The organism is Blastomonas sp. SL216 (assembly GCA_026625625.1).
GTDB lineage: Bacteria > Pseudomonadota > Alphaproteobacteria > Sphingomonadales > Sphingomonadaceae > Blastomonas.
Map to the genome: position 1 here is coordinate 3,117,763 of CP113055.1, position 461,373 is coordinate 3,579,135.

420 protein-coding genes, 2 tRNA genes and 1 pseudogene (2 of these 423 cut by a window edge) are annotated in these 461,373 nt (G+C 65.2%); 222 read left to right on the forward strand and 201 right to left on the reverse strand.

Going from position 1 to position 461,373, the window contains the following annotated elements:
• Both OU999_14790 and OU999_14795 read right to left on the reverse strand, forming a co-directional pair.
• Positions 1–1,685, reverse strand: the 5' portion of a protein-coding gene (locus OU999_14790) for a TonB-dependent hemoglobin/transferrin/lactoferrin family receptor (protein ID WAC22994.1). 517 nt of this gene lie to the left of the window's left edge; only the first 1,685 of its 2,202 coding nucleotides appear in the window; the start codon lies at positions 1,683–1,685; its stop codon lies beyond the left edge, outside the window.
• A gap of 178 nt (positions 1,686–1,863) precedes the next feature.
• Positions 1,864–2,310, reverse strand: coding sequence for a cupin domain-containing protein (locus OU999_14795; GenBank protein ID WAC22995.1), 447 nt, complete (start codon positions 2,308–2,310; stop codon positions 1,864–1,866).
• Between the two features lie 41 nt (positions 2,311–2,351).
• Between OU999_14795 and dapE the strand changes: the two genes are divergently transcribed.
• Positions 2,352–3,506 carry a succinyl-diaminopimelate desuccinylase gene (gene dapE, locus OU999_14800; GenBank protein WAC22996.1) on the forward strand — a complete coding sequence of 385 codons (1,155 nt, stop codon included), beginning with the start codon at positions 2,352–2,354 and terminating at the stop codon, positions 3,504–3,506.
• Positions 3,507–3,621: 115 nt separating this feature from the next.
• Here the strand turns inward: dapE and OU999_14805 are convergent, their stop codons facing one another.
• The 4 genes from OU999_14805 to OU999_14820 form a co-directional block, all read right to left on the reverse strand.
• Positions 3,622–4,182 carry a hypothetical protein gene (locus OU999_14805; protein WAC22997.1) on the reverse strand — a complete coding sequence of 187 codons (561 nt, stop codon included), beginning with the start codon at positions 4,180–4,182 and terminating at the stop codon, positions 3,622–3,624.
• Between the two features lie 110 nt (positions 4,183–4,292).
• Positions 4,293–4,733: a TIGR01244 family sulfur transferase gene (locus OU999_14810; protein WAC25439.1), complete on the reverse strand. Its 441-nt coding sequence runs from the start codon at positions 4,731–4,733 to the stop codon at positions 4,293–4,295.
• Between the two features lie 160 nt (positions 4,734–4,893).
• Positions 4,894–5,262 carry a hypothetical protein gene (locus OU999_14815; GenBank protein ID WAC22998.1) on the reverse strand — a complete coding sequence of 123 codons (369 nt, stop codon included), beginning with the start codon at positions 5,260–5,262 and terminating at the stop codon, positions 4,894–4,896.
• On the reverse strand, positions 5,259–7,031 hold the full coding sequence (locus OU999_14820) for an ABC transporter ATP-binding protein/permease (GenBank protein WAC22999.1): 1,773 nt from the start codon (positions 7,029–7,031) through the stop codon (positions 5,259–5,261). The genes OU999_14815 and OU999_14820 overlap by 4 nt, the downstream gene beginning before the upstream one ends.
• Positions 7,032–7,334: 303 nt before the next feature.
• Between OU999_14820 and OU999_14825 the strand changes: the two genes are divergently transcribed.
• Positions 7,335–9,122, forward strand: coding sequence for a hypothetical protein (locus OU999_14825; protein ID WAC23000.1), 1,788 nt, complete (start codon positions 7,335–7,337; stop codon positions 9,120–9,122).
• Positions 9,123–9,452: 330 nt separating this feature from the next.
• On the opposite strand, the gene OU999_14830 is transcribed toward OU999_14825, so the two are convergent.
• The 6 genes from OU999_14830 to OU999_14855 all read right to left on the reverse strand — a co-directional run bounded on the left by OU999_14830 (position 9,453) and on the right by OU999_14855 (position 14,033).
• A complete protein-coding gene (locus OU999_14830; protein WAC23001.1) occupies positions 9,453–9,659 on the reverse strand; it encodes a hypothetical protein in 207 nt (68 codons plus the stop codon).
• Positions 9,660–9,835: 176 nt separating this feature from the next.
• Positions 9,836–10,765: an FAD-dependent oxidoreductase gene (locus OU999_14835; GenBank protein ID WAC23002.1), complete on the reverse strand. Its 930-nt coding sequence runs from the start codon at positions 10,763–10,765 to the stop codon at positions 9,836–9,838.
• A gap of 4 nt (positions 10,766–10,769) precedes the next feature.
• Entirely contained in the window at positions 10,770–11,360 is a 591-nt protein-coding gene (gene metW / locus OU999_14840) for a methionine biosynthesis protein MetW (protein ID WAC23003.1), read from the reverse strand.
• Positions 11,357–12,514: a homoserine O-acetyltransferase gene (locus tag OU999_14845; GenBank protein ID WAC23004.1), complete on the reverse strand. Its 1,158-nt coding sequence runs from the start codon at positions 12,512–12,514 to the stop codon at positions 11,357–11,359. The genes metW and OU999_14845 overlap by 4 nt, the downstream gene beginning before the upstream one ends.
• Before the next feature lie 175 nt (positions 12,515–12,689).
• Entirely contained in the window at positions 12,690–13,544 is an 855-nt protein-coding gene (hemF, locus tag OU999_14850) for an oxygen-dependent coproporphyrinogen oxidase (GenBank protein WAC23005.1), read from the reverse strand.
• Positions 13,545–13,571: 27 nt separating this feature from the next.
• On the reverse strand, positions 13,572–14,033 hold the full coding sequence (locus OU999_14855) for a tRNA (cytidine(34)-2'-O)-methyltransferase (protein WAC23006.1): 462 nt from the start codon (positions 14,031–14,033) through the stop codon (positions 13,572–13,574).
• 253 nt (positions 14,034–14,286) lie between these two features.
• Between OU999_14855 and petA the strand changes: the two genes are divergently transcribed.
• From petA to OU999_14875, 4 genes are all read left to right on the forward strand, one after another.
• Positions 14,287–14,859 carry a ubiquinol-cytochrome c reductase iron-sulfur subunit gene (gene petA / locus OU999_14860; GenBank protein ID WAC23007.1) on the forward strand — a complete coding sequence of 191 codons (573 nt, stop codon included), beginning with the start codon at positions 14,287–14,289 and terminating at the stop codon, positions 14,857–14,859.
• A gap of 12 nt (positions 14,860–14,871) precedes the next feature.
• Positions 14,872–16,167 carry a cytochrome b/b6 gene (locus tag OU999_14865; GenBank protein WAC23008.1) on the forward strand — a complete coding sequence of 432 codons (1,296 nt, stop codon included), beginning with the start codon at positions 14,872–14,874 and terminating at the stop codon, positions 16,165–16,167.
• A gap of 30 nt (positions 16,168–16,197) precedes the next feature.
• Positions 16,198–17,040 carry a cytochrome c1 gene (locus OU999_14870; GenBank protein ID WAC23009.1) on the forward strand — a complete coding sequence of 281 codons (843 nt, stop codon included), beginning with the start codon at positions 16,198–16,200 and terminating at the stop codon, positions 17,038–17,040.
• Positions 17,041–17,357: 317 nt separating this feature from the next.
• A complete protein-coding gene (locus OU999_14875) occupies positions 17,358–17,852 on the forward strand; it encodes a hypothetical protein (protein ID WAC23010.1) in 495 nt (164 codons plus the stop codon).
• An 83-nt stretch (positions 17,853–17,935) separates the two neighbouring features.
• Here OU999_14875 and OU999_14880 read toward each other — a convergent pair whose 3' ends face one another.
• The 5 genes from OU999_14880 to hemC all read right to left on the reverse strand — a co-directional run bounded on the left by OU999_14880 (position 17,936) and on the right by hemC (position 23,400).
• Positions 17,936–20,071, reverse strand: coding sequence for a PBP1A family penicillin-binding protein (locus OU999_14880; protein ID WAC23011.1), 2,136 nt, complete (start codon positions 20,069–20,071; stop codon positions 17,936–17,938).
• A gap of 128 nt (positions 20,072–20,199) precedes the next feature.
• Complete coding sequence (locus tag OU999_14885) at positions 20,200–20,787, reverse strand: NTP transferase domain-containing protein (GenBank protein WAC23012.1); 588 nt, start codon at positions 20,785–20,787, stop codon at positions 20,200–20,202.
• Positions 20,788–20,801: 14 nt separating this feature from the next.
• Entirely contained in the window at positions 20,802–21,698 is an 897-nt protein-coding gene (locus tag OU999_14890) for a hypothetical protein (GenBank protein ID WAC23013.1), read from the reverse strand.
• Positions 21,695–22,420 carry a uroporphyrinogen-III synthase gene (locus tag OU999_14895; protein WAC23014.1) on the reverse strand — a complete coding sequence of 242 codons (726 nt, stop codon included), beginning with the start codon at positions 22,418–22,420 and terminating at the stop codon, positions 21,695–21,697. The genes OU999_14890 and OU999_14895 overlap by 4 nt, the downstream gene beginning before the upstream one ends.
• Complete coding sequence (hemC, locus tag OU999_14900; protein ID WAC23015.1) at positions 22,420–23,400, reverse strand: hydroxymethylbilane synthase; 981 nt, start codon at positions 23,398–23,400, stop codon at positions 22,420–22,422. Before hemC ends, OU999_14895 begins: the two co-directional genes overlap by 1 nt.
• A gap of 40 nt (positions 23,401–23,440) precedes the next feature.
• On the opposite strand from hemC, the gene tsaD reads away from it, so the two are divergent.
• Together tsaD and OU999_14910 are read left to right on the forward strand one after the other, a co-directional pair.
• Positions 23,441–24,487: a tRNA (adenosine(37)-N6)-threonylcarbamoyltransferase complex transferase subunit TsaD gene (gene tsaD, locus OU999_14905; GenBank protein WAC23016.1), complete on the forward strand. Its 1,047-nt coding sequence runs from the start codon at positions 23,441–23,443 to the stop codon at positions 24,485–24,487.
• Positions 24,484–25,479, forward strand: coding sequence for an NAD(P)-dependent glycerol-3-phosphate dehydrogenase (locus tag OU999_14910; GenBank protein WAC23017.1), 996 nt, complete (start codon positions 24,484–24,486; stop codon positions 25,477–25,479). Before tsaD ends, OU999_14910 begins: the two co-directional genes overlap by 4 nt.
• Before the next feature lie 20 nt (positions 25,480–25,499).
• Here OU999_14910 and OU999_14915 read toward each other — a convergent pair whose 3' ends face one another.
• The gene (locus OU999_14915; GenBank protein ID WAC23018.1) at positions 25,500–27,443 is read right to left on the reverse strand and encodes an MBL fold metallo-hydrolase; all 1,944 of its coding nucleotides are present in this window, start codon (positions 27,441–27,443) and stop codon (positions 25,500–25,502) included.
• A gap of 297 nt (positions 27,444–27,740) precedes the next feature.
• Here OU999_14915 and OU999_14920 point away from each other — a divergent pair, with 297 nt between their 5' ends.
• The 5 genes from OU999_14920 to gltB all read left to right on the forward strand — a co-directional run bounded on the left by OU999_14920 (position 27,741) and on the right by gltB (position 36,593).
• Positions 27,741–28,742: a hypothetical protein gene (locus tag OU999_14920; protein ID WAC23019.1), complete on the forward strand. Its 1,002-nt coding sequence runs from the start codon at positions 27,741–27,743 to the stop codon at positions 28,740–28,742.
• A 53-nt stretch (positions 28,743–28,795) separates the two neighbouring features.
• Complete coding sequence (locus OU999_14925) at positions 28,796–29,599, forward strand: undecaprenyl-diphosphate phosphatase (GenBank protein ID WAC23020.1); 804 nt, start codon at positions 28,796–28,798, stop codon at positions 29,597–29,599.
• 266 nt (positions 29,600–29,865) lie between these two features.
• Positions 29,866–31,299 carry an NAD(P)-dependent oxidoreductase gene (locus OU999_14930; protein WAC25440.1) on the forward strand — a complete coding sequence of 478 codons (1,434 nt, stop codon included), beginning with the start codon at positions 29,866–29,868 and terminating at the stop codon, positions 31,297–31,299.
• Positions 31,300–31,302: 3 nt separating this feature from the next.
• A complete protein-coding gene (locus OU999_14935; protein WAC23021.1) occupies positions 31,303–32,022 on the forward strand; it encodes a DUF2059 domain-containing protein in 720 nt (239 codons plus the stop codon).
• Between the two features lie 47 nt (positions 32,023–32,069).
• Complete coding sequence (gltB, locus tag OU999_14940) at positions 32,070–36,593, forward strand: glutamate synthase large subunit (GenBank protein ID WAC23022.1); 4,524 nt, start codon at positions 32,070–32,072, stop codon at positions 36,591–36,593.
• A 75-nt stretch (positions 36,594–36,668) separates the two neighbouring features.
• Here the strand turns inward: gltB and OU999_14945 are convergent, their stop codons facing one another.
• Entirely contained in the window at positions 36,669–37,208 is a 540-nt protein-coding gene (locus OU999_14945) for an outer membrane beta-barrel protein (protein WAC23023.1), read from the reverse strand.
• Positions 37,209–37,463: 255 nt separating this feature from the next.
• On the opposite strand from OU999_14945, the gene OU999_14950 reads away from it, so the two are divergent.
• The 3 genes from OU999_14950 (at position 37,464) to OU999_14960 (ending at position 39,594) form a co-directional block, all read left to right on the forward strand.
• Positions 37,464–38,135 (forward strand): glutathione S-transferase family protein, encoded by a 672-nt coding sequence (locus tag OU999_14950; protein ID WAC23024.1) that lies wholly within the window; start codon positions 37,464–37,466, stop codon positions 38,133–38,135.
• A 135-nt stretch (positions 38,136–38,270) separates the two neighbouring features.
• Positions 38,271–38,639 carry a hypothetical protein gene (locus OU999_14955; protein ID WAC23025.1) on the forward strand — a complete coding sequence of 123 codons (369 nt, stop codon included), beginning with the start codon at positions 38,271–38,273 and terminating at the stop codon, positions 38,637–38,639.
• Positions 38,629–39,594, forward strand: coding sequence for a hypothetical protein (locus OU999_14960; GenBank protein ID WAC23026.1), 966 nt, complete (start codon positions 38,629–38,631; stop codon positions 39,592–39,594). The genes OU999_14955 and OU999_14960 overlap by 11 nt, the downstream gene beginning before the upstream one ends.
• Before the next feature lie 33 nt (positions 39,595–39,627).
• Here the strand turns inward: OU999_14960 and OU999_14965 are convergent, their stop codons facing one another.
• The 3 genes and pseudogenes from OU999_14965 to OU999_14975 all read right to left on the reverse strand — a co-directional run bounded on the left by OU999_14965 (position 39,628) and on the right by OU999_14975 (position 41,587).
• Positions 39,628–39,873, reverse strand: coding sequence for a hypothetical protein (locus OU999_14965; protein ID WAC25441.1), 246 nt, complete (start codon positions 39,871–39,873; stop codon positions 39,628–39,630).
• A 237-nt stretch (positions 39,874–40,110) separates the two neighbouring features.
• Positions 40,111–40,677 (reverse strand): annotated as a pseudogene (locus OU999_14970) (sigma-54 dependent transcriptional regulator).
• A 208-nt stretch (positions 40,678–40,885) separates the two neighbouring features.
• On the reverse strand, positions 40,886–41,587 hold the full coding sequence (locus OU999_14975; GenBank protein ID WAC23027.1) for a hypothetical protein: 702 nt from the start codon (positions 41,585–41,587) through the stop codon (positions 40,886–40,888).
• Positions 41,588–41,714: 127 nt separating this feature from the next.
• Between OU999_14975 and lnt the strand changes: the two genes are divergently transcribed.
• Positions 41,715–43,250: an apolipoprotein N-acyltransferase gene (lnt, locus tag OU999_14980; GenBank protein WAC23028.1), complete on the forward strand. Its 1,536-nt coding sequence runs from the start codon at positions 41,715–41,717 to the stop codon at positions 43,248–43,250.
• 74 nt (positions 43,251–43,324) lie between these two features.
• On the forward strand, positions 43,325–44,542 hold the full coding sequence (gene metK, locus OU999_14985) for a methionine adenosyltransferase (protein WAC23029.1): 1,218 nt from the start codon (positions 43,325–43,327) through the stop codon (positions 44,540–44,542).
• A gap of 106 nt (positions 44,543–44,648) precedes the next feature.
• On the opposite strand, the gene OU999_14990 is transcribed toward metK, so the two are convergent.
• From OU999_14990 to OU999_15020, 7 genes are all read right to left on the reverse strand, one after another.
• The gene (locus OU999_14990) at positions 44,649–44,957 is read right to left on the reverse strand and encodes a hypothetical protein (protein ID WAC23030.1); all 309 of its coding nucleotides are present in this window, start codon (positions 44,955–44,957) and stop codon (positions 44,649–44,651) included.
• 92 nt (positions 44,958–45,049) lie between these two features.
• Positions 45,050–45,616, reverse strand: coding sequence for a hypothetical protein (locus OU999_14995; GenBank protein ID WAC23031.1), 567 nt, complete (start codon positions 45,614–45,616; stop codon positions 45,050–45,052).
• A 123-nt stretch (positions 45,617–45,739) separates the two neighbouring features.
• Entirely contained in the window at positions 45,740–46,051 is a 312-nt protein-coding gene (locus OU999_15000) for a hypothetical protein (GenBank protein WAC23032.1), read from the reverse strand.
• Between the two features lie 74 nt (positions 46,052–46,125).
• Positions 46,126–46,989: a UTP--glucose-1-phosphate uridylyltransferase GalU gene (gene galU, locus OU999_15005; GenBank protein ID WAC23033.1), complete on the reverse strand. Its 864-nt coding sequence runs from the start codon at positions 46,987–46,989 to the stop codon at positions 46,126–46,128.
• An 89-nt stretch (positions 46,990–47,078) separates the two neighbouring features.
• The gene (gene msrA, locus OU999_15010) at positions 47,079–47,612 is read right to left on the reverse strand and encodes a peptide-methionine (S)-S-oxide reductase MsrA (protein WAC23034.1); all 534 of its coding nucleotides are present in this window, start codon (positions 47,610–47,612) and stop codon (positions 47,079–47,081) included.
• A 159-nt stretch (positions 47,613–47,771) separates the two neighbouring features.
• Complete coding sequence (locus tag OU999_15015) at positions 47,772–50,852, reverse strand: efflux RND transporter permease subunit (protein ID WAC23035.1); 3,081 nt, start codon at positions 50,850–50,852, stop codon at positions 47,772–47,774.
• A 12-nt stretch (positions 50,853–50,864) separates the two neighbouring features.
• Positions 50,865–51,992: an efflux RND transporter periplasmic adaptor subunit gene (locus OU999_15020; protein WAC23036.1), complete on the reverse strand. Its 1,128-nt coding sequence runs from the start codon at positions 51,990–51,992 to the stop codon at positions 50,865–50,867.
• A 178-nt stretch (positions 51,993–52,170) separates the two neighbouring features.
• Between OU999_15020 and OU999_15025 the strand changes: the two genes are divergently transcribed.
• Positions 52,171–52,587 carry a hemerythrin domain-containing protein gene (locus OU999_15025; protein WAC23037.1) on the forward strand — a complete coding sequence of 139 codons (417 nt, stop codon included), beginning with the start codon at positions 52,171–52,173 and terminating at the stop codon, positions 52,585–52,587.
• Here OU999_15025 and OU999_15030 read toward each other — a convergent pair whose 3' ends face one another.
• The 9 genes from OU999_15030 to OU999_15070 all read right to left on the reverse strand — a co-directional run bounded on the left by OU999_15030 (position 52,588) and on the right by OU999_15070 (position 60,768).
• A complete protein-coding gene (locus OU999_15030) occupies positions 52,588–53,520 on the reverse strand; it encodes a phytoene/squalene synthase family protein (protein ID WAC23038.1) in 933 nt (310 codons plus the stop codon).
• 24 nt (positions 53,521–53,544) lie between these two features.
• Entirely contained in the window at positions 53,545–54,138 is a 594-nt protein-coding gene (locus OU999_15035; protein ID WAC23039.1) for a TIGR00730 family Rossman fold protein, read from the reverse strand.
• 105 nt (positions 54,139–54,243) lie between these two features.
• A complete protein-coding gene (locus tag OU999_15040) occupies positions 54,244–54,618 on the reverse strand; it encodes a GFA family protein (protein WAC23040.1) in 375 nt (124 codons plus the stop codon).
• 262 nt (positions 54,619–54,880) lie between these two features.
• Positions 54,881–56,359, reverse strand: coding sequence for a phytoene desaturase (locus OU999_15045; protein ID WAC23041.1), 1,479 nt, complete (start codon positions 56,357–56,359; stop codon positions 54,881–54,883).
• Between the two features lie 108 nt (positions 56,360–56,467).
• Positions 56,468–57,265: an SDR family oxidoreductase gene (locus tag OU999_15050; protein ID WAC23042.1), complete on the reverse strand. Its 798-nt coding sequence runs from the start codon at positions 57,263–57,265 to the stop codon at positions 56,468–56,470.
• Entirely contained in the window at positions 57,262–57,615 is a 354-nt protein-coding gene (locus tag OU999_15055; protein WAC23043.1) for a putative quinol monooxygenase, read from the reverse strand. Before OU999_15055 ends, OU999_15050 begins: the two co-directional genes overlap by 4 nt.
• On the reverse strand, positions 57,612–58,025 hold the full coding sequence (locus OU999_15060; GenBank protein WAC23044.1) for a nuclear transport factor 2 family protein: 414 nt from the start codon (positions 58,023–58,025) through the stop codon (positions 57,612–57,614). The genes OU999_15055 and OU999_15060 overlap by 4 nt, the downstream gene beginning before the upstream one ends.
• Entirely contained in the window at positions 58,022–59,407 is a 1,386-nt protein-coding gene (locus tag OU999_15065) for an aromatic ring-hydroxylating dioxygenase subunit alpha (GenBank protein WAC23045.1), read from the reverse strand. The genes OU999_15060 and OU999_15065 overlap by 4 nt, the downstream gene beginning before the upstream one ends.
• Before the next feature lie 143 nt (positions 59,408–59,550).
• The gene (locus OU999_15070) at positions 59,551–60,768 is read right to left on the reverse strand and encodes a Rieske 2Fe-2S domain-containing protein (GenBank protein WAC23046.1); all 1,218 of its coding nucleotides are present in this window, start codon (positions 60,766–60,768) and stop codon (positions 59,551–59,553) included.
• Positions 60,769–60,868: 100 nt separating this feature from the next.
• Between OU999_15070 and OU999_15075 the strand changes: the two genes are divergently transcribed.
• The 3 genes from OU999_15075 (at position 60,869) to OU999_15085 (ending at position 63,947) form a co-directional block, all read left to right on the forward strand.
• Positions 60,869–61,420 (forward strand): VOC family protein, encoded by a 552-nt coding sequence (locus tag OU999_15075; GenBank protein WAC23047.1) that lies wholly within the window; start codon positions 60,869–60,871, stop codon positions 61,418–61,420.
• A gap of 134 nt (positions 61,421–61,554) precedes the next feature.
• Positions 61,555–63,096, forward strand: a complete 1,542-nt coding sequence (crtI, locus tag OU999_15080) for a phytoene desaturase family protein (protein ID WAC23048.1) — start codon at positions 61,555–61,557, stop codon at positions 63,094–63,096.
• 104 nt (positions 63,097–63,200) lie between these two features.
• Positions 63,201–63,947 carry a hydratase gene (locus tag OU999_15085; GenBank protein WAC23049.1) on the forward strand — a complete coding sequence of 249 codons (747 nt, stop codon included), beginning with the start codon at positions 63,201–63,203 and terminating at the stop codon, positions 63,945–63,947.
• A gap of 72 nt (positions 63,948–64,019) precedes the next feature.
• Here the strand turns inward: OU999_15085 and OU999_15090 are convergent, their stop codons facing one another.
• From OU999_15090 to OU999_15130, 9 genes are all read right to left on the reverse strand, one after another.
• Complete coding sequence (locus OU999_15090) at positions 64,020–64,583, reverse strand: hypothetical protein (GenBank protein ID WAC23050.1); 564 nt, start codon at positions 64,581–64,583, stop codon at positions 64,020–64,022.
• Between the two features lie 452 nt (positions 64,584–65,035).
• Positions 65,036–65,836 carry a TIGR03084 family metal-binding protein gene (locus tag OU999_15095; GenBank protein WAC23051.1) on the reverse strand — a complete coding sequence of 267 codons (801 nt, stop codon included), beginning with the start codon at positions 65,834–65,836 and terminating at the stop codon, positions 65,036–65,038.
• Positions 65,836–66,705 carry an alpha/beta hydrolase gene (locus tag OU999_15100; GenBank protein WAC23052.1) on the reverse strand — a complete coding sequence of 290 codons (870 nt, stop codon included), beginning with the start codon at positions 66,703–66,705 and terminating at the stop codon, positions 65,836–65,838. The genes OU999_15095 and OU999_15100 overlap by 1 nt, the downstream gene beginning before the upstream one ends.
• A gap of 184 nt (positions 66,706–66,889) precedes the next feature.
• Positions 66,890–67,162, reverse strand: a complete 273-nt coding sequence (locus OU999_15105; GenBank protein ID WAC23053.1) for a hypothetical protein — start codon at positions 67,160–67,162, stop codon at positions 66,890–66,892.
• A 255-nt stretch (positions 67,163–67,417) separates the two neighbouring features.
• Positions 67,418–67,825, reverse strand: coding sequence for a nuclear transport factor 2 family protein (locus OU999_15110; GenBank protein ID WAC23054.1), 408 nt, complete (start codon positions 67,823–67,825; stop codon positions 67,418–67,420).
• Between the two features lie 26 nt (positions 67,826–67,851).
• Positions 67,852–68,850: an NADP-dependent oxidoreductase gene (locus OU999_15115; GenBank protein WAC23055.1), complete on the reverse strand. Its 999-nt coding sequence runs from the start codon at positions 68,848–68,850 to the stop codon at positions 67,852–67,854.
• Positions 68,851–68,979: 129 nt separating this feature from the next.
• On the reverse strand, positions 68,980–70,539 hold the full coding sequence (locus OU999_15120) for a long-chain-fatty-acid--CoA ligase (protein ID WAC23056.1): 1,560 nt from the start codon (positions 70,537–70,539) through the stop codon (positions 68,980–68,982).
• 8 nt (positions 70,540–70,547) lie between these two features.
• On the reverse strand, positions 70,548–72,008 hold the full coding sequence (locus tag OU999_15125) for a carotenoid oxygenase family protein (GenBank protein WAC23057.1): 1,461 nt from the start codon (positions 72,006–72,008) through the stop codon (positions 70,548–70,550).
• Between the two features lie 84 nt (positions 72,009–72,092).
• Positions 72,093–74,408, reverse strand: a complete 2,316-nt coding sequence (locus OU999_15130; protein ID WAC23058.1) for a TonB-dependent receptor — start codon at positions 74,406–74,408, stop codon at positions 72,093–72,095.
• A gap of 214 nt (positions 74,409–74,622) precedes the next feature.
• On the opposite strand from OU999_15130, the gene OU999_15135 reads away from it, so the two are divergent.
• The 7 genes from OU999_15135 to OU999_15165 all read left to right on the forward strand — a co-directional run bounded on the left by OU999_15135 (position 74,623) and on the right by OU999_15165 (position 81,201).
• Positions 74,623–76,743 carry a molybdopterin-dependent oxidoreductase gene (locus OU999_15135; protein WAC23059.1) on the forward strand — a complete coding sequence of 707 codons (2,121 nt, stop codon included), beginning with the start codon at positions 74,623–74,625 and terminating at the stop codon, positions 76,741–76,743.
• A 70-nt stretch (positions 76,744–76,813) separates the two neighbouring features.
• Positions 76,814–77,125 (forward strand): Rieske (2Fe-2S) protein, encoded by a 312-nt coding sequence (locus OU999_15140; GenBank protein ID WAC23060.1) that lies wholly within the window; start codon positions 76,814–76,816, stop codon positions 77,123–77,125.
• Positions 77,122–77,886 carry an SDR family oxidoreductase gene (locus OU999_15145; protein ID WAC23061.1) on the forward strand — a complete coding sequence of 255 codons (765 nt, stop codon included), beginning with the start codon at positions 77,122–77,124 and terminating at the stop codon, positions 77,884–77,886. Before OU999_15140 ends, OU999_15145 begins: the two co-directional genes overlap by 4 nt.
• A complete protein-coding gene (locus OU999_15150) occupies positions 77,883–78,635 on the forward strand; it encodes an SDR family NAD(P)-dependent oxidoreductase (protein ID WAC23062.1) in 753 nt (250 codons plus the stop codon). Before OU999_15145 ends, OU999_15150 begins: the two co-directional genes overlap by 4 nt.
• A gap of 42 nt (positions 78,636–78,677) precedes the next feature.
• Positions 78,678–79,691, forward strand: a complete 1,014-nt coding sequence (locus tag OU999_15155) for an NADP-dependent oxidoreductase (protein WAC23063.1) — start codon at positions 78,678–78,680, stop codon at positions 79,689–79,691.
• Positions 79,692–79,693: 2 nt separating this feature from the next.
• On the forward strand, positions 79,694–80,482 hold the full coding sequence (locus OU999_15160) for a ThuA domain-containing protein (protein ID WAC23064.1): 789 nt from the start codon (positions 79,694–79,696) through the stop codon (positions 80,480–80,482).
• Complete coding sequence (locus tag OU999_15165) at positions 80,479–81,201, forward strand: SDR family NAD(P)-dependent oxidoreductase (GenBank protein ID WAC23065.1); 723 nt, start codon at positions 80,479–80,481, stop codon at positions 81,199–81,201. Before OU999_15160 ends, OU999_15165 begins: the two co-directional genes overlap by 4 nt.
• Positions 81,202–81,212: 11 nt before the next feature.
• Here the strand turns inward: OU999_15165 and OU999_15170 are convergent, their stop codons facing one another.
• Positions 81,213–81,521: a type II toxin-antitoxin system RelE/ParE family toxin gene (locus tag OU999_15170; protein ID WAC23066.1), complete on the reverse strand. Its 309-nt coding sequence runs from the start codon at positions 81,519–81,521 to the stop codon at positions 81,213–81,215.
• A complete protein-coding gene (locus OU999_15175) occupies positions 81,518–81,769 on the reverse strand; it encodes a type II toxin-antitoxin system ParD family antitoxin (GenBank protein WAC23067.1) in 252 nt (83 codons plus the stop codon). Before OU999_15175 ends, OU999_15170 begins: the two co-directional genes overlap by 4 nt.
• Before the next feature lie 170 nt (positions 81,770–81,939).
• Between OU999_15175 and OU999_15180 the strand changes: the two genes are divergently transcribed.
• From OU999_15180 to OU999_15220, 9 genes are all read left to right on the forward strand, one after another.
• Positions 81,940–83,178 (forward strand): cytochrome P450, encoded by a 1,239-nt coding sequence (locus tag OU999_15180; GenBank protein WAC23068.1) that lies wholly within the window; start codon positions 81,940–81,942, stop codon positions 83,176–83,178.
• Complete coding sequence (locus tag OU999_15185; GenBank protein ID WAC23069.1) at positions 83,175–84,266, forward strand: acyl-CoA/acyl-ACP dehydrogenase; 1,092 nt, start codon at positions 83,175–83,177, stop codon at positions 84,264–84,266. Before OU999_15180 ends, OU999_15185 begins: the two co-directional genes overlap by 4 nt.
• Positions 84,263–84,664, forward strand: a complete 402-nt coding sequence (locus tag OU999_15190) for an OB-fold domain-containing protein (GenBank protein ID WAC23070.1) — start codon at positions 84,263–84,265, stop codon at positions 84,662–84,664. The genes OU999_15185 and OU999_15190 overlap by 4 nt, the downstream gene beginning before the upstream one ends.
• A complete protein-coding gene (locus OU999_15195) occupies positions 84,661–85,806 on the forward strand; it encodes a thiolase family protein (GenBank protein WAC23071.1) in 1,146 nt (381 codons plus the stop codon). The genes OU999_15190 and OU999_15195 overlap by 4 nt, the downstream gene beginning before the upstream one ends.
• Positions 85,807–85,809: 3 nt before the next feature.
• A complete protein-coding gene (locus OU999_15200; GenBank protein WAC23072.1) occupies positions 85,810–86,580 on the forward strand; it encodes an SDR family oxidoreductase in 771 nt (256 codons plus the stop codon).
• Between the two features lie 12 nt (positions 86,581–86,592).
• Positions 86,593–87,342: a ThuA domain-containing protein gene (locus OU999_15205; protein ID WAC23073.1), complete on the forward strand. Its 750-nt coding sequence runs from the start codon at positions 86,593–86,595 to the stop codon at positions 87,340–87,342.
• Positions 87,343–87,345: 3 nt separating this feature from the next.
• Positions 87,346–88,554, forward strand: a complete 1,209-nt coding sequence (locus tag OU999_15210; GenBank protein WAC23074.1) for an acyl-CoA dehydrogenase family protein — start codon at positions 87,346–87,348, stop codon at positions 88,552–88,554.
• A gap of 280 nt (positions 88,555–88,834) precedes the next feature.
• On the forward strand, positions 88,835–89,746 hold the full coding sequence (locus OU999_15215) for an SDR family oxidoreductase (protein WAC23075.1): 912 nt from the start codon (positions 88,835–88,837) through the stop codon (positions 89,744–89,746).
• 129 nt (positions 89,747–89,875) lie between these two features.
• The gene (locus OU999_15220; GenBank protein ID WAC23076.1) at positions 89,876–90,691 is read left to right on the forward strand and encodes a LuxR C-terminal-related transcriptional regulator; all 816 of its coding nucleotides are present in this window, start codon (positions 89,876–89,878) and stop codon (positions 90,689–90,691) included.
• A gap of 20 nt (positions 90,692–90,711) precedes the next feature.
• On the opposite strand, the gene OU999_15225 is transcribed toward OU999_15220, so the two are convergent.
• Genes OU999_15225 through chlG form a run of 5 tightly spaced genes read right to left on the reverse strand, consistent with a single transcriptional unit; the run spans position 90,712 to position 94,980 of the window.
• Positions 90,712–90,990 (reverse strand): hypothetical protein, encoded by a 279-nt coding sequence (locus OU999_15225; GenBank protein ID WAC23077.1) that lies wholly within the window; start codon positions 90,988–90,990, stop codon positions 90,712–90,714.
• A complete protein-coding gene (locus tag OU999_15230; GenBank protein WAC23078.1) occupies positions 90,987–91,469 on the reverse strand; it encodes a tryptophan-rich sensory protein in 483 nt (160 codons plus the stop codon). Before OU999_15230 ends, OU999_15225 begins: the two co-directional genes overlap by 4 nt.
• A gap of 50 nt (positions 91,470–91,519) precedes the next feature.
• Positions 91,520–92,731, reverse strand: coding sequence for a geranylgeranyl diphosphate reductase (locus OU999_15235; protein WAC23079.1), 1,212 nt, complete (start codon positions 92,729–92,731; stop codon positions 91,520–91,522).
• A gap of 27 nt (positions 92,732–92,758) precedes the next feature.
• Positions 92,759–94,081, reverse strand: coding sequence for a BCD family MFS transporter (locus tag OU999_15240; GenBank protein ID WAC23080.1), 1,323 nt, complete (start codon positions 94,079–94,081; stop codon positions 92,759–92,761).
• The gene (gene chlG / locus OU999_15245; protein ID WAC23081.1) at positions 94,078–94,980 is read right to left on the reverse strand and encodes a chlorophyll synthase ChlG; all 903 of its coding nucleotides are present in this window, start codon (positions 94,978–94,980) and stop codon (positions 94,078–94,080) included. The genes OU999_15240 and chlG overlap by 4 nt, the downstream gene beginning before the upstream one ends.
• A 211-nt stretch (positions 94,981–95,191) precedes the next feature.
• Between chlG and OU999_15250 the strand changes: the two genes are divergently transcribed.
• Both OU999_15250 and OU999_15255 read left to right on the forward strand, forming a co-directional pair.
• Positions 95,192–96,691: a porin gene (locus tag OU999_15250; protein ID WAC23082.1), complete on the forward strand. Its 1,500-nt coding sequence runs from the start codon at positions 95,192–95,194 to the stop codon at positions 96,689–96,691.
• Positions 96,692–96,742: 51 nt separating this feature from the next.
• On the forward strand, positions 96,743–98,191 hold the full coding sequence (locus OU999_15255; protein ID WAC23083.1) for a hypothetical protein: 1,449 nt from the start codon (positions 96,743–96,745) through the stop codon (positions 98,189–98,191).
• A gap of 1 nt (position 98,192) precedes the next feature.
• Here OU999_15255 and OU999_15260 read toward each other — a convergent pair whose 3' ends face one another.
• Positions 98,193–99,545, reverse strand: coding sequence for a DUF4118 domain-containing protein (locus OU999_15260; GenBank protein WAC23084.1), 1,353 nt, complete (start codon positions 99,543–99,545; stop codon positions 98,193–98,195).
• A gap of 174 nt (positions 99,546–99,719) precedes the next feature.
• Here OU999_15260 and OU999_15265 point away from each other — a divergent pair, with 174 nt between their 5' ends.
• The gene (locus OU999_15265; GenBank protein WAC25442.1) at positions 99,720–101,555 is read left to right on the forward strand and encodes a potassium transporter Kup; all 1,836 of its coding nucleotides are present in this window, start codon (positions 99,720–99,722) and stop codon (positions 101,553–101,555) included.
• Here the strand turns inward: OU999_15265 and ppsR are convergent.
• Together ppsR and OU999_15275 are read right to left on the reverse strand one after the other, a co-directional pair.
• Entirely contained in the window at positions 101,552–102,952 is a 1,401-nt protein-coding gene (gene ppsR / locus OU999_15270) for a transcriptional regulator PpsR (protein ID WAC23085.1), read from the reverse strand. The genes OU999_15265 and ppsR overlap by 4 nt on opposite strands.
• A gap of 49 nt (positions 102,953–103,001) precedes the next feature.
• A complete protein-coding gene (locus OU999_15275) occupies positions 103,002–104,045 on the reverse strand; it encodes a cobalamin B12-binding domain-containing protein (GenBank protein WAC23086.1) in 1,044 nt (347 codons plus the stop codon).
• Between the two features lie 213 nt (positions 104,046–104,258).
• Between OU999_15275 and bchF the strand changes: the two genes are divergently transcribed.
• From bchF to hemA, 14 genes are all read left to right on the forward strand, one after another.
• Positions 104,259–104,828 (forward strand): 2-vinyl bacteriochlorophyllide hydratase, encoded by a 570-nt coding sequence (gene bchF / locus OU999_15280; GenBank protein WAC23087.1) that lies wholly within the window; start codon positions 104,259–104,261, stop codon positions 104,826–104,828.
• Positions 104,825–106,108 carry a ferredoxin:protochlorophyllide reductase (ATP-dependent) subunit N gene (locus OU999_15285; protein WAC23088.1) on the forward strand — a complete coding sequence of 428 codons (1,284 nt, stop codon included), beginning with the start codon at positions 104,825–104,827 and terminating at the stop codon, positions 106,106–106,108. Before bchF ends, OU999_15285 begins: the two co-directional genes overlap by 4 nt.
• A 4-nt stretch (positions 106,109–106,112) precedes the next feature.
• Entirely contained in the window at positions 106,113–107,753 is a 1,641-nt protein-coding gene (gene bchB, locus OU999_15290) for a ferredoxin:protochlorophyllide reductase (ATP-dependent) subunit B (GenBank protein WAC23089.1), read from the forward strand.
• Positions 107,743–111,363, forward strand: coding sequence for a magnesium chelatase subunit H (locus OU999_15295; GenBank protein ID WAC23090.1), 3,621 nt, complete (start codon positions 107,743–107,745; stop codon positions 111,361–111,363). The genes bchB and OU999_15295 overlap by 11 nt, the downstream gene beginning before the upstream one ends.
• A 15-nt stretch (positions 111,364–111,378) precedes the next feature.
• Complete coding sequence (bchL, locus tag OU999_15300; GenBank protein ID WAC23091.1) at positions 111,379–112,272, forward strand: ferredoxin:protochlorophyllide reductase (ATP-dependent) iron-sulfur ATP-binding protein; 894 nt, start codon at positions 111,379–111,381, stop codon at positions 112,270–112,272.
• Complete coding sequence (gene bchM / locus OU999_15305; protein ID WAC25443.1) at positions 112,272–112,967, forward strand: magnesium protoporphyrin IX methyltransferase; 696 nt, start codon at positions 112,272–112,274, stop codon at positions 112,965–112,967. The genes bchL and bchM overlap by 1 nt, the downstream gene beginning before the upstream one ends.
• Positions 112,964–114,397 carry a BCD family MFS transporter gene (locus OU999_15310; protein ID WAC23092.1) on the forward strand — a complete coding sequence of 478 codons (1,434 nt, stop codon included), beginning with the start codon at positions 112,964–112,966 and terminating at the stop codon, positions 114,395–114,397. The genes bchM and OU999_15310 overlap by 4 nt, the downstream gene beginning before the upstream one ends.
• A gap of 27 nt (positions 114,398–114,424) precedes the next feature.
• Positions 114,425–115,198 (forward strand): photosynthetic reaction center subunit H, encoded by a 774-nt coding sequence (puhA, locus tag OU999_15315; GenBank protein ID WAC23093.1) that lies wholly within the window; start codon positions 114,425–114,427, stop codon positions 115,196–115,198.
• Positions 115,195–115,824 carry a photosynthetic complex putative assembly protein PuhB gene (gene puhB / locus OU999_15320; protein ID WAC23094.1) on the forward strand — a complete coding sequence of 210 codons (630 nt, stop codon included), beginning with the start codon at positions 115,195–115,197 and terminating at the stop codon, positions 115,822–115,824. The genes puhA and puhB overlap by 4 nt, the downstream gene beginning before the upstream one ends.
• A gap of 80 nt (positions 115,825–115,904) precedes the next feature.
• Positions 115,905–116,321 carry a photosynthetic complex assembly protein PuhC gene (gene puhC / locus OU999_15325; protein WAC23095.1) on the forward strand — a complete coding sequence of 139 codons (417 nt, stop codon included), beginning with the start codon at positions 115,905–115,907 and terminating at the stop codon, positions 116,319–116,321.
• Positions 116,321–116,614 carry a hypothetical protein gene (locus OU999_15330; GenBank protein ID WAC25444.1) on the forward strand — a complete coding sequence of 98 codons (294 nt, stop codon included), beginning with the start codon at positions 116,321–116,323 and terminating at the stop codon, positions 116,612–116,614. The genes puhC and OU999_15330 overlap by 1 nt, the downstream gene beginning before the upstream one ends.
• A gap of 34 nt (positions 116,615–116,648) precedes the next feature.
• Positions 116,649–117,737: a magnesium-protoporphyrin IX monomethyl ester (oxidative) cyclase gene (gene acsF, locus OU999_15335; GenBank protein WAC23096.1), complete on the forward strand. Its 1,089-nt coding sequence runs from the start codon at positions 116,649–116,651 to the stop codon at positions 117,735–117,737.
• Between the two features lie 4 nt (positions 117,738–117,741).
• On the forward strand, positions 117,742–118,530 hold the full coding sequence (gene puhE / locus OU999_15340; protein ID WAC23097.1) for a putative photosynthetic complex assembly protein PuhE: 789 nt from the start codon (positions 117,742–117,744) through the stop codon (positions 118,528–118,530).
• A gap of 15 nt (positions 118,531–118,545) precedes the next feature.
• Positions 118,546–119,766, forward strand: coding sequence for a 5-aminolevulinate synthase (gene hemA / locus OU999_15345; protein WAC23098.1), 1,221 nt, complete (start codon positions 118,546–118,548; stop codon positions 119,764–119,766).
• 195 nt (positions 119,767–119,961) lie between these two features.
• Here the strand turns inward: hemA and OU999_15350 are convergent, their stop codons facing one another.
• Positions 119,962–120,474: a cytochrome c family protein gene (locus tag OU999_15350; GenBank protein WAC25445.1), complete on the reverse strand. Its 513-nt coding sequence runs from the start codon at positions 120,472–120,474 to the stop codon at positions 119,962–119,964.
• A 275-nt stretch (positions 120,475–120,749) separates the two neighbouring features.
• Between OU999_15350 and OU999_15355 the strand changes: the two genes are divergently transcribed.
• Positions 120,750–121,112 carry a hypothetical protein gene (locus tag OU999_15355; GenBank protein WAC23099.1) on the forward strand — a complete coding sequence of 121 codons (363 nt, stop codon included), beginning with the start codon at positions 120,750–120,752 and terminating at the stop codon, positions 121,110–121,112.
• A 43-nt stretch (positions 121,113–121,155) separates the two neighbouring features.
• Here OU999_15355 and OU999_15360 read toward each other — a convergent pair whose 3' ends face one another.
• Positions 121,156–121,836 (reverse strand): 2OG-Fe(II) oxygenase, encoded by a 681-nt coding sequence (locus tag OU999_15360; GenBank protein ID WAC23100.1) that lies wholly within the window; start codon positions 121,834–121,836, stop codon positions 121,156–121,158.
• Between the two features lie 114 nt (positions 121,837–121,950).
• Positions 121,951–123,018, reverse strand: a complete 1,068-nt coding sequence (locus OU999_15365) for an RcnB family protein (protein ID WAC23101.1) — start codon at positions 123,016–123,018, stop codon at positions 121,951–121,953.
• A 250-nt stretch (positions 123,019–123,268) separates the two neighbouring features.
• Between OU999_15365 and OU999_15370 the strand changes: the two genes are divergently transcribed.
• From OU999_15370 to OU999_15380, 3 genes are all read left to right on the forward strand, one after another.
• On the forward strand, positions 123,269–123,934 hold the full coding sequence (locus OU999_15370; GenBank protein ID WAC23102.1) for an MOSC domain-containing protein: 666 nt from the start codon (positions 123,269–123,271) through the stop codon (positions 123,932–123,934).
• 10 nt (positions 123,935–123,944) lie between these two features.
• Entirely contained in the window at positions 123,945–125,132 is a 1,188-nt protein-coding gene (locus tag OU999_15375) for a dipeptidase (protein ID WAC23103.1), read from the forward strand.
• Between the two features lie 76 nt (positions 125,133–125,208).
• The gene (locus OU999_15380; GenBank protein WAC23104.1) at positions 125,209–125,589 is read left to right on the forward strand and encodes a hypothetical protein; all 381 of its coding nucleotides are present in this window, start codon (positions 125,209–125,211) and stop codon (positions 125,587–125,589) included.
• Positions 125,590–125,660: 71 nt separating this feature from the next.
• On the opposite strand, the gene OU999_15385 is transcribed toward OU999_15380, so the two are convergent.
• The 6 genes from OU999_15385 to OU999_15410 form a co-directional block, all read right to left on the reverse strand.
• Entirely contained in the window at positions 125,661–125,966 is a 306-nt protein-coding gene (locus OU999_15385; GenBank protein WAC23105.1) for a WYL domain-containing protein, read from the reverse strand.
• Between the two features lie 60 nt (positions 125,967–126,026).
• Positions 126,027–127,967, reverse strand: coding sequence for a S9 family peptidase (locus tag OU999_15390; GenBank protein WAC23106.1), 1,941 nt, complete (start codon positions 127,965–127,967; stop codon positions 126,027–126,029).
• Positions 127,968–128,010: 43 nt separating this feature from the next.
• Entirely contained in the window at positions 128,011–129,372 is a 1,362-nt protein-coding gene (accC, locus tag OU999_15395) for an acetyl-CoA carboxylase biotin carboxylase subunit (protein ID WAC23107.1), read from the reverse strand.
• Positions 129,373–129,379: 7 nt separating this feature from the next.
• The gene (accB, locus tag OU999_15400) at positions 129,380–129,841 is read right to left on the reverse strand and encodes an acetyl-CoA carboxylase biotin carboxyl carrier protein (protein ID WAC23108.1); all 462 of its coding nucleotides are present in this window, start codon (positions 129,839–129,841) and stop codon (positions 129,380–129,382) included.
• 159 nt (positions 129,842–130,000) lie between these two features.
• Complete coding sequence (aroQ, locus tag OU999_15405) at positions 130,001–130,441, reverse strand: type II 3-dehydroquinate dehydratase (GenBank protein WAC23109.1); 441 nt, start codon at positions 130,439–130,441, stop codon at positions 130,001–130,003.
• Positions 130,442–130,505: 64 nt separating this feature from the next.
• The gene (locus OU999_15410) at positions 130,506–131,702 is read right to left on the reverse strand and encodes an FAD-dependent monooxygenase (GenBank protein WAC23110.1); all 1,197 of its coding nucleotides are present in this window, start codon (positions 131,700–131,702) and stop codon (positions 130,506–130,508) included.
• 90 nt (positions 131,703–131,792) lie between these two features.
• On the opposite strand from OU999_15410, the gene OU999_15415 reads away from it, so the two are divergent.
• Positions 131,793–132,410: a DUF6445 family protein gene (locus OU999_15415; GenBank protein WAC23111.1), complete on the forward strand. Its 618-nt coding sequence runs from the start codon at positions 131,793–131,795 to the stop codon at positions 132,408–132,410.
• Between the two features lie 7 nt (positions 132,411–132,417).
• Here the strand turns inward: OU999_15415 and OU999_15420 are convergent, their stop codons facing one another.
• Positions 132,418–132,561 carry a hypothetical protein gene (locus OU999_15420; GenBank protein WAC23112.1) on the reverse strand — a complete coding sequence of 48 codons (144 nt, stop codon included), beginning with the start codon at positions 132,559–132,561 and terminating at the stop codon, positions 132,418–132,420.
• Positions 132,562–132,700: 139 nt separating this feature from the next.
• On the opposite strand from OU999_15420, the gene OU999_15425 reads away from it, so the two are divergent.
• A tRNA-Thr gene (locus OU999_15425) sits at positions 132,701–132,775 on the forward strand.
• Between the two features lie 15 nt (positions 132,776–132,790).
• Here OU999_15425 and OU999_15430 read toward each other — a convergent pair.
• The 3 genes from OU999_15430 to OU999_15440 are packed head-to-tail and all read right to left on the reverse strand — an operon-like array spanning position 132,791 to position 134,653.
• Entirely contained in the window at positions 132,791–133,378 is a 588-nt protein-coding gene (locus tag OU999_15430) for an NAD(P)H-dependent oxidoreductase (protein WAC23113.1), read from the reverse strand.
• A gap of 45 nt (positions 133,379–133,423) precedes the next feature.
• Entirely contained in the window at positions 133,424–134,281 is an 858-nt protein-coding gene (purU, locus tag OU999_15435) for a formyltetrahydrofolate deformylase (GenBank protein ID WAC23114.1), read from the reverse strand.
• 60 nt (positions 134,282–134,341) lie between these two features.
• Complete coding sequence (locus OU999_15440; protein ID WAC23115.1) at positions 134,342–134,653, reverse strand: GNAT family N-acetyltransferase; 312 nt, start codon at positions 134,651–134,653, stop codon at positions 134,342–134,344.
• Positions 134,654–134,879: 226 nt separating this feature from the next.
• On the opposite strand from OU999_15440, the gene infC reads away from it, so the two are divergent.
• Positions 134,880–135,425, forward strand: a complete 546-nt coding sequence (gene infC / locus OU999_15445; GenBank protein WAC25446.1) for a translation initiation factor IF-3 — start codon at positions 134,880–134,882, stop codon at positions 135,423–135,425.
• Positions 135,426–135,495: 70 nt separating this feature from the next.
• Here the strand turns inward: infC and OU999_15450 are convergent, their stop codons facing one another.
• Both OU999_15450 and OU999_15455 read right to left on the reverse strand, forming a co-directional pair.
• Positions 135,496–136,947 carry a hypothetical protein gene (locus OU999_15450; protein WAC23116.1) on the reverse strand — a complete coding sequence of 484 codons (1,452 nt, stop codon included), beginning with the start codon at positions 136,945–136,947 and terminating at the stop codon, positions 135,496–135,498.
• Positions 136,948–137,210: 263 nt separating this feature from the next.
• A complete protein-coding gene (locus OU999_15455) occupies positions 137,211–138,617 on the reverse strand; it encodes a DUF4139 domain-containing protein (protein WAC23117.1) in 1,407 nt (468 codons plus the stop codon).
• A 103-nt stretch (positions 138,618–138,720) separates the two neighbouring features.
• On the opposite strand from OU999_15455, the gene xth reads away from it, so the two are divergent.
• Positions 138,721–139,497, forward strand: a complete 777-nt coding sequence (gene xth / locus OU999_15460) for an exodeoxyribonuclease III (GenBank protein ID WAC23118.1) — start codon at positions 138,721–138,723, stop codon at positions 139,495–139,497.
• Positions 139,498–139,618: 121 nt separating this feature from the next.
• Here xth and OU999_15465 read toward each other — a convergent pair whose 3' ends face one another.
• On the reverse strand, positions 139,619–141,226 hold the full coding sequence (locus tag OU999_15465; protein WAC23119.1) for a M23 family metallopeptidase: 1,608 nt from the start codon (positions 141,224–141,226) through the stop codon (positions 139,619–139,621).
• 248 nt (positions 141,227–141,474) lie between these two features.
• Between OU999_15465 and OU999_15470 the strand changes: the two genes are divergently transcribed.
• From OU999_15470 to OU999_15490, 5 genes are all read left to right on the forward strand, one after another.
• Positions 141,475–144,027 carry a helicase-related protein gene (locus tag OU999_15470; protein WAC23120.1) on the forward strand — a complete coding sequence of 851 codons (2,553 nt, stop codon included), beginning with the start codon at positions 141,475–141,477 and terminating at the stop codon, positions 144,025–144,027.
• The gene (locus tag OU999_15475; protein ID WAC23121.1) at positions 144,020–144,337 is read left to right on the forward strand and encodes a S4 domain-containing protein; all 318 of its coding nucleotides are present in this window, start codon (positions 144,020–144,022) and stop codon (positions 144,335–144,337) included. Before OU999_15470 ends, OU999_15475 begins: the two co-directional genes overlap by 8 nt.
• Before the next feature lie 141 nt (positions 144,338–144,478).
• Positions 144,479–144,817: a ferredoxin family protein gene (locus tag OU999_15480; protein WAC23122.1), complete on the forward strand. Its 339-nt coding sequence runs from the start codon at positions 144,479–144,481 to the stop codon at positions 144,815–144,817.
• A 478-nt stretch (positions 144,818–145,295) separates the two neighbouring features.
• Complete coding sequence (locus tag OU999_15485; GenBank protein WAC23123.1) at positions 145,296–145,823, forward strand: CarD family transcriptional regulator; 528 nt, start codon at positions 145,296–145,298, stop codon at positions 145,821–145,823.
• Between the two features lie 153 nt (positions 145,824–145,976).
• Complete coding sequence (locus tag OU999_15490) at positions 145,977–146,642, forward strand: DUF2306 domain-containing protein (protein ID WAC23124.1); 666 nt, start codon at positions 145,977–145,979, stop codon at positions 146,640–146,642.
• Here OU999_15490 and OU999_15495 read toward each other — a convergent pair.
• The 4 genes from OU999_15495 to lptF form a co-directional block, all read right to left on the reverse strand.
• Positions 146,609–148,432, reverse strand: coding sequence for a long-chain fatty acid--CoA ligase (locus OU999_15495; GenBank protein WAC23125.1), 1,824 nt, complete (start codon positions 148,430–148,432; stop codon positions 146,609–146,611). The genes OU999_15490 and OU999_15495 overlap by 34 nt on opposite strands.
• Before the next feature lie 98 nt (positions 148,433–148,530).
• Positions 148,531–150,027, reverse strand: coding sequence for a polysaccharide biosynthesis protein (locus OU999_15500; GenBank protein WAC23126.1), 1,497 nt, complete (start codon positions 150,025–150,027; stop codon positions 148,531–148,533).
• A gap of 82 nt (positions 150,028–150,109) precedes the next feature.
• Complete coding sequence (gene lptG, locus OU999_15505; protein WAC23127.1) at positions 150,110–151,207, reverse strand: LPS export ABC transporter permease LptG; 1,098 nt, start codon at positions 151,205–151,207, stop codon at positions 150,110–150,112.
• Positions 151,208–151,217: 10 nt separating this feature from the next.
• Positions 151,218–152,423 (reverse strand): LPS export ABC transporter permease LptF, encoded by a 1,206-nt coding sequence (gene lptF / locus OU999_15510; GenBank protein ID WAC25447.1) that lies wholly within the window; start codon positions 152,421–152,423, stop codon positions 151,218–151,220.
• A 133-nt stretch (positions 152,424–152,556) separates the two neighbouring features.
• Here lptF and OU999_15515 point away from each other — a divergent pair, with 133 nt between their 5' ends.
• The 13 genes from OU999_15515 (at position 152,557) to OU999_15575 (ending at position 162,210) form a co-directional block, all read left to right on the forward strand.
• The gene (locus tag OU999_15515) at positions 152,557–153,084 is read left to right on the forward strand and encodes a DUF2141 domain-containing protein (GenBank protein ID WAC23128.1); all 528 of its coding nucleotides are present in this window, start codon (positions 152,557–152,559) and stop codon (positions 153,082–153,084) included.
• A 6-nt stretch (positions 153,085–153,090) separates the two neighbouring features.
• The gene (locus OU999_15520) at positions 153,091–154,068 is read left to right on the forward strand and encodes an acylglycerol kinase family protein (GenBank protein WAC23129.1); all 978 of its coding nucleotides are present in this window, start codon (positions 153,091–153,093) and stop codon (positions 154,066–154,068) included.
• Between the two features lie 205 nt (positions 154,069–154,273).
• On the forward strand, positions 154,274–155,176 hold the full coding sequence (locus OU999_15525; GenBank protein ID WAC23130.1) for a hypothetical protein: 903 nt from the start codon (positions 154,274–154,276) through the stop codon (positions 155,174–155,176).
• 226 nt (positions 155,177–155,402) lie between these two features.
• On the forward strand, positions 155,403–155,876 hold the full coding sequence (locus tag OU999_15530) for an SUF system Fe-S cluster assembly regulator (GenBank protein ID WAC23131.1): 474 nt from the start codon (positions 155,403–155,405) through the stop codon (positions 155,874–155,876).
• The gene (gene sufB, locus OU999_15535; protein ID WAC23132.1) at positions 155,873–157,369 is read left to right on the forward strand and encodes a Fe-S cluster assembly protein SufB; all 1,497 of its coding nucleotides are present in this window, start codon (positions 155,873–155,875) and stop codon (positions 157,367–157,369) included. Before OU999_15530 ends, sufB begins: the two co-directional genes overlap by 4 nt.
• A complete protein-coding gene (locus OU999_15540) occupies positions 157,366–157,575 on the forward strand; it encodes a hypothetical protein (GenBank protein ID WAC23133.1) in 210 nt (69 codons plus the stop codon). The genes sufB and OU999_15540 overlap by 4 nt, the downstream gene beginning before the upstream one ends.
• Positions 157,576–157,624: 49 nt before the next feature.
• Positions 157,625–157,936 carry a hypothetical protein gene (locus tag OU999_15545; protein WAC23134.1) on the forward strand — a complete coding sequence of 104 codons (312 nt, stop codon included), beginning with the start codon at positions 157,625–157,627 and terminating at the stop codon, positions 157,934–157,936.
• Positions 157,937–158,081: 145 nt separating this feature from the next.
• Positions 158,082–158,822: a Fe-S cluster assembly ATPase SufC gene (gene sufC / locus OU999_15550; protein ID WAC23135.1), complete on the forward strand. Its 741-nt coding sequence runs from the start codon at positions 158,082–158,084 to the stop codon at positions 158,820–158,822.
• An 11-nt stretch (positions 158,823–158,833) separates the two neighbouring features.
• Positions 158,834–159,385: a hypothetical protein gene (locus tag OU999_15555; protein WAC23136.1), complete on the forward strand. Its 552-nt coding sequence runs from the start codon at positions 158,834–158,836 to the stop codon at positions 159,383–159,385.
• Positions 159,385–160,152: a SufD family Fe-S cluster assembly protein gene (locus OU999_15560; GenBank protein ID WAC23137.1), complete on the forward strand. Its 768-nt coding sequence runs from the start codon at positions 159,385–159,387 to the stop codon at positions 160,150–160,152. The genes OU999_15555 and OU999_15560 overlap by 1 nt, the downstream gene beginning before the upstream one ends.
• Entirely contained in the window at positions 160,152–161,375 is a 1,224-nt protein-coding gene (locus OU999_15565) for a SufS family cysteine desulfurase (GenBank protein WAC25448.1), read from the forward strand. Before OU999_15560 ends, OU999_15565 begins: the two co-directional genes overlap by 1 nt.
• A gap of 5 nt (positions 161,376–161,380) precedes the next feature.
• Positions 161,381–161,854: a DUF59 domain-containing protein gene (locus tag OU999_15570; GenBank protein WAC23138.1), complete on the forward strand. Its 474-nt coding sequence runs from the start codon at positions 161,381–161,383 to the stop codon at positions 161,852–161,854.
• Between the two features lie 2 nt (positions 161,855–161,856).
• The gene (locus OU999_15575; protein WAC23139.1) at positions 161,857–162,210 is read left to right on the forward strand and encodes an iron-sulfur cluster assembly accessory protein; all 354 of its coding nucleotides are present in this window, start codon (positions 161,857–161,859) and stop codon (positions 162,208–162,210) included.
• Between the two features lie 19 nt (positions 162,211–162,229).
• Here the strand turns inward: OU999_15575 and ribB are convergent, their stop codons facing one another.
• The 7 genes from ribB to OU999_15610 all read right to left on the reverse strand — a co-directional run bounded on the left by ribB (position 162,230) and on the right by OU999_15610 (position 178,728).
• The gene (ribB, locus tag OU999_15580; GenBank protein ID WAC23140.1) at positions 162,230–163,510 is read right to left on the reverse strand and encodes a 3,4-dihydroxy-2-butanone-4-phosphate synthase; all 1,281 of its coding nucleotides are present in this window, start codon (positions 163,508–163,510) and stop codon (positions 162,230–162,232) included.
• A gap of 58 nt (positions 163,511–163,568) precedes the next feature.
• Positions 163,569–164,183, reverse strand: coding sequence for a riboflavin synthase (locus tag OU999_15585; protein ID WAC23141.1), 615 nt, complete (start codon positions 164,181–164,183; stop codon positions 163,569–163,571).
• Between the two features lie 32 nt (positions 164,184–164,215).
• On the reverse strand, positions 164,216–165,199 hold the full coding sequence (ribD, locus tag OU999_15590) for a bifunctional diaminohydroxyphosphoribosylaminopyrimidine deaminase/5-amino-6-(5-phosphoribosylamino)uracil reductase RibD (protein WAC23142.1): 984 nt from the start codon (positions 165,197–165,199) through the stop codon (positions 164,216–164,218).
• Positions 165,196–165,546, reverse strand: a complete 351-nt coding sequence (locus tag OU999_15595) for a hypothetical protein (GenBank protein WAC23143.1) — start codon at positions 165,544–165,546, stop codon at positions 165,196–165,198. Before OU999_15595 ends, ribD begins: the two co-directional genes overlap by 4 nt.
• Positions 165,547–165,611: 65 nt before the next feature.
• A complete protein-coding gene (locus OU999_15600) occupies positions 165,612–168,701 on the reverse strand; it encodes a CHAT domain-containing protein (GenBank protein ID WAC23144.1) in 3,090 nt (1,029 codons plus the stop codon).
• Entirely contained in the window at positions 168,698–176,968 is an 8,271-nt protein-coding gene (locus tag OU999_15605) for a hypothetical protein (GenBank protein WAC23145.1), read from the reverse strand. Before OU999_15605 ends, OU999_15600 begins: the two co-directional genes overlap by 4 nt.
• Complete coding sequence (locus tag OU999_15610; protein WAC23146.1) at positions 176,968–178,728, reverse strand: ShlB/FhaC/HecB family hemolysin secretion/activation protein; 1,761 nt, start codon at positions 178,726–178,728, stop codon at positions 176,968–176,970. Before OU999_15610 ends, OU999_15605 begins: the two co-directional genes overlap by 1 nt.
• 350 nt (positions 178,729–179,078) lie before the next feature.
• Here OU999_15610 and hisC point away from each other — a divergent pair, with 350 nt between their 5' ends.
• Positions 179,079–180,179: a histidinol-phosphate transaminase gene (hisC, locus tag OU999_15615; GenBank protein WAC23147.1), complete on the forward strand. Its 1,101-nt coding sequence runs from the start codon at positions 179,079–179,081 to the stop codon at positions 180,177–180,179.
• Positions 180,176–181,087, forward strand: a complete 912-nt coding sequence (locus OU999_15620) for a prephenate/arogenate dehydrogenase family protein (GenBank protein ID WAC23148.1) — start codon at positions 180,176–180,178, stop codon at positions 181,085–181,087. Before hisC ends, OU999_15620 begins: the two co-directional genes overlap by 4 nt.
• Before the next feature lie 157 nt (positions 181,088–181,244).
• Here the strand turns inward: OU999_15620 and OU999_15625 are convergent, their stop codons facing one another.
• Together OU999_15625 and OU999_15630 are read right to left on the reverse strand one after the other, a co-directional pair.
• A complete protein-coding gene (locus tag OU999_15625) occupies positions 181,245–182,675 on the reverse strand; it encodes a M24 family metallopeptidase (protein WAC23149.1) in 1,431 nt (476 codons plus the stop codon).
• Positions 182,676–182,710: 35 nt separating this feature from the next.
• Positions 182,711–183,427 carry an HAD-IB family hydrolase gene (locus tag OU999_15630; protein WAC23150.1) on the reverse strand — a complete coding sequence of 239 codons (717 nt, stop codon included), beginning with the start codon at positions 183,425–183,427 and terminating at the stop codon, positions 182,711–182,713.
• A gap of 142 nt (positions 183,428–183,569) precedes the next feature.
• Between OU999_15630 and OU999_15635 the strand changes: the two genes are divergently transcribed.
• From OU999_15635 to ribH, 5 genes are all read left to right on the forward strand, one after another.
• Positions 183,570–184,682, forward strand: a complete 1,113-nt coding sequence (locus tag OU999_15635; protein WAC23151.1) for an ABC transporter permease — start codon at positions 183,570–183,572, stop codon at positions 184,680–184,682.
• A complete protein-coding gene (locus OU999_15640; GenBank protein ID WAC23152.1) occupies positions 184,679–185,527 on the forward strand; it encodes an ABC transporter ATP-binding protein in 849 nt (282 codons plus the stop codon). The genes OU999_15635 and OU999_15640 overlap by 4 nt, the downstream gene beginning before the upstream one ends.
• A 67-nt stretch (positions 185,528–185,594) precedes the next feature.
• Entirely contained in the window at positions 185,595–186,542 is a 948-nt protein-coding gene (locus OU999_15645; GenBank protein WAC23153.1) for an MlaD family protein, read from the forward strand.
• Between the two features lie 44 nt (positions 186,543–186,586).
• Positions 186,587–187,180 carry an ABC-type transport auxiliary lipoprotein family protein gene (locus OU999_15650; GenBank protein WAC23154.1) on the forward strand — a complete coding sequence of 198 codons (594 nt, stop codon included), beginning with the start codon at positions 186,587–186,589 and terminating at the stop codon, positions 187,178–187,180.
• A gap of 43 nt (positions 187,181–187,223) precedes the next feature.
• Positions 187,224–187,646 carry a 6,7-dimethyl-8-ribityllumazine synthase gene (ribH, locus tag OU999_15655; protein WAC23155.1) on the forward strand — a complete coding sequence of 141 codons (423 nt, stop codon included), beginning with the start codon at positions 187,224–187,226 and terminating at the stop codon, positions 187,644–187,646.
• Between the two features lie 20 nt (positions 187,647–187,666).
• Here the strand turns inward: ribH and OU999_15660 are convergent, their stop codons facing one another.
• From OU999_15660 to flgB, 13 genes are all read right to left on the reverse strand, one after another.
• Positions 187,667–188,683 (reverse strand): OmpA family protein, encoded by a 1,017-nt coding sequence (locus OU999_15660; GenBank protein ID WAC23156.1) that lies wholly within the window; start codon positions 188,681–188,683, stop codon positions 187,667–187,669.
• 3 nt (positions 188,684–188,686) lie between these two features.
• Positions 188,687–189,550, reverse strand: coding sequence for a flagellar motor stator protein MotA (motA, locus tag OU999_15665; protein ID WAC23157.1), 864 nt, complete (start codon positions 189,548–189,550; stop codon positions 188,687–188,689).
• 155 nt (positions 189,551–189,705) lie between these two features.
• Entirely contained in the window at positions 189,706–190,566 is an 861-nt protein-coding gene (locus tag OU999_15670; protein ID WAC23158.1) for a flagellin, read from the reverse strand.
• 17 nt (positions 190,567–190,583) lie between these two features.
• Positions 190,584–191,915 (reverse strand): flagellar hook-associated protein FlgK, encoded by a 1,332-nt coding sequence (flgK, locus tag OU999_15675; protein ID WAC23159.1) that lies wholly within the window; start codon positions 191,913–191,915, stop codon positions 190,584–190,586.
• Positions 191,912–192,274 carry a rod-binding protein gene (locus OU999_15680; GenBank protein ID WAC23160.1) on the reverse strand — a complete coding sequence of 121 codons (363 nt, stop codon included), beginning with the start codon at positions 192,272–192,274 and terminating at the stop codon, positions 191,912–191,914. Before OU999_15680 ends, flgK begins: the two co-directional genes overlap by 4 nt.
• Positions 192,271–193,383: a flagellar basal body P-ring protein FlgI gene (locus OU999_15685; protein WAC23161.1), complete on the reverse strand. Its 1,113-nt coding sequence runs from the start codon at positions 193,381–193,383 to the stop codon at positions 192,271–192,273. Before OU999_15685 ends, OU999_15680 begins: the two co-directional genes overlap by 4 nt.
• A 13-nt stretch (positions 193,384–193,396) precedes the next feature.
• Entirely contained in the window at positions 193,397–194,089 is a 693-nt protein-coding gene (locus OU999_15690; protein ID WAC25449.1) for a flagellar basal body L-ring protein FlgH, read from the reverse strand.
• Between the two features lie 12 nt (positions 194,090–194,101).
• Positions 194,102–194,893: a flagellar basal-body rod protein FlgG gene (gene flgG, locus OU999_15695; protein ID WAC23162.1), complete on the reverse strand. Its 792-nt coding sequence runs from the start codon at positions 194,891–194,893 to the stop codon at positions 194,102–194,104.
• A 25-nt stretch (positions 194,894–194,918) separates the two neighbouring features.
• Positions 194,919–195,662 carry a flagellar basal body rod protein FlgF gene (locus OU999_15700; protein ID WAC23163.1) on the reverse strand — a complete coding sequence of 248 codons (744 nt, stop codon included), beginning with the start codon at positions 195,660–195,662 and terminating at the stop codon, positions 194,919–194,921.
• Between the two features lie 49 nt (positions 195,663–195,711).
• On the reverse strand, positions 195,712–196,542 hold the full coding sequence (locus tag OU999_15705) for a flagellar hook-basal body complex protein (GenBank protein ID WAC23164.1): 831 nt from the start codon (positions 196,540–196,542) through the stop codon (positions 195,712–195,714).
• A 56-nt stretch (positions 196,543–196,598) separates the two neighbouring features.
• Entirely contained in the window at positions 196,599–197,255 is a 657-nt protein-coding gene (locus OU999_15710) for a flagellar hook capping protein (protein WAC23165.1), read from the reverse strand.
• Positions 197,252–197,656 (reverse strand): flagellar basal body rod protein FlgC, encoded by a 405-nt coding sequence (gene flgC, locus OU999_15715; GenBank protein ID WAC23166.1) that lies wholly within the window; start codon positions 197,654–197,656, stop codon positions 197,252–197,254. The genes OU999_15710 and flgC overlap by 4 nt, the downstream gene beginning before the upstream one ends.
• A 3-nt stretch (positions 197,657–197,659) precedes the next feature.
• Positions 197,660–198,010 carry a flagellar basal body rod protein FlgB gene (flgB, locus tag OU999_15720; GenBank protein WAC23167.1) on the reverse strand — a complete coding sequence of 117 codons (351 nt, stop codon included), beginning with the start codon at positions 198,008–198,010 and terminating at the stop codon, positions 197,660–197,662.
• A 245-nt stretch (positions 198,011–198,255) separates the two neighbouring features.
• Here flgB and OU999_15725 point away from each other — a divergent pair, with 245 nt between their 5' ends.
• The 8 genes from OU999_15725 (at position 198,256) to OU999_15760 (ending at position 204,788) form a co-directional block, all read left to right on the forward strand.
• On the forward strand, positions 198,256–198,969 hold the full coding sequence (locus OU999_15725) for a MotA/TolQ/ExbB proton channel family protein (protein ID WAC23168.1): 714 nt from the start codon (positions 198,256–198,258) through the stop codon (positions 198,967–198,969).
• Complete coding sequence (locus OU999_15730) at positions 198,966–199,448, forward strand: hypothetical protein (GenBank protein WAC23169.1); 483 nt, start codon at positions 198,966–198,968, stop codon at positions 199,446–199,448. The genes OU999_15725 and OU999_15730 overlap by 4 nt, the downstream gene beginning before the upstream one ends.
• 56 nt (positions 199,449–199,504) lie before the next feature.
• Positions 199,505–200,050 (forward strand): flagellar protein, encoded by a 546-nt coding sequence (locus tag OU999_15735; protein WAC23170.1) that lies wholly within the window; start codon positions 199,505–199,507, stop codon positions 200,048–200,050.
• A gap of 115 nt (positions 200,051–200,165) precedes the next feature.
• The gene (gene flgM / locus OU999_15740; GenBank protein ID WAC23171.1) at positions 200,166–200,453 is read left to right on the forward strand and encodes a flagellar biosynthesis anti-sigma factor FlgM; all 288 of its coding nucleotides are present in this window, start codon (positions 200,166–200,168) and stop codon (positions 200,451–200,453) included.
• The gene (locus OU999_15745; protein ID WAC23172.1) at positions 200,453–200,761 is read left to right on the forward strand and encodes a hypothetical protein; all 309 of its coding nucleotides are present in this window, start codon (positions 200,453–200,455) and stop codon (positions 200,759–200,761) included. Before flgM ends, OU999_15745 begins: the two co-directional genes overlap by 1 nt.
• Positions 200,762–201,106: 345 nt before the next feature.
• The gene (locus tag OU999_15750) at positions 201,107–201,901 is read left to right on the forward strand and encodes a lytic transglycosylase domain-containing protein (GenBank protein WAC23173.1); all 795 of its coding nucleotides are present in this window, start codon (positions 201,107–201,109) and stop codon (positions 201,899–201,901) included.
• 5 nt (positions 201,902–201,906) lie between these two features.
• Positions 201,907–204,018, forward strand: coding sequence for a flagellar biosynthesis protein FlhA (flhA, locus tag OU999_15755; GenBank protein WAC23174.1), 2,112 nt, complete (start codon positions 201,907–201,909; stop codon positions 204,016–204,018).
• A gap of 44 nt (positions 204,019–204,062) precedes the next feature.
• Positions 204,063–204,788: a FliA/WhiG family RNA polymerase sigma factor gene (locus tag OU999_15760; protein WAC23175.1), complete on the forward strand. Its 726-nt coding sequence runs from the start codon at positions 204,063–204,065 to the stop codon at positions 204,786–204,788.
• A 274-nt stretch (positions 204,789–205,062) separates the two neighbouring features.
• Here the strand turns inward: OU999_15760 and OU999_15765 are convergent, their stop codons facing one another.
• The 4 genes from OU999_15765 to OU999_15780 form a co-directional block, all read right to left on the reverse strand.
• Positions 205,063–205,884, reverse strand: coding sequence for a flagellin (locus tag OU999_15765; GenBank protein ID WAC23176.1), 822 nt, complete (start codon positions 205,882–205,884; stop codon positions 205,063–205,065).
• 158 nt (positions 205,885–206,042) lie between these two features.
• Positions 206,043–206,855 carry a flagellin gene (locus tag OU999_15770; GenBank protein WAC23177.1) on the reverse strand — a complete coding sequence of 271 codons (813 nt, stop codon included), beginning with the start codon at positions 206,853–206,855 and terminating at the stop codon, positions 206,043–206,045.
• Between the two features lie 159 nt (positions 206,856–207,014).
• Positions 207,015–207,827, reverse strand: coding sequence for a flagellin (locus OU999_15775; protein WAC23178.1), 813 nt, complete (start codon positions 207,825–207,827; stop codon positions 207,015–207,017).
• Positions 207,828–207,981: 154 nt separating this feature from the next.
• Positions 207,982–208,806: a flagellin gene (locus OU999_15780; protein WAC23179.1), complete on the reverse strand. Its 825-nt coding sequence runs from the start codon at positions 208,804–208,806 to the stop codon at positions 207,982–207,984.
• A 333-nt stretch (positions 208,807–209,139) separates the two neighbouring features.
• On the opposite strand from OU999_15780, the gene OU999_15785 reads away from it, so the two are divergent.
• The 18 genes from OU999_15785 to OU999_15870 all read left to right on the forward strand — a co-directional run bounded on the left by OU999_15785 (position 209,140) and on the right by OU999_15870 (position 225,737).
• Positions 209,140–210,444 (forward strand): sigma 54-interacting transcriptional regulator, encoded by a 1,305-nt coding sequence (locus OU999_15785; GenBank protein WAC23180.1) that lies wholly within the window; start codon positions 209,140–209,142, stop codon positions 210,442–210,444.
• A 22-nt stretch (positions 210,445–210,466) separates the two neighbouring features.
• Entirely contained in the window at positions 210,467–210,811 is a 345-nt protein-coding gene (gene fliE / locus OU999_15790) for a flagellar hook-basal body complex protein FliE (protein ID WAC23181.1), read from the forward strand.
• Positions 210,812–210,814: 3 nt separating this feature from the next.
• Entirely contained in the window at positions 210,815–212,587 is a 1,773-nt protein-coding gene (gene fliF / locus OU999_15795; GenBank protein WAC23182.1) for a flagellar basal-body MS-ring/collar protein FliF, read from the forward strand.
• A 13-nt stretch (positions 212,588–212,600) separates the two neighbouring features.
• The gene (gene fliG / locus OU999_15800; protein WAC25450.1) at positions 212,601–213,635 is read left to right on the forward strand and encodes a flagellar motor switch protein FliG; all 1,035 of its coding nucleotides are present in this window, start codon (positions 212,601–212,603) and stop codon (positions 213,633–213,635) included.
• Positions 213,628–214,308 carry a hypothetical protein gene (locus OU999_15805; GenBank protein WAC23183.1) on the forward strand — a complete coding sequence of 227 codons (681 nt, stop codon included), beginning with the start codon at positions 213,628–213,630 and terminating at the stop codon, positions 214,306–214,308. The genes fliG and OU999_15805 overlap by 8 nt, the downstream gene beginning before the upstream one ends.
• The gene (locus tag OU999_15810) at positions 214,305–215,636 is read left to right on the forward strand and encodes a FliI/YscN family ATPase (protein WAC23184.1); all 1,332 of its coding nucleotides are present in this window, start codon (positions 214,305–214,307) and stop codon (positions 215,634–215,636) included. Before OU999_15805 ends, OU999_15810 begins: the two co-directional genes overlap by 4 nt.
• Entirely contained in the window at positions 215,633–216,058 is a 426-nt protein-coding gene (locus OU999_15815) for a hypothetical protein (GenBank protein WAC23185.1), read from the forward strand. Before OU999_15810 ends, OU999_15815 begins: the two co-directional genes overlap by 4 nt.
• 80 nt (positions 216,059–216,138) lie before the next feature.
• The gene (locus OU999_15820; protein WAC23186.1) at positions 216,139–218,367 is read left to right on the forward strand and encodes a flagellar hook-length control protein FliK; all 2,229 of its coding nucleotides are present in this window, start codon (positions 216,139–216,141) and stop codon (positions 218,365–218,367) included.
• A 39-nt stretch (positions 218,368–218,406) separates the two neighbouring features.
• A complete protein-coding gene (locus OU999_15825) occupies positions 218,407–218,973 on the forward strand; it encodes a flagellar basal body-associated FliL family protein (GenBank protein ID WAC23187.1) in 567 nt (188 codons plus the stop codon).
• Positions 218,974–218,993: 20 nt separating this feature from the next.
• Positions 218,994–219,926, forward strand: coding sequence for a flagellar motor switch protein FliM (locus tag OU999_15830; protein ID WAC23188.1), 933 nt, complete (start codon positions 218,994–218,996; stop codon positions 219,924–219,926).
• Positions 219,927–219,934: 8 nt separating this feature from the next.
• Positions 219,935–220,285, forward strand: coding sequence for a flagellar motor switch protein FliN (gene fliN / locus OU999_15835; protein WAC23189.1), 351 nt, complete (start codon positions 219,935–219,937; stop codon positions 220,283–220,285).
• A 79-nt stretch (positions 220,286–220,364) separates the two neighbouring features.
• Positions 220,365–220,718, forward strand: a complete 354-nt coding sequence (locus OU999_15840; GenBank protein ID WAC23190.1) for a flagellar biosynthetic protein FliO — start codon at positions 220,365–220,367, stop codon at positions 220,716–220,718.
• Positions 220,715–221,635, forward strand: a complete 921-nt coding sequence (gene fliP / locus OU999_15845) for a flagellar type III secretion system pore protein FliP (GenBank protein ID WAC23191.1) — start codon at positions 220,715–220,717, stop codon at positions 221,633–221,635. Before OU999_15840 ends, fliP begins: the two co-directional genes overlap by 4 nt.
• Positions 221,636–221,657: 22 nt before the next feature.
• Positions 221,658–221,930: a flagellar biosynthetic protein FliQ gene (locus OU999_15850; protein ID WAC23192.1), complete on the forward strand. Its 273-nt coding sequence runs from the start codon at positions 221,658–221,660 to the stop codon at positions 221,928–221,930.
• Positions 221,927–222,709, forward strand: coding sequence for a flagellar biosynthetic protein FliR (fliR, locus tag OU999_15855; protein WAC23193.1), 783 nt, complete (start codon positions 221,927–221,929; stop codon positions 222,707–222,709). The genes OU999_15850 and fliR overlap by 4 nt, the downstream gene beginning before the upstream one ends.
• A 4-nt stretch (positions 222,710–222,713) precedes the next feature.
• Positions 222,714–223,856 carry an EscU/YscU/HrcU family type III secretion system export apparatus switch protein gene (locus OU999_15860; GenBank protein ID WAC23194.1) on the forward strand — a complete coding sequence of 381 codons (1,143 nt, stop codon included), beginning with the start codon at positions 222,714–222,716 and terminating at the stop codon, positions 223,854–223,856.
• Between the two features lie 60 nt (positions 223,857–223,916).
• On the forward strand, positions 223,917–225,317 hold the full coding sequence (fliD, locus tag OU999_15865; GenBank protein WAC23195.1) for a flagellar filament capping protein FliD: 1,401 nt from the start codon (positions 223,917–223,919) through the stop codon (positions 225,315–225,317).
• A gap of 27 nt (positions 225,318–225,344) precedes the next feature.
• Complete coding sequence (locus OU999_15870) at positions 225,345–225,737, forward strand: flagellar protein FliS (GenBank protein WAC23196.1); 393 nt, start codon at positions 225,345–225,347, stop codon at positions 225,735–225,737.
• 13 nt (positions 225,738–225,750) lie between these two features.
• Here the strand turns inward: OU999_15870 and OU999_15875 are convergent, their stop codons facing one another.
• From OU999_15875 to OU999_15890, 4 genes are all read right to left on the reverse strand, one after another.
• The gene (locus OU999_15875; GenBank protein ID WAC23197.1) at positions 225,751–226,578 is read right to left on the reverse strand and encodes a ParA family protein; all 828 of its coding nucleotides are present in this window, start codon (positions 226,576–226,578) and stop codon (positions 225,751–225,753) included.
• Between the two features lie 138 nt (positions 226,579–226,716).
• The gene (locus tag OU999_15880; GenBank protein WAC23198.1) at positions 226,717–227,103 is read right to left on the reverse strand and encodes a nuclear transport factor 2 family protein; all 387 of its coding nucleotides are present in this window, start codon (positions 227,101–227,103) and stop codon (positions 226,717–226,719) included.
• An 86-nt stretch (positions 227,104–227,189) separates the two neighbouring features.
• Complete coding sequence (locus OU999_15885) at positions 227,190–227,867, reverse strand: COQ9 family protein (protein ID WAC23199.1); 678 nt, start codon at positions 227,865–227,867, stop codon at positions 227,190–227,192.
• A gap of 30 nt (positions 227,868–227,897) precedes the next feature.
• Positions 227,898–228,806: a DMT family transporter gene (locus OU999_15890; GenBank protein ID WAC23200.1), complete on the reverse strand. Its 909-nt coding sequence runs from the start codon at positions 228,804–228,806 to the stop codon at positions 227,898–227,900.
• 75 nt (positions 228,807–228,881) lie between these two features.
• Here OU999_15890 and OU999_15895 point away from each other — a divergent pair, with 75 nt between their 5' ends.
• Both OU999_15895 and OU999_15900 read left to right on the forward strand, forming a co-directional pair.
• Positions 228,882–229,994 carry an alkene reductase gene (locus OU999_15895; protein ID WAC23201.1) on the forward strand — a complete coding sequence of 371 codons (1,113 nt, stop codon included), beginning with the start codon at positions 228,882–228,884 and terminating at the stop codon, positions 229,992–229,994.
• Positions 229,991–230,791 (forward strand): sterol desaturase family protein, encoded by an 801-nt coding sequence (locus OU999_15900; protein WAC23202.1) that lies wholly within the window; start codon positions 229,991–229,993, stop codon positions 230,789–230,791. The genes OU999_15895 and OU999_15900 overlap by 4 nt, the downstream gene beginning before the upstream one ends.
• Before the next feature lie 74 nt (positions 230,792–230,865).
• Here the strand turns inward: OU999_15900 and OU999_15905 are convergent, their stop codons facing one another.
• Positions 230,866–231,969, reverse strand: coding sequence for an acyl-CoA dehydrogenase (locus tag OU999_15905; GenBank protein WAC23203.1), 1,104 nt, complete (start codon positions 231,967–231,969; stop codon positions 230,866–230,868).
• Positions 231,970–232,084: 115 nt separating this feature from the next.
• On the reverse strand, positions 232,085–233,260 hold the full coding sequence (locus tag OU999_15910) for an acyl-CoA dehydrogenase family protein (protein WAC23204.1): 1,176 nt from the start codon (positions 233,258–233,260) through the stop codon (positions 232,085–232,087).
• Between the two features lie 178 nt (positions 233,261–233,438).
• Here OU999_15910 and OU999_15915 point away from each other — a divergent pair, with 178 nt between their 5' ends.
• Complete coding sequence (locus tag OU999_15915; GenBank protein ID WAC23205.1) at positions 233,439–235,109, forward strand: FAD-dependent oxidoreductase; 1,671 nt, start codon at positions 233,439–233,441, stop codon at positions 235,107–235,109.
• A gap of 44 nt (positions 235,110–235,153) precedes the next feature.
• On the opposite strand, the gene OU999_15920 is transcribed toward OU999_15915, so the two are convergent.
• Complete coding sequence (locus OU999_15920; GenBank protein ID WAC23206.1) at positions 235,154–235,948, reverse strand: enoyl-CoA hydratase/isomerase family protein; 795 nt, start codon at positions 235,946–235,948, stop codon at positions 235,154–235,156.
• 154 nt (positions 235,949–236,102) lie between these two features.
• Between OU999_15920 and OU999_15925 the strand changes: the two genes are divergently transcribed.
• The 5 genes from OU999_15925 (at position 236,103) to OU999_15945 (ending at position 258,564) form a co-directional block, all read left to right on the forward strand.
• A complete protein-coding gene (locus tag OU999_15925; protein WAC23207.1) occupies positions 236,103–236,810 on the forward strand; it encodes a class I SAM-dependent methyltransferase in 708 nt (235 codons plus the stop codon).
• Positions 236,811–237,208: 398 nt separating this feature from the next.
• Positions 237,209–238,879 carry a hypothetical protein gene (locus tag OU999_15930; GenBank protein ID WAC23208.1) on the forward strand — a complete coding sequence of 557 codons (1,671 nt, stop codon included), beginning with the start codon at positions 237,209–237,211 and terminating at the stop codon, positions 238,877–238,879.
• Positions 238,876–257,508, forward strand: coding sequence for an MBG domain-containing protein (locus tag OU999_15935; protein WAC23209.1), 18,633 nt, complete (start codon positions 238,876–238,878; stop codon positions 257,506–257,508). Before OU999_15930 ends, OU999_15935 begins: the two co-directional genes overlap by 4 nt.
• Positions 257,509–257,552: 44 nt before the next feature.
• Positions 257,553–258,125 (forward strand): invasion associated locus B family protein, encoded by a 573-nt coding sequence (locus OU999_15940; GenBank protein WAC23210.1) that lies wholly within the window; start codon positions 257,553–257,555, stop codon positions 258,123–258,125.
• Positions 258,126–258,141: 16 nt separating this feature from the next.
• The gene (locus OU999_15945) at positions 258,142–258,564 is read left to right on the forward strand and encodes a VOC family protein (GenBank protein ID WAC23211.1); all 423 of its coding nucleotides are present in this window, start codon (positions 258,142–258,144) and stop codon (positions 258,562–258,564) included.
• A gap of 64 nt (positions 258,565–258,628) precedes the next feature.
• Here the strand turns inward: OU999_15945 and OU999_15950 are convergent, their stop codons facing one another.
• Both OU999_15950 and nhaA read right to left on the reverse strand, forming a co-directional pair.
• Positions 258,629–259,942, reverse strand: coding sequence for a hypothetical protein (locus tag OU999_15950; protein WAC23212.1), 1,314 nt, complete (start codon positions 259,940–259,942; stop codon positions 258,629–258,631).
• Positions 259,939–261,243, reverse strand: a complete 1,305-nt coding sequence (nhaA, locus tag OU999_15955) for a Na+/H+ antiporter NhaA (GenBank protein ID WAC23213.1) — start codon at positions 261,241–261,243, stop codon at positions 259,939–259,941. The genes OU999_15950 and nhaA overlap by 4 nt, the downstream gene beginning before the upstream one ends.
• Before the next feature lie 210 nt (positions 261,244–261,453).
• On the opposite strand from nhaA, the gene OU999_15960 reads away from it, so the two are divergent.
• The 6 genes from OU999_15960 to OU999_15985 all read left to right on the forward strand — a co-directional run bounded on the left by OU999_15960 (position 261,454) and on the right by OU999_15985 (position 269,192).
• Entirely contained in the window at positions 261,454–263,016 is a 1,563-nt protein-coding gene (locus OU999_15960) for a DUF389 domain-containing protein (protein ID WAC23214.1), read from the forward strand.
• 18 nt (positions 263,017–263,034) lie between these two features.
• A complete protein-coding gene (locus tag OU999_15965; GenBank protein ID WAC23215.1) occupies positions 263,035–264,507 on the forward strand; it encodes a glycosyl transferase family protein in 1,473 nt (490 codons plus the stop codon).
• On the forward strand, positions 264,500–265,645 hold the full coding sequence (locus OU999_15970; protein ID WAC23216.1) for a hypothetical protein: 1,146 nt from the start codon (positions 264,500–264,502) through the stop codon (positions 265,643–265,645). Before OU999_15965 ends, OU999_15970 begins: the two co-directional genes overlap by 8 nt.
• 70 nt (positions 265,646–265,715) lie before the next feature.
• Positions 265,716–266,633 (forward strand): sulfite exporter TauE/SafE family protein, encoded by a 918-nt coding sequence (locus OU999_15975; GenBank protein ID WAC23217.1) that lies wholly within the window; start codon positions 265,716–265,718, stop codon positions 266,631–266,633.
• Positions 266,630–267,391, forward strand: a complete 762-nt coding sequence (locus tag OU999_15980; protein WAC23218.1) for a TIGR02186 family protein — start codon at positions 266,630–266,632, stop codon at positions 267,389–267,391. The genes OU999_15975 and OU999_15980 overlap by 4 nt, the downstream gene beginning before the upstream one ends.
• Positions 267,392–267,485: 94 nt before the next feature.
• Complete coding sequence (locus tag OU999_15985) at positions 267,486–269,192, forward strand: DUF87 domain-containing protein (GenBank protein WAC23219.1); 1,707 nt, start codon at positions 267,486–267,488, stop codon at positions 269,190–269,192.
• Between the two features lie 10 nt (positions 269,193–269,202).
• On the opposite strand, the gene OU999_15990 is transcribed toward OU999_15985, so the two are convergent.
• Together OU999_15990 and OU999_15995 are read right to left on the reverse strand one after the other, a co-directional pair.
• Positions 269,203–269,943 carry a 7-carboxy-7-deazaguanine synthase QueE gene (locus tag OU999_15990; GenBank protein WAC23220.1) on the reverse strand — a complete coding sequence of 247 codons (741 nt, stop codon included), beginning with the start codon at positions 269,941–269,943 and terminating at the stop codon, positions 269,203–269,205.
• Positions 269,944–270,057: 114 nt separating this feature from the next.
• On the reverse strand, positions 270,058–270,894 hold the full coding sequence (locus tag OU999_15995) for a TorF family putative porin (GenBank protein WAC23221.1): 837 nt from the start codon (positions 270,892–270,894) through the stop codon (positions 270,058–270,060).
• Positions 270,895–271,152: 258 nt separating this feature from the next.
• Between OU999_15995 and OU999_16000 the strand changes: the two genes are divergently transcribed.
• The 26 genes from OU999_16000 (at position 271,153) to OU999_16125 (ending at position 291,146) form a co-directional block, all read left to right on the forward strand.
• Positions 271,153–271,539 carry a hypothetical protein gene (locus OU999_16000; protein WAC23222.1) on the forward strand — a complete coding sequence of 129 codons (387 nt, stop codon included), beginning with the start codon at positions 271,153–271,155 and terminating at the stop codon, positions 271,537–271,539.
• Between the two features lie 107 nt (positions 271,540–271,646).
• A complete protein-coding gene (locus OU999_16005; protein WAC25451.1) occupies positions 271,647–272,120 on the forward strand; it encodes an MmcB family DNA repair protein in 474 nt (157 codons plus the stop codon).
• A 139-nt stretch (positions 272,121–272,259) separates the two neighbouring features.
• Positions 272,260–272,748, forward strand: coding sequence for a hypothetical protein (locus tag OU999_16010; protein WAC23223.1), 489 nt, complete (start codon positions 272,260–272,262; stop codon positions 272,746–272,748).
• A 32-nt stretch (positions 272,749–272,780) separates the two neighbouring features.
• Positions 272,781–274,076 (forward strand): terminase family protein, encoded by a 1,296-nt coding sequence (locus OU999_16015; protein ID WAC25452.1) that lies wholly within the window; start codon positions 272,781–272,783, stop codon positions 274,074–274,076.
• A gap of 1 nt (position 274,077) precedes the next feature.
• Complete coding sequence (locus OU999_16020) at positions 274,078–275,208, forward strand: phage portal protein (protein WAC23224.1); 1,131 nt, start codon at positions 274,078–274,080, stop codon at positions 275,206–275,208.
• Between the two features lie 5 nt (positions 275,209–275,213).
• The gene (locus OU999_16025) at positions 275,214–275,522 is read left to right on the forward strand and encodes a hypothetical protein (protein ID WAC25453.1); all 309 of its coding nucleotides are present in this window, start codon (positions 275,214–275,216) and stop codon (positions 275,520–275,522) included.
• Complete coding sequence (locus OU999_16030) at positions 275,519–275,911, forward strand: HK97 family phage prohead protease (GenBank protein ID WAC23225.1); 393 nt, start codon at positions 275,519–275,521, stop codon at positions 275,909–275,911. The genes OU999_16025 and OU999_16030 overlap by 4 nt, the downstream gene beginning before the upstream one ends.
• Positions 275,912–276,010: 99 nt before the next feature.
• Positions 276,011–277,219, forward strand: coding sequence for a phage major capsid protein (locus OU999_16035; GenBank protein WAC23226.1), 1,209 nt, complete (start codon positions 276,011–276,013; stop codon positions 277,217–277,219).
• 115 nt (positions 277,220–277,334) lie between these two features.
• Positions 277,335–278,543 (forward strand): tail fiber domain-containing protein, encoded by a 1,209-nt coding sequence (locus tag OU999_16040; protein ID WAC23227.1) that lies wholly within the window; start codon positions 277,335–277,337, stop codon positions 278,541–278,543.
• Positions 278,530–278,688 carry a hypothetical protein gene (locus tag OU999_16045; GenBank protein WAC23228.1) on the forward strand — a complete coding sequence of 53 codons (159 nt, stop codon included), beginning with the start codon at positions 278,530–278,532 and terminating at the stop codon, positions 278,686–278,688. The genes OU999_16040 and OU999_16045 overlap by 14 nt, the downstream gene beginning before the upstream one ends.
• A 46-nt stretch (positions 278,689–278,734) precedes the next feature.
• Positions 278,735–279,016 carry a hypothetical protein gene (locus OU999_16050; protein ID WAC23229.1) on the forward strand — a complete coding sequence of 94 codons (282 nt, stop codon included), beginning with the start codon at positions 278,735–278,737 and terminating at the stop codon, positions 279,014–279,016.
• Entirely contained in the window at positions 279,016–279,555 is a 540-nt protein-coding gene (locus OU999_16055; protein ID WAC23230.1) for a hypothetical protein, read from the forward strand. Before OU999_16050 ends, OU999_16055 begins: the two co-directional genes overlap by 1 nt.
• Entirely contained in the window at positions 279,552–279,773 is a 222-nt protein-coding gene (locus tag OU999_16060) for a hypothetical protein (protein WAC23231.1), read from the forward strand. Before OU999_16055 ends, OU999_16060 begins: the two co-directional genes overlap by 4 nt.
• The gene (locus OU999_16065) at positions 279,770–280,162 is read left to right on the forward strand and encodes a DUF3168 domain-containing protein (GenBank protein WAC23232.1); all 393 of its coding nucleotides are present in this window, start codon (positions 279,770–279,772) and stop codon (positions 280,160–280,162) included. The genes OU999_16060 and OU999_16065 overlap by 4 nt, the downstream gene beginning before the upstream one ends.
• A 15-nt stretch (positions 280,163–280,177) precedes the next feature.
• Complete coding sequence (locus tag OU999_16070; protein WAC23233.1) at positions 280,178–280,585, forward strand: phage tail protein; 408 nt, start codon at positions 280,178–280,180, stop codon at positions 280,583–280,585.
• Positions 280,582–280,902: a GTA-gp10 family protein gene (locus OU999_16075; GenBank protein ID WAC23234.1), complete on the forward strand. Its 321-nt coding sequence runs from the start codon at positions 280,582–280,584 to the stop codon at positions 280,900–280,902. Before OU999_16070 ends, OU999_16075 begins: the two co-directional genes overlap by 4 nt.
• The gene (locus tag OU999_16080; GenBank protein WAC23235.1) at positions 280,899–281,117 is read left to right on the forward strand and encodes a phage tail assembly chaperone; all 219 of its coding nucleotides are present in this window, start codon (positions 280,899–280,901) and stop codon (positions 281,115–281,117) included. Before OU999_16075 ends, OU999_16080 begins: the two co-directional genes overlap by 4 nt.
• Entirely contained in the window at positions 281,110–281,673 is a 564-nt protein-coding gene (locus OU999_16085) for a tail tape measure protein (protein ID WAC25454.1), read from the forward strand. Before OU999_16080 ends, OU999_16085 begins: the two co-directional genes overlap by 8 nt.
• 4 nt (positions 281,674–281,677) lie before the next feature.
• On the forward strand, positions 281,678–284,011 hold the full coding sequence (locus tag OU999_16090; protein ID WAC23236.1) for a DUF2460 domain-containing protein: 2,334 nt from the start codon (positions 281,678–281,680) through the stop codon (positions 284,009–284,011).
• Positions 284,008–284,829, forward strand: coding sequence for a DUF2163 domain-containing protein (locus OU999_16095; protein WAC23237.1), 822 nt, complete (start codon positions 284,008–284,010; stop codon positions 284,827–284,829). Before OU999_16090 ends, OU999_16095 begins: the two co-directional genes overlap by 4 nt.
• Position 284,830: 1 nt before the next feature.
• Positions 284,831–285,241, forward strand: coding sequence for a peptidoglycan endopeptidase (locus OU999_16100; GenBank protein ID WAC23238.1), 411 nt, complete (start codon positions 284,831–284,833; stop codon positions 285,239–285,241).
• 5 nt (positions 285,242–285,246) lie between these two features.
• Entirely contained in the window at positions 285,247–287,442 is a 2,196-nt protein-coding gene (locus OU999_16105; GenBank protein ID WAC23239.1) for a phage tail protein, read from the forward strand.
• A gap of 33 nt (positions 287,443–287,475) precedes the next feature.
• On the forward strand, positions 287,476–287,919 hold the full coding sequence (locus OU999_16110; protein WAC23240.1) for a DUF2793 domain-containing protein: 444 nt from the start codon (positions 287,476–287,478) through the stop codon (positions 287,917–287,919).
• A 222-nt stretch (positions 287,920–288,141) separates the two neighbouring features.
• Positions 288,142–289,257, forward strand: a complete 1,116-nt coding sequence (locus tag OU999_16115; GenBank protein ID WAC23241.1) for an OmpA family protein — start codon at positions 288,142–288,144, stop codon at positions 289,255–289,257.
• Between the two features lie 148 nt (positions 289,258–289,405).
• Positions 289,406–289,747 carry an iron-sulfur cluster insertion protein ErpA gene (gene erpA / locus OU999_16120; protein ID WAC23242.1) on the forward strand — a complete coding sequence of 114 codons (342 nt, stop codon included), beginning with the start codon at positions 289,406–289,408 and terminating at the stop codon, positions 289,745–289,747.
• A gap of 355 nt (positions 289,748–290,102) precedes the next feature.
• On the forward strand, positions 290,103–291,146 hold the full coding sequence (locus tag OU999_16125; protein WAC23243.1) for an AI-2E family transporter: 1,044 nt from the start codon (positions 290,103–290,105) through the stop codon (positions 291,144–291,146).
• 24 nt (positions 291,147–291,170) lie between these two features.
• Here the strand turns inward: OU999_16125 and OU999_16130 are convergent, their stop codons facing one another.
• Positions 291,171–293,507, reverse strand: a complete 2,337-nt coding sequence (locus OU999_16130) for a DNA translocase FtsK 4TM domain-containing protein (GenBank protein WAC23244.1) — start codon at positions 293,505–293,507, stop codon at positions 291,171–291,173.
• 140 nt (positions 293,508–293,647) lie between these two features.
• Between OU999_16130 and OU999_16135 the strand changes: the two genes are divergently transcribed.
• Positions 293,648–294,868 (forward strand): FAD-dependent monooxygenase, encoded by a 1,221-nt coding sequence (locus OU999_16135; protein WAC23245.1) that lies wholly within the window; start codon positions 293,648–293,650, stop codon positions 294,866–294,868.
• A gap of 60 nt (positions 294,869–294,928) precedes the next feature.
• On the opposite strand, the gene OU999_16140 is transcribed toward OU999_16135, so the two are convergent.
• The gene (locus OU999_16140) at positions 294,929–295,579 is read right to left on the reverse strand and encodes a TetR/AcrR family transcriptional regulator (protein ID WAC23246.1); all 651 of its coding nucleotides are present in this window, start codon (positions 295,577–295,579) and stop codon (positions 294,929–294,931) included.
• A gap of 194 nt (positions 295,580–295,773) precedes the next feature.
• Between OU999_16140 and OU999_16145 the strand changes: the two genes are divergently transcribed.
• Positions 295,774–298,140 carry a TonB-dependent receptor gene (locus OU999_16145; GenBank protein WAC23247.1) on the forward strand — a complete coding sequence of 789 codons (2,367 nt, stop codon included), beginning with the start codon at positions 295,774–295,776 and terminating at the stop codon, positions 298,138–298,140.
• A gap of 43 nt (positions 298,141–298,183) precedes the next feature.
• On the opposite strand, the gene OU999_16150 is transcribed toward OU999_16145, so the two are convergent.
• The 3 genes from OU999_16150 to OU999_16160 are packed head-to-tail and all read right to left on the reverse strand — an operon-like array spanning position 298,184 to position 301,459.
• The gene (locus OU999_16150; GenBank protein ID WAC23248.1) at positions 298,184–299,728 is read right to left on the reverse strand and encodes an ABC transporter ATP-binding protein; all 1,545 of its coding nucleotides are present in this window, start codon (positions 299,726–299,728) and stop codon (positions 298,184–298,186) included.
• Positions 299,725–300,513 carry an ABC transporter permease subunit gene (locus tag OU999_16155; protein ID WAC23249.1) on the reverse strand — a complete coding sequence of 263 codons (789 nt, stop codon included), beginning with the start codon at positions 300,511–300,513 and terminating at the stop codon, positions 299,725–299,727. The genes OU999_16150 and OU999_16155 overlap by 4 nt, the downstream gene beginning before the upstream one ends.
• 10 nt (positions 300,514–300,523) lie before the next feature.
• The gene (locus OU999_16160; protein WAC23250.1) at positions 300,524–301,459 is read right to left on the reverse strand and encodes an ABC transporter permease subunit; all 936 of its coding nucleotides are present in this window, start codon (positions 301,457–301,459) and stop codon (positions 300,524–300,526) included.
• Between the two features lie 267 nt (positions 301,460–301,726).
• On the opposite strand from OU999_16160, the gene OU999_16165 reads away from it, so the two are divergent.
• Together OU999_16165 and OU999_16170 are read left to right on the forward strand one after the other, a co-directional pair.
• Positions 301,727–302,530 carry a MerR family transcriptional regulator gene (locus tag OU999_16165; GenBank protein WAC23251.1) on the forward strand — a complete coding sequence of 268 codons (804 nt, stop codon included), beginning with the start codon at positions 301,727–301,729 and terminating at the stop codon, positions 302,528–302,530.
• 13 nt (positions 302,531–302,543) lie between these two features.
• Positions 302,544–302,903 carry a multidrug efflux SMR transporter gene (locus OU999_16170; GenBank protein WAC23252.1) on the forward strand — a complete coding sequence of 120 codons (360 nt, stop codon included), beginning with the start codon at positions 302,544–302,546 and terminating at the stop codon, positions 302,901–302,903.
• On the opposite strand, the gene OU999_16175 is transcribed toward OU999_16170, so the two are convergent.
• Genes OU999_16175 through pheS form a run of 6 tightly spaced genes read right to left on the reverse strand, consistent with a single transcriptional unit; the run spans position 302,900 to position 310,122 of the window.
• The gene (locus OU999_16175; protein ID WAC23253.1) at positions 302,900–303,703 is read right to left on the reverse strand and encodes a 3'(2'),5'-bisphosphate nucleotidase CysQ; all 804 of its coding nucleotides are present in this window, start codon (positions 303,701–303,703) and stop codon (positions 302,900–302,902) included. The genes OU999_16170 and OU999_16175 overlap by 4 nt on opposite strands.
• Before the next feature lie 40 nt (positions 303,704–303,743).
• The gene (locus OU999_16180; protein ID WAC23254.1) at positions 303,744–305,309 is read right to left on the reverse strand and encodes a peptide chain release factor 3; all 1,566 of its coding nucleotides are present in this window, start codon (positions 305,307–305,309) and stop codon (positions 303,744–303,746) included.
• A gap of 32 nt (positions 305,310–305,341) precedes the next feature.
• Positions 305,342–305,725: a hypothetical protein gene (locus OU999_16185; GenBank protein ID WAC23255.1), complete on the reverse strand. Its 384-nt coding sequence runs from the start codon at positions 305,723–305,725 to the stop codon at positions 305,342–305,344.
• Complete coding sequence (locus OU999_16190) at positions 305,722–306,612, reverse strand: aldose 1-epimerase family protein (protein WAC23256.1); 891 nt, start codon at positions 306,610–306,612, stop codon at positions 305,722–305,724. Before OU999_16190 ends, OU999_16185 begins: the two co-directional genes overlap by 4 nt.
• Positions 306,605–309,034: a phenylalanine--tRNA ligase subunit beta gene (pheT, locus tag OU999_16195; protein ID WAC23257.1), complete on the reverse strand. Its 2,430-nt coding sequence runs from the start codon at positions 309,032–309,034 to the stop codon at positions 306,605–306,607. The genes OU999_16190 and pheT overlap by 8 nt, the downstream gene beginning before the upstream one ends.
• Complete coding sequence (gene pheS / locus OU999_16200; GenBank protein WAC23258.1) at positions 309,031–310,122, reverse strand: phenylalanine--tRNA ligase subunit alpha; 1,092 nt, start codon at positions 310,120–310,122, stop codon at positions 309,031–309,033. The genes pheT and pheS overlap by 4 nt, the downstream gene beginning before the upstream one ends.
• 166 nt (positions 310,123–310,288) lie before the next feature.
• Here pheS and OU999_16205 point away from each other — a divergent pair, with 166 nt between their 5' ends.
• The 10 genes from OU999_16205 (at position 310,289) to OU999_16250 (ending at position 325,342) form a co-directional block, all read left to right on the forward strand.
• A complete protein-coding gene (locus OU999_16205; GenBank protein ID WAC23259.1) occupies positions 310,289–310,669 on the forward strand; it encodes a hypothetical protein in 381 nt (126 codons plus the stop codon).
• 12 nt (positions 310,670–310,681) lie between these two features.
• Complete coding sequence (locus tag OU999_16210; protein ID WAC23260.1) at positions 310,682–311,623, forward strand: sterol desaturase family protein; 942 nt, start codon at positions 310,682–310,684, stop codon at positions 311,621–311,623.
• A gap of 4 nt (positions 311,624–311,627) precedes the next feature.
• Positions 311,628–312,104: a GNAT family N-acetyltransferase gene (locus tag OU999_16215; protein WAC23261.1), complete on the forward strand. Its 477-nt coding sequence runs from the start codon at positions 311,628–311,630 to the stop codon at positions 312,102–312,104.
• 30 nt (positions 312,105–312,134) lie between these two features.
• The gene (locus OU999_16220) at positions 312,135–313,757 is read left to right on the forward strand and encodes an FAD-dependent oxidoreductase (protein WAC23262.1); all 1,623 of its coding nucleotides are present in this window, start codon (positions 312,135–312,137) and stop codon (positions 313,755–313,757) included.
• 102 nt (positions 313,758–313,859) lie between these two features.
• Positions 313,860–316,472: a DNA mismatch repair protein MutS gene (gene mutS / locus OU999_16225; protein WAC23263.1), complete on the forward strand. Its 2,613-nt coding sequence runs from the start codon at positions 313,860–313,862 to the stop codon at positions 316,470–316,472.
• Between the two features lie 86 nt (positions 316,473–316,558).
• Positions 316,559–318,841 carry a CHAT domain-containing protein gene (locus OU999_16230; protein WAC23264.1) on the forward strand — a complete coding sequence of 761 codons (2,283 nt, stop codon included), beginning with the start codon at positions 316,559–316,561 and terminating at the stop codon, positions 318,839–318,841.
• Positions 318,838–321,597: a filamentous hemagglutinin N-terminal domain-containing protein gene (locus OU999_16235; protein ID WAC23265.1), complete on the forward strand. Its 2,760-nt coding sequence runs from the start codon at positions 318,838–318,840 to the stop codon at positions 321,595–321,597. The genes OU999_16230 and OU999_16235 overlap by 4 nt, the downstream gene beginning before the upstream one ends.
• Positions 321,598–321,602: 5 nt before the next feature.
• The gene (locus OU999_16240; protein ID WAC25455.1) at positions 321,603–323,321 is read left to right on the forward strand and encodes a hypothetical protein; all 1,719 of its coding nucleotides are present in this window, start codon (positions 321,603–321,605) and stop codon (positions 323,319–323,321) included.
• Between the two features lie 48 nt (positions 323,322–323,369).
• Positions 323,370–324,386 carry a beta-eliminating lyase-related protein gene (locus OU999_16245; protein WAC23266.1) on the forward strand — a complete coding sequence of 339 codons (1,017 nt, stop codon included), beginning with the start codon at positions 323,370–323,372 and terminating at the stop codon, positions 324,384–324,386.
• Complete coding sequence (locus OU999_16250; GenBank protein WAC23267.1) at positions 324,386–325,342, forward strand: EamA family transporter; 957 nt, start codon at positions 324,386–324,388, stop codon at positions 325,340–325,342. Before OU999_16245 ends, OU999_16250 begins: the two co-directional genes overlap by 1 nt.
• A 130-nt stretch (positions 325,343–325,472) precedes the next feature.
• Here OU999_16250 and OU999_16255 read toward each other — a convergent pair whose 3' ends face one another.
• The 6 genes from OU999_16255 to OU999_16280 all read right to left on the reverse strand — a co-directional run bounded on the left by OU999_16255 (position 325,473) and on the right by OU999_16280 (position 330,437).
• Positions 325,473–327,035, reverse strand: coding sequence for a hypothetical protein (locus OU999_16255; GenBank protein WAC23268.1), 1,563 nt, complete (start codon positions 327,033–327,035; stop codon positions 325,473–325,475).
• Complete coding sequence (locus OU999_16260; protein WAC23269.1) at positions 327,032–327,415, reverse strand: GtrA family protein; 384 nt, start codon at positions 327,413–327,415, stop codon at positions 327,032–327,034. Before OU999_16260 ends, OU999_16255 begins: the two co-directional genes overlap by 4 nt.
• Before the next feature lie 125 nt (positions 327,416–327,540).
• Complete coding sequence (locus tag OU999_16265) at positions 327,541–328,590, reverse strand: glycosyltransferase family 2 protein (protein WAC23270.1); 1,050 nt, start codon at positions 328,588–328,590, stop codon at positions 327,541–327,543.
• 212 nt (positions 328,591–328,802) lie between these two features.
• Positions 328,803–328,877: transfer RNA gene (locus OU999_16270), tRNA-Val, on the reverse strand.
• A gap of 95 nt (positions 328,878–328,972) precedes the next feature.
• On the reverse strand, positions 328,973–329,605 hold the full coding sequence (locus OU999_16275; protein WAC23271.1) for a TetR family transcriptional regulator: 633 nt from the start codon (positions 329,603–329,605) through the stop codon (positions 328,973–328,975).
• A gap of 85 nt (positions 329,606–329,690) precedes the next feature.
• Positions 329,691–330,437: a folate-binding protein gene (locus OU999_16280; GenBank protein ID WAC23272.1), complete on the reverse strand. Its 747-nt coding sequence runs from the start codon at positions 330,435–330,437 to the stop codon at positions 329,691–329,693.
• A gap of 48 nt (positions 330,438–330,485) precedes the next feature.
• Between OU999_16280 and OU999_16285 the strand changes: the two genes are divergently transcribed.
• On the forward strand, positions 330,486–331,814 hold the full coding sequence (locus OU999_16285) for a dihydroorotase (GenBank protein WAC23273.1): 1,329 nt from the start codon (positions 330,486–330,488) through the stop codon (positions 331,812–331,814).
• Positions 331,815–331,903: 89 nt separating this feature from the next.
• Here OU999_16285 and OU999_16290 read toward each other — a convergent pair whose 3' ends face one another.
• Both OU999_16290 and OU999_16295 read right to left on the reverse strand, forming a co-directional pair.
• Complete coding sequence (locus OU999_16290; protein ID WAC23274.1) at positions 331,904–333,391, reverse strand: ATP-binding protein; 1,488 nt, start codon at positions 333,389–333,391, stop codon at positions 331,904–331,906.
• 124 nt (positions 333,392–333,515) lie between these two features.
• Entirely contained in the window at positions 333,516–333,791 is a 276-nt protein-coding gene (locus OU999_16295; GenBank protein WAC23275.1) for an HU family DNA-binding protein, read from the reverse strand.
• Positions 333,792–334,033: 242 nt separating this feature from the next.
• Between OU999_16295 and OU999_16300 the strand changes: the two genes are divergently transcribed.
• The 3 genes from OU999_16300 to OU999_16310 all read left to right on the forward strand — a co-directional run bounded on the left by OU999_16300 (position 334,034) and on the right by OU999_16310 (position 336,544).
• Positions 334,034–334,459 (forward strand): rubrerythrin family protein, encoded by a 426-nt coding sequence (locus OU999_16300; GenBank protein WAC23276.1) that lies wholly within the window; start codon positions 334,034–334,036, stop codon positions 334,457–334,459.
• A gap of 130 nt (positions 334,460–334,589) precedes the next feature.
• A complete protein-coding gene (locus OU999_16305) occupies positions 334,590–335,933 on the forward strand; it encodes a heterodisulfide reductase-related iron-sulfur binding cluster (GenBank protein WAC23277.1) in 1,344 nt (447 codons plus the stop codon).
• A gap of 17 nt (positions 335,934–335,950) precedes the next feature.
• On the forward strand, positions 335,951–336,544 hold the full coding sequence (locus OU999_16310) for a DUF3501 family protein (GenBank protein ID WAC23278.1): 594 nt from the start codon (positions 335,951–335,953) through the stop codon (positions 336,542–336,544).
• Between the two features lie 51 nt (positions 336,545–336,595).
• On the opposite strand, the gene OU999_16315 is transcribed toward OU999_16310, so the two are convergent.
• Positions 336,596–336,961 carry a hypothetical protein gene (locus OU999_16315; protein ID WAC23279.1) on the reverse strand — a complete coding sequence of 122 codons (366 nt, stop codon included), beginning with the start codon at positions 336,959–336,961 and terminating at the stop codon, positions 336,596–336,598.
• A gap of 378 nt (positions 336,962–337,339) precedes the next feature.
• On the opposite strand from OU999_16315, the gene OU999_16320 reads away from it, so the two are divergent.
• The 9 genes from OU999_16320 to OU999_16360 all read left to right on the forward strand — a co-directional run bounded on the left by OU999_16320 (position 337,340) and on the right by OU999_16360 (position 349,706).
• Entirely contained in the window at positions 337,340–338,737 is a 1,398-nt protein-coding gene (locus OU999_16320; GenBank protein WAC23280.1) for a short-chain fatty acyl-CoA regulator family protein, read from the forward strand.
• 76 nt (positions 338,738–338,813) lie between these two features.
• The gene (locus OU999_16325; protein ID WAC23281.1) at positions 338,814–339,092 is read left to right on the forward strand and encodes a hypothetical protein; all 279 of its coding nucleotides are present in this window, start codon (positions 338,814–338,816) and stop codon (positions 339,090–339,092) included.
• Positions 339,093–339,218: 126 nt separating this feature from the next.
• A complete protein-coding gene (locus OU999_16330) occupies positions 339,219–340,604 on the forward strand; it encodes a TIGR03013 family PEP-CTERM/XrtA system glycosyltransferase (GenBank protein ID WAC23282.1) in 1,386 nt (461 codons plus the stop codon).
• A 4-nt stretch (positions 340,605–340,608) separates the two neighbouring features.
• On the forward strand, positions 340,609–342,729 hold the full coding sequence (gene prsK / locus OU999_16335; GenBank protein ID WAC23283.1) for a PEP-CTERM system histidine kinase PrsK: 2,121 nt from the start codon (positions 340,609–340,611) through the stop codon (positions 342,727–342,729).
• Positions 342,730–342,732: 3 nt separating this feature from the next.
• Positions 342,733–344,142 (forward strand): PEP-CTERM-box response regulator transcription factor, encoded by a 1,410-nt coding sequence (gene prsR, locus OU999_16340; protein WAC23284.1) that lies wholly within the window; start codon positions 342,733–342,735, stop codon positions 344,140–344,142.
• Entirely contained in the window at positions 344,126–346,198 is a 2,073-nt protein-coding gene (locus tag OU999_16345) for a tetratricopeptide repeat protein (GenBank protein WAC23285.1), read from the forward strand. The genes prsR and OU999_16345 overlap by 17 nt, the downstream gene beginning before the upstream one ends.
• Before the next feature lie 54 nt (positions 346,199–346,252).
• Positions 346,253–348,292: a M3 family metallopeptidase gene (locus OU999_16350; protein ID WAC23286.1), complete on the forward strand. Its 2,040-nt coding sequence runs from the start codon at positions 346,253–346,255 to the stop codon at positions 348,290–348,292.
• Between the two features lie 2 nt (positions 348,293–348,294).
• A complete protein-coding gene (locus OU999_16355) occupies positions 348,295–349,380 on the forward strand; it encodes a PLP-dependent cysteine synthase family protein (protein ID WAC23287.1) in 1,086 nt (361 codons plus the stop codon).
• Entirely contained in the window at positions 349,380–349,706 is a 327-nt protein-coding gene (locus OU999_16360; GenBank protein WAC25456.1) for a DUF423 domain-containing protein, read from the forward strand. The genes OU999_16355 and OU999_16360 overlap by 1 nt, the downstream gene beginning before the upstream one ends.
• Before the next feature lie 60 nt (positions 349,707–349,766).
• On the opposite strand, the gene OU999_16365 is transcribed toward OU999_16360, so the two are convergent.
• From OU999_16365 to OU999_16380, 4 genes are all read right to left on the reverse strand, one after another.
• Positions 349,767–352,286, reverse strand: coding sequence for a TonB-dependent receptor (locus tag OU999_16365; GenBank protein WAC23288.1), 2,520 nt, complete (start codon positions 352,284–352,286; stop codon positions 349,767–349,769).
• Between the two features lie 73 nt (positions 352,287–352,359).
• A complete protein-coding gene (locus tag OU999_16370) occupies positions 352,360–352,758 on the reverse strand; it encodes a nuclear transport factor 2 family protein (protein ID WAC23289.1) in 399 nt (132 codons plus the stop codon).
• Positions 352,758–353,189, reverse strand: a complete 432-nt coding sequence (locus OU999_16375; protein WAC23290.1) for a nuclear transport factor 2 family protein — start codon at positions 353,187–353,189, stop codon at positions 352,758–352,760. The genes OU999_16370 and OU999_16375 overlap by 1 nt, the downstream gene beginning before the upstream one ends.
• On the reverse strand, positions 353,189–353,941 hold the full coding sequence (locus tag OU999_16380) for an aspartate/glutamate racemase family protein (protein ID WAC23291.1): 753 nt from the start codon (positions 353,939–353,941) through the stop codon (positions 353,189–353,191). Before OU999_16380 ends, OU999_16375 begins: the two co-directional genes overlap by 1 nt.
• Before the next feature lie 186 nt (positions 353,942–354,127).
• On the opposite strand from OU999_16380, the gene OU999_16385 reads away from it, so the two are divergent.
• Genes OU999_16385 through OU999_16405 form a run of 5 tightly spaced genes read left to right on the forward strand, consistent with a single transcriptional unit; the run spans position 354,128 to position 360,995 of the window.
• Positions 354,128–354,811, forward strand: coding sequence for a GntR family transcriptional regulator (locus OU999_16385; protein WAC23292.1), 684 nt, complete (start codon positions 354,128–354,130; stop codon positions 354,809–354,811).
• 54 nt (positions 354,812–354,865) lie between these two features.
• Entirely contained in the window at positions 354,866–355,771 is a 906-nt protein-coding gene (locus OU999_16390; protein ID WAC23293.1) for a hydroxymethylglutaryl-CoA lyase, read from the forward strand.
• A 60-nt stretch (positions 355,772–355,831) separates the two neighbouring features.
• Positions 355,832–357,889: a hydantoinase/oxoprolinase family protein gene (locus OU999_16395; protein WAC23294.1), complete on the forward strand. Its 2,058-nt coding sequence runs from the start codon at positions 355,832–355,834 to the stop codon at positions 357,887–357,889.
• Between the two features lie 4 nt (positions 357,890–357,893).
• Positions 357,894–359,771, forward strand: a complete 1,878-nt coding sequence (locus OU999_16400) for a hydantoinase B/oxoprolinase family protein (protein ID WAC23295.1) — start codon at positions 357,894–357,896, stop codon at positions 359,769–359,771.
• 12 nt (positions 359,772–359,783) lie between these two features.
• Entirely contained in the window at positions 359,784–360,995 is a 1,212-nt protein-coding gene (locus OU999_16405) for a CoA transferase (protein ID WAC23296.1), read from the forward strand.
• A 94-nt stretch (positions 360,996–361,089) separates the two neighbouring features.
• Here the strand turns inward: OU999_16405 and OU999_16410 are convergent, their stop codons facing one another.
• The 4 genes from OU999_16410 to OU999_16425 form a co-directional block, all read right to left on the reverse strand.
• The gene (locus OU999_16410) at positions 361,090–361,722 is read right to left on the reverse strand and encodes an isochorismatase family protein (GenBank protein ID WAC23297.1); all 633 of its coding nucleotides are present in this window, start codon (positions 361,720–361,722) and stop codon (positions 361,090–361,092) included.
• A gap of 66 nt (positions 361,723–361,788) precedes the next feature.
• Entirely contained in the window at positions 361,789–363,132 is a 1,344-nt protein-coding gene (gene hemN / locus OU999_16415; protein WAC23298.1) for an oxygen-independent coproporphyrinogen III oxidase, read from the reverse strand.
• A gap of 87 nt (positions 363,133–363,219) precedes the next feature.
• Positions 363,220–365,028: a HAMP domain-containing methyl-accepting chemotaxis protein gene (locus OU999_16420; GenBank protein ID WAC23299.1), complete on the reverse strand. Its 1,809-nt coding sequence runs from the start codon at positions 365,026–365,028 to the stop codon at positions 363,220–363,222.
• Positions 365,029–365,578: 550 nt separating this feature from the next.
• Positions 365,579–367,405 (reverse strand): HAMP domain-containing methyl-accepting chemotaxis protein, encoded by a 1,827-nt coding sequence (locus OU999_16425; GenBank protein ID WAC23300.1) that lies wholly within the window; start codon positions 367,403–367,405, stop codon positions 365,579–365,581.
• 654 nt (positions 367,406–368,059) lie between these two features.
• Between OU999_16425 and OU999_16430 the strand changes: the two genes are divergently transcribed.
• A complete protein-coding gene (locus OU999_16430; GenBank protein WAC23301.1) occupies positions 368,060–368,191 on the forward strand; it encodes a hypothetical protein in 132 nt (43 codons plus the stop codon).
• Positions 368,192–368,256: 65 nt separating this feature from the next.
• Here OU999_16430 and OU999_16435 read toward each other — a convergent pair whose 3' ends face one another.
• Genes OU999_16435 through ccoN form a run of 9 tightly spaced genes read right to left on the reverse strand, consistent with a single transcriptional unit; the run spans position 368,257 to position 376,283 of the window.
• Complete coding sequence (locus OU999_16435) at positions 368,257–368,517, reverse strand: hypothetical protein (protein ID WAC23302.1); 261 nt, start codon at positions 368,515–368,517, stop codon at positions 368,257–368,259.
• Positions 368,514–368,678, reverse strand: coding sequence for a cbb3-type cytochrome oxidase assembly protein CcoS (gene ccoS / locus OU999_16440; GenBank protein WAC23303.1), 165 nt, complete (start codon positions 368,676–368,678; stop codon positions 368,514–368,516). The genes OU999_16435 and ccoS overlap by 4 nt, the downstream gene beginning before the upstream one ends.
• Positions 368,675–370,810: a heavy metal translocating P-type ATPase gene (locus OU999_16445; GenBank protein ID WAC23304.1), complete on the reverse strand. Its 2,136-nt coding sequence runs from the start codon at positions 370,808–370,810 to the stop codon at positions 368,675–368,677. Before OU999_16445 ends, ccoS begins: the two co-directional genes overlap by 4 nt.
• Positions 370,807–371,277, reverse strand: coding sequence for a FixH family protein (locus tag OU999_16450; protein ID WAC23305.1), 471 nt, complete (start codon positions 371,275–371,277; stop codon positions 370,807–370,809). Before OU999_16450 ends, OU999_16445 begins: the two co-directional genes overlap by 4 nt.
• On the reverse strand, positions 371,277–372,731 hold the full coding sequence (ccoG, locus tag OU999_16455; protein ID WAC23306.1) for a cytochrome c oxidase accessory protein CcoG: 1,455 nt from the start codon (positions 372,729–372,731) through the stop codon (positions 371,277–371,279). Before ccoG ends, OU999_16450 begins: the two co-directional genes overlap by 1 nt.
• Positions 372,724–373,653, reverse strand: a complete 930-nt coding sequence (gene ccoP / locus OU999_16460; GenBank protein ID WAC23307.1) for a cytochrome-c oxidase, cbb3-type subunit III — start codon at positions 373,651–373,653, stop codon at positions 372,724–372,726. Before ccoP ends, ccoG begins: the two co-directional genes overlap by 8 nt.
• Positions 373,646–373,804, reverse strand: a complete 159-nt coding sequence (locus OU999_16465) for a cbb3-type cytochrome c oxidase subunit 3 (GenBank protein ID WAC23308.1) — start codon at positions 373,802–373,804, stop codon at positions 373,646–373,648. Before OU999_16465 ends, ccoP begins: the two co-directional genes overlap by 8 nt.
• On the reverse strand, positions 373,801–374,601 hold the full coding sequence (ccoO, locus tag OU999_16470; GenBank protein WAC23309.1) for a cytochrome-c oxidase, cbb3-type subunit II: 801 nt from the start codon (positions 374,599–374,601) through the stop codon (positions 373,801–373,803). Before ccoO ends, OU999_16465 begins: the two co-directional genes overlap by 4 nt.
• 11 nt (positions 374,602–374,612) lie before the next feature.
• Positions 374,613–376,283: a cytochrome-c oxidase, cbb3-type subunit I gene (gene ccoN / locus OU999_16475; GenBank protein WAC23310.1), complete on the reverse strand. Its 1,671-nt coding sequence runs from the start codon at positions 376,281–376,283 to the stop codon at positions 374,613–374,615.
• 175 nt (positions 376,284–376,458) lie between these two features.
• On the opposite strand from ccoN, the gene OU999_16480 reads away from it, so the two are divergent.
• Positions 376,459–377,130, forward strand: a complete 672-nt coding sequence (locus OU999_16480; protein WAC23311.1) for an outer membrane beta-barrel protein — start codon at positions 376,459–376,461, stop codon at positions 377,128–377,130.
• A 15-nt stretch (positions 377,131–377,145) separates the two neighbouring features.
• Here the strand turns inward: OU999_16480 and OU999_16485 are convergent, their stop codons facing one another.
• The 8 genes from OU999_16485 to OU999_16520 form a co-directional block, all read right to left on the reverse strand.
• Positions 377,146–377,838, reverse strand: coding sequence for a Crp/Fnr family transcriptional regulator (locus OU999_16485; protein WAC23312.1), 693 nt, complete (start codon positions 377,836–377,838; stop codon positions 377,146–377,148).
• A gap of 43 nt (positions 377,839–377,881) precedes the next feature.
• On the reverse strand, positions 377,882–379,186 hold the full coding sequence (locus OU999_16490; protein WAC23313.1) for a M20/M25/M40 family metallo-hydrolase: 1,305 nt from the start codon (positions 379,184–379,186) through the stop codon (positions 377,882–377,884).
• 50 nt (positions 379,187–379,236) lie between these two features.
• On the reverse strand, positions 379,237–380,010 hold the full coding sequence (locus tag OU999_16495; GenBank protein ID WAC23314.1) for a metallophosphoesterase family protein: 774 nt from the start codon (positions 380,008–380,010) through the stop codon (positions 379,237–379,239).
• Positions 380,011–380,183: 173 nt separating this feature from the next.
• Positions 380,184–381,368 (reverse strand): saccharopine dehydrogenase NADP-binding domain-containing protein, encoded by a 1,185-nt coding sequence (locus OU999_16500; GenBank protein ID WAC23315.1) that lies wholly within the window; start codon positions 381,366–381,368, stop codon positions 380,184–380,186.
• A gap of 41 nt (positions 381,369–381,409) precedes the next feature.
• Positions 381,410–381,964 (reverse strand): dCTP deaminase, encoded by a 555-nt coding sequence (dcd, locus tag OU999_16505; GenBank protein ID WAC23316.1) that lies wholly within the window; start codon positions 381,962–381,964, stop codon positions 381,410–381,412.
• 47 nt (positions 381,965–382,011) lie between these two features.
• The gene (locus tag OU999_16510) at positions 382,012–382,458 is read right to left on the reverse strand and encodes a cytidine deaminase (GenBank protein ID WAC23317.1); all 447 of its coding nucleotides are present in this window, start codon (positions 382,456–382,458) and stop codon (positions 382,012–382,014) included.
• The gene (locus OU999_16515; protein WAC23318.1) at positions 382,455–383,147 is read right to left on the reverse strand and encodes a GH25 family lysozyme; all 693 of its coding nucleotides are present in this window, start codon (positions 383,145–383,147) and stop codon (positions 382,455–382,457) included. Before OU999_16515 ends, OU999_16510 begins: the two co-directional genes overlap by 4 nt.
• Before the next feature lie 11 nt (positions 383,148–383,158).
• A complete protein-coding gene (locus tag OU999_16520) occupies positions 383,159–383,641 on the reverse strand; it encodes a UPF0262 family protein (protein ID WAC23319.1) in 483 nt (160 codons plus the stop codon).
• 226 nt (positions 383,642–383,867) lie between these two features.
• On the opposite strand from OU999_16520, the gene OU999_16525 reads away from it, so the two are divergent.
• From OU999_16525 to OU999_16535, 3 genes are all read left to right on the forward strand, one after another.
• Positions 383,868–385,343 (forward strand): replicative DNA helicase, encoded by a 1,476-nt coding sequence (locus tag OU999_16525; GenBank protein ID WAC25457.1) that lies wholly within the window; start codon positions 383,868–383,870, stop codon positions 385,341–385,343.
• An 88-nt stretch (positions 385,344–385,431) separates the two neighbouring features.
• Positions 385,432–385,608, forward strand: coding sequence for a type II toxin-antitoxin system HicA family toxin (locus OU999_16530; protein ID WAC23320.1), 177 nt, complete (start codon positions 385,432–385,434; stop codon positions 385,606–385,608).
• Positions 385,605–385,832: a type II toxin-antitoxin system HicB family antitoxin gene (locus OU999_16535; protein ID WAC23321.1), complete on the forward strand. Its 228-nt coding sequence runs from the start codon at positions 385,605–385,607 to the stop codon at positions 385,830–385,832. Before OU999_16530 ends, OU999_16535 begins: the two co-directional genes overlap by 4 nt.
• Here OU999_16535 and ubiG read toward each other — a convergent pair.
• Entirely contained in the window at positions 385,829–386,578 is a 750-nt protein-coding gene (gene ubiG, locus OU999_16540) for a bifunctional 2-polyprenyl-6-hydroxyphenol methylase/3-demethylubiquinol 3-O-methyltransferase UbiG (GenBank protein WAC23322.1), read from the reverse strand. The genes OU999_16535 and ubiG overlap by 4 nt on opposite strands.
• Before the next feature lie 70 nt (positions 386,579–386,648).
• Here ubiG and OU999_16545 point away from each other — a divergent pair, with 70 nt between their 5' ends.
• The gene (locus OU999_16545) at positions 386,649–387,911 is read left to right on the forward strand and encodes an aspartate kinase (protein WAC23323.1); all 1,263 of its coding nucleotides are present in this window, start codon (positions 386,649–386,651) and stop codon (positions 387,909–387,911) included.
• 2 nt (positions 387,912–387,913) lie between these two features.
• Complete coding sequence (locus OU999_16550; protein WAC23324.1) at positions 387,914–388,918, forward strand: nitronate monooxygenase; 1,005 nt, start codon at positions 387,914–387,916, stop codon at positions 388,916–388,918.
• A 17-nt stretch (positions 388,919–388,935) separates the two neighbouring features.
• Here OU999_16550 and OU999_16555 read toward each other — a convergent pair whose 3' ends face one another.
• Positions 388,936–389,181 carry a hypothetical protein gene (locus OU999_16555; GenBank protein WAC23325.1) on the reverse strand — a complete coding sequence of 82 codons (246 nt, stop codon included), beginning with the start codon at positions 389,179–389,181 and terminating at the stop codon, positions 388,936–388,938.
• 65 nt (positions 389,182–389,246) lie between these two features.
• Complete coding sequence (locus OU999_16560; GenBank protein ID WAC23326.1) at positions 389,247–389,867, reverse strand: LysE family translocator; 621 nt, start codon at positions 389,865–389,867, stop codon at positions 389,247–389,249.
• A gap of 58 nt (positions 389,868–389,925) precedes the next feature.
• Here OU999_16560 and OU999_16565 point away from each other — a divergent pair, with 58 nt between their 5' ends.
• Together OU999_16565 and OU999_16570 are read left to right on the forward strand one after the other, a co-directional pair.
• Complete coding sequence (locus tag OU999_16565) at positions 389,926–390,411, forward strand: DUF2505 domain-containing protein (protein WAC23327.1); 486 nt, start codon at positions 389,926–389,928, stop codon at positions 390,409–390,411.
• 21 nt (positions 390,412–390,432) lie between these two features.
• Entirely contained in the window at positions 390,433–390,837 is a 405-nt protein-coding gene (locus OU999_16570) for a GFA family protein (protein WAC23328.1), read from the forward strand.
• A 13-nt stretch (positions 390,838–390,850) separates the two neighbouring features.
• On the opposite strand, the gene OU999_16575 is transcribed toward OU999_16570, so the two are convergent.
• Positions 390,851–391,279 carry a cupin domain-containing protein gene (locus tag OU999_16575; protein ID WAC23329.1) on the reverse strand — a complete coding sequence of 143 codons (429 nt, stop codon included), beginning with the start codon at positions 391,277–391,279 and terminating at the stop codon, positions 390,851–390,853.
• Positions 391,276–392,100: an SDR family NAD(P)-dependent oxidoreductase gene (locus tag OU999_16580; protein ID WAC23330.1), complete on the reverse strand. Its 825-nt coding sequence runs from the start codon at positions 392,098–392,100 to the stop codon at positions 391,276–391,278. Before OU999_16580 ends, OU999_16575 begins: the two co-directional genes overlap by 4 nt.
• A 174-nt stretch (positions 392,101–392,274) precedes the next feature.
• On the opposite strand from OU999_16580, the gene OU999_16585 reads away from it, so the two are divergent.
• Both OU999_16585 and OU999_16590 read left to right on the forward strand, forming a co-directional pair.
• Positions 392,275–393,414: a beta-ketoacyl-ACP synthase III gene (locus OU999_16585; protein ID WAC23331.1), complete on the forward strand. Its 1,140-nt coding sequence runs from the start codon at positions 392,275–392,277 to the stop codon at positions 393,412–393,414.
• Positions 393,415–393,501: 87 nt separating this feature from the next.
• Complete coding sequence (locus OU999_16590; GenBank protein WAC23332.1) at positions 393,502–393,873, forward strand: VOC family protein; 372 nt, start codon at positions 393,502–393,504, stop codon at positions 393,871–393,873.
• Positions 393,874–394,024: 151 nt separating this feature from the next.
• Here the strand turns inward: OU999_16590 and OU999_16595 are convergent, their stop codons facing one another.
• From OU999_16595 to astD, 10 genes are all read right to left on the reverse strand, one after another.
• Entirely contained in the window at positions 394,025–396,067 is a 2,043-nt protein-coding gene (locus tag OU999_16595; protein ID WAC23333.1) for an amidohydrolase family protein, read from the reverse strand.
• Between the two features lie 120 nt (positions 396,068–396,187).
• On the reverse strand, positions 396,188–396,658 hold the full coding sequence (locus tag OU999_16600) for a hypothetical protein (GenBank protein ID WAC23334.1): 471 nt from the start codon (positions 396,656–396,658) through the stop codon (positions 396,188–396,190).
• Between the two features lie 243 nt (positions 396,659–396,901).
• Complete coding sequence (locus OU999_16605) at positions 396,902–397,309, reverse strand: BLUF domain-containing protein (protein ID WAC23335.1); 408 nt, start codon at positions 397,307–397,309, stop codon at positions 396,902–396,904.
• A gap of 84 nt (positions 397,310–397,393) precedes the next feature.
• Positions 397,394–398,227 (reverse strand): phosphoadenylyl-sulfate reductase, encoded by an 834-nt coding sequence (locus tag OU999_16610; protein WAC23336.1) that lies wholly within the window; start codon positions 398,225–398,227, stop codon positions 397,394–397,396.
• A complete protein-coding gene (locus OU999_16615) occupies positions 398,224–398,661 on the reverse strand; it encodes a DUF934 domain-containing protein (GenBank protein WAC23337.1) in 438 nt (145 codons plus the stop codon). The genes OU999_16610 and OU999_16615 overlap by 4 nt, the downstream gene beginning before the upstream one ends.
• Entirely contained in the window at positions 398,654–400,288 is a 1,635-nt protein-coding gene (locus tag OU999_16620; GenBank protein ID WAC23338.1) for a nitrite/sulfite reductase, read from the reverse strand. The genes OU999_16615 and OU999_16620 overlap by 8 nt, the downstream gene beginning before the upstream one ends.
• A 20-nt stretch (positions 400,289–400,308) precedes the next feature.
• Complete coding sequence (locus OU999_16625) at positions 400,309–400,770, reverse strand: hypothetical protein (protein ID WAC23339.1); 462 nt, start codon at positions 400,768–400,770, stop codon at positions 400,309–400,311.
• Positions 400,771–400,775: 5 nt separating this feature from the next.
• Positions 400,776–401,066, reverse strand: a complete 291-nt coding sequence (locus OU999_16630) for a DUF2849 domain-containing protein (protein WAC23340.1) — start codon at positions 401,064–401,066, stop codon at positions 400,776–400,778.
• Complete coding sequence (gene cobA / locus OU999_16635; GenBank protein ID WAC23341.1) at positions 401,063–401,860, reverse strand: uroporphyrinogen-III C-methyltransferase; 798 nt, start codon at positions 401,858–401,860, stop codon at positions 401,063–401,065. The genes OU999_16630 and cobA overlap by 4 nt, the downstream gene beginning before the upstream one ends.
• A 114-nt stretch (positions 401,861–401,974) precedes the next feature.
• Positions 401,975–403,390 carry a succinylglutamate-semialdehyde dehydrogenase gene (astD, locus tag OU999_16640; GenBank protein WAC23342.1) on the reverse strand — a complete coding sequence of 472 codons (1,416 nt, stop codon included), beginning with the start codon at positions 403,388–403,390 and terminating at the stop codon, positions 401,975–401,977.
• Between the two features lie 246 nt (positions 403,391–403,636).
• Here astD and OU999_16645 point away from each other — a divergent pair, with 246 nt between their 5' ends.
• The 8 genes from OU999_16645 to nadA all read left to right on the forward strand — a co-directional run bounded on the left by OU999_16645 (position 403,637) and on the right by nadA (position 415,550).
• Entirely contained in the window at positions 403,637–408,376 is a 4,740-nt protein-coding gene (locus OU999_16645) for a hypothetical protein (protein WAC23343.1), read from the forward strand.
• A gap of 26 nt (positions 408,377–408,402) precedes the next feature.
• Entirely contained in the window at positions 408,403–408,945 is a 543-nt protein-coding gene (locus OU999_16650; protein WAC23344.1) for a hypothetical protein, read from the forward strand.
• Between the two features lie 99 nt (positions 408,946–409,044).
• Positions 409,045–410,253, forward strand: a complete 1,209-nt coding sequence (metZ, locus tag OU999_16655; GenBank protein ID WAC23345.1) for an O-succinylhomoserine sulfhydrylase — start codon at positions 409,045–409,047, stop codon at positions 410,251–410,253.
• A gap of 216 nt (positions 410,254–410,469) precedes the next feature.
• On the forward strand, positions 410,470–410,841 hold the full coding sequence (locus OU999_16660; protein ID WAC23346.1) for a BlaI/MecI/CopY family transcriptional regulator: 372 nt from the start codon (positions 410,470–410,472) through the stop codon (positions 410,839–410,841).
• Positions 410,838–412,664, forward strand: coding sequence for a hypothetical protein (locus tag OU999_16665; GenBank protein WAC23347.1), 1,827 nt, complete (start codon positions 410,838–410,840; stop codon positions 412,662–412,664). Before OU999_16660 ends, OU999_16665 begins: the two co-directional genes overlap by 4 nt.
• A gap of 75 nt (positions 412,665–412,739) precedes the next feature.
• Complete coding sequence (locus OU999_16670) at positions 412,740–413,639, forward strand: MBL fold metallo-hydrolase (protein WAC23348.1); 900 nt, start codon at positions 412,740–412,742, stop codon at positions 413,637–413,639.
• A 49-nt stretch (positions 413,640–413,688) separates the two neighbouring features.
• Positions 413,689–414,459: a hypothetical protein gene (locus tag OU999_16675; protein WAC23349.1), complete on the forward strand. Its 771-nt coding sequence runs from the start codon at positions 413,689–413,691 to the stop codon at positions 414,457–414,459.
• A gap of 83 nt (positions 414,460–414,542) precedes the next feature.
• Positions 414,543–415,550: a quinolinate synthase NadA gene (gene nadA / locus OU999_16680; protein WAC23350.1), complete on the forward strand. Its 1,008-nt coding sequence runs from the start codon at positions 414,543–414,545 to the stop codon at positions 415,548–415,550.
• A 9-nt stretch (positions 415,551–415,559) separates the two neighbouring features.
• Here the strand turns inward: nadA and OU999_16685 are convergent, their stop codons facing one another.
• Complete coding sequence (locus OU999_16685) at positions 415,560–416,171, reverse strand: lysophospholipid acyltransferase family protein (protein WAC23351.1); 612 nt, start codon at positions 416,169–416,171, stop codon at positions 415,560–415,562.
• Positions 416,172–416,322: 151 nt separating this feature from the next.
• Between OU999_16685 and OU999_16690 the strand changes: the two genes are divergently transcribed.
• The 3 genes from OU999_16690 (at position 416,323) to OU999_16700 (ending at position 417,871) form a co-directional block, all read left to right on the forward strand.
• A complete protein-coding gene (locus OU999_16690) occupies positions 416,323–416,838 on the forward strand; it encodes a DUF3833 family protein (GenBank protein WAC23352.1) in 516 nt (171 codons plus the stop codon).
• Between the two features lie 149 nt (positions 416,839–416,987).
• Complete coding sequence (locus OU999_16695; GenBank protein ID WAC23353.1) at positions 416,988–417,413, forward strand: organic hydroperoxide resistance protein; 426 nt, start codon at positions 416,988–416,990, stop codon at positions 417,411–417,413.
• The gene (locus OU999_16700; GenBank protein WAC23354.1) at positions 417,410–417,871 is read left to right on the forward strand and encodes a MarR family transcriptional regulator; all 462 of its coding nucleotides are present in this window, start codon (positions 417,410–417,412) and stop codon (positions 417,869–417,871) included. Before OU999_16695 ends, OU999_16700 begins: the two co-directional genes overlap by 4 nt.
• A gap of 20 nt (positions 417,872–417,891) precedes the next feature.
• Here OU999_16700 and OU999_16705 read toward each other — a convergent pair whose 3' ends face one another.
• Complete coding sequence (locus OU999_16705) at positions 417,892–418,302, reverse strand: DoxX family protein (protein WAC23355.1); 411 nt, start codon at positions 418,300–418,302, stop codon at positions 417,892–417,894.
• A gap of 10 nt (positions 418,303–418,312) precedes the next feature.
• Entirely contained in the window at positions 418,313–418,618 is a 306-nt protein-coding gene (locus OU999_16710; GenBank protein WAC23356.1) for an alkylphosphonate utilization protein, read from the reverse strand.
• A 214-nt stretch (positions 418,619–418,832) separates the two neighbouring features.
• Between OU999_16710 and OU999_16715 the strand changes: the two genes are divergently transcribed.
• Entirely contained in the window at positions 418,833–419,261 is a 429-nt protein-coding gene (locus tag OU999_16715; protein ID WAC23357.1) for a hypothetical protein, read from the forward strand.
• 33 nt (positions 419,262–419,294) lie between these two features.
• Here the strand turns inward: OU999_16715 and nth are convergent, their stop codons facing one another.
• The 4 genes from nth to dapB form a co-directional block, all read right to left on the reverse strand.
• Complete coding sequence (gene nth, locus OU999_16720) at positions 419,295–420,047, reverse strand: endonuclease III (protein WAC23358.1); 753 nt, start codon at positions 420,045–420,047, stop codon at positions 419,295–419,297.
• Positions 420,044–420,748 (reverse strand): aspartate/glutamate racemase family protein, encoded by a 705-nt coding sequence (locus tag OU999_16725; GenBank protein ID WAC23359.1) that lies wholly within the window; start codon positions 420,746–420,748, stop codon positions 420,044–420,046. Before OU999_16725 ends, nth begins: the two co-directional genes overlap by 4 nt.
• A gap of 5 nt (positions 420,749–420,753) precedes the next feature.
• Positions 420,754–421,950, reverse strand: a complete 1,197-nt coding sequence (locus OU999_16730) for a M48 family metallopeptidase (protein WAC23360.1) — start codon at positions 421,948–421,950, stop codon at positions 420,754–420,756.
• 85 nt (positions 421,951–422,035) lie between these two features.
• Entirely contained in the window at positions 422,036–422,767 is a 732-nt protein-coding gene (gene dapB, locus OU999_16735; GenBank protein WAC23361.1) for a 4-hydroxy-tetrahydrodipicolinate reductase, read from the reverse strand.
• Between the two features lie 60 nt (positions 422,768–422,827).
• On the opposite strand from dapB, the gene OU999_16740 reads away from it, so the two are divergent.
• Positions 422,828–423,535, forward strand: coding sequence for an NAD-dependent deacylase (locus OU999_16740; protein ID WAC23362.1), 708 nt, complete (start codon positions 422,828–422,830; stop codon positions 423,533–423,535).
• 81 nt (positions 423,536–423,616) lie between these two features.
• Here the strand turns inward: OU999_16740 and OU999_16745 are convergent, their stop codons facing one another.
• From OU999_16745 to mutM, 5 genes are all read right to left on the reverse strand, one after another.
• Positions 423,617–424,024, reverse strand: coding sequence for an MAPEG family protein (locus OU999_16745; protein WAC23363.1), 408 nt, complete (start codon positions 424,022–424,024; stop codon positions 423,617–423,619).
• Between the two features lie 30 nt (positions 424,025–424,054).
• Positions 424,055–424,825, reverse strand: coding sequence for a HesA/MoeB/ThiF family protein (locus OU999_16750; GenBank protein WAC23364.1), 771 nt, complete (start codon positions 424,823–424,825; stop codon positions 424,055–424,057).
• 139 nt (positions 424,826–424,964) lie between these two features.
• Positions 424,965–426,356: a chromosomal replication initiator protein DnaA gene (gene dnaA, locus OU999_16755; GenBank protein ID WAC23365.1), complete on the reverse strand. Its 1,392-nt coding sequence runs from the start codon at positions 426,354–426,356 to the stop codon at positions 424,965–424,967.
• 850 nt (positions 426,357–427,206) lie between these two features.
• On the reverse strand, positions 427,207–427,470 hold the full coding sequence (rpsT, locus tag OU999_16760) for a 30S ribosomal protein S20 (GenBank protein ID WAC23366.1): 264 nt from the start codon (positions 427,468–427,470) through the stop codon (positions 427,207–427,209).
• Positions 427,471–427,634: 164 nt separating this feature from the next.
• Positions 427,635–428,447 carry a bifunctional DNA-formamidopyrimidine glycosylase/DNA-(apurinic or apyrimidinic site) lyase gene (mutM, locus tag OU999_16765; GenBank protein WAC23367.1) on the reverse strand — a complete coding sequence of 271 codons (813 nt, stop codon included), beginning with the start codon at positions 428,445–428,447 and terminating at the stop codon, positions 427,635–427,637.
• 55 nt (positions 428,448–428,502) lie between these two features.
• Here mutM and OU999_16770 point away from each other — a divergent pair, with 55 nt between their 5' ends.
• The 3 genes from OU999_16770 to OU999_16780 all read left to right on the forward strand — a co-directional run bounded on the left by OU999_16770 (position 428,503) and on the right by OU999_16780 (position 431,934).
• Positions 428,503–429,234 (forward strand): class I SAM-dependent methyltransferase, encoded by a 732-nt coding sequence (locus tag OU999_16770; protein WAC23368.1) that lies wholly within the window; start codon positions 428,503–428,505, stop codon positions 429,232–429,234.
• Between the two features lie 43 nt (positions 429,235–429,277).
• Positions 429,278–430,837, forward strand: coding sequence for a 2-polyprenylphenol 6-hydroxylase (gene ubiB, locus OU999_16775; GenBank protein WAC23369.1), 1,560 nt, complete (start codon positions 429,278–429,280; stop codon positions 430,835–430,837).
• Positions 430,838–431,556: 719 nt separating this feature from the next.
• Entirely contained in the window at positions 431,557–431,934 is a 378-nt protein-coding gene (locus tag OU999_16780) for a hypothetical protein (GenBank protein ID WAC23370.1), read from the forward strand.
• Positions 431,935–432,011: 77 nt separating this feature from the next.
• Here OU999_16780 and OU999_16785 read toward each other — a convergent pair whose 3' ends face one another.
• Positions 432,012–432,314: a helix-turn-helix domain-containing protein gene (locus OU999_16785; GenBank protein WAC23371.1), complete on the reverse strand. Its 303-nt coding sequence runs from the start codon at positions 432,312–432,314 to the stop codon at positions 432,012–432,014.
• Between the two features lie 84 nt (positions 432,315–432,398).
• On the opposite strand from OU999_16785, the gene OU999_16790 reads away from it, so the two are divergent.
• Positions 432,399–433,502: an NADH:flavin oxidoreductase/NADH oxidase gene (locus OU999_16790; GenBank protein ID WAC23372.1), complete on the forward strand. Its 1,104-nt coding sequence runs from the start codon at positions 432,399–432,401 to the stop codon at positions 433,500–433,502.
• 69 nt (positions 433,503–433,571) lie between these two features.
• Here the strand turns inward: OU999_16790 and OU999_16795 are convergent, their stop codons facing one another.
• Positions 433,572–434,606 carry a hypothetical protein gene (locus tag OU999_16795; GenBank protein ID WAC23373.1) on the reverse strand — a complete coding sequence of 345 codons (1,035 nt, stop codon included), beginning with the start codon at positions 434,604–434,606 and terminating at the stop codon, positions 433,572–433,574.
• Between the two features lie 135 nt (positions 434,607–434,741).
• A complete protein-coding gene (locus tag OU999_16800) occupies positions 434,742–435,386 on the reverse strand; it encodes a YoaK family protein (GenBank protein WAC23374.1) in 645 nt (214 codons plus the stop codon).
• 285 nt (positions 435,387–435,671) lie between these two features.
• Here OU999_16800 and rpoB point away from each other — a divergent pair, with 285 nt between their 5' ends.
• Positions 435,672–439,850, forward strand: coding sequence for a DNA-directed RNA polymerase subunit beta (rpoB, locus tag OU999_16805; GenBank protein WAC23375.1), 4,179 nt, complete (start codon positions 435,672–435,674; stop codon positions 439,848–439,850).
• A 140-nt stretch (positions 439,851–439,990) separates the two neighbouring features.
• Positions 439,991–444,208: a DNA-directed RNA polymerase subunit beta' gene (rpoC, locus tag OU999_16810; GenBank protein WAC23376.1), complete on the forward strand. Its 4,218-nt coding sequence runs from the start codon at positions 439,991–439,993 to the stop codon at positions 444,206–444,208.
• A 103-nt stretch (positions 444,209–444,311) separates the two neighbouring features.
• Here the strand turns inward: rpoC and OU999_16815 are convergent, their stop codons facing one another.
• The 4 genes from OU999_16815 to OU999_16830 all read right to left on the reverse strand — a co-directional run bounded on the left by OU999_16815 (position 444,312) and on the right by OU999_16830 (position 447,924).
• Positions 444,312–444,881 (reverse strand): DsrE family protein, encoded by a 570-nt coding sequence (locus tag OU999_16815; protein ID WAC23377.1) that lies wholly within the window; start codon positions 444,879–444,881, stop codon positions 444,312–444,314.
• A 30-nt stretch (positions 444,882–444,911) separates the two neighbouring features.
• Positions 444,912–446,366: a hypothetical protein gene (locus OU999_16820; protein ID WAC23378.1), complete on the reverse strand. Its 1,455-nt coding sequence runs from the start codon at positions 446,364–446,366 to the stop codon at positions 444,912–444,914.
• 169 nt (positions 446,367–446,535) lie between these two features.
• Positions 446,536–447,135, reverse strand: a complete 600-nt coding sequence (gene wrbA, locus OU999_16825) for an NAD(P)H:quinone oxidoreductase (protein ID WAC23379.1) — start codon at positions 447,133–447,135, stop codon at positions 446,536–446,538.
• 78 nt (positions 447,136–447,213) lie between these two features.
• Positions 447,214–447,924, reverse strand: a complete 711-nt coding sequence (locus OU999_16830; GenBank protein ID WAC23380.1) for a pirin family protein — start codon at positions 447,922–447,924, stop codon at positions 447,214–447,216.
• Between the two features lie 112 nt (positions 447,925–448,036).
• On the opposite strand from OU999_16830, the gene OU999_16835 reads away from it, so the two are divergent.
• From OU999_16835 to OU999_16845, 3 genes are all read left to right on the forward strand, one after another.
• The gene (locus tag OU999_16835; protein WAC23381.1) at positions 448,037–448,945 is read left to right on the forward strand and encodes a LysR substrate-binding domain-containing protein; all 909 of its coding nucleotides are present in this window, start codon (positions 448,037–448,039) and stop codon (positions 448,943–448,945) included.
• A 274-nt stretch (positions 448,946–449,219) separates the two neighbouring features.
• Positions 449,220–449,921 (forward strand): response regulator transcription factor, encoded by a 702-nt coding sequence (locus OU999_16840; GenBank protein WAC23382.1) that lies wholly within the window; start codon positions 449,220–449,222, stop codon positions 449,919–449,921.
• Between the two features lie 164 nt (positions 449,922–450,085).
• Positions 450,086–451,351, forward strand: a complete 1,266-nt coding sequence (locus tag OU999_16845) for an MFS transporter (protein ID WAC25458.1) — start codon at positions 450,086–450,088, stop codon at positions 451,349–451,351.
• On the opposite strand, the gene rsmD is transcribed toward OU999_16845, so the two are convergent.
• Together rsmD and OU999_16855 are read right to left on the reverse strand one after the other, a co-directional pair.
• Complete coding sequence (gene rsmD / locus OU999_16850; protein ID WAC25459.1) at positions 451,302–451,871, reverse strand: 16S rRNA (guanine(966)-N(2))-methyltransferase RsmD; 570 nt, start codon at positions 451,869–451,871, stop codon at positions 451,302–451,304. The genes OU999_16845 and rsmD overlap by 50 nt on opposite strands.
• A gap of 18 nt (positions 451,872–451,889) precedes the next feature.
• Entirely contained in the window at positions 451,890–452,705 is an 816-nt protein-coding gene (locus OU999_16855; protein WAC23383.1) for a pseudouridine synthase, read from the reverse strand.
• A 99-nt stretch (positions 452,706–452,804) separates the two neighbouring features.
• On the opposite strand from OU999_16855, the gene OU999_16860 reads away from it, so the two are divergent.
• From OU999_16860 to OU999_16870, 3 genes are all read left to right on the forward strand, one after another.
• The gene (locus OU999_16860) at positions 452,805–453,233 is read left to right on the forward strand and encodes a response regulator (GenBank protein WAC23384.1); all 429 of its coding nucleotides are present in this window, start codon (positions 452,805–452,807) and stop codon (positions 453,231–453,233) included.
• Positions 453,234–453,293: 60 nt separating this feature from the next.
• Positions 453,294–454,082, forward strand: coding sequence for a DUF1223 domain-containing protein (locus OU999_16865; GenBank protein ID WAC23385.1), 789 nt, complete (start codon positions 453,294–453,296; stop codon positions 454,080–454,082).
• A gap of 146 nt (positions 454,083–454,228) precedes the next feature.
• Positions 454,229–455,509, forward strand: a complete 1,281-nt coding sequence (locus tag OU999_16870) for an MFS transporter (GenBank protein ID WAC25460.1) — start codon at positions 454,229–454,231, stop codon at positions 455,507–455,509.
• A gap of 181 nt (positions 455,510–455,690) precedes the next feature.
• Here the strand turns inward: OU999_16870 and OU999_16875 are convergent, their stop codons facing one another.
• The 6 genes from OU999_16875 to pyrF form a co-directional block, all read right to left on the reverse strand.
• The gene (locus OU999_16875; protein ID WAC23386.1) at positions 455,691–457,019 is read right to left on the reverse strand and encodes a bifunctional folylpolyglutamate synthase/dihydrofolate synthase; all 1,329 of its coding nucleotides are present in this window, start codon (positions 457,017–457,019) and stop codon (positions 455,691–455,693) included.
• Between the two features lie 178 nt (positions 457,020–457,197).
• Complete coding sequence (gene accD / locus OU999_16880; protein ID WAC23387.1) at positions 457,198–458,055, reverse strand: acetyl-CoA carboxylase, carboxyltransferase subunit beta; 858 nt, start codon at positions 458,053–458,055, stop codon at positions 457,198–457,200.
• 14 nt (positions 458,056–458,069) lie between these two features.
• Positions 458,070–458,873 carry a tryptophan synthase subunit alpha gene (gene trpA, locus OU999_16885; protein ID WAC23388.1) on the reverse strand — a complete coding sequence of 268 codons (804 nt, stop codon included), beginning with the start codon at positions 458,871–458,873 and terminating at the stop codon, positions 458,070–458,072.
• Between the two features lie 193 nt (positions 458,874–459,066).
• Positions 459,067–460,311, reverse strand: coding sequence for a tryptophan synthase subunit beta (gene trpB / locus OU999_16890; GenBank protein ID WAC23389.1), 1,245 nt, complete (start codon positions 460,309–460,311; stop codon positions 459,067–459,069).
• Positions 460,286–460,939: a phosphoribosylanthranilate isomerase gene (locus OU999_16895; GenBank protein WAC23390.1), complete on the reverse strand. Its 654-nt coding sequence runs from the start codon at positions 460,937–460,939 to the stop codon at positions 460,286–460,288. Before OU999_16895 ends, trpB begins: the two co-directional genes overlap by 26 nt.
• Before the next feature lie 120 nt (positions 460,940–461,059).
• A protein-coding gene (gene pyrF, locus OU999_16900) for an orotidine-5'-phosphate decarboxylase (protein WAC23391.1) crosses the window boundary here: on the reverse strand, positions 461,060–461,373 show its 3' portion. 361 nt of this gene lie beyond the right edge of the window; the window shows 314 of its 675 coding nt (coding positions 362–675); the start codon falls outside the window, past its right edge; its stop codon occupies positions 461,060–461,062.

Here is a 461,373-nt window from a genome sequence, read left to right on the forward strand (position 1 = left end):
AAGCCGCCGCCGACCACTTCCTGGCTGATGAAATCCTTGTAGCGCGCGCTGAACGCGGTGGCGCTGAGGCTCACGGCCTCGCTGGTGAAGCGGATGCCCCCCTCGATGCTCTCGCTGCGCTCAGGCCCCAGATCGGCATTGGGCCGCGAGGTATAGCCCTGTGCCAGATTCTCGAAGAACTGGTTGACCTGGCTGGGCTCGGGCGCGCGGAAGCCTTGCGCGTAATTGGCGAACAGCCGCACCTCGTCGCCCAATTTCAGCACCGCGCCCATTTTGGGGCTCAACCGGTTGCCGGACTGGCCGGTGGTGACGAACGTGGCGGGCAGCAGCGGATCATTCTGCGACGAGAGCTTGTAATAATCGAAGCGCAGGGCGGGGAACAGGGTGAGCGGGCCGACGCTGATCTCGTCGCCCAGGAACAGCCCGGCCAGCGTATAGTCGGTCACCGGAAAGGCGGAGGACGGGAAGCGCTCTCCTGCGGGCGGCACCGTGCCGTCGCGCACGCCATCCTGGCGGGTGAAGCTCGCATCGCCGCCGAACACCAGCTTGTGCGTCAGAGGCCCGGTCGTGAACGCGGCGCGCGCTTCGGCCGAGGCGCCATAGACGCGGTTGTCGAAGGTGTTGAGCCGGGTGCGGTCGGCCAGCGGCGTGCGGTCTTCCTGCGTGAACTGGCGATCCTTGGCCGATTGCCAGTACAGGCTCGCCCGCGCCATCTCGATCGTGCCGGTGCCTTCCCAGATCCAGTCGCCCGCGACGCGCCAGCGCTTGCCGGTATCGCGCGCGACCAGATTGTCGACGCTTGCCGAACGACCCGACAGCAGATCGGTGACCATGCGGTTGTCGAGATATTCTCCGGTCAGCCGGAACTTGTGGCCGCCCGCCGGGTCCCAGACCAGCCGCGCGGTCGCGGCATTGCTCTGGCCGTCCTGCGGATTGGGCGTGGTGCGATTGGCCCCCAGCACATCGTTGGTGCCCCGGTTTTCCAGCTCCTCGAAATCGCGGCGGGTATAGGCGATCATGGCCGACAGCTCGCCGCTGCGACCGGCCAGGATCGCGGTTTCGGCAAATTCGCTATCGGCGCTGGCATATTGGCCGCGCACCAGCCCGGCGATCTGCTGGCCCTTCAATATGTCCTCGGGGTCGCTCAGCGTGAAGCTGACCGCGCCCGCCAGGCCGTCGCTGCCATAGAGCGCCGAGGCGGGGCCGCGCAGGATCTCGACCGATTTGACCAGCCCGATATCGACCGAATCGCCCCGGCCCACGCTCTGCGCGCCGAAGCTGAAGCCCATCGGCACGCGCACGCCATCGACCTGGATCAGCACGCGGTTGCCGCCGATGCCGCGGATGGTGAAATCCTCATTGCCCGCGCGGCCGGTGCTGCCCAGCGCCGCGCCGAAACGCGCAGGCTGGCGGCGGACGCTCACCCCGGGCTCGAAGCGCACCAGATCCTTGATATCGGTCGCCAGCTCGTCGGCAATTTCCTCGTCGGTCTTGGCCGAGATCGTCGCGGGTGCCTCGTCGATGGTGATCGGGGTGCGCGTCGCCGAAACGACGATGGTGCGGCCATCTGCGGCCTCGGCCTCGTCGAGCGTTTCGGTGTCGGCGCGCGGTGTTTCGGCAGCAAGGGCCGTCATCTGTGCGGCCGCCAGGCCGATCAGCGCGACGGAGTTCAACCAGCGGTTCATGGATAATCCCCCAAATGATAATGCAAGCGATTCGCATTAGCCTATTAGGGAAATAAATGCACAGGTCAACCGGGCATGAACATGCTTCCTGCATCCCGTGCGGGAGCAGGGAGAATAGCCTCTACTCGATCAGATATTGGGTAAAGCCGCCGTCAGCGGTCCGCGCCGACGGTCCGGATCAGAACGGTGATCCGTCCTTGCGGCGTTTGTCGCCGGCGCCGTTTTCATGCATGTCGACATCGGGATAATGGCATGGCCCGTTGACGCTTTGCCCGATGACCAGGAACACGCAGTCCGCATCGCTTTCGTTGATCAGGCAATGCCCATTGGCCTCGCCCTTGGGAAAGGCGGCCACATCGCCGGGATGCAGCGGTGTGCGGCCATGGTCGTCAACCAGCACCGCGCTGCCGGACAGGATGACGAGCAACTCGTCTTCCTGCTCGTGCCAGTGACGCTGGGCGGACCACGCGCCGGGCTTCAGCACGACATGGCTCGCGCCGAAATCGGTCAGCCCCAGCGCAGGCGACAGGCGGCGATACCAGCGGCCCTGCACGACATCGGCCAGATGGGCCGGATATCCGGTGGCATTGGTTGGCGCGATGGCTTGCAGGTCGACTTTGGGCATATCGCAATGCTAATGCGGCGGCGATCAACGAGAAAGCCCCCATGACCGACATTGCCACGATTTCCGCCGACCCGCTCGACTTCGCCAGCCGCCTGATCGCCTGCGAAAGCGTGACCCCGGCCACCGGCGCAGTGTTCGATTGCCTCGAAGCGATGCTGGAACCGCTGGGCTTTGCGGTGACGCGCTTCGTCTGCGGTGAGGCACCCGATGGACCTGTGGAAAATCTGTTCGCGATCCGGCGGCCGCTGGGTGATGCGGGGCGGCATTTCGCCTTTGCCGGGCATCTCGACGTGGTGCCGCCGGGCCAGGGCTGGGCGAGCGCTCCGTTCGAACCGCAGGTGCGCGGAGACCTGCTCCACGGGCGCGGCGCGGTGGACATGAAGGGATCGATCGCGAGCTTTGTCGCCGCCGCCGCCGATATCCCGCGCGAGGCGGGTACGATCAGCCTGATCATCACCGGCGACGAGGAAGGCCCGGCGGTTTACGGCACCCGCGCGCTGATCGACCGGATGCAGCGCGAAGGCACGATCCCCGACCTGTGCCTGGTGGGGGAGCCGACATCGGTCAGCCGGCTGGGCGATATGGTCAAGATCGGGCGACGCGGTTCGGTCAACATGTGGATCCGCGTGGCCGGCACGCAGGGCCATGTCGCCTATCCGCACCTTGCCGACAATCCGATCCCGAAGCTGGTGGCGATCCTGTCGGCGATCGATGCGATCCGTCTGGACGAGGGCACCGACTGGTTCCAGCCGAGCAATATCGAGGTCACTGACCTTGCGGTCGGCAACCCGGCGCACAATGTCATTCCGGCGGCGGCCGAGGCGCGGATCAGCATCCGTTTCAACGATCTGCACAGCGGCGAATCGCTGACCCAGCGGATCCGCAGCGTTGCCGAGCCCCTGGGCGGAACGGTCGAGGCGAAGATTTCCGGCGAGGCATTCCTGACCCCGCCAGGCGAGCTTTCGACGATCATCGCCGATGCGATCCGGGCGGAAACCGGGATCGAAACCGAATTGTCGACCACCGGTGGCACGTCGGACGCGCGCTTCCTCTCGCGCATCTGCCCGGTGGTGGAATTCGGGCTGTGCAACGCGACGATGCACAAGCTGGACGAGGCGGTGGCGGTTGCCGATCTGGACGCGCTCGCGCGGATCTACCGCCGCGTGGTGCTGGGGGCTTTGGTGGGGACGAGCTGATCTTCGTCATTCCCGCGAACGCGGGAATCCCGCTTTTCCGTGGACTTTGCGCAGAAGCGGGACCCCCGCGTTCGTGGGGGGTGACGGTATAGAATTGCATTAGAAAGCCGTTACCTCAATGCGCTGAGTCGCCGCTCACCCATTCGACCCATTCGGGGAAGAACACCGGTGCGCGCAGCGACCAGCCGGGGGCCGTCGCGGCCGCTTCGCTGATCGACTGGAGCAGCATCTTGCGCCGTTCGGGCTGGATCTGCGGCAGCGCGGCAGCGGCGCAATAAGCGGACGGCAGCCAGGGGCGCACATCCGCGCCGAGCAGGCGCTCGTAGAGGAAGCGGAAGGCGGAGAAGCTCTCGATCCGGCCCTGCGCCAGATCGAACGCTGCCAGCCGCACCAGCAGCGCCATGAAATGCTCGAACCCGTCCTCATGCGGCGCATCGGGCACATTGCCGCGCAGCAGCTTGAGGTCCTGATAGACCAGATAGTGCATGCGGATCGAGGCGGTTTCCTCGGCGTTGCGCGCCCAGCGCTTGAACGCGTCCTCGCGCGCCAGCCCGATATCGAGCGCGCGCTTGATATAGCGCTGCGCGCCGGGCGAGAAGCTCGCAAATTCACGCAGTTCGGCAAGCGTCAGTGCCGCTGCGGAATTGCCGGATGCCGCGCCGGGATGGCTGGCCATGCCCCATTCTCCTTGCATCTCCACCTGCGGATTCGCCGCGGTGGAATGCGCAAGGATGGTCACAAGAGGGTTATGATCCGGTTAACCATAAGCCGAGGATTTCGGAATGGTTACTCCACCTGGCCCGACAACGCGTCGAGCATCGGGCGGATCGGGCTCAGGTCATAGCCCGCCTGCGCGGCGATGCGGCTGAGCTCGGCGGGGTTGCCGCCCTGCTTGGCTTGCGCGAGCGACCAGAGCAGGGTCGAGCGGGTGCCCGAGCGGCAATAGGCCAGCACCTTGCCGCCACCGGCCTCGGCCTTGTCCAATGCTGCGATCATCGCATCGACCTGGGGCGCGGAAAAACCGGCATGGGTGACGGGAATCGCGACATAGTCGATGCCAGCGGCCTTGGCTGCCGCCTCGATCTCGGCACCCTGCGGTGCGCTCGGGTCTTCACCATCGGGGCGGTTGTTGATGATCATCGTCACCCCTTGCGCCTTGGCCGCCGCAACCTGATCGAGCGTGATCTGCGGGGCAACCTGAACGTCCTGGGTAAGCGGAGTGAACATCGGCATATCTTTCATGGCTGTAGGGGCTGCGGTCATCGAGGCGAGGATCGGCGGCATCTGCACCGGGGATCGATCGGACTGGTTGCGGTCCTTGCATCCCGCCAGCGTCAGCAGCGCCAGGCCCAGAATCGCGGTATTGCGGAAAGTTGTGCGGCGCATGTCACTCACGAAATGGCTCCCATGCTGTTTCGACCAGCGCGCGCGAAGGCGCATCGGTCGTCGGATCGGCCAGGATTGCGGCATAGCGCTCCTTCAACCCGGCGCAGCTTTCGTCCATCATCGCGTTGAGGAACTCGGCCCGCTCCGCATCATAGGGCTCTTCGCCGGCAAAATGAAGACAGGCCTGCGCGGCATGGACGAACAATCGCACGCGATAGGTCGCGCCAGGATGCTGCGGCTCCCGATACATGTCGTTCCAAGGACCCGATCGGGTCGGCTGCTCGACCTCGACCTTGACCTCGACTGGCTCGGCCTGAGGTGTCGCCACCAGCATCGCCGCAGCGCCGATCCATTCCAGCCACAGGGTCATGCCGGCACCCCTTCCTTGGCGCGCTCCTGCGCCTGACGTTCCCACATCGCAGCGTACAGGCCGCCCAGTTTCAGCAGCTCGCGGTGCGACCCCTGCTCGGCCACCTGGCCCTTGTCGAGCACGATGATGGTATCGGCATGGGTGACGGTCGACAGCCGGTGCGCGATGATCAGCGTGGTGCGCCCTTCGGCGAGCGAGCGCAGCGTGTCGAGTATCTCTGCCTCGGTGGCGCTGTCGAGCGCCGATGTCGCCTCGTCGAAAATGGTGAGCGGCGGGTTCTTCAGCAGCGTGCGCGCAATCGCGACGCGCTGCTTCTCTCCGCCCGAGAGCTTGAGGCCACGTTCGCCGACCTCGGTCTCATAGCTGCGCGGCAGCGATTCGATGAACGTGCCGATCGCCGCGCCATGCGCCGCCCGGACGATCTCCTCCTGGCTCGCACCCTCGCGGCCATAACCGATATTATAGCCGATGGTGTCGTTGAACAGCACCGTGTCCTGCGGCACGATGCCCAGGCTGGCGCGCAGCGAGGCCTGCGTCACCCGGGCGATATCCTGTCCGCCGATCAGCACCTGCCCGCCTTGCGGATCGTAGAAGCGGAACAACAGCCGCGCGATCGTCGATTTGCCCGCGCCCGACGGGCCGACCAGCGCCAGTGTCTGGCCCGGCTCGACCCTGAAGCTCAGCTTGTGCAGGATCTGCCGGTCGGGATCATAGCCGAAATCGACATTGCGGAACTCGACCGACGGCTGACGAATGTCGAGCTCCGGGGCGCCGGGGATGTCGACGATCTCTGCCGGGGTATCGATCAGGTCGAACATCGCGGCCATGTCGACCAGCCCCTGGCGGATGGTGCGATAGACCATGCCGAGCAGGTCGAGCGGGCGGAACAGCTGCATCAGCAGCGTGTTGACCAGCACCAGATCGCCGACGGTGAACTGGCCCCGGCTCCACCCCCAGATGGTATAGGCCATCGCGCCTGCCATCATCAGATTGGTGATCAGCGACTGGCCGACATTGAGCAGCGCCAGCGAGTTTTCGGACTTCACCGCCGCATTGGCATAGGTGCGCGCGGCATCGCCATAGCGCTTGGCCTCGCGCGCTTCGGCGGTGAAATATTTGACCGTCTCGTAATTCAGCAACGAATCGACCGCGCGGGCGAGCTGCTTGCCGTCGAGTGTGTTCATCGTCTCGCGCAGATGGTTGCGCCAGTCGGTCACCGCTCGGGTAAAGGCGATGTAGATCGCCACCATCGCCACCGTCGCCACCACCAGCCCGAAGCCGAAATTGATCCAGAAGATCACCAGCACCGCCACCAGCTCCAGCACCGTGGGCGCGATGTTGAACAGCAGGAAATAGAGCATCACGTCGATGCTCTTGGTACCGCGCTCGATCACCTTGGTGACCTCGCCGGTGCGGCGCGCCAGGTGGAAGCGCAGCGACAGCCGGTGCAGCTGGACGAAGACATTTTCCGCCAGCGTCCGCGTTGCTTCCTGGCCGACGCGTTCGAACACCACGTTGCGCAGATTGTCGAACAGCACCGATCCCAGCCGGGCTGCGCCATAGGCCAGCACCGCGATGATCGCGGCCATTGCCATGGTCGTGCCATCGATCGTCATCCGATCGACCGCCGCCTTGTACGCGAAAGGCATGAACAGCACCGCTGCCTTGCCCAGCAGCACCATCACCATCGCCCCGCAGATGCGCAGCTTCAGATCGGGCCGTTCGGCGGGCCACAGATAGGGCAGGAATCGGCCCAGCGTCTCGCGCATGGCGGGCGTGCGCCCATTGGCGGCGGAAGACGGAGGGTAAGGGGAGTGCATGGCCCTGCATCGATAGGAGTGTTCCGTCCCGGTTCCAAGCCCCTCGAAACAAAAAGCCTGTCCGGACTGATCGGCCAATGTTACCCGTAAAATTGAGTATTTACAGTGCTCCTGGCATTTTCATGTCACGTCTGATTGCAAAGTTACATTTCACTCTATATCCTTGGTGAGGCAAATGCGGACAGGATAACAGTTCCGGGCGCTTCATCCGTACTATCGACGAACAGCCAACCCCGAAGGGATTTTACCCAGGTGAGTGCGCAACCCGATAGAGGCGCATTGCAGGCAGAACTCGCGCTGGTGATGCAATCGCCGGAGTTCATCCGCTCACCCGTTTTGCGCAGGTTGCTCGAATATCTGGTCGAACAGACGCTGGCCGGGAATGGCGAGCGGCTCAAGGCCTATCAGATCGCGGTGGACGGGCTGGGCCGCGACGACAGCTTCGACCCGCAAAGCGACAGCTATCCCCGCGTTCAGGTCGGGCGGCTGCGCAAGATGCTCGAACTGCATTATGCAGGGCTGTCCGCGCAGGACGCAGCGGGCCGGCACCGGATCGTGATCCCAGTCGGGCGATATAATGTCGAGCTGGTCAGCATGGCCGGGCCCGAAGCGGCAGCGCCGCCCGCCGATACAGCCGCCAGCCCGGCTGCCGGCTCCGCAGCCTCTGCCAGTGGTGGCGCGGCCCCTTCCTTGGCGCGCGACGAGCCCCTGGCCGCTCATCATGCCGGTGCAGCGCCGCCCTCGGGCATCGATCGCGGCTGGATCCTGTGGGTGGTGCGCATCCTCATTCTGCTGGCCGCGCTCTATATCGTCTGGCTGCTCGCCAAGCCCGAATCCGCCGATGAACAGGCCGCCCGGCGCGACATGCGCGCCGAGCTTTCGCATGTCAGCATTGTGACCGAACCGGCTGAGGGCAGCGACGACCTTGATACCGCCGCGCAGATTGCCGAAATGCATCTGCAGCGCTTCGAGATGCTGGCTGTCAGCACCGGGCCGCACAAGGATGTCAGCAAGACCGATATTCCGCGCGAGTATCTGCTGGTCGTGCGCGGTGGCCGCCGTCGCGGTGGCGGGCCTGGCGCGCCGATCTTCCTCACGCTGCGCCACCAGGCCAGCGGCACGACCTTGTGGTCCTATGAGGTTACCCGCAACGGCAGCAGCGTTGCGGCACCCGATATCGAGCAATCCATCGGCACCGGTCTGTCGGCGGTGGCGCGCATGGGCGGCGTGATCGCCCAGCATCAGCGCAAGCTGATCGGCACTGATCTGACGCCCGGCTATCCCTGCCTGATCGCCTATGACAGCTTCCGCCAGAGCCGCGACGCCGCGCAACGCCCGGCGCTGAAGAAATGCCTCGAAGCCTCGCTCGAGCGCTATCCCGATGAACCGCTGCTGCTGCAGGCGCTGTCGTTCCTGGAACTGACCCAGCCGCGCAAGGGCAGCCAGGTTCCCCTCCGGGCCACGCCGCGCGGACGCGAGCTGGCCGAGTCGGCGTTGCGATCGGACGGCAAATCGGCGCTGGCGCAGATCGCCGTGTCGCGTTCGGCGCTGTCGCGGGGCAATTGCCCGCGCGCGATCGCCTTTGCCCGGCGCGCGGTGGAGAGCAACCCGCTCGAACCCGATACGCTGGGCCTGGCGGGCAGCATCCTGATGTCGTGCGGCGATTATACCGGGGCAGAACCGGTGCTCGAACGTGCCAGTGCGATGAACGAGCAACCCGGCGGTTATCAGGTCGCATCGCTCGTCATCACCCGGGTTATCAACGGCAAGCGCGCCGAAGCGCTGCAACTGGCGCTGAGTGCCGACACGCCGGAACTGGAGGCGCAGCCCAATTTCCTGCTCGCCAAGGCGCTGGCGCTGGCCAGCAATGGCAAGCTGGCAGAGGGGCAGGAAAGCTGGCGCGCGCTGCAAAAGGCGGTGGGTGTTCCTGCCAGCACCCCTGCCGCCGACGTGCTGGCGCGCTTCACCATCTCGCCCTTTTTCAGCCGCCGCATGCTGGCCGAGGCTGAAGCGACAGGACTGGTCGCTCAGGCGGGCTGACCGCCTGTCCTATCCCACAGACGTTCGATCCTGATGAATGGGAAATTTTCCCAATTGTCAGCATTCGTTCATCTGCGGCGTAGGGCTGAAATCAACTATCTCTCTGTAAAGCAGCGATAATCTCAAACTGGCACGGCCTGTGCAGTGTATCTGGCATCTCCGGACAAACGGTCCGGACCCAAGACAAACACTCGAAAGGACAATGCCATGACCCTCTTCTCGAACGTCCAGAGCCAGATCGTTGCTGCCGCTCTCGCCATCCTGACCTCCAGCGTCTTCCTGGCTGCCAGCGTCGGCCCCGGCACGATCGTCTGATCATCCTCCCACCATTCAACCCATATTCGAAAGGACCACCATCATGAACATTCTCGCAACCGCTCTCGCCACCGTCTGCTCGGTCATCCTGATCGCCACCAGCGTCGGCCCCGGCATGATCGTCTGATCACCACCCCCTGACCTCAGCCCATTTCGAACAAGGATCAAGACCATGAACTTCGCAGCTTCCGCCCTCGCCGCCATCTCGTCGGCCATCTTCATTGCTGCCAGCGTTCTGCCCGGCGTCATCGTCTGATCACGTTTCCCGCAACCCATCGAACTCAAGGACCGAAACAATGTCTCTCCAGCTTCCCAGCCAGATCGGTGCCGCAGCGCTTGCGATGCTGACCTCGGCGCTGTTCCTCGCCGCGAGCATCGCCCCCGGCGCGATCATCTGATTATCGCAGCATCGCCGCTGCGAGCGCCCGGCCCGAGGCCCAGGCGCTCTCGATCCGGGGACCGATGAGCCAGTCGCCGCTCACCCCCAGCCTCGATCCTTCATCCCACAGCATCGTCCGCCCCGCCGCGCCCGACAGCGCGTAACGCCAGCGATGCGCCTGGACGACGAGCGTCTCGGGCAGGGCCGATCCGGTCGCGTGGGCCAGTTCGGCCAGCAGCGCCGCGATCACCGCATCGGCTTCCTCTTCCAGATGCGTGGCCGACCATTGCGGCGAGCCTTGCACCACCCAGCATTCCGGGCCGCTCCGCCCTGGCTTGGCGCTGTTGCGCGCCGCCCAGCCGATTGCGCCAGCCTGGCGCAGGCAGTCGTCCGCGAAATCCACCCGTTCGGCAAAGGCCGCCATCACCGTCCAGCATGGCTGCGACACGGTTGCCTCGGCCAGCGCCGCCCAGTCGGGCGCATGGGGTCCCAGCAACGGCGCGACCTGTTCGGCCGGAACCGCGACGATCACCGCGTCGCAATCCTGCTCACCTTCGGCATGGCCGAGCCGCCAGGTCTCGCCGATGCGCTCGATCCGTTCGATCCGGCAGTTCCAGCGGACATCATGATCTGCCGCCTCTGCCTTGATGATCGCGTTCATCCCCGGCGCGCCGACCCAGGCGTTCTCGCCCGCCGCTTCCCACCGGGCTGCGACGCCTGCCGCTTCCCAGCGGGCCACGGCATCGGCAAAGCCCGGATCGCGCACGGTGAAATATTGGGCCCCATGGTCGAAAAACGCCATGCCCTGCGGCGTTTCGACCCGGCGCGTCGACATGCGCCCGCCCGGACCGCGCGCCTTGTCGAACAGGCAGACGCTGTGCCCCGCATCGGCCAGCACGCGCGCTGCGGTCAGCCCGGCCAGGCCCGCTCCGATGATCCCGATCTTCATGATGTCAGCGCCTCAGCAGGAATACCGCATGTTCAGCCAGCAGGTTGGCCATGCCGCGCGAGGTCGGCTTGCCCCCTGAAAGGAACCATTCGCCATCGCAGGTCCAGCCGCGCGCCGCGATCAGGTCGCGGAAATCCTCGATGCTGACATGGTGGATATTGGGCGTGTCGTACCAGCTTTCGGGCAGCAGCCGGGTGACCGGCATCTTGCCGTGCGTCGCGAGCGACAGGCGGATGCGCCAGTGCGCGAAATTGGGGAAGCTGACAAAGGCCTGCCGCCCGATGCGCAAAAGTTCTTCGAGCACCTTGTGCGGCGCGCGCGTGGTCTGCAGGGTCTGGCTAAGGATCGCATAATCGACGCTGTCCGATGGATAATCGGCCAGGTCCATATCGGCATCGCCCTGGATGACCGAAAGCCCGCGCGTCACCGCTGCGCTGACATTGGCGGGGTCCAGCTCCAGCCCGCGCGCGCGGACCTGGCTGTTGTCGCGCAGCGCCGCCATCAGCGCGCCATCGCCGCAGCCGACATCGAGCACGCGCGCGCCGGGCTTCACATTCTCGGCAATGATCTGCAGGTCGGGACGCAGCGCGGTCACGCGTTCGCTCCGGCGCGCAGAAAGCCGTCGACGATGCGGTTCATCTCGGGGCAGTCGAGCAGGAACGCGTCATGGCCGAAGGGCGAGGACAGCTCGACAAAGCTGACTTCGGCGCCGGCGGCGTTGAGCGCGTGGACGATGCGGCGTGATTCCGCCGTCGGGTACAGCCAGTCGGTATCGAAGCTGATCAGGCAGAAGCGCGTCTTCGTGCCCATGAAGGCATTGGCCAGCACGCCGCCATAAGCTTCGGCGAGGTCGAAATAGTCCATCGCGCGGGTGATGTACAAATAGCTGTTGGCATCGAACCGGTCGACAAAGCTGATGCCCTGATGGCGCAGATAGCTCTGGATCTGGAAATCGGCATCGAAGCCAAAGCTGCTGCCGCTGCAATCCTGCCCCGTCTTGTCCTGCAGGCGGCGGCCGAATTTCTCGGTCAGCCCCGCTTCGGACAGATAGGTGATGTGCGCGGCCATGCGTGCCACCGCGAGGCCCGATGCGGGGACGTCGCCATCAGCATAATAGGCGCCCTTGCGCCAGCGCGGATCGGCCATGATCGCCTGACGGCCCACCTCGTGAAACGCGATATTCTGCGCCGAATGCCGCGCAGTCGAGGCGATGACCAGAGCGGCGCGCACCCGGTCAGGGTACAGCACCGGCCAGCTGATCGCCTGCATGCCGCCCATCGATCCGCCGATCACGGCGGACAGTACGGGGATGCCAAGATAGTCGAGCAGCAGCGCCTGCGCGCGCACCATGTCGGCGATCGAGAGCACCGGAAAATCCATTCCCCAGGGCTCGCCGGTGGCCGGATTCACCGTCGCGGGGCCGGACGATCCCATGCAGCTGCCGATGACATTGGCGCAGATGATGAAATCGCGCGCCGGATCGACCGGCTTGCCTTCTCCCACCAGCCGCTGCCACCAGCCGGGCTTGCCGGTGATCGGATGGGCCGAGGCGACATATTGGTCGCCGGTCAGCGCATGGCAGATCAGCACCGCGTTGCTCTTGTCGGCGTTCAGGCTGCCATAGGTTTCATAGGCGATCTGCACCGGCGCCAACGCCGCGCCGCAGTCGAGCGGCAAGGGCCCAAGCAGCGTGACGCGCCGGTCAAGGCCGAAACGTTCGTCGGAAAGGGGGGCAGATGCGCTCGCCATGGGCGGCGGGATTGGCGGCAAGCCGTGCGGCTGTCAATGGGCCAGAGCAATCCACCCCTGCCCGGCGATCTGAACGACGTGCCAGACCCGCATGCGCCGACATCGGTTGCCTTTTGGCAGAACCGTGAGCTGTTCGGAGCAAACGAGGGGGGCGATGGGGCGCGTGCCCCTTGCCTTACTCCCAGACGGCTTCGGGCGGCAGGCTCATCAGGATCGCGTCGATATTGCCGCCGGTCTTGAGGCCGAACAGCGTCCCGCGATCGTGGATCAGGTTGAATTCGGCATAGCGGCCGCGCCAGACGAGCTGCTGGTGCTTTTCTGCCGGCGAGAATTCCTGCGCCATGCGGCGGCGGACCAAAGCGGGGAAGATGTCCAGGAACGCGCGGCCGACATCCTGGGTAAAGGCGAAATTCGCATTGAACGCGGCCTCGTCCGGGCATTCCAGATGATCGTAGAAAATGCCGCCGACACCGCGATGAACGCCGCGATGCGGGATGTAGAAATAATCGTCGGCCCAGGCCTTGAACCTGGCATGATAGTCCGGATTGTGCGCATCGCACGCCGCCTGCATCCGGGCGTGAAAATCATCCGTATCTTGCGCGTAAGGCAGCGGCGGGTTGAGATCTGCTCCACCGCCGAACCATGCCTTGGTGGTCATGAGAAAACGGGTGTTCATATGCACCGCAGGCACGTGCGGATTCGACATATGGGCGACCAGGCTTATTCCGGTCGCAAAGAAGCGCGGGTCATCGCCCGCGCCATGGATCGATTTGGCGAATTCCTCGCTGAATCGGCCCTCGACGGTCGATACGTTGACGCCCGCCTTTTCGAAGACCTTGCCCTTGATCAGGCCGCGCACGCCGCCGCCGCCGGGCGATCCGTCCGCCTCGGTCCGGTCCCACGGGCTGTAGTCAAAGCTCGCATCGCTGCCGGCTTCCCGCTCGATCGCGGTGAATTCGGCGCAGATCGCATCGCGCAGGCTTTCAAACCAGGCGCGGGCCGCCAGCTTCTGTTCAGTCCAATCGGTCATCGCGCTCCCCTTGCCGGTGATGGACGTTCATGCCTCACCCAGTTTCCGTGTCTGCCGCAGCGCTTCGCCAAGCGCAATCCCGGTGGCGACCGATATGTTCAGCGATCGGACACCTGCGGTCATCGGAATGGTCGTCTGCAGGTCGCAGGCATCGCGGACATGGTCCGGAACGCCGGCGCTTTCCGACCCCATCAACAAAATGTCGTTGTCCTGAAAGGCGGTGCGATAGACACTGTCGCTCGCCTTGCTGCTCATCAGCACCAGCCGCGCGCCGTGTTCGCGGACGAACGCCTGAAAGCTCGGCCAATCGGCATGACGGCGCATTTCGGCGAGCGGGCCATAGTCCATCGCCGCGCGTTTCAGCCGCTTGTCGTCGAACACGAAGCCGCACGGCTCGATGATTTCCACCGGCACGGCCATGCACGCGGCAAGCCGCAGGATTGCTCCGACATTCCCGGCAATTTCAGGTTGGTAAAGGGCGATGCGCATCGCCCCTTCATAGCGCGGACGGCGCGGCTGTCACCTGCTCTGCTCGGTCCGGCGCAGGCACGGCACGGCATATCGGCGCAAAATCGGCGGAATGATGCCGCAGCGCGCCAATTTCCCTGTTGGCAAGATGACGATTTTGCGTCTATCAGGCCCGCAATCATGCGGACGGGCCAGGGGCAAAGCCGTGCCATGCCGCTTCCTATATCGATAAAAAACGTATCCTTTTCAATAACTTGAGGGTCAGGTTAGCGACATGGCAGAACAAGTCACGATGAATCAGGATGGCAGTGCCGCCGTCGAATCCGACGGTGTACGCCGCCGCGACTTCATCAACATCGCCGCCGTCAGCTTTGCTGGCGTGGGTGGTGCATCGGTGCTCATCCCGCTCATCACGCAGATGGCACCCAGCAAGGATGTGCTGGCTCAGGCTTCGACCGAGGTCGATGTTGCGGCCGTGCAACCGGGCCAGGCGATCAAGACCGTGTGGCGAAAACAGCCCATGTTCATCCGCAACCTGACGCCGGAAGAGATTGCCGCTGCGGACAAGGTGCCTGTGGACAGCCTGCGCGATCCGCAGTCGCTGGCCGACCGCACCCTGCCCGGCAAGACCAACTGGCTGGTGACGCTGGGCGTCTGCACGCATCTGGGTTGCGTGCCGCTGGGCGCTGCTGCGGGTGAAGTGAAGGGCGAGTTTGGCGGCTATTTCTGCCCGTGCCACGGCTCGCATTACGATACGGCCGCGCGCATCCGCAAGGGTCCCGCGCCCAAGAACCTTGAAGTGCCGGAATATGAATTCCTGTCAGACACTGTCATCAAGATCGGTTGAGGAGCATAAGATATGAGCTTTTCCTGGGCCAAGCACTACGAACCCAAGTCCGATCTGACCAAATGGCTGGATGAGCGCCTGCCGCTTCCCCGTCTGGTCTATGGTGCGATCGGCGCCGGCTATCCCGTGCCGCGCAACCTGAACTATTTCTGGAACTTCGGCGTGCTCGCCGGTTTCGCGCTGGTCATCCAGATCGTCACCGGCATCATCATGGCGATGCACTATGCGCCCAACGCGCTGGTCGCCTTCGATTCCACCGAACACATCATGCGCGACGTGAACTGGGGCTGGATGCTGCGCTATGCGCATGCCAACGGTGCCAGCTTCTTCTTCATCGTCGTCTATATCCACATCTTCCGCGGCCTTTATTTCAGCTCCTACAAGGCCCCGCGCGAAATGATCTGGCTGCTTGGCCTGGTCATCTTCCTGCTGATGATGGCGACCGCCTTCATGGGCTATGTGCTGCCCTGGGGTCAGATGAGCTTCTGGGGTGCCAAGGTGATCACCGGCCTGTTCGGCGCCATTCCGCTGGTCGGCGAGCCGATCCAGACCTGGCTGCTGGGTGGCTTTGCGCCGGATAACGCCGCGCTGAACCGCTTCTTCTCGCTGCACTATCTGCTGCCGTTCGTGATTGCCGGTGTTGTCATCCTGCACATCTGGGCGCTGCACATTCCGGGTTCGTCGAACCCGACCGGCGTGGAAGTGAAGTCGGAATCGGACACCGTGCCGTTCCACCCCTATTACACCGCCAAGGACGGCTTCGGCCTGGGCGTGTTCCTGATCCTCTATTGCGCCATGCTGTTCTTCGCGCCGAACTTCCTGGGCCACCCGGACAACTACATCCCGGCCAACCCGCTTTCGACGCCGGCGCATATCGTGCCCGAATGGTATTTCTGGCCGTTCTACGCGATCCTTCGCGCCTTCACCTTCGACTTCTTCATCGTGCCTGCCAAGCTGCTCGGCGTGCTGGCGATGTTCGCATCGATCCTGCTGCTGTTCTTCCTGCCCTGGCTCGATCGTTCTCCTGTCCGTTCGGGCAACTATCGTCCGCTGTTCCGCACCTTCTTCATCATCCTGGTGATCGATGTCCTGGTGCTGGGCTATCTGGGCGGTGCGCCGGCTGAAGAACCCTATGTGATGCTCAGCCAGCTGGCTTCGGCTTATTATTTCGCTCACTTCCTGATCATCCTGCCGATCATCTCGAAGATCGAAAAGCCCAAGCCGCTGCCCTTCTCGATCACCGAGGCGGTGCTCGGCAAGGACAGCCATGGTGCGGCAGGCGGCCCCGTGCTGCAGCCTGCCGAATAAGCCCAGACGCTAAAAGGAAAGTCATTCGACATGATTCGCATTGGTGCATTTTTGGTCGGGCTGTTCTTCAGCGGCTGGCTGCTTGTCTCCTTCGGTGTCGGTGCGGCCGCCTATATCAGCGAGCCGCCCCAGCCGACGGCAGAGCATGAATTCCACCTGCATCCCAAGAAGCTGTCGCTGAGCAGCGACGGCCCGATGGGCAAGTTCGACCGCCAGCAGCTGCAGCGCGGTTTCCAGGTGTACAAGGAAGTGTGCTCGGCCTGTCACTCCATGCGCCTTGTCGCGTTCCGCAACCTGTCGGAACTCGGCTATAGCGAGGACGAAGTGAAGGCGATTGCCGCCAACTGGAACGCCAAGGCTCCGTCGATCGATCCTGCCACGGGTGAAGCCAGCACGCGCAACCCGATCCCGCAGGATTTCATCCCGTCGCCGTTCCCGAACGAAACCGCTGCCCGCGCTGCCAACAATAACGCGCTGCCGCCTGATCTTTCGCTGATCACCAAGGCGCGTCACGGCGGTGCCGCCTATATCTACTCGCTGCTGACCGGCTATCAGGAGCCACCGGCGGAACTCGCCAAGAAGTTCCCCGACGCGATGCCGGGACCGGGCCTCAACTATAACCCCTATTTCGCGAACCTGAACATCGCGATGGCCAACCCGCTGGGCAGCGACGACATCGTCACCTATTCGGATGGCACCAAGGCCACCCGCGAACAGATGGCCAAGGACGTTGCCGCGTTCCTGGTGTGGACCGCAGAGCCCACGCTGGAAAAGCGCCACCAGACCGGCTGGGCCGTGCTGATCTTCCTGATCATCGCGACGGGCCTGGGCTATATGGCCTATCGCAACGTCTGGGCGGGCGTGAAGCACTGAGCTTCAAACGCTTCGCAGCACTGACAACCGATCCGGCCCGGAAGTGCGAACTTACGGGCCGGATTGCGTTTGGGGGACGCGAGCCGCGCGCGATTACCCCTCTCGCCCACGAGAGAGAGGGTTGCGCAGCCTTATGAGCGAAGCGAATTAGGCGAAGCTGGGAGAGGGGGTGATGCACCCACGCTGGCCGTAGCGCGGGGCCTTCGACAGGCTCAGGCTGAGCGGAGCTGGGGCCGCTTTGGAGCTTATCTGGAAAAAACTGCCATTCTACTTGCGACCCCTTTGTGGTCATTGCAGCCTGCGTTAAGATCATTGCCATGAGACGCATTCACGCAGGCATCCTTGTCCTCGTAAGTGGCTTACTTGGGTGCCAGTCGGCCACGCCTAGCGCGGAAACAACGCAGCAGGTTGTGGAGGAATCGCAAGCACAGAGCGTTTTTGGTGCAAAACCCAACTGGCTGAGGTTCACCGATAAGCCAGAGCTCTTCGATCGGGTGCGCGACCAAGCCTATAGCTATTGTCTATCAGGCGGACGGATCGATATGGAATGTGCCTCAAAGCAGGACGAAGCAGTTGAGGCGTCTGTGCTTGCGATACAGGTTGCTTCCGCTCAGGCGGAGATGACGAACAAGGACGCCCTAGGCACCAAAGAGAGATGGGTCGCCATGAACCCGGATATTGCGCTGCGTGTGGAGAAGGAATGCTGGTCACTCTACGAGGAGCATGGGGCAGCAGACGCCCGAATCCTGGCGGTATGTCTTGGCAATCTGACAGACTATTCGCCGCTCATTCAGCTGCCCGTCGCGGATTGAAGCGGCCATTCAAAAAACCACCCAGTGCCTGCCATTGCCGATAGTCATGCCCGCGCTCGAAACCAAACACACACCGCCCCAGCCTACTGCCCCTCATCCTCATCGCGCAGTCTCGACGCTACGCGCTCGTCCTGTGCGCCCGGCGGCGGTCTGCGCACCGGGGGCCTGGGTTCGGCCTGGCGGGCCTGTGGGCGTTGCGGAGCAGAATCGCGGCCCAGCGCGCGGTCGATGAAATTCTCGTCCAACCGTTCGGGCTGTTGCGGGTCGCCGGGAATGCCGCCGGGCTGCGATGCGCCGGGGCCTTCGCCAGGCTCCACCGCATTGCCGTTTTCGTCGATGAAGATCACATCGTCGGGCGAACCGAAATAGGCCTCGTCATCAGGCTCCAGCTGCCATTCGGGCAGGGTGAGTTCGGTGTCGAACGGCTCGACCTTGCGCTTGGCAACCGCGACTTTCATGAACGCGGCAAAGGCGCGAGCCGGCGCGGTGCCGCCCTGCAGGCCGCCCACCGGGCGCGCATCGTCGCGGCCCATCCACACGCCAGTGGTAATGCCGCTCGAAAAGCCCAGGAACCAGCCGTCCTTGTTGCTGTTGGTGGTGCCGGTCTTGCCCGCGACGGGCCGTCCGATCTGCGCCGCGCGGCCCGTCCCGACATTGACCGCGGTCTGCAACAGGTCGGTCATCCCGGCGGTGACATAGGGCGGCACGAGCACCTGGCTCAGATCCGCCTCATGCTGGTACAGGACGTCGCCCTTGCTCGTCGTCACCTTGGTGATGCCATAAGGCGCAATCGCGACGCCGCCCGAGCTGACCCCGGCAAAGGCGCGCACCATGTCGATCACGCGCACTTCCGACGATCCCAGCACCATCGAGGGCAGGGTGGTGATCGGCGTGGTGATGCCGAAGCGGCGCGCCATGTTGGCGATGGTGCTGGTGCCGACATCCTCGCCGATGCGCGCGGCGACGGTGTTCTTCGAATAGGCAAAGGCGGTGCGCAGCGAGATGTCGCCGGCATAGCTGCCGCCGCTGTTGCGCGGGGTCCAGCCGCCGATGGTGATCGGCGCGTCGGTGACGATGTCCTCGGGCTTATAGCCTGCCTCCAGCGCCGCCATATAGACGAACAGCTTCCACGCCGATCCCGGCTGGCGCAGCGCGCTCGTCGCGCGGTTATAGTTGGAGGTGACATAGTCGGTGCCACCGACCATCGCGCGCACCGCTCCGTCGCGGTCCAGCGCGACCAGCGCACCCTGCGCGCCGCCGGGCACATAGGCCTGGATGGCGTTGGTGCCAGCGCGCTGCATATTCAGGTCGAGCGTCGTCCACACCACGATCGGTTCGTCATTGCCCTCGATCAACGTATCGAGCTGCGGCAGCGCCCAGTCGGTGAAATAGCGCACCGAATTCTGGCCCTTTTCCGGTGCGAACTTCACGCCTTCCAGATCGGCGTCTGCGGCCTGGGCCGGCGAGATCGTGCCGACATCCTGCATCACCTGCAGCACCACGCCCGCGCGGCCGATCGCCGCCTCGCTGTCGGCCGTGGGCGAATAGCGCGACGGGGCCTTGACCAGCCCGGCGATGATCGCCGCCTCGGCCAGCGACAGGGTGGTCGCATCATGGTTGAAGAACTTGCGCGAGGCGGAATCGACGCCGTACGCGCCGCCGCCGAAATAGACCTTGTTGAGGTACAGCTCGAGGATCTGGTCCTTGCTGAACTTCTGCTCCAGCGCCAGCGCCAGAATGCCTTCGCGGATCTTGCGGGTATAGGACCGGCTGTTGCTGAGGAAGATGTTGCGCGCGAGCTGCTGCGTGATCGTCGAGGTTGCGCGCAGCCGCCCGCCGCCGGTGGCGCTGGTATAGATCGCGCGGCCGATCCCGATCGCATCGACACCCGGGTGATAGGCAAAGCGCCGGTCCTCGACCGAGACCATCGCGTCCTTCATCACCTGCGGAATGTTGTCAATGTCCAGCCACTCGCCGAAGCTGGGGCCGAGCTGCATGATCTCGGTGCCGTCCGCCGCCTTGACCAGGATCATCTGGCCGTTGGGCGAGGACTTGAGGTCGTTGAAGCTGGGCAGCGAGCCCATCACGGTCGCGACCGCCACGACAAGTGCGATCAGGCCGAACACCGCCGATGCCGCGCCGATCTTCACCAGCCGCCAGAACCACAGCCGGGCGCCGCCACCGGAACCGGTCTTGCCGCCCTTGTCTTTCACCGCCATGCCGTGTTGGCCCCTGTCATCCCTGCGCTCCGGCATTGCAACCACCGGCACAAAAGCGCCGCCTATGCATCTGACGGCTTTCGCTATGCTGAATAGTGCGTCCACCACCCCGCGCCAAGCCGTTTCCCTCAAGCGCGGGCTGCATGCTGCCGCGCCTCTGTCAGGTCCTCGGGGGTGTTCACGTTCATTAGCGCCAGCGCATCGTCAAACGCGACCGAGCGCGCGCCCAGCATCGTGCCCAGCCGTTGCAGCGACCAGCGCTCGCTGCAACGTTCCGGCGGCAATGCGGCGAGCACCGCGCGCGCGCTCCACAGCGCGAAAACCGGCTGCACGGCACCCTTCGCCTCGGCCATGGCCACCGGGCCGTGCGCGGCAAGGCGCGCCACCAGATCGGCGGGGACGAAAGGCGCATCGACCGGGCAGGTGATGAAGGCATCGCCGCCGCGCGCGGACAGCTCAGCCGCCAGCGCGCGGACCGCGCCGACCGGGCCTGGCGGACCCATGGCGCCATCGGTCACGTGATGCAGCCCGGTGTCATAGTCATGCGGGGCAGAGAGCCAGATGGTCTCGGCCTGTGCGTCGAGCCGCGCCAGCACGCGGTCGATCATCCTTTGCCCGGCAATCTCCGCCAGCGCCTTGTCCAGCCCCTGCATCCGCCGCGACCGGCCGCCTGCCAGCAACACGACGACAGGTGCCTTCGGCGGGCCAGCGGTCATGGTACGCAGCGTTGTCAGTTCGCAGGCACAGGCGGGGCGAGCGGTGAGGGCTGCTCGATCGGCTGGCCGGTCGCATCGCGCAAGCCGCGCGGCTCAAGGATCGCCGCGCTTTCGATGATGTCGAGCGCCCGGCGCGCCTCGGCATAGCTGCGCGCCCGGGTGATCCAGCTGGCGGCCTTGGCGCGGCCAGGCAGCTGTTCGATCTCGGTCAGCGCCGCTTCGACGCGTCCGGCCTCCAGATAGCGCCTGGCGCGCTGCACCCGCTGGGTCGGCGTCTGCGATACGGTGCCTTCCTGCTCGATCACGAAAAGCTCGCTCGCCTCGCGATGAAGCGCATCCCAGAAGCCCTCGTTGGAGCCACGGCCCGACACCAGCGACGGGCCGATCTCGTCAAGCTGCGCGCGCAGCTGGTCCATGGTCACCGGGTTCCTGGACGCCCGAATGATGGTGGCGACCGCATTGGGCTGCGCCGCGCCGAAGCGAAGCTGCAACTGGCCCTCCAGATAGCCCAGGGCCGAGGCGCGATCGAGCGCGCGGCGCGCGGCAAAGGCGATCAGCAGCCCCTCGGCGCGTCCGGCATTGCCCGATGCGGCCTGAGCCTGCACGTTGATCAGGGACAGCCGGTTCTCCAGCTCTGCGACCCGGTCATCGAGCGCGCGGCCCGGCACCGGACCGGTGAGCATGCCGGTCGCCATCGATGGCGGGACCGCAGCTGGCGAAGGGTTGGCCGGATCGGCGGTGATGACATTGCGGTCAATCGCCGCCTGGGCCGGGGCAGGTTCGTCGAACCAGCCCGACCGGGTGATGATCCAGCCAGACAGGATTGCGCCGCCGACAAAAGCCAGCGCCAGCAGGATCAGCAGGGTGCGCCCGCTCGGCCCCTGCCCCTGGCGAGAGGTATCCACGTTCATTCTGTCTCCGGCTTTCTGGCCTCTGGGCGTGCCGGTGCATGCTGGCACAGCGTGGCGACGACGTCCAGCAAGGCGCGGTCGTCGGCCGATGCCGCGACGCGCACTGCGGCCCAGCCCTGGCCTGCTGCATCGACCAGAGCGGGCGCGAACAGCGCAAGGCTGATCGTGCTGCGGTCGATCCCGGCGCTGTCGACCAGCGCGCCGAAATGCTGGGCCGCGCGCGCCGAATGCAGCAGCACGATGGCGGGGTCTTGCAGCGCATCGCGCAACGGATCGGGGAGCGGCAGAGCGCGCGAGCGGTAGACGATGCGCGTATCGATGGCGAGCCGGGTCGCCGGCAGATCGACATGATCCTCGCCCGCCAGCCGCAGCACGTGCAGATGGCCATCCTCGACCAGCATCGGCAGCATCGCCGCCAGCCCGCCGGTGCCCTGGCCGCGCACCCGAAAGCCCAGATCGCCCGCCATGCGCGCGGTCTTGCCGCCTACCGCATAGACCGGCAGGCCCTTGAGGTCTGCCAGCGCCGGGCCCCCGTGCCGGAACACATTGGCACTGCCGACCAGCAGCGCGTCATAGGCTTCCGGATCGGCGGGGGTCCAGGCGACCTGCTCGATCGCGAACAACGGCGTGACCAGCGGCTCATGGCCTGAGGCGCGCAGCCCCTGGGCCGTCGCGGTCGCGCCGGGCTGCGGCCGCAGCACGATGATGCGCGGAGCCGCCATCAACCCGCCTTGAACAGCCGCGTGATCGTTTCGGGCGCACGCCCCAGCAGCTCGGCTGCCAGCCGGGCCGGGCCATCGGCATCGGTGGTCGCGAAACGCGCCTCGCCTGCGACATGATCGGCGCCGTCCTCGGAATAGAGCATCGCGCGCAGATGCACGCCGTCGCCGTCCATCCGCGCGAGCGCCGCCACCGCCGAATGGCAGTCCCCGCCCAGCGCGAACAGCAGCGCGCGTTCGGCGCGCACGCAGATCGATGTCGGTGCATCGTCGATGCCGCCAATCAGCGCGCGCATCGCGGCATCGTCGGCGCGCACCTCTATGCCCACCGCACCTTGCGAGGGGGCGGGCAGCCAGGTGTCGCTGTCCAGCCGGGCCGAAACCATGCCGTCGAGCGTCTCGCCCAGCCGGTCGAGCCCGGCAGCCGCGAGCAGCGTGGCATCCGCCTCGCCCGCCTGCAGCTTGCCGATGCGCGTGGCGACATTGCCGCGGAACAAGACCGTGCTGATGTCCGGACGGATCGAGCGGATCTGCGCGGCGCGGCGCGGCGAGCTGGTGCCGAAGCGCGCACCTTGGGGCAGTGCCTCGATGCTGACAGCGCCCAGCAGCACGTCGCGCACATCGGCGCGTGGCAGCATCGCCGCGATGTAAAAGGCTTCGGGCCGGACCGTCTCGACATCCTTCATCGAATGCACCGACAGGTCGATCGCACCGCCGCCCAGCGACCAGTCAAGCTCGCGCGTCCACAGGGCCTTGCCGCCGACATCGGCGAGCGGGCGGTCGGTGATCCGGTCGCCGCTGGCCACCACGGGCGACAGTTCGACCTGATCTTGGTCCAGCCCCCAGCGTTCGCACAGCGCCGCTGCGGTCATCCGCGCCTGCGCCATGGCCAGCGGCGAGGCACGCGTGCCCAGCCGGATCGGCCTTTGTTCCAGAATTTCCGCTATCCCCTCGGGCAGGCCCGTCGTCATCTTATCCGCCATAGTCTTGTGCTAGCGGCCAATGCCGATAAGGGGAAGCCTTATGGCAATCATCCTGGGCATCGAATCAAGCTGCGATGAAAGCGCAGCGGCGCTGATCGGGTCGGACCGGACCGTGCTGGCGCACCGGCTGGCGGGGCAGGAGGACGCGCACCGCCCCTATGGCGGCGTGGTGCCCGAAATCGCGGCGCGCGCGCATGTGCAGACGCTGAGCCCGCTGATCGACGCGGCCCTGAAGGATGCCGGGATGACGCTCGATCAGGTCGATGCCATTGCCGCAACGGCAGGGCCGGGGCTGATCGGCGGGGTAATGGTCGGGCTGGTCACCGCCAAGGCATTGGCGATGGCGGCGGGCAAGCCGCTGATCGCGGTCAACCATCTGGAAGGCCATGCGCTTTCGCCGCGCCTTGCGGATGCTTCGCTCGAATTCCCCTATCTGCTGCTGCTGGTCTCGGGCGGGCATTGCCAGATCCTGCGGGTCGATGGCGTCGGGCAATATCGCCGCCTTGCCACCACCATCGACGATGCAGCGGGCGAGGCGTTCGACAAGACCGCCAAGATCCTGGGCCTGGGCTATCCCGGCGGGCCGCGCGTCGAGGCGCTGGCCAGGCAGGGCGATCCCCGGGCCGTGCCGCTGCCAAGGCCGCTGCTGGGCAGCACGGAACCGCATTTCTCGTTCGCCGGGCTCAAAAGCGCGGTGCTGCGCGCGGTGCAGAGCGGCGCCTATCTGCCCGAGGATATCGCGGCGAGCTTTCAGGCGGCGGTGGTGGATTGCCTGATCGACCGGCTGGAAAAGGCTCTGGCGGCAACCGACGACACGATGGGCAGAGCCAGGACCCTGGTCGTCGCAGGCGGTGTCGCGGCGAATGGCGCGATCCGCGCCGCGCTCGAGGCGCTCGCGGCCCGGCACGCGATGGGCTTTGTCGCCCCGCCGCTCTGGCTGTGCACCGACAATGCCGCGATGATCGGCTGGGCGGGCGCGGAACGGTTTGCGCTCGGCCTTACCGATCCGCTCGATATCGCCGCGCGTCCGCGCTGGCCGCTCGATCCTGCCGCCGAGGCCGCGCGTGGTGCGGGGGTAAAGGCATGAGCGGCGAAATCGCAAAGCCACGGCTGGGCGTCATCGGCGGCGGCGCCTGGGGCACCGCATTGGCGCAGATGCTGGCGAGCGATGGGCGCGAGGTCCTGCTCTGGGCATTCGAGCCGCACGTGGTCGAAGAGATCAACAGCGGTCATCGCAACAGCGCCTATCTGGCCGGGATCGATCTCAACCCCGCTATCCGCGCCACTGGCCAGCTTGCAGAGCTCGCCGATTGCCCGCTGCTGCTGGTCGTGACGCCAGCGCAGCATATGCGCCGGGTGCTGGTGCAGCTGCCACAGGGTGCAGGCGATCTGGTGCTGTGCTGCAAGGGAATCGAGGAAGCGACCGGCGACCTGATGGACGATGCCGCACGCGCCGCAGCACCCGGCAGGCCGCTCGCCGTGCTGTCGGGCCCGACCTTCGCGCATGAAGTGGCGCGCGGCCAGCCGACCGCCGTGACGCTCGCCTGCGAGACCCGGGCGCAATGGGACAGGATCGCGCCGATGGTGTGGCGACCCGCCTTCCGCCCCTATTTCAGCACCGACATTACCGGCGCGGAAATCGGCGGCGCGGTGAAGAACGTGCTCGCCATCGCCTGCGGGGTGGTCGAGGGGCTGGGCCTGGGGCAGAATGCGCGAGCGGCGCTGATCGCGCGCGGTTTTGCCGAAATGACACGCTTCGGCCTCGCCTGCGGGGCGCAGGCCGAGACGCTGTCCGGTCTGTCGGGGCTGGGCGATCTGGTGCTGACCTGTTCGTCGGTCAGCTCGCGCAACTTCTCGCTCGGCAAGGCGCTGGGCGAAGGGCGCGCGGCAGCCGATGTGCTTGCCGATTGCGCGACCGTCGCTGAAGGCGCGTTCACCGCGCCGGTGCTGCAGCGCGTGTCCAGGGCGCGTGGCGTGGCGATGCCGATCGTCGATACGGTCTGCGCGCTGCTGGCGGGCGAAGTCGCGGCGGGCGATGCCGTCGCAGCGCTGCTCGCCCGCCCGCTGACGACGGAATGAGCCTCATGGTCCGGTGAGCCTCAGGGCGTCACCACCGCGAAGGCCGGGTCGAACGGCGGATGCAGCATCAGCCAGCGCAGGAACAGGCCCGAATCGCCGTCGATCTTCATCGCGCCCGATCGCATCAGCGTCGGGAAATCGGTCTCGCCGATGACGATCGCGTCGAAATCCTTGCGGTTGAGCGTCACGGTGGCGTTGGCATCGGTGAGCGTCGCGCCATAGCGGGGAATCTCGACATCGCCATTGATCATGATGCCCAGCGTTTCCCTGGTATCGGGCAGAATGAAGTTGATGCGCGCGCGCATATTGCCCGCGCGCTCGGCGGCAAAGCGCGTCGCCAGCGCGTCGAAGAATTCCGCCGTGGGGATGGCGCTGATGAAGCTGCGGCTCTGCGTGCTGGCGCCCTTGCGCGGCAATTCGGTCCCGCGCAGCGTCGCGGCGCCGGCAAGGTAATAGTTCCGCCAGATGCCCGATTCGGCGGCAAAGCCCAAGGCCTCGTAGCTGTCGGCCAGCGCCGCCTTGGCTGCGGCATTGTTCGGCTCGGCAAAGACCAGATGGTTCAATAATTCGGCGGCCCAGCGATGGTTGCCCGCGCCTTGCGCCTTTTTGCCTGCTTCGAGCAGCTTGTCCGCGCCGCCTGCCAGCTCGACATAGCCCTTGCCTGCGGTGACCGGGGGCAGCGGGTTGAAATTGGCGGGAACGCCGTCCCACCAGCCATAATAGCGCTGATAGGTCGCCTTCATATTGTGGTTGATCGTGCCGTAATAGCCGCGCGCGCCATAGGCCTGTTGCTGCGCGGCGGGCTCTGCAATGCTGTCTGCGACCTCGTGCAGCGTCATCCCGGCATTGGCGCGGCCCAAAGTGCGGTCATGGACATAGCGATAGGCATCGCGCTGGTTTTCCAGATAGCTGGCGACGCGCGCCTGGCCCCAGGTCGGCCAGTTGTGCGAGGCGATCTGCACCTGCGCTTCGCCGCCCCATTTGACCAGAGCCTTGTCGATGATCTTCGACCAGCGCAGCGCATCGCGCACCTGCGCGCCGCGCAGCGTCAGGATATTGTGCAGCGTCTTCACCGCGACCTCGGTGGTGTGCAGCACCTTGAAATCGGGCAGATAGAACAGGAATTCGGCCGGCGCCTCGGTGCCCGCCGCATCGATAAAGTCGAAGCGCACCCCGTCGATGACCTTCAGCCCGCCTTCGGGGCCGATCAGCATGCTGGGCGCAAGATAGCCGGTGGTGCCGATCGAAAGCCCGGTGCCCAGGCCGTTGTCGACGCGGCCCTCGGCCCCCGGCGCGAGCGCGGTGCCGAACATGTAAGCCGAGCGGCGGGTCATCGCGTTGCCCGCGAGCACATTCTCGCTCACCGCCTCTTCGGCAAAGCCGTGCGGCGCGACGATCGGCACCTTGCGCTTCTTGACCTCGTCGGCGGAGATGATGCCGCCCACCCCGCCGAAATGATCGGCATGGCTGTGGCTGAACAGCACCGCAGAAATCGGGCGCTTGCCGATCTTGCTTTCCGCCAGCTGCATCGCGGCGGCGGCGGCCTCTTCGGTCAGCAGCGGATCGACGACGATCCAGCCGGTCTTGCCCGAGATGATCGTCATCACCGCAATGTCATAGCCGCGCAACTGCCAGACCTTGCCGGGGACGATCTCGAACAGGCCGTGGATATGGTTGAGCCGTGCCTGCCGCCACAAGGACGGATGCACCGTGGCGGGCGCGGTCGGATTGTCGAGAAAGTCGAAGGCGGATGCATCCCACACCGTCTTGCCATCGGCGGTCTTGATGACGCCGCCGGGAATTTCGGCGATCTTGCCGCGTGTCGCGTCGCTGGTATCGCTGCCATCGTCAGCCGGCAGCCGCGCCAGCACCGCCGCGCGCTCGGCATCGGTCAGCTGCGCCTGCGCGCTTGCGCCGCTCACCAGCGCCAGCGCCATCGCGCCGGTTTTCAACACCCGTTTCATGTGCACCCTCCTGCATCATCGCGCTTGCCGCGCTTCATTTATTGGCAGTCATGCTGCCATATTATGACGAGCCTGTCAGCATCGATCGCACTGTTGGTCAAATCCCCCCCAATTGGGGTGTGGACAGGGTGAAGCCGGGCTTAAGCCTGTTGGCAACGAGGCATCAGCTTTTCATCGCACGCTACCGAACACACAGCAAACCGCGACCCTGCTGGCCGGTGACACGCGATGGAAAGGCGATCCCGGCAGGTTCAGCGCCTGCCGGGATCGTCGCTTGGGACCAGGGGACAAATGAGCATGAGTTTCGACCGCCGCAGCTTTCTCATCGCCTCGGCCAGCGCCGCCGCGCTCGCTGCGCTGCCTGTGCCCGCGCTCGCCGCGAAAAAGGCAAAGTTGCCGGTCGCGCTGAAAAATCCCGCTGCGCTCTCCGGCATGCGCCAGGCGGTGATCGGCTCCTTCGCGGTCGGCTTCCTGACCGAGCGGGTAGACCGCGCCAAGGCAGGCGGCGGGCTGATGGGCGGCGGATTTGGCGGCAAGTCGACCGCGCGCAGCTATCTGGCGGGCCTTACCGATACCGATTTCAAGGATGCGACCGAGGCCGCCTATGCCGCCTTTGTCGAACGGCTGACGGCCATGGGCATCACGCTGGGCGACCGGCAGGGGCTGGTCGATGCCTACGGCACCAAGGTCAAGCCGCTGCCCAATGGGGAAGAGCGCAGCCTGATTACCGGGCGCGACGACAAGGCCAAGGCGCGGCTGTTCAGCCCGGCGGCGCTCGGCGATCCGGTGGTGCTGATGGAATGGCTGGGCATGCTCCACGGCGGCAGCTTCGATTTCAGCTTCAACATGAGCGTGGGACAGGCCAGCATGGCCGCCAAGACCTATGCCAAATCCTCGAGCCAGCCGGTGATCAACGCGCTGCTGCTGGTCGATTTTGCCGATGCCGACAGCTATGGCGGGTTTTTCACCACCAGTTCCGCAGTCAAGGTCAAGTCCAGCCTCGCGGCGTTCCCCGAGGTGAGCCAGCTCACGGTGTTCGCGCCTGGCGGCAAGACCGGGCAGGTGATCCTGAAGGAACCGGTGGCGATGGGCGGCGACTATGGCACGATCGAGGATACCACGGGCGGCACCGCCAAGACGGTCGAGACGATCAGCAACGTGATCGGCTTTCTGGGCGGAGTGGGCACCAACAAGTCGCGCAAATACACGATGACCGCCGATCCGCAGCGCTGGCGCGATGGCGTGGCCGGGCTTTCGCAAGAGGCATTTGCCCGGCTGACAGCGAACCTTTCTGCCTGATACCGGCCCGTTAGGCGGTTGACTTGGGGGCAGGCCACCGCTCTTAAGGCGGCATGATCGAACTCTATCTTATCCCCATATTGCTGGGAATCGTCGAGGGCCTGACCGAGTTTCTCCCGGTCTCCTCCACCGGACACCTGATCCTCGCGACCGAATTGCTGGGCTTCGATGCCCAGGCCTGGGCGGTGTTCAACATCGCGATCCAGCCCGGCGCGATCCTGGCGATCGTGGTGCTCTACTGGCGCACCTTCATGGATGTGCTGGCAGGTCTGGTGCGATGGGAGCCGTCTGCGGTGGCGTTCACCCGCAACCTGCTGATCGCCTTCTTCCCCGCGGTCATCCTGGGCCTGGCCTTTGGCGACCAGATCGACAAGCTGCTGGAAAATGCGGTGGTGGTCGCCTGGGCGCTGATCATCGGCGGGGTCGCGATCCTGGTGGTGGAAAAGCTGGCCAAGACGAGCGATGCCGGCGGGGTGGCCGGGGTGCCGTTCAAGACCGCGATCGGCATCGGCCTGGTCCAGTGCATCGCGATGATCCCGGGTGTCAGCCGATCGGGCGCGACGATCCTGGGCGCGATGGCGATGGGCGTCGACCGCAAGACGGCGGCGGAGTTCAGCTTCTTTCTGGCACTGCCGACGCTGACCGGCGCCACGGTGCTGCAGCTGTACAAGAACCGCGATGCGCTGACCGCCGATGATTTCGGCGCGATCGCCATCGGGTTCGTGGTGTCGTTCGTGGTCGCGCTGGTGGTGGTCAAGGCGTTCCTGAAGATCATCACGCGCTATGGTTTCGCGCCTTTTGCCTGGTACCGCATCGTCGCCGGCGCTGCTGCCCTGGTGTGGCTTGCCAATCGATAGGTCCGGATCGGGACTTTAACTCTGGAGAAATTGTCCCACCCTGCGACGAAATGAGCATTCGCACCGATCAAAAGGCAACAATGCTTACCTATTGACATAAAAGTGCGTGACTCAGCGTGCCCAATGCCTTAAAGCTGCGTCAGTTGCGGCGCGCGCAATTTTTCGCGCGCCCGGAGTTTAGCGCAGGACAGGGCAGGGGCATGGCTGACCAACAGCACGAACAGAATGTGGCCACGGCTGCGGCATTGGCGGCGGAAAAGCTGGCGATGCTGCAATTCGTCGATCGCGGGCAGGCCTATCCGCCCAAGCGCAGCGCCGAAGACCGCGCCGACGATTTCGAGGAAATTTCCGACCGGTTCGATGGCGCGGCGGCGCAGGCGCAATCGGCGCGCTGCTCGCAATGCGGCGTGCCTTATTGCTCGACCCACTGTCCGCTGCACAATCACATTCCGGACTGGCTGCGCCTGACCGCCGAAGGGCGGCTGCGCGAGGCGTACGAGATGTCGAACCTCACGTCGACCATGCCCGAGATCTGCGGCCGCATCTGCCCGCAGGACCGGCTGTGCGAAGGCAATTGCGTGATCGAATTCTCCGGCCATGGTGCGGTCACCATCGGATCGGTGGAAAAGTACATCACCGACACCGCCTGGGAACAGGGCTGGGTCGAGCCGGTGCAGGTCGGCAAGCCGCGCGGCCAGTCGGTGGGGATCATCGGCGCAGGGCCTGCGGGCCTGACGGCAGCCGAATATCTGCGCATGGGCGGCTATGACGTGCATGTCTATGACCGCCACGACCGTGCAGGCGGGCTGCTCACCTATGGCATTCCCGGCTTCAAGCTGGAAAAGGACGTGGTGATGCGCCGCATCGCCCGTCTGGAAGCGGCAGGCATCGTCTTCCATTGCGGGTTCGAGGTAGGTCGTGACGCCAGCATGGAGACCTTGCGCGACAAGCATGATGCCGTGCTGATCGCCACCGGCGTCTACAAGGCGCGCGACATCAAGGTGCCGGGCATCGGCGCCGATGGCGTGGTACCCGCGCTCGATTATCTGATCGCCTCCAACCGCAAGGGCTTTGGCGATGATGTCCCCGGTTTCGACAGCGGCGCACTGAACGCCGAGGGCAAGAATGTGGTCGTCATCGGCGGCGGCGATACCGCGATGGACTGCGTGCGCACTGCAGTCCGCCAGGGTGCATCCTCGGTCAAGTGCCTCTACCGCCGCGACCGGATCAACATGCCGGGATCGCAGCGCGAGGTGCTCAATGCCGAGGAAGAGGGCGTTGAGTTTGTCTGGCTGTCCGGCCCGGTCGCAGTCGAAGGCACGCCGCACGCCACCGCCGTGCGCGCCAGCCGCATGCGCCTGGGCGCGCCCGATGCATCGGGCCGCAGCGCACCCGAGCCCGATCCCGACAGCGATTTTTCGGTCCCCGCCGATCTGGTGATCAAGGCTTTGGGCTTCGATCCCGAGGATCTGCCCGGTGCGTTCGGCTGCGATGACCTGTCGGTCAACCGCTGGGGCACGCTGCGCGTCGACCACAAGACGATGATGACCAGCCTGGACGGCGTGTTTGCCGCTGGCGATATCGTGCGCGGCGCCTCGCTGGTCGTCTGGGCGATCCGCGACGGCCGCGATGTCGCCGATCACATGCACAAATATCTCAAGGCCAGGGCGCGCGCCGGGGCCGAGCAGGTGGCGGCCTGAGCGATGCGGATCGAACGTCCCTTGCGCCGCTGTCGCGGCATCGCATCGGCGCTGGCAGGCCTCGCCCTGCTGGCACTGACCCCTGGCATTGTTCATGCGCAGGCGCCCGCGCCCACCGATTCTGCCGAGGCGGCTGCCGCGATCGATCCCGCGCGGCTTGCAGCGGCACGTCCCGTGGTCGAGAAGCTGTGGCCGCTGGGCACCTATCGCCGGATGATGGACGGCGCCATCACCGGCATGATGCAGCAGATGATGGACAAGATGTTCGACATGCCGGCGAGCGATTTTGCCAAGATGGGCGGCGCATCGGAGGCGGCGGCAGCAGCGACCGACGGCAAGTCGCTGGGTGAGCTGGCGAGTTCGGCCGATCCGCATTTTCGTGAACGCACCCGCATCGCGACCGATGTCATGTTCAGGGAAATGATCCCGCTGGTCGAGAAGCTGGAGCCCGGAATCCGCGATTCGCTGACCAGGGTCTATGCGCGCAAATACTCCGCAGAGCAGCTGGCCGATCTCGACCGGTTCTTTTCGACCCCCACCGGCCAGGCCTTTGCCGGCGATTTCATGATGACCTTCGTCGATCCGGAACTGACCAGCCAGATGCAGGCCTTTGTGCCCGAGCTGGTCGCCGGCATGCCCGCGATTGTCGCCAAGATCGAAGCCGCAACGGCGCATCTGCCGCCCCCGCCCAAGACAAGCCGCAAGACCAGCGGACAGCCATGACCGGGCAGGCCGCCCACCCGGCCGCCCTTTCAGGAAAGAATGTGACGATGACCCATCTTCCCACCCCCGAGCATGAACGCCTCGCGCGCGAAGGCATGTATCGCCCCGAATATGAATCCGATGCCTGTGGTGTCGGCCTGGTCGCCGCGACCGACGGCAAGGCCTCGCGCCGTGTCGTCGAAAGCGCGATCGATGCGCTGAAGGCGGTGTGGCATCGCGGCGCGGTCGATGCCGATGGCATGACCGGCGACGGCGCGGGTCTGCATGTCGATCTGCCGGTGCGCTTCTTCGACGATGCGATTGCCGATTCGGGCCACAAGGTGCTGCCCAACAAGCTGGCCGTCGGCATGGTCTTCCTGCCGCGCACCGATCTGCAGGCGCAGGAAACCTGCCGTACGATCGTCGAGAGCGAAATCATCGAGGCGGGCTATACCATCTATGGCTGGCGTCAGGTGCCGGTGAACATCTCGGTGATCGGCGACAAGGCGCAGCGCACCCGGCCCGAGATCGAGCAGATCATGATCGCAGGGCCCATGCCCGACGAACAGAACATCGCCGAGTTCGAAAAGCAGCTCTATCTCGTCCGCCGCCGGATCGAGAACAAGGTGATCGCCGCGCAGATCAACGACTTCTACATCTGCTCGCTGTCGTGCCGCTCGATCATCTACAAGGGCCTGTTCCTCGCCGAGAGCCTGTCGGTCTTTTACCCCGACCTGACCGATCCGCGCTTCGAAAGCCGCATCGCTATCTTCCACCAGCGCTATTCGACCAACACCTTCCCGCAATGGTGGCTGGCACAACCGTTCCGCTGCCTGGCGCATAATGGCGAGATCAATACCATCCGGGGCAACAAGAACTGGATGAAGAGCCACGAGATCAAGATGGCGAGCCTCGCGTTCGGCGAGAACAGCGAGGACATCAAGCCGGTGATCCCGGCAGGCGCGTCCGATACCGCGGCGCTGGATGCCGTGTTCGAGGCGATCTGCCGCTCGGGCCGCGAGGCACCGACCGCCAAGATCATGCTGGTGCCCGAAGCCTGGCAGGGCGACCAGGTGCTGCCGCCCGAGCACAAGGCGATGTACGAGTATATGGCGAGCGTGATGGAGCCGTGGGACGGCCCTGCGGCGCTGGCGATGACCGATGGCCGCTGGGCGGTGGCGGGCGTGGATCGCAACGCGCTGCGTCCGCTTCGCTATAGCCTCACCAACGACAATCTGCTGGTCATCGGGTCCGAAACCGGAATGGTGGTGCTGCCCGAAAGCAGCATCGTCGAGAAGGGCCGGCTGGGTCCGGGCCAGATGATCGCGGTGGACCTGCACGAGGGCCGCTTCTACCACGACCGCGAGATCAAGGACCGCATCGCTGCCGAGCAGCCCTATCGCGAGCTGGTCAAGGGCTTCCGCTCGATCGACGACCTGCCGCGCGGCGGGCCTGACAGCATTGCCGAGATGAACCGGGCCGAGCTGACCCGGCGTCAGGTCGCAGCGGGCCTCACCATCGAGGATATGGAGACGATCCTCGCGCCGATGGCCGAAGACGGCAAGGAAGCCATCGGGTCGATGGGCGACGATACGCCGCTCGCGGTGGTCAGCGCCAAGCCGCGCCCCATCGCGCAGTTCTTCCGCCAGAATTTCAGCCAGGTCACCAATCCGCCGATCGACAGCTTGCGCGAACGGCATGTGATGAGCCTGAAGACGCGCTTTTCGAACCTGGCCAACATCCTGGAGCAGGACAGCCAGAACGAGCGCGTGCTGGTGCTGGAAAGCCCGGTGCTGACCAATTCCGACTGGGGCCGGTTGAAGGCCGATTTCGGCCGTCTGGTGGCAGAGATCGACTGCGTCTTCCCGGCTGAGGGCGGACCCGAGCAGCTGCGCGCGGCGATCAGCCGCATCCGCAACGAGGCCGAACAGGCGGTGCGCGAGGGCAGCACCGAGATCTTCCTGTCGGACGAAAAGGCGGACGAGGACCAGATCGGCGTGCCGATGATCCTCGCAGCCGCTGCCGTGCACACGCATCTCGTGCGCAAGGGCCTGCGCGCCTATGCCTCGATCAACGTGCGCTCGGCCGAATGCCTCGATACGCACCATTTCGCGGTGCTGATCGGCGCCGGTGCGACCACCGTGAACGCCTGGCTGGCAGAGCTGTCGATTGCCGATCGCCAGGCGCGCGGCCTGTGCGGCGATATCAGCCTCGACAAGTGCATCGCCAACTATCGCAAGGCGATCAACGAGGGGCTGCTCAAGATCATGTCCAAGATGGGCATCGCAGTGATCTCGAGCTATCGCGGCGGTTACAATTTCGAGGCGGTGGGGTTGAGCCGTGCGCTGGTGAACGATCTGTTCCCCGGCATGCCGTCCAAGATCTCGGGCGAAGGCTATGCCTCGTTGCACCTCAACGCCAAGCTGCGCCACGAATCGGCATGGGACAGCAATGTCGCGCGCCTGCCGATCGGCGGCTTCTACAAGCAGCGCGATGGCGGCGAGGCGCATGCCTATTCCGCCGGGTTGATGCACCTGTTGCAGACCGCCGTCGCCAAGGACAGCTATTCGCAATATCTCCAGTTCGCCGAAGGCGTACGCCAGCTGCCGCCGGTGTATCTGCGCGACCTGATGGAGTTCAACTACGCCGCCAAGGCGGTGCCGCTCGATGAGGTCGAGGCGATCACCGAGATCCGCAAGCGCTTCGTCACGCCGGGCATGTCGCTGGGCGCGCTCTCTCCGGAAGCGCATGAGACGCTGGCGATCGCGATGAACCGCATCGGCGCCAAGGCGGTGTCGGGCGAGGGCGGCGAGGCCTCCGAACGGTACCTGCCGCGCGACAATGGCGACAATGCCAATAGCGGCATCAAGCAGGTCGCATCGGGCCGGTTCGGCGTCACCGCCGAATATCTCGGCGCGTGCGAGGAAATCGAGATCAAGGTGGCACAGGGTGCCAAGCCCGGCGAGGGCGGCCAGCTTCCCGGCTTCAAGGTCACCGAATATATCGCCAAGCTGCGCCATTCGACGCCCGGGGTGACGCTGATCAGCCCGCCGCCGCATCACGACATCTATTCGATCGAGGATCTGGCGCAGCTGATCTATGACTTGAAGCAGATCAACCCGCATGCGCGCGTCTGCGTGAAGCTGGTCTCTGCCGCGGGCATCGGCACGATTGCCGCTGGCGTCGCCAAGGCGCATGCCGACGTGATTCTCGTCTCCGGCAATGTCGGCGGCACCGGCGCAAGCCCTCAGACCAGCATCAAATATGCCGGTACGCCCTGGGAAATGGGGCTGTCCGAAGCGAACCAGGTGCTCACGCTCAATGGCCTGAGGCACCGGGTGAAGCTGCGCACCGATGGCGGGCTCAAGACCGGGCGCGACATCGTTATCGCGGCGATCCTGGGCGCGGAAGAATATGGCATCGGCACGCTGTCGCTGGTCGCCATGGGCTGCATCATGGTGCGCCAGTGCCACAGCAACACCTGCCCGGTGGGCGTGTGCGTGCAGGACGAACGGCTGCGCGCCAAGTTCACCGGCACGCCGGAAAAGGTCATCAACCTGATGACCTTCATCGCCGAGGAAGTGCGCGAGATCCTGGCGCGGCTGGGCTTCCGCAGCCTCGACGAGATCATCGGCCGCACCGATCTGCTCCGCCAGGTCAGCCGCGGGGCAGAGCATCTCGACGATCTCGACCTGAACCCGATCCTGGCCAAGGTCGATGTTGCCGACGACCAGCGCAAGTTCAATCTGGACAGCTGGCGCAACCCGGTGCCCGACAGCCTCGACGCGCTGATCCTCAAGGATGCGCGCCCCGTGTTCGACCGGCGCGAGAAGATGCAGCTGACCTATAATGTGCGCAACACCCACCGTGCGGTGGGTACGCGGCTGTCGGCGGAAATCACGCGCATCTACGGCATGAAGGCGCTGGACGAAGGCCATGTCCGCATCCGGCTGCGCGGCTCGGCCGGCCAGTCACTGGGCGCGTTCATGTGCCAGGGGATCACGCTGGAAGTGTTCGGCGATGCCAATGACTATGTCGGCAAGGGTCTGTCCGGCGGCACCATCATCGTGCGCCCGACGGTCAGCTCGCCGCTGGTCAGCCATGCCAACACGATCATCGGCAACACCGTGCTCTATGGCGCGACGGCGGGCAAGCTGTTCGCGGCGGGCCAGGCGGGCGAACGCTTTGCGGTGCGCAATTCGGGCGCGGAGGTCGTGGTCGAAGGCTGCGGCGCCAATGGCTGCGAGTACATGACCGGCGGTGTTGCGGTGATCCTGGGCGAGACCGGCGGCAATTTCGGCGCGGGCATGACCGGCGGCATGGCGTTCGTGCTCGACCGGCATGACCGCTTCGCAGGGCAAGCCAACCCTGAATCGATCATCTGGCAGCGCATCGACAGCGCGCATTGGGAAGACCGCCTCAAGGGGCTTATCGCGGCGCATATCGAAGGCACCGACAGCCAGTGGGCACAGGAGATCCTGCGCAACTGGGACCGCTATCTGCCGCAATTCTGGCAGGTCTGCCCCAAGGAGATGCTGACCCGTCTCGCCCATCCGCTGAGCGACGCGGTGGCGATGGAAGCGGCCGAATAAGCAAAAGCCCCGCCCGCCCTGGGGAAGGGGCGGGCGGGGCCTTGTTGCCGACCGTCAGCGGTCAGCGGATGCCGATCAGAAGTTGAACGACAGGCCGCCGGCGACGCGGGTGGTATCAAAGCCCAGCGTGTCGACCGTCACGCGCAGCGCGGTGTTCGGGCCGATCTTGTACTGGCCGCCGATGCCGACGAGATAATCGCCATCGGTGTCGTCAAAGCCGGCGGGAACGGGCACGTTCAGCACCTTCGAACCGTCGACATTCACCCACTGATAGCCGCCGCGCGCAAACAGCTGGCCGCGTTCGCCAACATTCACGCCGATCTTGCCGGCAACGCCATATTCGCTGTCGATGGCGTTGGAGCCCAGGTTGTAATTGCCTTCGGCACCCAGCACGAGCGTCGGGCCGACGGGAACGTCGACACCGGCATAGACACCGTAGATCGCGCCATCATCGGCACCGATCGGGTTGCTGCCCAGGTCATGATAGCCGACCTGGCCACCGACATAGACTTCGGGCTGGCCGGCGTCCTGCGCCATCGCGGGTGCGGACAGGGCGAAGGGAAGGGCCGCGGCTGCCGAAAGCGCTGCGAGCTTGAGGGGGGTCAGTGTTTTCATTGTCTTGTCCTTCATTGACACGCCAGGTCTTGCCCGGCGTCGCAGCCGGTCTAGTGCCCCGCACCCGACCCTAAGCTGAACGAAAGATGCGGCAAATCGACAGAATCCATCCGTTCGTCGAAACAATATGACTTTCTGTTCAGCTTCGCGCGGTGCGCGCCTGCCCGTTTGCTCGCCCCGTTTCGACGGTAAAAATGCGTGACCACGCGCAACGATTTATGGACGCACCCGCGCGGCTGTTGCATGGATGATGGCATGTGGCAGCTGTTCCAATTCCCCTTATGTCCGTTTTCGCGCAAAGTCCGGCTCCTGCTGGGGGAAAAGGGCATAGGCTATGAACTGGTGCGCGAATCACCCTGGGAACAGCGCGACGAATTTCTCGACATGAACCCCGCCGGGCGCACCCCGGTGATGCGCCATCGCGATCGCGACCAGACGCTGTGCGACAGCTGGGCGATCTGCGAATATTTCGAGGAAACGGTCGAAAAGAACCCGATGATCAACGGGTCCGCCGACAATCGCGCCGAAATCCGGCGGCTGGTCGCCTGGTTCGACGAACAGTTCTTTGGCGATGTCGTCGCCCCGCTGATGCACGAACGCATGCGCAAGCGCCTGATCTATCGCCAGCCGCCCGATGGCCGCGTGCTGCGCGAGGCGATGCGGCTCGCTAATACCCATCTCGATTATATCGACTATCTGCTCGACCATCACGCGTGGATCGCGGGCGCGACGATGAGCCTGGCGGACCTGGCGGCTGCCGCGCATATCTCGATCGCCGATTATCTGGGCGGCATCGACTGGCTGGCGCATGCGCAGACCGCCGACTGGTACCGGAAGTTCAAATCCCGGCCCTCCTTTCGTCCGCTGCTGGCCGAACGGATGGAAGTGATCAAGCCACCGGCGCATTACGAGGAAGCGGATTTCTGATTCGCCTCCGACCGCTTGAGCATCAGCCGGCGGGGACAGAGTTGCACCGGAATGGTGTTTTCATCCAATTACTCAACGCATTTTAAATGTTACTCTTTGGGCTTGAAGTGATTCTCACGCACAAAGGGGGCTTTCGTGCGCGGCATTGGCTTGACCCTGTTGACGTTGCTGGCGGGCCTGCCCCTTGTGGGCGGCTGCACCATCGTCCGGGTGGAAGGCGCTAGCCCGGCCACCAGCGTGCATTTCGGCGTGCTGCGCCTTGCCCCCGCAACGCCCGATTCGATGATCTCGGTCGATGCCACCGGTATCGGGCTGGTGCCGGGCATGTCGGGCGCGACGCTGGGCTTTGCGCGCAGCCGCATGGTGTTCCTCAACGATTTGTCCCGCTGCCGTCTGGTGATCTTCGAGACCGGCAACGACCCGCAATCACGCGCCTTCTGGGCCGAGGCGATCAGCGACGTGCAACAGGCCTGCAATCAGGGGGAGATGAAGGATGGGCGGTAAGGCAAGGATCGGTGCGGCATGGATCGCGCTCTCGGCAAGTATGCTAGCGGGCGGGTGCTACCCGATGGAGCAGGCGTCGCTTGTTTATTCCTCGCGCCAGCAAATGGGGGTCAATGTTACGGCGGGCACCTCCGATTCTCCGGGCATGGATGTTGTCATCGGCTACAAGGGGCTCGATGTGGCCATGGTACCGGTCGCCGTGGCAAAACACTGCAAGCATGAAACACCTGCCAATTGCGTCCAGGGCAATTACGACATGAAGATCATCGCGGGCCGACGCAATGAGAGCACCGGTACCGATGATCTGCAGGCTGCCATCGCCAATCTGAACGCATTGATTTCTGACAAATCTGCGTTGCTTCGCGGACAGCAAGGCAATCTTGCTACATTGCAGAAGACCATCTCGGACAGAGGAACGTTCTATGAAATAGAGAACGAAATTAATCGGATCGATGCGCTGAAAAAAAGTACGCCTGCAGATCAGGTTGAGGCTCTCGATGGCTACGAAAAGCAGATCGGCCTGAAGCGTTCAGAGCAGGGGCAGTTTGCTTATGCCAAGGATGAAAACCTCACGGAACTGCAGAAGACGGCAGATGGCTTGCGGAAGAATATTGACAGTTTGACCACTGAGATCGGGCAGAACAAGGATAGTTTGAGCGAGAAGCTTCTGGCAGTGCAGATGGAGTCGGTTGGTACCCGCGACGATGCGCTTTCTGTTTATGGCACGTTCGATGGTGGATCGGTCGGCAACAGGGATGGTGCAAAGCTCAGTGTAGGCAAAGTGTTTGCAACAGGCATTGCGGCCCAATTCCTGTCGGAAACGGCGGGAATTTCGGATTGCCTAGCCAAGCTGGCGATTTTGGCTGAAAGCGTGGCGGAAGGGGCAGCCAGGAGTGCCTATGTGAGCGACACAAGAAAACTGTGCGAGATGAAGCACGCAGGCCAAGCGCATTGATGCGCCTGGTCGGGTGTTATGTAGCGGCTCCGTTCAGGCGCTCAGCGCGATCTCGCGGCCGATCTGGTAGCGCTTCATCTTCTCGACAAAGGTGGTGCGCTGCAGCTTGACCAGGCGCGCGGCGGCGGAGACGACGCCGTTGGTCGATTCGAGCGCCTCGATCAGCACGCGGCGTTCCTCGTTCTGCAGGTGCTCGCGCAGATCGATCGGCTTGCCGAAGGTCGGCGTGACCGGCTGGATGATGGCGGGCTGGGCGTGGACTGGCTGAGCGGGCGCCATCGTCACGACATTGGCGGGCATGGCAACGCCGATCGGCGCGGACATTTCCGGACGGGCCGAGCGGATCGGGCGCAGCAGCATCGCCATCTGGTCGGTGCCTACTTCCATGCCTTGGAAGAACACGGCGGCGCGCTCAACCAGATTCTTGAGCTCGCGGACATTGCCCGGCCAGTCATGCGCCATCAGGATGGCCATTGCCTCTTCGGTGAACACCGGCGGGTTGTCGGCTGCAAAGCCGCGCGACAGGAAATGCTCGACCAGCATCGGAATGTCCTCGATCCGCTCGGCCAGCGCGGGCAGCTCGATCGGCAGGACGTTGAGGCGGTAGAACAAGTCAGCGCGGAACCGGCCTTGCCCGATCGCGCTTTCCAGGCATTGATGGGTTGCCGCGATGAGGCGGACATCGACGCGGACGTCGTCGTTGCTGCCGATGCGGCGGACCTTGTGGTCTTCCAGCACGCGCAGCAGGCGGACCTGCATGTCGAGCGGCATTTCGCCGATTTCGTCGAGGAACAGGGTGCCGTTATTGGCCGATTCGAAATGGCCGATGCGGCGCGCGATCGCGCCGGTGAAGCTGCCCTTTTCATGGCCGAACAGTTCGGATTCGATCAGCTCGCGGGGAATGGCGCCGCTGTTGACCGCGATGAACGGGGCGGCGGCACGTTCGGACGCGCGGTGCAGCGCCTGCGCCACCAGCTCCTTGCCGGTTCCCGACGGGCCGGTGATCAGCACCGATGCACTGGTCTGCGCCGCAAAGCGCACCAGACCACGGATTTCCCGGATCGCCAGGCTGTTGCCCACGATCAGGTCGGCCATTGCCAGTCCGTCGAGCTGTTCCATTATGCTTGCCCCATTTCGTTACCAGCGGTGCTTACCGCGACTAGTTAACGATTTAGGGGTCATTCGTTAACGATGGGTAAAGCCGTCAGATCAGGTGACAGTTTTCGCCAAATATTTGACATGCTGTGGAAAAATCATGTCCCGATATGGGGCTGGCCGCAAACCGGGTGATTCAGCGCTTCTCTGCGGGACGCGCGAGGTTGAAGCAATGCTCGAAATCAATGCCGCCGTCCTGGTCAGCTCCATCATCGCTGGCGTCGCGCGCCTTTTCTGCCGCAATGGCGGTCTCGCGCGTCTCGATCAGCCTGGCATCGGCTTCGTTGCCGCTCAGCCCTTCATCGCGCATTTCGTCACGCGCCCGCGATTCGAGCACGCTGGCCAGCGTCTGGAGGTCGCGCGCGGTGTTCGAATCACCCTCGCGGCGCTTCACCTCTTCATAGGCGAGCTGCACATAGACCGCGCATTGCAGCATAGAGGGCGGCGGCGGCAGCGGCACCGCGGCGTCCAGCTTGGCCAGGCACGGCTCCATGATGGCATCGACAACGCCCGCCGGATCGTTCGATTGCGCCGCATCCTGCTGCAATTGCTGGACGATCTGCCACAGCGCCGCGCCAATCGCTTGCTCGCTGGAGGCGGTTTCGGTGACGATCCGCTCTGCAGTGCGGACAAAATAGCTGCGGCCCCGGCTCACCAGAGTGGGGTAGCCGAGCGCCGACGTCACGCCGCGTTCCTGTTCGGACGCCACGATCGCAAAGGCTGCAGCGCAGGTCAGGTCGTCGCGCTGCGCTTGAGTGAGCGCGGGCGGCGCCATGGCCGGAATGGCCGGCGAGGCGACGGCTTGTGCGGCGAGCAACAGGGCAGCAAGGCTGGTCATGGCTGTGCTTATGCTGGGGGCTTGGCTGCCTGTCACCTGCTTTTGCATCGAAAAGCCGCCATAGTGTGACAGGCGCGTTGCAACCCCGATTGTCAGGCCGCGCGGGCACGGGCATAGGGTCGGGCAGATGATCCAGCGCTTTCCCAAATGGCTCGCCCTGCTGGCGGGCGGCCTTTCCGCCACCGGCTTTGCGCCGCTGAACCTGTGGCCGGTGACGCTGGGCTGCATGGCCCTGCTGATCCATCTGATCGCGATCGCGCCCAACCGCCGGGCTGCCTTTGCGCGCGGCTGGATGTTCGGCCTGGGCCAGTTCACCATCGGGCTGAACTGGATCGCGATTGCCTTTACCTATCAGGATGCGATGCCGGCCTGGCTGGGCTGGGTCGCGGTGGTCGGGCTGTCCTGCTATCTCGCGCTCTTCCCGGCGCTGGCGACTCTGGCCGTCCATATGCTGTTCGCCCGTGATGGCGCGCGGCCGACCGCGCCATTCATCCTGGGCTTTGCCGCGCTGTGGCTGGTCACCGAATGGATGCGCGCCTGGGTGTTTACCGGCTTTGCCTGGAACCCGCTCGGCGTCGTCGCGCTCGATGCGGGATGGGCCGCGCGGCTGGTCGGCACCTATGGGCTGGGTGCGCTGGTGATGCTGGCATCGGGCGCGCTGCTGCTGGTGGCGCACAGGCAGTGGAAGCCCGGGCTCGGGCTGCTCGCAGGGGTCGCGCTGGCCAGCCTGGCGGGATGGGCGGTTGCCCCCGCGCCTGCCGGCCTCACCAAAACGCCGCTCACCGTGGTGCAGCCGAACAACGACCAGTCGGACAAATATGATCCGCAAGAGGCGATGCGCAACTTTGCCCGGCTGGTTGACCAGACCGTCGACCGCAAGGCCCCGCGCGGGCGACTGGTCTTCTGGCCGGAGGCGGCGACCGAGGATTTTGTCGAGGACGGCTATCCCCGCCGCTTCTATTATCCTGAAACCGCTGCCGGTGTCCGCGCACGGTTGACCCGTCCGATCAACGATGGCGATCTGCTGGTGACCGGCGGGGCGAAGCTGGATTTTGACAATCAGGGCCAGGCCATCGCCGCGGCCAACAGCGTGTTCGTCTTCAGCAGCCAGGGCGAGATACTGGGCAGCTATGACAAGAGCCATCTGGTGCCCGGCGGTGAGTATCTGCCCTATGAAGAGCTGCTGGGGCCATTGGGCCTGTCGCGGCTGGTGCCGGGAACGCTGGGCTTCACCCCGGGGCCGGGGGCGCAGACCATCGATCTTGGCCGGTTCGGGCGGATGGGGCTGCAGATCTGCTACGAAATCGTGTTCTCGGGCGAAGTGGCTGATCGCGCCCAGCGGCCAGGCTTCATCTTCAACCCCAGCAACGATGCCTGGTTCGGCCCCTGGGGCCCGCCCCAGCATCTGGCGCAGGCGCGGATGCGCGCGCTGGAGGAAGGCGTGCCAGTCATCCGCTCCACCCCCACCGGCATATCGGCGGTGATCGATGCCGATGGCCGGTTGCTCCAGTCCATCGCGCACCACAAGGCGGGGCATATCGATGCGCTGATGCCCAAGGCGCATGGTCCCACACCCTTTGCGCTCTGGGGCAATCTGCTGCCGCTTGGCCTTGCCGCGCTGCTGATGCTGTTCGCGGTTGCACTGCGTGCATTCCGCCGTTAAGGGCCGTGATATAAGGAAATCTTTATATGTGCCTGCGGGGCGGTTCCCCGTGGGCCTCAGCAAGAAGGCGACCCATGCGCAAGAGCTTCCTCTTTACCTCCGAATCGGTCAGCGAAGGCCATCCCGACAAGGTTGCAGACCAGATTTCCGACTCGGTCGTCGATCTGTTCCTGTCCAAGGACCCCTATGCGCGCGTCGCCTGCGAAACGCTGACCACCACGCAGCGCGTCGTGCTGGCCGGTGAAATCCGCTGCAAGGGCGTGTACGAAAATGGTGAATGGGCCCCCGGCGCGCTGGAAGAAATCGAAAAGACCGTCCGCGCGACCGTGAAGCGCATCGGCTACGAGCAGGACGGCTTCCACTGGGAAACCTTCAGCTTCGAAAACCACCTGCACGGCCAGTCGGCTGAAATCGCGCAGGGCGTCGATGCCAAGGACAACAAGGACGAAGGCGCCGGCGACCAGGGCATCATGTTCGGCTATGCCTCGGACGAGACCGAAGACCTGATGCCCGCCACGCTCGACTATTCGCACAAGATTCTCGAGCGCATGGCTGCCGACCGTCACAACAAGGTCGTCGATTTCCTCGAGCCCGACGCCAAGAGCCAGGTGACGCTCGCCTATGAAGACGAAAAGCCGGTGCGCGCCACCGCTCTGGTCGTCTCCACCCAGCACGCTGCCGACTATTACTGGCATGAAGGCCAGGGCGATGCCGACAAGTATCAGAAGCTGTACGACTATGTCGTCGGCGTGATGCACGACGTTCTGCCCAAGGGTTTCATCACCGACGAAACCAAGATCTACGTCAACCCGACCGGTCGTTTCGAAATCGGTGGTCCTGACGGCGATGCCGGTGTGACCGGCCGCAAGATCATCGTCGACACCTATGGCGGCGCTTCGCCCCATGGCGGCGGCGCTTTCTCGGGCAAGGACCCGACCAAGGTCGACCGTTCGGCTGCCTATATCAGCCGCTACATGGCCAAGAACATCGTTGCAGCAGGCCTTGCGCGTCGCTGCACCATCCAGCTGTCCTACGCCATCGGTATTGCCGAGCCGCTGTCGCTCTATGTCGACACCCACGGCACCGGAACGATCGCCGACGACAAGATCGAGGCGGTTCTGCCGCAGCTCGTGCGTCTGACGCCGCGCGGCATCCGCGAGCATCTGGGCCTCAACAAGCCGATCTATCAGAAGTCGGCGGCGTACGGTCACTTCGGCCGCAAGCCCGAAGGCGACTTCTTCCCCTGGGAGAAGACCGATCTGGCCGAAAAGCTAAAGGCGGCTCTCGCCTGATCCCCAAGGATCGCTGAAACACAAAAAGGCCGGGTGATCATCGCGATGACCCGGCCTTTTTTGTTGCCGGTTGCTCAAGCAGAGCCACCTTGCCCAGCGGCCAGCGTCACATGGTGCATCGCAGCCAGTAGGTGCGCTTGCCGTAGACCAGCGTGCCGACATGGCTTGGTCCATTGCCCGACGCGTTGGCGCGCGTGACCGGCACCGGACGAAGGCGCAGCAGGCCCGCCTCGCTGCCCTTGGCATCGAGCAGGACGATCCTGACCAGCGATGGCGAGGCCATTGTCTGTCGCCATCCCCAGCGTGCCAGGTCGCGTTTGCCCTGACGGACGCTCAGCTGGTCAAAGGCCATGGTCGAGCCCACCAGTGCGGACACCTCAGGGGTGTCGCGACGGCCCGAACATTCCAGATTCATTGTCGCAAAAGCCGGGCAGGAGGTCATGGCCAGCCATCCCAGCGCCAAGGCCGAGGCCGTCTTGAGCAAGCGGGGAGAGGCGGGCCGGTAGTTCAAAGCTTGCCGAACTTCGCCTCGAACCCGGCAATATCGCCGCGCGCCAGGAAGCCTGCCTGTTCGATCCAGCCGTCGCGATCGACGCGGCCCTTGAACGTGCCGAGATACGGATCGATTTCCGCGACATCGGCAGGGGTCCAGGCGGCAATCTGGTCGTAACGGGCAACGCCCAGTTCGCCGAGCAGCGTGTTGAGCTTGGGGCCGATGCCCTTGATCTTGCGCAGGTCGTCGGGCTCGCCGACGGCAGCGGCGATGCGCGGCTTGCCGCTGGCCTGGGCCTCTGCAGCCTGGGCGGCGATCTGGGCGTCGATGTCAGCCGTGGAAAGCGGAACCGCCACAGGATCAGACGCGCCGCCAAGGGTCGGGACGATCGCGGGCGGCGCTTCGACCGCGGCATGGCCGTGATCGTGCGTGTCATGGCCATGGCCATGATCGTCATGCCCGTGTCCGGCATCGTGATGGCCTGCACCCGCGCCGCCGCTGCGCCCGACCAGCGCCCAGACGAGGATCATCACGGCGATCACCAGAGCGGCGATCAGGAAAAAGAGCTGCTGTCCATCCATGGAATATCGGGGCCTTTCATCAACACGCGGCCCGGCGCACGAGCGCCCCGGCCGCCCAAGGCCCTTACCGGGTTGAACGATTCGTGACCAGACCCGCTTTTGCAGGCCAGGGCAGTCCCGGCGTTACATGACGCGGTCGCGCTCGTCGTCGATCTGTTCCTGGATATCGCGTGCCAGTTCGCACGCATCATCGTTGCCGTCGTCGCACTTGCGCAGTGCCTTGTCGCGCTGGCGCTGCAGCTTGCCCAGCCGCTCCTCCGCCTTGCGCATCGCGCGACCGCGGTTCTCGTCGGCTTCGGACTGGCTGGTGGTGGCAAGATCGACGCCCTTGGACACGATCTTGACAGGCGCGGTCACCACCGCGCCGACCGCGCTGGCGATGCAGCCGGTCAGTGCCAGCGGAGCCAGCAGGACAAAGCCAAGCGCAGTTTTCATCGATTCGACCCTCCGACGCGCGGAACCGCGCAGCATGGGTCCTGCTATAGCCCGGCTGAGCCTGTGCTGAACCGCTATTTCAACAGATCGAGCGCAAAGGCGCGGATTTCGTCGGCCATATCCTCGCGGCCCAGCGCGATGGCGAGGTTCGCCTGGACATAGCCCGCCTTGGAGCCGCAGTCATAGCGCTTGCCGGCAAAGGTCACCGCGTGGAACGGCTGGGTGCCGATCATCCGCGCCATCGCATCGGTCAGCTGAATCTCGCCGCCTGCGCCCTTTTCCTGGCTTTTCAGCGTGTGCATCACTTCGGGCTGCAGGATGTAGCGGCCCGAGATGATGAGGTTCGACGGCGCATCCTCGATCCTGGGCTTTTCGACCAGACCGAGCACCTCGGTGATATCGCCCTCGCGGGTGCCGGGCGCGATCACGCCATAGCTCGACACCGCCTCGCGCGGCACTTCCAGCACGCTGATCAGATTGCCGCCCAGCCGGTTATAGGCATCGACCATCTGCTTCATGCAGCCGGGCGATCCCACCATGAATTCATCGGGCAGGAAGATCGCGAACGGCTCGTCACCGACGATATCGCGCGCGCACCAGATCGCGTGCCCCAGGCCCAAGGGTTCCTGCTGGCGGACATAGGCGCAGTTGCCGGGACCCAGCCGGGTGGGCTCCAGCACCTCGAGTGACTTGCCGCGCTCTGCCATCGTCTTTTCCAGCTCGAACGCGATGTCGAAATGGTCCTCGATCGCGCTCTTGCCGCGCCCGGTGACGAAGATCATCTGTTCGATCCCCGCCTCGCGCGCTTCGTCCACCGCATATTGGATCAGCGGACGATCGACGATCGGCAGCATCTCCTTGGGGATCGCCTTGGTAGCGGGCAGGAAGCGGGTGCCAAGACCGGCAACCGGAAACACAGCTTTGCGGATGGGCTTCACGTTATGTCCTCTTTATCGGCCCCGACAGCCGACGCGAGACCTTGCAGCGTGCTGCGCGGCTGTCAAGCCGCGACCCGGTCACGCCGGACTCAGGCCTTCACGCGCGCCGCAAAGCTCTTGCGCAGCTTCTGCAGCTTGGGCGGGATCACCGCCAGGCAATAGGGATTGCGCTGGCCTTCGCCGGCCCAGTATTCCTGATGATAATCCTCGGCTGGATACCAGGTGGTCGCCTCCTCGATGGTGGTGACGATCGGGGCGGGCCAGTTGGGCTGGTTGCGGCTCATCGCAGCCTCGGCCTCGACCTGCTGGGCGGCATCGAGCGGGAAGATGGCCGAGCGATACTGGGTGCCGACGTCATTGCCCTGGCGGTTGAGCTGCGTCGGATCGTGCGTGGCAAAGAAGATGTCGAGCAGATCGGCATAGCTCAGCTGCTCGTCGTCAAAGGTCACCCGAATGGCTTCGGCATGGCCGGTATCGCCGCCGCACACCTGCTTGTAGGTCGGGTTGACGGCGGTGCCGCCGATATAGCCGCTTTCGACCTGGCTTACCCCGACCACGTCGTTGAACACGGCCTCGGTGCACCAGAAACAGCCTCCGGCAATGATGGCGGTTTGTTCGGTCATTCGGGTTGTCCTTTTTTGCTTGCACCCACTCCGCTCAGCCTGAGCCTGTCGAAGGCCTCGCGCCTACGCAGGCCAAAAAGCGGGGCCTTCGACAAGCTCAGGCTGAGCGGGCTTTGGTTCGATACCGAAATAGAGCGAGACGGCTGCAAAACAACCACCCTAGCCTTCGACCGGCAGCACCGGCGGTGCTTTGGCCTCGTCATCCTGCTCGCCGCCGCGCGCGATCAGCAGGTACATGGCCGGGGTGACGATGCGCGACAGCAGGGTGGAGGAGATCAGCCCGCCGATGATCACGCTGGCCAGCGGCGCGTAGAGCGAGCCGCCGAACAGCGCGAGCGGCAACAGCCCGCCGATCGCGGTGACCGAGGTCAGCAGCACCGGCAGGAAGCGCACTTCGCCCGCGCGTTCGATCGCCGCGCGCAGGCCCATGCCCTCGCGCCTCAGCTGGGTGGTGAAATCGACGAGCAGGATCGAATTCTTGATCTCGATGCCGATCAGCGCGACAAAGCCGATGATCGCCATATAGCTCAGCGACGATCCGGTCACGAACAGCGCGACAAAGCCGCCGAACGTGCCGAGCGGGATGACGCCTGCCACCACGATCGTCTCGCGGAACCGGCCGAATTCCGCCACCAGCACCGCGAAAATGCCGAACAGGGCGATCAGGATGATCGGCCCCAGCCCGCCGAACACGGTGGCGATCGCCTCGGCCTCGCCGCCCGCCGAAACGCGATAGCCCGGCGGCAGCTTCAGCTTGTCGACCTCGCCCATGGCCTGCTCGCTGATCCGCGCTGGCAGCGCGCCGGGCTGGGCATTGGCGGTGACCGTCACCGACCGTTCGAGCTGATAGCGCTGAATCTGCGGGGGGACGCTCTGCAGCCGGGGGCTGCTGATCTCGGACAGCGGGATCGCCTCGCCGGTGCGGCTGGCGACATAGACCTTGTCGAGCGCGGAGATCGGCTGGCTGGCATCGAGCGGCAGGCGCACGACGACGCGGTAGCTGTCGCCTTCGGGATCGCGGAAGGTGCCTGCGCCTTCGCCCGACAGCGCCAGGCGGATGGCCCGGCGCGGTTCGCCCGGCGCGATGTTGAGCAGCGCCGCCTTGGCATCGTCAATGCCGATATCGAGGTCGATGCCATCGGTCGCGACCGGGTTGATCACGTCGCGCGCGCCGGGCGTCGCGCGGAGGATCTTCTCCACCTTCGCGGCCAGATCGCGCAGCGTATCGAGATTTTCGCCCGTAATGCGCAGCGCCACGGGCGATGCGATCGGCGCGCCGTTCTGAAACAGCTCGACATTGAAACGCGCGCCCGGAATCTGTTCCAGCCGGTCGCGGATGCGCTGGATCATCTCGGGGCTGCGGTCCGCATTCCAGCGGTCCATCACCGCGAACACCTCGCCGAAATTCGGCCGCTGGTCGAGCGCGAAGACATTGTAGAACACTTGCGGGTTGGAGCTGCCGGTATTGGCGGCGCGCACCTTGATATCCGGCTCCCTGGCCAGCACCGCCTCGACCTTGCGCACCAGCGCGTCGGTGGTGGCGACGCTGCTGCCCTGTTCGGCATCGATGGTGACGCGGAAATAGCTGGTATCGGCATAGGGGAACAGGCTGAAGCCCAGCACCGGGATCAGCGCAAAGGCCGACAGCGTCAGCGCCATCGACGCCCAGAAGGTCTGTTTGGGCTTGTCGAGCGCCTTGTGCAGGATCGGGCGATAGAGCCGCTCGATCTGGTGCGTCAGCCATTTGAGGATCGCATTGCCCTCCGGGTCCTCATCGCGCGAGAGGATGCGGCTGGCAAGAAAGGGAATGATCGTCAGCGAGATCACCAGCGAGGCGAAGACGGTGAAGATGATCGTGTAGATGAACGACTGGGTGAACTTGCCCGCGCCTTCGGGCAGAAACAGCAGCGGCGTGAAGGCGAAGATCAGCACGCCGGTCGAGCCCAGCACCGCAGGCGTGATCTCGCGCGTGGCATCGATCGCGGCGATCGATCGGCGCTTGCCCATGCGCAGATGGCGCGAGATGTTTTCGGTCACCACGATCGAATCGTCGACCAGCAGGCCCAGCGCGACGATGAACCCTGCCACCGCGAGCTGGCTGAGGTTGAAGCCCATCACGCTGATCGCCAGCAGGCCCGAGGCGAGCGACAGCGGAATCGAGATCATCACGATCACCGAAGCGCGCCAGCCCAAAGGCAGCAGCGTGATGATGACGAGGCCCAGAGCGAGCGAGAAGTCGCGGGTCAGTTCGCTCAGGCGGTGTTCGATGTCGCGGCTCTGGTCGAATATCTGTTCCAGCCGGATATCGGGCGGGAAATTGGCCTGTTGCCGCTTCAGTTCCTCTTCCAGCGAAGCCTTGAGGCGGATGACATCGAAGCCGTCCTTCTGCTGGATCGACAGGAAGATCGCGCGCTCGCCGTTGAAGCGGGTGATGTACAATTGCTCGGCCTCGCCCCAGCGGACATCGGCGACGTCCCTGACGCGCATCAGCGTGCCGTTGCCCGCGCGGATCGGCAGGTTGGCGATGGTATCGAGATCGCGATAGGCGCCGCCGGCCTCGACATTGAAGCGCCGTCCCGCACTGTCGACCGCGCCGGGGGGCAGTTCCGCTCCGCCGCGGCGCAGCGCATCGGCGATCGCGGAGGGGGCGAGGCCCAGTTCGGCCAGCCGGCGGCTGTCGATCGCCACCTGCACCTCGGGCGTGGGCAGACCATCGATCACCGTGTTGCGCACGCCGGGATAGCGGACAAAGGTGTCGCGGATGTCCTCAGAATATTTCTGCAACCGGCGCCAGCTTGCGGTCTTGCTGACCATGGCGAGCTGCAGCACCGCCGCTTCGGTGGTGCGCGCCTTGCGATAGCGCAGCTCGGTAATGCCCTCGGGCAGCTGGCTGCGGATCGCACTGACCTCGCGCACGACATCGTTGAAATACTGGTCGGGGTCGCCGTCCCAGTCGAATTCGGCGGTCACGGTGACAAAGCCGTCGGTAATCCCTGCGCGGATCTCGTCGATATCGTCGATCCCGCGCAGCACCTCCTCGATCGGCTTGGCAATGGTCTGCTCGATATCCGCCGCGTCCGCGCCGGGCAGCGCGATGATCACGGTGACGACGGGGATCGGGAAATGCGGGTCGACCGAGCGCGGGATGGTCAGCAGCGACGTCAGTCCCAGCGCCGCCAGCAGCAGGAACGCCACCAGGCTGAGCTGCCACCGGGCAATGGTAAAGGCGGCGAGGTTCATGCTGGACGGGCGCTACTGGGCTGCGGCAGCGGGCGCTGCGGCGGCGCTGCTGCGGCTCGACTGGCGCGTGGCCAGCGGCTTCACCTTCGCGCCATCGGTCAGCAGCACCAGGCCAGAAGCGACGATGCGGTCGCCCGGCTTCAGGCCACCGGTGATGACCAGTTCCTTGTCGTCGATCCGGCCGATCTGCACCGCACGCGCGCGGACGCGATTGGCCTTGGGGTCGAGCAGATAGACAAAGCCCTCGTCCGCCCGCACGTTGAACACCGCGCTGGCGGGCACGGCGAGCCCGGTAGCGTCGGGCGCGGCGGCGACGCGGAATTCGGCGGTGCCGATCTGGCCAGAGCGCAGCGCCGGGTTGGCGGGCAGCGCAATGGTGACCTCGAACGCGCCCGAAGACGGGTTGGCGCGCGCGTCGATCTCGCTGATCACGCCTTCGATCTCGCCGCCAGGCACCGCAGACAGGCGCACCATCACCGGCATTCCGGGGGTGAGCCGCGCGATGTCGCTGTCGATCATCGGTGCGCGCAGCACCATGCCGCCACTGGTTTCACCCAGCACGACGATCTGCGTGCCCGCCGCCACCACCTGGCCAGGCTCGGCAGTGCGGGCCAGGATGATGCCGCCCGATGGCGCGTTGATACGCGATGTGCCGCTGGCAAAGCCTGCGCTGCTGACCTGGGACGAGGCGGCGCGCGCGGTGGCCTCGGCACGCTCAAGCTGCGCGCGCGTCACCCAGCCCTTTTCGAACAGCTGCTGGAACCGGCCCAGCTCTGCCTGCGCGCGCTGCTGCTCGGCGCGGGCGCTGTCCAGATTGGCGCTGACCTGAGTCGCATCGAGCGCCGCGATCAGGGCACCGGGCATCACCCGGTCGCCTTCCTGAAAGCGGATGCTGGCGATCTTGCCCGCCGTGGTGAAGCCCAAAGGCGTCTCATAGCGATAGCGCACCGTGCCCGCTGCGGTGATCAGCGCCGAGGTCGAAGCCGGGCGCACCACCGCAATGGTGACCGGATAGACCTTGTCGGCCGAAACCGGCGCTGCGGTATCGCTGCCGCCAGAACAGGCGGAAAGCGCCAGCATCGCGCCAGCGATCAGCGACAGGGTGAGGGGCCCGAGCGGGCGAGCGGTGACGAAGCGCATATTGAGTTTCTATCTGCAACCAGTTTTTCTGGCAAGCGCGGAACTGAAATCGATGGCATTTCTTGGGAGGTCGCTGCGATTAGGCCAGAATTAACCAACACCGCATAGCCCTGAGGCTTGTGCTGATCGCTCATCGGCACGGAGGGGACGCTCGGTTATGAACTGGCGCATCGGACAAATGCAGTCTCAACACGAAGCCTGTCTGGCTATCGTCCACGATATCGAGGCGCGATCCGTCGCTATCGCCGATCGCGGCGCGGCGGTGGAAATCACGCTGATGCTGGCGCGGCTGACCGGCATATTGCGCATCCATCTCGCGCTGGAAGACGAGATTCTCTATCCGGCGCTGCGCAATGCCAGTGACCCTGTGATCGCCCAGACGGCAGAGCGTTACTGGCAGGAAATGGGCGGGCTCGCCGATGCGTTTCTAAACTTTGTCGATCGGTGGAAGCGCGCGGACAGGCTGCTGGCCGAGGCCGACTGTTTCCGATCCGAATCGGCGCTGGTGTTCGCGGCGCTGGCCGAGCGGATTGCACGCGAGCATGGCGAAATCTATCCGATGGCCGAACGGTTGCGCGCGGCGCGCGCGGCCTGATCAGCGCTGCTGATTGCGTGGGCGCGTCCACAGTCCGTCGCGGCTGACCGGATCGGGTTGGCCAAGCGCCTGTGCCAGGCTGCGTGCAACCCAGCCGATCTTCTGGCCGCGCGTGGTGATGACCCGGTGGTCCCAGGCCTGCGCTGCGCGCCTGCGCACCTCGCGGGCGATATCGCCATAAATGCCCGCTGCCGCCAGCACCGCCCAGCGCGCGCGGAACGCAAGCCGCGCCGCGCCGACCCGCGCCGAGGCTTCGTGCGCCTCTGACCGGTCCGCCAGCCGCTTTGCCAGCGGCACCAGTTGCGGGCGCAGCCACGGCTTCATGTGCTGGCCGGGCGGAATATCCATCTCGGCCAGCCATTCGACGGGCAGATAGCAGCGGCCGACCGAATCGTCCTCTGACAGGTCGCGCGCGATATTGGCGAGCTGGAAGGCCAGGCCAAGGTCGCAGGCCCGGTCGAGCGTCTCCTCGTCCTGCGGGTCCACCCCCATGACGATCGCCATCAGCAGGCCGACTGCGCCCGCGACATGATAGCAATATTGGTACAGGTCGCGCTCGGTCCGGGGGCGCCATTCATCGGCGTCGAGACCAAAGCCCTGGATCACGTCGAAGATGATGCTGCGCGGCAGGCGGCATTCGCTGGCGACCAGCGCCAGCGCGGCAAAGGCCGGATCGTCGGTCGGTGCGCCCGCCAGGGCGGCATCGGTCTGCGCACGGATATAGGCGACGCGCTCTTTTGCATCGGCGACCGCGCTCATGCCATGGCCCATGTCCTGCCCATCGGCCAGATCATCGCATTTGCGGCACCAGGCATAGAGCAGCCAGGCCCGCTCGCGGGTCAGCGGATCGAACAGCTTCGAGGCCAGCGCAAAGGATTTGGAGCCGCGCGCGATGGAATCGCGGGCATAGGAAACCAGGGCTGGCCTATCCATGCTGGCCGATCCCCCTTCGATCAATCAAAGATCATCCGTGGTCATCGAAAAGATCGACTGGTGCGGGTGATAGGCTTCCATCTTGGCGAGCAACCCGTCGAGCGTATCGTCGACGATCAGGATATTGGCATGTTGCGGGCGGATGAAGCCGATCTCGATCATGTGCTGGTTAAAGGCGATGAGCTGGTCGTAAAACCCGTTCACGTTGAGCAGCCCCACCGGCTTGGCATGATAGCCAAGCTGCGACCAGCTGATCGCCTCCCACAGCTCGTCCATGGTGCCGACGCCGCCGGGCAGAACGATGAAGCCGTCGGACAGGTCGGTGAACGCCTGCTTGCGGGCATGCATGCCCGGCACGACGTGGAGTTCGGTGCAGCCCTGGTGCGCCACTTCGGGCCGAACCAGCGCTTCGGGGATGATGCCGATCACTTCGCCGCCCTGTTCGAGCGCCGAATCTGCGGTCGCGCCCATCAATCCCAGCCGTCCGCCGCCATAGACCACGCCGATCCCGCGCCTGGCTAGGGTCGCGCCGACCATGCGGGCGGTTTCGATATAGACGGGGTCGGCAGGGGTGGCAGAGCCGCAATAGACGGCCAGACGCTTGAAGGGGGCGGGCATGATGATTCCTGATGAGGGTGTTGCAAGGTCCATCGCCGGAAATGCGGGGTGGGGCAAGTGCGTTAAATCTTCCCCGAATGGAGCTCGGAATGGATCATGGCTCGCTCACTCCTGCGGCAGACCGTCGGCTATGGCGTAATAATCGCCCTTGTGCGCTGTGAAGATGTGGACGTGCAGCTGCGTGTCGGTCGGCGCATCGAACGCGCCCATCGCCACCGCGGTCGAATCGCGGTGCGGCGGGTCCCAGAACAGGAAGCTGCCGCAGGTGCCGCAGAAACCGCGCCGCACCTTGGGGCTGGACTGGTACCAGCGCACATGCTCCTCGCCCGAAATGGCAAGGTCGCTGCGCTTGACGTCGGTCGAGGCCCAGTAATGGCCCGACTGCTTGCGGCACTGGCTGCAGTGGCACGCGTCCGGCCCTTTGAGCGGGGCGGAAACGGTGAAGCGGACTGCGCCGCACAGGCATGATCCGGTGTGCATGATGGAGGCTCCGCATCGGCACGGAAGCGCACCCAAACCCGCTCAGCCTGAGCTTGTCGAAGGCCCCGTGATATCGTCGGCCGGATATAGCCTGCGAGCCTTGTAAAAGGCAAAAGCAAACGCGGCTTAGGGCGCGGGGCCTTCGACAGGCTCAGGCTGAGCGGATGGGGTAAAGGCGACGCTCGACACCGCTTCCCCTCCACCACCGACCTGTGGTCGGCGGTCCCCCTCCCCGAGAAGAACTCGGGGAGGATTTATGAGCTTACAGCATATCCTCCAGCATCAGCGAAGCGGTCGCTTTCGCGCTGCCGACCACGCCGGGAATGCCTGCGCCCGGATGCGTGCCGGCCCCGACGAAATACATGTTGGGGATGGCATCATCGCGGTTGTGCGTGCGGAAATAGGCGCTCTGCGTCAGCAGCGGCTCAAGGCTGAAGGCGCTGCCCAGATGCGCGTTGAGATCGTTGCTGAAATCCTGCGGCGTATAGTGGAAGCTGGTGACGATCCGTTCGTGGATGTCGGGAATCAGCCGATGGCCGATCTCGTCGAGGATCCGCTTTTCGTAGATCGGGCCCATTTCCTTCCAGTCGATCGGCAGCTTGCCCTGATGCGGCACGGGCGAGAGCACATAGAAGGTGCTGTGCCCCGGAGGCGCCATGCTAGGATCGGTCACGGTCGGGTGGTGGAGGTACAGCGAGAAGTCCTTGGACAGCACGCCATGATCGTAAATGTCGTCGAGCAGGCCTTTGTAGCGCGGGCCGAACAGGATCATGTGGTGCGGAATGCCCGGCCAGTCACCCTTGATGCCGAAATGCGCGACGAACAGCGAAGGCGAGAATTTCTTGCGCTTCAGGCTCGCGGCGGCGCGCTTGCCCCGGCCCGATTTGCCGAGCAGGTCGCGATAGCTGTGCATGATGTCGGCATTGCTGGCGACCGCGTCGAAGCTCTCGCGCCAGCCGCTCTTGGTCACCACGCCGGTGACCTTGTCGCCCATGGTCTCGATCTCGGTCACCGGATCATTGAGGCGGATGGTGCCGCCTATCCGCTCGAAATGCTTCACCATCCCTGCGATCAGCTTGTTGGTGCCGCCCTTGGCGAACCACACCCCGCCGTCCTTTTCCAGCTTGTGGATCAGCGCGTAGATCGAGCTGGTCTTCATCGGATTGCCGCCGACCAGCAGCGTGTGGAAGGACAAGGCCTCACGCAGCTTCTCGTTCTTCACGAAGGACGAGACGATCGAATAGACCGAGCGCCAGGCCTGATATTTCATCAGCGCGGGCGCGGCCTTGATCATGCTGGCAAAGTCGAGAAACGCCTTGTGGCCGAGCTTGAGATAGCCCTCGTCATGCACGCCGGCGCTATATTCCAGGAACCGGTCATAGCCCGCGACATCGTCGGGATTGAGCTTCTGAATCTCGGCGCGCAGGCTGGCCTCGTCGTTCGAATAGTCGAAATTCGTGCCGTCGGGCCAGTTGAGCCGGTAAAAGGGCATCACGGGGACGAGGTCGACATCCTCGCTGATATGATGGCCGGTCAGCGCCCACAATTCCTCGAGGCACGGCGGATCGGTGATGACGGTGGGGCCGGCGTCAAAGGTGAAGCCGTCCTTCTCCCAGAAATAGGCGCGGCCACCGGGCTTGTCGCGGCTTTCGATGACGGTGGTGGCGATTCCGGCGGATTGCAGGCGGATGGCGAGCGCCAGCCCGCCGAAACCCGACCCGATAACTGCAGCTTTTTTCACGTAAGATTGGCCCCTGGTTGCGACCCGAATGCGCGGGCAGATTGTGCGGCACTATAGCGTTACGATTGCAATGTGCCAGCAGATGCACGCCTGCGCATCAAACCATGGCTATTGCGCCTGTGCTGCCATGGCCGCGCCGATCGATGCGGCAATCTCCTCGGGCCGCGGATTGCGCCGCAGCGTCAGCCCGCCATTGGCCTGGATATTCTGCCCAGTCACGAAACAGTGGTCATCGCACAGCCACAGCACCGCGTGCGCGATATCGTCTGCCGTGCCGATCCGGCCCAGCGGATATTCCTTCGCAAACGCGGCCTCGAGCCCCGGAGTCGCGACCGCTGCCGCCGCCATCGGCGTCGCGGTCAGGCCGGGCGAGACGATATTGGCACGGATGCCCAGTGGCCCGTACTGGTTGGCAAAGCAGCGGATCAGCGCCTCAGAGCCCGCCTTGGTGCCGATATAGGCGGCATGGTCGTAAATCAGGCACTGGGTCGTCGCAGAGGAAATCTGGATAACCGATCCGCCGGCGGTCATCGTGCGCAGGCACGCGTTCAGCATATGGTGGACGCCGGTAAACTGCAGCGCGACCATGGCTGCGAGATCCGCGTCGGTGACATCGGCCCATGGCTTCATCAGCCCCCAGCCGGTCGCGTTGATCGCGATATCGACCTTGCCGTGGCGCGCCGTGACACCATCGAACAGCGCATCGACATCGGCGCGGCTGGTCAGGTCGCAGGTAACCGCCTCGCCGCCGATTTCGGCTGCCAGTGCCTCGAGCGGTTCGCGCTTGCGGCCCGAGACGATCACGGTCGCGCCAGCGGCGGCGAGCGCGCGCGCGATCACCTGGCCCATATTATGATCACCCGCCGCGCCGATGACGATCGCGGTCTTGGCGCTGAAGTCGGTCATGCTGCAGCTCCGCTCAAGAAGCGCGCGGTGGCGACGCCATCGGGGCCATAGACCGGCTCCTTCAGGTCGAACCGGTATTTGCGCGTATCGGCGTTGAGGATGGTGAACTGGCTGAGATGGCCCAGCATGCCCTGATAGGCCGGGCCTTCAAGATGCACCTGCAGCTCGTCAGCGCTGTCCCATTCCTCGAACACATGCACCCGGCCCGGATCGTGCGGATCGGCGGTCCAGGCATAGTGGCGGCATCCAGGCTCGGCCAATGCCATGTCGATCAGCGGTTTGGCGCCGGCGAGCGCGGCGTCGCGGTTCTCGGGCGGAAAATCGACTTCACCTGCGATGACGATACTCATTGGGCCTGGGTCTCCTTGAGGATGCTGAAATGCCGTTCGGCAAAGCGCCAGCCGTCGGCGGTGCGGGTGTAGACATCGTGATACTGGCCGATCGGGCGGCTGACCGATCCGTCGGCGAGTTCGAGATATTCGTGCGTGTAGATCCGGCCCGTCGCCCGATCGCCATCGATGCTGATGCTGCCGACCTGCGCAAAGAACGCGACGAACGGAAAGCCCGCCATCGCCTGGTTCCACAGCCCGACGATCGCGGCGCGCCCGCGCACCTCGGTGCCCATCAGGTTCCACAACGCATCCTCGGCCCAGGTCGCACCCCAGTCGGTTGCATCGCGGCGGAACACGGCATCCGAATAGCTGTCGATCAGCGCGCGGATCGCGACCTGGTCTTCGGCTGCCCCCCCAAAGCCGCTCACGGCAACTGGCCCGCCAGATACTTGTCCATCGTCTGGTGGAACTGCCGGATCCGCCCTTCCTGATAACGACCCAGCTCGACCCTGTTGTTGGCCGACGCGATCAGCCCTTCTTGGACATAGGGCAGGTTTTCCATGTCCTGATCGAACACCTCGCCCAGCGCACCCCATTCGGTGACCGTGGCCCAGGGCTCTTCCGGCGTGAGGAATCGCATTTCGGCCGCTTCGGGCATCGCGCCGTCCTTGGGCTTGCGGCCGAGCAGGCGCACCTCCATCAGCGTCGCATTCTGGTCGGGCCAGGGCCGCCAGCGATAGACGATATTGGGTACGAACCCGCCCCAGGGCGAAAGGTTGGGGAAGATGTTGTAGGTGAAGGCGTCCAACATCTCGCTGTCCGATATCCCTTCGCTGTCATAGCCCAGCGCGTCGAGGAAATTGGCGCGGTTGATCTCTGCCATCGCCTTGCGCGCGGTCTCGCCTTCATCGAGCTTGCGCCCTTCGAGCGAGGCCGAGCGGCCCGAGGTGCGGCTGAACGCGGCGATGATATCGTCTTCGCTGAGGTTGTCCGCCGCCAGATGCGGGCTGGGCAGGCCGAACGGCGTCAGCGCCAGGTTCGCATGGTCGCCCCACATCGAATAGCGGGTGTTCGCGTCGCCGGTATAGGGCAGGATTTGCGGGTGCGTGACGATCGAGTGCCACGCTTCCATGAACGCCTCGGACACCGCCTTCCAGTTGGCGTTGATGACCTTGCCGACCCACAGGGCGGTATAGCATTCGTCGAGCCGCCAGCGGCCGAACCGGTCGTACACTTCGGCGCTCATATAGTCGCGCAAGCTGACCTGCGTGGTGCTTTCGGTAACGAAGATGAAGCCCTGCCAGCGCTCGACGCGCAGCTCGGGCAGGCTCATGTCGCGCTCTTTCAGATGCTGGAAATCCCATTCGCACGGGATGTGCTTCAGGCCGCCATCGGTCTTCCAGGCAAAGCCGTGGAACGGGCAGGTGAAATCGTCCGCCGATCCGCTTTCGGTGCGCAGCTTGCGGCCGCGATGGAGGCAGACATTGTGAAAGGCTTTCACCGACCCGTCATCCTGCCGGACGATGAGGTAGGAGCGTCCGACATTGTTGTAGACGACATAATCGCCGGCTTGCAGCAGCTCGTCCTCGCGCGCGGCCATCTGCCACACATTGGGCCACATCAGCTTCTTTTCGGCCTCGAAGAAGGCGGCGCTGGTATAGCGCTCTGCGGTGACCGGTTCCGTGCCCAGATCGCGCCAGCTGTCGCCGCGCACCTCGGGCGGCACCTCGCGGCTGTCGAGGTCGAGAATCTCGTCGACCGTGATCGCGGGGCAGCGGTCGGCAGGGTAGGTCCGGCTCGCATCTTCCATGGCTTGGCTCTCCTAAACTCGTTCTTGTGTATTCTTGCCCCTCACCAGTTCGTCCCGAGCGAAGTCGAGGGATGTATGCGCCACCGCTTTCGATCACGTCCCTCGACACGCTCGGGACAAACGGAGCTGGGTTCGGGGATCTGTTACAAGGGCATGCCGATCGCCTCGGCAATGTGCTGATGCACCGCTTGCGGTGCGCTTTCGTTGGCGCCCAGCACCACGCGGAAATCCGCCGGCGCGGTCTTGAGGTTGGCATAGCCATAGCTGGCGACGCGATAATCCTCGGTCTGCACGACTTGCGCCGTGGCGTCGTACGCCATCTCGCACACCCCGCGATAATCCTCGTCGAGGATCCCGAAAGGCGCATAGACCGCGAACTGGCAGCGCGTCTTGCCGACCCCATCGGGGAACAGCCTGAACACCTGGGTGAAATAGACCCCCGGCGTGACCGCGCCGAAGAACACCACCGTGTTGGGGAACAGGTAATGCACCCCGCCATATTCGGTATCGGGCCATTCGGCTTCGTCCTTGCCGACCAGATCGCCGATGGTCTTGTCGGGAAAGCTGATCCGGTGATGGCGGCCGAAGCGTTCGAGCACCGAGATATCGTTGTAATGCGTCTGGCCGATGGTCGAGCTGTGCAATGCTGCGAAATGATAGCCCTCGCCATAGGTGTCGAGCGCGAACTTCCAGTTCGAGTCCGCCGTCAATATGCCCTTTTTCACCGGCACCGCGCGGGTGAGCTCGATCAGCGCCAGCTGATCGGCGAAATCGCCCAGATGCGCCGCCGCGTCGATCGGCTCGCCCTCGGACGCGCGCACGAAGATCAGGCCAAGATATTCGCTGCACGGCAGCTCGAGAAGGTCGCGCGCGCCGATGGCGCAATCTGCAAAGCCCGCCTTGCCCGGCTGGCCGATCAGCTTGCCCAGATTGTCGAAGGTCCAGGCGTGGAAGGGGCAGGCGATGCGGCTGGCCTTGCCGGCAAAGGGCTCGGCCTGCTCGACCAGCTTGGCGCCCCGATGCGTGCACAGGTTGCGGAACGCGCGCACGACGCCATCCTTGCCGCGGATCACCAGGATCGAGGGGCCTGCCGCATCGAACACCAGATAATCGCCGGGTTCGGGAATATCGCCGGTCAGCCCCGCCACCAGCGGCTGCGACAGGAAGAGATGCTCACGCTCGGCTTCGAACCGCGCCTCGCCGGTATAGACCGATTTGTGCAGCGGGAGGGGCGAATCGGCCATGTCGGTGGTCTTGTTCGCCACATTGGCGACGATTTTGCGCCGGATCTCCTGCGCGCGCAGCTTGCGCGAGGCCGCCCAGTCCGGGGACAGGCTGTCGGATGGATCGCGATCGGCCATGTGCGGGCCTCCCAATTTGGACAATGGCAATTGGCGGCACCATGCCAGAAGAGACAAGGGCAATGACACTATTGGTTTAGTGAGGGGAAAGGACCGGATCATGCCCAGCCATGCCATCGCCGCCATCGGCAAGCCCATGCAGATCGCTTTCGTGCCCGACGATTTCGATGCCGCGCTCAGGCACTGGACCCGGAATATGGGGGTGGGGCCGTTCTTCGTGATGGAACGCATCCGGCTGGAGGATGCGCGGTTCATGGGCGCGCCATCGGATTGCACCTTCACCATCGCGCTGGCGCAATGGGGCGATGTGCAGATCGAACTGATCCGGCAGGACAATGACGCGCCGTCCATCTATCGCGGCGATTACCGGCCAGAGGGCGGCGCGATGCACCATATCTGCGTTCTGACCGATGATATCCCGGCGGCGCGTGCCGCGATCGAGGCAGCGGGCGGCCTTGTGCTGGTCGAGGGCAAGGTGGGGGCTGACGGCGCGGTGCTCTATGCCGATTGCGGCCCTGCCGAAACGCGGCCCAATGCAGGCGCGATCGTCGAGGTGCTGCAACCCGCGAGCGGCAGCGAAGGCTTGTTCGCGATGATCTCCGACGCTGCGAAGGGTTGGGACGGATCGGACCCGGTTCGGGTTCTGGGGTAACCGAAGTCCTTTGCCTGCGCGCTCATGAGGCTCTGACGCCGCGCTGTCCAAATTATCCGACAAACATCTGTCAAACTTTATGGACAGGTGCTAGCATCGCAGAATGACCCGTTTCTTTCCCGACTGGCTGACCGATGCGGCATGAACCGATCATCGTCGTGGGAGCAGGCGTCGGCGGGCTGAGCGCTGCGGCCTTGCTGGCGGCGGCAGGCGAGCCGGTGCTGGTGGTCGAACGCCAGCCGACGCCGGGGGGCAAGCTGCGCGAAGTGATGGCCGCAGGACGGCCAGTCGATGGCGGGCCGACGGTGTTCACCATGCGCTGGGTGTTCGAGCGGCTGTTTGCCGATTGCGGCGGGGACATCGACTCGGCGATCCCGCTGACCCCGGCGAGCCTGATCGCGCGCCATGCCTGGGGCCCTGGCACCCCGTTCGACCTGTTTGCCGATGTGAACGAGAGCGAAGCGGCGATCGGCGATTATTTCGGCGCGCGCGATGCCGCAGGTTTCCGCACCTTCTGCACCGAAGCCGCGCGCATCTTCAACGTGCTGCGCAAACCCTATCTAGAGGCCTCAGCGCCCACGCCGCTGTCGCTGGTGACGCGCATCGGCCTCAGGCGTCTGCCAGAGACGATGGCGATCCGCCCCTATCAGGCGATGTGGAAGGCGCTGGGCCGCCATTTCCACGATCCCCGACTGCAGCAGCTGTTCGGGCGCTATGCCACCTATTGCGGGTCATCGCCGTTCGTCGCGCCCGCAACGCTGATGCTGATCGCGCATGTCGAACAGGATGGCGTGTGGCTGGCCGATAACGGCATGCATTCGATCGCGACGGCCATCGCGGACCTTGCGCGCAGCAATGGCGCGCAGTTCCGCTATGATGCGCCGATTGCCGAGATAGTCACCGAACATGGCCGCGCCGCCGGCGTGCGGCTTCAATCCGGCGAGGTCATCCGCGGCCGGGCGGTGGTGTTCAACGGCGATCCCGCCGCGCTCAACATCGGGCGGCTGGGCGATGCGGTGCGCAAGGCGGTGCCCCCGGTGCCGCCCAAGCAGCGCTCCTTGTCGAGCATGACCTGGCTGATGAATGCGAAGACCAGCGGCTTTCCCCTGGTCCGGCATAGCGTGTTCTTTTCGAACGATTATCGCGCGGAGTTCGACGCGATCTTCGGGCGCGGCGCGGTGCCCGAAGCGCCGACCATCTATATCTGCGCGCAGGACCGCGACGACCATTCGGCGCGTGCACCGCCGGGGCCGGAGCGGCTGCAGCTGATCGTGAATGCGCCAGCCAATGGCGATACCTACCAGAGTTCACAGGCGGAGATCGACCGATGCGAGAGGCAAGTTTTCGGCTTCCTGGAGGCCTGTGGCCTGACGATCGACCATTCGCCGGACAATTCGCAGCTGGTGACCCCGTCGGATTACGAGCAACTGTTCCCGGCGACGGGCGGCGCCCTGTACGGCCGGGCGACCCATGGCTGGAAGGCGGCTTTCCAGCGGCCCGGGGCGGCGAGCCGCTTGCCGGGGCTCTATCTGGCCGGGGGTGGCATTCACCCCGGCGCCGGGATCCCGATGGCGAGCCTCTCCGGCCGCTTGGCGGCAGAGCGGCTGCTTGCGGACCTGCCTTTGATGCGGTCGTCCCGCCGGGCGGCTATGCCTGGTGGTATATCGACGCGCTGAGCGACGACGGACGCCACGGCCTCACCATCATCGCCTTTATCGGCAGCGTCTTCTCGCCATATTATCACTGGTCCGGGCGCGGCAATCCGGACAATCACATCGCGATGAACGTCGCGCTGTACGGCCCGCGCGGCGGCTGGTGCATGACCGAGCGGGGCAGCAAGCATCTTTCGCGCGATCACGACCATCTCGTCATCGGCCCCAGCGCGATGCACTGGGACGGCACCAGCCTGCGCATCGACCTGGAAGAGATCACCGCGCCGATTCCGCGCCGGGTGCGCGGCACGATCCGTGTCTATCCGCACATGATGCCGCAGACCCAATGGCCGCTCGACCTGGCGGGGAACCATGCCTGGCGACCCATCGCCCCGCGCGCGGCGGTCGAGGTCAATATGGCGAGCCCTTCGCTCAGCTGGCGCGGCGAGGGCTATATCGACAGCAATGCCGGGATCGAGCCCCTGGAACGCGGCTTTTCCGACTGGCACTGGTCGCGCGCGCATCTGGGCCGCGATTCGGTGGTGCTTTATGAAGGCCAGCGCCGCGATGCCAGCCGCTTCGCCATGGGCCTGCGCTTTGCCGAGGACGGCGCGATCAGGGAAGTTGAGCTGCCCCCCGAACGCGTGCTGCCCAAGACTTTGTGGCGCATGCCGCGCATCACCCGCGCCGATGCCGGAGCTCCGGTCGAGATCCGCCGCACCTGGGAGGACACGCCCTTCTATTCACGCACCGCGCTGAAGACGCGGCTGTTCGGCGAGAGCGCCGAGGCGGTGCACGAGAGCCTGTCGCTCGACCGGCTGGAAAAGGGGATCGTGAAGCTGATGCTGCCGTTCCGGATGCCAAGGCGGGGGTGATTACATCGTCCAAACCTATTAGGCGAATGGACAGCGTCAACCGGTGCAGCAAATAGCTTGGACGGAAGATCACTATTCTATGGCTGAAAGCAGCTCCAGGGAGATCATGCGGTCAACGATGATTTCGGACTGATATAGGCCAAAATGACCGTAACCGCCGGGATATTTGGTCTTTCTGCCGACAAATGAAACCAGATAGCGGTTGCCGATCTCTCCACCGATTGCACCGCTCAGCCATATTCTGTCGTTGGGGATCGGGCATTCAGTTTGTTCTGCCTCGGCAGGGCAGAAAACCGTGTGTTCATACTGACTGACCCATTCACCGCGCCAGACTTTGGCAGGTTCCATATGGACGCACTGATCGGTGGGAAGCTGTTCGTTCACCTCATACCCATCGATTGTCTTTTTCCGCTTGCAAGGCTCGTCATATCCTTGAGTCGCTGTTCGTGCCAGAGCACGCTGCCGATCGATGTGATGGATAAAAGCCATATATGGTATGTCACCGAACGGTCTGATATCGAAAACAAGATACGTTTCAGTCGCCTTCATTCGTCTAGAACTGGGACCATCGTTTCTTTGCACCAGCAAAAGTCCGGCGATAACCAATAGCGCAAGAAGGAAACCGAGATTTCTCATGGGTCGAGGTTATGCGAGAACCCGAACAAGAGCAATATTTGCACTTCTCAGGTATTTGCGAATTCTTGGTCCTACCCGCACCATTCCCGCTCAGCCTGAGCTTTTCGAAGGCCCCGCTATATGGCCAGCGTGGGCGCGGGTCCGTCAACTTCGTGGACTTCTCGTGAACCTGATTTTGCACGCGAAGGCGCGAAGGGGCGGGCGTGTTCATGGAGAGGCTGCGCGATGCGCGTTCCCCTCCCTGCAAGGGAGGGGTTGGTGGTGGGTGCGCGGTCGCGCGCAGGGGGCCGGAGCTTATCGCCCTCTCCCCTGCAGGGGGGAGAGTTGGGAGGGGGGCTTGCGCTGCCCTTGCTGAACAAATCCGCCCATCGCTGACCCCTCTCAACTTCGGCTAGGCAGCAGAGCTGCCAATCCTTCGTTTCTCTCCCCTAAAGGGGAGAGAGCGGGGGGCTTTATGCTTCGGCCTTCCGCCGCACCCCGGGCGCAGGTGGGTCGACCGGAGCGCCGGCGAAGCATTGCGCGATGGCCATCCACGCCGTCGCGTTCACCCCCGTCACCTTGAGCGCCGTGTCCGCGATGTTGCGCGTCTGCGTCACCACCTGGCAGAACTCCGCCGCATCGCCCTCGATCAGCTCGCCGTCCGCCGGTTCGCCGAAGACCCATAATTCGCCCGAAGGCGCGGTGAGGCGGAGTTGCGGCACGGGCTGGGGCGGCTCCATCCGGCGGTTCTTGAAAGTCCAGCCATAGGTGTTGAGACCAAGAACGCAGATATTCTTGAGCGCATCGCCGTTCTCGCGATCCACCCCCAGCACGTCGAAGATCGCCTGGGCATGCGCCCAGCTTTCCATCAGCCGCGCGGTGATCGAGGAGCGCGCGCTCATGCTCGGCCCGGCCCAGGGCACGCGCTGCGCGGGGTCGGCTTCGGCGAAATCGGCGGCGACCGCGCGATAGGTCTCGGCCCATGCCGCAACCAGCGCCTGTCCGGTCAGCCCGTCGAGCCAGACGCGCTCGAAGCTGTTCAGGTCCCCGCCCTTGGCGATGATGCCGCCGACCTGACGCATGAAATTCTTGAACGCGTCCTCGTCCTTGAGCGACAGCTGCGCGGCCTGGTTCCAGACGTGCAGATGGCCGATGACGTCGCTGATCGTCCAGCCCTTGAACGCGGTGGGCATCGCCAGTGTCGCTTCATCGAGCGGCGCGACTATGCCTAGGATGCGGTCGCACTCAGTGAGAAAATCGCTCGCCTGCTGCATCACAAAAAGCCCTTCAGCTCGGCCATGAACCGGTCGAACTGGTCATGGTGCAGCCAGTGGCCGGCGTCGGCGAACTTGGCGAGCCGCGCGTTCTGGAACAGCTCCATCCGGCCATCGGCCTCTGGATCGGATGCCCAGCTTTTCTCGCCCCAGCACAGCAGCGTGGGGCAGGTGATCCGCTGCCAGAGCTGATGCATGTGCTCAGGGGGAATGTCGAGGATCGGCCAGATGCGGATATGCGGGTCAAACTTCCAGCTATAGGTGCCGTTCTCGTTGCGGATCACCGCGTGCTCGCACAGGTGCCGCGCCTGCCCGGCGGTGAGATAGCTGTTTTCGGCATGCATCCGCGACAAAGCCTCTTCGAAGCTGTCATATTCACGGTGCTTGCGCGTCGCCTTGGCGCGCTTGTCGGCATACCATTTGCGCCAATGCTCGTGCACCGGGGTGGCGTTGCGCTCCTCGATCATCTTCGGAGACGGGCCCAGTCCCTCGATCGCGACGATCTTGCGCACCTTTTCCGGATACAGCCCGGCATAGCGCAGCGCGGTATTGCCGCCGAGCGAGTGCGAGACGATGGTCACCTGATCATAGCCGAACTGCTCGACCAGCTGCGACAGGTCGTAGACGAAGTTCATGATCGGATAGTTGCCGTCGGCGGTCCATTGCGAATCGCCATGACCGCGCAGGTCGGGCGCGATGACGTGCCAGTCGGCCTGCAGCTCGCTCGCCACCCAGTCCCATGACCGGCAATGGTCCTCGCCGCCGTGCACCAGGATCAGCGGCGGGGCATCTTCATTGCCCCAATCGGCATAATGCAGCCGCAGCCGCTGCGAGAAATAGGTTTGCGAAGACGGTCCGGTGGGTTTCATGCCAAAACCTTAAGCGGCTTTGCAGCCAAAAGAAAAGTGGCTTTGGCAGGCATGGGCGCACGGGTCCGGTGCGACGCTACGGCAGGCTTGGCCCAACCCGCACGAACCGCAGGGCATGCACGAAAAAGGCCGGAGAAGCGGTGCGCTTCCCCGGCCTTTTCGGGTGTCATGGATTGGAGAGAGATCAATCCAGACGGGCAAGTTCCTTCTTCGACAGCGAGGTCGAAACCTTGCCGTCGCCAGCGGTCAGGGTCGAAGCGCCGATACGCACGACCTTGCCCTTGTAGATGACCAGAGCCGAGCCGTCTTCCAGAACGCGGGTCACCTTGCCGACGCGCTTGCCTTCGGCGTCGTAGATGGTCTGGTTCTTGGAGATCAGGGCATCGTCCTGCGCAAAGGCGGGAGCGGTGGTGGCGGCCAGGAGAACGGCGCCGAGCAGTGCGGAACGAAGGTTCATGGGAGCATTCCTTTCAATCGCGGGGGAACGGACTGGCCCTTATCCGGGCGTGTATTCTTACGCCGTCCATTTAAGTGCGCGGTTGATAGGTTTCAATACGAAATGCTGCATTTGCGAATGATATTTTTGCAGATGTAGTTGCATAAAACTCAACCCGATTGTGGCGATTGAAATTACGCGATTTTCTGGGGAGTCACGCATGCTGCGACGCAACAAAGTTGCGCATTTCGGCATTAGGTAGGCTGACAAATCCGCTCAGCGGTCCAGCGCGCCTACCATGGCGGGGTCAAAATAAAAGGGCCGGATCTCGGCGACCTGCCCGTTTTCGATTCGAAAGCACTCGGCCAGCGGCATCGCCACGCTTCTGCCGGTGGCCCTGGACGTCAGGTGAAAGGTGACCAGGCTGACGACATGCCCGTCGCCCGCGGTCATGGCATGGAAATCGATCCTCGGCTCGTGCCAGTGCGCCATGACCTGCCCGTGCAGCCGCCGCAGCGCATCGCGCCCGCGATATTCTCCGGCATAAGGCAGGCCATCGGCCTCGAAGATCACCAGATCGGGCGACAGATACGCCTCGCAGGCCGCCCATTCGCCAGCACCTGCATGCGCATAGACCGCCTGGACGATGGCCTTGAGCTCAGCTTCGTGGGGGACAGATGCCATCGCTCTTTCTCCACTTGCCCCCGGCGCTAGAGTTTCAGCATCTGCTTGCCGCGATTGGCGCCGGAGAACAGGCGCTGCATCGTCTGCGGTGCGTTCTCGAAGCCGTGCTGGATGTCCTCGCGATAGGCCAGCTGCCCATCCTTCACGAACCCGGCCAGCCGCTTGCGGATCACCTGAAATTCGGCTGCCCAGTCGAGCACGATGAACCCGGTCATCGTGGCGCGGCGGAAGATCAGGTTGAAATAGTTCTGCGGACCGGCGGGCATCTGCCCGGTCTCGTAGCGGCTGATGCCGCCGCAGATGACAACACGCGCGTTCGTCGCGATTTGGGCCAGCATGTCATCGAGGATCGCGCCGCCGACATTGTCGAAGATCACGTCGACGCCGCGCGGACAATGCTGCCTGATCGCCTCGCGCACGCCGCCTGCCTTATAGTCGATCGCGGCATCATAGCCTGCTTCCTCGACCAGCCAGGCGCATTTGTCCGCGCCGCCGGCAATGCCGACCACCCGGCAACCGGCGATCTTGGCGAGCTGGCCGACGATCGATCCGGTCGCACCCGCTGCGCCGGAGACCAGCACGGTATCGCCCGCGACGGGCTTGCCGATCTTGAACAGCCCGCAATAGGCGGTGAGGCCCGTGGTGCCGAGCACCGACATCATCGCGGTCGGCGGCAATTCGGGGTCGCACGGCACCAGCCCTTCGCCATCGGACAGGTGATATTCGGTCCAGCCGGTCGATCCGATCACCATCGTGCCGACCGGAAACTTGCCGCCATGCGATTCGATCACCTCGGAAATGCCCGATCCGCGCATCACCTCGCCGATCTCGGTCGGGGCGACATAATCGGCGATATTCTCCATCCAGCCCTTCTGCGCCGGATCAAAGCCCAGATAATGCGTCTTCAGCAGCATCTGGCCCGGCCCCGGCGGCGGCAGATCGCGCGTGACGAGTTCGAAATCGCTGTCCTGGACCGGGCGGCCGCGCGGGCGGCCTGCGATCAGCCATTGGCGGGTGGTGGTCATGTTCTATCCTCTCTCAAAACTGTCCCCTCCGTTTGTCCCGAGCGAAGTCGAGGGACGTTATCGGAAAGGGTTGTGCACAGGTCCCTCGACACGCTCGGGACAAACGGAGGTGGTTCTGTCGTGATGGGCTTACCCGATCTGCCGCTCGCCCTCCTGCCAGTAGAGTTTGCGCAGTTCCTTCTTGAGCACCTTGCCCGAAGGGTTGCGCGGCAGTTCATCGACGAAATCGACGCTCTTGGGGCATTTGAACCCGGCGATATGCGTGCGGGCAAAGGCGATCAGCGCTGCCTCATCAACCGTCGCGTCCGCCTTGAGCACGACAATGGCCTTCACCGCCTCGCCCCAGCGCGGATCGGGCACGCCGATCACGGCGCAGTCGCGCACCGCAGGATGGTGGTGCAGCGCGTTCTCGACCTCGGCGGGATAGATATTCTCTCCGCCCGAGACGATCATGTCCTTCACCCGATCGAACAGATAGAGATAGCCGTCCGCGTCCATGTACGCCGCGTCGCCGGTGCGGTACCAGCCATCGACAAAGGCGGAGGCATTGGCATCGGCAAGATTGTGATAGCCCGCCATGACGAGCGGCGCGCGGACCCAGACCTCGCCGACTTCGCCCGGCGCGCGGTCCTTCCCGTCCTCGCCGACGATGCGCAGTTCGACATCGGGGAACGGCTTGCCGCACCCGGCCATGCGCGGCGTGCCGGCGACATCATGGTCCTCGGGCGGAAGGTAGACGATGGTGCCGCTGGTCTCGGTCGCGCCGTACATCTGCACGAACTGCGCATTGGGGAACATCTGCATCGACCGGCTGAGCACATCGAGCGGGATGGGCGATGCGCCATAAGGCAGCACCCGCATCGAGGAAAAATCCGCACCCGCGGCATCGGGATGATTGAGGATCATGTTGAGCACCGCAGGCACCGCGAACATCTTGGTGATGCCGTGCTTCTGCACCGTGTCGATGATCACCGCGACATCGGGCTGCGCCAGGATGACGCCGGTCCCGCCGCCATTGAGCGTCTGCATCACCCAGGCCGTGCCGCCGATATGGAACAGCGGCATGGCGACCAGCGATACGTCGCTGCTGACCCAGGCCGCCCAATCCTCGCCGATCTTCCTGCCCTGGCTCAACGAGGCGGTGAGGCTGCCATGGGTAAGCAGCGCGCCCTTGGGGTGGCCGGTGGTGCCCGAGGTATAGAGCTGGACCGCAACATCGCTCGGCTGAAGCTCTGCGACGCTGTCGTCTGGCGCAAAGCCCTGCACCCAGGCGCGGAAAGCGGGGCGTCCCTCGAATTCGCCATCGCCCAGCAGGATGGTGGCAAGGTCCGCTTCCTCGCGCACTGCCAGCGCATTGCCCAGCACCGCCTGCTGCGTGAGCAGGAACCGTGCGCCGGCATCCTGGATGATATAGGCGATCTCGCGCGGCACCAGCCGCCAGTTGACCGCCACCGTCACCGCGCCGATGCGCAAGCTGGCCATCAGCAGGATGACATAATCCATCGTGTTGAGGCCGAGAAACGCCACCCGGTCGCCCTTGCCGATGCCGCTGGCTTTCAGCGCCGCGACGCAGCGGCAGGTGAGATCATGGAGCGCGGCATAGCTCAGCGCCGCATCATCCTGGATCAGCGCGGTCTTGTCCGGGGTCGCCGCCGCTCCGCGCGCGACCATCTGGGCGATCATGCTCATGCCAGCACTCAATGCGCCATGGCGCGGGCGTAGAGATCGCCATCGGCAGGATAGAAATTGCAGTGGAAGCCGCTGGGCACGCGGAAGGGAATGTGCACCCGCGCCACCGGGCCAGCAGCGATGTCGCGCGCGTGGAAGATCGCCAGCTCGCTGCCCGGCGCGTTGGCGCGGTGGACCAGGGTCATTGCATAGCCGTCCGCCTCGCCCTCCGGTCCCGTTATCGCGCCCAGGCGCGGCGCGAAGATCAGCTCGCCTGCTGCTGCCCCCTTGCCGAAATGATAGATGTCCTCCGCCCCCGTCTCGGTATCGAAGCGCAGCACGGCATCGAGCCCCTCGGCCCGGGCATCGCGCGATTCCAGGTTGATATTGGCAAAGGCCTGGCGCGTCTTGCGCGTCATCAGCCGGTCGTCGGGGCGCGGAAACTGCAGGTCGCGCTCGTTCAACACCTCTTCGCGCAGCATGTCTGTGTTGGCGTCGAGGTCGATCGTCCAGCGGCGCAGGCTCTGGCGCGTGCCTGAATGGGTCGCGCGCACCCCGGTTTCGTCGGGGAACAGCGCGGTGCCGTTGGCGGCCGCGACATCTGCGATGATCTTGCCGTCCTCTTCCCAGACATTGAGCTCGTGGAACATGTGGCGCGGGTCATATTCGAACCAGCGGACAGCATCGGCGCTGCCCCGGCGCGGCATGACGGCCAGCTTGGACGGGCGGTCGTTGACCCAGGCGGTCATCGGACCCCCGCGCATGAACCGGCCAAGATCGGTGTCGATCGGCAGCACCGGGAACACCACCCAGTTTTCGGTCACGAAAAACGTGTGCATCAGGCTCATGTGCGGCACGGGGATGATCTGGCTATGGGTCAGCGCGCCGGTGCGGTCGATAATGTCATAGCGGATTTCCGCAGCGCCCATCGGCCCGTTGATCATCGCGCCGATATTGATCAGCTCGCCGGTCGCATAATCGATCTTGGGATGCGCCGAGAAGGTGGTGGAGATGGTGCCGCCATAATGCTCTTCGCCCAAAGTGCTCAGATCGCGCGGGTGCATCTCCACCGGCGGCGCGCCTTCCATCAGCGCCAGCAGCTTTCCGCCATGGACGATGATATTGGTGTTGGCGGTGTTGTAGCGCTTGCCCTGGACCGAGGGATCGGCGGTCATCGGATTGCCGAACACGCCGAACAACCGCTCGCCTGCGGCCTTTTCCAGTTCGAACTTCTCGGTCCGCACCCAGCGGTTGCGCATCGAGACACGGCCGTTCTCGATGAAGAAGCCATAGACCATGCCGTCGCCATCGAACCAGTGATACTCGTCGCCGCGCGTCGGGTGCAGCGGTTCGGGACCGTTGCGATAGAACACGCCTGCCAGATCATCCGGAATCTCGCCCTCGATCACCAGGTCAGGCGCATCGGCCTCGAAACGGTTGGGGGCATGGTGCCCGTGCAGGAACGGATGCGGGGGAAAGGGCTTGGCCATATCGAAGCTTTTGCGATCCCGTTGGTCGTTGCAGGAAAAAGCCCGCCGCCCCATGCGAAGGACGGCGGGCTGGAGATGAGGCTATCAGAATTCGAGCATCAGCTCAGCGCCGAACTGCCGGGGCGGACGAACCCCTGCAAAGGCGAACAGCCCGGCCACCGGCAGCGTGCTCGAAAGGCCGCGATTGTCGAACAGGTTGCGGCCGAAGACGCTGAAGGTCGCCTGCGCGCCGCCAAAGTCATGCTTGTACGACAGGGTCGAATCCAGGATCTCGCGCTCGGACGATTCGCAGCGCCGGTCGTTGGTGATGATGCCCTGGGCCTGCAATGCCGAGTCTGCGACGATGCAGGTGGTGTATTTATCGACATAGCGGAAGATCGTGCTCCAGCGGAATTCGCCATCGCCGATCGGCCGGGTATAGTCGAACCCTGCGGACCAGGCATATTTCGGCGCACGGCGCAGGTCGAGATCGGATACGTCCACGCCGCCGCGCACGAAATTCTGGTAATTGGCATCGAGATAGGTGGCCGAGAAGTTGAACGACAGGTCATCGGCCGGCAGCGCGACGATTTCCAGCTCGACACCCTTGATCCGCGCCGAGGCAGCGTTTTCCACGATGGTTTCCTGCGCCTGGATCGCGCTGAACGGGGCCACCGTCGGACGCACCAGCTCTTCCTGCTTGTCGGCATAATCGGTCTGGAAGATCGCGATATTGGTGCGCAGGCGGCGGTCGAGCCAGTCCGCCTTCAGGCCGATTTCATAGGCATCGACGATTTCCGGCTGGTACGGGCCGATCGCGGTCGGCGTTGCTGCGCGGCCGTTGAAGCCGCCCGAGCGGAAGCCGCGCGAGTAGGATGCGTAGATAAGCTGGCCGTCATCGAACTGGTAATCCAGGCTGGCGCGATAGGTGAACTCGCCGAAATCCTCCGATCCGCGGCAATTGGCGGCGGTGATCCCGGCAAAGCCGATCGGGCAGGCGCCGGTCGGGCTGAGCGCGAAATTGGTCACCAGCGCCTTTTCGTCCCTGGTATAGCGGCCACCCACGCCCAGCGTCAGATTGTCCGACAGCTTGAAGCGCGCATCGGCAAAGCCGGCATAGGATTTGGAATCGCCGACCGAAAGCTGGAAGGCGCTTGCACCGGGGCCCAAGAAGCCGAAGAACGAGGTCTGGCGCAACGTGTAGGTGCTGTCGAAATAATAGGCGCCCAGCACGACGTCCATCCAGTCGGTGACATCGCCGGCAAAGCGGATTTCCTGGCTGAACTGCTCGTAATTCTGGATGCGCAGCGTGTCGAAGAAGTTGATCGACGCCGAGTCGAAATCCTGCCGCACGCTCTCGTTGTTCTTGCGCCAGCCGGTGACCGAGGTCAGCGTGAAATCGCCCAGCTCGATGTTGATCGTGCCGCTGATCGCGTCGGTCTTGTTGCGCACCGGCGTCTGGATATTGCCGAACACCTGATAGAGCAGCTTGCTGTTGGTGGGCGTGCGATTGCACTGGTTGCCCGGAATCTGGAAGGCGCGGACCAGGCCGACGCCCGGCACCGGCACCTGAAGGCAGATCAGGTCGCGGTCGTTGGAGACGCTCGCGGTCGCAACCTCGCCATCCTCACTCATATGTTCATAGGTGATCACCGCCTCGATATCGTCGGTGGGGGTGATCAGCGCGGTGATACCGGCGGTCCACACCTCATATTCGTTGGTGCGGCGGTTGCCCTGCGTCACGTTGCGCAGGAAACCATCGGTATTATCGTAGAAGAAAAAGCCCTTGAACGCGAGAAAGTCGCCGATCATCGGGGTGTTGACGACCAGGCGGCCGCGCACGGTGTTATATTCGGCATAGCCGATCGAGGCGCGCACGCCCCATTCGCCGGTCGGCTTGCTGCGGCGGACGTTGATGACGCCGCCAATGGTGTTGCGGCCGAACAGCGTGCCTTGCGGGCCGCGCAGGATTTCGATCGATTCCAGGTCGAACGCGTCGAGCAGCTGGCCGGTATTGGTGCCGATGAAGACATCGTCCACCACCACGCCGACCGCCGGGTCGAACGACTTTTCGATATCCTCGAAGCTGATGCCGCGAATGGCGATGGCGGCAGCCGAAGGCCCGGCATTGACCGGATCGACCACCAGGCCGGGCACGCGTCCGGCAAAATCGCGAAGGTCGTCCACCGCACCGGTTGCAAGCGCCTCGGAGTCGATGGCGGAAACAGCGACCGGAACCGCCTGCAGCGATTCCTCGCGGCGCTGGGCGGTGACGACGATGGTGCGCAGCCCGCCTTCCTCCGCCTGCTCGCCGCTGGTCGCCTGATCGGACTGTTGCTGGGCCAATGCCGCCTGTGGCGCGGCCATCATGGCCAGCCCCAGGGCGAATGTCGAAGCCGACAGATAGGTGGACACCTTCATCACAAACCTCCCCTCAATGCTGCGGCTGCTTGGCCCGCACTTTTTCCTATGTTGCGCGAAAATGATCGCAGGGCGGGAATGCCTCAAGTGTCAAAAATGACAGTCGCGGACCCTACGGCAACCGCTAGGCTGGGGACATCAGGCCGAGAGTCCGGCTGCGATGCTGCGCATCCATGCGCGGCACGCGGGACCGTGCCCAGGGGAGGTCAGCACCATGCCGGTCCAGCGCAGCTTCTGCCGTTTCTGCCATGCCAATTGCGCGATCCTGGTGGAGACCGAAGGCGACCGCGTGGTGCGTGTGTCGGGCGATGCGGAGGACCCGGTGTTCGGCGGCTATACCTGTATCAAGGGTCGGCAATTGCCCGAGGCGCACCATCACCCGGAGCGGCTTCTGGCGTCGCAGAAAAAGGGGCCAGACGGCTTCACGCCGATCGACACGCAAGCGGCGCTGGACGAGATCGCCGCGAAACTGAGGGCACTGATTGACGAGCACGGCCCCGATAGCGTCGCGATCTATACGGGCACCTATGCGTTCCAGAATTCCGCTGGGGTCGCCTCGGGGATGGCGTTTGCGCAAGGGCTGGGCACGCGGCATTTTTATACCAGCGTCACGCTGGATCAGCCGGCCAAGGTCTATACTGCCGCCCAATATGGCAGCTGGTCGGGCGGCGGGCATGTGTTTGGCGAGGCCGATGTCGCGTTCTTCATCGGCAACAACCCCATTGTCTCGCATTACGGACCGCCGGGAGGCCTGCCGCCCTTCTCGCCCTCGCGCCGCCTGCGCGATGCGATCGAGGGCGGGCTCAAGCTTATCGTCGCCGATCCCAGGGAAAGCGATGTCGCTGCGCTGGCGCATATCCACCTGCCCGTAAAGCCCGGCGAGGACCCGGCGCTGCTGGCGGGGATGATCCATGTGATCCTGGAAGAGCGGCTGTACGACGAAGCGTTCGTGCAGGGCCATGTCGATGGTCATGCCGAGCTGAAAGAGGCCGTGTCGGGCTTTCCCCCCGCTGTTGCAGCAGCGCGGGCCGGGGTGAGCGAAGCCGATCTGGTCGCCGCCGCGCGCATGTTTGCCGGCGGCACCAAGGGGTCGGCCAGTACCGGCACCGGCCCGGAAATGGCGGGCAATGGCACGCTCACCCAATATCTGGTCAGCAGCCTCAACATCCTGTGCGGGCGCTTCTGCCGCGAGGGCGAGAAAAGCTCGATCCCGCGCATCTTCACGCCGGTGACGCCGCGCCGTGCGCAGGTCAATCCGCCGATGAAGCTTTGGGGCGAGGGCTATCCCGCCTCGCGCTTCCGCGGCCTCACGCATCTGATGTTCGAAATGCCGTGCAACGTGCTGGCGGACGAGATTCTGACGCCCGGCCCCGGCCAGATCAAGGCGCTGATCTCGATTGGCGGCAACCCGATGCTGGCTTTCCCGGATCAGGACAAGATGGCACGGGCCATCGACGCGCTCGACCTGTTCGTCAGCGTCGATATCCGCAGCGAGGGCGTGTCCGCGCGCCGCTCCGATTATATCCTCGCGCCGCTGATGTGCCTGGAGCGCGACGACATCTCGTCGCTGTCCGAATGGTGGTATGAAATCCCCTATGCCCGCTATACCGAGGCGATCCTGCCGCGTCCTGAGGGATTGCTCGACGAGTACGAGATGCTCTGGGGGCTGGCGAAAAGGCTGGGCACCGGGCTGCCGCTGGCGGGCGGACCCTGCCCGATGGAGGCCTGTCCCGACAAGGAGACGTTCCTCGACCTGGCCGTCGCCGGCTGTGTCGTGCCGCCCAGCCAGGTCCATGCCGACAGCGCCGATGGCCGTGCGGTCATCTATGACGACAAGCACCCCATCGTCGAACCGGCAGAAGCGGGGCACGAGGCGCGCTTTGATCTGGCAGCAGGCGCGATGCCGGAGCAGCTGGTGCGCTATGGCAGGGACGATCCGGCGGCGCAGGGCTATCCCTTCCGGCTGATCTCGCGCCGCAGCCGCCACCGGTTCAATTCGACCGGCGGGCACCTGTCCGCGCTCAAGGCCAAGCGCACCACCAACCCGGCGCATATCCATCCCGATGATCTGGCGGGGCTTGGCGTCGCCGATGGCGAGATGATCCGCATCGCCTCCCGGCATGGCGAGGTGCACGCGCTGGCCAAGGCCTCCGATGCGCTCCGCCGCGGGGTCATCTCGATGGCGCATGGCTATGGCGATCCGGACTTTGGACCGGATCAGGTTCCACTGCGCGGCGGCTCCACCAACCGGCTGGTGAGCGAAACCAGCGGCTTCGATCCGATTACCGGCCAGGCGCTGCAGAGCGCGATCCCGGTCAAGGTGCTGCGTGGTTGAAGGCTGGCAGATGCACGGCACGACAAGCACGGCATTGCGGGCAAACCCGTTCTACGCCATCACTGAACCCATGGCTTTCACCCCGGTCACTCCTTGCGATGTTGCGCCCGGCACCACCCGGTTTTTGCAGCATGAGGGTGCAGCATATCTGATCGTTCGCGATGCTGAAGGCCGGCTGCACGCGCTCGATGGGCTGTGCAGCCACGCCCTGCTGCCGCTTGACGGCGCACGCGTAAGGCGCGGGCATGTGCTGTGCCCGCACCATGGCGCGCGCTTCGACATTGCTACCGGCGCGGCCAAGGGGCCGCCCGCCTATTGCGGCATCAGGACCTGGCCGGTGCAGGAGAAGGACGGAATGATAGAACTGGACCTCACCGCATGATTTTCGACGTCAAGGACAAGGTCGTTCTCATCACCGGCGCGGCCTCGGGCATCGGCGCTGCGACCGCGCGGTTGGCGGCCGAGCGCGGGGCCAGGGTGATCGCCACCGATCTGGATGGCGAGCGCATCCAGGGCGTGGCCGCCGATTGCCAATGCATCGGGTTGAGGCACGATGTCACCTCCGCCGACGATTGGGACAATGCGATCACCGCTGCCGTGCACCATCACGGGCGGCTTGATGCGCTGGTCAGCAATGCCGGCTTCGTCAACTACGAGCCGATCATCAACCTCGATCTCGCGCGCTTCCGCAAGCTCAATCAGGTGCATGTCGAAGGAAGCTTTATCGGGCTGCAAAAGGCGGTGGCGCAGATGCGCGCCCAGGCCAGGGTACAGCCGGCCACGGGCAGCATCGTGCTGACCGCATCGGTGATGGCCAATTGCGCGGCGCCTGCCATCTCGGCTTATGCGGTCGCCAAGGCGGCGATGGCCAATATGGCGCGCGCGGTCGGCGTCGAGGTCGGGCGCAAGGGCGACATGATCCGCGTCAATGCGGTCTGCCCCGGCCCCACGCGCACCCCCTTGCTCGAAGGTGCGCTGCCGCCCGGCGCGATGAACGATCCGGCGCACTGGACTGATGTGCCGCTGGGCGTTCCGCAGGAGCCCGAGGATATTGCCGAGAGCATCCTGTTCCTGATCAGCGAGGAATCCTCGTTCATGACCGCGACCCAGATGGTGGTCGATGGCGGATGGAGCCTGACATGACCCGCACCGCCATCGTCACCGGCGCGACCTCGGGCATCGGCCGCGCCACCGCGCTGCGCCTCGCCAGGGCAGGCTTTCACATCATCGCCACCGGACGCAATCCCGAGCGCGGGGCAGAGACCGTGCGTCAGGTCGAGGCGGCAGGCGGCAGTGCGGAGTTCCACAGCTTCGACGTCACGTCAGAGAGCGACTGGGCGGCGGTCGCAGATGCGGTCACCGCCCGGCACGCCTCGGTCGACGCGCTGATCAACTCGGCCGGGTCGTTCTTCTCCAGGCCGCTGCCCGACACCACGCTCGACGACTTCCGCGAGCTGTGGACCGCCGATGTGGAGAGCGTCGTCCTCGGCACCAAATACGGCTTTCGCATGATGCGCGACACGAAGAGCGCTGGCTCGATCGTCAACATCTCCTCGCTCGCGGGGCTGATCGGGCTCGATGATTGCGCCGCCTATTGCGCGGCCAAGGCGGCGGTAACGCATTTCAGCCGCGTTGCTGCGCTGGAAGGCGCGCAGATGAACCCCAGGGTGCGGGTCAATTCCCTGAACCCCGGCGTCATCTATACCGAGATGATCACCGGCGCCTATGGCGACAATGACGCGGTCAAGGCGTTCGTGATGGACGGCAATGCGCTGCAGCGCGTCGGCACCGCAGAAGACATAGCGAGTGCCGCAACCTTCCTCGCCAGCCCCGCCGCGCGCATGGTGACCGGCACCGCGATGCTGGTCGATGGCGGACGCGGCGCGGACTGACCTATCCCTTTTTTGCAAGCTTTCGGACGGAGACCCACGCCCATGACCAGCAACCGCCAGTTCATTCTCAAGCGCCGCCCTGCCGGTGCACCGGTGGCCGAGGATTTCGCGCTGGAGACCAGCGCCTTGCCCGCCCTGGAAGACGGCCAGTTCCTGATCCGCAACCATTATGCCTCGCTCGATCCTGCCCAGCGCGGCTGGATGTCCGATGCGGACAGCTACATGCCGCCGATCCCGCTGGGCGCGCCGGTGCGCGCGACCACGATCGGCGTGGTCGAAGAGAGCCGCGCCGAAGGCTTTGCCAAGGGCCAATGGGTGATGGGTCTGAACGCGATCGAGGACTATTCGATCGGCACGCTGGGCGGCTTTACCCAGCCGATCGATCCCCATGCCGTGCCATCGGTGACCAACTATCTGTCGCTGTTCGGTGCCGTCGGCATGACCGCCTATTTCGGCTTTCTCGATGTGTGCGAGCCCAAGGCGGGGGACGTGGTGCTGGTCAGCGGCGCAGCGGGCGCGGTCGGGTCGCTGGTCGGTCAGATCGCCAAGATCCTGGGCTGCACCGCCATCGGTATTGCCGGCGGCGCGGAGAAATGCGCGCGGCTGACCGAGCGCTACGGCTTTGACCATGCCATCGACTATCGCGGCAAGGACATGGCTGCGCTCGATGCCGCGATCCGCGCAGTCGCGCCTGATGGCGTCGATGTGATCTTCGAGAATGTCGGCGGGGACATTCTGGATGCGGGGTTGATGAACCTGCGCCATGGCGCGCGCATCGGCCTGTGCGGACTGATCAGCGAATATAATGCCCCGACGCCGGTCGGCGCGCGCAACCTGTGGCAGCTCATCGTCCACCGCGCCTCGATCCGGGGCCTGCTGGTCGCCGATTATGTCGCGCGCTTTGCCGAGGGCGGGGCGAAGATGGGTGAATGGGCGGCTGGCGGCAGGCTGATCGTCGACGAGCATATCGACGAGGGGCTGGACAATGCACTGCCCGCGTTCATGCGGCTGTTCGAAGGGTCCAATCAGGGCAAGATGATCCTGAAGATCGCCTGAGCGTGCGCCGATTGCTGGTCCTGTCGGGCGGCCATCCCTATGAGGCCGCACCCTTTGCTGCGCTGCTGGCCAGACTGAGCGGGTGGCAGGTCGAGCATCTGGTGCATCCCGATGCCGAAACGGCGGTGGCGGATGGGGCCGCAGCGCAAGCCGATGCGTTGCTGTTTTACGATATGCCGGGCTTCACCTTTGCCGATGGCACCGTCACCAGCCGCCCGCCTTCGCCGGGCTTCGTCGCCGCGATCAAGGCGCATTTCGCGCGCGGCAAGGGTGCTGTGGCGCTGCATCATGCGCTCGCCGGATGGGCCGACTGGCCCGAATGGGCGCAGATGCTGGGCGGCAAGTTCCTGTACCGGCCCGAGCGCCTGGACGGGCGCGACTGTCTCGATTCGGGCTATCGACACGATGTCGACTATCAGGCGGTCGTGGTCGCAGATCACCCGGTGACGCAGGGCTTGCCGCAGCATTTTGCGCTGTGCGACGAACTGTATCTTGCGGAAATATTCGAAGATCAGGTCACACCGCTGATCCGTGCCAGCCATGAATTTGCTGCGCACAATTTCTATTCGGCCGCGCATGCGGTGGCTGGGCGCGTGTTCGACAATTCTGCCTGGCCGCACCCGGCTGGCAGCAATCTGGTCGGCTGGACCAGGCCGGTCGCTTCAGGCCATCTGGTCTATCTGCAATTTGGCGATGGCCCCGCCGCCTATGCCAATCCGCATGTGCGGCGCGTGCTGGCCAATGCGCTCGATTACGTTACACAGGACAAAACGGGAGAGACACGAGCATGAGCAGGCTTCAAGGACGCAAGGCGCTGGTCACCGGCGCTGCATCGGGCATCGGCGCCGCGACGGTGGCGCGGTTGCTGGCCGATGGAGCCACGGTGCTGGCCTGCGACATCAGCGGCGATGGCCTGGCCGGCACGTTGAACCATGTCGCCAACCTCGCCGATCCGCAGGCGATCGCGGTGCTGGCGGCGGCGGCGGAGAGCCAGCTGGGCGGGCTCGACATCCTGGTCAACAATGCCGGAGTATGCCCGGTGGGTACGCTCGACGAACTGACCGACGACCAGTGGCAGTTCGGGCTCGACGTCAACCTGCTGGCGCCGGCGCGGCTGTCCAAGGCCTGTCTCGATCTCATCAAGGCTTCCAAGGCGGGGCGGGTGATCAACACAGGATCGATCCTGTCGCGCTATGGCGATGCAGGTCTGGGCGCCTATGCCGCGTCCAAGCACGCGATCCTGGGCTTTACCCGGTCGCTGGCGATGGAACTGGGACCGTTCGGCGTCACCGTCAATTGCGTCCAGCCTGGCTGCATCGTTACCGGCATGACGCGCGGCATGCTGGAGAATGGCGCTGCGGCGGATTATTATCGCGACAAGTCGGCGCTCAAGCGGCTCGGGCAACCCGAGGATATTGCCGATGTCATCGCCTTCCTGGCGAGCGACGATGCGCGCTTCATCACCGGCCAGGGCATCATCGCCGATGGCGGGGTGATGACGCATAGCTGAGCGGTCGGTCGTCAGTCATTGTCGAAATGGCTGACGATGTCGCGGCTGGCGTGGAGAACGGCCGGCAGGTCGAGGCTTTGCTCGGTATAGCGGAAGGTGAGGATATAGTTGCTCACTGGCGTGGAACGGATGCCCTCGCCCAAATCCGGCCTGTCGCTGCCGAGCGTTCCCGGCAGCTCATCCAGTTGCCGCGCTTTGGCGACGAGACGCCTGCGAAAAGCTTGCGCCAGTTCGGGATGGCCGCTTTCCCGAAGGATGTAGGACGAGATTTCCCGTAGCTGTTTGCTCGCTTGGGCGCTGATCCGCAGCGCACGCTTCATTCGGCGGCCTGCTGATTTTCCCAGGCGGCCAGATCGGAATCGAGCTGCGCCTCGACCTCCTCAAGCGTGTACCACTTATCCTCCGCAATCGCCGCCTCGATCGTCTCCCGCAAGGCCGCCAGCTTGGCCTCGCGCTCCTCGACCAGTCGCAGGCCTTCGCGCACGATCTCGCTTGCCGATCCGTAGCGGCCGGTCTTGAGCAGCGCCTCGACATACCCTTCCCAGCGTTCACCGATGGATACATTCATCGCCGTCATTCCTTCTGTCAGTCAGGTTTCGGATTATCAGAATAACAGAAACTGCGCAATTTTCGTTATTGATGCTTGCATGCCGTGCCCTAGCATTTTCGCCTATCGCAGGCCGATGCGAGCGCGGGCTATGACGGTGGCATGGCAGAGCATAATCATGGGAGCAGGCGGTGACGGTGGCGGCGGAGCAGCAGAGCTTTTTCCATCCGGACGTGCTGGTCGATCCGTTCGCCTTCTATCAGGAGCATATCCCGACCGAGCCTGTCTATCATGACAAGGCGAGCGGGTTGTATCTGGTGCTCAGCCACAGGCTGGTCAGCGAGGCGACGTCGCGCACCGACGAATTTTCGAACAATTTCCAGGCGGTGCTGTCCGGCGCGCGGTCCGAAGACCCCGAGGTCAAGGCAATCCTCGATCATGGCTGGCCGCAGGTCGATACGCTGCTGACGGCCGATCCGCCGGTGCACACCCGGTTCCGCAAGCTGGTCAACCTCGCCTTTTCCGCGCCGCGCGTGAACAAGCTGGAAGCGCATATCCGCGAGATCGCGCGCGACCTGATCGATGCCATGCTGGCCAAGGATGAAGTCGAATTCGTCCGCGATTTCGCCATGCCGCTGCCGATCCGCATGATCTCCGAACAGCTGGGCCTCACCCATGAGGACCCGGCCACGATCAAGCGCTGGACCGATGGCTTTGTCGATCGCCTGGGCGGCATGGTGCCCAAAGAGCGCGAGCTGCAATGCGCGCGCGAGGTGGTGGAGTTCCAGCACGCGATCAAGGCGCAGATGGACCTGCGGCGCGCCAGCCCGACCGACGATCTTCTGTCCGATCTGGTCCATGCCCAGATCGATGGCGAACGCCCCCTCGATGATGGCGAGCTGCTGTCGATCGTGCAGCAGTTGCTGGTCGCGGGCAACGAGACGACCACCGCGACCTTGGCCGAGGGCATCATTCTGCTGGCACGCAACCCGTCCGAACTCGCCAAGGCCAAGGCCGACCCGAAGATCATTCCGAACATGGTCGAGGAAATCCTGCGGCTGGCCAGCGCATCTTCGGGCATCTGGCGGGTGATGAAGCAGGATGCGGAACTCGGCGGCGTCACCCTGCCCGCAGGGGCAATGGTGATGATGCGCTATGCCTCGGCCAATCGCGATCCGGAACGTTATGAGCAGCCCGACCGGTTCCTGGCCGATCGCGCCAACGCACGCACGCATCTCGCCTTTGGCCGCGGCATCCACATGTGTGTGGGCAACATGCTCAGCCGCAAGGAAATGACGGTGGCGTTCGAGGAACTGCTGCCGCGCATTGCCGGCTTCACGCTGACCGACGAGGCTGCGATCGCCTATCCTCCCAACATGATGCTGCGCGGACCCGTTTCCGTGCCCGTCCGTTTTGAGCCGCACGCATGAATTTCGACTATGATGAGAGCCAGCTGCTGTACCGCGCCTCGGTCGAGCGTTTTCTGGACGCCAGCGACATCGCCGCACGCAAGGCACAGCGTGCGCAACCCGGCGGCATAGACCGCGCGCGCTGGCAGGCGATGGCCGAGTTGGGGCTGACCGCGATGGCACTGCCCGAGGACAGGGGCGGGCTGGGCAGCAGCCTGCTCGATCTGGTCGCGGTGGGTGAAAGCTTTGGTCAGCGCATCTCGTCGGACAACTGGCTGGAAAATGCGGTATTGCCGGTGCTGCTCGCAGGCGCAGGCCTTGCGGAAGACGATCCGCTGATGGCGGCGCTGGCATCGGGCGAGGCGATCGCCGCGCTGGCGATGTTCGAGCCGGAAGCGCGGCATGTCGCCACCCCGCGCGGCACCACCGCCAAGGCAAGTGCTGCGGGCCATGTGCTGCAGGGTGAAAAGACCTTCGTGCTGGGCGGCATGGCCGCGGACTGGCTGCTGGTCAGCGCGGCAACCGAGACTGGCCCGGCGCTGTTTCTGGTCGCCGCCGATGCGCCCGGCGTGTTCCGCCGGGGCTATCGCATCATCGATGGCAATGAGGCGGCCGAGGTGCGGCTGCTGGGCTGCGAGGTCGCGAAGGATGCGCGGCTCGCGCTCGACTGGGCGGCGGTCGAAGCGGCGCTTGCCACTGCGCGGTTGGTGGCGGCAGCAGAAATGGCCGGCCTCGCGCAGCGGCTGTTCGACGATACCCTGGCCTATGTCCGCCAGCGCGAACAGTTCGGCCAGCCGATCGGGCGCTTCCAGGCAATCCAGCATCGGATGGTCGAGGCCTATGCGCTGGTCGATCAGGCGAAAAGCGCGCTGATCGCAGCCGTGACCTCGGGCGATCCGCAGGAAATAGCCGGGATGAAGGCGGTTGTCGCCGATGCCGCGCTGCGCATCGGGCGCGAGGCGGTGCAGCTGCATGGCGGCATGGGCACCACCGACGAGCTGGAGATTGGCCATGCGCACAAACGGGTCTTGCTGCTGGCGCAATGGCTGGGCGATCCGGCCAGCGGGCTGGATGCCTATGCCCAGACATCGATAAAGGTTGCGGCATGAGCTCCGCCCTTCCCGTGGCCGAGGGCCTGTGGACCGACGAGGCCGCGCCGTGCCTGATCGGCGGCCGTAACGCGCAGACCGGCGAGATTGTCTTCCCGATGCCGCAGGGCGATGCTGCGCAGCATTTTGCGCCGGTACCCCTGTCGCGCACCGGCACATTATGGTCCTGGACCAGCCAGGACTTCCGCCCCAAATCGCCGCCTTATGCGGGGCCCGAAGATTTCACGCCGTTCCTGATCGGCTATGTAGAGCTGCCGGGCGAGGTGATCGTCGAAACGCGCATCGCGGGAGCGGCCCTGGCTGATCTCAAGCTCGGCATGGCGATGGAGCTGGTGCTGATCGAGTTCGCACCGGGCCGGAGCACCTTTGCCTTCAAGCCCGCAGGAGCAGGCGCATGACCCAGGTCCAGATCATCGGCGCAGGCATCCATCCGTTCGGGCGCACCGATGGCCGGTCGGGGCGCGACCAGGGGGTGTTTGCCGTGCAGCAGGCGCTCGCCGACGCCGGGCTCGCATGGACCGATATCGAATGCGCCTATGGCGGATCGGAAGCGGCGGGCAATGCCGATATCATGGTCAACGAGCTGGGCCTGACCGGCCTGCCGTTCATCAACGTCTCGAACGGCTGCGCAACCGGCGGCAGCGCGCTTGCCTCGGCCCGCAATGCCGTCGCCTCTGGCCAGTGCGACATTGCCATGGCCGTCGGCTTCGACAAGCACCCGCGCGGTGCGTTCAACGCCAAGCCGGGCGATTGGGGCCTGCCCGAATGGTATGGCGAAACCGGCATGATGCTGACCACGCAATTCTTCGCGCTGAAGATCCAGCGCTATATGCAGCTGCACGGCATCAGCCGCGAGACCTTGGGCAAGGTCGCGGAAAAGGCGTTCCGCAACGGCACCTTGTGCGATCATGCCTGGCGGCGCTCGCCGGTCGATCTCGACACGATCCTCAATGCGCCGATGGTCAACGATCCGCTGACCAAATACATGTTCTGCTCGCCCGCAGAGGGCGCGGTCGCGCTCATCATCGCCTCGGAGAAAAAGGCGCGTGAACTGGGTGCCGACGGGGTCAAGGTCGCCAGCATCGCGGTGCGCACCCGCCCGCCCGGATCGTTCGAGGTATTCGCGCCCGCGATCAGCGTCGAACGCGGCGGCAAGCCGACCGAGCTGGCCAGCAAGGCCGCGTACGAGGCCGCAGGGATCGGCCCGGAGGATATCGATGTCGCGCAGCTGCAGGATACCGAATCGGGCGCCGAAATCATGCACATGGCCGAAAACGGTTTCTGCCAGGATGGCGAGCAGGAGCAGTGGTTTGCCGAAGGGCGCACCGAGCTCAACGGCCAGCTTCCGGTCAATACCGATGGCGGCTGCCTCGCATGCGGCGAGCCGATCGGCGCATCCGGGCTGCGCCAGGTTTATGAAAACACGGTGCAGCTGCGGGGACGCGGTGGGGCAAGGCAGGTGCCCGGCAACCCGAAAACGGCGTACAGCCATGTCTATGGTGCGCCGGGCCTGTCGGCCGTCGCGATTTTGGAGCGCTGAATCATGGGATTGATGCAAGGCAAGGTCGCGCTGATCTCGGGCGGGGCGGAAGGCATTGGCGGAGCGACCGGACGGCGGATCGTGGAGGAAGGCGGCAGCGTCGTGCTGGGCGACGTGCAGTTCGACAAGGCCAAGGCGCTGGCGTCCGACCTCGGCGAACGCGCCATGGCCGTTGCGCTCGACGTGCGCGACCTCAAGCAATGGGAAGCGGCGGTGCAGGCCGCGCAGGCGACCTTCGGCAAGCTGACGCACCTGGTCAACGTTGCGGGAATCTCCGAGCCCGGCGCGGTGCCCGATGTCGATCTGGACAGCTGGCAGCGCACGATCGACATCAACCTTGGCGGCACCTTCAACGGCTGCCGCGTGGCGATCCCCGCCATCGCCGCTGCGGGCGAGCCTGGGGCCATCGTCAATATCGGCTCGATGCTGGCGCTGCGTGTGGGGCCGGGCTTTGCCGCCTATTGCGCGTCCAAGGCGGCGGTGACCGCGCTCACAAAGACGATCGCGCTCGATTGTGCCGAAAAGGGCCTGCCCATCCGCGCCAATACCGTGCACCCCGGCGCGATCCGCACGCCGATGTTCGAACGCTATCTGGAGGCGCTGCCGGGGACCGATGAGGAGGTCGAAGCCATGTTCGCCGCCAACCATCCGATGGGGCGGGTCGGCGAGGCGCATGAGGTGGTCAATGCGATCGTCTTCCTGCTCTCCGACCAGGCGAGCTTCACCACCGGGGTCGACTTTACCGTCGATGGCGGCGGCCATTTCCGCAGCTGAAGGGACGAGGCCATGGCAGAACGGATCGATGCGCATTTCGTCGCGGCGGGCAAATATCACGATATCGACTTTGCCCGGCTGGAGGTGCTCAAGCTGCTCGCCGAGCATGACAACATCCGCACCACGGTAGCGCATGGTTACAACGGCGTGGGCGAGCGGCTGCCCGCGTGCCGCTTTCTCGTCACCTATACCTGCGACCTGATGCCCAGCGAGGCCGAAGCCCAGGCGATCGCCGCGTTCCTTGAAGCCGGCGGCCGCTGGCTGGCGCTGCACGGCACCAACTCGATCCTGCGCTTTACCGATGCCGGGGTGGACAGCCCCGAAGAGCGGCCCGACGTGATGCAGATGCTGGGCACGCAGTTCAAGGCGCACCCGCCGATCGGCGCGCCGTTCACGGTGGAGATCGTCGACGGCGATCATGACGTGACGCGCGGGATCAGCGATTTCGATGTGGTCGACGAACTCTATCTGATGAAGCAGGTGAGCGATATTCGCACGCTCGCCCAGACCCGCTTCGAGGGCGAGGCGACCGGCTTTGTCGATGCCGATTGGCCCGAAACCGTGGTGCCGGTCATCTATACCCGCGCCATCGGCCAGGGGGGCATATTGTACAATACGCTCGGCCATTGCCGGGGGCATTATGACCTGCCGGGCATGGCCGATTTCTACCCGCATCCGGAAAAATGCGCGTGGAACTACCCGGTTTATTATGAACTGTTGCGCCGCGGCATCGTCTGGGCGACCGGAAATGGCGGGATTTGACGCATGGACATGGATTTCACCCCCCAGGAGATCGCCTTTCAGGCCGAGGTGCGCAGCTTCCTCAAATCGCATCTCAACGAACGGCTGGTCGAAGGGGCAAAACGCACGCCGGGCGTGTTTGTCGAGCCCGATATCGGCCTGGAATGGCAGCGCATCCTGCACGAAAAGGGCTGGCTGGCGATCCACTGGCCGGTGGAAGATGGCGGCACCGGCTGGACCCCGGTGCAGCGCTATATCTTCGAAAAGGAATGCGCGCTGGCAGGGGCCCCGGCGCTCGCGGTGCTGGGGCTGAAGCTGGTCGGCCCGGTCATCTGCCGCTTCGGCACGCCCGAGCAGAAGGCGCATTTCCTGCCGCGCATCCTCAGCGCAGAGGATTATTGGTGCCAGGGCTATTCTGAGCCGGGCTCGGGATCGGACCTCGCCAGTCTGAAGACGCGCGCGGTGCTGGAGGGCGATAGCTACCGCATCAACGGCTCCAAGATCTGGACCACGCACGCGCATTACGCCAACTGGATGTTCTGCCTGGTGCGCACCGATCCGGATGTCTCGGCGCAGCGCGGCATCACCTTCCTGCTCGTGCCGATGGACCAGCCCGGCGTCACCGTCACCCCCATCGTCACCATGGCGGGCGACCACGAGGTCAACCAGGTGTTCCTCGATGATGCGAAGAGCCATGTCGGCAACCGCATCGGCGAAGAGGGGCAGGGCTGGACCATCGCCAAGTTCCTGCTCGAGAACGAACGCGGTGGATCGTGCTTTGCGCCCAAGCTGATCGCCGATATCGACGCGCTGACAATGGCTGCCGCACGCGTGGCCAGCGGCACCAACGGTGCGCTGGTCCACGATCCGGAAATCGCGCGTAAGCTCGCCTCGCTGCGGCTGCGCGCGCGCGCGTTCGAGATCAGCGAGCTGCGCATCCTGGCCGAGATCGCAAAGGGCCGCCCGCCGGGGCCGCAGACCTCGCTGGTCAAGCTGTTCTCCGCCAACCTGCGGCAGGAGCTCGATACGCTGGCGATGGACATTCACGGCCTGGCCGGGCTGCAACTGCCCGCCGAACGCCCGCTCTACGGCAACGAGGCGCCCGAGCCGGTGGACAGCGTCGAGGCGCAGATGGCTGCGGGCCGCTATCTCAACTCGCGCGCCTGGACGATTTTCGGCGGATCGGACGAGGTGCAGAAGAACATCATCGCCAAGACCGTGCTGGGCTTGTGAGGCTTGGACTGACACCAGCACGCTTTCCCCTCCCGCCTGCGGGAGGGGCAGGTTCAGCTTGCTGAACCGGGGTGGGAACGCAGGCAGCTCAGCTTGCTGAACCGGGGTGGGAACGCAGGCAGCTCAGCTTGCTGAACCGGGGTGGGAACGCAGGCAGCTCAGCTTGCTGAACCGGGGTGGGCCAGAGCAGATGGCTGTTCGCTCCCACCCCGGCTTCGGCTATGCCTCAGCCACCCCTCCCGCTGGCGGGAGGGGAGAAAAGAACAAGGAGAGCCCCTGAATGGACATCACGCAGATCATGTACCGCCCCGGGCTGATGCAGGGCGAGCGCATATTGGTGACCGGTGGCGGCACGGGCTTGGGCAAGGTGATGGCCGAGGCGTTCGTGTATCTTGGGGCGGAAGTGCATATCTGCGGGCGACGCGGAGCGGTGCTGGAGGCGACCGCGGATGAGCTGATGACGCGGCATGGCGGCAAGGTAGCGGCGCATGTCTGCGACATCCGCAACGCGGAATCGATCGATGCCATGGTGGCGCAGATCTGGTCGCAGCACGGCGCGCTCACCGGCCTGGTCAACAATGCGGCGGGCAATTTCATCAGCCGCACCGAGGATCTCAGCGTCAATGGCTTCAACGCCATTTCGGACATCGTCTTTCGCGGCACCTTCTACATCACGCACAATGTCGGCAAGCGGATGATCGCCGAGGATATTCGCGGCAATTTCCTCGCGATCCTGACCACCTGGGTATGGAATGGCGGGCCGTTCACGGTGCCGTCGGCCATGTCCAAGGCGGGCATCAACGTGATGACCCAGTCGCTCGCCACCGAATGGGGGCGTTATGGCCTGCGTTTCAACGCGATCGCGCCGGGCACCTTCCCCACCAAGGGCATGACCGAGCGGCTGTCGCCCGGCAATTCGCAAGGGTTGCAGGGGCAGAATGCCGATCGCGGCAATCCGATGGGCCGGGTGGGCGAGATGCACGAGTTGGCAAACCTTGCCGTGCTGCTGATGGGGCGCGGTGCGGACTATATCAACGGCCAGACCATCGCCATCGACGGCGCGGGCTATCAGGCCAATTCGGGCAATTTCTACCAGAGCCTGTCGCGGATGGACGACCAGCAATGGGCGGACATGGCGGCGATGATCCGCGGGGCCAATGCCAAGGACAAGGCGTCACGCACCACGGGATAAGCGGCCGATGCGGGGCTTTTGTCACGCTATCGGTAAAAAGCGCCGCTTCAGCCAGCATTCCGTAGCGTTCCGCCCCGGCTTGCCATAAGCTCCCCATCAGGAGAGCCGGATCGAATCAGAGGGACAACCATGATCGAGACACATGCCAAATTCAGCGAGAATGCCGAGGGGCGCAACAGCCCGTTCAACACCCTGGCGCAGCGCGTTACCATCCGCCGGGTAGAGGACATTCGCGACGCCGCGCTGGCGCTGCATGAAATGGCGCAGACGCGCGGATTTCGTGTCGCCGCCTGCGACGACATCTCCTCAAAAGAGCCGATGGTCGATGCCGATGGCGCGATCATCAACGGCGAAATCTTCGGCTGGATGGCCGATGGCGAACGCTGGTGGGAGGATACCAGGCTGGCGCTCAACTCGCCGCTGCCGCGTGCCTGCCGCTATGAGAGCGAGCCGTTCTGGTGCAACGAAACCGGCATGTACGGCCGCTGGCGCAACGAATATCTCGAAGCGATGGACCTGACCGATTTCCGCAAGCGATCGCTGGTCCATGCCGCCATCGTCGTGCCGGTGCACCTGCCGTTCGGTCAGATCTCTGCGGTCAGCTTCACGCCGATGGACCGGACGCTCACCGACCTGTCCGAACTGTTCGAAAAGCATGCCGATCTGATGGCATCGATGACGCGCCGTTTCATCGGTGGTTATGTGATGGTCATGCGCACCAAGCGGCGGATGCCGGCGGACTGCATGCTCTCCAAGCGCGAGGTCGAGTGCCTGCGCTGGGCCGCGATCGGCAAGACGGACAAGGAAATCAGCATGATCCTGGACCGCAGCCACGCCACCATCCGCTATCATATCCATCGCGCGGGCGAGAAGCTGGACGCGGTCAACCGCAGCCAGACGATCTTCAAGGCCGGGCAACTGGGCTATCTCGGCGCGAGCGATTGAAGGCGCGCCGGAACGGACGATCAGCCGCGCAGGCGGCTTGCCAGCATGCGTCTGCGCCTTAGATCGGCGATGTGAACGGGGAAGGACAGCGCCAGCGGCAGCGCGATCAGCGGCCAGTCCGCTCCGGTCAGCGCCGCGCGCAGCGCAAGGACGATGAACACCGCAGGCCCCAGCGCCAGCGCGACATCGAGCGGCTTGTTGCCGCGCCGCACCAGCCAGGCGAATTCGATTGCCAGCACCGCCAGGATCAGGTCCGCCGCATGGCCGCTGGCGAAGAAGCCGGGAATGGCGGCCATCATCCGAACGGACCGTTGAGCTGGACGATAGCATAATTGAGCGCAGCGGCGACGCTCACCCAAGCGATATAGGGCAGCAGCAGCCAGGCCGCCGTCCTGGAAAAGCGCCCGCAATACACGATCAGCAGTGCGATCGACGCCCAGAGCAGCGCTACCTCGACCAGCGCCCAGTCGGGCCGCTGCACGCGGAAGAACAGCAGGCTCCACAGCACGTTGAGAAAGCCGTTGAACGCGAACAGGCCGATGACATTGGTGCGCGCCTTGACCGTTGGTGCGCTGCGCCAGGCGGCGAGCGAGGCCATGGCAGCAAGCGCAAAGATCAGCGTCCAGGCCACGCCATAGAGCCAGCCGGGCGGCGCCCAGGCCGGCTGGGTCAGCCCCTGATACCAGGGGCCGAGGTCGGTGATCGTCGCGCCGCCTGCAGCGACGACCAGAGCCGCCATCGCCGCCAGGATAACCGGCAGCAAGCCTTCACGATGCATGTCTCAGCCTCCCAGCTGGCGGCCTCTCGGCCTTTACGTCCCAATCGCGGTCAAGCGCGCGAAAGACCGAGCAGATGCCCCATGTCCTTCACGAAGATCTTGGCATGCGCCACCGGTTTGCGGCGCACCAGTTCCTTGTGCATATAGCTTTGCCAGGTGAGATACTGCACGTCGGGGTCGGCGCACATCTTGACGAAGCGCTCGCGCCGCTTGTCCGATGAATACCAGAAATACTGCATGATCCCCAGGATCCAGAACACCTTGCCGTGCTTGGCCATGAACGCCTTGCGCGCCTGTTTGAGCGCGGCGGGCTTGCCGGTGGCGAGGAACTGATAGACCGCATCCGCGGCGAGCCGTCCGCAGGCCATCGCGTAATAGATACCCTCGCCCGAGGCCGGGGCCACAACCCCCGCCGCATCGCCCGCGACGACGAGGTCGCGGCCATTGTCCCAGCGCTTGAGCGGCTTGAGCGGGATGGGCGCGCCTTCCTTGCGGATCGTCTCGCAGCCGTCGAGGCCGACCTGCTGGCGCATCAGCGCGGTGGTTTCACGCAGCGGAAAGCCCTTGTTGGCGCTGCCCAGCCCGATGCTGGCCGTGTCGCCATGCGGGAAGATCCAGGCATAGAAATCGGGCGAGAGATGGCCCTGATAATAGACATCGCACCGGTCCGCGTCGAAATCGGCGGCTGCTGCGACCGCAGGTTCGGGCGTCTTGATGATCTCGTGATAGGCGAACACGCATTTGACGTCTTTCGCGCCCGGAATGTTCTGCCTGGCAACCGCCGAGCGCGCGCCATCGGCACCGATGACGCTGCGCACGCGCAGGCGCCGGTCGGGGCCGCCGCGCTCCTCGCGATAGACCAGCACTGCCGTGCCATCGCTATCCCGGTCGATCCGTTCATAGGTGCCGGTGACCCGCGTTGCCCCGGCATGCGCGGCGCGGTTGCGCAGCCATTCGTCGAACACATCGCGGTCGACCATGCCGACAAAGCCCTTGCCCTCGGGGCCATCGCCGACCGGCATGTCGACTTCGCGGCCCGAGGGCGCGATCATCCGTGCTGCACGCGCCTTGGCGACCAGCAGCGATTCGGGGATCTCGAAATCCTTGAGCAGCCGGGGCGGGATGGCCCCGCCGCACGGCTTGATCCGGCCGTCGCGATCGAGCAGCAGAACTTTCAGCCCGCGCCGGGCCAGATCGTGCGCTGCGGTCGCGCCCGAGGGGCCGCCGCCGATGACTGCCACGTCAAAATCCGCCTGTGCCATCGCCTCATGCTCCTTCAGTCGGGCCGTTCAGGCCGGTGCCGCCACCATAGGCGGATGGGCGGTGCGCATGGTGACGCGTACCGCCAGAAGCGCGGCAAGGACGAAAAGCCCAGCCTCGCCAGCAAAAATCAGTTGGAAGGCCGCGCCGTCGCTCGCCAGCAGCCCGCGTGCGGCATCGACGCCCAGCGCGCCGGTAAGGCCCCCCAGGCCGAATGCGATCGCTTGCGCTGCGCCCCAGACGCCCATGCGCACGCCCTCCTTGGATTGCTGTCCTGCGCCTGCCAGCCCCATCATCGCGCCGATGGCAGAGACGGCGAACAGGCCGTTGGCAAAGCCGAGCAGGCCGACATTGAGCCGCAGCGGCCAGCTGCCGCCAGTGGTGGCCGCGATCGCCAGCCCGATCAGCGCCAGCGCGCTGCCGCCGCATCCGGCCAGGATCCACCAGCGCAGGTCGGACGGACGCCGCCCGGCAAAGGCGCTGCCGCCGATGCCCGCAACGATCATCCCCGCCATCACGCCGCCATGCTGAAGACCTGCGAGCCGGGTCGATTCGCCGGGGCTCATGCCGAAGACCAGGCCGGCATAGGGCTCCAGGATCAGGTCCTGCATCGCATAAGCCAGCATCGAGACGAAGACGAAGATGGTGAAGCGCCGTGCCGCCGGATCGCCCAGGATCTCGCGCAGCGCCTCGCCGAACGATCCGCCCGGCGCATCGGCATGCGGGTGCGCGGGCGGAACCAGCCGCCGCTCGATGCCCATGATCGCCACGCAGGCCAGCACGAAGGCGCCGAGCGCGACACCGCCCGAGACGATCGCCAGCCGCTGCTCGGTGAACGGATCGATCAGGCTGCCCGCTGTCGCAGCGGCCATGACGATGCCGGCGACCATCATGATCCAGGTGATCGCCGCTGCCGCCGCGCGCCGTTCGGGCACGACGCCCGAGGCCAGCATCGCCAGCAGCGACGTGCCTGCCGCACCGACGCCTGCGCCGATCATGCTGAAGGCAAGGACGGCGAGCAATGTGCCGGGGATCGCGGCGACCGGCAGCAGGATCGTCGCATTGACCGCGACGATGCCGCCCAGCGCGAGAATCCCCATGCCGCCGATGATCCAGGGGGTGCGCTTGCGCCCCTTGTCCGAACCATGGCCCCACATCGGCCGCGACAGCTGCACCGCATAATGCCAGGCGACAAGCCCGGCGGGCAGGGCGGCGGGCAGCGCATATTCGACCACCATCACCCGGTTGAGCAAGGATGTCGCCAGCATGACGATCGCGCCGATACTGGCCTGGACCAGCCCCATGCGCATGATGTCGACCCAGCCGAGCCCGATCTTTGCGTTGCGGCTCATATCCAGCCCCCCAGGCCCAGCGCAGCGGCCAGCATGCCCAGCACATAGGATGAGACGCCGGTGGCATTGTACCAGGGCGCGTATTTGTTGGGATCGGTGAGCAGGCGGCGCATGAATACCAGCTGCATGGCGAGCAGCAGGGTGACCGCGATCGCGGAAAGCGCCAGGCCCCAGTGGAACAGCAGCGCGATGACCACGATCTGCGGCACCGCCATCACCGCGCAGGCCAGCCGCGCGGCATTGGCCACGCCCAGTGTGACCGGCAGCGAGCGCACGCCCATCGCGGTGTCGCCTTCGACCGCCTTGAAATCGTTCAGCGTCATGATACCATGCGCGCCCAGGCTGTAGAGCAATATGGCGATCAGCACGCGGGTATCGGGCAGGCCGCCGGTCATCACGCTGGCGCCGGTGAACCAGCTCAACCCCTCATAGCTCAGCCCGACCACAGCCGGGCCGATCCAGCCGCTCATCTTGAAGCGGAAGGGCGGGGCGCTGTACCCCCAGGCGCAGAGCAGCCCGACGATCGTTGCGACCAGCACCCAGAAGCCGAGCGCCAGCCCCAGCAGCAGCGAGAGTGCCGAACCGATCAGCGCCACATACAGCCCCCAACGGCCCGCGATGCGGCCGGAAGGGATGGGACGTTCGGGCTGGTTGATCGCATCGACATGCCGGTCGTACCAGTCGTTCACCGCCTGGCTGGTGCCGCAGACCATCGGCCCTGCCAGCAGCACGCCGCCGAACAGGAACCACCAGCGCCCGTCGAGCCCGGCGCCAGACGACATGACCCCGCAGAAAAACGCCCACATCGGCGGAAACCAGGTCACCGGCTTCAACAGCTCGAGCACGTCGCGCGCCTTTGGAATCGGCACAGACGACGAAATTTGGGCGGAGCGATCCATGAGGTGGAGGCTATGCCTGACGGTCCGGAGTGTCAATCAGAATGGACAGTGAGGTGGGACAGGTCGCGCCAACCCGTCAAGCTGGCCCTGGCTCGCACGAAAACTGCAAAAGAAATGCATCGCCTGTTTCACATAAATGTCATATATTTGTCATAAAGGCCAGCCTCCGCCCGTCCGGCAAGGCTGGGCCGTATTGCTAAGGCGCATGTTCATGTTCTCTGCCTGGGGTGCTCGGCCCGCAACCTTCGTGGTCGCCGCACTGATGGCAAGCACCGGCAGTCCTGCCTTCGCCCAGGCTGTCCCCGCGCCTGCGCCGGGGGCTGCGCAGCCCGACTATCTGGGCATCATCGCCGATCTCCAGCGCCAGATCGATGAGCTGAAGGCCACGGTCAACGAGCTGAAGGCCGAAAAACAGGCAGCCGCTGCCACACCCGCTCCACCGGCAGCGATGGCCAGCGCCGCGCCCCAGGTGGCAGCGCCTGTCGCCCAGGCCTCCGCCCCTGCGCCCGTCCCCGCGCCAACATCACCGCCGGCGCAGGTCGCCGAGGCCGGCAGCAAGCGCGGCAAGGCCTGGTACGAAAAGCTGCAATTGCGCGGCTATACCCAGATGCGGCTCAACACCATCGTCTCCGGCGATGCCGAGGCGCCCGCAGGGGTGTCGCGGCTGCGTACCATCGGCGATGGCGATGTGCGGTCGGACAGCAATTTCAGCTTCCGCCGGGTCCGGCTGGTGCTGCAGGGCGATGTCAGCGACTATGTGTCGCTCTATCTGCAGGCGGATCTTGCATCTGCCGTGTCCAACCAGTCGGCGGGTGAACGGCGCGAGGGCTTTGCCCAGCTGCGCGATGCCTATGCCGATGTCTTTCCGACCAAGGACAAGAGCTTTCGCATTCGCCTCGGCCAGTCGAAAATTCCTTATGGCTGGGAAAACATGCAGTCCTCGTCCAACCGTCTGGCGCTCGATCGCAGCGACGGCATCAACACCGGCGCGCCGAGCGAACGCGATATCGGGATCGTCGCCTATTATACGCCCGATCGTGTGCAGGATATCTGGGACCGGCTGGGCAAGGACGGGCAGAAGCTGTTCGGCAATTACGGCGCGTTCGGCCTCGGCGCGTTCAACGGCCAGGGCACCAACCGCACCGAGACCAATGACAATGTGATGGTCGTCGGCCTCGCCACCTGGCCGTTTGAGCTCGACGCTCTGGGGCTGGACGGGCAGGTGCTCGAGCTGGGCGGGTCGTTCTATCGCAACCGCGTCAATCCGGAGATCCGCACCGGCGGGGTCAGCCCGATCGACTACAAGGACAATCGCATCGGCGTCCACGCGATCCTGTACCCGCAGCCTTTCGGGCTGCAGGCGGAATGGAACTGGGGCACCGGGCCGGAATTCGACCCCGTCACCCGCCAGATCGCCGAACGCCCGCTCAACGGCGGCTATGTCCAGGCGATGGCGCGCGTGCGGCAGTCGCCGCTGGGCCCGTTCTATCCCTTTGCACGCTGGCAATATTATCGCGGAGGTTTCAAGGGCGCGACCAATGCCCCGCGGCTGGAAACCGAAGAGCTGGAATTCGGCTTCGAGTTCCTGCCCACCCCAGCGCTCGAACTGACCGTCAGCTATGGCTTCGCCTCGCGCAAGGAGGCGGACGAGCGGCGCTTTGGCCAGGCCGAGGGCGAGCTGCTGCGCATCCAGGCGCAGTGGAACTATTGACCTTTTCTACACGCCCGCCGGATAAGCAGGGCATAGCTTGGGAGAGGTTTCATGGCGCTGCACCGACTGGCGATGCTGATGGCGTTCGTGCCGGTGCTGCTGTTTTCCTCTGCCGAACGCGCCGCGACCGCGCCGCCGGTGCGGCTTGAGGCAGAGACGCTGCTGCCGAGCGAGAATGTCACCGTTGCGGGGAAATCCGCCAATCCTCCCGCCGGCATTCGCCGCGATGACCGCAGCTATCCGTTCTACATGCCGATGCAGGGCCTGCGCCCCCCTGCGGTGACGCTGCGCATCCGCTGCGATGCCTCGCGCGCGGCGGGGCGCGAGGTCTATGCCGGACCATCAGCCGAATCGCTTTATGGCCGGGTCGAAGGCGGGTTCGAGTTCATCTACGAGGCTTATGACGGCGCAGGCAGGCCTTGCGTCTATCCCTTCTCGCCCTGGATGCCGCAGATTGTCGGCCAGACCCAGGGCACGCAATATGTCTTCCGCTCGTCGGTCCCCGGTGTGCCGGTCACCTTCCGCACCAATGATGCCTGGGCGACGATCAACCTGAGGCTGTTCGATCTGGGGCCGCAGCGGGTGCATTTCGAGATGCGCGACATCGCGCTCGATTTCCCCAATGCGGGCGAATCCAAGGGCGCGGTGCATCTGGAGGTGCTGGGCGTCACCCGGCCCGGCCTGATCACGGCGGTGATCCGCAGGGCCAATATTTTCGGCGGCAAGAACGCAATCTTCGTGCCCGGCGGGGAGACGATGACCTATATCGAGGACAGCGTGATCCGCGGCAATGTCGGCGACAATGTCGATCAGGAACACGGCACCTATATCAACGGCACGCTGGTCACCCATATCGTCAACAGCACCTGGTTCGGCCAGAAGGGCTGGATCGACGTGGCGAGCGGGCATCAGCTCAAGGACAAGGCCTATCTGCGCGTCTACGAGGATGTGACCGTCGCCAATCTGCCGGGTGCGACCGTGCCCTCGGCCATGCCGCTGGTCGATATCTCCGCCTTCGGCTTTACCTGGGCCAACAACCTCAAGTTCAAGCGCGTGCCGCCCGCGCAGGACGTGCGCGATTCGCTGGTCGATCTGCGCACCGAGATTGTCTACGGCACGCCCGATCATTACCCGTGGAACATCATGGTCGATCCCGGCTGGCGGATGCCGCCCAACCCGCTGGGCGCGCTCGACCAGGTGTACCTGTCGGTCTTCCAGAACACCCTGGTCGACAGCTTCCGCGCCGAGCCCTATGTTTTCCGCCTCAACATGCAGGGCCTTGGGGTGGAGCCGGGCACGCCGACGGTGATCGGCAACGAACAGACAACACGGGCGCAGCAGCGCATGGTGTCGCTGGCGTTCAACACCAAGGGCACGATCCGCAAGGCCTATTCGCCCGAAGGCTGGACCTATGTCGATCCTGTCCTGCCGCCCGACGCGCAATGGGTGCGCAACCGCGATGCCTTTATCCGCCACGCGCTGGGGCTGATCGGCCGATAGGTCAGGCCTCGGGGCTGGTCAGCCGGTAGCCGATGGCCGGTTCGTTGAGGATCAGCGCGGGATGGGCGGGGTCACGCTCCAGCTTCTGGCGCAGCGCGCGGATGGCGACGCGCAGATAATCGATATTGTCCTGCTGCGCCGGGCCCCAGACGCTGCGCAGCAGATGGCTGTGCGACAAGACGCGCCCGGCATGCTTGGCCAGCTCCGCCAGCACGGCATATTCCTTGGGCGTCAGGTGGACCGGCTCGCCATCGCGCGCCACCAGACGGCGGTGCAGATCGACGCGCAAGGGGCCGATGGCGAGCGGTTCCTGTTCGGCGCCGGGGCTCAGATCGACCAGCCCGTCGACATAACGGTCCAGATGCGCTGCTTCCGAGGCCACGGTCGCCGCCAGGCTCTTGTCGATTCCCGGCGTGCGGCGCAATGCGCGGCCTGCGGCCGAAATCGCGTTGAGCCGGGGCTTCACATCCTCGCCGATCGAGGTCAGCAAAGCCGTTCGCAACCGGTCGCGTTCGCGCAGCGCCGCCAGGTCCCGGGCCTCATCCTCCAGCCGCGCGCGGACCAGCGCCAGCGCCACCTGGTCGAGCAGGTTGCCGAGCAGCTGCGCCTGGCCCTCGCCGACCGGGGATGTGCCATCCTCGCGCGCAAGCCCGGCGGCGGCCAGCACCGCATCATCCGAACCGATACCGTGGAATTGCCAGTCAGTCAGCTTGGCCGGGCTGATGCCTCTTCCCGTCGGCTGGCCGGACGTCAGCGTGATCGACGCGGCAGCAAAGTCTCCGGGGCTGAGGACGGCGTGCGGCGGCGCGGCGGCGATGATCCGCCCCTCGCCGTCGCGCTGCACGACGATGACGGCCTGACAGGCGAACAGCAGGGAAAGCTGCTGCACCGCCACATCGCAGATCTGCTGCTCGCCGGTGCAGCTCAACAGCCGCCGGGCCAGCCCGGCAATCGTCGCGTTGCGCGCGGCATAGGCATCGGCGCGGTGGCTCTGTTCGCGGATCGAGGCGACGAGACGGCTGGTCACCACGGCCACCAGGAACAGCACCGCCACCGTCATCACATCGGCGGGATTGCTGATCTGGAAGCTGTGATAGGGCTGCGTGAAATAGAAATTATAGGCGAGCGTGGAGAGCGTCGCCGCCGCCAGCGCGGGCCAAAGGCCCAACGCGAGTGCTGCAACCAGGACCGGCGGAATATAGAGCAATGCCACCGCGCCGCTGCCCCAGCGCGGCGCGATCAGCAGTCCGCCCAGCGTGGCCAGCGCGATCAGCACCAGCGCCGAGACATAGCCGCCCGCCTGTTTGCTGACGGTGTTGCGCGAGGATCGGGTCGGAAGATGGTCGTTCTGCATGGCCTTCAAGATGCGCGCGGGGCGAGCCCGCGTCGAGGGGGGCAAGGTCAATCCACATGGAATCTTTATGCGGTTCGCGCCCACATGCAGGGGATGGAAAACAGTCTGAATGCGTCACCCGCCGCCGATGCGGCCCCCGGCCATCATGGCCCCAAGGATCGCCTACCCGTGCTCATGCTCGGGGCGATCGGCGTGGTCTTTGGCGATATCGGCACCTCGCCGCTTTATGCCTTGAAAGAGAGCTTCATTGGCCCGCACCCGCTCAGCGTCGACCGGCTGCACATATTCGGCGTGCTCAGCCTGATCTTCTGGTCGCTGATGCTGATCGTCACGGTCAAATATGTGCTGGTGGCGATGCGCGCGGACAATCGCGGCGAGGGCGGATCGTTTGCGCTGCTCGCTCTGGTCTCGCGCAACCTGGGGGTCAGCCGCTGGAACGGGACGCTGGTGGTGCTCGGCGTGCTCGCCGCATCGATGTTCTATGGCGACGCGATGCTCACCCCCGCCATGTCGGTGCTGTCCGCGGTCGAGGGGCTGACGCTCGTCCAGGCCAATCTCGCGCCGCTGGTCGTGCCGATCGCGGTGGTCATCCTGGTCGCGCTCTTCCTCATCCAGTCGCGCGGAACCGCGCGCGTCGGGGCGCTGTTCGGCCCGATCGTTCTGGTCTATTTCGCAACGCTGGCGACACTGGGCGTGGTCAATATCGTCCAGCAGCCGCAAGTGCTGGCGATCCTCAGCCCGCATTGGGCGTTCGAGTTCTTCCGTCACGATCCGCGGACCGCGTTTCTCGCCATGGGCTCGGTCTTCCTGGCGGTCACGGGCGCAGAGACGCTCTATGCCGATATGGGCCATTTCGGTCGCAAGGCGGTGGGGTTGAGCTGGCTGACGCTGGTCTATCCCTGTCTGATGCTCAACTATATGGGCCAGGGCGCGCTGCTGCTCGGCAATCCGGCTGCGGTGGAAAACCCCTTCTATCTGATGGCCCCCGAATGGGCGCGGCTGCCGCTTGTGCTCATCGCGACTGCAGCGACGATCATCGCCAGCCAGGCGGTCATATCGGGCGCGTTCTCGGTGACGCATCAGGCGATTCAGCTCGGCTTCCTGCCGCGGCTGCGCACCTTGCACACCAGCGAGAAGGCGGCAGGCCAGATCTATATCCCCGCGATCAACTGGGGCCTGCTGGTGATGGTGCTCGTGCTGGTGCTGGGCTTTCGCGAATCGACGCGGCTGGCCTCGGCCTATGGCATCTCGGTGGTGGGAACGATGCTGATCACCACGGTGATGCTGGCCTTTCTGCTGTTCAAGGTCTGGCGCTGGAACCGCTGGCTGGCCGCAGCCACGATCGGCGCTTTCCTGGCGGTCGATGCCGTCTATTTCTTCTCGAACATCACCAAGATCCCCGATGGCGGCTGGTTCCCGCTGGTCGTCGCAGGCGCGCTGTTCACGGTGCTGACCACCTGGGCCAAGGGAAGGCGGCTGATGCACCAGGGGCTGGACGAGATCGCCATGCCGCTGGAGGTGTTCATCCGCTCATCGGTCGCCAGCGCGCACCGGGTGCGCAACACGGCGGTGTTCATGTCTGCCGCGCGCGAAGGTGTGCCGGCCGCGCTGCTGCACAATTTCAAGCACAACCAGGTGCTGCATGAGCGGATCCTGATCCTGACCGTGCTGGTGGAAGAGGTGCCCTATGCCGATCCCGCCATGCGGCTGGAAAGCAGCGATGCGGGGCAGGGCTTCCACCGGGTCATCCTGCGCTATGGCTTCATGGAGGATGTCGATGTGCCGCGCGATCTGGCGGCGCTCGATGGCCCCGGCGGACCGTTCGACATGATGAAGACCAGCTTCTTCCTGGGGCGGCAGAAGCTGGTGGCGTCCGCCGACAAGCCGGGCATGGCCTTGTGGCGCGAACGGCTGTTCGCCTGGATGAGCCGCAGTTCCGAAAGTGCGATGGAATTCTTCCGCATCCCGACCAACCGCGTGGTCGAGCTGGGCAGCCAGGTGCAGATCTAGCTCAGCTCGTCCTTGCGGCCGATCAGATTGCCCAGACCATGCCGGTGGAGCTTCGAATAGAGGCTCTGCCGGCTGAGCCCCAGGATTTCGGCAGCAGAGGCGCGGTTGTCCGAGGTATAGGCCAAAGCCGCCTCGATGCACATGCGCTCGATCAGGTCGGTTGATTCGCGCACGATCTCGCGCAGCGGCATGCGACCGACCAGCTCGGTCAGCTGGTCGACCGAGCGTGGAACGTCGCGGTCGGCGGCGGGCAGGTCGCGGACCCGGCGGCTGACGGTGCGGATGGCAAAGCCGTAATGGCCGCCCTGCGCATCGGTCTTCACGCCGGATACCTCGATCGCCTCCTCGATCGCGTCATCGGCATGGACGATGGTGGTGGCATTGCGTACCTGGCCGTGATCGTCGAGCTGCTTGCGCATCAGATCGACATCGATACCGGGCCGTCCGATGAAGCGACCGAGCGGCTGGCCGGTGATCGCTTCCTTCGAGCTGCCATGGACCAGATCGACAAAGGCCGAATTGGCGGTGAGGATCTGCATCTTCGAATCGGTCAGCACAAAGGCATCGGGCATGCGCTCGATCAGTTCGGCCATCGGGCGGCGTCCGCCGGAATCGGCCACCGCCGCATCGCCGCGCGAGAGGCGGATCATGAACTGGCGGCCATTGTCCTGACGGAACGGCATCGCGGTCAGCACCATCGGCGGATCGCCTTCGCCGACATTCACTTCCATCTCGCAATGTTCGCCGGTCGCGGTTGCTCCGCCGAGCGCCGCGATCAGATCATCGCGGGAAATGCCGCCGATGACGTTGGCGAGGTCGCGATTGTCGAGGCTGCCGGGCTTGGCATCGAACAACTGGTAGCTTGCCGGGTTGGCAGCGGCAATGCGGCGGGTGGTCGCATCGATGATCAGCACCGGATCGGCGATCATGTCGAACAGCAGGCGAAAGCGTGCCTCGGTCTGGCGCAGCTTCAGGTAATCGCGTTCCAGCGATTGCTGGGTCTGCAACAGGCGCTGCTGCAGGCTGGCCCAGGCGCGCACATCGCGGCCAATCGCCATGCGCGGCTTGCCTTCGCCCAGATCGACCAGACGGTAATGGATCGGCAGATTGCCATCGGGACCGGGATGGTTGACCTGGCGCCAGCGCCCCGGCGTTTCCGAAGACGGGGAGGACAGCATCTCGCTGATCTTGGGACGGCTGTCGAGCGCAACCGTATCCTCCCAGCGCCGGCCTATCCAGCCGCTGAGGTCAGGCATGTCATCCGCACTCACGGAAACATCGCTGATGACGCCATTTTCGTCGAGCGCCAGGGCGATATCGCCTGCGGCTAGCACCAATGCGAGTGCTGCGCCGATTTCAAGAGTACCGACAACGCCTTTGAGGTCGCGAAAAGGCATAGCAACAGCTGAAGGCTCGTCCTTGTTCATGCCGCGCCGGGTGCGGTCTTCAAAGCGAAAGCGCGGTGCGCTCTACCCCGGCAGATACAAGTTCATCGGCCAATGCAAGCGCGTCAGCCGCATCAGCAGCGGTTCCGTCCGCACCCAGCTTGCGCGCGTGTTCGGGGTCGTAGCCAAGCGCCGGACCGCCGATCATGATTGCCAGTTTGGGATTGCAGGACACGCTTCTCATCGCCGTCAGCAGTTTCGGAACCTGCGCGATATAAAAGTCAGTGGTTACTGTCAATCCGAGGATATCAAAGGATGAAGATCCCAGTGTCTGCAGTATTTCGGACTGATCCGGCTCAACCAAAGTCTTCACATCCCAGCCAGCACGCTGAAAACATTCCGAAATAATCAAAGTACCCAGGCTGTGCTGGTCACCCGGCATGGTCGTGAACAGTGCACGGTGCGTCCGCAGCGTCCAGCCGACAGCAGGCGGGGCCCATACCGCTATGGTGCGCAAAAGCAGTTGCAGCCGCCAAAGCCCCATGGTGACATCGACAAAATCGCATTCGTCGCGGTTCCATTTGTCGCCGAGCTCGCGCGCGGTGGGGGCGATCAGCTGGATGAACAAAGTTTCCGGTGCAACCTGCCGGTCCAGATGGCCGATGATAATATCGGCCAGCGCGTTGACCTCATGCGCCAGAACCTGGTCGGCAAATGCGCGGATCGCCGCTTCGTCAAACAGCGGTGCCATGGTCGACAGGCGACTGGCGGCCGCCGCGCCGCGCTGATTGTCGTTGGATTGGGTTCCGGACGTTTCGCGGAACCCCTCGCCGCCTTCCGGCGCCCGCATGGCGGCAGTCACCATATGGGCTGGGGGGTCGACGGGGAAATGCGCCATGCGTGGATCATCCTGATGCACCATCAGCAGCCGGGGGATGATCTCATCCTCCACCAACCGACCGACATCGTCATTGGGCGCGTGACTAAAGAACCGGCCATGACCGGTCTGTTCGCCATCCCAGGGCGACGCCTTCTTGCGCAAACGCGCATTACGAAACAGCTCTGTCGTCGACCTGATTAAATCGATTCCAAAAACCGAGGCCATTCAGACTCTCCTGGTCTTGTCGGTGCAGGTGGCACCGGCCTCATGGCTGGAAACTTTCTACGCGCTTACCCTCGCCAGGCCATGATCCTACGCCTGTCCAGAAGGCCTGACAACCTAAGATTTGTCAAGCGAACTATACGTCAATTTAACTTGACACTTTTGCGGCGCGAGGCGTAGGTTTCCCTTCTTGAAACGGGAGGCGTTCAAACGCTCATGCCACTGGAAAATCAGCCTGGAACTGCGGAACACCGCAAGCTTGAGGGCGATCCGGTCGGCCGCAATCACCGGGCTGCGACGGTCTCGCTCTACACGCCTGAAGAACGCAAGCGCCGCGATTCGAGCGTCTGGACACTGGTCCAGGGCGTGCTCGCACCGGTCCAGTTTCTCGTTTTTCTGGTCAGCCTGGCTTTGGTGCTGCGTTATTTCGGGACAGGCGAGGGCGCATTTGCCGCCGATGCCTCGATCGTCGTCAAGACGCTGACGCTCTATACCATCATGATCACCGGCTCGATCTGGGAGAAGGTGGTGTTCGGCAAATGGCTGTTCGCCCCCGCTTTCTTCTGGGAAGACGTGTTCTCCATGCTCGTCCTGGCGCTGCACACCGCCTATCTGGTGATGCTGCTGGCCGGCATCGGCACGACCGGCCAGCGGCTGGGCGTCGCGCTGGCGGGCTATGCCGCCTATATCGTCAATGCCGCGCAGTTCCTCTGGAAGCTGCGCATGGCCAGGCTGCAGGGCGCTGAATCCGGCGAGTCGCAGCCGCGACTGGCGGTGGCACAATGATCGCCGCCGCACCGCCCCTTGCGGCTCAGGGCTGCGCTTCGGTGCCGGTGCTGCGCGAACGCGGCCAGCGCGAGGTCTTCTGCGGGCTGACCGGCATCGTCTGGCTGCACCGCAAGATGCCCGACGCCTTTTTCCTGGTGGTGGGATCGCGCACCTGCGCGCATCTGCTGCAATCGGCAGCCGGCGTGATGATCTTTGCCGAGCCGCGCTTTGCCACCGCGATCATCGAAGAACGCGACTTGGCCGGCCTTGCCGATGCCAATGAAGAGCTCGACCGCGTCGTGCGCCGCCTGCTGGCGCGCCGTCCCGAGATCCGCACCCTGTTCCTGGTCGGCAGCTGCCCGTCGGAAGTGATCAAGCTCGACCTGGCCCGCGCCGCGCAGCGGCTCGCCGGAGCGTTCCTGCCCGATGTGCGGATCGTCAACTATTCGGGCAGCGGCATCGAGACCACCTTCACCCAGGGCGAGGACGCCTGCCTGGCGTCACTGGTGCCGTTCATGCCCGCGCAGGCCGCCGATGCCGAGCCGCAGCTGCTGATCGTCGGCGCGCTGCCCGATATCGTCGAGGACCAGCTGCTGCGGCTGGTGCGCGATCTGGGCATCACCAATGTCGCCTGCCTGCCCGCACGCGAGTCGCGCGACCTGCCGGCCTTGGGACCGAACACGCGCTTCCTGCTCGCCCAGCCGTTTCTGGGCGACACCGCGCAGGCGCTGGAAGACCGCGGCGCCGTGCATCTGCCGGCACCCTTCCCGTTCGGCGCAGAGGGCACGACCGACTGGCTGCACGCCGCCGCGCGCGCCTTCGGCATCGATGAAATGCATTTCCGCAGCACCGTCGCGCCGGGCCGCGAACGCGCCAAGCGCGCGCTCGAGCACAGCCGGGCGCAGCTGGAAGGCAAGAGCATCTTCTTCCTGCCCGATTCGCAGCTCGAACTGCCGCTTGCGCGCTTCCTGCATACCGAGCTGGGCATGATCCCGGTCGAGGTCGGCACGCCCTATCTGCACCGCGCGCACATGGCGGCGGAACTGGCGCAGCTGCCCGATACCACCGTCATCTCCGAAGGCCAGGATGTCGACAGGCAGCTGGACCGCGTGCGCGCGTCCCGGCCGGACATCACTGTTTGCGGCCTGGGCCTTGCCAATCCGCTCGAGGCGGAAGGCTTCACCACCAAATGGGCGATCGAACTCGTGTTCTCGCCCATCCATGGTTTCGATCAGGCCGGCGATCTTGCCGAATTGTTCGCGCGGCCTCTGCGCCGCCGCGACGTGTTGAGGGTTTAGGGCCATGCAGCTGTCGGTCTGGACCTATGAGGGGCCGCCCCATATCGGGGCGATGCGGGTCGCGACCGGCATGACGGACGTGCACTATCTGCTGCACGCGCCGCAGGGCGATACCTATGCCGACCTGCTTTTCACGATGATCGAACGGCGCGGCAAGCGCCCGCCGGTTACCTATACCACCTTTCAGGCGCGCGATCTGGGCAAGGACACAGCCGAGCTGTTCCAGTCCGCCGCGCGCGATGCGGTGGCGCGCTTCAAGCCGGCGGCCATGCTGGTCGGGGCATCGTGCACCGCCGAACTGATCCAGGACGATCCTGCCGGAATGGCGCAGGCGATGCGCCTTGATATTCCCGTCATTCCACTGGAGCTGCCCAGCTATTCCCGCAAGGAAAACTGGGGCGCTTCGGAGACTTTCTATCAGATAGTCAGAGCTCTCGCGGTCGGGGATTCCTCCCGCCCCGCACCGTGCCAGGCAGGTTCTCCGCGTCCCAAAGCGAACCTGCTTGGGCCGAGCGCACTGGGTTTTCGCCACCGCGACGACATCGTCGAAGTGGCGAAGATTCTGGCTGCGCTCGGCGTAGAGATTAACGTCACCGCGCCGCTGGGAGCGAGCGCGGCAGACATCGCCCGGATAGGGGAGGCCGATTTCAACATCGTGCTCTATCCGGAAATCGCCGACACGGCGGCGCGCTGGCTGGAGCGCAAGTTCCGCCAGCCGTTCACCCGGACCATCCCGATCGGCCATGGCGCAACGATCGACTTCATCCACGAGGTCGCGAAGCTCGCCGGGGTCGATCCCGCGCCCGCGCTGGACATGGCCGAGGCGCGGATGCCGTGGTGGAGCCGTTCGGTCGATTCGACCTATCTCACCGGCAAGCGCGTCTTCATCTTCGGCGATGCAACGCATGCCATCGCCGCTGCACGGGTGGCGCGCGACGAGCTGGGCTTCGTGGTCTGCGGCCTGGGCTGTTACAACCGCGAATTCGCCCGCGATATCCGCGCTGCCGCCGCCGAACATGGCGTCGAGCCGCTGATCACCGACGATCATCTCGAGGTCGAGGACGCGATCGCCGCCGCGCATCCCGAGCTGGTGCTGGGAACGCAGATGGAACGGCATATCGCCAAGCGGCTGTCGATCCCTTGCGCGGTGATCTCGGCGCCGGTGCATGTCCAGGATTTCCCCGCCCGGCACAGCCCGCAAATGGGCTTTGAAGGCGCCAATGTGCTGTTCGACAGCTGGGTGCATCCGCTGGTCATGGGGCTGGAAGAGCATCTGCTGACGATGTTCCGCGACGATTTCGAATTTCATGACGGGGCAGGCGCAAGCCATCTCTCGCATGGCAGCACCAAGACGGCACCGGTTGCCGATCCGGCTGCCGCGAGCCCTGGCGCCGAGCCGGTGGCCGAGCCCGTATTGGCTGCGGTTGCCGCTGCTGCCCATGGCGAGTCGGACAGCGTTGCCCCCGGTGGCGATGTCCTTGAAATCGCCCGCTGGACCGCTGAAGCGGAAACCGAGCTGAAGAAAATCCCGTTCTTCGTGCGCGGCAAGGCGCGGCGGAACACGGAAAGATATGCCGAAGAGCGCGGCCTTGCGTCGATATCTCTCGATACGCTCTACGATGCGAAGGCGCATTATGCCCGGTAAAGCCACCCCTGCATCGGCCCAGGGCCGCAATGCCGCGATCCGCGTGGTCTTCATCACGCTCGACAACCATCTGTCGGGCGCGGTGGACCGGGCCGAGGCGCTGCTGGTCAAGGACATGCCCGGCCTGTCGATCGGCTTTCATGCCGCTGCCGATTGGGGCCGCGATCCCGGCGCGCTCGATGCAGCGCGGGCCGATATTGCCCGCGCCGATATCGTGATCGCGACCATGCTGTTCCTCGAGGATCATGTCCGCGCGATCCTCCCCGCGCTGGAGGCGCGGCGCGAACAGTGCGACGCGATGCTGGGGCTGATGTCCGCCGGCGATGTCGTCAAGCTGACCCGCATGGGCGGATACCGCATGGACGCGCCCGCACGCGGACCGCTGGCGCTGCTCAAGAAGCTGCGCGGATCTCCCAAGCCGGGCGGCAATTCCGGCGCGGGGCAGATGAAGATGCTGCGCCGCCTGCCCAAGATCCTCAAGTTCATCCCCGGCACCGCGCAGGACGTGCGCCATTATTTCCTGACGCTGCAATATTGGCTGGCGGGCAGCGACGACAATGTCGTGTCGATGATCCGCGGGCTGATCGACCGTTATGCCGCAGGCGATCGCGCCGCGCTCAAGGGCACCACACCCGCCCAGGCGCCGCGCGACTATCCCGAAATCGGCCTGTATCACCCGGCCCTGCCGGAGCGGATCACCGAGGATGCCGCCCGCCTGCCGCGCAGCGGCAAGGCTACCGGCTCTGTCGGCGTGCTGCTGCTGCGCTCGTATCTGCTGGGCAAGGATGCCGGCCATTATGATGGCATGATCGCCGCGCTCGAGGCGCAGGGGCTCAATGTCGTCGCCGCCTTTGCCAGCGGCCTGGACGCTCGCCCGGCGGTGGCGAAATATTTCCTGCGCGATGGCCGTCCGGTCGTCGATGCGGTGGTCAACCTCACCGGATTCTCGATGGTCGGCGGCCCGGCCTATAACGACGCTGCGGCGGCAGAAGAGGTGCTGGCCGGGCTCGACCTGCCCTATATCGCCGCGCACCCGATCGAGTTCCAGAGCCTGGAGCAATGGGGTTCGCGCCATCAGGGGCTGTTGCCGCTCGAAGCGACGATGATGGTCGCGATTCCCGAGCTTGACGGCGCGGTGATGCCGCATGTGTTCGGCGGCCGCTCGGACGGTTCGGGCGAGCCGTGCCAGGGCTGTTCGCGCGGCTGCGTGTTCACCGCGCCCGATGCAATGCGCGCGATGCAGAGCTGCCCCGAACGCGCCGAGGCGCTGGCTGCCAAGGTTGGTGCGCTGGTTGCGCTGCGCCGGTCCGACAGGGCCAAGCGCAAGCTGGCGATCATCCTGTTCAACTTCCCGCCCAATGCCGGGGCGACGGGCAGCGCGGCGCATCTTGCCGTGTTCGAATCGCTCCACGCCACGCTGCACCGGCTGGCGGCAGAAGGCTATGATTGCAATCCGCCCGCCACGGTCGATGCCTTGCGCGATGCGATCCTCAAGGGCAATGCCGACCGGTTCGGATCGGACGCCAATGTCGCGGTGCGCATTTCCACCGACGATCATGTCTCGAACGAGCCGCATCTGCGCGCGATCGAAAAGCAATGGGGCCCGGCACCCGGCAAGCTGCAGAGCGACGGCTGGTCGATTCATGTGCTCGGCAAGCAGTTCGGCAATGTGTTCGTCGGCGTCCAGCCCAGCTTTGGTTATGAAGGCGACCCGATGCGGTTGCTGTTCGACGGCGATTTCGCCCCGACGCATGCCTTTGCCGCCTTCTATCGCTGGATTCGCGAAGAATTCCGTGCCGATGCGCTGCTGCATTTCGGCACCCATGGCGCGCTCGAATTCATGCCGGGCAAGCAGGCCGGCCTGTCGGGCGATTGCTGGCCCGACCGGATGCTGGGCAGCATGCCCAATTTCTACCTTTATGCCGCCAACAACCCGTCAGAGGCGATCATCGCCAAGCGGCGTTCGGGCGCGATGATCGTGTCCTACCTGACCCCGCCGCTCGCCGAAGCGGGCCTGTACAAGGGCTTTGCCGATCTGAAGGCGCTGGTCGAACGCTGGCGTGCGCTGGCGGGCGAAGGCGTCGAACGCGCCGCGCTGGAAGTGATGATCCGTGATGCCGCGACCGCGCTCGACATCGATGGCAGCGATATCGCCGCGCTGGCCGGCAATCTGTACGAGCTTGAACGCGCGCTGATCCCGTTCGGCCTGCATGTGCTGGGCAGCCAGCCCGAAGGCGCCGAGCGCGCCGCGTTCCTCGATGCGCTGACCGCTGCCGACAATGGCGCGGGCCGCGCCGAGCTCGATGCGAAGCTTGCCGCCAATGACGAGCTGGGCGCGCTGATCCATGCGCTCGATGGCGGCTATGTCCGCCCCGCGCCGGGCGGCGACATCCTGCACAATCCCGAAGTGCTGCCCACCGGGCGCAACACGCACGGTTTCGATCCCTTCCGCATTCCGAGTGCCTTTGCCTGCGTCACCGGCGCGGCCCAGGCCGAGGCGCTGCTCAGCCGCCATGTCGAGGCGGGCGAACCGCTGCCCGAGAGCATCGCGATGGTGCTGTGGGGAACCGACAATCTGAAGAGCGAGGGGACCCAGGTCGCCCAGGCGCTGCACCTGATGGGCGCACGTCCGCGCTTCGACACTTATGGCCGCCTTGCAGGCGCAGAGCTGATCCCGCTGGCCGAACTGGGCCGCCCGCGCATCGATGTGGTGGCGACGCTGTCGGGCGTGTTCCGCGACTTGCTGCCGCTGCAGACCCGGATGATCGCCGAGGCTGCCTGGCTCGCTTCCACAGCGGAAGAGCCCGAGGTGCTGAACTTCATCCGCAAGCATTCGCTGGCCCATGCCGCCAAGATGGATTGCGACATGGAAACCGCAGCGCTGCGTGTCTTCTCCAATGCCGAAGGCGCCTATGGCGCGCAGGTCAACATGATGATCGACGGCGGTGCCTGGGCCGATCCGGACGAGCTGGCCGAAGCGTTCGAAACGCACAAGGGCTATGCCTATGGCCGCAATGGTGCGCCGATGAAGCAGCGCGAGCTGCTCGAAACCGCCTTGGCTTCGGTCGATTTCACCTATCAGAACCTCGATTCGGTTGAACTCGGCGTCACCGATATCGACCAATATGTCGATGCGCTGGGCGGTGTCAGCCGCTCGGTGACCAAGGCGCGTGGGGGCAAGGCGGCTCCGGTCTATATTGTCGATGCCACCGAAGGCGCGGCCAAGATCCGTACGCTTGCCGAACAGATCAACCGCGAAACGCGCACCCGCATGCTCAACCCGAAATGGTATGAAGGCATGCTCAAGCACGGCTTTGAAGGCGTGCGCCAGATCGAGGGGCATGTGACCACCACCATGGGCTGGTCGGCCACCACCGGCCAGGTCGCCCCCTGGGTCTATCAGCAGATCAGCGAGACCTATGTGCTCGATGCAGAAATGCGCGCGCGGCTTGCCACGCTCAACCCCAAGGCTTCGGCCCGGGTGGCGGAACGGCTGCTCGAGGCATGCGACCGCCGGCTTTGGGAACCGGATGCCGCAACCCTGGCGGCGCTCCGCGCCGCTGCGGACGATATCGAAGACAGGCTGGAAGGCCTGATCGCAGCAGAATGACGGGAGAGAGTTGATATGAGCCTTTTGGACCATGGCAGTGCGCCGCCAGCCTTTGGCGAAGGCAGCACCCAGGTCGCGCTCGACCCGCGCGACGAGATTACCGGAGCCAAGGTGTTTGCCGTCTACGGCAAGGGTGGCATCGGCAAGTCGACCACCTCGTCCAACCTGTCGGCTGCCTTGTCGCTGCTCGGCAAGCGCGTGCTGCAGATCGGGTGCGATCCCAAGCATGACAGCACCTTTACCCTCACCAAGAAGCTGATGCCGACGGTGATCGATGTGCTCGAAACGGTGGACTTTCACCATGAAGAGCTGCGGCCCGAAGATTACATGTTCGAAGGCTTTAACGGCGTGATGTGCGTCGAGGCGGGCGGTCCGCCGGCGGGCACCGGCTGCGGCGGCTATGTCGTCGGGCAAACGGTCAAGCTGCTCAAGCAGCACCATCTGCTGGAAGATACCGATGTCGTGATCTTCGACGTGCTGGGCGATGTGGTGTGCGGCGGTTTCGCCGCGCCGCTGCAGCATGCCGAGCGCGCAGTTGTCGTCGCGGCCAACGACTTTGACAGCATCTTCGCGATGAACCGCATCGTCGCGGCCATCAAGGCCAAGTCGAAGAATTACGAGGTCCGCATGGCGGGCGTCATCGCCAACCGTTCGGCTGCGACCGACGAGATCGACCGGTTCAACGAGGCGACCGGCCTCAAGCGTCTGGCGCATTTCCCCGATCTGGACGCCATCCGCCGCAGCCGCCTGAAGAAATGCACGATCTTCGAGATGGATTCGACCCCCGAGATCGAAGCGGTAAAGAACGAATATCTGCGTCTCGCCGCAACGCTCTGGGCGGGCACCGACGCGCTCGACGCCATGCCGATGAAGGACCGCGAAATCTTCGAATTCCTGGGGTTTGAATGATGGCCAGCCAGGCACCTCGCTCCACCTATGACGCCTATCGCGGGCGGCTGGAGGATTATTTCGACCGCACCGCGCGGCAGAACTGGGTGGACCTGACCTCGGATGCCAAGGTCAGCGGCATCCGCGCCACCGTGCGCGCCGGGCGTGACCGGATGCGCGCGATGCTGCTCGACTGGCTGCCTTATGACCTCAAGGGCAAGCGCATCCTCGATGCCGGTTGCGGCACCGGCGCGCTCGCCGTTGCCGCGGCGCAGCTCGGCGCAGACGTCACCGCAATCGACATTTCGGGCGGGCTGGTCGACGTCGCGCGCGAACGCGCACCCTCGGGCCTGACGATCGATTGGCGGGTGGGTGACATGCTGGATCCGCAACTTGGATCTTTCGACCATGTCGTCGCGATGGATTCGCTCATTCATTATGAAACCGGCGATATCGTCGACGTGCTGGCGGCCCTGGCGGACCGTGCGCCCTCGATCGCCTTCACTTTCGCACCGCGGACACCCTTGCTCGCGGCGATGCATGCCACCGGGAAGCTCTTTCCCAAATCCGATCGCGCACCCGCGATCGTTCCGGTGGCCGAATGGAAGCTGCAGAGACTGCTTGCCCAGCGTCTCCCCAGCCATGGCATCGCCGCGAGTGAACGCATTGTCAGCGGATTCTATACCAGTCACGCCATGTTGCTGGCGCGCGGATGAACCTGCAGGGCGCCTCGACCCGGTTCTTTGCCGGCCTGGGAACGCAGTTCCTGCCGTTCGCCGATGCGGCGAGCGCGGAGCTGCCGATGGGCCGCCTGTTGCGGCTGTCGCTGTTCCAGGTGACGGTGGGCGTGGCGACAGTGCTGCTCAACGGCACCCTCAACCGCGTGATGATCGTCGAGCTCGGCACGCCGGCCTGGCTCGTGGCGCTGATGATCGCAATCCCGCTTCTGGTAGCGCCTTTCCGCGCGCTGATCGGCCACAAGTCGGACCACCACAAGTCGATGCTCGGCTGGCGGCGCGTGCCCTATATCTGGTTCGGATCGCTGCTGCAGTTCGGCGGCCTGGCGATCATGCCGTTCGCGCTGCTGCTGCTGTCGCGGCCTGACACCTTCAAGGTCGGTCTGGTCGCCGGCGCTCTGGCGTTCCTGTTCACCGGCCTGGGCATGCACACCACGCAGACCGCAGGCCTTGCGCTCGCCACCGACCTTGCGCCCGAAGAGACTCGCCCGCGCGTCGTCGCGCTGATGTTCGTTATGCTGCTGGTCGGCATGATGATGGCGGCCTTTGTCATGGGATCGCTGCTCGCCGATTTCAGCGCCACCCGGCTGGTCGCGATCGTCCAGGGCGCGGCAATGTTCACCATGGCGCTCAACATCATCGCGCTGTGGAAGCAGGAGGCACGTGCCCCCTCGACCACCCGGCCCGACCGTGAGACGCCGAAATTCGCCACCGTCTGGCGCGAGTTCACCTCCGAGGCGCGCAACGCCAGGCTGCTGGTCGCGATCGGTTGCGGCACGGCGGCGTTCAGCATGCAGGATGTGCTGCTCGAACCCTTTGGCGGCGAGGTGCTGGGCATGTCGGTCGGATCGACCACGGTGCTGACCGGGCTGTGGGCCTTCGGCATGCTGGTGGCCTTTGCCTTTGCCGCGCGCCGACTGAGCGCCGGGGCAGACCCGCTGCGGCTTGCCGGTTTCGGCGCAGTGGTCGGAATGCTCGCCTTTGCCATGCTGCTGTTCGCAGCCCCGCTGGATGCGAGCGCACTCGTGTTCACCGGCGCGCTGACCATCGGCCTTGGTGCAGGGCTGTTCTCGGTTGGCACGCTGAGCGCGATCATGGCCATTGCCGGCAGCGGCAGGCACAAGGGATCGGGCCTGGCGCTGGGTGCCTGGGGTGCGGTGCAGGCCAGCGCATCGGGCCTGGCGGTGGCGGCGGGCGGGCTGATCCGCGATGGCGTCTCCTCGCTCGCGCTTGCCGATCGCATCGGTGAGACGCTGGCCTATCGCGCGACCGGATATGGCACCGTCTATCTGCTCGAAATTGTTCTGCTGCTCGTCACCATGATCGTGCTCGGCCCGCTTGTCGGGGGCCAGCCGATCGATGAATCCGCCCCGCCAACGCGGTTCGGCCTCACCGAATTTCCGACATGAAGGTCTTGAAGAAGAGAGGTAAGCGCCATGTTTAACGGCAATATCGTGGGCAATATCGATGTCGCATCGATCGCATTCTGGGCGTTCGTGCTGTTTTTCATCGGCCTGATCTATTATCTCAGGCGCGAGGATCGGCGCGAGGGCTTCCCGCTGGAAGACGACCTGACCGGGCGTTCGCTGGGCATGGGCGGTCCGCTGCTCCATGCAGCGCCTAAGACCTTCAAGCTGCCGTTCGGTCGCGGTACGGTATCGACGCCGACCATCGGCAAGGAACCGTTCGAGATCGCCGGACGCCGCGTCAGCCCGTTCCCCGGCGCACCCTATGTGCCCACCGGCAACCCGCTGACCGACTGCATCGGCCCGTCGGCTTATGCCGAGCGCAGCCGCCTTCCCGACATCGACGCCTTTGGCAACAACCGCATCGTGCCGATGGCGCTGGAGCCCAGCTTCTCGATCGCCCGCGGCGATCCCGATCCGCGCGGCATGACCGTGATCGGCGCCGATGGCGCTGTCGCGGGCACGGTTGCCGAAATCTGGGTTGACCGTTCGGAGCACCAGGTGCGCTATCTGGAAGTCGTCACCGCCGAGGGCGTGCATGCCCTGGCCCCGATGCCGATGGCCAAGATCCGCCGTTCGGCCCGCCAGATCGTGGTCGATGCGATCAACGCCGCGCAGTTCTCGGGATGCCCGCAGGTCGAAACTCCGGGCCAGATCAGCCGCTACGAGGAAGACAAGATCTCGGGCTATTTCGGCGGCGGCTATCTCTACGCTAACCGCGCCCGGCAGGAGCCGCTGATATGATCACGGAATATGATGACGAGCCCGTCCGGGGTCTTCCCGGCGAGCTCCCGCAGGGTGAAACCTTGCTGTGGCAGGGTTCCCCCGACTGGCGGCTGCTGGCGCGCAGCGCGTTCTTCACCCGCATCGTCGGCCTGTATTTTGCCTCCCTGGTGGCCCTGGCCATCTATAACGGCAGCAGCGGCGGGGTGATCGCGACAGTGATCGCCGGGCTGATCGGGGTCGGGCTGCTGATGCTCTATGCCTGGGCGGTGGCGCGCACGACCGTTTACACGCTGACCAGCCGCCGCGTGGTGCTGCGCATCGGCGTGGCGCTCAACATGTGCATCAACCTGCCCCTCGCCAAAATCGGCGGTGCCAATCTGCGCCCGCTCGGTCCGGTCGAGGGCGATCTCGCGCTGCAGCTGATCGGCCCGCATAACCTGGGCTATCTGGTGCTCTGGCCGCATGCCCGTCCATGGAAGCTGGGCAATCCCCAGCCGATGCTGCGCGCGCTGCCCGATGCGGCGGTGGTCGGCGAACGTCTGGCCCGCGCGGTCGCGGCGATCGCGCCGGTCGATCGTGCGCAGGATGCACCGGTCGCTGCAGCCGAGGGAATGCCTGCGCATCTTCAGGGAGCCATCGCATGAACAGCGCCTCGCACAGCCACAGCCACGCACATGGCGGACATGGCCATAGCCATGAGAATACCGTTCCCAGGGGCGCCTTGATGATGGCGTGTGGGGTGGTGCTGTTCACCCTGGCGCTGACCAGCGCGACGCAGCTTGGCTGGATCGCACCTTCGCCTTCGGCCAGCGACGTCCGTGCGGCAGAAGCCGCAACCGCGACCCATAGCCGCGTGCTGCGCTTTGCCGATGGCCAGAAGGGCACGGTGGTCGTGACTGACGCGGTGACCGGCCAGGCGGTGCATGTCTATGGCGAGCAGGGCAGCGGCTTCATCCGCGGCGTGCTGCGCGGCATGGGGCGTGACCGGCATATCCGCGCGATCCCGATGGATGCGCCCTATGAGCTCAACCGCTGGAGCGACGGATCACTCTCGCTCACCGACACGTCGACCAATCGCGTGGTCGAACTGGGCGCGTTCGGGCCGACCAACCGGGCGACCTTCGAGGAACTGCTGAAATGATCGGCCTGTTGCGCGAGGCCCCTTTCGACACGCCCTGCCGCATCGCGGTGGAGCAGAGCGAGGCGCATTTCCATGCGCATGTCGAGCTGGACGGTGATGTCGCGATCCAGCCCGGCGACAAGGTGCGCGTGCATGGCGAACCGATCATTGTCGCTTTTGGCGAATCCGTTTTGATCCAGCGCATGGCGACGGTGCACCCGGCGGGTCCATTGTTGCGCGCATGGACCAAGCTGACCGCCATGGGCGAGCTCAAGGAACTGTACGAGGTCAGCTTCACCACCAGCCGGTGGTGAGGGCAGATGTTCAGATGACAACGGGAGTGGTGTGATGAACATGCAGACAAAGGTGAAGGCAGCAGGCCGGGCAAATCTGCCCGACGCGCCCGACACCATGGCGCTGGCAACGCAGGAAACTGTGCTGTCCCCGCGCTTCTACACCACCGATTTCGATGCGCTTGACGCCATCGACGTCAGCCTGGTGCGCGCCGAATGGGACCAGCTGATGGCCGATATGGAAGGCGACCCGAACAAGGCGCATTTCCGCCGCAGCGAATCGTTCGATGGCGTCATCGAATCGCTCGAGCCCGAGCTGCGCCGCGAGTTCATCGATTTCCTGGTCAGCTCGCTGACCTCGGAATTTTCCGGCTGCATCCTCTATGCCGAGATCGCCCGCCGTACCAAGAACCCGGACGTCAAGAAGCTGTTCAAGCTGCTCGCCCGTGACGAAAGCCGCCATGCCGGCTTCATCAACGAGGTGCTGAAGGATGCCGGGATCGGCATCGACCTGTCGTTCCTGACCAAGACCAAGAAATACACCTTCTTCAAGCCCAAGTTCATTTTCTACGCGGTCTATCTGTCCGAGAAGATCGGCTATGCGCGCTATATCGCCATTTTCCGGCACCTCGCGCGCAACCCGGAAAACCGCTTCCACCCGATTTTCAACTGGTTCGAACAGTGGTGCAATGACGAGTTCCGCCATGGCGAGGCGTTCGCGATGCTGCTGCACGCCGACCCCAAGCTGCTGACCGGGCTCAACCGCTACTGGATCAAGTTCTTCATCCTGTCGGTCTATGCCACCATGTATGTGCGCGACCACAGCCGCCCGGTGTTCCACGCGGCCCTGGGGGTCGACCCGACCGATTATGATTACCGGGTGTTCGACATCTGCACCGCGATCAGCCGTCAGGTCTTCCCGGTGGAGATCGATACCGACAACCCGGCGCTGCGCGTGCAGATGGAAAAGCTGCGCCTGGCATCGGACCGGATCGCGGCGGGCAAGGCGCGCGGCGGCCTGGGCGGGCTGATGCAGCGGGCCGGCGGCATGATCGGTGCGGGCACGGCCTTTGCGCGCATGTATTTCATGCCCGGCAAGCCCAATGCGCTGCCTTCCACCATCCGTCTGCAGCCGGCCTGGTAAGCGCATGAGCCTGCACGGCCATATCCTTCCCGCGTTCATCGTGCTGTTCGCCTGGTTCGGCAGCACCGGCGTGGTCGCCTGGCTTGCCAATCGCGGCAAGGCGACCTTTGCGCGCAGCCTGTCCTGGGCCGGCTTTGCCGCCGGGATCTGCCTGTGCGTCATCGTCTGGGCGGCGCACGGGGCGGATGCCGCAGGACCGTCGCTGGCCGATGCCTATATCAGCTTCGGGGCGGCGCTGGTGATATGGGGCTGGCTGGAACTGACCTTTCTCACCGGCATCGTCGCCGGGCCCCGCCGCACCGTCAGCGATCCGCACGCACGCGGCTGGCGGCGCTTTGCCGATGCCGCCGCGACACTGATCCATCACGAACTCGCCATCGCGGTCGTGCTGGTGATGCTGGTCTCGCTGACCTGGGACAGCGCCAATCCGACCGGCGCGGTGATCTTCAGCCTGTTGTTTGCGCTCAGGCTTTCGGCCAAGCTCAACCTGTTCGTCGGCGTGCCCAATATGAGCGACGAGATCATGCCGGGGCATCTGGAATATCTGAAAACCTATTTCGGCCCGCGCCGCCTGCATGGCGCGCTGGCCTTCAGCCTGGTAGCGCTGGCGGCGCTGTCGCTGTGGCTGGGCGCGCGCGCGCTTGCCGCACCCGACGACAGCTTTGCCGCGGTCAGCGCGACCCTGGTGTTCATGCTCGCAGCGCTCGGTGCGCTGGAGCATCTGTTTCTGGCGCTCCCGTTTCGCGACGGTGCGCTATGGCGCTGGGCCCTGCCCGACGCCCGCAAGGGATAAAGAAGGAGAGTGGTTATGGACTATGAGGGGTTTTTCCAGAGCGAAATCGATACGATCCGTGATGAGGGACGCTATCGCATCTTCGCCGAGCTGGAACGCCATCGCGGCCGCTTTCCGCACGCCACGCGCTATACCGAAGAGGGGACCGACGAGGTCACCGTCTGGTGCTCGAACGACTATCTCGGCATGGGCCAGCATCCCGATGTGCTGAAGGCGATGCACGACACGCTCGACCAGTGCGGTGCGGGCGCAGGCGGCACGCGCAACATCTCGGGCACCAATCATCACCATGTGCTGCTCGAGGCCGAGCTCGCCGACCTGCATGGCAAGGAATCGGCTTTGCTGTTCACCTCGGGCTATGTCTCCAACTGGGCGGCGCTCGGCACTTTGGCGGCCAAGCTGCCCAATTGCGTCGTGCTGTCGGACGCCGGCAACCATGCCTCGATGATCGAAGGCATCCGCCACAGCCGCGCCGAATGCCTGAAGTTCAAGCATAACGATCCGGCAGATCTCGACCGGCTGCTCGCCGGCATCGCGCCCGGTCGGCCCAAGCTGGTCGCGTTCGAAAGCGTCTATTCGATGGACGGCGATATCGCGCCGATCGCGGAGATTCTCGACGTGTGCGAAAAGCACGGTGCGATGAGCTATATCGACGAAGTCCATGCGGTTGGCCTGTACGGCCCGCGCGGTGGCGGCATTGCCGAGCGCGAAGGCCTGATGGACCGGATCACCGTGATCGAAGGGACGCTGGGCAAGGCATTCGGCGTGATGGGCGGCTATATCGCTGCGTCCGCCGCTCTGTGCGATTTCGTCCGCAGCTTTGCCAGCGGCTTCATCTTCACCACCGCCTTGCCGCCCGCGCTCGCCGCCGGTGCCACTGCCAGCATCCGCCACCTCAAGGCCAGCCAGATGGAGCGTGCGCGCCACCAGGAGCGCGTTGCCAAGGTACGCAAGCGGCTGGACCTGATGGGCATCCCGCATCTCGACAATCCCAGCCACATCATTCCGGTGATGGTCGGCGATCCGCACAAGTGTAAACGGATCAGCGACTGGCTGCTGGAAAATCACGGGATCTATGTGCAGCCGATCAACTATCCCACCGTGCCCAAGGGCACCGAGCGGCTGCGCATCACGCCTTCGCCGGTGCACAGCGATGGCGATTGCGACAAGCTGCTCCACGCGTTGAGCGATATCTGGTCGCAATGCGAGCTGGCGCGGCGGGAAATGGCTGCCTGAGCCCGGTCAACGTTACCTGCGGGATTCCCGCGAAAGCGGGAACCCCGCTTCTGCGCTGACCGTTCAGCAGGAAGCGGGAGCCATCCCTTTGCGGCGTTGACGGTGACGGGGTCATGATGCACTCTCCACCAACAAAAAAGGCCGCTCCCCAAGGAGCGGCCTTTCGTGTTTCGGCGCGTACCGTGATCGGGTCGATCAGGGCTGCTGCAGATAGGCGATGATATCGGCGCGCTTCTGCGCGTCGGGCAGGCCGGCAAACACCATCTTGGTGCCGGGAACCACGCGGGCCGGCTTTTCCAGATACTGGAACAGCTTTTCCGGGGTCCAGGTGATGCCGCTGTTCTTGTTGGCGGGCGAATAGTTGAAGCCTTCGACCGAACCGGCGGCACGACCGACGATGCCGGCGAGCGAGGGGCCGACACGGTTCTGACCGGCTTCCTTCACGTGGCAGGTCTTGCACTGAACGAAGACCTTCTCGCCTTCGGCAGCATTGCCGGTGAAATCGGCCAGCTTCTTGCCGTCCAGCGTATCGGTGTTGTCGGCAGCGGGGGCCTCGGCAGCGGCCGGGGTCGCAGCGGGGGCTTCGGCGCCAGCGTCAGCAGCCGGTGCGGCGGCTTCTTCTTCGGCCTTGGGGGTTTCGCTGCCACCCGAGCAGGCGGCCAGCAACGCGACGCCGGCGAAAACGCCAGCATAGCGCAGTGCATTCAATCTGGACATGAACTCTCCTCTTGCTCGGCGACATTCGCCCTGAAGCAACGGTCAATATAGACGAGCCGGACCCGTTGAAAAGATGGGAAGGCGCGACATGAACGCCGGATGAAGAAAAATGTTCACGGAAAATGGCATGGGGCGTGAAAATTTACCTGTTTTTCCAGCGTCCGCGCCGGAACGCCCGTCCGCAGTGCCCGGCTGCGCGCTGCGGCCGATCTGAATCGCCGCGCGGCGCGTTGAGGCGAAATGGGGGCGCTCGAAGGAGACGAACGATGAGCAAGCTGATCCGCACCGCCCTGGCCGGCGCGCTGCCGCTGGTGTTTCTGGCTCTGCCGGCGCAGGCCGGAACCCCGCGCACCCTTCCGGCGCGCGACGGCGAACATGCGCCGGTGATTCGCACCGAACCGGTGCAGGGCGTCTTCAACCAGTCCTGGTACAATTATGTCGCCGATATCAACGAGGCGGACAAGGAACTGACCAGCGACCTCAAGCGCGCCACCGACCGCGAAGACCGGGCCGATGCGTGGGAGGAATATGAGGTCGAACTGGCCGATGCCGACAAGGATTATGTCAAGGAAATGCGCCAGCGTGGCTACAAGGTCGGCCGTGTGACGGTCGTGGCCTATAACGACTGAAGGCGCAGCGGTCCGTCCCCAGGCTCAGCGGGGACGGGCCTGCTTATAGCCAGAAGCCGCGCCTGAACCATTTGGTGATGATGTACTTGGTGCCCGCCGTCACCGGATTGCCGCTGTGCAGCAGATACGGATTGGGGCGGCCATCGGGCGCCATATTGTTCCAGATCAGCAGCATGCCGGTACGCGGCAGCATCTTGAACGACAGCTGCGGAAATTCGGTCTCGCCGCCGCCTTTGGGTTCGTTGAGGAACACCATCGCGGTCCAGCTGCGTTGCCCGCCTGCCTTGCGTTCCTTTTCCCAATAGGGCTGGTCGGTGTGGAAATAGTCGTGATGCGCCTTGAACTGCTGGCCTACCGCATAACGCTGACCCTGCAGCGTCTCGCCGCGGCGCGGATCGATGCCGGTCAGCCCGCAGATGCGGTCGTCGATGCGCAGCACGTCCGGGTGCCAGCGATCAAGATTGCAGCTATAGCTGGTGCGAAAGTCGCTCTGGTCGCCGGTGCCTGCGCGATACAGCTCTGACGGGATGGCATCGGCATCGATCATGGCGATCAGCTCGGCGCATTCGGCCTTGCTCATGAAATCCTGGTAGCAATAGACCTGCATCGGCACGCGCACGTCGTCAAAGGCAATGCGCTGGATGCGCGGATGCGCCTCGAGCCGCACGCCGACGTCTCGCCCGATCCTGGCCAGTTCGCGCCGGTGGAGGAAATCGCTGATCATCGTCAGCGTGGTTGCGCCGACCGCCTGCCTGCTGTCAACCCGCCGCAGCAGACGCAGAACGACCCGCCAGAGGGTTCCAGCGGGTCGTTCCAAGTCGCAGCATGCGTTGCTGTCTTACCAGAAAAAGTCGTTGATCACATCCACTACCTCGCCGGTATAGACATCGACCAGCAGCACATCGCCATAATAGCGGACCCAGCGGAACTGGCCATAAGCGGGCGGCAGGCGATAGGCCCAGGGATCGTTGATCCAGAAGCTGCTGGCAAAGAAGGGCGCGCCAAGCGTGAAGCCTATGCCGATGCGGCGATAGTTCCATCCGCGCACCGGCGGATAATAGCGCCCGACGTTGAAGAATGTGCGGTTCTGGTTGCGCCAGCCATACCAGTCATAGCGCCGGTCGTTGCGCCAGCCGCGATCCCAACCGCGTCCCCGGCCGTCCCAATCACGCCCGTTCCAGCCCCGGTTAGCATAGCCGCGCCGGCCCCAATCCTGGCGGTTATCGCGATAGTCGCGCCGATCCGCGCGCCGGTCTTGCCGGAAATCGCGGCGATCATCGCGACGGTCGGCGCGGAAATCGCGCGTATCGCCGCGCCGGTCGACACGAAAGTCCTGACGGTCCTCGCGCCGGTCAGCGCGGAATTCAGGCCGCGTTACCTCGCCATTGCGGAAATCCTGCCGGTCGGCCCGGCGTTCCTGGCGGAAGTTGCGCTGGTCACCGCGCAGCTCGCGCTGGAAATCCTGCCGGTCGCCGCGCCGTTCCTGACGGAAGTCCTGACGATCTGCGCGCCGTTCCTGCCGGAATTCGCGTGGGGTATCGACGCGCGCGGTGCCGATGTTGCTGCGGTCCTGCCCGCGGAACGCACGTCCGCCGCCAAAGCCGCCACCGCCGCGCATTTCGCGACCGCCGCCGCCGCCGCCGCGATTGCCCCGGAACTCGCCGCCGCCACGGCGACCTTCGCGCTGCTGGGCGGCGGGCTCAAGGCCGGTGCTTGCCGCGATGTCGGCGCTGCCATCGGGCCAGGCGAATTCGGCCGCATCGGCCTCGCTGTGCGGCAGGAACAGGCTCGCCGCGGCCAGCGCCGCCAGCGCGATCGGCAGGCGGAAATACCGGCCCTTCAACCGCTGGCCCAGCGGGCGGGCATATTCGAGGGAAACGGGCTGTACAAAGGGGGTTGGTGACATGACCAAAATCGACCTTTCGATAATGGCCTGGGCAATCGTGTCGGCAACCACGCGGCACAGGACTGTTGGTATTGCACAAGGGTTACGCCGCGCTGCCTGACCCGCAGCTTAACCGAATTTGTATACAGTATTCACGATTGTAAAACTTTTCGACCTATTTTGTATACCATAATTGCCAATGGAAACCTTTGCAGCAAAAATGAAGGAATTGCATTGCGCGCACAATAATTGCGGCGTATTCTGCAACTGCATGAGTTCGCAAGCGGTCCGTGTTCTGGCGCTGCTCACAGGCAAGCCCCGTCCTTTTCGTGAAGATGGCACGAAAAGCTCCATTGCGCGTCAACCGGTGACCGGGCCTGTCATGCTCAACACGCTCGGATTTGAGGGCGACGAGGTGGCCGATCCGGTCCATCACGGTGGCCCGGACATGGCGATCCACCATTATCCGTTCGATCATTATGCCTATTGGCAGCAAAAGCTCGATTCGCACAAATTGCTGCTGAAGCCCGGTGCGTTCGGCGAGAATATCTCGACGCGCGGTCTGGTGGAAAGCGAGATGCGCATCGGTGACCGCTTTCGCCTGGGCGAGGCTCTGGTGGAACTGACCAAGGGCCGCCAGCCGTGCTGGAAGGTCGATCACCGCTTCGGCGTGTCGGGCAAGCAATCGGTGATGACCGAGATCGTCCGCACGGCGCGCTGCGGTTTCTATTACCGCGTGCTGGAGCCGGGCCTAGTCCAGGCCGGCGATGTGATGCGGCTGGTCGAGCCGGGCCCCACCGCCTGGACCGTGGACCGGGTGTTCCGCCTGCTCGTCGCCGGGCAGTACAAGGCAGAGCCCGAGGCGGTGCGTGCGCTCGCCGATCTGCCGCAGCTTGCCGCCGACTGGCGCAAAAGGGCGTCGGCGCTCGCCGATTGAAGGGGAAAGCATGAGCCTGAAATACCTGCCGTTGCTGGCGCTTGCCTGCGTGTCCGGCCCGCTGGTGGCGCAGGATGCCGCAAAGCCGGCCGAGATCCACCAGGCGATCCTGACGCTCGACACGCATCTCGACAGCCCGGCCAATCTGGATCAGCCCGGCTGGCGCATCACCGATCGGCACGATGTGCTGCACGACACCACCCAGGTCGATCTGCCGCGCATGATCGAAGGCGGGCTCGATGGTGGCTTCTGGGTGATCTATACCGATCAGGGCCCCAATGACGCGCGCGGCTATGCCGTCGCGCTGGCGCACGCACTCAAGCGGCTGCACCAGATCCACGATTTTGTCGCCGCCAATCCGCAGAGCTTCGCCATCGCCACCAGGGCATCCGACGCGGCGCGCATCGCCGCCGCCGGACAGCGCATCGTCTATCTGTCGATGGAAAACAGCTATCCGCTGGGCAATGACATCGCCAATCTCGACGCCTTCTACCAGCTGGGCCTGCGCATGGCGGGGCCGGTGCATAATGGCACCAATCAGCTCGCCGATTCAACCAATGGCGAGGCGGTGCATGGGGGGCTCAGCGATCTGGGCAGGGCCTGGGTGCGCGAGGCGAACCGGCTGGGCATCATCATCGATGCCAGCCACGCCGCCGACAGCACCTTCGATCAGCTGCTCGAACTCTCCAAGGCGCCGATCATCCTTTCGCATTCGGGCCCCAAGGCGCTGCACGACCACCCCCGCAACCTGGACGATGCGCGGCTCAAGGCGCTCGCGGCCAAGGGCGGGGTGATCCAGGTCAACAGCCTGTTCCTTTCACCCGACAAGCCGCGCCCGACGGTCGAAGCGCTGCGCCCGGAGATGGAAAAGGCCGCCAGCCTGCCGCCTGAGGAGCGCGCCGCGCTGATGAAGCAATGGGCCGAGGCCAATGCCGCAGAGCCGCGCTCCGGCACCGATTTCGACCGCTATATGGAGGCGATCTTCTATTGCATCGATCTGGTCGGCGTCGACCATGTCGGCATCGGTGCGGACTGGGATGGCGGCGGCGGGGTGATCGGGCTCAACCAGATCAACCAGATCTCGAAGATCACCGAGGCATTGCTTGCGCGCGGGCTCAGCCGCGAACAGGTCGAGAAGATCTGGAGCGGCAATGTGCTGCGCGTGATGGCCGAGGTGGAGCGCGTCGCGGGCAAGTGAGCGCGGCGCAATTTGGCCGTGCCTTTCACCGAGTTCGGGTATAGGCTCGCGCGGTCCATTCGGCCGGGAGACTGCCATGATGCGCCTTGCCCTTCGCTTGCTTGCCCTGCTCATCGCGGTGCTCGCCCCGATCTCGCTGGCATCGGCCGCACCGGCCGAGCGCAAGCCCGATCTCGCCGATCTGGTCGCAGGCACCTATAGCGGCGACATCATTTCCGATGCGCGCGGTTCGTCGAAATCAGGCGTGACGATCACGGTGACGCGGGTGGCCAAGGACCGGGTATCGATTGCCTGTGACTGCGCGCGCATCCCCAAGGTGGAAATCCCGATCGAACGCGCGATGGATGCCATTTTGGCGAGCAGCGGCCCGCATGTTTTCCTGATCGAGACCCAGCGCAACCCGCGCCGGCTGAGCCTGACGATCGACGATGCCTCGCTGAGCGTCGAGAAACAGTAGGGGGAAAACCCGGCCGCTTCATCCCCCCGCGCATGAGGGGTGAGGGCGATGATTAACTCAAGCCCCTGAAATCAGGCCATTTCCACCGCGAACAGCGTCTTGCCCTGATAGCGTTCCTCGTCCGGATTGAACACCGGCTGCGGATCGAACTCGCGGTCGGTCAGGGCGACATCGCCCAGCCCGTCGAGCTTGAACGCGCCGACCTTGATCTCGCGCGGGGGCTTGCCGTCGCGCTCCAGCGTCACGCCGTCCAGATAGAGCTGGTCATGCTTGGTATAGAGGATGTGCGGCGCCAGGCGGATGCGCGTGCGATTATAGGTCGCCTCAAGGCATTTGCGCAGCGCAATCGCTTCCAGCACGGTCTTGTTCATGTCCATCACCCCAATATGACCAATGCGGCAGATGGTTTCAATCGATTTTTGTGCAGTGCAGCATGCCTATCTGGCGGGCTGGCCCTTCAGATAGGTGTCGAACCACGCCACCGTGCGCCGCAGCGAGTCGAGCCGGTTCTCGCGCCGGTCAAAGCCATGGCCTTCCTGCGGGTAGAATATGGTCTCGACGATATTGCCCTTGGCCTTCAGCAGATCGTTGACCTCCTGCGCCTGGCCGCGCGGCACGCGGATGTCATTCTCGCCCTGGATGGTCAGCAGCGGGGCCTTGGCGGCGCTCAGATAGGTGAGCGGCGAGGAGGCCTTGTAGATCTCGGGGCTGTCTTCGGGCGTGCCCAGCAGGCCGCGCTGATAGGCTTTCAGCCGCTCGTCCTGGTCGCGGTACATCGTGTTCCAGTTGATGATGCCGAACCACTGCACGGCAGCGGCAAACTCGTCGGGCGTCCGGCCGATCGCCATCAGCGTCATGAAGCCGCCATAGGATCCGCCGAAAATGCCGACCTTGCCCTTGTCGACATAGCCGGTGCTGACAAGGAACTGCTTGGCCGCAACGGTATCCTTGAGGTCGCCGCCGCCCAGATCCTTGTAATTGGCATTCTGGAAGGCATCGCCATAGCCGGTCGATCCGCGGAAATTGGGCGCGATGACGACATAGCCGCGGCTCGCAAAGGCGGCGGCATATTGGCTGAACCCGTCCTGGGTGGCAGAGGTGGGGCCGCCATGCGGGATGACGATGGCGGGGTTGGAGCCATCGCGCTTGAGGTTGAACGGCATCGTCATCACCGCGCTGACCAGCGTGCCGTCAAAGCTCTTGAAGGTGACCACGGTCGACTTGGGCAGCACCGCCGGGGTCAGGCTGGCCATCGCGAGCTGTGTCGCGGGGCGCGCGGTATTGGCGGCGAGGTCGACCAGATAGAGGTTGGAGGGCGAATCCGCGCCGGAGCGGGTGGCGAGCAGCTTGCTGCCATCGGGCGATAGCGGCTGGTTGCCCGAGAGATAGGTGACGCCGGGGTCGAGCGGCAGCGGCGCTTCCGCCCTGCTGGCCAGGTCCAGCCGGGTCAGCGTCGAGCGCGTATCGGCATTGGTCCGCACGATCATCGTCTTGCCATTGTCGATCAATGCCGCGGCCTGCTGCTCCCAGGGCGTGGTCCTGGCCCAGGTCCAGCCCCGTGTCGCGACCGCATAGGCCCCGGCATGGTCCTGGCCGCTGTCCTGGTTGGTCGTGACCGCGATCAGGCCGCCATCGGCCGTCGCATCGGCGGCCTCATAGCGCACGTCCTTCCTGCCCAGCAGCTTCACCGCCTTGCCATCGGCGATGCTGACCCGCCACACCTCGCCCTCGCGGCTGTCGACACGCGAGCGGTTGGCGATCAGCGCCTTGCCGCCATCGACAAAGGCAACAGGGCCCCAGCCGAATTGCGGATCGGCCTCTGCGGTCAGGTTGCGTACCTGGCCATCGGCGGTCATCACCGCAAGGTTCGACTGGCCCTCCGACTTGCGCTTGGTCGCCAGCGCGATGAGATCGCTCTGCGGCGAGCTGAGCATGTCATATTCGGAAATATCGGCGGTGCTGGTCAGCCGCTCGACCGCGCCGCCGCCGGCGGGAACGCGATAGATATCGGCATATTCATTGCCGCCGACATCCTCCTCGAAATACACCCATTGGCCACCGCGCGAGGCGACGAGCCCTGACTGCACCTCGTCCGACTGGGTGATCTGCAGTGGCCAGCTGCCCGCTGTATCGGTGCGCCAGATGTTGAAGCGGCCGGTGATGTTGGTGGAGACGAAAATGTGCCGGCCATCGGCGCTCCACGTCACCCCGGCTAGGCCGCGCGTGGTGCCGATATCGTCGAGCGGCACGGGCCGGGCTTGCGGGTTGGCGGGAGAGGAAACGCTGGCCGGATCGGTCACCGGCCTTTCGGGCGTGGCGATCTGCGCGGCCAGCGGCGCTGCCATCAAGGCGGCCAGTGCGGCGGTGTAACGAAGCATCGAACGTCTCCCTTCCCGGCCTGGCCCCTTGCAGCGGCGGCCCTTATGCCTTTTCCTCGGCCTCCAGTTCGGCCAGCCACTGTTCCAGCCACTTGATCGTGTAGTCGCCCGACAGGAAATCGGGTTCGTCGAGCAGCGCCTGATGCAGCGGGATCGTGGTCTTGACGCCCTGGACGACAAATTCCTCCAGCGCGCGCTTCAACCGCATGATGCAGCCCTGGCGGGTTCGGCCATAGACGATCAGCTTGGCGATCATGCTGTCGTAATAAGGCGGGATGCGGTATCCGGCGTACAGCCCGCTATCGACGCGCACGTGCATGCCGCCGGGCGGGTGGTAATAGCTGACCAGGCCGGGCGACGGCGCGAAGGTGCGCGGGTCCTCGGCATTGATGCGGCATTCGATGGCATGGCCGCGAAACTCGACATCTTCCTGTTTGACCGAAAGCGGGTGACCTTCGGCAATACGGATCTGTTCGCGCACCAGATCGACCCCGGTGATCGCCTCGGTCACCGGATGTTCGACCTGCAGGCGGGTGTTCATCTCGATGAAGTAGAACTCGCCATTTTCCCACAGGAACTCGATGGTGCCCGCGCCGCGATAGCCCATGTCCGCCATCGCCTTGGTGACGACACCGCCCATGCGGGCGCGCTCTTCGGGCGTGATGACCGGCGAGGGGGCCTCTTCCAGCACCTTCTGGTGGCGGCGCTGCAGCGAACAGTCGCGTTCGCCCAGGTGAATGGCATTGCCCTTGCCGTCGCCAAAGATCTGGAACTCGATATGGCGCGGGTTGCCGAGATATTTTTCCATATAGACGGTGTCGTCGCCGAAGGCCGACTTCGCCTCGCTGCCCGCCTGCTGCATCAGCGTTTCGAGCTGGTCTTCGCTTGGCACCACCTTCATGCCGCGTCCGCCGCCGCCCGATGCCGCCTTGATCAGCACCGGATAGCCGATCGAGGCCGCGATGATCTTGGCCTCGTGGATATCCTTGATCGCGCCGTCGGACCCGGGGACCAGCGGCATACCAAGGGCACCAGCGGTCTTCTTGGCCTCGACCTTGTCGCCCATCGTCCGGATATGCTCGGGCTTGGGGCCGATCCAGATGATCTTGTGCGCCTCGACGATCTCGGCGAACTTGGCGTTCTCCGACAGGAAGCCGTATCCGGGATGGATCGCATCCGCCTGGCTGATCTCTGCCGCCGAAATGATGTTGGCGATGTTGAGATAGCTCTGCCCTGCAGGCGGCGGGCCGATGCAGATCGCCTCGTCCGCCAGCCGCACATGCATGGCATCGGCATCGGCGGTGGAGTGCACCGCCACCGTCTTGATGCCCATTTCATGCGCGGCACGATGGATGCGCAGCGCGATTTCGCCGCGATTGGCGATCAGGATTTTCTTGATGGCCATGGGCTGGTTACTCGATGACGACCAGCGGCTGGTCGAACTCGACCGGCTGCCCGTCTTCCACCAGGATCGCGGTGACCTTGCCGGCGCGTTCGGCGGTGATCGGGTTCATCACCTTCATCGCCTCGATGATCAGCAGCGGATCGCCGATCTTGACCGTCGCACCGACGCTGACGAACGGTGCGGCACCTGGTTCGGGCGAGAGATAGCTGGTGCCGACCATCGGCGACTTGACCGCATTGGCCATCGACGGCGCGGCGGGTTCTGCAGAGGCGGCAGGGGCTGCTGCGGCCGGGGCGGCAGCGGCGACCGGTGCGGGCGCTGCGGCCACAGCGACGCTGGCCACCGGTGCGGCGCTGATCGTGCGCGCTACGCGGATCTTGCGATCGCCATCTTCAACCTCGATTTCGCTCAGGCCGGTTTCGCCCAGCAGTTCCGCGAGTTCGCGCACCAGTTTGCTGTCGATGTTCATGCCGCCTCCCTGTTTGTTGTTGCCGCTTTTGCTGCTTGGTGATGCCATAGTCCTGCGCCCTTTGGTTCTGTTCTGATCGGGGGCGGCTCTTTGGCTGCTCCCACGGGAAAATTCAATCGTTCACCCGCATCATGCCAGCAGATGCCGGGTGGTCAAAGCTCATAACAGCGCCGCTGCCTCCAGCGCCAATAGATAAGATGTCGCGCCGAACCCGCAGATCGTGCCTTTCGCCGCGCGCCCGACGAACGAGACATGGCGAAATTCCTCGCGCGTGTGCGGGTTGGAAAGATGCACCTCGATCACCGGCGTGGTGATCGACCGGATGGCATCGTGCAGCGCCACCGAAGTGTGCGTATAGGCTCCGGCGTTGAGCAGCACCGCCTTGGCGCCTGTCGCCTGCGCCTCGTGCAGCCAGTCGACCAGATGGCCTTCATGGTTGGACTGGCGCATGTCGATGGCAAGGCCCAGGCCTTGCGCGCGGTCTTCCAGCCGGTCTGCAATATCGTCGAGCGTGTCCGATCCGTAGATTTCCGGCTCGCGCAGGCCCAGCAGGTTGAGATTGGGACCGTTGAGAACGAAAATAATGGGTTGGTCGGCCATGCTCTATCCCGTCGTTCGGCCGGATGCCGAAACAAGCCGGGCGCTTATGGGCGAAAGCGCTGCGCTAGGCAAGTTTACCGCCATGCAGGCCGCCCGGGCCGCCGCCATAGAGCCAGTCCCAGCGCGCCATCACCGCATCGGGGCGGCTGGCAGCGGCCCGGCCCAGCGGCAGGCGCATCGCCAGCGTGGCGAGCGGATTGCCCTCGTGGAAATCCACCCCGTTCGATCGCGCCATCGCCTGGATGCGCGCGGTGCGCGGCTGGCGCAGCGCGAAGAAGCGGGCGAGCGCGGGCTCCGGATCGCCCGTCATCGGCAACAGTTCCGCCAGCGCAAAGCCATCCTCAATGCCCATCGCGGCCCCCTGCGCCAGGAACGGCAGCATCGGGTGGCAGGCATCGCCGATCAGCACCGCGCGGCCCTTGTGCCAGGCGCGCATCGGCTTGCGGTCGTGCAGCGCCCAGCGCAGCGGATGCTCCACCCGATCGAGCAGCCGGGTCAGTGCATTCCATCCGGCAAAATCGGCGCGCAGCCGGTCGGCATCGCCGGGCAGGTTCCAGCCCTCTTCGCGCCAATCGGCCTGTTCGGTTACCGCCACCAGGTTCACAAGGTCCGGGCGGATGCGATAGGTCACCGCATGGCGGCGCGGGCCGAGCCACGCGCCGACGCCGGGCGGCGGCGCGGCAGGATCGGCAGGGTCGATCCGCACCAGCGCGCGCCAGGCGACATGGCCGGTAAAGCGCGGGGTATCTGGCCCGACCAGGGTGTCGCGCACCTGTGAGCGAATACCGTCCGCACCGATCAGCAGATCGGCTGAATGGGCGTCCCCCGATGCTGTGGTGATAGCGACGCCGTCCGGGCGATGGTCGATGGCGGCTAGCGTCACGCCGAGCGCAAGTGCACCGGGCTGCGCCCGTTCGAGCGCCTCGGCGAGGATGCCGACCAGATCGGCACGGTGCAGCGTGACATAGGCTGCGCCCCAGCGCCGCTTCGCCGCTTCGCCGAGTGGAACCTTCAGGATCTCGCGCGCGCTGCGGCCATCGCGCAGGGTGATCGCCGCCGGGGCCTGGCCCGCGCTGGCCACGGCCTCGCCCAAGCCCAGCGCAGCCAGCACGCACATCGCATTGGGGCCAAGCTGCAGGCCCGCCCCCACCTCTTCCAGCGCTGCAGCCTGTTCGATGACCTGCACCGCATGGCCCTTGCGCACCAGCGCGAGCGCGGCGGCCAGCCCGGCAATACCGGCCCCTGCAATCAGGATGCGCATCGAACTGTCCCGGGGCTGGCCATAAGCCTGTCTAGCGCGCCGCGCGGTCCATGCAACCGCCCGGTCTTTCGCTGGGGCGGATCAGCCGCTATGCCTGCTGCCATGCTGCCCTCGCTGCTCATCATCGACGATTTTCTGGCCGATCCGCACGGCGCGCGCGCCGCCGCCTTGGGCCTGGGCTATGACCCTGCAACGCGCAAAGGCAATTATCCCGGCACCTTGTCATCTGCGCCGCTCGCCATAGCCGGGCTGGAAGCGGCGGTGGCGCGGATCATCGGCGTGCCGGTGGTGCCGCAACCGGGGACCACGCACGGCCATTGCCGGCTGACGCTGAAGGGCGATCGCGGTGTCAGCGGCGTGCATATCGACCCATGCTTCTATTCGGGCATCCTCTATCTCAGCCGCGACGAGGATGCGCGCGGCGGCACCGATTTCTTCCGCCACAAGCGCACGGGGCTGGAAAAGGTGCCCAGCGATCCGCTGGCCCTGGCTGAAAGCGGCTATGCGGACGTCAACGCCCTGGTCGAGGATGTGGTCAACCGTGACACCTTTCACGCTGCGAAATGGGAGCGGGTGATGCGCGTGCCGATGCGCTTCAACCGGCTGATCCTGTTCAGCCCGTGGCTGTTCCACAATTCGGCTGACGGCTTTGGCACCAGCGGCGACAATGGCCGGCTGGTCCATCTGCAATTCTACGCCAGGGGCTGACCGAACCCTAGTCCTGCGGCGATTCGTCGCCCGAATCCATCGCGCGCGCCTGGGCCTTGCGGCGCTTGAGGTTGGCGCGCAGATTGGCGGCGAGCCGGGCCTTGCGGTCGTCTGCTGCGCTGGATGGGGTCGGTGCTGGGGGCTTTTTCATGGGCTTTGCTGCATATCGTCGCACCGGCGGATTTGGCAAGGCTGGCGAGGGTTGACAAACCATCGGCACCTGCGCATAGGCGCAGGCCTTGCGAGCGGGCAGCCATGCTCCCCGCATCGACAGGCAAGCGAAATGGTGTGCTGCTGTAGCTCAGTGGTAGAGCGCATCCTTGGTAAGGCTGAGGTCGGGAGTTCAATCCTCCCCAGCAGCACCATTTCGCACCTCCCCCTCAATAAGGCGGTTTCACTCGCTCCCTTTGCGCCGCTGCGGCGTCTGCCCACCAGCTCAACTCATCGGCAAATCGCCCGAAGCTGCGCTCGAGCGATGCGCCGCCTGGTCCGATCGGCTCGCCCTGTTCGTCGAGCGTCTGGGTGATCTGTCCGACCGAAATCATGCTCGGAATCACCACCATGCCCATTTCCGACAGCGTCGGGTGCCAGGCATGGCCTGCGCGAACGCCCGCGAAGCGCCCGGCGGAATAGGTGGCAAGGGCCGCTGGCCGCCAGAACCATTCTTCCAGAAAATGATCGGTCAGGTTCTTGAGGCCGGGCTGCACGCCCCAATTATATTCGCCCGCAACGAACAGGAACGCGTCTGCCGCCCTGATCTTGTCGGCCAGCGCCTGCATGTCCGCAGGCGCGGTGCCAGGCTCGTATTCCTTGTACATCCGGTCGAGCATCGGCAGCCCGACCGCCTTGGCATCGACAAGCTCCGCCTCGACCCCGCGATCGGCAAAGCGCTTCACGCAATAATCAGCGAGCCTGATACCCGCCCGGTCGGAGCGGTATGATCCGTACAGCACCAGCAATTTCTTCATCGGCAATCTCCTGTCCCGATGGATACGGCCGGATTGCCGGACGGTTCAATCGGTGAACACCACCGTCTTGGTGCCATTGAGCAATACCCGGTCGGCCAGATGATGGCGCACCGCGCGCGCGAGCACGCGGCGTTCGATATCGCGGCCTTTGCGCACCAGCGTGTCGGGCGAATCGGCATGGGTGATCTGTTCGACATCCTGCGCGATGATCGGCCCTTCATCGAGATCGGCGGTGACATAATGCGCGGTCGCGCCGATCATCTTCACCCCGCGCGCATGCGCCTGGTGATAGGGCTTGGCGCCCTTGAAGCCGGGAAGGAAGCTGTGATGGATGTTGATGCAGCGGCCTGAAAGAAATGCGGCCAGATCGTCGGACAGGATCTGCATGTATCGCGCCAGCACGACCAGCTCGGCCCCGGTCTGGTCGACCACCGCCTTCACCTGGGCCTCCTGATCGGCCTTGGTCTCGCGGGTGACGGGCAGGTGGTGGAAGGGAATGCCGCCAAGGTCGATCCCGGCCAGCGTTTCGACCGGGTGATTGGAGATGATGCCGACCACGTCCATCGGAAGTTCCCCGATGCGCCAGCGATAGAGCAGATCGGCAAGGCAATGGTCGAATTTGGAGACCATGATCAGCACCTTGCGCGGCGCATCGGCCAGGCGCAGCGACCAGTGCATCGCATATTCGCCGCCCAGCTCCTCGAACCGCGCCGCCAGCGCCGATGTCAGCGTATCGGGCAGGGTGAAGACGACGCGCATGAAGAAGCGCCCCGTTTCCTGATCCTCGAACTGCGCTGCCTCGCGGATATTGCCGCCGGTGGCAAACAGCAGGCCCGTCACGCGGCTGACGATTCCGGGGCGGTCAGGGCAGGACAGGGTGAGGATATGCAGTGCGTCGGTCATGATCGGCCTTATAGTGTCGGACAGAGCCGATCTTGCCGATCCTCGCGCCTGCGTCGAGTCTCATTCGGCGAGCACGTCGTTCCATTCCGGGTGACGACGGAACGCGGCAACGACATAGCTGCAGCGCGGAATCACCTGCCATTGCTGCTCGCGCGCGCTGGCGATCAGGGCATCGACCAGCTTGCCGGCCAGGCCCTGTCCGCGCATCGAATCGGGGACATAGGTGTGGTCCGCGCTGACCCGTTTCTGCCCGCCGACCGCAGGGGCATGGGCATAGGTCAGTTCGGCCTCTGCACCTTGCGCCCGATAGACAAAGCGCCCGCCTGCGCCGGTGGTCTCGTGCGCGATTGCGATGTCGGGCTGGTCGGTCATGGCGCTGCTCCTGGCTTTCGGTGGCTATGCTGTCTCGCGTCGGCCCGATATGGGAAAGGGGCCGGGCCTCGGCAACCGGGACGCGCAAGCTGCCAAATCGTTGCGCTTCTGCAACGCTGGTGGCGCGTCGTGCGCGCTCTTTGCCACGGTTGGTGCATCAAACCCTTTATCTATCCGAAGACTTGGCCTATATCGCGCGCTCGAAGAAACATCAGGAGATTTCGCTATACGTCCGCCAGCACCCCGTCGCGGCCTTGTTCTGCCACCCAAATCCGGCCCGCGCTTCAATCAGTTCATCCAGTCGCCCCAGGTTCGGGTGATCGATGAGAATGGCGAAAATCTTGGCGTATTGCGTACCGCAGATGCGATAGAGCGTGCCGCTGCCGTGGGCCTCGACCTGGTCGAGGTCTCCCCCAATGCCGAGCCGCCGGTCGCCAAGTTCCTCGACGTCGGCAAGTACAAGTACGAGGCCCAGAAAAAGGCCAATGCCGCGCGCAAGAACCAGAAGACGCAGGAGATCAAGGAGATCAAGATGCGTCCCAACATCGATGACCACGACTATATGGTCAAGATGAAGAAGGTTCATGCGTTCATCGACGAAGGCGACAAGGTCAAGATGACCCTGCGCTTCCGTGGCCGCGAATTGTCGCACCAGCAGCTGGGCATGGCCCTGCTTCAGCGCGTGCAGGAAGACGTCAAGGAAGTCGCCAAGGTTGAGGCCTATCCGCGCATGGAAGGCCGCCAGATGCTGATGGTGCTGGCACCCAAATAAGAGCGTGCTGGCGCCCCCCTAGGGTGCTGATGGCCGGAACGGACCGCTCCGTCGCCCGAAAAGGGTGCGTTCAGCGGTCCGTGGCGCGGATCTCGTAGCTGATCGTGGCGCTGTCATTGGCGGGCACGGTCACCTGCCAGACATGCTTTCCGTCCTTGCGAATCACCTTGGCGGTCGCGCTTTGCAGATCGGCATCGGCGACCTGGGCCAGGTCGATTTCCGCGGTGATCGGCTCGGCATTGGCATTGGTCAGCACCAGCTTGCGCGCTTCATTGGCCTTTTTGCGTGATCCCGGCAGCGACTGCACCGCCAGTTGCACCGCATCGCTCTGGCCGATGGTGAATTTCACCTCCTGCCCCACCGCATAGTCGCGCATCCGGCCCTGGCCGATCAGCAGGCCGCCGTTCTGCCGGTTGTCCTCGCGCGAGCCATCAAACACCGCGATCCGGCCCGAAGGCAGCGGCAGGCCAAGGCCGCTCGCGGTCTTGTTGTCCATGCGCAGCTCGATCTGCAACGGCTGGGGTACGCCCTCGCCATAGCCCAGTGCATTGCCGCGATAGACGAGCTTTGCTGGCACATTCGCTTTCGACAGCAGCTTCACCTGCTTCTGCCCTTTCGCCGCGACGGTCGAGCGGAAGGGGACGCGGTAGAGCTTGAGATCGCCCAGCGCCTCCAGCTCCGCCTCCACCATGCGCGATGCCGTGACCATGATCGCGTCCGCAGCTTCGGCACGTACCGCGCCGGTCCGCATGCGCATCGGCGCCATGGCCGGCGCTGGTGGCGGGGGCGGGGGTGGCGGCGGCGGAATGTTGTCCATGCCTTCCGCTGTGCTGCCGCGCGGCCAGCACTGAATGTAGAGCGATGTTGCCTGCGGCCGGTCGGCGAGGTTCCGCATTGGCTGGCGGGTGTTCAGCGTGCCGGCGATCACCAGCAATTCGGCATCGGCAAAGCTCTCGGCATTGCCATTGGCGAGCGTCAGCCACGAGAACAGGTCGACCGATTTGCCGTCTGCGCCGAGTTTCACGACATAATCGGCGTTCCAGTCGAACCCGGCAGCCAGATAGGTCAGCGTCACCTCGACTGTCGCCGCCTGGGGCGAGACGGTATCGACCGACAGCACCGGCGTCGCAAACAGGCCGCCGGGCAGGTTCTCGTAGATCACCTTTTCGGGCAGGCCCGAACATTCCAGCGCCTCGACCCCTGCTTCGGTCTGCACCACCAGCGCGCCTTGCGATCCGCTGCGGATCACGGCCTGCTGCTCCACAGCCTTGCCGGTGGCAGGGTCGGTCCGGCGCAGCGTCACCCGGTTGCCGAGCGACCCATCGACCAGTGCGCCGGGTGACAGCAGCTTCTTGTCGCGATTCTGCTCGATAAGTCCGCCAGGCAGCCCACGCACCACGGCAGATACCGCGACCATCCCCTCGGCGACCCCTGCAAAGCGGATGGTCGCCGGGCCAGCGGGGACGCTGATCGTGCGCTTTTCGGTGACGACAGCGAAACCGTTGAGGTAGGCGAGGTTCATCCCCCCGCCATTGCCACGCTGTGGGTCGCGATAAATGGTGACAGCGACCGAATCGGGCTTGGGGGATATGACTTCGGGGCCTGTCTGGGCTTGGGCGGGGGCGGCGGCACATACCAACGCCATCAATGCCCCAAGCGCCCACCCCCGTTTGTCCCGAGCGTGTCGAGGGACGTTACGCACCCCTCTCCGATTACGTCCCTCGAGTTCGCTCGGCACAAACGGAAGGGTGGCGGGGAGCTTGGGGCGCATTTCGATATCTCAGATCAATACCGCGTCTCGAAGGTCGCCGTGACCTCCGCGCTGCCGTTCGCTGGCACGTTCACCGCCCAGACCGCCGAATTGCTGTTGCGCCGTTCGCTCTTCAGGCTCTCGGTGACGATGCGCGTATCGGTCCAGCCGAAATCGAGCCCCGATTGCATCAGGTCGACGGTGACCGCGCCGTCGCGCGCATTGGTCAGCTCATAGCGCATGCTGGTCTGCCACTTCGTGTTCGAAAGCCGCTTGCGCTCCACCACCGTGGACTTGACCTTGACGTCGAACGCCTCGCCGGTCTTCAGCGCCAGCGCGCTGCCCATGGGCGTGTGGCCGATGGCATTTTCGCCGATGAACTGCGGCGATCCGCGCTGGTCGCGCTGATAGAAACGCACCGCGCCTGCTGGCAGCGCATCGCCCAGGCCGCCCGATTTGCTCGAGCTGAACTTGACCACCGTGTCCGCGCTTTGCGGTTCGCTCATGCTCGCCAGCCAGCCGACGCGATATTCGTACGCGCGCATCGCGGGGACGCCCTGCACGTCGAGAAAGCTGATCTGCTTGGTCTGGCGGTCGGCAATGGTCGTGCGGCCAACAGGGTACAGGTAATAGTCGCCCAGCCGCTCGCGGTTCGCGGTCTCGGTCCCGGCGCTGCGGATATTGCCGCGCCGGTTGCCAAAGCCCGATGCACCCTGCGGATTGCCCGCGACCAGCAGCGTATCGGCATTGCGATAGGTCGTGCCCGAACTGTTCGACAACGTCACCCAGCCCTGCACGTCGATGCTGCCCTTGGCCTCGTCGAACAGCGCGACATAATCCGCCGACCAGCCCATGCCCCCGGTGAGATAGCGGATTGCCGCATCGCGCTGTCCCGCGCGCTGACTGTCGACGGTGATGGAAAGCGTCGGGCGCGCGCGCAGATTGTCGGGCACCTTGTCGAACACCGCGCGCACCGGCAGGCCATCGTCGCGCAGCACCTCGATACGATTGCCGATCTGGACGACGACGCCCTGGTTGACCGACAGTACCTTGGCGCGCTCGCGCGTTTCCGCGCCGGTCGCCGGGTTGGTGCGAATGAGCGTGATCGTCTCGCCCACCGCCTTTTCCATCAGCTTGCCGGGGGTGAGCAGGTCATAGTCGAAATTCTGTTCGACGATCGTCGCGCCATCGGCGGCGAAGCTGACGGTTTCGGGCTGGATCTGCGCGGAGACATCGGGAAATTCGATCCGGCTGGTGCCGCTGGCGATGTTCAGCTTGCGGATGTCCTGCACCAATGAGGTGCCGCCATTGTACACCGTGACCGAGACATTGCCCTGCGTGCTCGGCGCGCTGGGATCGGTGGCATCCTGTGCCACTGCCGGGCTGAGGACCAACAGGCTGATCGCCGCTGCCCCCATCGAGAACCGTGACGAACGCTGCATGCTGACCTCCCCAGATATGTCGTTGATATGTGGCTTAAGGTGGCTCAAATGAACAGGGGCTAAATGGCTGGGCAAGCGCGGGTGCTGCGGCTAAGACATACCCATGCTCCGCATCGCCTCGTACAATATCAACGGCATCAAGGCCCGCTTGCCGCGCCTGCTCGAATGGCTGGACGAAACCCGGCCGGCTATCGCCTGCCTTCAGGAAATCAAGACGCAGGACGAGGGCTTTCCCGCCTCCGAGTTCGAGAAACTGGGTTACGGCGCGATCTGGCACGGGCAGAAGGGGTTCAACGGCGTCGCGATCCTGGCGCGCGATGCCCAGCCGGTCGAGGTGCAGCGCGGGCTGGCGGGCGAGCCGGAAGACGAGCATTCGCGCTATCTCGAGGCCGATGTCCATGGCCTCCGCGTCGCGTGCATCTACCTGCCCAATGGCAATCCGCAGCCGGGGCCGAAATTCGACTACAAGCTGCGCTGGATGGAACGGCTGCGCAAGCGCGCTGCTCAGATTCTGGCGGAGGAAGTGCCTGCGGTGCTCGCGGGTGATTACAATGTCATCCCGCGCGATAACGACACCTATTCGGTGCGCGCCATGGCATCGGACGCGCTGATGCAGCCCGAAAGCCGCGCCGCCTTCCAGCGCATCCTCGCCGATGGCTGGACCGACGCCATCGGCACGCTGCGCCCCGGCGGCGGGGTGTGGACCTATTGGGACTATCAGGCCGGCGCCTGGCAGCGCGACCACGGCTTCCGCATCGACCACCTGCTCTTGAGCCCGTCGGCCGCCGACCGCCTGAGCGCGATCGGCGTCGATAAGGACCATCGCGGCAGGGAAAAGGCCAGCGACCATGCACCTACCTGGGTGGAGCTCAAAGGCTAGACTCCCTGCCCATCAGCGTCACCCCCGCGCATGCGGGGGTCCCGCTTCTGCTCAAATGGTTGCGACAAAGCTGGATTCCCGCTTTCTCGGGAATGACGGGGCTGGGGATGAACCTGGCCCGTCAGGCGATCGTTGTGCCTGCGATCCGCTCGATCTCGCGCTTGGGCTCGTCGGGCTTGGCGGCTGATGGCGCGGTGAGCGATTGCAGCGCGGCGCCCGGTGCTACGCCGAGCAGCTGCTTGAGCCGGGCGCGGAAATTCGCGAGTTCGCTGCCCGAAAGCTGCGCGCGGGTGGTGAAGCGGACCGAGTTGGGATCGACCGCGCGGCCGCCGCGATAGAGTTCGTAATGCAGGTGCGGGCCGGTCGAAAGACCAGTCGAGCCGACATAGCCGATCACCTGGCCGCGCCGCACGCGCATGCCGTTGCTCACCGCGATGCGGCTCATATGGCCATAGCCGGTAGCGATATTGCCGCCATGCGCGATGCGCACGAAGTTGCCATATCCGCCCTTGCGCCCGGCATAGTTCACCACGCCGTCTGCGGTCGCATAGATCGGTGCGCCCGAACCCGCCTTGAAATCGATGCCGCTGTGCATCCGGCGGAAGCCCAGGATCGGGTGGCGGCGATAACCGAAGCCCGATGTCACCGCGCCGTTGACCGGGCGGGCGAATTCCCCGCGCGTCTCGCCGACGCCCGAGGCTTCGAACCATTGAACGTTGTTGCCGGTCTTCCAGCGCAGCATCTGGGCGCGCGGCTTGCCGCTGCGCTCAAGGCCAGCATAGAGCAACTCGCCCAGCTCGACCTCGCCGGTGGCGGCGCGCTTGTAATCGACGATGATGTCGAACTGGTCGGTCGAGCGGATGTCGTTGCCGATCGAAAGCTGGGTGCCCAGCGTGCGCAGATAGGCCTGGATGGCGGCGGGCGGGGCACCAGCGGCGCGGGCCGAACGATACAGGCTGGAGCCGACCGTGCCGCGAATGCGCAGCGGGGTGGCATCGACGAGGATCGGTTTTTGCACAAGGTCAAGCGCGGAGCCTGCGCGGACGATCTCGACATTGAGGTCGAAGCGCGCGCGGAAGGCGATCAGCTCGACCGGGCGCGGCTGGTTGCGCGCGAAACGGCGGCCCAGCGTGATGTCGATCCGCGTGCCGTCGCGGATATCGTCAAGCGGCACGACCGAGGAGACGAGATTGGCGACCGCCTGAGCATCACCGCTGCCGACGCCTGCGCGCTGCATCACGCGCAGGAAACTGTCGCCGCGACCGATGGTGGCGGCCAGTTCGATCGTCGGGCGTTCGGGGGCCTGGCGCAGCGCGACCACGGCGTCGGTCGCGGCCATGGCGCGGCCGGTATCGCTGCCGAACGCCATCGGCATGATCATCTGGCTGCGCAACTCCTCGCGCGCTACCGGGGCAGGGGGGGTGGCGACCGCGCCCAGCGGGGCGATGCCGGGTGACACGGCATAGGCGCCGGTGCACAGCAGGCACAGGGTGGCGAGCCCGCGAAACCATTCGAGGCTGCCGATATTCTGGCCCAGATCGGGCGCCCAGTTGGTGTCCTGGATGAACTGGCGGGTGCGGATCAGCCGCTCTTTCAGGCCCTTGATGCCGGTCGCTGGAGCGGGCAGGGCAGGCGCTGCAGGCCGGGTCGGGGTGGGCAGCACATCGGCCAGCGACAATCTGGCACTGGCGGCACCGGCCCCCAAAAGCTGTTCGCGTTGCTGAAACAAGACCGACCCCTTGCCGCCATTCCTCCCACGCATGTCCGGACCGGACTGGCGCGATGGCGTGTTTTCCTCGCCGGCAATCTGTGTGGAGAACACCGGTTAAAGTCAAATTAACCCGCCGTTTAAAACGGTGTCTGCGGGATGAGCGGTGCAATAGACCCGATCAGCGGCGCAACCTTTCCACAGCCGAATGCGGCCTGCTCTTGCAACTTCGCAAGGCTGCCATGATGTAAGGCGTGGAGGCTGCTCCCATGACCCGATTTTCGCCGTGCCCTGTCACCGCCGTGCTGGGGCCGACCAACACCGGCAAGACGCACCTCGCGATCGAGCGGATGTGCGCGCATTCCAGCGGCCTGATCGGCTTTCCGCTCCGCCTTCTGGCGCGCGAGGTCTATGACCGGGTGGTCCGGATCAAGGGTCCGAACGAGGTCGCGCTGGTGACCGGCGAGGAGCGGATCGTCCCGCCGGGCGCGCGCTGGTTCCTTTCGACCGCAGAAAGCATGCCGCTCGATCAGGGACGCGATTTCGCCTTTGTTGCGATCGATGAGGCGCAGCTGGGCGCGCATCCCGAACGCGGCCATGTGTTCACCGACCGCATCCTGAACGCGCGGGGCCGCGACGAAACCATGATCCTGGGCTCGGAGGCGCTTGCCCCGATGGTCCGCACCCTGGTGCCTGATGCCGAGATCATCAGCCGCCCGCGTTTTTCGACGCTCAGCTATGCCGGTATCAAGAAGCTCTCGCGCCTGCCGCCGCGCAGCGCCATCGTCGCCTTCTCGGCCGAGGAAGTCTATGCCGTGGCCGAGATGCTGCGCAGGTTCAGAGGCGGCGCGGCGGTGGTCATGGGTGCGCTCAGCCCCGCGACGCGCAACGCGCAGGTGGCGATGTACCAGGCGGGCGAGGTCGATTATCTGGTCGCCACCGACGCGATCGGCATGGGGCTCAACATGGATGTTGACCATGTCGCCTTTGCCTCGCTGCACAAATATGATGGCGCGCGCCGCCGGCGGCTGACGCTGTCGGAAATGGCGCAGATTGCCGGGCGCGCCGGGCGGCACCAGCGCGATGGTACCTTCGGCTCTGTCGCCGGGCACCATGACGCGCAGTTCACCGATGAGGAGATCGAGCGGATCGAGCAGCACAGCTTTCCGCCGCTCAAGTCGCTGTTCTGGCGCGAATCCCGCCTGCGTTTCGACAGCCTGGGAACGCTGATCGCCGATCTGGAGCGTCTGCCCTCCAGCCCGGTATTGAAGCCCGCGCCCGAAGCGATCGACCTCGCCGTGCTGCGCCGCCTGGCCGACGACCCGCAGGTGGCGGCCAGCGTGCGCGGTCAGGCCGCGGTCCGGCGCTTCTGGTCGGTATGCTCGCTGCCCGATTTCCAGCATCGCGGGCCCGAACATCACGCCAGTTTCGTCAGCCAGCTCTGGCAGCATCTGGGCCAGGGGGCAGGGCATATCCCGGTCGATTTCATCGCGCGCAAGATTGCCGATCTCGATTCCGTGCAGGGCGATGTCGAAAAGCTGGGCGCACGCATCGCCGCGATCCGGACCTGGGCCTATGTCGCGCAGCGCCGCGACTGGCTGGCCGATCCTGCCGAGATGGCCGGGCGCGCGAGGGCGGTCGAAGAGCGATTGTCCGATGCGCTGCATCGCGCGCTGGCGCAGCGCTTTGTCGACCGGCGCACCGCGGTGCTGCTGCGCGGGCTGGGCGGCGATGCCTCGCTGCTTCCGGTGACGCTGGAAGCGGGCGATGCGCTGTGCGTCGATGGCGAACCGATCGGGCATCTCAACGGCTTTTCCTTCGTCGTCGATGCGCAGGCGCGGCTGGCCGACCGCAAGCTGCTGGTCGCCGCGGCCGACCGGCACCTGCCTGGCCTGCTGGCCCGGCGCGCGCGCGATCTGATCGCCGACGGGGCAGATGCGTTGAGCCTTGGCGGGGATGACAAGCGGCGGCCGGCCGTGTTCTGGCGCGGGCAGCGCATCGGCCTGATCCTGCGAGGGCCGAGCCTTGCGACCCCGCGTTTCCAGTCCGACCGCGCGCTCAATGCCATCCCCCGGCCCGATCAGGATGCGCTGCTGGCGCATGTCGTCGCCTGGCTGGATGACCATCTGCGCAAGGGCCTGGCCCCGGTGCGCGCGCTGACCAAGGCGGCGGACGACAAACGCTGCCCCGGCCCGTTGCGCGCGCTGCTGGTGCAACTGGTCGAGGCAGGCGGAGCCATGGCGCGCAGCGAGCTGGAGCCGCTGATCGCGGTGCTGGACGCGCCCGCGCGGCAGGTGCTGCAGCGGCTGGGGGTGCGGCTGGGTAGCCTGGATGTGTTCTGCGCGAGCATGATCCGTGCCGATGGCCAGCGGCTGATGCGGCTGGTGCGTGCAGCCCGCGCCGGCACGCCGCTGCCCGATGCCGATGATCCGGCGGTTGATGCCTTGCGCACGGTGGTTCCCGCGTCGCTCCTGCCGGCCCAGGGGCACCCGGCCTATCGCGTTCTGGGCGATCAGGCGCTGCGGGTCGATATGGCGGAAAAGCTGATCCGCGCCGCGCATGATCGCAGGGGCGATGCGGCCAGCTTTGCGATCGATCCGGCGCTCGCGATCTCGATGGGGCTGAGCGCTGCCAATGCCGAGCGGCTGATGCGCGCGGCGGGCTTCCGGCGCGAGGATGCGAGATCCGGCGGCTCTGCTGGCCAGGATATGTTGTGGCGCTGGCGGGGGCTGGCGCGCAAGAAGAAGCAGGCGATAGCGGCATCGCCTGCAGACCGGGGACATTTTGCCGCGCTTAAGGAATGGAAGGTGGCGATTGGCTGAAAAGGGCGGCGCGGCATCGGCTACAGGCGGGCAGGGCGCGCATATGCGCATGGACCTGCTGTTATGGTATCTGCGGCTGGTGCGCAGCCGGTCGCAGGGCAAGATGCTGGCCGAACAGGGCCTGATCCGCAGCAACGGCCATCGCGTGGTCAAGGCGCATCACGCGGTGCGCTGCGGCGATATCCTCACGGTTCCGCAAGGGACCCGCGTTCTGGTGCTGCAGATCGACCAGCTGCCCTGGCGGCGCGGCCCTGCCGCAGAGGCCCTGGCCTGTTACAGCGAACCCAGCGAACTACGCGCGACCGGATAAAGCCCGGCTTTGGGCGGGCGAGGCAGCGCCATATTGACGCACCGGCATGATCGCAATAGCAAGGCGGCCAGAATCACAATGCCATCACCATACCGGCCGGCCCTTTGCGTCGGTACGCATTCAGGGGAGCGATCACAGCCGATGACCTATGTAGTCACCGACGCCTGCATCAAGTGCAAATATATGGACTGCGTCGAAGTCTGTCCGGTGGACTGCTTTTACGAGGGCGAGAACATGCTGGTGATCAACCCCAGCGAGTGCATCGACTGCGGTGTGTGCGAACCCGAATGCCCGGCAGAAGCCATCCTGCCCGATACCGAAGACGGTCTGGAACAGTGGCTCGAGCTGAACACCAAGTTCAGCGCCGAATGGCCCAACATCACCGTCAAGCGTGAATCCCCCGCCGATGCCGACGAGTACAAGGGCAAGGAAGGCAAGTACGAAGCCCATTTCTCGCCCGAACCCGGCGAGGGCGATTGATCGGCTCGAGGGCTTGACCGGCAAGGTCGGCGCTGATCTGGTCATCCTCGTTCGTCGTTGCACCCGGAAGAAATACCGATCCCAGCCTCTCCCATGCAAGGGGGCACCCGGTCCTGCGGGCAAAAATCATTAACCCTGGCCCAGCGCTGCAAATTCCCCAACCGGGACAGGTGGGAGCTGGGCCAGGGCGTGATGGGCCGCTCTACCGTTTGCAAACGTTCCCGCTTTCCGTAGCGTCCGCCCTGCGCCTTCACCCCCAGAACGGTTGTATTTTGCGTAACCGTCCCCATCTAGGGCCGGAATGGCCATTACGGGGTGGCTATTTTGTGACGAATCTGTTAAGTGCGGCGCATTGGCGCAGCGGGTTTGCGCTAATTGGTGTCCCACTCTCGGCACATATTTGAGGAGATTCGCTCGAACGGCTGGCATGCAAGTTCGAAAAGGCTCCCGCTTCCCCTGAATTGAGAAAGGTTTTTGAATGGCCGCCAAAGCGCTGTCTTTTGATGTAGGCGATTATGTGGTTTATCCCAAGCACGGTGTCGGTCGTGTTGTGGAACTTCAGAAGGAAGAAATTGCCGGCATGCAGCTCGAGCTGTACGTGCTGCGCTTCGAAAAGGAACGGATGACGCTGCGCGTTCCTGTCAACAAGGTTGAAAGCATCGGTATGCGCAAGCTGTCGTCGGACAAGACGCTGCGCGAAGCGATGGAAACGCTCAAGAGCAAGCCCAAGGTCAAGCGCACCATGTGGTCGCGCCGGGCCCAGGAATATGAAGCGAAGATCAATTCGGGCGACCTGGTGTCGATCGCCGAAGTGACCCGCGACCTGTTCCGTCCCGACGACCAGCCCGAACAGAGCTATTCGGAACGGCAGATTTTCGAAGCCGCCTCGAGCCGCCTGGCGCGCGAACTGGCCGCGATGGAAAAGACCGACGAGCCCGCCGCGCTCAAGAAGATCCTCGAGATCCTGAACGCTGCCGCGCCGCAATATTACGAAGCCGCCGAATAAGCGCTTCATTGGCCGGACCATGCGTCCGAACGTTCACGAAAACCCCCGGTTCCTGCCACGGAACCGGGGGTTTTCGTTTGCATTGCCCATGCGCCTGGCTTGCGGCATCATTGGTGCCAACCAGCAACCAGAGCAGATGAACAGGGGGGGTGCATGACCAGCCAGGCCTGGCCGCCGATCGATCACCGACCGGGCGTCACCCTGCCCGTGCTGCTGTTCTGGGCCGCGATCCTTTCCACCCTGCCGGTGCTGTGGCTGAACGTGCTGCCCGCGCTGGGTGGTGGCGCGCAGCGCGAACATGCCGATCACAGCCTGTGGATCGTCCTGCACGCGCTGACCGGTTTTCTGACGCTGGCCTCCGGTTTCCTCGCGCTCTGGATGGGCTGGACCCGCGCGGCATTCGAATATCACCGGCATACCGGCTGCACCTATGTCGGCGCGGGGATGACCATGGCCTTTGTCGCGCTGTTCCTGGCGATCAGCGACCCGCACCGGAGCCCCGCGAGCGGCTGGGCCACCGGCACGCTGGCGGTCGTGTGGCTGGTCGCAACATCGATGGGCTGGCGGCGCGGCAGCCAGAAGCGCTGGCGCTCGCACCAGATGTGGATGATCCGGTCGATGGTGCTGACATGGACCTTCGTGTTCTGCCGGCTGGCACAGCAGCTGGGCGATCTGGAAGGAATCGCCCCGGCACTGGGCATCTGGGCCTATTGGGCAGGGCCCCTGGTGGTGGCCGAGGCGGGGCTGCAGCTCTGGAACCGCCGTCACCCGCCCGCTGACCGCCGTCAGCTCTTGTACAGTCCGTCGAGCCGATCCTGATAGCGCCCGCGGATGACATGCCGCCGGATCTTCATCGACGGTGTCATCTCGCCATTCTCGATGCTGAACGGCTCGTCGGCAAAGGCGAACTGGCGCACCTTCTCGATCACCGACAGGTCACCGTTCACCCGGTCGATCGCCGCCCGGACAGCGGATTTGAACTGCGGATTGGCCTGCAAGGCGGCAAAATCGACCTTCAGCCCCTGGGCGCTGGCCCATTCCATCGTCCATTCGGGATCGGGCACCACCAGACCGACCAGATACGGCCGCCGGTCGCCCATCACCATCGCCTGGTGGATTTCGGGCTGCAGCGTCAGCATGCCTTCGACCTTTTGCGGCGAGACATTGTCGCCCTTGTCGTTGACGATCAGGTCCTTCTTGCGGTCGGTGATCGCAATGCGTCCCGCCTCGTCGATATGGCCGATATCGCCGGTATGCAGCCAGCCGTCCTTCAGCACCCGTGCGGTCTCTTCGGGGTTCTGCCAATAGCCGTGCATCACCAGCTCGCCGCGCACCAGAATTTCGCCGTCATCGGCAATGCGCACTTCGGTATCGGCGAGCGGTGGGCCGACCGTGTCCATCTTCAGGCCGACCTTGGGGCGGTTGCACGCGATGATCGGCGCGGCCTCGGTCTGGCCGTAACCCTGCAGCAATGTCAGCCCCAGCGCGTGGAAGAACACGCCGATCTCGGGGTTCAGCGGCGCGCCGCCCGACACCATCGCCTTGATCCGCCCGCCGAAGCGCGCCTGGATCTTGGGGCGCAGGCTCTTCGACAGGATGAAGTCCATCGGCTTGTCGATCACGCCCGCGCGGCCCGCCAGCTGCTTTTCGCCCAGCGCCATCGCGCGTTCGAACAGGAAATTGGCGACCTTGCCCTGTTTCTGGATCTGCTTGAGGATACGCGCGCGCAGCACCTCGAACAGGCGCGGCACCACGACCATCAGCGTCGGGCGCACCTCCTCGATATTGCTGGCCAGCTTTTCCAGCCCTTCGGAATAATAGATCTGCGCGCCCAGCCCGATCGGGAAGAACTGGCCGGCGCTGTGTTCATAGGCGTGGCTCAGCGGCAGGAACGACAGGAACACCTCGTCCTCCCAGCCGAAATCTTCGGAAATCACGCGGGTCGGGCCGGCGATATTGTGCAGGATGGCGCCATGGTGCTGCATCACGCCGCGCGGCGCGCCGCCGGTGCCGCTGGTATAGATGATGCAGGCCGTGTCGTTGCGGGTCAGCGTTGCCGCATCGGCGCGGATCCTGGGCAGCAATTCGGCCTGGCGCGCGGCAGAACCGCTGACCAGATCAGACCAGTTGTGCGCGCGAAAGCGGCTGGCCTGGCCGACCTTGACCGGTTCCATGCCGATCACATGCCAGGCATTGCCCGCGCGCAGCACCGCAGGCAGCAGCGTGCGCGCCAGCTTGGCGTCGGAGACGATCACCGCGCGCGCGCCGGAATTGTCCAGGATATGCTGGTGGTCGCGCTCGGTATTGGTGGTGTAGGTGGGAACGGTCACGCAGCCTGCGGCCATGATCGCAAGGTCGGCAATGCACCATTCGGGGCGGTTTTCGCTGACCAGCATCACCCGGTCGCCGCGCTGCAGCCCCATTTCCTTGAGCGCATGCGCCAGCTCCGCGACCTGGCCCGCCGCCTGCCGCCAGCTGGTCGATGTCCAGGCTCCGCCGCGCTTGGCCCACAGGAACGGCTTGTCGCCCAGCTCATCCGCCCGCGCGAAGAACAGGTCGAGCAGGTTGTTGAAATGGGAAAACTGGTCGAGCGATGTGTTGGCGATCACCGGGTTCGGGCTCCTCTTGATGCCGCGCTTGGCGCGCGCGGTCTGTCGATATCGGGTCTAGCGGGGTTTATGACCATGGGCAATCAGCGGCGCGGCCATCATAATGCGAGTTTGCGCCCGGCCTTGCCCAGCGCGGCCTTGTCCTCGGCGTCCAGCCCGATCTTGAGACCCAGCCAGACCAGCGGAACGAAACAGGCGAACTGGATCGCGGCGCGGGGTACCATGCCCAGGCCCGAAAAGACCCAGCCGATCAGCCAGAGCGTGGCAAACCCGCCGATGCCGCAGGCCAGCGCGCGCAGGAAATGCCGGTCGAACGGCCCCAGCCCGTCGCTCGCCCAAAGCTCTGCCACCGCCGCCCAGCTCGACACGATCACCCCTGCGCTGACCGCCAGCGCCATGCCGGTTGCCCCCAGTTCGTCGACCGTCAGCCAGCCGACCAGCCCGGCAACGCCAAGCCCCGCGACCGAATTGGCCAGCGGCAGCAGGCGGTGCCCGGTCATCTCGACGATCGGGGTGGCCGCGCCCAGGATCGTTTCGCCCGCGCGGCCCAGCAGCAGCACGATCAGCACCGGCAGCGCGGCGGCGGCCTCTGGCGAGAACAGCAGCAGCGTCGCATCGCCGCCTGCGATCATCACCCCGGTCAGCGGCAGCACGATGATCGCCGCGATCCGGTTGGCAAAGCGATAGAGCGGCGCGATCTCGGCCCTGTCGGCGGCGCGCTGCGCGGCGCTCAGCGGCGCGAGGACGTAGAGAAACGTCTGGCGCACGATCAGCGGCACCGATGCGATCTTGCGCGCGATGCCGAACAGCCCTGCGGCTACAGCGCCACCGCCGCCGCTCAGCGCCAGGCCCAGCAGCACCGGCGGCAGATCGTTGAATGCCCGGCGCGCCAGATTGGGCGGCATCGTCGCCAGGCCCGATTTCAGCGTGTCGTGGCGCAGCGCGGGCGGCATCGGCGCGCGCCAGAGCAGGGCGAGGTCGTAATAGCGCCCCAGCAACCGCACCGAGAGCCAGGCGGTCACGCCGAGCGAGACGATATGCGCGATGAACAGCCCGAACAGCCGCACGCCCAGCCCATAGAGCGCCACCGCGACGATCAGCCGCGCGATCTGCTCCCAGAAGATGCGCAGCCGGATTTCAGGCCCGAACGCTCGCCGCGCACGCGCCGCCGCGGTGGCGATTTCCAGCGCGACGGTCAGCGGCAGCGTCCAGACGAACAGCGCGATCATCGCGGGCAGATGCGGCCGCATCGCCGGCTCGACCGAAAATTGCGGCGCGATGGCGGGCGCCGCCAGCGCTATGCACAAGGCGACGATCGTGGAAGGGATCACCGTCACCAGCAGCGCATAGCGCACCACGCCATGCTCGATCTCGCGGGTCGGTGCGGCAGGGATCGAGCGCTGCAGCCCCTGCGCCAGCGACAATGTGGTGATGGTCGACAGCACGTTCACGGCGGCCCAGAGCACGATATAGGTGCCATAGGTGGCCAGCCCGAACATCCAGACGAACGCGGGCTGGGTGACGATCTCGATGATCGCGCCCATGCGCGCCAGGCCGGACAGCGCAGCGCCGCTTGCCACATCGGCGCGGCTCACCGCAGGGGGGCTGGCAGCGGGCGTGCTTGAAGCGGGGGCAGGGCTGGCCGGCTGGGGAGCGTCTGAGGCCACGGTCTGCGGCCTATTCCTCGGTGCGGATGAGGACGGTCTCGCCGACCATCAGGAACAGGAAGAAAGGCGACCAGGCCGCCAGGATCGGCGGATAGGCCCCCAGATTGCCCATGGCGAGCGCGAAATTGTCGGCCACGAAATAGGCAAAGCCCAAAGCCATGCCGATGACGGCGCGGATGAACAGCTGGCCCGATCGCGCCAGGCCGAACGCGGCCACCGCGCCGAGCAGCGGCATCAGCAGCGCCGAAAGCGGGCCGGACAGCTTGTGCCACAGATTGGCCTCGAGCGCCGCGGTCGGGCGACCGGCGGCTTTCAGTTCCTGGATCGCGGCCCAGAGCTGCGGGAAGGACAGGCCATCGGCATTGACCTTGCTCAACGTGAACTGGTCGGGGCGGACGTCGCCTGCGGCAACGATATCGCCCAGCGCCTGCTTCTGCCCCGATGCGACGTCGAACTGCGTGGCATCGGTCAGCTTCCAGCCCTTGCCGGTATAGGTGCCTTCGCGGGCACGAATGATCCGCGCCATGCCGCCCTGGCTGTCGCGCGCATAGACGGCAACGCCGGTCAGCCGGGTCGCGTTGCCCGTGCCCTCGACCGTATCGGCCTGGATGATATTGTCGCCTTCGCGCACCCAGATGTTCGACTTGACGTTGGAATCGCGCGGGATCGGGCCGAAATCGGCCGCTTCCCAGGCGTCCAGCGTCGCGGTTGCACGGGTCAGGATGCGCTCGGAAAAGACGAAGGTGATCGCCGACACGCCGAACGCGGCGATCAGCAGCGGCGCGAGCACCTGATGCGCGGACAGCCCTGAGGCCTTCATCGCCACGACCTCGCTGTTCTGGTTGAGCGTCGCCAGGGTGATGATCGTGGCCAGCAGCACCGAAAACGGCAGGACCAGGTCGATGATCTGCGGCGCGCGCAAGCTGATATAGGTCAGCAGCTGCGCCTGGCCATTGCCGGGATAGGCCAGGATCTTGCCGCTTTCACCCAGGAGGTCGAGCGATTGCAGCACCAGGAACAGCAGCGCCACCACCGCCAGGATGCTGGTGAGGAACTTGCGTGCCATGTAGACGGCGACGGTGCGCGAGGGGAAGAATTCGAAATGCATCTCGCTGCGCCTATTCCTGGAAGGACCGCTTGCGGCCGAAGCTGAACAGGCCGCGCACCGCAGCGCCCGATTTGGCGAACAGCTTTTCCAGCGCGCCGATCGGCTGGCCGCCCGGCACGAAGGCGACCTGATAGTACATCCAGGCGATCAGCGCGGAGAACAGGGCAAAGGGCATCCATAGCGCCAGGATCGGATCGACCAGCCCCAGTGCGCCGACATCCTCGCCATATTCGTTGATCTTGTGATAGGTCACGATCATCACGATCGACAGGAACACGCCGAGGGCCGATGTCGAACGCTTGGGCGGGATCGCCAGCGCCACCGCCAGAAGCGGCATCAGCAGCATCATGACGACTTCGACCATGCGGAAATGGAAATTGGCGCGCGTCTGGTTGCGCTGCGCTTCGGGAATATTGGTATCCGCGCCGATGCGGACCAGTTCGGGAATGGTATATTCGCGGTCCTTGCCGCCGCCGCGCCTGCGGAAGGATTCGATCTTGGGCAGGTCGATCGGCAGGTCGTGGTTGCTGAAGGAAAGCACACGCGGCGTTTCGTAATCGGGTGAATCGTGCACCAGCGTGCCGTTGGTCAGGCGGAAGATGATCGTGTTGGGATCATCGGTCGCCAGAAACTTGCCGCGCTCTGCGGTGACCGACAGCGAAGTGCCCGATTTGGCCTCGGCCCGCACGAAAATGCCGAACAGCTCGCGTCCGCCATCGCGGCTCTGCTCGATGCGCAGCGTCATCCGGTCGCCCAGCTGGGTGAATTCGCCGACCTTGATCGATGCGCCGAGCGCGCCCGAACGCAGCTCGAAGCCCAGTTCCTCATAGGCATAGCGCGCCTTGGGCTGGATATAGCCGACCAGCGCCAGATTGACGAACATCAGCCCGACCGCAAACATATAGGGCACGCGCAGGAGCCGGTTGTAGCTGAGGCCGACCGCGCGGAACACGTCGAGCTCCGACGACATGGCGAGCTTGCGGAAGGCGAGCAGGATGCCGAGCAGCAGTCCGATGGGAATGCCGAGCGAGAGATATTCGGGCAGAAGGTTGGCGAGCATGCGCCACACGACGCTGACCGGGCCGCCTTCTGCGGCGACAAAATCGAACAGGCGCAACATCTTGTCCAGCACCAGCAGCATGGCTGCGAGGATCAGCGTGCCGACCAGCGGAAAGAAGACGAGACGGGCGATATAAGCGTCTGTGGCGGTTAGCAATTTCAACTTATTGTCGCCCTGTCACCATGATTTGGCCGCAAACGCTTCCCATAAGCAGACGGTAAAGGGGGCTCATCGGCCTGTCCGCGCCAGCTGGGGCGGATCGGCTATAGCTTCTGGGATTGAATACGTCATGTTGAAAATTGCGGCAAAATCACTGGCCATCGTGGCTGCGGGCGGCATCGCCTTTGCAGGCTTCGTGCCCGTGGCCAGCGCGCAGCGTGAGGAAATCACCAACGACATGCGCAAATGCGCCGGCGGATCGGCAGGTCCGGCCGTGCATGTCGAAGTCAGCGGCTTCAAGGCCAGCACCGGCCGCATCCGCGTCCAGGCCTATCCCGCCACCAAGGCGAGTTGGCTGGAAAAGGGCGCGTGGATCAACCGCATCGATACGGCGGTGGCCCCGCGTGGCGGCAAGATGAGCTTCTGCGTGCCGCTCCCGTCGACCGGTGCCTATGGCATTGCCGTACGCCACGATGTCGATGGCAGCGGCAAGTCCGGCTGGAACGATGGCGGCGGCTTTTCGAACAACCCCTCGCTCTCGCTGCTCAGCCTCAAGCCTTCTGCGGGCAAGACCGCCATCCGGGTGGGTCCCGGCGTTACGCGCATCCAGGTGGTCCTGAATTACCGCCAGGGGATGTCGATCAAGCCGATAGGATAAGTCAGAATGACTCTCGTTGCGCTCATTTCCAATCCGCGCTCGACCGGCAACAAGGCGATGTTGCCGGCGGTCCGCGATTATTGCGCGCGCAACCCGGACATTTTCCATTACGAGGTGGAAGAGGTCCACCAGATTGCCGATGCGCTGCGCGCCATCGCGCTGGTCAAGCCGCGCGTGCTGGTGATCAACGGTGGCGACGGCACGGTGCAGGCGACGCTGACCGAGTTGTATCACGGCGGCCATTTCGGCAAGACCCCGCCGGCGGTGGCGGTGCTGCCCAATGGCAAGACCAACCTGATCGCGCTGGACCTGGGCGCACGCGGGAAGCCGCTGGCGACGCTCGACCGGATCGTCGAGATCGCGCGCAACGACCTGGAAAGCCATATCGTCGTGCGCCAGCTGATCGCCTTGTCCGATGGCGAGGATGGTCGTCCGGTGCTGGGCATGTTCATGGGCGGCGCCGGGCTGGCTGAGATCATCCTGTATTGCCGCCAGAAGATCTATCCGCTGGGCCTGCCCAATTCGGTGAGCCATTTCATCGCGGCCGTGGCCGGGCTGTTCACCATGCTGTTCGGCCTGACCGCAAAGTTCCTGCCGATCACGCGTTCGGCGCTGCGCATCTCCTATTTCCGCAAGGGCGAACTCAACGGCAGCTTCCTGGTGGTCATGGTGACGACGCTCGAAAAGCTGCTGCTGGGCAGTCGCGCGGAGAGCGGGTCCTCCCCCAGCGGGCATCTGAAGTTCATCGCGGTCGAGCATAACCGTGCCGGCCTGACGACGATGCTGATCGACACGCTGATGGGCCGGTTCGGCACGCGGCGCGGGCGCGGCGTCCACCTGGCGCGCGAGGACATGATCCGCATCGACAGCGACCGCACGCGCAGCCGGGTGATCCTGGACGGCGAAATCTTCGAGGCAAGCGCAGGCAAGCCGATCATCCTGCGCTCGACCGATCCGGTGCCGTTCCTGCGCCTGGCGGCGTGATTGATCGCTGTGTGCACGATCCCGCCTCTCCCTCGATGGGAGAGGCAGCGAGACTTGGCGGCGAAGGCGCCTAGTCGCAGCGGTGAGGGTGATGGTGCGGCTGGGTGAAAGGTTTCGCAGTTTGACACCTTCAGCTACATTCCGAAAACGCACCCCCACCCAACCCTCCCCCATCGAGGGGGAGAGCTTTCAAACCTAGCTAGCTATGGCCGAGACTCTCAAATCCCTGATCGCCGCCGAGGCCCTGCAGCCGGTTGATCCGCGCGTCACCGGCTTTGCGCGGGAGATCATCCGTCCGTTTGGCGAGACGGCGCGGGCGGTGATCTTCTACGGCTCATGCCTGCGCGAGGCGCAGCTCGACGGGCTGATGCTCGATTTCTACGTTATCGTGTCCGATTATGGCGCGGCCTATCGCCAGGCTGGCAAGGCCGGGTGGATGGCGCGGGCCAATGCGCTGATCCCGCCCAATGTGTTCCCCGCCGCGCATGGCAATCTCGCTGCCAAATTTGCCGTGCTGTCCGAGGCGGATCTGGCCAAGGCCTGCTCGATGGAGGCAGGCGATGTCTCGGTCTGGGCGCGCTTTGCCCAGCCGGTGCGGATCGTGTGGAGCGCCGATACCGCCGCCGAGGCCCGGGCGCTCGACGCCCTGTGTGCCGCGCCGGTGACGCTGCTGCGCCATGCTGCGCCGGTCGCGGATGAGGGTTCGGCCGATCCGCTGCATTTCTGGCGCACCGGCTTTACCCGCACCTATGGCGCAGAGTTGCGCGCCGAGCGCGGCGATCGGCCCGACAAGGTGGTGGATTTCGCGCCCGATCATTATGCGGCGGTGGGCGAGGCGATTGCGCGCGAGATACCCGATCTTGCCGCCATGCCGCGTGCCGAGGCCGAGGCGCGCTGGTCGCAGCTGCAAAGGCACGGCAAGCGCCTCACCGTCGCGCGGCTCGCCAAGGCGAGCTTCACCTTTGCCGGCGGGATCGATTATCTCGCCTGGAAGATCAACCGGCACGCAGGCACGCAGATCGCGATCCAGCCCTGGCAGCGCAAATGGCCGCTGGTTGCGGCGGTGTTCCTGGTGCCGAAACTGCTGCGATCCGGCGCGGTGAAGTAGTAAACGTCCTCTCCCCTCCCGCTTGCGGGAGGGGAAGGTCCGGCGTGCCGGACCGGGGTGGGCCTGTAATGACATACGCCCATTCAGGCCCACCCCGGCCTGCGGCCACCCCTCCCGCATGCGGGAGGGGAGAGATCGGCCCTCCAATCTTCACCCTTGATTTTCCAGCCCAAAACGGCCATTTCCCTAATCGGAACGATTCACTCCGATTAGCCGGAAACGCCCTATGCGCCTGTCCAGTCTAGCCGATTATGCCGTGGTGCTGATGAGCGCTGCTGCGCGCCACTGCGGCGGAATGCGCTGCAATGCGCGGGCGCTGGCCGAGGAAACCGGTCTGCCGTTGCCCACCGCGCAGAAGCTGGTCAGCAAGCTCTCCGCTGCCGGCCTGATCGAATCGGTGCGCGGCGCGGGCGGCGGCTTCCGCCTGTCGCGCCCGCCCGCCGCGATCACGCTCGCCGATATCGTCGAGGCCGTGGACGGCCCGATCACCATCACCGTATGCAGCGGCGACCATGCCAGCGACTGCGCGATCGAGGGCAGCTGCCATGTCCGCCCGCACTGGCAGATCGTCAACCGCACCATCCGCGCGGCGCTGGCCGGGGTGACGCTCGCCAGCCTTGGCCAGCACGTTCCCAATCCTCTTTGGCCAGACCCGCGCCGCCCCGAACACTCACTTGATCTCAAAAGGACCGTTTCGTGACCGATGACAGCAACACCGCTGAAAGCAAGGTGCGCGATGCGGACGCCTGGGCCGCAGCGGAAAAGGTGGGCACCTATGAATGGGGCTTTACCAGCGATATCGAACAGGAGCTCGCGCCCAAGGGGCTGACCGAGGATACCGTCCGCTATATCAGCGCCAAGAAGAACGAGCCCGAATGGATGCTCGAGTGGCGCTTGAAGGCGTTCCGCATCTGGCAGACGCTGGAGACGCCCGACTGGGCGAAGCTCAACGTCCCGCCGATCGATTACCAGGACGCCTATTATTATGCCGCGCCCAAGGCCAAGCCCAAGCTTGGCTCGCTGGACGAGGTCGATCCCGAAATCCTGCGCGTTTACGAAAAGCTCGGTATCCCGATCGAGGAGCAGAAGGTGCTCGCCGGGGTCGAAGGCGCGCGCAAGGTCGCGGTCGATGCGGTGTTCGACAGCGTCTCGGTCGCGACCACGTTCCGCGAGGAACTGAGCCGCGCCGGCGTGATCTTCATGTCGATCAGCGAGGCGATCCGCGAATATCCTGAGCTGGTGAAGAAGTGGCTGGGCAAGGTCGTGCCCGTGCGCGACAATTATTTCGCGTGCCTCAACTGCGCGGTCTTTTCCGACGGCACCTTCGTCTACATCCCCGAGGGCGTGCGTTGCCCGATGGAGCTGTCGACCTATTTCCGCATCAACGCGGAGAACACCGGCCAGTTCGAACGCACGCTGATCGTCGCCGACAAGGGCAGCTATGTGTCCTATCTCGAAGGCTGCACCGCGCCGCAGCGCGACGAGAACCAGCTGCACGCCGCCGTGGTCGAGCTGGTCGCGATGGACGATGCCGAGATCAAATATTCGACCGTGCAGAACTGGTATCCCGGCGATGCCGAGGGCAAGGGCGGCATCTACAATTTCGTCACCAAGCGCGGTCTGGCGCAGGGCGCGCGCAGCAAGATCAGCTGGACGCAGGTCGAGACCGGCTCTGCCGTGACGTGGAAATATCCCTCGTGCGTGCTGAACGGCGAGGACAGCGTCGGCGAATTCTACTCGGTCGCGGTGACCAACAATTACCAGCAGGCCGATACCGGCACCAAGATGATCCACAATGGTAAGGGCAGCCGATCGACCATCGTGTCCAAGGGGATCAGCGCGGGGCGCAGCAACAACACCTATCGTGGTCTGGTTAGAGTGGCACCGGCGGCGGAAGGCGTGCGCAACTTCACCCAGTGCGACAGCCTGCTGCTCGGCGACCAGTGCGGCGCGCATACCGTGCCCTATATCGAGGTGCGCAATCCCAGCGCCACGATCGAGCATGAGGCAACGACCAGCAAGATCAGCGACGACCAGCTGTTCTACGCGATGCAGCGCGGGCTTTCCTCCGAGGACGCGGTGGCGCTGATCGTGAATGGGTTTGCGCGCGAGGTGTTGAAGCAGTTGCCGATGGAATTCGCGGTCGAGGCGCAGAAGTTGCTGGGGATTTCGCTTGAGGGGAGCGTGGGGTGAACACCTTCATCCGCTTGCTGGTATTAGTTCCAGCGACAGTGTTGGTCATTTTGATCGCATGGCTAAGTATTGGCTTTGCAGGCCTGAGCCTGTGGTCGGTACTCTTTTGCTTCTTGGTTTTAGCTTTTCCCGTTGGATTGGTCGTTTGGACAATTCGTGATCATCGCAGGCGGAAAGCACAACCACAAACGGGTCAGATACAATGACGGGCACGATGAGTAAAAAGCCAGTCTTTGTGCACAAAGGTTTTGGCAGGTGATCCTGCTGGCCGCCCTGACCGTGATGCAGCCCGCGATGGCCCCGCCCGCTCCTGCGGACGAGATCGTCGTGGTCGCCGAACGGATGAAGCGGATCAAGCTGCGGCTGTCGCGCAAGAAGGGTGTGCTGAAAAGCTGCCGCGTGCGCGTTTCCAGCGGCGATCCGGTGATCGACGGCTATGCCTGTGAGGCGATCGGCACCTGCATGACCGAGGGCGCGGTCAAGCGCGGTCCGCTGGCCGATTGCGCGACCGACAAGGTGCTGGCGTTCTATATGCAGCGCCGCAGCGCTGCGGAGACGAGCGAGTGATCCATCCAAGCCACATCCGTCATCCTGAACTTGTTTCAGGACCCATCGTGCCCCGGCAACCGAAGCCGCGTGGGGAGAAATGGGCCCTGAAACAAGTTCAGGGTGACGACAGACAACCGATTTTGCCGAACGAGATGAATGACTAATGCTCCAAATTAACAACCTCCACGCCCAAGTCGGCGAAACGTCGATCCTCAAGGGCCTGTCGCTCACCATCAACGCGGGTGAGATTCACGCGATCATGGGGCCGAATGGCGCGGGCAAGTCGACGCTCGCCTATACTTTGGGCGGGCGGCCCGGGTATGAAGTGACTGAAGGCTCCGCGACCTTTGACGGCCAGGATTTGCTCGCGCTCGAACCGCACGAGCGTGCGGCGGCAGGGCTGTTCCTCGGCTTCCAGTATCCGGTCGAGATCCCCGGCGTGTCCAACCTGCAGTTCCTGCGCGAGAGCCTCAACTCGCAGCGCCGCGCGCGCGGGGAAGAGCCGCTGTCGGGCGCGGAATTCATCAAGCTCGCCAAGGAAAAGGCCAGGCTGCTCAAGATGGACATGGACATGCTCAAGCGGCCGGTGAACGTCGGCTTTTCGGGCGGCGAGAAGAAGCGCAACGAGATGGTGCAGATGGGGATCATCGACCCCAAGCTGGCTCTGCTCGACGAGACCGACAGCGGGCTCGACATCGACGCGCTGCGCATCGTCGGCGAGGGCATCAACACGATCATGCGCAAGCCCGACAAGGCAGTGCTGCTGATCACGCATTATCAGCGGCTTCTCGATCTGGTGAAGCCCGATTTCGTCCACGTGCTGGCCGGCGGTCGCATCGTGCGCAGCGGCGGGCCCGAGCTGGCGCTGGAGCTGGAAGAACAGGGGTACGAAGCCGTAGCTTGAGGGGCGATGCGATGATGGATGCGAATGCCAGTCTGAAGGATCTGCGGGCCGATTTTCTGGCCGGGAGCTCCACGTCCATGCCGATCGTCGGTACATTCTACTGGCTGATCGTGCTTGTTGCGTCGCTCTATCTGCCCATCAACACCGTGGCCTATATCGTGCTGATCGGCAGCGGCATGATCCTTCCGGGCGGGCTGCTGCTCGACAAGGTGCGGGGCCTGAACAAGACCCAGCGCGGTGACCCGAAGAACCCGCTGATGCCGATGTTCATCAAGGGCACGGCGGTTGTCGTGCTCACCTGGCCATTGGTGATCACCGCCGCACAGATTGCCCAGGACCCGAACATCATCATCCTGGGCGGTGCGGTGCTGATGGCTCTGGTGTGGATCCCTTATGGCTCTGCCGCCGATGACCCGGTCGGCATGCAGCACGCCGTCGGCCGCAGCATCGCCTGCTATCTCGCTTTCTGGTTCGCCCCTGCGCCGTACAAGGCCGCCGCCGTCAGCGCGGTGGTGGTTGCCAGCTATATGTTCACCTTTTTACGCATGAAGAGACCCGCATAATGGCGTCGATCCACACCCTTCCGCTCCCCACCCGCAAGGACGAGGCCTGGCGCTATGCCGATCTCGATGCGCTCGCGCGCGTCTGGGGCGATGTACCGCAGGGCCCCGAGCGGATCGTGGTGCCTGCCGGTGAAACGCTTGGCCGACAGATCGTGCTGCCGGTGGCGATGTCGGGCGTGTCGATCACCGATCTGGAGGTGGTGATCGAAGCGGGCGCGACCTTCGCGCTGCACCTGCTCGCCACCGATAGTGATTACGGCCGGATGAGCGTCAATGTGCTGCTGCACGAAGGTGCGCATTTCGAGATGGGCGGCGCGATCCTGGGCCATGCCGACCAGACGCTTGAGATCGTCACCAGCGTCAACCATGCGCACCCCAATGCCACCAGCAACCAGGTCGTGCGCAGCGTGCTGGCAGGCCGGGCGACCGGATCGTTCCTCGGCAAGGTCGCGGTCGCGCGGCATGCGCAGAAGACCGATGCCTCGCAATCGGTGAAAGCGATGCTGCTCGACCGCACCGCAACCGCCAATGCCAAGCCCGAGCTGGAAATCTATGCCGATGACGTGAAATGCGCGCATGGCGCGACCGTGGGCGAACTCGACAAGCAGGCCCTGTTCTACATGGCCGCGCGCGGCCTTCCGCCGAGCATCGCGCGCAAGCTGATGCTGCAGGCGTTCATCGCCGATGCGTTCGTCTCGCTGCAAGACGATGTGGCGCGCGAGGCGATCGAGACGCGTGCGCTGGCTGCACTGGAAGGGCTGGCATGATGGCCACGCTCACCGCGTTTCGCCTGCTCGACCGTCGCGCCGATTTCCCCGGCCTGGTCACCGCGCAGGGCGAGCCCTGGCATTATCTCGATTCCGCTGCCACCGCGCAGAAGCCGCGCGCTGTCATCGATGCCATCGCGCGTGCCTATGGCCCCGATTATGCGACCGTGCACCGAGGCGTCTATGCGCGTTCGGCGGACATGACGATCGCCTATGAGGCTGCACGCCGCAAGGCAGCGGCATTCATCGGCGGCCGCGAGGACGAAACCGTGTTCGTGCGCGGCGCGACCGAGGGGATCAATCTGGTCGCCTCCAGCTGGGGCGGGGCCAACCTGAAGCCCGGCGACCGCATCCTGCTCAGCCAGCTCGAGCATCACAGCAACATCGTGCCCTGGCAGCTGGTGGCAGAACGCACCGGTGCCGTCATCGATGTCGCTCCGCTGACCGAGGATGGCCGGATCGATCTGGATGCCGTCGAGGCGATGCTGACGCCGCAGCACAAGATGGTGGCGCTCGCCCATGTGTCGAACGTGCTGGGCAGCGTGCTCGATGCGAAGCGCGCGGCGGCGCTGGCGCATGCGGTCGGCGCGCTGCTGCTGCTCGACGGCTGCCAGGCGGTGCCGCGCATCCCTGTCGATGTCGCCGCGCTGGATTGCGATTTCTACGTCTACAGCGCGCACAAGCTCTACGGCCCGACCGGGATCGGCGTGCTCTGGGGTCGTGCCGCGCTGCTCGATGCCATGCCCCCCTGGCAGGGCGGCGGCGCGATGATCGACCGGGTGACGTTCGCGCGCACCACCTATGCCCCGCCGCCGCAGCGGTTCGAGGCGGGCACACCGCATATCACCGGCGCAGTCGGATTGGCGGCGGCGATCGATTATGTGGAAGGAATCGGGGTCGAGGCTATCCACGCGCATGAAAGCGCGCTGGTGGCCGAGGCGCAGGACGCGCTGGCGGGGATCAACACAATCCGCGTGTTCGGGCCGAAGGACAGCGCCGGCATCTTGTCGTTCGAGATGCAGGGGGTGCATCCGCATGACATCGGCACCATATTGGATGAGGCAAATGTCGCGATCCGCGCCGGTCATCACTGTGCGCAGCCGCTGATGGATCATTTGGGCGTGCCCGCGACGGCGCGCGCGAGCTTCGGTATTTACAGCAACAGCGATGATGTCGCCGCCCTGGTGCGGGGACTGGAACGGGTCCGCAGGATTTTCGGGTGATGCATATGGAAGAGACAGGAAAGATCGTGATCGACGAGGTCGAGGCCGTGGCCAAGCCGCCCAAGGCGCGCGTGCAGGATGTGGCGGAGGACTCGGCGTCCGCTCAGCCGCGCCGCCGCGACTATCTCGACGGGTTTCTTGCCGAAAAGCCGCAGGGCGTAGCGCCGGGCGAGCCGGGCGGCGAGGTCTACGAGGCTGTGATCGATCGCCTGAAGGGCATCTACGATCCCGAAATTCCGGTGAACATCTATGATCTCGGCCTGATCTATGGCGTCGAGGTGAACGAGGGCCATGCCGTCATCACCATGACGCTGACGACGCCGCACTGCCCGGTGGCCGAGTCCATGCCGGGCGAGGTCGAGATGCAGGTCTGTTCGGTTCCCGGCATTGCCGATGCCGAGGTCAACCTGGTCTGGGACCCGCCCTGGGACCCGGGCAAGATGAGCGACGAAGCCCGGCTCGAAATGGGGATGCTTTGACAATGACCACCACCACCCGTGCCCGGCCTGCTGCGCTGACGCTGACCGCGTCGGCCGAAGCCCGTATCGCGCATCTGATGGCGAACGCGCCTGAGGGGGCGATCGGGGTCAAGCTGTCCACCCCGCGCCGGGGCTGTTCGGGCCTGGCCTATTCGGTCGATTATGTCACCGAAGAGGTAAAGTTCGACGAGAAGATCGAGACGCCCGGCGGCGTGTTCTATGTCGATGGCGGATCGGTGCTGTACCTGATCGGATCGGTCATGGACTGGGTCGAGGACGATTTCACCGCAGGCTTCGTGTTCGCCAACCCCAATGCCAAGGGATCGTGCGGCTGCGGCGAGAGCTTCACCGTCTGAAGCCCTCGCCTGCCGGTCCTCAATCGAGCGGGATAGCGCGTTCGCCGACGATCGACAGGCCATAGCCATCGAGCGCCACCAGGCTGTGGTGCGAGTTGGTGAGCAATTCCATCTCGTTCACGCCCATTTCGGTGAGGATCTGCGCGCCGATGCCGTAATCGCGCAGCTCCTCCATATCGGGCACCGCCTCGCCCGATTTCATGCGCACCGCATTGCTCAGGCTGTTGATCCCATGCCGGTTGAGCAGCACGACCAAGCCTGCGCCTTCCTCGCCGATCAGGTCCATCGCCTTGCCCAGCACGCCCGAGCGGGGCCCCGTCTCGCCGAAAATGTCCGAAAACGGGCTCAGCACATGCATCCGTACCAGGGTCGGCTTGTCGGGGTCGACATGGCCCTTTTGCAGCACGATCTGCTCGTTCTTCTCGGCCTTGTTGTAGAAGACGATCGCCTTCCACTCGCCGCCGTGCCGGCTGGTGAAGCGCGCTTCGGCGCGGCGTTCGACCAGATGGTCGTTGCGGCGGCGATAGGCGATGAGGTCGCGGATCGTGCCGATCTTCATGCCGTGGATGTGCGCGAATTCGATGAGGTCATCGAGCCGCGCCATGGTGCCATCATCGTTCATGATCTCGCAGATCACGCCTGAGGGGTTGAGCCCGGCGAGGCGCGAGACATCGACTGCCGCCTCGGTATGGCCTGCGCGCACCAGGACGCCGCCATCGCGCGCCATCAGCGGGAAGACATGGCCGGGGGTGACGATCTCTTCCGGGCCCTTGCTCGGGTCGATCGCCACGGTGACGGTGCGCGAGCGATCCGCCGCGCTGATGCCGGTGGTGACACCGGTGCGCGCCTCGATCGATACCGTGAACGCGGTTTCGTGGCGCGTGCCGTTGTTGCGCGACATGAGGTTGAGGCCCAGCTGCTCGACCCGGTCCTTGGTCATGGCCAGACAGATGAGGCCACGGCCGTATTTGGCCATGAAGTTGATCGCGTCGGGGGTCGCCATCTGCGCGGGGATGATCAGGTCGCCCTCGTTCTCGCGGTCCTCGTCATCGACGAGGATGTACATCCGCCCGTTGCGCGCCTCGTTGATGATCTCTTCCGCCGTTGCCATGACGCCGGCCGGGTCGCGTGACAGATAGCGCTCCAGCTTGCCCAGCGTTTCGGCAGTGGGGTTCCAGTCGGACTCGCCCAGCTTGCGCAGGGAATTGGCGTGAAGCCCGGCGGCGCGGGCTAGGCCGGCGCGGCTTTCCTGGCCGGTCTCGATGATTTCGACGATGCGTTCGATCAACTGGGCTGACATTGGAATATCCTTTCGGCGATTCCGATATCACATCGCAATGTGAGTCAAAAGTGGGAAATCACATTGAAAGCGATTTTGCCTCGTTCATCCGCATCAGATAGCGCGCCAGCACGTCGATCTCCAGATTGACCGGATCGCCGGGCTGCAGATCGCCCAATGTCGTCATCTCCCAGGTGTGCGGGATGATGTTGAGGCCGAAATGCACGCTGCCATCGCCCTGATCGGCATGGCTGTTGACAGTCAGCGACACGCCATCGACGGTGATCGATCCCTTGGCGGCGATATAGGGGGCAAGGGCGGCGGGCGCGGAAATGGTGAAGCGGATCGAATCGCCCTCGGCTTCGCGCGCAGCGACGGTGCCGACGCCATCGACATGGCCGGTGACGATATGCCCGCCCAGCTCGTCGCCGATCTTCAGCGCGCGTTCCAGGTTCAGCCGCTTGCCCTGTTCCCAGCGGTTGCCCGCAGTCTTGCTCACGGTTTCGGCGGAAATGTCGACGGTGAACCAGCCCTCGCCCTTGGTGGTCACGGTCAGGCACGCGCCCGAACAGGCGATCGACGCGCCGATGGCCACGGTGCCCATGTCATAGCTGCAACGGATGCGCGCATGCAGGTCGCCGCGCTGCTCGACATGGTCGATGGTGCCGATATCGGTGATGATGCCAGTGAACATGCGTGTCCTCGTGTCCTTTGAGCGGCGCAGCGTCAGCGCACCCGCTGGTAGCTTTCCATCCGGTCCTTGCCAAGCAGCCGTGTGTCGTCAAGCCGCCAGCGGCCATGCGCCTCGGCCAGATCGGTCAGGCCGATATCGCCCAGCGCTGCGCGCCCGCGCCCGATCAGCACGGGTGCGCGGTACAGTAGCAGCAGGTCGACCATGTCGCGCGCCAGGAACGCGGCGGCCACCTCGGCCCCGCCTTCGACCATCAGCCAGTCGGCCCCCTCGATCGATCCGATATCCTCGGGCGCTGCAATCGCCGTCCAGCCCGGCGGCGCATCGCCCATCCGGCTGAGCAGCACGCGGCGGGGGCTGCGATCCTCCAGCCCCGCGAGCCGGACGTCCAGCCGGGGCGCATCGGCACGCAGGGTGCCGCCGCCGACCAGGATCGCATCATGCTGCGCGCGCTCGACATGCACATGCGCGCGCGCGGCATCGCCGGTAATCCAGCGGCTGGTGCCATCGGAGAGCGCGATCTGCCCGTCGAGCGAGGTGGCAAGCTTGAGCGTGACGAAGGGCCGGCCAAGCCGCTGACGGGTGAGAAATCCTGCCAGGCTCGCGCTCGCCTCCGCCTCGGCGACACCGGTTTCGACGGTGATCCCGGCAGCGCGCAGCCGGGCGATCCCGGCACCATTGGTGCGCGGGTCCGGGTCCTGGCATCCGATCACGACACGCGCCAGCCCGGCGGCGATCAGCAGGTCGGCACAGGCGGGCCCGCGTGCACTGTCATGCGCGCAGGGTTCCAGCGTGACATAGGCCGTCGCGCCGCGTGCGGAATCCCCGGCCTGGTCCAGCGCCATCGCCTCGCCATGCGGGCGACCGCCGCGCGCCGTCCAGCCGCGCCCGGTGACGCGGCCCTGACGCACCAGCACGCAGCCGACAGAGGGATTGGGGCTCGACAGCGCCCGGCCGCGCCCCGCAAGCGCAATGGCGGCGCGCATCCAGTCGGCATCGGACCGGACGGCTGGAATCACTCGGTATCCATGCCCAGCTGTTCGGCCAGGCGGCGATATTGCGCCTTGCGCTCTTCCTCGCGCCGCAACGCTTCTGCCTCGCGCTTTTCCTTGAGCAGCTGGTTCGCCTCGATTTCCTTGCGAATCTGCGCGTCGCTGCGCCCCGGCTCAAAGCTGGTCACCCAGGTGATCTCGGGCCGCTTCCACTGCACCTCGAAGCCGGATTCGCTGATGAACGCACCGAAAATGGCGATGGTGCAGGCAGCCGACAGAGCCAGAAAGCGCCATTTATGCTCCTGCTGGTCGAACCAATAGGCCTTGAGGTCCGTTGCTGCACGCACCGGCGATATGTCGCGAAAGAATCCCATGCCGGCCAAGATAGGCAGATTTGCCCGTCTTGACCAGTATGGGGCCGGTTTATGCGACCGATCGCCTATTTGACGAGCGGTTTGGTGCCATCACCGAGCAGGATGAACGCCGCCCAGTAATAGGGATGCGATGTCAGCGGATCATCCATCGCAGCGCGCTGCGCCTTGGCCAGCGATTCGTTCATCGCGGTGCCCGGGCTGGCCTTGAACAGCGAGGAGATCAGATTTTCGGTGGCGTTGAAATCGTCCGGCACTGGCCAATGGCTGGCGAGAACCGAACGTGCACCGGCGCCCACGAACGCGCGGACCAGACCGTCGAGCGCGAAATTGCCGCCGGTCTCGATCCCCGCCTCGCGCGAGGCCGATACGGTGGCAAGCCCAGCCGTATCGCAGGCCGAGAGGATCACCAGATCGGCATCGAGCTTCAGGTCGAAAATCTCCTTGAAGCTCAGCAGCCCGTCAGAGCTCGCATCGCCGAACGATGTCACCAGCGCCGGGCGGGCCGGGCATTCGGGGCGCGGCGCAGTCACCAGGCCGTGCGTGGCAAAGTGCAGGATGCGATAATCGTTGAGATCGTCGCGGCCGAGCAGGGCGGTGTCGCTGAAGCTCTGCTGGGTCAGCACATTGGCGCGGCCTGCGCCCAGCACGCTTTGCGCCAGCTTGAGCTCGGCGGGCGAGATCGGGTCCATCCAGGTCGCGACCGGCCATTCGCAATCGGCGTCGCGGCTAGCCGAGGCCAGCTGGATGCGCTCGGGCGGCGGCGCGTTTTCACCCACGCCCAGATACGCCTGCTTGCCGCGCGCAGGCGCAATGGTGCGCACATCGGCGAATGAGCGCGGCGACACCGCGATCGAGAAGCGCCGGTCGCGCCCGAACCAGGCAACACCGGTAAAGTCGAACGGGTCGGCATCAAGCGCCGCAGACCGTTCCAGATAGGCATCGACGCCTTTCTGGTCCTCGACCAGCAGGCCCGGCGGCAGCTGCAGCAGCGCGCCATCGGGCTCGTAGACCAGATGCTCGATACCGGCCAGATCCTGTTTCAGGCCGGGGAACAGCGCATCATAGAGCTTGCGCGCCTCGACCACGTCGAAGGGATAGTTGGTCGGCTGGCCGTTTTCGATGACCACGATCGAATCGCGCAGCTTGGCGACGGTCTTGTCGAGATCGGACCGGGTCAGGTTGACGCTGACGGTGCGCACCTTGTCCGCCGTGATCAGCTGGCCATAGACCTTCGCGCCGACAAAGCTGACCTTGTAATAGCCCTCGCGCGGGCCGAGCAGCTTCTGCAGTTCGGGCAGCGTCACCGATGTCGGCGAGAGCACGCGATATTGCGAATACTGGCCCAGTCGCGATTGCAGCGCGGTCTGCTCGTTCTGCTGCGTGGTCAGCGATTCGCGCGCCAGCGCCAGCGTCGCCACATCATCGGGCGTGGGCGAGGGCAGCGCTTCCAGCCGCTGGATTTCCGCGCTGGTGCGGGAGATTTCGCGGGTGCGGGTTACCGCCAGGCGGAACAGCGCAGAGGCCTCGTCATTGCCTTCGGAAAGCTCGCGGGCCAGCACCGCCTGGGTCTGGGCGACGCCGGGGCGCTGCAGCAGCTGGCTGGCGTTGAACATCCGCGCGGCGACCTGCTGGTCGCTGTCCGCGCGCACCGCCAGCTGGGCGAAATAGGGGCCCAGCATTTCCTTCATCGATGCGCGCGCACTCGGCACGGCTTCGCCCTCGGCGACGATCTCGTCATAAAGCGCGATCGAGGCATCGGCCTCGCCCCGCCGCGCGAGGAACGCGGCGAGCCGCCCCTTGGCGCTGAGCAGGCCGGGTGATTGCGGATAATCGAGCTTGTAGATGTCGAGCGCCTCGGTGAGGCCGGCCCGCGCGCCTGCGAAATCGCCGCGCGATTCCTGGATCAGCGCACGCTGTGTCGCCACTTCCGCACGCAGCCAGCCGGTCGAGCTGATCCGGCCGTTGCGCACCGCGACGATCGTGTCGATACCCTGCTGCAAGGCGAGCAAGGCTGCGTCGCTCTGGCCCGACAGCCTGAGCGCGGTGCCGCGCAGCAGCAGCGCCTGGCCATCCAGAATCTGCGCGCGTTCCGGGCCGGTCAGGCTGGAATCGACCCCGCCCAGCCGCTTGAGGCCGGAGTTCTCGCGGTTGATCTGGTCGGCCAGCATCTTGGTGATCTCGCCCTGCGACAGGCGCGTTTCGCCCACCATCTCGGTATCGATCGAGACCGGGCGGTCGAGCACCTTGATCGCTTCGGCGGGGTCTCGCTGGTTGATCGCATCGATCGCGCGGAAGTTGCGGATCATGCGCTGGGTGACGCCGTCGCTCGACGCGACCAGCTTGTCCGCACGCGCGAACAGGGCGCCTGCTGTGGCGAAATCGCCCATGTTCGATTGCTGCAGCGCCTGGTTGGCCAGGAACTCCGCCGTCCGCTCGGTCCCGCCCTGTTCGCGCGCGGCCAGCGTCTCGAAGAATTCCGAGGATTCGGCATAGGCGCCGTAATTGTTGCGGACATAGGCCTCGACCCGCGCCGATTCCTCGTCCAGCGTGCCGGCCTGGATGCGGGCAAAGGCGGCAGGATCGCTGACCTGGGTGGTGGCGACATCGACGGTGCCCGGCACCGCGCGGTCGGTCACCAGTGATGCCAGCGCCAGCTTGAGCGCGGAATCATAGCCCGAAAGCCCTTCGGCCACGAACACCGTGTCACCGCGCACCGCGGCATAGATGCGGTAATCGACGCCGGCCTTGGGGTCGCGGCATTCGATGACGCTCGCGCCGCCCACGGTCTCGACCTCGGTCACCTGCTTTTCGCCGCACGACAGCCGGGTCATCGCCGCCTGAAGATATTGTGCGAGCCGGTCGCCTTCGCCGCCGCGCAGCGCATAGAGCGAGGCGACGGGGCTGGCAGCATCGCGGCACACCACGCGATAGCCGCGATCGAACATGCTGGTCAGCGCAGCATCGGTCGGGCGATATTGCGCGGTGCACAGCACCCCTGCCGATCCGACACGAAAGCTGTCGCGCAGCGCGATCGACGGCTGGGTCTGGGCCAGGGCAGGTGAGGTGATGCCGGCGGCCAGCGCCAGCAGCGCCGTGCCGCCATGGCGCAAGGCACGGCCAAACGTGCCGGGCTGCAACGACGGGGTGCGGATCATGGCTGTCCTCCGGTATCGGGTGCGGGATCGATCAGGGGCTGATCAAGCTGCAGATTGGGGTTGCCGCCGCTGGTCACGGGTTCATCGATGACCGGCTCGACGCCAAGGCGGCGGGTGTTGACGATGGTGACCGGCGGCATGATCGGGCGGCGCGGTGCCGCCTCGCCACGGGCTGCCTCTTCGGCTGCCGCTTCGGCTTCCTCCTGCTCCTGCTTGGCCTCACGCTCGGCCGCGGGCGTCGGCGGGGGCGGCCCGGCGTGCGAGATCACCGTCGGGCTCTGCTCGGTCACGCCGCCGCCACCGCATGCCACCGCCGACAGCAGACAGCCGTTGACGCTGGAATTGCTGGTAAAGCCGCTGGGCCCGCCACTGTCCTGTCCGGTGCTGCTGGCCGAGCGCGGGAAGATCAGGTCGCGCACCGACGTGCCGTTGCGCACCAGATCGCCGGTGTCGAGCAGCTGGCCGTAGATCACCAGGTCGATCAGCTGCGACGACGCGCTCTGCTGTGAGCTGCGCGGCGTCACCTGGAAGCTGCCCACGCGGCCGAAGAAGCCGGCATTCAGCAGCGACGTGCCGGTGTTCTGGATCAGCAGCGTGCTGCCCACCGTGAACTGCAGGCGCGAGGCCTGGATCACGCCATCAGGCCGCGATGTGGCGATCGGCAGGCCGAGTGCCGTGTCGCGTCCGGCGAAGTTCACGTTCGATGCCAGCTGTTCGAGCAGCGATGCGCTGGCGATGTGGATGTTGTTGGCATTGATCGCCAGCGTGCCGCCCGGCGAACTGCCGTTGAGGAAGATGCCGCCGGTATCGGCGTTGATCTCCACCCGATTGGCATTGAGCGCCACCCGGTTGGTGGTGGCCATGGCGTTGAACACCGCATTACCATTCACGCGGATGGTGCCCGACGTGTTGATCGTCAGGCTGCCTTCCGAACCGTTGAGGTTGACCCCGCTGGCCGCTGCCGATCCGTTCATCGTCAGCGCACGGATTTCGACCCCGGTGCCGGTGGAAGAGACATTGGGGGCGTTGATGACGATGTTCTGCGCGCGGATGCGCGAGATCTCGCTGCCATCGAGCGTGTAGGTCCCGCTGCTCTGGCTGTCGCTGGTGGTGCCGCCGATGATCACCGCGCCGCTGCGATTGGCGGTCAGGGTGATCGTGCCGGTGCTGGCATTGCCCAGGCCGCCTGCCTGCGAGAAGGCGATATCGCCCGAACTGATCGCGATTGTCGGCGCAGTGGCCAGGCCGCCGAACACCGCCGTGCCGCCGACATCCAGGCTGATCCGCGTGCCCGCCGTGATCGTGCTGCTGGCCGAGAAGCCGCCGGTCGAGCCGGAGAGCAGGGTACCGGTCGTGACCGGACCGCCGATCGACACGCTGCCGCCCGCGCGCGCCGGGGTGGCAGCGAGCAGGGCATTGAGGTCGATCGCGCTCAGCGTCGTCGTGGACGAGACGCCGGAACTGTTGGCGAGCAGGGCGGTGCCGCTAGTGCCGGTGGCGATGCTGCCGGTGTTGATGCTTTGCGAGGCGAGCAGCAGCGCATTGCTGCCGGTGGTGACATTGCCGGTATTGAGGTTGCCGTTCAGCGCTGCGGCAAAGACCGCATTGGTGGCATTGAGCGCGCCGGTCGTGATGCTGCCGCCACGCACGCGGATCTCGTTGGTCGAGCTGACATTGCCGGTGACGATGGCCTGGTTGGCGCGCACGAGCACGCTGCCGCCCGCCGTGATCGCGCCGGTGGTGATGCTCACCGCATTGCCGAAATTGCCCTGGCCATCGTCCGAGCCGATTCCCAGCAGGCCGAAGCTGTTGATCGTGCCGGTGACAATCGTGCCATTGGCACCCAGGCCGATGCTGAAGCCGGTGGAGGTCGTGCCTGCGCCATTGGTGCGCAGATTGCCCAGCGTCATGTTGCCGCCAACGACCGTGCCGATCGACGAGCCTGCGGTAATGTCGCCGCCGGTCACCGATCCGCTCACGTTGAACTGCGTGTTGGTGGCGGAATTGAGCGCGCCGAAGCCCAGATTGCCGCCCGTGGCGCCGATGGTGATGCCGCCACTGGTCGAGGTGACATTGGCCAGTGTCGCGGCTGTGCCGCTGATATTCACCACGGATGCGGTGATCGCCCCGGTCGAGGTGAAGCTGGCTGCGCGCGAGCGCAGCTGCGCCGCGCCGGTTGCGGTGACCCCGCCGATGCTGACCGCGCCCTGGCCATCCACGGTAACCGCGAGGTTCGCCGACGTACCAGTCAGCAGCGCGCCTGCGGTGATCGTGCCCGCAGAGGTCAGCACGATATTGCCGCCGGTTGCGGTAATCGCGCCGGTGCCGAGCGCTCCGCTGGTGGTGGTGAGGTTGACGCCCAGGGCCGCGTTCATCGCCTGCGCAGCGATGCTGTTGGCGGTGATGGCGATGCTGCCCGTCGCTGCGGTCACGGTGCCGCCGAAATTGGCACCCGTGCCGACGCCGGCGCGGATGTTGCCGGCAGAAACCGGTCCGTTCACCGTCAGGCTGCCGAGCGTACGCACCGGAGTTGCGGCGAAGATCGGAGCCGGGTCGCCGCCGACGAACGACGCATTGCCGCCCGCACCGTTATTGCCGCCGTCTCCGAACAGCGACTGCATCGACGAATTGCCGACATAGAAGAAGCGATCGTTCGCCGTGCCAGCGGTTGCGCCGCCGTTGATCTGGATATTGCCATCGACCAGCAGCAGGATGCTCGAACCGGTGGACAGCGCGCCGCTGGTGAAGCTGCTGGTGGTCAGTGCGCCGATATTACCCACCGACTGCACGGTGCCGATCTGGATCGCGCCATTGCTGGCCAGGCCCGTGCCGAAGAATTCGCCGGTAAACACGCCGCGCGTCACGATATTGCCGCCGGTGATGGTGCCTGCCGCGAGCACGCTGAGGTTCAGGCCCGCATCGACATTGCCGAACGTCGCATTGCCGATGGCCTCGATATCGGTTTCCTGGCCCGATCGCAGGTTGCCGACGGTGATGTTGCCTGCCCCCGTCTCGAGCGCGATATAGCCGCCTGCGGTGACGTTGCCGATGGTCAGATTGCCGGCATTGACGAGGATATCGACATAGCCAGTGGTGGCGGTGGCGGTGGACAGGGTCAGCCCGTTCCTCGCCGTCATCGCGATAAAATTGGCCGCGGTGACAGTGCCTGCATTGATCGCGCCCGATGTCGCGGTCAGGTTGATATGGTTGCCCGAGGTCAGGTTGCCGAGCTGCAGCGAGCCGCCCTGCATGCCGATCACGCCACCGGCATTGATGTTGCCCAGATTGATCGCGCCGGTTCCCACCGCCGTGAAACTGCCCGGGGTGGCGAGGCTGGCGGTGACGATGATGTTGCCCGCCGACTGCAGATTGATCGCGTTGGCCGTGATCGTGCCGATATTGGTCGGGCTGGTCACCACGGTGTCGGCCACGAAGGTGCCCGCCTGGATGCCGAATGCCCCCGCGTTCAACGCGCCGTTGTTGACCAGGACCGAAAGCTGGCCCGGCGTGATGAAGGTGAAGCTGCCCGTCACATTCACGGCGGCGTCGGTGATGCGGACATAGTCTTCGACAATATCGGTGGGATCAGGCGCATCGCCGGCATTGCCGATATTGTAGACGATGCTGTTGGCGGTGACATCACCATTGGTCGCCCGGAAGAACGATCCCGTCCCATAAGTCGTGGTGCCATTGACCGCACCCGTCCCGGCGGTTCCCCGGGCGATCGCGGTGATGTCGCGCGCGACCAGGCGTCCCCGGTTGGTCGGAGCCTGGAACTGCTCGGTGCTCTCCACGCCGATGGTGCCGCTTGTGGCATTGCCGCCATTGCCGCGCACTGCGCCGGTGCCGCCATTGCCGCCATTGGCATTGGCAAGCAGGGTCAGGTTGTTCACCTCGACCAGCGAACCGCGCGAGGCGAAGAAGAGGTCGCCGCCCACGCCCAATCCGCCGTTGCCGCCATTGCCACTTCCGGTGGTGCCGGTGCCGCCATTGCCGCCCGCGCCGCCAAAGCCATTGGCCTGGATCAGCGCATCGGTCATCTTCATGAAGCCGGTCGGTGTCGGGTTCGGACCATTGGTGATGGTGGCGCTGACCGTGCCCATCTGGGCGCTTCCGCCGGTGCCGATGCCGCCCGCGCCGCCATTGCCGCCCCGGCCTGCGGACCCTGTGCCGCCTGCGCCGCCTGCACCTGCAAAGCCGTTCATCGAAGCCTGGAGGTTCAGGATGTCGAGCTGACCGTTGCGCGCGGTGCCGATCGCCTGCGTTCTGCCGCCGGTGGCATTGCCGCCAGCGCCGCCTGCGCCGCCGGTCGTGCCATTGGCACCCGCACCGCCTGCGCCGCCAAAGGCGTCGGCCACCAGCGTGGCATTGTTGAAATCGAGCAGGCGTACGGTTGTGCTCGCACCGGAAATCAGGGTGGCAAGGCCGCCGATTGCATCCCCGCCGCGTCCGCCAAGCGCGCCATCGCCGCCGCGACCCACTGCGGCGATGAACAGGTCACCGCCGACCATCTGGCTGTCGTTCGAACCGAAGCGCGACGTGCCGCCCGATCCTGCGCCGCCATTGCCAGCCAGCAGCGCGTTGCCGCCGGTGCCGTTGGCGGACATCGATATGGTCCCACCGAAATTGAAGCTGCCGACGACGGCGATCGTGCCACCTTCGCTCAGCCCGCCGGTGCCGGTGCCGCCATTGCCGGTCTGCGCCGAACCGCCAAAGCCGTTCGATGCCATGGTCAGCGCGCCGCCCAGGGTCATCTGGCCATTGCCGGTGCCGAAGATCACCGCCGCCGTGCGCCCGCCTGCTGCATTGCCGCCATTGCCGGTGACCGTGCTGTTGCCGCCGAACGCGCTGGCATCCAGCGTGGTCGATCCGGTGATGGCGAGCGTGCCCGATTGCACCTGCAGCGTCGCCGTGCCGCCCAGGGCTTCGCCGATAATGCCGGTCAACGCAGAGCCGGTATCGGCAATCGCATCGGCCAGCAGGTTGCCGTTGATCGTGATGTTGCTGCCAGCATCGCGCGCTTCGACAATCACGATGCCGCCGGTGGCGTTGCCCACATTGCCCGCACCGTCGCGCACGTTCCCGCTGAGCCCCTGGGCCGACATGAACGCATCCTGGTTGAGCGTGATCCGCCCGTTGCCCAGCGCAATGATATTGGAGTTGCCGCCGAGCGCTGCCCCGCTGTTGCCGCCCGCGCCTCCCGAGCCGCCAAAGGCGCTGGAGTTCATGTTGGTCGCGCCGCCGATGGTGACGGACCCGGTATTTTCGGCAAAAATCTGCGTGTCGCCGCCATCGCCAAGGCCACCTGCGGTGCCGACGCCCGATCCCTGGCCGCCAAAGCCCTGCGCGCTGACTTCCGCCGCGCCGGCAATCTGGATGATGCCGCCGACGATCGACCCGATCACCGCGCGTCCGCCGGTGCCGATGCCGCCCGATCCCGTGCCGCTCAGCGCCGATCCGCCGGTGCCGTCGGCATTGGCCGTGCCGGTGCCGCCGATGGACAATGTGCCCGCGCCCGCGCCCAGATTCGCAAGCCCGCCGGTGCCGTTGCCGCCGCGAATGCCGCCAATGCTGTTGCCGCCGAAGCCGCGCGCATCGGTGACGGCATTGCCGGTGATGGTGATGCTGCGATCATTGACCGCGATCCGCACATCGCCGCCGGTGCCGTTGCCCGCAATGCCGTCACCGCCGCCGCTATTGTTGTCGCCGGTGCCGGTCGCTGCAACAAAGGCGTTGCCGGTGATGCTGATCTGGCCACCGGTATTCTGCGAAATCGATGCGTTGCCGCCGATGCCATCGCCGCCATCAATTCCGGTCAGCGCCGAGCCGAACACAGCGCCATTGGCGTTGATATCGACATTCCCGGTAACATTGATCGCGCCATTGGCCAGCGCGACCATCTGCGCTGTGCCGCCGCGGCCATTGCCCGACCGGCCCTGTCCCGATGTGGTGGCCGATCCGCCCACGCCGCCTGCGCTGATCCCGGCCCCATTGCTGAGCGTCATCACGCCGCTGGTATTGGTGCTGATCACCGCGATGCCGCCCGTGCCATTGCCGCCGATGGTACCCTGGCCGCCAGCCGCGAAGGCGCTGACATCGGCCGTACCGGTGACGTTGAGCGATCCGCCTGTTCCGTTGATGACCAGTTGCGCCTGGCCGCCGGTCGAATTGCCGCCGGTTCCACCCGGAACGCTCGCATTGCCGCCGTTCCCGATGGCCTGGATCGTCACGTTGGCGCCAGCGTTGAGCGTGCCACCATTTCCGAAGATCTGGACAAAGGCCGATCCACCCGTGCCGACGCCCCCGGTGCCGGTCGCCGCATCGGTTTGTCCGCCGATGCCGAAGGCCGTCACCAGCAGATTGCCGAGCACGCCGGTGGTGCCGCCCAATCCCGCTCCGAAACCGGCCGTGCCGCCCGTGCCATTGCCGCCAATGCCGATGCTGGAATTGCCGCCAAAGCCATCCGCATGCAGCGTGGCCGTGCCTCTGACGGTGAGGAAATTGCCCGAGCCGGGCGTCGCGGTCGGGTTGCCCGCAGCGACCGAGATAGTGCCGCCAAAGCCGTTTCCGGCGGTGCCCGAACCCAGGTCCCTGCTGCCCGTGCCATTGGCAGTCGCCAGCAGATTGCCGTTGATCAGCATATTGGCGTTGCTGCCGTTATTGGAGACAACCACCAATCCGCCACGGCCAAAGTTGCTCCCGAAAATGCCCGCAGTTTCGCTGTCGCCAGCAAAGCCGTCCGCAGACAGCGTGGCATTTCCGCCAATCGTCAGGTTGCCGCCATCGTCAGCTTGCAGCAGCGCCCTGCCGCCGGTGCCGCTGCCGACAGACGCTGCCGTGACCGCCGTGCCGCCAAAGGCGTTGGCGGTGATACTGGCTGATCCGAAGATATTGATCGAGCTGCCATTGAAGGCGCGGATCTGGGCCTCTCCGGCGGTGACGTTTTCGCCTTCCGCGATCGCGAAGGCGTCCGCCGAGACCGAAGCATTGCCGAGCACCGTCAGCGTGCCCGCCGCAGCGCCGTTGTTGCGCGAGGTGATCCGCGCTGCGCCGCGCGAATAGAGCGAAACATCGCCCGCAAAATCGAGCGTCCCGCCAAAGGCATCGGCAATGGCTTCGGTCACACCCGCGCCGAACAGTCCGGAGGTGATCAGCGAGTTGACGATGAACAGCCGCGCCTGCTGCGTCGGGTTGACCGGCGCGCTATTGTCGATGTTGTCGCCGAAGACATTGTAGCCGGCGGACAGGATGATCGAATTGCCGACGATATTGGCGGCACCTGCGACGTCGAAGCCAAGAGTGCTGCCCTGGCCGATCAGGTTGTAGATCGCGTTGTTCTTGGGCACCGCGACCATGTAGATGCGGTGATTATCCCCCGTGCCGCTGCTGACCGGGCCGCCTGTGGTTCCACCATGGAAAATGGCAGCGTTGCCCGTTGCCGGGTTGTTGGTGGCCGGGTCGCCATTGGTACCCGTGGTGATCTGGATATCGAACAGGCCGCCGGTGCCGAAGGTGATCGTCGCCGCTTCTGCGCCGACCATCAGTGCTGACCCATTGACATCGACCGTGCCGTTCTGCCGGATGATCGGTGCGACCATGGCAATGTAGCTGTTTTCGGGAGTCGCCTGGATCAGCGCGCCCGGATCGACCTGGACATAGCTGGTGGGGGAAGCCCCGGCCCCGCCCAGTGTGAACGAACCTGACGCGTTGATGAAATTGCCCGTCGCGTCGCGCACCGGGTCAAGGCTGGTCAGCAGTAGCCCGCCGACATCGATCACCCCGGTCGAGCCGATGACGATGCCGCCCGGGCTGTAGAACCACACATTGCCGCCGGAAACGAGGCCCGCACCGGTCTGCAACTGGCTGATGATGGTGCCATTCATCGCGATCGCGCGGGTGGGATCGGTGGGGATGATGCGGTTGAGGACGGTGAACTGGTTCTGCGCGGTCGGGTTGTTGCGGAAGAACGCGGTGCGGCCATTGGGCAGGAAGTTGATCACTCCGCCACCGATCGCGGTGTCGTTGGTCGTCCAGTTGATCACAGCCTGGTTGGTATCGACGCGGATATTGTCGGTATTGGTTCCGCGGGTGATGTTGACCCCGCCAGAGACGACCGTGGGCGTTCCCTCGAATGCACCGCTGCCTGCAGCCGCCTGGGCAAAAGCCGGCCCGGCACAGCCGATCGCCAGGCCCGTGGCCAGTGCAAGCGCAGAGGTCGCCTTTGCCAGCAGGACGCGGCGGGCGGTCAGGTTGCGATCATAAGCCATCAGCGGGCTCCCCAGGGCAAAAGCAGAGTGGTGAGGGTGAACAGGATGCGCGGGTCGGGTGTATCGGTGAGCAGGCCGGCGCGCTCGGTCGGCACTGCGACGGTGACATCCAGCCGGAACCGGTCGTTGAGGCGCGCGCGGGCACCGATGCCGACCGAGCTCAACCGCTGCGGATCGCCGGGGCGGCCATCATCCCAGGTCCAGGCGACATCCATGAAGGCAAAGGGCTGGAACGAGAAGTCGACATTCTTGATCGGCGTGACCTGCGGTCCGCGCAGCTCCGCCTGAAAGCCGACGCCATCGTCGCCGACGATCGTGCCCGGATCATAGCCTCGCCCGATGGTGAAGTTGCCGCCCGAATATTCCTCGAAGCTGAGCACCGGATCGAAGGCCAGCTGACCGCGCCCGCGGATGAAGATCGACGCATCGTCGCCGAGCGCCGCCTCGGCGGAAAGTTCGCCGCGGATCAGCGTCGAAGTCGGGTCGCCATCGCCGCGCGTGGTCGGCGTGCGCACCAGCGCGCAGACGAAATTGCACGGATCGCTCGCACCCAGGATCGACAGGCCTTGGCGGAATTCCAACTGGCCCGCCATGCGCCAGCGCGGCGCGGCACCATTAGCCATGTCGATCGCCTCGCCGGTGATCTGGGCATAGGCAATGCGGATGCGGTCGCGCGACAGCGGGCCGATGAAGTCAATGTCCTGATTGACATAATCGAGGCCCACCGCGCCATAGAAGGATGCCGCCTGGCTGCGCAGCAGCGGATAGCGCGCCTCTGCACTGGCGAGCAGCGTGGTCGCCGTGATCTTCGCGGCGACGCCGGCGGGCAGGTTGATATCGGGCTCGGTCCAGGCATAGGTGAAGCGGCCTGCCAGCGTCAGGCCTTCGCTGCCGACGCGGAATTCATGCCCCGCCTGGACGATCTGCTGTTCCTGGAAATCGAGCGTCGAATAGGCCGAGACATAGGTGCGGTCGCCCATGCCGGTCAGGCCATAGAATTGCGCGCGCAGCTGTGCGCCATAGGGCCCGGCGTCGCGTGCTGCCATGTTCTGGACGTTGAGGTCGAGCTCGAACGGGGTGCGGCGCACGGTCACATCGCCGATCAGCTCGCCCGGGCCGGTGCCCGCAGGGACCAGGGTCAGCCGGATGTCATAGCCCGGCAGGTCGCGCGCCAGCAGCAGATAGCGTTCGGCCAGCTTCTGGTTGAACACCGTGCCCTCGGTCAGCCGCTGCAGATAGCTGGCGACCAGCTTTTCGCCATTGCCGGCATCGCCGCGCACGCGGATGGAGGTGAGCTTGGCGTAGAGCACCTCGAACTGCACCACGCCATTGTCGATGCGCTGGGTGGGTACCTGGACCGCTGCGATATAACCGTCGCGGCGCAGCTTGGTCGCGACGGCATCGCGGATCTCGCACAGCACGGCCACCGGCTGTTCCGTGCCGATATAGGGTTCGTACAGCGGCCGCAGCTCGATCGGCGCGACAGGGCCCAGATTGTTGAAGCGCGCTTCGCTGAGCGTCAGCTTGACATTGGCATAGGCAGGGTCGGCCAGCGGGCAGGGCGCGCGCTCGATATCGCCATCGACGGTCAGGCGCGCGGGTCGCTCGCTGCGCTGCTGCACCGGCCGCTCGATTTCCTCGCGGGTGGGGGGAGAGGGAACATTGACCTGCTGGGCATGGCCCGCCGTCGTCCACAACAGCCCGGCGCAGGTAACACTGCCCAGAATCAGCTGTCGCGTGCGGAAAAAGCGTGTCGCCAAGATCACCCCCTGTAGCCTGTGCAGACCCCGGGGAGAAAAGGACACCAACCCATCACCCCGGACCATATTCTGGACCATACAGCGGTTGTTCCGCTTGCACACTCCCGGGCGACCTTGCGGATGTCTTAACTCACCCTCAAAGCGGGGGCAACCCGCAAATCCCCGGCGTTCCAGAATTGTCCAAACTTAACATACGCTTGGCACAATGGCCGATCATCCGGTCAAAGATTGTAACGGGTATTGATTTTGTTAAGCATTTTCGCAGCTCTGCAGATTGGAGGACACAGTCTGGCCGCTTCGATCCGCTCGCCGCTTCCCTCATCGCCCGACTCGCGCTATGCGCGCGCCCCATGACCAGCCAGCCTCAGCCCAAATCCTGGATCGCCGCGATCCATGCCTATGTCCCCGGCAAATCGACCGGAGAAGACGGACGGCCGCTCGTCAAACTGTCGGCGAACGAGAACCCGCTGGGCACCAGTCCGGCGGCGCTCGAGGCGCGGCTCAAGGGGGCGGCGCTCGCGCCTTCGCTCTATCCCGATCCGGACAGCGCGGCGCTCCGCGAGGCGATCGGCAAGGCGCATGGGCTCGATCCGGCGCGGATCGTCTGCGGTACCGGCTCGGACGAGCTGCTCAACCTCGCCGCGCAGGGCTATGCCGGGCAGGGCGATGAGGTCGTCTATGTCCGCTACGGCTTTTCGGTCTATGATATCGCGGCGCGGCGCTGCGGCGCGACCCCGGTAGTTGCGCCAGACAACTTCTATGCGACCGATGTCGATGCGCTGCTCGCCTGTATCACGCCGCGGACCCGCGTCGTCTATCTTGCCAATCCCAACAACCCCACCGGCACGCTGACATCACGGGCAGAGATTGCGCGGCTGCATGCCGGGCTGCGCTCGGACGTGCTGCTGGTGCTCGACCAGGCCTATTCCGAATATCTCAGCGCCGAAGAGGATGATCACGGCCTCGAGCTGGCCGCTGCGCACGACAATGTGCTGGTCACGCGCACCTTCTCGAAAATCTATGGCCTGGCTGGCGAACGCATCGGCTGGGGCTATGGCGCGCCGGGGATCATCGACACGCTCAACCGTATCCGCGGCCCCTTCAACGTGACGCTGACCGGCCAGGCCGCGGCGCTCGCTGCGCTTGAGGATACCGATTTCGTGACCCGCTCGCGCGAGCATAATGCGCACTGGCGGCACTGGCTCGCGGGTGAGCTCGCCCAGCTCGGCAATCATGGCGTGACCGTCGTCCCCAGCCATGCCAATTTCCTGCTGGTGCTGTTCGAAGGCGCGGTGAGCGCGGAAGCGGCCTATGAGGCATTGATGCAGGCAGGCTATATCGTGCGCTGGCCGAAAGGCCAGGGCCTGGGCCATGCGCTGCGCATCACCATCGGCGAAGAGACGCATATGCGCGCGATCGCCCAGGTGTTGCGCGATCTGGTGACCGCATGAGCCAGCCGTTCGCCACCATCGCGATCGTCGGGCTGGGGCTGATCGGGTCGTCGATCGCGCGTGCGGTGCGCCAGGCGCTGCCCGACACCCGCATCCTGGGCTATGACCGCAGCGCCGATGTCTGCACGCGGGCCGAGGCGATCGGGCTGTGCGATGCCTATCATGCCGAATTCGGACCTGACCTGGCGAGCGCCGAAATGGTGATCCTGTGCGTGCCGGTGGGCGCCATGACCGCCGCCGCCGCTGCCATGGCACCGCATCTGTCGGCGCAGGCGATCATCAGCGACGTCGGCTCGTGCAAGGCGAGCGTGCTGACCGCTTTGCGCGCGTCGCTTCCCGATGCCATCATCGTCCCCGCGCATCCGGTGGCAGGGACCGAGAATAGCGGGCCGGAAGCGGGCTTTGCCTCGCTGTTCAAGGGCCGCTGGTGCATCCTCACCCCCGACGATCAGGCCGATGCCGGGGCCTGCGACCGCGTCGCCGGATTCTGGCAGGCGCTGGGGGCGAATGTCGAAACGATGGAGGCCGCGCATCACGATCTGGTGCTCGCGGTCACCAGCCACCTGCCGCACCTGATCGCCTATACCATCGTGGGTACCGCCAGCGATCTGGAGGGTGTGACGCAGAGCGAGGTAATCAAATATTCTGCCGGCGGTTTCCGCGATTTTACCCGCATTGCCGCGTCCGATCCGGTGATGTGGCGCGACGTGTTCCTGTCGAACAAGGAAGCCGTGCTCGAGATGCTCCAGCGCTTCTCAGAGGACCTGTCCGCACTGCAACGCGCGATCCGCTGGGACAAGGGCGACGAGCTGGAAGAACTGTTCACCCGCACCCGCGCGATCCGCCGCTCGATCATCGAACAGGGCCAGGACGACGCGAAACCCGATTTCGGGCGCGAGCATAAATAGGGTCTTACAGCCCTCTCTCCTTCAGGGGAGAGGGAGGAGCCGCGCAGCGGCGGAGGGAGAGGGGAATGCGCCTTGCCGAGCCCCTCTCAACTCCGGCTAGCCAGACCAGCTGGCAAGCCTTCGTATCTCTCCCCTGAAGGGGAGAGAGCTGCTTGCATCACTCCCCCACATCTGCGACCGGTTCGGTCGGCAGCGCTTCGGGTGCGGGCGCTGCCATTGGCGCGTCCGCGGCGCCGCGGATCAGGTGGAAGCGGTCCTGCCGCCCATCCAGATACGCGACCTTCTCGCCGTCGAAGAACATGTCCTCCTCGGTGCGGAACGAGACCGCCTTGTCGCCCCATTCGGGCACGTTGTTGGTGACCGCCAGTTCGATCGACCAGGCGGTGCTGGCGCGGACCAGATAGTCGCCTGCGGGGCTTGCCTCCTGATTGTCCCAGAAACCGATCGCGGGGCCTGCGCCATGGCCGTGAAAGCCGATGGGGTGCGAATAGATGCTGGGCTGGTATCCCGATGAGATCGCGCGGGCCCGGGCGGCGGCAAGCAGGTCGTTGCCGGTGCGGCCGACGCGGAACTCTGCGGTCAGCGCATCCTGCACCGCATTGGCGGCGGCAAGGCCCGCTTTCAGGCCCTCGGGGGCATCGCTCTCACCGGGTTTCAGCACATAGGCGAGATGCTGCGTATCGGTGTTGAGGCCGAGATAGGTGATGCCGAAATCGGTCCAGATCATGTCGCCCGGCTGGATCACCGCATCGCCGGTCAGCTCGCCCGCCTCGCTGGCGCGGAAGATGTTGATCGAGGGCTGGAACCAGGTCTTGAGGCCCAGCGCGCTGATCTTTTCGCGCATCCACCATTGCACGTCCTCCGCCGTCGTCTGGCCGGGGGTGATCACCTTGTCGGACAGCGCCTCGGCAATGATCGCATGCGCCAGGCGGACGATGGAGGGATAGACCTCCATCTCGGCGGGAATGCGGCTTTCCAGCCAGCCGATGGCGAGCGGCCCTGCCGGTACGATGCGGCTGCGCAGCTCCTCGGGCAGCGCGGCCATGAAATCCTCGTGCTGGCTGTGGCTGAGGCCATCGGCGAGCGCGGTCTGCGACGAGATGTTGAGCGCGATCTTCTGCGGATTGCGCTCGGCGACGATCTCGGCAAGGCGCTTCCACTGGTCGGGCTGTTGCTCGGGCGTCCAGACCGGGGCGAACATGCCCGCCAGGCCATAGCGGCTGACCGTCAGCCGCTCGATCGGCTTGCCCTCGCCCGGATCGAAGAACACCAGGATCGTGCGCCGCCGCGCGTGCATCGATCGCGCATCGAGCATGGTCGCAACGACCGGGTCCTCGTCATATTCGCGCGCGATCAGCACCCACATGTCGACGCCCTGTTCGCGCATCAGCGCCGGCACCACCGTCTCCAGCCGCTGGGCGAGCCATGCATCGCGCAGCTTGGCCTGTTCGCGCAAGGGCAGCACTGCCGGGTAATCGGGCGCTTCGGCCTCGGCGGTATTGCCGGGGGCCTGGGCGAGCGCCTGGGGCGCGGCAAAGGCGAGGCTGGCGGCCAGCGCGGTGGACAGCATGGATGCGACGGTTTTCATGGGCTTCCCCGTTCAGCGGGTTGTAAAGCCTTTGCCTAGCCTGTGACGCCCTGTTGCGCCACCCCGCGCGGCGGGGCCAGCGTGCCGGGCCAGTCGAGCTCGGGCCAGCCGCGTTCGCGCGCTGCCAGCCGCATCGGCATATGCGCGTTGGTGACAAAGGCCTCATCCGCCATTTCCAGCATCGGCAGGTCGGACACATGGTCCGAATAGCAGCGGATGGTGCATTGTGCCGGGTCCAGCCGATGCTCGGCCATCCAGGCGGCGATCATCTCGGCCTTGTGCGGGCCATAGCAATTATGCCCTGCAATCTGCGCCAGCACCGTGCCGCGCGAGGCATGCAGATCGGTGGCGATCACGTCATCGATGCCCAGCCGCCGGGCGATCGCCTCGACATAGAGCCGGTAGGATGCGGTGGCGATGATGATGCGATAGCCCTCGGCCCGGTCGGCGGCGATCCGCTCCAGCGCGCCGGGGCGGATATTGGTTGCAAAGACATGCTCGGCATGCGCCGCCATCGGGCCGGCCAGCGTCGCCACCCGCAAATGGCCCAGCAGCAGCTTCTGGTTGATCTGCTTGAGCTCGTCGCGGCTGACGATGCGTGCGACATAGGCGAGGGCAGCGATGAGCGAAAGCGGCAGCAGCAACAGCCGCCATGGCGCCTGGCGCAGCGCCATCCACAGCAGAAAGCGCGCATAGGTGGGGTGGACGGTAATCGTCCGATCCATATCGTAAAAGGCCAGCCTCTCCCCCACAGGCTTCAGCCTTAATGCCAAATCGGTGCGAAACAAGCATGGGCGTGTAACTTGTTGATCGCGCTTTGGCGGGTCGCGGTGCGACGGATCGTGCGCCAAGGTGCTTGTGATTGCACCGTTTATCGCACAAGAAGGGCGGTATATGGGTGCCCCGGCCGACTTTGCGATCGAAGAGCGCGGTGAGACCGGCGCGGTGCTGCGCTTTTCCGGAAACCTCGACATCACCACCATCGCCGCGCTCGACAAGCGGCTGAAGCAGATCGACCAGCCGATCGGGCTGATCGACATGGCCGATGCCGGGCATATCGATACCGTGGGCGCGTGGGTGGTCTACCGGCTGGCGCGCGACCAGCGCTGCGAGATCGTCAATCTCGGCGAATCGGGCAGCCGCCTGGTCGAGGCGGTGGGCCGATCGGACATCAGCGATGTCGAACCGCCCCAGCGCCCCAATGCGCTGATCCGCATGACCGCCAGTGTCGGCGAGGCCGTGGTGATGGCGCTCGGCTCGCTGCTGGGCATGCTCAGCTTTTTCGGTGCGCTGGTGCGGTCGATGCTGTCGTTGATGGCGCACCCGCGCCGCATCCGCTGGGCCGCGACCGTGCGCCATTTCGAGCTGGTCGGCGTCTCGGCACTGGGCATTGTCGGGCTGATGAGCTTCCTCATCGGTATCGTGATCGCGCAGCAGGGCGCGGTGCAGCTGCGCCAGTTCGGCGCCGAGGTATTCACGGTCAATCTTGTCGGACGACTGACGATCCGCGAGCTGGGTGTGCTGATGACCGCGATCATGGTCGCAGGCCGGTCGGGCAGCGCCTTTGCCGCGCAGATCGGGACGATGAAGCTGACCGAAGAGGTCGATGCGATGCGGACGATCGGCGTGTCGCCGGTCGAGGCTTTGGTGCTGCCGCGCGTTACGGCCGCCGTGCTGATGATGCCGCTGCTCGGCTTCTATTCGATGATCGTCGCGATGATCGGCGGCGCGTTCCTGTGCTGGGTCGTGCTCGAGATTCCGCCGGCAACCTTCATCGTGCGCATCCAGGAAGTGGTGCCGATCACCGACTTTTATGTCGGCATGATCAAGGCACCGGTATTCGGCCTGATCATCGCGCTCGCTGGCTGCTATCAGGGCATGCAGGTGCGCGGCAATGCCGAGGAAGTCGGCGCACGCACCACTGCGGCGGTGGTCCAGGCGATCTTCATGGTCATCGTGCTCGACGCCTTTTTCGCGGTGTTCTTCACGGAGATCGGCTGGGGATGAGCGCGGCACGGGACAAAGAATGCGATGTCGCCATCCGCATCACCGGGCTGAAGAACAGCTTCGGCGAGCAGGTGGTGCATGAGGATCTGTCGCTCGACGTGCGCCATGGCGAGATTCTGGGCGTGGTTGGCGGATCGGGCACCGGCAAGTCGGTGCTGATGCGATCGATCATCGGCTTGCAACGGCCCGATGCCGGGCAGATCGAGGTGCTCGGCGAATCCATCCTCGATGGCGAGGAGGAGGATGTCTCGATCCGCAGCCGCTGGGGCGTGCTGTTCCAGGGCGGGGCGCTGTTCTCGACGCTCACCGTGGCCGAAAATGTCATGGTGCCGCTGGCCGAATTCTATCCCAAGATCGATCACAAGCTGCGGCGCGAGATCGCGCTGTACAAGATCGCGCTGTCGGGCCTGCCCGAGGATGCTGCGGACAAATATCCGTCCGAGCTTTCGGGCGGCATGAAGAAGCGCGCAGGCCTTGCGCGCGCGCTGGCGCTCGATCCCGATGTGCTGTTCCTCGACGAGCCCACCGCCGGGCTCGACCCGATCGGCGCGGCGCGTTTCGATGCGCTGACCCGCGAACTGCAGCGCACGCTTGGCCTCACCGTGTTCCTGATCACGCATGACCTCGATACGCTGCACGAGATCTGCGACCGGGTGGCGGTGCTGGCTGATCGCAAGGTGATCGCCATCGGCACCATTCCGGAGCTGCTAGCGACCGACCATCCGTGGATCCAGGAATATTTCAACGGCCCGCGCGGCCGCGCCGCCGCTGTCAGCCATGCCGACGAGGAGCGCAAGAAGACGCGGCTTCCGGCCAGCAGCAAGAGCCGGGGGTTTCTAAGGTGACCCGCCGGAACGACCATGCCGCTTTGGCGGTAGACAGCATCAGACCATCAGGGGCATAACCAAAGCCATGGAAACACGCGCCAATCATGTCTGGGTGGGGACCGTCACCCTGGTGCTGCTTGCGGGCATTGCCGCCTTTGTCATCTGGCTGGCGGGCCTGGGCGAGACCGATCGCAACAAGTACGACATTTTCTTCAAGACCTCGGTCGACGGCATCGCCAAGGGTTCGGTCGTCGCCTATTCGGGCGTGCCATCGGGCCAGGTGACCGAGATCGCGCTCTGGGCCAAGGACCCGCAATTCGTCCGCGTGCGGATCGAGGTCGATGCGCATGCGCCGATCCTGGAAGGCACCACCGCGACGATCCAGGGGGTGGGCTTTACCGGCGTGTCGCAGATCCAGCTTGATGGCGCCAAACAGGGCGCGCCCGCGATTACCGAGCCGGGACCGGAGGGCGTGCCGGTGATCCCGACCAAGCCGGGCGCGCTGGGCGAACTGCTCAACAACGCGCCGCTGCTGCTCGAACGGCTCGCGACGCTGACCGAACGCTTCACGCAGGTGCTGTCCGACGACAATCAGAAGTCGATCGCGGTGCTGCTGAAGAACAGCGGGCGGCTGACCGGCGAACTGGCCGATTCCGCGCCGCAGATGCGCGCGGCGCTCGCCGAATTGCGCGTGACGCTGGCCAAGGCAGGCGTCGCTGCCGAGCAGCTGGGCATGACCGCGCAATCGACCAAGGACGTGCTCGACAGCGAAGGGCGGCCGCTGGCGCGCCAGCTCGCCAAGACGCTGGCGGATACCGACAAGGCGCTGATCAAGCTGACCGAAACGATGGAAGAGGCCAAGCCCGGCCTGCGCCAGTTCTCGACCACGACCCTGCCCGAGACCGAGGCGCTGGTGCGTGACCTGCGCGTGACGGCGCGGGCGCTGTCGGCGATTACCGAAAAGATCGATCAGGAAGGCGCGGGCGGTCTGCTGAGCGCGCCGCCTCTGCCCGACTACAAGCCGAAGAACTGAGAGGGGCCGATATGACCGCCCAGCCGAACAGGAAAGCCCAGCGCATGGCCGCACATATTCGTATCCTGCTGCCTGCGGGAGCCGCCTGCCTGTTGCTGGCCGGGTGCGTCAGCTTCGGCGCCAAGGCTCCGCCGCAGCTGCTGACGCTGACGTCCAGCGCGACGCCCAGCGCAGGGTCGATGGCCTCTGCGTCGGTTACCGACGCGATCGTGGTCGATGTGCCCACGGTCGAGCGCACGCTCGATCAGGTGCGGGTGCCGGTGCAGGTCAGCGACAGTGCGATCGCCTATGTCAAGGACGCGATCTGGGCCGACAAGCCCGCGCGGCTGTTCCGCACCGTGCTGGCAGAGACGCTGGCGGCCAAGAGCGGCCGGCTCGTGCTCGACCAGGTCGAAACCGGGGCAGAGCGCAGCACGATGCTGTCGGGCCAGCTCCACCGCTTCGGTTATGACGAGGACGCCCGCGTGGCGATCGTCCGCTTCGATGCCGTCGTGCGCAAGCCTGGCAGCCCATTGCGCAAGCAGCGCTTCGAGGCGAGCGTTCCGGTCGCCGTGGTCGACGCGGTGACCGTCGGCGCGGCACTCAACCAGGCGGCCAACAGCGTCGCCGCGCAGGTTGCCGCCTGGACCGTCGGCTGAACCACCACCTTCTTCCTATCCGCTAGATTACGGGGCACGAAACATGGCGCATTTCCTCATCGTCGAGGCACGCTTCTACGATCATCTCAACGACCTGCTGCTCGAAGGCGCGCGCGCCGCGATCAAGGCGGCGGGGCACAGCCACGAGACGCTGACCGTTCCGGGCGCGCTCGAGATTCCGGCGGCCATCGCCATGGCATCGGAAACGCAGCGCTATGACGGCTATGTCGCGATCGGCGTGATCATCCGCGGCGAGACCTATCATTTCGAGGTCGTTTCGAACGAAAGCGCGCGCGCGATCATGGCACTGACGCTGGACGGCCTGCCGATCGGCAACGGCATCCTGACGGTCGAGAACGAGGCGCAGGCGCTGACCCGCGCGAAGAAGGACGAGAAGGACAAGGGTGGCGACGCTGCCCGCGCCGCCATCACCATGCTCGAAATTTCCGAAAAGCTAGCCGGCTGAGCCCGGCCCGCGCCGCCCCCTTATTTGGAGGAGAGCGGTGCGGGGACGGGCCGTGGCGGCATGCCGCCCGGTGCCCTGCCGCCCGGTCCCTTGGCGCCAGTCGGCGCTGCCGCTTCGCCCGCCGGCGGCGTGGTGAACGCCAGCGTGATCGAGATGCGCCGGTTGGCAGGGTCGTTGCGGTCGATCGGGTTATAGGGCTCGTTGTCGGCCACGCCCTCGATGCGATGGACGCGTCCGGGGTTGATCCCGCCCACCACCAGCGCCCTGCGCGTCGCTTCGGCGCGGCTGGTGGACAGCATCCAGTTGTTCATCGTCTTGCCCGATGCGTAAGGCAGCGAGTCGGTATGGCCGCGGATGATGACCGGGTTGGGCATGCCGTTGATCACCTGCGCCACCTCGCGCAGCAGTTCGGCCGCCTTGGGCACCAGCTTGTCGGTCGACAGCGCGAACATGCTGAAATTGGCCTCGTCCACCAGATCGATGCGCAATCCTTCGCGCGTATCGGTGAAGCGGACATTCTTCATCAGCTTGGCGAGTTCCTCGCTGCTGCCCAGGCGCTTTTCGAGCTGCTCCTTGAGCTTCTCGAACTGCTCGCGTTCGGCCATCTGCTGGGCCTTCTTGATCGCCGCCTTCTGCTCTTCGGTCATCGACGCATAGGCGCTATTGCCTGCTTCGTCGGCGGTACCGGTGGCATCCTGCGGAATGGTGATCGACTGCGTGCCCGTCTGGCCGGCGCGATTGGGATAATCGTCGCGGCCGACGATGGACTCACCGCCGAACAGGCCGTTGGACCCGGCGCTGCCCGATTTCAGCTCGACAATGGTCGGCGCGAAATAGTCGGCAATCGCCTTGCGGTCCTTTTCCTCGGTCGCGCCGAGCAGCCACATCAGCAGGAAGAACGCCATCATTGCCGTCACGAAGTCAGCATAGGCCACCTTCCAGGCGCCGCCATGATGGCCGCCATGCCCTTCTTCGATGATCTTCTTGACGATGATCGGGCGGACATTCTCCACCGGATCGGGTTTGCGCTTCGCCATGGCTTAGCGGCCCCGCATGCCGTCGAACACGTCGGCAAAGGTCGGCTGGTTGGCATGACCCAGGCTGGAGCGTGCGGCTTCGATCACCAGCGGCTGCGGATGGCCGTGCAATGATGCGATGATGATCTGCTTGGCGACATGGTACATCGCGCCATCGGCCTCGATCACCTGCTTGCAGCGGTTGGCCAGCGGACCCACCAGGCCATAAGCCAGGAAAATCCCGAGGAACGTACCGACGAGCGCCGATCCGATCATCTCACCCAGAATTTCCGGCGGCTTGTCGATCGAGCCCATGGTCTTGACGATCCCGAGCACGGCCGCGACGATCCCGAGTGCGGGCAGCGCGTCGGCCAGGTTCTGCAGGCCGTCGGCCGGGCCGACCGCTTCGTGATGGTGCGTCTTGATCGCCTGATCGACGACATCCTCCACCGCATGCGGATCGAGCTGGCCCGACGAGACGACGACCAGCCGCAGCGAGTCGCAGATCAGGTGGATCAGCGTCGAATCCTTGAGCAGGGTGGGATATTCGGAAAAGACCGAGGAGCTCTTGGGGTCCTCGATATGCGGCTCCAGCGCCACCGGGCCTTCGGTGCGCAGCATCTTCATCAGCTTGGATACCAGGAAGATGCAGTCGAGAAAATCCTGCTTCTTGTACTTGGATCCCTTGAACGCGGTCATGACACCGCCGCCGATCGCCTTGATATGCGCACCGGAATTGCCGATCAGCATCGAGCCTGCAGCTGCGCCGCCGATGATCATCATTTCCAGCGGAAGGGCGTGCAGAATGACGCCCATGCTGCCCCCGGCGAGAATGAAACCGCCGAAAACCATGACAATCAGAACGACAAAGCCAATAGCTGCGAACATGGCGGTTCCCTTGATCCTCGCACCGCGCCGCTGTGACTGGGCGCAATGAGGGCCGAAAATCGGCCCGTTCAGATCGTAGAACGGCTTTTGCCGATCGTGGTTAAGCGCAAAACAGGGTTAATATGAAGGGCTTATTCGTTAACCACGAACAGGCGTCAGCGAAGATAGTCGAGCAGCGACTGCTGCGAAATCTTGGCATAGACGGCTTGCGTCGCCTGCAGGTTGGTCAGCAGCGTCTGCAGCCGGGTCAGCGCTTCGGAAACATTGGCATCCACCAGTTCCGATTTGCGCGATGCGAGCGAGAGTTCGCTTTGCTGCAGTTCCTCACGCGCGCTCTCGATCGATCCCTTGACCACGCCCTGCCGGGTGAGCAGCTGCGTCATCCGGTCGATGGCACCATCCAGCGCGGTCAGCTGCGCATCGCGCGCGGCCTGACCGGTGGGGGTCTGGTTGTTGATCGCGGCTGCGGTATCGGACATGATCTGGGAAAGCGTCCTGGTCGTGCCGCCGCCCACGTCGATATTGTCGTGCACCTCTTCCAGATTGGGCGCGGCAATGACAAAGCGGGTATCGCCCATCGGCACGCGGATCGCCTGGCCGGTGCCGAACAGCTGGCCGCCGAAATTGTCGCGCTGGCCCAGGGCATCGTTGAAGTCATTGGCAATGCCGTTGACTTCGAGCGCCAGAACCTGCGGGTCGGTGGGGCTGATCGTGCCGGTATTGGCAGAAAGCAAAAGCTCGCGCGTGCGGATGAGCCCGCTGACGATGGTGTTGAGGCTGGCTTCGGCCTGGTTGGCGCGCGTGTCGGCGCGGCCCAGATTGTTGGTCCACGCCTCCTCGTCCGACTGGAAGCGCGAGATATTGGCCGCTTCCAGCCAGGCCTTGGGGTCGTTGGAGGGGCGCGCGATGCGGCTTTCGCCGCCCACCAGCGCCTGCTGGTCAGCGATCGCGCGGCTGAGGCGGACCTGCTGCGTCACCTCTTGCGGAGCGCGATAGCGATTAACGGACTGGACCATATCGACTTACCCCGGCCTTAAAACACGTTCAGAATGGTTTGCATGGTGTCGCGCGCCACCTGGATTACGCGGGCAGAGGCTTCATAGGCCTGTTGCAACCGGATCAGGTCAGCGGCTTCGCGGTCCAGATCGACCCCGGACATCGCATCGCGGCGACGGCGTGCCCCCTCGTCGAGCGCGGTGGCGGCCTCGGATTCGCTGCGCACGGCGGACAGGTTGGTGGCGAAGCCCGCCATGAAATTGTTCCACTTGGTCTCGACGCCATCGGTGGTGCGCAGTGCAGGCAGCGTCAGCAGATTGCCGTTGGGCGTGCCGTCAGCCGCCGCCAGTGCCAGCTGGGCGGTGTCGCGCGTGGTCACTTCCAGGGTCGAGATGTCGCCCGGCATGGTCAGCAGCGGTGCGCCGACCGCGCCGCTGAGCGTGCGGCCCTGTGCCTGCCAGGCGTTGATATCGGTGACCAGCTGCTGCGCGAGCGCGTTGAGATCGTTGAGCCGACCCTGCGCGGTGGCACCGGCGCGGCTGAGCCCGGCCAGCGATCCTTCGCTGGGCACGGCCACCGCGGTGCCATCGACCTGCAGGGCCAGGCTGCCATCGGCATTGCTCGATGCGGTCACATTGGCAAAGAAATTCACCCCGGCCAGCTGCTGGCCGCCATAAGAGATGGTGGCGGTGCCGTTGGGGGCCAGGCTGATCGTGGCGTTGAGCTTCTCGGTGATCGTCGCCAGCATCGCATCGCGCGCATCGAGCAGGCCGGCATGCGCATCGGTGCCTTCCTTGGTGCGGGTAATGTCCAGGTTGATCTTGTTCAGGTTTTCCAGCGCGGCATTCAGCGTATTGGCCTCCTGCGTCGCGCCCTGGGTGACCTGCTGCGCGGTCAGCGTCATGTTGCTCGACGTCCGGCGGAAGGCATCGACCACCGCATCGAGTTCGGTCAGCAGGGTGAGCTTGAGCGAGTTGTCGAACGGCGCTGCCGCGACTTCCTCGGCCCGGCCGAAAAAGGTGTTGAGCCGTGTGCCGACATTCGACCCGGCATTGTCGAGATTGGTCTCCAGCCGCTCGAGCCAGCTCAGCTGGGTTTCCGCACGAATGCGCGCCGCTCCGGTCTGACGCACCTGCGCCTCGACGAATTCGTCCGATGCGCGCACCGTCTGTGCAATGCGCACGCCGTTGAGCCCGGTCTGCGACAGATAGGCCGGATTGAGCGATCCCGAAACGGTGGCGTCGCTCATCTCCACGCTGCGGCGGACATAATCGGGGTTTTCGGCATTGGCGATGTTGTGCGACACCGTCTCCATCGAGCGGGCAAAGGCGCGCAGGCCCGAACGGCCGATGTTCAGCAGGTTGCTCATGGCTTATCGATCCCGAACTGCTTGAGCACCATGTCGGCGATGCCGAAGCTCTGCTTGCCTGCCATGTCGTCGGCGACGCGCGCGTCCATCAGGTCGCGGAACTGGTCCGTGGCGGTCGAGCCGAGCAGCGTGTCGCCGTCGGTTGCGGTGCGCATCGCCCCGATCATCTGGCGCAGGAAGATCGCCTCGAACGATTGCGCCGCCTTGCGCAGCTCGGCCTTTTCGGCCTCGCTCTTGCCGGGCGTCGCGCCATCGGCACCGCGCGCAGCCTCCGCCGCCGCCTTTGCCTGTTTGTCGAGCGGCAGTGCAGCGCTGGTGCGGGCCAGCGGAAAGGCGGCAGAGGCGGGCATGACGGTCACAGGATCACGAGCTCCGCCTTGAGCGAGCCGGACTGCTTCAGCGCTTCCAGGATCGCGGCGAGATCGCTCGGCGAAGCCCCGATGGCGTTGATCGTTTCGACAATCTCGGACAAATTGGCACCTCGCTTGATCTCGAATGCCGGGTTGGTCTCTTCCTCGATCGCGACCTGGCTGCGCTGTTCGACCGCGGTCTGGCCCTGGCTGAACGGCGCGGGCTGGACGACGGTGGGCGCTTCCTGGACCTTCACGGTCAGCTTGCCATGGCTCACTGCCGCAGGGCCAATCCGCACCGCGCCATTGATAACGACCGTACCGGTGCGCGCGTTAACAATTACTTTAGCCGGGGCCTCGGCAGGGGTGACCGATATGTTCTCGATTCGGGACATCATCTGCACGCGTTCCTGCGCGGTGACGGGCGCGGCGATCCGCACCGAAACCGCATCATTGGCGACCGCGAGCGCATAGCCGAACTGGCTGTTGATGGCGTCGGCCACGCGCATCGCGGTGGTCAGATCGGCATCGGCCAGGTTGAACATCAGATAGGGGCTCTGTTCGAACCCGGTCTCGACCGCGCGCTCGACCGTCGCGCCGCCGGCAATGCGGCCGACCGAGGGAATGTTGACCACGGTGCTCGATCCGTCGGCGCCGCTGACACCCAGTCCGCCGACCGCCAGATTGCCCTGCGCCATCGCGTAGATCTGGCCATCGGCACCCAGCAGCGGCATCATGATCAGCGTGCCGCCGCGCAGCGACTTGGCGCGGCCCAGCGCCGAGACGGTGATGTCGAGCCGCTGGCCGGGCTTGGCCATCGGCGGCAGTTCTGCGGTGACCAGCACCGCCGCTGCATTCTTGGTCGCCGGGTTGATGCCCGGAGGCAGCGTCAGGCCGAAGCGGTTGGTGACCCCGCGCATGCCGACGGTGGCATATTCCAGCGCGTCATCGCCAGTGCCGGCCAGGCCGACGACGATGCCATAGCCGGTCAGCTGGTTGGCGCGCAGACCCTGAAAGCCGCCCAGATCCTTGATCCGTTCGGCATGTACCGGCTGCATCGCGGCCATCAGCGCCAGCATCAGCGTGGCAATCAGGCGAAGGGGCGTGAAGTGGGTCATGTCAAAAGGGCCTTCAGAACGGGCTGACGATTTCAAAGAAGCGCTGCAACCAGCCCTTCTGGCTGGCGCGCGCGATCTCCCCGGTGCCGCCATAGACGATCTGCGCATTGGCGACGCGCGAGGAGGGGATGATATTGTCTGCAGCCACATCGATCTGGCGAACGATGCCGCTGAAGCGGATATGTTCTGCGCCGCGGTTGAGGCTCATCAGCTTCTCGCCGCGCACCAGCATGGTGCCGTTGGGATAGACCTCTGCGATGGTCACGGTGATCTGGCCCTGCAGCGAGTTGGACTGCTGCGCGGTGCCGGTGCCCTGGAAGGTGGTGTTGCCGCCTGCGGAGACGTCGCTGGGGTTGAAGAAGCTCAGCGGGCCGGTGGTTGGCGGGGTCAGGCCGATGCTGCCATTGCGGTCGGTATTGGCACCGTTCGACTTGACCGCCTGGGTCCGTTCGACCAGCGCGATGGTCAGCACATCGCCGACCATCGCGGCGCGCGCGCCGTTGGTCAGCGCCGAATAGCCGTTGCTCGCCTGGAAGATCGCACCATTGGGTGCAGCCGGGGCCTGGCGCGGCATCGACAGGGTCGGCGCATATTCCGGATCCGGCTGGATCGGCTGCTTCTTCTTCTTGGCGTAAGCGGGGCTCGACGCGCACAGCGCGAGAACGAGCGCTGCGGCCAGCATATTGCGGAGCGGTGCGGTGGACATCATGCTCTACCCTCAACCCATCTGCTGATTGGCGAACTGGAGCATTTCGTCGGTCGCCTTGATCATCTTGGAATTCACCTCATAGGCGCGCTGGGTCTCGATCATGTCGACCAGCTCCTCGACGATATTGACGTTCGATCCTTCAAGCGCGCCCTGGCGCAGCGTGCCGCGGCCTTCCAGCCCGGCCAGACCCACAACCGGCGCGCCGCTGGCGGCGGTTTCGGCAAGAAGATTGCCACCCAGCGACCTGAGGCCCGCCGGATTGACGAAGCTGGCCAGTTCGATCTGGCCCAGTTCATTGGCTTCGGCCTGGCCGTCGATCGTCGCCGAGACGGTGCCATCCTTGCCGATGGTGATGCTGGTAACGCCCTGCGGAACCTGGATATTGGGCACCAGCGGCAGGCCTTCGGGCGTTACCACCTGGCCTTCGGCGGTCAGGTTGAAATTGCCCGCGCGGGTATAGGCGTTGGTGCCGTCGGGCATCTGCACCTGAAAATAGCCCGCGCCCTCGATCATCAGGTCGAGCGAATTTTCGGTGATCTGCGCACTGCCCTGCGTATCGATGCGGCTGGTGCTGGTCAGCTTCACGCCGGTACCGACCGAAAGCCCGGTGGCGAACTGGTTCTGCGCATCGGCGCGCGCGCCGGCGGCGATCTGCTGCTGATAGGCCAGCGTCTCGAAATTGGCGCGGTCACGCTTGAAACCGGTGGTGTTCACGTTCGCCAGGTTGTTGGCGATGACGCGCATCTTGGTGTTCTGCGCATCCAGCCCGGTGCGGGCGACCTGAAGGGCTCCGTTGCTCATCTCATTTCACTCCGTTTCGCGAGGCTTAGCTGGGCATCCGCATGATGGATGCGCCGCCATCGTCCATTTCCTGCGCCGTGGTCAGCATCTTGACCTGGGTTTCCCAGGCGCGGCTGGCTTCGATCATGTCGACCAGCGCCTGGGTCATGTTCACATTCGATCCCTCGAGCGCCCCGGTGGTGACCGTGGCATCGGGGTCTTCGGGCAGCGCGCCGTCGCCCGGCACGCGGAACAGGCCATCGAGGCCCTTCTTGATCTCGCTGCCCTGGGGGCTGACCAGCTTGAGCCGGCCGACCTCGATCTGCTGGGCGGGGTCGCCGCCTGCCGGGACGATCGAGATCGCGCCATTGGCAGCGATGCTGATCTTGTCGGCGGGCGGCAGCGTGATCGGGCCGCCCTGGCCAAGCACGGGGAACCCGTCGCCAGTGGTCAGCAGCCCGCTTTGATTGACCATCAGGTCGCCGCGCCGGGTATAGGCCTCTGCGCCATCGGCGGCCTGCACGCCCAGCAGCGCATCGCCATTGAGCGCGACATCGAGCGCGCCGCCGGTATTCTCGACCGTGCCGGCATGCATGTCCGCGCCGGTCACCGCCTCGCTGGTCGAGGCGCGGCTGGCCAGGCCATTGCCCTGCACATAGAGCGCGCGGGCGTTGACGACCTCTGCCCTGAACCCGGTCGTGTCGGCATTCGCCATATTGTTGGCGATCGCCGTCTGGCGGTTCATGATGCCCTGCATGGCTTTCAGGTTGATGTGGATCATCTTGTCCATGTCAGGGCACCTTGGTGTTTCGCATTACAATCGGGTTAAGGGCGGATCATCAGGTCTGCAGGTTGACGATCGTCTGGGTCAGCGTGTTCGCGGTTTCGAGCGCCTGGGCATTTGCCTGGAAGTTGCGCTGCGCTGCGATCAGCGAGACGAGCTCTTCGGTCAGGTCGATATTCGCCGCTTCCAGCGTTCCCGAACGCACCGTTCCGAGCGGGCCGTTGCCGGCCTGGTTGATCAGCGGGGTGCCCGATACGCCGGTCGACTGCCAGTGCGCATCGCCGATCGGGCGAAGGCCTTCGGCAGCGGCAAAGCTGGCCATCGCGACCGCGCCGATGCGGGTCTGGCTGCCGTTGGAGAAGGTGGCGCTGACCACGCCTTCGTCGCTGATCGTGATGTTCGACAGCACCGCGTTCGGATCGGCAGGATCGCTCTGCGGCAGGACGAAATCGAACAGGTCGGCCTGGTTGGTCGAGGTCACGCGGCCCGCGGCGTCCACCGGCAGCATCTGCACGCGGTTGCCGATATTGTCGACAACCTCGCGGTTGACGTTGACGAAGAACGATCCGTTGCGGGTGAAGCTCTGTGCCTGGCGGGGCGAGGAGCCTTCGACGATGAAGAAGCCGTCGCCTGCGATCGCAAGGTCCAGCGTGCGGTCGGTCGAGTTGAGCGAGCCTTGCGTGAACTGCTGCACGATCCCGGTCAGACGCACACCCTGGCCCGCGACCGACTTGGTGCTCTGCGTCGGCGCAGAAGCGAACAGGTCACCGAACGTGGCCTTGGACTTCTTGAAGCCGGTCGAGCTCGAGTTGGCGATGTTGTTCGAGACGGTGGCCAGATCCGTCTGCGCTGCCTTGAGGCCGCTGAGCGAGGTGATGAAGGACATTTGAGCTTACTCCTCAGTGAAATCTGTTCGTATTCGGGTTGAATGGTTCGGGCAGGTCAGGCGATGCGTCTGGCGCTGCTGGCGGAAATCGAGCCGGCGGGGGTCACCAGCATGGCGTCGGCGCCGGTGCTGCTGGATTCGACCGCTGTCACCGGCAGCCAGGTCGAAACGGTGGTCGCGGCGGCACCCTTGATGCGCACCTTGAGCGGGCCGATATTGACAGGGTTGCCGTTGTCGTCCTCGCTGAGCAGCTGGAACGGCACCTTGCCCGCCGGGACATTGCCCATGTCCTGGGTGTGGACGACATTGCCCGCGCTATCGAGCCATTCGAGCGAGACGTTGCTCGCCGGATTGGTCAGCGTGAATTCTCCGGCATAGCGGCCCTGTGCGTCGGAATAGGCAGTATCGCCATCCTGCAGCACCGAACGGCCGATGAAATTGGCGGCTTCGGCAAGGCGCGAGGTGCCGAAGGACCCTGCGATCGCCTTGAGCGAGGCATTCATTTCCGAAATGCCCGCAACCTGACTGAACTGCGCCATCTGGGCGACCATGTCCTTGTTCTCGACCGGATTGAACGGGTCCTGGAACTTCAGCTGCGCGGTCATCAGCTCCAGAAACGCGGTCTGATCGAGCGATTCCTTGCTGTTGTTGCTCGGAATGCTGTCGGTCTTCTTCTGCAGGCTCGACACGAAATCATTGGTGATCGTCGTCATTTGCCCATCCTCACGGTATCGAGGATCAGCGACTTGGCGGTCTGCATCACCTGCACGTTGTTCTGATATTGCCGGGCGGTCTCCAGCATATCGATCAGCTCGGCGGTCTCATCGACCCCGGCATCCCAGACATAGCCTTCGTCATCGGCGAGCGGATTGGTCGGGTCGTGCCGCTTGACCGGCTTGATGTCCGACTGGATGACCTTTTCCACCTGCACGGTGGCGACGCCGGGGCGTTCCTCGATGGTCTTGAACACCGGCTTGATCGCGCGATAGGCCTCTTTTTCGCTCGCATAGGTGGTGCGCGCGTTGGCCAGGTTCGATGCGGTGGTGTTCAGACGCGACAGCTGGGCCGACATGGCGCGGCCCGAAATGTCGAAGACGCTCATGGGACCGGGCATGGCTTATTCTCCCTTGATCGCGCGGGTCAGCGTCGCGACGCGGCCCTCGAGGAAGGAAAGCGTGGTCGAATAGCCGATGGCGTTTTCGGCAAACAGCGTCTGCTCGGTCGAAAGCTCGACCGTGTTGCCATCCATCGACGGCTGCAGCGGCACGCGGTACCCGGCATTCTCGCCCAGCGCAGCGTCCAGCGTGTCGCCGCCCTGCACGCGCTGCATGGCCTTGTCGAAGTCCAGGTCGCGCGCCTTGTATCCGGGTGTTCCGGCATTGGCGATGTTCGATGCCAGCATCGACAGCCGCTGCGATCGCAGCTGCAGCGCCGTGCCGTGCATTCCGAAAAGCCTGTCTGCCCCCATGGGACCATTCCTCTTAACCTGTGGCTGCACCTGCCGTCTTAAGAGAAGGACAGAATGCGTCGCCCAAGGCAGAAGCAAAGCCTGTGCCATTTCGCGAAAATGCCGGATTTCCGCTGCTTTCGCTGAGATGATCGGGGTTTGACCAGGCCTGTGCCTGGGGCAGGGCGGCAAGTTTCTGCCGGTCGGGCGGCAAGTCATTGCCGCCTGCGCCGCCCTGGCAGTCGAGAGGTTTGAACGGTTAGATAATGTCGATTGCCGCTTTTATCGATCCTGTCGCGCTAGTGGGTGTGGTCGGCAGCAGCTTTGCCGTCGCCTGGGCGCAGAACGGTACCGCTGCAGCGCTTAGCGGGCTGAGCGCGCTGCGCCGCGAGCTGTGGATGAAGGTGCAGGAACAGGCCGATGAGGCGCACCGTGCGGTGCTGCGCATCGAGCATGTCGTCGACAGCCGCGGCATCAGCTGCGCCGACCGGGTGAAGTCGGGCGGCAGCTTCGTCTCCGCCGCCGCCGATGCCATGGCCAACCACCGCTCGCTCGACGGTTTTCAGGCCGCGATGATCCGGCTGGCAGCGCAGCGCCGCGCGCGGTTGACCGCGACGGTCCGCTTCTGGGAAAATGTCGCCGATTGCGCGCCTGCGATGGGCATGCTGGGCACCGTGGTCGGCCTGATCATGCTGTTCGGCAATGTCAGCGATGCCGCCTCGATCGGCCGGGCGATGGCGGTCGCGCTGCTGACCACCTTATATGGGCTGGTGCTCGCCAATGTGATTGCCGGGCCGATTGCCCAGCGCCTGGCCCGTATCGCGGGCGAGCAGGTCGGCTGGGAAGAAGACGCCGCGCGGCGTCTGGTCGATATCGGTCGCCGCGAATATGCGGACATCGCCGCTGCTGCCCAGCACAGCCATGACCAGGCCCCCGCGCCCGGTCATCCGCACCCGCGCCATCCGGTGGAGCATATATGACCCCCGCGCAGCGCACGACGCTGTCCTTTCTCGACCTTGCGCTGATCATGACCGGCGTGATGGCGATGATCGCCAGCGTGGGCGATCGCCACCCTGCGGTGGCCGAGGCGCTGTCCGACAGCTTCGGCAGCCAGCAGGCAGCCAGGTCGCAGCAGGTGGCATTGCCGCTGTCCAGCCTGTTCGAACCGCAGGAAGCGCGGATGACGGCAAAGGGCATGCAGGCGATTGCCGCTCTGGGCGGCAAGAACCGGCAGGCGCAATTCGTGATTGCCGTGCCGGTGCTTGATAACAAGGCCGTATCGCGGCTGGACCGCTGGGAGCTCGCCGCCGCGCGCACCGCCGCGATCATGCGCGTTCTGGCCGATCAGGGCGTGGCCGATCAGGCGATGCTGCCCGATCTGGCGCGCCCTGCAGATGGCAAGGCGGGCGCAGCCGGCAAGGTGCGGCTGATCATATCCGAACAGCCTGGCGCACGATAAGGCGGTTCTGGCACGGACCTTGCTCTGATCGGGGCACAGTCATCAAAGGACCGTTCATGCCCGTACGCAAAGCCCTATTGGCGATCGCCATTGCCACGCCGCTGCTGGCGCAGGCCGTGCCCGCCCAGGCGCAGGCCATTCAGGACCTCAATGAAATCGACGTCCTGGTCGCCGCGACCATGGGCGCAGGCATTGGCGAACCCGGCGGCGCGCGTGCGCCCGTCGATCGCCGGCTCAAGCTCAAGGCCTGCCCGGTCGCGCTCGAAGTCACCGGTCCCGATCTTGGCGCTGCTGCAGTCCGCTGCCCGACGCTGGGCTGGCGCATCCGCGTGCCGCTCGATCTGGCCGCCGAGCGCGAACAGGCCGCAACCGCGCGCAGCCCCCAGGGTCGCGCCGTAGCCGGTCAGGGCGTGGAAGGCGTCAAGCGGGGCGAACCGATCCTGCTCACCGTCGACCGGCCGATGTTCTCGCTGTCGCGGGTGATGATCGCCGACAAGGACGGCCGCGTGGGCGAGGTTATCCCGGTGCGCGACGACCCCAAGGGCAAGCCCATTTTCGTGCGGATCGTCGAGCCGGGCCGCGCCACCATATTGAGTAACTGACGCGTTTACCAACCCCGGCTAATCCGCGTTAACCTTTCATCAAAAAATCGCCTTAAGCAACTGCTGCCAAGGCCGTTAAAGGACGTAAGTGATGCTAGAACGAGGTCTTTATTCCATGTCCCGCATTTCAGCCTATGGCAGCCCGACCGTCGGTGCGACCCGTAAGGGCGGCAGCACCGAGAAGACCGTTGGCGCAAGCGCGGCCGCGACGGCGACTGACAACACCCTGCGCAACGCCGCATCGGTGAGCAGCTTCCTGCAGACCGCATCGGCCTCTGCGCCGATCGACGAGGGCCGTGTGGCGGCGATCCGCGATGCGCTCGCCAATGGCAGCTATGTCATTGATGCGGAAAAGCTTGCCGCCAAGATGATGGAACTCGACCTCGGCGTCGTGGCCAACTGATGCAGGGCGAACTGCTTGAGCGCTTTGCCGACACGCAAAGCGCGCTGATCGCCGCGCTGGACGCTGGTGATACCGAAGCCATGATCGCGCATACCCGCGATCTGGGCGGAATCACCGATGCCCTGCGCACCCAGGGCGTGCTGCGCGCCGATGCCAGCACCCGCACCCAGCTGGAAACGCTGATGAAGTACAATGCCGCTGCCGCGCAGCGTCTGCGCTTCCTGCGCGACCATGTCGAACGCCGCGTCGCCGCGATCCAGGGCGAACAGGCGCTTGGCACCTATGGAGGCCCTGCCGGCCGCCGCTGATCAATTTTTCCGAAAGACCTCGATCTGGCCCTTCGCCCTTAGCGGGCGGGGGGCTTTTTGTTTGGACCACAGGGTGCAACGACCACCTCTAGCCCTCCCCCATCAAGAGGGAGGGCTTCGGGTCGTGCGAGCCTGGCATGACGCGCATCCCCTCTCCCCTCCCCGCTGGGGAGGGGCAAGTCCGGTTTGCCGGACCGGGGTGGGGCAGGAGCACGACCATCGGCGCAGGCCCACTCCGCCCTTCGGGCACCCCTCCCGCACGTGGGAGGGGAAAAGGGGGCGGCAACATCCTCAAATTGGCACAGCTTTTGCTGTGTTGGTCTCCAGTAATCCTGGAGAGCAATTTTGTCCTCGTATCTTGGCAGTGTCGGCAACAGTGGAGATCGCGTCACCCGCGCGATTGCCGCGTCTGCGCGCCGCACCGGCGTGGATTTCGACTATCTGCTCGGCCAGGCGCGGATCGAAAGCGGTCTGAACCCCGATGCCAAGGCGGGCACATCGTCTGCCACCGGCCTGTACCAGTTCATCGACCAGAGCTGGCTCGGCGTGATCGAAAAGCACGGGACCAAGCACGGGCTGGACTGGGCCGCCAACGCCATCCAGCGCGATGGTCGCGGGCGCTATCGCGTGGCCGATGCCGAAACCCGCCAGTCGATCCTCGCCTTGCGCAAAAACCCCGAAATTGCGTCGCTGATGGCGGGCGAATTCGCTGCCGACAACCGCGACTATCTGGAATCCTCGTTGGGCCGCAGCGCCGCTCCGGTGGACCTCTACCTCGCGCATTTCCTGGGCCCTGAAGGCGCCCGCCAGTTCCTGGCTGCGCACGATGCCAATCCCGATGCCGCTGCCGCGCCGATGTTCGCGCGCGCCGCCGGGGCCAACCGGTCGATCTTCTACGATCGGTCGGGCGCGCCGCGCAGCTTTGCCGAAATCCGCGGCCGCTTTGCCGACAAGCTCGGCGGGGCGGCAGCCGGCGGCAGCCGCTTGCCGCGCGATGGCAATGATCTGCCGCAGGTTCAACCTGCCGATTACGTCCGGCTCGCCAGTGCGCGCGCCGCCCGACCCGAAATGACCGCGAACCTCAGCGGAAACGACAATGCGCGGCTGGCTTACATGCTGCTCGCCGCGATGGGAGCCTGACCTAGATGATACCTGCGCCCAGCAAGCTTGCCAATATCCTCGCCATGTCGCGCGGCTCGATCCTGCCGCTCGCCACCCTCTTGCTGGTGGTGTTCCTCGTGCTGCCCGTGCCCGCCCTCGTGCTGGACATCGGTTTCATCTTCAACATCATGATCAGCCTTGCGGTGCTGATGGTGGCCCTGAACGTCACCAAGCCGCTCGACTTTTCCAGCTTCCCCACCGTACTGCTGTTCGCCACGCTGCTGCGCCTCGGCCTCAACGTCGCCTCCACCCGCGTGGTGCTGGTGCACGGGCATGAAGGCGGCGCTGCGGCCGGCCATGTGATCGAGGCCTTTGGCAGCCTGCTGATCGGCGGCGACTATGTCGTCGGCATTTTCGTCTTCGCCATCCTGATGATCATCAACCTGGTCGTTATCACCAAGGGCGCCGGCCGCGTGTCCGAAGTGTCCGCGCGCTTCACCCTGGATGCGATGCCCGGCAAGCAGATGGCGATCGACGCCGATCTCAACGCCGGTCTGATGACGCCCGAAGAGGCCAAGGCCCGCCGCGCCGAGGTTGCGACCGAAGCGGACTTCTACGGTTCGATGGACGGTGCGTCCAAGTTCGTGAAGGGCGATGCGGTCGCAGGCGTGCTGATCCTGGTGGTCAATATCGTCGGCGGCATCATCCTGGGCATGGCCAGCCACGGCCTGGGCATCAGCGAAGCCGCCTCCAACTACACGATGCTCGCCATCGGTGACGCGCTGGTCGCACAGGTGCCCGCGCTGCTGCTGTCGATCGCCGCTGCGTCGATCGTGACCCGCGTCAACTCGCCGCTCGACCTGCCCGGCCAGATTTCCGGCCAGTTCGCGATCGCCAAGGCCTGGACCCCGGTGGCGGCGATCCTGGGCATCATGGGCCTGCTGCCCGGCATGCCGCACCTCATCATCCTGCCCGCTGCCGCTGCTGCCGGGTTCATCGCCTGGAAGCTGTCGCGCCCCAAGCCGGTGGTCCCCGAAAGCACCGCGCCTGCCGTGCCCGAAAACCCCAATGCCATCGACTGGGAGGACGTGTCCGACGGCGCGATGCTGGGGATCGATGTCGGCTTTGGCCTGGTGCCGCTGGTCGACGAACGCCGCGATGCCCCGCTGATGCGCCGCGTCACCGGCATCCGCAAGCAGATCTCCAAGGAACTGGGCTTCGTCATCCCGCTGGTCCGCATCAAGGACGACATGCTGCTGGCCGCCAACAGCTATCGCATCACCATCGGTGGCACGATCGTCGCCGAGGACGAGATCTGGCCTGACGATCTGCTCGCGCTGGACAGCGGCGATATCGACAGCCCGATCGACGGCCGTCCCTGCAAGGACCCGACCTTCGGCATGGATGCGGTGTGGATCAGCGCCGACAAGCGCGCCGAGGCGATCGTCGCAGGCTATACCGTGGTCGATGCCGCAACCGTTATGGCGACGCATCTCAACCAGATGGTCCGCCTCAACGCCGCGCAGCTGTTCGGCATGGACGAGACCAAGAAGCTGCTGGAAACGCTCAAGGAAAACTCGCCCCAGCTGGTCGACGGCCTCACCCCGCAGCCGCTTTCGCTGTTCACCATCTCCGCCGTCTGCCGCGAACTGCTGCGCGAGGGCGTGCCGCTCAAGGACTTCCGCCGCATCTGTTCGGCGATGGTCGAGGCTGCCGCCGAGGGCACCACGGTCGCGCAGATCGTCGAGGGCGTGCGCCAACGGATCGGTTCGATCATCATCCAGTCGCTGGTGCCGGTGAACCTGCCGCTGCCGGTGGTCACGCTGGATGCCGAGCTGGAAACGCTGCTCGCCCAGTCGCTGCGTGTCGCCGGCGATGCCGCCTTCCCGATCGAACCGGGGCTGGCGCAGCGCATTCTCGGCGCGATCGAACAGGCGGCGCGGCCGCTGATGCTCGAGCAGCGCAATTATGCACTGGTTACCTCGCCCCAGGCCCGCAAGCCGCTCGCCGATCTGCTGCGCCCGCGCTTCCCCGATACGCCGGTGCTCTCGTTCCGCGAGCTGCCTGACGACAAACCGGTCGAGGTGGTCGCCACCGTGGGCGGGCAGGCGGGCTATCGCACGCCCCAGGCCGAACATTCCTTCTCGCGCGGCTGATGCAGACGCGATCTTGAACATTCTCATGAAGCTGGACAAAGACTATGCAGCATCTACCCATTGAGACGATCACCTACGGCCGCAAGCCTGCCGCGGTGCCACCCGGCAAGCTGATCGAGGCGCATCTGCCGCTGGTCCGCAAACTGGCCTGGCATGTGCGCGGCATGGCGCCGGGGGTCATAGAGATCGAGGACCTGGTCCAGATCGGCATGGTCGCGCTGGTCGAGGCGGCGAACAATTACGAGGATCGCGGCCACGGCTTTGCCACCTATGCCAGCATGCGCATTCGCGGCGCGCTGATCGATCATCTTCGCGCCAACAGCAACATGTGCCGTTCCGCGATGGATTTCCGCAAGCAGCTGCGCCGGGTGCAGGAAAAGCTGGTGCGCGAACTCGGCCGCAACCCGACCGAGCAGGAGGTCGCCGCTGCGCTGGGCATGGACGCCGCCGAATTCCGCATGCGGTCCGATGCGGCGCAGGACGTGAAGTTCGAATCGATGGACGAGGTCTATTCCGAACATTCGATGTGGTTTGCCGATAGCGAGGATTCGGCCGAAACCCGCATGGAGGCGGACAATCTCAAGAAGCTGCTCAATGCCAGCATCGGCACGCTCAAGGAGCGCGAGCAGCTGATCCTGCAGCTGCATTATATCGAGGAGATGAACCTCGACGAAATCGGACTGGTGCTGGGCATCACCGCCGCGCGCGTGTGCCAGATCAAGAAGTCCGCGCTGGAAACGCTGCGCAAGCGGCTGGCCAGCTCGCGGTAAGGCATCTGCTCTCTCCCCTTCAGGGGAGAGAAGCGAGGCTTGGCGGCTTGCCGCCTAGCCGCAGCTGAGAGGGGCTGCCGTTGCGCCACCCCCTCTCCCAACCCTCTCCCCTGAAGGAGAGAGGGCTTTCTGCCCACTGCCCCCAAGAACGAAAAACCCCCCTCCCGTTTAGCCGGGAAGAGGGTTGATCGAATATCAGCTCAGGCCATTGAGTTGTCGGTAACGGCCGTTGCGTCCCTTCCTACGGTTGAACCGCAGTCGGGTTCCTGACCAATTAACGGATCAGGCTCAGAACACCCTGCTGGCTCTGGTTGGCCTGGGCCAGCATCGCGGTCGATGCCTGGCTCAGGATCTGGGCCTTGGCGAGGTTGGTCGATTCCTCGGAGAAGTTCGCATCCTGAATACGCGAGCGGGCTTCCGACAGGTTGGTCGAACGGTTGACCAGGCTCGACACGGTCGCCTGCAGACGGTTCTGGCTGGCACCCAGGCTTGCCTGTGCGGTGGTGATCGTGTTCAGCGCAGTATCGAGCGCGGTCAGCGCGGCGGCCGGATCACCGGTGCCGCTGAGGTCGCCGATGTCGACGGTATCGATGCCCAGGCCAACGGTCGTGACGTTGGTGAGCGCGATATTCACGGTGTCGCCCGAGGCGATTCCGGTCTGGATCGCGACCGGGGTTGCAGTGTTTAGCAGCGCAACGCCGTTGAAGTTGGTCTTGTTGGCAACATCGTTGACCTGCGCCTTCAGCGCGGTGACTTCCGCCTGGAGGTTCGTACGGTCGCTGTTGGCCAGCGTGCCCGAAGCCGATTGCACGGCCAGTTCACGCATACGCTGCATCATGTTGACGATTTCGTTCATGCCGCCTTCAGCGGTCTGCGCCAGCGAGATGCCGTCGTTCGCGTTACGGACGGCCTGGTTGAGGCCGCGGATCTGCGAGGTCATGCGCGTGGAAATGGCATTACCGGCAGCGTCATCCGCCGCGGAGTTGATGCGCTTGCCGGTCGACAGGCGATCGATCGACTTCGACAGGCTCATCTGAGCCGAGGACGAAGCATTGGCAGCGCGCAGCGCTGCAACATTGGTTCCGATAACAGTCATTTGTGGTTCCTTCCACTGGTCTCAGGGGTGGCCCCTGTTCCAAGGACGACCTCAAGAGGTTTGACGGCTGGGCTGACGGGCAGCCAGGCAACTTGCGTCATGAAATTGGCAGACGCTTCGTTATCCTGACCTGGCCGCCGTCAGCCCAACGTCGTCGTTTATCGGATCAGGCTCAGCACACCCTGCTGGCTCTGGTTGGCCTGGGCCAGCATCGCCGTCGACGCCTGGCTCAGGATCTGGGCCTTGGCGAGGTTGGTCGATTCATCCGAGAAGTTGGCGTCCTGAATACGCGAGCGCGCTTCCGACAGGTTGGTCGAGCGGTTCACCAGGCTCGACACGGTCGCCTGCAGACGGTTCTGGCTTGCACCAAGGTTCGCCTGTGCGGTGGTGATCGTGTTGAGGGCGGTGTCCAGAGCGGTCAGCGCCGTGCCGGCACCAGCGGCAGTGCTGATGTCGATGGCGTTGATCGACAGGCCGGTCGCGGTCACGTTGGCAAGGCCGATATTGACCGTGTCGCCCGAGTTGATGCCGGTCTGGATGGCCACGGGGCCAGCCGTGTTCAGCAGCGAGACGCCGTTGAAGTTGGTCTTGCCGGCAACGTCATCGACCTGCGCGAGCAGGGCGGTAACTTCCGCCTGCAGGTTGGTGCGGTCACCAGCTGCCAGCGTGCCCGATGCCGACTGCACCGACAGTTCGCGCATACGCTGCATCATGTTGACGATTTCGTTCATGCCGCCTTCGGCCGTCTGGGCCAGCGAGATGCCGTCGTTCGCGTTACGCACAGCCTGGTTGAGGCCGCGGATCTGCGAGGTCATGCGGGTAGCAATCGCATTACCGGCGGCGTCGTCGGATGCGGAGTTGATGCGCTTGCCGGTCGACAGGCGATCGATCGACTTCGACAGGCTCATTTGAGCCGAGGTCGAAGCGTTTGCAGCACGCAGTGCTGCGACGTTCGTTCCAATTACGGTCATCGTGGGTTCCTTTCACTTCTTCCCTGCGACCACCTTCTTCCATAGGTGGCCTCAAGCACGTTGACGGTGGGGCTGACGGGGGATTAAGCAAAAAGCGTCAGAATTTTGTCGGGCGCGTCATTTTATTGACTGCTGGCCCGTCAGCCCGACCCTCATTTCTTACCGGATGAGGCTGAGGACGCCCTGCTGGCTCTGGTTCGCCTGGGCGAGCATCGCGGTCGATGCCTGGCTCAGGATCTGGGCCTTTGCGAGGTTGGTCGATTCATCCGAGAAGTTGGCGTCCTGGATGCGCGAGCGCGCTTCCGACAGGTTGGTCGAGCGGTTGACCAGGCTCGAGACGGTCGCCTGCAGACGGTTCTGGGCAGCGCCGAGGTTCGCCTGTGCGGTGGTGATCGAGTTGAGCGCGGTGTCCAGCGCGGTCAGCGCGGTGCCCGCGCCAGCGGCGGTGCTGATGTCGATCGTGTTGATGGCCAGGCCCGTGGCGGTCACGTCGGTCAGTGCGACGTTCACCGTGTCGCCCGCGTTGATGCCGGTCTGGATGGCGACGGGGGTTGCGGTGTTCAGCAGCGCAACGCCGTTGAAGTTGGTCTTGCCGGCGACGTCGTTGACCTGCGCCAGCAGGGCGGTGACTTCCGCCTGCAGGTTGGCGCGGTCACCGTTGACCAGCGTGCCCGAAGCGGACTGAACCGACAGTTCGCGCATACGCTGCATCATGTTGACGATTTCGTTCATCCCGCCTTCGGCCGTCTGTGCCAGCGAAATGCCGTCATTGGCATTGCGGACGGCCTGGTTCAGGCCACGGACCTGAGAGGTCATGCGGGTGGCAATGGCATTGCCGGCGGCATCGTCGGATGCGGAGTTGATACGCTTGCCGGTCGACAGGCGATCGATCGACTTCGACAGGCTCATCTGTGCCGAGGTCGAAGCATTGGCAGCACGGAGAGCCGCAACATTGGTTCCGATAACAGTCATCTGTTGTTCCTTTCAATCCAAGGGCGGCTCGGTCCCACCAAAGCGGCCTCGAAAGGAATAACGGCGGTGAATGACGGGCTTTAAGTCAAAATCTCACCAGTATTTTGACGCCCGTCATTTTCCCGACGATGCTGTTATCTTTTGATCCACCTGATTATCCGCGGATCAGGGTGAGGACGCCCTGCTGGCTCTGGTTCGCCTGGGCGAGCATCGCGGTCGATGCCTGGCTCAGGATCTGGGCCTTGGCGAGGTTGGTCGATTCATCCGAGAAGTTGGCATCCTGGATGCGCGAGCGGGCCTCGGACAGGTTGGTCGAGCGGTTGACCAGGCTCGACACGGTCGCCTGCAGACGGTTCTGGCTGGCGCCAAGGTTGGCCTGTGCGGTCGAGATGGTGTTGAGCGCGGTATCGAGCGCAGTCAGTGCCGCGCCTGCACCGGCAACGGTGCTGATGTCGGAGGTGCCGATGGCCAGACCCGTCGTGGTCACGTCTGCCAGGCCGATGTTCACCACGTCACCAGCTGCAAGGCCGGTCTGGATGGCGATCGGGGTTGCTGCTGCAGCGGCATTGAGCAGCGGGACACCGTTGAAGTTGGTCTTGCCGGCCACATCGTCGACCTGAAGGATCAGCGCCGCGACTTCCGCCTGCAGGTTGGTGCGGTCGCTGTTGCTGAGCGTGCCCGATGCCGACTGCACGGCCAGTTCCCGCATACGCTGGATCATGTTGGTGATCTCGTTCATGCCGCCTTCGGCCGTCTGGGTCAGCGAGATACCGTCGTTCGCGTTGCGGACCGCCTGGTTGAGACCGCGGATCTGCGAGGTCATGCGGGTGGCAATGGCGTTGCCGGCAGCATCGTCAGCGGCCGAGTTGATGCGCTTGCCGGTCGACAGTCGGTCGATGGCCTTGCCCAGCATGGCCTGGGCCGCGGTCGATGCATTGGCAGCGCGGATAGCGCCGATATTCGTTCCGATAACAGTCATCAGTCATTCCTTTCGCTTCGTCAATCTTGCAGCCCACTGCCTCTGTCAGCGGCCTCGACATGGTTAACGGCACGGTCGGAAAGCCATTAAGAAGTTTTCACACACCTTTCTCAGAGGTTGTCATTTGGCTGACAGCCGTCAATTTCTTGACGCTCCGGCCCGGCAAAACCCGTCAAGATTTTGGCAGGGGTGCTGTGCCTTATATATATAGGGGGGTGTGGGCGGCCATTTTCTGCCGTTTTCCCGATTTGGCACGGCGATTGCTTTGTTTGGACCTGCGGGGGCCAGTTTAACGGCTGGCCCAGCGATCCATTAAGTCGGGGGACTGAAAAAATGATCGAATGCACTCTCAGCCAGGCGGTACGTGAAAAACTGCCGATGCTGGAAAGCTGGCTCAAATCGGCCTGGATCAACCCGGTCGCAGGCGGCGCTGCCGCCAATTGCGCCAAGGTGCTGATGGCCGAAGAGATCGCATCGGCCAGCCATCGTGACATTCTCATCGATTTCCGCGACGGTGCACCGGCACTGGTGCGCGCTGCCAATGGCCTGCCCGCCCGCATCGCCTTTGGCTTTGACGACATGGCCCTGGGCCTGGCGCTGGTGGCAGAGCTGCTGCGCGCTGGCCGTGGTCCTGCGGTCGGCGAACCGGCCATGGCCAAGCTGATGGGCTATGCCGCCCGCATCGCGCGCAGCGAAGCTGCCGTGCTGATCCAGGGTGAAACCGGCACCGGCAAGGAGGGCATGGCCCGGCTGGTGCATGACGAAAGCCCGCGCGCCAAGGGGCCGTTCATCGCGGTCAACTGCGCGGCTCTCCCCGAAACCATGGTCGAAGCCATATTGTTCGGCCACAAGAAGGGCGCCTTTACCGGTGCCTCGGCCGATGGCGAGGGCCTGTTCCGCGCCGCGCATGGCGGCACCCTGTTCCTCGACGAAATTACCGAGCTGCCGCTGGCGCTGCAGGCCAAGCTGCTGCGCGCGCTGCAGGAAGGCGAAGTTCTGCCGGTGGGTGAAACCCGCGCGGTCAAGGTCGATGTCCGCATCGTCACCGCTGCCAACCGCGACGCTGCCGACCTTGTTGCTGCCGGCGAGTTCCGCGAAGACCTCTACTGGCGCCTCAACGTGATGCCGATCGCACTCCCCCGCCTTGCCGATCGCCGTCAGGATGTCCGCGCCATTGCCGCTGCCATGCTGCTGCGCATGCAGAATGACGCACATGACTTTGCCTGGCTGAGCGCCGAGGCGCTGGAAACGCTGCAGGCGCACAGCTGGCCGGGCAATGCCCGCGAGCTGGGCAATGTGCTGCAGCGTGCGCTGGTGCTGCGTGAAAGCGATGTCATCGAAGCCGAAGACCTGGGTCTGGCCCCGGTGCGGCTGTTCACGCCCGCCCCGGTTCAGCCCGCCGCTGCGCCTGCCATCAGCACCCCGCGTGCCGATCCTGTGCCGGCGGCCGGTTCTGCCCGGCTGATGCGTGGCAGCGATCTGCACAGCCTGTCGCGCGCCGTGGAGCATGACGCCATCCAGCGCGCGCTCGACGAAAATGGCGGCAACCGCCGCGAAACCGCCAAGATGCTCGGCATCTCCGAACGCACCCTGCGCTACCGCCTCGCCAATATGCGCGAGCTGGCGGCTGCGGCCTGATCGATCACGGGAACGCTAGATCATGAGCACCAATATCAGCAGCTCCATCATGGCCGCGCGCAATGCCATTCTGCAGCAGAACAGCGCGCTGCAGCAGCTCAGCAAAAAATCCCCCATGCTGGGCACCGAGACGACCGAGACCAAGCCCGACGGCTTTTCCGGCACGCTCAAGACGGCGCTCGACCAGGTCAACCAGGTGCAACACGCCTCGTCCGACGCGGCGACCGCCTATGAAATGGGCCAGACCACCGACATCGCAGCGGTGATGATGGCCAAGCAGAAGGCGTCGATCGGTTTCGAAGCGACACTTCAGGTCCGTAACAAATTGCTGTCCGCGTATCAGGACATCATGAACATGCCGGTGTAATCCATGTCCGATATCACCATTACCCCGAATTCGATCGATGGATCCGCCCCGGCGGTCATCCCCGGCACCCCCGGTACGGGCGCAGGCGCTTCGGCGCGTGTGCTGAACGGCACCGCCATTCCCGCGCAGGTCCGCAATTTCATCAGCCAGCCCGCCGTGGCCAAGGCGATGCCGCTGATGGGCTTTCTGGGCGTGGTGCTGCTTTCGGTGCTCGCCTGGGCGGCATTGCGCGAACCGCCGCAGCGCGATCTGTTCCGCGGCCTGCCCGATAGCGACAAGGCTGCGGTCATTGCCGCGCTCGACAGCTCGACCATTCCGTACAGTTTCGAGGAAAGCTCGGGCACGATCATGGTGTCCGAAGAGGATTACCATAAGGCCAAGATTGCGCTGGCCGCACAGGGCCTGCCCAAGAGCGCACCCAGCGGCGACGAGCTGATCTCGTCGATGCCGATGGGTGCCAGCCGCGCGGTGGAGAATGAAAAGCTCCGCGCCGCGCGCGAGCTGGACCTTGCACGCAGCATCGAGGCGATGGAATCGGTCGTCTCCGCACGCGTCCATCTGGCGGTCGAACCGCCCAGCGTGTTCATCCGCGATCGCAACGAGCCTGCTGCCTCGGTGGTGCTGCAGCTCGCCAATGCCGGACGCCTGCCTGAATCGCAGGTGCAGGCGATCGTCCATCTCGTGGCGAGCTCGGTCCCCGGCCTGTCTGCCGACAATGTGTCGGTGGTCGACCAGAACGGCCGCCTGCTTTCGGGCGATGGCACGGCCGGCATGACCGGTGTCGAACAGCAGATCGAGATGAAGGAAGCGATCGAGGAACGCTATCGTCGCCAGCTCAACGCGCTGCTGACGCCGGTGCTGGGTGCAGGCAATTTCGTCGCCGAGGTCTCGACCGAGGTCAACATGACCGAACGCCAGGCGACGACCGAAACCTTCCCCGCCGATGAAGCCCGGGTGAAGAGCGAACAGACTTCGATCTCGACCGAGGCCAATCCGGCGCCTGCCGGTGGTGTTCCGGGGGCACTGGCCAACCAGCCGCCCGCCGATCCTAATGTGACGCCCGAAGCCGGTGCCCAGCTGCAGGGTGCAGAGGCAGCAGCGCCCGGTGCGACCACGACCCGCAACGAGCAGACCAACCGTAATTTCGAGCTTGGCCGTCAGATCGCGGTGACCAAGGAGCCTTCGGGCAAGGTCACCCGCATCTCGGTTGCCGTCGCGGTCAAGAACCTGCCCGGCGGCAAGGAGCGCAGCGCGCAGGAAATTGCCGCCATTGAGGCGCTGGTCAAGGGTGCGATCGGCTTCGACACCGCTCGCGGTGACCAGGTGGCCATCTCGTCGCGCAATTTCGAACCGGTGACCAAGGTTGAAGAGCCGTTCTACGAGGCGAGCTGGTTCAACATGGTGGTGCGCAACGTATCGGCGCTGCTGGTTGCACTGGCGCTGATCTTCGGCATCGGCCGCCCGCTGCTGAAGCGCTACACCCGCCAGAAGGCCGACGACAAGGCTGCGGCTGACGCGGCCAAGGCGGCCGAGACCGGCGAAATGCTGACCCAGGCCCTGGCCAGTGAAGGCAAGGATGGCAATGGCGGCGCAGCCCGCGCCCAGAAGGAAAACGAGCCGGTGACGCTCGACATGATCAACGCCGCTGCCACCTATCAGGAGCGTGCCCTGCTGATCCAGAACTTCGTCCGACAGAATCCGGACCATGCCACGCTGGTCGTCCGCGAATTGCTGAAGGGCAATGCCGATGCCGCCAAGGAGCCTGCAAATGCCTGATGCGCTCGACACCATGGCCGAAGACGGCGGTGCACCTGCGCCCGAAGCCCGCCGCCCGATCCCCGGCCAGCAGGCCGCGGCGATCCTGATGCTGCTCTTCTCCGAAGAACAGGCCGCAGAAATCCTGACCCGACTGGAGCCCGACGAGGTCCGCCAGCTTAGCGAGATGATGTACACCGTCGCCGATATCGGTGCCGAGGACATCAACGAGGTGCTGGACATGTTCATCGACAAGGCCCGCAACCGCACCATGCTGGGCTACAAGGCCGAAGAGCAGATCGAGGGCATGCTCAAGCGCGCGCTCGGCGATCGCCGCGCCGAAACCATGCTGACGCGGATCGCGCCGAAAAAGGCAGGCGGCGGGCTGGAAGCGCTGAAATGGATGGATCCGGTCGAGATCGCGCTGCTGGTCGAGCATGAACATCCCCAGATCGCAGCCGTCGTGCTGTCGTTCCTGAAGCCCGAAATCGCCGCCAATGTGCTGCAGCTGCTGCCCCCCGATGCGCAGGAGGACGTCGTGTTCCGCCTCGCCACGCTGGGTCCGGTCAGCCCCGAGGCGGTCGAGACGATCGAGGCGCTGCTCGTCAGCCAGGGCGGTGCGCCGCGTGGCGGCGGTGGTGCATCCTCGTCGGGCGGCACGTCCGATGCGGCAGCGATCATGAACATCATCAACAAGCGCGAAAGCCAGCGCATCATCCGCGCCGTCACCAAGCGCGACAAGGAAATCGCCCGGCGTATCGAGGACGAGATGTTCGTCTTTGCCGACCTTATCCGGCTCGACGCCAAGGATCTGGGCACGCTGGTCCGTTCGATCGAATCCAAGCTGCTGGTTCCGGCGCTCAAGGGTGCGGAAGACAAGCTGCGCGACAAGATGTTCGGCTGCATGTCCAGCCGCGCTGCGCAGTCGATTGCCGACGAGATCAACGATCGCGGACCGATGCCGATGTCCGAAGTGCTCGAGGCGCAGCGCGCCATCATCCAGGCCGCCAAGCGCATGGCCGATGCGGGCGACATCGTGATCGGTGGCGGTGGAGACGAATATGTCTGATCGCCCGATCTCGATTATGGCCACCGGTGAAGCCCAGTTCATGCCGGTCTGGCAGATGCAGCCGGCGGCCAGCGCCTTTCGCCCGTCGCCGATCTTCTCGTCGATGGCCGATCTGGCCGAGGCCGATCTGCATGCCCAGCCGATGGATTATGGGCTCGACGCCATGGCCGATGACGACATGATGGTCGAGGAAGGTCCCTCGCCCGAGGAAATGCTCGTCCAGGCCTATGATCAGGGTGTCGCCGATGGCATCGCCCAGGCCCAGGCCGAGATGCAGGCGAGCGATGGCGCAACCCAGGCGCTGGCCCAGGCGATCGTTGCGCTGCGGCCCCAGCTTTCGCAGGGGCTTTGCGCGATGCTGCTGCACGCGATGAAGCAGATGCTCGAACGCTCCAGCGGTTTTGCCGAGCCCGATGCCGCCGTGCTGGAAAAGCATTGCCGGTCGCTGGCGACGCTGGTCACCCGCGACATGCGCGGCAGCACTTTGCACCTGCACCCTGACGACCTGAAGCTGCTCGGCGATGCCGAATGCGGCCTGGTGCTGACCCCCGATGCATCGATCCGGCGCGGCACGGTTTCGCTTAACCATGCCGATGGATGGATTGAGCAAGGAACCCAGCCGATGCTCGACGCCCTGCAGGGGCTGATCGACGATCTGGAGGGCGACCAATGATCGCGGCACAGGAAGAGGCGGTTCGCCAGTTCACCGACAAGGTGGCGTCGCTGGAAGCGGGGCCGCGCCGGGTCGGACGGCTGGTCGCGCATGAAGGCGGCATGCTGGAAGTGACCGGCTTCGATTATCCGATCGGCTACGGCGGATCGGTGCGCGCCGCCGATGGCCGCCGCATCCGCGCCGAAATCGCCGGTTTTCGCGGTTCGCGCGCGATGATGGTGCCGCTGGAAAGCGATGCGGCATTGCGCAGCGGCGCGCGCGTCGAACCCGACGCCCAGGCCAATATGGCGGTTGTCGGCGATGCCTTGCTCGGCCGGATCATCGGCCCGATGGGCGAACCGCTCGACGGCCTGGGGCCGATCATCGCGCACGACCGCTGGCCGCTCGCCGGCAAGCGCGAGAATGTGCTCAACCGTGGCCGCGTGACCAAGACGATCGACCTCGGCGTTCGTGCGATCAACGCGCTGCTGACCGCAGGGCATGGCCAGCGCATCGCCGTGGCGGCTGGTTCGGGCGTCGGCAAATCGGTGCTGATCGGCCAGATCATCGGCTTTGCCGAAGCGGACATCATTGTCGTCGGGCTGATCGGCGAGCGCGGCCGCGAGGTCAGCGATTTTGTCGAGACCAAGATGTCGGGGCCGATGAAGTCGCGCACCGTTACCGTTGCGGTTCCCGCCGACCACAGCCCGATCCTGCGCCTGCGCGCCGCCTTCCGCGCGACCGCGATCGCCGAATATTTCCGCAAGCAGGGCAAGAAGGTTTTGCTGATCATCGACAGCCTCACCCGCGTCGCGCATGCGCAGCGCGAGATCGGGCTGGCGCTGGGCGAGCCGCCGACGATGAAGGGCTATCCGCCTTCGGCGCTCGCGCTGATCCCCAAGCTGGTCGAGCGCGCCGGCAATGACAAGGAAAGCGGCGGATCGATCACCGCGCTGTACACCGTGCTGGCCGATGGCGACGATCTGGACGACCCGGTGGTCGATGGCGCGCGCGCGATTGTCGACGGGCATATCATCCTGTCGCGATCGATGGCCGAGCAGGGCATCTTCCCCGCAATCGACATCGGCAAGTCGCTGAGCCGCGTCGCAACCGACATCATTCCCGATGAACATCGCCGCGCGATGGCGAATTTCCGCCGAATCTGGTCCGCCTATGAGGAAAATCGCGACCTGCTGCTGATGGGGGCGTATCGCGAGGGATCGGACGCCAATATCGACGAGGCTGTGGCGCGCCGGCCCGATCTGCTGGCGTTCATCCGCCAGGGACCGCACGACCGGATCGACCTGGACGAGAGCGTCGCTGAACTGTTGCAGAGCTTTGGCGCATGAGCCTGAAGCCCAAATCCTGGAAACGGGTGCACGCGGTGCGCGAGGCGCAGGTCAAGCTGGCCATCGGCGCCGCTGCCGCTGCGCAGCGCAACGAGGCCACGTTGGTCAACAATGCCGAGCGGCTGAAGCGGCTGCGCGACAATGCCTTTGATGCTGGGCACTGCGCCAATGGCGCGTCGCTGCACGCGCAGCTTGAGCTCGCCCAGCGCCTGATCCGCGCGGATGGCGAGATCAACGTCGCCTTGGGCCGGGCGCGGCAACACCTTGCCCAGGCGGAGCGGCAACGCACTGCCGCCTATATCGACCGTGAAACCACATCAAAGCTGCTGGGCAGAGCCATTGCAGCGGCGGATGAGACCGCCGAACGCAAGGCCGCGCGCCTGCCGCTCAAGAGAAAATATCCAAAGGAGGCAGAGGAATGAGCCAGGACATGATGCAGACGCTCTCGGGGTCGTCGCTGCTTTCACTTTCAATTGGCACGCTTCCTGCTGTCAAGTCTGGCATGAGCCTTGACGCCAACCCCTTTGCCAGCCAGCTCGCGCTGATGTCCGGAACGGAAGCCTCCGTTGCGGGCATGCTTGCGCCTGCCGCCGTGCTGCCGGGGGCAGGCGAGGGCGCCTTTGCCGCAACGCTGGCGGATGTGGCTGTCCCTGCGCAGCCCAGCGCGCTGGCTGTGGACGGCGCTGCCATCACTGTGCCAGCAGCTGAAGCACCCAGCGTTGCGCCGGTACCGGTCGCACTTGCAACGCCCGTTGTCGCGCCGCTTCCCGAAGAGGCGAGTGCATCGCAGCTGATCGAGGCTGCGCTCACCGGGGCCGCTACGATCGCCCCGGCACCCGCTGCGCCCGTTGCCACGCCGGCCCAGGCGAAGGCCCCCGCCGCTCCGGTGGCAGAGCCCGAAGCCCCGAGCCTGCCGATCCAGGCCGGCACGCAGGTGCCGGTGACGGTGCAGCCGCTGCCGCGCGCAGCCGATGTGCCGCATCTGAAGAATCTGATCCGCTCCGATGCACCGATGCCGATTCAAGCCCAGCTTCCGGCCGAAGCCGAGCCTGTGGCGGCGGACAGCGTGAGCCCCGCCGCGCCGCGTCCGCGCAGCCGCGCCGAGAATGCGGACGAGACGATCCAGGTCGAAACGCCGATCGTGCACGCCCTGCCGCTGGCGATCGCGCCGGTTCAGGCGCCTCGTCCCGAAACACCGGTGACCGATCTGGGGACCACCCGTATCGCCGCCGAAGCCGCGCCGGAAGCGCCGCGCCAGCCCGCCGCCCTGCATGAGGCGGCAGGTCCGGTTCAGCCCGCCGCGCGCGCACCGATCAGCGATCCGCTGACGGCCGCCCAGGCCCAAGCTCCGCTCGGACAGTCAGCTGCGGCCGCGGTCGATCCTGTGGCCCCGGCACCCCTCGCGCCCGCGCCTCTGGGCGTGACAGCAGAGTCCGTGGCCGAGGTTGATCAGCCCATTTCGGCTGAGACCGCCGCGCCGACGACCCTCTCCTCTGAGCTGCCGCATGGGCGCAAGGCGCGCCTGGCTCAGGCTCCGATCGAGACTGTCCAGCCTGCCATCGTGCAACCGATGCCCATGGCTGCGGTGGCTGATGCCCCCGTTGTGCCCGCGCCGGTGGTCAGCGAAGCCGTCGCTGCGCCGATCGATACACTGACGCCCCGTGCCGCACGGTCCGCGCCCGCACAGCAGCCCGGCATCCCGGCACCCGCCGCCGCCGCGCCGCAACCGGGCCAGCTGATCTCGCCCGCCCCGGATCAGGCCGCAGCCACGCCGCCCGCACCGGCCGCACCGCTCGTGCAGTCGGTTGAACAAACCATCACCGCCGCAGCGCCGACATTGCCGCAGGGCGTAGCGCAGCCCGCACCTCAGGCTCAGGCTCAGGCCCAGGCCCAGCTCCAGGTTCAGCCCGCAGCCCCGGCGCAGGTCCCCGATGCCGCTGAGGCTGCACCCATGGCGATGACCGCTCCGGCCCAGGCACAGACCGCAGCGCCCGCTCCGCGCACCAGTGCGACGCGCGCGCCGATCAGCGCGCCTGCGCGCCGCATGGTCGAAGGTGCAGTCCAGGCGCCGCGTCCGGCAGAGGCCCTGTCGGCATTGTTCGACCTGGCCGATCCCGGCATCCAGCCTGCGATCTCCAGCCTCAGCGCCGAACAGGGCGTCGTCCAGTCGATCGAGGCTGTGCCGCCCGCCTGGGCCGCCGCGCTCAACGCCGTGAGCCCCCAGGTCCAGCAGCCCGCCAATGTTGGCGCGCCCCTCGGCGCTTCCAATCCGGCGCAGGTTCCGGTCCAGAATCTGGCCTTTGATGCCGGTTTCGTCGCGGGCATCGAAAGCCAGATCGCGCGGCTCGCCGATGGCGGGCAGATGGTGAAGATCCAGGTGATGCCCGAGCATCTCGGCCGCATCGATATCGAGATGCTGGCCGGACCCGAGCGTGACCAGGTGCGCATCGTGACCGAGCATGACGCAGTTCGCGATACGCTGGTCAGCTCGCAGCACCGGCTGGAGCAGGATCTGCGCGCCAATGGCCAGCGCAATGCCGAAGTGACCGTCGAACTGCGCCAGCAGTCGCCCGGAACGCAGAACGGATCGGCGCAGCAGCAGCAGCGCGGCCAGTCCGGTGCGGAAAGCGCCTCGGCGCGTGATGCCGCACAACGCGCAACCACGTCCGACGGACAGGCCGATGCGGCCCCCGCACCCCGACGTCCGCGCGGCAATGTCCGCTACGCTTGAACTTTTGAATGCAAGAAATTCTCTTGAGGGAACCGAGAAATGGCTGAAACCGAAAAGGAACCGAAAAAGAAGGGCGGCATGGTCAAGAAGCTGCTCATTCCGCTTGTCGCCGTCCTGGTTCTGGGCGGTGGCGGTGCGGCTGCAGGCTTTTTTGCCGCCGGCATGGTGGGTGGCGGGGAGCATGAAGACCCCAATGCGCCCAAGGTGGTGCTGAAGGATGGCACGACCGTGTCCGCCAAGGCCGCAGGGCTGAAGCAGGTCGCATCGGGCAGCCATCTCGATGCCAAGTTCAAGGTCACCTATCTGCCGATCGAAGAGCCTTTCACCGCCAATCTGCGCGGCGGCGGCGGCTTCGCCCAGATGTCGCTCGCGGTGTCGACCTATTTCGACGAGAAGGTCCCCGCCGCGCTGACCGAGCACAATATCGCGATCCGCTCTGCGGTGCTGATGTCGATCAGCGAGTTCGATCCGGTTCAGCTTGAAACGCTCGAGGGCAAGGAGATGCTCAAGGGGCAGCTCAAGAAGGTGATCAACGACGTGCTTGTCGACAAGACCGGATTTGCCGGGGTCGAGGACGTCTATTTCACCAGCTTCGTGGTTCAGTAAGCCCAAGATCGAGAGCGCAGATGAGCAGCCCCGATACCATCCTGGATGCCGCAGACGGCGCGACCCCGGCCCAGGCCGAGCGTCGCCCGGCCGAGCACAGCTTTGCCAAGGCCGATGCCGATCAGAAGACGGTGGTGCCGGTGCTGCGCCGGGTCGCGCGATCGATGTGTGTCGGCCTGCGCAATGCGCTGGAGCCGATTGCCGGGGTCAAGCTGCGCGTCGATGCGCCCGATGCCGAGTTCACCCAGTTCGACGTCTGGTGCGACCGCCAGGCCGAGCTGGTCAGCATCAGCCAGTTTCAGCTCGCCCCGATGCAGGGCCGCGTGCTGCTGAAGATGGAGCCGGTGTTCGTCTCGGCGATGCTCGATGCGTTCTTCGGCGGTGCCCCGCGCGAGATGGCCGCGCCCAAGAAGGAATTCACCCAGACCGATATCCGCCTGATCGGCCGTGTCGCACGCGCCATCGGCGAGCGGGTGGGTGCATCCTGGAACGAGGTCGGCAGCTTTTCCTGCCACGCCGCAGGCCATTCGACCACGGTCGACGGCGCGCGCGTTGCCTCGCCCCAGGCGCGGATGGTGGTGCAGCGCTTCCGCATCACGCTGCCCGACAATATCCGTTACGAGCTTGAGCTGGTCTATCCGCTCGATGGCCTGCAGGCCGCCGAACAGTGCCTGACGCCTGCCGGCTTTACCGACGAGCAGCTGCCCGATCCGGCTTGGCGCGACCAGATGTCGCAGGCACTGGCGCATGTGACGCTGCCGGCGCGGTCGGTGCTGGCCCGTCCGGTGCTGACCCTGCCGCAGCTGGCCGATCTGAAGCCCGGCGACATCATTCCCATTCCACCGGCGCGCAACCTGCCGCTGATCATCGGCGACCGCATTTTCGCGCGGGGCAGCCTGGGTGAACAGAACGGCCTGGCGGCGTTCCGCATCGAAACCATAGAAAGAGGATAAATCCCGACATGAGCGATATGACCGAAGCACCGCTGCTGGGCGCACCGGCAGACCCCTTCGACATGGGCGGCAACGGATTGCACGAGGCGGCAAATCATTACCGCTTCCTGGCGGACATCCCCGTGCGGCTTTCGGTCGAGGTCGGCAGCGCATCGCTGCGGCTGGCGGAAATCATGGAGCTTTCCGAAGGATCGGTGGTCGAGCTGGACCGCCAGGCCAATGATCTTCTGGATATCAACGTAAATGGCACGCTGGTTGCAAGAGGGGAAGTCGTGACCATCGATGGCCGGTTCGGAATCCGGGTGGCCGAGGTGGTGTCGAAAAACGTCGGCCACGCACGGGTCGAACGGCGCATCTGACCGGACTGCTTTGCAAGTCCCTGTCGCAAGCGCCGGATGATCCGGCGGCACGGCGACAAGGACTTGGAAGCGGACCGGCATGACCTATTACATCATCAAACTCCTGATCATGCTGCCGGTGATGGGCGGCATGATCTACGGCAGCCTCTGGCTCTACCGCAAATACCAGCCCGGCATGATGGCCCGGCTCGAGATGGGCGGCCAGCAGCGCGAGCTGAAGGTGACCGAAACGGTCAGCATGGGGGTTTCGGGCAAGCTCGCGGTCGTCGAGTTCGCCGGACAGAAAATTCTGCTTTCGGTAACGCGTGCGCGGATCGACACGATCGCCAGCGCCGATGCCGGAACCGGTTCGGCCAGCGCTACACCCCCCCCGGCGGCGCTGGCCGGACATAACCGCGATCTGCTTTCCGCCCTTCGGGAGCGCGGCGCATGAGCGTTTTCCTCTCTGCACAGAGTTGGGTCCGCAAGACCGCTGCAGCAGCGCTGCTGGCGCTGTCCCTGGTGACGGCTGCCACCCCCGCCATCGCGCAGCAGGCACCGGCACCCGCCGCTGCCGCCCCTGCAGCGACCGGCGCTGCGACCGATCCGGCAGCCCCCGCTGCGCCTGCCGCCAACCCGGTCACGGTCCCGGCCCAGACCGCCACCGGCTCTGCCACCGGCACGCCCGGCGCGTCCGAAGCGCTCAGCCAGGCGCTTGACGATGTCGCCGGCAATGGCAAGCCGCTCACGCTCAGCTTGCAGATCCTGGTGGTCATGGGTCTGCTCACCATCCTGCCGTCGATGGTGCTGATGATGACCAGCTTCACGCGCATCATCATCGTGCTGTCGATCCTGCGTCAGGCGCTGGGCCTGCAGCAGACGCCGCCCAATCAGGTGCTGATCGGCCTCGCGCTGTTCCTGTCGATGTTCGTGATGGCCCCCACATTCACCCAGATCAACGACCGTGCGGTCGGACCCTACGCCGCCGATGCGATCGAGCTGGAGACTGCGGTGCAGATCTCGGCGCAAGAATTCCACAAGTTCATGATCAAGCAGACGCGCCAGACCGACCTCAAGCTGTTCATGGACATGGCCAAGGCCAAGCCCGTCGCCGCGCCGAAGGACATTCCGTTCTCGATCCTGCTGCCTGCCTTTGTCACCAGCGAGCTCAAGACCGCGTTCCAGATCGGCTTCATGATCTTCCTGCCGTTCCTGGTCATCGACCTTGTCGTCGCCTCCACGCTGATGGCGCTGGGCATGATGATGCTGTCACCCACGATCATATCGATGCCGTTCAAGCTGCTGCTGTTCGTGCTGGTCGACGGCTGGGCGCTCACCATGGGCTCGCTCGCCGGTTCGTTCGTGAACTGACGCGCCAGGACGGACCCGGAACATGGAACAGACCGACTATTTCATTGGCCTGGCGCAGCAGACGCTGTGGATTACCGCGCTGGCTTCGGCCCCGCTGCTGATCCCCGCATTGCTGGTCGGCGTGCTGCTGGGCATGGTCCAGGCGGCCACCTCGATCAACGAGGCGACCTTGAGCTTCGTGCCCAAGCTGGTCGTGCTGGGCGTCATTCTCGCCCTGTTCGGTGGATCGATCCTGTACCTGATCGCCGACTTCACGGTCGAGATCTACAGCCGCATTCCGGACCTGCTGCTGTGATCGCACCGGGCTTTGCCTCTGTCGAAGCGCAATTGTGGATCTGGATCATGGCGATGATCCGGCCCGGCGCGGCGTTGATGGCGGCCCCGGTCTTCGGCGCAACCGCCGTTCCGCTGCAGGTGCGGATCATCCTGTCGGCGATGATCGGCATCGCTGCCGCCAACTCGGTATCGATCAGCCTGCCCGACACCACCCTGGTCAGCTATACAGGCTTTCTGTTCATCATCGGCGAAATCGTCTGCGGCGTCGCCATCGGCTTTGCGCTGCAGATCGGCTATTCCGCCGCATTCGTCGCGGGCGAACTGATCAGCAACGCGATGGGTCTGGGCTTTGCCTCGATGGCCGATCCGCAAAGCGGCCAGTCGAGCCCCGTGATCGGCAGCTTCCTGTCGATCATCGCGGTGCTGCTGCTGCTGGCGATGGACGGCCATCTGATGCTGATCGCGATCATCGTGCACAGCTATGAGGCGCTGCCGCCCGGCGATGCGATGCTCTCGCCCCGGCTGATCATGAATCTCGTCGAATTCGGCGCGTCATTGTTCTCGATGGGGCTGGTGATCGCGCTGCCGGTGGGTGCGGCGCTGATCATCGTGCAGCTGGTAATGGCGATGCTCGCCCGCTCCGCACCGCAGCTCAACCTGTTCTCGGTCGGCATTCCGGTTGCGGTGCTGGCCGGGATCGTCCTGCTCGCCATGGCCGCGCCGGTTCTGGCCGATGGCATCATGCGGGCGATGGAAACCGGGCTGGAACAGTCCGAAGTGATGGCAGGGGAGGGCTGACGCAATGGCAGACGGCCCATCCGGTGGTGGTGAAAAAACAGAAGCCCCAACTGACAAGCGGCTCAGGGAGTCGCGTGAGAAAGGGGATGTTCTTCAGTCCAAGGAACTGGGTACCGCGATGATCATCATCGGCGGTACGATGGCGTTCGTGCTGTTCGGCGACATGATGGTCTCTTCGATCGCCGGGATGCTGCGCGCGGCCCTGGTGTTCGACATCTATCAGGCTACCGATTTCAATGTCGGCCAGCGCACGCTGACGCTGCTGGCCCCGCTCGCCCTGCCCTTTGGCGGGCTGTTCCTGTTTCTGCTGATTGCCTGTGTCGCGACCCCGGCGTCGCTCGGTTCGCTGGGCTTTCGCTGGAGCGCGGTCGCACCCAAGGCGTCGAAGATGAACCCGATGTCGGGGCTCAAGCGCATGTTTGGCACGCACGGCCTGATCGAGCTGGTCAAATCGATCGCCAAGGTCGCGCTGATGGGCACCGTGGGCGTGGTGATGATCATGTCGATGCTGCCCGAAATGGCGGAGCTCGGCCATGGCGATGTCCGCCAGGGCATTGCCGCATTCGGCAACCTGTTCTCGATGACCCTGATGGTGATGGCGGGCTGTCTGGGGCTGATCGCGATGATCGACGTTCCCGCGCAATGGTTTCAGCGCAACCAGAAGCTGATGATGACCAAGCAGGAGGTCAAGGACGAGCACAAGGAGGTCGAAGGCTCGCCGGAGCTGAAACAGGCCGTCCGCCGCCGCCAGTACGAGATGCTCAACGGTTCCACCCGCAAGGCGGTGGAGGATGCCACCGTGCTGCTGGTCAACCCGACCCATTTCGCCATCGCGCTGCGCTATGACCGGGAACGCGATCCCGCGCCGGTGGTGCTGGCGCGCGGCCGTGGCGCGATTGCCCAGGCGATGCGCGAACTGGCGATGGAAAAGGGCCTGACCATCCTGCGCTACCCGGACCTGACCCGCGCCATCTATTTCACGTCCAAGCCCGGCGCACTGATCGACGAGCGGCTGTATCTGGCGGCTGCCACGCTGCTCGCCTTTGTTTTTCGCATCAACGAGAAGATGGATGTCGGCTTTGGCCAGCCCGAACTCGACATACCCAAAGACCTGCGGTTCGATATGGATGGCAAACCGCAGAAATGAACCCAAAACCCCTTAAGGCGGCCTGGCCCCAGCCGTTAATCCTTTCAAGAGGATATGGCGATGGTCACGAATAGCGGAATTTCCAATCTCATCACCGGCTTTACCGGCGTCAACAGCGCCGAGCTGGTGAATGATCTCGTGACGGCCCAGCTGGAGCCGAAGCAGTCCGAGGTTCGCAACCGGCAGAACCTCAACCAGGCGCGCATTTCCGCGCTGGCCTCGGCCTCGTCGGCGCTCGAAACCTTCTCCAAGGCGCTGGGCGAAGTGCTCAATGGCCGCCAGCTGACCGGCAATCTCGTCTCCACTCGTGGTGATCTGGTCGCAGCAAGCTTCATCCCCGGCCAGAAGCCGCAGGGCCTGCCGGCGACGGTTCAGGTGACGCAGCTCGCATCGGCGCAAAGCGTGGTTTCGGCCACCAGCTTTGCCAGCGGCGCGCAGGTCGGCGAAGGATCGCTGACGATCAACTCGGCGGCGGGCAGCTTCAACGTCACCATCAATTCCACCAACAATTCGCTCGGCGGCCTGCGCGACGCGATCAACGCGACCAACAGCGGCGTCACTGCCAGCATCGTCACCGACAATAGCGGTTCGCGGCTGGTGCTGCGCGGTGCAGAGGGCGCGGCCAACAGCTTCACCGTCACCGGATCGGGCGGCGCTGCGGCGCTTGATGCGTTCGCCTTTCCGCCTGCAGGTGGCGCGGGGATGAACTCGGTCACCAGCGCGGCCAACAGCGTCGTGCAGGTCAACGGCATCCAGCTGACCAATTCCAGCAACCAGATCGACACCGCCGTTCCCGGCGTGCGCATCAACCTGCTGACCGCTGCGCCCGGCACCAATGTGGTGATCAGCGGCGACCAGCCGACCACCTCGGTCAAGGACATCGTCAACGAATTCGTCACCGCGTATAACGATCTGCGCGGTGCGCTGAACTCCGCCACTGCGCCGGGCATCGATGGCGCGAGCGGTGGACCGCTGGCCGGTGAACGCGCCGCGCGCGACATGATGCGCTCCATGGCGTCGCTGACCACCAAGGCGCTGACCGATACCGGAACCTTCCGTTCGCTGGCCGATATCGGCGTGAAGACGAACCGCGATGGCACGCTGACGCTCGATTCCGCCAAGTTCGACCGCGCGCTCGCTGCCGATCCCGAGGGCATCGGCCGGATGCTGGAGCCCGCCACACCGACCGCCGGCAATCCCGGCCTGGCCAAGGCCTTCGAAGACATCAAGACCGGCCTGAAGGACCCCAACGGGTCGCTCACCGGCGCGCAGAACCGGCTGAACAAGATCGCCAGCGACCTCACCAAGATGATGGAGAAGGTCGAAGAGGACAGCGACAAGTATCGCGAGCAGCTGGAAAAGACCTTTGCCGCGATGGACCGCCAGCTGACCGTGCTCCGCTCTACCCAGAGCTATATCGAGCAGCAGGTGTCCGTCTGGACCAACAGCGACAGCAACTAAAACAGATAGAATGACAAGGAAATCCGCATGAGCTTCATCTCGCCTCGTCGCCACATGGGCAGCTATCAGGCCGTCGATACGGTCAGCCGTGTCGAAGGTGCCAATCCGCACCAGCTGGTGGTGATCCTGTTCGACGAGTTGCTGCTTCGGCTCGATGCGGCGATCCGCCATGCCCAGCGCGGCGAGGCCGTGCCGATGATCCAGGCCCGCGCGCGCGCCTCTGCCATCGTCATCGCGCTGGAAGAGAGCCTGGATTTCGACAAGGGCGGTGAACTGGCGCTCGCGCTGGCTCGCATCTATCGCGAAGCCAGCCGCCGCATCAATGCCGCGATGAGCCCGGACAAGGTCGACGTGCTGATGTCCGCACGCCAGATGCTCGCCGAAATCGCCGAAGCCTGGAAGCGGATCGCGCCGAAATAAGGCGCAGCAGGCATCAGAGCTGCGGAGGTCCGCCCGCCAGCGGACCGGCCGCCGCGCCCTGCGGATCGAAGCGGGGCATCACCACCCCCGGAACCACCTTGCGCGCCAGCCGCATCTGACACAGCTTGCTGTCGATGCCGTTCCACAGCCGCCGGAATGTCTGCGCGGCAGGTGCTTGGGGAGCAATTGCGCCCAGCGGCAACTGCGCACTGGTCATCTGCTCGGCCGCACTGGTCATCGGTACCACGGGCCAGTCCGGATGCTCGGCCAGTGCAGCCTTGTGCAGCGAACGGCGTCGATCGACCATCGAGAAGATCGGCAGGATGGGCGCATGCCGTCCGCGCTTGTGGGTCACATAATGGCGCACCCGTTCAAGCCCGCGTTGCGCCAGCGGGGCGGGGATGACCGGCACGATGATCAGATCCGCCACCAGCAGCAGCTTGCGCGCGGTGTCGCCCAGGCCCGGCGGGCAGTCGATCACGATCCGGTCGTAGCGCTCCTTCAATTCCACGAACAGCCGGGCCAGCCGTTGCTGCTGCGCCATATGGACGAACCAGTTGTCGGTCCGCCGCATCTCTTCATCGGGGACCAGCACGTCGAGACCCGCCACCTTGCTGGGCAGAATATGCGTGCCGATCTCTGCAATGCCATGCATCAGCCGCGCGGCATCCAGCCGGGGCGGCTGGCGCGTGGTGACCAGAAGCGCGGTGCTGTCGCCCTGGCCGTCCAGATCCCACAGCAAGGTGCGGTTGCCGGCATGGGCTGCCTCCCAGGCCAGGTTGACGGCCAGCGTGGTCTTTCCCACCCCGCCCTTGGGATTGAACACAGCAATGGCGGCCACAGAGAATCCCCCCGATCTGGAGGAATTTCAGATACGCCGCTTGCTACTTTCAGGCAAGCTGCCCCGGCGGCCCATCAGCCTGGCCGTGCGCAATGTCCCGTTGCAGGACCGAACGCCGCAGAAGCGTTAACCGGGCCGTCAGCCCACGGGCCATTCGGACATGATCGTCGCGACATCGAAATAATCGCGCCAATAGACGATCAGGCCGTCCTTCACCTCGAACACGCCTGTCACCGGAAGCTCGACCCATTTGTCCGCCAGCCGGTGCCGGTCGAGCCGCTCGAGCATCACGGTGCTTCCATTGACCGCATGGCGCAGCACGCGGAACTCGTTTTCGACCGTGGGCGAAAAGAACGGTTCCAGCACTGCCCTGATCCCCGCCGGACCCTGTACCGAACCAAGCGGCGGCGGATTGGTATAGGCGCAGTCCGCCGCCACCCATTGCAGCGCGGTGTCATAGTCGAGCGGCTCCATGGCCTTCAGAAAGGCCTGGACGATCGAAAGAGGGTCTGTGGCGGCTGTCATGTATCATGCTCCTGTGGTCGATGCCGATCAGGATGCAGCAGCGCCGGGACCCCGGCAATTACGTCGTAGGTCAAGTCACCGCCCGGTTACCGCGCCGGGTAGCGCAACCGTCCCAGGAAGCGCGACAGGCTCAGGGTTTCGCCCTTGCTCGTCCATTTGGCCTTGGCTTTCTCGAACTGCATCACATTGTCGATGCGGCGTTCGAGAAACGCGTGCGTGTCGGCGAAATCGGGGCTTTCGTCGTCGAGAAACGCCATCAGGGTCGAGCCATAGACGCCCGAGAGGATCGTGCGCTTGGTATAGTGGTTGTAATCGGTCGCGGTGTCGCCGGCCAGCCGCCACATCAGGTCTGCCGTGCGCCACGATATGCGCGCGGTGCGGGCCAGGTTGGCGGGTAGCGCCATGATCGATGTTGCGCGGCGCAGGGCCTCGCGCTGATGGGCCACCGCCTCGAACCGGAAGGCCACCAGCGCGCGGATGCGTTCGCGGATCTTCATCGCGGCGATGCGCTCGGGCGGGAAGGCCGCAATCATCTGCGCGTCGATATGGTTGATCCAGGCATCGATCATGTCCATCGGCCCATGATCGAAGGCAAGGGCAGCGAGCCCGGCCTCCACGCCCTGCGCGCTGGCAGCGGCATCGCGCGCCGCCGGGGTCCAGCCATCGAACACCGCCTCATCCGCAATGAACGGCGGCAGGAACTGCCGGACCTCGTCCATCGTCGGGTCGGCGGGCAGGGTGTCGATCTTGGTCGGGCGGTACATGAAGGGTGCCTCCTTGGGTGCCTTGAACAGTTAGGGAGCCGGAGGCGAAGCTGCAAGCCGCGCCGCGCGCCGGGCCTCGGGCAGCCGAACCAGCACCAGCGCCGCGCCGATCGCGACCATGCCGATGGTGTCGTTGACCGACAGCCGTTCGCCAAAGGCCTGCCAGCCGATGACCGCGGCGATCGCGGGCTGGCTGAGCAGGGCAATGCCCAGCACCACGGGCGAGAAATGGCTGACCGCATAGACCATCAGCCCCTGGCCGAAGAGCTGGCATACCAGCGCGAGCAGCAGCACCGGCGTCCAGTCGGTCGGCCAGACCGGCTCGCCCAGCGCCAGCGCGATCGCCAGCAACGGCGCGATGCCGAAAACGGTGGACCAGACCAGCACCGACCAACTGCCCAGGTCATTGCGGACATGCCGGATGCTGAGCAGATAGACGACGTACAGGATGCCGGCGAGCAGGCAGAACAGGTCGCCGACGAGATTGCGGACATCAAGCTCGTACGAGCTGCCCATCAGCAGCCCGGCGCCGATGATCGCCAGCAGCACCGCGCCTGCTTCGGCCTTGTGCGGCCAGGCGCGGCTGATGACGAAGCCGTAGATCACCATGATGACGCTGCCCATATTGCCGAACAGCGTCGAATTGGCGAGCTTGGTGCGCTCGATCCCGAAATTCCAGCTGGCCAGGTCGAGCGCAAAGGCAACACCGCCCAAAGCGAGCATCCACCAGATGGCGCTGCGATAGCCCGTCATCGGTTCGCGCTGCTGCAAGGCGATAACGATCAGCACCGGCAGCGCCAGCGTCAGCCGCCAGAATCCGGCGGAAACCGGCCCGGTATCGGCCATCCGCACGAACAGCGGCCCGAAGGCGAGCGCCACATTGGCGAAGATCAGCGCGAGAATGGCCAGGATTCCGCCCCGCTCGGTTGCTTTTGTCATGGTCGGCCTTTAGCCATTCGGTTAAACACGCGCGCGGGGCTTTCCCCGAAAGAGCGCTTTGGAGAGATGCCGCCTATGCCTACCCTGTTCGATCCCGTCCAGCTTGGCGCGATAGCCTGCCCCAACCGCATCCTGATGGCGCCGCTGACCCGCTGCCGCTCAACCAAGGCGCATGTGCCGGTGCCGCTGATGGGTGAATATTATGCGCAGCGCGCCAGCGCCGGGCTGATCATTTCCGAAGCCACCGGCATCAGCCCGGAAGGCCTGGGCACCCCCTTTGCGCCCGGCATCTGGAACGACGAGCAGGTCGAAGGCTGGAAGCCGGTGGTCGAGCGCGTGCACAAGGCGGGCGGGCGGATCATCTGCCAGCTGTGGCATATGGGGCGTCTGGTGCATTCGGACTTCAACGGCGGCAAGCCCCCGGTCTCTGCCTCGGCGACGCGGTTCGATTATCATGCGCATACCTATGAGGGGCTGAAGCCCTATGACACCGCGCGCCCGCTCGAAGTCGCGGAAATGCCGCGCATTCTGGACGACTATGCCCGCGCCACCGAAAATGCGCGCAAGGCCGGGTTCGATGGCGTGCAGATTCATGCCGCCAATGGCTATCTGATCGACCAGTTCATCCGCTCCTCGTCCAACCTGCGAGACGACGAATATGGCGGCCCGATCGAAAACCGCATCCGCCTGCTCGGCGAGATTGCCGAACGGCTGGTTGAGGTGTGGAGCCACGACCATGTCTCGGTTCGTCTGTCGCCCAATGGCGAGACGCAGGGCGTCAACGATGCGACGCCGGAAGAGACGTTTACTGCAGCAGCCGCGCTGCTCGACAGGATCGGAATCGCGTTTCTCGAACTGCGCGAGCCGCCGATGGACGGCACCTTTGGCGCCAGCGATGTGCCGCCGGTCAGCCCGCAGATCCGCAAGGTATTCAAAGGCCCGCTGGTGCTGAACAGCGACTATGATCGCGACAAGGCGATCGCCGCGATGGCGGGCGGCATTCCCGACGCGATCAGCTTTGGCCGCACCTTTCTGGCCAATCCTGACCTGCCCGCAAGGCTGGCCGCCGCAGCGCCGCTCAACCCGGACAATCCCGCGCGCTGGTATGGCGGCACGCCCGAAGGCTATACCGACTATCCGACCATGGCCGAGCAGGGCCTGGACGCCGAAGCCGCAGCGGCATCATGATCGCCAGCAGCCAGCCCTGGCTGATCAGCGCGGTGCTGGTCGGCACGGCGCTGGCGCTGCTGCTGGCTGAAGCAATCTGGCCGCGCCGCCGGCGCAGCCTGCCGCTGGCGCGGCGTTGGCCTGCGCATATCGGCTTTGTCCTCGTCAACATGCCGGTCGAACGCGGGGTGCAGGCCTTGATATTCATCGCGCTGTCCGGCGCGGTGACCGGCTATGCGCCGCAGCCCGATTTCGGCTTGCTGCCGATGACCGGCCTGCCCGGCTGGGCGCAGGGCCTGCTCGCGATCCTGCTGCTCGATCTCGCCGTCTGGGCACAGCATTGGGCGACGCACCGCATTCCGCTGCTCTGGCGAATTCACCGGGTACACCATGCCGATCGCGATCTCGACATGTCGACCGCGCTGCGATTCCATCCGATCGAGATCGGCCTGTCGATGCTGTTCAAGATGGGCGTCGCGCTGGCGCTGGGGGCGCCCTTATGGGCGCTGATCGTGTTCGAACTGCTGCTGGCGCTGCTGCCGATGTTCAACCATGCCAATCTGGCGCTGCCATTGTGGCTGGACAGCGTGCTGAGGCTGGTCATCGTCACGCCCGACATGCACCGCGTGCATCACAGCACCCGACGGATTGAGCATGACAGCAATTATGGCTTCTGCCTGTCGGTCTGGGACAGGGTCTTCCGCACCTATCGCGCGCGCCCCAGCGGCGGGCATGATGCGATGGCGATCGGCCTCAGCGATTATCCCGGGCAGGAAACGGCGCGCTTCGGCTGGGCGATGCGCTTGCCGTTTCGGTGAGGATGCATCCCCGTCACCAATCCCCCGTCACCCCCGCTTTCGCGGGGGTGACGGGGTGCAATTGAGGCAAGAGTTTATAGCGGGAACGCCTGGCGGATCGCCAGCAGGCGGCGCAGCGCGCGTCCTAGCGGCAGTTCTTCGGACATGCCCATGCCGCCGTGCAGCTGGATCGCCTGCTTGCCGACCTCGACACCGTCCTCGCTGACCGCGCGATAGGCGGCGCGCGCGGCGCGGGTGGCTTCGGCAGAATCGCCTGCGGCATCGTGAGTCACCGCCTCATAGACCAGCGAGCGCGCCTGATCGAAGGCGACCTGCATGTCGACCATCCGATGCTGCAGCACCTGGAACGAGGCGAGCGGCACGCCGAACTGCTTGCGGTCCATGGTATAGGCCTGGGTGGCCAGGCACACGCGGCGCATGATGCCGGTGCCTTCGGCTGCCAGCAGCAGCCGGGCCTTGTCGATCACCTTTTCCAGCGCTTCGCCAGCCGCGCCGGGACCCAGCAGCAGGGCGTCGGCGCCAAGCGCTGCGCCTTCCAGCTTCACATCGGCCACCCAATGGTCGTCGCGCAGGCGATAAGGGGTAACGGTGACGCCCGCACAATCGGCGGGGACGAGGAACAGGCCCAGACCAGCAGCACCGCTGCCCGGCTCACCCTCAATCCGGGCGAGGACGATGATGGTCTCGGCGGCGGCAGCGCCATGGGCCAGCGACTTGTGGCCGCTCAGCGTCCAGCCGTCGCCGCTCTTCGTCGCCTTCGCCTCGCAATACCAGATGTCGTGCCGCGCGCGCGGTTCGTGCAGCGCCACGCCCACCGGCGCACCGCCCGAGACGATGGCTTCGATCAGGTCGCTGCGGCTCTGCGATTCAGGTGCGGCGGCGATCAGACCGCCGGCCAGGATGGTGCTGGCCAGCACCGGCTCGACCACCAGGCCTTCGCCCAGCACCTCGAACAGGCTGACGCAATCGCCCAGGCCCGACTGGCCTTCGCCCTGCAGGCCGCCATCGGCCTCGGCAAAGGGCAGCATCAGCCATCCGGCTTCGGCCATTTCGGCCCAGAGCGCGGTGTTGAGCGGAGCTTCTCCCATCTGGCCGAGCCTGTCGTCGGCATAATGTTTCTGGGTGAAGCGGCGGGCGCTGTCGATCAGCAGCTGCTGGTCATCATTGGGTGCGAACATGAAAATCTGGTCCTGTCACTAAACCCGTTTGTCCCGAGCCTATCGAGCGACGTGCGCACACGTGTCTCGACTTTGCTCGACACAAACGGGGAGGAATGGTTGGTCGAGGTCGCCCTCAGATCCCTGCAGCCATCATCTTGGCGAGAATGTTCTTCTGCACCTCGTTGGTGCCGCCATAGATGGACTGGGCGCGGCCGAAGAGGAACACCGACATCGCGTGTTCGCCTTCCTGGCCATAGGGATGGACCGGGTCATTGGCCGGGCGCGGCAGGGCAGCGGGCCCTGCAATGTCCAGCGCCAGTTCGGACACGTCCTGCGACAATTCGGTCCCCAGCAGCTTCAGGGGCGCGACCAGCCGCATCGCTTCGGCCGACTGGCTGGGCGATTCAAGCGCGCGGGCTTCCAGTGCGGCCAGCTTGGCGAGCCGCTGTTCGAGCGAATCGAGCCGCTGGGCGATGACGGGATCGTTGATCGGCGGGTTGATGAAATGCTCGACCGAGCTCGCCCATTCGCGCAGCCGGACCAGATCGCCGGTGGTGCGGGCGACGCCGGCAATCCCGGCGCGCTCGTTGCCGAGCAGGAACTTGGCATAGGTCCAGCCGTCATTCTCGTTGCCGACCAGGTTCTTCACCGGCACGCGCACATCGGTGAAGAACACCTCGTTTAGATGGTGCATGCCGTCGATGGTGCGGATCGGCCGCACTTCGATGCCGGGCGTGTTCATGTCGATCAGCAGGAACGAGATGCCGTTCTGCTGCTTCACTTCGGTGTTGGTCCGCACCAGGCAGAAGATCCAGTCGGCCCAGTGCCCTTGCGTGGTCCAGGTCTTCTGGCCGTTGACGACATAATGGTCGCCGTCCCGCACTGCGCGGGTCTTCAGGCTGGCAAGGTCCGATCCCGCGCCGGGCTCGGAATAGCCCTGGCACCAGAAGCGGGTGCCGTTGACAATGTGCGGCAGATGCTCTGCCTTCTGCTCTTCGGTGCCGAAGGTGTAGATCACCGGGCCGACCATGGTCAGGCCGAACGGGCTGTACGAAGGCGCACCGGCCTTGGTCGATTCATCGGCGAAGATGCGCTTCTTGGCGAGCGACCATTCGCAGCCGCCATATTGCTTGGGCCAGCCGGGTGCGCCCCAGCCGCGCTTGGCGCGCACGCCCTGCCACCAGGCGGTCAGCTCCTTGCTGCTATTGGCAAAGCCGTCTGCGGCGAAACGCTTTTCGGGCGGCAGCTCGGCGTCCAGAAACGCGCGAACCTCGGCGCGGAAGCTCTCCAGATCTTCGTCTTCGGTCATGATCCTCACCTTGTCCTCAAATGGGTTTGTTGGTCGCCAATCTGCACCCTGAATGACCAAATGCAAGGCGTCTTCGCCAAGAAACTGACGCATTGCCGCGATAGCATGCTAGGCTTTCGCAGGCTGGGCCAGTGCTGACGCTACGGCGCACTAAGGTCAGGCAAAAGGGGACTAGAATATGGGCAATTCGGCACCTGATACGCAGCTGGTCGACAGCAGCGATCCCTATGCCCGGCTGGAACAGACATTTCCGGTGCTGAGCGCGGAGATGGCGGCGCGAATCGCCCGGTTCGGCTCCTGCGAAGCGCTTGCCGATGGCGATCATGTCTTTCGTCGCGGCGAACGCGCGGTCGACTTTTTTCTGGTCTGTTCGGGCGAGATCGAGATCATCGACCATGGTGATCATGGCGAGGAAGGCATCGTCCACCGCCATTGCGAGCGCCAGTTCACCGGCGAGCTCGACCTGTTCAACGACCGCAAGATCCTGGTCAGCGGGCGGGCGGTCGGCGCGACCGAGGTGATCCGGGTGAAGCGTGCCGATTTCCGCAACCTCATCGTCGCCGAACCCGATATCGGCGAGATCATCATGCGCGCCTTCATCCTGCGCCGGGTCGCGCTGATGCAGCATCAGCAGGGCGCGGTGACGCTGGTCGGTCCGGCGCGCAGCGCGGATACGGTGCGGATCAACGCCTTCCTCACCCGCAATGGCTATCCGCACCGCACGATCGATTCCTCGACCGATCCCGACGCCGCGGCGTTCCTCGAAGGCTTTGGTCTCAGCGATGCCGATCTGCCGGTGGTGATTTCCAAAGAGCAGATCCTGCGCAACCCCAGCACGCACGATCTGGCCGATGCGCTGGGCGTGGCGGTGGCCATCGACCAGCACCGGCTGCACGACCTGATCGTCGTGGGGGCCGGGCCTGCCGGGCTGGCAGCGGCGGTCTATGCCGCGTCCGAGGGGCTCGACACGCTGATCGTCGAATCCACCGCGCCGGGCGGACAGGCGGGGACGAGCAGCAAGATCGAGAATTACCTGGGCTTTCCCACCGGCATATCGGGTCAGGCACTCGCGGGCCGCGCCCAGGTCCAGGCGCAGAAATTCGGCGCGCGGCTGGCGGTGTCGCGCGCGGCGACCGGGCTCGATTGCAGCGGAGGCCATTTCCGGCTGATGCTGGAAGACGGCACGGTAGCCGAAACGCGCGCCGTGGTAGCCGCCACGGGCGCGCGCTATCGCAAGCTCGACCTGCCCGATTATGCCCGGTTCGAAGGGGCTGGCGTCTATTATGCCGCGACCGCGATCGAGGCGCAGCTTTGCGCCGATCGCGCGGTGGTGGTGGTTGGTGGCGGCAATTCCGCAGGCCAGGCGGCGGTCTACATGTCGCGCCATGCATCGCACGTGCACATTCTGGTGCGCAGCGAGGGGCTGGCCGCGACGATGTCGAGCTATCTGATCGACCGGATCATGGCATCCGACGCGATCACGCTGCACCCGTATAGCGAGGTGACCGCGCTCACCGGCGACACGCATCTCGAAGGCCTGGCCTGGCGCGACCGGCGCAGCGGCCAGGAGACGCGGATCGAGGCCGGCGCGCTGTTCGTGATGATCGGCGCGCAGCCGTGCTCGGACTGGCTGCAGGGCTGTGCGACCCTCGACGAGGCGGGCTTCATCGTCACCGGCGATGGCTGCTCGCCTTTCGAGACCAGCAGGCCGGGCCTTTTCGCGGTGGGCGATGTCCGTTCGGGCTCGGTCAAGCGCGTCGCCTCGGGCGTGGGCGAGGGCTCGGTGGTGATCCAGGCCGTCCACCGCTTCATCGAGCGGCAGAAGACCGACGCGATGGGGTGCAACTGACCCAAATCCTCCCCGAGCTTGTCTCGGGGAGGATTTTGGAGGCCTCACCGATCCCGGTATTCCGGCGCGCGCTTTTCCATGAACGCCCGCCTGGCCTCGGCATAATCCTCGGTCATGCTGAGCAGGATCTGCTGGCGGTCCTCGAGCGCCAGCGCGGCCTCGAAGCCGGGCGCGTCGATATTGCGATTGAGCGCATCCTTGCTGAGCCTGAGGCCCATGGGGCTCGCAAGCAGCATGTCGGCGGCAAGCGCCTCAGCCTTGGCGAGCATCTCGTCCGCCCCGGCAATCTCGCTGACGAACCCGGCGCCAAGCGCACGCTCGGCCCCGACGAACCGGCCCGACAGGATCATCTCGGCCGCGAGCGAGCTGCCGACCAGCCGGGGGAGGAAATAGCTCGACCCCATGTCGCAGCCGCCCAGGCCGATGCGGATATAGGCGGCGTTCATGCGGAAATCGGGGGTGCAAAAGCGCACGTCGCTCGACAGCAGCAGCGACATCCCGCCGCCGCACGCTGCGCCCTGCGCGCAGGCGATGATCGGCTGGGGGCAGGCGCGCATCAGCTGCATCACTGTCGCGATCGCGCGCTGGGTGCGCCAGCCGCCATGCACCGCGCCTTCGCCCTCGCGCGGGGTCCAGCCCTTGAGGTCCAGCCCCGCGCAGAACGCCCGGCCTTCGGCGCGCAGGATGACGACGCGGACCTCGTGCCGTTCGGTCAGGCTGCGGAAATAGTCCTGCAGCTTGACGATCATCGGCTCGTCCATGGCGTTGAGCGCTTCGGGGCGATTGAGCGTGACGGTCTCCACCGCGCCCTGGGAGGTGATAGCAATCGGGTCGGTCATCAGGCCATGTCCTCTCGCGCCGCTCTTGGCCCGGAATGGGGCTGCGCGGCATTTTGATGGTTAATCGGGTTTAAAGCCCCGTTTTGCGCGACTACATCGCTAGGCCTGCCGAAACTGGGCGATCCCCGTCAACTGCAAAGGTGCGTTGCCACATATGCTCTCGTCCATCACCCAGCGCCTGAAGGGGCGGTCCGCCGCGGAAATCGTGCGGTTGATCGGGCACAACATCGCCTATCACGCGCGCGAGCTGACGCCGCAGGCGCGCGCCCGCGACCGCCAGTTCCAGGCGTTCGATGCGCAATGGGGCACCGACACCTTCGCGATGCGCGAGCTGCACACGCTGTCGGTCGATCCTGCGCTCGCCGCGCATGCCCGGCGCTATCAGGCGAGCAGCGGGGTCAACATGCCGGTCTGGTTTGCCGACCTGAAGGTGGATTTCGCGCGCACCGCGTTCATCGATTTCGGTTGCGGCAAGGGCCGGGCGGTGCTCGAGGCGGCGCGCTTTCCCTTTGCTCGGGTGATCGGCGTCGAATTCGCCCCCGAACTGGTCGAAATCGCCAACCGCAACCGCGACATCATGGCCGCCAAGAATGCGCTCGCAGCACCGGTCGAATTCATCTGCATGGATGCAGGCGCCTATCAACCGCCGAGCGACCTCGACCTGGTGTGTTTCTTTTACGATCCGTTTGGCGATGCCGTGATGGCGCCGGTGGTCGATCGGCTGGCCGGGCTGGAACAACCGGTATCGATCATCTATCTCGAACCCAATTGCATCGGCCAGTTCCGCCGTTCCGGCCGCTGGACCGAGGGGGTGAGCGTGGACAATCTGGTGATGCGCAACCCGGCGGCACTCGCGCGCTGACATCAGCCCGTCGCGGCGCGGTTATTTTACATTCAATCTTCAAATTGACGGAACTCGAGCGTCATCGGCTTGCCTTTTGTCTGTGCCAATGCTTAATCGCGAGCAGGGGCGAGGTTTGCTGGCTTCATAACGAAGCGGCTGATCCTTGCAGGATATCGGCACTGGACGATCGTCCGGTTTTCAAGGCTTGGTGATCTGGCGCACAGTCCGGATCGGCTGGCCTGTCTACCGGCCGGGCGGGGCTGAATTCTGCCGTTCCGAGGCGGGGTCGCACCCTCTCTATTCCCTTCGGGGTGCTGGATTTTGTGAACCGCATGGTGAGCTGGCGGACTTTGAATTGGCAGACCGGTCGCAAGGCCGCGATTGATCGTGCGGTTTCCCTGGCCTTGGTAGCCACAGTGCTGGGCCTGCCTGGCCTGGCCCAGGCCCAGGCGATCCCGGGCAACGTGCGCCCGCCTGCCGGCACGTTCGAGCGCGAGAACCGCGAGGCGGAGGTGCCGCTCTCCACGCCGCGCACGCCCTTTACCATCGATCGCCCGCGCACCGACCCGAGCAGCGTTGACGATACCGCCAAGGTGCGCGTCACCAAGTTCCGCATCACCGGCTTCAACTATCTCGACGAGGACCGGCTGCAGGCGCCGCTCAAGCCGTTCCTGGGCCAGGAACTGACGCTGGCGGACATCTACCGCGCCGCCGATCTGCTGACGCGTGTCTATGCAGATGCCGGTTTTGCGCTCTCGTTCGCCATCGTGCCCGCGCAGGAAATCGCCAATGGCGTCGTCGTGCTGCAGGTGGTCGAAGGCAGCGTCGATGCGCTGGAGGTGCAGCTGAAATCCGAGGCGGGGCTGGTCGGCAAGACCCGGCTGACCGAGATGATCCGCCGCCGCTTCACCCCGCTCATCAAGCGCGGACCGGTAATGGTCGACGAGCTGGAGCGCGCGATCCTGACGACCGGCGATCTGGGCGGGCTCGACGTATCGGTGGTTGTCCGCCCGTCCGAGGCGACGCCGGGCGCGGCCAACCTGCTCGTGGTGGTCAATCTCGATCCGCTCGAGGTCGAGGCGCAGTTCGACAACCGGATCCGCGATAATCTGGGCGAGCGCCGGTATCGCGCCGGGGCCACCGCCAATTCGGTCCTGGTGCCGGGCGACCAGCTGGTCGCCGATGTGCGCGCGACCATACCGACCGATGGCTTTGTCTCGGGCTTCGTGCAGTATAGTGCGCCGATCACCGATGACGGGCTGGTCGGAACCGTCAGCTATTCGCGCGCCCGGTCGCGCGCAGTGCGCGGTTTCCTCTCCATCCTGCAGTTCCGCGGCGAGGAAGAGGTGGTGCGTGCCGGCCTCAGCTATCCGCTCCGCCGCACGCGCAATTCCAGCCTGATCGTCGGGCTGGAAGGCACGGCGATCAATTCGGACAGCGGCATCTTCGGCGTGACGCTGATCGACGATCGCAGCCGGTTCTACGAGCTGTACGGCAGCTATGACTGGGCCGCCGCCGATGGCAGCGTCGGGCTGTTCCGGCTGGGGCTGAGCCAGGGGATTGACGGGCTGGGCGCGACCGGGCGGTTCAACCCGCTGCGCAGCCGCACCCAGGGCGATCCCGAGTTCACGTCGCTCAACGGCTCGCTGGTGTGGACCGCGCCGCTGATCGGCACCGCGCGGTTCCGCGTCAATGCCGAGGCGCAGATCGGCCTCAATGGCGGCGCGTCGGCATCGCGCGAGTGCAACTTCGGCGGCGACCGCTTCGGCCGGGCCTATGACTATGGCGCGGCGGGCGGCGACCATTGCGTCAACGTGGCGATCGAGGTCAACGACCGGCTGAGCTATGGCGGGATCACGGTGCAGCCGTTCCTGTTCGTCGATGCCGGCATTCTGCGGCAGAGCGGGCGGCTGGATTTTGCAGAGCTGCGCGTCACCGAATTGTGGTCGGCAGGCGGGGGTTCGCGCATCGCGCTGCCTTATGGGCTGTTCGGTGAGGTCTATGCCGCCTGGCCCGGCAAGTCGCGCTTCACGCCGGACGGCAGCAGCGACCCGCGCATCTTCTTCTCGATCGGGGCAACACGATGAGCCTGTATCGCAAGCAGCGCCACGGCGCGCGGCATTTCCCCAGCTGGCAGGTGGCTTTGCGCACCGGCGTGGCGGGCTTTGCCTTTGTCGCTGCCCAGACCGCCTATGCCAATCCGAACGGCGGGCAGGTGGTCGCGGGCCAGGCGACGATCAACGGTCAGGGCACCGGCCGGGTGCGGATCGACCAGGCCAGCGACCGGGTCGTCATCAACTGGGACAATTTCTCGATCAATCTGGGCGAGGGCGTCGACTTCCGCCAGCCCAACAGCCGCTCGGTCGCGCTCAACCGCGTCACCGGGCCGGAAATCAGCCAGATCATGGGCGAGCTCACCGCCAATGGTCAGGTCTATCTGATCAATGGCAACGGCATCGTCTTCGGCAAGGACGCGAAGGTCGATGTCGCGGGGCTGGTCGCGACGAGCGCGGATATCGGCAACGAGGCGTTCATGGCAGGCGGCGCGCTTCGCTTCGGAACGCCGGGCCGGGCCGGGGCGAAGGTCACCAACCACGGCACGATCACGGTGCGCGATGCGGGCATCGCCGCGTTCGTCGCGCCGCAGGTCGCCAATGACGGCATCATCACCGCGCATATGGGCCGCATCGCCTTTGGCGGCGCGCAGGCCTTCACGCTCGATCTGCACGGCGACAATCTGATCCGCTTCCAGGTCGGCGATGCGGTGACGAAGCTCGACGACAAGGGCGCGCTGGTCGGCATCGACGGCGTCGTCGATGCGCGCGGCGGATCGGTGCTGATCACGGCTTCGGCGGCGCGCGATCTGGTCAACCAGTCGGTGCGCATCGGCACGCCCCAGGCCGCCAGCCTGCAGACCGGGCCTGATGGCAAGGTTTCGCTGGTCGCCGCCAAGGTCGCGATCACCGCGCCGGGGGAGGTGCAGGTCGGCCGCAATGTGGCGATGGACCTGTCGTCGGCCACCAACGCGGTGACCACCGGCAGCGCCAAGGGCAAGGGCGGCAAGGCCAGCAGCAATACCGAAAGCAATATCGGCTGGGTCGGGTCGCTGAATGGCGATGGCAGCGCGCCGGGCCAGGCCATGGCCACCAGCGGGTCTGGCGGCACGCTGACGATCAGCGCCGCCCGCACGATCCTGGATGGCACGATCAACCTCGACGGCAGCAAGACCGGCGGCACCGCGCACATCACGGGCAGCGATTTCCTGTCCTTTGGCTCGATCCTGTCGGCCAGCGGCGTGGATGCGGGCGGCAAGATCCAGCTCGATGCGGGCGGCTTCTCGCTGGCCGGGCGGATCACGGTCAACGCCGCGCTCGGCAAGGGCGGCAGCGTCGATATCCGCACCAGCCGCCGCGCGATCGATACCGGCGATGCGTTCATCGATGCAAGCGGCCTGCATGGCGGGTCGATCCGCTATGTCTCGGACGATCAGATCATCTCCTCGGGCAAGTTCCGTGCCTCGGGCAGCCATGGCTTTGGCGGCAATATCGATGTCAGCGCGCCCAGGCTCGACCTGTTCTCGGCGCAATTCTATGCCCAGGGCGGCATCCGCGGCGGCCGGGTGCGGCTGGGCGGCGAGTTCCAGGGCGGCCAGAATCTGGTGGCGGACGAGCTGCCCAATGCGCTGAGACTGGTTGCCACCGACGCGGTGACGATCGACGTCTCGGCCATCGGCATGCGCGGCAATGCGGGCGAGATCGTCATCTGGTCCGACGAGAAGACGACCTTCCTCGGCAATGCGATTGCGCGCGGCGGGCTGGTCGGCGGCCTGGGCGGGCAGATCGAGATTTCGGGCAAGGAGACGCTGGTCTATCGCGGCACGGTGGAAACCGCGCGCGACGGCCAGCGCGGCGGTACGCTGCTGCTCGACCCCAAGAACATCATCATCGCCGATGGCGTCAACGCGCCCAGCCAGTACGGGCTGGTGCTGCAGGCCTTTGCGAGCGCCTTCCCGACGTCGCCGCCTGCGCAGCCGGGGTTGGAGGCGGGCGATGGCCTCGAACTTGCGGTCTCGCTCGATGGCAACAGGCTTGCTCTTGGCGTGCGCGGCGACGATGGTTCCGGCAATGCGCGAAATGACGCAGGCGCTGTGTATCTGTTCAGCTTTGCCGATAGTGGTTTTTCGACGCCCGTGCTCTCCGCCGTTATCGGATCGGGTTATAGCGGCGGCAACAACATCTCGGTCGCCGCGCTGGAGGCTGACGATATCTTCGGCCATTCGGTTTCTCTGGACGGAAACCGGCTGGCGGTATCGGCACGCGGCGATGACGGTGAATCCAACGGTTTCGGTGGTGCCGGGGCCGTCTATCTGTTCACCTTTGCCGATGCCGCCTTTACCGGCGGACAGCTGCGCGCCGTGCTGGGTGCGGGCTATAGTGGCGGCTCGAACCTGTCGGTCGACAATCTGGAGGCCGGGGACCTTTTCGGGCAGAGGGTATCGCTCAACGGAAACCGGCTCGCAGTAGGCGCGATGTTCGATGACGGCGCGGGCAACACCGTTCAGGATGGCGGCGCAGTCTATCTCTTCACCTTTGCTGACAGTATCTTCTCGACCCCGAGCCTCGCAGGGATCATCGGCCAGGGTTACAGCACCCGTCCGAATGACCTGTCCGTTACCCTTGATGTCGAAGACTTTTTCGGCGGTGGTGTTTCGCTCGATGGCAACAGGCTGGCAGTCGGTGCATTCGGCGATGACGGCCTGGGCAACAGCTTTGTCGGCGGCGCGGTCTATCTGTTCAGCTTTGCCGATGCCACCTTTGGCAGCGCCGCGCTGGAAGGCCGGATCGGTGGCGGATATACCGGCCCCAAGGACTTCAACCTTCCGAACCTCGATGGCATCGGCCGCGACCATTTCGGCGATGCGGTGTCGCTGGACGGCAATCGTCTGGCCGTTCTCGCAAGGCTCGATGACGGTTTGAGCGACAGCGTCGCCAATTCCGGCGCGGTCTATCTCTTCACCTTTGCCGACGCGGGCTTTGCTGCACCCAATCTGGCCGCGCGGATCGGCATCAATTACGGCACTCTGGGCGGTAGCAACCTTTCTATCCTGGGCATGGAGGCTGGCGACACGCTTGGCGACGTTGCACTTGATGGCAACCGGCTTGCGATGGCGTCGCTGGGCGATGATGGCCGCGCCAACACGGTCGCCGATTCGGGTGCGGTCTATCTTTTCACCTTTGCCGATGCCCAGTTCAACGGCGGCCGACAGGTCGGCACGCTGGGGGCCGGCTATACCGATGCGCTGGGCCTGTCGCTGATCGGCAAGGGCCTGGAGCAATCGGACAGCTTCGGCGTATCGGTGGCGCTCAATAGCAACCGGCTGGCCGTCGGCGCGCTGCAGGATGATGGTCAGGACAATGCCAACCCGGATTCGGGCGCGGTCTATCTGTTCACCTTTGGCGACGCGCGCTTCAGTGGCCCGGTGCTGCAGTCGATCATCGGATCGGGCTATTCGGGCGGCAAGAACATTGCGGTCGCCCGGCTTGGCGCTGGCGATGCCTTCGGCGCATCGGTGGCGCTGGATGGCCTGCGGCTGGCGGTGGGTGCGCCGAACGATGCCGGGTTGAACGACACCGCGACCGGGGCTGGCGCGGTCTATCTGTTCACCTTCACCGAGGCCGACTTTACCGGCGGTGCCTTGGCCAGGCTGGTCAATTTCGAGACGCTTGATCCGGCAGGCGGCACCATCCGTGCCAATGGATCGCAATTGGGCACAGCCGTGGCGCTGCAGGGCAATATCCTGGCGGTGGGCGCTGCCGGGGATGCAGGCGCAACCGGCTCGGGCAGCAATCTGGGCGCGGTGCACCTGTTCGATGTCGGCGGTCCTGCGTTTTCATCGACCCCGATCCGCCTGGTCACGATCGGCAAGGACTATACCGGCACCAACGATATCGGCATGCCCGATCTGGGCGAGTCTGACCGGTTCGGCAGCGCGGTGTCGCTGGACGGACTGCGCCTGGCGGTGGGTGCGCCGGGTGACGACGGCTTCAACGACGACTTTTTCAATACGGGCGCAGCGTTTCTCTACACCTTTGGTGCGTCGAATTTCTCGGGCGGTTCGCTGGAAGCGACCATCGGTGCCTTCTACCCCGGATCGTTCGACTTCACGCCGATCGGCATCGGCACCGGGGGTACCGATCAGGACTTTTTCGGCAGTTCGCTGGTGCTCAAGGGGCTGCAACTCGTCGTCGGCGCGGAAGGCGATGACGGCGCCAGTGACAGCGTCTCCAATTCGGGCGCGGTCTATCTGTTCACCTTTGCGGCACCGACGTTCGGGGGGATCAGCCAGGCTGGGGTGATCGGTGCAGGTTATAGCGGGAACATCAGCTTTCCGCTGAAGCTGAATGCCGATGACGGTTTTGGCCGCGGCCTGGCCTTTGATGGCGACCGGTTGGCGGTCGGCGCGCCGGGCGATGACGGCAAGGGTGTCATCGCGGGCGGCGCGGGCGCGGTCTATCTGTTCACCTTCGGCAGCCCGGGCTTCAATGAGGCCCGGCTGGTCGATACTCTGGGTTATGGCTATACTGGCCAGCGCAATCTTTCCGTTTCGGGGCTTGGCCTGACGCCGGCATCGCTGGGCGACCGGTTCGGCTCGGCAGTGGTGCTGGATGGCTTGCGGCTGGCGGTTGGCGCGCCGGGCAATGCGGGGCCCGATGGAACGGGATTCGAAAACGGGGCGGTCTATCTCTTTTCCTTCGCCGATCTCGCCTTTGGCGCGCCGGTGCTGGAGGGGATCATCGGCAGCGGCTATACCGGCGGCAAGAACATCGCCATGTCGGGATTCTTCGGCCCGGATTTCGGCGAGGCCATTGCGCTGGATGGTAACAGGCTGGTGGTCGCGGCACCCGGGCATTCCGGCAACGGCAGCCCGGTTGGGGTCGGCGTTGGTACCGTTTATCTGTTCACCTTTGCCGACGCGCTTTTCACCGATGGCGCACTCGTTGGCAGGGTCGGTCAGGGCTATACCGATAGCCAGAGCATCGACGTTCCGACATTGGAAAGTTTTGATCGCTTCGGCACGGCCGTGGCCTTGCGCGGCAACAGTCTTGTGGTCGGTGCGCCGGGTGATGACGGGCAAGGCAATTCCTTGGCCGATTCCGGTGCTGTCTATCTTTTCACCTTTACCGATGCAGCTTTCAACGGGGGCGTACAGCAGGGCTATATCGCCAGCGGGGCACCTGCTGCCGGCAAGAACATCAACCTTACACAGCTTGATTCAAACGACAACTTCGGCAGCTCGGCCGCTCTGGGTGCTTCCGGCACCCGGCTGTTCATTGGCGCGCCAGGCGATGCCGGATCAGGCAATGTGTCTACTCTGGTTGGCGCAGTCTACGAATTTGCCTTCAGCAGCGCAGCCTTTGATTCCGGCACGCTGACGGGCACTATCGGTCTGGGTTATACCGGGCCAAGCGATGTCAATGTCGCCGGCATCGGGTCCGGTGACCTGTTTGGTTTTTCAGTGGCTTTCGACGGGTCCCGGCTGGCGATCGGTGCCATTACCAAGGACTATGGCCCATTGACCGATGTCGGCCAGGTCTATCTGTTCACCCAGCCGTCGACGGCATTCGTGCTGTCTGGAATCATCGGCAAGCTGGGCAGCGGCAACAGCGATCTTGCGATCGGCAGCCTGGATTCCGACGACTATTTTGGATCTTCGGTTTCGTTGAACCTCAACCGGCTGGTCGTCGGCGCGCGTGGCGATGATGGTTTGAACGATACCGTCAACGGTGCCGGTGCGGTTTACCTGATCAGCTTTGCCGGTGGCTTCTTCGACCCGCCGATCCTTGCCGGTACCCTGGGTGCAGGCTATGGCGCGCAGTCCAACCAATCGGCCCTGCTGGTCAATTCCGGCAACAATCTGGGCGGATCGGTCGCGCTGCGGGGCAACCGGCTGGCCATCGGCGTGCCGGGCAGCAATGCCGCCAACGGCGGCGGCGTGGATGTCGGCGCGGTCTATCTGTTCACCTTCCTGAACGATGATTTTGCGGCCCCGATCCTTGCCGGAGCGATTGGCCAGGGCTTTACCGGCGTAAACAACTTCGATGTCGGCGTGCTGCAGAGCGGCGACCGGTTTGGCGCATCGGTCTCCATCGATGGATTGCGGCTGGCGATCGGCGCGCCGGGAGACGATGGCGCAGCAGACGACCGGACCGATTCCGGTGCGGTCTATCTGTTCAGCTTTGCCGACCTGTTCTTCGGCAGCCCCGTGCTCGAGGCGCGGATGGGGCGCGGCTATACCGGCTTCAAGAATGTCGCCGTGGCCGATCTTGCGGCTAATGACCGTTTCGGTTCTGGCGTAGCGCTGCAGGGATTGCAGCTGGCAGTCGGCGTGCCGGGCGATGATGGCGCGGCCGACGACCGGACCAATGCCGGTGCGGCCTATCTGTTCACCTTCACCAACACCATCTTCAACGGCGGCGAGCGGGCCGGCACGATCGGCGTCGGCTACAACACGATCGCGGCTGATTTCAGTCTGGCGGGGCTTGATCCGGGCGATCGCTTTGGCACGTCGCTGTCGCTCAGCGGGCTGGGCCTGGCCATCGGCGCGCCGGGTGATGCCGGATTGAACGACGATGCACCCGATGCGGGCGCCGTCTACACCTTCACCTTCGCAAACGCAGCGTTTGGCAGCCTGACGACCGCCGCAACTATAGGCCGGTCCTATGACGGGCCCAACGACCTGTCGGTGGCCGGGGTCGATGCCGGAGACAGCTTCGGAGCCTCGGTGTCGCTGGACGGATTCCGCCTGGCGATAGGCTCTCCGGGCGATGCCGGCAGCGCTGGCGGCCGTCCCAATGTCGGTGCGGTCTATCTGTTCACCTTCGCTGATTCCTCGCTCACAACGGCGACCGAGAGCGGTCGGATCGGCGCGGGCTATGGCGGGGCCCTCAATCTGCTTTCGATTGTCGGCCTGGATGACGGCGACAATTTCGGATCGGGCGTGGCGATCGATCAGGGCCGTCTGGTCATCGGCGCTGCGGGCGATGATGGTCAGTCCGTCTTCGACGACAGTTATGGCGCGCTCTACCAGTTCACCTTCGCAGAAAATTTCCGCAGCCTCACGCAGATCGGCCTGATCGGCAGCGGCTATGGCAACGGGCCGACCAATTCGCTGGCCGCCTATGGCATCGGCCTCAACGAACGCTTCGGCTCGGCGGTCTCGCTCCAGGGCCTGGCGCTGGCGGTTGGTTCGCCCGAGGATAGTGGTGGGCTATCCACCAGCTTCCCCATCGGCGCGGTCTATCTGTTCAGCTTTGCCGACCTGGCCTTCAACGCCCCGGTGCTGCAGTCGATCATCGGCTTCGGCTATACCGGCGGCAAGAACATCGCGGTCGCCAATCTGGGGGCGAATGACCGGTTCGGCATATCGGTCCATCTGAGTTCGGGCGGCCTGCTGACGGTTGGCGCAGACGGCGATGACGGCTTTGGCGATAGCGGCAACGATCGCGGCGCGGCCTATCTTTTCAACTTTGTCGACGGCCTGTTTTCCGGCGGAAGCCTGCAAGGCATTATCGGGTCGGGCTATAGCGGCCCGGGCAATTTCGACATCGCGCTCGACGATAACGACTTTTTCGGCGCGGCTGTGGCCTCGCAGGAACAGTATCTTGCGATCGGCGCGCCCGGTGACGATGGTTCGGGCAATCCCGGAACGGTCGATAATTCCGGTGCGGTGCATCTGTTCCAGCTCGGTGCGGGATCGATCGGTCAGATCGGCACGATCGGATCGGGCTATACCGGCACCGGCAATTTCAATCTTGCTCCGCTCGCCTTCAATGATGGCTTTGGCACCTCGCTGTCGTTGCAGTCTGGCCAGCTTGTGGTTGGCGCGCCGAATGATGAGGGCGCAGGCGATGTCGGCGGTGTCAGCAGCGCGGTCGGTGCGGTTTATGCCTTTACGTTCACCCCTGCCACGCCCTTTGCCGGCCTTGCCCATGTGTCGACCATCGGCCTGGGCTATACCGGGGCGAATGATCTGGATGTCATCAATCTGGGGGTCGGTGATCGCTTCGGCAGCGGCGTGTCGATTGACGGCAACCGGCTTGCCATCGGATCGCATCTGGATGGCGGCGCGATCAATGACCGGACGTCTGCAGGCGCGGTCTATCTGCTGAGCTTTGCCGACGCGGCGCTGACCAGCCCCAACCTGCAGGCGATCATCGGCGTCGGCTATACCGGCGGCAAGAATATCGCGATCGGACTCGAAGATATCGATGTCTTCGGAACTTCGGTGGCGCTGGACGGCAACCGGCTTGCCGTCGGTGCGCCGGGCGATGGTGGTGCGGGCAACATCCTGGGCAGCAGCGGCGCGGTCTATCTCTTCACCTTTGCCGATGCCGCATTCAACAATGGCAAGCTGGCAGGCACGCTGGGTGCGGGCTATCGCCGGATGCTCGCGAGCAATCTCGCCGCGCCCGCAGCACCAATCCTTCCGCAGGTCGGCGGCGGTGACAGCTTCGGTTCGGCCGTGTCGCTGGATGGTCTGCGGCTTGCGATCGGCGCGCAGGACGATGACGGGTCGACCGATTCTCTTCCCAATGCCGGGGCGGTCTATCTGTTCACCTTCGCAGACCTGCAGTTCGGCGGGGCTGCGCTGCAGTCGGTCATCGGCCATGGCTATGTCGGCGGGAAGAACATCTTCGTCACGCAGCTGGACGGCGGCGACCGATTTGGTGCGGCGGTGTCATTGGATGGCAACCGCCTGGCCGTTGGTGCGCCGTTCGATTCGGGGGCCAGCAACTCGGTTGGCGATTCCGGTGCCGTCTATCTGTTCAGCTTTGCCGATGCGCTGTTCGGCGGCGGCACGCTGGAGGCCATTGCAGGTGCCGATTATTCGGGCGGCAAGAACCTGACCGTCGCGGATCTGCAGGCCAGCGACCGTTTTGGCACTTCTGTCTCGCTCGACGGTAATCGGCTGGCGGTTGGCGCGGTCGGGGATGATGCGGCGGGCAATCCCCCCGCGCTCGCGCGTGAAACCGGTGCGGTCTATCTGTTCAGCTTTGCCGGGCCGCAGTTCCAGTCGGGTGCGCTGGAGGCGATCCTTGGCCTGGGCTTTGATGCCGGCAGCAAGGATCTGGACATTCTCAATCTGGAGGACGGCGATGCTTTCGGCTGGTCCGTCTCGCTGGATGGTACAAGGCTGGCGGTTGGCGCGCGCGGCGACGATGGGGACGCGAACAGTCTGACCGATGCCGGTGCCGTCTATCTGTTCACCTTTACCGACCTGGTGTTTGCAGGCGGCGTCCAGCAGGGGATTGTCGGGGCGAGCTATAACGGACCCGGCGATATCGACAATGTGCTGACGCCGTTCGGAATGGGCTCGAGCAGCTTTTTCGGATCGTCCGTCGCGCTGGATGGCAACCGTCTGGCTATTGGTGGTCCACGGGTCACCAGTACCATCGCCAGCCCGGCCGGTTCGGGCGCAGTCTATCTGCTGACCTTTGCCGACAGCAGCTTTGGCGGCGGGACAATTGTCGAGATATTGGGCAAGGGCGCGCCGAATTTCGGCGCGAACGCTGATTTCGATGTCGCACTCGACGCCTTCGATCTGTTCGGCAGCACCGTATCGCTCGATGGCAACCGGCTGGTGGTCGGTGCGCCGGGCGATGACGGCTTCGGCAATTCCGGTGCGGTGGACGATTCCGGTGCGGTCTATCTGTTCACCTTTGCGGACGCGGCCTTTGCCGGTGCAAGGTTGGCCGGCAATATCGGCTCGGGCTATACGCGCGGGGCAAGCACCCCGGTTGCAGGGGTTGAGGCCGGAGAATTCTTCGGCTGGGCGCTGTCGCTGGATGGCACGCGGCTGGCGGTCGGCTCGAGTGGGGATAACGGCGCCGAAGGTCTCACCGGGTTTGCCGGTGCGGTGTATCTGTTCACCTTTGGCAACCTGGATTTTGGCGCACCGACGCTGCAGGGCATATTGGGTGCAGGCTATACCGGCGCCAAGAGCCTCGATGTGCCAGGGATTGCTGCAGCGGCAAGTTTCGGCGGCGCGGTGTCGCTCGATGGCAACCGGCTCGCCGTTGGGGCCTCCAACCTCGTCAATGGCGGGACGGTCTATCTGTTCACCTTCAGCGATGCGCTGTTCAGCTCTCCGGTGCTGGCCTCGCGGATCGGAGCGGGTCTGGTTGGCCCCAATGATCTTTCGGTGAGTACCGAAGGGGGAGATTTCTTCGGCTACTCGGTGTCGCTTGATGGCAACCGGCTTGCAGTCGGCGCGCTGGGCGATGATGGCGCGAGCAACAGTCTCTCCGATTCGGGTGCGGTCTATCTGTTCAGCTTCGCCGATGCTGCGTTCGCGGGGCCGGTGCAGGAAGCGATCATCGGATCGGGCTATACCGGTGGCAAGAACATCGATCTCGCCGCGCTGCAAGCCGGCGACTTTTTCGGATCCTCGGTATCGCTGCAGGGGCTGCGGCTGGCTGTCGGTGCAGAGAATGACGACGGCTTCGACAACAGCGCGATTTCGGCCAATTCCGGCGCGGTCTATCTGTTCACGATGGCTGCCCCCGATTTTTCGGGCATCACGCGCGCGGGCACCATCGGCCGCAATTATACGGGGGCGGGCGACCTCAACATCGGCCGTCTGGGTTCGAACGACTGGTTCGGCCGGTCGGTTTCGCTCGACGGCAACCGGCTTGTGGTGGGTGCGGTCAATGATGCCGGGGCAACCGACAGCATGCCCGGTTCCGGCGCGGTCTATCTGCTGGGCTTTGCCGATGCGGCGTTCGGTACCCCGTCGCTGCTTTCGATCTTCGGCAGCGGCTATTCCGGCGCAGCGGATATCAATGTTGCCGGTCTCGATACCCTGGACTTTTTCGGCAACGGCCTGTCGCTCGATGCCGGAAGGCTGGTGATCGGCGCTCCGTTTGCTGACGGTCCCGACAATCTGGTGGCGGATTCCGGCGCGGTCTACTTCTTCAATCTCTCTGGCGGAACCGCCGGCCTCCCGGGTCTCGGCTTTGGCGACAACCCCGGCGCTGATGTGACGATCAGCGCCACCGCGCTGGCGGCGATCCTTTCCGGCGGCACCGGTGTCACGCTCCAGGCGAACAACGACATCACGATCAATTCTGCCATCACGGTGAACAATTCGTCGGGCAATGGCGGCAATCTGCGCTTCCAGGCGGGCCGGTCGATCTTTGTCAACGCCGGTATCACCACCGACAATGGCCGCCTCGACCTGCTGACCAACAATATCCTGATCCCCGGTGCGATCGATGCCTTCCGCGATCCCGGCGCTGCGGTCATCACCTTCGGTGCCGGTGGGTTCGTCAACGCCGGCACGGGCGACGTGTTTATCGAAATCGGTCCCGGTGCCAACCTGACCCATCCCGAATCCGGCGCAATCACGCTCGGCAATATCACCGCGGGCACCATCAATGTGCTCAATGCAGGCTTTGCCACCCCCGGTCAGGAAGTGATCATTCCCAGCGGCGTCGTGCTGAACGCCAGCGGCAGCGAAACCGCGATCACGGTGATCGGCGGCATATTCACCAACAATGGCGGGCCGGGCGCGTTCAACATGACCGGCGGCGGGCGCTTCCTCGTCTATTCGAACGATTATGACGTCATCGAGCGCGGCGGGCTGGTCGGCAACAATCTCTATAACCGCGGCTTCCAGCTCAATCCGCCGGGATCGATTACCCAGCCGGGCAATCTGTTCATCTTCTTCCGCCAGCCGATCCTGACCTTTACTGCGGATGATGTCACCCGCACCTATGGCCAGCCATCATCGGGCTATACCTTCCTGGTCAGTGGCCTGGTCAATGGTGACACCGATTCCTACGCCTATAGCGGCCTGCCCAACCTGTTCGATACGGCTTCAGGCAATGCCGGGCTGGATTCGATCTTCATCGATTCAGGGTCGCTGTTCTCCGATGTCGGCTATGGCTTCAACTTTGTCGGTGGCACGCTGACCACGCTCAAGGCGCTGCTGACCGTTACCGCCGACGATACCAGCCGCGAATATGGCCTGGGCAACCCGCTGTTCACCGCGAGCTATTCGGGCTTCGTCAATGGCGACGATGCATCCGTGATCAGCGGTCTCGATTTCCTGACCGTCGCCACGACCGCCTCGGACGTCGGCACCTATGCGATCACCCCGTTCGGGGCTTCGGCCAACAATTACGACTTCAGCTATGTTCCGGGCACATTGACGATCACCAAGGCACTGCTGACGGTGACGGCGGACAATGCGTCGCGCGAATATGGCCTCGCCAATCCGGTCTTCACCGGGAATATTGCCGGCTTCCGCAATGGCGATACGCCGGTTGTCATCAGCGGGCTGACCTATGCCACGGTGGCGACCACCGCTTCGCCGATCGGCACCTATGCGATCACCGGATCGGGCGCGACGGCGACCAACTATGATTTCAGCTATATCCCGGGCACGCTGACAATCACCAAGGCGTTGCTGACCGTCACAGCGGACAACGCGACGCGCGAATATGGTCTGGCCAACCCGACCTTCACCGGATCGATCACCGGCTTCCGCAACGGCGACACCAGCAGCGTGATCAGCGGGCTGACCTATGGGTCGGTCGCGACGACCGCTTCACCGGTAGGCACCTATGCGATCACCGGCTCGGGCGCGAGCGCGACCAACTATGATTTCAGCTACGTCCCCGGCACGCTGACAATCACCAAGGCGTTGCTGACGGTGACGGCAGACAACGCGACGCGCGAATATGGCCTCGCCAACCCGACCTTCACGGGCTTGGTCACGGGCTTCCGCAATGGCGACACCAGCAGCGTCATCAGCGGGCTGACCTATGGCTCGGTGGCAACGACCGCTTCACCGGTAGGCACCTATGCCATCACCGGTTCCGGCGCGACCGCGACCAATTATGATTTCAGCTATGTCCCCGGCACACTGACGATCACCAAGGCATTGCTGACGGTCACCGCCGACAACGCGTCGCGCGAATATGGCCTTGCCAACCCGACGTTCACCGGATCGATCACCGGCTTCCGCAATGGCGATACGGCCAGCGTGGTCAGCGGCCTGACTTATGGCTCGGTGGCAACGACGGCCTCGCCGATCGGCACCTATGCGATCACGGGATCGGGCGCGACCGCAACCAACTATGACTTCAGCTATGTGCCCGGTACGCTGACGATCACCCGCGCGCTGCTCACGGTGACCGCCGACAATGCGACGCGCGAATACGGCCTCGCGAACCCGACCTTCACCGGCACGATCAGCGGCCTGCGCGCAGGCGATACCGCAAGCGTCGTCAGCGGACTGGTCTATGGCACGACGGCGACGGCAGCATCGAATGTCGGGACGTTCGCGATCACCGCCTCGGGCGGCACCGCAGCGAATTACGACTTCGCCTATGTTCCTGGCACGCTGACGATCACCAGGGCCCTGCTGACGGTGACGGCGGACAATGCGAGCCGCGAATATGGTCTGGCGAACCCGACGTTTACGGGTTCGGTCACCGGCTTCCGCAATGGCGACACCAGCAGCGTCATCAGCGGGCTGACCTATGGGTCGGTGGCAACGACCGCTACACCGGTAGGCACCTATGCCATTACTGGATCGGGCGCTAGCGCGACCAATTATGACTTCGCCTATGTCCCCGGCACGTTGACGATCACCAGGGCATTGCTGACGGTGACGGCGGACAACGCGACACGCGAATATGGCCTTGCCAACCCCACGTTCACCGGATCGATCACCGGCTTCCGCAATGGCGATACGGCGAGCGTGGTCAGCGGGCTCACTTATGGCTCGGTTGCGACGACGGCCTCGCCGATCGGCACCTATGCGATCACCGGATCGGGCGCGACCGCGACCAATTACGACTTCAGCTATGTGCCCGGTACGCTGACGATCACGCGCGCATTGCTCACCATCACCGCCGACAATGCGTCGCGCGAATACGGCCTCGCCAACCCCACATTCACCGGCACGATCAGCGGCCTGCGCGCGGGCGATACGGCGAGTGTCGTCAGCGGTCTCGTCTATGGCACGACGGCAACGACCTCGAGCAATGTCGGCACGTTCGCGATCACCGCCTCGGGCGGCTCGGCCGCGAACTACAACTTCGCCTATGTCCCCGGCACGCTGACGATCACCAGGGCCCTGCTGACCGTGACGGCGGACAATGCGAGCCGCGAGTACGGACTTGCGAACCCGACGTTCACGGGCAGCATCTCCGGCTTCCGCAACAGCGATACCGCGAGCGTGATCTCGGGCCTGGTCTATGGCTCGGCGGCGACAGCGGCATCGAACGTTGGGACGTTCGCGATCACCGGCTCGGGTGCGAGCGCGACCAACTATGACTTTGCCTATGTGCCGGGCACGCTGACGATCACCAGGGCACTGCTGACGGTCACCGCGAACAACGCGACCCGCGAATATGGTCTGGCCGATCCGGCCTTCACCGGCAGCATCACGGGCTTCCGCAACTCGGATACGACCAGCGTGGTGTCCGGCCTTGTCTACGGCAGCACGGCGGTGCTCAACTCGGGCATCGGCACCTATGCCATCAATGGCTCGGGTGCGAGCGCCACCAACTATGACTTTGCCTACGTCCCGGGCACGCTGACGATCACGCGCGCGCTGCTGACGGTGACCGCCGATAGCGCGACGCGCGAATATGGCCTACCGAACCCCGTATTCACCGGCACGATCAGCGGCTTTCGCGCGGGCGATACCGCCAGCGTGATTTCCGGCCTGACCTTCGGCAGCACGCATCTTCCCTCCCAGGGCGTCGGCACCTATGCGATCAACGGGGCTGGCGCGAGCGCGACCAATTATAACTTTGCCTACGTTCCGGGCACGCTGACGATCACCAAGGCGCTGCTGACGGTGACGGCGGACAATGCTTCGCGTGAATATGGCCTCGCCAACCCGACGTTTACGGGCACAGTAACCGGCTTCCGCAATGGCGACACCAGCAGCGTGATCAGCGGGCTGACCTATGGATCGGTCGCAACGACCGCTTCACCGGTAGGCACCTATGCGATCACCGGTTCCGGCGCAACCGCGACCAACTATGATTTCAGCTATGTCCCCGGCACGTTGACGATCACCAAGGCATTGCTGACGGTCACCGCCGACAACGCGTCGCGCGAATATGGCCTCGCCAACCCGACGTTCACCGGATCGATCACCGGCTTCCGCAATGGCGATACGGCCAGCGTGGTCAGCGGCCTGACTTATGGCTCGGTGGCAACGACGGCCTCGCCGATCGGCACCTATGCGATCACGGGATCGGGCGCGACCGCAACCAACTATGACTTCAGCTATGTGCCCGGTACGCTGACGATCACGCGCGCATTGCTGACCGTCACGGCAGACAATGCGTCGCGCGAATACGGCCTCGCCAACCCCACATTTACCGGCACGATCAGCGGCCTGCGCGCAGGCGATACCGCAAGCGTCGTGAGCGGACTCGTCTATGGCACGACGGCGACGGCTGCGTCGAATATCGGGACGTTCGCGATCACCGCCTCGGGCGGCTCGGCAGCGAACTATGACTTTGCCTATGTCCCCGGTACGCTGACGATCACCCGCGCGCTGCTCACCGTCACGGCGGACAATGCGTCGCGCGAATATGGCCTTGCCAACCCGACCTTCACCGGATCGATCACCGGCTTCCGCAATGGCGACACCAGCAGCGTGATCAGCGGGCTCACCTATGGCTCGGTCGCAACGACCGCTTCACCGGTGGGCACCTATGCGATCACCGGTTCCGGCGCGAGTGCGACCAATTACGACTTCGCCTATGTCCCCGGCACGCTGACGATCACCAGGGCATTGCTGACGGTCACCGCCGACAACGCGTCGCGCGAATATGGCCTCGCGAACCCCACGTTCACCGGATCGGTCACCGGCTTCCGCAATGGCGATACGGCGAGCGTGATCAGCGGCCTGGTCTATGGCAGCAACGCGGTGCTGAATTCGGGCATCGGCACCTACGCGATCACTGGCAGTGGTGCGACATCGACCAATTACGACTTCAGCTATGTTCCCGGTACGCTGACAATCACCCGCGCTCTGCTCACCGTCACCGCCGACAACGCGACGCGCGAGTACGGCCTCGCGAACCCGACCTTCACCGGCACGATCAGCGGCCTGCGCGCAGGCGACACGGCGAGCGTCGTGAGCGGCCTCGTCTATGGCACCACGGCGACGGCTGCGTCGAATATCGGGACGTTCGCGATCACCGCATCGGGCGGCACCGCAGCGAACTATGACTTTGCCTATGTTCCAGGCACGCTGACGATCACCAAGGCGTTGCTCACCGTCACCGCGAATAACGCATCGCGCGAATATGGCCTGGCCAATCCGGCGTTCACCGGATCGGTCACGGGCTTCCGCAATGGTGATACGGCCAGCGTCATTTCCGGGCTGGTCTATGGATCGGTCGCGACCATCGCAAGCAATGCCGGCAGCTATGCCATCACCGGATCGGGCGGCACCGCAGCCAATTATGACTTTGCCTATGTTCCAGGCACGCTGACGATCACCAAGGCGCTGCTCACTGTCACGGCGAACAACGCGTCGCGCGAATATGGCCTCGCCAACCCGACCTTCACCGGATCGGTCACCGGCTTCCGCAATGGCGATACGGCCAGCGTCATTTCCGGGCTGGTTTATGGCTCGGTGGCAACGACCGGATCGGCGGTGGGCAGCTATGCGATCACCGGATCGGGTGCGAGCGCGACCAATTACGATTTCGGCTATGTTCCCGGCACGCTCACGATCACGCGGGCGCTGCTGACGGTTACCGCCGACAATGCGTCACGCGAATACGGCCTGGCGAACCCGACGTTCACCGGCACCATTGCAGGCTTCCGCAACGGTGATACCGCCAGCGTGATTTCCGGCCTGACCTTCGGCACGGTGGCAACCGCTGGCTCGGCGGTGGGCAGCTATGCGATCACAGGTTCGGGCGCGAGCGCAACCAACTATGACTTCGCTTATGTGCCCGGCACGCTGACGATCACGCGCGCATTGCTCACCATCACCGCCGACAATGCGTCGCGCGAATACGGCCTGGCCAATCCGGCCTTCACCGGCACCATTTCCGGCCTGCGCAATGGCGATACCGCCAGCGTCATTTCCGGCCTGACGTTTGGTTCGGTCGCCGTGACCGGGTCCAATGTGGGCAGCTATGCGATCACGGGATCGGGCGCTTCGGCGGCCAACTACAATTTCGCCTATGTGCCGGGCACGCTGACCGTCACCAGAGCGCGGCTGACCGTGACCGCCGATGGCAAGACCCGCGAATATGGCCTCGTCAATCCGGCGCTGACCAGCACGATCAGCGGGCTGCGCAACGGCGATGCGGCCAGCGTCGTCAGCGGCATTGTGCTGTCGACCAGCGCCACCCAGGCCTCGGGCGTGGGCAGTTATGCCATTGGCGTTTCGGGCGGCAGCGCGCTCAACTACGATTTCGACTATGTCCCCGGCACGCTGGCGATCACGCCTGCCACGCTGACGGTCGCGATCGACAGCAAGACGCGGCAATATGGCGCCGCCAACCCGGCGCTCACCGCCAGCATCAGCGGCTTCCGCAATGGCGATACCGAACAGGCGGTGACCGGCTTGCGGCTCAACACCGGTGCGAATGCGCGCAGCAATGTCGGCAATTACGTCATCCTGGGATCGGGCGCTGCGGCAGCGAACTACCGGTTCGATTATGTTCCGGGCACGATGACGATCACCAAGGCACTGCTGCAGGTGCGCGTCAACAATGCCAGCCGCGAATATGGCCTGGCCAACCCTGTCTTCACCGCCAGCATCAGCGGCCTGCGCAACGGCGATACGGCCAGCGTCGTCACCGGGTTGACCTTCGGCACGCCGGCCACGATCGGATCGGATGTCGGCATCTATGCGATCACCGCATCGGGCGGGTCGGCGCTGAACTATGATTTCAGCTATATCCCCGGCCGTCTGACCATCAACCAGGCGCAGCTGCTGATCACCGCCGACAGCAAGACGATGACTCAGGGCAGCAGCGATCCGCTTCTGACCGTCAGCTATTCGGGCCTGCGCAACGGCGATACCAAGGATGTGGTGACCGGGCTGGTGCTGCGGTCGTCGGGTGGCGGCAATGCGGCGCCCGGCCAATATGTCATCAACGCCTCGCGCGGGACGGCGCGCAACTATCAGATCACCTATCGCCCCGGCGTGATGACCGTGTTGCCTGCGGTCGCGCCGCCTGCGCAGAATCCTCCGGGCACCGGAGGTTCGCCAAACCCGCCGACGACATCGACGCCGCCGGTGGTCATCACCGTGCCGCCGATCACGCTGCCGATCGCTGGCGGCAATGTGACCCCGCCGCCCGCTACAGGCACCGCGACGCCGGATCCCGCCGCTGCACCGTTGCCCCAGCCGCCACAGGCCGGGACTTCGACTACTGCCCCTGCTGCTGGCACCAGCGCCACCGCGTCGGTGATGGCGATGCCCGCGCAAGGGGCGGTCAACCTGCCGGTGCCGCCGGAAAGTCTCTCGCCGATGCAGGTGCTTCAGGGCCTGTCCGCGCCGCTGCCGGTGCTGGTCTCGCCCGAATTGCGACCTGCCGACAGCAGCGCCCCCAGTGGCGCGTCGCAGGGCGATAGACAGCGCAGCGGGTGCGAGTATATCAGCCTGTGCAATGGCACCGCCGTTCCCCTGTGGAGCTGGCAGCCTGTCCAATAAGGCCGGTCCAATGAAGCCTGCCCAATAAGGAAAGTGTGATCCCAATGCGTTTCGTGTCTCGTTCGATGGTTCTGGCCCTGTCGGCTGCCCTGGCATCGGTGCCGCTGGCTGCGCAGACCGCCAAGCCGGCTGCGCCCGCAGCGACCCCGGCCGCGCCCGGCACAACCCCCGGCACTCAGGCCATCACGCCCAAAATGGGCGCGGATGGGGCCAAGCCGTGGACTTCGGGCTGCAAGGGCACCGGCGAGCAGGAAATCTGCGATGCTGTCCAGTCGCTGATCGACGAGGCCAATGGCAAGGAAGTGATCCGCGTCGCCATCGCGCGGCAGAAGACGACCGGCAAGACCGGGCTGCTGGTCAAGGTGCCGCTGGGCGTGCGGCTCGATACCGGCGCGCTGGTCCAGGTCGATGGCGATCAGACCAAGGCGATCGACAAGATCGTGTTCAGCCGCTGCCTGCCCGAAGGCTGTATCGGTGAAAAGCCGCTGGGCCCGACCGATATCGACAATCTGAAAAAGGCCAAGAAGCTCGAGCTCGTGTTCCTCGACCTCGAAGGCAAGCCGATCGTCATCAACGTGGTGTCGACCGGGCTCGGCACCGCGCTCGCGACCTTCTGACGCGGATTAGCGCCTGGTGACCGTCCGGCCGTTCCATCTGGCTTTCCCCGTCGACGACCTGACGGCAGCGCGGCATTTCTATCGCGACGTGCTGGGCTGTGGTGAAGGGCGCTCGTCCGATCACTGGATCGATTTCGACCTCTATGGCCACCAGATCGTGGCGCATCTGGACCCGCAAGCCAGCGCGCGGCGGCCGCACCACAACCCGGTCGATGGCCATGACGTGCCGGTGCCGCATTTCGGTGTGGTGCTGACGATGGAAGCGTTCCAGGCGCTGGCCGAGCGGTTGAAGGTGGCAGGCACGCGCTTCGTGATCGAACCGCATATCCGCTTTGCCGGACAGGTCGGCGAGCAGGCGACCATGTTCTTCCACGATCCGGCGGGCAACGCGCTGGAGTTCAAGGCGTTTGCCGACGACGCGATGCTGTTTGCGCACTAATCCTGTGTAACCCGTCAGCCCCGCGATGGCGGGTGGCCCACCTTCGCGGGAGTGATGAGGGCAGTTATTTCACCGCCAGATCCACCGGAAGCGTGGGTTCGCTGATCACGCGCTCCATCGCAGCCCAGCGCGCCTTGGGGTCTGGTCCTGTCGCCTCGACATAGGCCTGCACCATGTCCTGGCCCAGGCCGTAGTTGATCACATAGCTGCGATAGGTATCGGTAAAGCCGACCGATTGCTTGGCGCGCGCTTCGCTCATCAGCTGGTATTTCTGCGTCAGCGCGATCGCCTGCGCGCGGTCGATCTGGCCGTCGAGATACATTTGCGCGATGGTGAACCGTGCGCCGCGCAGGCCGGAAAGCGCCTTTTGCAGCTGAGCCAGCCGCGCTGCATCGGCAACCGAAAGCCCGGCCAGCGGATAGAGTTCGCGCGTTTCGAAGGCGAGCTTCTCCTCGCCGGGAAAAGCAAGGTCGATGCCGAAATTGGCCGATCCTTCGGCGATCAGGCTCTGCGGGCTGTACAGCGGATAGACGCTATATTCCATCCAGCCGCGCGCGCGCATCAGCTTCTGTTCGAGCAGATAGTTGAGCGCATGATGGCCGGGATAGCCTTCGTGACAGCCCAGATCGACCGCGCGGGTGATGCGGATCGGAAGATCGGTGTTGATCTGGATCAGGCTGGCCAGATTGCCCTGATAGTAATTGTATCCGCTCCATGGCTTGCCGGTGACGAACTCCATGCGGAAGCTTTCGCCCTTGGGTAGCGGGATATGTGCGGCCGTGCGCGCGCGGCATTCGGCGATCGCGCGGTCGAACACCGGCTTCAGCCGGTCGGCGGGGATGACGAACCGCTCCTGGAACGCATCGACGCGTTCGGCGAGGGTGCCGGGACCGGGCAGCAGCGCCTCGATTTCGGCCAGCACGGGCTCATAGCTGGCCAGCGGCTGGATGTCGGGCGTCGCGCCGAACAGGCCGAGCGATTCCTGGCGGAACGACAGCTTTTCCCCGCGCAGCATCTTGAGCCGCGTGCGGGCGGCGTTGAGCTGGGCGTGCAGGAACCTGGCGCGGCGCTGCACCAGCAGTTCGCGCCCTGTCACATCGACAGCGGCCAGCGCGGCATCGAGCGCATCGACAGCGCCTGCCAGGGCCGCCAGATCGCGCGGTGCCGCCTCGGCCTGCTGCTTCCATTCGGCCGGGCCATAATAGGCGTCGATATAGCCCTCTTCATGCGTGCCGATTTCCAGCGACAGCAGGACATATTGGCGCGCGATGTCGTTCAGCGGATCGGCAGGAGCGCTCGCCTGGGGGGCAGGCTTCTGGACACAGGCGGCGCACGCCAGAACCAGGGCCAGCAGGCCGAAACGGCTGATCATCCTCATGCGCGGATCACTTCCTCATCCTCGTCGTCTTCCAGGCTTTCGACGTCGCCATCAGCGCCGACTTCTTCTTCCTGCTCGCGTTCTTCCTGCTCGTGCTGCGGATGCAGCGGGCAGACGCGCAGGATCGTATAGCCCAGCAGCGCCGAAACGACAGAGCCCATGATGACGCCGATCTTCGCCTCGTCGATCAGCAGCGCATTGCCGGGAAAGGCGAGCGCGCCGATGAACAGGCTCATGGTAAAGCCGATGCCGCACAATGCCGCAACGGCATAGATCTGCAACCAGGTCGCGCCGCGCAGCTTGCTGGCAATGCCCAGCTTCACTGCCAGCCAGACGCTGCCGAAAATGCCGATCTGCTTGCCCAGGAACAGGCCGCTGGCAATGCCCAGCGGCACCGGCGCAAAGGCTTCGCCCAGGCCGACGCCGGCGAGAGAGACCCCGGCATTGGCGAAGCCGAACAGCGGGATGATCAGAAAGCTGCTCCACGGCGCGATGGCATGTTCCAGCCGGTGCAGCGGGCTGTCATGCGCATCGGGCGTACCCGGCGTCGGGATGATCGGGATCATGAAGGCGGCGAGCACACCTGCGATCGTTGCGTGCACGCCCGATTGCAGGATGGCGTACCACAGCACCACGGTGAGGATCAGATAGGGGACAAGGTTCAGCACCTTGAAGCGGTTGAGCGCATACATTACCGCCATCACGGCAGCTGCCAGGCCCAGCCAGCCAGGCGCCAGGCCCTCGGTATAGAACAGGGCGATGATCGTCACCGCGCCCATGTCATCGACAATGGCGACGGTGACGAGAAACAGCTTGAGCGAGGTCGGCGCGCGCTTGCCGAGCAGGGCGAGCACCCCCATGGCAAAGGCGATATCGGTGGCCGCCGGGATCGCCCAGCCGTTGATCAGCGCGGGGTCTCCGCCGGTTTCCACCAGATAGATGATTGCAGGGACCGCCATGCCGGCGGCTGCGGCGATGACGGGCAGGCGGCGCTTGTCCCAGGTGGAAAGCCGCCCGTCGACCAGCTCGCGTTTGATCTCCAGCCCGACATACAGGAAGAAGATGACCATCAGGCCATCGTTGATCCACAGATGCGGGGTCATCGGGCCCAGCTTCTTGGTCAGCACCGGGCCCTGAATGTCGTGCAGCACATGATGGTACAGCGCATAGAGCGGGCTGTTGGCGATGATCATGGCAATGGCAGCCGACAGGATCAGGATGATCCCGCCTGCGGCCTCGCTGTTCAGGAATTCGCGCAGGGCGGACTTTGGCCCTCCGCCCGGTATCCCCTGTGCGCTCATGTCTGCTCCCGTTTTTGATGCCCGAACGCGCTTGACCGCACACGCCCTTGAAGGGCATCCCCCTCAAGGCCGGGGGGCAGTCCGCTTGAACCAGTGCCAACGCACCGGGGCCTTAATGGCTGCTGGTGCGCGGTGTGACGATGTTCAGGCATCTATCTGCAAAGGCCGGCGGGGTCCACCCCTGGCCGGGTAACCCAAGGGTAACGTGCCATGTCCCAGTCCGCTCCAGACGCCGCTGCGCGTTCGTCCTCGCCCGCCGGCGGGTCTAGCCTGGGCCGCTTTGCCGCGCGGGTCGCAGGGCCGCTGGGCAGCTGGTGGCGGGGAACGGTGATCCCGTCGATCGAGCATCGCGCGGTCATTGCCAAGGTGGATGACGAGGCCAGCCTTACCCCGCGCTATGCCTTCATGATCCTGATGTCGGCGGGCATCGCGGTGCTGGGCCTGTTGCTGTCCTCGCCTGCGGTGGTGATCGGCGCGATGCTGATCTCGCCGCTGATGGGGCCGATCATCGGGCTGGGGTTTGGCATAGCGATGGTCGATGGCAACGAGATCCGTCGTACCGCGATGACCCTGGCGGGCGGGATCGTGCTCGCGGTGCTGTTCACCGCCCTGGTGGTGTTCTTTTCCCCGATCAAGGACATCACGTCGGAGATTGCCGCGCGCACCCGGCCCAATCTGTTCGACCTGCTGGTCGCGCTGTTTTCCGCGCTCGCCGGGGCCTATGCGATGATCCGCGGGCGCGAGGGCACGATCGTCGGCGTTGCCATCGCCACCGCACTGATGCCACCGCTGGCGACGGTGGGCTTTGGCCTTGCCACGCTCAATGCCACGGTATTCTTCGGCGCCTTGCTGCTGTTCGTCACCAACCTGATGACCATCGCCATCGCAGCAGCAGTGATGGCGCGGCTCTATGGCTTTGGCCCCAAGCTGACCAGCCGCCAGAGCGGAATGCAGGCGGCGGTGATCATCGCCGTGATGCTGGGTCTTGCCATTCCGCTGGGCTATTCGCTCAGCCAGATCGCCTGGGAGGCGCGCGCGCAGCGCCAGGCGCGCGACGTGCTGGCAGGCCAGTTTCCGCGCCAGGCCAAGATCGACCAGCTCGAGATCGATTTCGCCCGCGATCCCCTGATCGTGCGGGCAACGGTGCTGACGCCGCAATATCGCAGCCAGGCGGGAGCCAAGGGCGAGGCGTTGCTGGCAAAGGCGCTGGGCCGCCCGGTCAAGCTCAGCCTCGACCAGTTTCGCGTCGGCACGGCAGCAGGCGATGCCGAGGCGGCGCAGCTCGCATCGGCATCGGCCAGCGAAACGACCCGCAAGGAGCGCGAGACCGCAGCGCTGGTGGGGCGCGAGCTCGCCCTGATGGCGGGCGTATCGCCTGAAGCGGTGCTGGTGGATCGCGACAAGAGGTTGGCGCAGGTGCGCGCCGATCCGCTGCCCGGGGCCAGTCTGGCGACCTATCGCGCGCTGGAGCAGCGACTGTCGGCTGGCGAGCCGCAATGGCAATTGCAGTTGATCCCTCCTGCCATGTCGTTGCCCTCGATAGTATTTGAAGGCGAAGAACCGAGCAAGAACGGGTCAGCAGACTTGGCGCTGGCAATTTGGGCCGCGCGAAGGACTGGCCTTTCAGTCAAAATTTCTGGCCGGACAAGTAGTGCGCAATTTGTTTTGACGAAACTGCGAGAAGCAGGCATTTCTGCTGAAAGCAACGTATCGGCCGATTCCGGTGCAGATGTCCACCTCGATTGGATCATTGGCACAGGAGCTGCCCGATAACTGCCGGGGGGCACAGTCTTGGATGTACAGGATGCGGCAACGGGTGGAGCTTTTGCTGCAAGCGTGCTCGGCAGCGTATTTGCCGTTTCTGATTTTGCCGCGCGCGAATTGCTTTTGTTTGCAGGCATTTGGTTCCTGATCGGGGCGCTGGACGATCTGGCGCTGGACATGACATGGCTTTTGCAAAGGTTGCGCGCGCATCTGCGCAAGCATGTGCACCAGCCCGATCCACCCGCCGCCCCCCCGCTCAACTATGCGGTTTTTGTGCCCGCATGGGACGAGGCCGATGTCATCGGCGATATGGTGGCGCATTGCCTGCAGCGCTGGCCGGGCGACCATTACCGGATCTATGTCGGCGTCTATGCCAATGATCCCGCGACCGCTGCGGCGGCGCGCGCGAAAGCAGGCGAGGACTCGAGGCTGCGCATCGTATCGCTGGATGTCGCCGGGCCGAGTTCCAAGGCCGATTGCCTCAACCGGCTGTGGCAGGCGCTGCGGCGAGACGGTGCCGCGCAAGGGTTTGTTGCCGATGCCATCGTGCTGCACGATGCCGAAGATCTGGTGCACCCGGCAGAGCTCGATCTGTATCGGCGCTGGCTGGCGACGCATGCGTTCGTGCAGATTCCGGTCCGGCCGCTGATCGATCCGGCATCGCGGCTGATCAGCGGGCATTATGCCGATGAATTTGCCGAGGCGCATGCGCGCAAGATGCCGGTGCGCGGCGCGCTGGGCGTGGCGATGCCATGTGCGGGCGTCGGATGTGCATTTCGCCGGGCTACGCTGGAACAGCTCGCGGCGGAATCGGGCAGTGACGCGCCGTTCGCCACCGACAGCCTGACCGAGGATTATGAACTTGGTATCCGCATCCACGAGCGCGGCGGGCGCGGCGCCTTTGTCCGTGAGCATGATGCCTCGGGCGATCTGGTGGCGACGCGCGCCTATTTCCCGACCGATCTTGGCGCTTCGGTGCGCCAGAAGACGCGCTGGATGATCGGCATCGCGCTTACCGGCTGGGACCGCACCGGCTGGGGTGGCTCGCCGGGCGATATTTGGATGCGCGCGCGCGACCGGCGATCGGCTTTGGCGGCGGTGGTGCTGGTGGCCGGCTATCTGGGGCTGGCGCTGTGGCTGGCCACCGGGATCGGCGTCATCGCCGGGCTGTATCAACCCGCCCCGGTCGATCCAGCAGCGCGCGCGCTGCTGGTGCTGACGGGAAGTACGCTCGTCTGGCGGCTGCTGGTCCGGGCGGTGTGCACCGGTTGGGAGCATGGCAGGGCTGAAGCCTTGTGGTCGCTGCCGCGCGCACTGGTCAGCAATATCATCGCAGTGATGGCCGCGCGTCGCGCGTTGATGGCCTATGCCGCAAGCCTGAGGGGCGCGGGCCTGGCCTGGGACAAGACCCGGCACCGCATCCCGGCAGCGCCTGCGCCCGCTCCTGTGCCCGTCGCCATCGTCCCGGTTACCAGCGCCATGGCCGGGGGGCATGGCTGAGCTGCTGGCCCGCGCCGCGCGCCCGGCGCGATGGCGGGGCCAGCCGCTGGTGTTTCTGCTGACCGTGCTGTGCGTCTGGGGCGCAGCGCGGGTGGTCTATCACTGGCCAGCCGACCAGACGCACGCGCAGACCGAGCCCACGACCGCTGCTGCCGTGTCGCAGCCCAATCCGGTCAAACCGCCATTGGTTGCAAAAAGGGCGATCCCGATCCACGCGATCGTCCGGTCAGGGGCAGCGCTGCGTGTCGGTGCGTTGGCGACACGGCGGCTGCCGCCGATCGCGATGCCCATAACGGTGGCCCAGGCCCGGAAACGGATGTGGATCGAAAATCTGGCTGCCGCGCTTGGCGGAGCCAGCGCCCGACAATCCGCTGCCGCGCCGCTGCCCGATCTGCCTTTGATGCTGGCACCTCAAGGGCCAACCACGGCGCTGTTGCCCTCCGGGGTTCCCGTCACCCGACCTGGTCTCGGCCGCTGGTCGCTTTATGGCTGGTCGTTCGTCCGCCAGGGCAATGGTGCCGGGACGCTGGCTCCGGCGGCGCAATATGGCGGCAGCCAGGCGGGGTTGCTGATCCAATATGCGCTGGGCGATGCCCGCCATCGCCCGATGCTCTATGCCCGGGCGACCAGCGCGCTGTCGCGAAGCGATGACCGCACCCTGGCGCTCGGCGTCTCCGCCCGCCCGCTCGGCGCATTGCCGATCGATCTGGCGGTGGAGCGGCGCTTTTCGCTGGGGACCGGCCAGCCTGACCGCTTCGCCATGATGGCGGTGGCTGGCGCCGGGGCGGGTCTGGGGCGCAGCGGCGTGCGGCTGGAAGCTTATGGCCAGGCCGGCGTTGTTGGCCTGGCCAAGCCGCTCGGCTTTTTCGACCTCCAGTTGCTCGCCACCAAAACGGTCCATCAGAACGATGCAACTGTGCTGGCGCTGGGCGGCGGGGTCTGGGCGGGAGGCCAGCAGAATCCCGGTGATCGCGGCACTAGGCCCTGGACGCACCGGGTCGATATCGGGCCGCGAGCGGCGCTGACGGTCCCGGTGGAGCGTGGTTCGCTGGTCCTTGCGCTCGACTGGAGACAGCGAGTCGATGGCGATGCGCGCCCCGCTTCGGGGGCCGCGCTGACCTTATCCGCCGGTTTTTGAATCAAACCCGGCGCATCCGGTCGCTTGCCCCTTCTTATGATGCTCCAAAGCGGCTAGCGTTTTGTCATCCATGGACGTGTATCTTCCCATCGCGAATCTTTCGGTCAACGCGCTCGTGATTGTCGGGCTGGGCGGGCTTGTCGGAATCTTGTCCGGCATGTTCGGGGTGGGCGGCGGATTTCTGACCACGCCGCTGCTGATCTTCTACGGCATTCCGCCGACGGTGGCGGCGGCATCGGCCTCGACCCAGGTCACCGGCTCCAGCGTTTCCGGCGTGATCGCGCATAGCCGCCGCAACGGCGTCGACTATCAGATGGGCGGCGTGCTGGTCGTCGGCGGCATTTTCGGCACGCTGGCGGGGGCGGCACTGTTTCGTGTGCTGCAGCAACTGGGCCAGATCGATACCGTGATCAACATCGTCTATGTGCTGCTGCTCACCTCGATCGGCGGCCTGATGGCGCGCGAAAGCCTGGCCAGCGTTCGCGCGCTGCGCCGTGGCGAAAAGCTGCCCGCCAAGAAGCGGCGGCATCACCCGCTGGTCGCCAACCTGCCGCTGCGCTGGCGGTTCTATCGCTCGGGCCTCTACATCTCGCCGCTCGCGCCGCTGATCCTGGGATTTGCCACCGGGATGCTGACGATATTGCTGGGCGTCGGCGGCGGTTTCGTGATGGTGCCTGCGATGCTCTACCTGCTCGGCATGGGCGCGCAGGTGGTGGTCGGCACCTCGCTGTTCCAGATCCTGTTCGTGACGCTGGCATCGACCATGGTGCACAGCCTGACGACCAAGGCAGTGGATATCGTGCTGGCGGTGCTGCTGCTGATCGGCAGCGTGACCGGCGCGCAGGTGGGCGCGCGTTTTGCGCAGAAGCTGCCGCCGGAATATCTGCGCCTGTTGCTGGCCACTTTGGTGCTGCTGGTCGCTGCGCGCCTGGCGATCGGCCTCGGCTTCCGCCCGGCGGAACTCTATACGGTCGAGCTGCTGAAATGAGGGCGCTGCGCCTTGCCACGCTGCTGCTGGGGGCATGGCTGCTGACGGGTGCAACCGAACCGGTGCTGGTACCCGAAGTGTCGCAGCGCGATATCCAGATCCAATATGGCTTTACCGGCGCAGAGCTGTTGCTGTTCGGCGCGATTGCCTATCCCGGCGGCACCCCGCCCGCGCGCGACAGCGATATCGTGGTGATCCTCAAAGGTCCGCCGCAGTCGATCATCCTGCGCGAAAAGCAGCAGATCGCCGGGATCTGGATCAATGCGGCGAGCAGCGAATTCCGCTCTGCCCCTGCCTATTATGCGCTGGCCTCGTCACGCCCGATCGAGAAGATCGTCGATAAGCGTACCGCTGCCATCTACGAATTCGGGCTCAATAACCTGCAGTTGTCGCCCGCCGGCACGATTGACCCGGCCGAGCAGCGCCGGTTCCTGGCGGGGCTGGTCGATCTCAACCGGCGCGAAGGGCTGTACAAGCAGCAGGAAGGCAGTGTCGAGATCATGGAAGGCGTGCTCTATCAGGCGCGGCTGTCCATTCCGGCGAGCGTTCCGACCGGCACCTACACGGCAGAGACCTTTCTGGTCCGCGATGGCCAGGTATTGGCCGCTGCCGTGCGCGAGATCGAAGTGCGCAAGTTCGGCTTCGAACTGTTCGTGGCGAACATCGCCGAATACCGGCCCTTTACCTATGGCGTATGCGCAGTCCTGGTGTCGCTGGCGCTGGGCTGGCTGGGGGGCGTTGTCTTCCGCAAGATCTGAAGACTGAGCCGGTTCTTGGCCATAGAGGGAAAATTTACCCAATCTGCGTATGTCTGCAGCCTGTTCGTAAAGAAAAAAGGCAGCAGACAGCCCGATGGTCGATCTCAACCCCCGCAGCTTCCAGGGTCGCAATCCGGTGTCATCGGCCACTGCCCCGGATGTCCCGCTGATCGTGCAACGCCCCATCGAGCAGCTGCGAATCGGCGAAGTGGTTGAGATTGCCGGGTCCAGCTCGCAGGTGCTGCTCGACGCCAGCCGGCTCAATGTGCTGATCGACCATAGCGACCCCAGCGTGTCGATGGCGGGTCAGGTCGGCAGCCAGGTCAAGATCCGCATGGGCGCCCGCTGGCTCGTCGCCAATGTGCGCACCCAGCGGATGCACCAGCGCGAGGCCGGGCTGATCGTCTGCCAGATCGATTTTCTCGGCGAGGGCGAGGAAGAAAAGCTCACCGGCCGCATCTTCAACTTCCGGCGTGGGGTAACGCGCTATCCGGTGCCCGGCACGCCGCTCTATGCGATGACCAGCGCCGATCTCAAGCAGGTCTATGCCGCCGATGCCCGACCGCATATCGAGATTGGCACCGTCTACCCGACCAGCGATACCCGCGGCGCTCTGTATGTCGATGCGCTGCTGGGCAAGCATTTCGCGCTGCTGGGATCGACCGGCACGGGTAAATCGACCGCTGCGGCGCTGATCCTGCACCGCATCTGCGACATGATGCCCGATGGCCATATCGTGATGATCGACCCGCACGGCGAATATTCGAGCGCCTTTGCCCAGAATGGCGAGCTGTTCGACGTCGGCAACCTCGCCATGCCCTATTGGCTGATGAACTTCGAGGAGCATTGCGAGGTGTTCCTGACCTCGCACGGCGCGGACCGGCAGACCGATGCGGAAATTCTGGCCAAATGCCTTCTCGGCGCGCGGTTGAAGAGCAAGTTGGCGGTGGGCAATGCCAAGGTCACGGTCGATACGCCGATCCCCTATATGCTGTCCGATCTTGTCTCCAATATCCAGAACGAGATGGGCAAGCTCGACAAGGCGACCTCCAGCGCCCCGTTCCTGCGCATCAAGGGCAAGATCGAGGAGGTCAAGGCCGACCCGCGCTACAGCTTCATGTTCTCCGGCATGCTGGTCGGCGACACTATGCTCGATTTCATCAGCAAGATCTTCCGCCTGCCAGCCGATGGCAAGCCGATCTCGATCATCGACGTGTCGGGCGTGCCGTCGGACATTACCGCCACGGTGGTGGCGGTGCTCAGCCGGATGATCTTCGATTTCGCCATCTGGAGCCGCCGGGAAAAGACGCGCCCCGTGCTGCTGGTGTGCGAAGAGGCACATCGCTACATTCCGTCCGACCGGGTCAACGAACACAGCGCGGTGCGAGAGGTGCTCAGCCGGATCGCCAAGGAAGGCCGCAAGTACGGCGTGTCGCTGGGGCTGATCACGCAGCGTCCGTCCGACCTGTCCGAAGGCGTGCTGTCGCAATGCGGCACGATCATCGCGATGCGGCTCAACAACGATCGCGACCAGGCGCATGTCCGCTCGGCCATGCCCGAAGGCGCGCGCGGTTTCCTCGATTCGATCCCGGCGCTGCGCAACCGCGAATGCATCATCTGCGGTGAGGGCGTGTCGATCCCGATCCGCGTGTCGTTCGACGATCTTGCCGAATCGCGCCGTCCGGCCTCGGACGATCCGACCTTCAGCTCGCTGTGGAAGGAACGCGGCGGCGAGCCGGAAATGCTGGCCCGGGTCATCGCCCGCTGGCGCAACAAGGACAATCTCAACAACGGCCGCTGAGCTCGGCGGTTCAGGTCCCGCGCGTATCGCCGTACAGGTGGATATGCAGCCGGTCGGTGAAGCGCCAGCCCCTGGCCTGGCACAGCGGGGCAAGCCACGCGCTGCGCTCCCGCAGCGTCTGGGGCGTCGTGCCTTCGGGCATCAGCAGGATGCGTTCGGCCGGCAGGGCAAAACGCTCGGCGAGCGCGGCCACCTCATCGGCATCCTCCGGCTCTGCTATCACGAACTTGAACCAGGCGCGCGGATCGCGGGCATGGTCGCCTAGCGCGCTGTCGTTCAGCCGCAGGTCGTCCGGATTGCCCGAATGCCGCAGCTTGGGTGACAGGTTGAGCTGGTGGACATGGGCATCGAAGCCGGGCGTCAGCGCTACGGTCCCGTTGCTCTCGATCTCGATATGATAATCCGGCCCCAGCAGCGCGCACAAGGCCGCCAGCGCCGGCTGCTGCAGCAGCGGTTCGCCGCCGGTGAAGACGATATGGCGGCAACCGAAATCGCGGATTGCGCTTGCGACCTGCTCGATGTCCCAGGTCACGCTGTTGGCGCTGCGGTCAAAGCTTTGCCCGCCACGATGCGGCCCGGCATGCCCTTCGAAGAACCAGGTATAGGGGGTGTCGCACCAATGGCAGGCCAGGTTGCAGCCGGAAAGGCGAACGAACACCGATGGCCTGCCCATGGATATCCCTTCGCCCTGCAGCGAATGGAAGATTTCGGGCTCTTGTGGCCGGACGGTGGCGAGGCGAAGCCTGGGCATGACAGCGCGCCCTTACTCCAGAATTGCTCCGCCTCAAACCGGTTGTGGCCGCATCTGCTGCTGCAGATGCGGCCACTGAGCCCCCAAGGGGCCATGGTTTAGGACAACGGGCGCTTAGAAGGCCGCCGTCACACCGAAGACGATGGTCGAATCCGCGATCTGGCCGCCTCCGTTGCGGAACTTCTGGAAGTTCGGCAGCAGATAGGCCGACTCGGCACGGCCGATGTCGGTATCGACATAGGATACGCTGAGCGTGATCGGGCCATAGACGTTCACCGCCGCGCCGAACGAATAATCCCAGTATTCACCGGTGGGGGTGACGCTGGTGCCGTTCGGGCCAAGGCCGGGATTGCCTTCCGAATAGCCGATATGCGCGTTCAGGGTGACCGGCGTATCGGGTATGGCAACGCTCGCATCACCGGCCAGATAGAGATTGTCTTCCTTCTGGCCACGGCTGAACGGCGTGTTCGAGAAATTGCCCAGCGCTTCCTGCTTGGGCGCATAATAGACCGCAGCGGTCAGCGACACCGGCCCGGCCGTGCCCTTGAGCTTGGCATAGCCTTCGAAGAAGTCGGTATTGTCGAAGCCATCGGGATACATGTACCAGGTGACGCCGACGTCAATCCCGGCCGATCCCACCGTGGTGGCATAGCCTGCGAACAGATCGACTTCCAGGTTCGGGCCGCCAAACGTGCCCCAGCCTGCCAGGTTGGAACCCCAGGTGCCGACATAGAAGCCCGATTCGTGGTTGACGGTGAATCCCCCCTGGACCGCCACACCTTCATCCGACTGCGAAACGCCGCGGAAGCGGTAATCGGATACCAGACCGACCGATCCGGTGATGGTGACCGGCTTGGATTCCTCTTCCTGCGCAAAAGCAGGGGTGGCGACAGCCGACGACGCGAGGAGGACGAGGCCAGCAAGGCCCCGGTGGAATTTGGACGTACGCATGTTTTTCCTTTCAACTGGATGCGTTTCGTCCCGCCTGCGCTGCAGCGGCGACCCTCTGTTATGACTGGCGTCCCTAGGCGCCAAATACGGGGTGCTCACAATCAGCGACAGCAATGCTGCCCTGCCGTGCTGCGGTGCACAAGAAAAAAATGCCAAGATATGCAGCATATGTGAAAGATTGTGTCTTTCGCGCCACGAAATCTGTCCGGCGCGGACCTTTATCGCGATGTTAACCGGGTGCTGTCACGGTATTACGCGATGTTCGCTCCGCTCACTCCGATCCAGCCCGATTCCCGCGCCGAGGCCGCGCTCGATTCGCTGCTGGCACGCGTCGATGCCATCCAGACGGTGCTGCATGTGCTCGGTCGGCTGGCTGGACATTCGGGCGGATCATCGCTCGAAAGCCTGAACCAGCGCGCCGTGCTGTCAGCCCGACTGGCGGAGCACGAGACGGCCAGGCTCGCGTACCTCGTGGCAGAGCTGGATGCGGTTTCGGCCGCCCTGCAATCCGGCTTTGCTGCGCTGGACCGGGCGCGCAAGGCGGGTCATCCTGCGGTTGCTGCCGCCAGCTTGCTGTATCGCGAGACTAGCCAGGCGTTTGTCGCGATCCTGGTTTCAGCCGGAGCCGACCAGCAACCCGCCTGATCCGGCCACGTTGCCACCTTTCCTTTGTTCCCGTTTTGTATTAGCGTCGGGTCATGACCGAAACGCTGCATCAACCCGCCCAGGGCGCGAACCCGGCCCTGATCCCGATGGCCGCGCCCTGTGGACCTCCGCTGGGGGCGGCGGCGGTGGCGCGCGGCATCGCCCGGCTGTTCCGCCGCAACCAGATCTGGGTCGCGTCCGAAGTTGCCCTGCCCAATGGTCGCAGGGCGGACCTGATGGGAATCGATTCGCGTGGGCAGATCGTGATCGTGGAGATCAAGGTATCGCGCGCCGATCTGCTGGGCGACGGCAAATGGGGCGAATATCTCGACCATTGCGATCGTTTCTACTGGGGCCTGTGCCCGGCGCTGGATGCGGGCCTGGTGGGCGGCGAGGCGTTCCTTCCCGACATGACCGGGCTGATCGTTGCCGATGCCTATGATGCGGAGATCATCCGCCCCGCCGCCACCCGGCCGCTTGCGGCTGCGCGGCGCAAAAGCGAGACGCAGCGGCTTGCCGCGCTCGCGCTGCGCCGGCTGAACCTGATGCAGGACCCGCCACCACCCGATGAGGTGTACTAACCAGATCGGTTATTTTTGCTTGACATCGTCACGCTGATTGGGTACAAATCAGGAACATCGAGATAGAGCGAGTCGCCGCCTGGCCAAAAGCCCCCCGCGCGACGCTCCCTCGCCGACCTTGCCCCAAGCGGAGATGCCCTTGTCCGATAGCCTGTCGGAGGAAAGCCTGTGCGCGTTCCTCGACCATCTTGCCGAAACGTCGAACGTTTCGGTGTCGGCCAAGCGCGCCGGTGTGTCGCGATCGGCGGTCTATCGGCTGCGCGCCAGCTGCACGGCGTTCAGCCATGGCTGGCAGATGGCGATCGCTACCGGCTATGACGAGCTGGAATTCCGCATGCTCAAGACCGCGCGCTTCGGCACGATCAAGCCGGTCAAACGCCCCGATGGCAGCATCGGCCGTGCCACCGAATTCGACGATGCCCAGGGCCTCAAGCTGCTGATGGCCTATAAGGCGAGCGTGGAAAAGACCCGCAGCGAACCGACTGCCGATCCGCTGGCGGCCAGAAGCGCGCGCGAACAGCTCGCGGCGACGCTCGACCAGATTCGCCAGCGGCTGGACACGGTTACCGGTGCAGACCAGCCGCAGCCCAGCGCTGCGCCGAATGCCCCGGCACCCGGCGCGACATGACCAGCCTGTCGCTGGCCGAAAGGCTGGCGGCCATGCCCGCCGAAGCCGCAAGGCTCTATCTGGATGGCCTGTCCGACGGCGCGGTGCAGGCGCTGGCCTTTCACTGGCCGTTCTGGGCGCGGCCGCAGCAGCTGCCGCCGTCGCCTGGCGATTGGCGGACCTGGCTGATCATGGCCGGGCGCGGCTTCGGCAAGACGCGGGCAGGGGCCGAATGGGTACGATCGATCGGCGAGACCGTGCCCAATGCGCGGATCGCGCTGGTTGCAGCCAATCTTGCCGAGGCGCGCAGCGTGATGGTGGAGGGGCAGAGCGGCCTGCTCGCGATCGCGCCCGAAGATGCGCGCCCTACATGGGAACCGTCGCTGCGCCGGCTGCGATGGCCGGGCGGCGCGCAGGCGGTGCTGTTTTCTGCCGCCGAGCCCGAGGGCCTGCGCGGACCAGAGCACAGCCATGCCTGGTGCGACGAGATCGCAAAATGGGACAATGCCTCCGGACGGTCGCTGGCGGCGTGGGACAATCTGCAACTGGGCCTGCGTGTCGGGCCGCTGCCGCAGGTCTGCGCGACGACGACGCCGCGCGCGGTGCCGCTGGTGCGTCAGCTGCTGGGCGATCCCGCCCTTATCATCAGCCGGGGCAGCAGCCATGCCAACCGCGCCAACCTGCCGCCGGCCTTTCTGGCGGCGGTCGAACGGCATTATGGCGGCACCGCACTGGGGCGGCAGGAGCTGGACGGCGAGCTGCTGGAAGACATTGAAGGCGCGCTGTGGAGCCGCAGCCTGATCGAAGCGTGCCGCGTACGCTGGCATGCACAGGGACTGGTGCGGATGGTGATCGGGGTCGATCCGCCCGCAGGATCCTCGGGCGATGCGTGCGGCATCATCGTGTGCGCGCTGCAGGACGATGGCCGCGCGGCGGTGCTGGCCGATTGTTCGGTGGAAACCGCATCGCCCGAAACCTGGGCGCGCGCCGTGGCTGCGGCCTCCGATGCCTGGGGTGCCGACCGCATCATCGCCGAAGCCAATCAGGGCGGCGAGATGGTCGGCGCGGTGCTGCGCGCGGCCGATATCGCACTGCCGGTGCGGCTGGTCCATGCGAGCAGGGGCAAGGTCGCCCGGGCCGAACCGGTCGCTGCGCTCTATGAGACAGGCCGGGTGGTCCATTGCGGCACCTTTGCCCGGCTGGAGGACGAGATGTGCGGCCTGATGGCCGGCGGCACCTATCAGGGGCCGGGCCGCTCGCCCGACCGCGCCGACGCGCTGGTCTGGGCACTGACCGAACTGATGCTGGGACGGCGCGGCACCCCGCGCATCCGATCGCTGGAGAGTTGATATGGGATATTGGAAGCACCTGGCGCTCGCGCTGAAGGGCGCGGGCAGCGCGCGGCCGCCGCTGGCGCGCGCGTTCACCAGTCCGTGGAGCCTGGCGCTGGCCGATCCGCCGCTGAGCCATGCCGAGCAGGTGCGCGCGGCCTATCTGGACAATCCGATCGCCCAGCGCGCGGTGCGGCTGGTGGCCGAGGGCGTCGGCGGCGCTCCGCTCGCGGCCTCCGATCCGGCGCTGGCAGCGCTGGTTGCCGCATCCAGCGCGGGCCAGGGGCTGATGGAAACGCTGGCGGCGCATCTGCTGCTGCACGGCAACGGCTATGTACAGATCCTGCGCGATGCCGATGGCAGGCCCGCCGAGCTGTTCGCGCTGCGCCCCGACCGGGTGAGCATCGAGCCCGACGCGCGCGGCTGGCCGGCGGCTTATGTCTACCGCGTCGGCGACAGCGCGACCCGGCTGGCCGCGCAGGAAGGCGATGGTGCGCCGGTGATCGTGCATATCAGGGCCTTTCATCCGACCGACGACCATTATGGCCTGGGCTGTCTGGGTGCAGCGGCGCGCGCGGTGGCGGTGCACAATGCTGCCGGGCGCTGGAACCAGGCGCTGCTCGACAATGCCGCGCGTCCTTCGGGCGCTCTGGTCTATCGCCCTGACGAACCCGGCGGGGTGCTGACCCCCGAACAGTTCGACCGGTTGAAGGCCGAACTGGAGGCGAGCTTTGCCGGGCACGCCAATGCCGGGCGGCCGATGCTGCTTGAGGGCGGGTTGAGCTGGCAGAGCATGGCGCTGTCGCCCGCCGATATGGATTTCGTCGCGCTGAAAGCGAATGCCGCGCGCGAGATCGCGCTGGCCTTCGGGGTTCCGCCAATGCTGCTCGGCCTGCCGGGCGACAATACCTATGCCAATTATCGCGAGGCCAACCGCGCGCTATGGCGGCTCACGCTGTTGCCGCTGGCGGGCAAGATCACCGCCGCCCTGGCCGAGGGGCTGGGCCATTGGTGGCCCGATGCGGCCATCGCCGTTGACCAGGACCAGGTGCCCGCGCTGTCCGAGGATCGCGAGCGCTTCTGGCAGCAGGTCGGCGCGGCGGACTTTCTTTCGCCCGAGGAAAAGCGGGCCATGCTGGGGATATCGTGACCATGATGGACAGTGAGGACATGCTCGCCAGCCTGCTCGCGCAGGCGGCGGACGAAGGTGCGGACCTGGCGACGCTGCGCGCTGTGGTCGAGGAGGCGGGCGATCTGGGGGCGGGCAGGGCGCTCGCACGGATCGGCCTGGCTGATGCCAATGCTGGCGCGGACCTGCGCGAGCTGCGCGAATTGCTGCAGGGCTGGCGCGAGGCGCGGTCGGGAATCTGGGGCCAGACGTTCGACAAGTTCGTGCGCGGTGTGATGGCGCTGCTGCTCGCTGCCCTGGCGGTGCAGCTGGGCCTGGGCGATCTCGTCCAGTGAGCGTTCGGTTCGCTGGCTATGCCGCCCTGTTCGATCGGGTGGACCGTGGCGGCGATATCGTCAGGCGCGGCGCCTTTCAGCGATCGCTCGCCGGTGCCGGGCGCGCGCTGCCGCTGCTGTGGCAGCACAGGCCCGATCGCCGGATCGGTGCGGTGGTGCATGCTGCAGAAGACCGGCGCGGCCTGCGCATCATCGCGGCGCTGGACGATCAGGCCGACGAGGCGCTGGCGGCGATTCGCAGCGGCGCGGCGACCGGCCTCAGCTTTGGTTATCGCGTGCGCAGGTCCGCCGGTGGAAGCCCGCGCGAACTGTTCGACCTAGACCTGGTCGAGGTGAGCCTGGTCAGCGTGCCGATGATGCCGGGGGCCAAGGTGCACATGCTGCGCTGATCGCCTCCCCGACTTTCCCCATCTGCTCCGCTTCGGCGGGGTTTTTTGTGCCCGACATCGCGGGGCTTTCCCCGTGTGATCCCTGAACGGAAGGAAGAAATGATGGAAATCCCCGCAAATCCCCTTGAGCTGAAAGCCGATGCCGATCCGCTGGAGGCATCGTTCGATGCGATCCTGCAGGCCGAAGAGCATGAAGAGCGCATTGCCGCGCTCGAAACCGGGCTTGATGGCATCAAGGGCGATGTCGATGCGATCCGCGCCGAAAGCGCAACGATGCGCGAGCGGATCGACCGGCTGGCGCGCTCGGGGTCCCGCCCGTCGCTGGGCGGCGGCGAGGACAAGGCCCCCGAAACCAAGAGCTTTGTGGATCAGTATCTGCGGCGCGGCCTGGAGGCCGGGGTGAAGAGCTTTGCCGCGACCACCGGCCCCGATGGCGGCTTTGCCGTCCCCCGCGAGATCGACGCACTGATCGCCCGGGCGCTCGCCGATATCTCGCCGATCCGGTCGATCGCGCAGGTCGTGCAGACCGGGACAGCGGGCTATCGCAAGCTCGTCACCACCGGCGGTACCCCGTCCGGCTGGGTGAGCGAGACGGCCGCACGGCCCGAGACCGACACGCCCGCCTTTGCCGAGATCGCGCCGCCGAGCGGCGAGCTCTATGCCAATCCGGCGGCCAGCCAGGCGATGCTCGATGATGCCGCATTCGATGTCGAAAGCTGGCTGGCGGGCGAGATTGCGGAGGAATTCGCGCGTGCCGAGGGGGCTGCGTTCGTGGGCGGCAATGGCACCAACCGTCCGCGCGGGTTCCTGAATGGAACGCCGACGCCGCAGGACGATGCCGCGCGGGCCTTCGGGACGCTGCAATATGTCGCTTCGGGCGCCGATGGCAATTTCGCCAGTGCCGCGCCCGAGGACCGGCTGGTCGATCTGGTCCATGCGCTGCGCCCCGCCTATCGCCAGGGGGCAAGCTTCGTGATGAACTCGTCGACGCTGGCGCGCATCCGCAAGATGAAGAGCGATGACGGCGCGTTCCTGTGGCAGCCTTCGCTGGCGGCGGGACAGCCCGCGACGCTGCTCGGCTATCCGGTGGTCGAGGCCGAGGACATGCCCGATATCGGGGCGAACAGCCTGTCGATCGCGTTCGGCAATTTCCGCGCCGGCTATCTGATCGCCGAACGCAGCGCGACGACGATCCTGCGCGACCCCTTCACCAACAAGCCGTTCGTGCATTTCTATGCGACCAAGCGGATCGGCGGCCAGGTGATGAACTCCGAGGCGATCAAGCTGATGAAGTTCGCGGCCAGCTGAACCCCGCATCGCCTGCCATCACCCCTGACACTCCCGACAAGGGGTGTGTGCCCGCGCGGTCTCTCCCCGCCGCGCGGGCATTTCCTGTCATTCGCAAACGAACGGACCCCAATTGATGCCCGATCTTGTCTTTGCCGATCTGGTGCGCGAGACCAGCATTGCGACCGGAACCGGCGCGCTGGCGCTGGCCGGTGCCACGCCCGGACATCGCCGTTTCGCCGATGCCGTGCCCGACGGCGCGCGCTTCCATTATGCCATTGCCGGTGTGACCCATGAGGACCAGTGGGAGGTGGGGGAGGGCGCGCTGCAGGACGGTGCGCTGGTGCGGCATCAGCTGCTGGCTTCCTCGTCCGGGACCGTCGTCGACTTTTCCGCCGGGCTGAAGACGGTCACGTTGACGGTCGCGGCGGACTGGTTTGCGGCACGCGACGATCGATCGGGCCATGTCCACGCGCTGGGCCAGATTGACGGGCTGGCCGAGGCGCTGGCAGCCAAGCAGCCTGCAGGGGCCTATGCCCCGATCAGCCATGGGCATGACTATCTGCCGCGCGATGCGGCGGGCAATTGGGTTGCCGATAGCGCGAGCCTGGGCGTCGGCAGCGCTGCCTCCTTCGCGCGGCTTGAGGTGCGCGGCACCAGCATTGCCGGCTATTCGACGCAATTTGGCGGCCCGCTCTACAGCACCGCCGGGACGCAGCTCTACCTTGGCGATGCGAATTTCCATCACCCCGAGTTCTGGAAAAGTGCCCCGGGAATTGGTGCGATCGTCGATCCCACCGGCGTCGCCGGTATGCTGGCGCTATCGGCTTATGGCGGACAGGCTGGCGGCAACAGCCTGGTCGCGATGGCCAGCCATAACGGATTTGGCACGCGGGGCCTGTCACCCGGCGCAGACAATCAGGTGGTGCTGGGCCGACCGCAATTGCGCTGGGCCGAAATCTATGCCGTTTCTGGGGCGATCAGTACATCCGATGCCCGCGACAAGGCGTGGCATGGCCAGATGAGCGCGCAGGAATACGAGGCCGCGCTCGATATCATCGCAGAGCTGGGCTTCTTCCAGTGGCACGATGCGATCGAGGCCAAGGGGCCTGACGATGCGCGGCGGCATTTCGGGGTGCGCGCGCAGACCGCCTTTGCCATCATGGAGCAGCATGGGCTGGACTGGCGGCGTTATGGCTGGTGCTGTCACGACCGCTGGGAAGAGGGCGAGGCCGAGCAGGAACGCTTCGGCATCCGCAGCGACCAGCTCTGCCTGTTCCTGATGGCCGCGCTGGCGCATCGGCTGGAGGGCCTGGCGCAGGGGGCACCAGATGCTGAGGGGTAATGGCCTTGGCGACCTGCCCGTCGCCTCGGGCAGCGCGCGCCGCCTGCTCGCCAACCGCACCGGGCCGATGCCGCTGATGGTACGCCCTTTCCAGACTGCGCGCCCCGGCGCCGCCGCACCGGCGCTCGCGCCGCGCCGCGCTTGATCCGCAGCGGACATTCCGCCGCCATTTTCTAACTCAGGAGCAGCCGATGACCCTGTTCGTCAAGGATCCGGACAGCCGGATCGATTGCCGCGTCGATTGGGGCGCAACCTATCTCGGGGCCAATCTGATCGTCTCCAGCAGCTGGTCGGTTGCGCCTGCCGCAGAGGGCGGACTTGCCGTCATCGCCGATGGACATGACGGGCGCAGCGCCACCGTGACCATCAGTGGCGGGCAGGCCGGGGCGATCTATGCCCTGACCAACCGCGTGACCTTGTCCAATGGCGAGATCGACGAACGGTCGATGTCGGTCCGGGTCGAGCCGCGCTGATGGGACAGGTCACCAGCGACCCCGTCGCACTCACCCCGTTCGCACTGGCCGAAGCCAAGGCGTATCTCCACATCACGCGTGACGATGACGATGCGGTGCTGATCGGCCATTTGCGCAGCGCCGCCATGCTGTGCGAGCAGTTCATCGGCCAGGCGCTGCTGATCCGGCCGCATCGCGAGACGCTGGCCGTCGCGCGCGCCTGGCAGGGGCTTGCCGCCGCCCCTGTCACCGCGATCACCGCAGTGCACGGCATCGCGGCCGATGGCACATCCTTCGCGCTGGCCAGCGACGCCTTTGGAATCGATCTTTCCGCCGATGGCGAGGGCCGGGTGCGCGTACTGCATCCCGGATCGGCCAGCCGCATCGACGTGCAATATCTGGCCGGGATGGCGGCAGACTGGGGCGATCTGGCCGAGCCGCTGCGCCAGGGGATCATCCGGCTGGCGGCGCATGTGCATCTGGCGCGCGATCAGGGCGATGCCGCGCCGCCTGCCATGGTGAGCGCGTTGTGGCGCCCCTGGCGCAGGGTGCGGCTGTGACCCGGCGCTTCGGGACGGTGCTGCTGCGGCGTGCCGGAAAAATGGGCGAGCAGCGCGCCGACCGGATAGCACAACGCCTGTGCGACGAGATCGGCGTGCTGCTGCCCGATATCGTGATCATGCGCGAGCGGGGGCGTATCCGGCTTTTCGGACGCGGGCTGCGGCGCCGCTGGATCACCGATGCCGCGCTGCGCTGGCTGGGAAGGTTGCTGCGATGAGCCTGGAACAGGATTTTGCGCTGGCCGTCATCGACTGGCTGGCGGGCGATGCCGCGCTGATCGCGCAGGTCAATGGCGTCTTCCACCGCAGCCCGGCGCGCATCGCCGCGCCCTATGTGCTGCTCGACGATGTGCTGGCCACCGATTGGGGGACGAAGGACCGGGCGGGCCGCGAGGTGCGGCTGGCCTTTTCCATTCGCGACGGATCAGCCGATGCCGCCCCGGTTTCGGCGATGGCCGACGCGCTTGATGCGCGGCTGGCAGCATTGGCGCGCACCGGCATCGGCTACCGGCTGGCCAGCTTCACCCCATTGCGCAGCCGGACCGTGCGCATCGGCGAACTCTGGCTCGCCACGCTCGATTATCGGGCGCGGCTGCTTGCCCTCTGACGAAAGGACCTATGCATGACAGCGGAAAAAGGCAGCGCCTTCCTGCTCAAGATCGGCGATGGCGCCAGCCCGCCTGTTTATCGCACCGTGGCTGGTCTGCGCACCACGCAGATGGCGATCAACGGCGAGCCGGTGGTCATCACGCACAAGGGCAGCGGCGGCTGGCGCGAACTGCTGTCCGGCGCTGGCGTGCGCTCGGTCTCGGTCTCTGCCGCCGGACTCTTCCTGGGCTCCGAGGCAGAAAATGCCATCCGGGTGCACGCGATGAACGGCACGCTCGACGATTACGAATTGAGCTTTGAAAGTGCCGCGCGGATGCGCGGGCGCTTTCTTGTCGCGCGCCTCGAATATGCGGGCGATTTCAACGGCGAGCGCAATTATTCGCTGGCGCTGGAAAGCTCTGGCGCGGTGACCAGCCTGTGAGCGCCGAGCCCATCGCGAACCCAGCCCGGGGCGAGGCGATGCTGACACTGGCGGGCCATGATGTGGTGCTGCGCCCCAGCTTCACTGCGCTGGTTGCGGCAGAGCAGGAGATCGGTCCGCTGTTCGATCTGGTCGAACGCGCGGCCGCAGGACGGTTGGGCCTGGGCGAACTGGCGGCGCTGCTCTGGCATTGCCGCTCGGGAGAACGCTGCCCGATCGACCGCGACGCCTTTTGCGAGGCGCTGGCCGAACTGGGCATGGTTGCGCTGACGCCGGTGCTCAAGACGCTGCTGCGGCAGATATTGCAGGGCCGATGACCCCGACCGATTTCGCGGGCGCGGCGCGGATGCTCGCGGGAATGGCCGCACGGCTGCTCGGTTGGCGTCCGCACGAATTCTGGCAGGCGACCCCCGACGAACTGGCAGCGGCGCTCGCCCTGCCGGGCAATCCGCTGGCCGCGCCGCCTTCGCCCGATGCGATAGCCGCGCTGCGTGCGCTGTTCCCCGATGGCACGGAGACCGATGATGGATGAGGAAATCGAGCAGCTGCTGGTCAGCGTCCGCGCCGACACGCAAGCCTTTGCCCGCGACTGTACCACGATGCGCGGCCAGATCGATGGTACGCTGATCGAGGGGCTCGGCCGGGCGGGGCAGGTGCTCGAACGCGGCCTGCTCGCGGCGATCCGGCGCGGTTCGCTGGGCTTCGAGGACCTGAAGCGCATCGCGCTGGCGGTGATCGAGGAGATCGCGGCGGCGGCGATCAACAAGGGTCTTGCCGCAATCGGCCTGGGTGGGTCGGGCGGGGATATGCCGCCGGCCATCGGCCTGCTTGGCGGGCTGCTGGGCCTGCCGGGCCGGGCAACCGGCGGGCCGGTCAACGCCGGCAGGCCCTATCTGGTGGGTGAGCGCGGCCCCGAGCTGTTCGTGCCGCAGGGCTTTGGCCGGGTGGAGCCGCGCGGATCCGGAACGGGCCGCGATGTGCGCGTCGCGATCACCATCCAGGCCCCGTCATCGACCGCGCCGGCAGCCCTGCAGGCGTCGAGCCGCCAGGTTGCACGCGCCGTGCGCCGCGCGCTGATGGAGGATTGAGCCGATGGCCTATTGGCTCTGCGAAGGTCGCCGCGACCAGACGTCCAGCCATATCCAGCGCTTTGATCCGCGCTTCTGGACGGTCAACTTCCCCCGACCGATGATGGCTTCGGTGGTCACCACCGCGCCCGATGCGCTGCGGGTGGATGTGCAGTTCCATGATCGCGACGCGCTGGCCGGACTGATCTGGGAGAGCGTGGACCGGTTCGATCATCCCCTGCTCGCTTATGCCGACGATCGGGATTATGCGCGCACGACGCTCACCTTCCACTGGCGCTCTTCAGGGGTGAAGCCGCTGGACGCCGTGCATGGCCCGACCCTGACCATCGAGGGGCGCGATGCCTCGGGCGCGGCCAGAAGCTGGTATGTGCGGTTGTGGAACTATGCCAGCGGCACGCCCGAGGATGCCCAGATCACGCTGCCATTCTCGGCGCTGGCCGGCGGCTTTATGCTGCCGGGAGAGGCCGATCCGGTTCACCCTGGCGATATCGACCGGATGTTCATCTCGATCGTCCCGCCCGATTTTGACGAAAGTCCGGGCGCGCTTGCAGCCCCCGCCAATGGCTGGGTGGAGATGACCGCGATCGTCTGCGACGGGGCGCGGTCGGTGCTCGAGATTGGCGATGTGCTGGTGCCGCCGCATGGCCTGGCCATGGCAACCGCCTATGACGACAGTTTCAACCTCACGCCCGCGCGCATTGTGCGCAACATGATCGGCCTGGGTTATCGTGGATCGATCAACCATTATGTCGGCATGAGCCACTATTTCTCGCTGGCGCGCGCCGGTGCGGACTTGCTGGTAACGACCGCAGGCGGCGCGATCAACCCGCCCTGCGCCGCCTGGCATCGGAGCCTTGTAGAGCAGGCCAGGCGCTGGGGCCTCAGCCCGATCATGTCGCTGTCCTATGAGCTGTTTGACGCGCATTGCCCCGAAGACTGGAAGCAACGCGCGGAAAATGGCGACGCTGCGCTGACCGGCTGGGTACCGCCTTCGACGCTGCTGAGCCCCGCCCATGCCGGCGCGATGGCCTATCTGCAGGCTGTCGGCAGCGCCTTTGCGCAGATCCTGGTCGAGGCCGAGCTGCCGGTGCGTTTCCAGGTCGGGGAACCATGGTGGTGGATCATGCCCGATGGGCGCATCTGCCTCTACGATGCTGCGGCCAGTGTCGCCTTTGGTGCGGCGCAGGTTTCGATCCCGACCATCCGTGCGCCGATGAATGCTGCGCAGCAAGCGATGCTCGATCAGGCTGGGCAGATGCTGGCGGACTCGACCCTGGCCCTGGTCCAGGCCGTGCGCGATGCTGTCGCACCTGTGCCGGTCGAATCGATGGTCCTGGTCTATCTGCCGACGGTGCTGGATGCCGCCGCGCCGGATGCCCGGCGCGCCAATGTGCCCGTCGGCTGGGCCTGGCCCGCCTTCGACGTGCTGCAGCTGGAAGACTATGACTGGGTGATCGAGGGGCGCTTTGCCGATCAGCAGTCGGGCCTTGCCCTGATGCAGCAACGGCTGGGCTATCCGTTGGCGCAGCAGCATTACATGAGCGGCTTTGTGCTGCTGCCCGAACAGGCCGGTGTTTGGGGCAACATCGCGCGCGCTGCCGATCTCGCCAAGGCGCGCGGCGTGGCCGAAACGCTGATCTGGGCGCTGCCGCAAGTGACCCGCGACGGCTTCACCTATTTCGATCTTCAGCCAGAAGGAGACGGCACCATGCTGGCCTTTGATGACGTGCTGTTTCCGCTGGCGATCGGCCGCGAAGCGCAGACAACGAGCCGCTTTTCGACGCAGATATTCCAGTCGGTCAGCGGCCATGAAACGCGCAACAGCCTGTGGGCCGATGCCAGCCTCAGCTTCGATATCGGCCCCGGCATCCGGTCAGAGACGGACTGTGCCGAACTCATCCGCTTCTTTCGCGCCCGGCGCGGGGCCGCGCGCGGTTTCCGCCTGCGCGATCCGCTCGATTGCAGCTCGGCCGAGAGCGGCGCGATACCGCATCACTCCGACCAGCTGCTGGGCGAGGGCGATGGCGTGCAGTCCGAATTCGCGCTGATCAAGCATTATGGCGGTCCGGCAGGTAGCCAGCAGCGCCGGATCACCCGCCCGGTCGCTGGATCGGTGCTGGTGTCCGTTGGCGGATCAGCCGTAACTGGTTGGACGCTGCTGCCCGGCGGCATCATCCGCTTGGCCGCGCCTCCAACCGACGGGGCGCAGGTGCGCGCGGGCTTTCTGTTCGACGTGCCGGTGCGCTTTGCGATGGACGAGCTGACCGTCAGCGCCGCAACATTCGCTGCCGGAGAAGCCGTGTCCGTCCCGCTGGTCGAAATCCGCGAGGCGACATGAGGACGCGCTGGTTCGACCGTCCGCTCGAGACCATCGCGATGCTCTGGCATATCGAGCGCGCGGATGGCATTGCCCTGGGCTTTGCAGCGCATGATCGCGATCTGGTGATCGGCCATGTGCGCTATCACGCCGCACCGGGAATGCTGCCCTCTGCGATCGAGATGGATGACGGCTTTGATCCCCTCGACATGGATGTGGGCGGTGCGCTCAGCCATCAGTTGATCCGCGCCGACGATCTGGAAGCCGGGCGCTGGAACGGGGCAGCGATCCGCATGGGGCTGGTCGATTGGGAGCGACCGCAGGACGGCGCAGCCTGGTTCTGGCATGGCCATCTGGGTTCCGTTTCGATCGAGGGGCAGCAGTTCACCGCAGAGCTTCGTGGTCTGAAGGCGCTGCTGGATGCTGACTATGCGCCCACCTCTTCGCCTTCGTGCCGGGCAGAATTCTGCGGCCCTGGTTGCGGACTGAGCCGCGCGCGGTTCGAGCGGATCGGCGTGCTGGCGGCTGTCGAGGGTGATGCGCTGGTCTTCGAGGGACTGGTCGGACCAGATGCTGCGAAACTTGTGCAGGGGCAGGTGCGCTGGATCAGCGGGGCCTGTGCAGGGCTGGACAGCCGCATCATCGACCATGACGGGCCAGGCCTTTTGCTGGAGCGAAGCCTAGCACCGCAGCCTCAGGCGGGAGACCTGGCGCTGCTGATCGAGGGGTGTGACAAGGCGTTTGCGACCTGTTCTGCTCGGTTCGGCAATGCCGTGAACTTTCGCGGCGAACCGCATTTGCCCGGCAACGATCTGCTCACCCGTTTTGCGACCTTCTGACATGGACGATGGAGCCAGGCTCGCGGCAGCGGCACGAACGTTGCTGGGCTGCCCTTTCCGCCTGCACGGGCGCGATCCGGCCACCGGGCTCGATTGCGTCGGGGTGGTGGCAGCAGCCATGGACCGCATCGGGCATGCGGTTGCCGTGCCCGCCGATTACCGGCTGCGCGGCGGGTCTATGCACCGGTTCGACAGCTGGGCATCCGCATGCGGGCTGCAACCTCATGATGAGGGCGCCGCATCGGCCCCGGGCGACGTTCTGTTGTGCGAGGTCGTGGCGCAGCATTTCCACGTCATGCTCGATTGCGGCGATGCGCTTGTGCACGCGCATGTCGCCCTGGGCCGGGTGGTGGCCTGCCCCCCGCCAGCGCCCTGGCCGGTGCGGCGGCGCTGGCGGCTTCAGCAAGGATAATCATTGTGGCAACATTGGTTTTGAGCACGGTCGGCACGCTGGTCGGCGGACCGCTGGGCGGTGCACTGGGGGCTCTGGTCGGCCGGACGATCGACCAGACGGTGCTGTTTCGACCGAAGGATCGCGAAGGGCCCCGGCTCACCGATCTGGCGGTGCAGAGCTCGCAATATGGCAGCCCGTTTGCGCATGTGCATGGCCGGGTACGGATTGCCGGAACCGTCATCTGGGCGACGGATCTCAAGGAGCGCCGCATCCGCGAGGGGGGCGGCAAGGGCAGGCCGGGCACGACCCGCTACAGCTATTCGGTGTCGTTTGCCGTGGCGCTTTCTGCGCGGCCGATCGCCGGCGTTGGGCGTATCTGGGCCGAGGGCAATCTGCTGCGCGGCCAGGACGGCGTCTTTACCAGCGAAACCGGCTTCCGCCTGCACACCGGCCATGGCGACCAGGCGCTCGATCCGCTGATCGCATCTGCCGAAGGGTTAAGCGATTGCCCGGCCTATCGCGGCCTTGCCTATGCGGTGTTCGAGGATATGGCGCTGGAAGAATTCGGCAACCGTATCCCTTCGCTCACCTTCGAGGTGATCGGCGATCCGGGCGACGGGGGCGATGTGGCACTGGGCCCGATCGTGGCCGCGCTTGCCGCAGCCCCTGCCGCGCCCGAGGGTGATTTCGCGGTCACTGGCTGGAGCCTTGCCGATATGTCGCGGCGCGAGGCCCTGCAGACGATCGCCAGCGGCTTTCCATTGGTGCTGCGGGAAGAGCAGGCAGGGCTTCAGCCGCAATGGCTGGAAAATGCGGGAGCGCCTCCTGCGGTCATAGCTCGCACGGCGCTGTTGCTGCGCGATCAGGCCGCAGCCTTTGACCGGCAGCGGATTGCACCAACAGCGGGTGCGATGGCGCTGCGCTATTACGAGCCCGAGCGCGATTATCAGCCCGGCCTTAGGCGCAGCGGGACCAGCAGCAGTGGCCGCGCGCAGCAGATCGACGTGCCCGCGGTCATGACGGCAGGGTTGGCGCAGCAGCGGGCCGATCAGCTGGTTCGCCTGCAACGCGACGGGCTCGAGCGGCTGAACCTTCGGGTCGCGCTGTTCGATCCTGCGCTCCAGCCTGGCCGGATCGTGATGGTGGAGGGCGTTGCCGGCCACTGGCGGATACGGCGCTGGCATTGGGGCGGCGAGGGCATCGATCTCGAACTCGTCAGCCAGCGCGTGGGCGGTCTTGCTGTGCTCGCAGCCAGCGACCCGGGGCGCAGCGTCAACACGCCGGATGATGCGATCGGCCCGACGACAATGGCGCTGTTCGATCTGCCCTCGCCGCTCGACCGGCCGCTGATGCATGCGCATATCGCCATTGCCGTTGCGGGAGCTTCCGCAGGGTGGCGCGGTGCTCATGTCCATGAGGTCGAAGAAGGCGGTTCGTCGGGCGCGTTGCTGGATTTCCTGCGGGTTGGTGCGACACTTGGCCAGGTGCTCGATCCGCCGGGGCCTGGAACGCCAATGCTGCGCGATGATCGCAGCAGCATTGTGGTCCAGCTCGTCCGGGATGGCCCCTTTGCCTTGACCAATGCCGATGATGACGCGCTGGCGCGAGGGGCGAATATGGCGGTGATCGGATCGGAGCTGATCCAGTTCGCGCGGGCGGCCCCGCTGGGCGATCGGACGTTCCAGCTGACCGGGCTGTGGCGCGGGCGGGGCGGGACCGAGGATGCGATCGCTGGGCATGGCGTCGGCGAGTGGTTCGCGCTGGTCAACGATGCGCTTGCGCTGGTCGATCCCGATCAGATCGGCGCGCGGCCGGATTTCCGCATTGCTGCGCAAGGCCGAGGCGATGCTGTGCCGGTGGTCGCCGAGCTTGCCGGTCATGGCCGAGCGGTGCGCCCCCTGGCGCCCGTCCATGGCCGGATAGAGGCCCATGATACCGGTGCGATCACGCTGCGCTGGACCCGTCGCAGTCGCAACGGCTTTGCCTGGCGCGATCTGGTCGAAGTTCCGCTGGGTGAGGAGCTGGAGGCCTATCGCGTGTCGCTCATCGCCGATGGCGTGCTGGTCGCGGAGCGAGAAGCCAGTTTGCCCGAGATCACGCTTGATACCGTAACAATGGCCGAGGCGCGGAGCCTCGCGACGCACGCGCTGACCGTTGCGATCGTGCAGCGCGGCGCGCTCGGCATCTCGCCCCCGCTGGTTCTGGCCTTGCCGCTGTGACCCCTCCTTCCCTTCGACACAGGAAACCCGATCATGCCATCGACGCCCAATTTTTCGCTGCCCATGCTATACGCGGCCCAGGCGCAAAAGGAGATCACGCACAACGAGGCGCTGGTGCTCATCGATGCCCTTCTGGCCGGAGTGATCGTTGCCATCGCAAACGATCCCGCAGGGCTGTCGCCGCAGCCGGGTGAGGCCTTTATCGTTGGCGATGCACCCGTTGGTCTGTGGGCGGCGCAAGCCTGCTGCATCGCTATATTCAGCGACGGAGGCTGGCGATTTGCACCCGCCGTCAACGCGATGCGCCTGTTTGACCGGACGGCCGGCGTCATGCGCCGCTTCGATGGCAGCAACTGGCTTGGCTATCCCGCAATCGCCGATGCAACCGGCGGTTCGGTGGTCGATGCAGAGGCTCGCGCCACCCTTGCAGCAGTGCTGGTGGCGCTGCGCCAGGCGGGGCTTGCAGCCGTTACGTGATTGATCTCAGGCACAATATGCGTTTATGATTCGGTATGTTACCGGCCGTGTCAGCGCGGAAGCTGCCTGCGCCCGGAAGGGCGGCATTTTTTGCCCGACACCCCCTGAAATGGCGACATTTCGGCAACACTCAGGCTAAAACCGCGCTTGCGTGGCAACTATCTTGGCGTTAGTAACGTTGCCGAGTTGTCGTTCCAAATCCTACTTATAAGGGGAAAATCTATGCGCAAGTTAGTCGTTGGACTGGCGTTGGCATCTACCGCCCTGACGACGCCGGCCTTCGCCCGCGACGGCCAGTGGTATGTCGGCGTGGAAGGCGGCGCCATGATCGTCGAAGACATCGAGTTCGATGTCGGCGCTCTGAGCAACGCCACGCTCGTGGACACGGACACCGGCTATGATGTCGGTGCCATTGTCGGTTACGATTTCGGCCCGTTCCGTCTGGAATCGGAAGTCAGCTATCGTGAAGCTGATATCACCGATGTGCAGACTCAGGTCGGCATCTCGCGTGGCGCAGCCGCGACGGCTATCGGTCGCTTCAACGCTGTCGGCAGCGCCAATGTTCTGGCGTTCATGGTCAATGGCCTGATCGACTTCGGAGCTGATGATGGCCTGCAGGGCTTTGTCGGCGGTGGTGTTGGTGTTGCTCGTACCGACTTCAACGGTTCGACCCAGCCGGGCACTGGCCCCTTCATCGATGATTCGGACACCGGTTTCGCCTGGCAGGTTCTGGCGGGGGTTCGCGCTCCGATCAGCGACAGCTGGGACGTGGGTCTGAAGTATCGCTTCTTCAACAGCGACTCGGTTGACCTGCTGAGCGTCAACGGCCGTGAATTCGACAGCCGTTTCCGCAGCCACTCGATCCTGGGCAGCATCATCTACAACTTCGGTGGTGAAGAAGCGGCTCCGCCGCCTCCGCCTCCGCCGCCTCCGCCGCCCCCGCCGCCCCCGCCGCCTCCGCCTCCTCCGCCGCCGCCTCCGCCGGTTTGCGAGAAGGGTCCGTACATCGTGTTCTTCGACTTTGATAAGTCGAACATCACGCCGGAAGCTGCGACCATTCTGGACAACGCCGTTGCCGCTTACGGCAGCTGTGGTTCGGTTCCGGTCATGCTGGCTGGTCACGCTGACCGCTCGGGTGCAGCAACCTACAACGTGGGCCTGTCCCAGCGTCGTGCCGACTCCGTCAAGGCCTATCTGGTCTCGCGGAACATCCCGGCCAGCGCTATCAGCACCCAGGCGTTCGGTGAAACCCGCAACCGCGTTCAGACCGCCGACGGCGTTCGTGAACTGCAGAACCGTCGCGTGGAAATCACCTACGGTCCGGGTTCGGGCATGTAAGCCAAACGCCGGATCTTCGGATCTGGTACAAAGAGGGCCGGTCTTCGGATCGGCCCTTTTTTGTTGCCCGCTGGCAGGGCAATGCCTTTACGCATCATGACTTGCCCGATCGCTTGCCGCTGGCCGCTGCAAGGCTTATGTTGAGTGCATGGACACCAACACTTCCGAAGCCATCATCCTGACCGCCAGCGCTGCCCGCCGCGTCGCGGCCATCGCTGCCAAGCAGGGCAAGCCTGCCATCCTGCGCCTGTCGGTCGAGGGCGGTGGCTGTTCCGGTTTCCAGTATCGCTTTGGCCTCGCTGATGCCCCGGAAGAGGGGGACACCCTGGCCGAGACCGATGGGGTTGCACTGGTGGTTGATGAAATGAGCCTCGACCTCGTGCGGGGCAGCGCGGTCGATTTCGTCGAATCGCTTGGCGGTTCCGCCTTTCAGGTCACCAATCCCAATGCCGCATCCGGCTGTGGCTGTGGCTCCAGCTTCGCGATCTGATGTTTGGGGGCAGGGGCGAGGCAATCCGCCATTGTCAGCCGTCAGCACAGCAGTTTCGGTCAACGCGCCTAGCCTGGTCGTTCACTGATCGCTGACGCGGCTATCCTTCAGTGAAATCATGCCTGTGTGCCGGAACCGGGAACCGGTCTTGGCGTATCCCCCTGCAACGCGCTAAAGCGATCAGGACAGGGGGCCTCATGACCAGACTCAAGCGTACATCGATGATCATCCGCCCGTGCCGCGTCGGCCATGCAGTGGCCGCTACGGCCAGCCATGGAGCAGCCGCGTGATGGGCGATTTTGAAAAGCCGAGCAGCAGCCAAACAACCCATCAGCCGCAGCCAGCAGCTGCAGGCTTGCCGCAACCCAACCGAAAGGGCGCAGGGCAGGTCGCAGCGATCACCCTGACCGTTCTGGCACTGGTTGGGCTCGCCTGGCTGCTGATCGAGCTTACCCAGTTTTTGCTGCTGGTCTTCGCCGCGCTGGTGCTGGCCGCTGTCTTCTCGTCGCTCGCGCGCCGGGTTTGCAACATGACCGGGATGAAGCGAGGCCCGGCCCTGGCCATCTCTGTTTTCCTCCTGCTCGCGGTGTTCACGGGGGCGTTCACGCTCTTCGGATCGCAGATCGCGAGCGAGTTCGATACCATCCAGCAGAGCATCCCTCCGGCCATCGACCGGGTGGAAGCGCAGCTCGACGAATATGGCCTGGGCGAACAGGCCCGCCAGGTTGTCCGCCAGGGGACCGGCGATCTGTCCTCGCTGGCCTCCCGATTGGGCGGCTATGCCATGACGGCCACCAACGGCATCGCCAATTTCGTGCTGGTCTTTGTCGGCGCGATCTTCATGGCCAGCGATCCCAACGTGTACCGGCGGGGCCTTTTGCTGCTGATGCCTGCGCGTGCGGAAGGCCCGCTGGGCGCGGCGCTTGACGATGCATCGCGCGGCCTTCGCGGCTGGATGATGGGTCAGGCGGTATCGTCGGTCGTCGTCGCGCTGCTGACGGGCGGCGGGCTCTGGGTTCTGGGTGTCCCCGCATCCGGCGGCTTGGGCATCATCGCTGGCCTGCTGGACGTGATCCCGATGGTGGGACCTGTCATTGCCGGTGTGCCTGCAGTGCTGCTGGCTTTTACCGTCTCGCCCACCACGGCGCTCTGGACGATCGGACTGTTTCTTGTGGTCCAGCAGCTGCAGGGCAATTTCCTGCAGCCGATGATCCAGAAGCAGGCCGTCGATGTGCCGCCCGCCGTGCTGCTGTTTGCTGTGGTGGCTGCTGGTCTTGTCTTCGGTTTCCTGGGCGTGCTGCTCTCAGCGCCACTGACCGTCGTCATCTATGTAATGGTGCAGCGGCTCTATGTGAAGACGATGCTCGGCAAGCCGATCAGGATCGCCGGGCAGGACTGAGCCCGCCCGGAGACCGGCATAAAATCAGAGCGGATTGCCGTCCTTGTCGCGGAACACTTCGCGACGACCGACATGGTTGGGCGCGCTGATATAGCCGTCCTCTTCCATGCGTTCGACCAGCCTGGCCGCGCTGTTATAGCCGATGCGCAGCTGCCGCTGAAGCCAGCTCGTCGAAGCCTTCTGGCTTTCGAAGACGATCTGGCAGGCCGCGCGGTACATCTGCTCTTCGGGGCTGTCGTCGAGGCTGGCGCCATCGAGCGCGAAACCGCCATCCTCGGGCTCTTCGGTGACCGCCTGGATATAATCGGGCTGCCCCTGGCCGCGCCAGTGATCGGCGACGCGGCGGACTTCCTCGTCCGACACGAACGGTCCGTGGACGCGCTCGACCTGCTTGCCGCCCGACATGTAGAGCATGTCGCCCTTGCCCAGCAGCTGCTCGGCCCCCTGTTCGCCCAGGATGGTGCGCGAATCGATCTTGCTGGTGACGTGGAAGCTGATGCGGGTGGGCAAGTTGGCCTTGATCACCCCGGTGATGACATCGACCGAGGGACGCTGCGTTGCCATGATCAGATGGATGCCCGCTGCACGCGCCTTTTGCGCGAGCCGCTGGATCAGGAACTCGACCTCCTTGCCGGCGGTCATCATGAGGTCGGCCAGCTCGTCGACGATGACCACGATCTGCGGCATCGGCTCGTAATCGAGCTGCTTCTTCTCATATTGCGGCTGGCCGCTGACCGGATCCCAGCCGGTCTGCACCTCTTCACCCAGCGGCAGGCCCTTGGCCTTGGCCACACGTACCTTGTCGTTGAAATTGACGAGGCTGCGGACCTTGAGCTCGCTCATCATCCGATAGCGCTCTTCCATCTGCTCGACCGCCCATTTCAGCGCGCGCACCGCCTTGGCAGGCTCGGTCACAACCGGGGAGAGCAGGTGCGGAATGTCGTCATAGATCGACAGTTCGAGCATCTTGGGGTCGATCATGATCATGCGCAGCGTTTCCGGCGTCATCCGGTAGAGCAGCGACAGGATCATCGCGTTGAGGCCGACCGACTTGCCCGAGCCGGTGGTGCCCGCGATCAGCAGGTGCGGCATCGGCGCCAGGTCGGCGATGACCGGATCACCCGAGATGTTCTTGCCCAGGATCACCGGCAGCTGACCGCTATTCTCGGCGAAATGGGTCGATCCGATCATCTCGTGCAGCACCACGGCGTCGCGATGCTGGTTGGGAAGCTCGATGCCCAGCTCCTTGCGGCACGGGATCGCCGCGACGCGCGCCGAACGCGCCGACATGTTGCGCGCGATATCGTCGGCGAGCTGGATGACACGGTTGGCCTTGATGCCGGGCGCGGGCAGCAGCTCGTACCGGGTCACGACCGGGCCGGGCCGTACGGCGGTGATCTCACCCTTGACGTTGAAGTCGCTGAGCACCGTCTCGAGCAGCCGGGCGTTGCGCTCCAGCGCGATCTTGTCGAGCGCGGGGCCGGTGCTGGACGGCGGCGGATCGAGCAGGTCGACCGAGGGAAGCTCATACGGACCGAAGAAGTCGCCCTGGCGGCTCTTGGGGCCGAGCTGGGCCTTGGCCGGGCGCAATGAAGGCTCGGTGATTTCCGGCGGCGGGCGGTTGTCGGGCACGGCCTCCTTGCGCGGGGCGGCAAGGGCAGGGCGGCTCGGCTCGGCGCTGTCGGGGAGCGTATCGATCTCGTCTTCATCGACCACAGGGCCGATCGGGCGGCGGAAGAGCGCTTCAGGCATGCTCACCTTGATCGGCGGCATGCGCAGCAGCCCGCGTTCCAGACCCAGCGCCTTCCACCCCAGCGCCGCGCCGACCAGGCCGAGCAGCGATGCGCTGCCATAAAGCGCCCAGGGTGCTCCGGCAGGTGGTAGAAACCCGGTTACGGCCTGGATGCCGCGCGCGCCCATCATGCCGAACAGCCCGCCGGGGCCTGCGGGGAAATGCGGTGCGGATTCGCCAAACAGCACCGATGCCGCAACCGCCAGGAACACGATGCTGAGCAGCGTCGCGATCACCGAACGGCGCCAATGGCCGAGCGGCTGGTTGATCCACAACCGGTGCGCCTGGACCGCAGTGATCGGCAGCAGCAGCGCACTGGCAGGACCGCCGAGGAACAGCATGAAATCGGCGATCCATGCGCCGCTCGCCCCCATCCAGTTATCGACGCCGCCCCCGGCGGCCGTGTTGAACGACGGGTCGGTCTGGTGATAGGTGACAAGCGCCATCGTGGCATAGGCTACCAGCGCGAACAGCATCAGCGCCAGGATAAGACTGCCGCTGCGCATCAGGCTCTGACGCATCAGGTCGCGCCAATCGGGCGCGTTTCTGGTGGCGGCGCGACTGGCCATAACCTTGTGTTCTCCGGCAATATGGTAAATGCCGCCCATTTTGCGCAGACCATGGACTCCGCGTCAAGCAAGGACTTGTGCCGGACTCCGCTCACCACAAGCCCCTGTTCAGCGCGCGGTGGACCGCCTACATTGGCGCGATGACACAGGCACAGCACAGCGACATCCTTATCATGGGCGCGGGACCGGCGGGGCTTTCGCTGGCACTGGCCGTGGCCCGGCATGGGCTCAGCGTCCGGGTGATCGACAGGATCACGCCAGAGACGCTTGCAGACACCGGCTTTGATGGTCGCGCCTCGGCGCTGGCGACGACCAGCTGGCAGATGCTGCAAAATCTGGGGCTGGGCGACGCGCTGTGGCGCGATGCCTGCCCGATCGATCGCATCGCGGTCAGTGACGGCCTGCGCAAGGGCTCGCTCGATTTCGACGCCGGCGTCGATGGCATGGGCGTGATGCTGCCCAACAGCCTGCTCCGCTCCGCGCTCTATGCGGCGGCGAGCGCCGATGCGGACATCGATCTGGTGATGGCAGCAGAGGTGGCCCAGCGCGCGGTCGATGCCCACCGGGCAACGATCGCTTTAAGCGATGGGCGGGTGTTCACCGCGTCGCTGCTGGTCGGGGCGGAAGGCCGGGTGTCGCCCACGCGCGATCTGGCCGGGATCACGCTCAGCCAGTGGTCATATCGCCAGCGCGGTATCGTCACTGCCGTCACGCTGGAAAAGCCGCACCAGAACACCGCGTTCGAAATCTTCTATCCCGATGGCCCGCTGGCGGTCCTGCCGCTCAATGATGACGATGATGGCAGGCCCATGGCTTCGATCGTCTGGACCGTGCCCGAGGGCAAGGCCGATGCGTGGACATCGCTGTCCGACCGGGCCTTTGGTGCGGCCATCACCCAGGCGAGTGGCGGTTTTCTGGGCACGATCACCCCGGTGGCGCCGCGCAGCAGCTGGCCGCTTGCCCTGTGCCAGGCCGGTGCCATGGTCGCACCGCGCATCGCGCTGGTAGGGGATAGCGCGCATATCATCCACCCGATCGCGGGCCAGGGGCTGAACCTGGGTCTGCGCGATGTCGCAGCATTGGCCAATGTGCTGGGCGATGGCGCGCGGCTGGGGCTGGACCCCGGCGATCTTGCGCAGCTGCAGCGCTATCAGCAGTGGCGGATGCTCGACAATGCGATGATGGCGGCGGCAACCGATGTGCTGAACCGTCTCTATGGCCTTCCCGGCAAGGCGCCGTCTCTGGTTCGCCGGGTGGGGATGCAGCTGGTCGGTCGCGCCGGACTGGTCCGCCGCTTCATCATCGACGAGGCACGCGGCACGAGCGGCGACCTGCCCGAACTGCTGATGGCGAGTGACTGAGAGCGACTGGGCATGCGTTCGCAGCAATGACGGGCCTGGCAGCGTCTGGCCGCCCGGCAGCTAGGGCTTCAACCCGCGCGTGATGAAGTCGTTCGCCGCTCCGGCGATCGCATCCGGGCTCATGTCTTCGCTCCAGATGCCATAGCGCAGCCCCAGGAACACGTTCATTCCCATCACTGCCCAGGCGTGCAGCTCGCTGACATCGGCGCGGATTTCGCCATCCTGCGCCCCTGCCTTCAGACGGCTGAGAATGCGGGTGGCTGTCACCTGATAATGCGCGCGATAGCTGTCGGAATCGACGAATTCGGCCTCGTCGATGATCCGGTAGATTTCCTTGTGCGCGCGCGCGAATTCCAGAAAGCCCTGGAGCGCCGCGCGTTCGCGGTCGAGCGCGCCGCTGGCCTCCTGCATCGCAACGGCCGCATGCTTGCCAACCTGAGCCGACATGTCCTGCACCAGCGCGCGGAAGATTTCGTCCTTGGAATCGAAATAGGTATAGAAGCTGCCCAATGCGGTCCCGGCGCGGCGGGTGATGCCGCTGATCGAGGCTTCGTGAAAGCCGCGCTCGCCAAATTCGATGGCCGCTGCATCCAGCAGCTTGCGCAGGGTGGCCCGCCCGCGCGCGGTGCGTGGGGTCTTGTCGGGCCGTCCGACAGCATCGCCCACAGGGTTTTCCTGCCCCGCCTCGTCTGCTGGTGCCTTTGCCGCCATGGTCCACTCCCGCTGCCGGACATGATGCGTGCGTGCAACACATCTGGCCGATTTTGCCCTGCCTGTCTCCCCTTTTGCGATAAGAGTTGAAAGCTGGTTCAACTTTCACTAATGGACAAACACGCTCCGCGCAAGGCTGGTCAGGAAGATGAACCGGTGCACCGCGGACAGGTCAGGATGCAGGGAGGAAGTTCATGCCATTTTTCGGGTTCACCCGTCTCGCCGCCACGCGCACCGCGCTGACGCTGGGCGTTGCCGCCGCCGCGATCACGGCGCTTCCCGCTGCCGCCATGGCGCAGGACACGCAGGAAGAAGAGGCGACGACCGCTGCCGATGGCAGTGTCATCGTCGTCACTGCGCGGCGTCGCACCGAAAACCTGCAGGATGTTCCGATCGCGATCAGTGCCTTTTCCGCCGAGCGGCTGGAGAACCAGGGCGCGCTCGACATCACCGACATTTCGCAGATCACGCCCAATACCACGCTGGAAAATTCGCGCGGTACCAACTCGACACTGACCGCGTTCATTCGCGGCGTGGGCCAGCAGGACCCGGTTCCCGGTTTCGAGGCTGGCGTCGGCATCTATCTGGATGACGTCTACCTCAACCGTCCGCAGGCCGCCGTGCTCGACATCTACGAGGTCGAACGGATTGAAGTGCTGCGCGGGCCGCAGGGCACGCTCTATGGCCGCAACACCATCGGCGGCGCGGTGAAGTATGTCACCAAGATGCTGCCGCAGGACTTCAGCCTGAAGGTGCGCGGCACCTATGGCACCTATGACCAGGCCGAAGGCGTGGTCACCGTCTCAGCCCCGATCGGCGACATCGTGCGCGTCGGCGGTACGTTCGCGCGTCTGTCGCGCGGCGGCTTTGGCGACAATCTCAACATTCGCGGTCTCGAAAACTATAACCGCGATGTCTATGCCGGTCGCGGTACGCTGGAAATTGGCGGCTATGGCGCGCCGATCCTCATCCGCATCTCGGGCGACTATACCCGCGACAAGTCCGATCCGCGCAACGGCCACCGCCTTATCCCCGGCATCCGCAGCGGCACCCCGGTGTTGCGCGATGTCTACGACACCCGCGCCGGCCTCAACAATCCGCGGCAGGACATCGAGGCCTATGGCCTGGCGATGAACATCTCGGCCGAACTGACCGATACGCTGACGCTCCGCTCGATCAGCGCCTGGCGCAAGGACGAAAGTTTCACCCCAATCGATTTCGATGCGCTGCCTGCGATCGATGTCGATGTGCCCGCAGTGTACCGCAACGAACAGATCAGCCAAGAATTCCAGCTGCTGTATGAAGGCGAGCGGCTCAAGGGTCTGGTCGGCTTCTACTATCTCGATGCCAAGGCCTCGACCGCATTCGACGTGCTGCTGTTCACCACCCTGAACAATCTCAACGCCTTCACCGCAGGCGATGTGCGCACCGATACCTGGTCGGTATTCGGCGATTTCACCTATGATTTCACCGATCAATTGTCGCTGTCCTTGGGTGGCCGCTATACTGTCGACAAGCGCAATTCGACGATCCTGCGTCAGACCAAGCTGGGCCGGTCGGCGGAATTCGGCGGTACGCCGGTGATCCTTGCGACCACCTCGAACTTCAACGGCCGCGCGCGCTTCACCGATTTCAACCCGCGCGCCTCGCTCAGCTTCAAGCCGAACGAGGACCATCTGTTCTATGCGGGCTATTCGCAGGGCTTCAAGGGCGGCGGCTTCGATCCGCGCGGCCTTTCCACCGCCGCGCCGGACACCAACCGAGATGGTGTGCGCAGCCAGCAGGAAATCTTCGATTTCCTCAGCTTCGAGCCGGAAACCGTCGACAGCTATGAATTGGGCTGGAAGGGCAGCTTTGCCGACAATGCCATCAACCTGGCGGTAACCGGCTTCTACGCCGATTACACCAATGTGCAGGTGCCCGGTTCCGCAGGCTTTGACTCGAACGGTGATGGCGTCAACGACACCTTTATCGGTGTCACCACCAATGCGGGCAAGGCCGAGTTCAAGGGTCTGGAATTCGAAGGCAATGCCGTGTTCGCGCGTGAATTTGCCGGCAGCGGCTCGTTCATGAGCTTCAACGCGACGCTCGGCTATATCGATGGCGAGTACAAGCGCTTCATCGACGCGCGCAACATCGATGTCGCCAATCTGCGCCGCATCCAGAACACGCCGAAATGGACTGCATCGGGCACCTTCTCGGGCGTCTTCCCGGCCTTTTCGGGCATGATCACCGCATCGACCACGGTCAGCTATCGCAGCAAGACCTTCCAGTTCGAAACGCCCAGCCCGTTCCTCGACCAGGAAGGCTTTGCGCTCTGGGATGCCGCGCTGATCTGGCGCGACGATCAGGACCGTTTCAGCTTTGGCATCAACGCCAAGAACATCCTGAACAAGCAGTACATCACCTCGGGCTATCAGTTCCTGGCGACCGCGCCGGACGGCACGCCGACGCGCAATGCGGCGGGCAATTTCGTGCCGACGCTGGGCACCGAGGGCGTCGCGACCGCGTTCTACGGCAACCCGCGTCAGGTGTTCGTGACCGGCACGGTCAAGTTCTGACCTTCAGGTTCGATTGGCAATAAGGGGGAGGTGGCCGTGAGCGTCAGCTTGCGGCCACCAGCCGTTTTGTCATCATGGCCTGGGGATTGGCGATCAGCTGCGCCATCGGCCCCTGTTCGACGATCCGCCCGGCATCGAGCACCAGCGCGCGGTGACAGAATTGCGCCGCCAGCGCGAGGTCATGGGTGATCACCAGCATCGCAATGCCCTGATCGCGCTGCAGCCGTTTGAGCAGCGCCACGATCTGCGCGCCAACCAGCGGATCGAGCGCCGACGTCGCCTCATCGAGCACCAGCAGTTCGGGCTCGGCCACCAGTGCGCGCGCGATGGCGACGCGCTGCGCCTGTCCGCCCGACAGTCCGGCGGGTGTCCGGTCGGCCAGAGCACCATCCAGCTCCACCATCTGCAGCGCCTTCTTGACCAGCCCGGCCCGGCCCCAGGCGGTCAGATCGGGGCGCAGATGGACCAGCGGCTCGGCGATGATGTCGGAAACGCGCCAGCGCGGATCGAGGCTGGCGACCGGGTCCTGAAACACCGGCTGGATCGAGCGGCGCTGATCTAGGTTGCGCCTGGCCTTGAGTGCTTCACCGCGCCATAGCAGCGTACCCGCACTGACCGGCCCCAGTCCGGCCAACGCGCGGCCTATGGTCGATTTGCCCGATCCCGATCCGCCGATCAGCGCGACAGCTTCGCCCGCGTGCAGGGTCAGATCGACATTGTCGACCGCTGTCATCGGCTTGCCGAACAGGCCGCTGCCGGGAAACCGGACGGTAAGCCCGCGCGTCTCGACCAGCAGCGCGCCGGGCACCGGCAGGTCATCGGGCAGCGGAGCCCTGAGGCTGGGCGTCGCCGCCCAGAGCGCCTGGCTGTACGCGTGCTGCGGCGCGCGCGCGATGGCCTTCGCCGCGCCCGTCTCCACCACATCTCCGTCCCGCATCACCAGCACCCGGTCGGCATGATGTTCGAGCGAGGCGAGGTCATGGCTGACCAGCAGCATCGCCATGCCGCACTCGTGCCGCAGCCGCGTGAGCAGCGCCATGATCTCGCCCCGCAGATGCGCATCAAGCGCGGATACCGGCTCGTCGGCGATCAGCAGCTTGGGGCCATGCGCGATGGCACAGGCGATCATCAGCCGCTGGCGTTCGCCGCCCGAAAGCTGGTGCGGATAGCGCCCCAGCTTGATCGCCGGATCGGCCAGCCCGACCGCGTCGAGCATCGCCACCAGTGCCCCCTGGTCCGGTCGCACGCCGCCTGCCTGCATCGCGCTTTCGGTCAGGTGCTGGGCTGCGGTCCGGTGCGGGGTCAGCGCGGTCAGCGGCTGCTGGAAGACGAAGCCGACTTTTTCGCGGCGCAGCTGGCGCAAGCCCGCCTCGTCCAGCCCGGCCAGTTCCTGCCCCTCGAGCATCGCCAATCCGGTGATCGTCCCGGCGGAAAGGCCGAACGGGGTGAGGCTGGTGAGGCTCTTGCCCGATCCCGATGCACCCGCCAGTGCGACGCACTCGCCAGGCGCGATATCGAGCGAGACGCCGCGCACCAGATCGCGCCCGCCAATATTCACGCCCATGCCCTTCAGCCGATAGAGGCTCATGCGAACCGGTCCCGAAGGCGCTCGCCGATCAGCGTCAGGCAGACGAGCAGCGTCACCATCACCCCGCCGGGGACCAGCAGCCCCATGGGCTCCACATCCATGTCATCTGCGCCCTCCTTCACCACGATGCCGAGCGAGGTGAGCGGCTCCTGCACGCCCAGGCCCAGGAACGACAGGAAGCTCTCGATCATGATGATGCCGGGCAGGGTGAGCGTGAGATAGGCGAGCGCCACGCCCGCGATATTGGGCAATATGTGCCGCCACAATATGACGCGCACAGGCGCGCCGCTCGCCTGTGCGGCCAGCACGAACGGGCGGTGGCGCAGGGCCATCACCTGCCCGCGTACGATCCGCGCCATCGTCAGCCATTCGACCAGCCCGATGCCGACGAACACCAGCAGGATCGAGCGGCCGAACACCACCATAAGCACGATGACGATGAACATGAACGGCAGCGCATAGAGCGCATCGACGATCCGCATCATCGCCTCGTCCACCCGGCCCCCCGCCCAGCCTGCGACCATGCCCCAGGCGATGCCGACGATCATCGACACCAGAGCTGCGGCGAGAGCAACGAGCAGCGTGATCCGGCTCGCCACCGCGAGGCGCGCCAGACGGTCGCGGCCCAGTTCATCGGTGCCGAGCCAGTGCCCTGGCGACCGGGCGGGCGCGCGGACATGATCCCAGTCGATCGCATCATGGCTCCATGGCAACAGCGCAGGCAGGATGAGCGCCGCACACACGATCAGCGCGACGATCGCAGCGGGCAGGGCGATGCGTTTCATGCCCGGCCCCTCATGCCCGGCTCCGGGGATCGAGCCAGCCGTAGAGCAGATCGGCTACAAGATTGAACACGATGATCAGCACGGCATAAAGCAGGATCACCGCCATGATCAGCGGATAGTCGCGGTTGAGCGCGCCCTGCACGAAATAGCGGCCGAGGCCCGGCAGCGCGAACACGGTCTCGATCACGACCGCTCCGGTCAGCAAACCTGCCGCCGCTGGGCCGAGATAGCTGACCACCGGCACCAAAGCAGGCCGCAGCGCATGGCGCGCGATGATCGCGCCCGTCGAAAGGCCACGCGCCCGCGCGGTACGGATATGCTCCTGCGCCAGCGCCGCCGCCAGCCCCGCGCGTGCCAGCTTGGCGATGGCACCGGCGACCGGCAGCGCCAGCGCGATCACCGGCATTACCCAATATTGCGGCGCGCTCGCCAGGCTCTCGCCGAGCCCGCCCACCGGAAGCAGCCCCAGCCACAGCCCGAAGATCAGCGCGAGCAGCGGCCCGGTGACAAAGCTGGGCAGCGCGGAGACAATGGTCGCCGCAAGCATCAGCGTCTCGTCCGCCCAGCCGCCGGGGCGGAGCGCCGCCACCGTCCCTGCGGCCAGCCCGAGTGCCAGCGCGAGCACGATGGCCAGGCCGCCCAGCGTCAGCGACACCGGCAGGCTGTCGGCGATCAGCTGGGTAACGGTAAAGTCGCGATAGACCAGGCTCGGCCCGAAATCCCCGGTGAGCGTGCGGCGCAGGAACAGCGCAAACTGCTCGCCCATCGGCAGGTTCAGCCCGTATGCCGCCTCCAGCGCCGCCCGTGTCTCCGGCGCCAGGGGCCGCTCCCCATCAAACGGTCCCCCCGGCGCAAAGCGCATCAGCGCGAACGAGGCGAGCAGCACCAGCAGCAGCGTCGGGATTGCGGTCAACAACCGGCGAAGGATCAGGGCGCGCATCGCCATCGACAATGGCGGATCGGGTGGAGCGCGTCATGCGGAAAATGGCGGAGCTGACCTCCTGCACTACAAACTCCCCTCCCTTTCAGGGAGGGGCCGGGGGTGGGTCGGCGGGATCATTCGGACGTTGCCTTGCAATCGCTCACCCACCCCTAACCCCTCCCTTGAAAGGGAGGGGAACGCGTCTTCCTTTTCTCCTTCCGCGAGCGGAAGGGGGGAGGCGAGCAAAAAACCCCTTGAAGCTGACGCAACGTCAAGTGGCATAAGCGGCTTATGGCTGATTCGCTCGACATTGCTGCCGTTACGCGGCTCACCGGTCTCACCGCCCGCGCGCTGCGCTTTTATGAGGCGCGGGGGTTGGTGGAGCCGTTGCGTACCGCATCGGGGCGGCGGCATTATGATGCGGCGGCGCTGGAGCGGTTGAACCTCATCCTGTCGCTGAAGAAGGCGGGGCTGACGCTGGCGCAGATCCAGCGGCTCACCGCGCACCGGCGCATCGACCTGCACGGCCTCATCACTGCGCAGCTCGATCATCTCGAGGCCCAGGCGCGGCGGATATCCGAGGCGCAGGCGCTGCTCGTCTCCGTCAAGTCACGCATCGATCGCGGCGAGCCCATCGATGCAGAGACTTTCTGCTCGCTGATCCGAAACGAACAACAGGACAGTACAGCCATGTCACAAGACCAATGGAAGGCGGTGACCGACCGCTATTTCTCCCCGGAAGAGCAGGCCGAATGGGCCGATCGCATGGGCGCGCTGGGCGCGGATTTCGACCAGCAAGCCTATTCAGCGCAATGGAAGGCACTGGGCGACGAGATCAAGGCCGCGCTGCCGATGGACCCAGGCAGCGAGGAAGCGGCAGGCTTCGTCCAGCGCTGGTTCGCGCTGCTCAAGCCCTTTACCGATGTCGCGACGCCCGCGATGTGGACCGGCACGATGAAAATGTATGACGACATGCCCAACTGGCCGGCTCAGGCCGATCCGGGCTTCGATGCCGAGGTCTGGGCCTTCATGAAACAGGCGACCGCTGCGCGGATGCTGGCCGGCGAAGCGATTGCCGTGCCGAAAGCCGAATGAAGGGGAGCGGACGATGAATGCATGGGTTCTACTGGCCCTGGCCATCACCTGCGAGATTGCCGGTACCAGCCTGCTCAAGGCCTCTCAGGGCTTTACCAGGCCACTGTTCGGCATGGCGTCGATGAGCTGCTATGGCCTGTGCTTCTGGCTGCTCGCCTTTGCCTTCACCCGCATTCCGATGGGCATTGCCTATGCGATCTGGTCGGGCGTCGGCGTGGTGGCCGTGGCGGTGATCGGATGGCTAGTGTTCCGCCAGCCGATCAGCCTGGCCCAGGCCGGGTTCATCGTTCTGACGCTGATCGGAACGACGGGGCTGTATCTAAGCACGCCATATGGCGAGGCTGAGCAGCCGCAGGCTTCGGCGGAAGCTTAACCACCGCCCGCCGACAATCGCACCGCGCGTTCGCGCAGCCGCTCGACCGCGGCTGCGTGAATGCCGGGCGCGCAGCACAGAACGCCAAAGGCATTGGCGCGCGGCTTGTTGAACCTCAGCTCGCCGCCCAAAGCATCGGTCACGCGCGCACCGGCCTCTTCGGCGATGATCGCGGCGGCGCCGATATCCCATTCATAGCCCCAGCGCAACGTCGCGAGCAGGTCGGCGCGATCATCGGCGACCATCGCCATGCGAAGCGCGATGCTGTTCGGCTTTTCGACCACCGTCAGGTCGATATCCGCCTTGGGCAGGCTGTCGGTCGGCACGCGCGAGCGGGAAAAATCGGTGCGGCGGCTGGCCTTGAGGCGCTTCCCGTTGAGGAAGGCGCCGCGACCGCGCGCGCCAATCCAGTATTCGCCCCGCGCCGGTGCCGCCAGCACGCCCATCACGACATGGCCGTCCTCGACCAGCGCGACCGAGATCGCCCAGCCGGAGCGGCCGCGCACGAAATCGCGGGTGCCGTCGATCGGATCGACCAGCCAGATGCGCCCGCAGTCGAGCCGGGCGACATCATCGGCGGTCTCTTCGGACAGCCAGCCGGCATCGGGCACCAGTGCGCCCAGCCGTTCGCGCAGGAAATTGTCGACGGCAAGGTCGGTCTCGCTCACCGGTTCGCCGGGCACCTTGTCCCAGACCTGCAGATCGCCGCCGGCGCGGGCGAAGGCGGCCATCGCGATGCCGCTCGCCTCTTCGACGATATGCTTGATCGTATCGGGAGAAACCTTGGTGCGCGACGCCATGAGCCTGCCTTAGCGCGCTCTGCTGCGCTGCAACAGTGTTTTAGCGTTCGCGCGTCGCGCTGAACGTCAGTTCGGGGTTCTTTTCCTGTTGATAGCCGACATCCCAGGCCGATCGCGCCATGAACACCGGGTTGCCATCGCGGTCCTTGGCGAGGTTGTTGATCGAGATGCGCTTGAACGCCTCCAGCGCCTCGGCCGGGCCACCCAGCCAACGCGCGGTATCGAACGGGGCCATTTCCAGCACCGCCTCCACCTTATACTCGGCCTCCAGACGGCTGATCAGCACTTCGAGCTGCAGCTGGCCGACCACGCCGACGATCCACTGGCTGCCGATTTCGGGGTAGAAGACTTGGATCACGCCTTCTTCGGACAGATCGTCGAGCGCCTTGCGCAGCTGCTTGGTCTTGGTTGGGTCCTTCAGCTGCACGCGGCGCAGGATTTCCGGCGCAAAGTTCGGCAGGCCGGTAAAGCGCACATCGTTCTTCTCGGACAGCGTATCGCCGACGCGCAGCGTGCCATGGTTGGGGATGCCGATGATATCGCCGGGCAAAGCCTCATCGGCGAGCTCGCGGTCCTGCGCGAAGAACAGGATCGGCGAATGCACCGCGATCGGCTTGCCGTGACCTGAGGGCACCAGCTTCATGCCGCGCTTGAACGTGCCCGAGACCAGCCGCATGAAGGCGATCCGGTCGCGGTGCTGCGGGTCCATGTTCGCCTGCACCTTGAAGATGAAGCCGGTCACGTCCTTGCGCGTGGGATCGACCGATTCGGGTTCGGCCGGCTGGCTGCGCGGCGGCGGGGCATGGGTGGCGATGGCGTCGATCAGCTCCTCGATACCGAAGCGCTTGAGCGCGGAGCCGAAATAGACCGGAGTGAGATCACCATGGCGATAGGCCTCCAGGTCAAAGCTCGCATAGCCGCCCTGGGCGAGCTCCGCCTCCTCGGTCAGCCGCTCCATCGCCTGGCTCGACAGCGCTGCGGCGAGCTTCGGGTCATCGAGCCCGCTGACGGCCAGCGCCGTGTCGTCATATTCGCGGCTCGGCCCGCTGGGCTGCATCAGCGTGTTGCGGGCGAAGTCGTAAATGCCCTCGAACTGGCCGCCCATGCCGACGGGCCAGCTCATCGGGCAGACATCGAGCGCCAGCGCATCGGCCACCTCGTCGAGCAGCTCGAACGGATCGCGGCCCTCGCGGTCGACCTTGTTGACGAAGGTGATGATCGGCACCGAACGCAACCGGCAGACCTCGAACAATTTGCGCGTTTGAGGTTCAATACCCTTGGCGGCATCGATCACCATGATCGCGGAATCGACCGCGGTGAGCGTGCGATAGGTATCTTCGGAGAAATCCTCGTGCCCCGGCGTGTCGAGCAGGTTGAAGGTGATGCCCTGCCGTTCGAAGGTCATCACCGAGGACGTGACCGAGATGCCGCGCTGCTGCTCGATCTTCATCCAGTCCGACCGGGCACGCCGCGCCGCGCCGCGCGCCTTGACCTCGCCTGCCAGATGGATCGCGCCGCCGGTGAGCAGCAGCTTTTCGGTGAGCGTGGTCTTGCCCGCGTCAGGGTGCGAGATGATGGCGAAGGTGCGGCGGTTAAGGGCGGTCATGGTTGGCCCCCTAGCGCCCACGGACTGATCTGTCACGCACCTGCAACGCAGCCGCTAACGGCATCGAGCTCCTGCTCGCGCAGTTTCCGTCCTTTGGGTGTGGCAATTTCCAGCAGACGGAAAGTGCCATGGTCGATGATGTCGATTCTTACACCTCTGGCCTCATTCCATCGACGGATATGCATGGCATTGTCATTCACCGCAGAGAACCGACGGTCCGTCAGCGGAAAGCGCCGAGAGATGCAGTCAGCCAATTCTTGGCTTTGCAGACTGGACTGAACAGAGAAAACTCGTTGTGCTTGGGAAATTTGCTTCTCCTTTCCCTCACGGCCTGCCCATGCCAAAAAGCCAATCAGCCCGAAAATGAGCAGTGCCCAGCAAATCATTACCCATCGCGGTGGCAGCGACGCCTTCATAACAATGCCGGTTGTTCCAGCGTCACATCCATCCGCAAACGCTGCTGTACGCCGGGTGCGAGGATGGTCACGCCGGGCTTGTCGCTGAAATCGCCCGCAAAGCCCAGCGGGTCGGCGATCCCGGCCCAGGGTTCGATGCACAGATAGCGTGCGCCGGGTTTCTGCCAGATGCCGAGCATCGGCGTATCGGGGAAATCGATGCGCAGCTGCGGCTGGCCGGGTACGCCATAGGTGAGCGAGCGGCTGGAAAGTTCATCCCAGATCAGCGCGTCGGCCTCGAAATCGGCATGAACGGGCGCGTAGACCTTGCCGTCGACCGGGCTGGGCTGCGGCGTGGGTGCGACCAGGCCGGTCGCAGGATCGAGCCGCCGGATCGGGGCAGGCTCGTCGCGTTCGAAGACCACGCGGTGATCCTCCGCTACGCCGCCAAAAGGCAAAGGCCAGGCAAAGGCGGGGTGATAGCCGAAGCTGAACGGCATCGGCGTAGCGCCCTGGTTGCCGATCGTCGCGGTCATCGCCAGCTTCGCGCCATCCAGCGCAAAGCCCATGTCGAGCCGGAAATCGAACGGATATTGCGCGCGCGTTTCCTCGCTCGCCTCCAGCCGGAACAGCGCCCTTGCCGCGTCCGCCTCGACCAGCGCAAAGCCCGAGCGCCGGGCAAAGCCGTGCTTCGCCATCGCGAAGCTGCGTTCGCCCAGCCGGTACTGGCCCCCCGCGAGCGCGCCGACAATCGGGAACAGCAATGGCGCGTGTCCCGTCCAGAAGGCCGGGTCGGCATCGGTCATCAACTCGCGGCCTTCCGCGTCCTTGAGCGACCATAGTTCCGCTCCCAGCGGATGTATGGTCGCCGTCAGCGCGTCGGATCGCAGCGTGACCAGATCAGCCACGCAACTCCGCCCCAAGCTTGGCCGCTGCCTTGACCACCGCATCGGCAATGGCCTTGAGCTCATCGTCGCCAAAGCTCTTGTCCACCGGCTGCAAGGTCACTTCCAGCGCGAGCGAGAGCTTGCCCTCGGGCACGCCCTGGCCTGCAAAGCTGTCGAACACGCGGGCATCGGTGATGTGCTTCTTGTCAGCACCCTTTACCGCGCGCACCAGATCGCCCGCTGCCAGCTTGGCATCGACAAGGAACGCAAAGTCGCGCGTCACCGCCTGCAAGGCTGGCGGTGCATAGGCCTCGCGCATCGCGCTGCTGCGCGGTTTGAGCGGGATGGCATCGAGGAACAGCTCGGCGACCATCACCGGCCCGTGCACCGGCTTGAAGCCGAACGCCTTGGCGGTGCTGGGGTGCAGCGTGCCATAGCTGGCCAGCACGTTCTTCGGCCCCAGCCGCAGCGTCGCCGCCTGGCCGGGGTGATAGTGATCGCCAAGACCAGCGCTGTCGGGCGCGAAGTCCATCAGCTTGGCCGCAGGGGCCCCCGCTGCGTCGAGCAAGGCCAGCACTTCGGCCTTTATGTCATGCGCGGTGAACGCCTGAGCCTTGCCGCTGCGCCAGTCGCGCGGGGTCTTGTCGCCCGTCAGCACGATGCCTAGCGTCGTCCGCTCCAGGCTGGTGCCGTCCTCGGCCTTGAAATAGCGCCGACCGATCTCGAACAGCCGAACCGAGCCTGCACCGCGATCCAGGTTGCGCTTGGCCGCCGAGAGCAGGCCGGGCAGCAGCGAGGGCCGCATCACTTTCAGGTCCTCGCTGATCGGGTTGGCCAGCACCCAGTCGCCGCCGCCAAAGGGCGCGGCTTCCTTGTCCGAAATGAACGACCAGTTGACCGCTTCGTTGAGGCCGCGCGCAGCCGCCAGACGGCGCACGCGCCGCTCCTGCAGCTGCGCGGGGCTGGCGGTGGGCTTGGCGACGCCGGGCAGGCGGGGCAGCGGGGTGGAGGGGATCGCGTCGATGCCGGTGATCCGCACCACTTCCTCGACGATATCCGCCTTGCCCGCTATATCGCGCCGCCAGCTCGGGACGGTGATCGTCCAGGGGGTCGCGCTGCTGTCGATACCGAAGCCCAGCCGATCGAGGATCGCCTGCTGCTCGGAAGTGGCCACATCGATGCCCCCCAGAGCCGCGCAATAGGCGGGGTCGTAAGCAACCGTGCGCGGTTCGACCGGCGCGGCACCCGAGCGGGTCACCGGGCTCGCCGTGCCACCGCACAGGTCGAGCACCAGCCGTGTCGCGATGGCGAGGCCCTGTTCGAGGAACGCCGGATCGACGCCGCGCTCGAAACGCTGGCGCGCATCGCTCGTCAGCATCAGCTTCTGGCCGGTGCGCGCAATATGCTCGGGGTCGAAATAGGCGCATTCGATCAGCACATCGGTGGTGTCGTCGGACACGCCCGAATCTTCGCCGCCCATGATGCCGCCGATATCGTGCACCTGGGCGCTGTCGGCGATCACGGTCATGCTACTATCGAGCTTGTAGGTCTTGCCGTTGAGCGCCAGGACCTCTTCGCCGTCCACCGCCTTGCGCGCGACCAAACCGCCCGTCAGCTTGGCACGGTCATAGACGTGCAGCGGACGACCGAGGTCGATCGAGACGAAATTGGTGATGTCGACCAGCACCGAAATCGGCTTCTGGCCGATCGCCTTCAACCGGTCGGCCATCCATTTGGGCGCAGCGCCGTTCTTCAGGCCAGAGACGTTCTGGGCATAAAAGGCCGGGCAACCGGCGGCATCATCGGTGCGCACATCGGGCGCTTCGCCCGAGCCTTCGACCGGATCGACGCCCGAGCGATAGACCTCGGACAGCGGCCTCAGCGTACCTATGCCCGATGCCGCCAGATCGCGCGCGATGCCCCGCACGCCCATGCAGTCCTGCTTGTTGGGCGTGACCGACACCTCGATCACCGGATCGTCGAGTCCGGCATAATCGGCAAAGCTGGTGCCCACCGGCGCGTCTTCGGGCAGTTCGATGATGCCGTCATGGTCCTCGCCCAGCATCAGTTCGCGGTACGAGCACATCATGCCGAAGCTTTCGACATCGCGGATCTTCGCCGGTTTCAGCGTGAAGGCAGGGCCGGGGACATAGGTTCCCGGCGGGCCGAACACGCCGACAAGGCCCTGCCTCGCGTTGGGCGCGCCGCACACGACCTGCCAGGGGGTGCCCGAGCCGTCATCGACCTTGAGCAGCCGCAGCTTGTCCGCATTGGGGTGCGGGCCTGCTTCGATCACCTTGGCGACGCGGAACGGGCGCAGCGCGTCGGCGGGGTTTTCCACGCCTTCGAGCTCCAGCCCGATCGCGGTCAGACGGTCGGTGATTTCATTGAGCGAAGCATCGGTATCGAGATGCTCTTTCAGCCAGGAGAGGGTGAACTTCATGCGCCGACTCCTCCGCTCAAAGTGGGGACATCGAGCGACGAGAAGCCGTAATGCTTCAGCCAGCGCAGATCGCCGTCGAAGAACGCGCGCAGGTCATCCATGCCGTATTTCAGCATGGCGAGCCGGTCGATGCCGCAGCCAAAGGCAAAGCCCTGCCACTCGTCCGGGTCAAGCCCGCAATGCTCGATCACCTTGGGGTTGACCATGCCGCTGCCCAGAATCTCCATCCAGCCGCCATTGGGGCCGGTGGGATCGCCGCCGATCACGCGCTTGCCCTTTTCGACGGTGAAGCCGACATCGACCTCGGCCGAAGGTTCGGTGAACGGGAAATAGCTGGGACGCAGGCGCAGCACGATGTCGTCGCGCTCGAAAAACGCCTTCACGAAGGTCTCGAGCGTCCATTTGAGGTGCGCCATGGTGATGCCCTTGTCGATCACCAGCCCCTCGACCTGGTGGAACATCGGCGTGTGCGTCGCGTCCGAATCGCTGCGATAGGTGCGGCCCGGCGCGATGATGCGGATCGGCGGCTTCTGCGCCATCATCGTGCGGATCTGCACCGGCGATGTGTGCGTGCGCAGCAGCATCTCCTCGCCTGCCGCGTTGCGATCAGGGAAATAGAAGGTGTCGTGCATCGCACGCGCCGGGTGCGTCTCGGGCATGTTCAGCGCGGTGAAATTGTACCAGCCCGATTCGATCTCGGGACCCGTGGCGACAGCAAAGCCGAGATCCGCAAAGATTTCCGCCAGCTCGTCCATCACCTGCGCGACCGGGTGCACCGATCCTTGCGGGCTGGGGGCGACCGGCAGGGTCAGGTCGATGGCTTCGGCGGCCAGTCGCTCGTTCAGCGCGGCGCTTTCCAGCGCGTCCTTGCGCGCGGCGATCGCGGCCGTGACGGCTTCGCGCGCGCCGTTGATGCGCGGACCCTGTTCCTGGCGCTCTTCGGCGCTCATCGCGCCGAGCGTCTTCAACAGCCCGGTAATCGCGCCCTGCTTGCCCAGCGCGGCGATGCGGATTTCTTCCAGCGCGGCAAGATCGGCATCGGCGATGCGCGCCAGATAATCCTGCTGCAAGTTTTCAACGTCGGCCACGGCCTGCTCTTCCACATATGCGAGAAAAATGTCCGCGAGCCGCTGTCATGCCCCGCTGCACAAATCAAGCCCTGCCGCGATTCCATGGCCTTTTCATGAACGCGCTTGCGGTGCTATCCTGCATGTCGACCGGGCGAAGATCCGGCGGACATGGGGACGATGGCCGATGAACCTGATGCTGCTTTTCGCTTCGCTTGCCGCGATCCTCGCGGTCGCAGGCCTGGTCTGGCTGCTGCAGCTGGGCGAGAACCGGATCGGCGATGTCGCCGATGCCGCCCGTATCGCCGAAGAGCAGATTGCAGGCTTCGAATCCGGGCCCGTGCTGATGTCGGGCGATGGCGAGGCAGCTCTGGTCGAGGGGACCGATGGTCGCGTTGTCGTGCTCAAGCGGCATGGCGCGCATTGCGCCGGGCGCGTGCTGCCCAGGCCTTTGCGCGCGCACCGCTGCAGCGAGGGATGGAAGGTGGAAACCGGCGATCCGCGCTTCGGACAAGTTTCACTCGCGCTGTCAAAACAGGATGCAGACAAGCTGCTGACAATGATGTAAGCAAGCTTGCAAATGATTCCTCAACTGCCCAACCCGACCGAACTCGCCATTCCGGCATTCGTGCTGTTGATGCTGGTCGAGATTTGGTGGGTGCGCCGGCGCGACCGCAGGGCCTATGAGCCGCGCGATACGCTGACCTCGCTCGCGCTCGGGCTGGGCAGCACCGTGGCAGGCGCGCTGACCGGGGGGCTTGCCCTCGCCATCGCCTTCTGGGTGTACCAGTATCGCCTGTTCGACATCGGTTTCGTGTGGTGGGCCTGGCCCATCGCCTTTGTGTTCGACGATTTCGCCTATTACTGGGTGCATCGCCTTGGCCATCGCGTCCGCTGGATGTGGGCGGCGCATGTCATCCACCATTCCAGCCAGCACTATAACCTGTCGACCGCGCTGCGGCAGACCTGGACCGGGTTCTTCACCCCCGGACTGCTGGTCAGCCTGCCGCTGTTCTGGCTGGGCTTCCACCCGCTGATGGTCGCGTTCTGCGGCGGCATCAACCTGATCTACCAGTTCTGGATCCATACCGAGGCGGTGAAGCGGATGCCGCGCTGGTTCGAGGCGGTGATGAACACGCCCTCGCACCACCGCGTCCATCACGCGATCAACCCGCGCTATCTCGATTCGAACTATGCCGGCGTGTTCATCGTCTGGGACAAGATGTTCGGCACCTTTGTGCCCGAGCGCGATGACGAGCCGATCCGCTATGGCATCGTCAAGCAGCTGGGCAGCTTCAACCTCCTATGGGCGGCGTTCCACGAATGGGTCGGCATCGCGCGCGACATGGGGAGCGCGCCGGGCCTGGGCAACAAGCTGAGCTATCTTCTGCGCCCGCCGGGCTGGAGCCATGATGGCAGCCGCGAGACCAGCGACAGCATCAAGGCCGCCTGGGCTGCGCGGCAAGGCCGGCCAGCGCCATCCCGCTTGCATGGCGATGTCACGCTAGAGCCAGCGGAATAGGCGCATGGCGCGCGGAGCTGACCAGCTTGAAGTCACCCTCTGCGAAGGGGCAGACGTCAGAGCCCAAGAGGCCATGCTCGCCGAGCTTTGTGCCCGGATTTTCGACACGTTCGATCCCGAATATCTCGCGCGCCGCCTGCCGGTGCTGGTCGATCCCGTGCTGCATGTTGCGCAGGGTAATCATGCCGCGATTCTGGGCTTCAAGATCGGATATCGGCGAGGGCCCAGCCTGCTCTACTCCTGGCTCGGCGGCATCGTGCCGGAAGCGCGGGGTCACGGCATCGCTGCGCGGCTGATGCAGGCGCAGCATGATTGGGCGGCAGCGCAAGGCTATCACTTTGTCGAAACGCGCACCCGCGCCAGCAACAACCGCATGATCATCGTCAACCTGAAGGCAGGGTTTCACATTGCCGGGGTCGAGAGCGACGAGGCCGGGCATCTGGTGGTCATCCAGCGGAGGCGATTGAATACCATGCCGTGATCGGCACCAAGAATGAAAATGGGAGAGAGCATGAGCGACTATGATATCATCGTGATCGGCGGCGGGTCCGCAGGCTGTGCGGTTGCCGGGCGGCTGAGCGAGGACCCCTCGCTGTCGGTCTGCCTGATCGAGGCGGGCGGCCGCAACAATGGCGTACGCGTCAAGACGCCCGGCTTCATGCCGTTTCTCCCCAAGAACACCAACTGGCAGTTCGAAACCGTGCCCCAGCCTGGCCTGAACGGCCGCACCGGATATCAGCCGCGGGGCAAGGGCCTGGGCGGCTCCTCGGCGATCAACGCGATGGTCTATATCCGCGGCAACCATTGGGATTACGACAATTGGGAAGCAATGGGCGCGACCGGCTGGAGCCACGCGGATGTGCTCCCCTGGTTCCGCAAGTCCGAAGGCAATGAGCGCTATGGGTCCTCGAAGGATTTCGATGCGCATCACGGCGGCGCCGGACCGCTTTCCGTGGTCGACCAGAAATGGGCGAACCCCGGCAGCCATGCCTTTGTCGAGGCGGCGCGGCGGTTGCAGCTGACGCTGAACGACGATTTCAACGGCGCGCGGCAGGAAGGCTTCGGCATCTACCAGACCACGCAGAAGGGTGGCGAGCGCTGGAGTGCGGCGCGCGCCTATGTCGAGCCGGCTGCGGACCGTGCAAACCTGGATGTGCGCACGCACGCGCTGGTCCGCCGCATCATCGTCGAGAACGGCCGCGCGCGCGGTGTCGAGTTCGAACGCGCCGGCAAGGTGGTGCAGGTCTTCGCCCGCGCGGCGGTGGTGCTGTCCGCAGGGGCGTTCGGATCGCCGCAGATATTGCAGCTGTCGGGCATTGGCCCCGGCGGCATGCTCAAGGACCATGGCATTCCTGTCATCGCCGACCGTGCCGAGGTGGGCGCAAACCTGCAGGACCATATCGATTATGTCTCGGGCTTTGCCACCAAGTCGACCGACAGCTTCGGCAGTTCGCTCACCGGCGTGTCGCGCATGGCGCGTGCGGTGCTGGAGCACCGCCGCAAGCGGACCGGCATCCTGACCACCTGCTGGGCCGAGGCGGGCGGCTTCTGGAAGATGATGCCCGATGCGCCCGCACCCGATGTGCAGTTCCATTTCGTGCCCGCCGTGCTGGAAGACCATGGCCGCGAGAATGTGAAGGGCCATGGCTTCTCGTGCCATGCCTGTGTGCTGCGCCCCGAAAGCAAGGGCACGGTGACGCTGAACAGCGCCGATCCGGCGGCACCCCCGCGCATCGACCCCAATTTCCTCGCCGATGATCGCGATATGGCGGTGCTGCGCGCGGGCGTGCGCTTCATGCACCGTATCTTCGAAACCCAGCCGATGTCGGACTATCAGCCGGTCGACCGTCACCCGATCGATCTGTACAACGATGCCGCGCTCGACGAGCTGATCCGCAACCGGGCGGACACCGTCTATCACCCGGTCGGCACCTGCCGCATGGGATCGGACGAGGCCAGCGTGGTGGATCCGCGCCTGAAGCTGCGCGGGGTGGAAGGGCTGTATGTCGCGGATGCCAGCATCATGCCCAAGATCGTCAGCGGCAACACCAACGCGCCCAGCATCATGATCGGCGAACGCTGCGCCGCGTTTGTGGCCGAGGATGTCAAGGCGAAGCTGATGGTCGCTGCCTGACGTTCCGAATTCCTCCCCGAGCCGGTCTCGGGGAGGAATTCGGACCGATCTGGGGAAAACTCGCGCTTCCGTGCTGCCATCGGCTCGGCTAGTTGAAGCGGGATGAGCGCCGCCCCTTCCGACAACGCCCCCACCCCGATGATGGCGCAATATCATGCGCTCAAGGCCGAGGCGCCCGATTGTCTGCTCTTCTACCGGATGGGCGACTTTTTCGAGCTGTTCTTCGATGATGCCAAGGCGGCCGCTGCCGTGCTCGACATCGCGCTGACCTCGCGCGGGGCGCATGGCGGGGATCCGGTGCCGATGTGCGGCGTGCCGGTGCACAGTGCTGAGGGTTATCTCGCGCGGCTGATCAAGGCAGGGCACCGCGTCGCGATTGCCGAGCAGACCGAGACGCCCGCCGAGGCCAAGGCGCGCGCGGGCTCGAAGGCGCTGGTCCAGCGCGCGATCGTCCGTTTCGTTACCGCCGGCACGCTGACCGAAGAGGCATTGCTCGATTCGCGCTCGGAGAATCGCCTGGTCGCGCTCGCCAGCGCCGAGGGCGGTTTTGGCCTGGCGATGTGCGACATTTCGACCGGTCGGTTCGAGCTGATGCAGGCCAGCGCCGCTGATCTGTCTGCCGAGATTGCCCGGCTGGCCCCCAGCGAGCTGGTGCAATCCGACCGCGCCGATTCGTTCAGCGAAGGCGCAATCCTGCGACCGGGCCATGATTTCAGCAGCCTCGAGGGCGAGCGGCGGCTGAAGACGCATTTCGGCGTCGCGACGCTCGATGGCTTTGGCAGCTTCAGCCGTGCCGAGCTGGCGGCGGCAGGCGGGCTGCTCGCCTATCTTGAGCATGTTTCGCGTGGGCAAATGCCCTTCCTTGCCCCGCCGCGTCGGCACGAGGTGGCGCGGCATATGGCGGTCGATGCCGCGACGCGCGACAGCCTGGAAATCCTGTGTTCGCAACAGGGCGGAAGGCCCGGGTCGCTGGTCCATGCGATCGACCGTACCGTCACCGGCGCGGGCGCGCGGCTGCTCGCCAGCGATCTCGGCGCGCCGCTGACCGACATATCCGCGATCCGCGATCGGCTAGCGCTGGTGCACTATTTCCATGCCGATCCGCTGCTGCGCGAGAGCGTGCGCGAGGCGCTGAAGGCCATCCCCGATCTGGCCCGCGCGCTTGGCCGCGTCGTTGCCGGGCGGGGAAGTCCGCGCGATCTCGGCCAGCTGCGCGATGGGCTGAGCGCAGCGCGTGCCTTGCGCGAGCGGCTCGGCAAGGCGGCGGACCTGCCCGATCTCCTGAAGCGGCTGCTCCCCGACATGCAGGGCCATGGCGCGCTGGTCGAGCATCTGACCCGGGCGCTGGTGGAAAGCCCGCCGACCGAGCGCGCGCAGGGCGGCTATATCGCGCGCGGCTATGATGCGGCGCTCGATGCGCTGCGCGACACGTCCGGCAATGCGCGCCGGGCGATTGCCGCGCTGGAGGCCGATTACAAGGCGGCAACCGGGGTGCAGGCGCTCAAGATCCGCCACAACGCGGTGCTCGGCTATTTCATCGAGGTGCCCGCCGCGCGCGCCGACGCGCTGATGAAGACGGATAGCGGCTTTGCCCATCGCCAGACCATGGCGGGTGCGGTGCGCTTCAATTCGCCCGCCTTGCACGAGGAGGCGATGCGCATTGCCCAGGCCGGGACGCACGCCCAGGCGGCGGAGGACGCGCATTTCGAGGGGCTGTGCGAGGAAGTGATCGCCGCGCGCGAGGCCATATCCCGCACTGCGGCTGCCATCGCGCGGATCGATGTCGCCACAGGCCATGCCCAGATGGCAGCAGAGGGCGATTTCTGCTGTCCCGAGCTCAGCGACGAGCCGGTCATCGCGATCGAGGGCGGGCGCCATCCGGTGGTGGAACAAGCGCTGCGCAAATCGGGCCAGGCCTTTGTCGCCAATGATGCGATGCTGTCCGAACGCGACCGGCTGTGGCTGGTCTCAGGCCCCAATATGGGGGGCAAATCGACCTTCCTGCGGCAGACCGCGCTGATCGTGCTGCTTGCGCAGGCAGGCGCGTTCGTGCCTGCGCGCACCGCCCGGATCGGCATTGTCGACCGGCTGTTCAGCCGGGTTGGCGCGTCGGACAATCTGGCGCGCGGCCGCTCGACCTTCATGGTCGAGATGGTCGAGACCGCCGCGATCCTCGCCCAGGCGACCGAGCGCTCGTTCGTCATCCTCGACGAGGTCGGGCGCGGCACATCGACCTATGACGGGCTGGCGCTGGCCTGGGCGATTGCCGAGGCGGTGCACGACACCAACCGCTGCCGCTGCCTGTTCGCGACGCACTATCACGAGCTGACCCGGCTGGCCGGGCGGCTCAATGCGCTGTCGCTGCATCATGTGCGGGCGCGCGAATGGAAGGGCGATCTGGTGCTGCTGCACGAACTGGCCGATGGCCCGGCGGACCGCAGCTATGGCCTGGCCGTAGCCAAGCTGGCGGGCGTGCCGCCGGTGGTGGTCGCGCGCGCGAAATCGGTGCTGGCCAAGCTCGAGGCGGGCCGTCAGGCGACCGGCGGGCTGGCGGCGGGGCTCGACGATCTGCCGCTGTTCGCTGCGGCGCTGGCCAAGGAGCCCGAGCCCAGCGATGCGCTGCGCGAAACGCTGCAGGCGCTCGATGTCGATAATCTCAGCCCGCGCGACGCGCTCGATGCGCTCTACCGGCTGAAAGGCCTGCTGAGCGATTGATCGCATTAGCCGTTCATTCCGCGCGGAAATCCGGTTACTCTGCAACCGTTTAACAGGCAGGGGCCAGCATGGCGGGGATCGGGATCATGGCAGTTGCATTTGCCCTTGCCGCGCCCGGCGCGGACGGGGCAGCCGTGCCCGACGCGATTGCGCTGTGCGACAGCCCCGCATCCCCCGTTCCGGCGGAACTGCTGCCACTGGCGGCAGAGCGGGCAAGCCGGGCGCGCGGGCTGATGCGCGGCGGTGACGCCGGTGCGGACGAAGCGCTGGCGCTGCTGCTCGATCCCGCAGCGGATGCCGGGGCGCCGGTGTCAGGCGATGGCAGTGCAGCCGGGGTTCGTGCGCGTGCCGAATATTGCCTGGTGGCCGGCCAGGCGATGCGGCGGGCACGATCAGGGAGCCAGGCGCGGGCGCAGGACTTTCTCCGCACCGCGCAAACCCTGGCGGAACAGGCCGGAGACAAGGCGCTGGCCGCGCGGGCTGCATGGGAGGCTGCGCTGGCTTTGGCAGGCGGTGCGCCGCCGACCGCATCGGGCACGCGGCGACGATCGGCCCAGGCCGCATCGCCAGCACCGCCGCCGCCAGGCTGCAGCTCGGGCGAAGGCGAGAGCGAAGTCCAGGGGCGCAGGCTAGAGGCCGCCTTTGCCTGCGCGCTCGACCGGGCGGTTGAGGCGGATGACCCCGCCTTGACGGCGCTGGCTGCGCTGCGGCTGGCGCGACTGGAAAGGGCGCGCAAGGCCGATATCGCGCCGCATATCGCGATCGGGCTCCAGGCATCGACCAGAGTCCAAGACACGGCTGATCGCGCTGCGCTGCATCGCGGGCTGGTGATGCTGGCGCTGGATGCCGGGCTTGGAGGAACCGATATGGTTCCTCAGGCGACGATGAAATATGCCGATATGGTAAAGGGTGGCGCAGGTGATGCGGCGTCACTGGCGGCGATGCAGGGCCGGATGGCCCTGGCGCGAGGCGATATGGCAAGGGCGCGGGCAGACCTTCGCCGGGCGGTGTTTCTCGAAAGCCAGGCCGCTCTGCCGCAGAACCTGCCGCATTATGCGCTGCTGCTCGCCGATGCCGAGCCCGAGCGCGCGGCGGAGCATGTGCGATACGCCTATCGCGCGCTGGAAAGGGTGCGCACCGTGCTGATGCCGGTCGATCCGCTGACGGAGGAAAGCCGCTTCGATCTGCTCGTCCGCCCGGTGTTCGAACGCGCGATCGGCACGACTCTCCGGGTGGCCGATAGCGATGCAGGCGCGCTCGATCAGGCCCAGCGCATTGCCGAGGCCTATCGCTCCGCCGAGCTGCAGAACAGCCTGGGCGCTGAATGCGTGCCGCTGCGCAACCCGGTGACGCCCGCTGATCTGAAACCCGGCGAGGTCCTGCTCTATCCGCTGCTGCTCGAGGACCGGATCGAGCTGCTTTATGCGAGCGGCAACGACAGCGCGCGCGGCTATCGCCGGATGCCGCCCGACAGCACGCGCAACCGGGCCACCATCGCGGCGCTGGCGCAGCGAATGACGGCGTCGCTGAGTGGTGCCAGCGATGACTGGGCCCCGGCCTCGCGCGAACTCTATGCCGCGCTGATCGCACCCATCGCGCCGCTGCTCGGCCAGGATGCGACGCTGATCATCGTGCCCGATGGCCCGTTGCGGCAGATCAGCTTCGCCGCGCTGATCGATGCGCAAGGCACGTTCCTGATGGAGCAGGCCAGGCTCGCGGTCGTCCCCGCGCTCAGCTTTGCCGCGCCGGGCACCCGCGATACCGATCCGCAGATCATCGCAGCGTCGCTGGAAAAGGAACTCGACCTGCCCGTGGGCCGCTTCACCCGGCTGGAGGGCACCGCGTCCGAGGCGGCAATGGCGGCGGGCAGCGATGGCGTTCTGCTCACCGATTTCGACCGCGCCGATCTGGCGTCGGCGCTCGCCCGGCGTCCGGCAAGCGTGCTGCATCTCGCGACGCACGCCGCGTTCAACGGCCGCACCGAACGCTCGTTCATCGTCGCCAATGGTGAGGCGATCACGCTGCCCGATCTGCGCGCGATGCTCAGCGCCAACCGGCTGCGGGGGCAGGGCCTGCAGCTGCTGGTGCTGAGCGCATGCGAGACGGCAGTGGGCGATGACGACCAGGCGATGGGGCTGGCGGGTGCAGCGGTAGAGGCTGGCGCTGCCAGCGCGCTCGCCTCTTTATGGGAGGTCAGCGATGCCGGGACGGCGGCGCTGATGGAGGCGTTCTACACGCATTATCGCGCGGGCGAGGGCCGGGCGCGCGCGCTGCAACTGGCGCAGATCGAGCTGGCGCGCGGCGGCGACGGGCAATGGACCGATCCAGGCATCTGGAGCGCGTTCACGCTGGTGGGGAGCTGGCGATGAGGGCTTGGCTTGCGCATTGCTCTGCGCTGGCGCTCCTCGCCGCACCGGCCTTTGCGCAGGATGGAGGCGGGCCGCCCACCGCGATCACGCCTGATACGCTGCCCTCGTTCGCCACCGGCACAACCGCCACGACCGATGGCGCGGTAACGACCATCGGCGGCGGCGTGCGCGCGGGCGACAATCTGTTCCACAGCTTTGCACGCTTCAACCTGGGCCCCGGAGATATCGCGCGCTGGACCGCAAGCGACGCGCTGACCATCCGCAATGTCATCAACCGGGTGACGGGCGGCGAGCGCTCGTTCATCGCCGGGACGATCGATGCCAGCGCGATTCCGGGCGCGGATTTCTATTTCATCAATCCGGCGGGCATTGTCTTTGGCGATGGCGCGGCGATCGATGTCGGCGGGGCCGCGCATTTCTCCACCGCGCAGACATTGGGCTTTGCCGATGGGTCGGTGCTGGTCTCGGGCACGGGTTCGGGATCGACCTTCAGCATGGCAGAGCCCGCGCGCTTCGGCTTTCTGGGCAACAATCAGCCGATCACGTTCCTGCCGGTCGCGCAGCCGGACCCGGACAGGTTCTTTCGTGGCAATCCGATGGGGCGGCTGACGCTCAACGCCAGCGATATCCTGTTGTCGCAGGCGACGCTGTTCGTCCGCAGCTTCGAGGCACGCGCGGTGGGGCAGGGGCGGGGCACGGTGGTGCACGGAGGTCCGCTCGGCCAGGGCATACGCGGCGGGCGGATCGATCTTCTGGGCAGCCGGATCTTCGTCGATCAGGATGGCTATGCCGCGCTTTCTTCTGACAGCATGCTGCTGGATGGACGGAGTCTGGTCTCGGTCATGGCCAGCGCTGCCGAACGACCGGCCATTGGCGTGCTGGTGAACCGGCTCGATATTCCCGACGGTGAGTTCAGGGTTGCCGGGATAGACGGTGAAACAGCCGATAGCGGCAATATCGACATCCAGGCAGAGACGATCACCCTCAGGCGGCTTGGGGCGATCCGCAGCGAAAGCGTGATCGAGGGGGGCGGGGGGACGATCCGGGTGACCGCCAACCATCTCCTGATCGATGGCGGCACGATTGAGGCGCAGGGCCTCTCGGCACCCGGACGATCGGTCGGCAACATTCATGTTCGCGCAGGTCTTCTCGAACTGATCGATGTCGGCAACATCGAGACCACGCTTTCCAGCTCCGATGGCAGACCCACCGGCACAACCGGCCATATCGTCATCGACGCAGGCCGGATTTTCATGGATGATCGGGGGCTGATCCTCGCCGAGAACCAGGGGCGCGAGGCGTCAGGGCCGGGCAGCATCACCATCAACGCGGACCAGCTGACCATCGGGCAGGGGCGCATTTCCACCCGCACGGAAACGGCGACGCCGGCAGGACCGATCAATGTCACGGTCAGGGGCCTGCTGGAGCTGAAAGGGGTGGGCGGCATCCAGTCGATCAGCCAGGGCTTTGGCGATGCCGGTGCAATCACGATCCGCGCTGGGACGCTCCGCATGATCAACGATGGCAATGGCGGCCCTGCCATTTCGTCCGAGACCGAGCTTCCGCGCGCGCAGGAATTCAAGCGGCTGAGCGACTATACCGGGGCTGCCGGCAGGATTTCGATCCAGACGGACAGCCTGGAGATGATCGGAATCACGTCGATCACGACATCCAGCTCCAGCCTGGGCAATGCCGGCGACATCGTCATTCAGGCGGGACGGATCACGATGTCCGGTGGCGCGGAAATCAGTTCTGCCGCCCGCAAGCTGCTGGTGCCGCCGAGCGATGAGGAGTTCGAGGCCAATCCCGATCTGGTGCCCGAGCTGCGCGAGATAGCCGGTCCCGGTCGCGCGGGCACGATCACGCTGGCGGTGACCGGTATGCTGTCGATCGAGGGGGCTACCGTCTCCACCGCGACCGAAGGCTTTGGCGCAGCCGGGTCGGTGCTGGTGGCGGCAGACCGGATAGCGATGGGCCAGGGCAGCCGGATCAGCTCGGGCGCGGGCGATCTTGCCCCCGGCCAGGCGGGCACGGTCGTGCTGATTGCCCGTCAGATCGCGCTGGCCGACGGGGCAGAGGTGACCACCAGCTCGGCCAATGTCACCACGGCGGGCGCGATCACGCTGGCGGCCGAGGAGGAGATTCGCATCACCGGTATGGGCAGCCGCGTGGCCAGCACCAACACGGCCACCAGCGGCGGCGCGGCGGGCAATATCAGTATCGGCGCGCCGCGCATCACTTTGGGGCCGGGCGGCACCATCACCACCAGTGCGCTGACAGGCGCGGCGGGACAGATCGAGCTGCTGCTGCCCGAGACCGGGCTGCTGAGGCTCGCGGGTGGTGCCAATCCCGCAACGGTCGCCACATCGTCCGGTCCGGGTACTGGCGGGCGCATCACTATCAACCGCCCCTATGCGCTGATCGCCGATGGCGCGCGGATCGAGGCGCTGGGGCAGCAGCGCGGCGCGAACGTTCAGCTCGCCACCGATTTCTTCATCCGCTCGGCCGACAACAGCAACCTGTTGCTCGTCGATGGCGATCTGGTCGTCGACAGCCAGGTCGGCAATGTCAGCAGCGGCATCGACACGCCCGATATCAGCTTTGGCGATGCGGCAGGCGTGCTTGCGGGCCAATGCCGCGCCGCGCGCAGCAGCGGATCGGTGAGCCGGCTTGCCATCGATCAGGTCGGGCCGCTGGCGCTCGATCCAGCGGGTCAGGCGCCTGCGGGCCAGGCTCCTGCGGGAGGCTGCCGTTGAGCCTGATGCTCGCGCTGGCGCTGCAGGGCGCAGCTTGCGTGCCTGGGCCCGATGCGGCAGCGACCGGTATCGTCACCTATTGCGATATCGAGGTCCATGCCGAGCCGGACGTCGCCGCGATCGCGACAGCCGATAGCGAGGGCCTGGATTTCGGCGGAATTACGGTCCGCTATCGCAAGGGCGACCGGCTTGACGGTGAATGGGTGCGGCAGCAGGCGATCGCCAACGGGCTGATCGGCGCGCCGGTGCCATTGGATCGCATCGCGGCGGCAGTCCAGCAGATCAGCCTCGCCTATCTGCGCAACGGCTATGTCAATTCGGGCGTTCTGCTCGATCCGATGACCGATTCAGGCGGCGGATCGCCGCTGGTGCTGCGGCTGGTGGCAGGCAGGCTCATCGGCGCTACCGCCACGGTCGAATGGCAGGATGGCCGGGCCAGGGGGCTGAACGCCGATTATGTCCTGCGCCGCATGCCTTCGGCCGGCGCGATCCCGATCAATGGTCTCGCCATCGAACGCGATTTCCGCGCGCTTGCCGCTGATGATGCGATTGCCACGGTCAAGGCCGACCTGCAGCCGGGCACGCGCCCCGGCGAGGCGCGGCTTGCCCTGCTGGTCGATCCCGCGCCGCGCTTTGCGGTGCAGGCGAGCGTCGCCAACAGCCGCTCGCCCGCCGTCGGCGGGCTGCGTTTCGGCACCGGTCTGGCGGTGCGCAACGCGCTGTTTGCCGGTGACAGGATCGCGCTGGATGCAGGGCTCACCGCCGGGCGGCCCGACCTGCTGGTCGATTATGCCGCGCCGTTCATCCATCCGGCGCTCAGGGTGGAAGCGCGCGGGGGGTATAACCGGGCTGCGGTGGTCGATGCACCTCTGCGCAACCTGTCGATCCGCGCGCGCGACTGGTTCGTCGAGGGCGGCTTTGCACTGACACTCTGGCAGCGCCCGCTCAGCCCCGCCGCGCTCGATGGAACCCCGGAAGTGAGCGCGCAGGCGGTAAGCATCAGCGCCGGGGTGATCCACCGCGAGACGCGGACCTTCCTGCTCGGCCAGCCATTTTCGTTCAGCCCGGGATCGGTGCGCGGGCTGGCCGAATATTCGGCGCTCAGGCTCGGCGCGGAATGGACGCGGCGCAGTTCGGGCACGGTGTGGATCGCGCAGGCCCGCTTCACGCAAGGGCTGGAGGGCAGCCGATCCGATATTCCCGGGATCGCTGCGCCCTCGCCACGCTTTCGCAGTTTCTCGGGCCAGATCAGCCATGCCCGGCGGCTGGGCGCGAGCGGGTGGGAGCTGCGCGCGCGGCTGGCCGGGCAATATGGCACCGGCGTGCTCTATGCCGGCGAACGCTTTGTCGCGGGCGGCAGCGCGAGCGTGCGCGGCTATCGCGAAAGCCTGTTGCTGGCCGACCGGGGCGTGATCGGATCGGTAGAGCTGGCGCGGCAGCTGGTGATCGGTTCGGGCGCGGTTGGCGCGCTGGGCCTCCGCTGGGGCAGCTTCACGCCTGCGATCTTTGCCGATGGGGCGGTGATGCGCAACGCCACCCGCGCCTTCCAGCCGGTCCCGGCCGAAATTGCCAGCATCGGCGCGCAGATCAGCTGGACGCCATCGCCTTCATTGTCCGCGCGGCTGACCTATGGCCATGCGCTGATCGACGCGCCGATTACCGGCAGCCGCGACGTGCAGGACGATGGCCTGTCCTTTGCACTGGCATGGAACCACAGGTTCTGACGCTGCCACCGCTTGACCTTGGCCCGCGCGCCATTACCACACGCGCCCATGAAGTTCTTCTCCGACAATGCCGCTGCCGTCCATCCGCACGTGATGGAGGCTCTCGTCGCCGCCAACCGGCTCGATTCGCCTTATGATGGCGATGCGTTGAGCCAGGCGCTGGACGACCGGTTCAGCCAGCTGTTCGGCACGCGGGTGCGGGCGTTGTGGGTGGCGACGGGGACTGCGGCCAACGCGCTCGCATTGTCGGCGCTCTGCCCGCCACACAAGGGCGTGATCTGCCACAAGATGGCGCATATCGAGCAGGACGAATGCGGCGCGCCCGGTTTCTTCATGCATGGCGCCAAGCTGATCCTGGCCGATGGCGAGGGCGCCAAGCTGACCGCGCAAGAGGTGGCGCGGGTCGCGGGCAATATCCGCGACGATGTTCACCAGGTGCAGCCCGCCTGTGTCTCGATCACCAATGCCAGCGAATATGGCCTGACCTATTCGCCCGCAGAGGTCGCCGCGATCGGCGATGTCTGCAAGGCGCGGGGGCTGAAGCTGCACATGGATGGCGCGCGCTTTGCCAATGCCATTGCCTCGACCGGAGCAGACCCCGCCGATGTCACCTGGCGCGCGGGCGTCGACATGCTGAGCTTTGGCTGCGTCAAGAATGGCGGGATGAATGCCGAGGCGATCATCGTGTTCGACTACGGCTTGGGCGGCGATCTGCCCTATCTGCGCAAGCGTGCGGGCCAGCTGCAGTCCAAGGGGCGGTTCCTGGCGGCTCAGCTGCTGGCGATGCTGGAGGACGATCTGTGGCTGGCCAATGCCCGCGCCGCCAATGCAGGCGCGCAGGCCATTGCAAAGGCCGCGGGCGACCGGCTGCTTTACCCGGTCCAGGCGAACGAGGTGTTCGTCAAGCTGACCGCGGCCGAGGCGGCATCCTTGCGCGGCCAGGGCTTTGAATTCTACGACTGGGGCGAGATGACGCCCGAAGGCGGCGAGGCGCGGTTCGTTACCGCCTGGGATCAGGATGCCGAAACCGTCGCTCCGCTCGCCGCTGCCATCGCCGCCTTGTGATGGCGAGCAGTGCGCCCGCCACGGCCCCGGTCGCTGACGAACCGTCGATGCTGTCGGCGCGCGTGCTCGTGCCGTTCCTGCTGGTCTCGCTGATCTGGGGTTCGACTTGGCTGGTGATCAAGGACCAGATTTCCAGCGTCCCGCCGACCTGGTCGGTCAGCTATCGGTTCGGCGTGGCAGCCATCGGCATGTTCGCGCTCGCCTGGTGGCGCAAGGCTCCGCTCCGGCTTGACCGCCAGGGGCATCTAATCGCGCTGGCCCTGGGGCTGTTCCAGTTCTCGGCCAATTTCAACTTCGTCTACCGGTCGGAAATGTACATCACCTCGGGCCTGCTCGCGGTGCTGTTCGCGATGCTGATGGTGCCCAATGCGCTGTTCTCGCGGCTGTTTCTGGGTACCCGGATCGCGGGCGGCTTCATCGCGGGAACTGCGGTGGCGCTGGCGGGGATCGCGCTGCTGTTCGTGCAGGAATATCGCGCGATGCCGGCGGATCTGGGCGATGTGATGAAGGGGCTGGGGCTCGCGATGTGCGGCATCCTGTGCGCCTCGATCGCCAATGTCATGCAGTCGGCCGAGCGGGTGAAGGCCATGCCGATCCTGAGCCTGCTCGCCTGGGCGATGCTCTGGGGTGCGCTGGGCAATGCGGTGCTGGCCCTGGTGCTGTTCGGGCCGCCGGTGTTCGAAAGCCGCCCGGCCTATCTGGGCGGTATCCTGTATCTGGGGCTGATGGGATCGGTCGTCACTTTCCCGATGTATTTCGCGCTGATCCGCGACATTGGCGCAGCGCGCGCGGCCTATAGCAGCGTCCTGGTTCCGGTCGTGGCGATGGTGCTGTCGACGCTGTTCGAAGGCTATCGCTGGAGCCTGCTCGCCGCCGCCGGGGCCGCGCTCGGCATGATCGGCCTGGTGATCGCGATGCGCGCGCGCAGCCCCCGGACACCGCGCCTTTCGGGCTGACCCCGCCACCCGCACCATATCGGGCCAGGTACTGCGTGGAACCCGGATCTGGTGCGCGGTATCAGCGGGTGACTGCAATTGAATTGCGCGTCACTGACCTCGGTTGGACCATCGCGCCGACCAGGCCGGATCAATCGCTGTCCAGAACCCTGTAGAGCGCACCCTTGCCGGCGTGCGGCAGTGGCTCAAGCCCCGGGATACGCGGCATGGCCGGCGGCAGTTCGCCGATGATCCATACATGCGTGAACGCATGGCGCGGGAACTGACGCATCAATGGGGAAAAATTGGGATATTGCGGGTTTTCGCACCCATCGGGCAGGACCATCTGCGACGGGTCCTGGTCAAAGGCCCCCACCGCAGGATAGTGCACGTCGAGCAGGTTTACGCCGGGTTGCTGCCATTGATCGTTCACGAACACGCTGCGCCGGGCCAGCGCTATACCGCCCAGATGGTCGAGCACCGGCAGTTGCCATTCCACCTCGCACGGCTTGATCACGAAAAAGGCAACGCGTGCGCCTCTGGGAATGGCCTCCATCGTGGGCAGGGCGGCGGCGATCTCCCGGTCCTGGGCGATATAGGCCAGTCCCGTCGTCACCGTGCGACCGACGAAGAACGCGACGGCGGCCAGGCTCAGGAGCTTGAGCTTCTTCGCACCCAGGCGATCGACCGAAATGGCCAGCAGCGCGATGACCAGCACATAGGGCATCAGCCGCATGTCGGCGAACATCGAGCTGAAGACGCACATCGGCAGGACAAGAAAGCACGCAAAGCATAGCGATGCGGCGATGCCCAGCCTGCGGTCGAATGCCAGCTGCTTCGAGCGCGCCGCCAGGTACAGCAGGCCATAGATCGCCAGCAGCGAGGTGAAATCGAGCACGAACCATTTGGTGCGCAGCGGCGAGAGCAGCCAGAGTATCTTCAGGTGCACAAACCATCCGCCCGTCTCGCTGCCACCGGCATCAGCGCGCCACAACAGCATCGGGATCAGCGGCAAAAGCAGCGGCCAGCATGCGCCGACAATATGCCGTGCTGCGGCCAGCGGATGGTCCTTGGCCCTCAGGGTCTGCGCGAGGGCAGTGGACCCGCACAACAGGCCCAGAAACGCCCAGCCATAGGTGTGACAGACCCAGATGGCCGCGCCTGCGACCGCGAGCCAAAGCCGCGCCTGCCCGGTGCGCTGCATCCGCGTCAGATGCAGCCAGGCGGTAAAGGCCAGCATGCCCAGCGCCATGGCGAGCGCGAAGTTCAGAAAGCCATAGTTGAACGGGAAGCCGTATAGCAGCGGCAATGCCATCAGCGCGAACGGGGTGACGCGGCCGTGCACCGCGTGGCACACCGCCAGGATTCCGGCGGCGCCCAGAAACTGGATGACGATGACGATGACGCGCACCGACGTCTCCAGCCCCAGCCAGCCGTGCAGCGCCTGGACCAGCAGGTCGGCACCCAGATTGCCGATCAGCCGCCATTCGAAGGAGTAATAGGGCTGGATTTCGGGCCGGTTGGCGAGGTCTGTCTGAACCGCATAGCGCCCCAGATGGCCGTAGAGATCGACCAGCGGCGGAAGGTCCACCACCAGCAGCGGCGCGATCGATGCCAGGCAGATCAACAGGCACAGCGGCCAGCTGGTCAGCCCGATGAGCGGACGCGGCCCGATGCCGGGCAAGGGGGTGTCGATCCGGCGCACCAGGCTCATTCCAGCCCCGCCCGCTTGAACACGAACCGATGCGAGATGATGAAGAACACCAGCGAATAGGTGATGATCGCGGGCACCTGCGCGAAGGGGCTGGTCTCGCCCAGAACCGACTGGACCGATCGCAGCACGATCAGGTTGCTGGCATAGGATAGGCCGAAGGCCGCGAGGAACTTGGCAACTTCCCGTGCCGATACCGCGCCGCGCGCGCCGAACACATAATGGCGGTTGAGCGTGAACGAGCAGATCAGCCCGACGGCATAGCCGGCGATATTGGCGGCAAGTCCGCTGGTGCCGGCCAGCAGGCAGGCAAAGATGACCGAGCAGCCGACCAGCGTATTGGCCACGCCCACCAGCGAATATCGGGTCAGCAACCGGTACATCGCCTCACCCGGCGATGCTGGCAGGCGCGCCGAAGCTGGAAGGCTTGTGCATCGCTTTGGGGCAGGCGCAGCCGGTGCGCGCGCTGTGCCGGCACAGCGCAGCCAGGCGCCAGACCGCAACGCTCTCAGCCAGCGGCACGGAAGCTCTCGCGCAGTTGCTGCTCCATGCGGGCCACGGGGTTGCTCGCCCGGTCGGCATCCCCTGCGGCATCGGTGCTGGCAGGATTGTGCCGCACCTCCGAGACGATGAACAGCGGACGGTGCTTGGACTCCATGTACATGCGGCCCAGATATTCGCCGAACACGCCCAGCATGATCAGTTGCACGCTGCCCATGATCAGGGTCAGCGCGGCCAGGCTGGCCCAGCCCTGCACGGTGCCGCCCGCCAGCCAGACGGCGGCAATCCAGAACAGGGCCAGCAGCCCGGCAGCACCGAATATCATCCCCAGATGCGATGCGAAGCGCAGCGGTACGACGGAAAAGCTGGTCACCGCATCGATCGCCAGCGCAATCATCTTGGTCAGCGGATAATGGCTTTGCCCGGCAAAACGGGCTTCGCGCTCATAGGGGAAGGCGGCCTGCTTGAACCCGACCCAGCTGACCAGCCCGCGCGTGAAGCGATAACGCTCGGGCATGGCGTTCAGCTGCTCGACCACGCGGCGCGTCATCAGGCGGAAATCACCGGTATCGCGCGGGATGTTCGTGTCGGTCATCGATCCCAGCAGGCGATAGAAAATCGACGCCGTGCCGCGCTTGAATGCGGTCTCGCCCTGGCGGCTGGTGCGCTGGCCATAGACCACGTCATAGCCTTCGCGGATTTTCGCCAGCATCGGCTCCAGCAGTTCGGGCGGGTCCTGCAGGTCTGCATCCAGCACGAAGGCCAGCGCGCCGCGCACATGGTTCAACCCGGCGGTCAGCGCCATCTGGTGCCCGTAATTGCGCGAGAGGTTGACCGCCACGATATGCGGATTGCGTTCGGCATGGGCGCAGATCAGCGGCCAGCTGCCATCTCTCGATCCGTCATTGACCAGGATGATCTCGTACCGGTCGCCAAAAACGGCGCTGCACACCCCGGTAACGCGGGCGATCAAAGCATCTATCCCCGCTTCTTCGTTGAAAACGGGGATGACGACCGAAAGATCGAGCGGATTCGAAATATTGTTTGCGAGTTGCAAGTCTCGATCCCCTGTCCGGTTCGAGATTTTACTATGCGATAATGGTAAACCAAAGATTAAAACGACGCAGGCGAGAGGCGCGGACTTGGGGGCAAGTCAGCACTGCAAGCGGCTGTCGTGCGGCTTAAGCATTCGTGATTCCTGCGGCGCCCTAGGCGCGGCCGTGCACCGCGACAGAAACCGCCACCATCTTTCTCAAGTCATTGAAAAGATGGTGGGCGCGGCAGGGATTGAACCTGCGACCCCACCCGTGTGAAGGGTGTGCTCTACCACTGAGCTACGCGCCCGGTTACGGAATCACCGGGTGGCCGGTGTCGTGCGGAGCGCTCCCTTGCCAGAAGCACGGGCGGTTGGCAAGGCCTCGTTGGCGTGGGGGAAGCGCTCAGGAAATCGCGCGCAGCGGCGTGACATTCTCGGCATCGCTGATCGCCTGCGCCGTGCCCAGCCCGTCGAACAGCGTATTGATGACGATGCGCAGATTGTCCGGCGTCGCGGTGCGGATCATGTCCATCATCACGAACGGGTTGCAGAAGGGCTGCAGCATCAGATTGGTCAGCGACACGACATGGTCGAGATCATAGCCAGCAAAATAGCCCTCGGCCATCGCCTCGCCCAGGATCATCGCCATGTAATGGTCGGCCAGGTCGACATAGCCCCGGATGACCTCCCAATGCTCCTCGCCCAGGTCCATATGGGCGCGGAACAGATTGGGGTCCGCCTCGAACCGGGCGCGCTTGACCGCGACACGGCGGGCAAAGAATTCGAACAGCTTTTCGCGCGGGGGAAGGTCGGATGCGACGACATCCTCCATGATCTGGTTCAGTTCCTCGAACCAGCGCCCGGCAATCGCCTCGAAAAACGCCTCCTTGGACGCGAAATAGCGGTAGAAGCTCGATTGGGACATGCCGCAGGCCGCCGCCACCTCGGTCAGCGAGAGATTGACCGCGCCGCGCGTGCGGACCATTTCTTCCGCCGCCTCCATCAACTGGATGCGGATGGCTTCGTGATCGTTCATGGGGCGCGACATCGATTTCAGCCTTGCTGCCTTGGGGGAATAGAACAGTTATACAATAAATTTTGTACTTTATCAAATGTTGCCATCAGGCTTGCGCGGCTTGCAACCAGGCGGGCAGGCGGCCCGGGTCAAGATCTTCGGTGCGGCGGTGTTCCACCGAAAGTCCCAGCGCAGGATAGGCGGTTTTCTGCCGCTTTTCGTTCGCTTCCGCGAGTGGCAGCACGACGATCCGCCGGTTGACCTTCTGCCGCCAGTTCATCCGCGCGGTATTTTCCTGGCCGACATAGCAACCCTTGCTGAAGCTGACCCCGTTCAATTCGACCGCATTTGTTTCGAGCCACAATATGTCGCCGATCTCGGCCGCGCCTTCGGGCACGCCCAGCGTCAGGCGGTGCGCCAGCCAGGCATCGTCGGCGCTATGCTCGCTGCTGTCGCCACCAGCAGGCGCCAGCCATCGCCAGCCCAGCGCGGCAAGGCGCGGATCGGGCACCGCACCTTCGACAGCGTCCGGCGACCAATGGACCGCCATTGCCTCTTCGGGCGCGATAGAAATCTTGCGTCGCAGGCGATAGATTCCCAGCCGTTTGGCCAGGTCTCCTGCGGCCTCGCGCGCGCAATCGATCAGCACATCTGTGCCATCGTCCCAGAGCAGAAAGTCGAACATCGTCTTGCCCTGCGCGCTCAAAAGCCCGGCATATTGAGGGGCTTGCGGTGCCACGAGCAGCGTATCCTGGGTCACCAGTCCCTGCAGGAAGCCGCGCACATCCTCTTGCGGCTCTGTAGGCGACAGGCGGATAAGGGCGCGAAGGGCGAGCATGGTGGGTCTGGACATGCTGGCCAACATGCGTATCGCTCAGCCAGTTTCAAGCGGAGAGATGCGATGACAGCGAGCTACGACCTGATCGTCAAGAACGGCACCGTGTACCTGCCCGGCGGGCCGGTTTCAGCCGATATCGGTGTGATCGGCGGCAAGATCGCAGGCATCGGCCCGCTGGCGGGCGATGCGGGCGAGGTGATCGACTGCACCGGCTTGCATGTGCTGCCCGGCGTGATCGACAGCCAGGTGCATTTCCGCGAGCCGGGGCTGGAGCACAAGGAAGACCTGGAATCGGGCAGCCGCGCCGCCGTGATGGGCGGGGTCACTGCGGTGTTCGAAATGCCCAATACCAAGCCCAATACCGACACCGCCGATCGTGTTGCCGACAAGCTGGCGCGCGCGCATCACCGCATGTGGTGCGACCATGCCTTTTATGTCGGCGCGACCTCCGCCAATGCCGAATCGCTGAAGGAGCTGGAGCGCCTGCCTGGGACCGCGGGCGTGAAGATCTTCATGGGGGCGTCCACGGGCGACCTGCTGGTGGCCGATGATGGCGCGCTGGCCCGGGTGCTGGCGAGCGGCAAGCGCCGCGTCGCGATCCATGCCGAGGACGAATTCCGGATGAACGAGCGCGCTGACCTGCGCGTTTCCGGCGATCCCTCGTCGCACCCCGTCTGGCGCGACGACGAAAGCGCGATCCTGGCGACGCGCCGCATCCTGCGCCTAGCGCGCGAGGCGAAGCGCCGCATCCACATTCTGCACATCACCACTCCGGCAGAGCTGGAACTGATCGCGCAGCACAAGGACATCGCGACCTGCGAGGTGACGCCGCAGCATCTGACGCTGGCCGGCGAAGAGGCCTATCCGCGCCTGGGCAGCTATGCGCAGATGAACCCGCCGATCCGCAGCGGCGCGCATCGCGACGGGCTGTGGCGCTGGCTGGCTCAGGGCGTGCCCGATGTCATCGGGTCTGACCATGCGCCGCACACGATCGAGGAAAAGAGCAAGACCTATCCCGATACGCCCAGCGGCATGCCCGGTGTGCAGACGCTGCTGCCGCTGCTGCTCGACCATATGCACCATGGGCGGCTGTCGATGCAGCGGCTGATCGACCTGACCTCGGCGGGGGCGCAGCGCATTTTCGGGCTGGTCGGCAAGGGCCGGATCGCCGCAGGTTACGATGCCGATTTCACGATCGTCGACCTCAAGAAGCGCTGGACGGTGACCGAGGACTGGCTGCAGTCGCGCTGCGGCTGGAGTCCGTTCACCGGCATGGAGCTGACCGGCAAGCCGATCGGCACGATCATTCGCGGGAACCGGGTGATGTGGGAGGACACGCTGGCCGACAGCGCGATCGGCGAGCCGGTGCGCTTCGAAGCGACGGAGTTCTAGAGCAGGGCTCTCGCACCTGCATCGTCATTCCCGCGAAAGCGGGAATCCCGCCTGCGCGGAGGTGACGGTCACTACCGGAGAGAGAGGCGCTATTCCGCCCCGGTGCTGAGCCCCAGATCCGGTATCCCGATCGACCTCCGCCCGCCGAAATCGGCGCGGACGACGATGACGCCCTGCTTTTCCATATATTCGATCAGCCGGCGGATGCGGCCCGGCGAGCCGGTGCCATAAGCGCGGCCCAATGCGGCATCATCGGGGCAGGGCTGGCCGTCCATCGCCGCGCGCGCGATCAACAGGAAGGGCGCGTACATTTCCTGCGGCAGGCGGCTCGCAGCCTCGAGCAGCGGCGCCCAGACCGGATCGGCCGGATCCATCACCCCGCCGCGCGCCAGCGCGAGCCGCTGGCGAAAGCCTTCGAGGTCGAGCGGCGGACGGATCAGCCGCTGCATCCGGCAGCGCACCGAGAAATCCTGATAGAGCAAAGCCTCGGTCTGTGTCGCGGTGCTGCCATCGGCCAGCATGTCGGCGAGCACCGCGACGACCACGGCCTCGGCATCGATCGCGTCAGCCGCGTCTTCGGCTTCCTTGCGCGCGGCGAACATTGCAGAATGTTCGGGCATCGGATGCGGCTGGGGGAGCGGCGCGGGCGCGATGGCGCTGATCAGCTCGTCGGCGGCGATCGGAACGGGGCGCGGTGCGGCCATCGGCACCGGAGTGTCGCTGGCTGCCGCTGCCAGCAGCATGTCGCGCAGGTCTTCGCCCTGCGCCTCGGGCATCGGCAGCAGCTTGTGCGTGCCGGTACGGCTGGTGGTGCGCGTGGCACCGATGCGGGTGGTGATGGGGCGGCGCGAAATCGCCGGGCCCAGCCCCAGAAAGCAGCCGCGCTCCAGGTCGCGGATGCGCTCGGCCTGTCGGCGTTCCATGCCCAGAAGATCGGCGGCGCGCGCCATGTCGATGTCGAGAAAGGTGCGCCCCATCAGGAAGTTGCTCGCCTCTGCCGCAACGTTCTTGGCCAGCTTGGCGAGGCGCTGCGTGGCGATGGCGCCGGCAAGCCCGCGCTTGCGGCCACGGCACATCAGGTTGGTCATCGCCGACAGGCTGGCGCGGCGCACCTGATCGGGCACATCGCCTGCGACCGATGGCGCGAACATCTGCGCTTCGTCGACCACCACCAGCGCCGGATACCAATGTTCGCGCGGGGCATCGAACATCGCGTTGAGGAAGGTCGCGGCGCAGGTCATCTGCGCTTCGAGCTCCAGCGATTCGAGGTTGAGGATGACCGAGGCGCGGTGTTCGCGGATGCGCGCGGCAATCCGCGCGATCTCGCGCTCGTTATAGTCGCCCGCGTCGATGACGATGTGCGAATAGGCGTCGGCCAGCGTGGCGAAATCGCCCTCGGGGTCGATGATCACCTGCTGGACGAGCCCGGCACTCTCTTCGAGCAGGCGGCGCAGCAGATGCGATTTGCCCGATCCGGAATTGCCCTGCACCAGAAGTCTGGTGGCCAGCAATTCCTCAATATCGATGCCGACAGGCTGCCCTGTCTCATCCAGACCTATGTCGATCGATGCGCCCACGCGTCCGGCCCTATCGCCTTGGCCGGGCGGTTGCAACGGGCGCGCGGCCAATTGCTGGGGGCAAATGAAAAGGCCCCGCCCGATGGGGGCGAGGCCTTGTTCATTCAGCGCGAAGCTGGAAGGATCAGCCGTTCAGCTTGTCCTTCACCGCCTTTGCGGGGGTGAAGCCGAGCTTCTTGGAGGCCTTGATGGTGATGGTGGCGCCGGTGCCCGGGTTGCGACCTTCGCGCTCCGGAGTTGCCTTGACCTTGAACTTGCCAAAGCCGTTGATCGAGATTTCTTCGCCAGCGGCAGCTGCATCGGCGATCGCAGCGAAAACGCCATCGACCAGCTTGCGGGCATCCGCCTTGGTCACGCCGTGATCGGCGGCAATTTTCTCTGCGAGTTCAGCGTTGTTCATGAGGAAACGTCCCTTCTGATTTGATTTCGGTGGCGGCGGTTTAACGGCAGTTTTCGGGTTCGTCACGGGGATTGCGGAAGTTTTCCCCCAAAATGGCGGCGATTGGCCGTAATTGAGAAACATTATCAATGACCGTGATCGATTTTGTCGATCATTCTGTTGAAGAAAATCACATGGAATGCCGCACGGCATGGCCGTAACCCTAGGTCATCAGGGTTTTGAATCACAAAAGAGGGATGACCATGGAACTCAAGGGATCGAAGACCGAGCAGTGCCTCAAGGATGCGTTTGCCGGTGAAAGCCAGGCCAACCGCCGCTATCTGTATTTCGCCCAGAAGGCGGATATCGAGGGCCATAACGACGTTGCCGCCGTGTTCCGTTCGACCGCAGAGGGCGAAACGGGCCATGCGCACGGCCATCTCGAATTCCTGGAAGAGTGCGGCGATCCTGCCACCGGCGAGCCGATCGGCACCACCGCCGACAATTTGAAGTCGGCGATCGCTGGCGAAACCCACGAATATACCGACATGTATCCGGGCATGGCCAAGACCGCCCGCGATGAAGGCTTTGACGAAATCGCCGACTGGTTCGAAACGCTCGCCAAGGCGGAAAAGAGCCATGCCGGCAAGTTCCAGAAGACGCTCGACGCGCTGCTGGCCGAAGCCTGATTTTCAGTTGAACGACAACTTGGCCTGCGTCTTCGTGCTCCGGCACGAGGCGCAGGCCATTTTTCTGCCGATTGCATGCCGTCCCTTGCCGGGGAGGCGTTCGATGGCTTGTGGCTGACAGGGGATCGTGATGGCAACCGAATACAAGGAAGGCAGCCTGGACGCGCCGACGCGGCATGTGCTGCCCTGGCGCGAGGAATCCTGGTATGACGAGGCGGCACTCGATGCCGAGCTGCGCCGCGTGTTCGATATCTGCCATGGGTGCCGCCGCTGCTTCAACCTGTGCGACAGCTTCCCCAAGCTGTTCGACATGATCGACGAGAGCCCCAACGAGGAGGTCGAGGACCTTTCTGCCGGGCAGATCAAGCAGGTCGTCGATGCCTGCACCCTGTGCGACATGTGCTTCATGGTGAAGTGCCCCTATGTCCCGCCGCATGAATTCAACCTGGATTTCCCGCATCTCATGCTGCGTTATCGCGCGGTCGAACATCGCAAGGGGATGACTTCCAGGGCCGACGAGCTGCTCGCCGCGACCGACCGCAATGGCAAGCTGGGCAGCGTGATGTCCGATGTCGCCAATTGGGCGACCGATGGCAGCAACGGCACGACGCGCGGGATCATGCAGTCGATGCTCGGCATCGACAGCCGGGCACATCTGCCCAAGTTCGCCGACATTCCATTGACCAACCGCGCCGCTGCGCTGGTGCCCGCGCCCAATGCCGATGCGCCCGGCTTCGGCCGCCGCGTCGCGCTGTATGCGAGCTGTTACGACCAGTTCAACGACCAGACCCCCGGCGAGGCCGCGGTCAAGGTGCTGGCGCATAACGGGGTCGAAGTGCGGATCGAGCATCCCGAATGCTGCGCGATGCCCCGGCTGGAAAATGGCGATATTCCCGCCGTTGCCAGCGCGGCGGCGCGCGTGGCCGCGCATTTCGCGCCGCTGATCGACCAGGGCTATGATGTCGTCGCGATCACCGCGAGCTGCGCGCTGATGATGAAGTTCGAATGGCCGCTGATCGAGCCGGACAATGAGGACATCAAGAAGCTCTCCGCCGCCACCCACGATATCAGCGAATATATCGTCAAGCTGTCGAAACAGGCGGGGCTGACCCCGGTCGAGGCGATGGATGCGAGCATCGGCGTGCACTTTGCCTGCCATTCGCGTGCGCAAAACATGGGCCCCAAGGCGATGGAGATGCTCAAGCTGATCCCCGAGGCCAAGCCGGTGCTGACCGAGCGCTGCTCGGGCCATGGCGGCAAATGGGGCATCTACAAGGACAATTTCGACACTGCGGTGAAGCTGGCGCGCCCGACCGTGCGCTCGCTCGAAAAGTCTGCGCCCGATTACATGGTCAGCGAATGCCCGCTGGCAGGCTCGCACCTCAAGCAGGTGATGGAGCAGGGCGGGACGGCAAAACTGCCCGAACGGATCGGCCATCCCGTCGAACTCATGGCAAAGGCTTATGGACTCTAATGGATATGGAAAAGACGATGCCCAGGGACCGCCGTTCCATCACCCGCGAGGACATCATGGACCTCGCCGATTATGAGCTGATCCGCAAGGACAAGCGCCAGGAAAGCATTCTCGCCAAGAAATTCTCGCGTCTTGCCATCGGCCCGCATGCGATGATCACCTTTGAAAGCTGGGACAGCATGTGGCTGCAGATCCAGGAGATGCTGCGCATCGAAAAGGGCGGCGAAGAGCAGCTGGCCGACGAGCTGGCGGCCTATAATCCGATGGTCCCCAATGGCCGCGAGCTGACCGCAACGCTGATGTTCGAGATCGAGAATCCCGAGCGGCGCGATGCCTTTCTGCGCACGATCGGCGGGGTCGAAGAGCATATCTTCCTGACGATCGGCAATATCCGTATTGCCGCCGTGCCCGAGCAGGATGTCGAGCGCACGAGTGCTGCGGGCAAGGCGAGCGCCGTGCATTTCCTCCACTTCCCGCTGGATGATGCGGCGATTGCGGCCTGGCATGATGCGGCTAATGTCGCGCTGGTGCAGATCACCCATCCGGCTTACGGCCATGCGGCACTCATCGGCGCCGAAACGCGCAGCTATCTCACCCGCGCCTGCCTATAGGCACTCCTGGCGCCTGGTCATCTGACCGTCCCGTTATTTGGGATCGGCCCGTTATTTGGGGATCGGAAAGTGGTGGGGCGTGTTCTTGGCCCGATACTGACGCCCGCCATTGCCGACCGCGCTGTCCGGATCGGTGACGATCGGCGCGGGCTCGGCAACGCTCTCCGCCATCGGCTTGGTGGACACCATCGGCGCGCCAAACTGGGTATCGCCGGTCTCGTCATCCTCTGCCGCAGGCGGCGGGGGAGCGGTCACGCGCTGGGCTGGCACCGGCATGACGACGGGCGGCGCGCCCGCAGGCGCGGCCGCGGGCGCAGCGGGGGCCCCTGCCGGAACCGGACCGGTGTTGATCGACGATGCAAAGATCGCGGCGGCCAGTAAAATGCCACCCGACCCCAGCATGACTTCCTTCAGCACTGTGCACTACCCTCATTTTGCGGCCATCGCTGCAAACCCTAGCAGCCACCTGTTAAGATTCCGTGCTGAAATGTAAATTCGGGCGTGACATCATGAAAATGCCGCCGAAAACCGAAGTTTCCGGCGGCATGTCTTTCCTCCCCAGGAAAGCTCGCATGATCTCGTGTTGCCGCTCTGGCCCTGCCCGGAAAGGCGGGGTGGCGGGATTGCCCCGCTCACCCTGATCCTCTCCTGCTAGCTCGTCGGGACAAGTCTTGAGCTTTTCCCTAGCTTGGCAGCGAGCAGGTTGCAGCACAAATTGACAAGAAATCAGCGTAGATCGCCACCAAATGGGCCAAAAGGCTTGTCAGCTTGTCACGAATATTACAAGTTGAGCGCATGGTCGAGACATCCCTTCACGCCGGTCCGGCGCTGCGCCGCCTGCGCCGCAATGCCGGTCTTACCCAGGCGGCCATGGCCGAAAAGCTCGACATCTCGCCGAGCTATCTCAACTTGCTGGAGCGCAATCTGCGCCCCGTCAGCGCGCGGCTGATGCTGACGCTTGCCGAGCGGTTCGATGTCGATCCGCGCGATCTGACCGGCGATGAGCCTGGCGGTGGTCTTGGCCCGATGCGCCGCCGCATGGGCGATCCGATCTTTGCCGATCTGGGGGTCGAGCCTGGCGAGATCGAGGACTGGCTGGCGGCGTCTCCCGGTACGGCTGCGGCCTTTGCCCGGCTTTATGACCGGGTGCAGGGCGGTGCGGGCAGTGCGGCTCCGGGCGTGGCCGCCGATGATCCGGTGGCGCGGGTGCGCGGCGAGATCGAACGCTGGCGCAATCATTTTGCCGATCTCGATCATGCCGCCGAGGAACTGGCCGATGCGCTGCGGCTGCAGAGCGGTGATCTCTATTCCGCCATTTCCGAACGGCTGCGCACCAAGCACCAGCTCTCGATCCGCATCCTGCCCGAAAACGTGATGCCCGGCCGGTTGCGGCGGCTCGATCTGCACGCGCGCCAGCTCCAGCTTTCGGAGATGCTCGACATGGCCTCGCGCACCTTCCAGGCCGCCTATCTGCTGGGCCAGCTCGAATATCGTGCCGATATCAACGCGCTGGTGGCGGGCGCGCAATTTGGCGATCGCACGGCCGAGCGGCTCTACCAGCGCCATATCTTCAGCTATTTCGCAGCGGCGGTGATGATGCCTTATGGCCGCTTCCTGCGCGCCTGCGAGCAATCGGGCTATGACATGCTGCTGCTCCAGCGGCGCTTCGGCGCGGGGTTCGAGCATGTTGCGCACCGGCTGACGACCCTGCAGCGGGTGGGGCAGCGGGGGCTGGGCTTTTTCATGATCCGCATCGACCGCGCCGGCCAGGTGTCCAAGCGCTTCGGCGGCGCGGCCCGCGCGCCGCTCGCCGATACCGAGGTGACCTGCCCGCTCTGGCACCTCCACCAGGCGTTCTCGCGCCCCAGCCAGGTGCAGGTGCAGGTCGTCGAGCTGGAAGATGCCAGCCGCTGGCTCACCCTCGCACGCAGCGTCCAAGGCGCAGGCTATGGCGCGGGCGGCACCACGGCGGAATTCGCCATCGGCCTAGGCGTCCCGGTCGATCAGGCCGCCACGCTGTGCTATGCGCGCGGCATGGATCTGAGCGCGACAGGAGCAACCCGGATCGGGCCGGGCTGTGCGATGTGCAAGCGCGGCGATTGCCCGCAGCGCTCCAAGCCGCCGCTGGGCATCCGGCTGAAGTTCGACGACCGGGAGAGGGGCGTGACGCCGTTCGATTTCGTCACCGACTGAGCGCCTCCCGTTCGTCCGGAACCAGCCGGGCGCGTGGCACGTATCCGCCCCAGATCAAAGATTTAGGGGACATGCCATGACAGAGCGCGAAACAACCACCACCGTGACCGAACGCCCGGTCGAACCCGTTCACACCCACACCACGGTCATCGAACGAAAGTCCGGTGGCGGATCGGGCATCATGATGGCGCTGTTGCTGCTGATCGTCGTGGTCGGGGGCTTTTTCGCCTGGCAGTTCCTCCAGCAGGGCGAGGTGCGTACCGACGCGGTGGCAGGTGCAGCCAATGAGGTCGGCGATGCCGCGCAGAAAGTGGGCGATGCAGCCCAGGACGCGGCGCAGAAGATTGGCGAGTAACCTGTCCGTCGCGCGCATCTTCAAGCGTAAAAAGCTTTGACACCGCGGCGGGATTTCCTGCCTCTCGCATCGATATGGTTGTAAAATTAACCGACACTTGACCATTGCCGGGCTATAAGCGGCCCCATGTTCAGGCTGTTCAAACATTATGTGCCGCACGCGGTGCTGCTGCTCGGCTTTTTTGACCTCGCGCTGCTGGGCCTTGCCGCCGAAATCGGCTGGGTCTGGCGTGCGCACGAGATCGGGATGGAAATCGAACCGCTGGGCCAGCGGCCATTGCCGATCATCACCTTCGCGCTGCTGGTGCATATGGCGATGATCGCGGTGGGGGTCTATGGCCCCGACTCGCTGCAATCGCTGCGCTTTGCCGCAGCGCGGTTGCTGGTCGCGATCTCGCTGGGCGTGATCTTCCTGTCGGTCACCTATTTCATTCTGCCGGGCACCACCTTGTGGCGATCGAACAGCCTGTACGCGATGGGGCTTTCCATCCTGTTCCTGATCGGCAACCGCATCCTGCTGGGCGGGCTGTTGGGGACAAGCGCGTTCAAGCGACGGCTGATGGTGCTGGGCGCTGGCAAGCGCGCGCAGCGGGTGCTCGCTCTGTCCGAGCGTGCCGATGCCGGTTTCGTGCTGGTCGGCTTTGTCGCGATGAACGATGGGCCGCTGGTCGTCGAGGAAGCGATCAACCGCGATGCGATCAAGAATCTCGCCAAGCATGTCGAGAATCTGAACGTGACCGAAGTGGTGCTGGCGCTGGAGGAACGGCGCAACGCGCTGCCGCTCAACGACCTGTTGCGGATCAAGACCACCGGCGTGCACGTCAACGACCTGTCGACCTTTCTGGAACGCGAGACGGGCCGCGTCGACCTGGATACCGTCAACCCGAGCTGGCTGATCTTTTCCGACGGATTTTCGGCGGGCCGCCGCATTTCGACCATCGCCAAAAGGCTGTTCGATCTGGTGGTCAGCTCGATCCTGCTGCTGTTCACCGCGCCTGTCATCCTGCTGTTTGCCTTGCTGGTGAAGCTCGACAGCAAGGGGCCTGCCTTTTTCAAGCAGGAACGCGTGGGGCTTTATGGCCAGCCGTTCGAGATCATCAAGCTGCGCTCGATGCGGATCGATGCCGAGGTCGATGGTGCGCAATGGGCGCAGAAGAACGATCCGCGCGTCACGCGGCTGGGCCGCTTCATCCGCAAGGTGCGCATCGACGAGCTGCCCCAGGCGTGGAGCGTGCTGAAGGGCGACATGAGCTTTGTCGGCCCGCGCCCCGAACGCCCCGAATTCGTCGCCGATCTGGAAACCAAGATGCGCTATTACAACGAGCGGCACATGGTGAAGCCGGGCATTACCGGCTGGGCGCAGATCAACTATCCCTATGGCGCGTCGGTCGAGGATTCGCGGCACAAGCTGGAATATGACCTGTATTATGCCAAGAACTACACGCCCTTTCTGGACCTGCTGATCATTCTGCAGACGCTGCGCGTCGTGCTGTGGCCCGACGGCGCCCGTTGAGGCCATGGCCAACTGGGCCGACATAAGCCTTTGGGCACATTCGGGCGCGGCGGCGCTGACCATGCTGGTGGCCGCGTGGCTGGTGCAACGCTGGGCCAGATTGCGCGGGAGCCGTCCGTCGCTGGGCGATGTTGCGCTGCTGCTGGCGCTGCTGTCGACCAGCCTCTGGGCCTTTTCTGCCGCCAGCCTGGGGCCGCAGCACCCGATTGCGGGGCTGGCCGAATCGCTGCGCAACCTGTCATGGCTGGCATTCCTGTTCCAGATGGTGCGATCGGCCCGGGCACAGCCGGGCACGGTGACGGCGGTCTATCTGGTGCTGACCCTGGTGCTGGTCGCGCAGCCGCTGGTCGACAACTGGCTGATGGTACTGGCCGCGCGCGACGGTCTGGGCACGCTCGCCTTCGATACCGCGATGCTGCTGCGCATGATCTTTGTGGTCGGCGCGCTGGTGCTCGCCAACAACCTGTACAGCGTCGCCGATGCAGAGACTCGCGCCAGCCTGCGCGTACCGCTGACCGCGCTGGCGGCGATGTGGCTCTACGATCTCAACCTCTACACGATGGGCTATCTGAGTGGCAGCCTGAGCGGCGACATGCTGGCGCTGCGCGGGGTGCTGATGATCTTCGCGGTGCCGTTCTTTGCGCTGGCGGCGAACCGTCCCGGCGGATGGAAGCTCACGCTGTCGCGCAAGATTGCCTATCGCTCGCTCTCGCTGTTTGCGATCCTGGGCTATCTGGTGACGATGATCGCGGTCGCGCAGCTGCTGCGCGCGGTGGGCGGCACGGTGGCCTCGGGCGCGCAGATGCTGCTGGTGCTCGGCATGTCGCTGGCGGCGCTGATCCTGCTGCCTTCGGACCGGTTCCGCGCCTGGTTCAAGGTCAAGGCGACCAAGCATTTCTTCCAGCACCGCTATGATTATCGCGCCGAATGGATCCGCTTTACCGAGACGATCGGGCGACCGGGCGACGGCACCGCGCCATTCCATGAACGCGTGATCAAGGCCGCCGCTGACATCAGCGACAGCCCCGCCGGGCTGCTGCTGGCGCCCGGCGACAATGGCCGCATGCAGCTGCAGGCGCGCTTCAACTGGCCCACCGCCGATGTGCCAGCCCAGGCGTGCACCGCGGCGACCATCGGCTATTTCCAGGCCACCGGGCGCATTGTCGAGCTTGATGCCCTGCGCCGGGGTCATGACCGGCACACCGATGCCCGCGCCATTCCCTATTGGGTGCTGGAAGAGACCAATGCCTGGGCGATCGTGCCGCTGGTGCATTTCGACCGGCTTGCCGGGCTTGTCGTGCTGGCGCGCCCGCTGGTGGAGCGGCGGCTCGATTGGGAGGATCTCGATCTGCTGCGCCTCGTCGGACGGCAGCTGGCCAGCTATCTCGCCGAAGCGCGCAGCCAGGAAGCGCTGCGCGAGGCGGACCAGTTCGATGAGTTCAACCGCCGCATGGCCTTCGTCATGCACGACATCAAGAACCTGGTCAGCCAGCTGAGCCTTGTCGCGCGCAATGCCGAACGCCATGCCGACAATCCCGAATTCCGCAAGGACATGATCGCGACGCTGCAGAACTCGGTCGGCAAGATGAACACGCTGATCCGCAGGCTCACCGGCTATGCCCGGTCGGCCGGCGAAGGCCTGCGCGCGATCGATGCCGAACGCGTGGTGCGCAGCGTTGTCGCGGACAAGGCGCATGCCCATCCGGTCCTCGCCAGCAGCGCGCACCGCATGATGCTGATGGCCGATCCCGCGCAGCTCGAACAGGTTCTCGGTCATCTGATCCAGAACGCCATCGATGCCAGCCAGCCCGGCAATCCCGTCTATGTCAGCATGGCGCGCGATGGCCTGAATGGCGTGATCGAGATTGTCGACCATGGTGCCGGCATGTCGGCGGAGTTCGTCCGCGCGCGCCTGTTCAAGCCCTTTATCTCGAGCAAGGCCGACGGCTTCGGCATCGGTGCCTATGAGGCGCGGCTGCTGGTCGAGGCGATGAACGGCCGGATCGAGGTCGAGAGCCGCGAGGGCGAGGGCAGCCGTTTTTCCATCCATCTTCCGCTCGCCACCCGGATCGAAAGCGATGATCCGGGCGTGCAGGCGCCGACACTTGCTGAAAAGGTATCCTGACCGATGACCGATCTGACCCCCAACCCCGCGATGAACGGCGGCGGCAAGGGCGCGAACCGGCTGCCCCGGCTTCTGGTGGTGGAGGATGATGCCGGGCTTCAGCGCCAGCTCAAATGGGCGTTCGACGATTTCGAGGTGCTGTGCGCCGGCGACCGCGCTAGCGCGATTGACCTGCTGCGCTACGAGGAGCCCGATGTCGTCACGCTCGACCTTGGCCTGCCGCCCGATCCCGACGGGGTAAGCGAAGGCTTTGCGACACTGGCGGAAATCCTGCGGCTGAAGCCCGATACCAAGGTGATCATCGCGTCGGGCCATGGCGAGCGGCAGAGCGCGCGCGATGCGATCGCGCAGGGGGCCTATGATTTCTATCGCAAGCCGGTGGAGATCGACGATCTGGCGCTGATCGTCCGCCGGGCGCTCAACGTCCAGCAGATCGAGCGCGAGAATGCGCGGCTCAGCCAGAAATCGGGTGAGGATCATACGGTGCTGGGCGGCATGATCACCGCCGATGCGCAGATGGTGAAGGCCGCCCGCACGATCGAGCGTGTCGCCAACACCAATGTCTCGGTAATGCTGCTGGGCGCGAGCGGGACCGGCAAGGAGCTGTTCGCGCGCGGGCTGCACGAAAAGAGCAACCGCCGCGGCGGCGCGTTCGTCGCGATCAATTGCGCGGCGATTCCGGAGAACCTGCTCGAATCCGAGCTGTTCGGGCATGAGAAAGGCGCGTTTACCGGGGCGATCAAGACCACCATCGGCAAGATCGAGCAGGCCGCCGGCGGCACGCTGTTCCTCGATGAGGTGGGCGATATTCCGCTGCCGCTGCAGGTCAAGCTGCTGCGCTTCCTGCAGGAGCGGGTGATCGAGCGCGTCGGCGGACGCAGCCCCATCCCGGTCGATACCCGGGTGGTCTGCGCCACCCACCAGAATCTGGAAAAGATGATCGCCGAAGAACGGTTCCGCGAGGACCTGTTCTACCGGCTGGCCGAGATCGTGGTGAACATCCCTTCGCTCGCCGAACGGCCGGGCGATGCGGTGCTGCTCGCCAAGCATTTCCTGTCGCGCTTTGCCGCCGAGATGAACCCGGCGGTCAAGGGCTTTGCCCCCGATGCGCTCAAGATGCTCGATGCTTGGGCGTGGCCGGGCAATGTCCGCGAGCTGGAAAACCGGGTGAAGCGCGCGGTGATCATGGCCGAAAGCCGGCTGGTGACCGCCGAGGATCTCGACCTGGAACGCGCCGAGCCCGAAACGCCGGAGTTCCTGAACCTGAAGGCGGTGCGCGAACTGGCCGACCGCAAGGCGATCCGCCACGCGCTGGCGCGGACCGAGGGCAATATCTCGGGCGCGGCCAAGCTGCTGGGGATCAGCCGCCCGACATTGTACGATCTGCTAAGGCAATATGACATCCAGAGCTGATCCTTTCCCTGGCAGACGGCTGCTGCTGGCGCTCGTCGCCGGGGCGCTGCTGCTCGCCAGCCAGAGCGGGCCGTTGCTCGCCGAGGATATGGCAACCGCGCGCGCGGCGATGGCGCGCGCGGCGGACTATCGCGCACGCGGCGACAACCGGGCGGCGCGGATCGAGCTGATGAACGCGATCAAGGCCGCGCCGCGCCTGGCCGACGCGCGCCTGGCGCAGGCACGCGTGTTCCTGGCGCTGTTCGATGCCGAAGGCGCCGAGGCCGAGCTGGATCGCGCGCTGGCCCTGGGCGCGGACCGGGCGCTGGTGCGGGCAGCGATGGCAGAGGCGATGGTGCTTCAGGGCCGGGCGGATGCCGCGATCCGCTGGCTTGGCGAGGGGCCGGTGCCCAAGGCCGATGCAGGCTATGCCGCGCGCACGCTGGGCCGGGCGCATCTGGCGCTGGGCAACTTCGACGAGGCGCGCACGGCGTTTGACCGGGCACTGCAATTCACCCCTGATGACAGCCTGTTGTGGACCGACATTGCCCGTTTCCGCACCGCCTCGGGCGATCAGGCGGGGGGGCTGCAGGCGGCGGATCACGCGGTGGAGCTGGACGCGAACAATGTCCGCGCGCTGCAGTTGCGCGGCGAGCTGACGCGCAGCCAGACGGGCCTGGCGGCGGCGCTCCCGTGGTTCGAACGCGCGCTCGGCATCGACCCCAATGATGTCAGCGTGCTCGGTGAATATGCCGCGACGTTGGGCGACATGGGCCGCATGCGCGACATGCTGAGGGCGGCGCGGCAGATCGTGGCGCTCGAACCCAACAACCCGCGCGGCTATTTCCTGCAGGCGGTGCTGGCCGCGCGCGCCGGGCAGTACCGGCTGGCGCGCACGCTGATCCAGAAGACCGGCGGCGCACTGGAGCGCGTACCCGCGATGATGCAGGTCGAAGGCGTGGTCGAGTTCGAGCTGGGCAACTATCGCCAGGCGATCGACCGCTTCGAAAGGCTGGCCGACGCCCAGCCCCACAACCGCCGTGCGGCCGAGCTGCTGGCGCGTGCGCTCTATGCCGAGGGCGAGCATGAGGCGCTGCTCGAGCGTTTCCGCCCCGTGGCGAACCGGGCGGGCACCAGCGCCTATCTGCTGACGCTGGTGGCGCGGTCGCTGGAGGCGATGGGCGAGGGCCAGGCGGCGCTGGAATATCTCGCGCGCGCGGCGACGCCCGATACCGCGCCGCTGCTCAGGCTCGATCAGGACGATGAACCCTGGCTGCTCGCCGATGCCGCGCGCAGCGCGCCCCGCGATGCGCGGGCGGTGATCCCCTATGTCCGCATGCTGGTGGCGCAGGGCGATTTCGCGACGGCGGCGGAATTTGCCAAGCCGCTTGCCGATGCCAATCCGGGCGTGCCCGATGCGCAGATGCTGCTGGGCGATGTGCATTACGCCTCGGGCAATGCCGCTGCCGCGCTGCCGCTTTATGATCGCGCTGCGCGCATCCGCCTGGCCGAGCCGGTGGTGCGCCGCCTGTCGCTGGTGCTGCGCGATCTGCGCCGCGCGGGCGAGGCAGACAGCCTGCTTCAGAGCTTTGTCGACATGAGCCCGGCCAATACCGGCGGGCTTCGGTTGCTGGCCAATGCGCGGATCGATCGCGGCGACTGGGCGGGCGCCGTGGCGGCGCTGACCGCGCTGCACGCGCAGCTGGGTAGCAGCCAGCCGATCCTGCTGACCGATCTCGCGCTGGCGCGGCTGCGCGCGGGCGATGCTGCGATGGCCGCGCACGATTCGCGGCTCGCCTATCGGGTGCAGCCTGCCAACCCGCTGGTCACGCATGTGCGCGGCATGGCGCTGATGGGCGCAGGCGATGCACCGATGCTGGCAGTGGAAATGCTCGAAAAGGCAGGCGCGCTCCAGCCGCGCAACCCCTGGCTGCGTTATCACCTGGCCCAGGCTTATGCGGCGGCAGGCAAGCCCTCGCGCGCGATGGGCGCGCTGCGCGCCTCGCTCTCGCTCGGACCGTTTCCCGAACGATCCCAGGCCGCCGCGATGCTGCGCGATCTCCAGGGGCAAAGCTGAGCCACCGCGACGTTTTTTGCCTGACCGCGCGGCATTTTGGGCTAAAGGGCGGGGATGACCGATATCGCCAACCCCCTGCTCGATACGCGCGCACTGCCGCGCTTTGCCGAAATCACCGCCGATCATATCGCGCCCGCGCTCGATGATGCCCTGGCCCGTCATGCAGCGACCATCGAGACGCTGGTCCGCGACAAGCCGGCCAGTTTTGCCGAGGCCTGGTTGCCGTTCGAACGCGCCGATGCGGAGCTCAGCGCCATTTGGGCTGCGGTATCGCACCTGCATTCGGTCGCGGACTCGCCCGAACTGCGCGTGGCCTATCAGGAAGGCGAGCAGCGCCTGGTCACCAACGGCATCATGGTCGGGCAGAACCGCGCGCTTTACGAGGTGTTCGAGGCGCTAGCCGCGACGCCCGAATTCGCCGCGCTGCCTCAGGCGGACCGGGTCGCGGTCGAGCATGCGTTGCGCGATTTCCGCCTGTCCGGCGTGGCGCTGGAAGAGGCCGCGCGCGAGCGTTTCAAGGCTGTCTCGGTCGAGCTGGCGACGCTCTCCAATGAATTCGGCAGCGCGGTGCTCGATGCGACCGATGCGTGGGAAGAGCTGATCACCGATGAGGCCGATCTCGCCGGCGTGTCCGACACCGACAAGGCAATGCTGGCCGCTGCTGCTGCGGCCAAGGGCCAGTCCGGCTGGCGGGTGACGCTGCAACAGCCCAGCGTCAACGCGATCCTGACCTTTGCAGAAAATCGCGATCTGCGCGCGCGCGTCTACCGCGCTTTCGGCACCCGCGCCTCCGACCAGGGACCGCAGGCCGGGCAGTTCGATAACTCGCAGCGCATCGCCCGCATCCTCGAATTGCGGCGCGAGGCAGCGCAGCTTTTGGGCTTTGCCGATCCCGTCCAATGGTCGCTGGCCACCAAGATGGCGAGCGACGGGGCTGCGGTGCTGAGCTTCCTGCGCGATCTGGCGGCCCGTGCCAAACCGGCGGCGCAGCGCGACCTGGATGAACTCAAGGCCTTTGCCGCCGAAACCTTGAGCATTGCCGATCTTCAGCCCTGGGATGTCGGCTTTGCCTCCAACCGCTTGCGCCAGGCGCTCTATGCCGTCGATGAAGCCGAGGTGCGCGGCTATTTCCCGGTCGAGAAGGTGATGCAGGGCTGGCAGATGCTGCTCGAACGGCTTTTCGGCATCCAGCTTGCGCAGCGGTCCGATGCCTCGCTCTATCACCCGGATGCCCGGTTCTACGATGTCGTCGATGAGAGCGGCACGGTGATCGCAGGCCTGTATCTCGACCTGTTCGCCCGGCCCGGCAAGCGCGGCGGCGCGTGGATGGGCGAGGCGCGCCCGCGCCGCCATGATGGCGATCATGTCCAGGTCCCGGTCGCCTATATGGTGTGCAATTTCTCCCCTGCCGGGCCCGATGCACCCTCGCTGCTCAGCCATTCGGATGTCGGCACGCTGCTGCACGAGACCGGCCATTGCCTCCACCTGCTGCTGACCGAGGTCAACCGCCCGAGCATTGCGGGTACCACCGGCTTCGAATGGGATGCGGTCGAGCTGCCCAGCCAGCTGATGGAGGATTTCGCCTGGGACCGGCAGGTGCTGACCGCCATGTCGGGCCATTACAAGACCGGCGCGCCGCTACCCGACGATCTGTTCGATCGCCTGCTGCGCGCGCGGCATTTCCAAGCGGGGCTGTTCCTGATCCGCCAGATCGAATTTGCGCTGTTCGACATGCTGCTGCACCTCGGCACCATGGGCAGCGACCCGGTCGAGGTGATCGAAGCGGTGCGCGACGAGGTGGCGGTGATCCGCCCGCCCGAATGGCACCGCTTCCCGCATGCCTTCGCGCATATCTTCGCCGGCGGCTATGCCTCGGGCTATTACAGCTATCTCTGGGCGGAACTGCTCGCCGCCGATGGCTTCATGGCCTTTGTCGAATCAGGCCTGCTTGATCGTGCGACCGGCGACCGCTTCCGTAGCGAGGTGCTGGCGCGCGGCGCGACCCGGCCCGCGGCGGAGAGCTTCCGCGCGTTCCGGGGGCGGGACCCCGATCCGCGCGCGATGCTGGTGCGGCACGGGCTCGAGGACGCCTGACGGTGAGCGATCTGTGCCCGCGCGGCTGGCTGAACGATGCGATCCGCCGGATCGAGGCGGACTATAATCGCTCCGCCGATACGCACCTGATCCGGCTGGATCTGCCGCGCTATCCCGGCATCACGCTGTATCTGAAGGATGAAAGCTCGCACCCCACCGGCAGCCTGAAGCACCGGCTGGCGCGCTCGCTTTTCCTCTATGCCTTGTGCAACGAATGGATCGGGCCAGACACTTGCGTGATCGAGGCCTCGTCCGGTTCGACGGCGGTCAGCGAGGCCTATTTCGCGCGGATGCTGGGCTTGCGCTTCATTGCGGTGGTGCCTGCAACGACCGCCCCCGCCAAGCTCGACGCCATCCGCTTCCAGGGCGGCGAAATCCACAAGGTCGATGATCCGCGCACCGTGTACGACGTCGCGCACCGGCTCGCGGCAGAGACGGGCGGCCATTATCTGGACCAGTTCACCTATGCCGAACGCGCGACCGACTGGCGCGGCAACAACAATATCGCCGAGAGCATCTTTGCGCAGATGAGCGAGGAGGAATATCCCGAACCCGAATGGATCGTCTGCGGCGCAGGCACCGGCGGTACATCGGCAACCATCGGGCGCTATCTGCGCTATCAGCGCTATGCCACCCGGCTGTGCGTCGCGGACCCTGAGCATTCGGTGTTCCACCGCCATTTCCATGATCGCAGCGCGGCTTCATTGCCCGAAGGCTGTGCCAGCCGGATCGAGGGCATCGGGCGACCGCGCGTCGAACCGAGCTTCATCCCCGGGGTGATCGACCGGATGATCGCGGTGGACGATGGCGACAGCATCGGCGCGATGCGCGCGCTGTCCGATCGGCTGGGCCGCCGCGTCGGCGGATCGACCGGGACGAACCTTGTTGCTTGCGCCGCGCTGATCGATGAGATGGCCGCAGCGGGAACCAGCGGCAGCGTGGTGACCCTGCTCTGCGATGGCGGCGACCGTTATGGCACCAGCTATTATGACGATGCCTGGCTTGGCCAGAGCGGCCTCGACTGGCAAGCGGCGGCAGACCGCATTGCCGCGCTGCTGGGGCCGGTGGGCAAGGGAGACGCGCGATGATGATCGGGATACTGGCGGCGGTATCGGCCGCGATAGCGGTGGCGGCAGGCGCGTTCGGCGCGCATGCCGCAGCGGGCGAGCAGCAGGCCGAATGGCTGCGCACGGGCGGCATGTATCAGCTGGTGCACGCGGTGGCCGCGCTGGCGATCATGGGACAGGCCAGAGGGCCGGCGCTCACGCTGCTGATCGGTTCTGCGATCTTTGCGGTGACGCTCTATGCCATGGCGCTGGGCGCGCCGCGCTGGCTTGGGGCGGTGACGCCCATCGGCGGCACGCTGCTGATCGGCGGATGGCTATGGGCAGCGTGGATCTACGCCAGGGGTTGAAGGCTTGAAAAAGGACCGTCACCACCCGCGCCGCAGCGCAGGTGGTGACGGCTGGGCCGGTCAAAACTTGTAGCCGACTTCCACCCCGATCCGGCGCAGACCGCCGGGCGAGATGAACGATCCGCCAAACTCGGCTGCGGTGATCACTTCGTTCAGGTAACGGCGGTTGAGCACATTGTCCGCAAACAGCGTCACGCGCCACTGCTCGCCTTCCAGCCCCGCGCGCACATCGAGCACGCCAAAGGCATCGCGCCGGGTCACCGAATAATCGGCATTGCCGACAAAGGCAGGCAGCGCCAGCGCCGACCCCGGCAGCAGGCCGCTGAAGATGGTCGGCACGGTGTCGTTCTGCAGCGTGTGGAACCAGGTCGGGCCGGTGATGCGGTAATCGGCGCGGGCGACCAGATCGAAGCTCTTGGCGATCGGCGCGACGATCTGCGTACCCAGATTGATGGTATAGTCGGCGGTCGAGGGCGACTTGTTGCCCACCGTCTGCGGACGCGAACGGTTCTGCTTGATCTCGCTTTCGGTGACGTTGAAGGCACCGAAGATCGTCCAGCCCGGGGTCACTTCCGCGTTCAGGTTCAGTTCCGCGCCGTACAGTTCGACCTTGTCGATGTTCGACACCACGCGCAGCAGACCGAAGCCGCCGACGAAGAATTCGAAGAACTGCATGTCCTTGACGTCGGTATAATAGCCGGCGAGGTCGAACGTCACCTTGCCGTCAAAGGCCGAACCCTTGAAGCCGCCTTCGAACGCGCTCGAGCGTTCCTTGCGATAGTCGTCGGTGATGGCGACCTGCGACCCGATGAACTGGTTGAACGATTGCTGGACGATCGCAGCCGATCCCGAATTATTGAAACCGCCCGCCTTGAAGCCGATTCCCCAATTGGCATAGACGTTGAAGTTGTCTGCCACCGACCAGCGGAAGGTCAGCTTGGGCTGAAGTTGCTTGTAGCTGTTCGACTTGTCGGGGATCGCGCCAGCGGCCTGGCCGGGGTTGATCGGTCCGCCGGTGAACGGATCGCGGACCAGCGGCACGCGGTTCGACACGCTGCGATCCTCGACGTCATAGCGCATGGCCAGGCCGATATTGACCCGGTCGTTCCAGTTATACTCGGCCGAACCAAAGGCCGCGTACACATCGGTGCTGAAGCTGTCGAAATACAGCTGCGTCGTCGGGTTGCTGGTACCCGGCGCGTTGTACAGCTGGCGGATGATGCCCTGGCCCAGGTCCGCGCCCAGGCTGACGCCGACATCGCGGCTGATGTTGAGATAATAGGCGCCGAGCTGCCAGTTGAACGGACCGTCGCCGTTCGAGGACAGACGGACTTCGCCCGAGAAATCCTCCTGCTGACGGATCTGGTATTGCGTGCCGTCGCAGGTTGTCGGGCTGTAGGGGCCGAAGGTCGATCCGGTGGCCGGCGCGAAGATGAACGGCACCGGCGTCGCGCCGATAAAGCCGGGCTGGTTGACCGGGAAGCCGGTGAGCTGCGCGGTGCTGCGGAAGCAGGCGTTGGACGCCGCGACCGAGGCCGGGGTCGCACCGGGGAAGGTGAAGCGGGCAAAGTCTGCCGAGGTACCATCGGCGGTCAGCGACTGGTCGACATCGCTGTACAGGCCCCACAGGGTCAGCTTGGCAAAGTCGAACTCATGCTCCAGCTTGATCGAGGCATCGAAGGTCGTCTGGTCGTTGGTGGGGCGGATGTTGTTGTAGAAGTTGAACGGGTGGCGGTTCACATCCTCGAAAAAGGCCGGGTTGGCACCGGCAAAATTGGGCAGGTGGAAGGCCGCGTTGAAGGCGATCGATGCGCCGGTCAGGTCCGAGTAACGCGCCTTGGCATCGATCTCGGTGCGATCGCCCAGCTGAGCGACAAACCGGCCATCGACTGACCATACTTCCTGATCGTCGATCGTCTTGGAATTGTTCAGGAAAATGTTGCGATAAAAGCCATCGGTCTTCAGGTAGCTGCCGGACAACACAAAACCGGCATTCTCGCCCAGCGGCACCGAGATAAAGGCGTTGCCGCGATAGGTCTGCTGTTCGGCGGCGCTCAGCTCGATGCCGGCCTCCAGCGTGTCGCCGGGCTTCATCGTCTGGATCACGATCGCGCCTGCCGCTGCGTTGCGGCCATAAAGCGCGCCCTGCGGCCCTTTCAGGATTTCGATCTGGCGCAGCGTGCCCTGGTTCTGGTTGAGCTGCGCGGTGTTGGTCTTGAGGATGCCGTCGACGACGAGGGCGACCGAGCTTTCGGCATCGCGCGCGCCGTTGATGCCGCGGATATTGATCTGCGTGTCGCCGGCCTCTGCCGTGCCGGTGACGATGGTGACACCGGGGGTGAGCTGGACGAACTGGTCGGCGGTTTCGACGCCGGTCTTCTGGATCGCATCGGCAGTCAGCACCGTCACCGATGCCGGAACCTCGGCCAGGCTTTCATTCTGACGGCGCGCGGTGACGATGATGACATTGTCGTCCGCCTCGGCCTCGGCCTGGTCGGTCGCTTGCGCGAATGCGGGTGCCGCCAGCGCACTGGCGAGAACGGTGGCCGATGCGGCGGCAAACAGACTGGATAAGCGCATGGTGTGAACTCCCTGAAATGCGTTGGTTCCCCCGAACCATCTTGGATTTGGCGGTTGTTATTATGGCCGGTCTTCAGACCAGCACGTTGGTTCCGCTCATATAGACATGGACTTCCTGGAACCTGCCATCGCGCAGGCGCCAGAAATTGGTGTTGGTAAGTGTCGTCACGCTGCCATCGGCGGCGGTCAGATCGGCGATGAAACTTGCCGCTATCCGCCCATTGGTCTCATCGACAGTGCAGGTGAAATCGCGGTGGACGATCGTTTCATACGCCCCGAAGAAATCGGTGAACATCCGCTCGATCTCGGCCTTGCCGGCATGGGTGGTGAAGCTGGTCTGGACCGTGAACAGCGCCTCGTCATGAAAGCAGGCGAGCGTGGCGGCCATGTCCTTGGCATCGACGCTGGCGAAATAGGTCTGCGTTGCAAACTGGATCAGTTCGTCGCGGCTCATCGTGGGTGCGTATTGCATCAGACGTCCCCCTCTTTCAGCAGATTGTCGCCGCTCATATAGACGAACACTTCCTGGAACAGCCGGTCCTTGAGATAGAAGCGGTTGCAGTTCTCGTAGCGGAGCTGATCGCCGCCATTGGGCGTGATCAGCACGGTGAACTGCGAGCAGACGGCGTTCGATTCCGGGTCAGCGACATGGACGAAATTGCCGTGCCAGATCTGCTCGAAATCGGCGAACAGCTTGACGAACATGGCGCGGATCGCCTCGCGGCCGTCATGCACGGTATTCGACGTCACCTCGGTGAGCCGCGCGTCGGGGGCGAAGCAGTTGAGCACCTGGTCCATGTTCTTGTTGTCGACGCCATCGAAATAGCGCTTGGTGACAATGTCGATGTAGAACGGATAAGGCAGCGGTGCTTGACCTGCGCTGCCGGGTGACCAGTCTGTCATCAGAACCAACCCTTTCTAATGTCTGCATCCTTGGGCACTTCCGGCATCGGAAAGGCCTTTTTGCTGTGCGTGAGGCCGCATTCGATCAGCCCTTCCAGGAACTTCCACGCCACCTGGCCGGGATTGATCACCGGGATGGGGAGGTTGGCGGCCAGGAACGCTGCCGACTGGTGCATGGTGGTGGAGCCGAGAACGATCGCGTCGGCGCCATCCTCTTCCATGGCCCGGGTTGCCTCGGCCTTCAGCTTGTCGAAGATCACCTCTTCCTTGCCCGCGAGCAGTTCGGTCACATCGGGCCGGGTGTTGATCGATCGCAGGGAAGCGACGCGGTCCCAGAAACCGTATTCGGTGAGCGTCTTCTGATAGAGCGGAAACCATTCGGGCCACATGGTGAGCACGGTGAACTTCTTGCCCAGCATCATCGCGGCGGCAAAGGCGGCTTCACCCGGTCCGATCACCGGGATCGACAGGCGCGATCGCAGCGCACGCAGACCCGAATCGCTGACCGTGTCGATCAGTACCCCGGCATAGCCTTCCTCTTCGGCGGTGACGCCGGTCTGGAACACCGTCCAGTCCATAAGCAGCATGTCGTGATAGCTGTCACCCAGCGCCGCACCCCAGGGAACGGCAACGAATTCGGGCGTGAATCCCGGGCGCACGAAGTCGGACGGGAGCTGCGCGGCACGGGCGGCAACGCCGGCCTCGTCCATGGGAATAGGAACTATCACCTTGATGCGGCGATCATCTGCCATGCGCTACCCCACCTTCATGGACCGTCTGCGCCGGTTGATCCGGCCGCGATCCATGGCTTGACGGTATTGTATACAAATGTCTATCGTCAATAGCGAAATTGGCTTGGCGCAAGATCGGCGCAATTTGGCGCGCACCTGGCATGGGACGCCGCAAGGGCGCGCAGCATTGGGACGGGATGAAACCGCATGGAAAAGGCAGCTTCGCCGCGGGCATCGGATATTGCCTATGACAAGATCCGTCAGTTCGTGCTGTCCGGGCGCGCAGAGCCGGGCCAGCAGCTGACCGAGGAGCAGCTCGCGCGCATTTCCGGCGTGTCGCGAACGCCGGTACGCGAGGCGGTGCGGCGGCTCGAGAACGAGCTGCTGATCGTTCGAAGCGATTCCAAGCGGCTGTTCGTGGCGGACTGGTCGGCCGACGATATCGACGAGATGTTCGTGCTGCGCGGCATGCTGGAAGGCCATGCCGCTAGCCGCGCTGCGCGCAACATCACCGGGCGTCAGATCGAGGAACTGGGCCGGATTTCCGACCTTCTCGACGCGGCGGTCCGATCAAGTCCGCCCGATGTCGCCGCGTTTCTCGCGCAGAACCGGAATTTTCACGAGGTCATTCTCGAGGCGGCACGCTCGCCCCGATTGAGCGCGATGCTGCCGATGCTGGTCGAGCAGCCGGTCGTCCGCCGCACCGCCGCGCAGTACAAGACGGACGAGCTGCTGCAATCGGCGCGCGAGCATCGCGAACTGATCGCCGCCTTTGTCGCGCGCGATTCGCATTGGGCGCGTGCGGTGATGACCAGCCATATCCGCCGCGCCTTCCACGTCTTCAGCAGCACCGCCAAGCGGCACAAGGAGCAGCGCCAGGCCAATGATTGAGGCAATTTTCTCCGGCGCTGGACGCGCATGTCTGAAATGTATACAAACATTGCCATGACCCGCATCCAGATTGTCGAAGTCGGCCCGCGTGACGGCCTGCAGAACGAACCGGACATCGTCTCCACCGCTGACAAGCTGGAGATGATCGGTCGCATGATCGATGCAGGCGCGCGCAGGTTGGAGGTGGCAAGCTTCGTCCATCCGCAGCGCGTGCCGCAAATGGCCGATGCGGAAAGCGTGATCGCCGGGCTGCCCGATCGCGAAGACGTGTCCTATATCGGCCTCACGCTGAACAAGCGCGGCGTGCTGCGCGCGCTGGCGACGAAGGAGGGCGGCAAGCGCGGGGTCGACGAAATCGGTTGCGTCATCGTCGCCACCGATACCTTCGGGCAGAAGAACCAGGGCCAGACCGTCGCCGAAGGCATTGCCGAAGCGAGCGAGATGATTCGCTTCGCCAAGGAAAACGGCCTGATCGCGCAGGTCACCATTTCAGCGGCGTTCGGCTGTCCGTTCGAGGGCGATGTGCCGCCGCAGCGGATCGTCGATATCGCCAGGGCGGTGCTGGAGGCAGGGCCTTCCGAGATCGCGCTGGCGGACACGATCGGTGTCGGCGTGCCTGCGCAGGTGAGCGACCTTTACGGACGTCTGCGCGAATTCGTGCCGATGGAGATTCCGCTGCGCGCGCATTTTCACAACACGCGCGGCACCGGTATCGCCAATGCCTGGGCCGCGATCCAGGCCGGCGTCACCGTGCTCGACGCAAGCCTGGGCGGGCTGGGCGGCTGCCCGTTCGCGCCCAGGGCCACCGGAAATATCGCCACCGAAGAGCTGATCTATCTCGCAGAGCGGTCAGGCATCGACCACGGCATGGATTTGGACGCCGCCATCGCGGCCAATCGCTGGATGGCCGGGATCCTCGGCCGGGAGCTGCCCTCCCTGGTTGCCCGCGCGGCAGCCTGACGGGAAGGCCAACACATCAATCGTGTCGGCGGCCATGTCGGCAAGTGAAGGGGTGAATGAATGAGTTACAGGCTGGGTGTCGATGTGGGCGGCACATTTACCGATCTGCTGCTGTTCGACGAACAATCCGGCGCCTTTTGGCGTCACAAGACCCCGTCCACGCCGCATGACAGCTCGGAAGGCATTCTGACCGGCGTGCAGGCGATCTGCGGCAGCGCGGGCATCACGCCTGCCGATGTCGAGATCTTCCTGCACGGCACGACGGTCGCCACCAATGCGGTGCTGGAGGGCAAGGGCGCACGCGTCGGCCTGATCGTCACCGAAGGCTATCGCCAGGTGATGCAGATCGCGCGCAGCTTCGTCCCCGGCGGGCTTGCCGGCTGGATCGTCTGGCCCAAGCCGACGCCGCTCGCCGCACTGGAGGACACGTTCGAGGTCAAGGGGCGCATGTCCGCGCAGGGCGAGGAAATTCGTGCGGTGGACGATGCCGATATCCGCGCCGTGCTGGAACGGCTGAAGGCGCAAGGCGTCGAGGCGCTGACGGTCAGCCTGATGAACGCATATCTCAACGGCGCGCACGAAAAGCGGGTGGCGGAACTGGCCGCCGAGATCCTGCCTGATGTGCCGATTTCGCTGAGCCATATCGTGCTGCCCGAGATGCAGGAATATGAGCGGACGCTGACCACCGTCGCCAACGCCGCAGTGCGCCCGGTGGTCGGCCGTTATGTCCGCAACCTGCGCAGCCGCCTGCGCGACGCGGGCATGGCGGGCAAGCTCGCCCTGCTGCGCTCGGACGGCGGGCTGATGTCCTCCGAAAAGTCCGAAGAGCATCCCGTCTCGCTGCTGATGTCGGGGCCTGCAGGCGGCGTCACCGGTGCGATCTGGGTCGGCAAGAACGCCGGTATCCGCAATATTCTGACGCTCGACGTCGGCGGCACCTCGACCGACGTGGCGCTGATCGAGAATCTGGAGGCGCGCCGCGTGCGCACCACCGAGGTCGGGCACCTGTCGGTCCGCGCTTCGGCGCTCGACGTGAAGACGGTCGGCGCTGGCGGCGGATCGATCGCCTATGTGCCTGAACTGACGGGAGCCCTTCGCGTCGGCCCGCAATCGGCGGGCGCGGTGCCCGGCCCGGTGGCCTATGGGAAGGGCGGCGAGCTGCCCACCGTGACCGATGCCAATGTCGTGCTCGGTTATCTGCCCGAGGCACTGCTCGGCGGCACCTTCAAGCTCGACCGCGAGGGCGCGAAAAAGGCGGTCCAAACCATCGCCGATGCGCTGAAGATCGACCTCTACGCCGCCGCGCGCGGCATCATCGATATCGTCAACGAGAACATGTTCGGCGCGCTGCGCATGATCTCGGTGCAGCAGGGCTATGACCCGCGCGACTTTGCGCTGATGGGCTTTGGCGGCGCAGGCCCGCTGCACGTCAATGCGGTCGCCCGGCTGATGGGCAGCTGGCCCGCAATCTCTCCGGTCTCGCCCGGCGTGCTGTGCGCGCTCGGCGATGCGACGACGCGGATGCGCACCGAAACCGCGCGCAGCTTCTCGCGGCTCGCAAGCGCCACCACGCTGGAGGAATTGGGCGGCATTCTCGACGAGATGGCCACCCAGATCGGCGACGAGCTGGTCGCTGAGGGCGTCGCGAAGGACGATATCACGATCACCTTCGAGGTCGATGTCCGCTATGCGGGCCAGGCGTTCGAGGTGCCGATGGCGGTGACCCGCGACGACCTGCACAGCCATGGCATCGAATGGCTGACCGGACGCTTTGACGAGGAGCACCACCGGCTGTTCACCTTCAACATGGATTCGGAGCACGAGATCGTGAACCTGCGCGCCGTCGCGATGGGCCAGGCGCTCGACCTGCCCGCCGCCACGCTGCCGCAGGGCAACGGCGATCCGTCGGCGGCGAAGCTGCGCGATCATGAGCTGTGGATGGACGGGGCGATGATGCCTGCGGTCATCTACGATCGCTCCAAGCTGCTTGCCGGAGACGTGATCCCCGGCCCGGCCATCGTCATCGAAATGGATTCCACCACGCTGATCGAAGCGGATTGCACCGGCACCGTCGATGCCGTCGGCAACATCCTGATCACGCTGAAGACGGGGAACTGAACCCATGCCCGCCACCATCATCCAGACCAACAACACCCCGTTCGAGAAGCAGACCATCGATCCGGTCAGTCTCGACATCATCGAAAACGCGCTGCGCAACGCGCGCATCGAAATGGACGCGACGCTCGTCCGCACCGCCATGTCGCCCGGCATCCGCGAGCAGGGTGATGCCTTTCCGCTGATCGCCGACCATCTCGGCCGGATGATCGTCGGTCAGTTCGGCAGCTTTATCGGCGGCTTTCTCGAGGGCTATGACGGCACGCTCGAGGATGGCGACATGATCTTTCTGTCCGATCCCTATTCGGTCGGCGGCGCGATCAGCCATTGCAACGACTGGCTCGTTCTTCTCCCCGTGTTCAAGGATGGCCGCCTGCTCGCCTATACCGCGATGTTCGGCCATCAGAGCGACATTGGCGGCAAGGTGCCCGGATCGATGCCGATCGATGCGACCAACATCTTCCAGGAAGGCGTGCGCATTCCGCCGGTGAAGATTTACAAGCAGGGCGTGTACAACGAGGATCTGGTCAAGCTGGTGCTGCACCAGAGCCGCACGCCGGCCTGGTGCGCGGCAGACCTCAACGCCCTGATCGCCTCGTGCCGCGTCGCGGCGCGCCGGGTGATCGAGATGAGCGAGCGCTTTGGCGTCGACACCTATGTCTCGGCGACGCAGGAGCTGCTCGCGCGCAACCACCGCGCGATGAAGACCCTGCTCGCCCAGGCGATCAGCGAAGACCCGGTAAGCTTCGAGGATTATATCTGCGACGACGGCATGGGCTATGGCCCGTACAAGCTGAAGTGCACGATGTGGCGCGACGGCGACAAGGTCATCCTCGATTTCGACGGCACCGATCCGCAGAGCCAAGCCTCGATCAACTTCCTGCTCAACGAGAACATGTTCAAGATGTTCTTTGGCATCTACATGATCATGGTCTTCGATCCGCAGATCCTGTTCAACGACGGGTTCTATGACCTGATCGAGGTGCGCATTCCCGATGGCTCGCTGCTCAAGCCGCGCTATCCCGCCGCTCTGTCGGGTCGTACCCACGCGCTGGGCCGCATCTTCGACATCCTCGGCGGGCTGCTCGGCCAGAAGACGCCCGAGTTCCTCAACGCCGCCGGATTCTCGTCGTCGCCGCACCTGTTCTATGCGGGCACCGACAAGAAGGGCGAGTGGTTCCAGCTGTTCCAGATCGGCTTTGGCGGCATTCCGGGACGACCGATGGGCGACGGGCCCGATGGCCATTCGCTCTGGCCGGGCTTTACCAACGTGCCCAACGAGTTTCTGGAACGCTATTTCCCGCTGGTCATCGAGCGCTACGAGACCGTGCCCGATAGCGGCGGCGCAGGGCTGCATCGCGGCGGCAACGGCATCATCATGACCTATCGCTTCCTGGAGCCCGGCGTCATCGCGATCCATGACGACCGCTGGTTCGTGCCGCCCTGGGGCGTCAATGGCGGCAAGCCGGGCGCACGCGCGCGCAAGATCCTGGAAAAGCCCGATGGCACGCAGACCATTGTCGGCAACAAGGTGGAAGATGTCGCCATCGAGGCGGGTGACGTGCTGCACTTCATCACCTGGGGCGGCGGCGGCTGGGGCGACCCGCTGGAGCGCGATCCCGAGCTCGTCGGCAAGGAAATCCGCCAGGGGCTGGTCACGCCAGCTGGCGCCAGGGCCTATGGCGTGGTCGCCGATGCCGATGGCGTGGTCGACACGGCCGCGACCGAGGCCTTGCGGGCCGAGATTCTGGCCGAGCGCGGCGATCTTCCGCTGTTCGATTACGGCCCGGGCATCGAGCAATTGCGCGCCAATTGCCTTGAGGAAACCGGGCTGCCCGCGCCGATCCAGCCGCGCTGGGCCAATTACGCCATTGCTGCAGAATAAGGGAAGGATGAGATGAGCCAGGACAACCGGGGGGCATTGGCCGGCATTCGTGTCGTCGAACTGGGGCAGTTGATCGCAGGTCCGTTCTGCGGCCAGCTGCTCGGCGACATGGGAGCCGAAGTGATCAAGGTCGAGCCCCCGGCTGTCGACGGCAAGGGTGGCGGCGACCCGATGCGCAACTGGGGCCATGGCGAGCACAAATTGTGGTGGGAGGTCGTGGCCCGCAACAAGAAGTCGGTCAGCGCCAATCTGCGCATCGCCGAAGGGCAGGAGATCGTGCGCAAGCTTGCCGCGCATGCCGATATCCTGATCGAGAATTTCAAGCCCGGCACGATCGAGAAATGGGGGCTGGGCCCCGATGCGCTGCACGCCATCAACCCCCGGCTCATCATCGTGCGCGTCTCTGGCTATGGCCAGACCGGCCCCTATTCGTCGCGCGCGGGCTTTGGAGGCATTGGCGAGGCGATGGGCGGCTGGCGCGCGATCGTCGGCGATCCTGACCGCCCGCCCAGCCGCATGGGCGTATCGATCGGCGACAGCCTGGCGGCGACCTATGGCTGCATGGGCGCACTGGCCGCGCTGCACGCCCGCGAGCGTACCGGCAAGGGCCAGGTGGTCGACAGCGCGCTCTATGAGGCGGTGCTGCAGGTGATGGAAAGCCTGGTGCCCGAATATATGGTCAGCGGCCATGTGCGGCGGCGCACCGGGTCGATCCTGGAAGGTATTGCGCCGAGCAACGTCTATCAGTGCAGCGATGGCGAATATCTGATCGGCGCAAACCAGGACGCGGTGTTTGGCAGGCTATGCCAGGCGATGGGGCGTCCCGAACTCGCGACCGACCCGCGCTATGTCAGCCATGTCGCGCGCGGCCAGAACCAGAAGGAACTCGATGACCTGATCGAGGCCTGGACATCCAGGCTGACCGTTGCTGAGGTCGAGGCGCTGATGATCGAATACAGCGTGCCTGCCGGCAAGATTTATGGTGCGGCCGACATGCTGGAGGACGAGCATTTCAAGGCGCGCGAGGCGCTGGTCGAGGTCGACAGCCCGCGCTGGGGCAAGTTCGCCATGCAGAACAGCTTCCCCAAGCTGTCGGGCACGCCAAGCGCGATCCGGACGCTCGCCCCGCAGAGCATCGGCGAGCATAATGACGAGATCTATGGCAAGCTGCTGGGCATGGACCAGCAGACGATCGACAATCTGAAGGATGCTGGGGCGATCTGATTGTTCGTTCTCCGGCGAAAGCCGGAGCCCAGCGGCGGTGTCGCACTATCTGACTCCTGGGCTCCGGCTTTCGCCGGAGAACAGGTTGAGTGGCTCAGCCCTTTAGCCCGGCAAGATAGTCGAGCGCCTCGCCCTCGCGCACGACATCGGCGTACTTGGCGTTCATGTCGAACAGGTTCGCCTCGTGCGGGGCCTGGTGCCGGTCGCCACAGGCATCGGCGATGACGATCGGGATGAAGCCGTGGCTGGATGTGTCGACACAGGTCGCGCGCACGCAGCCGCTCGTCGAGAGCCCGGTGAGCAGCACCGTATCGACACCCATCGCGGTCAGCGTCGCGGCGAGCGAGGTGCCGAAAAAGGCGCTGGGATATTGCTTGGAAATCACGATCTCGTCGGCGCTCGGCTCAAGCCCTTGCGGCCATGCCCCCATCGGCGATCCGGCAACGAACACCTCGAGCAGCGGCGTCTTCTGCATGAAGCGGCCGCCATCGACCAGGCTGGGGTGATAGACGACATTGGTGTAGATGATCGGGATGCCCGCATCGCGCGCTGCATCGCGGACGCGGATGGCGCTGGCCAGTGCATCCTCGACCCCTGCAAACAGCACGCAATCGGGGTCGAAATAGGCCTGGACGAAATCGATCAGCAGCAGGGCAGGGCGCTGGCCAAAGCCGATGCGGTTGCCGAACACGCCCGCATAGTTCGATGCCGCTTCCGATTCTGTCATCGCTCACACCCCTTCTCGCCCACATTGCCCGAACGATTCGCGGGCGTGGCGTCATCGGGCTTAAGCTCAACAGGCTGGCGCGGCGGAATGCAAGCGGGCGGCTCCGACATGCGGATGAATTTGCCCGCGAAAGCCATCGAACTGCGCCGCGATCACGCGGGCATAGGGTTCGGATCCCTTGGCCAGCACCAGATCGTCACCCTCCCAAAAAAGCAGCCCGCGCCGTTCGAACTCGGTCAGCACGGCGCGGGCAGTAGGGAGGAACTCGGAATTGAGGGACGCGCGGCCCCGGCACAGCAGCGCATTGATGATGTCGCTGCGCTTCATGTCATCGGCGTTGAGCGCCACGCCGCGTGTCGGCGTCAGGCGACCTTCGCTCACCAGCTTGCGATAGGGCCCGGCATTCTTCTCGTTCTGCACGATCAGTCCGGGCAGGATGCTGATCGCGCTGGCGCCGAAGCCGAGCAGCGTGGACGCGCCATCGTGCGTGAAGCCCTGGAAATTGCGGTTCACCCGGTTCTCGCGCGCGGCAATCGCGAGCGGATCGCCGGGCAGCGCGAAATGATCGAACCCCACCGGAACATAGCCCGCCTGGGTCAGCGTCAGATAGCCATAGGCGGCCTGCTCGAAGCGCTCGCGGTCATCGGGCAGGTCGGCTGCGTCGATCCGCTTCTGCCGCGGGATCATGTCGGGCAGATGGGCATAGCCGAACAAGGCGATGCGGCTGGGCGCCAGGCGAATGGTCTGTTGCAGCGTCGCGTCCAGATCATCGAGATGCTGACCGGGCAGGCCGTACATCAGATCGAAATTGATCGCTTCGATGCCGCGCATGCGAAGCGACGTCATCGCGGTTTCGATATGGTCGAGCGGCTGGATGCGGCCGATCGCCGCCTGGATATGCGGCGCGAAGGTCTGCACGCCCATGCTTACCCGGCTGACCCGCGACGAGGCGAGCACGAGCGCCCATTCCGACGTGAAATTGCGCGGATCGATCTCGATCGAGATTTCGGGACGCGAACAATCGAACACCGTCATGATCCGATCGAGCAGCCGCACGAATTCGACCGGCGCGATCGCATTGGGGCTGCCGCCGCCAAAGGCGATATGCTGCACGCGGCCCCGCCCGCCCAGGCGCTTGGCGACCTGGGCGATCTCGGCGCGCAGCGCGGTGAGATAGTCGGTCAACCGATGCTTGCGATTGGCCGCGCCCGTGTTGCAGCCGCAATACCAGCAGATCTGCTCGCAATAGGGAATGTGGACATAGAGCGAGAGCGGCGCTCCCGATTCCACCGCATCGAGCGCGCGCATATAGTCGCCAGCCCCCACATCCTCGCCGAAATCGGCAGCGGTGGGGTAGCTCGTATAGCGCGGCACGGGGCGGCTGAGCAGATCGGGGTGATATGTCCACATGCCTGCAGATTATGCCGGGCCATGCTGCGCAACATTGATGGAGGTCAAAGTTTGCGCGAAAGCTTGGAGAAAGCTTCGCCCCTTTCGCTAGAAGCTCGACCAGCTTTCGTCGTCCGGATCAACCTTCAGCGCCAGATTGCCCGATATGGCGGCACGGCGCGGCATGACCTTTGCTCCGCGCGGGCCGGGTGCCGGGCGGCGCTCGCCGGTATCGAAAGTCTCGACCAGACGGGACAGGTCGGTGGCCTCGTCGGCCAGGCTGCGCGCTGCGGCGTTCGACTGTTCGACCATCGCGGCGTTCTGCTGGGTCATCTTGTCCATGTCGCTGACCGCCTGGTTGACCTGATGCAGGCGCTGGGCCTGGGTCTGGGCGGAGTCGGCGATATCGGCAACCCGGCTGTTGATCGCAGCGATGCTCTCGCCGATCCGCTCCAGCACCGCGCCGGTCTGATCGACCAGCGAGACGCCTTCGGCAACCGATGCATGCGATGCACCGATCAGCGCCTTGATGTCGTTGGCGGCATCGGCCGAACGTTGAGCAAGCGCGCGCACCTCGTTGGCGACCACGGCAAAGCCCTTGCCCGATTCGCCCGCGCGCGCCGCCTCCACCCCGGCATTCAGCGCGAGCAGATTGGTCTGGAAGGCGATGCCGTCGATCACGTCGATGATGCTGGTAATCTCGTTCGCCGATTTCTGGATCTGCCCCATGGCATCAACCGCACGGTGGACGACCGCCCCGCCCTCGGTGGCGGTGCCATGCGCCTCGGACACCTGCCGTCCCACCTCCAGCGCATTGGCTGCGGACTGCTGGACCATGCCGGTCACCTCGCGCATGGCAGCGGCGCTTTCCTCGATATTCGCCGCCTGCTGCTCGGTCCGCTGTGCCAGATCGCCCGATGCCGAGCGGATTTCGGCCGAGCCGTTGAGCACATTGCCTGCCGCCGATGCGGTCTGTTTCAGCACCTCGCACAGCGCATCGGTGGCGGTGTTGAAGCTCACACGCAGTGGCTCGAACTCGGGCGGGAACGCGGTGGTGATGCGATAGGACAGGTTCTTGGCAGCGAGGCTCTCCAGCCCCGTCGTCAGCTCGCGCACGATCAGCGCCTGCCGGTCCGCCTCCAGACAGGCAAGCGAGGATTTGCGGAACACCTCGATCGCCGACATCATGTCGCCGATTTCGTCCATCTTGGTCTCGACCCTGGCCTCGGCCTTGAGGTCGCCCTCGGCCATCTTCCACATCACCCTCGATACAGACTTGAGCGGATTGACCAGATGGCGGCGGAGCAGGACATTGGCCCCCGCCAGCACCAGCAGCAGGATCAGCCCCGCAACTGCCATCGCGATCATCGCCATGGTGATATAGCTCTCGCCGGTCTCGCGCGTTTCCGCCTGATAGGCGGCGGTCTGCTCGACCAGCGCGTCGATCTCGCGCCGGTGCCGCGCATAGGCTGCACCCAGCCGCTGGATGCTCTGCGATGCCGTGGTGCTGTCACCTTGCTTGAGGCTGGGCAGGAACCGCGTTTCCAGCTCGGCGAAAAAGGCGCGGGCAGGAGTGTCGACCCGCCGGAGCTGCGCCTTGAGCGGATCGGGCAGGGTGGATGCGGCCCAGTGCTTCTGCCGCGTGTCGAATTCTTCATGCAGCTTGGCGAGCCGCGCCGCATGATGGTCCAGCCGCTGCGGCTCGGCCATGGCGAGGCGGGCTTCGAGATAGGATTCGAGGATATAGACCGGGGGCGGCAGGATATCGGCGACCAGATCGGACGCCTGCTGATTGTCGTTGGAAATCGGGCCGCCCACACTGATCGTGCCGATCGCGCTGCCGACGAACAAGGCCGCCGCCAGAACCGTTGCAAAAATGACGCCTGAGCCAGCCAGCGTGGCCTTCTTGATCTCCATAAATCTCGCCCTCCCCCGCCTGCCGACCGCCATGGCCAGGCTTCAACAAGAAGCGCAGCGTAGCTTTGAAACGTCCCTGAATATCGGCAAAAAATAGCGGGCAAGCGTGAGCCTTGCGCAAAGCACTGAATTTAGAGTTAACGCCAAGTTATGGATGAATAGAGCTGGCCCTATTTCAATATGTCATTCGGGATTCTGCAAACGTTGTGCAAAGCGGTCCCAAGTCCCTTTTTCCAGTATCTATTCCCGTCATGGCCGAGCCCAATCGCGCTCAGTTGATTTGCGATCACGCTTAGAACTTTCAGCGGTTTATCAGGCCGCGCCAAAGTGTTCAGTTACCCAGAATCAGGCAGCCGACCTGTCTCCATCTCGGCAACACGCCCGGTGTGCGCACCGGGCAAGATCAGGGTCTGGTTCTTCCTGACGCAAAAGGCAGTCGCGTGCCGGCTGCAACCTGCAGCCGACACGCGATTCTGGCGTCTTGGGGGGTGAATAGGGATGCAGCGCGGCGGCGCGGCGCGTGCCTGGTCACCGTGCCTTGCCGGGGACGTCAGAAGCTCGACCAGTCCTCCGCAGCGGGCACGGGTTTCAGCGCCAGATTGCCTGCAATCTGCGGCGTGCGCACCGAAGGCCGCGCCAGGGCAGCGCGGACTGGCATGCCTGCCATGGCGGCGTGGCTGCCGCCCGTGTCGAACGTCTGGACCAGGCGGGCCAGTTCGCTTGCCTCATCGGCCAGGCTGCGCGCTGCCGCATTGGACTCCTCGACCATGGCGGCGTTCTGCTGGGTCATCTTGTCCATGTCGCCCACGGCATGGTTGACCTGTTGCAGGCGCAGCGCCTGGCTCTGGGCGGAATCGGCGATATCGGAAATGCGGCTGTTGATTGCGGCAATCCGTTCACCGATCTGCAGCAGGACCGATCCGGTTTCATCGACCAGCGCCACGCCCTCCGCCACCGAAGCATGCGAGGTGGTGATCAGTTTCTTGATATCATTTGCGGCATCGGCCGAACGCTGCGCGAGCGCGCGGACCTCATTGGCGACCACGGCAAAGCCCTTGCCCGCTTCGCCGGCGCGCGCGGCCTCCACCCCGGCATTGAGCGCGAGAAGGTTGGTCTGGAAGGCGATACCGTCGATCACGTCGATGATGCTGGTGATCTCGGCGGCGGATTTCTGGATAGTGCCCATTGCTTCGACGGCGCGCTGGACGACCTTTCCGCCGCTGGCAGCGCCGATATGCGCTTCGGAGACCTGTTCGCCCACCGTGGCGGCATTGTTGGCGGTCTGCTGCACCAATTCGGTCACCTCGCGCATTGCCGCAGCGCTCTCTTCCAGATTGGCCGCCTGCTGTTCGGTGCGCTGGGCAAGATCGTTCGATGCCGATCGGATTTCCGATGCGCCGTTCAGAACATTGCCCGCTGATTCCACCGTATGGGTCAGCACATCGCACAGCTCGGCGGTGGTGGTGTTGAAGCTGATCCGCAGCGCCTCGTAATCGGCGGGGAAGCTGGTATCGATGCGATAGGTCAGCTGCTTGCGGGCGAGCGCATCAAGCCCCGCGGTCAGTTCGCGGACAATGAACGCCTGCTTTTCCTCGGCAGCGAGGCGCGCCCTGGACGCATCGCGGAAAACCTCGATTGCGGATATCATGTCGCCAATCTCTTGCACCGGCTTTTCCACATCGGCCCGGGCATTCAGATCGCCGCCAGCCATCCGCCGCATCGCATCTGCGACCGACTTGAGCGGGGTGATTGCGTAGCGCGACAGCAGCACATTGGCGGCGGCGAGCATGATGGCCAGGGCAAGCCCTGCCAGCGCCATGCTCCAGAAGGCAAAGCTGGCCTGGCTTTCACCGCTCGCGCGTCGTTCTGCCTGATAGGCCGTGGTCTGGGTGACGAGCTGGTCGATTGCGCGGCGGTGCGCGGTATAGGCGGCGGCCAGGCGCTCGATGCTGGCAGCGGCACCGGCCTGGTCTGCACGCTTCAGGCTGGGCAGCAGATGGGCATTGAGCTCGCCATAAAAGCCCTTGGCAGGAGCATCGACCTTTTCGAGCTGCGACTTGAGCGATGGCGGCAGCGTCGAGCCGCGCCAATGCTCCTGGCGCGCCAGATATTCGGCGTGCAGCTTTTCCAGCCGCTCGATATGGGTTGCCAGCTTGCGCGGCTCGACAATGGCCAGCCGCGCCTCCAGATAGGATTCGAGGATATAGACCGGCGGCGGCAGGATATCGGCGACCAGATCGGATGCCTGCTGGTTGTCGGCGACAACCGGACCGCCAACACTGATCGTGCGGATGGTGAAGCCGACATAAAGGGCGGCGGCAGCGACTGCGGCAAAAATGATGCCCGACCCGGTAAGCGTTGCCTTTTTGAGTTCCATTTTACCGCCCCTCTGATGTGCCATCGATTGCGTGCCATCCGACAATCGATTGCGACCGTGGTTTGTAACCGTGATTAACTCCCCCTATTTTGGGGGTAACGCCGTGTAGTTTGCCTCCCTTCAAGCAAAGGTTAACGTGGCGCGATATTCCCTTCATTTTGACGACAATACCCCCCTGATTTTCGGGGTAGGAGCGCGTTGCCCAGCCACAAGCCGGGCATGTTGCCGGCGGCTTTTCGTCAACTTGTTACACGTCACAAATGCGCGGACAGCGCCGCAAAATCGACAAAAAGCCTATTGTTTTCGCTACTTTAAGCATGAGGCGCTGATCCTGACGCGGGCGGCTTTCGGCATGGTGCAGTGGTTAAGGGAAATGGTTAACAAACTGGCTTAAGGGCCATTGCGCTCACCCCGATCGACCAAATTGTAAAAAGTGACGGATTATAGCGGCTTTCGCGCCGCTTCCGGCTGTTTCGCGAGCCGCTGGCCGCGAATCGCGCAGTGGCGACCCCGGCAAAGCACGCACGGAACGCTCGGCACGGCTGCCTCGTAACCCCTTTGTCGGGATGGGAGACACAGGGGACAGCCTATGCATGTCAGCCTTGTATCGGCCATGGTGTCGACGAGCATGAGGCGCGCTTACAGCAGAAACGCATGACCCGGGGCGGCATCTTCGCCGCGGTCGATGCGGATTGCGCCGATGCCAACCCGGCCCCTGTGCGGGATATCCTGTTTGCTTCGGGCGGATACAGCTCCAACCAGGCGGAGAGCGATACCCACGCCTGATTTCTTGGGGCTGCCCGCTCCCCTGCACCGACAGGGGGTGCGGGCGGACGCTTATGGCGAACCGGTCAGCAGTGCGCGCCGCCGGGCTTGCCCAGGCCCTTGCTGCGCCGGTCGGTCATTGCATGGCAGGCCTTGGCGCAATCATTGTTCTTTTTCGGCAGCCCATCGTCCTCCTCGGGAATGATGACCAGCGTCGTGCCGCCATTGCAGTTGCTCATTTCGATCACGCGCCCGCTGGCCCGCGCGAGCGGCGCGTTGACCATGGCGAGCGCCACCAGCAGCGCACATATTGCCCCGAAGCCGCCCGGCTGACGAAGGGCGTTCATGGCCGCACCTTGATCTGGTCAGCCTCATCCTCGACCAGGATGCGCAGCGCTGCGCCATCCATATCGTCGAACTGGCCGCCCCTGACCGACCAGAAGAACGCCCCCAGACCCAGCAGGCCCAGCGACAGGGCAATGGGGATCAGCACCAGCAACCCGTTCATTTCAGCGCTCCTTTGAGTCTCAGCGCATTGCCGACAACAATCAGCGACGATCCCGACATGGCGATCGCAGCGACCAGCGGCGTCACCAGCCCGGCAAAGGCCAGCGGCACCGCGATCGCGTTATAGGCGATGGCCAGCGCGAAATTCTGCCGGACGATCGCCTGTGTGCGCCGCGCCATGCGGATCGTGTCGACCACCGGCATCAGCCGGTCGCCCATGAAGATGCAGTCCGATGCATTCTTGCCGACATCGCTGGCCGAGCCCGGGGCCATCGAGGCATGACCCGCCGCCAGCGCGGGGCCGTCGTTCAGGCCATCGCCGATCATCAGCACCTTATGGTCTGCAGCGCTGTTGCGGGCGATGGCCGCAAGCTTGTCCTGCGGGCTGAGCCCGGTCATCGCTGTGAGGCCCAGCGCGCGCGCCACCGGGGCGACGGCGGCGGTGCGGTCGCCCGACAGGATCATCGCATCCACGCGTTGCGCCCTCAGCGCGGCAATCGCCTCCACCGCATCGGGGCGCAGCACATCGGCAAAGCGGATGAGCGCGACGGGCTGGCCTGCGATGCTGAGCTCGCTCGCCAGTTCGCTGCCCGCTGCGGGGCCCTCGGGCCTGCCCAGCGTCACCGGCTGACCCTGCCACCGGGCGGCAACGCCAAAGCCCGGCGTTTCCTGGACCTCGTCGATCTGCGCGGCGTGGATGCCTTGCGCTGCGAGATCGCGGGTCAGCGCCGCGCTCAGCGGATGACGGCTCATCTGCGCCAGCGCGAGCAGGATCGGCTTGTGCTGCGGCGCTATCTCGGCAAGGTTGCCCGCGACCGGGCGACCCAGTGTCAGCGTGCCGGTCTTGTCGATCAGCGCGCGGTCGATCTCGGCCATGCGTTCGAGCGCGGAGCCATCCTTGATCAGCACCCCGCGCTTCATCAGTGCGCCTGCTGCGACGATCTGCGCAGCGGGCACGGCCAGGCCCAGCGCGCAGGGGCAGGTGATGATCAGCACCGCCACCGCGATCAGAAGCGCCTCGTGCCAGCCTGCGCCAGCGAGCATCCAGCCCGCAAAGGCGGTGAGCGCGAGGCCATGGACGGCAGGCGCATATAGCCGGGCAGCGCGATCGGCGATGCGGACATAGCGCGACTTGCCCTGCGAGGCTTCGCCCATCAGCCGGGCGATGTCGGCAATCGCGGTATCGGTCCCGGCGGCGGTCACGCGCACGCGCACCGGCGCGTCGATATTGAGCGTGCCGGCATGCACGATGTCGTCCATTGCGGCCTGTTGCGGCGCGCTTTCTCCGGTCAGCAGCGACAGGTCGATGCGGGTGCTGCCCTGCACGATCACGCCATCGGCGGCGAGGCGTTCGCCCGCCGCAACCAGCATCACCATGCCGGGCTGGAGCGCGGTCGCATCGGTCCAGTGGGTGTTGCCGTCGGGTCCGACAACCATCGCACCGGTGCCCATGTTGCGCAGCAAGGCGGTGACGCCGCCACGCGCGCGGTCGCGCATCACGCTGTCGAGCCAGCGGCCGCACAGCAGGAAGAACAGCAGCATCACGGCGCTGTCGAAATAGGCGTGGGCTCCATGGGTCGCGGTTTCATACAGGCTGAGCGCGGTGGCCAGCGTCACGCCGATGCTGATCGGCACATCCATATTGGTATGGCCATGCCGGACCGCGCGCCAGGCCGAGCGGAAAAAGGGGCGTCCGGCATAGGCAATCGTTGGAAGTGCGATCAGCGCCGAGAGCCAGTGGAACAGATCGCGCGTCACGCCCGCCGCGCCCGACCAGACCGAGACCGAAAGCAGCATGATGTTCATCATCGCAAAGCCCGAGACCGCGACGGCGCGCACCAGTTCCTTGCTGCCCGCCGCCTCGCCATCGACATCCTTCGGGCCTTCGCCGATCGGATGCGCCTCAAAGCCAAGCGAGGTGAACGCGCCCAGCAGGTCGGGCATCTCGGCATCGGCGGTATGGGCCAGGTGCACGCGCTTTTCGGTGAAGTTGACGCGCGCCGTCCTGATCCGGACATCGCGCACCAGCCCCTGTTCCAGCTTGGATATGCATCCGGCACAGCGAATGTCGGGCACGGCGAAATCGCGCTCGATCAGCGCTGCATCGGCAGAAAGGCGGGTCATCACGTTCATTTCAGGTCCCTCCGGTAGCGCGCCTGATCGCCGGCATGGTTCACCGCCAGCTCGATCCGCCAGCGGCCCTGCGGGAGCATCCTGGTGGAAATCATGCCGCCCTGGCCGTCGCCCACCATCACCAGCACCTGCGAGGGCAGACGTCCGAGCGGGTGGTGGATCGTCGCATCGGCGCTATTGATCGCCAGCCTTGCGTCCTGATGCGCCAGCGTGACGCGGACATGGCGGGTGCGGTCGAGCCACACTTGCGGCTGCCAGCCCAGCCGGTCCTGCGCCTCGGCCTTGGCCAGCAGCTCGTTATAATGCTGGCTGGCGACATAGCTGTTATCGACCACCGTTCCGCCGAAGCTCGACAGCGCGAGCCGGGCCATGGTGAAGTTGACCGCCATCACGATGACGAAAAAGCCGACCAGGATCGCTGTCATGTGCCAGCCGGTGAACGGGCGAGGGGCGGTGCGTGCGGTCATTACTGTGCCTCCGGACGGTCGAACTGGATAGTATCGCTATCGCCGCGCGGGTCGCCGTCACGGCCTTGCGTTGCGATGGTGAAGTCCTGGCGCGCCGGGCCATCAGATGGCGCGGCGACGAACAGGCGGACGCGGGTGACGCTGTCGGGCGAGATGGTCATCTCTACCCTTTGCGCGGCGTTGGCGCGGCTTCCTGCCTCGGTCCACAGCTGCGCGCCGGGCAGGCCGCTGACGGTGATCGCCACCTTGCGCGGCCGCGCCTCCATGTTGCGCAGCTTGAGCGTGTAATTGTTGCGGATCATCCCGTCGGACAGCTGCACATAGAGCGGGCTGCGCTCGTGCTGCACGGCCAGGTCCAGCCGGGTGCGCTGGCCCAGCGTGAACAGCATGGCGAGGCCGATCGCGCACCAGATGGTGAGATAGATCATCAGCCGCGGGCGCAGCAGCGTCTTCAGCACCGGTTGCGCGGTGCCGCCGGCGCGCTCCACCGCGACATCGTCGAGTGCGCAATAGTCGATCAGCCCGCGCGGGCGGCCGACCTGCGCCATCACGTTGTCGCACGCATCGATGCACAAGGCGCAGGTGATGCAGCCGATCTGCGGTCCGGTGCGGATGTCGATGCCGGTCGGGCAGACCGCGACGCACTGGTTGCAATCGACACAGTCGCCGACGCTGCCGGGATGCGCGAGCGCCGACTTGAGGCTGCCGCGCGGTTCGCCGCGCCAGTCCTTGTAGGTCACCAGCAGCGACTTTTCGTCCATCATCGCGGTCTGGATGCGCGGCCAGGGGCACATGTAGATGCACACCTGTTCGCGCATGAAACCGCCGAGCACGAAGGTCGTCGCAGTCAGCACGCCGACCGTGCCATAGGCGACAACCGCCGCCTCGCCCGTCCAGAATGCGCGCGTCAGCCTGGGGGCATCGGCAAAATACATGATCCACGCGCCGCCGGTCCAGAAGGCGATGGCGAGATACAGGCCGTATTTGAGTGCGCGCTTGCCGATCTTTTCGGCCGTCCAGCGGCCATTGGCGAGGCGGATCTGCGCGTTGCGGTCGCCATCGATCAGCCGGTCGACATGCTGGAACAGGTCGGTCCAGACCGTTTGCGGACAGGCATAGCCGCACCAGGCCCGGCCCACTGCGCTGGTCACCAGGAACAGCCCGATGCCCGCCATGATCAGCAGGCCTGCGACATAATAGAATTCATGCGGCCAGATTTCGATCTGGAACATGTAGAAGCGGCGGTTGGCAAGATCGACCAGCACCGCCTGATCGGGGGCATAGGGCCCCCGGTCCCAGCGGATCCACGGCGTGCCGTAATAGATCGCCAGGGTAACGGCCATGATCAGCCATTTCAGGCGGCGAAAGTTGCCGTCCACCTTTTTGGGGTAGACGCCCTTGCGTGCGACGTAGAGCGGGCCTTCGGCACCCGCAAGGGCGTCAGGGTTAGCCATTATCGGCTCCCCCCTCGGGCTGAGCGGTGAGGACAGGAGCGGGAGCGTCCTCACCACCGCCCAAAGAATGGACGTAAGCGCTGAGCATCTTGATGGTCACGGCGTCGAGCTTGTCGTTCCAGCGCGGCATGACGCCATTGCGCGGGGCATAGATCGTCCGGGCGATGGCCTCGCGGCTGCCGCCATAAAGCCAGACGGCGTCGGTCAGCCTGGGACCGCCAAGCTCGCGAATGCCCTCGCCGCTGGCGCCATGGCAGGCGACGCAGTTCGCTTCGAACAGCGCAGCGCCGCGGGCCGAGGAGGCGCTGGCGCGCTCCTGACGGCTGATGACGCGGACATGGCTCACCAGGTCGTTGATCGCGGCGCTGTCAAGGATGCCGTCCTTGCCGAAGGCGGGCATCATGTTCATCCGCGTCGCATCATGGTCCGGGTTGCGGATGCCGTGCGTCAGCGTCGTCTCGATCGCGGCCAGATCGCCGCCCCACAACCAGTCGTCATCGGTCAGGCTGGGATAGGCCCCGACCACGCCGGCCCCGCCCGCGCCATGGCATTGTACGCAATGCACCTTGAACGCGGCGCTACCGCCCTGGATCGCAGCTTCCATCAGTTCGTGCCTGGCCGGCAGGTCGGTGATCGCGGTTGCGGCGATCGCCCTGGCGATCGGAGCGCGCCGGGCCTGCTGGGCGGCCAGCTCCTGCTGCAGGTCGCCCCGGCTGGACCAGCCCAGCACGCCGCGCGTGGCGCTGTTGACCATCGGCCAGGCCGGGTACAGCACGACATAGACCAGGGCCCAGGCGATGGTCGCGTAAAAGGTCCACAGCCACCAGCGCGGCAGCGGGGTGTTCAGCTCCTCTATCCCGTCCCATTCATGGCCGACGGTGGAGGTGCCGGTGGGTTCGTCGATGCGGCTCTTGTCAGACATTGTCGTCTTCCCTGAAGATCATGTTGGCGGCGTCTTCGTGCAGCTGGCGCGCGCCCTTGCGGAATGGCCAGCCGATCAGGCCGATGAACAGCACGGTCATGGCCAGCAGGCCCCAGCTGTCGGCAAAGTGGCGCAGGTCCTCATAGCTCATGGCGTGGCTCCCTTCGGGGCAACCACCGGAACCTTGGCAGCGGCGGGCGCATCGCCCTGATCCTGCGGCGCGGCTTTTTCCACATCGACCAGCGTGCCCAGCATCTGGAGGTACGCGATCAGCGCATCCATCTCGGTGATCCGGCCAGGGTCGCCATCAAAGTCGCGCACCTGCGCCTTGGGGTAGCGCGCCTGCAATTCGGCGGCGCCTTCGGCATTGGGGTCGGCCTGGGCCTTGAGGTCGGCATTGGCAGCGGCGATCGCGGCCTTGCTGTAGGGCACGCCCACCCGCGACAGGGCGGTGAGATCATCGCTCATGTCGCCGACGTTCAGCTCGCGCTCGGCGAGGAACGCATAAGGCGGCATGATCGATTCAGGGACGACGCTGCGCGGGTCGGCCAGATGCGCACGGTGCCATTCGTCCGAATAGCGCTTGCCGACGCGCGCCAGGTCAGGCCCGGTGCGCTTCGATCCCCATTGGAACGGATGGTCGTACATGCTCTCGGCCGCCAGGCTGTAATGGCCATAGCGTTCGACCTCGTCGCGGAACGGACGGACCATCTGGCTGTGGCAGGTATAGCAGCCCTCGCGCATGTAGATGTTGCGTCCGGACAGCTCCAGCGGGGTATAGGGGCGCATCCCGTCCACCTTCTCGATCGTGTTGTCGATCCAGAACAGCGGCGCGATTTCCACAATGCCCCCGACCACGACGGCGGCAAGTGCGCCCAGGCCCAGCAGTGTGATGTTGCGTTCCAGCTTCTTGTGGCTGAAGCGCGGTTCGGTGACGTGTTCGGCCATGTGTCGGCTCCTTATTCTGCGGGGACCGCGGTGGCCGCGATGGGGGCCGGGCGATCGGCTGCGGCATTGTGCGGCGTTTCGGTCATCGGCTTTTCGACCCGGACCTTGCCGGCCAGCGTTGCCCAGACATTGACGATCATGACGATGAAGCCGGCGAGGTAGAGCAGACCGCCAAAGGCGCGCATCAGGTACATCGGGTGCATCGCGGCGACGGTCTCGACGAAGCTGTAGACCAGATATCCGTCGGCGCCGTATTCCCGCCACATCAGGCCCTGCATGATTCCGGCGACCCACATCGAGGCGGCGTAGAAGACGATGCCGGTGCTCGCGAGCCAGAAGTGCCAGTTGACCATCCGCAGGCTGTACAGCCGCTCGCGACTCCAGAGCCGCGGGACCAGATAGTACATGCAGGCAAAGGTGATCATGCCGTTCCAGCCGAGCGCGCCGCTATGGACGTGGCCGATGGTCCAGTCGGTATAATGCGACAGGCTGTTGACCCATTTGATCGACATCATCGGGCCTTCGAAGGTGCTCATGCCGTAAAAGGCGAGCGCCATGACCATCATGCGGATGATGGGATCGGTGCGGATCTTGTCCCATGCGCCGTTGAGCGTCATCAGGCCGTTGATCATGCCGCCCCAGCTGGGCATCCACAGCATGATCGAGAACACCATGCCCAGCGTCTGCGCCCAGTCGGGCAGCGCGGTGTAATGGAGGTGGTGCGGGCCTGCCCAGATGTACAGGAAGATCAGCGACCAGAAGTGGATGATCGACAGACGATAGCTGTAGACCGGGCGCTCGGCCTGTTTGGGCACGAAGTAATACATCATCGCCAGGAAGCCGGCGGTCAGGAAGAAACCGACGGCGTTATGGCCGTACCACCATTGGGTCAGCGCATCCTGCACGCCTGCGAACGCGGCATAGCTTTTCGATCCGAAGATGGTGGCGGGCAGCGACAGGTTGTTCACCACGTGCAGCATGGCAATGGTGATGATGAAGCTCAGATAGAACCAGTTGGCGACATAGATATGCGGTTCGCGCCGCTTGACGATCGTGCCGACGAACACGGCCAGATAGGCGAGCCACACGATGGTCAGCCACAGATCGACATACCATTCGGGCTCGGCATATTCCTTCGCCTCGGTCACGCCCATCAGATAGCCGGTCGCGGCGAGCACGATGAACAGCTGATAGCCCCAGAAGACGAAGCGGGCCATGGACGGGAAGGCCAGCCGCGCGCGACAGGTGCGCTGCACGACATAGAAGCTGGTCGCGATCAGCGCATTGCCGCCGAACGCAAAGATCACCGCAGAGGTATGCAGCGGCCGCAGCCGTCCGAAGGTGGTGAACTCCAGGTTGAAGTTCAGCGCCGGAAAGGCGAGCTGCAGCGCGATGAACAGTCCCGCTGCCAGGCCCGCGGTGCCCCAGAACAAGGTGGCGATGACACCCCAGCGGACGGGATCATCATCATATTCGCCTTCATTGGCGGGTGCCTTCAACAGGCCGCGCGCCATCGCGCCATAATCGGCTCTGCTTATCGTGAACCACAAGGCGGCCAGACACGCGATCATCACGATCGTCATGTGCACCGCATAGGGCCCGTCGACGGCCATAACCGCCATTGCCAGCGCCAGCAGGGCCAGCCCCAGCCAGCCCCCGGCCTTCAATACCAAACCATCCATGACTTTAGTCCCCGTGCACGCGGGTTCACATCAGAATCCGCGCTTCCTCCGCATGGCTGTGCCCCGATTGGCGGGCCAAGACATTGATCCGGGTCAAAGAAATTTTTGCGCCGCATCAATGCGACGAACCGGGCACCGGTGCAGGGATGCGCTCACTCAAGGAGGAGTGATCATCATGAACAACAAGATTATCCCGCTGGCCGTGATGGCCGCCGCGCTCGCCATTCCGGGCCAGGCCATGGCGCAGGCGGGCGAGGTGCATTTCAAGGTTCTGGGGACGCTGGTTGCGCCCGATGGCAAGATCAAGGACGTCAAGATCGACCGGATCGGCCTGCCTGCCGGGTCGCAGACCAAGGCGAACGACAATTTCATCCCCACGGTCGCGATCGAATATTTCCTGGCCGACTCGATTTCGGTGGAAACGATCGCCGGGGTGACAGAGCATGATGTCGATGGTCGCGGCGCACTCGCCGGGGCCGGGCTGGTTTCCAACGCCAAGATCGTGCCTGCGACCGTCACGCTGAAATATCATTTCGGCAAGGCCGGCGGTATCCGCCCGTATATCGGCGCGGGGCCCAGCTATTTCATCTTCATCAACGAGAAGCCTGGCGCGACGACGCGCGCGCTAGGCGCGACCAGCCAGAAGATCAACGACACCGTCGGCGCCGCGCTGCAGGCTGGTATCGACATTCCGGTCAACGACAAGGGGCTGTTCGTCTCGGCGGACGTGAAGCGCTATTTCCTGCGGCCGCTGGCCAGCTGGCGCGCCAATGGGGTGGAGGTGCTGCGTACCCGGCACGAGCTCGACCCCTGGGTGATCAGCGCAGGCATCGGCTTCCGCTTCTGACGAAGCGGCGCCGGATCAGCCCGCCATATCTTCCATCGCGGCGCGGTTTCGGATCACGATCTCGCGTCGCGATGGCAGGGCGAGCAGCCCGTCGCTTTTCATCCGGGTGAGCTGGCGGCTGGTCGTCTCGATCGTCAGGCCCAGAATGTCGGCAATCTGCTGACGCCCGAACGGCAGCTCGAAGCCGTTCAACGATCCGTCGGCATTGCAGCCCTGGCCCGAGAGCCGATCGGACATTTCGAGCAGGAACGAGGCCACCTTTTCGGTCGCCGACTTGCGCCCCAGCAGCATCATCCAGTGGCGGGCGCGGTCGAGTTCGTCGAGCGTGCGGCGGAGAAGCTTCTGCTGCAGGTCGGGATGCTCGCTGGCGAAATCGTCGAAGGCGTTGCGGTTGAAGATGCACACTTCGGCATCGGTCATCGCGGTGACGCTGTACGGGCTTTCCTTGCCGAACGGGCGACCGATGAAATCGGACGGGAAGACGATGCCGACAATCTGCTCTCGCCCGTCGGACGCGGCGACCACCAGCTTCAGCACGCCCTCCAGCACATTGGCGACGACCGGCGCGTCATCGCCTTCCCAAAGCAGGGTGTGCCCCGCCTTGACCTTCTGGCGACGACCCATCTTGCCAAGGATAGCCAGCTCGTCCGGCGTCAGGCTTGAACAGATCGCGCGGTTCCGCACGATGCAGGAAGAACAGTCGTTCATGGTCCATCCCTAACCGTGAAGCTGTAACATTGACATAACATTCTTATGGCCGGGGCGGCAGCCCGGCAAATGTAATCGCGCTTTCCGCTCCATTTTCGGCCACCGCCGCAACCCCGGCGAAATGATCGTCGACGATCACGCCGGGCAGTGTCAGCTTTGTATCGGTGGTTTCCTGCGACTGTTCCCAGTCGCGCGCATCGGCCCTGCGCCAATAGACCTTGTAGCGCGCAGCGCCCGGGACTTCGGCCCAGCTCACCTGCGTATCGCTGCTCAGCGCGCCGCCCAGCACGGCACTGACAGGCGCAGGCGGGGCGCTGCCCAGCTCGCGGATTAGCGCGATGTTGAGCGCGGTGACGCGGGCGAGATAGGGAAAGTCCATCTCGTCGATGGTGTCGCCGAACTTGCGGCCATTTTCCTCGCGGATATCCTGATGCTGGTGGTCGTAATTCTCGACGCCGACGGTGAAACGGATCGCGGGATAGCCAAGCTCGAGCGCGGGCAGATGGTCGCCGCCTCGGCTGAACCGGTCAGGGCGGCGCACACCGAACACCTCCAGCCCCAGATCGCCGCGTGCCTTGCCGACGCGCTGCGCGGCGCGCATCAGGCCGCGTGAAGGGCCGTCATCCTCCGCCCCGCTGCCGCGCCGGGCCATCGCCTCGATCAGCGTTTCCGATGCGCGGATGCCTTCGCTGAACACGCGCACCCGGTCGGTGACGCGGCGGCCGTCCTGGCCCTCGGTATTGCCGACAATGTCGTTGTTGAGCAGCGCACGCACCTGCCATCCGCGCGCCCGTGCGGTCTCGGCGATCAGGCGTCCGCCCCACAGCCCCTGTTCCTCGCCCGAGAGCACGGCGTAGATGATCGTAGGCGCGAACTTTTCCTTGCTCAGAATGCGCGCGGCTTCGAGCACCAGCGCGACGCCGGACGCATCGTCATTCGCGCCCGGTGCGTCGCTGGTGAAATCGGCGACATCGGAGACCCGGCTGTCGATATGCGCGGATATGATGATCACGTCATCGGGGTTGCCGCTGCCCTGCTGCACGCCGAGCACGTTGACGACATTCACGCCATTGGGCGCGCGGGGGCCGGTGAAGCGCCGGTCGATCTGCTCGACTGTGATGCAGCCGCCGCACGCCTTGCCGATCCTGGCGAATTCCGCTGCCGCCCAGCGCCGCGCTGCGCCGATGCCGCGCGTGGGGTGGTCGGGCGAGGACAAGGTGTGGCGCGTGCCGAAGCTCACCAGCTTCTCGACATCGGTGCGCAGGCGCGTAGCGTCGGCCTCTGGTGCGGCGAGCGCAGGGGTGACGGAAAGGGAAAGCGCGGCGACCAGCGAGGCAATTTTGAGCATGCGCTCAAGCTGACGCAATTCCCTTGGCAGTGCAAGGGTTTGGGTGCGCGTCAGGTGCCGGTCTTCAGATACCAGCGATCCCGGCCTTCAAGGCACAGCGCGGTCAGCATGCCGCTCATATAAGCGCCCGTATCGATGCCGATGCGGTTGGAGCATTCCTCGACATCATCGGTGATGGTGTGGCCGTGCACGATCAGCTTGTCATGCGGGGTCTCGTCGGTGAGGAAATCCTCGCGGATCCAGCGCAGGTCCTTGGACCGCTGTTCCTCAATGCTCTTGCCGGGGCGCACGCCCGCATGGACAAAGGCATAGTCGCCCATCACGATGCGGTCCTTGAACGAGCGCACGAAATCGAGATGGCGCTTGGGCAGCAGCGTCATGAGCCGTTCGGTCAGCTCTTCCATGCTCAGTTCATTGTACTGCTGCGGCGTGATGTCATAGCTCAGGATCGTCTCGCGCCCGCCGATCTTGCAGAAGAAGCGCACCAGCTTCTCATCGCCTTCGGCAGCGGCAAGATAGACTTCCTCGTGATTGCCCATCAGGAAATGCGCATTGCTGCCCAGCGTTTCGGACAGTTCGATCGCGCGGTCGATCACGCCTGCGCTGTCCGGGCCGCGATCCATCAGGTCACCCAGGAACACGATGTGCGTGTCCGCCGCGCCGCGCGCATGGTCATCGGCGATGATCTGGTCGAGCAGCTGGTCGAGCAGGTCGCGCCGTCCGTGAATGTCGCCGATCGCATAGAGGCGCATGCCATCGGGCAGGGTCGCGGTGTCGATGGGCGCTGCCGGTTTGGGTTTTCTGCGCAACAAGGCCTTCAGCATGATGCTTTCGCTTCTTCTATTGTCGTTATCGTGCGTTGCCCCAAGCGGCTGCTATATGCTCCAATTCTGGAAAAGTGCAATGCATGTTTGTTCGCAGGTGCAGCAAGCGCGGCGAGCCTGCCGCGATGCACCGATCCGCTCCCCCGCCGGACCGGGCAGGGGAGCGGCAGGATTCATTCGGCGGCGAAGCTGAGCCCGGCCTTGGCCACCAACCGCTTGACCAGATGTTCGCCCAGCACCGCGCCCGGCGTGGTGATCCCACCTGCGCCTTCGGGCACATCCTCGATCAGGCACAGTGCACTTTCGGCGATCATCTTGCTGGTCGAGCCGTATCCGGGGTCCTTGTCGCCCTTGACCCCATAGAGCTGCACCTGGCCGTCGGCCGTTTCGGCGACGAACAGCACGTCGTAAAAGCCGTTCTCGCGCTCTTCCTTGCTGGGACCTTCGCCGGGCTTGGGGCCGCCATCGCCGCCCATCATGTCGGTATTGGCGAGGTGCTTGGCGATCGCCTCGCCCTTTTCACCGGGGCCAGTCAGCATCATCTCGTCATAGACGAAATCCTGCCCATAGGGATGGCCGAGCAGTGCATTGGTGCGGTGGACATTCTTGGTGTTGATCGGCGCCATGATGAAAGGCGCGGCCCAGCTGCCCAGTGCCTCGTCATGCTCGGGCTTGTTGCCCTTGGGCTGGGCAGGGCCTTCAAAGCCGCCCGCCAGGCTGAACGGGTTGGTGAGATAGCCGAGCAGCGCCGGATCGCGCGCGACCGACGCCATGGTCGCCTTGAGCGAGGCCGCAGTGCCGCCCGAGAATGTGCCCTGCATCGCGCGCACCCGGCCCTTGATGCGCGGCGCGGGCTTGCCGAAACGGCTGACGCATTCCTTTTGCAGCATCAGCACGCCCAGATCGAACGGGATCGAATCGAAGCCGGTCGAAAACACGATGCGCGCGCCGCTTTCCTTGGCGGCGGCATCATATTTGTCGATCATCTGGCGCATCCAGGCGGGCTCTCCGCACAGGTCGACATAGTCGGTGCCATGCGCCGCGCAAGCAGCGACCAGCGGCTCGCCATAAAGCTGGTACGGCCCGACCGTGGTCAGCACGACCTTGGTGCGGGCGGCCATCGCAGCAATGGTTTCCGGCTCATCGGCATTGGCGACGACGATCGGGGTATCGGCCGGCAGGCCCATTTCGGCGAGAACCGAAGCCATCTTGTCCGCCGAGCGCGCTGCCACTGCCCATTTGAGGGCATTGCCGCCCTGGCCATAGGTATTCTGCAGATATTCGGCGACCAGACGCCCGGTAAAGCCACTGGCACCATAGACGATGACGTCGAACTCGCGCGAATCCCGTGCGGACATAAGGCTCTCTCCTGCTTGATGTTATGGTGGGAAATTGTGGGTCAAAGGCGCGGCAATGTCACGCCGCGCTGGCCCATATATTTGCCCGCGCGGTCGGCATAGCTGGTCTCGCACGGCTCGTTGCCCTTGAGGAACAGGAACTGGCACGCGCCTTCATTGGCATAGATCTTGGCGGGCAGCGGCGTGGTGTTGCTGAATTCCAGCGTCACATGCCCCTCCCAGCCCGGCTCCAGCGGGGTCACGTTGACGATGATGCCGCAGCGCGCATAGGTCGATTTGCCGAGGCAGATGACCAGCACGTCGCGCGGAACGCGGAAATATTCGACCGTGCGCGCCAACGCAAAGCTGTTCGGCGGGATGATGCAGACATCGGTCTTGCGGTCGACAAAGCTGTTGGGGTCGAACGCCTTGGGATCGACGACCGAGGAATTGACATTGGTGAAGATCTTGAACTCGTCCGCCACCCGCGCGTCATAGCCATAGGAGGACAGGCCGTAGGAGATGCAGCCATCGCGCCGCTGCGCCTCGACGAACGGCTCGATCATGCCGTTCTCCTGCGCCTGCGTACGGATCCATTTGTCGGAAAGTATGGACATGGGCGAAGTGTCTCCATCACCTGCCCAAGCGGGCGGGTGGGTCAGGGTTATTCCAGATTGGCCGGACCGAAGGCGGCTGGCAAGAGCACCGAGAGCCGGTGTTCGATGGCGCCTGTGGCATGGCCCGAATAGACGATCGGGTCGGTCCCGCCGAGCTGTGCCAGTTCGTTCATCACCTGACGGCAGCGACCGCAGGGCGTCACCGCATGCGGTCCAGGGGCAAGCTGGCCGTCGCTGCCCAGTGGTCCGCCCATGATCGCGACTTCGACCAGCCCGGTGCGGCGGCCCTGCAGATTGGCGGCAATCGCGGCGCTGGTCTCGGCGCAGATGGCCAGGCCATAGCTGGCATTCTCGAAATTGCTGCCGGTGACGATGGTGCCATCGGCAAAGCGGAAGGCTGCACCGACATGAAAGCCCGAATAGGGGGCATAGGCAGTCAGCGCCGCTTTGCGCGCGGCCTCCAGCAATTCGGTCTTGCCTGTATCGTCACTCATGGTCGCACCACATTCCAGCGCACGCCCTCGGGCGCGCCATTGATCCGGTAGAAACTGCTCGACTGCCACATCACCCAGCGCTTGGCGGCATAATCCGGCGGCACGAAATCGCCGATCAGCCACACCGTCCGCGCGAGCCCTTCGCTGACCTGATAGGCGTCCTCGAAATCGCGTCCGATGCGCAGCAGCGCGGGCTTGCCGCTGTGATTTTCGATCTGGTTCAGGAAGGTGTTGAGCTCGCCCAGCAGCATCGCGCGGTCGGGGCGTGTCTTGCACTTTTCGTCCAGCTCCAGGCTGACCACCGGGGGCAGCATGTCGGGATCGCGCGGCACCGTGGTGATGAACTGTTCGGCCTGCGATGCCTCGTCCGCGCAAAGGCTGAATTCGTGCACCGCGCCATAGCGCATGCCCGCGGCGCGCGCGCCCTTGATATTGGCGGCAAAGCGCGGATCGCGCAGGCGGCCGCCAGCGCTGGCCCGCACATAGGCAAAATCCGCGCCCATGGTGGCCAGTGTCGGCCAGGCCAGGTCGCCATCTGTAGTGCTGACATACAGGCCCTGGACCGGATAGTCCTTGCGCGAAGGCGCCCAGCCGGTGATGCCGCCCCAGATCAGCCCGCCCAGCACCGCGACCAGCAGCGCCAGCAGCACAAGGCCAATGGTCCAGCGTTTCAGGGTGGAGGTGCGCATGATGGCTCTGGTCAGCCCTTGATGTGCAGCACGCAGATCAGCGTGAAAAGACGGCGTGCTGTCGGGAAATCGATCTCGATCTTGTCTTGCAGCCGCTCGACCAGCAGCTCGGCTGCGTCGTTATGGACACCGCGACGGGCCATGTCGATCGTCTCGATCTCTTGCGCGGTCGCCTTGCGGATGGCCTGATAATAGCTGTCACAGATCGCGAAATATTCGCGGATCGGGCGGCGGAATCGGCCCAGCGCCAGCACCAGCGTTTCCAGATGGCTGCCATCCTCGCGCGAGATGGTGATCGCCAGCCGGCCTTCGAACACCGCCAGATGCAGCCGGAAGGGGCCGGCATAGCCATCGGGATAGTCTTTCAGCGGCTTGAAGAAATTGTCCTCGATCAGGTCGAAAATGGCGATGCGCCGTTCCTGCTCGATATCCGCATTGCGCCACAGAATCGTCTGCTCGTCGAGCTCGACATGGATGATGCGCGGATTGGACATGACACCCCCGTCTTTCCCTATGCTTTGCATCGGGGCAAGCGGAAAAACCGGAGGCGCAGACTGTCCCCGGCCTTGTCCACACGATTATTGATGTCAGTGCCTTGCGCGCCACAGCGCCAGCGGCGATTATGGCCGGATGCCCGAAGATACGCTGATCCATCCCGGCCACCCGGCCGCCCTGTCGCCCGCCCAGTCGCCCGGGCTGCCGCCGCAGATTGCCGCGTCGATGGCCGGGGAAGCGCGGCTGCCGCGCAATATCGAGGCGGAGGCTGCGTTTCTGGGTGCGCTGCTGATCGACAACCGCATCGCCGAGGAAGTCGGCGCGCGGCTGAAGGCGGAGCATTTCTTCGAAAGCGTCCACCAGCGCCTGTACACGCAGATCATGAAGCTGATCGACAAGAACGTCACCGTCACCCCGGTGACGCTCAAGCCGTTCTTCGAGAATGACCCCGGCCTCGGCGAACTGGGCGGCATGCGCTATCTGGCGCGGCTGACCGGCGATGCCGCCGGCCTGATCGGCGCGCGCGACTTCGCCGACCAGATCTATAACCTCGCGCTGCTGCGCGAACTGATCCAGGTCGGCCGTTCGCTGGTCGAAAAGGCGATGGATACCAGCGAAGCGGTCGATCCGCTGGGCCAGATCGAGCTTGCCGAAGCGGCCTTGTACAATGTTGCGCAGGGCGAAGGCGATACCAGCGGCGCCGTGCAGTTCAACGTCGCCACCCGCACCGCGCTGTCGATGGTCGAAAAGGCGCTGAACAGCGGAGGCCATGTTTCGGGCGTCACCACAGGCCTCACCGACCTCAACGCCAAGATCGGCGGTCTGCATCCGTCCGACCTGCTGATCCTCGCCGGACGTCCCGGCATGGGCAAGACCTCGCTCGCCACCAATATCGCCTTCAACGCGGCGGCGCGCTGGCGGCTCGACAAGGCGGCGGGCATCGCCGACGACAAGAATGTCGGTGCGAAGACCGCCTTTTTCAGCCTCGAAATGTCGGCGGACCAGCTGGCGACGCGTATTCTGGCCGAACAGTCGCGGATCAGTTCTGAAAAGCTGCGCATGGGGCAGATTGCGCGCAACGAGTTCCAGCGGCTGGTCGCAGCCTCGCAGGAACTGGAAGACCTGCCGCTGTTCATCGATGACACACCGGGCCTGACCATCGCCGCGCTGCGTGCCCGCGCCCGCCGCCTCAAGCGCAAGCACGATATCGGCTTCATCGTCGTCGACTATCTTCAGCTGCTGCAGGGCACGGGCCGCAACGAAGGCCGCGTCAACGAAATTTCGGAAATCAGCCGCGGCCTCAAGACGCTCGCCAAGGAGCTTCAACTGCCGGTGATGGCGCTGTCACAGCTCAGCCGTGCGGTCGAAAGCCGCGAGGACAAGCGCCCGCAGCTGTCCGACTTGCGCGAATCCGGATCGATCGAGCAGGACGCGGATATCGTGCTCTTCATCTATCGCGACGAATATTATCATCAGGCGCTGCAGCCCTCGGTGCCTGACGAGAACAGCACGCCCGAAGAGGCCGAAAAATACGGCATCTGGATGGAAAAACACCTCAAGGTGCAAGGCAAGGCCACCGTCGTCGTCGCCAAGCAGCGCCACGGTTCGACCGGCAACGTCCAGCTGCGCTTCGAAAGCGAATATACCAAGTTCAGCGACCTGGCCCGCGACGAATATATGGAAGGCGGGTTTGAGGAATAGGCAGGGGCTGCATGACGCGTATCGGCAAGTTGCGCAAAAATTACTGCGAGGCAGCGCACTCAGCTTCGGCGAATTTGAACGTCTCTTGATGGCTTATGGTTTCGTGCTGGATCGCGTCAAAGGCAGTCACCATATTTACAAGCACCAAAGCATCGGAGACCGGATCAACGCTCAACCAGATGGCAAATCGGCCAAGCCCTATCAGGTGCGGCAGTTTCTTGTTATTGTCGAGGCCCACGGACTCCAGTTGGATGACAAGGCATGACGCCGCATTACCATATCAATCTGTTCTGGTCAGCTGAGGACGAAAGCTGGATCGCGGATGTGCCCGATCTGAAGCATTGCAGCGCGCATGGCGCCACGCCTGAACAGGCGGCCGCCGAAATTGCCATTGCCATCGAAGCCTTTGTCGAAAGCCTGGAAGCCGACGGGCTGCCCGTTCCGGAGCCGCGCTATCGCCCTGCCTATCAGAGCGTCAGAGCCGCCTAACCGCGCACCACCGTCATCAGATAATTGAGCGCCAGGTTGTCGCTGAGGTGCAGGCCCTTGATCGGGTCCCAGGCGATGCCGCGCGTGTCGATCACGGTGAGGCCCGCATCTGTCAGCAGCGCGGTCAGCTCGTCGGGGGTCAGGAACTTGTGCCAGTCGTGCGTGCCGCGCGGAACCTGGCCAAGCCGTTCAGCCGCCTCGACCAGCATGATGCGCGATAGCGGCGTGCGGTTGGGCGTGGAAAGCAGCATCAGCCCGCCAGGGGCCAGCGCCCGCTCCAGCGCGGCGACAAAGGCAGCGGGGTCGGTGACATGCTCGATCACCTCCATCGAGGTGACGAGGTCGAACGTCTCGCCTTCAAGCGTCTCGATATCAACATTGCGATAATCGACGGTCAGCCCGACCGCCTCTGCGTGTGCCTGCGCCGCCGCGACATTTTCCGCCGCCGCATCGAGCCCGGTGACGCGCGCGCCCAGCCGGGAGAGCGGTTCGGCGAGCAGACCTGCACCGCAGCCGACATCGATCGCGGACCTGTCCGCCAGCGGCTTGCGCGCCGCGCCTGCCTCTGGCCAATGCCGGTCGATCGCATCGCGGATATAGGCGAGACGCACCGGGTTCAGCCGGTGCAACATGGCCGATTCGCCCTTTGGATCCCACCACTCGGCTGCCAGCCGCCCGAAATGCGCTGCCTCTTTCGGGTCGATGGTGCCGCTACGTGTTTCGACAGTTCCGGTGCTTGCGTTCATGATGGGGCCTCTCTATGGCAGCGCCCGGTTATAGGGGCGAACTTCGCATAAGGGAAAGTACGAACGGGCAATGGCACGGATCGTCATGAAATTCGGCGGCACATCGATGGCCGGAACCGAGCGCATCCGCCGGGTGGCGCGCATCGTCAAGCGCCAGCAGGATGCGGGGCACGAGGTCGCGGTGGTCGTTTCCGCCATGGCGGGCGAGACCGACCGGCTGGTCAATTTCTGCCGCGAGGCGAACCCGCTGTACGATCCGGCGGAATATGACGTCGTCGTCGCCAGCGGTGAGCAGGTGACCAGCGGGCTTCTGGCGATTGCGCTGCAGGCGCTCGGTGCCAATGCGCGCAGCTGGCTTGGCTGGCAGCTGCCGATCCGCACGGTCGAAGCGCATGCCAAGGCGCGCGTCGAGAGCATCGATGCCGATGCCCTGATCGCCGAAATGCAGAAGGGCGTCATCGCCGTCATCCCCGGTTTCCAGGGTCTGAGCGACGATAACCGCATCACCACGCTGGGCCGGGGCGGTTCGGATACCTCGGCCGTGGCGGTGGCGGCGGCGGTCAAGGCCGATCGCTGCGACATCTATACCGATGTCGATGGCGTCTACACCACCGATCCGCGCATCGTTGCCAAGGCGCGCAAGCTTGCCAATGTGACCTATGAGGAAATGCTCGAACTGGCGAGCGTCGGCGCCAAGGTGCTGCAGACCCGCTCGGTCGGTCTGGCGATGAAGGAGGGCGTGCGCGTGCAGGTGCTCTCCTCGTTCATCGACGATGATGCCCCTGCGGCGGACACGATCCCCGGAACGATGATCGTCAGCGACGAAGAACTGGAAGGAATGGACATGGAACGCCAGCTGATTACCGGCATCGCGCATGACAAGAACGAAGCGAAGATCACGCTGACCCGCGTGCCCGACAAGCCGGGTGCGGTCGCCAATATCTTCGGCCCGCTCGCCGAAGCCGCGATCAATGTCGACATGATCATCCAGAATGTCGGCCGCGACAAGGGCGAGACTGACGTGACCTTCACCGTGCCCGCCGCAGACCTGGCGCGGTCGATGGACCTGCTGGAAAACGCCAAGGAAGCCATCGGCTTCAACCGCATCATCCCCGACACCAATGTCGCCAAGATTTCGGTCGTCGGCGTGGGCATGAAGAGCCATGCGGGCGTCGCCTCCACCATGTTCCGCGCACTGGCCGATCGCGGGGTCAACATCCAGGCGATCTCGACCAGCGAGATCAAGGTCAGCGTGCTTATCGAAGAGGACTATACCGAGCTCGCCGTGCGCGTGCTCCACACCGCCTACGGGCTGGACGCGGTCGAGGCTTGAGCATGAACCACCCGCTCACCTCCGCAGCCATGGCGCGCGGTACGGCCTTTCTGGGCAGCGAGACCGCGATCCTGTGCGGAGCGATGAGCTGGGTGTCTGAGCGGAACCTGGTGTCCGCCATATCCAATGCCGGCGGCTTTGGCGTGATCGCCTGCGGCGCGATGACGCCCGAATTGCTCGATACCGAGATCGCGGCGACCAAGGCACTCGCGACGAAACCCTTCGGCGTCAATCTCATCACCATGCACCCGCAGTTGATGGATCTGATCGCGGTCTGCGCGAAGCACCAGGTTGGCCATGTCGTGCTGGCTGGCGGCCTGCCGCCCAAGGGCAGCATCGAGGCGATCAAGGCCATGGACGCAAAGGTCGTGTGCTTTGCGCCCGCGCTCGCGCTGGCCAGGAAGTTCATCCGTTCGGGCGTCGATGCGCTGGTGATCGAGGGCATGGAGGCGGGCGGCCATATCGGCCCGGTATCCACCAGCGTGCTCGCGCAGGAAATCCTGCCCGAAGTTGCGCATGAAGTGCCGGTCTTCGTGGCCGGCGGCATCGGCCGGGGCAGTGCGATCGCCGCCTATCTCGAAATGGGTGCGGCGGGCGTTCAGCTCGGCACGCGCTTTGTCTGCGCGCATGAATCGATCGCCCATCCGGCGTTCAAGAAGGCGTTCCTGCGCGGCAATGCCCGTGATGCGATTGCCAGTGTCCAGGTCGATCCGCGCCTGCCGGTGATCCCGGTGCGCGCGCTCAAGAACAAGGGCACCGAGGAATTCACCGCCAAGCAGCGCGAAGTCGCAGCCCTGCTCGATTCAGGCGGGATCGACATGGGCGAGGCCCAGCTGCAGATCGAGCATTTCTGGGCTGGCGCGCTGCGCCGCGCGGTGATCGATGGCGACATCGAGAACGGCTCGCTGATGGCGGGCCAGTCGGTCGGCATGGTCACGCGCGAAGAAAGCGCCGCCGAGATCATCGCCACCTTGATGGACGAGACCGAAGCGGCGCTTGCACGCTAGGCCAACGCGGGCCTGGTTCAGTTCTGCGGGGCTGCCGGGGCCGTATCGGTGCCAGCAGGTGCCAGCGCCGGATCGGACACCGCTTCTGCCGGATTGGGTTCGGGATTGTCGGGCGCGTTCGCAGCACCGGTAATCCAGATGATGCTGAGCGCTATGATCGCCAGGCCCAGCGATACCATCAGCACATAGCGCACGATGTTGCGCTTCTGACCTCCGCTCGCCTCTTGGCCGGTCATTTCGACCTCTTCTCCGTGTCGGATCATGGCTCGCTTCCTTGTCTGCTGTACGTCCTGCGGCAGATTACGGAGCGTGGGGGCGATGGTTCCCGTCAGGTTGTTGGCAGGTCAGTGGCCAGCAGGAACCAGATCGCGATTCCCGCCAGACCGATGGCCAGACCATGCCGGGTCCGCTCCATTCGCCCCGGCTGGCTGAGCAGCGGATGCATCTGCGCCGCCAGCATCACGATGGCGAGGTGCACTGCGGTGGCCACGAACACGCTGATCCCCGTCATCACCAGCCCATCGGCCAGGGTCGCGCCCTGCTTCGGCAGGAAGCGCGGGACGATGGCGACGTAGAACAGCGCCGCCTTGGGGTTGAGGATATTGGTGATCAGCCCCCGGCTGAAATAGCGCAGGGTCGAATCGTCAAAGGCGCGCGTCTGCGCTGGCGAAGTCTCCGCCTCGCCCCGCCATGTCTCCCAGGCCAGGTACAGCATGTACAACCCGCCCGCCCAGCGCAGCGCGTTCCAGATCATCGGGCTTGCCGCCACCAGCGCAGCGAGGCCGGCGGCCGCAGCGACGCCGATCAGCGCCAGGCCCAGCGCCACGCCCGCCAGCGCGGCCAGCCCCGCCTTGCGCCCCGCACCCAGCGTGAGCGCCGCCAGATAGGCCATATTGGGGCCGGGCGTCAGCTCGATCAGCAGCACGGTGGCAAGATAGCTTGTCAACATCGCCCGGCAGCCTAGTCTAACGCTGAAGAAGCGCAATCAGCGCAGCGAGGAGAAGCGGATGCTGAAACGCGAGGAAGAGCATGTCTTTGCCCAGGCCGTGGAGACCGTCGTCGCCAGCTGGACCGATGAGGCGTTTCTGGCCGCGATGATGGAGCGGCAGGGATCGCGCGATGTGGTCGTCACGGTCGATCGGCCCGGGCCCGGCGAAATCCATGTCGCGATCACCCGCCAGGTTCCGGTCGATGCGCCCGCAATGATCCGCGCGGTGATCGGGTCGTGGCTCAACCTGACCCAGCGCGATGTCTGGACGCAAGCGGCCGATGGCAGCTGGAGCGCGGTGCGCGATGCCAAGCCCAAGGGTCTTTCGGCAGAAGGCCAGTGCCTGCTGGCGCTGACCCCGCGCGAGGACGGCACCACCCATTGTGCAGCCAGCGTGTCGGTGCAATCGCGCGCGCCGATGGTCGCCGCCATGGTCGAGACATTGATGCTGGAAGACAGCACGCGCATGCTGCGGCAGGAATTTGCTGCTATCGACGCAGGATAACCGACAAAAGGGGAGAGAGGAATGACGACGACCGGAGGATGCCTGTGCGGGGCGGTTCGCTATGAGATCGAGGGCGATCCGCTGATGACTGCAGTGTGCCATTGCCGCAATTGCCAGAAACAGGCGGGCACCGCGATGTCGGTGCTGATCGGGGTCGCTGACGCGCAGCTCGCGATCACCGGCGAGCTCAAGACCTATGAGGACAAGGGCGAAAGCGGCGACCCGGTCTGGCGGCGTTTCTGCGGCAATTGCGGATCGCCGATCCTGTCTGATCTGCCCAGCCAGCAAGGGCTGCATTTCGTCAAGGCGGGTACGCTCGACGATGTGAGCGGGCTGGCCCCCAAGATGCACTTCTGGACGGTCAGCGCCCAGCCCTGGGTCCGCTATGCCGATGATGCGGTGAAGTTCGACAAGACGCCGGGGTGATCCGGTCGACCGTTCAACCCGGCTCCCAGCCCGGTTCGGCCAGCACGAAGCCGCTGAACTCGAACCCCGGCGAGACCATGCAGCTGACCAGCGCCCAGCCCTGATCGGCGCGCGCCGCCTGCCAGTGGCGCGGCGGAATGACGACCTGTGCCGTTTCTCCACCCAGGATGTCCGCGCCCAGTCGGTGCCAGGAAACCGGCCCCGCATCGCCTGGCGCATGGCCCAGCGCGATCGGGTGACCTGCATGCCAGCACCAGATCTCGGTCGCATCGACGGTGTGCCAGTGTGATCGCTGGCCATTGTCGAGCAGGAAATAGATCAGCGTCTCGCTCGCCCGGCCATCGGGGCCTGCGCCGCCGCGCCAGGTTTCGCGATACCAGCCGCCCTCGGGATGCGGTGTCAGCCCCAGCGTCTCGATCAGCGCGCGCGCCTCGTCGCTCATCCGGCCAGCTCCTCGTCGCGCTTTGCCGCCATCTGGCCACCCATCGCGGCGAGCGTCTCGAACAGCTTGAGCGGATCGTTCATCCGCAGCTTGGCGATCATGTCCTCAATTCCCTCGGCCACCAGGATTTCGGGTTCGCCCGCATCGATCGCCGCCAGGATTCGCGCGGCGCACTCGGCCGGGTCCATGCCGTTGGCGATGGCGCTGTCGGTGCGTCCGAAGGCACTGCCATCGCCAGCCAGCGCATTGGCGGACACCGCCGTGCGGATCGATCCGGGCAGCACAGTGTGCACCTTCAGCCCGTAATGCGCCTCCGTCTCTGATCGCAGCGCGTCGAGATAGCCGATCAGCCCGTGCTTGGCGGCGCAATAGGCGGTACGCAGCGGTACGCCGGCGCGGCCCGCGACCGAAGAGATGCCGATGATCATCCCCGATTTGCGGGCGGTCATGTGCGGCAGCAGCAACTGCGTCAGCCAGATCGGTGCAAGCAGATCGACCGCGATGATGCGGTCATAGACCTCGAGCGCGCTGTCCACCGCGAGCGCGCGCTGGCTGATCCCGGCATTGTTGACCAGGCCATCGACATGGCCCTGCCATGCAATTGCCTGTTCGACGATGGCAGGCAGCGCGTCCTTGTCGGTGGTCTCGAAGGGCAGCACCAGGCTTGCCGTCGGCAGCCGGTCGGCGACGGCCTGTAACGCATCGGTACGGCGGCCCGAAAGGATGATCGCAGCCCCTCGTGCAGCAAAGGCCTCTGCCAGCGCCTCGCCAATGCCCGATGATGCCCCGGTGATCCAGATGACCTTGCCCGAAAAATCCATGCGTCCTGCTCCTTGGTTGTTGGGTGTCATCAAAGAGCGGCAAGCGGCAAACCGCAAGCGGGAAAAGATCCCCCGCTATCGTCGGGCCGGATGCCGTCGCGGCCCTTGCCAAGGCCGTGTTGCAGCAGTAAGACGCCCACCCGCTCCAGCTATAGTGCAGGACCCTACGGATTCATGACTTCCGCTTATACCAATGCCCGCCCGGTCATCTCGGCCACCGGTCTGTTCACCCCCGCCGACAGCATCAGCAACGAAGAGCTGGTGGATAGTTTCAACGCTTATGTTGCGCAGCATAATGCGCAGCACGCCGCAGCAATCGCGGCGGGCGAAATGGCCGCGCTGCAGCCGAGCTCGGTCGAGTTCATCGAAAAGGCGAGCGGGATCAAGGCGCGAAAGGTGCTGTCCAAGGCGTCGATACTCGACGTTGATGTGATGTGCCCGCGCTTCGAGGAACGCCCCAACGAACAGATTTCGGTGCTGGCGGAGATCGGCGTCGCTGCCGCGCGCGATGCGCTGGAACGCGCGGGTCGCGACGCGAAGGACGTGGACGCTGTGCTGGTCGCCTGCTCGAATCTGCAGCGCGCCTATCCCGCCATCGCGATCGAGGTGCAGGACGCGCTGGGCATCGAGGGCTTCGGCTTCGACATGAACGTCGCCTGCTCGTCGGCCACGTTCGGCATCCAGACGGCGGCCGATTTCATCCGCGCCGGCAACGCGCGGTCGGTGCTGGTGGTCAGCCCTGAAATCTGCTCGGGCCATCTCAACTGGCGCGACCGCGACAGCCATTTCATCTTCGGCGATGTTGCCACCGCCGTGCTGGTTGAAGCCGCCGATTTCGCGCCTGCGGGCCATTGGGACATTCTGGGGACGCAACTCAAGACGCGCTTTTCGAACAACATCCGCAACAATTTCGGGTTCCTCAACCGCACCGCGCCCGACAGCCGCGATGCGGCGGACAAGCTGTTCGTCCAGGAGGGCCGCAAGGTGTTCAAGGAAGTCGTACCGATGGTGGGTGATCTGATCACCGATCATATCGCGCGGCTGGGGCTGGCACCCGAGCAGTTGCGCCGCCTGTGGCTGCATCAGGCCAATGCCGGGATGAATCGGCTGATCGCACAGCGCGTGCTGGGGCATGAGGCGAGCGAGGACGAAAGCCCGACCGTGCTCGACAGCTATGCCAATACCTCGTCCGCCGGATCGATCATCGCCTTCCATCTCAACAGCGAAGACCTGAAGCCCGGCGACACCGGCATCATCTGCTCGTTCGGTGCGGGCTATTCGGCCGGATCGGTGGTCATCCGCAAGGCGGCGTGAACACACGGCGGCAAGGGCTGACATCAAGCTTGTGACCTTCTCATGTTCCGGTTATGTTCGAATACTCACCGGTAGAGGAGGATGCAAATGATCGGCTATGTTACTCTGGGGACTAACGATATCGCGCGGTCGGCGCGCTTCTATGACGCAATTGCCGCCGAAATGGGTGTGGGTCGCATGATGGAATTTGATACCTACATCGCCTTTGGCGTACCCGGCGGCGCGCCCGGGGTGGCGGTCATCAAGCCGTTCGATGGCAACCCGGCCAGCGTCGGCAACGGCGTCATGGTGGCGCTCGAAGCGAGCGATCGGGACCAGGTGGACCGGATTCACAGCATCGCGCTGGCCCATGGCGGCAGCGATGAAGGCCTGCCCGGTCCGCGCGGCGATCAGGGCTTTTACGCCTGCTATTTCCGCGACCCGGACGGCAACAAGCTCAACGCGTTTGTCATGGGCTGAGGCGGCAGTCTGTCACCCCCCTACGCACGCATTGATATCTCCCGTCATTCCCGCGAACGCGGGAATCCCGCTTGTGCATCAGGCATGAAGCAGGCAGCGGGACCCCCGCCTTCGCGGGGGTGACGGCAAAGGCTGTTGCTATTTCCGCCCCTTATTTCGGCAGCTTCACCTTCGGCTTGGTGGCGAACGGCTTAATGCCGAATTCGGGATAGACCTCGCTCGGATAATAGAACACGCCATCCTTGGCGACCATGCGGATCGCCTTGATCGCCTTGAGGTCCTTGACCGGATCGCCCTGGATCAGGAAGAAGTCGGCAAGCTTGCCCTTCTCGATGCTGCCCAGCGACTGGTCCTGCTTGAGATACTGCGCCATGTCATAGGTGGCGCGGCGCAGGATCTGGGCGGGGGTCATCCCGGCCTTCTGGTACAGTTCCAGCTCGCGGTGGAAGGTGAAGCTGCCGCCCATGTCGGTGCCCGGGATCAGGAAGATGCCGGCTTCGTGCATCTTGCGGATGGTCGCGGCGATCTGGTCGAAGGCACCGCGATAGGCCTTGTCGTCGGCCGGGCTGGCAATCTTGGCCCAGGCCTGCTTGGCACTGCGCTGCACGCCCACCGGCATATGGTCGACATAATCGGTCATGCCGGGGTTGATGGTGCCGTTGCGCGACAGCAGCAGCGATTCATGGATGGCGAAGGTCGGATCGATCGTCACCTTGTTGTCGACCATCGCGCGGATGGTGGCGTTGACGCGGCCGCTGTTGAGGTCGAGCGACGGCAGCCGCTGCAGCGCGGTCAGGCGCAGCAGCGTGCGGGTATCCTCGCCCGGCTCCAGCACCCAGCCCAGCATTACCTGGTTGATATGCGTCATCTCGTCATAGCCCGCCGCGATCATCGCATCGGCGTTGGTAAAGGCGGGGACATGGCCCATCACATGCAGGCCCAGCGCCTTGGCTTCCTTGACCAGTGCCGGGATCCATTCGGGGTTCATGCTATTGTAGATCTTGATCGCCTGATAATCGCGCGCGGCATAGAAGCGCGCGGCGTCGATCGCCTCCTGCTGGCTGCTCACCAGCTTGCCGTTGTTCGAACTGAACGGGCTCTTGCCTTCGATAAAGCCCGATTTGGTGACGCGCGGCCCGGCGAGCACGCCGCTTTCGATCCGCTCCACCAGCCCGTCGAGCACGTCGATCTCGTTGCCCATGTCGCGCACCGAGGTGATGCCCGCCAGGATGTTGAGCATCGCGTCTTCCTGGCCGATATGCCCGTGCATCTCGTAAAAGCCGGGGACCAGCGTGCCGCCATCGCCATCGATGGTCACTTCGCCGGGCGTGGCGGGGCTGTTGGCCGGAAGAACGGCAGCGATATGGCGACCGCGCACCACGACGCTCCGGGGTTCGGTCAGCGTCATCGAGACCGGATCGAACACGCGCACATTGGTGATGCGCACGGGCGCCTTGTAATTGTTCGCCGCCTTGGCCTGCATCTTGACGAAGCGTTCGGTCGAATATTTGACCGCCAGGTCGCGCAGCTTGATGTCCTCGCCCTCGAAACCGCGGCGCACGAACACCGCGCGCGGGCTGATGGCGGCAAACAGAGCGCCCTTGTCGTCGAGCAGGAAATAGCCCGGATCAAGATCGGTGCCCGACAGCGCATAAGCCGTGACGGTCATCGCGCCGCCGGTCCCTGTCACCTGTACCTTTTCGAGTTCGGCCAGGCTGAGCGCTCCGCCGGGAAGGGCGGGGATAGTGCGGTCGTCATCGGCGAGCAGGGCGCGGGCATAAAGCCCTGCCGACCAGGGGCTGCCTTCCTGCGCGACATAGATCGCCTGGCCCTTGGGCTTGGCGGTGCCGCTGCCGGTCGAATCGGTCCAGCGCGCGGTACCGCGCTGCATCGTGAAGCTTTCGTTGATCGCATTGCCGAAGGTCGAGTTGCCGGTAATCTTCCAGGCGACCGGCATGCCCTTGGCATCCAGCTTCAGCTCTTCCTTCATGGTCGGGCCGCGGCCGTTGTTCTTGTAATCGTAATCGATCTTCACCGTGTCGCCGCTGCGCACGACATCGAGATGCCCGACCTTGGTGCCGCCGATGATGACGGTAAAATTCTCGGTTGCATCCTGCGCCAGTGCGGGCGTGCACAGGGGGGCGATCGCCAAAGCGAGAGCAATCGAACCGAATTTGAGTGAGCGAGCGGCCACGGCCTGTCCTTCCCTGCGAAGATTTTTATCTGCGCAGACAATGGGCTAGCGGGCGCGGGATGGCAAGCTTGGCGCGGTCCAAAATCCTCCCCCGGCCTGGCCGGGGGAGGATTGGAAAGCTCAGCCTGCGGGCGTGCCGGTGGCGATGCTGAGTTCCGCCATCAGCGCGTTGCGGTCTTCAGCGGCGACGGCGAGCACGTGATCGCGCACCTCATCCGCGCGGCGTGCCAGCGTGTTGCTGACCTGCTCCTTGCCCTGCGCGCAGCGGCCATTGGTGGAACCTTCGATCAGCTTGGCGGGGACCAGCGTGCGCACGACATGGCTGCCCTGGCCTGTCGGAGCCTGGAGATGCCGCTCGACCGAGATTTCGGCTTTCCACATGCAGCGCGCGGTGCTGGGCCGGTTGGGGGTCATGTTGCCGACCTGGCGATAGCTGACCATGGTCCTGGGCTGATAGACGGCAGTGATCTCGCGTTCGCCATGCGGGACATTCACCTGATGGCGAATGTCCTGGAATTCGGAAGCGCTGGCGGGGAGAGCAAGTCCTGCGACTGACAGAGCCGCGATGGTTGCGGCCTTTATGTTTTTCATTTGCTTGTCCTTTCCAATGGATGGTGCATTGGTCGGGATACGCGGGGTAGTTTGATCGATTGACCGGGCCGAAAGCCCGGGATGGTGCGCATCCCGTAGCAGTCCGACATCACGCAGCATTTTCATCATGCTGCGCCAGAGGGGCCCGGCCTGCTAAGCTTAAAATGGGATGAACATCATGGCCTGTCAACCGCCTGGCAAGAGAGGTTCATGCTGCGCAGCAATAGACGCAGTCTATGCCCTTCATAGCTGGCGGGCAAAGGCCTGCAGTTCCGCCTTCAGATTGGGGTGTGCTGCGGCAGACAAAGCGCAGATGTCTTCGTAGAGATCGGCACTGCTGCTCTGCGATCCGTCGCGGAAGGCCATCGACCATGCGCCAAATTCGCGCCGTTCCACCCGTTTGCGGCTCAGCACAACCTGCGCCCGGTGGCGGGGATCGCGCCGGATACGCTCAAAGGTCTGCTCGACTGCATCTGCGGGGCCTTCCAGAACCTGCAGAAAGCGCTTGCCGTTGAACATCAGCAGGCCGGTAATCCCCTGACGCGTATTATTGCGCCGAGCTGATGCCAGAATTGACGACAGCTCCACAGTCTCCCTTGGAGAAAGCGTGCTGATGTACAGAATCTGCTCAAGGGCGGGTTCAGCGGACATGCCCCATGACTGCAGGGTCAGGGTTAAAAAGCCCTGAACATTAGGATGAATACTCCAAACGCATGTACTGTTTATTGATGCGGCTCAGAATACGGGGTCGTTTGCACCATCATCACTGTCGAGGCCCGGCAGCGGCGTCACTTCGCTGTGGATGCCGCATTCGGTCTTGTCCCAGCCCTTCCAGCGGCCGGAACGCGGGTCCTCGCCCGGTGCCACCTTGCTGGTGCACGGCGCGCAGCCGATCGAGGGATAGCCCTGCGATTCGAGCGGATGGCGCGGCAGGTCGTGCTCGGCGAAATATCCGTCGAGCATCTCCTTGGTCCAGCTGGCGAGCGGATTGATCTTGAAGCGGCCCTGCGCGTCGCTGGTGTCGATCTCGAATCGCGGCAGGCCCTGGCGGGTCGCGGACTGGAAGCCCTTGCGACCGGTGATCGAACCGTCATAGCCCAGCAGCGCCTTGGCGAGCGGGCGCACCTTGCGGATCTCGCAGCAGCCATCGGGGTCATAGGACCAGCGCAGGCCGTTTGCGTCCTGTCCGGCCAGTTCCTGCTCGTCGGGCGCCAGCAGGATCAGGTTGGTCAGCCCCAGCCGTTCGACCAGAGTGTCGCGATAGGCCAGGGTTTCGGGGAAATGCTTGCCGGTATCCAGGAACAGCACCGGCAGCGCCGGGTCCACCACCGCGATCATGTGCAGCAGCACCGCGCTTTCCGCGCCGAAGGACGAGACAATGGCGAGATCGCCGACCAGACCGTCCCGGATGACGGTGCGCATCATTTCGGCGGTGTCGGTACCCCGGAACATGTGGTTGAGCCGGATCGCATCGCTTTCGGTGAAGCGCGGCTTCGGGTCGATGCGGTCGCGCTGGCGCGGCGCGGCGGCGGTGACGGGCGGCTGCGGGTTGATCTCGGTCTGCTTCATGATGCCACCTGATGACGCTTGGCCCAGATCGCGGCGACGCCGTCGCTGGTCTTCTGGTAGAATTCGGGGAAGAAGCCCTCGGCCGCCTTCACATCGTCCGGGTTGAGCGGCCGGTTCGGGGCAAAGCTGTCAAAGCCGCAGCGGCGCAGGAACACGAACTGGTCGACCAGCACGTCGCCGACCGCGCGCAGCTCGCCCGCATAGCCCGCCTCGCGCAGGATCTGTGCGCTGGAAAACCCGCGGCCATCGCCAAAGCTGGGAAAGTTCACCTCGACGAGCCGTAGCTGATCGAGATGCGGCAGCAAGGCGCGCACGTCCTCGCCCGGCTCGATGCGGACGGCGGCCGAGTTGGTCCCGGCGGCGAAATCGGCCAGCGCGACGGCGGCGTCGGAGACAGCGGGCTCGCCGCGATAGATGATCTGTACCTCAGCCATAAAGCGCCTCCTTGAACGGCTCCATGCCGATGCGGCGATAGGTGTCGACAAAGCGCTCGCCCTGTTCGCGCGCGCCAAGATAGACATCAGTCACGGTTTCGACCGCCTTGACGATGCCGTCCTCGTCAAAGCCGGGGCCGACGATCTTGGCGATCGACACGTCCTCCGCAGCTGATCCGCCGAGCAGCAGCTGATAGTTTTCCACGCCCTTCTTATCGACGCCCAATATGCCGATATGCCCGGCATGGTGATGGCCGCAGGCGTTGATGCAGCCGGAAATCTTGAGCTTCAGCTCGCCAAGGTCCCGCTGCTTGCCGGTATCGGCAAAGCGCTCGGATATCTTCTGCGCCACCGGGATCGAGCGGGCATTGGCGAGGCTGCAATAATCCAGGCCGGGGCAGGCTATCATGTCGCCGATCAGGTCGAGATTGGCGGTGGCCAGGCCTGCTGCATCCAGCTTCTGCCAGATGGCGTGGAGATCGGCCTTGCGGACATGCGCCAGCACGATGTTCTGGGCATGCGTCACGCGCAGCTCGTCAAAGGCATAATCGCGCGCCAGCTCGGCCATCAGGTCGATCTGCTCGGCAGTCGCATCACCGGGAATGCCGCCGGTGGGCTTCAGGCTGATCGTCAGCGACGCATAGCCGGGCACGCGGTGCGGATGCGTGTTCTGATCGACCCAGACGGCGAAGTCGGGGTCCGAACGGTCGATCGTGTCGCTGAGGCCCTGGTCGAAGGCAGGGTCGGCGAAATAGGCGCTGATGCGCTCCAGCTCGGCGACCGGGGGATTGAGCCCCAGCGTCTTCATGTGCGCGAATTCTTCCTCGACCTGACGGATATATTCCGCAGCGCCCAGTTCATGCACCAGGATCTTGATGCGCGCCTTGTACTTGTTGTCCCGGCGACCATGGCGATTGTAGACGCGCAGGCACGCCTCGGCATAGCTGATCAGCTCTTCGATCGGCACGAATTCGCGGATCATCGGCGCGATCATCGGGGTGCGGCCCATGCCGCCGCCTGCGAAGAATTTCGCGCCGAGCACGCCATCTGCGTTCTTCACCAGCTCGATACCGATATCGTGCAGCCGCATGGCCGCCCGGTCGCTGGGCGAGGCGATCACCGCGATCTTGAACTTGCGCGGCAGCAGCTGGAATTCCGGGTGGAAGGTCGACCACTGGCGCAGCAGTTCGGCCCAGGGGCGCGGATCGGCAATCTCGTCGGCCGCAGCGCCTGCAAACTGGTCCGAGCTGATGTTGCGGATGCAGTTGCCGCTGGTCTGGATCGCGTGCATTTCCACGGTTGCCAGCTCGGCGAGAATGTCGGGTGCGTCCTCCAGCTTGATCCAGTTATACTGGATGTTCTGCCGCGTGGTGAAATGGCCATAGCCCTTGTCGTACTTGCGCGCGATATGCGCGAGCATGTGCATCTGCCGCGACGACAGGGTGCCATAGGGAATGGCGACTCGCAGCATATAGGCGTGCAGCTGCAGATAGAGGCCGTTCTTCAGCCGGAGGTGACGAAACTCCTCCTCGGGCAGGCTGCCATCAAGCCGGCGGCGCACCTGGTCGCGAAACTCCGCGACGCGCGCATCGACCATTGCCTGGTCATATTGGTCGTACTGATACATCTCGTATCCTTCTCAAAAATTCAAACCTGTGCGGCAAAGCCGCGCACAGCCACGACGTCCAGCCGCTGGCTGCCGACGATCCGGCCCAGCTGTGCCAGTCCCTGGCCATCGATCAGCACCGTCTTGTGGCCCGTGCGGATCGCTTCGAAGCCCTTGGCCGTGGCCGGGTCTTCAAAGCCCGTCGCGGTCGGATAGCCCACCGACATGGCATAATCCCATGGCTCGAAACCGGTCTCGGCGCGGGCCAGCCAGAAGCCGGTGAACAGCCCCTGGTCGAGCGCTTGCTGGTCCATCACCAGCCAATTGGCGGCGAGGAACTGGCCCAGAGCGTCGCCCTTGCCGGGAAGCGCCTTGAGCAACGTCTGTTCGACCACCACCGTGGTGCGTGGGGGCGCTGCGACCGCCGGAACGCCCACCAGGCCGCCACCCAGCGCGGCGATGCCGGCAAGGCTGGTGGTCAGGGTCTGGCGACGTGAAAGCATCGGGATCAAACCTTCACGATCGGGATGCTGGTGTTGATGGCGAGGTCCGGGCGCACGGTCGGGCCAAAGGCGCGGACGCGTTCCTTGATGTGCAGCGGCATCGGGCCCTGCTCGGTCTGGCGGCCGTCGACGACATAGGGCACGTTGACGCGGCGCGCGGCTTCCTCGCGCTTGAGGATCGCCTCGGCCTCGTCGCCTGCATCGACACTTTCCGCCAGATGGCGCGACCAGCGGGTATCGCCCGCCCACCAGATGACGTCTCCGGTCTTCAGGTCGTTACCGGTCAGGATTTTCATGCAATCGGCTCCAGATGCTGGGCAAACAAGGTCGGAAGGCAATCGGTGGCGCGCGCGCGGGTGACGACATCGCCGATGACGATCAGCGCCGGGCTGACCACAGCTTCGCGCGCGATCATCGGGCCAAGATCGGTCAGCAGCGTGCGCAAGGTGCGCATATCGGCGCGGGTGCCCTTTTCGAGCACCGCCACCGGGGTGTCGGGCGACAGGCCATCGGCGATCAGCTTTTCGGCAATCGCATCGCCGGTGGCAACGCCCATATAGATGACCAGCGTGCGGCCCTTGCCTGCCAGGCCCGACCAGTCCTGTTCGGTCAGTCCCTTGCACTGGCCCGCAACAAAGGTGACGGCGCTGGCCAGATCGCGATGGGTCAGCGGCAGCTGCGCGGCGGCTGCGGCACCATTGGCGGCGCTGATGCCGGGGATGACTTCGACCGCGACACCGGCGGCGCGGCAATCGTCCACCTCTTCGCCACCACGGCCGAAGATGAACGGATCGCCGCCCTTCAGCCGCACGACATCATGGCCCGCACGGGCCTGTTCGATCAGCAGTGCGTTGATATCCTGCTGCGGCAGCGTATGGCGCGCGCGCTGCTTGGCGACCGAGATCAGCTGCGCATCGGGCCGCGCCAGGGCGAGGATCGCATCATCGACCAGGCCATCATGCACGATCAGCCGCGCGCGCGAAATGATCCGTGCCGCCTTGACGGTGAGCAGATCGGGATCGCCGGGGCCTGCGCCGACCAGCCAGACGGTGCCGGACGGGCGATTGGGGGATGCGTGCGGGTGCGTCATGCCGTTGGTCCTTTCCAACGGTGCATCTGGTCCGTGCGCGGTGCAGTTGCAAAGCAGAACCCCTTTTGCGGGGGTTAGATTTGCTTTTGTGACGGAGGTGGAACCCGCTCTGGCTCAGTCCGATTTCAGCCCGATGCCGATGGTGGCGCGCGGCTGTTCCATCTCGTTCGACACCACCGGATAGGCGCAATAGTCGGCGGCATAATAGGCGCTGGGCCGGTGATTGCCGGACAGGCCGACGCCGCCGAACGGGGCCTTGGACGACGCGCCGTTGGTGGGCCGGTTCCAGTTGACGATGCCCGCCCTGATGTTCGCCCAGAACTGCTTGTAATGCTGCGGGCTGCCGCCCACCAGCGCTGCGGACAGCCCGAAGCGGGTGTTGTTGGCCTCTGCCACCGCTTCCTCGAACGTGCTCACCTTGATCACCTGCAACAGCGGTCCAAACAGCTCGACATCGGGGCGGTCCCTGACGTTGGTGACATCGATGATCGCGGGCGACAGGAAGGGCAGCTTGTCGTCGAGCCGCACCAGATGCTTGATCACCCGGCCGCCATTGCTGAGGAAATAGAGGAAGCTCTCGGTCAGCCCGTCGGCGGTGGGATTGTCGATGACCGGGCCCATGAACGGCTGCGGATCGTCGAACGGCTTGCCCACGACCAGCCGGTCGGCGAGCTTCTTGGTTTCCGCAATCACCGCGTCGTAAAGGGTATCGCGCACGATCAGCCGGCTTGCGGCGGAACAGCGCTGTCCCGCCGAGGTAAAGGCAGACTGGATGATCAGCGCGGCGGCATCGGCAATGCACGGCGTGTCCCAGATGACCATCGGGTTGTTGCCGCCCATTTCGAGCGCGACGATCTTGTCCGGGCGCGCAGCCAGCGTGCGGTTGATCGCGATGCCCGTGGTGGCAGAGCCGGTGAACAGCACGCCATCGACATCCTCGTGCACGACCAGCGCCTTGCCTTCGTCCGCGCCGCCGATCAGCAGCCGCACGACGCCTTCGGGGATGCCGGCCTGGTGCATGCATTCGACCAGCATCGCGCCGACAGCGGGCGTCTTTTCCGATGGCTTGAACACCACGGCGTTGCCCGCGATGAGCGCGGGGATGATATGGCCATTGGGCAGGTGCGCAGGGAAATTATACGGCCCCAGCACCGCCATCACGCCATGCGGCTTGTGCCTCAGCGCCATCGTACCGCCCAGCGCGCTGTCCAGCTTGCGCTGCGAGGTGCGCTCGGCATAGGCGGCGACCGAGATATCGACCTTGGCAACGACCGATTCCACCTCGGTGCGCGATTCCCAGATCGGCTTTCCGGTTTCGCGCGCAATCAGCTCGGCCAGTTCCTCTGACCGGGCGCGCACCTGATTGGCGAAGCGGCGGCACAGCTCGATCCGCTTGGTGACCGCCATGGCCACCCATTCGGGAAAGGCCGCGCGGGCCTTGGCGACTTCAGCATCGACATCGCCATGCGGGCCTGACCAAAGTCGGGCACCGGTTGCAGGCTCGAAGGAGACAAGTTCAGGCAATTTCACGCTTTCTGGCGAGCAGTTGATGACCGCATGTGCTGACCCTGCGCCCCGATAGCAAGGATTATGCGCTGCGTAAAACCGTTGCACGGTGTCATGACAAAATTGTGGCGATTTCGAGGGCTTGCGCCGTGGCCCTGCTCTGCTAGGCTTCGACTCGGCTGGTTAATGACCACTCGGCGAACGGGGTCGCATGAGTAGAATTTGACGCCGGGGGCAAACCCGCCTTGTCAGTGAGCAAGGAGCGGTCCCATGAAAACTTTCCCCAACAACGCAAAGGCGTTGCGTGCAACGCTGTTTATGGCGTCCAGCGCCGCCGCCATCGCTATCGCGAGCCCGGCTTATGCCGATGGAACCGCGCCTTGCAACGTGAATGCGGGGCCTGATGGCATCGCGGGCAACGCCGATGATGTGTTTGAATCGACCGAATGTGGTGTCGGCGCCGTCTCCAGCGCGCCCGGATCCACAGCCGTCGGCAACCAGAGCCGTGCCTCGGGCAGTTTCAGCGCGGCCATCGGCGCGCGGTCGGTCGCTTCGGGGGTCCAGGCATCGGCGCTTGGGGCCGCAGCCACGGCTTCGGGCAGCTTCTCGACCGCGGTTGGCACCTTTGCCACCGCATCCGGGCTGCAGTCGCATGCATTTGGAGATTCGGCGGCAGCGTCTGCGAGTTTTTCCGTCGCCATCGGTACCGGCGCAGTGTCGTCATCGACAAGCAGCATTGCCATCGGCGCCGGTTCGACAACCGCCACGATCGGCAGCACCCCTTCGGGTGCAGCGTCCTTCGGGACTGCGGTCGCCATCGGCAATGCCGCCAGGGCTACGCAGGAAGACGCGGTGGCGCTGGGTGATTTCGCCAATGCCTCGGGCTTCCATGCAACGGCGATTGGCGGGGAATCGGTGGCCTCGGGCGTTGGCTCCCAGGCCTTTGGCTGGCAGGCCAATGCTTCGGGCCGCACCGCTGTTGCGGTCGGTCATCAGGCCAATGCCGCAGGGCTTGAGGCGACATCGGTCGGCAAGAGCACGCTCGCCGGCGGTGCCAATGCCACGGCGATGGGCAGCCGGGCCAATGCGGCGGGTATCAGCTCGGTCGCGATCGGTAACGGCGCGGTAACGGCGGACGGCACCACGCCATCGGGCGCGGCCTCGACCGGAACCGCGGTCGCCATCGGCAATCTTTCCAAGGCAACGGCGGAAGATGCCGTTGCGCTGGGTGACCTTGCCAATGCTTCGGGCTTCCATGCAACGGCGATCGGCGGCGAGTCTGTCGCCTCGGGCGTCGGTTCGCAGGCCTTTGGCTGGCAGGCCAACGCGTCGGGTCGCACGGCGGTCGCGGTCGGGCATCAGGCCAATGCCGCCGGGTTCGAGGCAACCTCGGTCGGCAAGAGCGCACAGGCAGCGGGGACCAATGCTTCGGCTCTGGGCAGCCGCGCCAATGCCTCGGGCGTCAATTCGCTGGCAGCGGGCAATGCCGCTGCTGCTGCCGGGATCAATTCGGTCGCCATCGGCAATGGCGCGGTGACGGCAGATGGCACCACGCCCTCGGGCGCGGCCTCGACCGGAACAGCGGTCGCCATTGGAAATGCAGCCCAGGCAACCAACGAGGATGCTGTGGCGCTCGGCGATCTCGCCAACGCATCGGGCTTCCATGCGACCGCGATCGGCGGTGAATCGGTGGCCTCGGGCGTCGGCAGCCAAGCGTTCGGCTGGCAGGCCAATGCTTCGGGCCGCACCGCGCTCGCAGCGGGCCACCAGGCCAATGCCGCCGGTTTCGAAGCGACCTCGGTCGGCAAGAGCACCCAGGCGGGCGGCGCGAATGCAACCGCTGTCGGCAGCCGGGCGAATGCGGCAGGGATCAGCTCGGTCGCCATCGGCAACAATGCCGTGACGGCAGACGGCACCACGCCTTCGGGCGCTGCGTCGCTGGGCACGGCCGTCGCCATCGGCAATGGCGCGCGCGCGACGGCAGAAGATGCTGTCGCGCTGGGCGACCTCGCCAATGCCAGCGGTTTCCACGCGACCGCGATCGGCGGCGAATCGATCGCCTCGGGCGTCGGCAGCCAGGCCTTTGGCTGGCAGGCCAACGCATCGGGCCGCACCGCTGTCGCGGTTGGCCACCAGGCCAATGCCGCAGGGCTTGAGGCGACTTCGGTCGGCAAGAGTGCGCAGGCGGGCGGGGCCAATGCCACGTCGCTGGGCAGCCGGGCGAATGCCGCTGCCGATAACAGCGTGGCGTTGGGCAATGCGGCCAGCGCCACGGCGGCCAACTCGGTCGCTCTGGGTTCGGGATCGGTCGCAAATCGCGCCAATACAGTTTCGGTCGGCGCTGCTGGCGCAGAACGGCAGATCACCAATGTTGCAGCCGGCACCGCGCTGACCGATGCGGTCAATCTGGGTCAGCTCAACGCGGTGGCCGCCACCACGACCGCCAACGCGACCCGGCTGAACTATTTCGCGGTCAACAGCAGCCAGGCTGGCGCGACCGCCACCGGGGCTTCGGCGATTGCGCTGGGCGACAATGCCACGGCAGATGGCGTCGACGCGCTGGCGATCGGCGGTGACGATGCGGGTACCGGTGCACGCGCCATCGGCAATTCCACCGTCGCCATCGGCGGCGAGGCCGATGCCATCGGACTGGCCGCAACCGCCTTTGGCTGGCGCGCCAATGCCGGGGCTGAACGCGCGCATGCGCTCGGCCATCTCGCCAATGCCACAGGCGTGCGTTCGCTTGCCGTGGGTGAGGCCGCCAATGCCACGGCGCTGACCTCGGTCGCGGTCGGCAATCAGGCGAGCGCCACCGACGAGGATGCGGTCGCCATCGGTGACCTCGCCAATGCCAGCGGCTTCCATGCCACAGCGGTCGGCGGCGAATCGGTAGCATCCGGTCGCGGCGCGCAGAGCTTCGGCTGGCAGGCAGTCGCCTCGGGTGATCTCTCGCTGGCGGCGGGCCATCAGGCCCAGGCGACCGGCGTTCGCTCGACCGCGGTCGGCAAGAGCGCGGTGGCATCGGCCACCAACTCGGTCGCCATCGGCAACCAGGCCACCACCAACAGCACCAACGCCGCATCGCTCGGCACCTCGGTCGCCATCGGCAACCTGGCCAGCGCGGGGGATGAGGATTCGGTCGCGATCGGCGACCAGGCCAATGCCAGTGGCTTCCACGCGACGGCCGTGGGCGGTGAGGCGGTCGCATCGGGCCGGGGATCGCAGACCTTCGGCTGGCAGGCGCGTGCCACCGGCGAGCTTTCGCTGGCGGTCGGCCACCAGGCCGTGGCTGGCGGCGTGCGTTCGCTGGCGCTGGGCAAGAGCGCCACGGCCAGCGGCGATTTCTCGATCGCGATCGGCAACCTGGCCTCGACCGGCGCCTTTACCAACTCGATCGCCATCGGCAACGGATCGCTCGCCACCGCGAACAACCAGTTCGTGTTTGGCGCGGCCAATCACAGCTATCGCTTTGCCGGGCTGGCAGGCATCGTTCCGGCGGGGCAGCAGTTCTTCCTGACGATCGACTCTGCGGGCAATCTGATCGCGGTGGCTTCGGCACCGCCGGGGTCCGGCATCGGTACCGGTGTTGACAGCACCCAGGTCGGCGTCGGCGCTCGCGCCAGCGCGGAAGACGCGGTTGCGGTCGGCAATGGTTCGGTCGCCAGCGCTCCCGATGCCACCGCTATCGGAACCGATGCCCAGGCGCTCAGCCCCGGGGCAACCGCGATTGGCGCAGGTGCGATCGCTTCGGGCTCGACCGCGGTCGGAACCGATGCGCAGGCAATCGGCGCGGGATCGGCAGCCTATGGCTCGAACTCGCGGGCGACCGGCGCACGGTCGATTGCAATCGGTGAGGATGGTGACGATGCGGACGGCCTCGGCGCGGTGGCTTCCGCAACGGGTGCGATTGCGATCGGCAACGATGCGCGTTCCACCGGGGTCGAAGCCGTCGCCATGGGCCTCAGCGCATCGGCCACGGCCGCAAATGCCACCGCGATCGGCGGCAGGGCGGCTGCGACCGGGCAGGGTGCGACCGCGTTCGGATGGCAGGCAAATGCGGTGGCGGAACGTGCCACAGCACTCGGTCATCTGGCCAATGCGACCGGTGTGCGTTCGACAGCGGTCGGCTCGTCGGCCACATCCTCTGGTGAGGTGAGCGTGGCGATGGGCAATTTGTCGGTCGCCAGCGGCACCAATGCGGTCGCCATCGGCAACACCGCGATTGCCAGCGGCGGCGATGCGATTGCCATTGGCGGCAACCGCGACGGCGCATCGGGCCGGGCGACCCAGGCCACCGGCGCATCGACCACGGCTGTCGGCGGCCAGGCACTGGCCACGGCCACGGCGGCAACGGCCTATGGCTGGCGGTCGGAAGCGACGGCGGAGCGGGCAACGGCTCTGGGCCATCTCGCCGTCGCATCGGGCGTCCGCTCGGTCGCGGTGGGCGAGGCGGCTGTCGCCTCGGGCGCTGGAGCTATTGCTATCGGCAACCAGACCTCCGCCGCCTTTGCCAACTCGGTCGCGATCGGCAATGGCGCCGTTGCCAACCGTGCCAACCAGATCAAGCTGGGCGGCACGGGCAGCTCTGTCACCATCGGTGATCTGGCGGCGAGCACCGCGGCGCAGACCGGCAACACCTCGATCGTCACCACCGATGCCAGTGGCACGCTGGGGGCAGGTCCGGCGGTCAATTCGTTCGCCACGGCCAGCCAGTTCAACACGCTGACCGGCCAGGTGAACACCCTGTTTGACCTCACCGAGATCAACCGGCGTGCGATCAACCGGGCCAACGAGGGCGTGGCGATGGCGCTGGCGATGGAATCGCCCGCGCTGCCCGCAGGCACCAACTTTGCACTGTCGGGCGGCGTCGGCTATTATGAGGATCAGGCCTCGCTGACCATGGCGATCACCGCCCGGGTCGGGGAGAATGCTTCGGTTTCCGCCGGTATCGGTACCGGTTTCAACAGCGGTTCGGTGGGCGCACGCGGCGGCTTCCAGATCGCCTGGTAAGGCCAGACCTTCTGACAAGGAATGCTATGCACTTTCTGAACCTTCGGCCGGGGCGCTTTGCCCCGGCCTTTTTGCTTGCTGCGCTGCTGGCGTCCGTGCCCCAGGCTGCGCTCGCCCAGGGCGTTCCCCAAGCTGCGCAGCCGCCGATCTCGGTCGAGCCGGTGCCCAGCGAGCTGGAGCTGGCCAAGCTGCTCTGGTCGACGATGACCGCGGTGCACCACGCCAATCTCTCGGGCAATTATTCGGTGCTGCGCGATATTTCCTCGCCCGGCTTTCAGGTGGTGAACAATGCCGCGCGGCTGGGCGAGATTTTCGCCAGCATCCGCGAGAGCCGGGTGGACCTGTCCAACGCGCTTCTGCTGGCCCCCACCTATACCGAACCGCCATCGGTGGTGGAGCCTGGCGTCATCCGCGTTCGCGGCTATTTCGGGCTTCGGCCCACCGCGATCTTCTTCGATTTCTTCTTTCAATGGGTGGAAGGGCGCTGGCGGCTGCACGGGGTGTCGATCAGCCCGCAGGCGATAGCGTCGGAAGAAGCACCCGAACGGGGACGCACCTCGACCCGCTGACACGGCTGCTTGACCGGGGCGCACATTCCGGCTTCCCCCGGCCCGAAACCGCGCGCATATAGCGCCCGGTTTCCTTATCGCAGATCATAGGCCAAGACGATGAAGCGCAATTCCGGACAAGACCCCGCCATCACCAGCCGCTGGCGTCCCGCCACCCGCGCGATCCGCGGTGGCACCGCGCGCAGCGAATTCGGCGAGACTTCCGAAGCGCTGTTCCTGACCTCGGGCTATGCCTATGACTGCGCCGAAGATGCCGCCGCGCGGTTCAACGGCGAACAGGCCGGCATGACCTATAGCCGGTTGCAGAATCCCACGGTCGAGATGCTGGAAAAGCGCATCTCGCTGATGGAAGGCGCAGAGGCAACGCGCTGCATGGCGAGCGGCATGGCGGCAATGACGGCGGCTTTGCTCTGCCAGCTGCAGATGGGCGATCATGTGGTCGCCAGCCGCGCGCTGTTCGGTTCGTGCCGCTGGCTGACCGACAGTTTGCTGCCCAAGTTCGGCATCGAGACCACGATCATCGATGGGCGCGAGCTCGATCAGTGGGAGGCGGCGATCCGTCCGAACACCAAGGTGTTCTTCTTCGAAACGCCCGCCAACCCGACGATGGACATCATCGACCTCAAGGCGGTGTGTGACATCGCCCGTGCGCGTGGCATTACCAGCGTGGTCGACAATGCCTTTGCCACCAATGTGCTGCAGCGGCCGATGGAATTTGGCGCGGATGTCGTCGCCTATAGCGCCACCAAGATGATGGACGGCCAGGGCCGCGTGCTGGCTGGCGCGGTTTGCGGTACCGATGATTTCATCAACAACACGCTGCTGCCGTTCACCCGCAACACCGGCCCGACGCTGAGCGCGTTCAACGCCTGGGTTGTGCTCAAGGGTCTGGAAACGCTGGACCTGCGCATCCGCCGCCAGAGCGAAAATGCGCTCAAGGTGGCAAGCTTCCTGGAAGGCCGGGTCGAGCGGGTCAACTATCCGGGCCTGCCCAGCCATCCGCAGCACAATCTCGCGATGGCGCAGATGGAAGCCGCCGGGCCGATCTTCTCGCTCTATGTCGGCGGCGGCCGAGCCCGCGCCCATGCACTGCTCAACGCGCTCGAGCTGGTCGATATCTCGAACAATATCGGCGATTCCCGCTCGCTGATGACGCATCCCAGCTCCACCACCCACCACGGCCTGGGCGAGGAAGCGCGGCTGGCCGTCGGCATCACCGAGGACATGCTGCGGCTCAATGTGGGGCTCGAGGATGTCGAGGACGTGATCGAGGATCTCGACCGGGCACTGGGCAAGGCGGGGCTCTAAGCCTTTCACTGTCCGGCAGGAGCTACCCCCAACCCCTCCCTTTCGGGGAGGGGAGCAGGTTGCGCAAATGGACAATCCTCACGCGTTCCCCTCCCTGAAAGGGAGGGGCTGGGGGTGGGTAGGCGGCTGCAACCCGACCGCCGCACGAAAACCGTTTACACGCGTAGTCGTTTCGATTACACCCGTAGTCGAACGCTATAAGGGTAAGGTGATTCGATGGCTCCCGAACGGATCAGTGATGCAGAACATGCGGTGATGGAGGTGCTGTGGCAGCGCGCTCCGTTGACCGCGACGGAGGTGGCGGACGCCCTGGCCGATGCGCGCGAATGGTCGCTGCAGACGGTCAAGACGCTGCTGTCGCGGCTCACCAACAAGGGCGCGGTGTCCTATGACCAGGACGGCCGCCGTTATCTCTACAGCCCCATATTGGAGCGCGAGGATTATGTCGGCGATGAATCGCGGCGGTTGGTCGATCGCCTGTTCGGCGGCCGGGCCGCGCCGCTTATCGCGCATCTGGCAGAACAGCAGAAATTCACGGCGGAGGACCTGGCCGAGATCGAGCGGCTGATCGGGGAGTTGAAGTCATGACCGGGGAATGGCTCTCACTGGACGGGATGTCCGATTTCGCGCACGGCGTGTCCGGGCAATGGCTGGTCGATACGCTGATCGTCACCGCCGCGCTGATGGCCCTGGTGCTGGTGCTGCGCCGCCCGGTGGCCAAGCATTTCGGCGCTGAAATGGCCTATGCGCTGTGGGCTATCCCGCTCGCCAGGCTGTTCATGCCGCCGCTCACCCGCACCATCGAGGTGCAGATGACCGAACCCGCCGTGCCTGAAATGGCCGATGGCGCAAGCGCCATCATCCCCGCAGCCGTCGCTGCCGCCCCTGCCGACGCGATGCCCGATCCCGGTCTGGTCCAGAACCTGCTGGCCGATACCGACTGGTTCGCGCTGGGGGTGACGGTGTGGCTGTGCGGCGCGGCGATCTTCCTGATCGCGCAGCTGTCCGCCTATCTGCAGAACCGGCGCGAGCTGCTGGAGGATGCAGTCGAAGTCTCGCGCATCGACGATATTCGCGTGATCGAGATTGCAGGCATTGCAGGCCCGTTCGCCTTTGGCTTGTGGAAGCGTTACATTGCGCTTCCCATCGGCTTTACCCGCGATTTCAATCCGGTCGAGCGTGAGCTGGCGCTGGCGCACGAACGCAGCCACCACCGCGCGGGCGATCTCTGGGCCAATTTCGCGGCGCTTGGCATGCTGTCGCTGCACTGGTTCAACCCCATAGCCTGGATGGCCTGGCGTGCCTTCCGCTTCGACCAGGAGGCGGCCTGCGATGCCCGTGTGCTGCGTCGCCGCACCAGCGCCGAACGCATGGCTTATGCCCGCGCCATCGCCAAGGCCGCGACCGGGCAGACGCTCGCCTTTGCCAGCCCGCTCAACCCCAAGGACAAGATCGTGGAGCGCCTGAAGATCATGAAGCAGACTGAAACCTCACGCGGCCGCAAATGGCTGGGTGGTACCCTGATCGGCTCGGGCCTGATCACCGCGATGGCGATGACCGCAACGGTCAGCTACGCGATCCAGCCGGTGGAGCCTGAAACGCCCGAAGCGCCGCGCGCACCTGACGCACCTGAAGTGCCTGATGCACCGGAAGCGCCTGACGCTCCCGAAGCTCCCTCGGTTGAGGTCGATGACGGCGTCTATGTGTACAAGCTGCGCCGCGACGATGGAAAGCAGGTCGTGCTGCGCCTTAACCGACCCGCGCGCCAGAAGGAACTCGACCGGATGGCCGTCGATGCGGAACGCTCGCGTGCCGATGCGGAATGGGCGATGATAGAAGCGGATCGCGCGCGTGCCGAAGCTGATCGGGCCGCAAGCCAGGCTGATCGGGCTGCAGCAGAGGCGGAGCGCGATCGCGCCCGGGCCATGGCGCGCGCCTCGCGAGTTATCGTGCGCACCGGGAAGCCCGGCGACAATGTGATCGAGCTGGGTGAGCGGCACACGCTTCGCATCCAGACCACCGATTGCGACGGGAAGTCGAAGTCCGCCGCGTTCATGACCCAGACCGAAACCCGCGATGGCCAGGTGACGCGCACCAAGGTCGTCACCTGCGGCCAGGTAATGCCCGACGAGGCGGAAATCGCGGCGCAGATCGAGCGGGGCATGGCTGAAGGTCGCAAGTCGATGGAGCGCGCCCGCGCCGAAATCCGCCGCAACCCCCATCTGAGCGCCAGCGAGCGTGCCGAGGCCCTGCGCGGCATTGACGAAGGTTTGCGCGAAATGCGTGCAGGCCTGGCCGAAGCGCGCCGCGACATGCGTCGTGACATGGCAGAGGCCCGGCGCGAAATGAGCAGGGTTCCGGCCCCGCCCGAAGCGCCCGAACCGCCCGCTCCTCCGGCGCGGACCTGGTGACAATGCGATGGGGCTGCGCGGCAAAAGTTGCGCAGCCCCTTTCGTTTCCGGGCCATTGGTGCCACCTAGGGCCACATGGAACTGCCTGCTGATCTGCCCACCGGCCTTGCCGAGACGCTCGAACCGCTTGTCCGCCGCGTGCTGGCCGGCAATCCCTCGCCCTTCACCTATACCGGCACCCAGACCTATGTCGTGGGCAGCGGGGCCGATGTCGCGGTGATCGATCCGGGCCCGGCAGAGCCCGACCATATCGAGGCGATCCTGGCAACCGTGGGCGATGCGCGCATCGCCGCGATCATGTGCACCCATACGCACCGCGACCACAGCCCTGCCGCGGCACCGCTCAAGGCGCGGACGGGCGCGCCGATCATCGGCTGTGCACCGTTGATGCTGTCCGATGATGGCCCGCGATCGGACGAGGCGTTCGATACCAGCTATGCGCCCGACAGGGTGCTGGCCGATGGCGAACGCGTCTCGGGCGAAGGCTGGACGATCGAGGCGGTGGCGACGCCCGGCCATACCAGCAACCATCTGTGCCTGGCACTGGCCGAAAGCGGCGCCTTGTTCACCGGCGATCATGTCATGGGCTGGTCGACCAGCGTCATCTCGCCGCCCGATGGCGACATGGCCGCCTATATGGCGAGCCTCGCCAAATTGCAGGAGCGCTCCGACCGCATCTATTATCCCGCGCATGGCCCGGCGGTGGAAAATCCCGCGCAGCTGGTGCGCGGCATGATGGGCCATCGCAAGCAGCGCGAACGCCAGGTGCTGCGCCAGCTCGAGGCGGGGCCGCAGACCATCGCCGCGATGGTGCCTGAGATGTACAAGGGCATAGACAACCGGCTCTACGGCGCGGCCGGCCGATCGGTGCTCGCGCATCTGATCGACCTGGAACATCGCGGCGCTGTGGCGCGCGATGGCGAGCTCTGGCAGCTATCGGCCAGCGCGCTCGAACCTGCAAACAGCGTTTCGTAAACCCGCCGCATCGCGCTATGCTCCTGCCGGGTCCGGGGGGAGTCGAAACATGGCAACTGTGGCGTTTGCAGCCCGCTCGGGAAACCGGGCCAATCGTTTTTATGCCTATATGGCACTGGCAATGCTGCTCCTGGTGCTGGCAGGGTTCAGCGGCAACTGGCTGAGGGGCTTTTCCACCTTTGCCGCGCCGCCGCTGATCCATTTCCATGCGATCGTGTTCATGGGATGGATAGTGCTGTTCACCACACAGGCCTGGCTGGCCTACAAGGGGCCGCCGGGCGCTCACCGGCTGCTGGGGCGCCTGTTGGCAGGCTGGCTGCTGCTGATGGTCGTCAGCGGCCTTTGGGTTCTGGCCTTCATGGCGCAGAACGGGCGCACACCGTTCTTCTTTCAGCCGCAACTGCTGCTGGTGGCGGATTCCGTTAACATGATCGGGTCCATTGCGGTGGTGCTGGCGGCGCTGGCACTGCGCGGCAAGCCGGAATGGCACATGCGGTTGCAGCTTTGCGCTACCTCCAGCCTCATCGCGCCGGGCATCGGCCGGCTGCTGCCCATGCCGTTCATGATCCCCTGGTCGTGGCAGATAGCTCTGGTGGTGACGGCGATCTTTCCGCTGATCGGCATGGCGCGCGACAAGCGCGTGATCGGCCGGGTGCACCCGGCCTGGTATTGGGGGCTCGCCTCGGTGATCGTGCAGCTCGCGCTGGTTCAGCTCATCACGTTCTCGCCCCTGGGCGATGCGATCTATGCCTGGGTCGTGGCAGGTTCGCCGGGAGAGGCCATTTCCGGCCTTGCATTTCCGCCACCGCCCCCGATGTAACGGGCCATCGATCAATTGCCCTCGGCCCGCCCCGCGTCTAGGGAAGGGGAGAGGGCATTGGTGCCCCGTGTTGAGGAACTGCCATGACTGCACAACCCCGCGAAAACCTTTCCGGCCTGGACCTGCGCGCCGAGATCGACCGGCTGCGCAAGGAGAAGAACGCGGTCATCCTGGCGCATTATTACCAGAAGCCCGAGATTCAGGATCTCGCTGATTTTGTCGGGGATTCGCTGGAGCTGTCGCGCATCGCGGCGGAGACCGATGCCGATGTGATCGCCTTTTGCGGCGTCAAGTTCATGGCGGAAACCGCCAAGATCCTCTCGCCCGACAAGATCGTCATCCTGCCCGACATGGACGCGGGCTGTTCGCTCGAGGACAGCTGCCCGCCGGACAAGTTTGCCGCGTTCCGCGCGCAGCACCCTGACCATATCGCGCTGACCTATATCAACTGCTCGGCCGCGGTGAAGGCGCTGTCCGACATCATCGTGACATCGTCGTCGGCGGAAAAGATCCTCAGCCAGATCCCGGCGGACCAGAAGATCATCTTCGGCCCCGACAAGCATCTGGGCGGCTATCTGCAGCGCAAGCTGGGCCGCGAGATGCTGTTGTGGCCGGGCGTGTGCATCGTCCACGAGGCGTTCAGCGAGACCGAACTGCTCAAGCTCAAGGCGCAGCATCCCGATGCCCCGGTGGCGGCGCACCCGGAATGCCCGCCGCATATCCTGGACCATGCCGATATGGTGGGTTCGACCAGCGCGATCCTGAAATTCGCCAAGGAAACGACCAGCGAAACCGTGATCGTGGCGACCGAGCCGCACATCATCCACCAGATGGAAAAGGCGGTGCCCGAAAAGACGTTCATCGGCGCGCCGGGGGCGGACGGCAACTGCAACTGCAACATCTGCCCGTACATGGCGCTCAACACGATGGAAAAGCTCTATGTCGCGCTGCGCGATCTGGAGCCGCGCATCGAGCTGGACGAGGAACTGCGCATCAAGGCGAAGAAGTCGCTCGACCGGATGCTCGAAATGGCGAGCAGCACGGTGGGCCAGGGCGATCTGGGCCGCCCCGATCTTGCGCATCAGGGCTGATTAAGCGCCTTATCGGTGCACCGCATTGCGCCCCGCCATCGCCGAATAAAAGGCGAAGGCGGGCGCCATGTCGGCCTCATAGTCGCCGGTCGGGTGGATGACGGGGCCCAGACCTGCGCGCCGGTTGCCATAATCCATGAAGCCGCAGACGATCGGCACGCCCGCGCCCAGCGCGATGCGGTAAAAGCCCGTGCGCCATGCGGTCACGGTCTTGCGGGTGCCTTCGGGCGCGATGGTGAGGATGAAGTCCTTGCGCGCCGCAAATTCGTCGATCATCTGCTGCACCATGTCGCCCGCCGCGCTGCGATCCACCGGCACGCCGCCCATCTGGCGCATGAATGTGCCAAACGGCCAGCGAAACAGCGATGTCTTGGCCATGAAATGGGTCTGCAGCCCCAGCTCGCGCGTCACGCCCATGTAATTGGGGAAGTCCCAGTTGCTGGTGTGCGGCACGGCAATGATGATGTAGCGCCGGTCGGGTGGCGGCGTGCCCACCGCCGTGAAGCGGTGGCGGCGATAGATGAACATCAGCAGCGCATAGAGAGCCCTGGCCATCCAGCCGAGATGCGCGGTCGAAGGCTCGCGCGATGCGCGTGGCTGCGGCTGGCTGGCGTTCATCATCCGTCCCCCATGCAGCGGCTTGTCCTCAAGGCGTGATAGCCATGGCACCGCTGTCAATCCTGATGCCTGTTGCCGCAAAGCGCCGGGCAGATCAACGGGGTTGCGCGCCGCAAGGCTGGCCGGGTTCAGCGGTTGTCGCTATCGTGCGGCGATGCGCCTTGCCCTGCCTGTCCTGATCGGGTTCGCCCTGCCGCTGACAGCCTGTGTCGGTGGCGCAGGGCGCAGCGATCTGGCGAGCGAGGCCCCACGCTTCGATATCGCGCGTGTCTTTGTCGGCGCGAGTTCGGGCGAGGGGCGGCTCAAGATCGCCTTTCGCCGCACGCGCGATGTCCATGTCGAAAGCCTGGGCAGGCTGGGAGAGGACGGCACGATCCTGGTCGATCAGGTGATCACCGAGCCGGGCCGCAAGACGACCACCCGCCAATGGCGGCTGCGCGAAGTTGCACCAGGGCGCTATCAGGGCAGCCTGTCCGATGCCGCAGGGCCGGTCGAGGGCGTGGTGCGCGGCAACTGTCTGGAACTGCGCTTCCCGATGAAGGGTGATCTCACCGCGCGGCAATGGCTGTTTGCCATGCCCGATGGTCGCACGGTTCAGAACCGCATGTCGATCCGCAAATCGGGCATCCTTGTCGCGCGGCTGAAAGAGGTGATCACCCGGCGCGATTAGACGGCAAGCGGATTGCGGCCCGGCGCGATTGGTACCGAGCCCTTCCCGGCGGCGGAGAAATTTTTTCCATGCGCAGGCGAAAATATATTGAACACAATATAATTGCACCCAATATACCCTTCAACACTGGCTTTGTGAAGGAATTGAAAATGAGCACACTCTACACCACGCGCGTGAATGCCTATGGCGGCCGTGCCGGAACCATCAAGAGCGAGGACGGGATCCTCGACCTGCCGCTGGCTCTGCCCAAGGAACTGGGCGGCAAGGGCGGCGCCACCAACCCTGAGCAGCTTTTTGCCGCAGGCTATGCCGCCTGTTTTGAGAACGCCGTCATCCATGTGACCCGCGGCAAGGCGGACAAGGTCAAGGACAGCGATATCGAGGTGTCCTGCCAGGTCAGCCTGCTGCCCACCGATCAGGGCGGATTCCAGCTCGCGGTGGCGATGGATGTCGAAATCGCGGGCGTCGATCAGGCCAAGGCGGAAGAAATCGTTGAGGCCGCGCATGCCGTTTGCCCCTATTCGAACGCGATCCGGGGCAATGTCGACGTCAAGATCAACGTGTTCACGCAATGAGCGGCGCGGTGGCAGCGTCAGGCGATGATCCATTGCTGCTGGATCGGCAGGTCTGCTTTCCGCTCTACGCTGCCACCAACCTGCTGGGCCGGCTCTATGGCCCGGTGCTGAAGCCGCTGGGGCTCACTTATCCGCAATATCTGGTGATGCTGGTCCTGTGGGAGGAAGAGCCGCAGACGGTGGGGTCGCTGGGTACGCGGCTGTACCTTGATAGCGGCACGCTGACTCCGCTGCTCAAGCGGATGGAACAGGCGGGCCATATCAGCCGCTCGCGCGACCCTGAGGACGAACGCCGAGTGATGATCGCGCTGACCGAGCAGGGCAGGGCGTTGCGTGCCAAGGCGCTGCATGTGCCGGAAACGATCGCCGGTGGCCGCTCAGCCGAGGGGCTCGACGCGCTCCGCGATGGTGTGCGCCAGCTGGTGACGATGCTGGCCGATCCTGCCGGGCAGCGTTGATGGCTCGGCAGTAATCGGGCTCAAGCCTGTGGCGACTGGCCGGTCTTCTTGCGGAACGGCCAGTCGGTTACCCCGCCGACCCACAGCGCCCACCAGATGATCAGCGGCTGGAGCGCCAGACGCGGACCGTGATAGGCCCAGGGCAGCCGGTTGCCGCCAATGGCGATATCGTTCAGCGCATGGTTGAAATTGGCGGGCCATACGCACAGCGCATACAGCGCCAGCCCGACCCCCGCCGCATAGCGCAGGCGCGGGACCATGAGGCCGATGGCCCCCGTGATCTCCGCCACGCCGGTCCAGAATACCACCGCATGGGGGCTGGGCACCCAATCGGGCGTGATCGCGACAAAGCCGCCGGGCGATCGGATATGGATGACCCCTGCGGCCAGATAGATCAGCGCCAGCAGCCAGCGAAAGCCCGTACGGATCATTGATCGCCCCCTAGCGCTTGCGGACGAACTCGGCGCGCAGCACCAGCCCCTTGATGCCATCATAGCGGCAGTCGATCTCTTGCGGGTCGCCGGTCAGCCGGATCGCCTTGATCAACGTACCGCGCTTCAGCGTCTGGCCCGCACCCTTGACCTTCAGGTCCTTGATCAGCGTGACCTGATCGCCATCGGCCAGCAGGTTGCCGACCGCATCGCGGACCTCGACCGCATCGCTGCCCTCAGCGCCGGCCTCGCCCGCAGGCACCCATTCGCCGCTCGCCTCGTCATAGACATAGTCGTCGCCATCGTCCGGCAGCATCGGCCGTTTCCCTTCCCTCAACGCAAACTCGCCCGGGCGCCCCCCACCCTGAGCGGGGCTATAGCGCCTGCCCGCCGCCATTGCGCCAATAATCGGTTGCGTGGCCAGGCCAGCGCTATATCAATTGGTGCGGGGTCGCGGAAAAACCCCCGGCAGGCGCGTGGATCATCCCGTCACGCTCATTCCCGGTCCGATGAAGAAGGAATTTGCTGACATGATCCGTTTCACGCGCCCCATCGCGGCGCTGCCGCTTGCACTTGCTCTCATCTCGGCTCCGCTTCACGCGCAGCAGCCAAGCGAAGACGAGGGCATGAAGGCGGAAGAGATCTACCAGATCATGATCGCCTGCACCGCCTATTCGACCCTTGCGGCGCAGATGGCGGGCGAGGAGGCGACCGGCCCCAATCGGGACCTGAGCAACCGGTTCACGCGCGCGGCGGTGATCATGGAGCCCCAGCAGAGCGCCGCCAATGTCGACAGCGCTGTCGCTGGCGCAGTGGGATCGCTGATCATCCGGCGGATGGACGAGAGCAAGAAGGCCGAAACCGACGCCGATTTCGCCACGCTGGACAGCAACTGCAAGCAGATCGATACCAATATCCTGACCCCGCTGCTCGCCGAGATCGACGCCAAGGCGAAATAGGCCGAGCTCAGCCCAGCCTGCGCGCGGGAGCGGTTACTGGTCGGGCGGCGGCGGGGACTCGCCTGGTTTCACGGCCTTGACCCGCTTCTTGCGCGCAGAGGCAGGCTTGTTGGCGCGGTGCTTTTTCGCGGCCTTGGGGATCGGTGCATCGGGTCCATCGGGCTTGGGCTTGAAGCGGCACAGGTCCGCCACCGGGCAGCGCCAGCATTCGGGCTTTCGCGCCTTGCAGATATAGCGGCCATGCAGGATCAGCCAGTGATGGCCATGGACGCGAAACGGCCCCGGCGTGCCCTTGTCGAGCGCGCGCTCGACATCGATCACCGTCCGGCCAGGGGCCAGGCCCGTGCGGTTGCCGACGCGGAAGATATGCGTGTCGACGGCAAAGGTCTCTGCACCGAACGCGGCGTTGAGCACGACATTCGCGGTCTTGCGGCCAACCCCGGGCAGCGCGGTCAGCGCATCGCGATCTTGCGGAACCGCGCTGCCATGGTGCGCGATCAGCGCTTCGGACAGCGCGATGACGTTCTTGGCCTTGCTGTTGAACAGGCCGATGGTCTTGATGTGCTGCTTGAGGCCCTCTTCGCCCAGCGCGACCATCTGTTCGGGCGTCTTGACCTGTTCGAACAGCGTGCGGGTCGCCTTGTTGACGCCGATATCGGTCGCCTGCGCGGACAGCACCACCGCGACCAGCAGCTGGAAATGGTTGCCATATTCCAGCTCGGTTACCGGGGCAGGATTGCCTTCGGCGAGGCGGCGGTAGAATTCGAAGGTATCGGCCTTGTTCATGACGGGCCTTCTGCCAGAGCCGCCTCCACTGCGGCAAGAGCGTGCAGCGTGGTGGTGTCGAACAGCGGCACCGGGCTGTCGGCCTGATCGACCAGCAGCATGATCTCGGTACAGCCCAGGATGATCGCCTGCGCGCCTGAATCGGCCAGCCGCGCCATGACGGCGCGATAGAGCGCGCGCGATTCGTCGGTCACGATGCCGCGCACCAGCTCGTCATAGATGATGCGGTGTATGCTGGCCCGGTCCTCGGGGGCAGGCGTGATCACTTGCAGCCCGTGATTGCGCTCCAGCCGTTCGCGCAGAAAGGGCTGTTCCATGGTGAAGGCGGTGCCGAGCAGCCCGACCCTGGAAAGCCCCTGATCGGCAATCGCCTGGCCGACGGGATCGGCAATGTGCAGCAGCGCGATGGAGATGGCCTGCTGCATGGCGTCGGCCAGCTTGTGCATGGTGTTGGTGCACAGGACCAGCAGTTCGGCTCCGCCGCGTTCGGCCTGGACGGCGGCGTCGACCATCCGGCCAGCCAGGCTCACCCAGTCGCCCGCATGCTGCAGCGCCTCGATCGCGGCAAAATCGACCGAGACCATGACGCTGGGCGCGCTGTGCGTTCCGCCCAGGCGGCGGCGCGTTTCCTGGTTGATCAGCCGGTAATAATGGGCCGAGCTTTCCCAGCTCATCCCGCCGAGCAGGCCGATGGTGCGCATGCCCGTCAGGGGTTGGCGGCAGCGGCAGGCGTAGCGGCGGGTGCAGCCGGGTGGGTCGCCTTCCATTCCATCGCGCTGCGGACCCGGCGCTCGACCGAAGGATGGGTGTAGAACAGCATTTCCTGCAGCGGATGCGGGCGCGGATAGCGGTATTCCGCCGTCTTGACCAACGCGCCTGCCAGGGCATCGGGCAGGTTCACCATCTGCAGCGAATAGGCATCGGCCTCGCTCTCGCCGATTCGGGTCAGCGAATTGGTCACCGGCATCGCCAGCGTGGCGAGCACCGACAGCACGAAGATCAGCACCGGCAGGCCGCGCGGATCGGCAATGTCGATGGTGTTGCTGCCGAACAGGCGGGCAAAGCGCGGATAGAGCCGGTCGGCGAGGAAGAACAGCACCAGCACCAGGCCGCTCAGCACCAGCACGGAACGCCAGACATGGCCCAGCACATAATGGCCGATCTCGTGCCCGGTCACCGCGCGCACCTCGTCGAGCGAGGCCTGTTTGAGCGCCACGTCCGAAATCGCGATGCGCGCCGCGCTGCCGATGCCCGAGACATTGGCGGTGAAGTTGTTCGACTGGCGCGATCCGTCATAGATGAAGATGCGGTCTGCTGGGATGTCGACCTGCTGGGCCATTTCCAGCACCGCATCGCGCACCGGGCCATCGGGGATCGGCTTGTATTCGTTGAACAGCGGCTCGATCAGGGTCGGCGCGGCAAGCAGCATCGCAGAGACCGCGAGCGCGGCAAATCCGCTCGACCACAGCCACCAGCGCCGCCCGGTGCGCCGGATCAGCGCATAGACGCCCAGGAAAAACAGGCTGCCGAACAGCGTTGCCAGCACGATGCCGATGGCGTCCTGCATCAGGAAATCGGCGAGCGGCTGCTGGGTGCGGTCATAGGCGCGTTCATGCCCCCATTCCTCCCATGTGCCCCAGGGCAGGCTGATGAGCGCACTGACCAGAAAGAAGCCGGCGGCGGTGGCAAAGGTGCGCAGCGAAACACTGCGTCGCTCGAGCGCGGACCAGATGCGGTCGGTCACTTTCAGCCGGACGATGATGAAGGTGACCAGCGCCGACACCAGCAGGCCCCACAGGATCATCCAATGACCATCCATGGTATAGGCTGCAGCCTTGGCCAGCGCCTCGGGCCCCAGCCCGTCGATATAGGCCCTGGTCGCTGCCTCAGGATTGAATGCCATGCCGTGCCCCACTGTATTGCTATTGTAATACACGCTTAATCGGGTGCGCGATGGCCGTCAAGCGGGAGCCTCAGGCCAAGCCGCCTCAGGCCAGGCCCAGCACCTGGGGCATGCTGTAGCGCCCTGCTGGCTTGTCGTGCAGCCACAGACAGGCCTTTACCGCGCCGCGCGCGAACACCATGCGGCTCTCGGCCCGGTGGGTCAGCTCGATCCGCTCATTGTCGCCGGCCAGGAACACGGTGTGGTCGCCCGCCACCGATCCGCCGCGCAAGCTGGCAAAGCCGATTGCGCCGCGTGCTCGCGCGCCGGTGACGCCGTCGCGTCCGCGCTCGCTGTCGCGCGCCAGATCCACCCCGCGCGCCCGTGCTGCCGCTTCGCCCAGCAGCAACGCGGTGCCCGATGGTGCATCGACCTTGTGCCGGTGGTGCATCTCGGCAATCTCGATATCCCAATCCTCACCCAGCCGGCTTGCCGCCTCTTGCACCAGATGCGCAAGCAGCGTGACGCCCAGCGAGGTATTGCCGGTCTGCAGCACGGCGATGCTGTTTGCGGCGCTGTCGATCAGCCAATGGTGCCGCTCTTCAAGCCCGGTGGTGCCGATGACGATGGGGATGTTCGCCGCCACCGCCGCGTCCAGGTTGGCTTCCAGCGCGGCCGGTACGGAGAAATCGACCAGCACGTCGCTGTCCCTGGCCAGCGCCAGCGGATCACCGCCCTGGTCGATACCGCCCGCAACGCTGGCGCCCGCCTCGGCAATCGCGGTTTCCAGCGCCTGCCCCATCCGGCCTGCCAGGCCGATAATTCCGATCCGCGTCATTGCCTGTCGCTCACTGCTCAAGGGTGTTACTCGCCGCGCCAATGCCTTATTGAAGCCGTCATGGCAAAGATTCCCAGCATCGTCATCCTCACCGGCGCCGGCGTGAGCGCCGAAAGCGGCATCGATACCTTCCGCGCCGAAGGGGGCCTTTGGGAACAGCACCGGGTGGAGGATGTCGCCACGCCCGAAGCCTTCGCGCGCGATCCCGATCTGGTGCTGCGCTTCTACGACATGCGCCGCGAGGCGATCCAGACCAAGCAGCCCAATGCCGCGCACGAGGCGCTGGCGCGGCTGGACCAGTTATGGCCGGGCGAACTGCTGATCATCACGCAGAATGTCGACGATCTGCACGAGCGGGCAGGGGCGCAGCGGCTGCTGCACATGCACGGCACGCATCTGACCGCCTGGTGCCTGGCCTGCGATGCACGGCCCGCATGGCGCGAGCCCCTGATCGATCGCCCGGCCTGTCCGGCATGTGGCACCCCGGGGCAGCTGCGGCCCGATATCGTCTGGTTCGGCGAGATGCCCTATGAGATGGAGCGCATCTATGCCGCAGTCGGGGCGTGCGACCTGTTCGTGTCGATCGGCACCTCGGGCGCGGTCTATCCGGCGGCGGGCCTAGTCCGCGAAGCCCGCGCGCGCGGCGCGATGACGCTCGAGCTCAACCTCGAACCCAGCCAGGGCAGCTATTATTTCCACGAATCGCGGCACGGCCCGGCGACCAGGCTGGTGCCCGAATGGGTGGATGAGATGCTGGGGCAGGGATAAGCAAGCATCCTTCCCGGCATGGCAGGCCAGGCCTCAACAGAAATCCTCCCCCAGCAAGCTCGGGGAGGATTTAGAGGCGGTTCAGCCGTTGACCGTCACCACCAGAAACAGCGTCCAGCCGATCGCGATGGCATAGGCGATCCAGGTGCCCACCACGCCCAGTGCGCGCAGCTGGGGCGGCTTGCCGGGAGCGTGCGGCTGATGCAGGCCGACAATGTGCGCCGCGCGCGCTGCCAGAAACAGCACCGCCAGCGCGGTCAGCGGCCAGTGGCTGGCATTGGCCATTTCGAGCAGCCCGATCAGGATGACAAACAAGGGCGCATGTTCGGCGAGATTGCCGTGTGCGCGGCTCGAGCTGACCAGCCCCTGATCGCCCGCATCGCCGAACGAGGTCTGGGTGCGGAAACGGGCACGAACGGTGGCGATGGCGGTGGCGAGCAGCATGATCGCGCAGATCGCCGCGGTCAGTGCAGTTACGGGCAGGGTCATGTTGGGCATCCTCCCAGATGGCAGGCGCGACTATGCAGCGGTGACGTCAGCCCCGCAAGCCTTGCACTCGGGGTCCTTGGCGATCTTCAATGTGCGCCATAAAGGGGTAAGGCCATCGATCAGGTGCAGTTTGCCGCGCGTGTCGTCGCCAAAGCCGGTGATCGCGCGGACCACCTCCATCGCCGCGAGGCTGCCGACCAGCCCGACCATCGCGCCCAGCACGCCCTGTTCGGCGCAGGTATCGCAATCCTCGGCATCAAAGGCATCGCCGACAAAGCAGCGATAGCAGGGCGCATCGGGCATCCAGCCGCGAAACGTGCCGATCTGCCCCTGGAACCGCCCGATCGCGGCGCTGACCAGCGGGATGCGCAGCGCGGTCGCGGTGTCGGATACCAGCAGCCGGGTGGCGAAATTGTCGGTCCCGTCGAGGATGACATGGGACCCGCCCAGCAAGGCCGCAGCGTTGTCTGCGGTCAGCCGTTCGGGCAGCGCAGTGACTTGCAGCTCGGGATCGAACCGGCGCACCCAGGCGGCTGCCACCTCCGCCTTGGGCTGATCGACATCGGACGGGGTGAACAGCGTCTGGCGCTGAAGGTTGCTGAGATCGACCGCATCGCCATCGATCAGCGTCAGCCGTCCGATTCCGGCAGCGGCGAGATATTGCAGCGCCGGGCAGCCGATCCCGCCCATGCCGACCAGCACGAGATGCGCCGCGCTCAGCTTCGCCACGCCTGCGCCGCCGATTTCGGGCAGCACGATATGCCGAGCATGGCGCTGAAGCTGGGTGGGGGAAAGGGGCATGTCGCGAAGGTCCTGAAATACCGCGCAAATGTCAGCCCAAGGCCGTCATTCCCGCGAAAGCGGGAATCCCGCTTGTGCCGTCGCTATAGCGGGATTCCGGCTTTCGCGGGAATGACGAAATAGGGGGGCAGCTACGCGCTCAGCTTTCCAGCTGCTGCAGCAGTGCGCGCACATCGCCATCCATGTCGGCATCGCGGGTGCGCAGGTCCTCGATCAGGCGGACGGCGTGGATCACCGTCGAGTGATCGCGTCCGCCGAACTTGCGGCCGATTTCGGGATAGGAGCGCGGGGTCAGCACCTTGGCGAGATACATCGCCACCTGGCGCGGACGCACCACCGCGCGGGCGCGGCGCTTGGAGGACATTTCGGCGCGGTCGACCTTGTAGAACTGGCAGACGGCGCGCTGGATCTCGTCGATGGTGATGCGGCGACGGTTGGCGCTGAGCAGGTCAGAGAGCTGCTCTTCGGCCAGCGCCAGCGTCACCTTCTGGCCGGTGATCTGGGCATAGGCCATCAGCTTGTTGAGGCCGCCGACCAGCTCGCGCACATTACGGCTGATGGTGCGGGCGAGGAACTCGATCACCTCTTCGGGGATATCGCCCATCCGCATCTGTTCGACCCGCGCACGCAGGATCGCGCGGCGCAGTTCGATGTCGGCGGGCTGGATATCGGCAACCAGACCCATGGCGAGGCGCGAGAGCAGCCGCTGGTCCACCCCGTCGAGCGCCTGGGGCGCGCGGTCAGAGGTGACGACCAGGCGCTTGCCTGCGCCCAGAATGGCATCGATCGTGTGCAGGAACTCTTCCTGGGTCGAATTCTTGCCGATGATGAACTGGATATCGTCGACCAGCAGCATGTCGAAGCTGCGCAGCCGGGCCTTGAACGCCATCGAATCGCCGCGCTGAATGGCGCTGACGAAATCGTTCATGAACTTTTCCGCCGGGCAATAGCAGATGCGCGCCTGCGGATTGGCTTCGGCATAGGCGTTGCCGATGGCGTGCAGCAGATGGGTCTTGCCCTGGCCGGTTGCCGCCTTGAGGTAGAGCGGGCTGAACAGCGGCTTTTCCGCTGCGGCCATGCGCTGTGCAGCGTTGAATGCGAGCACGTTCGACTGGCCGGTGATGAAGCCGGAGAACAGCTGCGAGGGGTCAAGCGCGATGCGGTTGCCGCTTTCGGCCAGCGCGGCGCGCGGGGCAGCGGCGATCGGCGCGGCGGGGGCGGGCATCCGCGGACGCGCGGCATCGGCATCACGCGGTGCGGCGGCAATGGCGACGCTGCGCACTTCGGGGCGGACGATCTTCCACGCCAGCGCCAGCCGATCGGCAAAGCGCTCGCGCACCCAGTTGGCGGAGAATTCCGACGGCAGGTGCAGATGCAGCTGGCCCGATCCGGGCTCGAAGCTGCCGGGGCGGATCGGACGAATCCACTGGGTGTGAATCTGCGCGCCCAGATCCTTGCGCAGACCTTCGCTGATCTCGTTCCAATCGGCTGCCCAGTCTGCCGCGCCGCTCGCATCGCTGAGTTCGATCATGCCTGAATTGCCACTTCTTGTATCTTGGTCATCGCTGACAAGGGGTCCGGCAGGACCAGCAAAGGCCTGCCGGATGAGACGGAGAACACGGCGGGCAACCCTTGACTTCGGTTGCACCATCGCCGCTGCGGGGTGCTAGATCAGGCGCCCTCGGCCCGGGTCGCGCCAGCCGGAGCTGGCCGACGCTGGACGCAATGGGGCAAGGCCATGCAGGTGTGCGGTCTCATTGCCGGGAATGTCCCGGCCTATGCTGTGTTGTGGCAATCCGACCCAGTTACGCAAAACCTGCTACCTCCCCCTCGCTCGCATCGGATCAGGGCCTATCCCCAGTCCGAAGTCGTTCCCTGCTGTGCTGCCCAACCCCTTGGTCAGCACGGGAACCCGTCCCAATTTTGGGGCACAAAAGGCTTTCACCGAAAAACACATGGGTCTTTCGATCAATGTATCCACCAGTTTGTGCAGTGGAGATTCGGGCTGATCGCTCGTCTCTCGATCCTTGGTGTAGCGGCGCGCAAACGAGTCGAGCAAGAGCCGCCGGGTAAAAAAAATGAAATAATGCCGCTTGACTCGGTTAACGCTTGGATATTGCTGGATTCACATTGTTTGTGATGCAAAATCAATGGTTTATCTGTTTTGATGTAACGGTGCCAAAGGCGAATCGCGGGAAATGCGCGGCTTTGGCTGCGGGACGTGTGTCGGTGCCATGACGGTGATGTGACACCGGTTGCGCGATGTTACAGAAAGAGTGTCCAGCGTAGATGACACGAAAAATCCGCCAGACCGCATCGGGTCGGCGGATTGTCGTTTCAGTGCCGGGAAAAGGGCAGGGCGATGATCGCCCCGACCCGAATCAGGCCAGAGCGGCGAGCCGCTTGGTCAGGCGCGAGAACTTGCGCGAGGCAGTGTTCTTGTGCAGCACGCCCTTGGCCACGCCCCGAGCGAGCTCGGGCTGTGCGCTTGCCAGTGCAGCCGTCGCCGCTTCCTTGTCGCCGGCGTCGAGAGCCGATTCGACCTTCTTGACGAAGGTGCGGATGCGACCAATGCGGTTGCCGTTGACGACGGCACGGCGCTCGTTCCGGCGGATGCGCTTCTTGGCTTGCGGCGTATTGGCCATAGTTTCTCACACGTCTTTCAATAGGCGATCACGTCATGATCGGCGGATTTCGGGTAAAGCAGGATGGCCGTCCGATGACGGTGCCAGCGCTTTGAAGCCGCTGCCGTTAGCGATTATCGCCCCCCACGTCAACGCCTCAATGCCGCAAAGGCGCACAGGTACGGCTATTTCTGGCAGGACCTGCACCAGAAGGTCGACCGGCCCGATTGCACCACGCGCTCGACCGTTCCGCCACAGGGACAGACCTCGCCTTCGCGCCCGTAAACCCGCCATTGCTTGGCGAAATAGCCCAGCTGGCCATCGGGCCGGGCATAGTCGCGCAGGGTCGACCCGCCGGCCAGAATTGCATCGGTCAGCACCGATTTGATGGCCGCAACCAGCGGCTTGAGCTTGGCCGGGCCGATCTGTCCCGCCGCCCGCAGCGGAGAGATTCGCGCCATGTTGAGCGCCTCGCAGACATAGATATTGCCCAGGCCCGCCACGATTCGCTGGTCGAGCAGCATCGCCTTGATCGGCGAAGCGCGGCCCGCCAGACGGTCGCGCAGATAGGCGGGGGTGAAATCGTCGCCCAGGGGTTCGGGTCCCATCGCGGCAAAACTGGGGAAACTGGCGATCTGCGCCGTCTCGACCAGATCGACCGACCCGAAGCGGCGCGGATCGAACAGCGACAGCCTGTGGCCCGATTCGGTTTCCATCACCAGATGGTCGTGCGTGCCGATGTCTTCGGGATCGATTCGCCAGCGCCCCGACATGCCCAGATGGAACACCATCGAATCGCCCCGGTCGGTCCCCAGCAGCCCGTATTTGGCGCGGCGCGACAGGGTGACGATGCGCGCGCCCGTCATCCGCTGGCCCAGATCGACCGGAAAGGCGCGGCGCAGGTCGGCGCGGCGCGCGACGACGCTGGTCAGGCGCACGTCCTGCAACACGGCGGCAAGGCCGCGCACGGTGGTTTCGACTTCGGGAAGCTCTGGCATAAAAAGCGCTGCTATCAGGCTTTGCGTGCAGCACAAAGATGCTTACATGGCGGCCATGAGCGAGACAGTGCCCTTTGGCTATCAGGATATCGACCCGGCGGAAAAGCAGGGCCGGGTTGGCGGCATCTTTTCGAACGTCGCGGCCAAATATGACATCATGAACGATGCCATGTCGGGCGGCATGCATCGCCTCTGGAAGGACCGCTTCGTGCGCCGGGTGAAGCCGCGCGCCGGCGAGGACATTCTCGACATGGCCGGCGGCACCGGCGACATCGCGTTTCGCATGGTCAAGTCGGGCGCGAACGTTACCGTGGCCGACATCAACCAGGACATGCTCGATGTCGGCATCGAGCGCGCGGTCGAACGCGGCGAGGACCGGCTGGTCTGGTCGTGCCAGGATGCCGAGAAGCTCAAATTCCCCGATCGCAGCTTCAACGCCTATACGATCGCCTTCGGCATCCGCAACGTGACCTATATCGACCAGGCCCTGCGCGAAGCGCACCGCGTGCTGCGCTATGGCGGGCGCTTCTTCTGCCTCGAATTCGCGACGACCGAATGGCCAGTGTTCGGCGAGGTGTACGATGCCTATTCGCACCATCTGATGCCGCGCCTGGGCCAGATGATCGCGGGCGATGCCGACAGCTATCGCTATCTCGCCGAATCGATCCGCCGCTTCCCGAAGCCTCCGGTGTTCGAGCAGATGATCAAGGACGCGGGGTTCACCGCCACCAAGGTCGAACCGATCCTGGGCGGGGCAGTCAATATCCACAGCGGCTGGAAGGCGTGATGGCGGCCAAAAGGGCTGAGCGGCGGGGGTTCGGCATCCGTCCATGACCCGTCCGCGCACGCATATCCTCAGGCTCCTGAAATGGGGCCGTATCCTGGCGCGCCATGGGGCGCTCAAGGGGCTCGAGGCCGCACCGCAGACCCCGCCCGAGGTGCGCCGCCTGTTCCGGCTCGCCCGGTTCGGCGCCAGCGTGCCTGCGGTGCCCGATTATGCCGGCGCGTTCCGCGCCATCGGCCCGGCAGCGATCAAGCTTGGCCAGACGCTCGCCACCCGTCCCGATCTGGTCGGTGAGGAAGCCGCGACCAACCTGCTCACCTTGCAGGACAGCCTGCCCCCGGTGCCGTTCGAGGACATTCGCGCCGAGATCGAGCAGGGGCTGAACGGCCCGCTCGAAAAGTTCTTCGCCTTTGTCGAGCCTGTGCCGGTGGGCGCAGCTTCGGTGGCGCAGGTGCATCGCGCGCGGACCACCGATGGACGCGATGTCGCGATCAAGGTGCTGCGCCCCGGCGTGCGCAAGAATTTCACGCGCGATATCGAGACCTATGAATGGGCCGCCGCGCATCTGGAATCGCTGGGCGGAGAGGCGAGCCGGCTGCGCCCGCAGCTTACCATCGCCAATTTCAAGCGCTGGACGATGCGCGAGCTCGACCTGAGGCGCGAGGCGGCGAGCGCATCCGAGCTGGCGAGCGCAATGGACGGCCATCCGGGCTATCGCGTCCCCGCCATCGACTGGGACCGCACCTGCGGCACGGTGATGACGCTCGAATGGATCGACGGCATCAAGATCTCGAACCGCGAGGCGCTCATCGCTGCAGGCCACGACCTGCCCGATCTGGCGCGGCGGCTGGTGCTGGCGTTCCTGCGCCAGGCGATCGCGGGCGGCTTTTTCCACGCCGACATGCACCAGGGCAATCTGTTCGTGGCAGCGGACGGCACCATCGTCGCGATCGATTTCGGCATCATGGGCCGCATCAACCGCCAGGCCCGGTTCTGGCTGGCGGAAATCCTCTACGGCCTCACCACCGGCAATTACCGCCGCGTCGCCGAGATCCATTTCGAGGCGCAGTACGTGCCCAGCTATCACAATGTCGACGAGTTCGCGACCGCGCTGCGCGCCGTGGGCGAGCCGATGCGCGGCAAGCCGGTGAGCGAGCTGTCAGTCGGCCAGATGCTCGACGGGCTGTTCGCGATCACGCGCGATTTCGACATGAAGACCCAGCCCCACCTGCTGCTGCTGCAAAAGACGATGGTGATGGTCGAAGGGGTCGCGACGCAGCTCGATCCCAATATCAACATGTGGGATGTCGCAGCGCCCTATGTGCGCGACTGGATCCGCGGCGAGCTGGGCCCCGAGACGCTGCTCGCCGACCGGATCAACACCGATGTCGCGACCTTGCTGCGCCTGCCAGATCTGGTGCGGCGTCTGGAAGAGCAGGTCCCCAAAAAGGGCGGCGCACCCGAACCGCCGCCGGTGCCGAAAATCCCGCTGATCTGGGACCGCAAGCGCCGCTCGCGCGGTGGTGGAAGCTTCTGGAGCCATCTCGCTGCGCTGGTGATCGGTGCCGGGGCAGGCGCGGCGGCGCTGCTGGCCTGGGTGCATTGACGTAACGCCCGCTCCCTCCCCCATGGGGGAGAGCGCGAGACTTGGCAGCGTGCTGCCTAGTCGCAGCTGAGAGGGGTGTTCGCCAGCACAACCCTCGCGCCCCCCTCCCAGCCCTGCCCCTAAAGGGTAGAGGGCTTGATCTGCCCGCCCGCTAGCGCAGTACCAGACTCCCCTCCCTGCAAGCGAGGGGCAAGGGGATGGGTAAGCGCGCGCAGATTGCTGCCAACCGCGAGTAACGCGCGGCCGACTCACCCCTAACCCCTCCCTGGCAGGGAGGGGAACGCGATTGCCATGGGCCGCGCTCAACCCCTTCGCGGCTTAGCGTCTTCGCGTGCCAAAAAGGGGTTTCACGCGAAGACGCGAAGCCGCGAAGAGGTGCAATCCAGATGTGCTAGCCCGCGCCTTCACACCACCCGCTCCCGTGGGAAGGCAGGGGCCCATCTACTAAGCGTTGGGCCGGGCTTCAGGGGAGGAGCTGGATGCCTGCCTGCGCAGGCAAGCGGGGAGGGGCACACGCCTTAACCACATCCGCTCATCCTGAGCCGCGGGCTTCAGCCCGCGAAGTCGAAGGACCCACGCCCACGCTGGCCATATAGCGGGTCCTTCGACAAGCTCAGGCTGAGCGGAGGGGGTGGCGGCTTTTGAGGGGGCGCAGATAAAACCTGCCGTTCTGCAAGCGACTCCGTTGCGGACATTGTTGACCAAGCTAAGGTCAGCATATGAAACCCAAACCATCCCCTCGGACGAAATGGTTCGTGCTCGGTGCATTGGCGTTGTCATTGCTCGTCGCTCTAACATGGCAAAATATCTTGTTTGGCATCGCCTTTACTTTGGCGGACAAAAGGCCCGCCCTTCTCACCGATGCACGGTGGGGAACACCTGCTTTGGCTTTCAACCAAAGATTTAACGAGGGCACACCGGAAGCCGAGCTTTTGCTATGGCTCGATGATAACAATTTCCAAAACGCTCATAAAGGCAGAGCGAGCAAAACAATCCACGGATTGCCATGCCAAGAGCAGGTCGAGGTTCAATGGTCCGCTGTTGATGGCATCATTAAAGAAAGGAGCGCAATCGTTTCGGAGGCGGGTTGTTTGTAAGTCGATGACCTCTATCCACCCAGCACCCGCCATCCGCGCGTTATCGCCCGTCGCCTAAAACCAGCCAAGCCAAACCCCTAAGCCTTCACCCCCAGCACCGCATCCAGCAGCCCCGGAAACCGCTTATCCACCTCCTCGCGGCGCAGCGTGTTCATATGCTGCACGCCCGCGATCCGCGTGTGCACCAGCCCCGCTGCGCGCAGGACGCGGAAATGGTGCGACATGCTCGATTTGGGGCGGCCGCCGTCAAGGGCCGCGCAGCTCGCTTCGCCCGCGCGGTCGAGCTGGCGGATAATGTCGAGCCGCACGGGATCGCTTAGCGCATGCAATGTGTGTTCGATCGAGACGTTCGCGAGATCGGGATGGGCATAGTTCCTCATGCCGAAACATATAGCATGCCGGTCTTGTAAATCCTATAGTTCGATTATATACGAACTATCATAATTAACCGAAGGACATTCCATATGACCGACATCCCCCTGTTCACCCCGTTCACGCTCAAGTCCGTGACGCTGCGTAACCGCATCGCGGTCTCGCCGATGTGTCAGTATTCTGCCGAAGACGGCGTGCCCAATGACTGGCACCGCTCGCATCTCGTCTCGCTGGCGCGCGGCGGTGCAGGGCTGGTGGTGGTCGAGGCCTCGGGCGTTTCGCCCGAAGGCCGGATCACGCCGGGCTGCACGGGCCTGTGGAACGACGCGCAGCGCGATGCGTTCGCGCCGATCGTCGCCGAGATCAAGGCGGCAGGGGCCGTTCCCGGTATCCAGATCGCGCATGCCGGCCGAAAGGCCAGCGCCAACAAGCCCTGGGAGGGCGATGACCATATCGCCGAGGGCGATCCGCGCGGCTGGGAGCCGATCGCGCCGTCGCCGATTGCCTTCGGTGGTGGCCTCAACCGCACCCCGCATGAAATGACGCTGGCCGATATCGAGCGTGTGAAGGCCGATTTCGTCGCTGCCGCGATCCGCGCGCGCGATGCCGGGTTCGAATGGCTGATGCTGCACTTTGCGCATGGCTATCTGGCGCAGAGCTTCTGGTCGCGCCACTCGAACCAGCGCACCGACCAATATGGCGGCAGCGCCGAAAATCGCGGTCGCTTCCTGCTCGAGACACTCGAAGCAGTGCGCGCGGTGTGGCCCGAGCATCTGCCGCTCTCGGCGCGTTTCGGCGTCCTCGAATTCGATGGCCAGGACGAGGAGACGCTGGCTGAATCCATCGCGCTGGTGGGCGAGATGAAGGCGCGCGGGCTCGACTTTATCGATGTCAGCATCGGCTTTTCGACCCCTGCCGCGCAGATCCCCTGGGGTCCGGCGTTCATGGCACCGATTGCGCGCCGCGTGCGCGAGGAAACCGGCCTGTCGAACGCCACCAGCTGGTATATCGGCACGTCGGAAAACGCCAATCGCATGGTCGCCGATGGCGATGTCGATCTGGTAATGATGGGCCGCCCGCTGCTCGAAAACCCGCACTGGCCGTATCAGGCTGCGCGCGAGCTTGGCGTCGATAATCCCAGCTGGACGCTGCCTGCGCCTTATGCGCATTGGCTGCAGCGCTATCGCGCCGCCTGACCGCAAAAAGGGGAGGCGGATGGTCCGCCTCCCCAGGATGCGCAAGTCATGTCGTTCCAAAAGCGGCTATCAGGCTGCGCTTTGCAGGCCATAGCTGTTGCGCATCAGGAATAGTGCGCGGCGCTTGCGGTTGGGCCGGGTGCGGAAGGGATTGTCGCGGCTCGGGCGTTGCGCGATCAGCGCTTCCAGGCGGCGATGGTCGATTTCGCTGTCCGCGCTGACCGGGCGCGCCGTGATCGGGCGGGCAATCGGCCGTTCCGTCGTCGGCCGAGCCGCAGGCTGTGCCAGGGTCGGCTGGACGAAGCTCGCCGTGGCCGGGACCGCGGCGCGCGGCGCCGGAGTCATGACCGGGCGGTCATGCGGTCCGGCGAGGCGACCATCGGGCACCGGCGCCGTCACCGGTCGCTCCGCGCCGGGACGAAGGGCATCGCGGGTCCGTGTGCGGCGCAAGGCAATCGCGCCGCCACCCAGGCCGAGCGCTGCGAGCAGAGCCGCCATCCAGCCCCAGACCTCGCCGCCGCCTTCGGGCGCGTTCGACGGGGCAGGGTCATTGGTGGCCGTCTTTTCGGTCACCGGGGCATCGACCAGCGCGCCGCCATTGGGCATCGGCGGCACGGCGATATCCTGCTCGATCATCGGCGAGTCGACCGGTGCGCTTGCCGCCACGGTGGGTCCGCCAGTTTCTGCCACAGGCGCTGCCTGTCTGCTGGCCGGCTGATTGCGAGCGGTCGTCGTGCGGGGCGCAGGCGTTGCGCGCGGAGCAGGACTTGCTTCGACCTCGGCGCTGGGGGCGATCGCCGCGACGGGCATATCGGTCACCACCGGCGGCGCAACCGGGCTGGCCATCGGCATGCCGGGCAGCGACGCTGCGGGCGGCTGGGCCTGAACGGTCGGAGCCTGGGTGGTGCTGACCTGCGGCGTCGTGCCGGGCAGCGCCGTCGTTGGTGCAGAGGACGGCGCGGGCAGGCCCTGGGGCAGCGTCGGCGCAGTGGCCGGGGCGGTGCCGGGCACCATATCCTGCGCCAGCAGCGGGGTTGCGGTCAGGGCAAGAACGGCGGTAATCGCGGCCCTTGCCGGGCGAATGGGGGGCGGTGTGTGTGTCATGGTATCGGGTCAACGTTCAGGCCCCGCCAAAACGTTCACCCCGTTCGGGCGATTTGAGGCCGAATTGACCCGCCGTGCCGACAGGCCGAGGAAAAACGGCTGCAATTCTGACCTGATTTTGCCCGGTTGCGGAGCCTATTCGATGGCAAAGCGCGGCAGGCTGGCGACGCCTGCGAGCAGCAATCCAAGCCCGGCAGAGACCCACAAGGCGACCAGTCCCCAGCTTTGAAAAGCGAGTGCGCCCATCAGCGCCCCGCTGACCAGCCCCGCCCAGAGCAGCAGATAGGGCAGCCATTCGCCGCGATGCTCGCGCTGATGGATGCGCGCGAGCGCCTGGCCCAGCTTGACCAGGGTGCCGGTCATATACGTGAGCCCGATGCTGACCTGGCCCTCGCGCTGGAATGCGGTGTTCTCCGCGCCCATGGCGAGCAGCGTGCAGCCGATCGCGCCCATCGGCATCCCGGCCATCGCCAGCCCCGCCGCCAGCGCCAGCAGTGCAGCGACCAGCGCCACGGTGACGGGCAGCCGCGCGCGGGCAGTGCACCTGTTGCCGATGGCAGCGCCCAGCGTCACGCCCGCCACGAACGTCGCAATCATCCCGGCGGCCATGCCTGCTGCCGATCCGCCGCCGACCGCTCCCACTGCCATGCGGGTCGAATTGCCCGACATGAATGCGGTGAAGAAGCCGCCGGTTTCCAGAAAGCCGATCGCATCGACAAAGCCTGCAAGCCCTGCCAAAGCTGCGGCGAGCATCCAGTGGTGGCGCTGATAGCGTGTCATGGGCATCGGCATAGCGCGCCTTGCGCCACCCTGTCATCCTGTCCCGAGCGGGCAATTGCAAACCCGGTAGGCGTGTTTGACAAGTCCAACAGCGCTGCCTATATGGGCGCTCGATACCGGACGCTTCGAGACATGACAGGTTTGCGCGGACCTGCCGAACGAAGGAAGCCTCCGGGACCATTTAGACGCGATAGGCTGCGGTTCATGAGGCGCTCATGAACTTGCGGCCTTTTGGCGTCTTTGTGCGCCGCGAATCGATTGACACGAAAAGGCGAAGACACGTTTATGGCAACTTCCGCACGAGCATCGGCCGCTACCAAGCCGACCCCGATGAAGCGTATCCGCAAGATCTTCGGTGACATTCACGAAGTCAGCGAAATGCCGAACCTGATCGAGGTTCAGCGCGAAAGCTACGAACAGTTCCTGCGTTCCGATCCCGCGATCGGCTATGTTTCGGGCCTGGAAAAGACGCTGCGCAGCGTGTTCCCGATTCGCGACTTTGCCGGCACCGCCGAACTCGACTTCGTGCATTACGAACTCGAATCGCCCAAGTACGACGTGCAGGAATGCCGCCAGCGGGGCATCACCTATGCCGCGCCGATGAAGGTGACGCTGCGCCTGATCGTGTTCGAGGTCGATGCCGAGACCGAAAGCCGCTCCGTGCTCGATATCAAGGAGCAGGACGTCTATATGGGCGACATGCCGCTGATGACCGCGAACGGCACGTTCGTGATCAACGGCACCGAGCGCGTGATCGTCAGCCAGATGCACCGTTCGCCGGGTGTGCTGTTTGACCATGACCGCGGCAAGACCCACTCGTCGGGCAAGTATCTGTTCGCAGCGCGCGTCATCCCCTATCGCGGTTCGTGGCTCGATTTCGAATTCGACGCCAAGGACATCGTCAACGTGCGTATCGACCGCAAGCGCAAGCTGCCGGTCACCTCGCTGCTCTACGCGCTGGGCCTGAACGACGAGGAAATCCTCGACTATTTCTACGACACCGTGACCTATGAGCGCGGCACCGGCGGCTGGAAGATTCCGTTCGTGGCCGAACAGTGGCGCGGCATGAAGCCGGCGTTCGACATTGTCGATGCCGCAACCGGTGAAGTGGCGTTCAAGGCGGGCGACAAGATCACCCCGCGCGCCGCCACCAAGGCCGCCAAGGATGGCCTGGCCAGCCTGCTGATCCCGACCGAGGAAATCTTCGGCCGCTACAGCGCCTATGACCTGATCAACGAACAGACCGGCGAGATCTATATCGAAGCCGGTGACGAGGTCTCGGCCGAAAATCTGGAAAAGCTGGACAAGGCAGGCATCGACCAGCTCGTGCTGCTCGACATTGACCATGTCACCACCGGCCCCTGGATCCGCAACACGATGAAGGCCGACAAGGCCGACAGCCGCGACATGGGTCTCGATGCGATCTATCGCGTCATGCGCCCCGGCGAGCCGCCGACGCGCGAAACCGCCGATGCGCTGTTCGAAGGCCTGTTCTTCGATGCCGAGCGTTACGACCTTTCCGCCGTGGGCCGCGTCAAGCTCAACATGCGTCTCGAGCTCGACTGCGAGGACACCGTTACCACGCTGCGCCGCGAGGACATTCTGGCCGTCGTCAAGACGCTGGTCGACCTGAAGGACGGCAAGGGCGAAGTCGATGACATCGACAATCTCGGCAACCGTCGTGTGCGTTCGGTGGGCGAGCTGCTGGAAAACCAGTATCGCGTCGGCCTGCTGCGCATGGAGCGCGCCGTCAAGGAGCGCATGAGCTCGGTCGATGTGTCGACCGTGATGCCGAACGACCTGATCAACGCCAAGCCTGCGGTCGCAGCGGTGCGTGAATTCTTCGGCTCGTCGCAGCTGTCGCAGTTCATGGACCAGACCAACCCGCTGGCCGAAGTCACCCACAAGCGCCGTGTTTCGGCCTTGGGCCCGGGTGGTCTGACCCGCGAGCGCGCCGGCTTCGAAGTCCGCGACGTTCACCCGACGCATTATGGCCGTATCTGTCCGATTGAAACGCCCGAAGGCCCGAACATCGGTCTGATCAACTCGCTGGCCTCGTTCAGCCGCGTGAACAAGTACGGCTTTATCGAAACCCCGTACCGCAAGGTGATCGACGGCAAGGTGACCGACGAGGTCGTGTACCTTTCGGCCATGGAAGAGGCCAAGCACACCATCGCGCAGGCGAACGCCGAGCTGAACGAAGACGGCAGCTTTGCCGAGGACATCGTCTCGGCCCGTCAGGCCGGCGAATTCCTGATGGCACCGCGCGACATCATCACGCTGATGGACGTCAGCCCCAAGCAGCTCGTCTCGGTCGCGGCATCGCTCATTCCGTTCCTGGAAAACGATGACGCCAACCGCGCGCTGATGGGATCGAACATGCAGCGTCAGGCCGTGCCGCTGGTGCGCGCCGAAGCGCCGTTCGTCGGCACCGGCATGGAAGAGACCGTGGCGCGCGATTCGGGCGCCGCGATCGCTGCCAAGCGCGCCGGCATCGTCGATCAGGTCGACGCGACCCGTATCGTGATCCGCGCCACCGGCTCGGTGGACTCGGGCAAGTCGGGCGTCGACATCTACACGCTGCAGAAGTTCCAACGTTCGAACCAGAACACCTGCATCAACCAGCGTCCGCTGGTGAAGGTGGGCGACGTGATTGCCGAGGGCGATATCATCGCCGACGGTCCGTCGACCGACCTGGGTGAACTGGCGCTGGGCCGCAACGCGCTCGTCGCGTTCATGCCCTGGAACGGCTACAATTATGAGGACTCGATCCTCATCAGCGAACGCATCGTGAAGGATGACGTCTTCACCTCGATCCATATCGAGGAGTTCGAGGTCATGGCGCGCGATACGAAGCTGGGCCCTGAAGACATTACCCGCGACATCCCGAATGTCGGCGAGGAAGCGCTGCGCAACCTCGACGAGGCGGGCATCGTCTATATCGGTGCAGAAGTGCATCCGGGCGACATCCTGGTCGGCAAGATCACGCCCAAGGGCGAGAGCCCGATGACGCCGGAAGAAAAGCTGCTGCGCGCGATCTTCGGTGAAAAGGCGAGCGACGTGCGCGACACCTCGCTGCGTCTGTCGCCGGGCGTATCGGGCACCGTGGTCGAAGTCCGCGTGTTCAACCGTCATGGCATCGACAAGGACGAACGTGCCCTGGCGATCGAACGCGAGGAAATCGAGCGTCTGACCAAGGACCGCGAAGACGAACGCGCCATTCTGAACCGTGCCACCTATAACCGCCTGCGCGAAATGCTGGTCGGCCAGGTCGCTTCGGCTGCGCCCAAGGGCGTGAAGAAGGGCGTCGCCATTGACGAGGCGCTGCTCGAGGAAGTCGAAAAGCACCTGTGGTGGAAGTTCGCGGTCGAGGACGATGCCGTTCAGGCTGACCTCGAAGCGGTCAAGGCCCAGTATGACGAAGCCGTTACCCGCATCACCGAGAAGTTCGACGACCGTCGCGAAAAGCTGGAGCGCGGTGACGAGCTGGCCCCGGGCGTGCTCAAGATGGTCAAGGTCTTCGTCGCGGTGAAGCGTAAGCTGCAGCCGGGCGACAAGATGGCCGGCCGTCACGGCAACAAGGGCATCATCAGCCGCATCCTGCCGATCGAGGACATGCCGTTCCTGGAAGACGGCACGCATGTCGATTTCGTGCTCAACCCGCTGGGTGTGCCGAGCCGCATGAACGTGGGGCAGATCTTCGAAACCCATCTGGGCTGGGCCGCACGCGGCCTGGGTCAGCAGATTTCGAAGGCTCTGGACGATTGGCGCGAGGCCAATCCGAACCCGGAAGCGGGCGCTCCGCCCGATGCGCTGCGCGAGAAGCTGAAATACGTCTATGGCGAGGATTACGACGCCGAGATCGACAGCCGCAGCGATGACGGCGTGGTCGAACTGGCGGGTCTGCTGCGCAACGGCGTTCCGATGGGCACCCCGGTGTTCGACGGTGCGCGCGAGGCGGACGTGTCGCGGATGCTGGAGCGGGCGGGTCTCGATCCCTCGGGCCAGGTCGATCTGTACGACGGCCGTACCGGCGACAAGTTCGACCGCAAGGTGACCGTGGGCTATATCTACATGCTCAAGCTGCACCATCTGGTCGACGACAAGATCCACGCGCGTTCGATCGGCCCCTACAGCCTCGTCACCCAGCAGCCGCTGGGCGGCAAGGCCCAGTTCGGTGGCCAGCGCTTCGGGGAAATGGAGGTCTGGGCGCTCCAGGCCTATGGCGCGGCCTATACGCTGCAGGAAATGCTGACGGTGAAGTCCGACGACGTGGTCGGCCGCACCAAGGTCTATGAGGCGATCGTCAAGGGTGACGACACGTTCGAGGCCGGCATTCCGGAAAGCTTCAACGTGCTGGTCAAGGAAATGCGCTCGCTGGGCCTGAACGTCGAGCTGAACTCGATCGACGCGCTGCCCGATCCGGATGAAGGTCCGGACGCGCTGCCGGAAGCCGCGGAGTAACAGTACCACCCTCTCCCTGCAGGGGAGAGGGACAGGTGCGAAGCACCAGGGAGAGGGGCCCGAAATTTCCCTCTCCCTCCCAGGCTGAAGCCTGGGCCCCTCCCTCTCCCCTGCAGGGAGAGGGTTGAATGGAGCAGAAAATGAACGAACTGACCAAATTCAACAATCCCGCCGTGAAGCCGGAAACCTTTGACGAGATCCAGATCGGTCTCGCCAGCCCCGAGCGTATCCGTTCCTGGTCCTTCGGCGAGATCAAGAAGCCCGAAACGATCAACTATCGCACGTTCAAGCCCGAGCGTGACGGCCTGTTCTGCGCGCGCATCTTCGGTCCCGTGAAGGATTATGAGTGCCTGTGCGGCAAGTACAAGCGCATGAAGTACAAGGGCATCGTCTGCGAAAAGTGCGGCGTGGAAGTGACCGTGACCAAGGTCCGTCGCGAACGCATGGGCCATATCGAGCTCGCCGCTCCGGTCGCGCACATCTGGTTCCTGAAGTCGCTGCCCTCGCGCATCGGCCTGCTGCTCGACATGCAGCTCAAGCAGCTTGAGCGCGTGCTGTATTTCGAAAGCTATGTCGTGATCGAGCCGGGCCTGACCAGCCTGGAAAAATATCAGCTGCTCACCGAAGACGAGCTGCTCGATGCGCAGGACGAGTTCGGCGAAGACGCCTTCTCGGCTGGTATCGGTGCAGAAGCCGTGCGCCAGATGCTGATGGATCTGGACCTCGAGCAGGAGCGTGCCGATCTGCTGCAGGAACTTGAGACGACCAAGTCGGAGCTCAAGCCCAAGAAGATCATCAAGCGCCTCAAGGTCGTCGAATCGTTCATCGATTCGGGCAACCGTCCCGAATGGATGATCCTGGAAGTCATCCCCGTGATCCCGCCCGAGCTGCGCCCGCTGGTGCCGCTGGACGGTGGCCGCTTTGCGACCTCGGACCTGAACGACCTGTACCGCCGCGTCATCAACCGCAACAACCGTCTGAAGCGGCTGATGGAACTGCGCGCGCCGGACATCATCGTCCGCAACGAAAAGCGCATGCTGCAGGAAGCTGTGGATGCGCTGTTCGACAACGGTCGTCGCGGCCGCATCATCACCGGTGCCAACAAGCGTCCGTTGAAGTCGCTGTCCGACATGCTCAAGGGCAAGCAGGGCCGCTTCCGTCAGAACCTGCTCGGCAAGCGCGTCGACTATTCGGGCCGTTCGGTCATCGTGACCGGTCCGGAACTCAAGCTGCACCAATGCGGCCTGCCCAAGAAGATGGCGCTCGAGCTGTTCAAGCCGTTCATCTACGCGCGTCTTGACGCCAAGGGTCTGTCGATGACCCTGAAGCAGGCCAAGAAGTGGGTGGAAAAGGAGCGCAAGGAAGTCTGGGACATCCTGGACGAGGTGATCCGCGAACACCCGGTGATGCTCAACCGCGCACCGACGCTGCACCGTCTGGGCATCCAGGCGTTCGAACCCGTGCTGATCGAGGGCAAGGCGATCCAGCTGCACCCGCTCGTCTGCTCGGCCTTCAACGCCGACTTCGATGGTGACCAGATGGCCGTCCACGTTCCGCTCTCGCTGGAAGCCCAGCTGGAAGCGCGCGTGCTGATGATGTCGACCAACAACATTCTGTCGCCCGCCAACGGCAAGCCGATCATCGTTCCTTCGCAGGACATGGTACTGGGTCTGTATTACCTTTCGATGGACCGCGAAGGCGAGCCGGGCGAAGGCATGCTGATGGCCGATATCGCCGAAGTGCATCAGGCGCTGGAAGTGGGTGCGGTGACGCTGCACTCGAAGGTCATCGCCCGCGTTCCGCAGACCGATGAACAGGGCAACCAGTATCTGAAGCGCTACCAGACGACGCCGGGCCGCATGCTCATCGGCGAATGTCTGCCCAAGAGCCACAAGGTGCCCTTCGATGTCGTCAATCGCCTTCTCACCAAGAAGGAAATCGGCGACGTGATCGATCAGGTCTATCGTCACACCGGCCAGAAGGACACCGTCCTGTTTGCCGATGCGATCATGGGCCTGGGCTTCCGTCACGCCTGCCGCGCCGGCATCTCGTTCGGCAAGGACGACATGATCATTCCGGACAGCAAGGAGCGTCTGGTCGATGAGACCCGCGCGCTGGTGGCTGACTATGAGCAGCAGTACCAGGACGGTCTGATCACCCAGCAGGAAAAGTACAACAAGGTGATCGACGCCTGGAGCCGTTGCGGCGACCAGGTCGCGAACGCCATGATGGAAGAGATCAAGGCGACCCCGAAGGACGAGCATGGCCGCGAAGCCCCAGTCAACTCGATCTACATGATGAGCCATTCGGGTGCGCGTGGTTCGCCGGCGCAGATGAAGCAGCTTGCCGGTATGCGCGGCCTTATGGCCAAGCCGTCGGGCGAGATCATCGAAACGCCGATCATCTCGAACTTCAAGGAAGGCCTGACCGTTCTGGAGTATTTCAACTCCACCCACGGTGCCCGCAAGGGTCTGGCGGATACGGCGCTCAAGACGGCGAACTCGGGTTACCTGACCCGCCGTCTGGTCGACGTGTCGCAGGACTGCGTCATCGTGCAGGAAGACTGCGGTACCGAGCGGGCGCTGGAAATGCGCGCGATCGTGCAGGGCGGTTCGGTCATCGCCTCGCTGGGCGAGCGTATCCTGGGCCGTACCCTGGCCGAGGACATCGTCGATGCGAAGTCGGGCGAAGTCGTTGTTGCCAAGGACACGCTGCTCGACGAAGCCGCTGTGGCGTCGATCGAGGCTCTGGGCATCCAGGCAGCGCGCATCCGTTCGCCGCTGATCTGCGAAGCGACCCAGGGTGTTTGCGGCAAGTGCTATGGCCGTGACCTGGCGCGTGGTACCCCGGTCAACATCGGTGAAGCTGTCGGCGTTATCGCTGCGCAATCGATCGGTGAACCGGGCACCCAGCTCACCATGCGTACCTTCCACATCGGTGGCGCGGCGCAGCTCAATGAGCAGTCGAACCTCGAAGCGGTGGCTGATGGCACGCTGCAGTATCGGGATATCCCGACCATCGTGAACAAGCGCGGTCAGCGCCTGTCGCTCGCCCGTAACGGCGAAATCGCGATCGTCGACAAGGAAGGCCGCGAACGTGCGGTCCACCGTATCCCGTACGGCACGGTGCTGCTGGTCGACGACAATGGCCCGGTGAGCATTGGCGATCGCATCGCCGAATGGGATCCGTTCACCATGCCGGTGATCACCGATACCAGCGGTGTCGTGAAGTATCAGGACCTGCTGGACGGCAAGACGCTGGTCGAACAGACCGACGATGCCACCGGTATCGCGCAGCGCGTGGTCGTGGAATTCCGCGGATCGAGCAAGGCGAAGTCCAAGGAAGACCTGCGTCCCCGCCTCACCCTGCTGGATGAGGGATCGGGCGAAGCAGCGCGCTACATGCTCGCTGTGGGTGCGATGCTCTCGGTCGAGGATGGCCAGAAGGTCGAAGCCGGCGATGTTCTCGCCCGCGTCAGCCGCGAAGCCGCCAAGACCCGCGACATCACCGGCGGTCTGCCGCGCGTGGCCGAACTGTTCGAGGCGCGCAAGCCCAAGGACAATGCGATCATCGCCAAGGTCTCGGGCCGCATCGAGTTCGTCCGTGACTACAAGGCCAAGCGCAAGATCGCGATCCACCCGGAAGAGGGTGAACCGGTCGAGTATCTGGTGCCCAAGTCCAAGGTCATCGACGTCCAGGAAGGCGACTATGTCAAGAAGGGCGACAACCTGATCTCGGGCTCGCCTGATCCGCACGACATTCTGGAAGTGCTGGGCGTGGAAGCGCTGGCCGAATATCTGGTCAGCGAAATCCAGGAAGTCTATCGCTTGCAGGGCGTGAAGATCAACGACAAGCACATCGAGGTGATCGTTCGCCAGATGCTGCAGAAGGTCGAGATCACCGATGGCGGCGATACCACGCTGCTGCCAGGCGAACAGCTCGATGCCGAGGAAATGAACGAGGTCAACGCTCGCCTGCCCGCAGGCAAGAAGTTTGCCGAGGGCAAGCCGGTGCTGCTCGGCATCACCAAGGCCTCGCTGCAGACGCGTTCGTTCATCTCGGCTGCGTCGTTCCAGGAAACCACCCGGGTGCTCACCCAGGCGGCGGTGGAAGGCAAGCGCGACTCGCTGATCGGCCTGAAGGAAAACGTGATCGTGGGTCGTCTGATCCCGGCAGGCACCGGTGCGGGCATGGCGCGCATCCGTATCGCCGCGAACAGCCGCGATGCCGCGCTCCGCGCGCAGCAGCGTGCGCTGCAAAAGGCGATGGCTGCTGCAGACGAACTGGCGGCAGCACCCGCTCCGGCCCCGGCTCCTGTGGCCGCCGAAGCCGAAGCGGTGGACAGCGACGCCGAATAAGCATCGATCACTCCGCCCGGCTTCACGCCGGGCAGAGCAAGCACAAGAACCCCGCCGGAAGCGCATTCCGGCGGGGTTTCTTGTTTCTGCGCTGGCGATACCGTCAGAACGGATTGAGCGTATAGCCCTGCTGCTGCAGCAACGCATGCGCGGTCATCGCAGACAGGGACATCCTGACGCCGGGGGCGAGCTGATCGCGCTTGATGCCCAGCGCCGCAGCGCTCTGGCCGCACAGGATGAACCGCACGTCATGCTGTGACAGCGCCGCGATCGCGGCAAGATTGGCATTGGCTGCGCCATCATGCTTGGCGGCATAGGTCGCGGCATCGGTCAGGTCGAACGCGGCCTGGCCATGCACCACCACCGCGAGCCGGATCGCCTCGCGCGGAACGCCGGCTTCGACATGCATGTTGATGAAGCGCGCGGCGCTTTCGATGGTGCTGTTGATGCTGCCCGGCTTGCCCGGATCACTGGCATCGAAGACGATGCTGAACGTCGCCTCTGCGGGGATCGGGGCATGCCCGTCGACGCTCGCCACCGCTCCGAAATCCGGGATCACCGTTCCGGCATGGAACCCCGGGCGCATGGCCTCTTGTGCGCCAGCCGAACCATTGGCGGCCCATCCGCCCAGTGCAAGAGCGGCCAACGCCGCTCGCGTGAATGTCGATCGCATGTTCATCTCCCTTGGCAAGGGAGAGGCATGTCACGAATTGCTGTCCGATGCACCGTCCTTGGTCGATGCCGACCCCGCCTCCAGCATCTTGCGCGCCAGGTTCGCGAGTTCCGCATTATGGGGATGGTTCAGCAATGGGGTGAGGGTCGTTTCGGCGGCTTTGCTGTTGCCCGTGCGGATGAAATATTCGGCCAGAGTCAGCCGGTTGCCGGTGTCATAAGGCGCAAGCTGCAGCGCCTTTTGCAGACCCTGCACTGCCATTTCCGGGGGCTTCCTGCCCTGTGCCGCATAGCTACGGTAAAAATAGGCAAGCGGAATGGGATTGTCGTTTTCAGCGGCGTTGGCGGCGGAGATCGCCGCGCGCACTTCGGGCCAGAGACTTTGCTCGTCGCTGGCCTTGCGGAAGAGCGCGAAAATCTTCTGGACCATTGCGCCGACGTTTGTCGGTTGCCTGGCAATTGCCTTGTCGGCCGCGGAAATGGCGGCATCCTCATTCCCGGCATCGAATTCGGCTTCCGCTAGCGCGGTGAGCACGAACGGATCGTCGGGATAAAGCGCTGCGACCGTACGCGCATCGGCCAGAACCTCGGGTGCGGTTTCCTTGTTCACGCCGCGCTTCGATCGCATCACGACTGGCAGTATCGCGGCCTCGCCCTTGCCCAGCATGCGAATGGTGATCGGCTGGCTGACGATCTTGTCCGGCCGAAGGTTGAGATAGGTCAGCCGACGCCGCTTCATATAGGCGGTCAGTTCCTTGTCCAGCGCATCAAGATCACCAAAGGCGCCAACCGCAGCGGCGACTTCGCCCTCGCCGGCATTGATCCTTTGCAGATAACTGGCCATCTGCCCCGCTCTGGCGTCTGAGAAGGTCAGATAATGGAACAGCAGCCAGCTGCGACCGTAAAACGCGTCATAGCGCTTTGACGCATTCTCGCGATATTTGCGCGTGTCCAATAGCAGATCGAGCGGTACCTCCTGCGCCAGAGCGAGTTCAGCCGCGCGGTGGTCCGCCGGAAGGCCGAGGCCGACACCGCCGCTGCTGTCAAACTTGGCGGTGGAATAGAATTCGGCAAACCCTTCCTGCAGCCACAGGGGCGGCGAGCCCGAAAACACGCTGAACATGAAATGGTGGGCGTATTCGTGCAGCAATATCTGTTCGTCCCGCGACACTCGGTCGCTCTGGCTGTCATCCTCGACCTGCGGAACGAAAGCTACCGACCCGCCCGCGCGAGGAAGATAGAAGCCTCGAACAAAACGGCTGCCGTCGCCCATCAGCTTGCGGACCTGACTGGCATCGCGAACGACGAAGACCGTCAGCCGGTTGGAGGGCGAGGTCGGTTCTTCGGGCAGCTTGTAGATGAAGCGCATGGCCGAGCGATAGCGCTCCAGCATGTCGGTAAATTCGCGAATGTCGCCTTCGCTCTGGTCAGCATAGACCAGGAAATTGGGGCTGGAGGCTTCGTGCCATTCGGCGTGAGCGGGCATGGCCGCAGCCCAAAGCACGGACAGGATGATCGCAATCCGCCGCAATCCAACCCGCATCACTCTCGCTCTCCCTTGCACAGTCTGCGAAGCTAGGCAGATGCCAAACCGCCCGCAATCCCCCCAAAGGAGGGGATGCGGGCGGCTGCTCCCGAGCGGGCGGGGGAGGGGGTCAGGCGGTCAGCTTGGCGGCGGTGCGGGCAACCTTCGCGCCAAGATAGCGGGCACCGTCGAGATCGGCCTGATGCGGCTGGCGCGATCCGTCGCCGCCGGCAATCGTGCTGGCGCCATAAGGCGATCCGCCGATGACCTCGTCATTGCTCAGCTGGCCCTGATAGCCATAGTCCAGGCCGACAATGGTCAGACCATGGTGCAGCAGGTTGGTCAGGATCGAGAAATGCGTCGTTTCCTGGCCGCCATGCTGACTGGCAGTCGCGGTGAACGATGCGCCGACCTTGCCGACCAGCGCGCCCCTGGCCCACAGACCGCCGGTGCGGTCCCAGAAGGCGGCCATCTGGCTCGACATGCGGCCAAAGCGCGTGCCGGTGCCGACGATGATGGCATCATAATCCGCCAGCTCTTCGGGCGTCGCCACGTCTGCGGCCTGGTCCAGCTTGAAATGGTTGGCGCGGGCAACGTCTTCCGCGACCGTTTCGGGGACGCGCTTGATCGTCACGTCCGCGCCTTCGCCGCGCGCACCTTCCGCAACGGCCTCGGCCATCGTCTCGATATGGCCGTAAGTCGAGTAATAAAGCACCAGAACCTTTGCCATGGAAATTCTCCTTCGTGAAATCGGGGATGAAAGGGTGCCCCGCCGCCCGAGGGGGAAGGCGGCGGGGCGGGGGAGGGATCAGTGGGTACGGGTTTCCGCGATCAGGAATTCGGCATCTTCATCCGCCGTGATCGTGATCTCGGTCTCCTGCGTGATTGCAGCGGCATCGCGTTCGCCAATCTCGACACCGTTCACGGTCACGCTGCCGGCCGAGACCACCAGATAGGCGGCATAGGCCGGATCGATCCGGTGGGTGATGCTGTCACCCGATGCCAGGGTGGCACCGGACAGCCGCGCATCGGCCCGGATCATCAGCGCACCGGCCATGATGTCCTCATCGCGGCCACTGGCGAGCACTTCGAGCTTGCCCGAACGTTCGCCCTTGGGGAACTGCTTGGCGTCCCAGCGCGGCGCACCACCGACAGCATCGGGGATGATCCAGATCTGGAACAGCCGGGTTTCCTCGTCCTCCAGGTTGAACTCGCTATGCGCCACGCCGGTTCCCGCGCTCATCACCTGAACGTCGCCCGCTTCGGTGCGGCCTTCATTGCCCAGGCTGTCGCGATGGGTGATCGCGCCGGTGCGGACATAGGTGATGATTTCCATGTCGCGGTGCGGATGGGTGGGGAAACCGCTTTTGGGGGCGATCTCGTCGTCATTCCAAACGCGCAGGGCGCCCCAGCCCATGCGGGCCGGATCATGATAACCGCCGAACGAGAAATGATGGCGGGCATTGAGCCAGCCGTGATTGGCGTGACCCAGGGTGGAAAAATCGCGTTTCTCGATCATGTCACTTGCTCCTTGCTGGCAGCGGCTTTTCGACCGCGCCTTGGCTTGAGCAACAGATAGACTTTGGCTATCGTTTCCAAAATAGCCAGTTTGGAAAAGGATTGTTTCCGAAATGCGTCTTCCTGATTTTGAGGCCTGGGCGGTTTTTGCTGCCGTGGCCGATACCGGCAGTTTCACCGGCGCGGCCGAAGCGCTCAGCCTGTCCAAGGCCAAGGTCTCGAAAGCGGTTTCGCGGCTGGAGGCGGAACTGGGCACGGTCCTGTTCCACCGCACCTCGCGCCGACTGTCCTTGTCTGCGGCAGGGCGCTCGCTGGTCGATCATGCCCGGCGCATCCGCATGGATGGCGAGGCGGCGGTCGAGGCGGCGCGTGACGAGGCGGTGCTGCTCTCCGGTACGGTGCGCATCGCGGTGCCGATGAGCTTCGGCCTGCGCGCCGTCGCACCGCTGGTCGCGCAGTTCATGGCGCTGCACCCCGGCATACTGATCGACATGCATCTGTCCGATGCACGGGTCGATCTGGTCGAAGAGGGGTTTGACCTCGCGCTGCGCATCGCCGTGCTGCCCGACAGCAGCCTGCGCGCGATCCGCTTGCGCCCGGTGCGCATGTACATCATCGCATCGCCCGATTATTGCACGCGCCACGGCACGCCGCAGCATCCGGCCGACCTCGATGCGCACAAGGCGGTCCATTATGCCAACTCCGCCCAGCCAGGCGTATGGCCGCTCACCGGAGCAGACAGCGCGCGCGTGCTGGCAAGGCCGCGCGCGGCTTTGATCGTCAACAATGCGGATGCCGCCTTGCCCGCCGTGTTCGATGGCCAGTGCATCGCCGCGCTGCCCGATTTCTTCTGTGAGGCCGGGCTGGCCGATGGCCGGCTGGTCCGCCTGTTGCCCGACTGGCGGTTCGAGCCATCGACACTGAGCATCGTCACCCCGCCCTCGCCGCATCGCCCCGCGCGGGTGGAAGCGCTGATCGCCTGGCTGCGCCCCAGGCTGATCGGGGAGCTGCAGGCAGAGTGAAAAATCGTGTTGCATCGTGTTACCAATTGGAAACCAATTGGCGTTAATCACCAAAATGCGACGAACCGAAAGGGGTCGCCCAACCGGCTGAAAAGGGAGTCTTTTTGCGATTCCCCGGCGGCGCCATGCCCGCGCGACTCGCGGATTCAGGCCGGTTAACGCGAAATTAACCTTTTGCCCCCAAAAAAATTATGGTTAATGTTTTCCTCGTCGATCCGTTCTTGGGTCCAGATGACTGAACGGTGCCGATGGCACGGGCAAAAAGGGGCTGCACATGCGGGTGCTTTTGATCGAAGATGAGCCGACAACGGCCAAGGCCATTGAGCTGATGCTCACGACCGAGGGCTTCAATGTCTACACGACCGACCTCGGCGAAGAAGGCCTGGATCTGGGCAAGCTCTATGATTACGATATCATCCTGCTCGACCTGAACCTGCCCGACATGCACGGCTATGACGTGCTGAAAAAGCTCCGCGTCGCCAAGGTGCAGACGCCGGTGCTCATTCTGTCCGGCATTTCGGAGATGGACAGCAAGGTCCGGTCGTTCGGCTTCGGTGCCGACGATTATGTGACCAAGCCTTTCCACCGCGAAGAGCTGATCGCCCGTATTCACGCCGTGGTGCGCCGTTCCAAGGGCCATTCGCAAAGCGTCATCCGCACCGGCAAGCTGGCGGTCAACCTCGACGCCAAGACCGTCGAGGTCGATGGCGCCCGCGTGCATCTGACCGGCAAGGAATATGCGATGCTCGAGCTGCTTTCGCTGCGCAAGGGCACCACGCTGACCAAGGAAATGTTCCTGAACCACCTTTATGGCGGCATGGACGAACCCGAACTCAAGATCATCGACGTCTTCATCTGCAAGCTGCGCAAGAAACTGGCGCTGGCCTGTGGTGGCGAGAATTATATCGAGACCGTCTGGGGGCGCGGCTATGTGCTGCGCGATCCGGAGGCCGATGGCGAAGTGATCGCTGCCTGATTTTTCCCTGACTACCTTCACTCTTCTCATCTTCCCATAAAGGGGTCGCAGGCGACTGTGGCCCCTTTTGGGCGTCTCCGCTCAGCTACAGCGCAAGGCGCGCTTTTGCTTGCCAAGTCCGCCCCCCGCGTTAACGGTGCCTCGCCGGGGAAAGGGGAAGAATGATGCACCCATTTCGCACGCATCAGCGTGTGCTGACAGCGTCGCTGGTCGGCACTGCGGTCGAGTTCTACGATTTCTATATCTATGCGACCGCCGCCGCGCTCGTCTTCGGGCCGCTGTTCTTCCCGGCAGAAAGCGCCTCTGCGCAGCTGATGCTCAGCTATATGAGCTTTGGCCTCGCCTTTTTCGCCCGGCCTGTCGGCGCCATCGCCTTTGGCCATTTCGGCGATCGTATCGGGCGCAAGTCGACGCTTGTCGCCTCGCTGATGCTGATGGGCGGATCTACGCTGCTGATCGCGTTTCTGCCGACCTGGCAGATGGTGGGCTGGGTCGCGCCGCTGCTGCTGTGCATCCTGCGCTTTGGCCAAGGCTTCGGCCTGGGCGGCGAATGGGGCGGCGCAGCCTTGCTGGCGGTGGAAAACGCCCCGCCGGGATGGGCGGCCCGCTTCGGCATGGCGCCGCAACTGGGCGCGCCTGTGGGGTTCATTGCCGCAAACGGGCTGTTCCTGCTGCTGGGGCTGAACCTTACCGAAGAACAGTTCATCAGCTGGGGCTGGCGCGTGCCGTTCCTGGCCAGCGGCATCCTGGTCGGGCTGGGGCTGTGGGTGCGGCTGAAGATCACCGAAACCCCCGATTTTGCCCGCGTGCTCGAGGCAGAGCGCCCGGCAGCGGTTCCGGTCGCCGAACTGCTGCGCCATCACCTGCGCGCCACCCTGTCGGGCACGTTCGCGGTCGTCGCCTGCTTTGCGATCTTCTACCTCTCGACCGCCTTTGCCCTGGGCTATGCCACCACCGCGCTGGGGCATGACCGCACCAGCTTCCTGATCGTGCAGCTGGGCGCCATCCTCTTCCTGGCACTGGGCATCGTCGTCTCCGGCTATCGTTCGGATGCGACCAGCAGCGGGCGTGTGCTGATGATCGGCTGCGCGGCGACCATCGGCGTCGGGCTGATGTTCGGGCCGCTGCTCGGCTCGGGTTCGCTCTGGCTGGCCTGGATCGCGCTGTCGGTGGCGCTGCTGGTCATGGGCTTTGTCTATGGTCCGCTAGGTGCGTGGTTGCCGCAGCAATTTCCCGCCCGCGTGCGCTATACCGGCGCATCGGTGGCATTCAATGGCGGCGGCATCATTGGCGGCGCTGTCGCCCCGATCGCCGCGCAGGCGCTCGCCGACCGGGGCGGCGCGGACGCGGTAGGGCTGTATCTCGCCGCTGCAGGTTTGGTCAGCTTTGCAGGTCTATGGGCGCAGCGGGGGCGGGCCGCAACAGCGTGAGCTTCGCCTTGCCGACGACGCGTTCTGTGTCGATTTCGAACCCGGCAATGTCGAGCGTTTCCTTGGCGGAGGTTTCCAGGCTGATCCAGCTCGACGGCGCGAACCAGCCTAGCCGGTTCAGCTTGTCGAGCGCCACTGCGCCTGCACCAGTGCCATAAGGCGGGTCGAGCAGGATCAGGTCGAATGGCTTGATGGCGGGCCCCAGCGACAATGCGGAGCTCGGCCGGACCTCGCACCGCGCATCGGCTTCGAGCAGGCGGATATTGGCCTTGAGCACGTCGATCGCTGGTCGGTCCTGTTCCACGAACACGCACCGCTGCGCTCCGCGCGACAGGGCTTCGAGCCCCAGCGCGCCCGAGCCTGCGAACAGGTCAAGCACCGCCAGCTCCTCGAACGAGCCGAGGCGGCTCGTCAGCATCGAGAACAAGGTCTCGCGGGTACGATCGGCGGTGGGGCGGGTAGTGTCGCCTGGAGGTGCCTTCAGCTTGCGGCCCCGCCATTCGCCCGAAATGATGCGCAGCATCCTAGCGTTTCACTCTCATTTCAGCGTCTTCCTGAACGTCACCACATCGTGCCTGCGCACCTCGTCGACCGCGCCGACATCCAGCCCTTCCAGCAGGAAGGGGCCATAGCGCGTGCGGATGAGGCGCGAGACCTTGAGCCCGAGATGTTCGAGCACGCGGCGCACTTCGCGGTTCTTGCCCTCGGTCAGCGTCATCTCGATCCAGCCGTTGCGGCCGGTCCGCCGTTCGAGATTGGCGTCGATCTTGCCGTAGCGCACGCCTTCGATGGTGATGCCGTGGATCAGGTCCTCGAGCTGCGTCTGGCTGACCTCGCCAAAGGCACGCGCGCGATAGGTGCGCTCCACGCCGGTAGCCGGCAGCTCCATCTGGCGCTTCAGTTCGCCGTCATTGGTCATCAGCAGCAGGCCCTCGGTATTGAGGTCCAATCGCCCTACAGGCATCATGCGCGGCGCATCGGGCGCAACCTTGGCCAGGTGCTCGTAAATGGTCGGACGACCGGTAAAGTCGCGCTCTGCGGTCAGCAGACCGGCAGGCTTGTGGAAGCGCCACAATTTGGCGGGCGCTGGCTCCTTGACCGGCTTGCCATCAACGGTGATGCCGTTGAGGCTGGTCAGCACCGTGGCGGGCGTGGTGATGACCACGCCATCGCGCGCGACGCGTCCGCCCTCGATCATCCGCTCGATCTCGCGGCGCGAGGCGATGCCGGCGCGCGCCAGCAGCTTGGCGATGCGCTGGCCATCACCCAGCGTGGAGGTGCGGGCCTTGGGCGGTGCGGCGCGCGGCGAGGGGCTGTCGTCGAGCGGATCGAATTTCGGTTTCCGGGGGGGCATGGGCGCTGCTATAACGTCGAAGGGCGCTTGCGGGAACGCAAGAATTGATCCTCGCGTATTTACCTTTCCTGCCGCTCCGCCCAGTCAGAAAGTCGCCTCATGCTGTTTTCGCGGTTCACCCGTTCGATCGAAACCATCCTGATCGTCGAGGACGAGCCGTTGATCGCCTTTGACAATGAACTGCGCGTGGTCGATGCGGGCTATCGCGTCGCCGCGACGGTCGATACCGAGGCGGAAGCGATCGCGGTGCTGGAGCGCGAACCGATCCATCTCGTGCTGGCCGACGTCAACCTCTCGCGCGGCGGCAGCGGGGTGGAAGTGGCTCGGGTCGCCAGCGAACGCGACATTCCGGTGCTGTTCGCGACGGGAACCTGTCCCGGCCATGCCAAGCAATATGCCATCGGCTGCCTGATCAAGCCGTATAGCGCGGCAGAACTGGTCAAGGCGATCCATGCGGTCGATCTGCTGATCCGCGGCAAGACGCCCAAGGCGATGCCCAAGCCGCTCAACCTCTATCCGGCGGCGTAACCGGCTGACCAGAGCCAGCGAATATCGCGGCCATGGAGCGCAGTGCGCGCGGACAAGGACATGGCGATGTTGAAAATCTGGATTCCCATGCTGGCGCTGGCCGGTCTCACCGGCTTCGTGCTGATCGAAGGGCGTGCCGACCCGTCTGCCGCTGCAGCGGTGCAGCGCGTGGCGGCAAGGCCGGTGGCGACATTGTCGGCGGCTGGCCCGGTGGTGGCAGAGCTGTTCACCAGCCAGGGCTGTTCGTCATGCCCACCCGCCGATGCGGTAGCTGCACGGCTGGCACGCGATCCCGCGATCCTGGTGATCAGCCGCCCGGTGACCTATTGGGACCGGCTCGGCTGGAAGGACAGCCTGGGCCGCGAGGAGAACACGCGGCTGCAGCGCCAATATGGCGACCGGGCCTTTGATGGCGCGAATATCTATACGCCGCAGCTGGTGGTTGATGGCCAGGCACAGGCGGTGGGGTCGCAAGAGGCCAGGGTACGCGCCCTGATCGCCAGCGCCGCGACCGCGCGCCGCAACGCAGGTCTCAGCGTCACGCTGGCAGCGGGCAACGCCGGCACGCGCACGGTGCGGCTCGATGGGCCCAGGGGCCAGAATGCCGAGCTGGTGCTGGTGGCGCTGGCGGCCGGGCGCACGATCAGCATCGGCAGCGGCGAGAATGGTGGGCGGCAGGTGCACTACACCAATGTCGTGCTGGCCGAGCGGGCGCTGGGGCGCTGGAGCGGCGGCGCGCACAGCGTGACCATCACTCCCGATATGCTGCGCCAGACGGGTGCGGATCGCCATGCCGTGCTGGTCCGCCAAGGACCGGGCGGTGCGGTGATCGGATCGGCGGTGATCTGACGCCGCCCGGCAGCGCAAATCCCTCTGGCGTAAATCGCTGGTGCCGCTAGTTTCCTGCCCCGGGACACGGGAAGGGAAAAGATTGCATGAACGATAACGCCGCCGGGATCGCGCCCGAAGTCACGGGTTGGCGCGCCTCGCTGCCGATGGGCCTCAGGCCCTATACCGAGGCTGCACCGCTGGCCGCATTGTTCCTGGGTATTTCCTCGGGCTTTCCCTTCGCGATGATCGCCGCGACGCTGTCCACCCGGCTGGCCCAGTCGGGGATCGAAAAGTCGACCGTCACTGCCTTTGCGCTCACGTTCCTTGCTTATAATTTCAAATGGCTCTGGGCACCGATCATCGATGCGGTGAAGCTGCCGCTGATCGGGCGGCTGGGCCAGCGCGTCTCGTGGCTGATCCTGTGCGCGGTGCTGGTGATGGTCGCGATCATGAACCTGGGGCTGGCCGATCCGGAGGCGGATATCGCCAGCGTTGCCGTCGCCGCGATCCTGGTCGGCGTGGCGGGCGCAACCTTCGATATCGTGATCGACGCCTATCGCATCGAACTGCTCGAGCCGCATCAGCTGGGCGTGGGATCGGGGATGAGCCAATATGGCTGGCGCATCGGAGCCGCGCTCGCAGGGTCAGTGGCGCTGATCGTCGCGGCGCGCAGCGACTGGAGCACGGCCTATATCGCGGTGTCGTTCTTCGGCCTGTTCGCGGTGATCACCGGGCTGGTGATGGGCGAACCGGCGCGGCGGCAGGAACCCAAGCCCCTGAAGGGTCCGGTTGCCGCCGCGATCGCCTATGTCAGCCCGCTGGCCGAGTTCTTCAAGCGCTCCGGCGCGCTCGTCGTGCTGCTGTTCGTGCTGGTCCACAAGATCGGCGACACGCTCGCCAACCTGACGCTGCGGCTGCTGTTCGAGGATCTGGGCTTCACCAATGACGAGCTGGCGATCTACGATGTCGGCCTCGGCTTCTGGGCGCTGCTGGCGGGCATTTTTGTCGGCGGTATGCTCTATGCGCGGCTGGGCATGAAGCGCTCGGTGCTGATCAGCCTGATCCTGATGGCGGTGTCGAACCTGGCCTTTGCCGGGCTCGCCAGTGTCGGCCATAACACCTGGGCGATGGCCGGCGCGATGGGCTTCGAGAATTTCGCCAGCGGCATCGGCGGGGTGTGCGTGGTCGCCTATCTCTCGGCTTTGTGCAATCTGGAGTTCACCGCGACGCAGTTCGCGCTGCTTTCCGCCGCCGCCAGCATCACCGGACGGTTCCTCACCGGAACGCTGGCGGGCGGCATGATCGAGCAGCTGGGCTTCACCAATTTCTATCTGGTGACGACGGTGGCCGCGCTGCCGGGTGTGCTGCTGTTCTGGTGGATGATGGCGAGCGGCCTGGTGGATCGGTCGCTGGGGACGGCTGGGACCGAGGAGAACGGGGCTTAGTCAGGATCAATGCGCAAATATTTCCGCGTTCCCGAGCCCTTCGGCTGCTGGCAAGCCAGCCGCTCAGGATGAACTTCTCGGCAAAGCCGAGAAGTCGAGGGACGTATGCGCTATATTTTCCGAACACGTACCTCGACTTCGCTCGGGACAAACGGATGGGGTGTCATAGGCACTCGCCTATTCAATCAGGTTCTTGCCCGTTCGCCTTGAGCACTTCGCCCGCGAGATAGAGCGAGCCCGCGATCAGCACCGGCGCCGCTTCATGCTCCGCCAGCCGCGCCATCGCCGCTGCGACATCCGCCGCCGCCTCGACCTCGATCCCCGAGGTAAGGCATTGCTGAAACGCATCGGCATCGTGCCATTCATGCCCGGGCACCGGCAGCGCGGTGACGCTGGCGAGATAGGGCTCCAGCGGGCCCAGCAGCGCGCCGGGCTGCTTGTTCGACAGCATGCCGATGATCAGATGCACCTTTCCGCCCATCGCGGACACGTGCCGCGCCAGCGCCGCGCCGGCATCCGGATTGTGCCCGCCATCGAGCCATACGGGCTCGCCGGTGCCCAGCAACCGGGTGAGCGGGCCGGGGTTCAGCCGCTGCATCCGCGCGGGCCATTCGGCCCAGCCCATCGCGGCGCTGAGCGCGCTGTCGGGGATGGCAAGTGCGCTTTGGTGGCGGATCATGGCGATGGCGAGCGCGGCGTTATCCGCCTGATGCTCGCCGGGCAGGCGCGGCAGCGGCAGGCTGAGCCGTCCGTCGACATCGCGATAGTGCAGCCGCCCCTGATAGAGCGCGGCGTCCCAGTCCTCGCCGCGCGCCTTGACATAGGCCCCGGCGCGCATCGCCTGGCCGGCAATCGCGCCCATCATGCCGATGGCATATTTCTGGATGACGAGCGGCACGCCCTGCTTGGCGATCCCTGATTTCTCGAAAGCGATGCGTTCCAGCGGAACCTCGGGCGTGCCCTTTTCGGGCGCGAGCAGGAACGCCTCGTGGTCGATGCCCAGCGCCGCTATGCCGCACACGGCCGGCGCGGGCAGCACGTTGGTCGCATCCAGCCTGCCGCCCAGGCCCACCTCGATCACACAGGCATCGGCGGGCGTCTCCGCAAAGGCGAGAAACGCAGCGGCGGTCGTGACCTCGAAAAAGCTGGCGCTGATCCCCTCTGCAATGTCGAGCACTCGCGCGAGATAATCGGCCAGCGCCTCGTCGTCGATCAGCCGTCCGGCGAGCCGAATCCGCTCGTTGAAGCGCACCAGATGCGGGCTGGTATAGACATGGGCGACATGGCCCGAAGCCTCGATTGCGGCGCGCAGGAACGCGCAGGTCGATCCCTTGCCGTTGGTGCCCGCGACATGGAAGACGGGGGGCAGACGGTGGTGCGGATTGCCCAGCCGGGCGAGCAGTTCGGTGATCCGCTCCAGCCCCAGCACGTCGCGCCCTGGCGACAGCGCCGCGAGCCGGTCCAGCTGGGTCTGGACGCCAGCATGCGTGGAAATGGCGTGGTCCATCACCCTTTCCCCTCCTGCTTGCGGGAGGGGCAGGTCCGGCTTGCCGGACCGGGGTGGGCAGGGAGAACGGAAGCCGCAAGGCGCGGCTGCGCCTCGCTCCCACCCCGCCCTTCGGGCACCCCTCCCGCAAGCGGGAGGGGAGAGGGTGCGGGCGAAGATTGACGGCTGAACCCCGCCAGTTTCACGCTGCCGCCTTGGCCGCCATCAGATAATCGATCACGCTGCCCAGCCGTTCGCGCAGGTCCTTGCGCTCGACCACCATGTCGAGCATCCCGTGCTCGAGCAGATATTCGGAGCGCTGGAAGCCCTCGGGCAGCTTTTCGCGGATCGTCTGCTCGATCACGCGCTGGCCCGCAAAGCCGATCAGCGCATTGGGCTCGGCCATCTGCACATCGCCCAGCATTGCATAGCTGGCGGTGACGCCCCCGGTGGTGGGGTCGGTCAGCACGACGATATAGGGCAGGCCCGCCGCGTGCAGACGGCTGATCGCCACGGTGCTGCGCGGCATCTGCATCAGCGACAAGATGCCTTCCTGCATGCGCGCGCCACCGGCTGCGGTGAAGATGACATAGGGGCATTTTTCGGCAATCGCGCGCTCGGTGCCGCGAATGAACGCCTCACCCACCGCCATGCCCATCGATCCGCCCATGAAGGCGAAATCCTGCACGCCGACCACGGCCTTGTGGCCCTGGATGCGGCCCAGCGCATTGGTGAGCGCATCGGTCGCGGTGCCCGCCGCACGTGCGGCCTTGATGCGGTCGACATATTTCTTGCTGTCGCGGAACTTGAGCGGGTCTTCCTTGACCACCGGCGCGGGCAGCTCTTCCCAGATCTTGTCGTTGAACAGCATCGCAAAGCGCGCCTGCGCCCCGATCCGCTCATGATGGCCGCATTTGGGGCAGACCGAGAGATTGTCCTCGAACTCCTTGGCGAACACCATTTCGCCGCAGGCCTTGCACTTGTGCCACAGGTTGTCGGGCGTGGTGTCGCGCTTGGCGATCAGGGGGATCGAATTGCGGACGCGGCTGAACCAGCTCATGGGGGATGCTCCTATCAGGCGTTCGTTGTGGCGCGCGCCGTGGCGATCGCGTCGCTGAGGCTGCGGATATAATCGCGTACCGGGCCTGCCGCTGCCGCGCCATGTTCGGCGACGATCTCAACAATCGCGCTGCCGACGACGACGCCATCGGCAACGCGCGCGATGGCGGCGGCCTGCTGCGGCGTGCGCACGCCAAAGCCGACCGCGACGGGCAGGTCGGTCGAGGCCTTGAGGCGCGTTACCGCTTCCTCGATGCTCGCCTGCACCGCCTGCTGCTTGCCGGTGATCCCGGCGACCGAAACATAATAGAGGAAGCCGCCTGCACCTTCGAGCACGGCGGGCAGACGTGCTGCATCGGTGGTCGGCGTGGCAAGGCGGATTGGCGCGATGCCCTTGGCGCGGAGAGCCGGGCCAAGCGCCGCGTCTTCTTCCGCCGGAATATCGACGCAGATCACGCCATCGACACCCGCTGCGGCAGCGGCATCGGCAAACCATTCGGGTCCGCGGCGGGTCATCGGGTTGGCATAGCCCATCAGCACCAGCGGCACATTGGGGTGACGGGCGCGAAAATCGGTGGCGATCTGCAGGATGTCGGCGGTCTTGGTTCCCGCCGCCAGTGAACGCAGGTTCGCCGCCTGGATCGCGGGACCATCGGCCATCGGATCGGTAAACGGCATCCCGAGCTCGATCACATCCGCGCCGCCCTCGACCAGCGCGTCGAGGATCGCGGGCGTGGACGCAGCGTCAGGATCGCCAGCCGTGACGAAGCACACAAGCGCCGCGCGGTCGGCGGGGAAGGCGGAAGAGAGGCGGGTCATTGGATGACTGACCTATGACGAGACCGGTGACGAATGAGAAAAGTCGCGGCGGCACCGACTGCGACAGCACCAGCTATAGCAAGGGCCCTCTCAAAACTCGCTGGCCACCCAAAAATAAAATGCGTTGAGGCAGTCAACAAGATTGCAGCCAAGCCATGAGCCAGTGCTTTGCCAATTAGACCAAACATCATGCCTACATCTCCACCCCAAGCTTGTCCGCCACGGTGAAAATATCCTTGTCCCCCCGCCCGCACAGGTTAGCGAGGATGATCGCATCGCGGTCCATCGTAGGAGCGACCTTTGCCACGGCAGCGATCGCGTGCGCAGGTTCCAGCGCGGGGATGATGCCTTCGGTGCGGCAGAGCAGCTGGAAGGCGTCCAATGCCTCGTCATCGGTGATCGCGGTATATTCGACCCGGCCCATGTCCTTGAGCCAGGCGTGCTCGGGGCCGATGCCGGGATAATCGAGGCCCGCGCTGATCGAATGGCCCTCGGTGATCTGGCCGTCCTCGTCCTGCAAAAGATAGGTCTTGTTGCCGTGCAGGATGCCGGGGAAGCCGCCGAGCAGGCTGGCTGCGTGCTGATCGCCATCAAGGCCGTATCCAGCGGCTTCGACGCCCAGCATCCGCACATCGGGATCGTCGAGGAAGGGGTGGAACAGGCCCAGCGCATTCGATCCGCCGCCGATGGCTGCAACGAGCAGGTCGGGCAGGCGATTGATGCGGCTCAGCATCTGCGCGCGCGCCTCCTTGCCGATCACGCTCTGGAAATCGCGGACCAGCTCAGGGTACGGGTGCGGGCCAGCGGCGGTGCCGATGATGTAGAAGGTGTCGTGGACATTGGCGACCCAGTCGCGCAATCCCTCATTCATCGCGTCCTTGAGCGTCGCCGCACCCGACGTGACGGGGACGACCTCCGCGCCCAAGAGCTTCATGCGGAACACATTGGGCTGCTGCCGCGCGACATCGGTCGCGCCCATATAGATCACGCAGGGCAGGCCGAAGCGCGCGCACACGGTCGCGGTGGCGACACCATGCTGGCCCGCGCCGGTTTCCGCGATGATCCGCGTCTTGCCCATGCGCATCGCGAGCAGGATCTGGCCGATGCAGTTGTTGATCTTGTGCGCGCCGGTATGGTTGAGTTCGTCGCGCTTGAACCACACTTGCGCGCCCTTGCCTTCGGGGGCATCTTTCCGCAGTTCCTCGGTCAGCCGCTCGGCATAATAAAGCGGGCTGGGGCGGCCGACATAATGTTCGAGCAGGTCGTCAAACTGCGCCTGAAAGGCCGGATCGGCCTTGGCCGCGCGATAGTGCTTCTCCAGATCGAGCACCAGAGGCATCAGGGTTTCTGCAACATAGCGCCCGCCATACTGGCCGAAATGGCCCTGTGCGTCGGGTTGATTGCGATAGCTGTTAAGCTGGGTTGCGGTGTTGGTCATGATCGCGAACCGCTTGGCAAAAGCGGGCGATCTTGTCCATATCTTTGACTCCCGGCTCGCTCTCCACACCCGATGAGACATCGACCAGCGGGGCCTTGGTCGCGACCAGCGCAAAGCGCACATTGTCGGGGTCGAGCCCGCCCGCCAGGCCCCAGGGCAGGTGGTGCTGGTGACCGGCGAGCAGCGACCAGTTGGCCACGGTGCCATTGCCGCCGGGCAAGGCCTGGGCCGGGGAATCGAACAGCAGCCGGTCGGCCTGGCCATCGAAGCGGCGGGCATTGACGAGCGTTTCTGCGCTGCGCAGGCCCAGCGCCTTCCACACCTCCACCTTCATGTGCTGCTTCACGATGCCCAGCCATTCGGGCTTTTCGGAGCCATGGAACTGGATGACATCGGGCCGCACGGTGCGATAGGCGCGCTGGGTGAGCTCGGGCGAGGCGTTGACCAGAAGCAGCACGACCTGCACGTGGTCGGGCGTCCGGCGGCGCAGCTCGGCGGCCTGTTCGAGTGTCACATGGCGCGGGCTTCTTTCGAAATGCACCAGCCCGATATGGCTCGCGCCCTCGCGCGCCGCGGTATCGATGGCGGCTTCGGTGGAAAGGCCACAGATCTTGATTAGCGTGGTCATGCTACCTTCGTTTCCCGTTTCTCGTCATTCCCGCGAACGCGGGAATCCGGCATGGGTGCAAACTATCGCAGAAGCGGGACCCCCGCGTTCGCGGGGGGAACGCGCAATATGGGGGAATTTCTACAGCGTCGCCATGATGTCGCGTGCGGCCTGGTCGGGATCGTCCGCGCGCGCGATCGGGCGGCCGATGACCAGCACCGATGCGCCTGCATCGCGCGCCTGGCGCGGGGTGACGGCGCGCTTCTGGTCGCCCAGCACGGCGCTCGCCGGACGCACGCCGGGGACGACGAAAAAGCCGTCGCGCCACTGGTGCCGCACCGCGCCGACCTCCTGGCCCGAACAGACGATGCCGTCGAGCCCGGCCTCATGCGCCAGTTCCGCCAGCCGCAGCACATTGTCATGCGCAGTCCCTGAATAGCCGATCCGGGCGACGT

Bases quoted from the DNA above. Each gene is read 5' to 3' on its own strand.
- hisC (WAC23147.1), top strand. From the start codon at position 179,079: ATGACCAGCCAGCCTCAGCCCAAATCCTGGATCGCCGCGATCCATGCC.
- OU999_15420 (WAC23112.1), bottom strand. From the start codon at position 132,561: ATGAAAAAGCCCCCAGCACCGACCCCATCCAGCGCAGCAGACGACCGC.
- ccoG (WAC23306.1), bottom strand. From the start codon at position 372,731: ATGGCTAACCCTGACGCCCTTGCGGGTGCCGAAGGCCCGCTCTACGTC.
- OU999_15220 (WAC23076.1), top strand. From the start codon at position 89,876: ATGATCGAGACACATGCCAAATTCAGCGAGAATGCCGAGGGGCGCAAC.
- OU999_14875 (WAC23010.1), top strand. From the start codon at position 17,358: ATGAGACGCATTCACGCAGGCATCCTTGTCCTCGTAAGTGGCTTACTT.
- OU999_14835 (WAC23002.1), bottom strand. From the start codon at position 10,765: ATGAAGATCGGGATCATCGGAGCGGGCCTGGCCGGGCTGACCGCAGCG.
- OU999_15370 (WAC23102.1), top strand. From the start codon at position 123,269: ATGAGTTCGCAAGCGGTCCGTGTTCTGGCGCTGCTCACAGGCAAGCCC.
- hemC (WAC23015.1), bottom strand. From the start codon at position 23,400: ATGGCGGATAAGATGACGACGGGCCTGCCCGAGGGGATAGCGGAAATT.
- OU999_15920 (WAC23206.1), bottom strand. From the start codon at position 235,948: ATGACCGACCCGATTGCTATCACCTCCCAGGGCGCGGTGGAGACCGTC.
- OU999_16500 (WAC23315.1), bottom strand. From the start codon at position 381,368: ATGTCCGCACGGGATTCGCGCGAGTTCGACGTCATCGTCTATGGTGCC.
- OU999_15645 (WAC23153.1), top strand. From the start codon at position 185,595: ATGGAAACACGCGCCAATCATGTCTGGGTGGGGACCGTCACCCTGGTG.
- OU999_15975 (WAC23217.1), top strand. From the start codon at position 265,716: ATGGACGTGTATCTTCCCATCGCGAATCTTTCGGTCAACGCGCTCGTG.
- OU999_16360 (WAC25456.1), top strand. From the start codon at position 349,380: ATGATCGGGATACTGGCGGCGGTATCGGCCGCGATAGCGGTGGCGGCA.
- OU999_15230 (WAC23078.1), bottom strand. From the start codon at position 91,469: ATGCATCGTGAAGGCTTGCTGCCGGTTATCCTGGCGGCGATGGCGGCT.
- OU999_15915 (WAC23205.1), top strand. From the start codon at position 233,439: ATGGGCAATTCGGCACCTGATACGCAGCTGGTCGACAGCAGCGATCCC.
- OU999_16695 (WAC23353.1), top strand. From the start codon at position 416,988: ATGAGCACACTCTACACCACGCGCGTGAATGCCTATGGCGGCCGTGCC.
- OU999_16690 (WAC23352.1), top strand. From the start codon at position 416,323: ATGCGCCTTGCCCTGCCTGTCCTGATCGGGTTCGCCCTGCCGCTGACA.
- hemF (WAC23005.1), bottom strand. From the start codon at position 13,544: ATGACCGATTGGACTGAACAGAAGCTGGCGGCCCGCGCCTGGTTTGAA.
- OU999_16705 (WAC23355.1), bottom strand. From the start codon at position 418,302: ATGATCCGTACGGGCTTTCGCTGGCTGCTGGCGCTGATCTATCTGGCC.
- ccoN (WAC23310.1), bottom strand. From the start codon at position 376,283: ATGGATGGTTTGGTATTGAAGGCCGGGGGCTGGCTGGGGCTGGCCCTG.
- ccoO (WAC23309.1), bottom strand. From the start codon at position 374,601: ATGGCCGAACACGTCACCGAACCGCGCTTCAGCCACAAGAAGCTGGAA.
- OU999_14990 (WAC23030.1), bottom strand. From the start codon at position 44,957: ATGAATCTGGAATGTTCGGGCCGTCGCGACACCCCTGAGGTGTCCGCA.
- lptG (WAC23127.1), bottom strand. From the start codon at position 151,207: ATGCATTTCGAATTCTTCCCCTCGCGCACCGTCGCCGTCTACATGGCA.
- OU999_15985 (WAC23219.1), top strand. From the start codon at position 267,486: ATGGTCGATCTCAACCCCCGCAGCTTCCAGGGTCGCAATCCGGTGTCA.
- OU999_16445 (WAC23304.1), bottom strand. From the start codon at position 370,810: ATGAACGTGATGACCCGCCTTTCTGCCGATGCAGCGCTGATCGAGCGC.
- OU999_15415 (WAC23111.1), top strand. From the start codon at position 131,793: ATGCCTGCTGCCATGCTGCCCTCGCTGCTCATCATCGACGATTTTCTG.
- OU999_14895 (WAC23014.1), bottom strand. From the start codon at position 22,420: ATGGCGGCTCCGCGCATCATCGTGCTGCGGCCGCAGCCCGGCGCGACC.
- OU999_16255 (WAC23268.1), bottom strand. From the start codon at position 327,035: ATGAGCCTGGTGCGCCGGATCGACACCCCCTTGCCCGGCATCGGGCCG.
- OU999_15625 (WAC23149.1), bottom strand. From the start codon at position 182,675: ATGAAAACCGTCGCATCCATGCTGTCCACCGCGCTGGCCGCCAGCCTC.
- OU999_16650 (WAC23344.1), top strand. From the start codon at position 408,403: ATGCACTTTCTGAACCTTCGGCCGGGGCGCTTTGCCCCGGCCTTTTTG.
- bchB (WAC23089.1), top strand. From the start codon at position 106,113: ATGCAGCTGTCGGTCTGGACCTATGAGGGGCCGCCCCATATCGGGGCG.
- OU999_16235 (WAC23265.1), top strand. From the start codon at position 318,838: ATGAGGGCTTGGCTTGCGCATTGCTCTGCGCTGGCGCTCCTCGCCGCA.
- OU999_15265 (WAC25442.1), top strand. From the start codon at position 99,720: ATGCTCGGGGCGATCGGCGTGGTCTTTGGCGATATCGGCACCTCGCCG.
- OU999_16740 (WAC23362.1), top strand. From the start codon at position 422,828: ATGGCAAAGATTCCCAGCATCGTCATCCTCACCGGCGCCGGCGTGAGC.
- OU999_16025 (WAC25453.1), top strand. From the start codon at position 275,214: ATGGACAGTGAGGACATGCTCGCCAGCCTGCTCGCGCAGGCGGCGGAC.
- nadA (WAC23350.1), top strand. From the start codon at position 414,543: ATGACTGCACAACCCCGCGAAAACCTTTCCGGCCTGGACCTGCGCGCC.
- puhA (WAC23093.1), top strand. From the start codon at position 114,425: ATGTTTAACGGCAATATCGTGGGCAATATCGATGTCGCATCGATCGCA.
- prsK (WAC23283.1), top strand. From the start codon at position 340,609: ATGGCCAACTGGGCCGACATAAGCCTTTGGGCACATTCGGGCGCGGCG.
- rpsT (WAC23366.1), bottom strand. From the start codon at position 427,470: ATGGCCAATACGCCGCAAGCCAAGAAGCGCATCCGCCGGAACGAGCGC.
- purU (WAC23114.1), bottom strand. From the start codon at position 134,281: ATGACCGACGCACTGCATATCCTCACCCTGTCCTGCCCTGACCGCCCC.
- OU999_14910 (WAC23017.1), top strand. From the start codon at position 24,484: ATGAGCGGCGAAATCGCAAAGCCACGGCTGGGCGTCATCGGCGGCGGC.
- OU999_15410 (WAC23110.1), bottom strand. From the start codon at position 131,702: ATGCGCATCCTGATTGCAGGGGCCGGTATTGCCGGGCTGGCCGCCGCG.
- OU999_15430 (WAC23113.1), bottom strand. From the start codon at position 133,378: ATGAAGAAATTGCTGGTGCTGTACGGATCATACCGCTCCGACCGGGCG.
- cobA (WAC23341.1), bottom strand. From the start codon at position 401,860: ATGACGCACCCGCACGCATCCCCCAATCGCCCGTCCGGCACCGTCTGG.
- OU999_16145 (WAC23247.1), top strand. From the start codon at position 295,774: ATGCCATTTTTCGGGTTCACCCGTCTCGCCGCCACGCGCACCGCGCTG.
- OU999_15770 (WAC23177.1), bottom strand. From the start codon at position 206,855: ATGACCGTAATTGGAACGAACGTCGCAGCACTGCGTGCTGCAAACGCT.
- OU999_16700 (WAC23354.1), top strand. From the start codon at position 417,410: ATGAGCGGCGCGGTGGCAGCGTCAGGCGATGATCCATTGCTGCTGGAT.
- OU999_15450 (WAC23116.1), bottom strand. From the start codon at position 136,947: ATGAACCTCGCCTACCTCAACGGTTTCGCTGTCGTCACCGAAAAGCGC.
- OU999_15440 (WAC23115.1), bottom strand. From the start codon at position 134,653: ATGACCGACCAGCCCGACATCGCAATCGCGCACGAGACCACCGGCGCA.
- OU999_15275 (WAC23086.1), bottom strand. From the start codon at position 104,045: ATGGCCTCGGTTTTTGGAATCGATTTAATCAGGTCGACGACAGAGCTG.
- OU999_15040 (WAC23040.1), bottom strand. From the start codon at position 54,618: ATGCACACCGGATCATGCCTGTGCGGCGCAGTCCGCTTCACCGTTTCC.
- OU999_16495 (WAC23314.1), bottom strand. From the start codon at position 380,010: ATGCTGAAGGCCTTGTTGCGCAGAAAACCCAAACCGGCAGCGCCCATC.
- OU999_15125 (WAC23057.1), bottom strand. From the start codon at position 72,008: ATGGCCAAGCCCTTTCCCCCGCATCCGTTCCTGCACGGGCACCATGCC.
- OU999_15140 (WAC23060.1), top strand. From the start codon at position 76,814: ATGGCTTTCACCCCGGTCACTCCTTGCGATGTTGCGCCCGGCACCACC.
- OU999_15210 (WAC23074.1), top strand. From the start codon at position 87,346: ATGGACATGGATTTCACCCCCCAGGAGATCGCCTTTCAGGCCGAGGTG.
- OU999_15110 (WAC23054.1), bottom strand. From the start codon at position 67,825: ATGGCATCTGTCCCCCACGAAGCTGAGCTCAAGGCCATCGTCCAGGCG.
- fliP (WAC23191.1), top strand. From the start codon at position 220,715: ATGAGCGTTTTCCTCTCTGCACAGAGTTGGGTCCGCAAGACCGCTGCA.
- gltB (WAC23022.1), top strand. From the start codon at position 32,070: ATGACCCATCTTCCCACCCCCGAGCATGAACGCCTCGCGCGCGAAGGC.
- OU999_16165 (WAC23251.1), top strand. From the start codon at position 301,727: ATGGCTGATTCGCTCGACATTGCTGCCGTTACGCGGCTCACCGGTCTC.
- lnt (WAC23028.1), top strand. From the start codon at position 41,715: ATGATCCAGCGCTTTCCCAAATGGCTCGCCCTGCTGGCGGGCGGCCTT.
- OU999_15560 (WAC23137.1), top strand. From the start codon at position 159,385: ATGGCGTCGATCCACACCCTTCCGCTCCCCACCCGCAAGGACGAGGCC.
- ubiG (WAC23322.1), bottom strand. From the start codon at position 386,578: ATGAACGCAAGCACCGGAACTGTCGAAACACGTAGCGGCACCATCGAC.
- OU999_15725 (WAC23168.1), top strand. From the start codon at position 198,256: ATGTCGATTGCCGCTTTTATCGATCCTGTCGCGCTAGTGGGTGTGGTC.
- sufC (WAC23135.1), top strand. From the start codon at position 158,082: ATGCTCCAAATTAACAACCTCCACGCCCAAGTCGGCGAAACGTCGATC.
- OU999_15775 (WAC23178.1), bottom strand. From the start codon at position 207,827: ATGACTGTTATCGGAACCAATGTTGCGGCTCTCCGTGCTGCCAATGCT.
- OU999_16745 (WAC23363.1), bottom strand. From the start codon at position 424,024: ATGACCCTGCCCGTAACTGCACTGACCGCGGCGATCTGCGCGATCATG.
- OU999_14880 (WAC23011.1), bottom strand. From the start codon at position 20,071: ATGGCGGTGAAAGACAAGGGCGGCAAGACCGGTTCCGGTGGCGGCGCC.
- OU999_15285 (WAC23088.1), top strand. From the start codon at position 104,825: ATGATCGCCGCCGCACCGCCCCTTGCGGCTCAGGGCTGCGCTTCGGTG.
- OU999_16095 (WAC23237.1), top strand. From the start codon at position 284,008: ATGAGGACGCGCTGGTTCGACCGTCCGCTCGAGACCATCGCGATGCTC.
- prsR (WAC23284.1), top strand. From the start codon at position 342,733: ATGACCGATCTGACCCCCAACCCCGCGATGAACGGCGGCGGCAAGGGC.
- OU999_16725 (WAC23359.1), bottom strand. From the start codon at position 420,748: ATGCGCACCATCGGCCTGCTCGGCGGGATGAGCTGGGAAAGCTCGGCC.
- OU999_16420 (WAC23299.1), bottom strand. From the start codon at position 365,028: ATGGAGATCAAGAAGGCCACGCTGGCTGGCTCAGGCGTCATTTTTGCA.
- nth (WAC23358.1), bottom strand. From the start codon at position 420,047: ATGAACAAGGCCGATACCTTCGAATTCTACCGCCGCCTCGCCGAAGGC.
- OU999_15365 (WAC23101.1), bottom strand. From the start codon at position 123,018: ATGTCACCAACCCCCTTTGTACAGCCCGTTTCCCTCGAATATGCCCGC.
- OU999_15260 (WAC23084.1), bottom strand. From the start codon at position 99,545: ATGCAGAACGACCATCTTCCGACCCGATCCTCGCGCAACACCGTCAGC.
- OU999_15870 (WAC23196.1), top strand. From the start codon at position 225,345: ATGAGCTTCATCTCGCCTCGTCGCCACATGGGCAGCTATCAGGCCGTC.
- OU999_16325 (WAC23281.1), top strand. From the start codon at position 338,814: ATGACAGAGCGCGAAACAACCACCACCGTGACCGAACGCCCGGTCGAA.
- OU999_15940 (WAC23210.1), top strand. From the start codon at position 257,553: ATGCGTTTCGTGTCTCGTTCGATGGTTCTGGCCCTGTCGGCTGCCCTG.
- OU999_16710 (WAC23356.1), bottom strand. From the start codon at position 418,618: ATGCTGCCGGACGATGGCGACGACTATGTCTATGACGAGGCGAGCGGC.
- OU999_16715 (WAC23357.1), top strand. From the start codon at position 418,833: ATGATCCGTTTCACGCGCCCCATCGCGGCGCTGCCGCTTGCACTTGCT.
- metK (WAC23029.1), top strand. From the start codon at position 43,325: ATGCGCAAGAGCTTCCTCTTTACCTCCGAATCGGTCAGCGAAGGCCAT.
- rpoC (WAC23376.1), top strand. From the start codon at position 439,991: ATGAACGAACTGACCAAATTCAACAATCCCGCCGTGAAGCCGGAAACC.
- OU999_15825 (WAC23187.1), top strand. From the start codon at position 218,407: ATGGCTGAAACCGAAAAGGAACCGAAAAAGAAGGGCGGCATGGTCAAG.
- OU999_15150 (WAC23062.1), top strand. From the start codon at position 77,883: ATGACCCGCACCGCCATCGTCACCGGCGCGACCTCGGGCATCGGCCGC.
- OU999_15840 (WAC23190.1), top strand. From the start codon at position 220,365: ATGACCTATTACATCATCAAACTCCTGATCATGCTGCCGGTGATGGGC.
- OU999_16110 (WAC23240.1), top strand. From the start codon at position 287,476: ATGCCATCGACGCCCAATTTTTCGCTGCCCATGCTATACGCGGCCCAG.
- erpA (WAC23242.1), top strand. From the start codon at position 289,406: ATGGACACCAACACTTCCGAAGCCATCATCCTGACCGCCAGCGCTGCC.
- OU999_15295 (WAC23090.1), top strand. From the start codon at position 107,743: ATGCCCGGTAAAGCCACCCCTGCATCGGCCCAGGGCCGCAATGCCGCG.
- OU999_16170 (WAC23252.1), top strand. From the start codon at position 302,544: ATGAATGCATGGGTTCTACTGGCCCTGGCCATCACCTGCGAGATTGCC.
- OU999_16780 (WAC23370.1), top strand. From the start codon at position 431,557: ATGAAACCCAAACCATCCCCTCGGACGAAATGGTTCGTGCTCGGTGCA.
- OU999_14945 (WAC23023.1), bottom strand. From the start codon at position 37,208: ATGAAAACACTGACCCCCCTCAAGCTCGCAGCGCTTTCGGCAGCCGCG.
- OU999_15190 (WAC23070.1), top strand. From the start codon at position 84,263: ATGAGCTCCGCCCTTCCCGTGGCCGAGGGCCTGTGGACCGACGAGGCC.
- OU999_15850 (WAC23192.1), top strand. From the start codon at position 221,658: ATGGAACAGACCGACTATTTCATTGGCCTGGCGCAGCAGACGCTGTGG.
- ppsR (WAC23085.1), bottom strand. From the start codon at position 102,952: ATGCCTTTTCGCGACCTCAAAGGCGTTGTCGGTACTCTTGAAATCGGC.
- OU999_15515 (WAC23128.1), top strand. From the start codon at position 152,557: ATGTTGAAAATTGCGGCAAAATCACTGGCCATCGTGGCTGCGGGCGGC.
- OU999_16510 (WAC23317.1), bottom strand. From the start codon at position 382,458: ATGAGTGACGATACAGGCAAGACCGAATTGCTGGAGGCCGCGCGCAAA.
- ccoP (WAC23307.1), bottom strand. From the start codon at position 373,653: ATGTCTGACAAGAGCCGCATCGACGAACCCACCGGCACCTCCACCGTC.
- OU999_15455 (WAC23117.1), bottom strand. From the start codon at position 138,617: ATGCAGCGTTCGTCACGGTTCTCGATGGGGGCAGCGGCGATCAGCCTG.
- OU999_16175 (WAC23253.1), bottom strand. From the start codon at position 303,703: ATGGCGTCGCGCACCAAGGTTTCTCCCGATACGATCAAGCATATCGTC.
- OU999_14795 (WAC22995.1), bottom strand. From the start codon at position 2,310: ATGCCCAAAGTCGACCTGCAAGCCATCGCGCCAACCAATGCCACCGGA.
- OU999_15890 (WAC23200.1), bottom strand. From the start codon at position 228,806: ATGACAAAAGCAACCGAGCGGGGCGGAATCCTGGCCATTCTCGCGCTG.
- OU999_15765 (WAC23176.1), bottom strand. From the start codon at position 205,884: ATGACTGTTATCGGAACCAATGTTGCAGCGCTGCGCGCTGCCAATGCT.
- OU999_16090 (WAC23236.1), top strand. From the start codon at position 281,678: ATGGCCTATTGGCTCTGCGAAGGTCGCCGCGACCAGACGTCCAGCCAT.
- trpB (WAC23389.1), bottom strand. From the start codon at position 460,311: ATGACCAACACCGCAACCCAGCTTAACAGCTATCGCAATCAACCCGAC.
- OU999_14915 (WAC23018.1), bottom strand. From the start codon at position 27,443: ATGAAACGGGTGTTGAAAACCGGCGCGATGGCGCTGGCGCTGGTGAGC.
- OU999_16625 (WAC23339.1), bottom strand. From the start codon at position 400,770: ATGCTTTCACGTCGCCAGACCCTGACCACCAGCCTTGCCGGCATCGCC.
- OU999_16485 (WAC23312.1), bottom strand. From the start codon at position 377,838: ATGAACGACTGTTCTTCCTGCATCGTGCGGAACCGCGCGATCTGTTCA.
- OU999_15710 (WAC23165.1), bottom strand. From the start codon at position 197,255: ATGACGACGATCACCAATGATTTCGTGTCGAGCCTGCAGAAGAAGACC.
- OU999_15760 (WAC23175.1), top strand. From the start codon at position 204,063: ATGCAGCATCTACCCATTGAGACGATCACCTACGGCCGCAAGCCTGCC.
- OU999_14810 (WAC25439.1), bottom strand. From the start codon at position 4,733: ATGTTCACTCCGCTTACCCAGGACGTTCAGGTTGCCCCGCAGATCACG.
- OU999_15690 (WAC25449.1), bottom strand. From the start codon at position 194,089: ATGTCCACCGCACCGCTCCGCAATATGCTGGCCGCAGCGCTCGTTCTC.
- OU999_16660 (WAC23346.1), top strand. From the start codon at position 410,470: ATGGCTCCCGAACGGATCAGTGATGCAGAACATGCGGTGATGGAGGTG.
- OU999_14965 (WAC25441.1), bottom strand. From the start codon at position 39,873: ATGGCGCCCGCTCAGCCAGTCCACGCCCAGCCCGCCATCATCCAGCCG.
- OU999_16080 (WAC23235.1), top strand. From the start codon at position 280,899: ATGACCCCGACCGATTTCGCGGGCGCGGCGCGGATGCTCGCGGGAATG.
- OU999_15215 (WAC23075.1), top strand. From the start codon at position 88,835: ATGGACATCACGCAGATCATGTACCGCCCCGGGCTGATGCAGGGCGAG.
- OU999_15895 (WAC23201.1), top strand. From the start codon at position 228,882: ATGCCTACCCTGTTCGATCCCGTCCAGCTTGGCGCGATAGCCTGCCCC.
- OU999_16370 (WAC23289.1), bottom strand. From the start codon at position 352,758: ATGCAATACGCACCCACGATGAGCCGCGACGAACTGATCCAGTTTGCA.
- OU999_14950 (WAC23024.1), top strand. From the start codon at position 37,464: ATGTGGCAGCTGTTCCAATTCCCCTTATGTCCGTTTTCGCGCAAAGTC.
- OU999_15070 (WAC23046.1), bottom strand. From the start codon at position 60,768: ATGGCCGATCGCGATCCATCCGACAGCCTGTCCCCGGACTGGGCGGCC.
- OU999_15145 (WAC23061.1), top strand. From the start codon at position 77,122: ATGATTTTCGACGTCAAGGACAAGGTCGTTCTCATCACCGGCGCGGCC.
- OU999_15670 (WAC23158.1), bottom strand. From the start codon at position 190,566: ATGGTCCAGTCCGTTAATCGCTATCGCGCTCCGCAAGAGGTGACGCAG.
- OU999_16295 (WAC23275.1), bottom strand. From the start codon at position 333,791: ATGAACAACGCTGAACTCGCAGAGAAAATTGCCGCCGATCACGGCGTG.
- OU999_15255 (WAC23083.1), top strand. From the start codon at position 96,743: ATGGCGCTGCACCGACTGGCGATGCTGATGGCGTTCGTGCCGGTGCTG.
- OU999_16130 (WAC23244.1), bottom strand. From the start codon at position 293,507: ATGGCCAGTCGCGCCGCCACCAGAAACGCGCCCGATTGGCGCGACCTG.
- OU999_16015 (WAC25452.1), top strand. From the start codon at position 272,781: ATGCCCGCCGAAGCCGCAAGGCTCTATCTGGATGGCCTGTCCGACGGC.
- OU999_14935 (WAC23021.1), top strand. From the start codon at position 31,303: ATGCGGATCGAACGTCCCTTGCGCCGCTGTCGCGGCATCGCATCGGCG.
- OU999_16465 (WAC23308.1), bottom strand. From the start codon at position 373,804: ATGAGCTATGAGGACCTGCGCCACTTTGCCGACAGCTGGGGCCTGCTG.
- puhB (WAC23094.1), top strand. From the start codon at position 115,195: ATGATCACGGAATATGATGACGAGCCCGTCCGGGGTCTTCCCGGCGAG.
- OU999_15085 (WAC23049.1), top strand. From the start codon at position 63,201: ATGAACGTCGCGCTGTACGGCCCGCGCGGCGGCTGGTGCATGACCGAG.
- OU999_15490 (WAC23124.1), top strand. From the start codon at position 145,977: ATGACCAGCCAGGCCTGGCCGCCGATCGATCACCGACCGGGCGTCACC.
- OU999_16545 (WAC23323.1), top strand. From the start codon at position 386,649: ATGGCACGGATCGTCATGAAATTCGGCGGCACATCGATGGCCGGAACC.
- OU999_16860 (WAC23384.1), top strand. From the start codon at position 452,805: ATGCTGTTTTCGCGGTTCACCCGTTCGATCGAAACCATCCTGATCGTC.
- OU999_14830 (WAC23001.1), bottom strand. From the start codon at position 9,659: ATGAAGATGGCCGACGAGATGGCGGCGAGGGCGGAAGCTGCGAAGTTC.
- ribH (WAC23155.1), top strand. From the start codon at position 187,224: ATGGCGCATTTCCTCATCGTCGAGGCACGCTTCTACGATCATCTCAAC.
- OU999_16535 (WAC23321.1), top strand. From the start codon at position 385,605: ATGACGCCGCATTACCATATCAATCTGTTCTGGTCAGCTGAGGACGAA.
- OU999_16375 (WAC23290.1), bottom strand. From the start codon at position 353,189: ATGACAGACTGGTCACCCGGCAGCGCAGGTCAAGCACCGCTGCCTTAT.
- OU999_15595 (WAC23143.1), bottom strand. From the start codon at position 165,546: ATGGGATTCTTTCGCGACATATCGCCGGTGCGTGCAGCAACGGACCTC.
- OU999_15130 (WAC23058.1), bottom strand. From the start codon at position 74,408: ATGAAGGTGTCCACCTATCTGTCGGCTTCGACATTCGCCCTGGGGCTG.
- OU999_16005 (WAC25451.1), top strand. From the start codon at position 271,647: ATGGCCGCGCCCTGTGGACCTCCGCTGGGGGCGGCGGCGGTGGCGCGC.
- msrA (WAC23034.1), bottom strand. From the start codon at position 47,612: ATGACCGAACAAACCGCCATCATTGCCGGAGGCTGTTTCTGGTGCACC.
- puhE (WAC23097.1), top strand. From the start codon at position 117,742: ATGAGCCTGCACGGCCATATCCTTCCCGCGTTCATCGTGCTGTTCGCC.
- OU999_14975 (WAC23027.1), bottom strand. From the start codon at position 41,587: ATGACCAGCCTTGCTGCCCTGTTGCTCGCCGCACAAGCCGTCGCCTCG.
- OU999_16490 (WAC23313.1), bottom strand. From the start codon at position 379,186: ATGCTCAAAATTGCCTCGCTGGTCGCCGCGCTTTCCCTTTCCGTCACC.
- OU999_16275 (WAC23271.1), bottom strand. From the start codon at position 329,605: ATGAACGATCACGAAGCCATCCGCATCCAGTTGATGGAGGCGGCGGAA.
- OU999_14995 (WAC23031.1), bottom strand. From the start codon at position 45,616: ATGGATGGACAGCAGCTCTTTTTCCTGATCGCCGCTCTGGTGATCGCC.
- OU999_16525 (WAC25457.1), top strand. From the start codon at position 383,868: ATGGCCGGGGAAGCGCGGCTGCCGCGCAATATCGAGGCGGAGGCTGCG.
- OU999_15860 (WAC23194.1), top strand. From the start codon at position 222,714: ATGGCAGACGGCCCATCCGGTGGTGGTGAAAAAACAGAAGCCCCAACT.
- OU999_16040 (WAC23227.1), top strand. From the start codon at position 277,335: ATGCCCGATCTTGTCTTTGCCGATCTGGTGCGCGAGACCAGCATTGCG.
- OU999_16180 (WAC23254.1), bottom strand. From the start codon at position 305,309: ATGACCGCCCTTAACCGCCGCACCTTCGCCATCATCTCGCACCCTGAC.
- OU999_16630 (WAC23340.1), bottom strand. From the start codon at position 401,066: ATGAAAATCCTGACCGGTAACGACCTGAAGACCGGAGACGTCATCTGG.
- accD (WAC23387.1), bottom strand. From the start codon at position 458,055: ATGAGCTGGTTCAGCCGCGTCCGCAATTCGATCCCCCTGATCGCCAAG.
- OU999_16435 (WAC23302.1), bottom strand. From the start codon at position 368,517: ATGAACGCCCTTCGTCAGCCGGGCGGCTTCGGGGCAATATGTGCGCTG.
- OU999_15730 (WAC23169.1), top strand. From the start codon at position 198,966: ATGACCCCCGCGCAGCGCACGACGCTGTCCTTTCTCGACCTTGCGCTG.
- OU999_15155 (WAC23063.1), top strand. From the start codon at position 78,678: ATGACCAGCAACCGCCAGTTCATTCTCAAGCGCCGCCCTGCCGGTGCA.
- OU999_15830 (WAC23188.1), top strand. From the start codon at position 218,994: ATGAGCAGCCCCGATACCATCCTGGATGCCGCAGACGGCGCGACCCCG.
- OU999_16580 (WAC23330.1), bottom strand. From the start codon at position 392,100: ATGGATTTTTCGGGCAAGGTCATCTGGATCACCGGGGCATCATCGGGC.
- trpA (WAC23388.1), bottom strand. From the start codon at position 458,873: ATGACCCGCCTCTCTTCCGCCTTCCCCGCCGACCGCGCGGCGCTTGTG.
- OU999_15605 (WAC23145.1), bottom strand. From the start codon at position 176,968: ATGGCTTATGATCGCAACCTGACCGCCCGCCGCGTCCTGCTGGCAAAG.
- OU999_14805 (WAC22997.1), bottom strand. From the start codon at position 4,182: ATGGCCAGCCATCCCGGCGCGGCATCCGGCAATTCCGCAGCGGCACTG.
- bchM (WAC25443.1), top strand. From the start codon at position 112,272: ATGGCCAGCCAGGCACCTCGCTCCACCTATGACGCCTATCGCGGGCGG.
- OU999_16300 (WAC23276.1), top strand. From the start codon at position 334,034: ATGGAACTCAAGGGATCGAAGACCGAGCAGTGCCTCAAGGATGCGTTT.
- OU999_14815 (WAC22998.1), bottom strand. From the start codon at position 5,262: ATGACCCTGTGGCTGGAATGGATCGGCGCTGCGGCGATGCTGGTGGCG.
- bchL (WAC23091.1), top strand. From the start codon at position 111,379: ATGAGCCTTTTGGACCATGGCAGTGCGCCGCCAGCCTTTGGCGAAGGC.
- OU999_15960 (WAC23214.1), top strand. From the start codon at position 261,454: ATGTCCCAGTCCGCTCCAGACGCCGCTGCGCGTTCGTCCTCGCCCGCC.
- OU999_15820 (WAC23186.1), top strand. From the start codon at position 216,139: ATGAGCCTTGACGCCAACCCCTTTGCCAGCCAGCTCGCGCTGATGTCC.
- OU999_16210 (WAC23260.1), top strand. From the start codon at position 310,682: ATGATTCCTCAACTGCCCAACCCGACCGAACTCGCCATTCCGGCATTC.
- OU999_16065 (WAC23232.1), top strand. From the start codon at position 279,770: ATGAGCCTGGAACAGGATTTTGCGCTGGCCGTCATCGACTGGCTGGCG.
- OU999_16670 (WAC23348.1), top strand. From the start codon at position 412,740: ATGGAACTGCCTGCTGATCTGCCCACCGGCCTTGCCGAGACGCTCGAA.
- OU999_15570 (WAC23138.1), top strand. From the start codon at position 161,381: ATGGAAGAGACAGGAAAGATCGTGATCGACGAGGTCGAGGCCGTGGCC.
- OU999_15090 (WAC23050.1), bottom strand. From the start codon at position 64,583: ATGAGAAATCTCGGTTTCCTTCTTGCGCTATTGGTTATCGCCGGACTT.
- OU999_16605 (WAC23335.1), bottom strand. From the start codon at position 397,309: ATGTCCGCTGAACCCGCCCTTGAGCAGATTCTGTACATCAGCACGCTT.
- OU999_16305 (WAC23277.1), top strand. From the start codon at position 334,590: ATGGCAACCGAATACAAGGAAGGCAGCCTGGACGCGCCGACGCGGCAT.
- hemA (WAC23098.1), top strand. From the start codon at position 118,546: ATGGACTATGAGGGGTTTTTCCAGAGCGAAATCGATACGATCCGTGAT.
- OU999_16045 (WAC23228.1), top strand. From the start codon at position 278,530: ATGCTGAGGGGTAATGGCCTTGGCGACCTGCCCGTCGCCTCGGGCAGC.
- OU999_15785 (WAC23180.1), top strand. From the start codon at position 209,140: ATGATCGAATGCACTCTCAGCCAGGCGGTACGTGAAAAACTGCCGATG.
- xth (WAC23118.1), top strand. From the start codon at position 138,721: ATGCTCCGCATCGCCTCGTACAATATCAACGGCATCAAGGCCCGCTTG.
- OU999_16310 (WAC23278.1), top strand. From the start codon at position 335,951: ATGCCCAGGGACCGCCGTTCCATCACCCGCGAGGACATCATGGACCTC.
- OU999_15805 (WAC23183.1), top strand. From the start codon at position 213,628: ATGTCTGATCGCCCGATCTCGATTATGGCCACCGGTGAAGCCCAGTTC.
- OU999_15135 (WAC23059.1), top strand. From the start codon at position 74,623: ATGCCGGTCCAGCGCAGCTTCTGCCGTTTCTGCCATGCCAATTGCGCG.
- OU999_15120 (WAC23056.1), bottom strand. From the start codon at position 70,539: ATGAGCATGATCGCCCAGATGGTCGCGCGCGGAGCGGCGGCGACCCCG.
- OU999_16835 (WAC23381.1), top strand. From the start codon at position 448,037: ATGCGTCTTCCTGATTTTGAGGCCTGGGCGGTTTTTGCTGCCGTGGCC.
- OU999_16790 (WAC23372.1), top strand. From the start codon at position 432,399: ATGACCGACATCCCCCTGTTCACCCCGTTCACGCTCAAGTCCGTGACG.
- OU999_16820 (WAC23378.1), bottom strand. From the start codon at position 446,366: ATGCCCGCTCACGCCGAATGGCACGAAGCCTCCAGCCCCAATTTCCTG.
- motA (WAC23157.1), bottom strand. From the start codon at position 189,550: ATGTTCGCAGCTATTGGCTTTGTCGTTCTGATTGTCATGGTTTTCGGC.
- OU999_15485 (WAC23123.1), top strand. From the start codon at position 145,296: ATGGCCGCCAAAGCGCTGTCTTTTGATGTAGGCGATTATGTGGTTTAT.
- OU999_15015 (WAC23035.1), bottom strand. From the start codon at position 50,852: ATGAACCTCGCCGCCTTTACCATTGCCCGGTGGCAGCTCAGCCTGGTG.
- OU999_15525 (WAC23130.1), top strand. From the start codon at position 154,274: ATGGCCGAGACTCTCAAATCCCTGATCGCCGCCGAGGCCCTGCAGCCG.
- OU999_15165 (WAC23065.1), top strand. From the start codon at position 80,479: ATGAGCAGGCTTCAAGGACGCAAGGCGCTGGTCACCGGCGCTGCATCG.
- OU999_16405 (WAC23296.1), top strand. From the start codon at position 359,784: ATGAGCCAGGACAACCGGGGGGCATTGGCCGGCATTCGTGTCGTCGAA.
- OU999_15995 (WAC23221.1), bottom strand. From the start codon at position 270,894: ATGCGTACGTCCAAATTCCACCGGGGCCTTGCTGGCCTCGTCCTCCTC.
- OU999_16800 (WAC23374.1), bottom strand. From the start codon at position 435,386: ATGACACGCTATCAGCGCCACCACTGGATGCTCGCCGCAGCTTTGGCA.
- OU999_15200 (WAC23072.1), top strand. From the start codon at position 85,810: ATGGGATTGATGCAAGGCAAGGTCGCGCTGATCTCGGGCGGGGCGGAA.
- OU999_15470 (WAC23120.1), top strand. From the start codon at position 141,475: ATGACCCGATTTTCGCCGTGCCCTGTCACCGCCGTGCTGGGGCCGACC.
- OU999_15925 (WAC23207.1), top strand. From the start codon at position 236,103: ATGCTCTCGTCCATCACCCAGCGCCTGAAGGGGCGGTCCGCCGCGGAA.
- OU999_15020 (WAC23036.1), bottom strand. From the start codon at position 51,992: ATGCGCTTCGTCACCGCTCGCCCGCTCGGGCCCCTCACCCTGTCGCTG.
- OU999_16815 (WAC23377.1), bottom strand. From the start codon at position 444,881: ATGCGATCGACATTCACGCGAGCGGCGTTGGCCGCTCTTGCACTGGGC.
- OU999_15780 (WAC23179.1), bottom strand. From the start codon at position 208,806: ATGACTGTTATCGGAACGAATATCGGCGCTATCCGCGCTGCCAATGCA.
- OU999_15735 (WAC23170.1), top strand. From the start codon at position 199,505: ATGCCCGTACGCAAAGCCCTATTGGCGATCGCCATTGCCACGCCGCTG.
- flgM (WAC23171.1), top strand. From the start codon at position 200,166: ATGTCCCGCATTTCAGCCTATGGCAGCCCGACCGTCGGTGCGACCCGT.
- OU999_15035 (WAC23039.1), bottom strand. From the start codon at position 54,138: ATGCCCGCCCCCTTCAAGCGTCTGGCCGTCTATTGCGGCTCTGCCACC.
- OU999_15685 (WAC23161.1), bottom strand. From the start codon at position 193,383: ATGACCCACTTCACGCCCCTTCGCCTGATTGCCACGCTGATGCTGGCG.
- OU999_14930 (WAC25440.1), top strand. From the start codon at position 29,866: ATGCTGCAATTCGTCGATCGCGGGCAGGCCTATCCGCCCAAGCGCAGC.
- OU999_15055 (WAC23043.1), bottom strand. From the start codon at position 57,615: ATGAGTATCGTCATCGCAGGTGAAGTCGATTTTCCGCCCGAGAACCGC.
- OU999_16555 (WAC23325.1), bottom strand. From the start codon at position 389,181: ATGATCCGACACGGAGAAGAGGTCGAAATGACCGGCCAAGAGGCGAGC.
- OU999_15100 (WAC23052.1), bottom strand. From the start codon at position 66,705: ATGAAACCCACCGGACCGTCTTCGCAAACCTATTTCTCGCAGCGGCTG.
- ribB (WAC23140.1), bottom strand. From the start codon at position 163,510: ATGTCAGCCCAGTTGATCGAACGCATCGTCGAAATCATCGAGACCGGC.
- OU999_16160 (WAC23250.1), bottom strand. From the start codon at position 301,459: ATGGCGATGCGCGCCCTGATCCTTCGCCGGTTGTTGACCGCAATCCCG.
- OU999_15225 (WAC23077.1), bottom strand. From the start codon at position 90,990: ATGATGGCCGCCATTCCCGGCTTCTTCGCCAGCGGCCATGCGGCGGAC.
- OU999_14855 (WAC23006.1), bottom strand. From the start codon at position 14,033: ATGCGCATCGCCCTTTACCAACCTGAAATTGCCGGGAATGTCGGAGCA.
- OU999_14925 (WAC23020.1), top strand. From the start codon at position 28,796: ATGATCGAACTCTATCTTATCCCCATATTGCTGGGAATCGTCGAGGGC.
- OU999_16365 (WAC23288.1), bottom strand. From the start codon at position 352,286: ATGCGCTTATCCAGTCTGTTTGCCGCCGCATCGGCCACCGTTCTCGCC.
- OU999_16320 (WAC23280.1), top strand. From the start codon at position 337,340: ATGGTCGAGACATCCCTTCACGCCGGTCCGGCGCTGCGCCGCCTGCGC.
- hemN (WAC23298.1), bottom strand. From the start codon at position 363,132: ATGTGGACATATCACCCCGATCTGCTCAGCCGCCCCGTGCCGCGCTAT.
- acsF (WAC23096.1), top strand. From the start codon at position 116,649: ATGAACATGCAGACAAAGGTGAAGGCAGCAGGCCGGGCAAATCTGCCC.
- OU999_16085 (WAC25454.1), top strand. From the start codon at position 281,110: ATGGATGAGGAAATCGAGCAGCTGCTGGTCAGCGTCCGCGCCGACACG.
- OU999_16515 (WAC23318.1), bottom strand. From the start codon at position 383,147: ATGCGCACCTCCACCCTGAAACGCTGGACCATTGGCCTTGTGCTGCTG.
- OU999_15620 (WAC23148.1), top strand. From the start codon at position 180,176: ATGAGCCAGCCGTTCGCCACCATCGCGATCGTCGGGCTGGGGCTGATC.
- OU999_14820 (WAC22999.1), bottom strand. From the start codon at position 7,031: ATGCGCGAGACGCTGGGCCGATTCCTGCCCTATCTGTGGCCCGCCGAA.
- OU999_16350 (WAC23286.1), top strand. From the start codon at position 346,253: ATGACCGATATCGCCAACCCCCTGCTCGATACGCGCGCACTGCCGCGC.
- OU999_16785 (WAC23371.1), bottom strand. From the start codon at position 432,314: ATGAGGAACTATGCCCATCCCGATCTCGCGAACGTCTCGATCGAACAC.
- OU999_16330 (WAC23282.1), top strand. From the start codon at position 339,219: ATGTTCAGGCTGTTCAAACATTATGTGCCGCACGCGGTGCTGCTGCTC.
- dcd (WAC23316.1), bottom strand. From the start codon at position 381,964: ATGTCCATACTTTCCGACAAATGGATCCGTACGCAGGCGCAGGAGAAC.
- OU999_16020 (WAC23224.1), top strand. From the start codon at position 274,078: ATGGGATATTGGAAGCACCTGGCGCTCGCGCTGAAGGGCGCGGGCAGC.
- OU999_16645 (WAC23343.1), top strand. From the start codon at position 403,637: ATGAAAACTTTCCCCAACAACGCAAAGGCGTTGCGTGCAACGCTGTTT.
- fliG (WAC25450.1), top strand. From the start codon at position 212,601: ATGGCCGAAGACGGCGGTGCACCTGCGCCCGAAGCCCGCCGCCCGATC.
- fliD (WAC23195.1), top strand. From the start codon at position 223,917: ATGGTCACGAATAGCGGAATTTCCAATCTCATCACCGGCTTTACCGGC.
- OU999_15880 (WAC23198.1), bottom strand. From the start codon at position 227,103: ATGACAGCCGCCACAGACCCTCTTTCGATCGTCCAGGCCTTTCTGAAG.
- OU999_16590 (WAC23332.1), top strand. From the start codon at position 393,502: ATGATCGGCTATGTTACTCTGGGGACTAACGATATCGCGCGGTCGGCG.
- OU999_16280 (WAC23272.1), bottom strand. From the start codon at position 330,437: ATGTCCAGACCCACCATGCTCGCCCTTCGCGCCCTTATCCGCCTGTCG.
- OU999_16260 (WAC23269.1), bottom strand. From the start codon at position 327,415: ATGTACCGGTTGCTGACCCGATATTCGCTGGTGGGCGTGGCCAATACG.
- OU999_16150 (WAC23248.1), bottom strand. From the start codon at position 299,728: ATGAGCCTCTATCGGCTGAAGGGCATGGGCGTGAATATTGGCGGGCGC.
- OU999_15050 (WAC23042.1), bottom strand. From the start codon at position 57,265: ATGACCGACTTCAGCGCCAAGACCGCGATCGTCATCGGCGCGGCGGGT.
- nhaA (WAC23213.1), bottom strand. From the start codon at position 261,243: ATGAGCGCACAGGGGATACCGGGCGGAGGGCCAAAGTCCGCCCTGCGC.
- dnaA (WAC23365.1), bottom strand. From the start codon at position 426,356: ATGATCGAACTCAGCGATGCGAGCGGCGCGGCAGACTGGGCAGCCGAT.
- ccoS (WAC23303.1), bottom strand. From the start codon at position 368,678: ATGAACGGGTTGCTGGTGCTGATCCCCATTGCCCTGTCGCTGGGCCTG.
- OU999_15660 (WAC23156.1), bottom strand. From the start codon at position 188,683: ATGGCGAAGCGCAAACCCGATCCGGTGGAGAATGTCCGCCCGATCATC.
- crtI (WAC23048.1), top strand. From the start codon at position 61,555: ATGCGGCATGAACCGATCATCGTCGTGGGAGCAGGCGTCGGCGGGCTG.
- OU999_15175 (WAC23067.1), bottom strand. From the start codon at position 81,769: ATGAATGTATCCATCGGTGAACGCTGGGAAGGGTATGTCGAGGCGCTG.
- OU999_16750 (WAC23364.1), bottom strand. From the start codon at position 424,825: ATGCCCCTTTCCCCCACCCAGCTTCAGCGCCATGCTCGGCATATCGTG.
- OU999_15745 (WAC23172.1), top strand. From the start codon at position 200,453: ATGCAGGGCGAACTGCTTGAGCGCTTTGCCGACACGCAAAGCGCGCTG.
- pheT (WAC23257.1), bottom strand. From the start codon at position 309,034: ATGAAGTTCACCCTCTCCTGGCTGAAAGAGCATCTCGATACCGATGCT.
- OU999_15385 (WAC23105.1), bottom strand. From the start codon at position 125,966: ATGGACATGAACAAGACCGTGCTGGAAGCGATTGCGCTGCGCAAATGC.
- flhA (WAC23174.1), top strand. From the start codon at position 201,907: ATGATACCTGCGCCCAGCAAGCTTGCCAATATCCTCGCCATGTCGCGC.
- OU999_15565 (WAC25448.1), top strand. From the start codon at position 160,152: ATGGCCACGCTCACCGCGTTTCGCCTGCTCGACCGTCGCGCCGATTTC.
- OU999_15905 (WAC23203.1), bottom strand. From the start codon at position 231,969: ATGTTCGCACCCAATGATGACCAGCAGCTGCTGATCGACAGCGCCCGC.
- OU999_16770 (WAC23368.1), top strand. From the start codon at position 428,503: ATGAGCGAGACAGTGCCCTTTGGCTATCAGGATATCGACCCGGCGGAA.
- OU999_15575 (WAC23139.1), top strand. From the start codon at position 161,857: ATGACCACCACCACCCGTGCCCGGCCTGCTGCGCTGACGCTGACCGCG.
- puhC (WAC23095.1), top strand. From the start codon at position 115,905: ATGATGGCGTGTGGGGTGGTGCTGTTCACCCTGGCGCTGACCAGCGCG.
- OU999_15170 (WAC23066.1), bottom strand. From the start codon at position 81,521: ATGAAGCGTGCGCTGCGGATCAGCGCCCAAGCGAGCAAACAGCTACGG.
- OU999_16575 (WAC23329.1), bottom strand. From the start codon at position 391,279: ATGAGCGACGAGGCGCGCGCGCTGATCGAGACGCTGGGGCTGACACCG.
- OU999_15075 (WAC23047.1), top strand. From the start codon at position 60,869: ATGCCCAGCCATGCCATCGCCGCCATCGGCAAGCCCATGCAGATCGCT.
- OU999_14920 (WAC23019.1), top strand. From the start codon at position 27,741: ATGAGTTTCGACCGCCGCAGCTTTCTCATCGCCTCGGCCAGCGCCGCC.
- petA (WAC23007.1), top strand. From the start codon at position 14,287: ATGGCAGAACAAGTCACGATGAATCAGGATGGCAGTGCCGCCGTCGAA.
- OU999_16530 (WAC23320.1), top strand. From the start codon at position 385,432: ATGGCTTATGGTTTCGTGCTGGATCGCGTCAAAGGCAGTCACCATATT.
- OU999_15600 (WAC23144.1), bottom strand. From the start codon at position 168,701: ATGATCCGCACCCCGTCGTTGCAGCCCGGCACGTTTGGCCGTGCCTTG.
- mutM (WAC23367.1), bottom strand. From the start codon at position 428,447: ATGCCAGAGCTTCCCGAAGTCGAAACCACCGTGCGCGGCCTTGCCGCC.
- OU999_16185 (WAC23255.1), bottom strand. From the start codon at position 305,725: ATGAAGGCGTCGCTGCCACCGCGATGGGTAATGATTTGCTGGGCACTG.
- OU999_14865 (WAC23008.1), top strand. From the start codon at position 14,872: ATGAGCTTTTCCTGGGCCAAGCACTACGAACCCAAGTCCGATCTGACC.
- OU999_15065 (WAC23045.1), bottom strand. From the start codon at position 59,407: ATGGAAGATGCGAGCCGGACCTACCCTGCCGACCGCTGCCCCGCGATC.
- OU999_16685 (WAC23351.1), bottom strand. From the start codon at position 416,171: ATGATGAACGCCAGCCAGCCGCAGCCACGCGCATCGCGCGAGCCTTCG.
- OU999_14890 (WAC23013.1), bottom strand. From the start codon at position 21,698: ATGAACGTGGATACCTCTCGCCAGGGGCAGGGGCCGAGCGGGCGCACC.
- OU999_16100 (WAC23238.1), top strand. From the start codon at position 284,831: ATGGACGATGGAGCCAGGCTCGCGGCAGCGGCACGAACGTTGCTGGGC.
- OU999_15900 (WAC23202.1), top strand. From the start codon at position 229,991: ATGATCGCCAGCAGCCAGCCCTGGCTGATCAGCGCGGTGCTGGTCGGC.
- bchF (WAC23087.1), top strand. From the start codon at position 104,259: ATGCCACTGGAAAATCAGCCTGGAACTGCGGAACACCGCAAGCTTGAG.
- tsaD (WAC23016.1), top strand. From the start codon at position 23,441: ATGGCAATCATCCTGGGCATCGAATCAAGCTGCGATGAAAGCGCAGCG.
- OU999_15235 (WAC23079.1), bottom strand. From the start codon at position 92,731: ATGGCACAGGCGGATTTTGACGTGGCAGTCATCGGCGGCGGCCCCTCG.
- OU999_15815 (WAC23185.1), top strand. From the start codon at position 215,633: ATGAGCCTGAAGCCCAAATCCTGGAAACGGGTGCACGCGGTGCGCGAG.
- OU999_16410 (WAC23297.1), bottom strand. From the start codon at position 361,722: ATGACAGAATCGGAAGCGGCATCGAACTATGCGGGCGTGTTCGGCAAC.
- OU999_15025 (WAC23037.1), top strand. From the start codon at position 52,171: ATGCAGTCTCAACACGAAGCCTGTCTGGCTATCGTCCACGATATCGAG.
- OU999_16565 (WAC23327.1), top strand. From the start codon at position 389,926: ATGCTGAAACGCGAGGAAGAGCATGTCTTTGCCCAGGCCGTGGAGACC.
- OU999_15935 (WAC23209.1), top strand. From the start codon at position 238,876: ATGAGCCTGTATCGCAAGCAGCGCCACGGCGCGCGGCATTTCCCCAGC.
- OU999_16240 (WAC25455.1), top strand. From the start codon at position 321,603: ATGCTCGCGCTGGCGCTGCAGGGCGCAGCTTGCGTGCCTGGGCCCGAT.
- OU999_16840 (WAC23382.1), top strand. From the start codon at position 449,220: ATGCGGGTGCTTTTGATCGAAGATGAGCCGACAACGGCCAAGGCCATT.
- metZ (WAC23345.1), top strand. From the start codon at position 409,045: ATGAAGCGCAATTCCGGACAAGACCCCGCCATCACCAGCCGCTGGCGT.
- flgB (WAC23167.1), bottom strand. From the start codon at position 198,010: ATGGGGGCAGACAGGCTTTTCGGAATGCACGGCACGGCGCTGCAGCTG.
- fliE (WAC23181.1), top strand. From the start codon at position 210,467: ATGAGCACCAATATCAGCAGCTCCATCATGGCCGCGCGCAATGCCATT.
- OU999_16570 (WAC23328.1), top strand. From the start codon at position 390,433: ATGACGACGACCGGAGGATGCCTGTGCGGGGCGGTTCGCTATGAGATC.
- OU999_16050 (WAC23229.1), top strand. From the start codon at position 278,735: ATGACCCTGTTCGTCAAGGATCCGGACAGCCGGATCGATTGCCGCGTC.
- OU999_16550 (WAC23324.1), top strand. From the start codon at position 387,914: ATGAACCACCCGCTCACCTCCGCAGCCATGGCGCGCGGTACGGCCTTT.
- OU999_15310 (WAC23092.1), top strand. From the start codon at position 112,964: ATGAACCTGCAGGGCGCCTCGACCCGGTTCTTTGCCGGCCTGGGAACG.
- OU999_15950 (WAC23212.1), bottom strand. From the start codon at position 259,942: ATGAGGATGATCAGCCGTTTCGGCCTGCTGGCCCTGGTTCTGGCGTGC.
- OU999_16855 (WAC23383.1), bottom strand. From the start codon at position 452,705: ATGCCCCCCCGGAAACCGAAATTCGATCCGCTCGACGACAGCCCCTCG.
- OU999_16620 (WAC23338.1), bottom strand. From the start codon at position 400,288: ATGTATCAGTACGACCAATATGACCAGGCAATGGTCGATGCGCGCGTC.
- OU999_16115 (WAC23241.1), top strand. From the start codon at position 288,142: ATGCGCAAGTTAGTCGTTGGACTGGCGTTGGCATCTACCGCCCTGACG.
- aroQ (WAC23109.1), bottom strand. From the start codon at position 130,441: ATGGCCGACCAACCCATTATTTTCGTTCTCAACGGTCCCAATCTCAAC.
- OU999_15390 (WAC23106.1), bottom strand. From the start codon at position 127,967: ATGCTTCGTTACACCGCCGCACTGGCCGCCTTGATGGCAGCGCCGCTG.
- OU999_15355 (WAC23099.1), top strand. From the start codon at position 120,750: ATGAGCAAGCTGATCCGCACCGCCCTGGCCGGCGCGCTGCCGCTGGTG.
- OU999_15360 (WAC23100.1), bottom strand. From the start codon at position 121,836: ATGATCAGCGATTTCCTCCACCGGCGCGAACTGGCCAGGATCGGGCGA.
- OU999_15635 (WAC23151.1), top strand. From the start codon at position 183,570: ATGGGTGCCCCGGCCGACTTTGCGATCGAAGAGCGCGGTGAGACCGGC.
- OU999_16245 (WAC23266.1), top strand. From the start codon at position 323,370: ATGAAGTTCTTCTCCGACAATGCCGCTGCCGTCCATCCGCACGTGATG.
- OU999_16450 (WAC23305.1), bottom strand. From the start codon at position 371,277: ATGACCGCACGCACCGCCCCTCGCCCGTTCACCGGCTGGCACATGACA.
- OU999_16205 (WAC23259.1), top strand. From the start codon at position 310,289: ATGAACCTGATGCTGCTTTTCGCTTCGCTTGCCGCGATCCTCGCGGTC.
- OU999_15530 (WAC23131.1), top strand. From the start codon at position 155,403: ATGCGCCTGTCCAGTCTAGCCGATTATGCCGTGGTGCTGATGAGCGCT.
- OU999_16055 (WAC23230.1), top strand. From the start codon at position 279,016: ATGGGACAGGTCACCAGCGACCCCGTCGCACTCACCCCGTTCGCACTG.
- OU999_15185 (WAC23069.1), top strand. From the start codon at position 83,175: ATGAATTTCGACTATGATGAGAGCCAGCTGCTGTACCGCGCCTCGGTC.
- accC (WAC23107.1), bottom strand. From the start codon at position 129,372: ATGGCCATCAAGAAAATCCTGATCGCCAATCGCGGCGAAATCGCGCTG.
- OU999_16795 (WAC23373.1), bottom strand. From the start codon at position 434,606: ATGACACACACACCGCCCCCCATTCGCCCGGCAAGGGCCGCGATTACC.
- OU999_16430 (WAC23301.1), top strand. From the start codon at position 368,060: ATGACCCGGGGCGGCATCTTCGCCGCGGTCGATGCGGATTGCGCCGAT.
- OU999_16865 (WAC23385.1), top strand. From the start codon at position 453,294: ATGGCGATGTTGAAAATCTGGATTCCCATGCTGGCGCTGGCCGGTCTC.
- OU999_15195 (WAC23071.1), top strand. From the start codon at position 84,661: ATGACCCAGGTCCAGATCATCGGCGCAGGCATCCATCCGTTCGGGCGC.
- OU999_15585 (WAC23141.1), bottom strand. From the start codon at position 164,183: ATGTTCACTGGCATCATCACCGATATCGGCACCATCGACCATGTCGAG.
- flgK (WAC23159.1), bottom strand. From the start codon at position 191,915: ATGAGCAACCTGCTGAACATCGGCCGTTCGGGCCTGCGCGCCTTTGCC.
- OU999_15375 (WAC23103.1), top strand. From the start codon at position 123,945: ATGAGCCTGAAATACCTGCCGTTGCTGGCGCTTGCCTGCGTGTCCGGC.
- OU999_16560 (WAC23326.1), bottom strand. From the start codon at position 389,867: ATGTTGACAAGCTATCTTGCCACCGTGCTGCTGATCGAGCTGACGCCC.
- OU999_15105 (WAC23053.1), bottom strand. From the start codon at position 67,162: ATGAACCTTCGTTCCGCACTGCTCGGCGCCGTTCTCCTGGCCGCCACC.
- OU999_16480 (WAC23311.1), top strand. From the start codon at position 376,459: ATGAACAACAAGATTATCCCGCTGGCCGTGATGGCCGCCGCGCTCGCC.
- OU999_15990 (WAC23220.1), bottom strand. From the start codon at position 269,943: ATGCCCAGGCTTCGCCTCGCCACCGTCCGGCCACAAGAGCCCGAAATC.
- OU999_16250 (WAC23267.1), top strand. From the start codon at position 324,386: ATGGCGAGCAGTGCGCCCGCCACGGCCCCGGTCGCTGACGAACCGTCG.
- OU999_16140 (WAC23246.1), bottom strand. From the start codon at position 295,579: ATGGCGGCAAAGGCACCAGCAGACGAGGCGGGGCAGGAAAACCCTGTG.
- OU999_15650 (WAC23154.1), top strand. From the start codon at position 186,587: ATGGCCGCACATATTCGTATCCTGCTGCCTGCGGGAGCCGCCTGCCTG.
- OU999_16615 (WAC23337.1), bottom strand. From the start codon at position 398,661: ATGGCTGAGGTACAGATCATCTATCGCGGCGAGCCCGCTGTCTCCGAC.
- ubiB (WAC23369.1), top strand. From the start codon at position 429,278: ATGACCCGTCCGCGCACGCATATCCTCAGGCTCCTGAAATGGGGCCGT.
- OU999_15205 (WAC23073.1), top strand. From the start codon at position 86,593: ATGGCAGAACGGATCGATGCGCATTTCGTCGCGGCGGGCAAATATCAC.
- OU999_16870 (WAC25460.1), top strand. From the start codon at position 454,229: ATGGGCCTCAGGCCCTATACCGAGGCTGCACCGCTGGCCGCATTGTTC.
- OU999_16585 (WAC23331.1), top strand. From the start codon at position 392,275: ATGACTTCCGCTTATACCAATGCCCGCCCGGTCATCTCGGCCACCGGT.
- OU999_16425 (WAC23300.1), bottom strand. From the start codon at position 367,405: ATGGAACTCAAAAAGGCAACGCTTACCGGGTCGGGCATCATTTTTGCC.
- OU999_15810 (WAC23184.1), top strand. From the start codon at position 214,305: ATGATCGCGGCACAGGAAGAGGCGGTTCGCCAGTTCACCGACAAGGTG.
- OU999_14960 (WAC23026.1), top strand. From the start codon at position 38,629: ATGGGCGGTAAGGCAAGGATCGGTGCGGCATGGATCGCGCTCTCGGCA.
- OU999_16220 (WAC23262.1), top strand. From the start codon at position 312,135: ATGAGCGACTATGATATCATCGTGATCGGCGGCGGGTCCGCAGGCTGT.
- OU999_15555 (WAC23136.1), top strand. From the start codon at position 158,834: ATGATGGATGCGAATGCCAGTCTGAAGGATCTGCGGGCCGATTTTCTG.
- mutS (WAC23263.1), top strand. From the start codon at position 313,860: ATGAGCGCCGCCCCTTCCGACAACGCCCCCACCCCGATGATGGCGCAA.
- OU999_15705 (WAC23164.1), bottom strand. From the start codon at position 196,542: ATGTCCTTCATCACCTCGCTCAGCGGCCTCAAGGCAGCGCAGACGGAT.
- OU999_16600 (WAC23334.1), bottom strand. From the start codon at position 396,658: ATGAAAAACATAAAGGCCGCAACCATCGCGGCTCTGTCAGTCGCAGGA.
- OU999_15250 (WAC23082.1), top strand. From the start codon at position 95,192: ATGTTCTCTGCCTGGGGTGCTCGGCCCGCAACCTTCGTGGTCGCCGCA.
- flgC (WAC23166.1), bottom strand. From the start codon at position 197,656: ATGCCCGGTCCCATGAGCGTCTTCGACATTTCGGGCCGCGCCATGTCG.
- OU999_15030 (WAC23038.1), bottom strand. From the start codon at position 53,520: ATGGATAGGCCAGCCCTGGTTTCCTATGCCCGCGATTCCATCGCGCGC.
- OU999_16520 (WAC23319.1), bottom strand. From the start codon at position 383,641: ATGTCCAATCCGCGCATCATCCATGTCGAGCTCGACGAGCAGACGATT.
- OU999_16345 (WAC23285.1), top strand. From the start codon at position 344,126: ATGACATCCAGAGCTGATCCTTTCCCTGGCAGACGGCTGCTGCTGGCG.
- OU999_15910 (WAC23204.1), bottom strand. From the start codon at position 233,260: ATGACCGAAGACGAAGATCTGGAGAGCTTCCGCGCCGAGGTTCGCGCG.
- accB (WAC23108.1), bottom strand. From the start codon at position 129,841: ATGAACATCGACAGCAAACTGGTGCGCGAACTCGCGGAACTGCTGGGC.
- OU999_14845 (WAC23004.1), bottom strand. From the start codon at position 12,514: ATGGCGAGCGCATCTGCCCCCCTTTCCGACGAACGTTTCGGCCTTGAC.
- chlG (WAC23081.1), bottom strand. From the start codon at position 94,980: ATGGATCGCTCCGCCCAAATTTCGTCGTCTGTGCCGATTCCAAAGGCG.
- OU999_16895 (WAC23390.1), bottom strand. From the start codon at position 460,939: ATGACCACGCTAATCAAGATCTGTGGCCTTTCCACCGAAGCCGCCATC.
- OU999_16395 (WAC23294.1), top strand. From the start codon at position 355,832: ATGAGTTACAGGCTGGGTGTCGATGTGGGCGGCACATTTACCGATCTG.
- OU999_16390 (WAC23293.1), top strand. From the start codon at position 354,866: ATGACCCGCATCCAGATTGTCGAAGTCGGCCCGCGTGACGGCCTGCAG.
- OU999_16665 (WAC23347.1), top strand. From the start codon at position 410,838: ATGACCGGGGAATGGCTCTCACTGGACGGGATGTCCGATTTCGCGCAC.
- OU999_15640 (WAC23152.1), top strand. From the start codon at position 184,679: ATGAGCGCGGCACGGGACAAAGAATGCGATGTCGCCATCCGCATCACC.
- OU999_16155 (WAC23249.1), bottom strand. From the start codon at position 300,513: ATGAAACGCATCGCCCTGCCCGCTGCGATCGTCGCGCTGATCGTGTGT.
- OU999_16380 (WAC23291.1), bottom strand. From the start codon at position 353,941: ATGGCAGATGATCGCCGCATCAAGGTGATAGTTCCTATTCCCATGGAC.
- OU999_16000 (WAC23222.1), top strand. From the start codon at position 271,153: ATGTTCGCTCCGCTCACTCCGATCCAGCCCGATTCCCGCGCCGAGGCC.
- OU999_15520 (WAC23129.1), top strand. From the start codon at position 153,091: ATGACTCTCGTTGCGCTCATTTCCAATCCGCGCTCGACCGGCAACAAG.
- dapE (WAC22996.1), top strand. From the start codon at position 2,352: ATGACCGACATTGCCACGATTTCCGCCGACCCGCTCGACTTCGCCAGC.
- fliF (WAC23182.1), top strand. From the start codon at position 210,815: ATGTCCGATATCACCATTACCCCGAATTCGATCGATGGATCCGCCCCG.
- OU999_16610 (WAC23336.1), bottom strand. From the start codon at position 398,227: ATGAAGCAGACCGAGATCAACCCGCAGCCGCCCGTCACCGCCGCCGCG.
- OU999_15240 (WAC23080.1), bottom strand. From the start codon at position 94,081: ATGAGCCGCAACGCAAAGATCGGGCTCGGCTGGGTCGACATCATGCGC.
- OU999_14885 (WAC23012.1), bottom strand. From the start codon at position 20,787: ATGACCGCTGGCCCGCCGAAGGCACCTGTCGTCGTGTTGCTGGCAGGC.
- OU999_15980 (WAC23218.1), top strand. From the start codon at position 266,630: ATGAGGGCGCTGCGCCTTGCCACGCTGCTGCTGGGGGCATGGCTGCTG.
- OU999_16400 (WAC23295.1), top strand. From the start codon at position 357,894: ATGCCCGCCACCATCATCCAGACCAACAACACCCCGTTCGAGAAGCAG.
- OU999_15480 (WAC23122.1), top strand. From the start codon at position 144,479: ATGACCTATGTAGTCACCGACGCCTGCATCAAGTGCAAATATATGGAC.
- OU999_15700 (WAC23163.1), bottom strand. From the start codon at position 195,662: ATGGACAAGATGATCCACATCAACCTGAAAGCCATGCAGGGCATCATG.
- OU999_15095 (WAC23051.1), bottom strand. From the start codon at position 65,836: ATGCAGCAGGCGAGCGATTTTCTCACTGAGTGCGACCGCATCCTAGGC.
- OU999_16035 (WAC23226.1), top strand. From the start codon at position 276,011: ATGATGGAAATCCCCGCAAATCCCCTTGAGCTGAAAGCCGATGCCGAT.
- wrbA (WAC23379.1), bottom strand. From the start codon at position 447,135: ATGGCAAAGGTTCTGGTGCTTTATTACTCGACTTACGGCCATATCGAG.
- fliN (WAC23189.1), top strand. From the start codon at position 219,935: ATGAGCGATATGACCGAAGCACCGCTGCTGGGCGCACCGGCAGACCCC.
- OU999_16135 (WAC23245.1), top strand. From the start codon at position 293,648: ATGACACAGGCACAGCACAGCGACATCCTTATCATGGGCGCGGGACCG.
- OU999_15115 (WAC23055.1), bottom strand. From the start codon at position 68,850: ATGACCACCACCCGCCAATGGCTGATCGCAGGCCGCCCGCGCGGCCGC.
- OU999_15000 (WAC23032.1), bottom strand. From the start codon at position 46,051: ATGAAAACTGCGCTTGGCTTTGTCCTGCTGGCTCCGCTGGCACTGACC.
- OU999_16845 (WAC25458.1), top strand. From the start codon at position 450,086: ATGCACCCATTTCGCACGCATCAGCGTGTGCTGACAGCGTCGCTGGTC.
- flgG (WAC23162.1), bottom strand. From the start codon at position 194,893: ATGAGCAACGGAGCCCTTCAGGTCGCCCGCACCGGGCTGGATGCGCAG.
- dapB (WAC23361.1), bottom strand. From the start codon at position 422,767: ATGACGCGGATCGGAATTATCGGCCTGGCAGGCCGGATGGGGCAGGCG.
- OU999_16285 (WAC23273.1), top strand. From the start codon at position 330,486: ATGACAGCGAGCTACGACCTGATCGTCAAGAACGGCACCGTGTACCTG.
- OU999_15380 (WAC23104.1), top strand. From the start codon at position 125,209: ATGATGCGCCTTGCCCTTCGCTTGCTTGCCCTGCTCATCGCGGTGCTC.
- rpoB (WAC23375.1), top strand. From the start codon at position 435,672: ATGGCAACTTCCGCACGAGCATCGGCCGCTACCAAGCCGACCCCGATG.
- OU999_16230 (WAC23264.1), top strand. From the start codon at position 316,559: ATGGCAGTTGCATTTGCCCTTGCCGCGCCCGGCGCGGACGGGGCAGCC.
- OU999_16730 (WAC23360.1), bottom strand. From the start codon at position 421,950: ATGGCATTCAATCCTGAGGCAGCGACCAGGGCCTATATCGACGGGCTG.
- OU999_15970 (WAC23216.1), top strand. From the start codon at position 264,500: ATGGCTGAGCTGCTGGCCCGCGCCGCGCGCCCGGCGCGATGGCGGGGC.
- OU999_16675 (WAC23349.1), top strand. From the start codon at position 413,689: ATGGCAACTGTGGCGTTTGCAGCCCGCTCGGGAAACCGGGCCAATCGT.
- OU999_15885 (WAC23199.1), bottom strand. From the start codon at position 227,867: ATGTACCGCCCGACCAAGATCGACACCCTGCCCGCCGACCCGACGATG.
- OU999_16830 (WAC23380.1), bottom strand. From the start codon at position 447,924: ATGATCGAGAAACGCGATTTTTCCACCCTGGGTCACGCCAATCACGGC.
- OU999_16385 (WAC23292.1), top strand. From the start codon at position 354,128: ATGGAAAAGGCAGCTTCGCCGCGGGCATCGGATATTGCCTATGACAAG.
- OU999_14870 (WAC23009.1), top strand. From the start codon at position 16,198: ATGATTCGCATTGGTGCATTTTTGGTCGGGCTGTTCTTCAGCGGCTGG.
- OU999_16215 (WAC23261.1), top strand. From the start codon at position 311,628: ATGGCGCGCGGAGCTGACCAGCTTGAAGTCACCCTCTGCGAAGGGGCA.
- OU999_16070 (WAC23233.1), top strand. From the start codon at position 280,178: ATGACAGCGGAAAAAGGCAGCGCCTTCCTGCTCAAGATCGGCGATGGC.